Here is a 461,373-nt window from a genome sequence, read left to right as displayed (position 1 = left end):
TCTGGGCCTTGTCGGCAGCTTCGGCCACGTCCGCCTCGGCGCGCTTGATGCTCTCATCGTACTCGGCCTTTTCCTTCTCCCCTGCCGTCTTGTAGACGTCTGTCAGCCTCTCCCCGGACTGTTTCGAAAAATCCTTGAAGCCCCTGAAGTCACACCTGTACTCGACCACGTCACGACCCCGGTCATCTTTCGAGGATGTCCACTTCGTCGACTCACAGACTTTCCAGCTGTCGAGCGCCTGGCCGACACTCATCGAAGGGTCGGCATCGAACTTCTCCCCCTTGACGACACCGACATCGTGGCTCTGGCAGCCAGCGAGAGCCACTGCGGCCACACACGTCAACAGGAGCGCCACTGATTGAGTCGCCCTGTTTCCACACTGGAAATAATTCGCAATGAATTGCATCACCGTCAAGCTCCTTGTCGAAACAAATGAATGCTGCCCGTTCCGAGCCGACGGTGAGAGGCTCAGCAGACCTGGCGTCCGGGGCGCCGGCCTCCCCCGAGCAGCGCGGGCTTATGTTAATCGATTTCAGAAGTTTGTGACGTAGGTCGCAAGAGCTAAGCGCACATTGTATAACGGGCGACATTCCCCGCCCCCAGAAAAAAGGCGAGCCTCGCGGCTCGCCCGTTGGACATCTTCATGCTGGAATCCTCAAGCGAAGGCAGCAACGGCCGGGGATTCAACAGCCGGCACACGGGCCTTGCTCGTTGAGCTCTTTTTCCTCTCGTGCCCTCGTGCGTGGGCCTGGTCTTTGATGAGCTTGTGGCGGTCCTTGCAATCACGCGGCTTCACCCATGTGCCGGAGTCGTGGTCGAGGCAACACACAGCCGCCGTTGCCATGGCTGCGGTCACGTGCGCCTGCAATTCCGGCCACGTGTAGCCGTCCAAAAGCGACATCGGAAGCCGACCGAACTGGTCCATTACAAGCAGTTTTCCACCCGCTCGAATGAGCTCATCAATGACGACGCGGGTTTGTCGGGAAGCAAAGGAATGACCCCTTGCGGCTGATTCGGAAGCGTGCCGGGCACAAGCGAAGTGGAGCGGGCTCAACCGGCCGGGCATCAGCCCGTTGGGGTCAAAGCCGACGGCCAGCAGTTGCCGGACAGTGTCCAGGTCGCCATTGCCGGCAGCGACGTGGAGGGGGAAAACGGAAAAAACGTGGTCTTTGGCGGTGCAAGTGCGGGTATTCATGGGAACTCCTTGGGGATAGGGGGATGGGATGGAGCGGGGGCTAGGCCGTCGCCAGCGCGGGGACACTGACGGCAGTTTGGGACGACAAATCGGGAAGTAGCGGAAGCCGGCCCGCTGCATCGGGCTGCACGAGGGCGCCGGATTTGATGAGCTGCGTGATGATTGCCAGCGTCGCCCATTTCTTTTTGTCCGTCGCACGCTGATGAGCGGCACAAGCGAGGTGCAAGGGCGTCAGGCCTGAGGGTGTGCCGCGATTGGGGTCGCTGCCCTGCGCGAGCCAAGATTGAACCCCTTGGACGTTGCACGACTGGCACCTGGCATGGAGCGGAAAAGCCAGGGCCATGAACGAGGGGAGGTGTGTTGGAAAAGACATAGGGCTTCCTCCCTCAAAGCCGCTTTCGCGGTGTGGTTGGGGCAACGGCCTCAGGAATCGCGCAGTCGAGAGCGAGGGTCTTGAGAAACATCACGAACTCAGTCAAACGCACGGCGCCCGGGGTGAAGAGGTACACACCGAAAGCGACGGCTTCGGCTCGGATCGCGAGCGTCAGCTTGTGGCCCGCGTCGCCGTTCAAACCTTCCAGGGCTTCGCAGTGGCCCAAAGACATACAAGCGTCCCGATAATTTGACGCGTGGTCGGGCGATGGCCTGGCGATTCGGCCAATGATGTGACCTGCATCTTCTTCCGGGGTCGGTGTCCAAATTCGGTCTGGACCCGAGAAGTCACCTTGTGGATGCTCCTGCCCCGCACGCCGCAGTTGGTGGCGGCCGAGGGCTTTGAGCGCCTTGCGGATTTCAACGACGCCTGCGTCGCCGATGAGCCTGCGCCGGCTTGTAAGGCGCGACCGTGTGGATTTGGTTTTCGTGTTGATATTCATGTCGTCCTCCTCACAAGTCGAGGGCGTCGATGGCGCGCTGAAATGCCCGCGCGGTGGCGTTATTGCGGATGTCGTCCGTCAACGTCCAGCCACCACGCCAGTCCGCACCCAAAATCGCGATGTCAGCGCTAAATTCATCGAAGCCCGGCATGTCGACCTCCCAATCCCCATTGGATTCGAGCCAAACCCGGGTCCAGGGAAGTTCTTCATACGAGAGCTCCACCCCAGCGAAGGTTTCGGAAATCTGTGCGACAAACACGCGGGCGACACCACCGTGCGTGTCCGCTTCCACGCCGTCACTGCGGACGTCCCGAAGCTCGATGCTGTAATCACCTTCCGTCTCCATGAAGAGCGCAGGGGCGAATGAAGCGATGGGAGGGAGCGCTGGAGTGCGGAGCGGGAGGCTGGTGGAGAGAGATTGGGCCTGGGTATTCATGGGGAAACTCCTGGGGGGATGGGGGTTTGGGTTTTTCGAACAAGCGGCCGGTTGGGGACCCGGCCTGCCGTGTTTTCAGCGGTGGTTGTCGATCCAGTACTTTGCTGTCGTCGCTGTCTTCAACGCCCGGTCTTGCGGCTTGCGAGCAGCAAACTTGGCGCGAATGGCCTCGGCCCACTGGATTTGCTTTGGCGTGCCCGTGAGCGCAGGCCAACCCTGCGCGCCGGCCAAGGATTTGGCGGCTTCGGTTTCGGCAAGACGGGTCTGCAAGGTCGCCCGGGCTTGTGCAAAGGCCTGTACCGGGGTGGCTGCCTTGGCAAACACCGGCACATTCACAATAAAGCAGCGGGGAGCGGCGGCATGCATGATGTACTCAATGCGCTCGAACGCTTCGCGCTGCACGTGCGTCGCAACTTCTTCGGCTGTCGGAAGAGCCGGGAATTCCGGGTTTGCGGTCATATCCCCGTCGACGACCGGCCCAGCCATGGCCTGGCGCTCTTCAACGATTTCGCTCAGGATTTTTTGGGCTTCAACAAGCCGCTGAGTGTGCGCGTCGGTATGCGCTTTGGCGGCTGCAACGTCGCCCGGAAAAAGCTCGGTGAGGACTTCCCCGATGTCTGTCGGGTGGTACTCATCGACCGATGCATCGTCGAGCCACACATATGTGATGTAAGTCCGCGAGCCGGTTGAGAGGACGTCTGAAAGTTTGTAAAGGCCGTCCGGCAAGCCGTGGAATTTATCGTAGCCATTCCCGCCACCGCTGCGGGAAGTCGAGTCCGGGGAAACGCGCTGGAGGCGGGGCGAGCCTTGCGGTGACACTCCAACGACGCGGTCAACGGTGGGCCGGTTGCCGGCGAAGCGCTGCACTTCGAGAGCGATGTAGCCCTCGCCTGTGAAGCGGCCTGAGCGGCCGAGGGAGACGCTGTCAATTTCGACGGTCTGGTCATTTGAAGTCATGGTGTAGCTCCTACTAAGGGGATGGGGGGAGAGCCCTTTTGGTGCTCTCTTTCAACTACTGTAGATTTACAGTACATAAGATTCGAGTTTGCACAAGGGGGTAAAGACCCTTTTTGCAGATTTATTTTGCGTATCAGAAAAGGACCTTGTTGCAACTCCGGCGGCGACCACAAAGAGCCGAAAAACCAGGAGCTCGGCGGGGGTAAGGCGGGAGTTTTGCCTCCGGCCACGGTCGGCCGTTACCCGCTTTCCAGGCGCTTTGCGCATCAACGTCTCCTTCCTCCCTTGCTCCTCGCTCCACGGCTCTGCGGCTTTTTGTCCTGCCCCAAACGCTCTTTTATCTGTAAAAAAGGGCAAAAGAGGTCTTTTGTCAGCAAAACAGCATGGTTTTCTGACACGCCCAAACCGCGCCCACAAAAAAGGCGCCCTGTCGGCGCCTGTGGCTCGGCTTTTCACGGGGTGTCCTTGGGGTCAGTCGGTCCAGTCCAGCGCCACGAACCGGGGACGGGCGGCTTTGCCGCCGACGATTGTCAGGGCACCCGCCCAAGCGGCCGGCTTCTGCTGCGTGTCGTTCCCGTCCCAGAATTTTCCGGCGCGCATCTGCGGCCAGAACTGGGAGCGCTGGAGGGGTTCACGATGAGTGTCGAGGCAAAAGCGCTCGTACGCGTCGTAAGCTTCGTCCTTCATGCGCCCGGCCGTGGTTGTCATCTTGACCTTGGCGTCTTCGACCCAGGCCGCCACGCTGTCCGTATTTGTCTTGATTGTCGATTTCAACGCACGGAGCGACGCCGGCCACTCGTCCTCTTCCATCAGCTTCCTGCCTCGCTGCATGATGCAGATGAGCCCGCACAGCAGCCAGTCTAGGAAGACGTTTCCTTCTTCCTTGAGCAGGACTTCGTGGAAATTGAGGATGCGTGGACCGGAAAGTGTGTTCTCCCAGGGAATGACTTGAAGCCTGCGGGTCACGCCGGCAGTTTTATCCTTGATGAAGGGCTCGGGGTTGCTGCAAATGAAAAACATCGCCCGGTTTTTGTGGTCCGTGATGGATGTTTTGTTTTTTCTGTCGACGCAAACGCCGTTTCCGCTAATCAGACTTTTGAGCATTCCCTCGTCGGAGATTTTTCCCCCTTCCACTTCGTGAATTCCCACGATGCTGGAACAGCGGCTAATCGAGTCCAGGCCGAAAGGTTTTGCCAACTGGTCGAGGGACCACGTGACCGGCTTCGAGACAACAGCACACAAGCATTCAAGCAGCGTCGATTTGCCACTGCCAGCCTTGCCCGTCCACCAGGCCGCGACTGACAGGCTCTCCGGTACAAGCGCACCCGCACACTGCTGTTGAACGACTGTGAGAATGTCGGCCGGCAGCGCATTCCTCATCATCCGGGCGAAGCGCGAGTCTTCGGGCAGCGTCCCGGGAAGGTAGACCTCACCGATACGTGCCCCCGGGAGGTCCACCGTCAACCCGAAAGTGAGACCATCGGCAGGGTCCGGTGCCGTGCAGCGCATTTCCCCGGACGGCGCCACACGCAGGTATTTGCCCGGCAGTGACAGCACCACGTCTTCGCCACGTCCAACTTTTGTTACCGGCAGCGGCCGGTGTGCACGCAAAAGGGTCTGCGCAAATTTCATGCAGCCAATGGCTTTTTGGTCTGTGGCTTTTTCAGGGTGCTGGATTTGCAGCCACTGCGCAGCGATTGTGACCAACTCGGAATCGGTGATGGCGTCCCAAAAATCGCCGTTCCACCGGCGAACCAGGACGCCCCCTTCCTGGTCGGCGTTCTCGACACAAAACTGACCGAAGGGTCCGGCGGGGTCGCACACGAGCTGCGCGAAGGTGAGGTCCAAGGTGGGACCGCTTTCGGACTTCTCCGAGCCTTCTTTTTTCTTCTGCCGCTTGTTGAGCTCGGACGCTTTGCCGAGCAGCTGGGCAACCAGCTTCACTTGCGCCGATGAAAGACCGACATCGTCGTCGCCGACCAAGTCGACGGGAACGGCAACAGGCTGGGGGGCATTGACAGGCGGACGCTCTGAGCTAACGTGGTTGGAGGTAAACATTTTTGAAGCTCCCAGTTGTCTCCAGACGCCCTATTTGCAGTAGGGCGTTTTTTTATGTGTCTGGAGGGACCCCGGGGCCTACCGGTTACGAAACGGCCTCTTGAAAGTGTGTGTCGATGGATGCAGCCCACGAAGGGCCGCCGGAGCGTTTTAGAGGTTTGCGGAGAGGATGGAGCGGGCGCAAGCGGAAATGGACATGCCCGATTCCATGGCGCGATGGGCGAGCCGGCGTTTTTCGGCGGCAGTGAGCCGGACCCAGGTCACTTCCGTTTTCCTACGTGCGGCGCGCGCCGGCTCCGTCTGATACTCGGAAAGAGCGTTGGGGGGCAGGGATTGGGGAGTCATGGAAGGGCCTCTTTTTGGTGGGGACAAACACCAGCTTGACGACGATTTGCTTTTTGTCAAGGCCCCTCCGATACTTTCCTTCTATCGTCGATGACTGCCGTCGCCAAAGCCCTTCTGCACGGGGCTGCACGGACATTGCACGGGCAAATGGAACAGCCCGTGCAGGCTGCAAGCCGCATTCTTATGCCGTTTTCTGGACCCTGCACAACCTGCACAACCTCTTTTCAACTTATTCAGGAAATAGAACTGGAATCTATAAGCACCACGATATAAAGGAATAACTTGGCTTTTACCCGTGCAGGTCGTGCAGCTTTTTTAGCTCTTTTTATTCAACAGGTTATGTTCGTTTTTTATTGGGGGTAGGTCGTGCAGGGCCGGTGCAACAGCCCGTGCAGGAGCCGAAAAGCCTCAAAGCTAGAAGCCTAAAAGCATCGTTCGGTAGGAGGCGGACCGCCTCCGGCCATAACCCGTTGTCAGAAAACTGGGCATTTTTTCCCGTTTTCGGCCCGATGACTTAACAATCCCCCCATCCCAGGCGCGTTGCGCCTCCCCTCTTCCTCCCCTCTATGCTCCAGGCTTCTAAGGCCTTGGCTTTCAGTCTTCTGGCTCCTGGGCCCTTCCGCTCTGCGGCTTTCTGCCCCGCGCTCCCGCTTTTCCCACAGCCACAAAAAAGCCCCGGTCTCCCAGGGCTCGTTCGTGGTGCCGGCAACGTGGGGCAGGCAGTTAAAGGACTTTCGTGCCCTTCGCGGTGCGGCCCGGCTGTTTGGCTGGAGCCTTCTTCGCCGCCGCCGGCAACGCCTTGCCGAGGGCCTTGCGGGTCTTCCCGGCTTCCTTCGCCCTCGCCTCTTCAAGCCACCGCGATACACCGAGGGAGTGCTGCTGCCCGGGAATCAGCATCGCTTCGACAGCGGCAACGCCGCCCCGGTCACGCTCAGACCCGTACCAGGCTGGTGAATGCCCCTGCCCTGACCACTGTGCGCCTGTCTGCGGGTGCTGGTAAATCGGCGCTTTGATTTTCTTTTCTTTCCCGACACGGCCACCAGTGACGGCAGCAGCCGGACGCGCACCGCCACCCATCCTTTCCGGGAAGAGCTCTTCAAGGCTCAACCCGCTCTTCCGCTCGATGTCCCGGATTTGCTCCCGCGCGCTGCTGCGGATGGCTTTGATGGCTTGCTCCCGAGCTTCGTCGAGCTCCCTGAGCGCTTTGATGGATTCTTCGAAAGCCATGCCCTTCCCGTTCGCGGTGTCGAATTGATGTCTGGATGGTAGGGCCGAAAAAAAGGGTTGGCAATCCTTTTTCTGGGAAGCCTCTTTACAGACTTCCGTTTTCGGATAAACCAGATGAGAGAGCGCGCTTGGCTTCTCAGTCCGTGCGACTGTCCTGGCGCAGCGTATCCGTCACAACGCCCATTCCGGGCGTCAAAAGGGGAAGAAAATGCTTAATTTGCTGGGTGTCATTCTCATCATCGCCGCCATTTTTGTCGGCGTGCGGGGCCAGGCTGCGGCTGCGGGACCGGTCGGCTGGCTGGGCGCAACTGTTGGCGGTCTCGCGCTCGCCATTCCAGGGGTCGGCCTCGCCCTGTTTGGCTGAGTCAGTGCCGCGACTGCTCCAAGCGCTCTTCGAGCTCCCGGGCAAGGTCCAGAAATGACGCATTCATGGCTTTGCAAAATTCCCGCACCTGGAGCATGTCCAGGCCGCGACGCCCTTTCTCAACGGCAGAAACGTAGGTCTGCGGCCTACCCATGGCCTCAGCAAGCTGCTCTTGGGTCAACTCCCGTACGACGCGCATTTCCCGCAGGAGTTTCACCAGGGTTTTGTGCTCTGCGCTGTGGATGGACGTGTGTTTCATATGCCGTTTCTGAGGACCCGGCAAGCAAGCTATACCCGTAAAATGGTTAGCTGAAATTCAGCTGTTTTACCTGTAAAACGACTATCCTGGCTTTGGGGATTCCAACGGTCTGTTTTTGTAGTGCTTGCTGTGGCCGCCGGTGCCTGTGCCCCGCCCTTTCCGCTCATGCAACGAGGACGACCGTCATGTTTCTTTCCTATTTTCTGTGGGGCCTCATCCTGCCCCTGGCCCTAGCCGGCCGCCTCCTGCCGCGCCGCATCCAGTCGCCTTTCCTGTCAGATGCCTTTGTGTATGTCGCGGGCGTGGCCTCGGTGGCCTGCTTCTTCGGCGGCTTCTTTGCGATGCTGTACGCCGGCCCGTCTACCTCGGCTTATGCCGGCTACGCCGGACAGGAAGGCCCCTTCATCGTGAAAGGCCTCGCCGTCCTCGTCGTGCTGGCGGTGGTCGTGAGCTACGGCGCCAATGCCTTGGGCAAAGCACTTGCCCGAAAGAGCAGCCCGGCCCCGACGTCGCTGAAGCTTTCCGGCCTGGAAGTTTCGATTGAGCCCGACAAGCGGACGGTTTTGATTGCCGCGCCCTCCTCCCGTCTGCCCGAACACGCCCTTGCCGGCCGCCTGGTGCTGACGATGGAGCGACCGGAGGTCTACAACGGCCGCATTCGGATGGTGATGACAGAGCTCCTGCTCCCGCATTTCTTTCAAGAGACCTGGACCAACACCCCGCACGCCAAGGGCTCTTCGCGGGTTGTGCTCGATGTCGACATGCCGGAAGACGACGCGTGGGCGTTCAAGCGATGGTTTGCTGCCCATGCTGCCGCTCTCGCGCCGGATGAAGCTGCGGCAAAGAAGTCCTGGGATGCCCGCTGTGCGGGATTGCTACACCAGTGCCGTGAGCAGCGCCAGGCGACCCGCGCGCCGGTCAGCGAGGAGGTCAGCTTCGGGTTCGGGCCTTCAATTGACTATGCTGTGACTGAAGCCGACGGACGCCGGTTTGTGGCCTCGGGTGACGCCCCGACACTCCATGCATCACCGCAGGACGGCCATCTGTCTCGCGCCTTCGGCTGACAACCAAGGACACCAAGGATGACGACGATGGGATGGATTCTGATGCTCGCCGGCAGCGGGTTTTTGGCCGCTGCCAGGTGGGCGCCGGTGCCGGTTGCCATGGCACCCCTGCGGACCACAGTGTGCCTCGGCCTTGGCGGGCTTTGTGCCTGCATCGGGGTGCTCTTCTTGCTGCGGCCGTGACGCGAGCCCCTTCCTGAATTACAGTCCTGCGCCCAACCACAGGATGACGGTATGACGACGGACCCGCTTACGCCGCCCAATGCGATGAGCAATGCAGATGTCCATCGCGAGGCCATGATGACTTTTCGGCATTACGACACCTTGTCCGCAACGGCCATCGGCGCCATCCCGCTGGCCTTCGCTGGGGTGTGCACAGTGCTGCACAACGTCGGGGTCGCTCCATGGAGGTGGCTAGTGCCTGTTTCCGGCGCTGCCCTCATCATGGTGCTGTTCGCGATTTACTGCCGCCTCGACCGCCACGCGCACACGGCGCTGAAGGTAGCCGGATGCCTGGAGACAGGGGGCACGGCCGATGGAGACCCTGTCCTGGGTCTGGCCTCGGTGCGTCATGCAATGGACAAGGACAACACCAAGTTCACCAGCCTCAAATCAGGCAACGGCGGGGTCCTTTTCTGGTGCGTATTGTCGATGGCATTAGCCGCCGCTGTCCTTCTGGTGCTGCTCGCAGTGGCATGCTTTCGTAGCGCTGAGCAAGTCATCTGAACCGTTGGGACCGGGAGGCTGCTGGTCGCTCATCGGCTCAGCATCTGCACCTGGTTATGAAACCGTCGCACCACTTCGATGGCGACGGAGTCGACTGTCATGCTCCTCCAATGCTCGTCTTGCGCGAGGGGTCCACTGAGCAATCCGACGGCCGCAATATCGGCAAGTTTCACGGACGCAACAATGCTCCCGTGCGGGCTTTGGGGCTCCGGCCAGAACGAAACCGCCCCTTCCTCGGGGAGCCGCATGCAGCCGCGCGTCAGGGTGTAGGAACGGCCGCTGTTGAGGACGACATCAATGGCCGACGCGACACGCCCGGCAAGATTGGGAATGGACATCACATCGAGCGGACCCGGCCGGGGGTTGCTGGATGGAGACACCACAGCTTGACGGGCGACCTCGTGCATTGCCTGGCGCGTCGATGGATGGAGCTCAATCCGTCCCTCCTGGGCTTCCAGGAACTGGCGCACGCCGTTTGCTGCGATGACCTGCTCGCCGGCCGGCTGCTCGCTTATCCATTCGAGGAGAGCCAGCAACCAAGCATCGTTTGCGGGCATGCCCTGCTGCGAAACAGCAACCGCCGCGCGCCGTCCAATCGCCCCGCCATCGTCGGGAACCAGGCCCGTGGCGCTCATCCAGAGGGATGAAATGCGGCCGAATTTGAGACCGGTAATGAGGTTGCGCAGCATGGGGGCCTTCCTTGTATGGGTGACGGCAGGCGTGTGCCGCCTGGTCTTTTCCGAGGGTAATGGCAGCCTGCAATTGTTGTCACCCCGCTCGCTCTTGATATCCCGCAAGGCTTGAGGGACGCTCCCCTTGGGCGGACGACCCCGCCGACGAATCAGGGAGAGCGATGATGGGCGAGTGGTCTGATTATTTCGAAGACTTCCCGGAAGAGAACCAGGGGAACTACCTCAACGGCAGGTTCGACCCTGCCGGTGCTGCCCGGCAGCGCGAGCTCCAGGCCCGTCAGGGTGCCAAGTTGGCACAGGAGCAGGCGGAGCTCGACCGCACCATCAAGAAGCTGATTGACGACGGCAAGCGCCGGGAGCGGGAGAACAAAGAGGTCGCACGGAAGGCAGCCAAGGCCGCCCGCAATCCGTCGGCGAAGGGTTGAAAACATGCGAAAGCTTCTAGGTTTCCTGACTTTAGCCTGCTGTGCTGTAGGCGTGGCCCCGGCGCAGTCCATCTACAAGTGCAAGGGCAGCGGCGGCGCTGTGGCTTACTCAGACCAGCCCTGTAAAAACCAACCGACGCAGGTCATCCACCAGGCGTCGTCGGAGGAAATGGCCGATTCGGCCCTTCGTCAGAAAGCCGATGCCATGGACGACATGCTTGTTTCGGGCCGGGTAGACGACGCGCGACGGTACGCCCAGCGGAATGGGATGGATGCGTTGTTCAATGAACATGTCAATGTTCTGCAACAGGTGCGGCAGCGACGCGCAACTGAGCAGCAAGCCCAGTTGGTGGCGACGGCGGTAGCACAACAGCAAAATGCGGCAGCTGAGAACGCGCGCCTCCGTAACCAGAATGCTGAGCTCGCCGACCAGGCTGCAACGGCGCAGGATGAAGCGAAGCACGCAAAGCGTCAGACACGCGCAGCGCAGGCTAACGCCAGCGCCGCAAGGCAAGAAGCGAACGCGGCCCAAGTCCGAGCCAACAATGCGCAGATTGAGCAGGCGGTTCCGAAGTTTGACCCTCAAACGGGGCGCTATTGCCAGACAACCGGCGGGGTTCTGGTCTGCAACTGAGTCGTGGCTCGGGCCGGAAGGGCCAATGACGCCGCTGCACGGCCTGCGTTCCTCATGTCGTTAAAACTCGTCATCCGCCAACGGGCGCAGTTCCATGGTGCCTCCCCTGACGGTGTACAGCGTGAGCTCGTAGCTGCTGTATTGAATGCCGCCTTCAACGGCCTGCTGCGTCAGTTCAAACGTTCCAGACCCGGACTTGGCTCCGGTTTCAAGGTTCTGGAAGCGGACGTCGTATGACCCTGCGTGAACCTTCGTGACGACAAACTTGCCGTAAGCCGGAATGAACACCTGGCGGACAGGAAAAGCTTTCGCGCCATCGCCGACCGCCACGACTTTTACATAGACATCCGAAATGTTCTGCGCGTTGTCGATGGTGATTTGAGAATACCCATCCGTCTTCCGCTTGGGCGCACCCTGCAAGTAACCAGCGGCAACCGGCCACGCTCTTCCAAACGGGGTGAGCCCAGGCCGGACGTAGGCAAGCTTGTGAGGCGCCGCACCCGGTGGCCGCCCTGCTTCGGAATACGCCGGACGCGGGAGACTAGTCCCGTCACCCACGCTGGTGAGCGTCTGCGGCACTGCCTCCGGCGGAGGGTCCGACGTGTAGGGCTGATGTTTGTACGACGGCGTCCATGCGCTCGCTGCTGAGCTTCGGGAGGACCTGCCGTCATCGAGCCCGACCACGAGCAGGGCCACGGCAATAGCGACGACCGGGAAGGCTGCAAGCTGCACAAAAAACGGTCGACGAAACGTCCCCCAGACATTCTTGAGTTTCGGGGACGACTGGGCCGCTGGAAAGGAAGCAATGAATGCATCGAGCCTGGCCCTCAGGCGAGCACCCTCACCCTCAATGTCGGGATGAATCTTGAGCGCCATGCCCAAAGCGTCCTGCGCAACGGCGCGGGCGATGTCCGGCTTCCCGGTCGCGGCAAAGTACCAGGCCTGATGCGACAGCAAACGGGCGTTGATGTCTTCCGGCCGCTTCCCGCCTGCGAGGTTGTTGAACACCGCCGACAGGCCGTAGATAGGACCCCAGGGGAATCCCCACCAAGCCAGTGCCCAGGTGAACGCCGTGGCCTTGAAGCACACCTTTTCCGCGCACGGGCTGCAATAGACGCCTTGGACGGGGTCGCGCCGGGTCACCAGGATGATGCTGAAAACCCGGTAAAAAATGACGTATCTGGGCTGTGCGGTGACTTTGCCGCACACACTGCACCGGATGGGTTCCGGTACGGCCGCACGCTGACTCCCCTTGTTTGAGGGCCCGGCCTCGACATTGGCCGTGTCGTAACGTGCCCGGGCTTCCGGGTCACTGAGGATGCGGTACGCCTCATTGACCAGCTGGAAGAGCGCGTGCGCATCCGCACGCTTGCATTTGTCCGGATGGTATTCCTGCGCCTTCCGGCGGAAGGCTGCCTTTATCTCCGTCCCTGTTGCGCCGGTCGGCAAGTCAAGAATGCGGTAGTAGCCCGAAGGGTCGGCCGCGCTCATCCGACGCGACGCCTGGCCAGCAAGATATCCATGAAATTCCCCTGTCTTCCTGACGGGATTGTACGTGCGCCACGGCCAATGCGCACAGCTTGACGATGCGCCTTTACGGCCTCTCAGTTTTCTGTCGGGAAAGCCTCCGGTGGCTCAGAACCTCAACCACACCCCGATGTCTTTTCCGCCGCCTGCGTCCGCAAGGTAGCAATCACACGTCGTCGGTGTGCGGTGCTGCCGCCACCGGCGTGCATCGGCCCTGGGCAGGTATCCAATCGTGTGCCCTGCAACGTCGACGCGCACGGCCTGGTCGTCGTACGGATTCGTGTCCTCGGGGACCAGGCGGGCACGATGGAAGGGCTTTTCGCCACTGGCTTTGATGGCCCGTAAAGCCGGCTGGTAATTCGACTCCCCCACGACTTCCTGGGCGTATTCGCCGTGACCTTTTGCGCGGGCTTTAGGCTTTGCCTTTGGCGCCGGTTTCGTCGCCTTCCCAATCGCGTTTTTGACCCTGGCCGTCGGGCTCTTCGCCCGTTTTTTGCCGCCGGCCGCGCCCTTCAACAGCCCCTTGAAGAACGCTTCAAATATGCCTGCCATGCCCCTCCTCCCCGGCGGATGGGCCGCCTGTGGCAACTCTAGCCGAACGCCTCAAATCGTGTTGCCAGGACCCCTGCCGCCGCTCGGTTTCGTTGCCGGCGCAAAGCCGGAACCAAATCGCGTGGCCTGCGCCCGGGCAGCTTCGTCCACGAGCGCCTGGAGCATGTCCCGGGCCGCTTTGTCGAGCAGCTGGGCTTCCTGCTCCCAACCCAAGGCCTCGGCGACGCGGGACCAAAACCCTGCCGAACGGATAGCGGCAATGAGGGGACCAAGCTGCGCCTGCTGCTTCTTCCCGCCCGCAACGCCAGTAATGACATGGTGCGGGATGACCGGAGGCCTCGCCGACGGCGAGGGCTCAAGGATTTCGGCGAGCTCTTCGAGGGGCAATTTCCAGCGCCCAATATGCTTCTGGGCTCCGGGATAGGTGCCGTCTTTCATGCGCGCCCGGATGACATTTTTACAGCCCTTCGTGGCCTTCCCCAACTCCTTCGCAACCTCGTCGACGCCGAGCCACCACTGGTCTGGATATTTCTGCTGCAACCTCGTTTTAGTGCGCGGCGACATCGGCAGTCCTTCGCGCCCGGGGCGGTTTGGCTGGGACAAAGTTGGGACAAAAGGGACGTGTATCGGGGTGTTTCCGGGTGTTTTCGAGAGTGCCGAGCGAGTAAGAAAAACCCCTGTTTTTCCCGCGTTTGTCGCCGTAAACCCCGTTTTTCCAACCCATCCAAAAAATACATTGAGGCTTTAGGAGGGGGACGCTCTATCCAGCTGAGCTACGGGGCCAACGCCCGGCAGAATAACCGAGGGTGGCCCCGGAACGAAAGCTGCAAACGCCGACGCGCCGACGCGCACAGCAGACACGCAACCCAGGGCTGCAAGAACGACGAGGCGCGCTCGATCGAAATGGCCGCGCCGGCTAACCTTCCCCCAAACACAAGTACGACGGCCTTTCGCGAATGCTTCGGGAAACATCGGGCAGCCTGGTGCACACATGGGGCGATGGGCGACCATGATGTCGGCCCTCAGTACATGGCTCTCGAAGACACTGCGTACGCTTGAGTAGCAGGCATCGGCCTTTTGACGTCACTGCCGAAGGGCCGCCATACACCGTCCGCGCCCTCCACATCGATTCGCGTCTCTCCGCCGTCGTGGGAAGCCATGCTCACCGCTGAACGGAGTGCCTCGTAGCGCGATTCACAGCGCTCGACCACCCGACCCCCGACGCGAATCTCCCATGCCGATCCGGCGTCGGGATGGAACGGAACCTCATAGATACGCGCCATGGCGCCCTCCGCCCCAGTGGGATCGTGACATGTAGCTTGCCTTCTACCGTGTCTGTGCGAGGTGCTTGTCGGCCGTGCCTATCGTAACGGGGCCGCGACGTCCGTCCCGCGCCGCACAACGAGGTGTGAAGGGTACGTTTGCTAGAATCGCGGTTTTTAGGTCCAGGGAGTCACCATGTCCTCGAAGATCCTCGCCGCGCTCGGCCTCGACGCCACCGAATCGGGCACCTACCTCGGCCGCGGGGAATGGGCGTCCGCCACCGACGCCGGCACGCTGACGCCGGTCAACCCGGCCACCGGCGAGGCAATCGCCATCGTGCACGCCACCGGCGCGGCCGATTACGAGACTATCGTGCAGCGGGCCCAGGAAGCCTTCACGGTATGGCGCACCACCCCGGCGCCCCGCCGTGGCGAGGCGGTCCGCCTGTGCGGCGAGGCGCTGCGTCGGCACAAGGACGCCCTCGGCTCGCTGGTCGCCCTGGAAATGGGCAAGATCAAGCCCGAGGGCGATGGCGAAGTGCAGGAGATGATCGACATCGCCGATTTCGCCGTCGGCCAGAGCCGCATGCTGTACGGCTACACCATGCACTCGGAGCGCCCGGGGCACCGCATGTACGAGCAATGGCATCCGATCGGTCTGGTCGGCATCGTCAGCGCATTCAACTTCCCGGTGGCCGTGTGGGCGTGGAATGCCTTCCTTGCCGCCATCTGCGGCGACATCTGCATCTGGAAGCCCTCGCCGAAAACGCCACTCTCCGCCATCGCCACGATGAAGATCTGCAACGAGGCGCTGCGCGAGGCGGGCTTCCCGGACATCTTCTTCCTGTTCAACGATGCCGGCACCGACCTGGCCCAGGCCTTCGTCGACGACAAGCGCATCCCGCTGATCAGCTTCACCGGCTCGACCAAGGTAGGTCGCTCCGTCGGTGAGCGCGTTGCCAGGCGCATGGGCCGCAGCCTGCTGGAGCTGGGCGGCAACAACGCCATCATCCTCGACAAGACCGCCGACCTGAAGCTGGCCATCCCGGCAATCGTGTTCGGTGCCGTGGGCACGGCGGGCCAGCGCTGCACCAGCACGCGCCGCGTCCTCGTGCACCGTGCCATCCACGACCAGGTGGTGGACACGCTGGTCAAGGCCTACGGCCAGGTGGAGCAGAAGATCGGCGATCCCACACTGGCCACCACGCTGATGGGCCCGCTGAACAGCCCGGAAGCCGTGCAGGCGTTCGTCGATGCGGTGGCCCGTGCCCAGGCGGCCGGCGGCACCGTGCGCACCGGCGGCAAGGCCCTCACCGACCGCAAGGGCAACTTCGTCCTGCCGACCATCATCACCGGCCTGAGCAACACCGACGAGGTGGTCCAGACCGAGACCTTCGCACCGATCCTCTACGTGATGCCGTTCGACACGCTGGACGATGCCATCGCGCAGCAGAACGCCGTACCGCAGGGCCTGTCGTCAGCCCTCTTCACGCAAGACCTGAAGGCCGCCGAGCATTATCTGTCGGCCGCCGGCTCGGACTGCGGCATCGCCAACGTGAATATCGGCACCTCGGGCGCGGAAATCGGCGGCGCCTTCGGTGGCGAGAAGGAAACGGGCGGTGGCCGCGAGTCCGGTTCGGATGCCTGGAAGGTCTACATGCGCCGCCAGACCAACACCATCAACTACTCCGACTCGCTGCCGCTGGCGCAGGGCATCAAGTTCGAGTTCTGACCCGCGGATGACGCCATGACCGACCTTCGCTCCACGGAACGTTTTTCCGATCGCGTGGCGGACTATGTCCGCTACCGGCCGGATTACCCGCAAGCGCTGGTCGGCTGGCTCCATGGGCTGGGCGTGAATGCCGACTGGACGGTGGCCGATATCGGCGCCGGCACCGGTATCTCGTCAAGGCTGTTCCTCGATGCCGGCCACCGCGTGACCGGCGTCGAGCCGAACGCGCCGATGCGCGACGCGGCACGGCAGTGGCTGGCGGGCGCGGAGGGCTTCTGGGCCCACGACGGCACCGCGGAGGCCACCGGCTTGCAGGACGCCTCGGTGGACCTGGTGATCGCCGGCCAGGCGTTCCACTGGTTCGATCCCGCGGCGGTGCGCCGTGAGTTCGCGCGACTGCTCACGCCGCGTGGCCTCGTCGCCATTTTCTGGAACACGCGCCGGCTGGTCGGCACGCCCTTCCTCGAAGGCTACGAGCGCCTGTTGCACCAGTACGGCATCGACTATGTCAGCGTGGCCGAGCGTTACGCCGACGACGACACCATGGCCCGCTGGTTCGGGCACGGTTATCGCGGCATGGCATCGTTCCCGCATACGCAGCGACTCGACTACGCGCAACTGCTGGGCCGTACGCTGTCGTCCTCCTACATGCCGATGGCCGGCCATCCAAACCACGAGCCGTTGCTGGTCGCGCTGCGCACACTGTTCGATGCCACGCAGTCCGGCGGTACCATCGCTTTCGATTACGACACCCGCATCTTTGCGGGTCATCCGGACACCTGATGTACGACCTGATCCGCCCCCTGCTGTTCTCCCTGGACGCGGAAACCGCGCACGACCTCACCCTGTACGCCTGCGATGTGGCGCAACGCAGCGGCCTGTCGCGCTGGATCGCCACGCCGCCGACCGATCTGCCGGTGAGGGCGTTCGGCATCGACTTCCCCAACCCCGTGGGCCTGGCCGCCGGGCTGGACAAGAACGGCGCCCACCTCGACGGGATGGCCGCGCTGGGTTTCGGTTTCCTCGAGATCGGCACGGTCACGCCGCGCCCGCAGCCGGGCAACGACAAGCCGCGCATGTTCCGCCTGCCGGGCCACGAGGCCGTGATCAACCGGCTGGGTTTCAACAACGGGGGCATCGACGCCTTGGTACGCAACGTGGAGAAAGCCGCGTTCCGCGGGGTGCTAGGCATCAACATCGGCAAGAACAAGGACACGCCCAACGAACGGGCTGTCGACGATTACCTGCTCTGCCTGGAGCGGGCGTATCCCCTGGCCAGCTACGTCACGGTGAACATCTCCTCGCCGAACACCCAGGGCCTGCGTGACCTGCAGGAAGAAGACACCCTGCGCCGTTTCATCGGCACGCTGCGCGAGGCACAGGAACGCCTGGCGTCCCGGCATGGTGCGCGCAAGCCGATGCTGCTGAAGATCGCACCTGACCTGTCGGAGACCGAACTGGACGCCATCGCCGATGTGCTGCTGGCCTCGGGCATCGACGGCGTGATCTGTACCAACACTACGGTGGATCGCGACACCGTGGCGGGTGCGCCGCATGCGCAGGAAGCCGGTGGCCTTTCCGGCCGGCCGTTGTTCGACAAAGCCACCGGGGTATTGCGCGCCATGAAGGCACGGGTCGGCGACCGCCTGCCGATCATCGGCGTCGGCGGTATCGTGGACGGCGACAGTGCGGCGGAAAAACTCGCCGCGGGCGCCGCGCTGGTCCAGGTGTATTCCGGGCTGGTGTTCCGTGGGCCGAAGCTGGTCGCCGAGGCCGTGACCGAAATCCGTCGCCGGGGCCTGCCCGCATGAACAACGAACCGGTCGACATGGGCGGCTTCCTGCTCACCAGCGATGCCGCCATGGGCCGCCGCAACACGCTGCGCGTGGATGCGCGCGCGCGGTTGCTGGCCGAGGTGCACGACGTTACGCGGCTGCCTGAGGTGCTGGCCTTTCCCGCCATCGCGGGTGGAAAGGTGCTGGTGCTGGGTGAAGGCAGCAACCTGCTGATCCGCGGCGACATCGACGCCACGGTGCTGGCGATCGCCAACCGCGGCGTCGAGACCTTCCAGCGCGACGACCATGTGCTGGTCCGCGTGGCCGCCGGCGAGCGCTGGGACGATTTCGTCCGCTGGTCGCTCGGCCAGGGTTTGGCGGGGCTGGAAAACCTGATCCTCATCCCCGGCACCGTGGGCGCCTCTCCCATCCAGAACATCGGCGCCTATGGCGTGGAAGTGGCGGAGTTCATCGATACTGTAGAAGCCTGGGACACGCAACAGGGCGAGTTCGTGGTGCTGGACAAGGCCGCCTGCGCGTTCTCCTATCGCCACTCGACCTTCAAGCAGCAGGCCGGGCGCTGGATCGTCGTGGCGGTGACCTTCCGCCTGCCGCGCGAGCGGCCGCTATCGCTGGACTACGCTGGTATCGCCGAGGAAATGGACACGATGGGCGTGCAGCGCCCCACGCCGTACCACGTGGCCGAGGCCGTGGTCCGCCTGCGCTCGCGCAAGCTGCCGGACCCCGCGGTGATCGGCAACGCCGGCAGTTTCTTCAAGAACCCCATCGTCGGTGCCGTGCAGGCTGACGCCATGGCCCTCGCCCATCCCGGGCTGCCCGCCTGGCCGCACGCCGGCGGCACGGCCAAGCTGTCCGCCGGGTGGCTGATCGAAGCCGCCGGGTTCAAGGGGGCGCGTGAGGGCGACGCCGGCATGTCGAACCGACACGCCCTGGTGCTGGTCAACCATGGCAAGGCCACCGGTCCGCAGCTGTGGGCATTCGCGCAGAAAGTGATCGCCGGCGTGGAGGCGATGTTCGGCGTCACCCTCGAGCCCGAGCCGCAGGTGGTCTGATACCGCCGCCAGCCTGTACGAAGGCCCGATGGCGGTGTCACCGGGATGTAAGGGCGCAGTCATAAGCTTCGCCGGGCGGCGTACCATGGGGTCGTCGTAATTCGCGACGAGGACGACGCCCTGGACACGATGACGCCACCCACCGAGACGCCGGCCGCGCCGAAGCCTACCGCCGCCAGGCCCACGCCCGTTCCCGAGATCCCGGAGATCGACCTCGGCGACAGCAGTCTCTACATCCATCGCGAGCTGTCCCAGCTGCAGTTCAACATCCGCGTGCTCGACCAGGCGCTGGACGAATCCAAGCCGCTGATCGAGCGGCTCAAGTTCCTGCTGATCTTTTCGTCCAACATGGACGAGTTCTTCGAGATCCGCGTGGCCGGACTCAAGCAGCAGATTGCCTTCGACCACGAAGTGATCGGGGCGGACGGTATCCCGCCCCGGCGCGTGCTGGCCGAGATCGCCGAGGTGGCGCACCGGCAGATCGATCGCCAGTACCGGATACTCAACGACCACATCCTCCCGGCGCTTGCGCTGGAGGGCATCCGCATCGTCCGACGCAACCAGTGGTCGCACAAGCAGAAGCTGTGGGTGCGCCGGTATTTCCGTCATGAAGTGGCGCCGCTGGTCACACCCATCGGGCTCGATCCGACGCATCCGTTCCCGCGGCTGGTCAACAAGAGCCTCAACTTCATCGTCCAGCTGGAGGGCACCGACGCCTTCGGCCGCGACTCGGGCCTGGCCATCGTGCCTGCGCCGCGCATCCTGCCCCGACTCATCCGCATGCCGGCGGATATCTGCGAGGACGGCGACAACTACGTGCTGCTGTCGTCGATCATCCACGCGCATGCGGACGACCTGTTCCCGGGCATGCGCGTGCTGGGGTCCTACCAGTTCCGGCTCACCCGCAACGCCGACCTCACCATCGATCCCGAAGACGTCGAAGACCTGGCGCGCACCCTGCGCGGCGAGCTCTTCTCGCGCCGCTACGGTGACGCGGTTCGCCTGGAGGTGGCGGACAACTGTCCCAAGCCGCTGGTGGACTACCTACTGAAGCAGTTCGCGCTGGAAGCGGATTCGCTCTATGAGGTGAACGGTCCGGTCAACCTGGCCCGCCTGTTCGAGATGACCCTGCAACCGCAGTATGCACCGCTGCAATTTCCCACCTTCGTGCCCGCCCTGCCCAAGGTGCTGGCCGATGCCGAGGACATGTTCTCGGTGATCGGCAAGCAGGACGTGCTGCTCTACCACCCGTTCGAGTCGTTTTCGCCGGTGGTGGATTTCCTGCGCCAGGCCGCCAAGGACCCGCAGGTCCTCACCATCAAGCAGACGCTGTACCGCAGCGGCGCCAACTCCGAGATCGTCGATGCACTGGTGGAAGCCGCGCGCTCGGGCAAGGAAGTCACCGCCGTGGTCGAGCTGCGCGCGCGCTTCGACGAGGAATCCAACCTCAGCCTGGCCTCTCGCCTGCAACAGGCCGGCGCCGTGGTCACCTATGGCGTGGTCGGCGTGAAAACCCACGCCAAGCTGATGCTGGTGCAGCGTCGTGAGAACGGCAAGCTGGTCAGCTATGCCCACCTGGGCACCGGCAACTACCACTCCGGCAACGCGCGCCTGTATACCGACTACAGCCTGCTCACCTCGGACGTGGCGCTGTGCGACGACGTCCACCGCCTGTTCCGCCTGCTCACGGGCATGGGCAAGGCGTTGAAGATGAAGCGCATGCTCTATGCGCCGTTCACGCTGAAGAAGGGCCTGCTCGACCTCATCGCGCGCGAGGCCGTGCACGCCGCCACGGGCAAGAAGGCGGAGCTGGTTTTCAAGCTCAACGCCGTCACCGACCCCAAGCTGATCCGCGCCCTGTACCGGGCCAGCCAGGCCGGCGTGAAGGTAGAGTTGATCGTGCGCGGCATGTGCTGCCTGCGGCCGGGCATTCCGGGTGTCTCGCAGAACATCCGCGTGCGCTCGGTGGTGGGCCGGTTCCTCGAGCATAGCCGGGTCTACTGGTTCCACAACGACGGCGAGCCCGACCTGTTCCTGGCCAGCGCCGACCTGATGGAGCGCAACCTCGACCGCCGCGTGGAAACCTGCTTCCCCATCGAGGGCAAGAAACTGCGCCAGCGCGTGCGGCGGGAACTCGAGCTCTATCTCACCGACAACCACTCCGCCTGGATACAGCAGGCCGACGGCGGCTACGCCCTGCTTCAGCCCGCCACTGGGCAGCCGGTAAGGGACGCGCAGACGCAGTTGCTGGAGCGCTTCGGCGGGCTGGCCGCACCGACCAGGAAACCGGCGTTCACCTGACCCGAACGGCGCGCAGGACAAGCTGCGGGATTGACGGCACAATACCGCCGCCGGTGGCAATCGCTGGACGCAGGACGGGCATGGAATCGAGGGACGCACAGCAACGGTGGCTCCATCGCCTGCTCAGGGCCGCCATCGCCTGCCTGCTGTTCGTCGCCGTCACCGCGCCCGCTGCCTCGCTCACCGGCAACTGGCGCGACGCCCATCCCGGCGACGTGCCCGCCAACGTGCTGGAGGAAGCGTACAGCCGGCCACTGGCGTCGTTCGATCCCGCACGCATGCAGGTGTTTCCCAGCGCCGCCGACGGCACCTGGGTGATCCTGCGCCAGTTGCCGCCATGGTCCGGCGGCGATCGGGTGGTCAGCGTCAACACACCCGGCCTGGGGGCCGTGTCGCTGTACGACGAGCACGGACGCGTCGCCACCACCTCGCTGGAGGATTTCAGCCCCACCGTGCATGGCCACGGGCGCCTGATGTTCACCCTGCCGGCCTCGATACCGGCATCGCGACCCATCCTGCTCAAGTTCGAACCGACCGCCATGCCGCCGGGGGCGGTGACGCTGTCGACGAGTTCGTGGCCCGATTATCTCCGCGAGGATAGCGGCTGGGTCGCGTTCGCCACGGCGTGCTTCGCGGTCATCCTGACCATGGCACTGATGGCCAGCTGTTTCGCGGTCATCCTGCGCGACATGACATTCGGCTGGTACGCCGCTTACCTGGTCTGCTACGTACTGATCCAGAGCGTGAAGACGGGTTATATCTTCCACCCGCTGGAGTTCGAGTCGCTGGCGGGCATGGGCGACACGCTGGCCGCCGCGGCCACGGCGTTGTCGGTGTCGTTCTCGGCGTTGTTCCTGCTGCGCTTCGCCAAGATCGACGACTACGCCCCGCTGCTGCGGATGCCGGTGCTGGCGCTGGCCGTCGGCATGCCGCTGCTGGTGGTGCTGCGCGCCACCGGCGTGGGCGTGCTGGTGCAGACGGCCGCGCTGCTGCTGCAGCCATTGCTGCTGATCGGCGCCTCGCTGTTGCTGGTGGCCGGTGCCATGGCAGCCGCCCGCGGCTCGCGGCACGCGTGGTTCTTCCTCGTCGGCTGGACGCCGCTGCTCGTGCTGACCGCGCTGTGTGGCGCGCAGGAACAAGGCATGCTGGCCGGTGCGCCCTGGCTGCCGGATGCGGCGATCGCCTTCGGCGCGTTCGAGGCCATCGTCCTGTCGATCGGCCTGTCCGATCGCGCACTCACCATTCGCCACGACCGCGACCGCGCGCGCCAGCTGGCGGACAGCGACCCCCTGACCGGTGTGCACAACCGGCGTGCCTGGACGGCCGCGGCGCTGGAACGACTCGAACAGGGCATGGCGCGCCCCATCGCCCTGCTTTTCCTCGACCTGGATCATTTCAAGGAGCTCAACGACCGCTACGGCCACTCCGCCGGCGATCGCGCGCTGGTGGCCGTCGCGGCCGCGCTGCGCGAAGAATTGCGCCCGTCGGACCTGCTGGGGCGCTTCGGCGGCGAAGAGTTCGTCGCCCTGCTGCAAGGCGTGGACCGCGACAACGCCATGCAGGTGTCGACCCGCCTGTGCCGCCGGATCACCCGTCTGGACGCCCAACTGGGTGAGGACTGCGAGCCGCTCACCGTGTCCATCGGCGTGGCGCTGCGCACGCCGGCCGATACGTTGCAGTCACTGATCGAGCGTGCGGATGCCGCGATGTACGCGGCGAAGCTGGCGGGCCGCAACCGCGTGGTGTGTTCCGGGCCTGCCGGGCCGACGCTGGTACGGCGAGAGGCCAAGCTGGCGCGTTGAGGGATGGGTGCGCGTTGTGCTTCGGAGCAAGAGCCGGCGGGTGCCACCCTCGTGGCCACGCCTGCGGCTACCGGCCACGAGGGTGGCACCCGCCGGCTCTTTCGCAGACTGAGGTTGCGTGTGGGAAAAGCTAAGAGCCAGGTTTCGCTTCGTAGCTGGGAACGCTCGCTTGCCTGTCGCGCACGGCATCGGTCGCCTTAGGGGTGTTTACGGTTCGCGCACATCGTGCGCTCCTACCCAGCCCGCGGATCACGCGTTCCACAACCTGCCTACCCTGGCGTAGGAGCGCACGATGTGCGCGAACAGCCAACAAAGCGTTGACGCCGTACCCCGACCCCTGCTTGCCACCACCACTCGCTGCTCGCCCACCATGCCACCTCAGTCTGAGGAAGAGCCGGCGGGTAGCCCCCTCGGTGCCGGTAGCCGCAGGCGAGGGCTTCGAACGGACAAGGCCGCGTAGCGGGGCCGGCCAGGACGGCCGGCCATTTTTGCTGAGCCATGGATGGCGAATCAAAAATCCCCGTTCGAAGCCCGACCCGGGCCCGTAGGGCAATAAGTAAACGGCCGCGAAGCGGCCCTTCCCTAGCGGGTCGCCGCAGGCGTGGCACCGAGGGGGCTACCCGTCGGCTCTTGCCCCGCAGCCTCGAAGCCTCGCGCTTGATCTCTAACCGCCCGCCAACGCATCCGCCGCAGCGACAATGTCGTCGTCGCCGGGAAGAACCAGGAAAGCCGCGCCCGCCAGCGGCGTAAAGGTATCGGCGCCGACCACGCGACGCAGCGGCAGGTGTCCCAGCCCGGCCTCTACGATCGCCGTGATCACACCCTCGCCCACGCCTGCGCTCTTGCGCCCCTCGTCCACGACCAGGATGCGTTTCGCCCTGGCCGCCTGGGCCGCGATGAAACCGTCGTTGAGCGGCACCAGCCAACGCAGGTCCACCACGCTCACCTTCCAGCCATGCATGGCCTCGATGCGCCGCGCGGCGCGCAGGCTCATGGGCACGCCGTTGCCGAAGGTGAACACGACCAGGTCGGTCGCGACCTCGCCGTATACACGCCCCTCGCCCAGCGGCATCGCCTGGCCCGGTGCCGGATAGCCGAACTGCCACTGGCCGTCGCCGGCTTCGTAGAGGTCCTTGGTCATGTACAGGGCGATCGGCTCGAGGAACGCCGTGACCCGGCCATCCACCTTCGCCAGAGCGGCCAGCGTGCGCAACATGGTGGCCGCATCGTCGCCGCGGCTCGGGCAACCGACGACGAGGCCGGGAATGTCACGCAGCGCGGTGATCGAGTTGTCGTTGTGGAAGTGCCCGCCGAAGCCGCGCTGGTAACCCAGCGACGCCACGCGCATCAGCATCGGGTTGCGGTATTGGTCGTTGGAGAAGAACTGCAGCGATGCCGCCTCGCCACGGATCTGGTCGCAGGCGTTGTGGAAATACGCCAGGTACTGGATCTCCGGCAGTGGCAACATGCCCATGTTGGCGTAACCCTGGGCCAGGCCGAGGATCATCGTCTCGTCCAGCAGCGTGTTGAATACACGCGTATTGCGGAACGCTTTATGCAGGCCCTTGGTAACCGTGTACACGCCGCCCTTCTGCGCCACGTCCTCGCCGAACAGCAGGCTTTCCGGATACTTGGCCATCAGGTCGTGCAGTGCCTGGCCGATCTGGACGGCCATATGCTTCGGTGGCTGCGTTTCGGGCAGGCGATCCGCGCCGAAGACGCGTTCGCGTTCGGCGGCATGGGCGCTACGCTCGGCCTCGGCGCGCACCGCGTCGGGCGTGTACGGCGCCAGCGGTGCCATCACCTCGGCGAGCGAGGTGATGCGTGGCCGCCGGTCGGCTTCCTCGGCAGCCTCGAAACACCGGTGGCGGGTGGCGTTGTAGAGGTTGAGCAGATCGTCCTTGGTGTACAGGCCCGACGCCAGCGCAATGGCCGCGCTGCGCAGCAGCGGATCGGTGGCTTCCAGCGCCACCAGTTCCTCGATCGCCCGCCATTCGATCTCGAAGTCGGTACCCGCGTGGCCCATCACCCGCGTAGTGGTGAGGTGCAGGAAGGTGGGCCGGCGCGTGCGCCGGCAATGCTCTACCGCGCGCTGCACATCGGCATAGCCGCCGGCCAGGTCCAGGCCATCCGCGTGGAAGTAGTCCAGATCCGCACGGTGGCGGAAGTTGTTGGCTACCCAACCGCCGGGGGTCTTCACCGAGATGCCGATGCCGTTGTCTTCGCACACGAACAGTACGGGCGCGGGCAGCTTCTGGTAAGCCGTCCACGCCGCGGCGTTGAACGCGGTCTGCGCGGTGGCGTGGTTGGATGAGGCATCGCCGAACGAACAGATGGCGATGGAATCCTGCGGGATCGGCAGCGCATGGCCGATCCGCCGTGCCTGCTCGATCGCAATGGCGGTGCCCAGCGCCTTCGGAAGGTGGGAAGCGATGGTCGAGGTCTGCGGCAGCACCCACAGCGGCTTGCTGCCCCACACCTTGTGCCGGCCACCGGAAGCGGGATCGTCCTGGCTGGCGGCGAAGGACAACGCCGAATCCATCACCGGGTCCATGCCGGGCAACTTGCGGAAGCGCTCGGCCATGAAGCCGCCGCTGCGATAGTGCAGGAACGCCGGGTCGGTGTGCCGCGTGAGCCGCGCCACCATGGCATTGCCTTCGTGGCCGGAAGACCCGATGGTGTAGAACACCTTGTTCTGCACGCGCAGCACGCGTGCCATCAGGTCCAGGTGCCGGCTGATCAGCTGCGATTCCAGCAGCTCGCGAAAACCGCGCGCGTCCAGCGCACTGCCCGGCAGGACCGGCTCATCGTCGTGCGGCGCGCGGGATACGTCGCCCTGCCAGAACTGCACGAACTCGACGAAATTCTGGTCGACGATTTCGGCGCGGTTGAAGCCCTTGTGGCGGGCGGCGATCGGGTGCGGAACGGACATGGAGGCAGAAGACTCGCTGGAAAGGAAGCTCAGAACGCGTTGATGCCCGTGAGTTCACGGCCGACCACCAGCTGGTGCACGGTCTCGGTGCCCTCGTAGGTGATGACCGATTCCAGGTTCAGCGCATGGCGGATCGCCGAATGCTCGGTGGTGATACCCGCGCCACCGAGGATGTCGCGACAATCACGCGCGATGTCCAGCGCCATGCGCACGTTGTTCCACTTCGCCAGCGATACCTGGGTCGGCTGCAGGCGACCGGCATCCTTCAGGCGACCCAGTTGCAGCGACAGCAGCTGCGCGGTGGTGATACGACGGGCCATGTCGGCCAGGCGGATCTGAACGGCCTGATTGGCGGCCAGCGGCCGACCGAACAGGATGCGCTGGGAGGAATAGTCGAGCACTTCCTTCAGGCAGGCCTGCGCGGCACCGATGGGGCCCCAGGTGATACCAAAACGCGCCTGGTTGAGGCAGCCGAGCGGGCCCTTTAGACCCTTCACGTTCGGCAGGCGGGCGCTGTCCGGCACGCAGACATCGTCGAAGAACAGGCCCGACGTGACGGACGCACGCAGGCTCATCTTCTTGTGGACTTCCTGGGCGGTGAAGCCCTTGGTGTCGGTCGGCACCACGAAACCCTGGATACCGTCGTCGGTCTGCGCCCAGACGATGGCGATATGGGCCAGGTTGCCGTTGGTGATCCACATCTTGGCGCCGTTGATCACCCAGTCGCCGCCGTCCTGGCGGGCCACGGTTTTCATGTTGGCCGGATCGGAACCGCCGTGCGGCTCGGTGAGCCCGAAACAGCCGATGACCTCACCCGCCGCCATGCGCGGCAGGTACTCGCGCTTCTGCTCCTCGGAGCCGTACGCGAAAATCGGATACATGCACAGCGAACTCTGCACGGAGGCGAAGCTGCGCAGGCCCGAATCGCCGCGCTCCAGCTCCTGGCAGATCAGGCCGTAGCTGACGGCGTTCATGCCGGCGCAGCCGTACTCCTCGGGCAGCGTGGCGCCGAGCAAGCCGAGGGAGGCGATCTCGGACACGAGCTCGGCCGGGAAACGGCCCTGTTCGAAGGCATCGCCGATGATCGGCAGCACCTTCTCGTCGACGAAGCGGCCGACGGCGTCCTGCACGGCACGCTCCTCGTCGGTGAGCAGCGAGCGGACATCGTAAAGATCGAGCGGGTCGAGACGGTGAGCCATGCGGATACTCGTACGTGGGCGGCCGGAAACCGCCGATTGTAGACCTCCGGGCAGGGGGAGGTCATGGCGTCCCGCAACATGTTCGATCGGCGAATGCCTACGCGATGTGCGACCAAAGCTGACAGCGGCCCAGGGGCGCGACTTGCGAGCATAGCTCCTCCCTCCTCGCATGAAAGGAATGCACCATGCGCTGTTTCCTCGCTCCCTTCGCCCTCCTGGCCGGCCTGACGGCATCCGGAGCCGGTCTTGCCGCCTCGTCGAACGACATTCCCAGGGAAAAGGGCCTGCTCCGGTTCATCGATCGCGATGGCAACCTCGTCGGCATCCCCGAGAAAGGCAACGGCCCCCTGCACCTCACCACCCAGCTGAAGGACACCGCCAACGCCCGTATGCCTGGGCCGTCGGCCAAGGGTCCGGTCATCAACCAGCAAGGGCGCTGCCTGACCCTGCTTTCACCGTTCAAGATCCAATGGGCCACGTGCGAGCTGGGTGCCAACAAGCAGCTGTGGACACGCCACGCCGGCGGCCTGCAGGGATCCGCGCCATACGCCGGACAGATCGACGCCGACAGCCGGGTCGCCAACGGCAAGCTGCACATCGTGCGCGGCGAACACGGGTTGACCTTCGCCAATCCGGATAGCTTCGGCCCGGCGAACGACTGACGCCCGCTCCAACCAGGGGGGACGGCTGCATAATGGGCCGTCCCCGCTCCCAGGATCACCCCCATGTTCAAAGGCGTCCTTCTCGGCTTTGCCTGCTACGCAGCCTATGCATGGAGCGATGCCTTCGTGAAGTCACTCGAAGGCTCACTGCCACCCTACGAGGCGGTGTTCTTCGGTGCCGTCCTGGCCATGGCGGCGTTTCCCTTCCTGAAGAAGCCCGGCGACCGCTGGAGCGAGATCGTGGTGTCGAAGATGCCCGGCCTGTGGCTGCTGCGCGCCATGGCGGGGGCCATCGGCAACATCACCGCGGTGATGGCGTTCACCGCCCTGCCTATGGCCGAAGCGTTCTCGCTGATCTTCCTGCTGCCCATCTTCGTCACCATCCTTTCGGTGGTGTTCCTGCGCGAGCATGTGGGCTGGCGGCGCTGGTCGGCAGTGGTGGTGGGTTTCCTGGGCGTGCTGGTGGTGCTTCGCCCCGGGTTCCGTCACCTGGGCCAGGGCCATGTGGCCGCGATCATCTGCGGCATCACCGGGGCCCTGTCGATCATCGCCCTGCGCATGGCCGGCGCGACCGAGAAACGCATCACCCTCTACGGCGCCGGCGTGGTCGGGCCGATGATCGCCGGCTTCATCATGATGCTGCCGCACTTCGTCTGGCCGGACGCACACCAGTGGTTGCTGGTGCTGGGCTACGGCCTGCTTGCCGCGGGCGGTGCCGTGCTGCTGATGCTGGCCACGCAGAACGCACCGGCGGCGCGCGTGGCGCCCACGCAGTACAGCCAGATGCTGTGGGCCATCCTGTTCGGCTACCTGATCTTCCACGACCACCTCGACTGGCCGATGCTGGTGGGCATCGTGCTGATTCTGGGCGCCGGCCTGTTCACCTTCGTGCGCGAGGAAAAGAAGACCGACTGGTGGCGGTGGACGAACATCGTGTGAGGGGCGGGGCCGTCTGGGCCTGAGGCCGACCTCATGCGATGATCGGCCCAGGACAGGTTTACCAAGGAATGGCATGACGCCATGGTTATGGCGCCTCGGAGCAGGCGTTTCGGCTCTGGGCGCATGCACGATCGCCCCTCTTCTCGCCAGCGGCTTGATCCTCTTCTCATTGGGCCTGCCCATCTCGGGCGCCACGCCGGGCCTCTGGTACGACTACTGGCAGGTACTCGAGCGCCCCGCCTACCGTCCGTACGCCACGCGGATACTGTGCTGGGGCGGCACGGGACTGCTGCTGCCGCCATTGCTGTGGTGCGGCGCGATGCTGTGGTTCCGACGCCACCACCCCTCGATACCGTCGGCATCGCCGCACGTTCCCTTCGATGACCTCGCGACATCTGAGTTGGAGCTTCCCGCACTCGGTCCGGGACGCGGAGCCATCCCGTTGACGAGACGACGCGGGCGCACGCGGGCCGCCCCTCACGGTGCCTCGGTCCTGGTATCCGCTCCGTTTTATCCCGAGGCCCATGCGGTCGTCATCCACGCACTCAGACGGTCGAGCGGAGCCACCCTGGTCATCGATTGCGGCGGGCGCAGTCATGTGTACGCGCGCAAGGCCCGTGGTCGCACCGTGCTCCGCATCGATCCCTTCGACGGCGACCAGGCGTGGAATCCGCTGGCCGGCGCCTGGCGTCCCAAGGGCCTGGACGCGAACGAGCTTCGCCAGCTCGCCGCGCTGTGGCTTCCCGAACGGGGCCCACACGACAGGTTCATGGCCAGCCATGCCCGGAACGCTTTCGTCAGCCTGGTATACGCCGTGGACGACGTGCTGCGACGAACGGGGAGTGCAGCGGTTCCGGTCGCCCCCGGGGATCTCCATCGTCTTTGCGCGCGTTGGCGGAGCTATGCCTCGCCGCAGGCCTTCCTGCAAGCACTCGCAAGGCGACCTGAGATCGGGGCCAGGGCACGTATCGGGATGAGCGAATGGCTGGGCCTGGGCGAGGAAGGCGCCGACACGATATGGGCACGCGTGAGTGAGGTGCTCGCGCCGTTCGCTGATCCCGTCGTGGACGCCGCCACCCGGGGCGGTGGGCTACCGGACTCGTCGCTGCGAAAGGCGGACGTGTATATGGATGTTCCCGACCGGTGGCGCGCCGTGGCCGGCCCCTTGATCGATTCAGCGATTCGCCAGTGGCAGAACGCGCCAGGCATCGGGGCATCGTCGTTGCTGGTCGTCCACGCGCTCGACGCGCTCCCGCGCATTGCCGCCCTCACCGATCCGGCGACCGCCGGACGATGCATCGCCACGACCCGCGGAATTGCCGCCCTGCACGCCAGGTATGGCGACAGGGCCAGCGCACTCGATCGCCGATTCGCGCTATGCGTGGTCCAGGCACCTCGCGACGATGCGTTCGCCGCGAAGGAAGCAAGGGCCTTGAAGACCTTCATGGCCGACCATCGCAGCTGCCGACACGTGTCGGAGCCGGCATCCGTCCGCGAACTGATGTCGCTACGCCGGGGACAACAGATCGTGGCGATGGCATCCCTGCCGACGCCTGTCATTTGCCGTACCTTGAACCTGCCGCGCAAGCCGAGTGTTGCGCCGCCCCAGACCGACCACGGAGAGGCCATGCCGATATCCCGATCGTTTATCGCGTTTCTTGCGACGCTTGTTGCGACATCCGTCAGCGCGGGCGGCACCAGTGCTCCCGCGCCTGCCGCCAACCCGCAGGCTGACCCAGAACGGCATGCACGCCTGGTCGGAGCAACCATCGGCCACTACAAGTTTGCTTTCCCGAAGAATCTCTACTACCAGCAGTCCGGCCCTGACCCGGATGGGGGCGTCATGCTCTTGGTGCAGTGGCCGACACTGAAGCCTTTACCGCAGGGTGTGGACTACCACGCCCATACAGTCGACTTCATAAGCCATATAAGCATCAGTATTGCCGCACCAAGCAGGTTATCCGATGCCGCATACCGTACGCTGCTTCGGCGCTATGTCGAACCGCTCAACCCCGATGACAAGAAGGCACGCGCCAACCCGAGCCAGAACCTCGACCTACGGATCAAAGGCGAGCCGACGTTCGGGCTCACGCCTTATCTCGCCGATAGCGACAAGCTGAAACACTACTACGAAAACCTCTACGGGCCGGGCACGTCGGCGGGCAAGCCTGAACGACATGACGAATGGTTCGTACGGATGGGCGCCGATGGCGTTCCCACGACCGTCATTACCTGTTCTTCCCGCTTCATCCCCGACGGCGCAAGCATTCAGGATGGACGCATCGTGGACGGTAAAGGTGGACGACGATCGACATGCAACCACTCGTTTCTCATCCCTGAGCTACGTTTGATCGTCGATCTGAGCTATCTGCGCATCGTCATGCCCGACTGGCAACGGATCGAGAACAGGGTGCGCACCATGATCGAATCAGGGATGGTGCGATGAAGCAAGCCACCACTGGCGAGTTGCGCGCGAACGATCTCGAAGTGCTCAGCTACTATGCCGACACGGAAAATCGCGAACTCTACTGGAACTATCTGGCCGAACTTCCAGGCAACGATGGTTACGGAAGACTGACCCTGGGCGTCGTGCGAAACGACAATATGCCAGGTGCAACGGCAAATGCGTACGCACAGACCTACGCCCGTGAACACAGTGGAAAAGCGTTTACCGAACGCGAGTGGGACACCTTCGGTATCGACTTGATAAAGCAAGACCTGGCGATCCGACGGAAGGCGTTCGACAGGGGCGATGTCACCGGCGCATTGAATCTGCCTGCGCGGATGGTTCAAGGAGCGCACGATCAGGCTTTCGGCAACCTTCACATCGATCCCAACGCCTGGACACCTCGCAAGTTGCTTGAAACGGCACGCAACCACGCTCCCGACGGCGCGGAAAAGTCCGAAACGATCTGGAAGCACATGCTCGACAACGACCTCGTCGGCGCCCGGCGCGGATGGTCCACGCTGGGCGACATGGCGCGGGCGGCAGGCATGCCGGCTGCCGAGAGCATGTCCTACGGCGCCGATATGGCCGCTGCGTGGACATCGGCGATCGGCGACAGATCGCATCTGGACCCAAACGTCATCGGCCGCAACGATCACTTCTACGGCCGTGACCGCAACGGCGAATGGACCGAGTTCACCTTGGCACAACCGCATGTGGGCCTGCCCGTCAACGAGACGAACGACGTCAAGGACCCCAGGTTGTTGCAGGAACTGGAAGATACGCATCGCCTGCGCATGGAAAGACGGGAGGCGCGCAAGGCGTTTCACCCCGACGATCCGGGCCGCCTGATCGACTCGCCGCATCCCCTGGCCGATGCCCCGCCGCGCACCAGCCTTCCGAGAGCCGGGGCCGACCCGCTCTACGCGGCTATCCGGATGCAGCTTCCGATGGATGTGTCGGACGACAAGACGGCGCAGATGGCGCTGCACGCGCGTCGTTACGACATACGCAACGCCGACGAGCTGCGTGACGTGGATATTCAGGAGCGGCACATCGTCTGCACGGGGAGGCGACCCGATGCCGTGGCCCGCCTGGACCTGACCTCACCTGCCCCACCGATGGAGCAAAGCCTGGCCGAAGGGCGCCAATGGGACGCGCGGGTGCAACAGGAAACGATCGACGCACTATCCCGGCAGGCAAGCCGGCAGCAGGCCATGAACAACGACGGCCCGGTGTTGCAGCTTTAACGCGGCGCCTGCCAGGCCGGAAACCGGCCTAGGGGTTGGACACGCCGTGCGGCACGTGCCCGGTAGCCACGTGCCGCCGGGCCGACTCCACGTTGGCCGGGGAGTCGTCGAAGAAGATATCGGCGCCGAAGGCGTCCAGGAACGGCCCCTTGTCGCGTCCGCCGAGGAACAGCGCCTCGTCGATGCGCACGCCCCACCGACGCAGGGTGAGGATCACGCGCTTGTGCGCGGGCGCGGAGCGGGCGGTGACCAGGGCCGTACGGATCGGCGAGGTCTCGGCGGGAAACGCCGCCTGTAGACGATGCAATGCGGCCAGGAAGCCACGGAACGGGCCGCCCGACAGGGGCTCGGCCCACAGCTCGGATTCGCTGCGATGGAACGCATCCAGGCCCTGCTCCTTGGATACCCGCTCGCCTTCGTCGCCGAAGATCACCGCGTCGCCGTCGAAAGCGATGCGCAGCTGCTCGCGGGAGCGCTGCGGGGCCGTGGACGGCAGGATGGTCGCCGCGGCAACACCGGCCCGCAGCGCACGGCCCACGTCCTCCGCGTTGGCCGACAGGAAAAGATCGGCGCGGAACGGCGCGATGTAGTCGGATGTGGGCGCGCCGCTGGTGAAGGCGGCCCGTGAGATGCCCAGCTTGTAATGCTGGATCGCATTGAAGATGCGCAGGCCGGTGTCGCCGGAATTACGCGACAGCAGGATGACCTCCACCGGTGGAACATCGCCCGAGAGCGCGTTCAGGCCGAGCAGCTTCTGCACCAGCGGGAAGGCCACGCCTGGTTGCAGCAGGTCGTCCTCGTGCTCGATCTGGAAGGCACGGTAGGCATCCAGACCGTCGCGCTCGAACAGGTCGTGGCTGTCTTCCATGTCGAACAGCGCACGCGACGAGATGGCGACGACGAGGCGGTTGTCGTTTATGGCGCTGTCGGCGTGGGCGTTGCTGGTGTCTTGGGGGGGATGGGTCATAGTGGGTTTGGGGGTGCGTGAGTTACGTGGGTCGGGCGCTGTGGCGCCTTGTTTTCGCGCACATCGTGCGCTCCTACCCTCGCGGTGCGGGTGGGAGTCAGGGGGCGAATTGTTCGTCGAGGATGCGCTGCTGGAGATTGTGTTCGGGGTCGAACAGCAGGCGCACCGCGTTGCGGCGGGACTGCTTGATCTCTACCGACTTCACGTCGCGCACCTCGTGGAAATCTGCCGTGGCGCTGATCGGGCGCTTGTTCGGGTCCTTGGTGTGCAACGTGACGCGTGTGGCGTGCGGCAGGATGGCGCCGCGCCAGCGCCTTGGACGGAACGGACTGATCGGGGTCATGGCCAGCACGTTGGCGTCCAGCGGCAGGATGGGGCCGTGCGCGGACAGGTTGTACGCCGTGGAACCCGCCGGGGTGCAGACGAGCACGCCGTCGCAGACGAGCTCGTCGAGCTTGAGGTCGCCGTTGAGGCTGACCGTCAGATGGGCCGCCTGGTTGCTCTGGCGCAACAGCGCCACTTCGTTGAAGGCCAGGGCACGATGCTCCGTGCCGTCGCAGCAGGTGGTGTGCATCTCCAGGGGATGGAGCACGGCGGGGTGGGCCCGCTCGATACGCTCAGGCAGCTGGTCGAGATCGTGCTGGTTCATCAGGAAGCCGAGGCGACCGAGTTTCATGCCGTAGAACGGCAGGCCAAGGGTGCGATGGGCGTGCAGCGTGCGCAGCATGAAGCCGTCGCCGCCGAGCGAGACCACGATCTCGGCATCTTCGGGCGCCACGCCCTTGTAGCGCTTGACCAGCGCCGCACGGGCGCGCTGGGCCACATCGGTCTCGCTGGCGACAAAAGCTAGGCGCATGGGAAAAGGTTTCCGTATCCAGTGCGGAGCTTAGTCCCTAACTGCGGCGGACGGATAGGCCGGTGTGGGTAAGGGATGCGCGGTGGGGTGTGGGATGTGCGGTGGGGTGTGGGATGTGCGGCGGGGTGTGGGGCGGGGAGGATGGTTGGGTGCGGCAGATTGCCCGCGGGCGCGGGATCGCCGACATCGTCGGCTCCTACAAGGCAAAGCGATGCCTTGTAGGAGCCGACGATGTCGGCGATAAGGCGTCGCATTGCCCGGTAGGAGCCGACGATGTCGGCGATGCGGCCGCCAGGCCGCCGGCGACGCCACCGCCGACGGCCGTGCGGTTTACACCGGGATCTGCGCCAGCTGGGCCAGGCGGCGGACGGCGACCGAGGCGATCGGGTAGTCGGCGTTCTGGGTCAGGATCTCGGCGAGCATGGCGCGGGTGTATTTCAGCGTGGCGTCGTCACGCTGCAGCCAGGCCTGAACCGGGCTGACATCCGTGCGATCGCCGGCGACCGAGAGCACCTGCAGGGCCAGGGCGCGATGCTGGGCGTTGAGCTCATCCAACAACGAGCCACGGGCCTGCGCGTGCCATGCGCCTTCGACCGGCAGTGCCTCGATCTGTCCACGCAGCCACTCCAGATCCAGCGCCTCGGCCAGCTCGTAGAACACATGCGCCACGGCGGCCATGTCCTTGCCGCTCTGCTTGGATACCTCGACCATGTCCAGTGCCGCACGCAGCACCGGCACCCGGGCCAGGCGCACCGCCAGGGTGTCGGGAACGCCAAGGCCTTCCCACTTCTCGCGGCTGGCGTCGAAATCGCCACGGCCGGTGTCGGTGAGCGCATCGGGCAGTGCCTTGCGCAGCACCGTCACCTCGTTGGCGAAGCGATCCACATTGGCGGCGATATCCAGCGTGCCGCCCGGACGGTTGAGCAGCCAGCGGGTCAGGTGACGCAGCAGCGACCAGATATGCAGGATCGCGTCGATCTGCGTGTCCTCGGCCACTGCGCCGTCCAGCTTCTCGATCTCGGCCCACAGCTCGCGCGCATCCAGGATCTCGCGGGCGGCGGTGTAGGCCTTGGCGATGGACGCCGGGCCATGGCCCGTGTCTTCCTGCATCCGCATCATGAAAGTGGCACCCATGCGGTTGATCGTCGAGTTGGTCACCGCGGTGGCGATGATCTCGCGCTTCAGGCGATGGCGCTGCATGTGCTCGGCGTACTTCTCGTGCAAGGGCAGCGGGAAGTAACGCACCAGCTCACGCGACAGGTAGGGGTCTTCGGGCACGTCCGACTCCAGCAACTGCTGGAACAGGCGGATCTTGTCGTACGACAGCAGCACCGACAGTTCCGGGCGGGTGAGACCCTGGCCGCGCAACTTGCGCTCGGCCAGCTCGGCCGCGGTGGGCAGCGACTCGACCGCGCGGTCGAGCATACCTTCCGCTTCGAGCGTGCTGATGAAATGCGCCATCGAACCCAGGCGGCGCACCGACTGGTGCTCCATCACGGTAATCGCCTGGTTCTGCCGGTAGTTGTCCCACAGCACGAGACGGCCCACTTCGTCGGTCATTTCCGCCAGCTGGCGGTTGCGGCCTTCGAAGGTCAGCTCGCCGCGCTGCACGGCATCGTTGAGCAGGATCTTGATGTTGACCTCGTGGTCCGAGGTGTCCACGCCGGCGGAGTTGTCGATGAAGTCGGTGTTGAGCAGCACGCCGGCCTGGCCGGCTTCGATGCGGCCCTTCTGGGTCATGCCCAGGTTGCCGCCCTCGCCCACCACCTTGCAGCGCAGATCGTTGCCGTTGACACGCAGTGCGTTGTTGGCGCGGTCGCCGACATCCGCGTGCGTCTCGCTGGCCGCCTTGACGTAGGTGCCGATGCCGCCGTTCCAGAGCAGGTCCACAGGGGCCTTCAGGATCGCGGAAAGCAGGTCGGTGGGCGCCATGTGCGTGGCTTCGCTGCGAATGCCGAGCACCGCCTTGATCTCCGCCGACACGGGAATGGACTTGGCCGTGCGCGGCCAGACGCCGCCGCCGGCCGAGATCAGCGAGGTGTCGTAGTCGGCCCACGAGGAACGCGGCAGGGCGAACATGCGCTGGCGCTCGACGAAAGAGTTGGCCGCATCCGGGTTCGGATCGAGGAAGATGTGGCGATGGTCGAAGGCGGCCAGCAGGCGGATCTTCTGCGACAGCAGCATGCCGTTGCCGAACACGTCGCCGGACATGTCGCCCACGCCGACCACGGTGAAGTCCTCGGTCTGGCAATCGCGGCCCATGGCGCGGAAGTGGCGCTTGACCGACTCCCATGCACCCTTGGCCGTGATGCCCATGCCCTTGTGGTCGTAGCCGTTGGAACCGCCGGACGCGAACGCATCGTCCAGCCAGAAGCCGTGCTCGGTGGAAATGGCGTTGGCGATGTCCGAGAAGGTGGCCGTGCCCTTGTCCGCGGCGACCACGAGGTAGGGGTCGTCGTGATCGTGGCGAACCACGTCGTGCGGCGGCACCACGGCACCCTCGACAAGGTTGTCGGTGATATCCAGCAGCCCGTTGATGAACATGCGGTAGCAGGCGATACCCTCGGCCAGCTGTGCATCGCGATCGGCGCTCACCGGCGGCCGCTTGACGAAGAAACCGCCCTTGGAACCGACCGGCACGATGACGGTGTTCTTCACCATCTGCGCCTTCACGAGGCCCAGCACTTCCGTGCGGAAATCCTCGCGCCGATCCGACCAGCGCAAGCCGCCACGCGCCACCGCACCGAAGCGCAGGTGGATGCCTTCCACGCGTGGCGCGTAGACGAAGATTTCGCGGAACGGCACCGGCTTGGGCAGATCGGGCACCTGGTGCGAATCGAACTTGAAACTGATGTACGGACGGAACACGCCGTCCCACGACTGGAAGAAGCTGGTGCGCAGCGTGGCGTGGACCAGCGCGAGATAACTGCGCAGGATGCGGTCTTCGTCGAGGCTGGACACATTGTCCAGCAGCGCGTTGATGGCCTCTTCGATACCGGCGACCTGCTCGTCGCGCGAACGCGACAGCGATGCCACCAGCGTGTCGATCAGCCCGGGATGGGCGGACAGCGTGTCCTGGCCGATCAGCGTGTGCATCTCGTGAGAGAGCATCGCCTCGGCGGTAGCGCGCTCGGCGTCGTCGAGGTGTTCGCGGCGTGGATCGAAGCGCGCATTGAACAGTTCGACGATCAGGCCGGCGATGGCCGGGTAACGGTTGAGCGCGTCTTCCATGTACGCCTGCGAGAACGCCACGCCCGTCTGCAGCAGGTACTTGGTGTAGCTGCGCAGCACCGCGACCTGGCGCCAGCCGAGTTTCGCGCCCAGCACGAGGCGGTTGAAGCCATCGTTCTCGGCATTGCCGCGCCAGATCTGCTCGAAGGCATCTTCGAACAAGGTGCCCACCTGGGCCACGTCGAACGCCAGGCGGCCCACGGGCTGCACTTCGAAATCCTGGATATAGAGCAGGCTGTCGCCGACCCGAACCTCGTACATGTGCTCGGTGAGCACGCGCAGACCCAGGTTTTCCAGCTGCGGCAGCACCTCGGACAAGGCGATGTCGGAGCCGGAGCGGTACACCTTGAAGCGCAGTTCTTCCGGCCGGTGCGGCGGATGGTAGAAGGACATGCTGATGGCGTCGGGGCCATCCAGCCCCGCCAGCGCGCGCACGTCGGCGGCGGCCACCTGCGGGGACACCTCGTCGACGTAACCGGCCGGCAGCAGCTTGCCGTAGCGGTTGGCCAGAATGATGCCGTCCTGTTCGCTGGTCGTCTCGATCAGGCGATCGCGCAGGTCGTCGTGCCAGTTGCGCGCGATGGCCGTGATCTGCGCCTCGATACGCGCGGCATCGTAGACCGGGTGATCGCCGATACGCGGGCGCACCACCACGTGCAGGCGCACCAGGGCGGCTTCGCCCATCAGCACGGCGGAGTCCACGTGCTCGCCGTGGAACGCTTCGCGAAGCACGTTTTCCACGCGCTCGCGCACGCTGGTGTTGAAACGGTCGCGCGGCACGAACACCAGGCAGGAGAAGAAACGGCCGTAGCTGTCGCGGCGGATGAACAGGCGCGTGCGCGTGCGCTGGGCCAGTTCGAGCAAGCCGGTGGACAGGGCGTAGAGTTCATCGGTGCTGCACTGGAACAGTTCCTCGCGCGGCAGCGTATCGAGGATGTGGCGCAGGGCCTTGCCTGAGTGCGAATCGCGCTTGAGGCCCGAGCGGGTCATCACCGCCTCGCACTTGTCGCGCACCAGCGGCACATGCTGCGGATGGGCCATATAGGCGTTGGACGAGAACAGGCCGAGGAAGCGCTGCTCCGCTACGGGGCGCCCCGCGTCGTCGAACTTGAGGACGCCGACATAGTCCATGTAACCCGCGCGGTGGATGGGCGAGCGCGCGTTGGTCTTGGTCAGGATGATGGCATCGGTGGCACCCGAGCGCGGCAGCTCGCTGGCTACCAGGGTGCGCAGCGAGCGCGGCGCCAGCGAGCGCTCGGCCGTGCGCAGGATGCCCAGGCCGGAGCCCTCGACCGTCTTGAGCACGTCGTCGCCCTGCCCCGGCGCCACTTCGTACTCGCGGTATCCCATGAAGGTGAAATGGTCGTCGGCGACCCAACGCAGGAAATCGCTGGCCTCGCGCACTTCCTCGGCCGTGTACGGCAGGGAGCGACGGCCCAGGTCATCGGCGATCTCGGTCATCTTGCCGCGCATGGCGCGCCAGTCGTCCACCGATTCGCGCACATCGGACAGGGCCGACTCGACATGGGCCTTGAGCGTGTCCAGTTCGGTGTCGTCGATGCGGTCGATCTCGAAGCGCATGATCGACTCGGTGGTGGTGCCGCGGCCGATCGCCTCCAGCGCGCCGGCGGCCGAGCGGACCACCGGCACCACGGGATGGATGACGGCGTGCACGTCGGCGTGCGTGGCCGCGACCATCGACACGGTATCGACCAGGAACGGCATGTCGTCGGTGACGACCTCGACCACGGCGCGCGTGCCCGACAGACCCGGGTTGTAGACACGGACCTTGGCCTTGCCCGGCGTGCGCTCACGGGCGAATGAAAGCAGGTCGGCGATCAGCGCGGCCCAGCGATCCGGCGCGTGCAGCGCATGGTCGGCCGGCGCGATGCGCTCGAAAAAGGCCTGGATAAAAAAGTGCGCCTCATCGAGGCGCTCCGCGGGGTAGTCGATCTTCTTCAGTTCAGCGAAGACGAGGGCTTCGAACTGGCCGCTTTCGGCGGTGCGAATCGCATTCATGGGCGGATATCGATGTGGGGACGGGAAGGAAATCCGTGAAAGCATAGCGCCCACGCAGGGCATGTAGCCACACCGCAGGTTTGCCTCGGCAAGGCGCTTTTTCACTGCATCGCGACATCCGGCGCGCGCAGCTTTCGTTCCAGCGGGCAACGGTGCCTCGTCCGGGCCAAGCTGCGACGCAGCAATTCGCCCGCGAATGGCACGGTTGCCCGTTGACGCTGGTCCGAAGCAGATACTAAACTGGACGGTATAGTCCAGCAGGTAAAGGGTCGATGTCACACCTGGAGTTACGCCCCGCGTCGGATCATCAGCAGCGGGTGCTCCAGGCGGCGTGTGCCCTGTTCCTGCGTGACGGCTACCGGGTCAGCATGGGCGCCGTGGCCCGCGAGGCCGGTGTGTCCAAGCAGACCGTGTACGCCCATTTCGAAAACAAGGACACCCTGTTCCACGCCGCCGTCCAACAGCTCGCCCACCCCTTGCATGCGAGTCTTGCACCTGAGAGTCGCGGCCTGGCCGATACCCTGTATGCCTTGGCCCAGGCGCACCACACGTACGTGATGGACCACGAGCACGTGGCGCTGGGCCGGATGTTGATCGCCGAGGCGCCCCGTTTCCCGGCTGCCGCGAAGACCTTCTTCCGCACGGCGATCGGCACGGTCGCCGTGCGGCTGTCGCGTTGCATGGCCGAGGCGATGGACGCAGGCGGCATGCGCCGGGACGACCCGGAGGTGGCCGCCGAGCTGTTCCTGGCCATGCTGCACGGCCTGGAGGGCGACCGGCGGCTCTTCGGGATGCAGGCGCGGGGGCAGGAGGCGCAGGACGACTGGGCGCGACACGCGGTAACCGTATTTATGCACGCGTACGACATCCCCACGGATGACCGGCCGCGAAAGATCAAGAAACCTGGAATAGGAACGGAGTTTTCATGAATCCCCTGCCCCTGCGCACGTCCCTCATGGCCTTCGGCCTGACCGCGGCGCTCGCCGCCTGCCACAAGCAGGAGGCGCCCCAGCAGCCGCCTCCGCCCGAGGTGGGCGTCATCACCGCCCAGCCCCAGGATGTTCCGCTGGTCCAGGACCAGGTCGGCCGCGTCTCGGCCTTCCGCACCGCCGACGTGCGCGCCCGCGTGCCCGGCATCCTGCTGCACCGCCTTTACGACGAAGGCACCGACGTGAAGGCCGGCCAGAAGCTGTTCAAGATCGACCCGCAGCCGCTGACCGCCGAACTCGACGCCCAGCTGGCCGCGCTTTCGTCGGCCAAGGCCGCCGCGGCCAACTACAAGGCCACGGCAGACCGCTCGCGCGGGCTGATCGGCAAGAACTACATCTCGCGCCAGGACCTGGACACCGCCGAGGCCAACGAGCGCACCGGCAACGCCTCGGTGAAGCAGGCCGAGGCCAACGTGCAGTCGGCCCGGATCAACCTCGGCTTCACCGACGTGGTCTCGCCCATCGACGGCCGCGCCGGTCGCCAGCAGGTCACCGAGGGCGCCCTGGTGGGCCAGGGCGACACGACGCTGCTGACCCAGGTCGACCAGATCGACAAGGTCTACGTCAACTTCAACATGTCCGTGGGCGACCTGGACACCATGCGCGGCGCCGCCGCCAAGGGCAATGTCACCCTGAGCGACACCGACAAGTCCACGGTCAGCATCCAGCTGCCCGACGGCAGCGACTTCGGCGAGCAGGGCACCATGGATTTCTCCTCCGCCACGGTGAACCCGCAGACCGGTACGGTCGACCTCCGCGCGTTGCTCACCAACACGGGCACGCGCCTGCTGCCGGGACAGTTCGTGACGGTGAAGGCCAACCTGGGCAGCCTGCACAACGTCTACCTGGTGCCCCAGGCCGCCGTGCTGCGTGACGCCAACTCGGCCTACGTGCTGGTGGTGGACAAGGCCACCAGCAAGGACCAGGCCGGCAAGGAGCAGACCATCGACTCCGCCGCCGTTCGCCGTCCCATCCAGACCGACCGCATCGCGGGCGGCAACTGGGTGGTCACCGGCGGTCTCAAGCCGGGTGACAAGATCATCGTGCAGGGCGTGCCCAAGGCCAAGGAGAACGCGCCCGTCAAGGCGTCTCCTGCCCAGCCGGCCGCCGATCCGGCGAAGGCCGGCTCGTCCGCCGCGCCGGCCGGTCAGCAGTAAGGGAGTTTCGTCATGCCGAGTTTCTTCATCGACCGCCCCATCTTCGCGTGGGTGCTGGCGATCCTGATCAGCCTTTGCGGCACGATCTCCCTGCTCAACATGGGCATCGAGTCGTATCCCAACATCGCTCCGCCGCAGGTCACCGTTACGGCGACCTACCCGGGTGCGAGCGCGGATACGACCGAAAAAACCGTGACGCAGGTGATCGAGCAGCAGCTGACGGGTATCGACCACCTGATCTACTTCAGCTCGCAGTCCAGCTCGTCGGGCCAGGCCACGATCACGCTGACCTTCGACACCGGTACCGACCCCGACATCGCTCAGGTGCAGGTGCAGAACAAGGTGTCGCTGGCCACGCCGCGCCTGCCTTCGGAGGTGACCCAGCAGGGCGTCGTGGTGGCGAAGGCCAACCCCGACTTCCTGATGTTCATCGCGCTCACCTCGTCCAACAAGGCGATCGACAGCAACGCGCTCACCGACCTGGTGTCCTCGCGCGTGCTCGACCAGGTGGCGCGTCTGCCCGGCGTGGGTAGCACCCGCCAGCTGGGCGCCGAGTACGGCATGCGCGTCTGGCTCAATCCGGACAAGCTGCGCGGCTACGGCCTCTCCGCCACCGACCTGCGCACCGCCCTGTCGGCCCAGAACGTGCAGTTCGCCGCGGGCTCGCTGGGTACCGACCCGGCTACCAACGGCCAGGGCTTCAGTGCCACGGTGTCCGCCGAAGGCCGCTTCACCTCGGCCGAGGAGTTCTCCAACGTCATCCTGCGCGCCAACAACGACGGCACCGTGGTTCGCCTGAAGGACGTGGCGCGCGTCGAGCTGGGGCCGCAGAACTACGGCTTCGCCACCGAGTACAACGGCGTGCCCACCGGTGCCTTCGGTGTGCAGCTGCTGCCCGGCGCCAACGCGCTGGACGTGGCCAATTCCGTCCGCTCCAAGATGGATGAGCTGGCCAAGAGCTTCCCGGATGGCGTGACCTGGTTCGCCCCGTACGAGTCCACCAAGTTCGTGGTGATCTCGATCGAGGAAGTGGCGCACACGCTGGTGGAGGCGATCATCCTCGTCTTCCTGGTGATGCTGATCTTCCTGCAGAACTTCCGCGCCACCATCATCCCCACGCTGGTCATCCCGGTGGCCCTGCTGGGTACGTTCATCGGCCTGGCGCCGCTGGGCTTCACCATCAACCAGCTCACCCTGTTCGGCATGGTGCTGGCCATCGGCATCGTGGTCGACGACGCCATCGTGGTCATCGAGAACGTCGAGCGCATCATGTCGGAGGAACACCTGCCTCCGAAGGAAGCCACGCGCAAGGCGATGGGCCAGATCACCGGCGCCATCGTGGCGATCACCGTGGTACTGGCGGCGGTGTTCATCCCGTCCGCGCTGCAGCCGGGTGCCTCGGGCATCATCTACAAGCAGTTCGCACTGACCATCGCCGTGTCCATGGGCTTCTCGGCGTTCCTCGCCGTGACCTTCACGCCGGCCCTGTGCGCCACCCTGCTCAAGCACGAACCGGAAAAGCGGAAGAACGTCGTCTACCGCAAGTTCAACCAGATGTTCGACTGGACCACGCACAAGTACGGCGGTCATATCGACTCGGCCGTGCGCCATGGTCCACGCTGGATGATCGTGTTCGTGGCCGTCGCCGTACTCACGGGCTTCCTGTATACACGGCTGCCGTCCAGTTTCGTGCCGGACGAGGACCAGGGCTATGCGCTGGCCATCGTGCAGTTGCCGCCGGGCGCCAGCCTGGCCCGCACGCAGAAGGTGCAGGAGCAGATCCGCGGCATCCTGCTGAAGAATCCGGAAGTGGAAGGCGTCTTCCAGATTTCGGGCTTCAGCTTCGTCGGCCAGGGCGAAAACGTGGGCATGGACTTCATTCGCATGAAGGACTGGTCCGATCGCGATATCACCGTGCCCGAGTTCCTGGGCAAGGCCAACGGCCAGATGCAGGGCGTGCGCGATGCCACGGTGTTCGTGGTCAACCTGCCGACCATCCGCGGCCTGTCGCAGTTCGGCGGCGTGGACATGTACCTGCAGGCCCGCTCCGGCCAGGAACGCGCCGAGCTGACCCAGGCGCGCAACCAGTTGCTCGGCGCCGCGGCGCAGGACAAGTCGCTGGTGGGTGTGCGTCCCAACACGCTCGAGGATGCTCCGCTGCTGCAGCTGAAGGTCGACCGGACCCAGGCGCAGACCATGGGCCTGTCGGTCAGTGACATCTATACCGCCATCCAGCTCACCCTGGCGCCGGTGTACATCAACGACTTCCAGTACGGCGGACGCGTGAAGCGCGTGATGATGCAGGCCGATGCCCCGTACCGCATGGGCACGGATGCGTTCGCGCACATCTTCACGCCGAGCACGCTCGCCGCCTCCAGCGCCAGCGGTTCCACGAGCACCACGTCCAGCGTGGCCAGCGCGTCCACCGCCACGGACAGCAGCATGATCCCGCTGTCCACCGTGGTGCATTCGGACTGGACCATGGCGGCCCCGACCCTCACCCGTTACAACGGCTACTCGGCGGTGGAAATCGTGGGCAACAATGCGCCGGGCACGTCCACGGGCCAGGCCATGAGCACGATGGAGAGCATCGTCAACGACAAGCTGGGCAAGGGCTTCGGCTTCGACTGGACCGGCACCTCCTACCAGGAAGTGCTGGCGGGTAACTCGGCCACGGCGCTGATGGTGCTGTCCATCGTCATCGTGTTCCTGTGCCTTGCCGCGCTGTACGAGAGCTGGTCGATCCCGGTGGCGGTGCTGCTGGTGGTGCCGCTGGGCCTGCTGGGCGTGGTGGTGTTCTCCATGCTGCGCGGCCTGCCGAACGACATCTTCTTCAAGATCGGCATGATCACCGTCATCGGCCTGGCCGCGAAGAACGCGATCCTGATCGTGGAATTCGCGGTGGAACAGCAGCAGGCAGGCAAGACACTGCGCGACAGCGTGGTCGAAGCCGCCCGCCTGCGACTGCGCCCCATCCTGATGACCTCCATGGCCTTCATCCTCGGCGTGCTGCCGCTGGCGATCTCCACGGGTGCGGGCGCGAATTCCCGCCACGCCATCGGTACCGGCGTGATCGGCGGCATGCTGTTCGCCACGATCCTCGGCCTGCTGCTCATCCCGGTGTTCTACACCTCGGTGCGCCGCATGCTGGGCGACAAGCTGGACGAGGTGTCGCACAACATGCCGCATGTCGGCCATGACGGCGATCACGATCCGGACGGTGGCGACCACGGCGGCAACGGTGGTGGCAACGGCCCGAACGGCCCGACCAACCTCCACCCGCATGCCCCCAACGTCGGTGATGTCCGGGCGTTCGACTCGGACCCCCGACGCGGCACCGACCGACCGTAACCCCCGGTCGATTGCAAACGAAAAAGCCCGGCATGCCGGGCTTTTTCTTTATCTGCGGATGATCCCGTCGGCTACCTTTCCGTATCGTCCATGCATCCGTGTCGGTCACGCTTCACGTAGGAGCGCACGATGTGCGCGATGTGCGCGATCCGGAAAACCGAACGCTTACCGCAACCCCGTCTCCGCCCGCGCAATCACCAGCCGCTGGATCTCGCTCGTGCCCTCGTAGATCTCGGTGATCTTCGCATCGCGGAAGTACCGCTCCAGCGGCATCTCTTTCGAATAGCCCATGCCACCGTGGATCTGCACGGCCTGGTGGGTGATCCACATCGCCGATTCCGACGCCACCAGCTTGGCCATCGAGGCCTCGGTGCCGAAGCGGCCACCGTTCTTGTCGGTCTGGGCCTTGGTCCAGGCTGCCCGCAGCGTGAGCAGCAGCGAGGTGTCCAGCTTGCACTTCATGTCGGCGATCTTGGACTGGGTCATCTGGAACGTGCCGATGGGCTGGCCGAACGCCTTGCGGTCGCGCGACCACTGCAACGTGGCCTCATAGGCGGCGCGGGAAATACCCACCGCCTGCGACGCGATGCCGATGCGGCCGGCGTCCAGCACGCCCATGGCGATACCGAAGCCCTTGCCTTCCGCACCCAGCATGTCTTCCTGCGGGCAGATGTAGTCGTGGAACTCGATCTCGCAGGTGGCCGAGGCACGGATGCCCAGCTTCGGCTCGGTCTTGCCGGCGAGGAAGCCCGGGCGCTGGGTGTCGATGACGAAGGCGGACACGCCGCGGGCGCCCATGCCCGGCGTGGTGACCGCGAACAGCACGATGTAGCGCGCCACGGGGCCGGAGGTGATCCAGCTCTTCTTGCCGTTGATGATCCAGTCGCCCTCGGCGTTCTTCACGGCGCGCGTGTGCATGTTGGAGGCGTCGGAGCCCGATTGCGGCTCCGTCAGCGCATAGGCGCCGATGGCCTCGCCCGAAGCGATGGCGCGAACGTACTTCTGCTTCTGTTCTTCCGTGCCGTTCTTCAGGATGCCGTTGCAGAACAGCGAATTGTTCACCGACATGATGGTGGACGTCGCGGCGTCAGCCGCGGCGATCTCCACCATGGCCAGCACGTAGGACACCGGGTCCATGCCCGCGCCGCCGTATTCCTCCGGCACCTCGATACCCATCAGGCCCAGCTGGCCCATCTCCCGGATGTTCTCCAGCGGAAACTCACCCTTGGCGTCCAGCTCGGCGGCGACGGGGACGATGCGCTTCTGGGCGAAGTCGCGGGCAATGGACTGGATCGACAGCTGGTCGTCGGTAAAGCGAAAATCCATGGGGCTTCCTCGCGCCGGCCTTCACGGGCGGCAGATCGTGGGGGTGGAGGTGGTAATCCGGTCATTCTAACGGTCGTTCGAGCGGTTGCCGCCCTGCACTGCAACATGTGGCCTTGACGCTGGCCGGGTCGGGCCCCATCCTTACGCATCTTTCTATCGCGATATAAGGATGCAGGATGGACCTGTCGACGGCCTCCACGGTGCTGCGACTGCTGGCCGACCCGACGCGCGTCCGCCTGCTCGCCCTGCTGGACCGCGAGGAACTGACGGTGGCCGAACTGGCTGCGGTGCTGCACCTGGCCCAGCCACGCGTGTCCACGCACCTGGCCAAGCTGAAAGAAGCAGAGCTGGTGCGCGATCGCCGCGCCGGCGTCTCGGCCTACTACCGGGCCAACGCCGAAGCCGATCCCACCCTGGCGGCGCTGGTTGCCTCGTTGCGCGACACCCTGAGCGACGCCCTGCTGCGTGAAGACGCGGAACGATTGCCCGCCGTGCTGGCGCAACGCGCGCGTGCCGAAGGCTGGGCCGATACCGTGGCCGGCGACATGGAGCGCCATTACTCACCCGGGCGCACCTGGGAAACCCTGGCCCGCTCGCTGCTGCAGCTGCTGGCCACCGGGGATGTGCTGGACATCGCCTCCGGTGACGGCGTCACCGCGGAGTTGCTGGCCCCACACGCCCATTCCATCGTCTGCGTCGACAGCTCCGACCGCGTGGTGGAGGCGGCGCGCCAGCGCCTGAGCACGTTCGGCAACGTGGACGTACGCACCGGCGACATGCACGCGCTGGACCTGGCCGACGAGCATTTCGACCTGGCCCTGCTGCTGCACGCCCTCACCTATTCCGAACGCCCCGACGCGGTATTCGCGGAAGTGACCCGTGTGCTCAAGCCCGGCGGGCGCGTGCTGGCCTCCACGCTGGGCGAGCACGATCACCGCGCCGTGGTGGAGCCGTTCGATCACCGCAACCTGGGCTTCACCTGCGAATCGCTCACCGCGCTGGCCCTCGGTGCCGGCCTGGAAGTGGTCAGCTGCGAGCGCCTGAGCCGCGAGCGCCGCGCGCCGCATTTCGAAGTCATCAGCCTGCTCGCCCGCAAGCCCGATACCCGGAGAACCGCATGAGCGCACTGCCCTGGCTGCACCCCGACCGCGTTGCCCTGATCCACAAGGGGCTGGCCGAACGCATCATGATCCTCGACGGTGGCATGGGCACCATGCTGCAGGGCCATCGGCTGGACGAAGCGGGCTATCGCGGCGACCGCTTCGCCGACGGCCTGGACAGCGCGCATACGCACCACCATGACCACCCCGGCGAGTGCGACCTGAAGGGCAACAACGACCTGCTCTTGCTGACCCAGCCGGAGATCATCCGCGGCGTGCACATGGCTTACCTGGAGGCCGGTGCGGACTTCGTCGAGACCAACACGTTCAACGCCACGCGGGTCAGCCAGGCCGATTACCACTTGGAGCACCTCGTGCCGGAGCTGAACCGCGAAGGCGCCCGCATCGCCCGCGAGGCCTGCGACGCCATGACAGCGCGCACCCCGGACCGGCCGCGCTTCGTCATCGGCGTGCTCGGCCCCACCAGTCGCACGGCGTCCATCTCGCCGGACGTGAACGACCCGGGTTTCCGCAACATCGACTTCGATTCGCTGAAGGCGAACTATGTCGAGGCCGCGCGCGCACTGATCGAAGGCGGCGCCGACACCATCATGGTCGAGACCATCTTCGACACACTCAATGCGAAGGCAGCGCTGTTCGCCCTGAGCGAACTGTTCGACGAACTCGGCGCCCGATTGCCCGTGATGATCTCCGGCACCATCACCGACCGCTCCGGCCGCACGCTGTCGGGCCAGACCGCCGAGGCTTTCTTCTACTCGGTGGAACATATCCAGCCGTTGTCGGTCGGCCTAAATTGCGCACTGGGCGCGGAGGACCTGCGCCCGCACGTGCAGATGCTGTCGCGTATCGCCGGTAGCGCCATCAGCACGCATCCTAATGCAGGCCTGCCCAACGCTTTCGGTGAGTACGACGAAAGCCCCGAAACCATGGCCGAGACCATCCGCGGCTTTGCCGAGGAAGGCCTGATCAACATCGTGGGCGGCTGTTGCGGCACCACGCCGGCACATATCGCTGCCATCGCCGCCGCGGTCGCGCCATATCCGCCGCGCCAGACCAGGGACATCGCGCAAGCCGCATGAGCATCCGATACACCCGCCTCTCCGGCCTCGAGCCGCTGGTCCTCACCCCGGACCTGAACTTCATCAATGTCGGTGAACGGACCAATGTCACCGGCTCGGCGCAGTTCCGCAAGCTGATCAAGGAAGGCCGCTACGAAGAAGCGGTGGACGTCGCGCGCCAGCAGGTGGAAAACGGCGCGCAGATCATCGACATCAACATGGACGAGGGCCTGATCGATTCCGAAGCGGCGATGACGCGCTTCGTCAACCTGATCTCGTCCGAGCCCGACATCGCGCGCGTGCCGATCATGGTCGACTCCTCCAAGTGGAGCGTGATCGAGGCCGGCCTGCGCTGCATGCAGGGCAAGGGCATCGTCAACTCCATCTCGATGAAGGAAGGCGAGGCGCCGTTCCTGCAGCAGGCACGCAAGGTGCGCCAGTACGGCGCGGCGGTAGTCGTGATGGCCTTCGATGAAGTGGGCCAGGCCGACACGAAAGAGCGCAAGGTAGAGATCTGCTCGCGCGCGTTCGAGCTGCTGGTGAACGAATTGAACTTCCCCCCGGAAGACATCATCTTCGATCCCAACATCTTCGCCATCGCCACGGGCATCGAGGAACACAACAACTACGCCGTGGATTTCATCGAGGCCACGCGGGAGCTGAAACGGCGATTCCCGTCGTCGCACATCTCCGGCGGCGTCTCCAATGTGTCGTTCTCGTTCCGCGGCAACAACCCGGTGCGTGAGGCAATCCACTCCGTGTTCCTGTACCACGCCATCGCGGCGGGCATGGACATGGGCATCGTCAATGCCGGCGGTTTGTCCATCTACGACGACCTGCCCGAAGAGCTGCGCGAGTGTGTCGAGGACGTGGTGCTCAACCGCCGAGACGACGCCACCGAGCGCCTGCTGGAAGTGGCCGACCGCTACAAGGGCGGCAAGGCCGAGGCCGTGGTGGAAACCGCGGCATGGCGCGAAAAACCCGTGATCGAGCGCCTCACCCATGCCCTGGTGCACGGCATCGACCAGTACGTGGTGGAAGACACCGAAGAGGCGCGCCAGCTGTCCACGCGTCCGCTCGATGTCATCGAGGGCCCCCTGATGACCGGCATGAACGTGGTCGGCGACCTGTTCGGCGCGGGCAAGATGTTCCTGCCGCAGGTGGTCAAGTCCGCGCGCGTGATGAAACGCGCCGTGGCCCACCTGATTCCCTTCATCGAGGAAGAGAAGAAGCTCTCCGGCAACGTCACCAGGAACAACGGCAAGATCATCATGGCGACGGTCAAGGGCGATGTGCACGACATCGGCAAGAACATCGTCGGCGTGGTGCTCCAGTGCAACAACTTCGAGGTGATCGACCTCGGCGTGATGGTGCCGACGCAGAAGATCCTCGACGTGGCCCGCGCCGAGAACGCCGACATCATCGGCCTTTCCGGCCTCATCACGCCCTCGCTGGAAGAGATGAGCCAGGTCGCCCGCGAAATGCAGCGACAGGATTTCCACGTGCCGCTGATGATCGGCGGTGCGACCACCTCGCGCGCGCATACGGCGCTGCGCATCGAGCCGCACTACAAGTCGCCCACGGTATGGGTGAAGGACGCCTCGCGCGCCGTTGGCGTGGCGCAGTCGCTGGTCAGCAAGGACCTGGTCGACGACTTCATGCTGAAGGTGCGCGCGGAGTATGCCGAGGTGCGCGAGCGCCACAAGGGCCGTGGCACCGGCAAGCACCTGGTGCCGCTGACCAAGGCGCGGGCGCAGCGTTACCAGGGCGATTGGGCCGCATACACGCCGCCCGAGCCGCGCCAGCCGGGCATCACTGTGTTCGACGATTACGACCTGGCGGAACTGCGTCGCTACGTCGACTGGTCGCCCTTCTTCAACGCCTGGGAGCTGGCCGGTAAATTCCCGGCGATACTCACCGACGAGGTGGTCGGCACGCAGGCCTCGGAGCTGTATGCCGACGCGCAGGCCATGCTGGACCGGCTGATCGCGGAGAAGTGGCTGACCGCCAAGGGCGTGATCGGCTTCTGGCCCGCGGCCCAGGTGGGCGACAGCATCGAGGTGTACGCCGAGCCCGGCACGGGCAAGCGCAAGCCGATGGCCATGTTGCACCACCTGCGCCAGCAGGTGGACAAGCCCGTGGAGCGGCCGGACTTCTGCCTGGCCGACTTCATCGCGCCGAAGGACAGCGGCGTGCAGGACTGGGTGGGTGGCTTCGCGGTCACCGCCGGCATCGGCATCGATGAGCACGTGGCGCGCTTCGAGGCAGACCACGACGATTATTCGTCGATCCTGCTCAAGGCCCTGGCCGACCGCCTGGCCGAGGCGTTCGCCGAGCGCCTGCACGAGCGCGTCCGCAAGGAGTTCTGGGGCTACCAGCCGCAGGAGTCGCTGGACAACGATTCGCTGATCGCCGAGGCCTATCGCGGCATCCGTCCGGCGCCGGGCTATCCTGCCTGCCCCGAGCACAGCGAGAAGCGCACCCTGTTCGACCTGCTCGATGCCACCACGCACACCACGGTGCAGCTCACCGACAACTTCGCCATGTACCCCACGGCGGCGGTATCCGGCTGGTATTTCTCACACCCGGACAGCCAGTATTTCGTGGTGGGCCGCATGACCCGCGAACAGGTGGACGACTATGCCCGCCGCAAGGGCTGGGAGCGGACCGAAGCCGAGCGCTGGCTGGCCCCCTACCTGGACTACGACCCGGACTGAACCGGGTCAGCTCTCTTCCGGGCCGCCCGGCTGCACCTGTTCCTTCGCGTTGCGATGCTTCAGGTGAGCGAACACGTTGTAGAACGACACCAGCATCGGGAAGGCGGTCTGGATGATGCCCACCGAGTCGTTCTTGCCCCAGATGAAATACGCCAGGGTAAGGACGCTGCCGCAGACCGAGAGGTACCAGAACGACATCGGCACGGTCACCTGCTTGTTCTTCTTCGTGGCATAGAACTGCACGAACCAGCGCGCGGTGAACAGGATGGTGCCAAGGAGGCCGATCAGCTTCCAGGGCGTGAGGGTCAGCATGTAAAGGTCGGCGAGCGCTTGGTGCATGGCGGTATCCGGGGGGCGGCGACCGGCGCATTGTACCGGCGGGGAGCGGAGGGGAAACCAAAAGAAAACCCGGCGCTAGGCCGGGTTTTCAGGGTATCGAGTGGTGGGCGGTACAAGGATCGAACTTGTGACACCTGCCGTGTGAAGGCAGTGCTCTACCGCTGAGCTAACCGCCCATCGAGCGGGGCATTCTACGAGACGCCCTGCCCACCGTCAATCCTCCGACCGACTCAATTCAGGATCTCTCGCCAGTTGGCACGGGTCACACCATTAGTCGCACTGCCACTTTGCATGTTCGCTGTAGCCGGCAGGCCCGAGGTCTGGCCGTAGAGAAGTACGAACTCACCCGTTGGGAGCTGTACGGCCTGAAGGTTCGTGATGGCGCTGTCCGTCGGGATAAACGTCCTCGGCTTGCCGTCCGAACCCAAGAGATTGCTCAAGCCGGAGGCGAAGGTCGATGAATAGACCGCACCCTTGAGCGAACACGGATCGGTCGTAGGGATAAGGGTGCCCCAGTTGATGGCAAAGATTCCCGCCACGGCATCCGGGTCGACGACAATGCGTTCGGTCGCACCGCCCGTGCCCGCCGCCTTGCCCGAGAGGTCGTAGAACCAACCACTACTGCTGTCCTGAAGATTCAGGTTGGTGTTCAGATCGTTCTTCGCCAACATTGCACGAGTGATCGGCGTCACCGCCGTGCTTGGTGCAGCGCCCGAACCGTCGCGCAATGCGTACATCGATTGCACCTGTGTATCGGTAAGATCGCTCGTATCGAGGAATTTACCGGTACCCACGAACACCCAGCGACGCGTATCCACGCCGGATGCCGAGAAGTCGGTTTCAATACGCGGCGCCGTAGTGATGGGCTGCGCGACACCGGAGCTATCCTTGAGCGTGGCAAGAACAACCGGCGCAGGATAGCTACCGTCTCCGCTCATGGAAAGATCGAAACGCCATACATTGCCCTGCAGATCGCCTGCATAGACCTGCTCGATCGTGTTGTCCGAGATGTCCTGCGTGAACGCAGAGGGCCTGGCCAACCCAATCGGCGAGGTCGTACTACCGATCGTCGTGTTCATCGTCTCAAGCAACAGACCGGTCTTCGCATTGAGAATGAAAAGATAACCCTTGCCATCCGCATTGTTGTAACCCGACGTCACCAGCACCACCCAACCGTACTTGCGTGTCTTCACCACCAACGGGCGCGCATAGGTGTAGCCAAGATTGGGATCAGTGAATTCCCAAAGCACCTTGCTCTTTATATCGCCCATGGAGGGCCCAGCATTACCGATGACTGACGGCACCTGCGTCACATCGAGAGCATACAAACCCTTACCCCCCTTACCCACGCCGCCGACGAGCAGCGTGCGCCAGTCCGGCGTGGTACCTCGGGTGCCTTGCTTGGCCGACGTGGTGGACGTCCAAGCAAAGTCGACATCTGCTACCTGCGGCGTCTGATCGACATAGAAGTGGTGGGAGTAAGCATTGGCCGTCACGCCTTTCAGATTGCTGAGCGCAGCCAGACCGTCGACATCGGCATTGCTCGGACCATTGAACAGGAAAGAGGGCACATATGCCCAAAGCTCCTGTCCACCGCCACCGAACGTGACGCCTGTAGGCGTCGACGAAAAATCCGCAGCGAATGCGTGCATCATGCCGTCGTTGGCACCCACGTAGGTAACCGGCGCACGATTGGCGACCGATGCGACAAAAGCTCGATAACCGGGATTGGACGAATCGACGTATTGATTACTCAGCGCCGCCTGCACCAACGTCGCCTGTGAGTTGACGATGTCACCGAGCAGACCGCTGCGAACTCGAAACTTGGTCCCTTCATTGCTGCGGTCACCGCGAAGATAGTCGAGAAGGCTGGAATCATTGCGCAAGGCCGTCTTTTGACCATTCGACAAATCGCTCCAGGTGAAGGAGACGCCAGCACCAGCCTTCATCGTCGCGATACGACGAAGATCGCGCCACCCCTTCACCGTTCCGTCCGAACTCACGTAGCTCGACATCAACAAGAGCTGGCCTGCGGCACTCCACTGGTTGCCATTGGCGACCGGTGAAACATTGGCTCCAACAGCAGCGGAAGCAACGTAGCCATTGACGTCGCCTGTCCAGACGCCGGGCAAATAGCTGGTGTTGTAGGTAGGAAAGCCCGCCTGCGGTGAATTATAGGGCGCCGTATTGGCGGCAACATTGGAAAGCACGCGCGTAGGCGAGACGCTCGGACCTGCGGCGCTCAGCGACTTTGTTGAAGAAACATTGCTGAAGATCGACGCCAAGCCGGCCACGATCAGGTCTGGCCGATTACCGATAAAGTAATTGTCAGGGCGCAGATCCTTGGCGTCCTGAGTGGACGTATTGGTGTGCCAGGTTAAAAAATTTGCGGGGCGCCCGTCGCCGTTGATGTCGTTGAAGCCGCCATATTTGGCTGCGAGCCAGTACATGTTTGGGCCGTGGTTCCCAGCAGCACTGGCCAGGCTAAAAATCTCGTTCTTCGTCGCGCCAGAGTAGGTCGTAGGTTCCATAACGTCGACCACGTATGTATCTACCGTCTGCTTACCGGTAAATGTGCCGTCGGTGCGAATATCCTGCGTATGTGCGAAGTACGCCAGGCCCGCCATGTTATAGGTGGAATCAGTGCCGGCACCCGGCTCGGCAATTGAGGCCAGAGCAGTGGTTCCCTGCAATTGAGCCATCGTCTTGCTGGCAGCCGTACTGGTTGAAGGATCTGCTTCGATAAGCGGCAGATTGCCTAGTGCATTGACGTACTTCCCGGCGTCGGCACCATTGACCACGGGAAGCGTGGTGCGATTGACGGTACCGCAAGTGCCGCTATTACCGATGGCGCCTGTAGAAGTAGGAACACCCGAATCGCAATGCGTGTGGGAGTCACCGATCATCAGGATCGCATTACTCTGGCACGTATATGCCATGGGATCGTTCGTATCCCATACCCCGCTTGAATCCGGCCGACCCTTGAAAACAGGAAATGTCGTATCAAGCGAGTTGGCCGATGTAACAGAAGAAGTATAGGCGTCGGCCAGGGGCACATGCATATAGTAAGCAAGCGTCGCCCAATACAGATCGGCGATGGTGTCATATCGCTCGTAGTTGTTCGTGTTACCGAACTTGTTGAGATAATTGATGACGCCGGAATCCGTAGGCGCTGAGCCCGCCGCTGTCAAACCTTCGGTGGACGTCGGGTTGCTATAGAACGTTCCATCGACCGAGCTCCATTCCGCCTTGGTATTAGCCTGCCGCGCACCATTTCCGTTGTAGGTCGTCGGTCCGTTATCGTGCAATAACGCGCGAATCGCACCGTTTGGATAGTCCGCATTGGTCGAAGTGAATTGGTAAGCATACGCTGATGCACCGACGCGTATACGCTCAAAATTCTGCTGAATAAGACCCTCTGGCTTGTAATTACTGCCATAGGCCTTGCAGTTGGCCTCTAGCAGCGTCGGCACGCAAACCTTCACTTGCGCGTTGAAAACCTTCTGCTTCGTGGCATCTTTCTGAGAAAAGTCAGAAGCGGTCGACACTATGAACTGTGTTCCCTGATTGTAAGAGCGAATATACAGCGTCGATTGCCCACTGAGGTCCGAATCACCGACCACTGTCGACGGAGAAACGTTGGATTTCGCGTTGAGCTGACGATCAGGGAAGTTACCCGCACTGCTTTGACTACCCAGCTTCGAGCGCACAAGTACCGTCGTACCGACGGTATCTACGGAACGCGCGCCGCCCGTCAGCGCCTGACGAAACTCGTCCAGGGACGTCATCAGTGACCAGTTGAGCATGTTGCCGCTCCAGTACCCCGTACAGTCCGAGGCGACCTTTACAGGCGTGAAATAGCCATTCAAACCATCGTATGAATAGCACTTTGCATTATCGAAGTAGCCCAGATATCGCATCGCGGGGTAATAGCAAATGCCGCCACCATTGCAGCCGGTGAGGGACTGCACTACGCCATTACTGTCGGTGTAGACGTAAGGAATGCCTTGCGCATCCTTGTAGGCCGCAACGACGGCCGTTGGATACTCAACCGAGAGCGCGAGCATCAGGTTTGCAGGCACATTGGACGCACTGTACAAGGGCAGGTCGGACAGCGACGTGCCACTGGATGTAGCGGCTGAAGCGATGCCACCCACAACAGCGGCGACGACCATGACTGACGCCAGAATACGGCGAAGATCGGAAATGAATCGCTTCGAGGTCTGCATAGCTGTTCCGTAGGGCACACGGCCCGAAGTTTTTCGCAAAGACCGGCAAGCGCCGGATGCCGTCACTACCTGTCTGGCCGACTTCGCACGTTTCGTCCAGGCTCGCGAGTTACCGAAGAATCGTCTGGACGAAGGCCACCGAATTCTTCGCGCTTTCCACCCTTATACTCAACCTGTACGCCGCGGCCGAACCCGTCGTATTGAAGGGGATACCAGGGTCGCTGGTCGTATTGGAACTGGTGCCTCCCGTCAACGCCTTACCGGGAACAATGCATGTCGTAAGGGTTGCCGGACCCGTAGTGGGGCACAGGCGCTCGATCATGTAGTAAACCTTGTTACTCGAAGTCACCGTTGAATCAGAAAGTAAGTGGATCTTCGAATAGTCCGGATCGTAAATTGCCTTGGGCAAGTCGGGCCGGACCTCGGAAGCCGTCTGTACCGATGAGTAATAACCAATGGTCGTATCGTCGTTATCACTTGTCGGGGGCGCATAGACCGCAAGCGACCTGACCGCACCATAGGCGCGCTCAGCCTCTTGCAGCGCGGCCTGTCGAAATGCAAGGGTGCCTGCCACCGAGTTAGACGTATCGACCGAATGCATGAGTGCAACCACAGCAAGCAAGGTCACGATGAGCACAATGAGAGCGATAAGCGTGGCGACCATACCGCGCTGTCGCGAAGGGCCACTGCGGAATACCTTCGACCTACGCATACCCACCTCAAAAGTATTTCGTGATGTAATTGTTGCGAATAGGTATGACCATATCGTAAACCTTGTAGCGATAGCTCGACGACGTGGTAATCGTGTACTGGTTGGCTGTTGCCTGATCCGGAAACAGCGTAAGCGTCGTCGCGCCGGTGTAGCCGATGTAAGCGGCACCCTGAACCGACGCGGCGGTAGCCGGGGCCGCACGTTCCATCTGCCGGCTCTGGACGACGACAGCAACACGCACGGCGAGAATTTGCGCCCGCGCCAGAACAGCTGCCGGCGTGTCCGGTGCAGGACTGAGTGCAGCAATACCCCACGTGGCGCCTGACGGCTGCACCCACTCGTCGATGATCCCATCGCCCGCCACATGTCCCGTGCCTGCCCCGTCGTCGACACCGTATAGCGTTTTCATGTTGACGACGCTGTCAGCAATCGGAACTGCGAGCACGGCAGCCGAACTGGTCGCGGACCGCTGCAGAAGATCGTAGGAGACCAGCGAGTTGGTCGTGGCATCGACACCGAAAAGAGTGACCGCCGGGTCAACACCCCAATCCATGAGGTAGGCAGAACCGGTATACGTACCGACGAAGCCCCCCGAAGGCGCGTCGCCGGATGTCAGTGCGATCGTGCCCGTACCTGACCCGATCGTGACACTCTGCGCCTTGCCCAGCGTGCACGAACCGCTTTTGTCGGAAATAAGTACGTAATCGCCCGCCGAAAAACCAAAGGCGTTATCCACCACTACGTTCGACCCGGAGGTGGACGTCACGTTGGTTTTAAAAACTCTTAGGGAAGGGTTACCCCGGACAATCCCGATAACGTCAGGATTTGTGGCACCTCCGCTCGCAATAAGAATGGGGGTGGCCAGCGTCGTCAACGGCCAGTTGGCAAAAGGTGCTGCCAAAGCACTGGTGCGAGGGAGGCGCTTGGTCGATTGCGAATAGGCCGTAATCGCACAACCCCATACACCGTAGTTTTTACCTTGCACTAGCGCGCTGCCAGCGGTGCGGATTTCGCGTTCCAGCGCAACGGCGGCGAAGCTGCCATTCTGCTGCGCGTCGCTGCCGGCCGTCGTTGTGCGCTTCTGCGACTCGAACGCCGCGAACGCCGACATGATGCCGAGCGTGCAGATAATGCTGATCACGATGCCGACCATGAGCTCGACCAGCGAAAATCCAGCAACAGACACGTTGCGACCCCGTACCGCACCGCGATGTGACCTGTGCATACTCCCTGACCTTCTTCTCATGTGCGATCGATCTGGGTGACGGTGACGTATTGGTGAACCGGATCCGTATCCACAGCGTTAGGGCTCTTCCACCGCACGGTGATCGTGACCATGCCTGCCGACGTAATGGCCACCGTTGGAGGGTTGCCGGTGACGCCTGGCAGACAGTTGGTCGACGCCTGTGTCTGACTGCAGTCGATCTGCTTGACCCAGGCGGCATACGCGGGAGCATTTGGCGCGCTGGCGTTGCCCTGGAAGTTTGCAATAAGTGTGGATGTGTCGGACGTCCACATCTGAGCCACGAGGCGATCCGCCTGCAAGGCTGCATCGGTACGGTATTTCGCGTCGGCCGCCAGCAGCGTTGCATTCGCCTGTACAGCCAGCAAACCCATCACGCCTACGGAAAAAATAAGAATGGCGATCAGCGCATCGATCATCACGAAGCCGGAATAGTCGCCATCGCGCGGTCTGAGACGTTTCATGAGCACACCTTCAAGAACAACCGTTTGCGGCAGTGCTGCGCAAAAGACCGGCGTCGCACATCTGAATCGATCCACCCGCGCTTATGGTGGTGGCAAGCCTTCGTGTACCCGCCGCACTCGAAGATGTATCGATACGAATAAGCGCGTTGCTGCCAAAGTCTGAACTGAGCGGACGCGCGAGCGGCGTAAAGGTTATCCCGCCAGGGGGGCTGCCCGTCACAGGAGAAAAATTGGTCAATGCAGCGACCGTCTTGCTCGTGGATACGATTACTCCGGCGGTTTCGCCCGCGGCATGAACCTCGATGATGCTGGTCGGGACACTGGTATCGCACGCCGTCGCCGTTGTCGCGAGTTGACAGACCTGCCAGGTGGTATCGGTCGATGTCAGCTCGAAGCGGACATTGACGCCTCGCTGAGTCGCTTCGTTGCGTGCAAGTCGGATGCCATTTTGAATGGACTCGGCTGCACTACGCACGCGCGTGTTAGCTATCCAAATACGGTAGTTCGGTACGGCAAGTGCTACGAGAATCGCCACGATGGTGATCGTGATCAGCAACTCGACCAGACTGAAGCCGCTCGCCCGCTTCATGTGCAGTCGCCTGACTTTCGTACCACCCAGCAATTCGTGGTCGGCGAGACCCACTTCGGTGGCACCTTGGTGGTGATCCGCGTATTCGTCTGGTCGATGGTGAAAGCGAAGTTATCCGCCCCCTTACCGGCAATGCCCGTCGCCGTGGCGGTGTAGGTCGTTGAGCTTCCGAGGCATGTGTATGTAAAGAAATTGCTCGCAGCACTCGGAAGCGGCGCGCCGCAGGTAGTGCCTGAGGAAACGTATGAACGGTTGTCCTGGAAGTACTGCTCCATCTTGGTCCGATAGTCGGATAGCAAATTCTGCGCCTCCGTCAACTTGGACCGAGTCAGATAGTCGCGATACATCGGAATCGCGATCGCCGCGAGGATGGCAATAATCGCCACCACGATCATGAGTTCGATCAGGGTAAAACCCGACGACGCGCGGGTATCCCGCGACAGGATGCGTTGCTTCACGATGCCCCCAAAAACAGATAAATCCGTGAGCCCAACGTACCTTCGGCCTACAAGCAAGCCAAGCACGGCTAGACGAACGGGAGTATTTTGCCGATGAGCGGTTGGGGCGTCGCTGTTATGGACAGGCGACGCGCCGGGTACGGCGAGTTCACGTCATGTGGCCTTACATGGCGCGGAACCACTTTGAGGAAATTCGCCATGACCCACGACCGCCAGGACATCACCCACCCCGATCACGGCCAGCCCACGCACCCCGAGACCGACGCAGAGAAGCAGTCCCGCAAGGACAAGGCCAGCGAGAATCTCGACCATGCCCTCGAAGAAAGCATGGACGGCAGCGACCCGGTGTCGCCCTTTGTCCCCGCCAAGGCTCCCTAGTCAGCTGAGCCCCGGGCTTCGCCGCGCCCCCTGCCGACATCGCGCCGTAGCGTTGGGATAACGAAGCGGTCACGGATTGGCGGAGACAATGGCGGGGTTCTGAAGGAGTGTCCCAGTGCTAGCGCAATACGTTTTCACGGCCGCCAACGCCATCTTTCGCATCGTCCGCCACGGTCATCGCTGGCGCGCGCTGCGCGACACCATCGAGCTGGGCCGGTTCGAGACAGCCGAGGCGGCCATGGTCGGCTTGCGCGAGATCTGCCGCGACGTTCGCCTGCCGCGCCGCCTGACCGACTGGCGTTTCCTGCCGCCCGCCGCGCTGGGTCATCTGGCACCGCCCAGCCCGGCCGTGCTCGCGCGCCTGTCGGCCGCCTGATGCGCTGGACCGCCGCAGGTGGTTGAAGGATCTGCCGTTCCGGCTGCCGATTCGGCGCAAGGGTCCGAAGCCTCCACCGATAGAAAGGTACCCGAGCGACCCGACTGCCTGTCCGAGGCTTCCGAGGGTTCGCCGGGAGGCGGTGTGCGAGGCGTAGTGATGTGGTACCACCCCGAGTTGAAAATGGCCCTGGTGGAAATCGAGGATGGGTTCGCCGTAGGGGCCGTCGAGGAAGGCTCCTGTGCCATCGGCGATGTTCTCAGCGGCCAGTTTCGGCGCGACGAGGTCGAGCACCTCTGCAACCTCAGCACCGGCGGCTCCGTGATGTTCCACGTCGAGGCGGATCACGTCTCCGAAGGCGAAGCCAACGACCTGCTCGGCCTGCTGCGGGATTGAGCAGAGGTCGTCAGTCGTCCGTCTGCCGCGCCTTGAAGGCAGCACGTGACGCGACGATGGCATCGTGGTGCTCTTCCGCCCACAGCCACACCCCGCAGAATGCCGCGCCCAGGCTCAGGCCTATCGGCGTCAGCTCGTATTCCACGCGGGGCGGCACCACGGGATACACGGTGCGAGTGACCAGTCCATCGGCCTCCATCTGGCGCAGTGTCTTGGTCAGCATTTTCTGGCTGACGTCACCGATGAGCTGGGCCAGGCGACCGAAGCGCAGGCGGCCGTGGTCCGCCAGCACCTCCAGGCAGAGCATGGTCCACTGATCGGCAATGCGACCGATGATGTCGCGCACCAGCGCATCCAGTGCGGCATCGGTGCGCTGCTCGCCCAGGGCGCGGCAGGGCTCGTCGTAGTGGGGCTTGCGCGGCGTTGGCGACGACATGGAGCGAACCCTTGGTTACCGTTCGGTAAGTATGGAACATTCCGGAGCCTACTTTCCATGGGAGAGTGATGGTTCTAGCCTTGGCCTTACCTATTCACTGCTAGGCGACCCATGGATATTCAGGGCAACACCATTCTCATCACGGGCGGCGGCTCCGGCATCGGTCGCGCCCTGGCCGAGGCTTTCCATGCGCGCGGCAACCGGGTCGTGATCGCGGGGCGTCGTCAGGCCGCGCTGGACGAGACCACCGCCGCCAACCCCGGCATGGCCTCCACCTTGCTCGATATCGAGGACCCCTCTTCCATCGGGGGGTTCGCGGAACGGCTCACCCGTGAGCATCCCGCGCTCAATGTGGTGATCCACAACGCCGGCATCATGCGGCCCGAGGACATAACGGAAGGCGCCACGGATACCGCCGAGGCCACCATCGCCACCAACCTGCTGGGCCCCATCCGCCTCAACGCCGCGCTGATCGGCCATTTGCTGGCGCAGCCGAAGGCGACGGTGATGACGGTGTCCTCCGGCCTGGCATTCACCCCGCTCTCGCTCACGCCGACCTATTGCGCCACCAAGGCGGCGATCCACTCGTACTCGAACTCGTTGCGCTACCAGCTGCGGAACAGCAACGTGCAGGTAATGGAACTGGTGCCGCCCTACGTGCAGACCGAACTGATGGGCGAGCAGCAGAAGAACGACCCGAATGCCATGCCGCTGGACGCGTTCATCGCGGAAGTGATGGGGCTGATCGAGTCACAGCCGGACGCCCACGAGATCCTGGTCGAGCGGGTCAAGCCACTGCGCTTCGCCGAAGCCAGCGGCAACTTCGAGGCCTTCTTCCGGCAGTTCAACGACCAGATGGCGAAGCACGCGCCCTGACGGCATCTTTACGACAGCGTTACCCGGAAAGCGCCCGGGTAGCGCAGCGTTTTTACGCATCGTCGCCGGATACTGGCCTCCCTTTCATGGAGTCACCGGCAATGTCGATCGTCGTGATCACGGGTCCGCGCCACGGCGCAGCGCACACCACCCTGGCCGACGAGGCCATGTGTCGCCTGTGGGACCGCGCGCAGGCCGCCGGCACGGACCTACTCTGGCGTCCATGCAGCGACTTCCACGACGTGGTGCTGCAACTGGATCACTCCCCCGCCGACCATGCGCAGCTGGTGCTACTGGATGTCGATGCCGACGAGGTACCCGCCTGTGATGTAGGGCCGCTACGCGATGCGCTGGCGGCGTTGCATGTGCCCTACATCGAGATGCACGATGACAGCGACGCCTCCGACGCGTCGGCACTGGTCCCGTCGCATCCGTCGCTGGTGAGCGTGGTGGTGCCGGGCGACACGATGGCCGGGTATGACATGGCGTTGTCGATCGGGTTGCGGTATCTGGCGTGCGATGTGCGAATGGCGGCTTGAGTGGGCGTTGCCGGCGGCGATAGCTCAAGCGTGGTTATCATGGACCTGCGCGCAGGCCCACCTGATGGACCGCACTCCGAGAGTATTCATCGTGAAAATTATCCGCAGCAAAGACTTTGTAGCGTCGAAAGCCTGGGGAGCCCTGGATATCGCCAATATGCGAGGCATCACTACCAGGCTTCACTGGACGGATCAGCCGTATAAATGGCATGTCAACGACGGTGAAGAGGTCTTTGCCGTGCTCGATGGTTGCGTCCGGATGCTCTACCGGGAGCACGGGGTAGAAAAATCAGTCACCCTCGAAACAGGCGACGTGTTCTATGCGTCGGTTGGTACAGAGCATGTAGCTCACCCGATCGGCGAGGCGCGCATCCTAGTCATAGAGACCGCCGGTAGCGTGTAGTTATATCGGGGGCCATGATTCGGAATGTCCGTAAGCTGCCTTTATGGGTGACGCCATCTTTACCGGCGAATACTAAGGGGGCGCGGCTCCGTGCCCAGCCAGTCGTAAACAAGACTGATAATGCTGGTCATCAGGGCGGTCGAAAACCCGAGTTTCTATGAGGTTTTCGACGTAGATACGTAGCTGATCAAGCCGTCCCGCACCATGATCCGGACCGCATATGAGCATGCGCGCTGAACGGACGCAGCGTTGCACCGTTCGCTCCGCAGCAATGCAGCTTGCAGCCCCTCTATCGCTTCGCGCGTTTCACCAAACCCTCGATCTGCTGCCATCTCGCGCAATGCGAACGAATGGGCACTGGCTTGGATAACGTCTTCGGACTTAAGCGCAAGGAAGAGTTCAAAGGCCCTGCGCGATAGCGCGTGATGACGCCCCACCGGCGATAGACGGCCAAACAGAGCCGCCCATACGTCGTCGGCAGCGCCATCGGATATCTGGAGCGCATCGTCGAACGCCCTGCCTGCGTTTATCCGTTGCTGAAATTGTTGACGGAGCATGTGCCTTCCCCCTTAGGAACCCACTGAATATCGGGAAGCATCACGCGCGCCAAATCCAAGCCTTTGATTTTAAAGGTAACTTATTCAAGCCTTGCCGAAAAAGGGCCACTTTCCGCCGAGCCAGGACACAAGGTGGCAAAGGCGACGCGCTCGTCAGGTGCGCCCCGGATCGGGCGAGTCGAGCCCTTCCGCCGCATGCATCCAGAAAATGGCGACCGCCGTATCTATCGATATGCCCATACAAACTGCCCGCCGCGCCAACCTCAAAGCCCTGATAGATCAGCTGGAGGCTGATGACGTATCCACTCGGCAGGCACAAGCGGTGTACCTCGGGCGGTCAGTAACAGCCAGAAAGCTGCAAGCGATGCTCGACGGCTCACACATCGATTCGCTTTTCGCTGGGCATATCGAGCACGTGCTTTTAAAGCCGAGGGGCTGGATGAGCGATCCACGCACCTGCCAAGAGATTCAGATGGCGGGGCGAATGGCCTCGACCAGTTCCGGACGGTTGTTCTTCTGCGATGCCATGGCCTTCGACATGGGGTGGTAGACCATGCCATGGGCGACCGAGGGCCAGGCACAAAAAAACCCGCTGTGAGGCGGGTTCAGATGCATTCCATGGAGTCTTATAGACGGCCCTGGATAAGTACTTGGTGCCGGAAATAGGAATCGAACCTACGACCTCATCATTACGAATGACGCGCTCTACCAACTGAGCTATCCCGGCGGAAAGCGGAATTCTAGGGAAGGTTGGGCCTGGGTGCAAGTCCTCAACCGGCCAGGCGGAGTTCCTTCGGCAATGCGAAGGTGATGTTCTCGGCCTCGCCGTCCAGTTCGCGGACGGTGCCCGCGCCCCACGACTGCAGCCGGGCGATCACTTCCTGGACCAGTTTCTCCGGTGCGGAAGCGCCCGCCGTGACACCGATGCGGGTGCGACCCTCCAGCCATTCGCGCTGGATGTGCTCGGCGCCGTCGATCAGGTAGGAGGTGACGCCCTGCTTCTCGGCCAGCTCCTTCAGGCGGTTGGAGTTGGAGCTGTTGATCGAGCCCACCACCAGCACCAGGTCCACGGCGTCCGCCAGGCGGCGCACGGCGTCCTGCCGGTTCTGGGTGGCGTAGCAGATGTCGTCCTTGCGCGGGCCCTCGATGGCGGTAAAGCGCGCCCGCAGCGCGGCGATGATGGCGATGGTGTCGTCCACGGACAACGTGGTCTGGGTGACGAAGGCCAGCTTGTCGGGCTGCGACGGCGTCAGCTCGGCGACATCTTCCACGGACTCGACCAGGTAGATGCGGCCCTCGTTGGCGCGGTTCCACTGGCCCATCGTGCCCTGCACCTCGGGATGCCCGGCATGGCCGATGAGGATGACGTCGTGGCCGGCGCGGCCCAGGCGCGCCACTTCCATATGCACCTTGGTGACCAGCGGGCAGGTGGCGTCGAACACGTTGAGGCCGCGGCGGTCGGCTTCCTCACGGACGGCCTTGGGCACGCCGTGGGCGCTGAAGATCACGGTGGAGCCGTCGGGTACGTCGTCCAGTTCCTCGACGAACACGGCGCCATCGGCGCGCAGGCGCTCGACGACGAAGCGGTTGTGGACCACTTCATGGCGGACGTAGATCGGGGCGCCGTACGACTCCAGGGCGCGCTCCACGATCGCGATGGCGCGGTCGACGCCGGCGCAGAAACCACGGGGATTGGCGAGCAGGATGTCCAAGGGGGACCTCGGTAGGAGCGATGGCCGCCGGGCGGCCGGACACGACGATTATCGCACGGTCGGCTTGTCGGGGCCGCTGAACAGGCTGAACACGATCAGGGCCACCGCGCCGACACTGATAGCGGAATCGGCCACGTTGAACACCGGGAACGGGTAGCTGCCCAGGAACACCTGGATGAAATCGGTGACCTTGGCCGCATGGACGCGGTCGACCACGTTGCCCAGCGCGCCGCCGACGATCAGGGCCAGCGGTAGCGCCGTCCGCCAGTCGCGACGTGGCGTGCGCGCCAGCCAGACCGTCAGCGTGATGCTGATGACGGCGGCCAGCAGCACGAAGAACCAGCGCTGCCACCCCGCGCTATCGGCCAGGAAGCTGAAGGCCGCGCCGGTGTTGAAGGTCAGCGTCCAGTTGAGGATGCCGGGTATCACCGGGTGCGGTGTCTCGGCCGGCTGCAGCGCGGCCAGCGCCCACCACTTGGTGAGCTGGTCGAGCACGATCATCGCCGCGGCGAGCCACAGCCAGGAAAGGGCATTGGGTTGGGGGCGTGCGGTCATGCGTAAGGCCAGTCAGCGAAGGCGAAGCAGTCCGCGCCGCCGGCACGGCGACGCGGGTGGTGCGTGCGGGGCAAAAGGACGCCCTCAGAACCAGCGGCGATCCTCGCCCTGCCCCGTCACGTTGTCCACGCAGCGACCGCAGATCTCCGGGTGCGCCGGATCGACCCCGACATCGGGGCGGTGGTGCCAGCAGCGGATGCACTTGGCTGCATCGCTGACAGCGGCGGACACGTAGACCTCCGCGCCGTCCAGCTCCACCCGCTCCGCCGAGGCCGGGCGGCTGTCCAGGTCCGCCAGCGCCACGTCGGAGGTGATGAAGAAGAAGCGCAGCTCGCTCGCCGACGCCGCCAGCGCCACCTGGGTGGCCTTGTCGGCGTGGATCGTGAGCGTGGCATCCAGCGAGGCACCGATCTGGCCGACCTTGCGCATACCCTCGAGCACGCGGGACGCCGTCTCGCGGATAGCCAGCAACTGGCTCCACCAGCCGCGCGTCTCGGCGTCCTGGCGCGCGTCCAGGCCCTCGTACCAGGTCTCGAACAGCGGCGACTCTTCGCGCGTGCCCGGCAGCTGCGCCCAGGCCTCTTCCGCCGTGAAGGTCACGATCGGCGTCAGCCAGCGCAGCATGGCCTCGGCGATGCGGTACATCGCGCTCTGCGCGCTGCGGCGGCCGCGGCTGTCGGTCGGCATCGTGTAGAGCCGGTCCTTGGTGATATCCAGGTACAGCGCGCCCAGTTCGTTGGTGCAGAAGTTCTGCACGCGCTGCACGATCTCCGGGAAATCGTAGCGCTCGTAGGCCGCGACGATCGCGGCCTGCGTATCGGCGGCCTGCTGCACGGCCCAGCGATCCAGGTCGAGGCAGGCGTCCGTGGCGAGCAGGTGCTTGTCCGGGTCGAAGCCGTCGAGGTTGCCGAGCAGGAAGCGCACCGTGTTGCGGATGCGCCGATAGGTGTCGGCCACGCGCTTGAGGATCTCGTCCGACAGCGACATCTCGTTGCGGTAATCGGTGGAGCATATCCACAGGCGCAGGATGTCCGCGCCGAGGGTCTTCATGATGTCCTGCGGCTCGATGCCGTTGCCCAGCGACTTCGACATCTTGCGGCCCTGCGCGTCCACCGTGAACCCGTGCGTCAGCACGTGGTCGTAGGGGGCGCGGCCGTGGATGGCGGCGGAGGTGAGCAGCGAGGACTGGAACCAGCCACGATGCTGGTCCGAGCCCTCGAGGTACATCACCTTGTATTCGCTGGCGTTGCCGGCCTGCAGCTCGGGACGCGCGCCGATCACGGCGAAATGGCTGGTTCCCGAATCGAACCACACGTCCAGGACGTCGGTGACCTTCTCATAAGTGTCGGCGTCGTCGCCGATCAGCTCGCGCGGGTCCAGCGTGAACCAGCAGTCGATACCCTCCTGGGCCACCTTCTGCGCCACTTTCTCCATCAGGGCGACAGAGTCCGGATGCGGCTCGTGGGTGTTCTTGTCGATGAACAGCGTGATCGGCACGCCCCACGTGCGCTGGCGCGAGATGCACCAGTCGGGACGACCTTCCACCATGCCGCCGATGCGTTCTTCGCCCCAGCCCGGCACCCAGCGCACGGAGCCGATCGCATCCAGCGCGGTGCGGCGCAGGCCGGCGGTCTCCATGCCGATGAACCACTGCGGCGTGGCGCGGTAGATCACCGGGGTCTTGTGGCGCCAGCAATGCGGGTAGCTGTGGGTGAGCTTGGCGAAGGCCAGCAGCACGCCACGACCACGCAGCAGGTCGACCAGCTGGTCGTTGGCCTTCCAGATGTGCGTGCCCGCCAGCGAGACATCGCCCGCGAGCGGCAGGTCCGAACGATAGACGCCACGGCCGTCGACATAGTTGAGCGTGCCGATGCCGTAGTGCTGACCCACCGCGAAATCCTCCGCGCCGTGGTCCGGCGAGGTGTGCACCGCACCGGTGCCGTCTTCGTCCGACACGTGGTCGCCGAGGATCAGCGGCACCTGCCGGTCGTAGAACGGATGGCGCAGCGGCTTGTTTTCCAGCACGGCGCCCTGCACGCGACCGAGCACGCCGCCGGTGGTTTCCACGCCGTAGCGGGCCAGGGCCTTCTCCACGAGGGCCGAGGCGATCACCAGCAGCACCCGCTTGCCGTCGCGCGACGGGCCCTCGACGAGGGCGTAGTCGATCTCGCCACCCAGCGACACCGCCTGGCTGGACGGCAGCGTCCACGGCGTGGTGGTCCAGATGGGCACGGCGACGATGGCGTCACCCACATCCACGCCGAACTCGGCACCGAGATCCTTCGGGTACACGGCGTCGTAGGCCACGTCCACCGCCGGCGACGTGCGCTCGGCGTACTCGATCTCGGCCTCGGCCAGCGCCGAGCCGCAGTCGAAACACCAGTAGACCGGCTTGGCGCCGCGGACCACGTGGCCGTTATCGACGATGCGCGCCAGCGCGCGGATCATGTCGGCCTCATAGGTGAAATCGAGCGTGCGGTACGGCTTTTCCCAGTCGCCCAGCACGCCCAGGCGCTTGAAGTCGGCGCGCTGCAGGTCGATCTGCGCCATCGCGTACTCGCGGCACTTCTGCCGGAATTCAGCGGCATTGAGCTTGTCGCCCGCCTTGCCGAACTTCTTCTCGATCGCGATCTCGATCGGCAGGCCGTGGCAGTCCCAGCCGGGCACGTAAGGCGCGCGGTAGCCGGCCATCAGCCTGGACTTGACCACGACGTCCTTCAGCACCTTGTTGACCGCGTGGCCCAGGTGGATGGCGCCGTTGGCATACGGCGGGCCGTCGTGCAGCACGAACACCTTGTCGCGATCGGCGGCCTTGGCCTGGATCTGCGCATACCGGCCCACGCGCTCCCACGTGGCTAGCCAGCCCGGCTCGCGCTTGGGCAGGTCGCCGCGCATCGGGAAAGCCGTCTGCGGCAGGTTGATGGTGTTCTTGTAATCCTGGGTCATCGCTGGCAACCGTGGGTTTCGGGGCGGACGCGCGGCGTGCGCGTTCCGTCATGCATCGACAAGTATGGGGTTCATGCCAAGGGCCTGCCGGGCGGCGATCTCGTCCTGGCGCATCTGCGCGGTCAGGGCGTCGAGGCCGTCGAATTTTTCTTCGTCACGCAGCTTCCGGACGAACTCCACGGCGATGCGCATGCCGTAGAGATCGCCGGAGAAGTCGAACAGGTGGGCTTCCAGCAAGGGCTCGGCCACTTCGTTCACGGTGGGCCGTACACCCAGGCTGGCCACGCCGGGCCAGCTGCACGGGCCCTCGCCCACCCCGATGCGCACCGCGAAGATGCCGCGCACGGGGCTGACCCGCTCGGGAAGGTGCACGTTGGCGGTGGGATAGCCCAGGGTGCGGCCTAGCTGCTTGCCGTACTCCACGTGCCCGTCGATGACGAACGGACGACCCAGCAGGGTGGCGGCATCGGTGAAACGGCTTTCGCCCAGCAGTTGGCGCACCCGCGTGGACGACACGCGCTCGCCATCCACGAGGACCGGCGCCACGGCATGGGCGGTGAAACCCAGCTCGGCGCCCATCGACTGCAGCAGGGCGAAATCGCCGCCGCGACGATGGCCGAAACGGAAGTCCTCGCCCACCCACACCTCACGGGCGGCCAGGCGGCCCACGATGACGCGGCGGACGAAGTCCTCGGCGGACATCCGGGTCAGGGCTTCGTCGAAGCGCAGGGACAGCAGTTCGTCGATACCGGCCGCCGTCATGCCTTCCGCTTTCTCGCGCAGGCCCGACAGGCGCGGCACCGGCTCCTTCGAGAAGAAGGCGCGGGGCAGCGGCTCGAAGGTGATGACCGCGGGGACCAGACCCTGGGCCTCGGCGCGCTGGCGCACTTCGGCAAGGATGGCCTGATGGCCGAGGTGTAGCCCGTCGAAGGCGCCGATCGCCACGACGCTGCCCTGGGAGGCGAGGCACGGGCCGTCGACGTCGCGGTGCAGTTGCAACGTCATGCGTGGTCGCCCTGGAATCGATGCGGAATAAAAGCCATCGGGCCAGTATAGCGGCCCCATTGCGCCGCACAATGCGACGCGGTAACGCCGCGCGGGCCCGTCAGCGCGCGCGCAGGTCGCGCAGGCGGAATCCGAGGGCGAAGAGCGCCGTGACGTAGGCGCCACCGCCGGCGGCGACCAGGATGGCGAGGTGCCCCACCCTCTCCCACTTCTCCACGTCGCTCCACTCCGGCCACACGTGCAGGCCCACCAGCAGCACCACGATCATCGCGGCGCAGGCCACCGCCAGGCGGACCAGGTGCCGGCCCCATCCCGGCTGCCGCGTATAGACGCCGGCCTTGCCCAGCCAGCGCCACAGCAACAGCAGGTTGATGTAGCTGGCCAGGGCGCTGGCCATGCCCAGTGCCATGTGCAGCCCCGGGATGGTCGCCAGCGCCGCCATCCAGGAGCCCGCTTTCTGCGCCGGGGTGGCCCAGAGGAAAAACAGCAGGCCCAGGAAAGCGACGTTGAACACCATGTTGGCCACCAGCGAGGCCACGCCCGCGCGGACCGGCGTGCGGGTGTCCTTGCGGGCGTAGAAGGCCGGCAACACCACCTTGACCAGGGCGAACGCCGGCAGGCCGAAGCTCAACGCGGAAATCGACATCGACGCCATCTTCGTGTCGAACGCCGTGAAACGGCCGTGCTGGAAGATGGTCGCCACCAGGGGGAACGACAGGATCATCAGGGCGAACATGGCCGGCACCGCGATCAGCAGCGTGGTACGCAGGCCCCAGTCGAGGGCGCGGGAGAAGCCGTCCTTGTCGGTGGCCACATGGTGGCGCGACAGCGAAGGCAGGATGACGGTGCCCAGCGCAACCCCGAACACGCCCAGCGGCAGCTCGAGGAAGCGGTCGGCCTGGGACAGCCAGCTCTGCGAGCCGGCGATCAGCAGCGAAGCGATCACCGTATCCAGCAGCAGGTTGATCTGCGCCACGGACGAGCCGAACAGGGTCGGCACCATCAGCGTCATGATCCGGCGCACCTCCGGCGAGCGCCAGCCCCAGCGTGGCAGCGCCAGCAGGTCCAGCCGTTTCAGCGTGGGCAGCTGGAACACCAGTTGCAGGAAACCGGCAACCAGGATCGCCCAGCCCATCGCCATGATCGGCGTCTGCAGGCGCGGCGCGAGCCACAGGGCGCCCGCGATCATGCACAGATTGAGGATCACCGGGGTGAGCGCCGGCAGGCCGAAGCGGTGGAAACTGTTCAACGCGCCGCCGCTCAACGCGGTGAGCGAGACGAACAGCAGGAAGGGAAAGGTCAGGCGCAGCAGGTCCACCGTGAGATCGAACTTGCCCGCGGAGTCCACCGCGCCCGGCGAAAACAGCGCGGTGACCTGCGGCGCGAAGATCACCCCCAGCGCCACGACCACCAGCAGCACGCCGCCCAGCGTGCCGGATGTCCGTGCCATCAGGTCCTTCAGGTCCGCGTGCGGCCGGGTTTCCTTGACCTCGGTGAACACGGGCACGAAGGCCGTGGAGAACGAGCCCTCGGCGAACAGGCGACGCATGAAGTTGGGGATGCGAAAGGCCACCCAGAAGGCATCCGTGGCGGCGTTGGCACCGAACGACGCGTTGATCGCCATGTCGCGTACCAGGCCGAGCACGCGAGAGATCATGGTCATGCCGCTGAAGGACAGCATGCCGCGAAGAAGACTGGGGGTTTTCATCCGTGCCGAGGGTTGCCTAAACGGGTAGTTTGACAGCGGCGACCGGGCGGAGGACAGTCCACCTTCTGGAAATTTCCGGGCGGTCACCGCCGGATCGCCCGACGGGCCTGCCCGTGCGGGGCCTAAGCTATTGACGCGCCCCGGCTTTGGCCTCAAAATGGGCGTCTTTCTTAAAACCAACCGAACTCTGGAGCTTCACCTTGGCCAACATCAAGTCCGCGAAGAAGCGTGCGCGTCAGTCGGAGCAGCGCCGTCTGCGCAACGTCAGCGCGCGTTCCATGGTGCGTTCCGCACTGAAGAAGGTCGTCAAGGCGATCGACGCCAAGGACAAGGCAAGCGCAGTCAGCGCGTACGCCATCGCCGTGCCGGTGATGGATCGTTACGCTGCCCGCGGCCTGATCCACAAGAACAAGGCAGCTCGCCATAAGAGCCGTCTGAACGCGAAGATCCGCGACCTGGCGTAAGCCTGCGCGACATCGCTGTTTACGAAAAAGCCGGCGCAAGCCGGCTTTTTCGTGTGCGTTTCAGGGATATCGCGCGCATTGTGGATCGTGGATCGTGGATCGTGGATCGCGCACATCGTGCGCTCCTACATGCGTCGCGCGCTGTAGGAGCGCACGATGTGCGCGATGGGCGGCACGACGCAAAAACGACGCACCGCCCATACCCCACCCCGCCTTATTCGCCCCGCATGCGCACGTCGGTGGACACTTCCTTCTGGTCGCGATGCTTCTCGCGCTCGGCGTCGAAGAACTGCTGCACCATCAGGCAGACATCCCACGTGCCGATTTCCGACGCGGCCGAGACCAGGAACCAGGGCTCCTTCCATTCCAGCCGGGCAACGATGTCTTCGGCCACCTGCTTCAACTCATCCTGGTCGGAATAGACGTCGGACTTGTTGATGACCAGCCAGCGCGGACGCTCGACCAGTTCGGCATCGAAGTTCTTCAACTCGTGCTCGATCGTACGCACCTGCTCCACCGGGTCCGAGCCGTCGATGGGCCGGATGTCGACCACGTGCAGCAGCAGGCTGGTACGCGACACATGACGCAGGAACTGGATGCCCAGGCCCGCACCCTCGGCAGCACCCTCGATGATGCCGGGGATGTCCGCGATGACGAAACTCTGGTCGGTGCCGATGCGCACGACACCCAGGTTCGGATGCAGGGTGGTGAAGGGATAATCCGCCACACGCGGCGTAGCCGCCGACACGGCACGAATGAACGTGCTCTTGCCCGCGTTGGGGAAGCCCAGCAGGCCGACATCCGCCAGCAGGCGCAACTCCATCTTGATGTCGCGCACCTCGCCCGGCGTACCCGGCGTGAACTTGCGGGGAGCGCGATTCACCGAGCTCTTGAAATGGATGTTGCCGAGGCCGCCACGACCGCCCTGCGCCACTTTCAGGCGCTGGCCGTGCGCCGTGAGGTCGCCGATGACTTCGTCGGTATCGACGTTGGTGATCACCGTGCCGACGGGCACGCGAATATCGACGTCGTCGGCACCCTTGCCGTACATCTGGCTGCCCATGCCGGCCTGACCGCGCTTGGCCTTGAACGAGCGCATATGGCGGAAGTCGACCAGCGTGTTCAGGCCCTCGTCCGCCACCAGCCAGACCGAGCCGCCACTGCCGCCGTCGCCGCCGTCGGGGCCACCGAAGGGGATGAATTTCTCTCGACGGAAGCTGACGCAGCCGTTGCCGCCGTCACCGGCCGAGACTCTGATTTGCGCTTCGTCGACGAATTTCATGGATGGGAACCTGGATAAAAAGTGATGCCGCGTTACAAACGAAAAGCCCCGCCGTGGGCGGGGCCTTCGTTATCGCGTCGGAAAGGCTTACGCCTGGACGACGTCGACGAACTTGCGACCCTTGTCGCCGCGGGTCTTGAAGGCAACCGTGCCATCGACCAGCGCGAACAGGGTGTGGTCGCGGCCGAGGCCGACGCCCACGCCAGCGTGGAACTTGGTGCCACGCTGACGAACGATGATGTTGCCGGCTTCGACAGCCTGGCCGCCATAGATCTTCACACCGAGATACTTCGGGTTCGAATCGCGACCGTTACGGCTGGAACCTACGCCTTTCTTATGTGCCATGACTCATATCCTCCGGCAGATCAGGCGTTGATGCCCGTGATCTCGATTTCGGTGTAATGCTGACGATGTCCCTGCGTGCGCTTGTAGTGCTTGCGACGACGGAACTTGACGATGCGGATCTTATCCGCGCGACCGTGGGCGCGAATCTTCGCGCTGACGGTGGCACCGGCGACCAACGGGGCGCCGACGGTGATCGACTCGCCTTCGCCCACCAGGAGGACCTGGTCGAACTCGACGGTGGAATCGACTTCAGCGGTGAGCAGCTCGACGCGCAGGACTTCGCCTGCCATCACACGATACTGCTTGCCACCGGTCTTGATGACTGCGTAGCTCATGGTTATTTCCTGTTGCTGATTATGTAGTTCTTTTTAGGTGTTACGGGTCGTGCGAACTGCCAATTATAGCCAGTGGGAAAAGGCCAGGTCAATCAGAGGGGTAGGAGCGCACGATGTGCGCGAAAAGCCGACAAGGCGGTGACGAGGCACCCTTCAAGGCCTGGGGCCCGGAGCCCGGGGCATCAGCCACAGGCCCGGGGCCATTCCGGGCCACCGCGCGCCCATTTCGCGCACATCGTGCGCTCCTACACCCCCTTTGGGGCGCTATTTCTTCTTGGAGGGGACGGGCGCAGGTGCCGGCTTGGCGGCGGCGCCGGCGGCCGGGCACTGGCCCTGGGCGTTGAGGGTTCCCTGGGTCTGGAGCTGGGCGATCATCTGCTGCCCTCGCTCCTGGCCCCACTGCTTGCCGATCTGCATGCCCTCGGCCATGGTCGCGGGCATCTGGGTGATGACCTTCTGGCCCAGGGGCGAGCGATAGAACTTCAGCAGGCCGTCGATATCCTCGGCGGTGAAGTGCTTCTGGTAGACGGGGACCATCCGGCCGATCAGCTGGTTGGTGGCGTTGGCGTCCACGAAGCCCTGCCAGTAGCTGGCCGGCACGCAGGGCAGTGCGTTCTGCATCACGCCCGCCATCTGGCTGTTCATCTGGCTGAGCATCCGCCCCATGCCCACGGCATCCATCAGCTGGCGCACCTGCTGCTCGCTCGGCGCGGCAGCCATCGCCTGGCCCGTACAAACCGCCAGCACCAGGCCGGCCGCGATCCCTGTCCACTTACGCATGGGTGTATTCCTCTTCGGATGGATGGTCACCCCTCCCCGGGGTAGCGGCCATGGTAGCCGAGTCAGGCAGCCCGGCTGCGCCCGCCTTCGGCAGGGCTCACGACACGCACCGGAGCGGCCCCGACCACCCCCGCACAACTGCTGTGATGAACCGTCAAAAGTCGACGCTGAATGAAGGCGGAAAACCCTTGGTATAGTCCGGGGCTTCCCCCATTTATGTAGGCACATGGACAGCATTCGCATCCGCGGCGCCCGCACGCACAATCTCAAGAATATCGACCTCGACCTGCCCCGGGACAAGCTCATTGTCATCACGGGGCTGTCCGGCTCGGGCAAATCCTCGCTGGCTTTCGACACGATCTATGCCGAAGGCCAGCGTCGTTACGTCGAGTCGCTGTCCGCCTACGCGCGGCAATTCCTCTCGATGATGGAAAAGCCCGACGTGGACACGATCGAAGGCCTCTCGCCGGCCATCTCGATCGAGCAGAAGTCGACGTCCCATAACCCCCGCTCCACTGTCGGTACGATTACCGAGGTGTACGACTACCTGCGTCTGCTCTACGCGCGCGTCGGCACCCCGCGTTGCCCGACCCACGCCATTCCGCTGGAGGCTCAGACGGTCAGCCAGATGGTGGATACGGCGATGGCGCTGAACCCCGAAAAGCGCTGGATGCTGCTGGCCCCGGTTATCCGTGAGCGCAAGGGCGAACATGTCCAGGTCTTCGACCAGCTGCGGGCCCAGGGCTTCGTCCGCGCGCGCGTGGACGGCGAGGTCTACGATCTGGATGCCGTCCCGCCCCTGACGCTGCGCCAAAAGCACACCATCGAGGCGGTGATCGACCGCTTCCGCCCGCGCGACGACATCAAGCAGCGCCTGGCCGAGTCGTTCGAGACCGCGCTGCGCCTGGGCGACGGCATCGTGGTGCTGGTGGACATGGATGATCGCAAGGCCGACGAGCAGCTGTTCTCGTCGCGCTACTCGTGTCCCCTGTGCGACTACTCGCTGCCGGAACTCGAGCCGCGCCTGTTCTCGTTCAACTCGCCGGTGGGCGCCTGCCCGACCTGCGACGGCCTGGGCGTGACCCAGGTGTTCGACGGCGCGCGCGTGGTCGGCCACCCCGAGCTCAGCCTGGCCGGCGGTGCCGTGCGCGGCTGGGATCGCCGTAATGCGCACTATTTCCAGCTGATCGTGTCGCTGGCCAAGTACTACGGCTTCGACCCGGAAACGCCCTGGCGCGAGCTGCCCAAGTCGGTGCAGAACGCCGTGCTCAACGGCTCGGGCAAGGATGTCATTCCGTTCCGCTATATCACCGAGCGTGGCGGCAAGGTCACCCGCGAGCACAAGTTCGAGGGCATCCTGCCCAATCTCGAGCGCCGCTACCGTGAAACCGAATCCAACGCCGTCCGCGAGGAACTGGCGCGCTACATTGCCGATCATCCCTGCCCCGACTGCGGCGGCCAGCGGCTGAACCCGTCCGCGCGCAACGTCTTCGTCGCCGACCAGGCCATCCCGTCACTGACCTCGCTGGCCATCGACCGCGCCCTGGCCTTCTTCGACGGGCTGAAGCTGCCCGGCTGGCGCGGCGAGATCGCGGTCAAGATCGTCAAGGAAATCCGCGAGCGGCTGACCTTCCTCAACGACGTGGGGCTCAACTACCTCACGCTGGATCGCCAGGCCGACTCGCTCTCGGGCGGCGAGGCCCAGCGCATCCGCCTGGCCAGCCAGATCGGCGCCGGCCTGGTGGGCGTGATGTACGTGCTGGACGAGCCGTCCATCGGCCTGCACCAGCGCGACAACGAACGCCTGCTGGGCACGCTCACCCGACTGCGCGACCTGGGCAACACGGTGATCGTGGTCGAGCACGACGAGGACGCGATCCGTGCCGCCGACCACATCCTCGACATCGGCCCCGGCGCGGGGGTGCATGGCGGCCATATCGTGGCCGAGGGCACGCTGGCGCAGGTGCTGGCCACGCCGGCTTCGGTCACCGCCAAGTACCTCACCGGCGAGCGCGGCATCGCCGTGCCCAAGGTGCGGCGTCCGGCGCGCAACGACCAGTGGCTGGAGTTGAAGGGCGCCACCGGCAACAACCTGAAGGACGTGGACGTGCGCATCCCCGTCGGCACGTTCACCTGCGTGACCGGCGTATCGGGCTCGGGCAAGTCCACGCTGATCAACGACACGCTCTACCGCCTTGCCGCGATGGAACTCAACGGCGCCGGCGAGCAGCCGGCCGCCTACGAGTCGATCGAAGGCCTGTCGCTGTTCGACAAGGTGGTGGACATCGATCAGTCGCCGATCGGACGCACCCCGCGCTCCAACCCGGCAACCTACACGGGCCTGTTCACCCCGCTGCGCGAGCTCTACGCACAGGTGCCGGAGTCGCGTCAGCGCGGCTACCTGGCGGGACGTTTCAGCTTCAACGTGCGCGGCGGTCGCTGCGAAGCGTGCGAAGGCGACGGCATGATCAAGGTGGAGATGCACTTCCTTCCGGACGTGTATGTGCCCTGCGACGTCTGCCACGGCAAGCGCTACAACCGCGAAACGCTGGAAGTGCTGTACAAGGGCCACACCATCGCCGACGTGCTCGACATGACGGTGGAAGATGCGTTCAAGCTGTTCGAGAACGTGCCTGTGATCGCCCGCAAGCTGGAAACGCTGCGCGCAGTGGGCCTGGATTACATCAAGCTCGGCCAGAGCGCCACCACGCTCTCCGGTGGTGAGGCGCAGCGCGTGAAGCTGTCGAAGGAGCTGTCCAAGCGCGACACGGGCAGCACGCTCTACATCCTTGACGAACCCACCACCGGCCTGCACTTCCACGACATCGAGCAACTGCTCGAGGTGCTGCACAAACTCGTCGAGCACGGCAACACCGTGGTGGTGATCGAGCACAACCTCGACGTGATCAAGACGGCCGACTGGCTGGTGGACCTGGGCCCCGAAGGCGGCGCCGGTGGCGGACGCATCCTGGTCAGCGGCACGCCGGAGACGGTGGCCGCCACGGCGGAGTCGCACACGGGCAGGTTCCTGAAGACCCACCTGAAACCGGTGCGTGCGCCGGTGCCGAAGGCCGCCCCCAAGGCGAGCGGCAAGACGCCTGCGAAATCCGCGGCTCCCGCCAAACCGGCCGCGTCGGTAAAGACGGCCGCGGCGAAGAAAACGGCCGCCGTGACGAAAACCAGCGCTGCGACGAAGAAAACCGCCACGAAGAAGAAAGCCAAGGCATGACGACCGAGACCCCGACCACGCCCAACCCCGTCTTCATCACCCCGATGGAGGTCCGCTGGCAGGACCTGGACGCCTACAACCACGTCAACAACGCCAACTACCTCGTGTACCTGCAGGAAGCCCGGATCAAGTGGCTGCAACAGTTGCCGGACAAGTGGTACGGCGAGGACGGTGCACCGGTCATGGCGCACAGCGAACTCAACTACCGGCTGCCCATCGAATGGCCGGCGGACATCCAGATCGAGCTGTATATCAACCGCATCGGCAACAGCTCCATGACGGTCGGTCACCGCATCGTGACCAGCGACGACGCGACGAAGATCCATTGCGATGGCAGCGTCACGATGGTCTGGATCAGCCCGAAGACCGGCCGCCCGGTGCCGATCCCGCAGGCGATCCGCGATGCGGCGGGCATCATGCCCGCCTGAGCCCGGGGCGCGGCGATTCGCAAGATCACGCGCATTCACGAAGGCTATGTATGATTCGGCAGGGTCATCATGGAGAGAGTGAATCATGTCGCGTCGTATCCTTGCCCTTGCGATAGCCAGCGCCGTCGCCCTGCCCGCCCTCGCGGCCGGTGAGCGCACCTCGCTCACCCTTTACCGCGCCGACGGCGATCAACTGTTCGCCACCAACGGCGATGCCGTCTCCGCCGAGGGCTACGCCGTGGTCCACGAGCGTCGATCCTTCGACCTCAAGGGCGGCACCCAGGACCTGTCGATCGACGGCCTGCCGTCCGCCCTGGACAGCGAGGCGATGTCGCTGCGCTTCCCCGGAAAGGACACCCGCGTGCTGTCGCAGCGCCTGCTGCTCGGCCAGGGTTTCGACGGTGCGGTGGCCGGCCTGGTGGGCCGGAACGTCACCGTCATCGGCGACGGCGGCCAGCCGATCGCCAGCGGCACGCTGGTGCGGGGTGGCGACGCGCTGGTGGTCCGCGACACCGGTGGCAAGGCCACCTTGATCCGCAACTACTCGGCCCTGCGCTCCACCGACGCGGCGGACTTCGCCCGAGGATCGACCTTGCAGGTACGCGTGGCAGGCTCGGGCGCAGGCAGTGCGTCGGCCCAGCTCGACTACCCCACCTCCGGCATCGGCTGGCGCGGCGCCTATGTCGCCACGCTGGCACCCGGCGACACGTGCTCGATGAATTTCACCGCCGCGGCAAGCATCGCCAACCGCAGCGGACGCGACTGGAAGGATGTCTCGCTCAAGCTGGTGGCCGGCGACGCCAACCGCGCGAAGGCCGCACCGCAGCCCAAGATGTTCATGGCACGCGCAGCCGCCGCACCTGCGCCCATGGCCATGGAGGACGCCGCACCCGAGCAGGCCACGCTGGGCGACCTGCGCACCTATACCCTGCCGGCCGCCATCGACCTGCCCGACGGCAGCGTGACGCAGACGCCGCTGTACGAAAGCCGCACCCTGTCCTGCGAGCGCAAGGCGGTTTACGACACCGGCAGGGCTTATTACGGGCAGCAGCCGCAGCTGGAACGCGACCTCGGGCAACCGCAGGAAGGCACGCCCATCGTCTCCACGGTGGGCTTCAAGGCGTTCGACGCCCTGCCCGCCGGCTATGTGCGCGTGCTGACGGTGGATCGCGACGGCAATGCCGAGCTGCTGGGCGAAGGGCGCCTCGGCGACACACCGAAGAACAAGGACGCGACGATCACCCTCGGCAACGCCTTCGACCTGACCGCCAAGCGCGAGCAGACCTCGTTCACCGCCAACGAAGCCCAGCATCGCATCGACGAAGGCACGCGCATCGTGCTGAGCAACGCCGGCGACGTGAAGCGCACGGTTACCCTGCGCGAGCATCCGGCCCGCTGGCGTGCCTGGACGGTGGTGTCGTCCTCGGTGAAGCCGACCAAGAGCACGCCCGACGTGCTGGAGTTCAACGTCGAGGTGCCGGCCAACGGCTCCGCCACGCTGGATTACGCGCTGCGCTACACGTGGTCGCCCAGCGACATCAAATAAGGAACCGCGCCATGCTCGACATCCTTCCGCACGAGGGCGGCATCCACGAAATCCGCCTGGCCCGCGCGCCGGTCAACGCGCTCGACATGGGCCTGGTCACCGCGTTGCGTGAGGCCATCGTCGATGCACCCCGCAACGGCGCCCGGGCCATCGTGCTGTCGGGTGCGCAGGGCATGTTCTCGGCGGGTGTCGATGTTCCCGCCCTGATGCAACGCGGTCGCGACGGCGTGGGCGAGTTCTGGACAGGGTTCTTCGCCCTGTGCGGCGCCATCGCCGCGTCGCCGGTGCCCACCGTCGCCGCCATCACCGGGCACAGCCCGGCCGGCGGCGCGGTGCTTACCTTGTTCTGCGATTACCGGGTCATGGCCCATGGCGTCTACAAGATCGGCCTGAACGAGGTCCAGGTGGGTCTGTCGGTGCCCGAGCCGATCCAGTTCGCCCTGCGCCGCATCGTCGGCGCCTGGCGCGCGGAGCGGCTGCTGGTGGCGGGTGCGCTGATCGACGCCGACCAGGCCCACGCCATCGGCCTGGTCGACGAGCTGGCCACGGTCGAACAGGTAGTCACACGCGCCGTACTGTGGGCCGGCGAATTGCTCAAGGCACCGCCGGGCGCCATGCTCCGTACGCGCGCCATCGCCCGGGCCGACCTGCTTGCCGTGTGGGGAAACACCGAGGGGCTGCTGGGTGCGGACTTCATCGACGGCTTTTTCAGCGACGAGACCCAAACCACCCTGCACGCGCTGGTCGCCCGGCTGAAAAGCAAGTAAGCCGAAACGTTTCAGAAAAAACCGGTGATACCCGCCACGCCCTGCGCGGCGTGCAGCCGCGCTTCCGCCACATCGTCGGGGCCGAGTCCACCCAGCGCGTAGACCGGCAGGGCTGCCGCTTCGGCAATCCGGGCAAAGCGCGGCCAGCCCATCGGCTCGGCGTCCGGATGGCTGGGCGTCGGCTGCACCGGCGAGAGCGTGGCGAAATCGCAGCCCAGCCGCGATGCCAGCGCCAGCTCGTCGGCGTCGTGACACGAGGCGCCGACCGTTTGCGCGAACGGTAGCGGGCGCGCGGTCAACGCGCGCAACTGCGCGGCACCCAGGTGCACGCCGAAGCCCTCGCCCAGCGCCAGCGCACCTTCGATATCCCGGTTGAGCAGCAACGTCGCCCCGAAGCGCCCCAGCTCCTCCTTCATCGATGCCGCGATCTGGCGAGTCACCGCGCAGGGCTGCCCCGGAAGACGCAGTTGCAGGAGCCGCTCTCCCCGCGCCAGCGCCACGCGCAAGACGCTGGCCACGCGATCCGGTGATTCGTCGGCGGGCGTGATCGGGTAATGCGCCGGCAGGCGCATCACGGCGAGGATGGGACGATCGGCCGGCGCCAGCTGCGCCGCATCGATGTGCCGCGGGTCCTTCCATGCCAGCGCCGTGGCTTCGAGCGCCCGGGGTTCGCCGCTCCAGGCGCGGATGCAGATCGCCTCGAGCAGCATCGTGCGCTCGCCGTAGGTCCACGGAATGCGGATCAGCGCCTCGAACGAGAGTGGATCGGCGACGATGCCCAGTTCCTCGTCCAGCTCGCGCAGCAGCGCCTCCACCGGGGTTTCACCGGCTTCCCGCTTGCCGCCCGGGAATTCCCACAGCCCGGCCAGGTGTTTGCCGGGCGGCCGCTGGGCGATGAGCAGCCTGCCGGCGCCGTCGATGAGGACGCCGGCCAGCACGTGCATCAGACGTTCCGGACGTATTCGACCATGTCGAACGAGAAGGCGTGCTCCTTGTCCGCCGCGTGGTGCACGCGCGACACCTCGGACCACTCCTTGAAATCGATGCCCGGGAAGAACACGTCGGCCCCGTCGACCGCGGCATACACCCAGGTCAGGTACAGGGTGCGCGCATAGGGCAACGCCTCGCGGAACACCTCACCGCCGCCGATCACCATCAGCCCCGAATAACTGCAGCTGGCCTGCGCCTCCTGCACCGAGCGGACCGTGACCTGCCCCGGGAAAGGGGCCTCGCCCTTGCGCGACAGTACGTAGTTGGTGCGGTCCGGCAGCGCCCTGCCGATGGATTCGGCGGTCTTGCGGCCCATCAGCACCGACTTGCCGGTGGTCAGCTTCTTGAAGTAACGCAGGTCGTCGGGGAGGTTCCAGGGAAGGCCTCCCTGCTTGCCGATGGCAAAGTTTTCGTCGAGCGCGGCAACCAGGTGTACGGCCATGAAACATCCTTCAACAAGGGAAAAGGGATCGGACGACGTACGCCCGTGCGGTGCGAATGGTAGTCCTCCGCGGCCGGCGGGGAAACTAACGGCCGTTTGATTCTGCTGTGCTAGCGGCGCCGCGAGGTGGCCCGGGGGCGCAGATCGTCGAGCGCGCGGGCGTTGTCGCGGGCCCATCCGTAGATCATCTCGATCGGCTCGACCAGCCGCTGCCCGAGCGGGGTCAGGGCATACAGGACACTGGGAGGCACCGCCCCCTCCTCCACCCGGCGCTGCACCAGCCCGCTGTCCGCCAGCTCGCGCAGGGTCTGGGTGAGCATCTTCTTCGAGATACCGGGCAGGCTGCGCAACAGCACGCCGGAGCGGGCCTCGCCGCCGTGCCGCGCGTGCAGGGTATGCAGGATCATGCTGGTCCACTTCGTGGCGAACAGTTCCAGCACGCGGCGCGGGGCGCAGTCTTCCAGCCAGTCGTCGTCGGGGGAACCGGGTTTCATGCGTGGGTTACCTTTTGGTGCCTTCTTGGAACAGGCTGCCAGCGTCTTTATGGTGAGGGGATGTCCCCACAAGAGTAACCCCATGAACCATGCACTCGTCGTCGGCGCCAGCGGCATCATCGGCAGCGCCCTCACCGACCGCCTCGTGGCGAGCGACTGGCAGGTCTCCGCACTGGCCCGGCGCCCCGGTGAACGCATCGGTGTGACAGGCATCGCCGCCGATCTCACCGACGCCCAGGCCACCCGCGATGCGCTGGCCGGCATCGCGCCCACCCACGTCTACATCGCCACATGGTCGCGACAGGCGAACGAAAAGGAGAACATCCGGGTCAACAGCGCGATGGTTCGCCATCTGCTGGACGGCCTGCGTGACGCCGGCAGCGTGCGGCATGTGGCGCTGGTGACCGGCCTGAAGCATTACCTCGGCCCCTTCGAGGCCTATGGCCAGGGCGCGTTGCCCGACACCCCGTTGCGCGAGGAACAGGCGCGGCTGGCCGTCGACAATTTCTATTACGCCCAGGAAGACGAGGTGTTCGCGGCGGCAAAGCGCGACGGCTTCCATTGGAGTGTGCACCGCCCGCATACGGTGATCGGCGTGGCCGTGGGCAACGCCATGAACATGGCGACCACGTTGGCGGTCTACGCCTCCATCTGCAAGGCCACCGGCCGGCCGTTACGTTTTCCAGGCTCCGACGCACAATGGCGCAGCCTTACCGACATGACCGATGCACGCCAGCTGGCGCGACATCTGGTCTGGGCATCGACTACGCCTGTCGCCGCGGACGAGGCGTTCAACGTCGTCAATGGCGATGTATTCCGCTGGAGCTGGATGTGGTCGCGCATCGCGCAGTGGTTCGGCCTGGAGGGCGCGCCGTTCGACGGCAGCGTGCTGCCCCTCGAACGCCAGATGGAAGCGGACGCGCCGCTGTGGGAACGCATCGTCGCCGAACATGGCCTGGCCGAACCCGACATGCACCGCCTGGTCTCGGCATGGCACAGCGACGCCGACCTCGGCCGACCCATCGAAGTCGTCACCGATATGTCGAAGAGCCGCCGCATGGGCTTCCTCGATTACCAGCCCACGGATGACGCCTTCTTCGATGCCTTCGCCCGCCTTCGCGCGGAACGCATCATCCCGTAACCGGACTGATGCCAGCGGGTCAGGCGTCCCGATCCTTCTTCAGGGCGCCTGCCTTGTGCGCGGCCTTCGCACCCGTCTTGTCGCTGACGACCAGGTATTCGGGGTTGTCCGGCGACGCGGCCACCTCGTGGCCCTTGATCTTCGTGGGTGCGGTGAGCTTGCGCTCCACCGTGCCCTTCGTCGTGCCCTGCGACGTCTTCCACGTCACCTTGTCGCCACGCTTGGGGTTATCCATCGGCTACCTCCGCGTCAAAACGCGACCGTAGACCGCCCCATGTCGACACCACGTCTCGTCCATCCGACATCGACGTGAACGCCCGGAACGTCATTACCACCCGCCCGTGCACTCGCCACGACCCGCCCCTCGTAGGAGCCCACGATGTGGGCGAAACCTCATCGTTTTTTTCTAAGGCGAATGAAGCAGAAGGCCAGGAAAAGCGATGGCTTTTTTGGGCGGTCGGAAACGCCTACATGCAGGGGGAGCACGGCATCCTTCGCCCTGGAAGCGATTTGGGTTCGCGCACGTGCGTGCGCTCCTACACGGCAACGGGCGCCCGAATGGCCGCATGCGGCTCATAGCCCTCGATGGCGACATCCTCGAAGCGGAAGTCGAATACCGACGTAACCGCCGGATTCAGCACGAGGCGCGGCAGCGCACGCGGCGTGCGGGCAAGCTGGGTCGTCGCCTGCTCGATGTGGTTCGCGTAGAGGTGCGCATCGCCCAGGGTGTGTACGAAGTCACCAACGCCCAGCCCGGTCGCCTGCGCAATCATGTGGGTCAGCAAGGCATAGCTGGCGATGTTGAACGGCACGCCGAGAAAGATGTCACCGGAACGCTGGTACAACTGGCACGACAGTTTCCCGTCTGCCACGTAGAACTGGAACATCGTGTGGCACGGCATCAGCGCCATCTGCGGCAGTTCGCCCACGTTCCAGGCGGAAACGATGAGCCGGCGTGAATCCGGGTTGCGCTTGATCTCGTCCACCACCCAGGCGATCTGGTCGACGGTCTTGCCGTCCGCCGTGGGCCAGGCGCGCCACTGGCGACCGTAGACCGGGCCGAGATCGCCGTTGGCGTCGGCCCACTCGTCCCAGATGCGGACGCCGTGTTCCTTCAGATAAGCGATGTTGGTGTCGCCCTGGAGGAACCAGATCAACTCGTGGACGATCGACTTCAGATGAAGTTTTTTCGTCGTGACCAGTGGGAAACCTTTGGAAAGGTCGTAACGCATCTGCCAGCCGAACACGCTGCGCGTGCCGGTGCCGGTTCGGTCGGCCTTGGTCGCGCCATGGTCGAGCACATGGCGCAGGAGTTCGAGATAGGGTTGCATAATGGCTGTCGTCGTCAGGGCGCCGGGGCGGTAGCCGCCGACGTCGCGGGAGCCGCCAGCGGCGCGTAGGGCGCGCGCCGGGACAGGGCCAGCAGCAGGATGCCCAGCGCGATCAGCGGCAGCGACAGCACCTGGCCCATGGTGACCCAGCCAAAGGCGAGGTAACCCAGCTGCGCATCGGGCACCCGCACGAACTCGATCAGGAAACGGAAGCAGCCGTAGAGCAGCCCGAACAAACCGGACACCGCGTAACGGCGGCGCGGCTTCATCGAGAAGATCCACAGCACGACGAACATCACCACACCCTCGAGCGCGAACTCGTACAGCGGATTGGGATGACGTGGCAGCGCGTCCGGCGCGTGCGGGAAGATCATGCCGATGGGCAGGTCGGTGGGCTTGCCCCACAACTCGCCGTTGATGAAGTTGCCCAGGCGGCCCAGGCCGAGGCCCAATGGCACCAGCGGCGCGACGAAGTCGATCGTGTCGAACAGCTTGATACCGTTGCGCCGCGACCAGAACAGACCCGCCAGCACCACGCCCATCAGGCCGCCATGGAACGACATACCGCCATCCCATACGCGGAACAGCGCCAGCGGGTCGGTCCAGATCCAGTTGATCGGCGTGTAGAACAGCATGTAGCCCACGCGGCCGCCCAGCACCACGCCCATCATCAGGTAGAACATGAGGTCGCCGAGGCGCTCGGAGCTGACCGGCAGGCGGCCCTGCCGGCGACGGTATTCGCCCAGGGCCCAGCCACCGAGGAAACCGCCCAGGTACATCAGGCCGTACCAGTGGACCTTGAGGGGCCCCATCGACAGGGCGACGGGATCGAAATGAACGACGAACGGAGTGCTCATGGATTGCCTGGGTCAAACACAGGCGCCCAGTGTACCGCCCCACCCCCGGTGTCGGGGACTGTCGGCGGCGAGGCCGCCCTTGCCGACCTGGTTCGATACCTCGCCCTACCAACGCCTTGCCGCCATGCCTTGCCGTATCCGCCCGGATCGGCTATATCCCGGCGCTGGGTGTCGTCCGGGGGGACGGCACCGTCATGGACGCCGAATCACACCAGGGGAGTTGAGGATGAACCATCGTCTTGTCCGGCCGTTACTGGCCGCGCTGTGCCTTGCCACGACCGCCGCCGCTGCCGCGGACCTGATTCCGGTCGCCGATTTCGCCCGCCGCATGCCGCTGAGCGATCCCAAGCTCTCGCCGGACGGGCAGTACGTCTCCATGGCGTTCCACGACCCCGACGGCAAGACGCACGGGTTGTCGATCTACCGCGTGAGCGACCTGAACAAGCCGGTGACCCTTATCCGCATGCCCACCTATGAGATGCCGGCGGATATGGTCTGGGCCAGCAATACGCGACTGGTGGTGGCGCGCGGCAAGGTGGACGGCTCCATTGGCGCCGCCTCCTATACCGGCGAACTGATGGCCATCGATGTCGACGGCAAGAACGCCGACTACCTCTACGGTTTCGAGAGTGTCGGCAAGCGTGCGTCCACGCGCGCCCTCGACCGCGGCTGGGGCACGATCGAGGGTGCGCCGGTGACCGCCAACGGCCACTTCTACATGCGCGCCACGCCCTGGGACAACCAGGACCAGAGCACGCTGTACGACGTGGACGCGCAATCCAGTGCCCGGCGACAGATGGCCGACATCGCCCAGGGTGGCCTCAGTTTCATGATCGCCCCCGATGGCACGCCCCGCTTCGCCTTCGGCACGGACGACAACTTCAAGTGGGTGGTGCTGCGCCACGACGGCAGCGGCTGGACCAAGCTGCCCGGCAATGCGGCGCACCAGAACTTCACGCCGATCGCCAAGGTGGCCGGCAGCGAACGCATCTACGCGCAATACAGTCCCGACGGCCGCGGCGGCGAGTACGTCGAGCAGGACGAGGACGGCGGCAACATGAAGGTCATCCGCAAGGACGACTTCAGCATGGTGAGCGCCGCCGGCCTGTGGACGCCGGCACCCCTGCGTCCGTTCGGCACGGTCAGCGCGACGGGCGTGCCGAAAGCCGAGTACATCGACCCGCAGGCACCGATCGCCAAGCTGCACATGGCCTTGTCGCAGAAATTCCCGGGCGCCTTCGTCAGCTTCATCGGCTTCAGCCAGGACGGCGGTCAACTGATGTTCAAGGTGGCCAGCGACCGCGAGCCGGGGCGCTACATGCTGATCGACACCAAGACGTACAAGGTGTCCAAGCTGTTCGACGCGCAGCCCTGGATCGATCCGGCGAAGATGGCCGAGCGCCGGCCGATACACTTCAAGGCCAGCGACGGTCTGGAACTGGAAGCCATCCTCACCTTCCCCAAGGGCGCCGCGCAGGCCAACCTGCCGATGGTGCTGCTGCCGCACGGCGGACCGCACGGCATCATGGACGACTGGTACTACGACACGGACGCGCAGTTCCTCGCCAGCCGTGGCTACCTCGTGCTTCAGGTCAACTACCGCGGCTCCGCGGGTCGCGGCAGCGCGTTCGAGCAGGCGGGCTACCTCAAGTGGGGCACACGCATCCAGGACGACCTGATCGACGGCGTGAAGTGGGCCATCGCCCAGAACTTTGCGGATCCCAAGCGGGTCTGCGTGTTCGGCGCCAGCTTCGGCGGCTACTCGGCGCTGATGGTCCCGGTGCGGGCGCCCGGCATGTTCAAGTGCGCGGTGGCGTACGACGGCGTCTACGACCTGGGCATGATGTATGCCAAGGGCGACATCAAGCAGTCCAAGAGCGGCCGCAGCTACCTCACCACGGTAATCGGCCGCGACGAGGCCGACCTGGCCGCCAACTCGCCGACGCACCTGGCCGACAAGATCGACGTGCCGGTGTTCCTCGTGCACGGCGAAGACGACCAGCGCGCACCCTTCGCCCAGTTCAAGGCGATGCGCGCCGCGCTGGACGCCGCCCACAGGCCCTACGAGACGCTGACCAAGCCGGACGAGCGCCACGGCTTCGTCAAACCGGCCAACGTCGAGGAGTTCTACACCCGGCTGCAGGCCTTCCTGGAGAAGAACATCGGTTCCGGCCAGGCGACGACCGCGTCCGTGCCCTGACCGCCCCATGACCTTCGTCGGTTGCCCCGGCCACGCCGCACGCGTTATCTTCGCGTGATCGTCGTGGCCGGGTGAATCGCGGCGGGTTTGGGAGGTTTCAGGGTATGCACGTCAGTTCCGGGCAGAAGCGCCACGTCGCAGGCCGACGTGCGGCGCTCGCCGTCGCGCTCGGGGTCTGCCTGCAGGGCTCCGTAGCACGCGCCCAGCAGACCGCGCCGTCGTCGGCGGAAACACTCTCGCCCGTCAATGTCACGGTGACCGGTTCACGCATCCGCGGCACCGACGTGGAAACCGCCCAGCCGGTGGTCGTCATGGACCGCCAGGCCATCAAGGCCACGGGCCTTACCCGCCTGGACGACATCATCGCGAGGATGCCCTCCGCGGGCACGCCCGAAGTCACCCCGCAGGACACCCTGTCGTCCAGCCGCGATGCCGGCGGACGCTATGCCAACCTGCGCAACCTGGGCGCGGTACGCACGCTGGTACTCGTCAATGGCCGACGCTGGACCACCAGCCTGGGCGGCCTCACCGATCTGTCCACGTTGCCTGTCGCCATCGTCGAGCGCATCGAGGTGCTCAAGGACGGTGCCTCGTCGATCTACGGCTCCGACGCCATCGGCGGCGTGGTCAACATCATCACCACCGATCGCTTCGAAGGTGCCTCGGCGGACGTGCTCTACGGCGTCAACGGCCGCGGCGACGGCGCACAGAAGAACGGCAGCTTCACCTGGGGAAAAAGCACGCAGGACGTCTCGCTCATCCTTGGCGCCAACTACGAAGACGGCGACGACCTGAGCGATGCCAAGCGGGCACTGACAAGGTTGCCCAACGGCCCGCGCCATCCGGACAGTGGTTTCGGGATGGGACCCTACGGCGGCGTGTACGATCCGCGCCAGCCGGGGCGTGCCTACGTGCTGAACCACGGGCCCGGCGTCACCGCGAACAGTGCCGACCTCGCCGACTACCATACCTACGACCCCAACAGCACCGCGGACAAGTACGCGACCACGCGCGACATGACCTTCCGCGCGGGCAGCAAACTGCGCAACCTGTTCGCGACGGGCCGCTACAACCTCACCGACGACATCGCGCTGCGCGGCATGGCCAACTACGGCGTGCGCGACACCTCGTGGCAGGCCGCGGGTTATCCGCTGCAAAGCGGCGCGGGCCGCGGCACACCGCTGCTGATCGATGCGAACAACGCCTACAACCCCTTTCCCGGCAATGACACCACGTTCTTCCGGCGAACCACGGAGTTTCCGCGCGTCACCTGGGCGAAGAGCAAGACCTTCCATATCGACGGCGGTGCCGAAGGCAACTTCAACTGGAACGACCACGTCTGGAACTGGGATGTGACCTACGCGTACTCCGAGGCGCGCGGCACCACTACCACCAGCGGCAACATCGACCTGGACCATGCGCGGAAAGCGCTCGGCCCCACCACCCCGGTCGACGGGCAACCGGCCTGCGCCGATGCCGCCGACCGGGCCGCCGGCTGCCAGCCCTGGAATATCCTCGCCGGTCCGGGCGCCACTCCCGCCTCGGTGTGGCGCTATGTCTCCTCGACCGGCACCTCAAGGCAGACCACGCGCAGCAACGACATCATCGCCAACCTGACCGGCGGCGTAGTCGATTTGCCCGCGGGCGTATTGCGCGTGGCGGGCGGCATCGAGCACCGCGACGAGCACGGCCGCTATGCACCGTACGCCGCGGATGCCGCCGGGCTGACCACACAGCTAGCCAGCGCGCCCACCGATGGCGGCTACGTGGCGAACGAAGCCTATATGGAACTGGACATACCGCTGCTGGCCGACCTGCCGCTGGCACGCGAGCTGGCCGTCAACGTATCGACGCGCTATTCGCACTACTCCGCCTTCGGCGGCCGCAGCGCGCGCAAGTACAGCTTCCGCTGGAAGCCTTTCGACGACCTGCTCCTGCGCGGCACGTACGCGGAGGGCTTCCGCGCGCCGACGGTGGCCGACCTCTATGCCGGCACCAGCGAAAGCTTCGAGAGCTTCCTCGACCCCTGCGACACCACCTACGGCGCCGCGGCCGGCCATGCCGACGTGGCCGCACGCTGCGCCGCCGCCGGTGTGCCGGCAGGCTACCGCCAGGTGGCGCAGTCCGGTACGCCGATCGCTTCGGCGACGGGCGGTCAGAACCCCGTCGCCTTCAGCACAGGCGCCAATCCGGCGCTCAAGCCGGAGTCGTCCATCACGCGCACCGCTGGCATGGTCTACAGCCCCAGCCGGCTCGATGGCCTGGATGTCACCCTCGACTACTACAAGGTGGCCATCCGGGACGTCATCACGCCGATCCTCGCGGGCGACATCCTCGACTTCTGCTACGTCGCCAACGACCCGACCTACTGCGGACGCTTCACGCGCAATGCCGCCGGGGCCATTACCTCGCTGGACGAGAGCCTGGCCAACCTCGGCTCGCTGCGCACTGAAGGTTACGACCTGGGCGTGCATTACCGCTTCCCGGTGACGCGATGGGGCGAGTTCGCCCTGCTCTCGGACAGCACCTATCTGAAGGATTACACGCAGACCAGCGCCACGGGCGCCACGCCACGCCAACTGGCCGGCTATATGAACGGCGTGCAGGGGCTGTACCGCGTACGCTCCAACCTCTCGCTGGACTGGTCACGCGAGCGCTTCGGCGCCACATGGACAGTGCGTTACTTCTCCGGCCTGGACGACGCCTGCTGGTCGCCCGGCGTCGAGTGTAATCGCCCTACGCAGACCAACGCGCTGACCGGCGTCACCGGCGTCAGCCGCAAGGGCGGCGTCGCCTTCCACGACGCGCAGCTCCGCTGGCAGGCTCCCTGGAACGGCAGCTTCCGTGTCGGCATCAACAACGTGTTCGCGCGCAAGGGCCCGCTGTTCTATAACGTGTCTTCCGCCGGCAGCGGCAGCCCACCCTACAATCCCGCCTACGACATCGACCGCTACTTCTACGTCGGCTACCAACAAAAGTTCTGACCGCCCAACGTACGCCGCACGCGCGTACCTCATGCTGCATACCCCGTGTAGGAGCCCACGATGTGGGCGATCCACCCCGCCGCACCCCTCACTGAACCATCGACGCACCCTGTTGCTGCGCCTGTCCCATCTGCTGTGTCATCTGCTCCCTCTGCCGATCGATATCACCGATCTGCTGTATCGACTGACCTGCCTCGGGCGGCGGCCGACTCAGATCGATCTTTGCCGGTGTCGCCATCGGATCGTTGGAATCCACCACCAGCCGCATGCGCTCGCCATCGAGGTGGACATAATCCAGGCCGCCGGCGGCGATGCGGTTCTGGTGGCAGGCGGCGGTGAACTGAAGCAGGCGATCTTCCGACGCCTCCGGCAGCCGCTGCTGCAACTCGCTGTAGAGCGCGTGCTGCGCACTGTCAGGATGACGGGGGTCGTTGCGCGAGGGAGAAGCTTGCGGTGAAGCGATCACGGCTCGATCCATCGGGTGCGCCGCAGGGCCGTCACGCTCCGCGCTATTTCGCGAATGCTGCATGGGCTCGACGACGCGGTTCTCCGTGCCGATGCCCACGGGACCCGACGATCTCAATTCCGCGATAAAGGCCTGCCCCTGCACCATCGAGTGCGTCGCGTCATCCGCCCGGCCCGTGACCGGCAAGGCATGGGCGGACTGGAAACGCGCGACCGCCGTCTGCGTTGCCATGTCGAGCTCACCGTGGGTGGACAGCGGCTTGCCGGCCATGTCGCGAATGCCCAGGGTGTTGAGGTTCAGCTGGAGGCTGCGGATCGCCTCCGAGCCTTGGCGCTCAGGCTGTGCCTCGTGGGATTGTGCGCCGTGGGGCTGTGCAACATCGGGAAGGACAAAGGCGGCGTTCCCGCGCTCGGCGTTGACGGCACGAGCCACCAGTTGCGGCTCTTCATGGTCCATCGACTGTGAACGCATTGGCTCCGGTGTCGCCTCCGGCAGCGGAGCCATCGACGGCACGTCACTGTCCGGCTGCCGAACCGCTGCTTCTCGCGCCGTATCCAGCACCTGCAAGGCATCGATACTGGCCGACCGGGAAACCGGTACGCCCAACGTGTCCGGTGTCGTCTGTAAGGCTTGCAAGCTGGGACGACCCGGACCGATCTGCTCACCGAACCGCACATCCGTGATCTCGGTCATGCCCTGACGCTTCGCCTCGTCGACAAGTCCGGCCGCCAGACGGTCCACCTGACCCGCGTCGAGATCGAAGCCGGAGCGCACATGCAACTCCAGGATCTGCACACTGGCCGACTGATACATGGCATGGTCGGGATGAGAAGGCTCGCTCAGCTTGGCAGGCGGGTCGATGGCCGCAGAGCCGAGGCCACCGTTGTGGACGCCAACGGGATAACGTGGACCGACCTGGGACGCCAGGCTCGGATCGAAGGGATCGGGCGGCGCACACGCAATGATCTCGCGAACATCCACGCAGTGGGGCGGCGACGCCTGCGAGCCCATGATGTCCCGATGTCCGTGCTGCCTGAACTCCGACGTGCCGTAGAACCACATATGGTCCTCGGAGTGGTGAATCACGTACATGCTGGGGTCGGTCGGCTCCGGTAGCCGGCTCACCAGCGGTACGTCGCTGTGCGCGTTGAGAAAGTCGGCCGCCATGTTGAAGTTGAGCGTCGACAAGCCGTTCTGGTGATAGCTGCCGCCAATGTCGGAGTGGGCACCGGGGACGGTCACGCCCACGAATCGCCCGTCTGCCGAACGGCCAGGCGGCAGGATCTGCGTGGAAGGAAATGCGTTGCGCCGCTCGTCGCGTGCTGTGATCTGCAAGCCAGATACCGTCGACGACGTAGGCTGTCGATCATGGTTGTTTGGCGTGCCGGTACCCACGGGATCGAACAGGATTTCGCTCATGAGTGTTTTGCCGGGCTCGCGCAGGGGCGCGCGCAGCCTCTCCGTGTCGTCGTGCCCGAATGCACGCCTTCCTGCCTTGATATCTTTCGTATCCCTGATACCACGCTCATCAACCAGGCGAACAAAACCCGCAGCTTGTTCGGCACCGCGACTGAAGCCTGTAGCTATCACACGAATATCTGCATCAGGATCTTTTTCCAACCAATCTCGCGCTTGCCTGGCAAGTTGCAAGTACATATTTTCGATGCGGTCGTCGTAAGATCGTCCCGTAGCTCCGTCAACCACCCTGGATAGAGCGCCTTTCTGAGTTCCGGCGCCTTTGACATATCCCGCTTTTATTCGTTGGTCGTTGCTACTTACTACCTCAAGCTTCTCCTGCAGCATCGCGATATTTGTAGCGTGTTCCGGGTCGTTTTCCCTGTCATTACCTGTGCCGTCGAAATTAGCAACGAATAGCCGGGAATGGATGTTCGATGAATCGAACATCCTTGGCACAGCCATAGCACCGAGTTCGTCGAAGGCCCTAGCGTAGACACCCATATCGGACGACCTTATCGGATCGACTTTGACGCTATCGATCAAGCGACCGTTCTTATTGAGCTTATGCCGCTCTACCACTTCCATATACTCCCTTATTAGAAGTTCTTCGTATGCACAAGAACAAGATCATCTCTGAAATCGCTAAATCTATTGTTCGGATCACGTGGCTCATATAGATAGATCATGGCTTTCATATAGACCTGAATTGACCGATCTTCTACGACAAGAATAATATCCGGACTAGAAGTATAGGCTTCCAGATCAACATCATTGATGTTCAATTTCGAGGAATAACGAACAAGCCTGTCTTGGAATATCTCGTCCAGGTCAATCACTGCATCGTGGTTATCGCCATTTTTGGACACCCAACTGACATGAGCCACAGATGGCTTATCCAACGTTATCCAACCTGCACTTAGATTCTCTCGTATCGCATCAGTGAGGGGGCCGCTTGGCCCACCTTCATTCCTGGCATACCTGTTCTTGTAGAGAACACGGCACTTGATTGTGTCAAAGCAAAAAGACGAAAAGTTATGAACGACGAAAGGCATGATCAATTTATCATTCTTAATCTTCGGAGCTATATGTCGTCGTTCGACTTTCCTACTGTAATGTGCCCAACTCGTAGCCGAATACCCTGATCCTTGTTCGTCAACCAATGCACAGCCCGCCGTCATGCTCACGATTCCAGCCATGCCTAGTTCTTTCAGCCTCAACATCTCAGCCTCCTTCGCCGCGACATCCAACACTTCATCCGCCAACAACACTTCCGGCAGGCAGGGCTTCCGCCGTGGCTCGTCAGTCACGCAACCTCCCGCAGCACCCAGCTCGATTCGCGTACACGCATTGGCGATCTCTAACTCACGCTGCAGACGCAAGTCGTACAGAGGATCGGGCCTCGCCAACTTATGCACCGCGCGAAGCGACGAGGGCCGCGCTTTCCCCGGCAAGGATTCATCATTTGTCATTTCTGCCTCGCTTCTTCCGCACTACACCCCGCGCGATGTCTGCCGCAACGCATCCAGTACCGACCCAACTGCTCGTTCATCGGCCGGGCGAACAGCGCCAGGCATCGGATCGATCTTTTTCCTCAGCACCCGCACAGGCGCCACTCCCGCCCGCTCCCGAAACATCCTGTCCTTGAAGAACCAGTTCTTCCGCGCACGAATCGGCTTGCAGCCTTCGTAGAAGATCAGCTCCTCATCGCCAGGAAGCTCCTTGATCTCCTGCGGCAACAACAATGCCCGGCGTTCCTCGCTATGACTGGTCGACACCTGATGCGACCCACTGCCACGACTCGTGTTGCGATGCTCCTTGCGAACGGTCTTGTAACCGAGCATCTCGCTGTACTGATTGGCATCGGCCTGCTCGCGTGGCGCGAACACCACCTGGGCGCCGTGGTTGGTGATGAAGTTCTCCGCGTCGTGGTCGCCATAGGCCGCGCGTAGCTGCGCCCGGCTCTGCACGATGCACAGGTCGCGGACGCCGTAGCTGGCGGAAATGGAAATGCGCTTGGCCCAGACGTCGACCCGGCCCATGGCGGTGAATTCGTCCATGAGCATCAGCATCTGGTAACGCAGCTCCGGATCTTCCCCGAGTTGCTGCCCCAGGTTGTTGCCGATCACGGTGCTGAAGAAGATGTTCAGCAGCTTCGCGCTCTCGTCCAGCTTGTTGGTCGGGATGATGACGTAGAGCGTGGTCAGCCGCTTCCGCAAGCTGGTCACGTCAAAGTCGCTGGCGTTGGTGGCCGCCGCCAGGATGGGGCTCAGGAACTGCTGCAACGGTGCCTGCATGGAGGCGATAACCGACGAGAAGGTCTGCTCGGCGAGCCCCACGAGGTTGCCGAACACCGTGCGTGTCTGTGGGCTGATGTAATCGTAGGAGGGGTCTTTCAGCAGGTTTTCCAGCGTCTCCTTGGTACCCCCATGTCGTGATCCACTGGAGAAGCGCAGCACCCGCTCGAAGCTGGGGAAAACCGGCGCTTCATCCTTGTCGCCCGCCGCGCCGCCGGGCACGAGCCGATCCGCCTTTTTCCGCTCCCACGCTTCGAACAGGTACGACGTGAATGCCGTAAAGGCGGCGCGACTCTGCGATGTCCAGAACGGATCGCCGCCCGGCTGGTCGGGATACAGGATGGCGGCGATCGTCTGGATTTCCCCGATGCGCTTGTCCGGGCTCATGCCCTCCAGCGTGGTCATGGGATTGAAGCGGTGCGTGTCGCCGTTCTCGTCGTACGGCGCCCATACGCGAATGAGCTGGCCCTGTCGCTCGCGCCAGCCGCTGGTGGCCTTGTGCAGCTCACCCTTGAGATCGAGCACCACCATCGACTGCTGGTACGAGAGCAGCACGGGAATGGCGATGCTCGTGGTCTTGCCCGATCGGGTCGGGCTAATCGTGACGACGTGCTGCGCGCCACCCAACCAGAGATAGCGCCCGCGGAACTTGCCCAGGAGAATGCTCTGCGGCGTCTGCTTCAGCAGCCCCGCCTTCTTCAGGTCCGAAAGCTTCGCGAAGCGCGCCTCGCCGTGCATGGACTCGGCACGCCCACGCAGCATCGGCACGAGGACGAGCAGCCATGCGAGCAGCGGCACGCCAAAGCCTGCCGCACCGCATAGCTTGATCTTCGTGGCATACGGGGCAACCTGCGGCAGATCCAGCGCACGGACATACTGCCAGTAGGTGACCGCCTCCAGTGGCACCTGGTCCAGTCGCAAGGCCCACAGGGTAAGAAAGCCCGCCAGGTATTCGCCGCCCGTTACGCCCAGCAGGGCGAGGACGGCGAGCATCGTCGCCTTGGTCTTGCCACTCATCGTCCGGTGATCCGTCACTGAAAAATCGGATCGCAAGGATGCGCCAGCGACACGCCGAATCAGAGCGTCCCAGGCAAGAAAGTCCTATTTTTCCGATTTATTCTATGCCGACGAACTTTCTCATCCGCCGGGCGCCCAGAGGATCAGAGCACCAGCGGACGATCGGGCAACTGGTTCTCGCGCGGTCGGCCGTCCCCCGGAAAGTGCCGTGCCAGCAACGCGCCCGCTTCGGCCACGCCCGTCTGCACCGCCTCGCGGAAACGGCCGCGGGCGAATTCATCGCGCATGTGTGCCGTGATGGCATCCCACTCCGGTGAGGAGACCAGACGCGAGATGCCCCGATCGGCAACGATCTCGATGCGGTGTTCGGCAAGCAGCACATACAGCAGCACACCCGAGTTGTCCTCGGTGTCCCACACGCGCAGGTGCGAAAACAGCATGGCGGCGCGATCCCGTGCGGTGACACCGGCGAGTACCGACGATAACGGCAACCGCGACTCGATGACCACACGCAATTCGCCCCGGTGCGTGACCTCGCCCGCGGCGACGGCTTTCGCGATGGCATCCAGCGTGGCGGCCGGGAATTGCCGGTTCATCTGGAACCAGGCGCCGAACAGGTTGCTGACGATCCGTTGCATCACCATCACCAGCTCCCCGACGAACCGCCACCACCGAAACTGCCGCCGCCTCCACTGAAGCCGCCACCGCCACCGCCACCACCGCCGAAACCTCCACCACCGCCGCCGAAGCCACCACCACCAAACCCGCCGAAGCCGCCCCAGCCACCGCCGCCGATATCGCGACCGCTGCCGAGCGGGATGGCCATGAACAGCGCACCCGCCACCAGGCCCACCACGCCGCCGAGCAGCGAATGCAGGAACAGCCAGCCCAGGCCACCCGTCACCAGGCCGCCCAGCGGTGCACGAACCGCCAGCGGGGCGCGACCGAGCACGCCGCGCAGCATCAGTACGCCAAAGATCAGGGGAAGCAGCAGGCTGCCGCCGCCACGCCGTCGCTCATGGCTTTCATCCGGAGCGACGGGCGCCGGTAACGCCTCGCCCTGCACGATCTGGGTGATCGCGTTGAGCGCCTCGGTGATGCCGCCGTAGTAGTCGTTGCTGCGCAGCTTGGGCGCCATGTACTCACGGATGATCCGCGAGGCGATGGCGTCGGGAATCGCACCCTCGAGCCCGTAGCCGACCTCGATGCGCACGCGCCGGTCGTCCTTGGCCAGCAGGAGCAGCACGCCGTCGTCCGAGCCCTTGCGGCCCACCTTATTGGCCTCGGCCACCTTCAGCGAGTAGCTCTCCAGGTCGTCCGGCTGGGTGGTCGGCACCATCAGCACGACCACCTGGGCCCCCTTGGTCTTTTCCAGGTCGACCAGGCGGGCGTCGAGCTGAGTCACCTGGTCGGCGGACAGCGTGCCCGTCAGGTCGGTGACATGCCGCGACAGCGTCGGCACAACCGCGTCGTCCGCCGACGCAGCCAGGGGCGGCGCCAGCAGGACAACGGCAAGCAACAGCCGTGCGGCCAGCCGCCGCATCAGTGAGCGGCCGAAGCCGCCGGGGCCGGAGCCTGGCCGGGTGCCGGCGCCGGGGTCGAGCCGAAGTCGACGGTGGGCGCGGTGGAGATGGCCTTCTCGTTCTCGACGCTGAAGTTCGGCTTCACCTGGTAGCCCATGACCTTGGCCGTGAGGTTGTTGGGGAACGAACGGATCAGCACGTTATAGGACTGCACGGCCTGCACGTAGCGATTGCGCGCCACGGTGATGCGGTTCTCGGTGCCTTCCAGCTGTGCCTGCAGGTCACGGAACGAGCCGTCGGCCTTCAGCTGCGGGTAGTTCTCGCTGACCACCATCAGCCGTGACAGGGCGCCGGTGAGCTGGCCCTGGGCCGCCTGGAACTTGGCCAGGGCCGCTGGATCGTTGGCCAGTTCCGGGGTGATCTGCGTGGAGCCGACGCGGGCGCGGGCGTTGGTCACCTCGGTGAGCACGCGCTCCTCGTGCTGGGCGTAGCCCTTCACGGTATTGACCAGGTTGGGGACCAGGTCGGCGCGGCGCTGGTACTGGTTCAGCACCTCGGACCAGGCGGCCTTGACCCCTTCGTCCTCGCGCTGGATGGCGTTATAGCCACACCCGGACAGGAAACCCGCCAGGGCGACGAGGGCAAAAGCACGAAGAACGTTTTTCATGGCGCGGATTCCTTTGGGTGTGCGGGGCACAACTTAACCCAAAGGCGGTGAAAGCGGACGATACGTCGGCGACGCGGTTCAACCCAACCAGCGGGGGACGAGGATCAGGCCCCAACTCACCATCACCATCACCAGCAGCAGGAACACCGCGGCGGAACCCATGTCCTTGGCCCGGCCGGCCAGTTCGTGGAACTCGGGGCTGACCTTGTCGACCACGGCCTCGATGGCGGAGTTGAGCAGTTCGGCCGACAGCACCAGGATCGGGAAGGTGATCAGGACGATCTTCTCGACGCCCCCGTGCCCGAGCCACAGCCCCAGCGGGACGACGACCACGGCGAGAAATACCTCAAGCCGGAAGGAGGCCTCATGGAGATACGCCGCTTTCAGGCCCTTCATGGACCACTGGAAGGCCGCGAGGATCTGCCGCGGGCCGCGGGGGACGGTGGTGGCCATGAGGGATCAGGCGCCGGAAACGGACGGGGAAAACGGGATCGGGAACATGGCGCCGGCCTGGGAGGTCACGAAACAGCCTCGCATCATGCCATAGGCCGCCCGCCCGGCGGCCGGGCGCGTCGCCCGCGGCCTGCCGTGGTGAATCGCCGCGCCCCTCTGGCGCTGCAGCACAACCCGGCGGAGCATTTGTATTACGCTTGAAAAGCTGTGGCCCCGTTCTTCGGTCGCCACGATGGGAGCGGGCCTGCGGGCCCGTTCGCTGTTTCCAATGCGTCCGGAAAATACATGGCAACCCAGAACCCGCCCATTTCACAGACCAAGTCCTTCAGCACGGTCTTCCTCATCGAGATGTGGGAGCGCTTCGGCTTCTACGGCATGCAGGTGCTGATGGTCACCTATATGGTGAAGAAGCTCGGCTTTCCCGATGTCGACGCCAACCTCGTCTGGGGCGCGGCCGCCGCCCTGATCTATGCTACCCCGGCCATCGGCGGCTGGATCGGCGACCGGTTCCTGGGTACTCGCCGCACCATGCTCACCGGTGCCGTGGTGCTCATGGTCGGTTACGCGCTGCTGTGGATTCCGACCGAGAACACCTCGTTCCTGTATATCGCGCTGGGCGTGATCATCCTCGGCAACGGCCTGTTCAAGCCCAACGCCGGCAACCTGGTACGCAAGATCTATGAAGGCGACGAGGTCAAGATCGACAGCGCGTTCACCATCTACTACATGGCGGTGAACGTCGGCTCGACCATCTCCATGCTGCTCACGCCCTGGATTCGCGACTACGTGGGCGAGCACTACGGCGACGCGCTGGGCTGGCATACCGCGTTCGGCGTCTGCTCCATCGGCCTGATCCTCGGCCTGGTCAACTACTTCTTCATGCGCCGCACGCTGGCCCACGTCGGCTCGACGCCCGACGAGGTGCCGCCGGTGATGAAGAACGTGCTGGCCATCGTCGGTGCCGGCATCCTGATCATCGCCGCCTCGGCGTACATCCTGCAGAACCAGGGCGTGGCGCAGGCCTGCGTATACATCGCCGGCGTGGTCATCCTGGGCATCTTCGCGCACCTGATCCGCTCCAGCCAGCAGGGCGAGCGGGCCGGCCTGATCGCCGCGTTGGTGCTCACGGTGCAGACGATCTTCTTCTTCATCTTCTACCAGCAGATGTCGACCTCGCTGAACCTGTTCGCGCAGCGCAACGTCGACCTGGACTTCAACCTGTTCGGCTGGCACATCCTCACGTGGATTCCCGAGCAGTTCCAGTCGCTCAACGCGATCTGGATCGTGATCCTCTCGCCGATCCTGGTCTGGATCTACAACGCGCTTGGCCGTCGCGGCAAGGATTTCCCGGTCGCCGCCAAGTTCGCCCTCGGCTTCGTCGCCGTGGCCGTGGGCTTCTTCATGTATGGCCTGGGCGCGACCACCGCGGTCGCCGGCAAGATCTCGTCCTGGTACATGGTCTGGGGCTACGGCTTCTACTCGCTGGGCGAGGTGCTGGTCAGCGGCCTGGGCCTGGCGATGATCGCCCGCTACGTGCCGGCGCGCATGGGCGGCTTCATGATGGGTGCCTACTACGTCGCCTCGGGTGTCGCCCAGTACATGGGCAGCGTGGTCGCCAACTATGCGGCCATCCCGGACAACATCACCGACCCGCTGGAATCCCTGCGCATCTACACCAGCCTGTTCAACAAGCTGGGCTTCGTCGGTGTGGGCTGCGTCGTCATCGCCGTGGCGATGCTGCCACTGATGAAGAAGCTGTCGCTCAACCATGCCCTGGCCAACGTGCCGCCGGTGCCCCCGGTGCACAACGAAGACCTGTAACACGACGAGGGCCGCCCACGTGGGCGGCCCTCGTGCCTCCAACGAGACCCTGCCACCGTGAGCGACACCCTGCATTCGCCATCGTCACGCTCCGGTCCCTTCGCACTCGCGCGCACGCTCGCCTGGCTTCGCCTCTGCGCGATCGCCGGCCAGAGCGTGGCCATCCTCTCCTGCGTCGCCCTGCTCCGGCTCGACATCCCGCTGCTGCCGCTGATGATCGGCGTGTGCGTACTGGCCGTGTTCGCAGCAGCGGCGGCGTTCCGGCTGGGCATGCCGTGGAAGGTGAGCGAAGGCGAGGCCATCGTGCATATCGCCGCCGACACGCTGGTGCTGGGCTATCTGCTGTATTTCACCGGCGGCGCGGCCAATCCCTTCGTCGCCCTGCTCCTGGTACCGATCGCGCTGTCCGCCGCCGCGCTGTCCATCGCCGGGGTATCGCTGGTCGCCATCCTCACCGGCGTGGCCTACGTGCTGCTGGTGCCCTACCACCTGCCGCTGCCCACCCTGGGCGACAAGAGCCAGGATTTCGACCTGTACGTGGCGGGCATGGGCGTCAACTTCGTCATCATGGCCGTGCTGCTGGGCGTGTTCATCAGCAACCTGGCCAAGGCGATCCGCCTGCAACAGGGCGAGGTGCAGCGGGTGCGCGAGCGCGCCCTCCGCGACGAGGGCATCCTGGCCATCGCCACGCAAGCGGCGGGCGCAGCGCATGAGCTCAACACGCCGCTGTCCACCATGCGCACGCTGCTCCCGGAGATCCGCCGCGAGCACGCCGGTGACAACGCGCTGGGAGACGATCTCGACCTGCTCGACGGCCAGGTGGAGCGCTGCCGCACCATCCTGCGCGAGATGGTGGCCTTCGGCCAGGCACAGCTGTCGCAGGTGCCGGAGCGCGTCACGCTGGACCAGTTCATCCATGGCTGCATGGAGCGTTTCCAGCTGTTGCGCCCCGAGGCCGAAGTAACCCTTTCGGTGGAGCCCGGCGCAGGCCGCGTCGCCCTGCGCTCGCCGCCGGGGCTGCGCCACGCGCTGATCAACCTGCTCAACAACGCCGCCGACGCCTCTGCCATGAACGACAGCACGGCGGTCTCGCTGTCCATCGGCATCGTCGGCGCCTGGCTGGAACTGGTCGTGACGGACGAAGGCCCGGGGTTCGACGAGTTCGACGAACTGGGCACGCTGGGCCTTTCGCAGAAGGACACCGGCCTGGGCATCGGCCTGGCGCTGGCCGAGGCCACCGCCGAACGACTCGACGGCGAGCTTGCCGCCAGCAATACAGGGCACGGCGCCAGAATGCGCCTGCGACTTCCCCTTTCGGTCATTGGAGACCACACATGAACGAGCTGGTTCCGCCGGGCGGACGCCCGTTGCTGATCGTCGATGACGATGCCACCTTTGCCCGCGTACTCGGCCGCGCCCTCACCTCCCGCGGCTTCGAGGTGATCACGACGCACACCGCCGACGACGCGCGCGCCCTCACCCGCCGTCACCAGCCGCGTTACTGCGTGCTCGACCTGAAGCTGGGCGACGAGAACGGCCTGCGCCTGATCCCGGAGCTGCAGTCGCTGGTGCCGGACATGCGCGTGCTGCTACTGACGGGTTACGCCTCGATCGCCACTGCGGTCGAAGCGATCAAGCGCGGCGCGCACGATTACCTGGCCAAGCCCGTGGACGCGGATGCCGTGGTGCGTGCGCTGCTGGACGGCGATTCCGGCCCGCTGGATTCCGACGACTTCGCCGATGCACCGGACGCCCCGCTGCCGCTGCGACGCCTGGAATGGGAACACATCCAGCGTGTGCTGACCGAGTGCGAAGGCAACATCTCCGAGACGGCGCGCCGCCTCGGCATGCACCGACGCACGTTGCAGCGCAAGCTCAGCAAGCACCCCGTGCGCGAGCGGCCGGACGAAACCTGACGGCGCCTTGCTCGACAGCGTTCGGCGCGCTGCTGGCGGGGATCAGGCTTCGACGGGCTGCGGGTGCGGGAAACGAACGCTGGATACGCGGTTCGCGCCCGGAAGCGAACGGGTCTCCAACGGCCACTGGAAGCGGTCCGACAGTCGCCGCGCGATCGCCAGGTCGAAGCCATGCGGATTGACCGAGGCATGCCGACGTGTACCGGGTTCCGGTGCATCCACGGCGGGATTGATGACGCTGACACTGCCGGGCATGACGGTAACGACCACGGTGCCCTGGTCGGTCTGCTGCAAGGCATGCCGGATGAGCTGGCCGCACAGCACCGCGAACACTCGCGGCGAGGCATGCAACGCGAACGTGGCCGGCTCGTCCAGCACCAGTTCGACCGGACGACCCGCGATCAGCTCGCGTGCGTAATCCACTTCCTGGCGCAACACCTTGTTGACCACGAAGTCTTCCTCGGCCAGCCCCTGGTCGGACTCGCGGGAAAGAATGAGGAAGGCCTCGACCAGCGCCTCGAGCTCGCGTGTGGAACGCCGGATGCGCTCCAGCGAACGATGCCCGAACTCGGACAGATCCGCTTCGTCGGCCAGCATGTCCGACGACATCTTGATGACCGTGAGCGGGCTGCGCAGTTCGTGGCTGGCGTCACGCGTGAAATTGCGCTCGCGCTCGCTGTAGCCTTCGATGCGCGAAGCCAGGCCGTGCAGTCCACGCACCAGCCGCGACACGTCGCCGTCGGACTTGCGTCCGCTCTGCTCGTGCAGCCCCGCCATGTCCGGACGATCCGGGTCCCAGCCGTCCAGCAGGCGCGCCAGCGCCTCGACCGGCATCCACTCCCGGGACACGGCGAGCCACGCCAGACCGCCCGACGAAAGCATGATGGCGATCGCGGCACCGATCGGCGCCACGTTGTTCGCCGCCATCAGCGATGCGATGACGACGACGAGGGTCTGCAGGACGAAAACCACCGCGATACGGGCCTTGAACGAGCCCCGACGGATGGTTCCCCGCGTTTTGCTGCCTTCCATCGACTATGCCCGGTCCTGCACGTTCCTCATGCCGTCTGCGACGCGGCGACTTCGGAATCCAGGTCCGCCAGGCGATAGCCCGCCGAATGGATCGTGTGCAGCAGCGGACGCTCGAACGGCTTGTCGATCACGCGACGCAGGTTGTACAGGTGCGAGCGAAGCGTGTCGGAATCGGGCAGCGTGTCGCCCCAGATCTCGCGCTCGATGTCACGGCGGCTGACCACGCGCGGCGATTCGCGCATGAGGATGGCCAGCAGCTTCAGGCCGATCGGCGAGACGGTGAGTTCCTGGCCACCGCGCGTAAGGCGCAGTGTGGCGGTATCGAGCGTCATGTCGCCGACGTTGAGCACTTCGGACGAGACCTGGCGACGGTCGCGGCGGATCAGGGCGCGCAGGCGCGCTTCCAGCTCACGCACTTCGAACGGCTTGACCAGGTAATCGTCGGCACCGGCCTCGAGGCCGACCAGCTTGTCTTCCAGCGTGTCGCGCGCGGTGAGCATCAGCACCGGCGTGGACTTCTTGCCGTCCTTGCGAAGCTTGCGGCATACGTCCAGGCCATCCATGCCAGGGAGCATCAGGTCGAGCACGATCACGTCGTAGCTGTTGGACACGGCCAGATGGAGACCACTGACGCCGTCGGCGGCGTAGTCGACCGAATAGCCCCTGCGCTCGAGGAACTCGCCGACCATCTCGGCAATCTGGCGGTTGTCTTCGACCAGAAGGATCAGGCCTGCCTGTTCATCGCGGTTGCTCATCGCTCCACTCCTTCGCTGATTCACAAATGTGAAGAGTTAACGGCCGAACCGGTGAGCACAGCGTGAAGACCGGAAACCAGCATTTATTCTGGGTACGACGACGTGCACGCGGCGTCGTCTACCTAAGTAAAGGGCTTAGCGTTTTCCACACATTCTCCGCAACACGCGGCTCGCCGTTGGCCGTCGGATGCAGTCCGTCGTCCTGCATGAGGGCAGGATCGAGTGCCACGCCTTCGAGCAGGAACGGAAGCAGCGGCACGGCGTGGCGTGCAGCGGCATCCGCGTAGACCTTGCGTAGCCCGTCGCGATACTGCGGGCCGTAATTGACCGGCAGTTCGATGCCCAGCAGCAGCACCTTGGCGCCGGATGCCTTCGCGGCGGCGATCATCGCATCCAGATTGGTCGCCAGCTGGGTCAACGGCAGGCCTTGCAGGCCATCGTTCGCGCCCAGTTCGATCACCACGACGGCGGGATGCTGTGCCTTGAGCAAGGCAGGCAGGCGATTCTTCCCGCTGAGCGAGGTCTCGCCGCTGATGCTGGCATTGACCATCGTCCACGGCGTCGCCATGTTCGACATGCGAGCCTCGAGCAGGCGAACCCATCCCGCGTCCACGGGGATGTTGTGCGCCGCCGACAGCGAGTCCCCGAGCACCAGCACCTTGCGTGGCGCATTTGCCGCGGAGGCGATGGCGCAGCAAACCCATAGCAACAGGACCAGGCAACGACGCATGAGCGATTCTTCCCGTGTTCTTCTCGAAGTGACCGATGTTACCAAGTCGGTCTTCGGCCCGGAGGGACGCCTCGACATCCTCTCGGGCGTGAACCTGCAGGTGGCCGCGGGCGAGAGTTTCGCCATCGTCGGCGCTTCCGGCTCCGGCAAGACCACGTTGCTTGGACTGTTGGCCGGCCTGGACGTTGCCACCTCGGGCAGCGTGCGGATCGACGGCCAGGCGCTGGAAGCGGTGGACGAGGAAGCCCGCGCGGCGATCCGGCGGCGGCTGGTCGGCTTCGTCTTTCAGTCGTTCCACCTGCTGCCCGCACTCACCGCGGAGGAAAACGTAATGCTGCCGCTGGAACTGGAAGGCGACGACGGTGCGCGCGAACGCGCCCACGCCGCGCTCGACGCGGTGGGGCTGACGGCGCGGCGCCGCCATTATCCCGCTCAGCTGTCCGGCGGCGAGCAACAGCGCGTGGCCCTGGCGCGCGCCTTCGTCCACCGGCCGCGCGTGCTCTTCGCCGACGAACCCACGGGCAACCTCGACCAGCACACCGGCGAACAGGTGGGCGACCTGCTGTTCGCGATGAACCGCCAGCATGCGACCACCCTGATCCTGGTGACCCACGATCCGCGACTGGCCGCCCGCTGCGCGCGCTCGGCCACGCTGCACGAGGGCCGTCTCGAGGTTGCCGCGTGAACGTCACACGCCTGGCCCTGCGCACCCTGCGCCGCGAATGGCACCTGGTCGAACTGCGTACGCTGGCGGCGTCGCTGGTGCTGGCCGTCATCGCACTCGGCGTGGTAGCCACGCTGTCCACACGGATCGAGCGCGGCATCCTTGCCAGCGCGGCCGAGCTGATCGGCGGCGACCTGGGCGTGACCGCCCCGGCACCCTTGCCCGAACCGTTGTTCCGTGCGGCGCAGGACGACGGGCTTACCGTGTCGCGCGGCGCCTCGTTCCGCAGCGTGGCGTTCGTCGGCGAGCGCAGCCAGTTGGTCGAGGTGCAGGCGACCGATGCCACCTATCCGTTGCGCGGCACGCTGGAAGTGCGCGGTGCGGACGGGCGCAGCCGAGTGGCGCACGGGCCCGGCCGTGGCGAGTTGTTCCTCGATCACCGCGCGATGGTCGGTCTGGGCGTCCGGCCGGGCCAGACCGTGCAGGTGGGCGGGAAGGACCTGCACGTCACGGGCGAGCTGCTCCGCCAGCCAGACGGCGGCGAGCTGTTCGCCCTGGCGCCGCGTGCGCTGATGAACCTCGACGACGCCACCGACGCCGGCCTGCTTTCGATCGGCAGCCGCGCCCGTCATCGCCTGCTGGTGTCCGGCCCCGCCGGCGCCGTGGCGACCTGGCGGGGAACGCTGGAAGCCTCTCCGCTGCCCCAGGGCGCCGAGCTGGTCACGCCGGAGAAGATGCAGGAGCGCATGCGCTCGGCCTTCGACCGGGCCAGCGCCTTCCTGCGCCTGACCGCCCTGCTTTCCGCCCTGCTCGCTGGCGTGGCGATCGCGCTCGCGGCGTCGCGCTATGCACGGCGCAAGGCGTCCGAAGTGGCCTTGCTGCGCGCGCTCGGCGTACCCCGTCGACGGGTGGCCGCCCTGCTGGTCGGCACCCTCGCGGCGCTGGCGCTACCTGCCGCCGCGCTGGGCATGGTGATCGCCCTCGCGCTGGCCCAGGGCGCGTGGTACTTCGCGCGACAGTTGTTCGACAACATACCGACCACGCTGCCGCTCGGTCCCGCGTTCGCGGCCGCCGCCATGGGCCTGGCCGTGCTCGCGGGCTTTGCGTTGCCGCCCCTGGTCCGTCTCGCAGAGGTGCCGCCCGTGGCGGTGTTCCGCGAGTCCATGCAGCGCCGCGTGCGCCGTTTCGACGTGCTGTACCTGATCCCGTTGCTGACCGCCATCGCGCTGGTCTGGGTGCAGAGCGACTCGGCCAAGCTGGCAGGCATCCTTGCCGCCAGCCTTGCCGGCGTGGCCGTGGTCGCGGCCCTGCTGTCCGCCCTGCTGCTGGTAATCGCCCGGCGCGTGGCGCCCGGCGCGCATCCGGCGCTTCGGCTGGGCCTGGCCGCGCTGGCCCGCCGCCGCGGCCTGTCGCTGGTGCAGGCCACGGCGCTGTCGCTGGGCCTGTGTGCGTTGCTGCTGCTGGCGGTGATCGCACCGTCGCTGCTGGACGGCTGGCGACGCGAACTTCCCGCGGACACGCCGAACTGGTTCGCGCTCAACCTGCAGGACGACCAGCGCCAGGGTTTCACCGATGCCCTGGCCAGGATGGGCGCCACGCGCAGCAACATGATGCCGCTGGCCGTGGGCAAGCTCACGGCGATCAACGGCCGCGCGGTGGATACGCTGACGTTCGCCGACCCGCAGGCACGCGATGCCGCCGACCAGCAACTGCGGCTGTCGTGGAGCTCGGACCTGCCGCCGTCCAACCAGGTGATCGCCGGGGCGTGGCCGGGACCGTCGCCCGCCCACGCGGAAGTGTCGCTGGATACGTCCTGGCGCGACCGGTTCCAGCTCAAGCTGGGCGACACCCTGCGTTTCGAGGTGGGTGAAGGCAGCATCGACGCTCGCGTGACCAGCATCCGCAAGGTCGACTGGAGTTCGTTCCGGGTCAACTTCTTCCTGATGCTCGATCCGGCCCACGCGTCGGACCTTCCACACACGTGGCTGACCAGCTTCTACCTGCCGCGTGGTCATGCGGACGAGCTGGCACGCCTGTCGCGCGATTACGGCAACCTCAGCCTGATCGATGTCGATGCCCTGCTCGATCGCGTGCGCGACATCGTCGACCGGGTGGGCGGCGCGGTGCGCTGGGTGCTCGGATTCAGCCTGCTCGCGGGCGCCCTGGTGCTCACCGCGGCGCTGGCCGCCAGCGCGCAGGAACGCCGCAAGGAAGCCGCACTGCTGCGCACGCTGGGCGCCACGCGCATGCAGTTGCGCGCGGCGGCGGCCTGCGAGTTCGCGCTGCTGGGGCTGGTCGCGGGGCTGACGGCGGCACTGGGCGCGGCGGGGGCGGGGCTATGGATGGGCCAGGCGGTGTTCCGCATCGAGCACTTCGTCCCGCCGTTGTGGCCGCTGATCGGCACGGCGGCCGGGGCGGCGGTCGTGGTGATGCTGATCGGTTTGTTCGGCACGCGACGGGTGCTGAACACCTCGCCGATGGCCCTGCTGCGCGAGGGCTGAGCCTTCGACTAGGCCGGGCGCTGCATGTCGAAGGCCATCACGATGGCTTCCTCGCGCCCGCCTTCCGAGGGGTAGTAGCCCGGCCGCCGTCCGATCTCGTGGAAACCCAGGGAATCGTACAAGGCCTTGGCGGCGGGATTGGACGGGCGGACCTCGAGGAAAACCCGCTCCACGCCATACCAACGGGCCAGGTCGATCAACCGGCGCATCATGCGCCGTCCGTAGCCCAGGCCACGCCAGGCGTCGCCGATACAGATGTTGAGCACATGGGCCTCGCCCGCGGCGACCGACAGGATGCCGTAGCCGGCCACCTGGTCGTCGTGCACCAGCACCCAGCAGTTGTGCCCCGCCTGCAGGCAGTCACGGAAGATGCCGGCCGTCCACGGGAAGGGATAGGACGCATGTTCGATGGCGACCACGGCGTCGAGATCGTCGCGGCGCATCACGCGGACTTCGGTGTACGGACGGGTGACGGCAGCCATGGCGGATCAGCTCCGTGCGAACGCGCGGCCCAGGGCGCGCAGGCCGTTCCAGAGGCGGCGCTTGGCGGCGGCATCGGTCAGGATGAGCGACGGCGTGTCCACGAGCACGATCTGCGCCGCGCCCTGCTGTGCGGCGGAAAGCTGGTGGCCCAGGGCGCGCGCCTGCGCATCGCCGAACACCAGGTACGTGGCGGCCAAAGGTACGTGCATCAGGCCGGCGGCGCCGACCTCCAGGCGTGCCGCGCGGGCCGTGACCGCGCCGAAGGCACGCAGCGCATGCCCGACGATGTCCCGCTCGCGCTCGGTACAGCCCGAAGGCAGGATGACGACGCAGGTGGCCCGCTCGCCCGTGGTCGCCGGACCCTCACCCTCGACGGCATCGATGGAACGCGCTGCCACCTCACCCGCCCGAAGACGCCACGGCGTGACGCCCATGACCTTCAGCAAGCGCGCGTGGCGGACTGGCACGGCCGACATCAGGGAGCCCCCGTGGTCCTGGCGTGGCGGCGCACACGGCGACGGTGCGCGGCGCGGCCCCACAGCGTCATGACCGGGCCGGACACTGTGTAGAACACGGCCACCGCGAACAGCACGCGGGCGGTGTCGATCACCAGCAGCACCACCACCAGCACGGCGGCGATCAGCCAGATGAAGGGCACGCGATCGCCCTTCGGCCATGCCTTGAAGCTGTAGTAACGCACGTTGCTGACCATCAGCAGCCCGGCGATGACGGCCAGCGGCAGCGCGAAGAACGCCACCGACGGCCCCGACACGTCGAATTTGGCCATCGTCCAGACGAACGACATGCACAGGCCGGCCGCGGCGGGACTGGCCAGCCCCTGGAAATAGCGCTTGTCGGCCACGCCCACCTGGGTGTTGAAGCGGGCCAGCCGAAGGGCGGCGCACACCGCATAGATGAACGCCCCTGCCCAGCCGATCTTGCCCCAGACGGGGCCGTAATCCGCCAGCGACGACAGCGCCCAGGTGTAGAGCACCAGCGCGGGGGCCAGGCCGAAACTGACCAGGTCGGACAGGGAGTCGTACTGCACGCCGAATTCGCTCTGGGTGTTGGTCATGCGCGCGACGCGGCCGTCCATGCCATCGAGGATGGCGGCCACGAACACCGCCAGGGCGGCGGTCTGGTAGTGGCCGGCGATAGCCGAGACGATCGCGTAGAACCCCGAGAACATCGCGCCCGTGGTGAACAGGTTCGGCAGCAGATAGATGCCGCGGTGTCGTGGCCCCCGGGGTTGGATCGAATCGCTCATAGACAAAGCCGTAACGTGGGCCATCAGTGTAGCCCAGGCGTCGTCGCTTGCACGCGCGCGGGCCCGGTGATACTTGTTGCGCCACCCTTCCCCTGCCGGAACCACGCATGCGCCGCTGCCTCGCCCTCGCGATCCTCGTCACGGCCTGCCCCCTGGCGATGGCCCAGGCCTACAAGTGGAAGGACGCCCAGGGCGTCACGCACTACGCGGACACACCGCCGCCGGGAAAGATGAAGTACGAAACGGTCAAGACCAGTGGCAGCGCGGCGGCACCCGCACCCGCCCCGGCCGCGGCCGCCCCGGCGAAAGCCGCCAGCACACCGCCGCCGGGTAGCCCGGTGGCCGACAACCCGGCCAACCGGGCCAGATTGTGCGACCAGTTGCGCAAGAACATGGACGTGCTGGGCAAGGACCAGGTCGTCTCCGTGGACGACGGCAAGGGCGGCACCCAGCCGCTCGACGATGCCGGCAAAAAGCGCCAGGTGGAAACCACCCAGGCCCAGATGACGCTTTACTGCAAATAGATGCCCGGCGCGGGGCCGGGCTTGCACCTATAATCGTCCGTTCACTCCCGACGAATCGCCCGCATGCGCCTCAGCCAGTTCCATCTCGCCACCGTCAAGGAAGTTCCCGCCGACGCGGAAATCGCCAGCCACCAGCTGATGCTGCGCGCCGGCATGATCCGCAAGCTGGCGTCCGGCCTGTACACCTGGTCGCCGCTGGGTCTGCGCATCATGCGCAAGGTGGAAGTCATCGTGCGCGAGGAAATGGTCCGCGCCGGCGCCATCGAGGTCCTGATGCCCTCGGTGCAACCGCGCGAGCTGTGGGAAGAAACCGGCCGCTGGGAAAAATTCGGCGGCCAGCTGCTGAAGATCAAGGATCGCAAGGAGCAGGAGTTCTGCTACGGCCCCACGCACGAGGAAGTCATCACCGATTTCGCGCGCAACGAGCTGAAAAGCTACAAGCAGCTGCCGCTCAACTTCTTCCAGATCCAGACCAAGTTCCGTGACGAGATCCGCCCCCGCTTCGGCGTGATGCGGGCGCGCGAGTTCCTGATGAAGGATGCCTATTCCTTCCACCTCACGCCGGAATCGCTGGGCGACACCTACAAGGTGATGTACGACGCGTATTCGCGCATCTTCACCCGCCTGGGCCTCACCTTCCGCGCGGTGGATGCCGACACGGGCGCCATCGGCGGCAGCGCCAGCCACGAGTTCCAGGTCATCGCCGACTCGGGCGAGGATGCCATCGCGTTCTCCGACGGTTCGTCCTACGCGGCCAACATCGAGAAAGCCGAAGCCATGGCGCCCGGCATCGAGCGTCCGGCGCCGTCCGCCGACCTGGCGCGCGTCGCCACGCCGACCCAGCGCACCATCGAGGAGATCACGGCGTTCCTCGGCGTGCCCGCGGCGCAGACGGTCAAGACCATCCTGGTACGCGGGGTGGAAGGCCTGGTTGCGCTGGTTGTGCGTGGCGATCACGACATCAACGAAGTGAAAGCGGCCCACCTGCCCGAGCTGCCCGACACCTCCGAACTGGCCAGCGAGGCGGATATCCTCGACGCGATCGGCACGCGCCCCGGCTTCATCGGCCCGGTCGGCCTGCCCGACACCATCCCGGTCATCGTCGACCGCAACGCCGCGGTGCTGGCGGATTTCGTCTGCGGCGGCAACCAGGACGGCACCCATTACACCGGCGCCAACTGGCAGCGCGACGCACGGGTCAACCGTATCGCCGACATCCGCAAGGTGGTCGACGGCGACGCCTCGCCCGATGGCCACGGCACGCTGCGCCTGGCGCGCGGCATCGAGGTTGGCCATATCTTCCAGCTCGGCCAGAAATACGCCGAAGCCATGGGTGCCCGCGTACTCGACAACAACGGCAAGATGGCCACCATGTACATGGGCTGCTACGGCATCGGCGTCAGCCGTATCGTCGCCGCGGCGATCGAGCAGCGCCACGACGACGCCGGCATGATCTGGACCGACGCCATGGCGCCCTGGCGCGTGGCCGTCTGCATCATCAACCCGAAGAACGATCCCCTCGTCACCGAAGCGGCCGAGTCGCTCTACCAGACGCTGTCACAGGCTGGAGTGGATGCCGTGCTGGACGACCGCGGCCTGCGTCCCGGCCCGATGTTCGCGGACATGGAACTGATCGGCATCCCGCACCGCGTGGTGGTCAGCGGACGCGGGCTGGAAGCCGGCACCTTCGAATACCGTGCGCGCACGGATGCCGAAGCCCGCAACATCACCCGCGACGAGCTGCTGGCCTTGCTCAACCCCTGAGCAGTTGAGCAAGCCGCCGTACGCCCTATGCGGGCAAGGCGTGTACCCCGTGTAGGAGCGCGCGTTCGCGCGCGACATGTGTTGAGGCCGAACCCCGGAGCTGGCGCGCCAGCCCAGGGATTATCGCGAAAAGATGTCGCGCGCGAACGCGCGCTCCTACATGTCGGGGCCCCGGCGCATCGCACTGGCGTCGTCACCCTCAGCAACATCGCATCATTGCAACGCGGTATTGATCGCCTTCGCATAATCCGCCGTGGTCCGGCCCGACGCCGAACACTTCTGGATATCGTCGTACAGCCACATGAAGCCGCCCGGGATACCCGCGCTCTGCTTCCACGCCGCCATCTTCGACTGCACGCTTGCCGGCGAGTCACCGGCCGAGCAGCCACTGCCGTTCTTCGACCACAGCCCCGGAATCACCGGCATACCCAGCGCACTCGTCCACTGCGCCGGATTGTTGCCCGTCCCGCCGGCGTACGCCTGCAGGTAGACCTTGTCCACGGCGCTGCCCAGGTTGGTCTTCAACGACGCCCAGAAGCTGCGATTGGTATAGGGCGCAAACGTGATCTTGTAGCCCAAGCCAGCCAGCATCTTCCCGAACGCCGTCGCGGAGGCCAGATCGTAGGCGCTCTCGTCGTCGAAATTAGCCGCATCCGCACCGGTGATCTGCTTGAGCAACTGGAAGTTACGGTAGAGGATGCTGTCTGGGCCGGTGCCGGAACCCGCGCCGGTGCCATTCACCAGCGCCTCGATACTCTCGAAATCCGTGGTGCCGCCGGCACCGATCGATACCTCGATGCGATTCACCGAGGTGGGCGCCTGTTTCAGGGTCGCCAGTTCGGCCGACCAGCCCGTATTCGGACCGATATAGCTGCCATTGCTGATAAGCGGCTCGTCGTTGAGATGCAGGTCGCCGTTGGTGTCGACATGCACGCTCCACAACATAACGGTGGTGAATCCCGAAGCCCGAAGGTCGTTCATGACAGCGGTGCCTCCGCTGTAGAACGGACCACCACCGTAGATGGCGGATTCGGCGAGGACGTTGCCGGACATACCAAGGCTACCGGCGAGAATGAGCATGAGGGCGGTTTTGCGAGAAAAGGAGATCGGCATGACGTTTTCCTGGCAGGACGTGGATGCATTACGCTCACGATAAGTCCGGGCAGTAATTCGGCGCTGAACTGTAGGATTAATCCGATAATCGAGCCCGGTTCTATCGAGCATCCCACGCCGAGTTTCCATGGGTCCGCCAATTAGGTCACAATTACTCCAGTTAACCCTTGCCGGTTAATCGCCTGATTAACCGGGCAGCCACCCTTAGTAAAAATCACCACCGGGAGATGCCTTATGGCCGTCGATATCAAGAATCTCAATCACAATCAGCTCAAGGAGTTGATTGCCAAGGCCCAATCCCGCCAGAACGAGCTGCGCAAGGATAAAGTCTCCAGCCTGCGCGAAGAAATCAACGCGATGATCAAGGCCGAAGGATTTACCTTCGACGACGTGTTCGGCGCCCGCGCGCCCAAGGCCCGCCGCGCCGGCACCACCGTTGCCGCAAAGTACCGCAATCCGGATGATGCCGAGCAGACCTGGTCGGGCCGCGGCAAGCGTCCGCGCTGGTTCAACGAGGCGCTGAAGGCCGGCAAGAAGGAAGCCGATCTGCTGGCCTGACCGCACCGCCGCTCCGAATCCCTGGCGTCGCCCGGTCTTACAACGACCGGCGCGGCGCCACTATCAGGTCGCCGAACAACAGCCCCGCCACCAGCGACACCAGCAGCGTGACGCCCAGCAGCCCGGTATCCATGCCCAGCGAGGCGTCGTGGTCGAGCAGGTACGACACGCTGCGGAAGCTCACCGATCCCGGCACCAGCAGGATGATGCCCGGCTCGCGAACCACCGCGCCGGGCTGCTTCGCATAACGCGCGTAGACGTTGCTCAGCGAGCCCAGCAGCAACCCGCCGACGAACACGCCGAACGGCGCCCCCGGCAGCGAACCGGAGATGCTGCCGCCCCAGCGTGTGGCCAGATAACCCACGATCACCGCCCCCATGACCACCAGCCAGTCACGACGCGCGGCGCGGAACAGGATGGCGAACGAGAACGCGCCGATCGCCAGCATCGGCCAGTCCGCCCAGCCGGGTAGAGGCGCCAGGGCATAGTCGCGCGACACGATGCCGAAGGCCTCGCACAACTGGCTGGCGGCCACCGTGCCGAACGTCAGCTTCAGCAGGGTGGCGATGGCTCCGCCCATACGGGCCACGCCCGCCACCAGATGCTGGCTGGAAATCTCGCGCACCGCCGTGGTCAGCGCCATGCCCGGCATCAGCACGATCAGGCTGCCGAGGATCACCGACTTCACCGCCAGCGGCACGAGATAGGCGCTGACCACGATGGCGATCGCCGTGGCCACCATGGCACTGATGGCGTCGCTGGCCGTAGCCAGCCGCGGCCGGCTGCCCGAGGCCACCGTGATCCAGCCGATGATGACGCCGATGAATCCCGCCGTGATCAGGTCGGGCCAGGCGCTGTGCAACAGCAAGCCGACGACCGTAGCGGCACACAGTCCGTAGCTGGCGATGACGCCCAACGCCGCGCGGGAGGTCTCCGGCGCGCCGAGCTTGCGCAGCAGATGGAAGCCTTCGCGCAGTTCCATCTGGCCATCGATGACCGCGTCGGCGATGCGGTCGGCCTCGCACAGGCGGGCCAGGTTGACGTCGCCGGGGGGCAGCCGCATCACCTGGGTGACCTGGGCCACGCCATCGTCGCCCTGCCCCAGGTCGGCGAAGGACACGATGATGGCGGTGGGACTGGACCAGACCTCCGCCGACAGGCCCAGGCGCTGTGCGGACCGGGCGATCGCGGTTTCCAGCCGCGGCGCCGTGGTGCCGTACTGGTGCAAGCGACGGGCGAGCTCGGTCAGGAACGCGATGCGGGTGTTGATCGCCGTGGTGGCGAAGCTCACCGGGACGGTCAGCGGTACGACCTCAGGCAACGTCCGCCGCCTTTACGCGAAGGGTGGTGCCGTCGATGCCGACGACTTCGACGGTGGCGCCCAGCGGCAGGTCGGGGCCGGCGACCAGCCACATGCCGTCGCCCACCTTCGCCTTGCCCCGCCCCTGCACGATCGGCTCGCACAACGTGTAGCGCTGCCCGATCAGTTGCTCGCCGCGCCGGTTCAGGCGCTCGTTGCCGGCCGGAGCGCGGGTCAGGCGGGGTCGCAGCCACTTCCAATAGAGGAAGCACGAGGCGAAGGCCAGTACGGCGAAGATCACCGCCTGCGCGAGCACGGTGAGATCAGGTATCGCCAGCATCACCAGACCCGTGACCGCGGCGGCGATACCGATCCAGAGCAGGAAATAGCCCGGCAGCAGCACCTCGCCTCCCAGCAGCAGCAAGGCGGCGATCCACCACAGGTAATGCAGTGCGATCTGGCTCATGGCGTCAGCGCGGCAACGGCGGGGTGCGGTTGACGGTGCCGGTATCCGCCTGCGCACGCTGCTGTTGCTGCGTGGCCAGCGAGGCCTTGGCCAGCTCGGCGATACCGGCCAGCGAACCGAGGATGCCCGTGGCCTCCATCGGCAGCAGCAGGGTTTTCTGGTTGGGCGACTTGGCCATTTCCTTCAGGGCCTCGACGTAGTTGTTGGCCACGAAGTAGTTCAGGGCGTTGACGTCGCCGTGCGAGATGGCATCGGACACCATCGAGGTGGCCTTGGCTTCGGCTTCGGCCAGGCGTTCGCGGGCCTCGGCCTCACGGAAGGCGGCTTCCTTCTTGCCCTCGGCGCTGAGGATGGCGGACTGTTTTTCGCCCTCGGCCTTGAGGATGGCCGCCTGGCGGAAGCCCTCGGCATCGAGGATGTTGGCGCGTTTTTCGCGCTCGGCCTTCATCTGGCGCGCCATGGCGTCTACCAGGTCGCGCGGCGGTGAGATGTCCTTGATCTCGATACGGGTGACCTTGACGCCCCAGGGATGCGTGGCTTCGTCGATCACGCCGAGCAGTTTGGCGTTGATCGCATCGCGCTGGCTGAGGCTTTCGTCCAGGTCCATCGAGCCGAGCACCGTACGGATGTTGGTCATGATGAGGGCCAGCGCCGCGCCTTCGAGGTTGGCCACCTCGTAGGCGGCCTTGGCCGCGTCCAGCACCTGGTAGAACACCACGCCATCCACGCGGACCACCGCGTTGTCCTTGGTGATGACGTCCTGCGAGGGGACTTCGAGCACCTGTTCCATCATGTTCATCTTGCGCCCGATGGCGTAGACGAACGGAATGAGGAAATGCAGCCCGGGGCTGAGCGTGCCGGTGTATTTGCCGAACATCTCCACCGTCCACTCGTAGCCCTGCGGCACGATGCGGATCAGCTTCGCCAGGATCGTGACGGCAACCACGACCACGACCAGCGCGACGATACTTCCCATGACCTGTTATCCCTGTCCGAGGTGTGTTGCCCGGAGTATAGGCGAAGCGGGTCAGCCCGGACCGGCGGGCAGCGCCAGGGTGACGCGCAGGCCGCCGCCCTCGCGGTTGGACAGGGCGATGCGCCCCCCGTGGGCCTCGGCGATCTCGCGCGCCAGCGCCAGGCCCAGGCCGGTACCCGCGCGCTTGGTCGAATAGAACGGCAGCAGCGCCTGGGCGAGTACGGTATCGCTCATGCCGGGCCCCCGATCGGCCACCTCGACCAGCACCTCGCGTCCCACCGCGTGAACCGACAGGCTGACGCCGGATGCATCGCCGCCGGCCTCGTGAGCATTCTTGATGAGGTTGATCAGCACCTGTTCGATCTGGCTCGCGTCGAACCAGCCATTGCGCTCCGGCACCGGCGCCGCGAGTTGGAACTGCGCATGCAGTGCCAGTCCGTCGAGGAACGGCTTCCACGACACGGCCGCCACTTGTGGCGTCGGCAGCTTGGCGAAACTGGCATAGCCCGAAATGAAACCGTGCAGGTGCTTCGCGCGGTCGCCGATGGAGGCAAAGACGCCCGGCAGGCGGTCCAGGTCGCCGCGCCGTGCCAGTTCGGCACCGGAATAGGACAGCGACGAGATGGGTGCCAGCGAGTTGTTGAGCTCATGGCTGATGACTCGGATCACCCGCTTCCAGGTTTGCACTTCCTGGCGCGACAGTTCACGGGTCATCCGGCGGTAGAGCTGCAGGCGATGCGGGCGCCCCTGCAGGCGGAAGCCGCGCTGGGAGAGGTGGAAGGTTTCCTCGCTGCCCTCCATCTCGACGTTGAACAGCGCATCCTCGCCCGCGGCTGCGGCGGCGCGCAGGCTTTCGGGCATGGTGTCCAGCAGCGTCTGGAAATCCAGGCCGGCCAGCGCGCGACCCTGGTTGAACAGTTGCCGCGCGGCGATGTTGGCGTAGGTGACCTTGCCCGCGGTATCGGTGAGCACCAGGGCCACCGGTGTGTTCTGCACCACGGTGTCCAGCAACAGCTCACGCTGCGCCAGGTGCTGGCGCTGCTCGCGCAGGGTCTGGCCCAGTTCGTTGTGCATCCGGATCAGGTCGCCCAGTTCGTCGTTGCGCTCCGACCGGATGGAGATACTGAAGTCGCCGTCGCGATAGCTGGCCACCGCGCTTTCCAGCGCACGCATCAGGCGGCGCACAGGTTCCACCAGCACATGGGCCATCCAGGCCGACAGCGGCAGCAGCACGATGAGGCAGATCAGCAGGGCGGTGGTGGCATCGAAGGTCTCGACCGGCACCGCCGCCAGCACCTTGCCCGACTTGTCCGGCACCGTGCGCATCCACGTGACCAGCTGGGGGAACGGCCAGAAGCATATCCCGGCGAACACCAGCGCACCGACGATAGCGGACGTGGCCACCACCAGGGTCATGCGCCCTTCCAGCGTCAGTATGCGCATGCGGTGGCTCGTCAGCCCGCCAACCCGTAGCGTTCCATGCGCCGGTAGAGCGCCTGGCGCGACAGGCCCAGGCTGCTCGCCGCGCGGCTGACCACGCCACCGGCGGACGCCAGCGCCGTTTCGACCGACTCGCGGCTGGGCTCGTCCAGGCTGCGGCCGGGGCTGGCTAACGGCGGCGGCAGGTTGAGGTGCACGGGCTCGATGCGCCCGTCGGGCGCAAGCAGTGCGGCGCGGGCAATGGCGTTTTTCAGCTCGCGCACGTTGCCCGGCCAGGCATGCCCCAGCAGCGCTTCACGCGCGTCCTCGCTGAGCACGGCACGACCGTCGAGGAAGTGCTCGGCCAGGGGCAGGATGTCGTCGCTGCGCTCGGCCAGCGGCGGCAGGTTCACGTCGATGACGTTCAGGCGGTAATAAAGATCCTCACGGAAGGTGCCCGCGGCGATCATCGCCTTGAGGTCTGCATTGGTGGCACTGATGACGCGCACCTTGACCTGGCGCGTGCGTCCCGAGCCCAGGCGCTCGAACTGGCCGGTTTCCAGCACGCGAAGCAGCTTCATCTGGCCCGGCAGGGGCAGGTTGCCGATCTCGTCGAGGAACAGCGTGCCGCCGTCGGCCATCTCGAAGCGACCCTCACGGGCCTTGTTGGCGCCGGTGTAGGCACCGGCATCGGCACCGAACAGTTCCGCCTCGATCAGTTCGCCCGGCAAGGCACCGCAGTTCACCGCCACGAAAGGCCCGCGGCGAACGGCCGAGTTGGCATGCACGATGGCGGCGACGCGCTCCTTGCCGGCGCCGTTGGGACCCGTGACCAGCACGGAGACATCCGAACGGGCGACCTGGCAGGCCAGTTCGATGGTGCGGCTCATCGCTTCGGAGGCGAACACCAGGCCGCCGAGGTCGTAGCGGCTTTCCAGCGCCTCGCGGCGACGGCGACGCTCCACCCGTACGCGGGTGACCTCGCGGGTGGACTCGGACAGCTCCAGCAGGTTCTCCACGGTGGCCAGCAGCTTGGTGTCGTCCCAGGGCTTGGCCAGGTAATCGGAGGCGCCGGCCTTGATCAGTTCCACGGCGGCTTCCAGATGCGTCCAGGCCGTCAGCAGGATGACCGGGAGATCCGCATGCCGCGCGCGGATGGCCTGGAACAGCGCCACGCCCTCCTCCCCCGACGTGGTGTCGGCGGTGAAGTTCATGTCCTGGATGACGATATCGACACGCCCGGCGGCCAGCAGGGCCAGGCCCTCTTCGGGGGTGGTCGCCACGAGCGGGTGGATGTCTCGCAGGCTGAGGACGAGCGAAAGCGCTTCACCCACGGCCGGGTTGTCATCGATGATCAGTACGCAGCGCATCTTTTCCCTTTGCATGCAGCCATGGATGCTTCCCCGGGCAAAAGGGTTGCATGCGTTTCGACACTTTCCACCATTCTAGCCACGAGTGGCCACGACCGGGGGAACCGCTGCGGCACGCATGGCCGGCGCAAGCACGGCCACTTGTCCCAGCAACCAGAGCACCACGGCGCCCGCGGGCAGATAGGCAGCCGGCAGGCGTGGCACCTCGTACTGCCACATCAGCAGCAGGTTGATGCCGTAGGCCATGACCATGCCGATACCGATGCCGATGCTGGTCAGCAGGAAGTTTTCGGTCTGGAAGTAGCGCAGCACGTCCACGCGTCGCGCCCCGAGCGCACGGCGCACGCCGATCTGGCGACGCCGCTGTCCCACCCAGAAGCTGGCCAGGCCGACGATACCGAGTGCGGTGACGATCAGCAGCGCCACGCAGACGCCGACCAGGAGAACGGCCATGGCGCGATCACTGGCGAAGAACTCATCGCGGATCTGCCTGTAGGTCTGTTTTTCGGTGATCACCCGCCGCGGGTCGAGCTTGCGCAGGGTAGCGACCGCTGCGGCAAGCACGCGTTCTGCCTCGCCCGGCTTGACACGCAAGACGAAACCGGCGCCCCAGACGGGGGACTCGCGCAGTGGTGCGATCGTCGTCAGGCCTATCGTCGCACGGTCGTCATGACCCGCACGCGACAGGCGTGCGACGACGCCTACGATACGCATCTCGTTCTCGCCGACGAATACACGCCGCCCGAGGGCGTGCCCCTCCGGGAACAGCTTCTGGGCCGTGGCCATCGAAACGATGAGGGCGGGGGCAACCTTGACCCTGGCGCTGACCACGTCATCCATCCAGGCGTACTCATCGGGACGGAACCAGCGACCCGCGACCAGCTGCAGGCCCAGGGTTTCACCGACGCGCTCGCCGTAGAAATTGCCGGTATTGACGCTCGACTCGCGCTGGTTGCGCTCCAGGGTGATCCCGCCGTTCCAGCTGCGGTCGCCGAAGGGCAACGAATTCATCACGGTCGCGGCCTGCACCCCGGGCAAGGCCCGCAGCGCCGTCAGGTCAGCTTCGGTGCGCGCATGCATGTCGCTGCGCGCACCAATGTCACCCACTTCCATCCGGACGAGCTGGTCTTCGGCCACACCGCTGGGTGTGTCCATCCAGCCCAGTCGATCGCGTACGAGGAACACGGCGTTGCAAACGATGGCGCAGGTCAGTGCGATCTGCAGGATGAGCAACGTGCATGTGATGCGGTGGCGCTTCAGCGTGGAAAGGATGGGGCGGATCTGCAGGTTCATGTCATTGGCTCTTCAGTTGAAGGCCCGGCGTTACGCTGCATGCGCGCCATGCGGGCAACAGGCCGGCGACAAGCGCGGCCAGCACGGACAGCACCAGCGTGGCGGCGAGCATCGTGGCATCCATGTGCGCGAGCCGCGCGGAGTCGTGCGGTTGCATCCGGACCATCGCCAGCCCGGCGGCCGCGAGCAGCAGGCCGCCCAGCCCTCCCGCCACACCGATCAATCCGGCTTCGGTCAGCAGTTGGGCGAACACGCTGCCGCGCGACGCGCCAAGCGCGCGACGCACGCCGACTTCACCCGAGCGACGCATGAACCTGGCGAGCATCAGGCCCACCGTGTTGACCAGGCAGACCATGAAGAAGCCCAGCGCCAGCCACACCTGGAGCCGAACGTCGCTCGGCACCACCTTCTGCTCGTCGAGGAAATCCATCAGGCCGGTCAACTGGGCAGGCACAGGCCTAGCGAAGCGCCCCGATCGCTGCTGCTCGCGCGCATAGCCATCGAGATACCGACGATAAGCGGCCACCCCGTCCGCGCTGTCGATCTGCACCCAGTACTGAAGCCAGGTGCACGAGGCACGTTCCATGTCCGCCTCCGCCGTCGATCCCTCGCCCCAGCAACTGATGCCGCCGGCGCGGGTCATCGCCAGTGCACGGTACGTCGAGAGCGGGACGAAAACGGCTTCGCTGCCGGAATAGCTGCCGGTGTAGATGTCATAGAAGTGAGGCACGGGATGCCACGGTTCGAGCACGCCGATGATACGCAGGTCCGCGCCGTTGGCACGCAACGTACGGCCCACGCTGTTGGCGCCAGCGAACAACCGGTCGTTCAGTTCCGAACCGATCACGACGACGCGGGCACGCGACTCGTCATCCGCGGCCGACCATGCCTGCCCGTAGCGAAAGCGTGGCTGGAACATCGGAAAGAAATCGGCGGTCGTATAACGCGCCTTTTCGAAGAAAGGGTCCATGCCCGGATCATCGGGCTGCACCGGCACGGTGCCGCCGACCATCAGCGCCTGACGGTCGGCGCGGTGCTCGCGCAGCATCTGCATGCCGTCGGTCCAGCTGACCTGGATAGGCATATCCCTGTTCTCGGCATGGTCCAGGCCGCGCGGATCGAACCTCGGCATGTAGATCGACCCGCTGCGGCCCGGCAGCGGGTCCCCCGACATCACGTGCAACACCGTCAGCGTGGTCATGCTGGCGCCGATGCCCAATGCGATGGCCACCACCATCAGCACCGTGAGCGCCTTGCTCCGCCTGAGGCCGCGGAAAGCCAGTTCCAGGTAGTAGGCGAACATCGGTCGTCCTTCGATTCAGACGCTGCGCGTCGCTTCCACGGGCGACACCCGGGACGCGCGCAGGGCCGGAGCGAACACGGCGGCCTGGCCGAGGCCGAGCAGGGCAACCACGCCGACCATGACATAGGTGAAGGACAGTCGCTCCATCTCGAAGTGGGTGACCATCCACTGGCTGAGGCCGACCGCCAGCACCGTGCCGACGACCACACCGGCCAGCGCGATCAGGAAGTTCTCGGTCATGAAGTAACCGAGGATGTCGCTGCGGCGCGCACCGAGTGCACGCCGCACGCCGATCTGCTTCCGTCGCTGGCCCACCCAGAAACTCGAAAGACCGACGATGCCCGCCGCCGTGATGGCCAACAGCACGGCGCACACCACGCCCATCAGGATCGCCATGCCACGATCCGCCTCGTACGCATTCGCACGCATCATCTCGAACGTACGCACGCCGTATTTCTCCGGCAGCACGCGCATGCGGTTGGTGTCGTAGAGCACCTTGGCCACGCTCTTGAACACCGCGTCCTGCTGCCCGGGCTTGGTCCGTATGGCGAAGGTCTGCGCGCCGTCGTTCATGGTCACCGGCATGATCGTCACGTTGTCGTGGAACTCCGAATCGATCCAGGGCACGGTGAGCTTGGCCACGATGCCGATGACGGTAGAAGGCTTACCCTCCCGGTAGTAGACCACCTTGCCCAGCGCGTTGCCGCCGGGAAAGAGCTTGTCGGCGAGTACCTTGGTGATGATGACCTGCGCGGGCGTGGGCATGTCCTGGCGCGCGACACTGCTGGTTTCTCCTGCCGTAAAGTTTCGACCGGCCAGGAGTTGCACGCCTAGCGTCTTGAGCGTGTGTTCATCGCCGAAGTAGAGTGCCGACTGCATGCCGTTCTTGGTCTTTTCCGGATTACTGGACACGAACGTCGACCAGCCACCCCGGCGCAACGGCACGGAATTGGTGACGTAGGCATCTTCCACGCCCGGCATGTTGCGGATCGCCTGGATGTCCGTTGCGATCAGGGGCAGGAAGCTGGAAGGTGCGCCTACGTAGAGGTTCTGCACTACCACTACATCGGACTCGACCATGCCCGTGGCGCGATGCGCGCGCTCGATGCGTTGGTTCACGATGAACAGGGCATTGCAGACGATGGCTAGCGTGAGCGCGATCTGCAAGGCGATGAGGATGGTGCCGGACTTGTGCCGGCGCAACGCCGAGAGAATGGGACGAATCTGCATGGCGTGATCCTCAGTTGGACTTCAGCTGCCAGGCCGGCTGCACTTGCGCAGCACGCCAGGTGGGATAAAGGGCGGCACACACCGATGCCATGATGGACACCAGCAGCGTGAGCATCACCAGCACCGGGTCCAGCGTGGCCAGGTGGGCGATGCGCTCAGGGAACACCAGCCCGATGCCGAGCACACCGACACCGGTCAGGATCAGGCCGAGCAGGCCACCGACGATGCCGATGGTGCCGGCCTCCATGAGGAACTGGGCGTAGATGTGCAGACGCGAGGCACCCAGCGCCCGACGCACGCCGATCTCCGGTGCGCGACGCATGAACTTGGCCAGTAGCAGGCCCACCGTGTTGACCAGGCAGATCACCAGGAAACCGAGCGAGACCACCAGCGATACCTGCGATTCCTGCGGCACCACCTGCTGGAACGACAACCAGTCAACAACGTTGCGCAACCGGCCGTTGGGCGCCCAGCGGAAGCGGCCGGCGCGCTGTTGCTCGGCGGCATAGCCGGCAAGGTACTGGCGGTAGGACTGCGCCGCGGCGGTCGTGGGCAGCTCGACCCACAGCGACAGCCAGATGCATTCCGAGCGGAGGTAGTTATCCCAGCCTTCGCCCGGATCGGAGGTGCAGTTGTTGTTGCCGTTGTTCGGCAGCTTCAGGTCCAGCGCGCGGGTGAACGGCACGTACACCGCGGCACCCTCGTTGAAGCCGCCCGTATTGGGCACGTCGAAGAACACGGGCTGCGGCGCCCAGTCCTGGATGACCCCGGTAACACGGAACAGGTGTCCGTCGAGGTTGACCTGCTTGCCCACGCTGTTGCCGCCGTTGAACAGTGCGTCGTTCAGCGATTTCGAAATCACCGCCACGTCCGCGTGACGCTCGTCGTCATCCCGCGTCCATCCCCTGCCCTGCAGGAACGGCACATCGAACATGGGGAAGAAGTCCGCACCGGTCGCGTAGGCGCCCTTGCGCACCGGCAGCCGCGCCGGATCGTCGGGAATGACGGAGACACCGACAGGATATGTCACCGTCTGTCGTTCCGCCTTGCGCGCGCGCAGCAATGCCGTGGCATCGGTGTACGAGAGCGCCTCGGGCGGCTCGCCGTGCTTCGTGTTCTCCGGCCCCCAGTTGTCCACCTGCACGTTGTAGAGCACGTCGGATTTCTGGGGTATGGGGTTACGCGATGTGGCGCGGAACACCGAATACGTCGTCATGGACGCGGCCACGCCGAACCCGATAGCCATCACCATCAGTGCCGTGAGCACGGGGTTCCGGCGCAGGCTGCGCAGACCAAGTTGGAAGTAGTAGCTGAACATGACGCGTTCCCCCCGGGGAGTCTCGATCAATCAGGATTGGGCGACGTGGTTATGCGCCTGGAAACGCGGCTCTTCCGCCAGGTCGACCACCTGTCCGTCGATCACGTGGACGTTGCGCTGGGCCCGTGCGGCCAGTTCTGGATCGTGGGTGACCATGACGATGGTCGCGCCTTCACGATGGAGTTCCTCCAGCAGTTCCATCACGCCACGCGCCATCTGCGTGTCGAGGTTGCCGGTGGGCTCATCCGCCAGCAACAGCCGCGGCGAGCCGGCGAGCGCGCGTGCGATAGCCACGCGCTGCTGCTGGCCACCGGAGAGTTCCGCCGGGTAATGCTTGGCACGCGAGGCCAGGCCGACCCGTTCCAGGGCATCCGTGATCCGCTGCTTGCGCTCGGCGGCCTTCATGCCGCGGTAGCGCAGCGGCACTTCCACGTTGTCGAACACGTTGAGATCGGGGATCAGGTTGAAGGCCTGGAAGATGAAGCCGATCTTCTCGTTGCGGATACGCGAGCGCGCGTTGTCGTCCAGCTTGCTCACCTCCACGCCATCGAGGTGGTACTCGCCACCGGTGAAGGTTTCGAGCAGGCCGGCGATGGTGAGGAACGTCGTCTTGCCCGAACCCGACGGGCCGGTCACGGCGACGAACTCGCCCTGCTTCACGTCGATGTTGAAGTCGCGCAGCGCGTAGGTCTCGACGACTTCCGTACGGTAGACCTTGGCTAGATGGTTCATCTTGAGCATGACGTATCCCTCGTTCGGTAAGTGGGTGCCGGATCAGCGGCTGATGGCGATGTGCTTGGCGGCGCCGAAGGCATCCGCACCGGAAATGACGATCTTGTCACCTTCTTTCAGGCCGTCCAGGATCTCGACCTTGTCGATGCTGCTCGCGCCGACCCGGATATCGCGCCGGTCGGCCATGCCGTCGTTGACGACGTAGGCGTAGTGGCCGGCACTCTCGTCGACAAAGGAGCCGCGCTCGACGGTAAGCACGTTGTCGCGCTTGTCCAGCAGGATGCGGACCGACATGCGCTGGCTCTGGCGCAGCTGCTTGGGCGTATCGCCATCGAAGCGCAAGCGCGCGGCCACTTCCCCATTGACGACCTCGGGCGAGATGGCACTGACCTTGCCGTTCCAGACCTTGCCGTTGCCGGTGATTTCGCCCGGCATGCCGATGGCGAGGTCACGTGCGAAGCTTTCCGGCACCTTCATTTCCACTTCGAGGGCAGACAGGTCGATGACGCTCACCAGCTGCGCGTCCTTGGCCACCGTGGCACGCTCGGCGATGAACAGCTGGCCCACCTGCCCGTCGACCGGCGATTTCACGTTGAGGTCGTCGACCTGGCGCTCCAGGTCCTTGACCATCAGCAGCTGCCGATCGTGCGCCAGCCGCTTGGACTCCACGTCGAAGGTCAGGCTGTCGTTGTCCATCGACAGGTCCGACTGTGCGTGCTTGGTAGTCACCGCCGCCTTGTCCAGGGTCGATTTCGCCTTGTCGACGTCCGCCACCGGCACCGCGCCCTTGTCGAAGGCGGTCTGGTAGCGTTTCAGGTCACGGCTGGCGGCCGTCTGGTCGATGGTCGCATTGTCGAAGGCCTTCTGCAGTTCGGAGCGCTTTTTCTTGGCATCGATCTGCGCCCGCAGGAAATCCACCTGCATCGCATCGGCGGCCGACTTTTCCTGCGCCAGTTTGCTGGTCAGCTCCGGGCTGGTAATGACGGCCAGGACCTGGCCCTTGGTCACCACGTCGCCCGCGTGCACCTTCAGCACCACGGCGCCCGCCGAGGCGGCATAGAGGGTGGGGCTGACCGCCGCGACCACCTTGCCCTCGGCTGCGATATCGCGCACGAACGGCCCGCGTGTCACGGTGCCGAAGGACAGGCGCGAGGCGCTGACCGACGAATCGGCCGAAAACATCGTGGCGATTTTCGGCGCGGCCAGCGCGAGCACGGCCACGACGGCGATGCATGCACCGACGATCAGCAGTTTGCGGCGGCGATTCGGGCGCACTTCGACAAGGCGGTCCGTAACGGAGGTATCGCGGATCATGCTGGCTTCCCTGGAGGACTTCAGCGGAAGCTTCAGCAAGTGCCGTGCCAGCCCAGGCACATCCTATTTTTCATGGAGTTAGGATCAGGCCGATGTCAGGCCAGAGTGTCCGCGGACAGCGCCGGACACTGTCGCACTGTCCGCGCCTACAACCAAAAGCCTATGGCACGCCGCAGCCAACGGCGTAGCGTCCATCGCATCGGAAGGATTCCGTACCCACGAAAGGACTCGACCATGCCCAGCGATTCCCCCACGCCCGCCCTCGGCGTGACCCCTGCTCCCGCGACGACCTTCACGGCCGATTTTGCCCATCTGTTCGGCGACCGCTCGGCCTATCGACGCACCCGTCCATAGCCGTTTTTCAAACGATGATGCCACTCCCATGAAGCATCACGGGGTTCTTACTCTCACCACACCTCATTTTCGGAAGACAAGGCAGTTGACCAGATCGCTTATACGGACAAGGGGCTGGATACCGTCGAGGTCGAGGTCGAGGTGGAGGGCGACGAATTCGAGATCGCCAACCCGGACAAGGTGAGGAAGGTACGAGACATGCTCACGCTGGTCCGCAATGGGAATGCCTTCCTCGTCGACAAACACGCGCGCAGCGCGCATTGATCGCTACGATCAGCCGGCGATACCGATCGACTCGGAAAGCGCGATGTCGCGCGCCACTCCGTGACCGAGGGTGGAGATGCGGGCATCGCGTGCGCCGAGGACGGTGAAGCCGGCCAGCCTGCGGCGCGTGAAGATGAGCACGCGGGCACGCGAGGCGCGCAGCCATTCGCGGCCCGGCGTCCGCCGATGCGGCGGATCGACCGGAATGGCGCCTGCGAACAAGCCATCCCAGGCGAGGTAGTCGGTGTCGGGCAAGAGGTAAACCCTTGCCAGCGTGTCGCCTGCCGCGCCGACGCAGTCGATCCATTCGCGCGGACCTTCGGCGGTGACGGCGCAGGTCAGTCCGACCCAGCGCGTGACCAGCAATGGCGCGAGGTCGGCCGATTCCACGAGACAGCCGTCGGCCGCCGGGGCGACGGCGCAGTCGGCACACAGGGGCGGTGCTAGGTAGAGGACACCGCCCAGTTGCCCCAGGCCTTCGAACAAGGTGACCGGTGCCAGTGCGAGCCAGCGCGTGGTGGGGCTATTGCGGGCGCGCGTGGGCACGCCGAAGGACGAGAGCCAGCCGAACATGTCGCCTCCGGTAGGTCGGACGAGTAACGGAGGCCTGGCTGGCGCGGTCCGGGGAGGTGCCGCGTGGCTTGGCGTCGGGGAGAAGGGTGTGCGTCTAAGCGATAGTGCGAGGACATGCAGGCTTGGCCTCGACACATGTCGCGCACATCGTGCGCCGATACACAGGCTCGGCCTCAACACATGTCGCGCACATCGTGCGCTCCTACTTTGTCAGGATGAGTTTGTCGTTGCGGGTCAGGCGCAGGTGGTATTCGCTGCCCTGGTGCTCGATGACGAGTTCGCGCGATCCGTCGAGCAGGTTCTTGCTTTCGATACGGCGCGTGGCGACCGGTGTCGTCATGCGCAGGGGAACGACCTTGTCTCGGCCGCCGTTGTCGGTCAGGGGAAGCGTTCTCAGCAACATGGTCCACTCCGCGGTTGAGGGTGCGGAGTTGATGATAATGATTCTCAGTTACGTGTCAACCTCCCTGACCGATCGTCAGTCCTCGACAGCGCGTTCCGGTACGTCGTCCGGCATTGCCGCGAGCGTCCGCTCCAGGGCTTCCAGATCGGGAATGATGGCGGTGTCGTCGCGCACCAGCACGCGCGCACGGACGCCGAAAGGCAGGTCGTGACCGTCGTGGGTGGGCAGCAGCAGTTCGGCGTTGAGCGTGGTCAGGCGCGGGAAGCCGTGGGTCAGCACGGCGATGTAAGGCAGCTCGGGCGTGTTGCCCAATGCCTTGAGCACCGCCACACGGGGGGCCTGCGGCGGCGCGTCGTCGGGTAGCGTCGCCACGTGGTCGAAGCGCACGAGCGGAATGCGCCAGCCACGCCAGGCGATACGACCGATCAACCACGCCGGCGAATCCACCACTGGCTCGACGCCGGTCAGCGTGATCACTTCAGCCACCGCGGCGTTGGGCAGCAGCAGGCGAACGCCCGCACTGGGAATCAGGACGCAGCGGATTTCGCGCGGTAACGGTTCGCTCATGGGAATTCCTCGATCAGTTTCTGCGCCAGCGCGGCCGCATCGCCCGCGTAGGCGGCCACACGCTCCTCGCGGATACCGGCCACCGTGTGTCCACGTTCGTCGCCCGCGGGCACGCTCTCGATCCACACGCGACCGCCGGCGTCATACACCGCCTGGGCACCGGCCACGGCATCGCTACCGCGGCCGTCGAAGACGATGGCGAGGGCATCGGCGCCGAAACCTTCCGCGACCGTGGCGAGGCTGTCGTCCAGGGATGGACCCGGGCCGTCATGGTTGTCGGCATCGTCACTCACGACGACACGACCGTCGCGACGGATCTGGACCCGCGTTCCTCGTGGCACCACCAGCCGCTCGCCATTCGCGGCATGCGTCTGCTGGCCCGCCATGCGGAGACCGCCCAGGCGGCCTGCCAGGTCCTGGGTATCGTCGTGGTGCACGGCCACCAGCAGCACGGCGGGCAGACGCGCCGGCACGGCGGCAAGGAACGCCGCGATCGACGCCTCGCTGTCGAAGCCACCCGCCAGCACCACTACGCGACGCACCGCACGCGCGCTGCCTTCGAGGAACATTTCGTGCGAGAACTCACCGTCCGTGCGCGGGGCGATCGCTTCTTCCAGCGACACCAGTTCCAGCGACATACCCAAGGTGACGCCATGACTGCCGTCGTCGACGACGTCCTGGGCCAGGTACTCGGCGGCCGTCAGCGTCTCGATCCCGAACTCGGACGCACGCGGGCGCGCCGGCGTATCGGCCGTGATCGTATCGTGGTCGACCAGGTCCCACGAGGGCGCAGGCGGGGGTGCGTATTCGGTGGCGCGATGTTCGATATCCAGCGCGGGAATGGCGACCTCCACCGCGACCGGCGGGGCCGTGTCGTCGGAGGCCAGGCTGAACTGACTGAGGTCGAACGCCCGTTCCGGCACCGACGCAGACGCAGACGTCGGAGTCTCGTCGACGACCTCGAAGCCGGACAGGTCGAGCGATGCCAGTTCGGTCAGTTCCAGGGGTGCCGAAGGCACGTCTTCGAGGCCGTCGGTGTTGATCGCCGACGCATCCGTGTCGGCCAGCAGGGCTTCCAGCTCGGCCGCGAGATCGGCAGGATCGACACCCTCGTCATCGTCGGTCGTCGACAGCGCCGTGGAAAACACCAGCGGGTCCGCGACATCGCTGGCGATATCGGGCACCGCATCCATCGACACCGCCGTCTCGTTGGTCGTCGACACGAACGGCGAGGCGGCGTAGCCGTGCGCCCCGGTGATCGCCAGGTCGTCTGTCAGCGGAAGGTCGATGATTTCCTCGGCCGGCGCGGCGACACTGGCGATGGCCGCCAGTCGTGGCTCGAGTGCACGCGCGTCGCCTGGACGCACCGGGTCCGGCGGCGCGACGCCGACCAGTTTAGCCGCCAGGTGGCGTGCCCAGCGCGCACGCGCCCAACCTTCGAGGTGGCGGCTCACGTCCGAATCGTTGAATACCAGGCGCGGGTGTCCGCTTTCCACGGTGTCGTAGAGGCGATCCAGGTCCTCGTCGCCCGGGTCGTCCAGGTCGATCACCACCACGTCCGCCGACGAGCCCACCAGTTCGGCGGGCGCGAAAGCGCGCAGGTCGGATTCGTAGACGATGGTCGCGCCGTGCTCGATCAACGCCTCGCGCAGGTGTCCCGACAAGGCGGCGTCGTCGAACAGCAGCGCCACCCTCGGCGCGTGATCAGCCATGGTGGCCCCCGAGCACGTCATTGATCTGCACGATGAGATCGTTTTCCTGATAGGGCTTGCCGATGTAGCGCTCCACACCGATGTCGAACGCGCGCTGGCGATGCTTGTCGCCGGTGCGCGAGGTGATCATGATGATCGGCACCGCCGCCAGCCGTTCGTCGGCCTTCATCTGCATCGCCAGCTCGTAGCCGTCCATGCGCGGCATCTCGATATCCAGCAGCATCAGGTCGGGCACGCGCTCGTTGAGTTTCTCCAGCGCGTCGATCCCGTCCTTGGCGGTCATCACCTCGAACTCGTGACGTTCCAGTACGCGCCCGGTCACCTTGCGCATGGTGATGGAATCGTCGACCACCATCACCAGCGGTTTGACGCGCACCTCGTCCTGCGCACGAGGCGCATGCGGGATGGCGGCTTCGGCCTCGAAGGCACGCCGCGCCACGCCATGGCGTACCAGCGGCGCGAGGTCCAGGATCATCAGCACCGAGCCGTCGCCCATGATGGTCGCACCCAGGATGCCCGGCACCGAACTGACCTGCGGACCGACCGGCTTGACCACGATTTCGCGTGAGCCCAGCACGGCATCCACGCGGATGGCGGCGCGCAGGTCGCCCGATCGCGCCAGCAACAGCGGAATGTCGCCTTCGTCCGGCGTGGCCACGATGTGCATGCCCAGCAGCTGCGGCAGGTCGTGGATCGTGAACTCCTCGCCGAGGTAGTCGAACGACGGCTGCTCGTCCGCCATGCGGTGGGCGAGCTCGTTAGGCTCGACATGCGCCACGCCGTTGACCGAGGTCATCGGGATGGCGAAGCTGGTTTCGCCGATGCGCACGATGAGCGCCTGGGTGACGGCCAGCGTGAACGGCAGGCGCATCACGAAGGTGGTGCCGCTGCCCATGTCCGACTCGATCGCCAGCGTGCCGCCGAGCTGCTTGATCTCGTTGGCCACCACATCCATGCCGACGCCGCGGCCGGCCACCTGGGTGACCGTCTCCGCGGTGGAGAACCCGGGCACCTGCGTCAGCTGCAGGATCTGGTCATCGGACACGCGCGCATCCGGGCGCAACAGCCCGCGCTCGATCGCCTTGGCGCGGATGGCCTCGCGATCCATGCCGGCGCCGTCGTCGGACAGCCGCACCACCACCTCGGTGGCTTCGCGGGCCACCTGGATACGCACGGTGCCTTCGGGGTTCTTGCCGATGGACTCGCGCTGCTCGGGCGCCTCGATGCCGTGGGCCACCGCATTGCGCAGCATGTGCTCGAACGGCGCCTTGATCCGGTCCAGCATGTTGCGATCCATTTCGCCGTTGGCACCTTCCACGACCAGCTGGGCGCGCTTGCCGACATCGTTGGCGGCCTGGCGGAGCGTGCGGCGCAGGTTGGGCACCATGGCGTCGAACGGCAGCATGCGGGTCTGCATGAGGCCTTCCTGCAGTTCCGCATTCACGCGCTGCTGCTGGAGCAGCAGGGTTTCGGACTGCCGGGTCAGTTCGTCCAGGATCGTCTGCAACGACACCAGATCCGATACCGACTCCGCCAGCGCACGCGAGTACTGCTGCAACTGCGAGAAACGATCGAGTTCCAGCGGATCGAAGGTGGCCGAACCGGTGTCCGGATGCTCCTGGTGGTAGCGCGCGATGATCTGCGCCTCGGTTTCGATTTCCAGCATGCGCAACTGGCTGCGCAGGCGGCTGACCGTCTGCTCGTGCTCGGTCAGCGTCGAACGGAAGCTGGCCGTCTGCTGTTCCAGGCGCGAACGGTAGATCGACACCTCACCCGCATGGTTCACCAGCGTGTCGAGCATGTCGGCGCGAACGCGGATCTGCTCCTGCGAAGCGCGTTGCAGCTCTTCTTCCTCGAACTCGGGCAGCAACTCCGGAAGGTCGCGTTCGAGCACCGGGATGATGTCGGGCTCGGGCACGGATTCCGGTGCCGGGATGTACTCGGCGGCTTCGCGCTCTTCGCGATAGGCCTCTGCGGTGAGCGTATCGGGAGCGATGGGCGCGCCGGCCAGGCGTGCGAACGGCTCGATATCGGCATCGCCCAGCCAGATCGGGCGATGCTGCGCGATGCCCTGGATCATGCCGTGCAGGCGATCGAAACCGGTTTCCATCGCTTCGATGGAGGCCCGGTCGCTGTCGCGCTGCCCGGAAGCCACCGCATCGAGCAGCGCTTCCATGGCGTGGGCCATGTCGCCCACGGGCGGCAGGCCCGCCATGCGCGCACTGCCCTTGAGGGTATGCAGATCGCGCTGCAACGCCGTCACGTGCTCGGCGACATGCGGCTCGTTGCGCCACGCGGCCAGGGCGCCATCGGCATGGTCGAGGATCTCCCTGCCCTCCTCGATGAACACCTCGAGCAGGTCGGGATCGATATCCGCATAGGGCGACAGTTCGGGCACCAGCGCCGGGGCCGGATCGTCCACCGGTATATGCACCGGCTCCGCGAGCGGCTCGTGCGACTGATCCTCGATGACGACCGGCATCTCGGGCTCGGTGACGGGAGCGACGGCTTCGACGACCGGAGCGTCGATGTCACCTTCCTCACTCGCCGAAAGAGCGGCATCGTAAGCATCCTCGTCCGAGGGTGTCTCGTCGATGGCCTCGTCGTCCGCTACGGCGTCGGGCTCGTCGGAGCGCGCCTCGACAAGACCGTCGTCGACGTGCAGGACATCGCCGTCGTGCGACATCGGCTGTGGCAGATCGTGGACTTCCGCAGGTTCGCCACGACCCGGTGCATTGGCCGTGGCATCGAAACCTTCGGTCAGCGAGCGCCAGGCGGCGGCCTCCTGCTCGTCGTACTTCGCGATCGGTTCGACCACACCCTCCGGCGTGTCGATCTCGAAACGCTCGATCGACGCAAGCAGTTCGGCCGTGAGGGAGTCGGTGGTGTCTACCGGCTGCAGGGGCTCCAGATCGACAGGCGGCAGCTCGTCGGACGGGGCGTCGGCCGGCTCTGCTTCGCCATCGCGGTGCGAAGCCGCCGCAGCCTCGAGGTCCGCCAGTTCACCCGCAAGCATCGCTTCCAGTTCGGCTTCCAGATCCGCCGGTTCGCTCGCGTGTTCGGCGACCTCGTCCATCTCGTCCATCTCGTCGAGCGGCTGCCCATAGTCCGGCTCGTACAGGATATGGGCGACGGTGGCTTCGGGCTGTTCGTCGCGCAGGGCGATGATGTGCGCCGCGAGTGCGGTGACGTCCGGCACGCGCGGATCGGGCGCATCGAACTGGTGCATGACGTGATCGACCAGGTCGGCCGTGTCGGTCAGGGCATCCACGCCTTCCACGCTCAGCGGGTGGCCGCTGGCACGCACACGCTTGATGAGGCCCTCCAGCGGTGCCAGCACCTGGATCAGCACCGGGATGTCGACCATGCCGATGGCGCCGTGCAGCGTGTGGACCGCGCGCAACAGCGCATCGTCCACGGGTAGCTCGCCGTCGCCGGCACGTGCAAGGTTGCCGCGGATCACGTTGAGGTACTGCGCCACTTCCGTCCGCAGGATATCCAGCAGCACCGCATCCACCGGCGGCAGCGGCGGCGACACGTAGGCGGGCTCGACGGCGGCCGGCTCGATCGCATCGGTCGGCGCCTGGCCGTAGCTGGCGAACGCGGCGGTGGGCACGTCGGCGATGGTGTCGCGCGGCACCCGGCGTTTCACCTTGGTGCGCACCGTCTGCACGGCGTTCCTGGCCACATCCTCGACGAAGGCCATGTCGCCCATGGCGAGGCGATCGGCCGTCTCCATGATCGCGGCGATCGGCGCGCCCGGCGTGCTTTCGCCTTCCAGCGCGGCCTTCAGCTGCGGCAGCGCATCCACCGCGTGGCGGATCAGCGCCTGCACGCCTTCATGCGGCTCGATCGTCTTGTCGAGCACGCGGTTGAGCAGGTTCTCGACCTTCCAGGCGAACTCGCCAAGCAGGCGCGCGCCCACCAGTCGGCCGGAGCCCTTCAGGGTATGGAACGACCGGCGGATCGGCACCAGGGATTCGCTGCGTGTGGTGTCCAGCAGCCAGGCGACCTGCGCCGCGCGCAGGTTGTCGATCTCTTCCTGGGTTTCCTCCAGGAAGATTTCGCGGATCTCGTCGTCGATGCCATCGACGGTGATCTGGAAGCCGGCGAACTCCGCATGACCCGTGCCGCCCACTTCCTGCTCGATCTCTTCCTCGATCTCCACCCAGTCGTCTTCGGCGACCACAGGCACGGGGACGTGTTCGGGTTCGGGCTCCGCAGCGGCAGACGTTTCAGCCGCGGCGGCATGCGCGGCGATCTCCGCCTCGGTGGGCGGCTCGTCGACCAGGTCGAACGATTCCGCGAAGGTCGATACCGTTTCGCCCTCGTCCGCGCTCGTAGCCGGCACGGCGATGTGCTCGATCGCGGCGGTGTCGATGGCCTGCAGGGCGTCCTCGCCCATGGCTTCCGGCTCGTGCGGGGCGTGCGCGGGCAACGGCCAGTAACCGAGCTCGGCAAGGCTCTGCTGGGTCACGTCCAGGATGTGCTCCAGTCCGCCGCGATGTTCGCGCGCCGCTTCCAGGTAGTACTCCAGTGCTGCCAGCGCGTCGGCAAGCCGGTCCATCTGCGCACCGTCGGGCACGCGGCGATCGACCAGCAGTTCGCGGTGGATGAACAGGCCGACACCGTCGGCCAGTTCCGCGGGGCGCGACGCGCCCAGCATGCGCATGGCCCCGCCGATCTCCGCCATGAGTTCCGGCGCGCCGGCCAGTTGCTCGTGGTCCCACGACGATTCGACGAAGGCGACGATCGCGTCCTTCACCTTCGAGGTATTGGTGGTGGCCTCGCGCATCAGCGTGGCAAGGATGTGGCGCGCCTCGCTGCGCGGCAGCGGCGACGGCCCGACCTCGGCCACCGCCGACTCATCGCCCTCGGCGCCGAGGCGTTCGATATGGTCGTCCAGCGACGCCTCGACATAGAGCAGCGCGCCAGCCACATCGAGCAGGGATTCCTCATCGGGTTCGCGCGCGCCCGTGGCGATCTCGCCCAGGATGCGCCGTTGCTCCCCGACCACGCGACGCGGCACACCCAGCGCCAGCATGCCCAGCGTGTCGCCCACGCGGTCGAGCACGTCGGCCTGCTGCCCGAGCTGGGCGGGATCGCCATCCGGACGACGCAGGAACAGGTCGAGCGATTCCTTCACCCGCAGCAGGTCGTCCTTGATGGCGGCGGATACCGTGTCCAGCAGCGCACGGTTGTGTCCCGACATGGAACCGCGCGCGTGCTCGACCTCGGCCTCGCGTGGCAGCAGGCCATCCAGCCGGTAGGTCTGGCGCAGTTCGTCCAGGCGTTCGCTGCCCGGTCGTGCCTGGGCCACGTAATACAGCAGCTTGCGTGCAAGGTCGTCGGCATCGCCCCTGAGCAGGGCCTCTTCGCCGCCATCGACCAGCTCGCGGATGGAACGATCGACACGGCCGATCAGCTGGCGCACGTCCTTCTCGTGGGCGCGCAGCACGCCGCGCTCCAGGCCCTCAAGCACACCGGCGGCGATCCACCACAGCCGCCGGCCGGCGAGGGTGTAGCAACGCGCGGCGATGCCGTCCAGCGTCGCGCGCATGCCCAGCAGCTGGCGCTCGTTGCCCTGCCCGCGGAACCAGGCCAGCAGTTGCTGCTGGAAACGCGCGCGCAGGTCCGCCAGCTCGCCACGCGCGGCTTCGGCGGACGCGGGATCGGCCGCCCCGGGTGCAGCGGCGGGCAGCACGGTGTCGAGGTTGGGCGTGAACAGGGCGGACTCGTGCAGCGACTGCTCGCCACGGCTGGCACGCAGGTCGTTCAGCAGCGGCAGCAAGACGATGGGCACATCGCGATGGCCGCTCTGCAGGCGCTCGAGGTAATCGGGCATCTGCATCATGCCGCGCATCAGCACGGCATAGGCTTCGTTGCGATCGGCCACGCGGTCGTCGATCAGCGCGGCGACCAGTTGCTCCATCTCGCCGACGACCATCGCCGCGCCGTAAAGCTCCACCATACGCAGCGTACCGTGCACCTGGTGCAGGTCCGCGGCGCAGGTGTGCATGACATAGGCGTCGCGCGAGTCGTCGACATAGGACTCGAGGGCATGGCGTGCCTTGGACAGGGCCTCGTCCAGCTCCGCCTTGACCCAGTGCAGCGTCGTGAAATCGGTATGGTCTTGGAGTCTCACTGCATCAGCCCGGCAGCTTGAAGTTTGCGACGGACAGTCGCAGGTCGTTCGCGAGCTGGGCCAGGTTGCCGATGGATTCGGCCGTCTGGCTGGCACCCAGCGACGTTTGCGAGGTGATCTCCTGGATGACGTTCATGGTGGCCGAGGTATCCGTCGCCGCCGCCGACTGCTGGCGTGCCGCGGCGGAGATGTTCTGAATCAGCGCCGACAGGTCGTTCGACACGCGCTCGATATCGCCCAGCGCCGTACCCGCGTCCTCGGCCAGTCGGGCACCGGCCACCACCTCGGCGGTGGTCTGTTCCATCGAGCTGACCGCCTCGTTGGTATCGGACTGAATGGTCTGGACCAGCGTCTCGATACGCTTGGTGGCGCTGGCGGAACGTTCGGCCAGGCGCTGTACTTCGTCGGCCACCACGGCGAAGCCGCGGCCGGCCTCACCGGCCGAAGCCGCCTGGATGGCCGCGTTCAAGGCCAGGATGTTGGTCTGCTCGGCAATGTCGTTGATCAGTTCGACGATGGAGCCGATCTCCTGCGAGGACTCACCCAGGCGCTTGATGCGCTTGGAAGTTTCCTGGATCTGGTCACGGATCGAGTCCATGCCCTGGATGGTTTCGCGCACCACTTCCGCACCGCGCGAGGCGATCTGCACCGAGCGCTGCGCCACGTCGGCCGACTCCGCGGAATCCTTCGACACGGTATCCATGGACGTGGCGATCTGGTTGATCGCCGAGGTGGCCGAGGTGATCTGCTGCGCCTGCTGCTCCGCCGCATCGGCCAGATGCATGGCGGTGGCCTGGGTTTCCTGCGCCGCCGCCGACACCCGCACCGCGGTCTCGTTGATGGTGGTGACCAGGTTGCGCATCTCGTCGACCGCGGAGTTCATGGCGTCCGCGATGGCGCCCGTGATGTCCTCGGTGACCGTGGCCTTGATGGTCAGGTCGCCTTCGGCGAGCGTGCCCATCTCGTCCAGCAGCCGCATGATGGCGGTCTGGTTACGCTGGTTGAGTTCGGACGTGCTCTCCAGGCGGCGGCGCTGGTCGCGCACCAGGTTGTACACGAGCAGCAGGGCGAACAGCACCGCGCCGATCGCGCCGAGCAGGCCCCACCACACGTTCGGGAATAGGCGGTTCAACGGCAGCCTGGCGATGTGGTCGGCGGACTCGTTGGCGCGCAGCAGCACCGTCTGTGAATCCAGCGAGGCCTGGTTGCCGGCGCGCTTGACGTCCTGCAGGTTGGGCGACGCGGCCACCAGCTGGTTCACCGGGTCGACCAGGTCGCCCCAGGAGGTCTGCATGCCGGCGAGGATCTTCCGCGCGTTGGCGTCGGTCATCGCACGGACGCCACCTTCGGCGTTGCCGTCGATCAGCCCCTTCAGCACCGCGCCGTAGAGCTGCGCGTCGCGCGACAGGCCGTCGGCGGCGGACTGGGCGCCGTCGCCACCCTGCAGGATCTCCTGCACGCGGCGGATCATGCGGTCGGCCATCAGCATCCAGCGCGCGATGGTGAAGGTCTGCTCGACCGAGGCATTCTTCTGCTGGACGATGTTAAGCACCTCGTCGGTGCGCGCGTTGAGCAGTGGCATCTGCTTCGAGAAGAGGTCGGCCCGCTCGCCCGAGGACAGCACGAGGTCCTTGTTGGAGAGGATCTTGCCGATGTCCGCGTCCAACTGGTGCCAGGCGTTGGCCAGGGCAGCCACCGACCGGCCCGCCTGCGAGCCGCCGTTGTCCGCATAGGCCGGCATGCCGCTCTTGTCGTCGCCCTTCACCAGGCGCTGCACCGCCGAGTCGATGGTGTTGCGGGTGGCCGACAACTCGCGGAACGAGTCGCGGTTGCCGTCGGATGCCTCCAGGGCGTACTTCGCGGTCTGCTGCGAAAGCACCTGCACCTGGGTGGTCAGGGCAATGGCTTCCCTGTCCTCACCGTTCTTGGTGTTCAACCACCAGAAGTCGACCGACGCCAATCCGATCGCCAGGAGAAGAAACACGATGACGATCGTGTAGCCACGTTCCCGGCCTGCGCCGCCTGCTGTCGTGCTCATATCTACCTCACCCAAACCTGGCAAAGCTAGCCGCCGGCGCCTCGAGGCTGCCGGCAAGACGAAGCGGTCGATACGACCGCCCCTCCGTTCCCCACGCGCGCGCGGCCGAACCGCGTCGCGCCTATCCTGTCAGCGGGCCGGCGATGCCGCCGTCCCATCCCCCGAAAGACGCCTTACAGCGCCGCCTGCCGAAAATCAGGCGCCCGCACCAGCCGGCTCATGCTGAACAGCCCGAACGACTGCTCGCCCAGCGTGACGTTCTCCGCCACGAAGCGTGCCAAGCGCGGATCGCGCTCGTCCTCGCCCGTACCCCGCTGGGCCTCGTCCATCGTGCGCTGGCCGAACACCTCGTCCACCAGCAGCCCCACCGTGCCACCGTGCTGGCGGACCAGCAGCATTCGCGTACGCGCCGACGACGGCGTGCGCTCGTCGAACAGGAACCGGCCCAGGTCGATCGCCGGCACCAGGTTGCCGCGCACGTTGGCCACGCCCATCAGCCACGGCTGCGTACCCGGCACATTGGTCAGCCCCGGCACGGCCAGCAGCTCGTTGATTTCCTCGATGCCGCTGACGAACGCGCGGCGTCCTACCCGAAAACCGATGCCGCGCCACTGGCCCAGCGATTCGACCCGCTCGGGCGCGTCGGCCGTGTGCGCCAGGCAGGCACGTTCGTAGAGAGCGAGCAGCTCGAAGGGTGACGTTGCGGCGTTCTCGCTCATGGCGACCTCAGTGCGTCGTGCCGGGGAGCAGGCTGGCGATGGTCGAGAGCAGCTCCTTCTCGTTCACCGGCTTGGTGATGAAAGCCTTCGCACCCTGGCGCAGACCCCATACCCGGTCGGTTTCCATCGACTTGGTGGTGATCATCACAACGGGAACGTCCGCCGTGGCCGGGTCGCGGCTCAGCGTTCGCGTCGCCTGGAAGCCGTTCATGCCGGGCATGATGACGTCCATGATGACCAGGTCGGGCTTGTTCGCGCGGATGCGCTCTATGCCGGCCTCCGCGTTTTCAACGCTGGAAACGGAAAATCCCGCCTTCTCGAGCAGCGTGGTGAACACGCGGACGTCGGTGGGCGAGTCGTCGATGATCAGGATATTTGCCACGCGTCCCCCTGGACGTCGTCGAGCGAGCCGGTTGGGTCAGCTCGCCGTCGCATAACGGTGAATCGCGCCGAGCAGCTCGTCGCGGGTGAAAGGCTTGGTGAGGTACTGGTCGGCGCCCACGATGCGGCCACGCGCCTTGTCGAACAGACCGTCCTTGGAGGAAAGCATCACCACCGGCGTACCCCGGAACTGGGCGTTGTTCTTGATCAGGGCGCAGGTCTGGTAGCCGTCCAGGCGCGGCATCATGATGTCGACGAAGATGATGTTGGGCTTCTGGTCGGAGATCTTCGCCAGCGCCTCGAAACCGTCGACAGCGGTGAGTACGTCGCAGCCTTCCTTCTTCAGCAGCGTTTCCGCCGTGCGCCGGATGGTTTTGGAATCGTCGATGACCATGACCCGCAAACCGGTCAGGTCGGTACCACGTCCGTTTTCGTTCACTGCGCCCCCGTGCCACGCAAAAAAACCGCAAATACCGGTGCAGGATAGCCCCTCTTCCGGGCGTATTCCGTGCACTGGGTCGTCGTACGGGGCCTGGAGCCCCGGCGGCACGCTCTTCTGGCGTTCCTCCCGATCGCTGTTTAATGGTTGGCACGGATTCCGTCAAGATGAATTGTTCTTAAAAGCCGGCAGCCCGGTGAAATCCGGGCCGGCGCTCCACTAGACTTGGCATCTTTCCTGCTCGCCGGACACCCCATGTCGCTCACCGTCGCCGTTCTCATGGACCCGATCCGTGCCATCAAGATCGCCAAGGATTCCACGTTCGCCATGGTGCTGGAGGCCTCGCGCCGTGGCCACGCCCTGTTCTACATGGAGCAGGGCGACCTGGCGCTGCGCGACGGTGACGCCTGGGCCCGCCTGCGCCCATTGACCGTGAGGGACGACCCGGCCGACTGGTTCACCCTGGGCGATGCCGCGTGGCGCCCCCTCGGCGAGATCGACATCGTGCTGGCCCGCAAGGATCCCCCGGTCGATGCCCAGTTCGTCTACGACACCATGGTGCTGGAGCGCGCGCAGCGTGCCGGCACCCGGGTGGTCAACGACCCGCGCAGCCTGCGCGACTGCAACGAGAAACTGTTCGCCCTGGATTTCCCCCAGTGCATCGCGCCCACGCTGGTTTCGCGCGACCGCGGCGACCTGAAGGCCTTCGTGGCCGCGCATGGCGAGGCGGTGCTCAAGCCGCTGGACGGCATGGGCGGCCGCGGCATCTTCCGGGTGCGCGCGGGCGACAGCAACCTCAATTCGATGCTGGAGACCCTGCTCGGCGAGGGCGGGAACGACTTCGTGATCGCCCAGAAATACATCCCCGAGATCACCGCCGGCGACAAGCGCATCCTGCTGATCGACGGCGAACCCGTGCCCTATGCGCTGGCCCGCATCCCCCAGGGCGACGAGTTCCGTGGCAACCTGGCCGCCGGCGGCCGGGGCGAGGGTGTGCCGCTCTCCGAGCGCGACCGCTGGATCGCCGCCCAGGTAGCCCCGGAACTGCGTCGTCGTGGCCTGCGCTTCGTCGGCCTGGACGTCATCGGCGCGTACCTGACCGAGATCAACGTCACCTCGCCCACCTGCATCCGCGAGCTGGATGCCCAGTTCGGGCTCAACATCGCCGGGCTGATGTTCGACGCGATCGAGGCCCGATGACCACCCGCGACACCGGTGCCGACCTGATCGGGGCCACCCTGCTGTTTTCCCTGCTGCTGCATGGCGTGGTCATCCTCGGCGTCACCTTCGACGCGGAGAAGCCGAAACCCAGCGTGGCTACGCTGGATGTCACCCTCGTGGACGTGGCCAACCAGGAGCCACCGGACAAGGCCGACTTCCTGGCCCAGGCCAACAACGCGGGCGGCGGCGACAAGGACAAGGCGGCCCGGCCGTCCGAGCCCGTTTCCGGTCCGTTGCCGACGCCGAACCGCGGCGTCACCCCCGAGCCGAAGGATGCCCAGGCACCGGCGCCGCAGGACCGTACGCCCGCACCGTTGTTGACCACCTCCGGCGAAACGGCCTTCGCCGTCGACACCAGCCGGCAGCAGAGCGAACACGCACCCAGCCCCCTGCCGGTTTCCGACGAGGACGTGCAGCGCAAGCTGGAAATGGCCCGGCTGTCCGCCGAGGTCCGCGAGCAATCGCAGGCGTACGCCAAGCGCCCGAAGAAGAAATTCATTTCCTCCAACACGCGCGAGTATGTCTACGCCGCCTACATGAAAGGCTGGGTCGGCCGCGTGGAGCGCGTGGGCAACCTCAATTATCCCGACGAAGCCCGCCGCCAGGGGTTGTACGGCGAGCTGGTGCTCACCGTGGGCCTCAACCGCGATGGCTCGATCAAGAGCATGGACGTGATCAAGAGCTCAGGGCATACGCTGCTGGACGATGCCGCCATGCGCATCGTCCGCCTCGCGGCACCCTTCCCCGCCCTGCCCACCGACAAGACGAAGGTGGACGAGCTCTACATCACCCGCACCTGGCAATTCCTGCCGGGCAATGTGCTGAGGAATTACTAGGCCCCGCCAATGCACCGCGACGGGCTGGGTAGGAGCGCGCGATGCGCGCGACATCTTTTCGCGACAATGTTCGGCGTTACGCGCCAGCTCCAAGGCACGGCCTCAAAACATGTCGCGCACATCGTGCGCTCCTACGGCAGCAGCTGGTCGGCTTCGCTGACATAGGCCTTGCCGGCTTTTCGGTCCCACACGCACAGCTCGCGGCCGGGACGGTTGTTCATGTGTTTCTGCGGGTAGCGACCGGCCAGCACCAGCGCCGTCACGGGCACGCGGTCGTCATAGGCGATCGGCCCACCGACCGGCCTCGCATCCTTCAGCCCGCTGGCCGCGATGCACGCCTGCGTCAGCTGCCGGTCATGGTCCTTCCACGCCGCTGGCGTCGATGCCTGCGCTGCGACGGCCAGGAGTACACCGGACACGAACGTAAACCCTTTGACAAACATGACGTTCCTCTGGAAATAGCCTACATGGCGTATGGCCTGCACCGTAGCTTTTTTGCGCTTAACGCAGGCGCACTCGCCCGCTCGTAGCGGCTACAATGCGGCCATGACGATCGCCAATACATTCGCGGGTCAATTCCTCATCGCGATGCCCTCTCTCGCCGAGCCGCCGTTCGCACGCGGCGTCGCCTTCCTGTGCCAGCACGGGGAAGACGGCGCGGTCGGCCTGCTCATCAATCAGATGTCGGAGTACCGCCTGGGCGATGTCCTCGCCCAGATGAAGCTGGGTTGCGACGATCCGGACATCGCCGACTACCCGGTGCTCATCGGCGGCCCCGTCCAGCAGGAGCGCGGCTTCGTGCTCCACCGCGAGCACGGCCGCTGGGACTCCAGCTACCGCGTGAACGACGACTGGTCGGTCACCACCTCGCGCGACATCCTCGCCGCCATGGCCAAGGGCGAGGGTCCGAGCCGCGCCGTCGTCACGCTGGGCTATGCCGGCTGGGAAGCCGGCCAGCTCGAGCAGGAAGTCATGGACAACGCATGGCTGACCACGCGGGCCGAAGAGCGCATCGTGTTCGACACACCCCTGGACGAACGCTGGGTGGCTGCCGCCCGCCAGTTGGGCATGCAGGACCCATCCCAATTGACCGGCTACGCCGGCCACGCGTGAGCCCCCTCCTTTCATGAGCTGCCTGTTCGGTTTCGATGTCGGCACGAAGATCGTCGGCGTCGCCGTCGGCAACCGCCTCACCGGTACGGCCCGCGGCATCGCGGCGCTGCCGGTGCGCGACGGCGATCCGGACTGGCAGGCGCTGGATACACTCCGCCGGGAGTGGTTGCCGGAGGCCCTCATCGTCGGCCTGCCGCTGGACAACGACGGCAAGGAGCAACCGATGACGCGCAAGGCGCGCCGCTTCGCCGAGCGCGTCGGCCAGCGCTACGACCTGCCGGTCATCTTCGCCGACGAACGCATGAGTTCGCAGGAGGCCGCCCGTCGCTTCGCCGCCGGGCGAGCCGCGGGCACGCGCAAGCGCTCCGATGTCCGCTCGATCGACGCCGAAGCCGCCGCGGTCATCCTCGAGACCTACCTGCTCCAGCCATGAGCCACATCGCCCATCCCCGAATTCTCCCTTCGCCTTGAGGCCGTCATGTCACAACGCCTGCGCCACCTGACCACCCTCGAGAACCTGCCGCGCGAAACGATCGAGCGCCTGCTCGACCGCGCCAACAGCATGCGCGACGCCACGGCGCACGGCACACGCCGCCTGGAACTGCTCGGCGGCCGCACGGTGCTGAACCTGTTCTTCGAACCGTCCACGCGCACGCGCACCTCGTTCGAGTTGGCGGCCCGCCGGCTGGGTGCCGACGTCGTCAACTTCGACATCGGCCTTTCCTCGACCACCAAGGGCGAAGAGCTGTTCGACACGCTGCATACGCTGGAAGCGATGCACCTGGACACCATCATCGTGCGGCACAAGGTGTCCGGCACCCCGGATGAACTGGTACGCCACGCGATGAGCGGCGTGGCCGTGGTCAACGCCGGCGACGGCAACCGCGCGCATCCCACCCAGGGGCTGCTGGATGCCCTGACCATCCGCAACCACCACCCGGATTTCCGGAAGCTGCGTCTGGTCATCTGCGGCGACGTGCGCCACTCTCGCGTCGCGCGCTCCGACATACACGCCTTCGCCGCCCTGGGCGCCAAGGACATCCGGATCGTCGGGCCGTCCTCGCTGATGCCACCGGAGGGCGAGCTGTCCGGCGTCACCTATTTCGAGGATTTCGACGAGGCGATCGAAGGCGCCCACGCCGTCATCATGCTGCGCCTGCAGAAGGAACGGATGGCCGCCACCGACCTTCCTGACGAAGCCGCCTATTTCGAACGGTTCGGCCTCGACTCCCGCCGCCTCGCACGCGCCGCCAAGGGCTGCCTGGTCATGCACCCCGGCCCGATCAACCGGGGCATCGAGATCGCCCCGGAGGTCGCCGACGGCGCCCAGTCGCGCATCCTCGAACAGGTCGGCAACGGGGTGTTCGTGCGCATGGCCGTGCTGGCCGAGGTCATGGGGCGCTGAATACGCCCCTTCGCGCGGACGCATTCCGGCATAATGGCCCCACCTAGGGATCAAACAACGGGATACAAGATGCGACCGACGAAGCGACTTCTCGCGCTCGGCGTCGCCAGCGTGCTGCTGGCGGCCTGCGGCCACAAGGATAAGGATGCCCCGCTGGCCTTCGTGCCGGCCGATACGCCGTACGTGGTGGCCAGCCTCGACAAGCTCGACGACGACGCCTACGAGGCCATGCTGGCCCAGGCCAACAGCGAACTGCCCGGCCAGGTCGCCCAGATGAAGGCCTTCGCGCAGGATCTCGACACCAAGGGCAACGCCGATGGCGCCCGCCTGGTCCGCGCCCTCGCTGCGGAATTCGACGGCAAGACCGCCGAGGCCGCCCTGAAGAACATGGGCCTGGACGCCAAGAACGGCACCGCGTTCTACGGCCTGGGCCTGGCTCCGGTCGTGCGCGTGACGCTGGCCGACAACGCCGCGTGGGACGCCTTCGTGGGCCGCCTCGAAACGGCTTACGGCAAGAAGCTGGATACCGCCGACGCCGGCGGCCAGTCGTATCGTCATGTCGCCCTTTCCGATTCCGGCGTACAGCTGGTCATCGCCACCGTGGGCAAGCAGGCCGTGGTCTCGCTGCTGCCGGTCGACGCCGCCCAGCCGCTGGTCCGCCAGGCGCTCGGTGCCGACCGCCCGGAAAAGAGCATCCAGGAAGACGGTCGCCTGGCCGATCTGGCCAAGGCCAAGGGTTACAAGGATTACGCCGTCGGCCAGGTCGACCTGACCCGCCTGCTGCCACTGATCGCCACGGGCAAGGATCCGCTCTTTGCGACGTTCCTCAAGCACCAGTCGGCCAAGTCCGGCGAGCCGGTGCCGGCCCTGCCGCCCAGCTGCCAGACCGAAGCCACGCGCATCGCCGCGCGGGTGCCGTCCGTCAGCTTCGGCTACACCAAGCTCGACCTGCACCACCAGGACCAGCGCGTCGATATTGCCCTGGCCGACGACATCACCAAGGCATTCTCGGGCCTCAAGGTCGAAGTACCGGGCCTGGGCAGCGACGCGAAGGGTCCGTTCGACATCAGCCTCGCGCTGCCGGTCGAACAGCTGCGCACGTTCTTCACCGCCCAGGCGGAAGCCGTGGCGGCCAAGCCGTTCGAGTGCCCGGCCTTCGCCAGCATGAACGACAGCTTCGCCAAGATGGGCTCGACCATGCAGCAGGCGGCCATCCCGCCCATCGGCGACCTCCGCGGCCTGCGCCTCGTCATCGATTCGTTCAAGCCCGCGGCCAGCGCGCAGCAGATGCCGCAGATCACCGGTCGCGTGGTCATCGCCACGCGCAACCCGGCGGGCCTGCTCGCCATGGGTCAGGCGATGCTGGGCGGCGACTTCAAGCTGGCCGGCGACGGCAAGCCGGTCGCCCTGCCGCCGAACATCAGCGGCATGCTGGGCATGCCCGGCTGGGCGGCCATGAACGGTCAGGCGATCGCGGTCGGCGTCGGCGCCGGCGAAGACGCCCAGCTGGACGACGTGCTCATGGGCAGCACCGGCGATGCCGGTCGCGTGTCACGCCTGCATCTCAATGGCGACATGTATCGCTCGTGGGTGGACGTGATGGCGGACAAGGCCAAGTCCTACGCCAGCGCGATGACCGAAGCCGCGGGTGCCGACGGCGCGCCGGACGACCAGGCCACCACGGCCGCCACCGCGCAGCGTTCCAATGCTCAGTTCGACGCGATGAAGGCCCAGGCCGCCCGCGTCGTGCAGGTGTCCGGCGAGTCGCACGTCGACGAGAAGGGCCTCGTGATCTCGGGATCGGTGGAATACAAGTAAGCCGATCCATACGCGTCACGTGGTTGAAACAGGAAAGGCGGCCCTCGGGCCGCCTTTCTTTTTGCGCGCTGCACGAACCCGACAGCTACCCGTGCGAGAAACTGAACGGCTGGGATTTGCACGCACGAATCGTTCACGGATGCGCTGTTTCCATAGGCCCCGCGACACGGCAGCCACAGTGCGCGGCGCCGTCGCCAGACCCACAACAGATTTCAGATAAGGAGTTCACCATGAACCATTCCAACCTCCGCAAGGCCCTGTTCGCCGCCGCCCTCGTTGCCGGTCTCGGCACGGTCCCGTTCGCCCAGGTGAATGCACAGGACTCCGCGGCCGCCATGAGCAAGGGCGACAACCAGACGGTTGCCGGCAAGGCTGACGACACCTGGATCACCACCAAGGTGAAGTCCGAGTTCGCTGCCAACAAAATGGTCAAGGCGACCGATATCTCGGTGAGCACCACCGAAGGCGTCGTTACCCTGACCGGTTCGGTCGCTACCGCCAAGGAAAAGAGCAAGGCTGTCGCGATCGCCAAGAAGATCAAGGGCGTGAAGAGCGTTGAAGCCAGCGGCGTGACGGTATCGGCTGCGGCTGCCGCTTCCAACTAAGCGTTGGTGATGGTGGCATGAAAAAGGGAGCCCTTTGGGCTCCCTTTTTTTTCGCCCACATCGTGGGCTCCTACATGCGTGTGTAGGCATGCGTGTTGCTGGGCGGTGGGGTTAGCGGCTGAGCATGCCGCCGAAGGTCTGTTTGTCGTGGGAGGTGTCGATCTCGACGCCTTCCAGGCCCTGCGACAGGGTATGCGCGTCGCCGCCCTGGGCAAGCTTGATCCGTAGGCGCACTTCGTTCGAGCTGTCGGCGTGGCGCAGTGCGTCCTCGTAAGAGATTTCGCCGGCGTGGTAGAGCTCCACCAGGCTCTGGTCGAACGTGCGCATGCCCAGCTGGTTGGAGTCCCGCATCAGTTCCTTCAGCTTGTGCACTTCGCCCTGGCGGATGTAGTCCTGCGCAAGCGGCGTGCCCAGCAGCACTTCCACCGCGACGCGACGCGCCTTGCCGTCGGGCGTGGGAATGAGCTGCTGCGCCACGATGCCCTTGAGGTTCAGCGACAGGTCCATGAACAACGCGCTGCGACGATCTTCCGGGAAGAAATGGAGGATGCGGTCCAGTGCCTGGTTGGCGTTGTTGGCGTGCAGGGTGCACAGGCACAGGTGGCCGGTTTCCGAGAAGTTGATGGCATGCTCCATCGTCTCGCGGGTACGCACCTCGCCGATCATGATCACGTCGGGCGCCTGGCGCAGCGTGTTCTTCAGCGCGTTCTCCCAGCTGTCGGTATCGATGCCGAGTTCGCGCTGGGTGATGATGCAGCCTTCGTGCTTGTGCACGTATTCGATCGGGTCCTCGATCGTGATGATGTGGCCCGTGGAATTCTGGTTGCGGTAGCCGATCATCGAGGCCATCGAGGTCGACTTACCCGTACCGGTACCGCCCACGAAGATGATGATGCCGCGCTTGGTCATCGCCAGCTGCTTGATGATCGGCGGCAGGTTCAGTTCTTCCGGCGTGGGAATCTTCGACTCGATCCGGCGCAGCACCATGCCGACGCAGTTGCGCTGGTAGAAACACGATACGCGGAACCGGCCCACGCCCGATGCGCTGATGGCGAACTGGCACTCGTGGGTCTTTTCGAATTCCTCGCGCTGCGCGGGCGTCATCACGTTGAGCACCATGTCGCGCGCCTGCTGCGCGGAAAGCGGGCTCTGCGTGATGGGAACGATGCGGCCCTGCACTTTCATGGAGGGCGCGACGCCGGCGGTGATGAACAGGTCGGAGGCCTGCTTGTGCACCATCAGCTTGAGGAAGGAGGTGAAATCGAAGTCGCTCATGACGGTCTGGTCCCCGTGTGCCGGACCGGGCCGGCGCCCCTGGGGCGATCATATACCCGGGGCGCGGCGCGCGGTTAGCGGAAGCTTTCCTTGTTCTTGGCGTACATCATGCCTTCCTGGCGGGTGATCAGGCCGCGCTTTACCAGGTCCAGCAGGTTCTGGTCCAGGGTCTGCATGCCGTACTGCTGGCCGGTCTGGATCGCCGAGTACATCTGGGCGACCTTGTCCTCGCGGATCAGGTTACGGATGGCCGGGATGCCTACCATGATCTCGTGGACCGCCACGCGCCCTCCGCCCACTTTCTTCAACAGCGACTGCGAGATCACCGCGCGCAACGACTCGGAGAGCATCGAGCGGACCATCGGTTTCTCACCCGCCGGGAAGACGTCGATGATGCGGTCGATGGTCTTGGCCGCCGACGAGGTGTGCAGGGTACCGAACACCAGGTGGCCCGTTTCCGCGGCGGTGAGCGCCAGGCGGATGGTTTCCAGGTCGCGAAGCTCGCCGACCAGGATGTAGTCCGGATCTTCGCGCAACGCCGAGCGCAGCGCCTCATTGAACCCGTGGGTGTCGCGGTGCACCTCGCGCTGGTTGACCAGGCACTTCTGCGAGGTGTGCACGAATTCGATCGGGTCCTCCACGGTGAGGAGGTGGCCGTACTCGTTCTTGTTGATGTGATCGACCATCGCCGCCAGCGTGGTGGACTTGCCCGAGCCGGTCGGGCCGGTGACCAGGATCAGGCCCTGCGGCTGCTCGATCAGCTCGCGGAAGATCTTCGGCGCACCGAGGTCTTCCAGCGTGAGCACCTCGGACGGAATGGTACGGAACACCGCGCCGGCGCCACGGTTGTGGTTGAAGGCGTTGACGCGGAAACGCGCCAGGCCGGGGATCTCGAAGGAGAAGTCGGTCTCCAGGAACTCCTCGTAGTCGCGCCGCTGCTTGTCCGACATGATGTCGTAGATCAGCGAGTGCACCTGCTTGTGTTCCAGCGCGGGGATGTTGATACGCCGCACGTCACCGTCGACGCGGATCATGGGCGGCAGGCCCGCGGAGAGGTGCAGGTCGGAGGCCTTGTTCTTCACGGAGAAGGCAAGGAGTTCGGCGATATCCATCAGGGTCCCCTTTCTTTGTGGGGCATAGGTAAACACGCCGAAGGGTCGGCGGCAAGGCGCGGCACCGTATATGCTTCCCGGACTGTGAAAACGACCGCGAGCGGAGCGAACACCCCATGAATCGGATCGCCTTCATCGGTGGCGGCAACATGGCCACCGCCCTGATCGCCGGCATGCTGCGCCACGGGGCCCAGCCGGGCGGCATCGCGGTGGCCGAGCCCCGCGCCGAGGCCCTGCAGGAGCTCTCCCGCCAGTACGGCGTGGCCACGTATACCGATAACCTCGACGCCGCGGAGGGTGCCTCCATCCTCGTGCTGGCGGTCAAGCCGCAGATGATGGCCGAGGTGTGCCGCGGCCTGCGCCCGGCGGTGCAGAAGTACCGGCCGGTGGTCATTTCCATCGCCGCCGGCATCCGCATCGCCCAACTGGAACGCTGGCTGGACGCCGCCCTGCCCGTGGTCCGCTGCATGCCCAATACGCCGGCCATGTTCGGGGCCGGGGCCACCGGGTTGTTCGCCAACGGTCGCGTCAGCGCACCCCAGCGGGCCGAGGCCCAGCACGTGCTGGACGCGGGCGGCCTTACGGTGTGGGTGCCGGACGAGGACCAGCTGGACATCGTCACGGCGCTGTCCGGCTCCGGTCCGGCCTATTTCTTCCTGATGGTCGAGGCGCTGGAAAACGCGGCATTTTCTCAGGGGCTGTCCCGTGAGGCGGCCCGCGCCCTGGCGGCGCAGACCGCCTTCGGCGCCGGCCGCATGCTGGTGGAGTCCGGCGAAAGCGCCGCCACGCTGCGCCAACGCGTCACCTCGCCCAACGGCACCACCCAGGCCGCGCTGGAAAGCTTCCGCGACGATCATTTCCCTGCCATCGTGGCGCGGGCGGTCGACGCGGCGCGTCGGCGCGGCTTCCAACTTTCCGAAGACATGGACTCGAATACGTGAACTACCTGACCAATGCCGGCGGCCTGCTGCTCGAAGTCGCCTTCGGCGCACTTGTCACGCTTTTCATCCTGCGCATCCTGGCCGAGGCCTTCCGCGCGGATTTCAACAACCCGATCTGCCAGTTCCTCTACCGGTTCACCAACCCGGTGCTGCGGCCGGTACGCAAGGTGCTGCCGCCGGTGCGTCGGGTCAACACCGGCGCCGTGCTGATCGTGTACCTGCTGGAATGCCTGAAGTGGCTGCTGATCGCCGCCCTGGCCGGCATCGCGCCGAACGTGCTCGGCCTGGCGATCGCGGGCCTGGGCGAAACGCTGGATATCTTCCTGCTCACCTGGGTGGTGCTGGTGTTCGCCTGGTCGATCATGAGCATGCTCTCGACCGATCGCTACCACCCGGTGGCGAGGCTGGTGACGAGCCTGGCGGAGCCGCTGGTGCGTCCGCTTCGCGGGCGGATGACCATCGGTGGGCTGGATTTCTCGCCGACCGTGGTGATCCTCGGGCTGATCCTGGCGCGGATGCTTGTGGCGGCGCCGATCAAGGATTGGGGGGTGGCGTTGATGATGGGGGCGGGGGTGGGGTGAATGATTCGGGGCGTTTCGCCAGGAGATGTCGCGCACGTGCGTGCGGTCCTACGGCGGGGTAGTGCGGGGCGGTCAGCGGGCGCCCAGGCGGCGGGCGTCCGTCACGTTGGGTAGCGCGCTCAGGCGGCCCAGCAGGGTGGACAGCTGCTCGTAGTCCTTCACCTTTAGCGTGAAGCGCATTTCGACTTCGCCGGTGCGCACGTGCACGCGACTGGACGACGCCACGATATGCGGACCGGTATTGCTGATGGTGGTGGCGACGTCTTTTTGCAGGCCCTTGCGGTCGTAGCCGCGCAGCTCGATGTCGATCTCGTAGCTCTGCACTTCCACCCTGCCCCAGCTCACGTCGATCACGCGCTCCGGACTCCTGCGCGCCAGCCTTGCGAGGCTGGCGCAATCGGCGCGATGCACCGAAACGCCGCGCCCGCGCGTGATGAACCCGCGCACCGGGTCGCCCGGCAGCGGCTGGCAGCAACGCGCCAGCGTGGTCAGCAGGTTGCCCAGACCTTCGATGGATAGCGCCCCGCGATCGTGCTGCGCGGCGCGCGACGCCACCGGGTTGGACGATTGCGTGATGCCGGGCTCGGCGGGCTCCTGCTGCGAGCGGGCCACCTGGCCCAGCGTCACCTCGCCCAGGGCGATGGTGACGTAGAGCTCGTCCACCGATTTCAGGCGGAAATGCGTGGCCAGCTTCGCCAGGTCCACGTCGTCCAGCGCCAGGCGGCGCAGCTCCTTCTCGAGGCTGAGCTTGCCGGCCACGAGGTTGGCTTCGTGCGCTTCACGACGAAACCATGCGCGCACCTTTTCCTTGGCCCGCGACGTGTGCAGGTAACCGTGGTGCGCCGAGAGCCAGTCGCGGCTGGGCTCGGAAACCTTCGTGGTCAGGATCTCGATGCGGTCGCCGCTGCGCGGCTGTGTGGTCAGCGGCACAATGCGGCGGTTGAGCTTGGCGCCACGGCAGCGATGACCCACCTCGGTATGGATGTGATACGCGAAATCCAGCACCGTCGCGCCGCGCGGCATGTCGATCACCTCGCCCTTGGGCGACAGCACGTAGACGCGGTCTTCCATCAGCTCCGTCTCGAAGCCGGCGGCCAGTTCGGCCTCGTCTTCCCCACGGGGCTCCAGCAGCTTGCGCATCCAGGCGATCTTGGCCTCGAACTCCGCATCCGCCCCGCCGCCTTCCTTGTAGCGCCAGTGCGCGGCGACGCCCAGTTCGTTGGCGCGGTGCATCTCGTGGGTGCGTATCTGTACTTCCAGCGTCTTGCCCTGCGGACCCAGCACGGCCGTGTGCAGCGAGCGATAGCCGTTGCCCTTGGGCCGCGCCACGTAGTCGTCGAACTCGCCCGGCACATGCGGCCACAGGCTGTGGACCAGCCCCAGCGCCGCGTAGCAGTCGGCCACGCTGTCGACCAGGATGCGCACGGCGCGGATGTCGTAGAGGTCGGAGAATTCCAGCCCTTTCTTCTTCATCTTCTTCCAGATGGAGAAGATGTGCTTCGGCCGGCCCGCCAGATCGGCGCGCACGCCGGCGGTATCCAGCGTGTCGCGCAGGGTGGCCAGGCTGGAGGCGATGAAGGTTTCGCGGTCGGTCCGGCGTTCGTCCAGCAGGCGCGCGATGCGGCGGTAGGTGTCGGGCTCGAGGTAACGGAAGGCGAGGTCTTCCAGTTCCCATTTCAGCTGCCAGATACCCAGCCGGTTGGCCAGCGGCGCATGGATATCGGCAGTGAGCTGGGCCAGCTCGCGCCGCTCGTGGTCTGGCAGCGCCATGGCGGTACGCATGGCGGCGAGTTGCCGCGCGAGCAGCACGAACACCACGCGCAGGTCGCGGATGATCGCCAGCAGCAGCCGGCGCAGGCCCTCCGCCCCACTGGCAGGCCCGCGCTGCGCGTGCAGCGCCCAGACCTTCTCCGCCTCGCCCTGCCCTTCGACCAGCCGGCGCAGGGTAGGTGCCCAGGTCGCCGCCGCCTCGTCCGCCGCACCGGGCATGCCGTTGACCAGCGAAAACCAGAGCGCCGACGCGCAGGTTTCGTCGTCGCAGCCCAACAGGCGCAGCAGCTCGATGACGGTTTCGCCCTCGGCCCGCGCGCTCACGGGCAGCACGGCGCAGGCCTGCCGCGCACGCTCCGTCAGGGGCATGCCCGGGTCTTTCGCCTCCGTGGGCCGTACGTCGCTCATCGTGATGCCGCCTGCGCGTTGTCCAAAGCCTTGGCCAGCCGTTTGGCGGACACGGGCTCCGCGGTTTTCAGTTCCTGGGCGAACAGCGACACGCGCCATTCCTCCAGCAACCAGCGCAGTTCCCCCCAGGCATCCGCATCCAGCGCCGTACCACCGCCGTGCAACAGGGCACGCCAGTACGGCAGCACCTGCAGCATACGCGACTGATCGCGGGCGGGGTCCTGGCGCAAACGCTCGCCGCGCAGGCGCATGGCCTTGAGGTAACGCGGGATGTGCGCCAGCCGCGCAGTGGGCAGTTCGCGCAGGAACCCCGGCTGCAGCAGAGCGGCCAGCTGTTCGCGCAAGTCGTCGTAGCTGGCCTTGGCAAAGCCCATCAGCGGCGGCTCCATCCAGGGCCTGAGCTCGGCCTGCGCCTCGATGATCGGCTCGGCAAGCTTCTGCCGTGCCATCGCCGCGCCGAACAGCTTCTGCGCGAACTCCGCGCGCAATGCCTCGAACGCGGCATGCGTGCGTACCTCCAGGCGGCGCCCCTCGAGCAGATCGGCAAAGCCGCCTTCGACCAGGTCCTCGCGCAGGCCGTCGATACTGCCCATGGGGGCGTATTTCAGCGACAGCGGATTGGCGATGGGCAACTGCCGGCGCGCCCGCTTGAACTCGGGCCCAAGCGCCTCGCGCAGCAGTCGCTCCACGCCGCCCGCATGCGCCTCCGCGGCTTCGTCGGCACGTTCGAACACGCGTAGCGCCACCGCCTCACCCAGGTCCACCAGCGCCGGGTAGGCCACCAGGCCGGCGTCGGAGCGCACTTCCGCCGGAATCGATTCGAAGTCCCACGTCACGATGTCCTCGCGCGTGAGCTCGATATCCGTCTTGCGTGAGAAGGCCTCGCGCGCCTGGCTTTCCCATTGCGCGCGGATGGCCGTGAGGTCGCGGCCCTCGGCCAGCGTGCGGCCGTTTTCGTCGTGCACGCGATACCGCATCAGCAAGTGCGGTGGCAGGTCGGCGTCGGCGAAGGCGGCCGCGTCCACATCCACGCCGGTGGCCTTCTTCAGGAAGCGGGCCAGCGCCGCCGACAGCGACGTGTCGCGTGGGGCCTCCGCTTCCACGAACGCCCGGGCGAAATCCGGCGCCGGCACGAAGTTGCGGCGCAGCGCCTTGGGCAGGGCGCGGATCAGTTCGGCCACCTTGTCGGCCAGCAGGCCACCCACCAGCCATTCCCCGCGGGCCAGCGGCAGCGCGTTGAGGAAGGCCAGCGGCACGTTGATCGTGACGCCGTCGGCGGGGTCGCCGGGGACGAATCGGTATTCGAGCCGGTAGCGGTGCTGGCCCACGTCGATGGACGCGGGGAAGGCCTTGGGGTCGAGGCCGCTACCGGTGTCCATGACATCCGCCAGGGTCCAGCGCAGGGCCGCCTGCTCCCCGGGGGACGCCTTGCGGTACCACGCGTCGAGTGCCCGCACATCGGCGATCTCAGCGGGAAGCTTGCCCTCGAAGAAGGCGACAAGGGCATCGTCGGATCGCAGCAGGCCCGCGCGCCGCTGCTTGGCCTCGATGTCGTGGGCCTGCTCCAGTACACGCGCGTTGGCGCGCACGAAGTCCGCACGACTGTCGATATCCGCGCGTACCAGTGCTTCGCGCACGAAGATATCGTGAGCCAGCGCCGGGTCCTGGCGGTGGAAGGTCACCGGACGCCGCTCCACCAGCACCAGGCCGAACAGCGTGACCTGCTCGTAGGCCACCACGGTGCCGCGCTTGCGCGACCAGTGCGCGTCGCGCGCCGTGGCGCGCACCAGATGGCCGGCCTGGGATTCGATCCAGGCCGGATCGACGCGCGCGTTCATCATCGCCCAGATGCGGCCGCCGATATCCAGAATCTGCGCGGCGAAGATCCAGGCCGGCGGCGCCTTGGCCAGCGCGGAGCCCGGAAACACCTGGAAACGGCGCTCGCGCGTGCCGCGGAACACGCCCTTCTCGTCCTTGTGCCCGACCTGCGTGGGCAGGCCAGCCAGCAGGCTGCGGTGCACCGCCTCGAACAGCCCGTCGCCAAGCGCATCGGCCGCGGGGGCACCCTTTGGGGCGTCCTTGGCGTCCTTGGCCTTGGTGTCATCCTTGGCGTCCTTGGTTCGCTTCGGGTCGCCGGCCACGGGCCCGGCGGGCTCCTTGCCCTGCGTACCCCAGTCGATGTCCCGCACCACCAGCACCAGCTGGCGGTGCAGTTCGCGCCATTCGCGCATGCGCATGAAGCTGAGGAAATGCCGCGAGCACCAGTCGCGCAGTTTCGACGAGGTCAGTTCCTCGGCGGCGGCGAGGTAGCCGCGCCAGAGGTTGAGCACGCCGACGAAGTCCGACTTGGGGTCGGCGAACTGCGCATGGGCGGCATCGGCCTGCCCGCGCGCCTCGGGCGGACGCTCGCGTGGGTCCTGGATGCTGAGGAAGGCGACGATGGTGGTCAGTTCGGCCAGCGCGCCCAGGCGCCGCGCTTCCACCATCATGCGCGCCAGCTGCACGTCGATCGGCAGCCGCGCCACGGTGCGTCCCGTCGCGGTCAGCCGGCGATCGTCGTCGATGGCGCCGATCTCGGCAAGACGGCGGTAGCCGTCGGCCACGACGCGCGGGTCCGGGGCCTCCAGGAAGGGAAAATCCTCCACCTCGCCCAGGTCCAGCGCCAGCATGCGCAGGATCACGTTGGCCAGCGACGAGCGCAGCAGTTCCGGGTCGGTGAACTCCGGACGCAGGTTGAACTCGGCTTCCTCGTACAGGCGGTAGCAGATGCCGGGGCCCACGCGTCCGCAGCGACCCTTGCGCTGGTTGGCGGCGGCCTGCGAGATGGGCTCGATGTGCAGGCGTTCCAGCTGGCCGCGCTGGCTGTAGCGCTTGACCCTGGCCGTGCCCGGGTCCACCACGTAACGGATGCGCGGCACCGTGAGCGACGTTTCGGCGACGTTGGTGGCCAGCACGATGCGCCGCTTGGGCCCGGGCCGGAACACCCGGTCCTGCTCCTGGGCGGACAGCCGCGCGTACAGCGCCAATACTTCCGTCTCGCGGTACTGCTTGCGTGACAGCAGCAGGTGGGTATCGCGGATCTCGCGCTCACCGGGCAGGAACACCAGCACGTCGCCGCGGGGATCTTCTCGCGTGATGTCGTCCATCGCGTCGGCCACCTGCTGGGCGACGTTGCCCTCGCCGCGCTCGCCCAGGGGCCGGTAGCGCACTTCCACGGGGAAGGTGCGGCCTTCCACCTCGACCACCGGCGCGTTGCCGAAGTGCGCGGCGAACCGCTCCGTGTCGATGGTGGCGGAGGTGACGATGATCTTGAGATCGGGGCGGCGCTGGGCCAGTCGGCGCAGGTAGCCCAGCAGGAAATCGATGTTGAGGCTGCGCTCGTGGGCCTCGTCGATGATGATCGTGTCGTAGGCCGACAGCCAGGGATCGGACTGTGTCTCGGCCAGCAGGATGCCGTCGGTCATGAACTTGACCAGGGCCTGGTCGGACACACGCTCGGTGAAGCGCACCTGGAAGCCCACCTTGTCGCCCAGGGGCGTAGCCAGTTCCTCGGCGACTCGGGTGGCCACCGACCGGGCGGCCAGGCGCCGCGGCTGGGTGCAGCCGATCATCCCCGCTTCGCCGCGACCGGCGGCCAGGCACAGCTTGGGCAGCTGGGTGGTCTTGCCCGAGCCGGTTTCGCCCGCCAGCACCACCACCTGGTTCTCACGGATGAGCTTGATGATGTCCTCCGCCCGCGCGGCGATCGGCAGCGAGGCATCCACCGCGATCGGCGGCTTGGACGCCGCCCGTGCGGCCCGGCGCTCCCGCGATACGGCGATATCCGTGGCCAGGGCCTCGATGCGGGCGGCGTCGGGCTTGCGGGACAGGGCGCGCCAGCGCCCCAGCAGCCGTCCCACATCGCGGCTGCTCACCGCATCGAGCGCATGGCGAAGCTCGCGCAGGCGCGGATGATCGGGCGACGGAGAGCGTGCGGGACGTGTGGGTGTACTCATCGACACCCATGATAGCGTGCGCCTATGGTCCGGATCGGAACGTTTCATTTCACAGCGGTTCCCGACGGGCGGTAAAATGCCTCATCGAAAACGAAAAAACCAAGGAGAGTCGCAACATGGCCATCGATATCGGCATTGCCAAGAACGATCGTGAAACGGTTGCCGAGCACCTCTCGAAGCTGCTCGCCGATACGTATTCGCTCTACCTGAAGACCCACAATTTCCATTGGAACGTGACCGGGCCGCAGTTCAACAGCCTGCACGCCATGTTCGAGGTGCAGTACAACGCCCTGTGGCTGGCCGCCGACGAAGTGGCCGAGCGGATCCGCGTCCTCGACGTGTTCGCCCCCGGCTCGTACAGCCAGTTCGGCAAGCTCACCTCGATCAAGGAAGAAGCGGGCGTGCCGGACTGGAAAACCATGGTGGCCCAGCTGGTCGAAGGCCATGAAATCGCCGCCGCCACCTCGCGTGACACCTTCCGTGCCGCCGAGGCCGTGGGCGACGAAGGCACCGCCGACATGGTCACGGGCCGCCTGAAGGAGCACGAAAAAACGGCCTGGATGCTGCGTTCCCTGCTCGCCTGACACCATCGTGGCCCGTCATCCCACCGATGGCGGGCCACGGTTTCTCTGAGGCCAGCCTGACCGGCTATGCTGCAATGCGTTGAGCCGGTCACCTTCGTTGGTTAAGCTCCCCCGGTTACCTTCTGACTCCACTCGGGGGCCGATCGGTCCGGGGATTGTTTTGAGCGCTGCCACCAAGACCGACCGAAGCCACCCCATCCTTGCCGCATTGATCCTCGCGGTCCTCGTCGCTGGCCTGAACGTCGGCCTCTGGCTGGTCGCCAATCTGCCCAACGGGCCGAGCGACTGGCATGGGCCCATCCCCGGATTCGCGTTCACGGCGTACCAGCGCTACCAGAACCCCATGAAGGGCGACTTCTCCACGGACCCGGAGATCGACAGCGACCTGAAGCTGGTGCGGCGCTATTCCCCGCGCATTCGCACCTACTCGATGCTGGAAAACCCCCAGACCATCCGCCTGGCCGCTAAGGAAGGCCTGGATGTCATGGCCGGCGCCAACATCGACACGCGCCTGGAAAACAACGAGCGCGAGATCGAAGCGCTGATCGCCCAGGCCAACCGCTACCCGAAAACGATCTCCCGCGTGATCGTAGGTAACGAATCGTTGTTCCGCGGCGACATGAAGCCCGCGCAGATCATGGCCTACCTCGACCGGGTGCGCGCCGCGGTGCGCCAGCCGGTGTCGGTGGCCGAGCCGTTCCACGTGTGGATCCAGAATCCCGAGCTGGCCGACCACGTCGACTTCATCACCGTCCACCTGTTCCCCTACTGGAACGGCATCGAGGCCCGTGCCGGCGTGGCCGATTCCATCGGCACGCGCAATGCCGACGGCAGCAACGACACCGAGGGCAGCTACCAGGCCCTGCAGAAGGTCTTCCCGGGCAAGCACATCGCCATCGGCGAGATCGGCTGGCCGTCCAACGGCGACCGCTACAAGTACGCCTATCCCAGCGTGTCCAACGAGGCCATCTTCCTTCGCGAGTTCTTCAACGTCGCCAAGCGCAAGGGCATCGACGACTACTACGTGCTGGAAGCCATCGACCAGCCGTGGAAGGAAAACCTGGGCGAGGGCCGCACCGGCGCGTACTGGGGCATGTTCAACGCCGATCGCCAGCTGAAATTCCCGTTCACCGGCCCGGTCACCGAGGACGTGGGCTGGCCGTGGAAGGCCTTTGCTGCCTCGCTGCTGGCGTTCTTCCCGATGCTGTGGTTCGGCTACCGCTTCAGCCGCTTCAAGCTGATGGGCCGGCTGTTCTTCATGGCGCTGGTACAGCTGGCCTGCGGCCTGATCGTGTGGTCGGCCACGCTGCCGTTCAACTTCTACCTCAGCCCGTTCGACTGGGCGATGCTGATCCTGCTGTTCCCCGCGCAGATCGCCATTCTCAGCATCCTGCTGATCAACGGCTTCGAGTTCACCGAGGTGCTGTGGCGGCGCGAGTGGATCCGCCACGCCGGGATGCTGCCGAAGGACCCGGTGGAGCGGCAGCCCTTCGTCTCCATCCACCTGGCCTGCCACAACGAGCCACCGGAGATGGTCCAGGTCACCCTGGATTCCCTGGCCGCGTTGGACTACGAGAACTACGAAGTGTTGGTGCTGGACAACAACACCAAGGACCCGGCGGTCTGGGAACCGGTCAAGGCCTACTGCGAGCAGCTGGGCGCGCGGTTCCGCTTTTTCCACCTGGAACCCTGGCCCGGCTACAAGGCCGGCGCGCTGAACTTCGGTCTCACCGCCACCGACGAGCGCGCCGACGTGGTCGCGGTGATCGATGCGGACTACGTGGTCCGCGAAGACTGGCTCGCCTCGCTCACGGGCTATTTCCACGACGCCAAGGTGGCCGTGGTGCAGTGCCCGCAGGCCCACCGCGATTTCGAGAACAACCGTTTCCGCCGCATGACGGCCTGGGAATACGACGGCTTCTTCCGCATCGGCATGCACCATCGCAACGAGCGCAATGCCATCATCCAGCACGGCACCATGACCATGGTGCGCCGCTCCGCGCTCGAGGGCACCGGCGGCTGGTCCGAGTGGACCATCTGCGAGGACGCCGAGCTGGGCCTGCGCCTGATGCACGCCGGCTACGAGCTGGTCTATGTCGACGAGTTGATGGGCAAGGGCCTCACCCCTGCCGACTTCAAGGCCTACAAGAGCCAGCGCTACCGCTGGGCCTTCGGTGCCATGCAGATCCTCAAGGGTCGCTGGACCTGGATGACCCGCAAGGGGCCGTTGTCGGCCGGCCAGCGCTTCCACTTCCTCACCGGCTGGTTCAGCTGGTTCGCGGACGCGCTGCATTTCATCTTTACGATGATGGGCCTGTTGTGGACCGCCGGCATGATCTACGCGCCGCAGTACTTCAACCTGCCGATGCAGCTGTTCCTCATTCCGGTCATCGGGTTCTTCTTCGCCAAGGCCATCTTCGGCTTCGTGCTCTATCGCGCGCGTGTTCCGTGCAGCTGGTACGACACGATCATGGCCTCCGTGGCCAGCATGGGCTTGTCGCATGCCATTGCGCGCGGCATCCTGCATGGCCTGACCCGCGAGAAAACCGCGTTCGTGGTCACGGCCAAGAGCCGACGCATGGGCGGCAGCAGCTTCGCCGCCTTCGCACCGGTGCGCGAGGAAGGCCTGATGGCCATCGCGCTGCTGTGCGCCGTGATCGGCATGGCCCTGCACTACGGCACGGCGTACACGGAAAGCGTGCTCTGGATGTTCATCCTCACCGCGCAATCCATTCCGTACGTATCGGCCCTGGTCGGTGCGTGGATCGCACACCGCGCGGGTGACGAGGCGGGTTGATTCAGCCTCGTTCACCTTTGTGTATCGACCTTACACATCCGGCGCGGTAAGTTAGGTCGGAGACAAGCCACGAACGGAACAGGACGCTCATGCGCCTTAAAAGACGCCATGGACTGCTGCTCCTGCCGTGGTTCCTCCTCCCCGGCCTGGTCCACGCGCGCATCGTGCTCACGGTGGACGGTGTTGACGACACCCTCAAGAGCGCGGTCGTGGCGGGTGTCGACCTGTCGCAGTACACGCAGCGCGATGTCACCGCCGCGCAGGTGCGCCGCCTCTACGAAAAAGCGCCCGAACAGGTGCAGGCCACACTGCGGCCCTACGGTTACTACGAAGCCTCGGCCACGGGCGACCTGAAACAGGTCGGCAAGGACTGGCAGGTCACCCTGCATGTGGTGCCGGGCCTGCCGGTCAAGATCACCGCGGTGAACGTTACAGTGGACGACGATGCCGGCAAGGTGCCCGCCGTGCGCCGCGCGGTACGCGGCGTCACCGCGTTGAAGGACCAGCCGATGAACGACGGTGCCTACGAGGGCGCGCGCGATGCCGTCAGCGGCGCACTCACCGCCACGGGATACCTCGACGCGCGCCTGGTCACGCACACCGTGGAGGTGAACCGGGCCGAGCACAGCGCCACGGTGAACCTGGCCTGGGACACCGGCAAGCGTTACCGCTACGGCCATGTGGTGTTCAAGAACTCGCAGTTCCGCGACGGTTTCCTCGATCGCTACGTGCCGTTCAAGAGCGGCGACTATTTCTCGCAAGGGCAGCTGCTGGACTTGCAGCAGGCGTTGAACGGCGCCGATTACTTCGCCGTGGTCAACGTCATCCCCGATACGGACAACGCAAAGGATGGCACCATCGATATCGCCGTGGAACTCGCGCCGGCCAAGCGAACCATCTATACGGGCGGCCCCTTCTACGGCACCGATACGGGCCCGGGCCTGCGCGGCGGCATCGAGAAACGCTGGATCAACGACCGCGGCCACAAGTGGAAGAACGAGCTGGTCGTGGCGCAGCGGCTGAAAACGATCTCCACGCTGTACCAGATTCCCCTGCCCGGCCCCAACCAGCGCAGTTTCAATTTCGGCGCCAATTTCCGCGATGCGGACACGGTGACCTCGCAGTCGCGCACGCTGCAGCTGGTGGCCAACGAAACCCGGCTCTGGCACGGCTGGACGCGTACCGTCGGCATCAGCGCGCTGTCCGGCACCTTCACGGTCGGCAAGCGCGGCGACGAGAGCGACACCGCCGAAGGCCTGGAGCACGGCCGCAGCACCCTGCTGTATCCGGAAGTCACGCTGAGCCGGAAGAAGGGTGACAACCCCACCTTCGTGCGCAGCGGCTGGTCGCTCACGCTTACCGCGCGCAGCACCGCCGGCGGCCTGCTCTCGGATGCGCGGTTCTCCCAGGTGATCGGCGACGCGAAGTGGATCCAGTCGTTCTGGGGGCGCAACCGCCTGATCCTGCGCGGCACCGCCGGCAAGATCTGGACGGACGATTTCAGCGCCCTGCCCCCGCAGCTGCGTTTCTTCGCCGGTGGCGATCGCTCCGTGCGCGGCTACGATTTCGAGAGCATCGGCCCGCGAAATGCCTTCGGCCGCGTCATTGGCGGCGAAGGCCTGCTGGTGGGCAGTACCGAGGTGGAGCACTACTTCACCCGTAACTGGGGCATGGCCGCGTTCGTCGATGCCGGTAACGCCTTCACCGGCACCGATTACAGCCCGCGCGTGGGCGCCGGCCTGGGTGTGCGCTGGCTGTCGCCGGTGGGCATGATCCGTGCCGATGTCGGCGTGCCCGTCGGCGACAAGAACGAGCATGGCATCCACCTGCATGTCGTCATCGGGCCCGACCTGTGAGGAGCGTCCGCATGACATGGTTCGTCCGTATCGCCGTGGCGCTGGGTACGTTGCTGCTCGTGGTCGTCCTGGGCGTGTGGTGGCTGGTCGGCAGCGCATCCGGCCTGCGCTTCGCGCTGGCCCGCGCGCAAGGCTTCACCGATGGCGCCCTCACGGTGCAACAGGCCGAGGGCCGCCTCGCCGGGCCGCTGGATATCACCGGCCTGCGCTACCGCGACGGCAAGGGCATGGATGTGCGCGTCGCCACGGCCCACCTGGACTTCGCGTTCGGTGCGCTGCTGCGCAAGCGCGCGCACATCTACACCCTGACCGCGGACGGCATCGATGTCGCCCTCGGACCCAGCCAGCCGGACACCCAGCCCTCCGAGCCCCTCTCGCTCAAGCCACCGCTCGACATCGTGCTGGACCGGGTCAAGGTCGGCCATGTGCGGGTCACCCAGGAAGGCAAGCCGCTGTTCGAGTCGAACTCGCTGGACCTGGCCGGCTCGTGGACGGCGGACGGCATCGCCCTCAAGACACTGGCGCTGCGCGCGCCCGACGGCCAGGCGGACCTGGGCGGCACGCTGGCGGTGGGCAAGCAGTATCGCGGCGACGGCACGGCGAGTTTCCGCTGGAAAGTCGGCGACATCGACTACGCGGGCACCGTCGAGGCGCACAGCGATGGCGCCCGGGCGCATACCGTGGTCAAGCTGACCCTGCCGTTGCTGGCGCAGGTGGACGCCAACCTGCAACAGAGCGGCGATTTCCCCTGGACGGCATCCATCGATGCGCCGTCCTTCGACCCGAAGCCCCTGCTCGGCGACAGCAGCCTCACCTCGCTGGCGCTGGCCGTGAAGGGCAGCGGCGACCGCTACGGCGCCAACCTCACGGGCGATTTGTCGCTCAACGATTACGTCGTGCGCCTGGCGCCCTTGAAGGCCACCTTCGATCACGACTACAAGCGCCTGACGCTGGACGAACTGACCGTCGGCTCGCCTCAGGTCAAGGGCTCGCTCACGGCGAACGGCACGGTGGACATCGCGGCCGCGCCCGTCTCGGCCGACCTGGCACTGAACTGGAAGGACGTGCTGGTGCCGGCCAATGTGGCCGGGCAGGACCTGGCCAGCACGGGGCAGCTCGGCTTCAAGGGCAGCGCCGACGCCTACCATGCTGCCGGCGATATCGATATCGGGCCGCCGGGACGGCTCGGCAAGTTCACCCTGGACGTGGACGGCACGCCGGATCTCGTCACGCTGCACACGGTGGAGCTGAAACAGGCCAACGGCAACCTGGGCGCCAGCGGCACGCTCACCCTGAAACCCGCGCTGGCGTGGAAACTCGACGTCGAGGGCAACCGTTTCGATCCCGGCCAGCTGCTGGCCGAGTGGCCCGGCGCCCTCAACCTCGACCTCTCCACGGAAGGGCGCCTCGTCGACGACCAGCCCCTCGGCACGCTGGCCCTGCGCAAGCTGGACGGCACGCTGCGCCAACGTCCGCTGCGCGGCAACGGCGAGCTGACACTGAAACCGCACGAGGTGGTCAACGGCACGCTGGACCTCGCCTCCGGCGGCAGCACCATCCGCCTGGATGCCAAGGGCGACACCGCCAACGATGCCACGCTCAAACTCGCCATCGCCTCGCTGGGCGACTGGCTGCCCGATGCAGGCGGTCGCGTGCAGGGCGACATCACCGCGCGGGGCAACCTGCCGAAGCTGGCGGTAACGGCGAAGCTTCGCGGCGGGGCCATCGTCTACGCCGGCCAGAAGATCGATGCGCTTACCGTCGATGCCGACATCCCCGATATCAGCGCACCCGGCGGCAAGCTCGACCTCGTCGGCACCGGCGTCAACGCCGGTGGGCTGGCCTTCGACCGCCTTGCCGTGGACGCCGACGGCACGCAGGAAAAACACCAGCTCAGCATCGATGCCCGCGGCCGCCCGCTCACGGCCGGCCTGCGTCTCTCGGGCGCCCTGCGCAACGGCGCCTGGAGCGGCACCCTGTCGGCACTGGACCTCGATTATCAGGGCCTGCCGCGCTGGCGCCTGCAGAATCCCAGCCAGCTGACCTACAAGGACGGCGCGGCCAGCCTGGGCGACCTCTGCCTTACCGCCGGCGATCCCCTGCTCTGCATCAACGCCCGCCAGGACAAGGCCGGCAACCTCGACGCCAGCTATCGCCTGCGCCAGGTGCCGCTGGCCCTGCTGATGACGGCCGCACAGGCTTCCGACAGCCCCATGCGCGCGGACGGCATCATCGAAGGCGACGGCACCATCCGCCGCACGGCCGCCGGAGCCCTGTCCGGGCAGGCCGATGTGCGCTCGGCGCACGGCACGGTGGCCTACGCGGATCGTGCGGACCAGCCGCTGGTGGTCTACGACAACCTGTCGGCCAACGCGCAGCTGTCGCCCGGCAGCCAGCGGGTCACCCTCAAAGCCAACCTCGACCACGGCGGCACGCTTGCGGGCAATGTCACGCTCAGCGGAGCGCAACAGGCTCTCGGTGGCACGATCGCGCTGCACCTGAAAGACCTCGGCATCATCGAGCTGTTCACCACCGAAATCGCCGAAGTGAAGGGCGGCCTCGACGCCGACTTCAACCTGGGCGGCACGGTGGCCGACCCGTCGATCACCGGCCAGGCCGTGGTCTCGGGCTTCGCCGCCGAGGTGCCCAGCGCCGGCCTGAAACTGAAGAACGGCCGCATCAGCGTCACAACAGCGGACGCGAAGAACTACGTCGTCGACGGCACCGTCGGCTCGGGCGAGGGCACGCTGGGGATCAAGGGCACGGCGCTGCTGGGCACGGGCGCCACGATGCGCCTCGGCGTGACGGGTTCGAAGTTCACCGCGGTGGACATCCCGGCGGCCAAGGCGATCCTCTCGCCGGACCTGACCATCGTGCAGGACGCCAAGGGCATGAACGTCACCGGCAAGCTCAATGTCGACCTGGCCGACGTCAACGTCGAACGCCTGCCCGGCGCCGGGGCCACCAAGGCGTCCTCCGATGTCGTCGTGGTCGACGACAAGAAGCGCGAAGCCGCTGCGGAAGCATCACCCATCCGCGCCGACATCCGCGTGGATCTGGGCCAGAAGGTGCACCTGGTCGGCTTCGGCATCGACGGCCGCATCACCGGCCAGCTGGACGTGCGCGAACGCCCCGGCCGCGCGACCACCGGCCAGGGCCAGATCGGCGTGGACGGCACCTACAAGGCCTACGGTCAGGACCTGAGAATCGAGCAGGGCCAGCTGTTGTTCGCCAGCACACCCATCGACAACCCCGGCCTGAACATCCGTGCCGCGCGCACCCTCAACCCGAACGCCACCATCGACGAAGGCCAGAAGGTCGGCCTCTACGTCTCGGGCACGGCGCAGCGCCCTATCCTCACCGTGTTCTCCAACCCGGTGATGGAACAGTCCGACGCGCTCTCCTACCTCGTCACCGGCAAGCCGCTGTCGCAGGTGAAGGGTGGCGAAGGCAACATGGTGGGCGCCGCCGCGCAGGCGCTGGGCTCCGCCGCAGGCGACCTGCTGGCCAAGCGCGTGGGCTCCCGCATCGGCGTGGACGATATCGGCGTCACCAACAGCGACGCCCTCGGCGGCGCTTCGGCCTTCACGGTGGGCAAGTACCTGTCGCCGCGCCTCTACCTCAGCTACGGCGTCGGCCTGTTCGACCCCGGCCAGGTCATCACGCTTCGCTACCTGTTCAGCCACAAGTGGAATTTCGAGGCTCAGAACGCGACCGATTTCAGTCGTGCGAGTTTGAATTATCGACTCGAAAGGTGAGGATTTGGGCAAGAGCCGTCGGCCTTCGGAGCAAGAGCCTTGGCGTCTTGGAGCAAGAGCCGGCGGGTGCCACCCTCGTGGCCACGCCTGCGGCGACCCGTCAATGAAGGGCCGCGTCCGCGGCCGTTTATTGATTGCCCTTCGGGCCGGGTCGGGCTTCGAACGGGGGTTTTCGACTCGACATCCTGTCTCGCGAAAACGGCCGGCCGTCCTGGCCGGCCCCCTTCGGGCCTTGTCCGTTCGAAGCCCTCGCCTGCGGCTACCGGCCACGAGGGTGGCACCCGCCGGCTCTTCCTGACACTGAGGTTGCGTGTGGGAAGAGCGAAGAGCTGGGTTTCGCTTCGTGGCTGGGAACGCTCGCTTGCCTGTGGCGCACGGCATCAGTCGCCTTAGGTAGGTTGAGGGTTCGCGCACATGCGTGCGCTCCTACCCCCCAGACGGCAGATAACGCGTTGGGTATTCCAACGGCTTGCCCTACCCCTGGGGTAGGAGCCCACGATGTGGGCGAAAAGCCAACAAAGCGCTGACGCCATACCCCACACCTCTGCGACCGCTCGCGTCACAACCCACCTCAGTGTCGGGAAGAGCCGGCGGGTAGCCCCCTCGGTGCCGGTAGCCGCAGGCGAGGGATTCGCACAGATCAGGCCCGCAGGGGGCCGGCCAGGACGGCCGGCCGTTTCCGCTGAGACAGGAGGTCGAATCGGAAACCTCCGTTCGAAGCCCGACCCGGGCCCGAAGGGCGATAGACAAACGGCCGCGGGTAGGAGCGCACGATGTGCGCGAATCAAAGACACGGCCGCGCTAGCGGCTTTCCACGACGGGTCGCCGCAGGCGTGGCACCGAGGGGGCTACCCGCCGGCTCTTGCCCCAAAACGCCAAGGCTCCAAAGCCAAACGCGATGCCGAAGGCGAGCCCTGCACCAAGCCCATCCTTGCCATTAGCTTGCCACCCCCCTCACAGCCCACGTGATTCCCTCGACCAGGTAACCGCATGGGAGACCCGCAATGGCATCCGGTAAAGAACAGGGCATCCAGCACGAAGGCGCTGCCGGCGGCTGGGGATCGGTATCGGGCATGAGCCAGGTGCTGTTGCGGGAAAAACCCACGCCAGCCTCGATGGACACCCTGCTCCACCAGAACAAGCCACACGGCTTCATGTGCACCTCGTGCGCGTGGGGTAAGCCGAAGAAGCCCCATCGGTTCGAGTTCTGCGAGAACGGCGCCAAGTCCACACTGTGGGAGCTGACGTCCGATCGCTGCACACCGGCCTTCTTCGCCGAACACACCGTCACCGAACTGCTCGGCTGGGCGGACTTCGACCTGGAAATGCAGGGACGCCTGACCGAGCCGATGCGTTACGACGCTGACACCGATCGTTATGTCGCATGCTCGTGGAACGAAGCGTTCGAAGGCATCGGCGCCACGTTGAAAACGCTCGACCCGAAGTCAGTCGTTTTCTACGCCTCAGGCAAGTCGGCGCTGGAGCAGTCGTACCTGTACGGCCTGACCGCGCGCTTCTACGGCAACAACAACCTTCCCGACAGTTCCAACATGTGCCACGAGACCACCTCGGTCTCGCTGAAGCAGGTTGTCGGTTCGCCGGTCGGTACGTGCGTGCTGGAAGACTTCGACACCTGCGACGCCATCTTCTACTTCGGGCAGAACCCGGGAACCAACAGCCCGCGCTTCCTGCATCCGTTACAGGAAGCGGTGAAGCGCGGTTGTCGGATCGTGACGTTCAACCCCGTCCGCGAGCAGGGGCTGGTGCGTTTCGTCAATCCACAGAACCCGTTGCAGATGCTGACCGGTCACGCGACCGAGTTGTCGCATATGTACCTGCAGGTCAGGCCGGGTGGCGACATCGCCGCGCTCATGGGCCTGTGCAAGCATGTCTTCGCGCTCGACGAGGCGCGGCGTGCCGCTGGCGACGAGGGCATCGTCGATCGCGCTTTCATCGCTCAGCACACCAGCGAGTTCGACGACTTCGCCGCCAAGGTGCATGCCACCGCGTGGGATGACATCGAGCGGGAATCGGGCCTGGCACGCCACGACCTCGAGACGGCCGCCGAGGTCTATGCGACGGCGAAGCGCGTGATCGCCGTCTACGGCATGGGGCTGACCCAGCATGTCCACGGTTCGCAGTCGATCGGCGTGCTGGTCAATCTCCTGTTGCTGGGCGGACACATCGGCCGCGATGGCGCGGGCATCTGCCCCGTGCGTGGCCACTCCAACGTGCAGGGACAACGCACTGTCGGCATATCGGAGAAACCGGAACTGGTGCCACTCGACGTGCTGGCGAAGCAGTTCGACTTTGAACCGCCACGCGACAAGGGCATGGGCACCGTCGAGGCGTGCGAGGGCATCATCGCGGGCACGGTGAGCGGTTTCATCAGCCTGGGTGGGAATTTCGTTCGCGCCGTGCCGGATCGCGAGGTAGTCGAGGCGGCGTGGACCACGCAGGCGCTGACGGTCTACATCGCGACCAAGCTCAACCGCAGCCACCTGGTCCACGGCAAGGCGTCTTACCTGCTGCCGTGCCTGGCGCGTTCCGAGGACGACGTGCAGGCCGGCGGAAGCCAGTCGGTCTCGATGGAGGACAGCTTCAGTCACATCCACGGCTCCATCGGCAAGCGCACGCCGGCCAGCGAGCACCTGCTGTCCGAGGTGGCCATCGTAGCCGGCATCGCCAAGGCCACGCTGCCGTCGAATCCCGCCTGGCGGTGGGATGCATGGACGGCCGATTACGGACTCATCCGCGACCTGATCGAACAGACCTACCCGGATCAGTTCAAGGATTACAACGCACGCATGTTCGACGCCGGCGGTTTCTACCGCGGCAATCCCGCGCGCGAGCGCGAGTGGAAAACGGAAACGGGCAAGGCGCGCTTCACCACGCCATCCGTGCTGTCGGCCGTGGGCGTCGGCGATGCGCCGGGACGCTATCACCTGATCACGATGCGCTCCAACGACCAGTTCAACACGACCATCTACGGGCACAGCGATCGCTTGCGTGGGCTGGAAGGATCGCGTGCGGTGTTGCTGATGAATCCCGCGGATATCGACCGCGATGGATTGCACGCGGGACAGGTCGTATCGCTCGTGGGGGATGCCGGCGATGCGGCATCGCGCGCGGTGGGCGGGCTGACCGTGACGCCGTTCAACCTGCCGTCCGGTTGCGTCGGCGGTTACTACCCCGAGATGAATCCGCTGATGCCGCTGTGGTACCACGACGTGGCGTCGAAGACGCCCGCGGCGAAAGGCGTACCGGTGCGCATCCTCGCCACCACGCCAGCCGGGCACGTCACCGCCTGACAGCAGGCCCGGTCGTCGTGACGCACGACGGCCGTCCCGCGTTGCCGGGGGTCAGCGTGCCGCGTGCAGGCGATGCAGCAGTTCGGCCTCGGTGAGGGAGATGCCGCAGGTTTCCGCGATGTCCTTCGGCGTGGCGCCCTGCCGCGCCAGGCGCTGGGCCAGGGCCAGCGAACGATCGCTGGTGCTGCCAGGTTCGGACGCCAGCGTGACCGTGGGTGCATGACGCACCTGCTCTTCGATATCGCCCAGGCGATTTTCCAAACGCCTCAGCATCGTATTGAGCGTGTCGGGGGCGATCACGGGCTCCGCGGGGGCCGTGGGCGGCAGCGGCTCGGCCACGGGTGCCGCCACCGGGGTCATGCCCGCACGGCCCAGTCGACGAAACACCAGCAACAGGCCCAGCAGGTTGACGAGGGCCAGTCCGACGAGGACATATCCGACGATGGGGTTCATGCGGTAAGGCTCCCGTTATGAGCGCGGACACGGTAGCGCAACGCGGCCGCGCTGCCTACCGACGGCAACGCGGCGTGGGCGTCAGCTCCGGCACAGGCGCGCCACGTCGATCAACGCGATGAACCCGTCGTCGCGGGTGATGACACCGGTGACCGGATCGTCGCGGCGGTCGGCACGGCCCGGCGGAGGCACGTCCACGTCACCTGCATCGAACTGCAGCATGTCGCCGATGACGTCGATGAGCATGCCGACGATGCTGCCGCTATCGTCGAAGACGATGACGCGGTGCGTATCCTCCGCGCCGGGCTCCACGTGGCCGTCCAGGCCGAAACGGCGCCGGCCGTCGAGCACGGGGACGATCTGTCCACGCAGGTTCACGATGCCCAGCACGTCCGCCGGCCCACCGGGCACCGGCGTGATGTCGCCCGGACGGATCACTTCGCGCACGCTGGCCAGGGGCACCGCATAACGTTGGCCCTTGAGCGAGAAACCCAGCCAGGTGCCCTGGCCGTTGCCTTGCGAGTCGGTCACGGATCCAGCTCCTTTTCCAGCCATTCGATCAGCGCGATGGTATCCACCACGCCGCATTTCGGATCTTGCGACATGCCGGCCAGCCACGGCCGGGTGGTCGCACCATGGCGCCAGTGGATGGCGTCCGTATGTAGTTCGACCGGCTCGTCGACGACGATGCACGCCAGCGCCCAGCCGCGCTCGCCGAGCAGCACCAGCGTGGAGGCCAGCGCGCCGGCCATGTCCGGGGAGAGGATGGCCGCAAGATCGGCCACCCGTGCTTCGCCGCCGGGATGACGCCAGCGGCCCAGGCAGATCGGGTTGGGCACGTTCGGCGGCGACAGCGGCGGAATGGGCAGCACGTGGCTGACCTCCGCCATCGGCACGGCCAGCTTCACGCCGGCCGCGATGCACAGCAGGTAGCGGTCGTCCACGCGCGGCCCGGTGGGCTGCGACGGCGCATTGCGCCAGGTTTCGATGGCCACCACCGCGCCACGCGTTTCGGGAACGACCGGCGGCGCCACGGCCGGTGTCAGCAGTTCGGCCAGGTAATCGGCCACCACCTGTTCGGCGTCCTGCTTGGCACGCATCACGCCGCCGCATCCGTGGCGCTGCTGGCGACGGACGCCTCGCGCGCGGGTAGCCGCAACTCGTCGAGCAACTGCCGATACGCCAGTCCGCCGCGCTTCGCGGCCGGCCACGAGGCCAGCGGAATACCCGCCGCGCTGGCTTCGCGGATCTGCGTGTCGGTGGGAATCACGGCTTCGCTCACGCTGTCGCCATACTGCTCGCGCAACTGCGCGAGACAGGCACGCGAGGCGTGCGTGCGCGCGTCGTACAGGGTGGGCACGATGGTGCGCGGCAGCGGGCGGCCGCGCGAGCGTTCGATCATCGACAGGCTGCGCAGCATGCGCTCGAGACCGGCAAGCGCCAGGGCCTCGGTCTGCGTGGGCACCACCAGGCGGTCGCTGGCCGCCAGCGCGTTGACCATCAGCACGCCCAGGGTCGGCGGGCAGTCGAGCAATACGTGGTCGAAATCGGGCGCCAGTTCCGCGAGCGCCTGCGACAGCACCAGGCCTTGCCCGGCACGCGTACCCAGCTGGCGGTCCAGCGTGATCATGGCGGCCGAGGCCGGCAAGACGCTCAGTCGATCCCACCGGGTGGCATGCACGAGCGTGCGCACCGGCAGGGGGATGGCGTTGCCGCTGGTGCCGAACAGGTCGTAGACGCTGCCATGCGTGCTGCCTTCCACCCCGACGTAACCGGAGAGCGACGCGTGCGGATCCATGTCGATCAGCAGCGTGCGCTCGCCGGCCGCGGCCAGCAGGCTGCCCAGCGCCACGGTGGTGGTGGTCTTGCCCACCCCGCCCTTCTGGTTGGCGATCGCCCAGGTCTGCATCAGCGATTGGCCTCGCCCGGATCGAGGTGCGCGGCATCGCTATAGAACCGGGCAGGCGCGGCCTTGTCGCTCATCACCACGATCAGCACGCGCCGGTTGCGGTTGCGGCCATCGTCGGTGTCATTGGCCACGATGGGACGGAACTCGCCCCAGCCGATGATGCCCACGCGGTGGGGATCGACACCCATGGTGGTCAGCAGCCGCGCCACCGTGGCGGCACGCGCCGCCGACAGTTCCCAATTGGACGGGAACGTGGGCGTGGCGATGGGGGTGTTATCGGTGTAGCCCTCGATGCGCATGGCATTCGGGAACGGCGCAAGGATGCCGGCCAGCTTGCGCAGCACGTCGTCGGCGGGCGGTTGCAGCTTCGCCACGCCCACGGGAAAGAGCATGTCCGTCTTGACCTCGATCTCGAGCCAGTCCGGCGTCTGCCGCACATTGACCAGGCTCTTGTCGATCAGCGGCTTCATCGCCCGCTTCACCTCGTCGGATATCTGGCTGAGGCTGGCGTCGTTCGTCTTGCCGACGCTGGCGGTGGCCGCCGTGGCCGGCACGGCGACGGCGGCGGCGGAGGCGACGGAGGCTGCCGGGGCGATGTTGGCCTTCGCCCCGTCCTGGCGCTGAGCGGCGGCACCTTCGTGGCCGGGCAGCGGCAGGTTGCGCGGCGGCAAGGGCACGTCGATGCGTGCGATGGGCGCGGCGGCCGGTGCGCGCGACTGGTTGGGCAACGGCACCTGCGCGGGCGTGGCCTCGCGGATCGGCTCGATCACCTTGCCGGTGCCGTTGAAGGCCTCGTTGATGGACTGGGCCATCACCTTGAACTTGGTCTCGTTCACCGCCGACACGGCGTACATCACCACGAACAGGGCGAGCAGCAACGTGATCAGATCGCCGTAGGGAATGGCCCAGCGCTCGTGATTGATGTGCTCTTCGTGGTGGCGACGCTTCACGTCAGGAACCCCTGTAACTTGCTCTCGATGTGCCGCGGGTTGTCACCCTGGGCGATCGAGACCAGGCCTTCGACGAGGATCTCGCGCATCTGCGAACGGCGGCGCGCCAGGCCCTTCAGTCGCGAGGCCATCGGCAGGGCCAGCAGGTTGGCCAGCCCGATGCCGTAGATGGTGGCGACGAAGGCCGCGGCGATGCCGTGCCCGAGCTTGCTCGGGTCGGCCAGGTTCTGCATGACCGACATCAGGCCCATGACGGCACCGATGATGCCCATCGTGGGAGAGTAGGCACCGGCGTTCTCGTAGACCTTGGCCGCCTCGATGTCGTTGTGCTCGCGCGCGAGCACTTCCACTTCCAGCACCGAGCGCATGGCGTCGGGCTCGGTGCCGTCCACCAAAAGCTGAAGCCCCTTACGGATGAAGGGGTCGGACTCGCGCTCGATCGAGGGTTCCAGCCCGAGCAGGCCGGTGCGCCGGGATATCTCGCTCCAGCCGACGATGCGGCCGACGAGGTCTTCCGACTCGATATCGGGCGGACGATAGACCCAGGGCAGCATGCTCCAGGCGCGCTTGAGCACGGGCCCCGGTGTCTGCACCAGCAGCGCGGCCAGCGTGCCGAGGAACACGATGACGAAGGCCGCCGGGTTCCACAGGGCGTCGAGGCTGGAGCCCTTGAGGATGGTTCCCACGATGATGACCACGAAGGCCAGGATCGTGCCGACGACGCTGACGATATCCATCAGACCGCCATGCGCAGCGACGGCAACACCTGCCCGCTGTCATCGGCCAGGCCGGACAGGTCGAGCACCAGCGAAATCCGCCCGTCGCCCGTGATGGTGGCACCCGCCACGCCGGGTACGTCCTTGAGGAACGGACCGAGCGGCTTGGCCATGACGTCCTCGCGGCCGAGCACTTCGTCGACCAGGCAACCCAGGGTCTGGTGGCCGATCTGCACGACGACCACATGGCCGCCCTTGCCACCGGTGCCGGCCCAGTGGCCGAGATCGGCCAGCGGCAGCGCGCGCTGGCGATGCGCCGCGACGATGCGGCCGTCCAGTTCCTGGATCTGCCCGGGCACCAGTTCGAACACCTCGCTGACGTTGGACAGCGGCAGCGACAGCAGCCGATGCCCCACGCGCACCATCAGCACGCGCATGATCGCCAGCGTGAGCGGCACGGAGAGGCGCACGGTGCTGCCGTGGCCCACCCGCGAGTCGATGGACAGCGTGCCGCCCAGTTCGACGATCTTAGTCTTGACCACGTCCATGCCGACGCCGCGGCCGGAGATGTCGGACACCTGGCTGGCCGTGGAGAAACCGGGCCGGAAAACGATCTCGTAGCACTCGCGCTCATCAAGGCGCGCGGCCTGCTCGGCATCCATCAGGCCCTTCTCGACAGCCTTGCGCCGGAGCACTTCAGGGTCCATGCCCTTGCCGTCGTCGGTGACGGTGATGACGATGCGGTCGCCATACTGGCCGGCCGCCAGGCGCACGGTGCCCAGGCGCGGCTTGCCTTCCGCCGCGCGTGCGTCGGGCATCTCCACGCCGTGGTCCACCGCGTTGCGCAGCAGATGGACCAGCGGATCGGCCAGGGCCTCGACCACGGTGCGGTCGATGTCGGTGTCCTCGCCTTCCGTGACCAGCTCGATTTCCTTGCCGAGCTGGCGGGCAAGGTCGCGAACGATGCGCGGGAAACGGGAAAACAGCTTGCCGACCGGCTGCATGCGCATGCGCAGCACGGCGTTCTGCAGGTCTTCGGCGACGCGCTCAAGCTCGCCGATGGCGCGTTCCATCGGATCGTTGCCACCACGCGGCGCCAGGCTGGTGAGGCGGTTGCGCACCAGCACCAGTTCGCCGGCCGCGTCGACCAGGCTGTCCAGCCGGTGGGTGTCCACACGCACAGTGGTGTCGGCGGTGGAAGAAGCGCGTTTCTCCGCGCTGGCGGCCGGGGCAGGAGCCGAGGCCGACGCGGCGGGTGACGGTGCGGCGGGTGACGGTGCGGCGGGCGCCGCGGCGACCGGCGCTGCAACGGCGACGGGAGCCGCCGGCGGCACGATCGCCCCCGGTGCGGCCGCACCGTGCAGGGAATCCAGCAGCGCTTCGAATTCATCGTCGCTGATGGCGTCGTTGTTCGTCACGGGCGCCGGTGCCACGGCGACGACCGGGGCGGGCGGCGGCGGAGCGGACGCACCCTCGGCGCCAGGCGCACCGGTGCCGTAGAGCGAGTCGAGCAGGGCTTCGAATTCGTCGTCGTTGATCGTGCCCGACGGTGCCGCCGGTGCGCGATCGGTACGGGCGGCATCGAGCATCGCCTCGAATTCGTCCTCGATCGGGTCGTAGGGCCTTTGTGTGGCGGGGGGCGTCGCCGTCGCCGCGGCCGCCGAGATCGGCACGGCAAGCGCCACCGGCGGCGCGGACACGGCGCGGCCGGGAATCAGCAGGCGATCGAGCAGCGAACGCGGTGCGGGCTCGATCGGCACGCCGCCGTCGGCGGCACGCATCATGTCGTTGAGCAGGTCGAGCGATTCGAGCAGCGCGTCCATATAGGCGGCGTGCAGCACGATCACCCCGTTGCGGGCCTCGTTGAGCAGATCCTCGCCGCGATGGCACAGCTCGACCATCGCATTGAGGCCAAGGAAGCCCGCCCCGCCTTTCACCGTATGGAAGGCACGGAACACCGCGTTAAGCAGCTCCACGTCGTGCGGGGAGGCTTCGAGATCCACGAGCTGTTCGCCCAGGCTCTCGAGCAGTTCGCGCGCTTCGATCAGGAAGACATTGAGCAGCTCGTTGTCCAGCTCCACGCTCATAGGGTACTCAGAAACCGAATTCGCTGAGGAGCCGGTCCACTTCGTCCTGGCTGACCTTCTCGGCGGCCGGCGCATTACCGCCCGCGAGCGAACCGGTGAGACGGACCAGCTCGACGAGCGAGGATTCGACCTTGGCCATGAAGGCCTCGACCTGGGCCACGCGCTGACCGGAAAGATCCTGCCAGGACTGCGCCTCGACCATCTCGCCCAGCCCGATGTCGCAGCTTTGCGCGAAGTCGCCGACACGCACGGCCAGTGCCGTGGCGTTGGCACCGAACGCCGGATCGGCGTGATCCAGCACCAGGATCTCATCGGCCTGCTTGGCCAGCGCCTGAGCCTGCGGACGCAGCTTCTCGCTGAAGTCCAGCGTGCGATGGGCGGCCGTGGAACTCATTTCGAGAACATCGCGCAGATGCTTGCGCGCGTCGCTCATGTTGCCCGGCACGCCATCGGTGGAGATGTCGGAAGCCAGGCGACGCGCGGATTCGTGCAGGTCGCGCGCCAGGTGGCCCAGCGCCAGGAACAGGTGCTGCTCGCGGCTGCGGATCAGGTCGTCCAGGGCTTTCTCGAAAGCTGCCGAGTCGTCGGCGCCGAGCAGTTCACGCAACTGGGGGGCCACGTCCTGGCCGGGGGAAAGCATCGTGTTCATCGTCATTCCCTCAGCCCGCTGCCGCGGCAAGTCGTTCGAATATCTTGTCGAGCTTTTCCTTCAGCGTCACCGCCGTGAAGGGCTTGACCACGTAACCGTTCACGCCGCTCTGCGCGGCGGCAATGATCTGGTCGCGGTTGTTTTCCGCGGTGACCATCAGCACCGGCATGGACTTCAACGCCGCATCCGCGCGGATGGCGCGAAGCAGGTCGATGCCCGTCATGTTGGGCATGTTCCAGTCGGTGACGACCAGGTCGATAGGCTGCGCGCGCAGCAGCGCGAGCGCCGCGTTGCCGTCTTCGGCCTCCTGGATGAGCGTGTTGGTGAAACCCAACTCGACCAGGAGGTTCCTGACGATGCGCCGCATGGTGGAAAAATCGTCCACCACGAGGATCTTCATGTTCTTGTCCAAAACTGCTCTCCGCCTCGTACGCTTTTCTTTACCGGCGACGGCACCGCGATGCCGTCACTGCTTGTCTTTCCAACCCGACATGCGTGCGCGGAGTCGAATCAGGGCCTGGCCATGGATCTGGCACACCCGCGACTCGCTCACACCCAGCACCGCACCGATTTCCTTCAGGTTGAGCTCTTCATCGTAGTACAGGGACATGACCAGCTTTTCGCGTTCCGGCAATCCGTCGATCGAATGGGCCAGCGCGTCGCGCAGTCCGTTCTTCTCGAAGTTGCCTTCCGGACCCGCGGCGTCCGGGTCCGCCACGTCGATCGCCGCGCCTTCGTCGCCTTCCGGCGCCGTGAGGCTGAGCAACCGCGCGCTCGCCGCGTCGGCCAGAATCTGGTTGTACTCCATGGCGTCGATGCCCAGCCGCTTCATCACTTCCGCGTCTTCGGCGTCGCCACCCGTCTCGTTCTCGATCTGCCTCGTCACCTCCGCCACCTCGCGCAGCTTCCGATGGACGGAGCGCGGGGTCCAGTCCGTCTTGCGCAGTTCGTCCAGCATGGCGCCACGAATGCGGATTCCCGCATAGGTCTCGAAGCTGGCCGCGCGAGTCGGCGAGTAATTCCTTGCGGCCTCCAGCAGTCCGATCATCCCGGCCTGCATCAGGTCGTTCGCATCCACGCTCGGCGGCAGGCGACCCATCAGGTGATAGGCGATCCGGCGCACCAGCGGTGCATGCGTCCTGACCAGCTGGTCGGCCGAAACCTTTGTTACTTCAAGGTATTCGCTTGCAACACTCACAGTGGCAGCCCTCCCCCCATGTGGTTCCGTTCGGCGAAAAAGCCGATGCGGCCCTGCACCCGGGGTTCGGGTTCACCCCATGTATCGACCGACCGGGCAAGATTCTTGAATCCCACGGCCGAACGGCTGCTCGGCCAGGCGTCGACCACGGCCGACTGGCGGCGGATGGCCTGTCGCAGGTACTCGTCGTGCGGCACCATGCCCATGAAATCCAGGGACACGTCCAGGAAGCGATTGGTCACGCGGGCCAGCTTCTCGAACAGCTGGCGGCCTTCCTGGGCGTGGCGGACCATGTTGGCCACGATGCGGAAGCGGTTGACGTCGAATTCGCGGCTCATAACCTTGATCAGCGCGTAGGCGTCGGTCAGCGAGGCCGGCTCGTCGCAAACCACCACCACCACCTCGTCCGACGCGGCGGCGAACATCGACACGCTGTCGGAGATGCCGGCCGCGGTGTCGACGATCAGGTATTCCGGGGCCACGGGGTATTCGTCGAACGCGCGGATCACCGCGGCGTGCTCGATGTTCGGCAGCTGCGCCATGCGGCGCGCGCCCGAGGTGGCGGGAATCACCTTCAACCCGTGGTTGGCATGGAGGATCAGGTCCTCGATGCGGCACTCGCCCTCGAGCATGTGGCCCAGGTGGCGCGTGGGCTGCAGGCCGAGGAGCACGTCGATGTTGGCCATGGCCAGGTCTGCGTCCAGCAGGACCACGTCGCGCCCGCCCATGGACAGCGCCATGCCCAGGTTGACCGCCACCGTTGTCTTGCCCACGCCGCCCTTGCCGCCCGCGATCGCGATGCTGCGGGTGGGGCGACGGTCGGCAAGCCAGTTGAGTCCGGCGGCCTGGGTGGAATCGACGTGTGTGCTCATGAAGGAATTCACTGCCGTGAAAGGGTGTGCGGATGCGGATGCCGTAGTCACGTTACTTCAGTTCCGGGGTCAGGCGAGGGCGGGCGTGGCGGCGAAGCCGAAACGGTCGGCGAGAATCGCGTCGTCCGGTTCGTCGTTGCGCTGCCTGACCAGTTGGGCCGCGAGGCAGACGAGCTTGCGCGCGTCCGCCGAGGCGATGTCTTCCGGCACGCGCTGGCCGTCGGTGGTGTAGTCCAGCGGCATGCCGTGCCGGATGACGGCCGACAGGGCGCCACCGATCAGCGGTGCCTCGTCGAGCTTGGTCAGGATCGCGGCCTGGGGGGACAGCGGCGCGTAGGCGCGCACGGCGTTGTCGATCGCCTGCGCCTGCGCATTCGCCGCGAGCACCAGGCACACGCGCACCTCGGTCATTGCCCGCAGCGTTTCGAACTGCTGCTGCAGCTTGGGGTCGTTGCCGGCCAGGCCGGCGGTGTCGATCAGCACCGTGTGCTTGCCGCGCAGCTGCAACAGCACGTTGCGCAGGCTCTGCGCATCGTGCGCGTTGTAGACGCGCACGCCCAGCAGGCGGCCGTAATGTTCCAACTGCGCGCCGGCACCGATGCGGTACTGGTCGGCGCTGATCAGGGCGACGTTGGATGCGCCGTGACGCAGTACCGCACGGGCGGCCAGCTTGGCGATGGTGGTGGTCTTGCCCACGCCGGTGGTGCCGACCAGCGCGGTGACCGCGCTGCCGGCCGTGTCGGCGTTGCGCCCGCTGGTGCGGATATTGCGCGAGAGGATGCCCAGCGGCAGGTAACGGGCCTGTTCCGGCGTCATGCCCGGCGGCAGTTCGGCGCACAGCGCCCGGGCCACGTCGCCGTCGATGCCCAGGCGGGTCATCTCGCGCAGCACGCGGGCACGCAGCGGCTGCTCGCGGTCCATCTGGTTCCAGGCCAGCGTCGACAGCTGCACTTCCAGCATCTCGCGCAGGTTGTTGATCTCGGCGCGCACGCCGTTGACGGCGGCGTCGTTGTTCGCGGCTTGCGGACCGGCGGTGGCGGCGCGCACCACGTCGGCGACGCTGGCGGCCAGCGCGGCGCTGGACTGGCGCTGCGGCGCATTCGGATGCAGGCCCTGCGGCGCCATCGCGGAGGCCGGTGCCGGACCGCCGCGCACGACACGCTCGACGGCAGCGGCGGTCGCGGCCTTGGCCTGGTCGATGCGGGCGGCGAAGTCGTGTTCGCGACGCGCCCGCACCGGGGTTTCCTCGCGTGCCGTCTCGCGCGCCGCCGGCGTTTCGCCACCGAAGCCCGCTTCACGCACCAGCGCTTCGTCGTAGTCCAGCGCGGCGATGATCTCGATGCCGTCGTCGAGACGACGCGTCGACAGGATCACGGCATCCGGACCCTGCTCGTCGCGCACCTGGCGCATGGCCTGGCGCATGTCGGGAGCTACGAAGCGTTTGATTTTCATGCGTTCGATCCTGTGTCCGTCCAAGTCTTACCTGCCGAGGGCCGTCACCAGCTTGACGCGCCGGTTGTCCGGGACCTCGTTGTAGGCAAGTACATGCAGGTTTTGGGCCACATGACGGGTAAAGCGCGAAAGCCATGGACGCAGGGCCGGGGAAACGAGCAATACCGCCGGTTCGCCCGCCGCTTCCTGCCGACGCGCGGCATCGGCCACGCTCTGCTGCAGGCGATCGGCCAGGCCCGGCTCCACGGCGGCGCCGGTAGGGCCGCCACCCTGCAGGGACTGCAGCAGGATCTGCTCCAGTTCCGGCGCCAAAGTAATGACGGGAACCTCGGAACCCAGGCCGGCGATTTCCTGCACGATCTGACGGCCCAGGGTGACGCGCACGGCCGCGGCAAGCACGCCGGGATCCTGGCTCTGGCCGGCATGCTCGGCCAGCGATTCCACGATGCCGCGGAAGTTGCGGATGGGCACGCGCTCGGCCAGCAGGTTCTGCAGCACCTTGACCACCGCGCCCAGCGACAGGCGCTTGGGCACCAGGTCCTCCACCAGCTTGGGCGTCTGCTGGGCCAGGCGGTCGAGCAACTGCTGCACGTCCTGGTGGCCGATCAGCTCGTGGGCGTGGTTCTGCAGGATGTGCGACAGGTGCGTGGCGATCACCGTGGCCGGATCGACCACGGTGTAGCCCAGCGTCTGCGCGTGTTCGCGCATGCCCGGCTCGATCCATACCGCATCCAGGCCGAACGCCGGGTCGCGGGTGGCGATGCCGTTGATGGTGCCGTGCACGCGGCCCGGATCGATCGCCAGCATGCGCTCGGTGTGGATCTCGGCCTCGCCCATCGGCACCCCCATCAGCGAGATGCGGTAGCCGTGCGGGGCCAGGTCGAGGTTGTCGCGGATGTGCACGGAGGGAACCAGGAAGCCGAGTTCCTGCGACAGCTTGCGGCGCACCGACTTGATCCGCGCCATCAGTTCGCCACCCTGGGCCTTGTCCACCAGCGGAATGAGCCGGTAGCCCACTTCCAGGCCGATGGTGTCCACCTGGGCCACGTCTTCCCAGGACAGCTCCAGGCGCTCGGCCGGCGGTGTCGACTCCAGCGCAAGGTCGGTGCCCGGAACACCCGCGGCGCCGGCCGTGCCGGCGGCACCGGCCAGGTCCTTGCGCTGCTGCAGCTTCCAGGCGCCGAACCCCGCGCCGGCGGCCAGCAGCAGGAAGGGAATGTTCGGCATGCCGGGGATCAGGCCCATGGTGCCCAGCACCGCGGCCGCCACCCCCAGCGCCTTGGGCTGGCCGAACAACTGGCCCATCACGTGTTTGCCCATCTCCTGGGACTTGGACACGCGGGTCACGATCACCGCCGTGGCGATCGACAGCATCAGGCCCGGCACCTGGGCGACCAGGCCGTCACCGATGGTCAGCAGCGTGTAGGTGCGCGCCGCCTCGGCGGCCGAGAGGCCATGCTGGAACATGCCGATGAAGAAACCGCCCAGCATGTTGATGGCCAGGATCAGCATGCCCGCCGTGGCGTCGCCGCGGACGAACTTGGACGCACCGTCCATGGAGCCGTAGAAATCCGCTTCCTCGCGCACTTCCTGGCGGCGCTCGCGGGCCTGTTCCTGGGTCAGCAGGCCGGCGTTGAGGTCGGCGTCGATCGCCATCTGCTTGCCGGGCATGGCGTCGAGGGTGAAGCGCGCGGTGACTTCGGACACGCGCGTGGCGCCCTTGGTCACCACCACGAAGTTGATGATGGTGAGGATGGCGAAGACGACGAAACCGACGGCGAAGTTGCCGCCGATGACGAACTCGGCGAAGGCCTCGATCACCTTGCCCGCCGCGCCGGGGCCATTATGGCCGTGCAGCAGCACCACGCGGGTGGAGGCGATGTTCAGCGCCAGGCGCAACAGGGTGGCGAACAGCACCACCGTGGGGAACGAGGCCAGCTCCAGCGGGCGCATGACATACATCGTGGCCAGCAGGATCACCAGCGACAACGCGATGTTGAAGGTGAACAGCAGGTCCAGCATGAAGGGCGGCAGCGGCAGCATCATCATGCCGAGCATGATCAGCATGGCGACCGGCGCGGCGACGCCGCGGCGGCCGATCTGCCGGAACGTGCCCATCAGGTTGGAAGAAGCGGCCATTCGTCAGTTATCCATGCGGTAGGGGCCGAGCAGGTCCGGATCGATGTCCTGCGTGGGCAGCTCGGGCGGGAGGTCGCCCATGGCGATCGCCTGCTTGAGCCGGAACACGTAGGCCAGGATCTGGGCCACGGCGACATACAGCGCCGAGGGGATTTCGCGCCCGATGTCCGTGGTGGCATACAAGGCTCGTGCCAACGGCGGCGACTCGACCACCGGAACCTTCGCCCCGCCCGCCACGTCGCGGATCTGCTGGGCGATCAGGTCGACGCCCTTGGCGACCACGCGGGGCGCTCCCATGCGGTTCTCGTCGTATTTGAGGGCCACCGCGAAGTGGGTCGGGTTGGTTACGATGACGTCGGCCGTGGGCACGTCTTCCATCATCCGGCGGCGGGACATCTGCTGCTGCATCTGCCGGACTTTTGACTTCAGCTCGGGACTGCCCTCGCTTTCCTTGTGCTCGTCCTTCACCTCCTGCTTGGTCATCTTCATCTTCTTGGTGAAGCTGTATTTCTGCCAGGGCGCGTCGACCAGGGCCACCGCGCCCAGCGCCACGGCGAACACCAGCGACGCGTGGCCGAACAGGCCGAAGGCATGCGCGATGCCCTCGGCGACGGGCCCGGTGCCGCCCGCGTACATCTCGCGGGTGCTGCGATTGAGGAACCAGACCAGCGTGCCGCCGATCAGGGCCAGCTTCAGCAGCGACTTGCCCAGTTCCACCAGGCCGTTCATGGACACGAGCCGGCCGAAACCCTTGATGGGGTCCATGCGGTCGAACTTGGGTACCAGCGCCTCGAAAGAGAAATTGAGCCCGCCCATCACCGTGGGCGCGGCGATCGCGGCGATCATCGTGGCGATGAACACGGGCACCAGCATCCAGAAGCCTTCCATCACCGCGGTCATCAGGGCGTGGTACAGGCCGTTGGCGGCGAACAGGTCGTCGCGCCCGTAGCGCAGGCCGACATGCATGATGTTGGCCGCGTGCACGGCCATCTGCTCGCGCGAGGCGATCAGCGTGGAAACACCCGCCAGCACCACGATGGCGGTGGACAGGTCGCGCGAGCGCGGCAGGTCGCCCTTTTCGCGCGCTTCGCGAAGTCGTTTGTCACTGGGTGATTCGGTTTTGTCCTCGTTGTCGGCGCCCTCGCTCATGGCCGGCTACCTCCCGATCAACTGGCGCATGGCGGTCCATGCGGTGACCTGCAGGGACTCGAACGCGCCGGGCAGCGCCCGCAGCGACAGCCAAACGGCCAGCACACCCAGGCAGATGGTGATGGGGAAGCCGACGGCGAACAGGTTCATCGACGGGGCCGAGCGGCTGATCGCGCCGAAGCCGAGGTTGACCACCAGCACCGCGGTAAGCGCCGGCAGGGCCACCCGCACCGCGCCCGCGAACAGGTGCGTGGCGAAGGTCAGCACCCCCCACAGGCCTTCCGCACCGATCCCCTGCGTGCCCACGGGCAGCGTGCGGAAGCTGTCGGCCAGCAGCGAGATCAGCTGCAGGTGGCCGTTCATCACCAGGAACAACAGGGTCACCAGCATGGTGTAGAACTGGCTGATCACCGGCGTGGTGCCGCCCACGCCCGGATTCACGGTTTCGGCGAAGCCCAGGCTCATGGCCTGCGAGACGAACTGCCCGCCGAAGGCTACCGCCTCGAACACCAGCTTGAGGATGAAGCCCAGCGCGGCGCCGATCAGCAGCTGCTGGGCCAGCACGGCCACGCCGGCGGCCGACAGCGGGCGGATATCCAGCGGCGCCAGGGGCGCCAGCGTCACGGTCAGCAGGATGGTCAGGCCGATCCGGATGCGCATCGGAATCATGTTGGAGCCCAGCACGGGCGCCATGAGCATGAGGCCGGAGATACGCGCCAGCGCCCAGAGGGCGCCGCCCACCCACCCTTCCAGCTGGCTGAGGTCGATCGGCATCAACGCACCGCCTGGGGCAGGCTTTCGATCAGGGTACGGGTGAACTGCACCAGCGTGCGCAGCATCCACGGGCCGGTGACGATCATCACCAGCGCCATGCAGATCAGCTTCGGGATGAAGCTGAGCGTCTGTTCGTTGATCTGCGTCGCGGCCTGGATCATGCCCACCAGCAGGCCCACCGCCAGCGCGGTGAGCAACAGCGGCGCGCCGATCAGCATGGCGATGTGCAGCGCCTGCTGGCCGAAGGCGATGACGGATTCCGGCGTCACTGGTAGAAGCTCCCCGCCAGGGTGCCCAGCAGCAAGGTCCACCCGTCCACGAGCACGAACAGCATGATCTTGAACGGCAGCGAGATGATCATCGGCGACACCATCATCATGCCCATGGACATCAGCACCGAGGCCACCACCAGGTCGATGATGAGGAACGGGATGAACAGCAGGAAGCCCATCTGGAAAGCGGTCTTCAGCTCGCTGGTGACGAACGCGGGCAGCGCGACGCGGTAGGGCACGGCGTCCTTGTCGGCGTAGGGCTGCTCGCCGGCCAGGCGGGTGAACAGCTGCAGGTCCGGCTCGCGGGTCTGCTCCAGCATGAAGTGGCGGAACGGGGCACCGGCCAGCGGCAGCGCATCCTGCACGCTCATCTGGCCGTCCATGTAGGGCTTGATGCCGCTGTCATAGGCCTTGTTGATCACCGGCGACATCACGAACAGCGTCAGGAACAGCGACAGCCCCAGGATCACCTGGTTCGGCGGCGTACTGTTGGTGCCCAGCGCCTGGCGCAGGAAGCCCAGCACGATGATGATCCGGGTGAACGAGGTCATCATCAGCAGCAGCGCCGGCAGCGCGGTCAGCGCCGTCATCAGGGCCAGCATCTGGATCGACAGCGACCAGGTCTGGCCACCGTTGGCACCCGGCTGCACGTTCAGCAGCTGGATGCCCGGCGGCGGGTCCGCGGCGAACGCGGCCAGGGGCAGCAGCAGGAGCAAGATGAAGGCGCTCCATCGCAGCAGCGGGTGGCGGCGGCGGGCGGTCATGGCCGTTTCCACTGGGCAAGCACGTCGCGGAAGCCACGCAGTGCCGGCGGCGCGGCGGCGCCGGGATCGTCCCGCACCGGGGTGGCCAGCACGTGCAGCGTGCGCAGGCCGCCGGTGGGCGAGGCCCCGACCAGCAGCTGTGTCCCGCCCACTTCGATCAGCATGACCTTTTCCTTGATGCCCACGGGCATCGATTCGATGACGCGGATCTTCCGGCCACCCGGGCTCACGCGAGCCTGGGCACGACGGGCCATCCAGCCGACGAAGAAAATGAGCGCCACGACGCCGAGCAGGCTGACGAGGACGCGGATCACATCGGCCCCCGTATCCACCGGCGCGGGAGCGACCGGGGCCGCCATCAGGGCGCAGGGAAGGAAGCCGCCCGCAAGGGCGGCGAAGGTGCGGCGCATGCCGGTCACCGCAGTTTGCGGACGCGCTCGGCCGGGCTGATCACGTCGGTCAGCCGGATGCCGAATTTTTCGTTGATGACGACCACTTCGCCGTGGGCGACCAGGGTGCCGTTGACGAACACGTCCAGCGGCTCGCCGGCGGCGCGGTCCAGTTCCACTACCGAGCCCTGGTTGAGCTGGAGCAGGTTGCGGATGCTGATCTTGGTACGCCCCACTTCCATGGCCATCGTCACCGGCACATCGAGGATGACGTCGAGGTTCACCTCGTTGCCCAGTCCCATGGTGCGGGCGAGGGAGGCGTCGGATGCGCCTTCGATGGAGTCGAGCGGGGAGGGTTCGTTCATGTCCGTTCCAGAAGTGATTTACCGGGATACGGAACGTAGAAAGCAAACGGCGTGCCATGCCTGAAAAGCGAAAGGAACCGTGAATTTTCCGTGTGCACTCAGTGCCTTGCCCATCCCTCTCCGGTCGCGGGCTACGACCGGAAAGTGACACTCGCCGGAAACCTGACGCTCGACGGCACTAAGACACCATGCCGGTCCATTGACGGCGTATCACGCCAGTACGGGCATCGGCTCGGTGGTGGTCACGGGCATGGCCCTGCCCTCGCCGCGCTTGCGCATCAGCGACTCGAACTGCACCGCCTTGTTGCCCCCGGAGTTGGCCATGCGGCCGCGGAAGATCGGCACGTCCTCGGCAAACACGGTGGCCGTTTCGGCCAACGAGATCGGAATGATGTCGCCCTTGCGCAGGTGCAGGAAGTCGCCGATGGTGAGGCGTGCCTCGGCCAGCATGGAGGTGATCTCCACCTCGGCGTCGAGGATTTCCTCGTGCAGGTTCTGGATCCAGCGCTCGTCGCGCTCCGCCCGGTCGCTCTGCACGCCCGCGTCCAGCAGCTCGCGGATCGGCTCGACCATCGAATAGGGCAAGGTCAGGTGCACTTCGCCGCCACCGCCATCCAGTTCGATGTGGAAGCGCGACACCACCACCGTCTCGGTGGGGCTGACGATATTGGCGAACTGCGGGTTGATCTCGGAGTTGAGGAACTCGAACTGCATCTTCAGCACGGGCGCCCAGGCTTCAGCCATGGCCGTGAACGCCTCGGCCAGCACGATCTGGATCACGCGGTTCTCGGTGGGCGTGAAGTCGCGGCCCTCGATACGCGCGTGGTAGCGGCCGTCCCCGCCGAAGAAGTTGTCGATCACGGTGAACACCATGCGCGGCTCGAACACCATCAGGGCGGTGCCGCGCAGGGGTTTGATACGGATGAGGTTGAGGTTGCTGGGCACCGCGAGCGAATGCACGTACTCGTTGAACTTGGTCATCTTCACGCCCAGCACCGAGACTTCGCACGACTTGCGCAGCACGTTGAAAAGGTTGGCGCGGAAATAACGGGCGAAACGGTCGTTGACCATTTCCAGCGTGGGCAGGCGACCGCGGACGATGCGGTCCTGCTGGGTGAAATCGTAATCGTGGATACCACCGGGCGGCGGAAGCTCGACCTCGGTATCGACGGCCCCGCCTTCCACACCGGCCAGCAGCGCGTCGATTTCTTCCTGGGTGAGAATGTCGCTCATCGCCGTTGGCTTCCCGTCACTGCATGATGAAGCTGGTGAAGTAGACGGCATCCACACCCGGACGGCCGATCTTTTCCTTCAGCACGCGCTGGATTTCGGCCAGTGCGGCCGCCTGCAGCTTCTGCTTGCCCTTCACGTCGGAAAGGCTCTTGACGTCCTGCGCCGAGAACAGCATCAGCAGCGCGTTGCGGATCTCCGGATCGGCTTCCTTCGCGGCGGCAATCGCTTCCGGGTCGTGGGACATGACGTTGACGCCGATCTGCAGGAAGCGCAGCGCGTTCTCGTCCTGGAAATTGACCACGAAGGCCGGGTCCATCTGCAGGTAGACGGCCGGCTTGGCCTTGGCCGCTTCCGCGGCCGCCGCGGCGCCCGGCTTGCCGTGGCCGCCCTTCATCATGAACCAGCCACCGGCGCCACCGGCCGCCAGCACGACGATCGCGGCGATGACCAGCAACTTGCCCTTGCCCTTCTTTTTCTTCGGGGTGCCCTCGGGGGCGTCCTGTTCTACGTCGGCCATGCCTGAAAAACCTCTGTGGTGCGAATGCGGTGGAATCGTTGCCCGATGGGCCCGAGGGGCTTATTGCAAGCGACGTGCCAGCCGGGGTCAGGCGATGCGGCTAGCGGAAACCGCCCTGCGACGCGGCACGGGCGTTCGGGCGGTTCGCCGTGGCGCGTCGAAAGCTTGACGCGCGCCAATGCAATGCCGCCGAAGCGCCCTCAGGCGCGCTCGTCGACCAGGCCCCGCGACACGCGGGAGGTGGCCAGCACCGTAGCGACGGCAGGCTCGTCCGTTCCGCCCTGCCCGTTACCGCCGTCGCTCGTGCCCTGACGGCCCTGCCCGGCCTGCTGCTGGCCGACATCGGCCTGGCCCAGGGAGAGGCCATGGTGGGCGAGCATGCTGTCCAGTTGCGACAGCGTCTGCTGCACGGCGTGCACGGCGGCCGGATGCTGGGCGAGGATGGCCACATTGACCTTGCCGCCCTCCATGCTCACGCGCACGTCCATGCTGCCGAGTTCTTCCGGGTGCAACTTGATCCGGGCTTCCTTGATCTGGCCGCTGCCCATCCACGCGATCTGTTCGCCCAGCTCTTGCGCGAACTGCGGCGCGGTGGCGGCCTGCGTGGCCTGCACCTGGACCATGGCGCCATCCACGGGGGCCAGTCCCGGCGTATGCACCAGGGGCATGGGACTCGTGGTCGGATCGGATGCCGCGTCGTCCTTGGCACCCGTGGTCACCGCCGCGCGGGCCGCGAGCAGCGTGGCCAGCGGCGATACCGCGACAGGCGATGCCGTGGCCGCAAGCACGCCGGACGAGGCCGAGGTATCGGTCGAGGTGAGCAGCGCCTTGGTGGCATCGCCGCCGGCCGGAGCCGGCACGCCATGGGCCAGCGGCAGGCCCATGGCCAGCGCACCGGCGGTCAGGTCGCCGGTCTTGCCGCTGGCGTCCTTGAGCGCGCCGAGTGTTTTCGTCGCCAGTTCCGTGACCTTGGGCGGCACACCGATCAGCGCAAGCATCGTCGTGGCGATGGAATGGTCGTCGTCGGAGGCGTCGTCTTTGTCCGGTTCGTCCTTCGCGGCCGTGGTGTCCTGCTTCGCGGCGGCCGACTTGTCGTCCGCCGCGGCGGTATGGGACGTGGCGTCGGCGTCCTTGTCGTCACCGGCGTCCTGCTTCGCCGTGCGCGCATCGTTCTTGTTGTCCGTACGCGCTGCCGCTCGGCCGGCATCCGCGTGCGGCGTGGCGTGCGTACTCGCATGGGCCTGCGCATGTACCTGCGCATGGGCATTGCCGAGCACCGCATCGAAGCGCTTCGACGGCGTCGTATCGTCCGTCGCCTTCGCCGAAGCGGACGAGGGTGCCTGGCTGACCGGGCGGGCGATATTGAGGGCAACGTTGGCGTTGTTCATGCGGTTCTTCCGGTAGGGTTCTTGCGGTATTGCGAGCGCTCGTCGGCTTGTTCCTGCTCGCGCCGGTCCTGCGACTTGCGCTCCTGCTCGCGGTATTTGACGGTGACCGAATCCAGCGCCTTGGCGCGTCCGCGCGCATCGGACCAGCCCTGCCGCGCATGCTCCAGCGCTTGCTCGCGTCGCTGCACCTCGCCCAGCTGCTGCACGATGGCCATGTCGATCTTCTGCAGGAACTGCTGGCGGTTGAGCAACGCGCTGACGCCGATGCCGTCGGGCATGGAGGCGTATTCGTTGCGATAACGACGCAACTCGACCAGTTGATGCTCGCTCTCGGCCAGCGCGCGCTGGTGCGAGGCGAGTACCCGCGTCGCTTCCTCCGCCTTCTCGGCGGCCAGGTCGACGACGGGCTGCAAGCGGTCGGCGCGCGATACCATCAGCCGGCACTCGCGGCGTCGACCAGTTCCGCCTCGGCTTCGGCGAGGTTCACCGGCATGTCGGTTTCCTGCTGGAGGAACGCGGAAAGACGCGGATACAGGGCGATGGCCTCGTCCGTGCGGGGGTCGCTGCCCTTCTGGTACGCCCCCACGGCGATCAGGTCGCGCTGCTGGCGATACGCGGAGTACACCTGGCGGAACCGCTGCGCCGAGCGCATGTGCTCCTTGCTGACCACCGCCGGCATGACGCGGCTGATGGAGGCCTCGATATCGATGGCCGGATAGTGGCCGGCTTCGGCCATGTCGCGCGACAGCACGATATGACCATCGAGGATGGCGCGGGCGGAGTCGGCGATGGGGTCGTGACGATAGTCGTCGCCTTCGGTGAGCACGGTGTAGAACGCGGTGATCGAGCCGATGCCCTCGGCATCGTTGCCCGCGCGCTCCACCAACGCGGGAAGCATGGCGAACACCGACGGCGGGTAGCCCTTGGTTGCCGGCGGTTCGCCGATAGCCAGGGCGATCTCGCGCTGCGCCTGGGCGTAACGCGTCAGCGAATCCATCAGCAGCAGCACGCGCTTGCCCTGGTCGCGGAAATGCTCGGCCACGGCGGTGGCCACCTGGGCGCCGCGCAGCCGGCTCAGCGGCGGCGCATCCGCCGGGGCGGCGACAACCACGGCGCGACGACGGCCTTCCTCGCCCAGCGTGTGGTCGACGAATTCCTTGACCTCGCGACCGCGCTCGCCGATCAGCCCGACCACGACGACGTCGGCATCGGTGAAGCGCGTCATCATGCCCATGAGGGTGGACTTGCCCACGCCGGAGCCGGCGAACAGGCCGATGCGCTGCCCGCGGCCCACGGTGAGCAGGGCATTGATGGCGCGCACGCCGACGTCGAGCGGTGTGTCGATCGGCCGGCGCAGCATCGGGTTGATGGGCGCACGACGCAGCGGCGCACGTTCACGGGCCAGCAACGGCCCCTGCCCGTCCAGCGGCACGCCATCCGGGCCGATGACGCGACCCAGCAGCGAGTCGCCCACCGGAATGCCGGAGATGGCGGCCACCGGGGTCACGCGCGCATTCGGCAGCACACCGTGCATTTCGCCCGTGGGCATCAGCAGCAGGCGGCCGTCGGAGAAACCGACGACTTCGGTTTCCAGTTGCTTGCCGTCGGCCGACGAGACCATGCAGCGCGCGCCGACGGGCGCCTCGCAACCCACTGCCTCGAGTGTCAGCCCGACCACCCGGCGCAGCTTGCCTTCGGCCTGCATCGGGCGAACGCCCTCGGCGCTGGCACGCTGGGCGGCCAGCGATTCACGCCAGTGGGCGATACGGGATGCGGTATGCGACTCGGCGCTCATACCGGCTCGTCCTGCGGTTCGTCCTGCGACTCGTCGGACAGAGCCCGCCCGTCGAGCACGCTGTCGATCACGGCCGCCAGGCGCGTACGCACACGCGCATCCAGGCGCGAATGCTCGCTTTCCAGGCGTACGTCGCCGCGCTGGAGCGAGGCGTCGTCCACCACCGTGCCCTCATGGTCGGCCGACGCGCGGTGCTCGCGCACGATGGCGGCGTCCGCGGGATTCAGGTGGATCTTCAGCTGGCGGCTGCCGGCCGGCAATACGTCCACCGCCTGGCGGACCACCTCCAGGATGGTTTCCGGACGCGTGGCGATGTCGTGGCCGAGCACGCGCTCCGCGATGATCGTGGCCAACACGGCGAGGTCGCCGGCCACATCGGCGTCCAGGTCGGCAAAGGGGCGCTCCACCGCGGCGAACAAGGCATCGAGGCGGGCGACCTGGGCTTCCAGCTCGCGCCGGGCCATCGCGCGGCCCTCGTTGAGGCCGGCGTTGAAGCCTTCCTCGCGCGCCTGGCGCTCGATCGATTCGATTTCGGCGACGGTGGGCCGGTGAGGGCTTTCGTCTTCGGGCTCCACCACCTCGTGCGGCACGGCGCCACCCACCAGGGGCAGCTCCCAGCGCTCGAACTGGTCGACGCGTTCGCGGGCGAGGATCGAGGTGAGGCTCATCAGACGAACTCTTCCCCGCCACCGGCGAGATTGATCTGACCCGCGTCAGCGAGACGACGCGCGGTGGCCAGCACTTCCTTCTGCGCCGCATCCACCTCGGAAAGACGGACTGGACCCTTGACCTCCAGGTCGTCGCGCAGCATGTCGGCGGCGCGCTTGGACATGTTGGCGAAAATCTTCTCGCGGATGGCAACCTCGGCACCCTTGAGCGCCGTGATGAGACGGGCCGAGGGCACTTCGCGCAACAGCGTCTGCATGCTGCGGTCGTCCAGGTCGGCCAGGTCGTCGAAGACGAACATCAGCTCCTCGATACGCTCGCCCAGGCCGGAATCAATGCCGCGGATGGAGGCCATGAGTTCGGCCTCGCGCGCGGTCTCCATCGCATTGAGGATGTCGGCCGCGGCCTTGAGGCCACCGACCGTGGACGACTTCAGCTTGTTGGAGTTGCCGGAGAACTGGCGCTCCATGATTTCGTCGAGCTCGTTCAGCGCGTGCGGCTGCACGCCGTCCAGCGTGGCGATACGCATCACCACGTCGCTGCGCGTGCGCGCGGGCAGGTAGCCGATCACCTCGGCGGCCTGGTCGGATTCCAGGTGGGCCATGACCAGCGCGATGATCTGCGGATGCTCCTGGCCGATCATTTCGGCGATGGCCCGGCTTTCCATCCACTTGAGGGATTCCAGCCCCTTGCTGCTGCGACCCAGCAGGATGCGGTCGATCAGGCCACCGGCCTTGTTCTCGCCCAGCGCATTGACCAGGATGCGGCGGATGTATTCCTCGGTGCCCACACCGATGGAGGTGTGCTGGCCGACATCGTCCTGCAGCTTGGTCAGCACCAGCTCGACCTGCTCCTTGCTGACGTTTTTCAGGGCAGCCATGGCCGAGCCCACGGCCTGCACTTCACGGGCACCCAGGTGCTTGAGGATGGCGGCGGCGTCTTCCTCACCGAGGGTGAGCAGGAGGATCGCGGCCTTCTGCGCGCCGGTCAGGGGTTCTTTCGGATCAGCTGCCATCGTCGGATACCCAGCTCTTCACAACCTGCGCCACTTGTTTGGGATTCTCGGCGGCCATGCGCTTGGCCAGGCCGACCTTCTGTTCGTAGGCCAGCAGCGCGGGCGAGCCCAGCTGTGGCGACGTGCTGACGCGGTCGGGCGTCATGTCGTCGTCGTCCACCATGACCGACACCGTGGGCATCGGACCGGCGAGCGCGACGTTGTTCATCATAATCGGCGCGGGCTTCAGCAGGCCCTTGAGGATGGGCCGGAGGACGAAGAAGCCGACGATCAGCGCGATCATCACGCCCAGGCCCTGCTTGATCAGGTCGAGCATGCCGGGGCGCTCGTAGAACGGCGTGCCCTGCGGCTCTTCTTCCGCCACGGCGCCGCGGAAGGCTTCGTTGATGACGCTGACGCTGTCGCCGCGCGTCGCATTGAAGCCGACGGCGTTCTTGGTGAGTTCGGTCAGCCGGGTCAGTTCTTCCGGGGTGAACGGCACGCTGGTGGACTTGCCATCCTTACCCACCACCTGCTTGTTGTCGACGACAACAGCCACGGAGAGACGCGCGACCTTGCCGGCGGGATCGGTGACATGGCTGACCGTGCGGTCGAGTTCGTAGTTGCGCGTGGCGTTCTGCGTCTGCTGCGTCGGCGTGGCGGCCGTCTGCGTGCTGGCGTTTTGCCCAGCCGGCTTGCCGCCGCCCGCCGCCGGATTGGCCGCCGTGGGATTGCCGCCGGTGTTGGGTGGCTGGTTGCTGAGAGCGCCCGGCACGCCGACGTTGGCATTCGGCTCGGTGCGCGTGTCGCTGCTGGTCTGCTCGCTGCGCAGGGCCGGGTTGTCGTGGTTGAACGTTTCGCTGGCCTTCTCCGTCTGGGAGAAATCCAGGTCGGCGAACACCTGGGCGCGCACCTTGCCCGCGCCCACCAGCGGCGTGAGCAGGTCTTCGACGCGCTGCGTGTACGTGGATTCGATGCGATTGGACAAGCGCAGGCGGCTGTCGCCGATGGCGGAGGCGCTGTCCGGATCGCTGACGGTGAGCAGGTTGCCGGTCTGGTCGATGACCGAGACCTGGCGGGTGTCCAGTTCCGGCACGCTGGCGGCGATCAGGTGGACGATCGCGGCCACCTGGCCCTGGTCGAGCTGGCGCCCCGGATACAGCGACACCACCACCGACGCCGACGCCGGCTTGTTGTCGCGCACGAAGGCGGAAGGCTTGGGCAGCGCGAGATGGACTCGGGCACCACGCACCGACTGCAACCCGGCGATGGTGTTGGAGAGGTCGCTCTCCAGCATGGACTGGTAACGCGACCGCTCGGCCATGTCACTCATGCCGAACGGCGAATCGGCCTGCGGCATGGCCGCGGCGGCGCTGCCCTGCGGCAGGCCCTGGCCGGCCAGCTTGAGGCGCACGCCGGCGACGTCGGCGGCGGGCACGAAGATCGAGCTGCCGTCGGTGCTCAGCGTGTAGGGCGTGTTGCCCGCCTGCAGCGCCTGCGTGACCGCGGCGGCATCCTTCTGTTCCAGGCCGCCATAAAGCAGCCCGTAGTTCGGTGCACGCGACCACATGACGGCGGCGATGCCGATGGCCACCGCGCCGGCGATGCCGGCGAGCATGAAGAGCTGCCGGGCCGCGGGCGTCTGCGACAGGGACTTCAATGAGTCCATGCGCCGTGACGCGTTGCTATCCGTGTTGGCTACGCCGTTATCTGCCATGGGGGAACCGGAATCCTGTGAGATGACGCTTGCCGTGCCGGATCAGGACGATCAGACCGACATGTTCATGATTTCTTTGTACGCATCGACCATCTTGTTGCGCACTTCGGTCATGGCGCGGAACGAGAGGTCGGCCTTCTGGCCCTGGATCATCACCTGCGCCAGGTCGATACCCGGATCGCCACGCTCGAACGCCGAGGACATCTGCGCCGCCTTGGACTGCGACTGCGATACGCCCTCGATGGACTGCTTGAGGACGTCGCCGAAGGAACCCTTTGCCGCCTGCCCCGTCTCGCCGACGCCGCGGATCGCGGGCATCTCGGTCTGCGCGCTGATGCGGCGCATCTGGAGCAGCAGGCTGTTCACATCGATCGTGGTCATGACGGTTTTCCAACGCGTTATCGGCTTACCGACACCCGATGCACGAGGTGTGCCAAGACGGTGGAACTCAACCCACCTGCACGGTCTCGGACAAGCCGTACTTGCGCAGTTTCTCGACCAGCGTGGTGCGCTGGACGCGAAGCAGCTTGGCCGCATGCGCGACGACACCGTTGGCCGAGTTGAGCGCCTGGCGGATCAGGCCGATCTCGATACCGGCGAGGTGGTCCTTGAGGTCCAGACCGCCCTGCGGCAGCACCGCCGGATCGATCTCGCCGGCGAAACCGAAGGCTTCGACCACCACCTCGGGCTCGGCTTCCATCATGGCGATCAGCGCCGCACCGGACACTTCCTCGATGGGCAGCGCGCCGCGGTATTTTTCCGGCAGGTCGGCACCGCGCACCTCGCCCTGGGGCATGAGGATGGCCATGCGCTCGACCAGGTTGGACAGCTCGCGGACGTTACCGGGCCACGGGTGACGACAGAGTGCCGCCATGGCACTGGGAGCGAAGCGCACGGCGGTGAGGCCGCGCTGCACCAGGCGCTGGTTGAACTCGGTGATGAGGGCCGGCAGGTCTTCCAGGCGCTGGCGCAGCGGCGGCATTTCCAGCGGGAACACACTGAGGCGGTAGAAGAGGTCTTCGCGGAAGCCGCCACGCTCGATCGCGCCTTCGAGGTCGCGATGGGTCGCGGCGATGATGCGCACGTCGCAACGCTGCGGGCGATTGCCGCCGACACGCTCGAACACACGCTCCTGCAGCACGCGCAGCAGCTTCACCTGCATCGGCAGGCTCATGTCGCCGATCTCGTCGAGGAACAGCGTGCCGCCCTCGGCCATCTCGAAGCGGCCCTTACGGGTGCTGATCGCGCCGGTAAAGGCGCCCTTCTCGTGGCCGAACAGCTCGCTTTCCAGCAGCTCGGCCGGGATCGCACCGCAATTGATGGCGACGAACGGCTTGTCGCGGCGCGGCGAGCATTCGTGGATGGTGCGGGCGACCAGTTCCTTGCCGCTGCCCGATTCGCCGAGCACCAGCACGCTCGAATCGAACGGCGCCACCTGGCGGATCAGCGCGTTGACGCGCTGCATCGGGCCGGACTGACCGACGAAACGAAGGTTGTTATGCACCGGCTGCATCCGCGCCTGCAGGGTACGCAGCGCTTCGGAGAGCCGCTCGTAACGCAGCGGCAGCTCGACCAGCTCGATGTGCTGGGTCTGCGCTTCATCGCCGGCGATCAGCGCGCTGGCCACCGGGGAGTCGGCCGACACCAGCAGCGGCAGGTTGCGGCCATGACGGCCCAACGCGGCCAGGTAGCCTTCCAACTGGGCTTCGTCGTCCACCGTGCCGACATAGGCGCCACGCCAGCCGTCGGTGGCATCGGCCGCCTGCATGCGACTGGCGAGCACCGGACGATAGCCCAGGAAAGCCAGCGCGGAGGCGACGGCTTCGGCGCGGGAAGCATCGGATTCGACGACGAGAAAGTTGGAAGACTTCACCTGGGATACCTCACGTTGCATGTGATTGAAGGCCCCTGACCGGGTTCGCGATGGAATCCCGTCGCCTTCGTTGCAAGGTATCAATCAAGGAGCGTGCCAACGTCGGAATTCCGGCGCTTCGAGGCATCAATCCATGTCAGGGAGCGGCGTGAGACGACGTGATGAAACCCTTCATGTCGCGTGACAGCACCGTGAGGCGACGCGCCGACGTCAGCCCTGACAACACGCGTCACGAATGTGACGCAGGACGCCACGCGACGTTCCACCGTCACGTGACGTAAAAGGTCACTTCACTCCCCGGAGCCGTCCTGGGGCCGGGCGTGGGCCCTGGCCTCGGCCACCTGGCGGCGGTGCTGGCGAAAGACCAGGCGCTCGATGCCGTCCCGCACGGCCTCGGTAAGGCCGTCGAAGGCGACGAAACCCTTGCCGTCCGTGGGCCCGGCCACCCGCAGGCCGGGCAACTCCAGGGGCAACGCCCGGCAGGCATCGAAGTGAAGCTTGAGCATGACCGAGGTGCCGACCGGCGGCAGCCCGTCCCAGGGCAGCGTGGCACCGGCAGCGTTCACGCGGACGGGAATACGCGGCGGAAGACCGGCCTGCGGCAGCAGGAGGCGGTTGACGATTTCCATGAGGACATTGAGCTTGGCGTCCAGGCGAGCCACTTCCTGGGTCAGCAGGCTATCGTCTTCGCCCGTATCGCTACGCCGGTCCATCAGGGCCGACACCGCCACCAGCACACTGGCGTTACGGTCGTTGATGAGGGCCAGTTCGGTGATGTCCGGCCGTTCGGCGGCCAGGCAGACCGCATGGAAGCGCGAGTCCCAGGCTACCCGGTCGGCAAAGGCCTTCCACGATTCGTCAGTCATCCGACCGCCCGCCATGCCATTGAGTAGGTCAGAAGGAACTATACGCGGCAACGGCGCGGCGCACGCGGCGCGACTCGTCCCACTGCGCGGCGGTCTCGTCGCGCGCGGCGGCCACCAAGTCCTTGATGAGGCCGTCGAGGAGCATGATCGATTTCAGCGACTCGAGGGTTTCCGGCGCCGGACGCATGCTGCCCTGCATCAGCACGGGCTCACGCTCGGCTTCCAGGGCGGTCAGCACATCCCAGCGGCCCTCGCTGGCGGCCGCATGCATGGACTCGGTGAGATCGAGCACGCGAGGCAGGTCGCACCACGTGGCGTCGGTCATGCGCCGGCCCCAGCCACCTGCCGCGCCTCGGCCGGGATGGCGACCCAGCTCGCACGGATCTGGCCGAGCAGCCGGGCCACCTCATCGAGGGCGTCCGGATCGCTATGCAGATTGGCGTGCAGGAGACGACGGCTCATATAGTCGTAAAGGGCGTCGAGCTGGCCCACCAGCGGCGAGTCGACATCGTGGTTCAGCCCCGACTGCAGGCCGCCGACGATCTCGATCGTTTTCGATATGGCCTCGCCTTTGCCCGCGACGTTGCCTGTGGCCATGCAGGCCTGCGCGAGCCGGATGCGCTCGAGGCCGCCATCCATGAGCAAGGTGATGAGGCCATGGGAATCGGCCTGTTCGAGCCCACCACCGGTGCGGATCTGCTGGTAAGCGCCAGCGCCGCGGGAGTATCCAAGTGCCATGTCGGTTTCCTGTCCTTCGATCAGGACGATTTGGACAGCGAATCGAACTGCTGCGTAAGGAAGCTGCTGGTGTTGCTGAGCTTGGTCATCATCGCGTCCAGCGCGCCGTACTGCGTGGTCAGCCGAGTCGTGTAGTCGCTGATGGTCCGGTCATAGGCGGTCTGCTGAGCGGTCAGATCCTTGATCTTCTGGTTCAGGTTGGTCGTACGCTGGGTCAGGATGCCGCTGGAGGACGTCCAGCCGGTGATCAGCGCGTCGAGCTTAGGCGCGATGCCGCTGCTGCCACTGAGCAGTGCCTGGACGCCGCCCGGATTGGTCGCCAGGGCGCCGGTCAGCTTGGTGGCGTCGTACTTCAGCGTGCCGTCCACTTGGAACTGGACGCCCAGGTCGCTCAGCGACCGCGGGCTGGCGGTGGCACCGGTGAGCTGTGAGCCGAGAAGCGTGGAGACCTGGTTCTTGATCGAGTTGATCGTAGCGTCGCCGATCAGGGCGCCGACCTGCTGGTTGGTCGCATCGTATTTGGTCAGCGTGCTGTAGGTGGACACGAACGAGTTATAGGACGTGACCAGCGACTGCATCGCCGTGCTGACGGCACTGGTGTCCGTCGCGATCGTGACACTGCTGGTGCCGACCTTGGCCAGCGAAAGCGTGACCCCGTCAATCGCCACGCCCGTGGTGTTGGTCGCGCTGCTGGCCGCGGTCCCGTCGATGGTGAACAGGGCATCCTGCGCCTTGATCGTCGGCGTGGACGTGCTGGGGTCGAAATTGAGTTTGGCCAGCCCGCCGTCGCCACCGCTGGACGTGACGGTAAAGGCGTTCGCCGCGCCGGTAGTCAGCGAGGTGAGCACGAGGTGGGCGCCATCGGTGCCGGTGACGATGGAGGCGCTGACGCCGGGGTTGCTCTTGGAGTTGTTGATCGCGTCGCGGACGTCCTGCAGCGTGTTCGCCGGCGCAGCGATGTCGACGCTCATGGACTTCGAACCCACCGCGAGGGTGAGGGTGCCCGTACCCACTGCCGTCTTCGCATCGGTAAAGGCCACCGAGGTGGTCTTCTGCGATGCGGCGAGCTGGGTAACGTTGACGTTATAGACGCTGGGCTTGGCCGAGGCGTCGGCTGTAGCCGTAAGGATGGTGGAGTCGCCGACCGTGGTCTTCTGCGCCTTGAACGCAGTGCCGTCGCTCAGCGCCTTGATGGCGGACTGCAAGCTCGTCAGGGACGAGTTGAAATTGCCGATCGCCGAAATCTGGGTGGTGGTGCTGCTCTGCGCCGCGGCGATCTGTTTGTCTTTGGCCGCGCGCTTGTTGGCAACGAGGTTGTTGACGATCGAGGTGACGTCGATAGAGCTGGAGCCGATCGAGACGCTGGTTGAACCGGTGGCCATGAGACTCTCCGTGAAGACGCCTCACTGCCTGGGCGCCAATTTGCCGACGGCTGGCCCCTTTTTGGAGCCAGCCATGGACAACTAAGCAATTACCCTGCCAACCCCGGGATGACCCGGGGTGGCGGTGTCACCGCTGTTACTGGAGCAGCTTGGTGACGATCTGCTGGCTCTGGTTGGCCTGGGCGAGGACGGAGACACCGGCCTGCTGCAGGATCTGAGCCGAGGACATGTTCGCGGTTTCCTGGGCGAAGTCGGTGTCGGTGATGGCCGACTTCGACGAGCTCAGGTTCTGCGAGATGTTCTGCAGGTTGGAGATGGTCGACTCGAAGCGGTTCTGCACCGCGCCGAGGGTGGAGCGCAGGTCGGAGACCGACTGCAGCGCGGCATCGATGCGGTTGATCGTGTCGTTGGCGCCATCGACCGTCTTCACGCTGGAATCGGCCAGGGTGGAGGTGGTCGAGACGGCGACAGTACCGGCGGTGAAGCCCGAGGCCGCTGCCTTGGTGCCGCCGACGGTGATGGCCGAGGAGGACGCGAACTTCAGCGAGCCATCGGTGGCGACATAGGCATTGATACCTTCGCCGGACTTCGAGTTGATCGCGTCGGCCATGTCCTGCGTGGACTTGAAGGTACCGGTGACACTGAATGCAGCGTTGCTGCCGACCTTCAGGGTCAGGTCGCCCGCAGCCAGCGTGATCGGCGTGGCATCGCCGACGGCGACGTCGGCCGTACCGGCCGTCGAGGTCGTGGTACCGAACAGCGCGGCGGCGCCTGCACCAGCGACGGTCGGCGACGTCGCACCGTTGGCCGTGTTGGTGAAGGTGAACGTACCACCCGTCTGGGTAGCCGACGCGCCGGAACCGTTGGCCGAAAGCTGGGTGTTGATCGCGGTGGCGAGGCCAGCGGCGTTGGTGTAGTTCTGGTTCAGCGTGACCGTCTGCCCATTGACCGAGAACGACGACGCGGTGGTCGAGAAGTCGAAGTTGGTCGTGGCCGCGCCAGCGACGGTCGTGCCCTTGGTACCGGCGACGGCGGCCGTGGCGACGAGCGGCGGGGTGGCGGAACCGGCGGCCAGCTGGCCGACCTGGTTGGACTTCATGCCCTGGTTGAGGCTGACGTTGATGACTTCACCGACGTTCGCGCCGACCTGGAAGCTGAGGTTCTGGGCGGAACCGTCCAGGACCTTCATGCCGTTGAAGTTGGTCTGCGTGGCGATACGCGTGACTTCCGAGAGGCGCTGCTGCACTTCGGCGTCGAGCGCGGCGCGATCCGACGAGGAGTTGGACGCGTTGGTGGACTGCACGGCCAGCTCGCGGATGCGCTGCAGGTTGTTCGTGACTTCGTCCAGAGCCGACTCGGTCGTCTGCGACAGCGAGATACCGTCGTTGGCATTCTGCACCGCGCGGTTCAGACCGTTGATCTGAGTGGTCATGCGGGTGGAGATGGCGAGGCCGGCGGCGTCGTCCTTCGCGCTGTTGATCTTGCTACCCGACGAGAGACGCTCGATGGCCGAAGACAGCTTGGTCTGCGTCATGCTCAGGTTACGCTGAGCGTTCATCGACATGATATTGGTGTTGATGGTCAGTGCCATGGGATTGATCCTTTTTAAGCGGAACCGAAATGCCGGAGGTTGTGCGGCGTAGTCCGGCGGGGTTCCGTGAAGGAAGCCTTCCGCCTCAGAGAGGTTTACGGCACGCCGGGAGGAAACTTGAGAGCTTTTTCTAACTGTCAACTACTTTCTTGCTTCGAGGGGCCCGGATGGTGACGCCCAGGCCCCTTCAGTCAATTTATCGGCAGCACCCCGAAAGGGTTTAGGACCGATCGACTGAAACCTTGTAAGTGGTATCGGCAGGCCACCCTGCCTCGACGCATACGCACGGTTTTACGGATGGAACGATCGACTACTTCAGGTAATTGAACAGCGAGAGGTTCTGCATTTTCACGTAGGACTGCTGGGCGGCATCCAATGCCGTCTGCTGCTGGGTGTACTTGCTGGCGGCGCTGGCATAGTCCAGGTCGTTCAGGTCCGAAAGCGTGCTGTCGTAGGACAACTTCACGTCCGAGCCGATGTCCGACTGCTGATCCAGCGTGTTCATGCGTGCGCCGATGCGGGTACGCGTGTTCATGAAATTCGTGGAGGCCTGGTCGAGGTTCTGCAGCTGCCCGTTGACCTGGTTGTTCATCGCCGCGCTGCCGCCTGGCGCTTCGAACGCCTGGATGATGCCCGCGATGGTTGAAAAGACGTCCTGCGAGGAGGACGGACCCACACTGAAGGAGTCGCCCGTCGCGGGCGTACCCGTGACATTGAGCTGCGCGCCCTTGAAGTTGATCGTGCCGACATCGCCCGTATACGTGCCCGTGGACAGCGCCGGCCCGGTCGGATTGGTGGCGTCATGCACTTCATACGTGGTGGCCGACGTGAAGTTGACCGAGTACTGGCCGCCATCCCACTGCGTGGCGTCGGTGACCGAGGTGGAGCCGACCACCGCCGTGCCCGTGTTGGCGGCCGCGGCCGAGGTCACGAAGGTGCCGTTACCGCCGCGGATCGCCATGAAGACGTCGTCGCCGCTGTCGCCGGTGGCGACCTGCAGGCCGGCGGCCGCGGCCACCATGCGCTGGGTCTGGTCGCCGCCGTAGCTGACCGACAAGCCGTCGATCGTAAAAGGCTGTGTGGTGGTGCGGCTGCCGGCGAAGACGTATTCGCCCTGCCCGTCCTTGGTATTGCCCAGTGCCACGAGCTGGTTGAGCGTCTGCCGCAGTTCGGTAGCGATCGACTGCCGGGACTGGTCGGTCTGTGTGCCGTTGACGCCCTGCAAGGTGAGGGTGCGCACGCGATCGAGGATGTTGCCGGCGGACGACAGCGCGGTTTCTTCCGTCGACAGTCGCGTCGTGGCCGAGTTGATGTTGCGCGTGTACTGGTCGTTCTGCGCGCTGGCCGAACTGATATCCACGGAGCGCGCGGCGGCGGCCGGGTTGTCGGCCGGCGACTGGATGGCCTTGCCGTTGCCCAGCGCGAGCTGCGTCTGCGACAGCTGGTACTGCCGGTCCAGCATGCTGTTGACGGACTGCTGGGCACCCCATGACGTCGAAATACGCATCAGTTTCTCACCGCGCTCAGGAGGGACTGGAAAATGGTGTTCGCCGTGGTGATCACCTGGGCGGACGCGGAGTAGGCCTGCTGGAAACGCAGGAGATTGGCGGCTTCCTCGTCCATGTTGACGCCGGACAGGCTCTGTTGCGACGCCGTGGCCTGGTCGAGGATGCTCTGCTGCGCGGACAGCGCCGTGTTGGCCTGCGAACCGGCCGTACCCACCTGCGCGATCAACTGGCTATACGACTTGCCCACCGTGGTCACGCCGTTGTCGAGGATGCCCTTGTTGGCGACGTTCGCCATCGCCAGCGCGTTGCCGTTGTCGCCGCTGGCCGTGCCGGCGGGCTTCACGGTAAACGTATCGTTAGCGGCCGGCACGCCGGAAAGCTTTAGCGTCCAGCCATTGCCGGTGATGGTGTCACCGGAGGCGTAGGTCTGCGCGGCGCCGCCGTTGACGGTATAGGTGGTGGGCGACGTGAACACGATGTTGGCCGGCGTGTTGAACGCCGGATTGGTGACATCGGTAACGGTGAGATTGCCCAGCGTCGCCTTGCCCGTGTTGGACGCGCCCTTGAGGGCGGCGAGCGGGCCGGAGGCGGCGATCTTGCTGGTATCGCTGATCGCCACGCTCATGGACGACGCGGCATTGCGGGTCGGCTGGATCTGAAAGGAATCGCCGGCCACCGCGCCCGCGCCGACCACCATCGACAGGCCACCGATCTTGAACGGATCGGTGGCCGATCCCGTGCCGGTCATCGGCACCGTGGCGCCGGCCGTCGTCGATGCCGTCCACTGGGCGCCATCGAAGCGCAGCACGTAGTCGGAAGCATCGAGTTTGGACGGATCGGCGACGGTTGCGGTGATCGAACCGGTGCCCTTGTTCGCCGTGCTGTTGTAGACAGCCGGATTGGCGATCGTGAAGAAGTTGCCGCCGGCGGCGCCGTTGAGGTCGATGCCTTGCGCGTGCTGCTGGTTGAAGGCGGCGGTCATGGCGATGGCGGAGCGACCGAGCTGGTTGCGCGCCGGGTCGAGAACATTGGTGCGGAAGTCGAACGTGGCACCCAGGGAGCCCGAGCCGAGCTGGCTGCTGATCACCGAGCCGCCGGGGCCGGTCACTTCCAGCCGGGAAGAATCGTAGACGTTGGCCGCCGTGGACAGCTGGGCGGAATCGGTGCCGTTGACCAGCGACAGCCCGTTACCCACCGTTACGGTGACCATGTGGTTGTCGTTCTGGGTGACGCTGACGCCGACCAGCTGCGACAGTTGGGAAACCGCCTGGTCACGCGCGTCGAGCAGGTCGTTCGGCACCGCGCCGCCCGCATAGCCCTGCTGGATCTGCCCGTTGAGGCCGGCGATGCTCTTGGTCAGCGCGTTGATCGAATCCACCGCATTGCTTATCTGCGTGTTGCTTTGCTGATCGAGCTGCTGGAACTGCGAGGACAGCGAACGGAAGGTCGACACCAGCGTGCTGGCCTTGCCCAGCAGCGCCTGCCGGCTGGCGGTATCCACCGGCGCGTTGGCCACATCGCTGACCGCGCCGAAGAAGCCGTCCAGCGCCGTCTGCAGGTTGGCCGAGCCGCTGACCACGTTATTGACCGACGCCGTGAGCGTGGCGTACTGCGATGCACGCGACTGGCCCGAGTTGGCCGACCACATGGACTGGGTGAGGAACTGGCTGTAGGCGCGCTGCACGCTGACCGCATCGGCGCCCTGGCCGACGTAGAAGCCGCCGTTGTATTCCGGCGTGCGCGCATTGAACGACGTCGTCTGCCGCGTGTAACCCGCGGTGTTGACGTTGCTGATGTTGTGTCCGACGGTGGACAGGCCCACTTGCGAGGCAAGCAGTCCTGAAACACCTGTGGAGAGCAGATCGGCCATCGTTGCGTTCCTTCCTTACAGTTCGGCGGCGATATGTTCGAGGGCGGCCAGTGCCTGCTTCATCACCGGCCCGTTGGCGATGGCGGCAAGCTTCTGGGCGTAGCTGGGATCGGTGGCGTAACCGCCATCGACCAGCGCCTTGGCGAACCCCTTGACGTCGTCACCCCGGCCCACCGCGTCCGCATAGCGTGGGCTGTTCGCGACCATATCGGCGTAGTCCTTGAACGAATCGGACGGTGAGTCGTAGGCGCGGAAGCTGTCCTTCTTGCGCACGGCCACACCGTTTTCGTATTCGAGGGTGGGCACGTTGACGCGCTTGCCGTCCCAGCTGCTGCCGGCCTTGATACCGAACATGTTGAAGCTGGTGGTGCTGCCCTGCGCGGGCATGTGCTTGCCCCAGCCGGTTTCCAGCGCCGCCTGGGCCAGCAGCGCGCGTACCGACACCCCTAGCTTCTTCGCCGCCTCGATGGCATGCGGCGCCAGCTTCTGCACGAATTCCTCCGGCGAGCCGATGGTCAGCTTGCCGACCGCGCTGGCCACGGCGCTGGCGCCGTCACCCACGGCCTTGCCAGCACTGCCCAGGATGCGCTCCAGGGAGTTCATCAACCCGCTGTCCTGATCGGACTTGGACGACACGGCGTCAGCCGTGCTGGCCACGCCCGTGACACCCGCGAACAGCGTGTTGTCGCTGGAGCCACCCTGGGCCGACTGCGCGCCGCCGAGCTGACGGATCAGCATGTCGGCGATGCCGATGCCCTTGCCCTGGGACAGGGTGACCGACAGCTGCTTGTCGAACATGTCGCGGTAGGCGCTGCCCGCCTGCGAGCCCATGATGTCGTCGCCCATCGCCGAACTGGCGTCACGCATGGACTTCAGCATCATCTGGGTGAAGATCGATTCGAACTGCTTGGCGACGACCGGCAACGCCGACGCCTGGTCCTTCTGCGCGGCCGAACGCAGGCCCGCGAACCCGGACATATCCGTGTAGGTGCCAAGCTTCAGGTTGTCGGCCGCGGTTACCATGTCAGATCACCACCAATTCAGCGTGCAGGGCGCCGGATTCTTTCAGCGCCTGCAGGATGGAAATGAGGTCGCTCGGCGATGCGCCGACCTGGTTGACGGCCCGCACGATGGCGTCGAGGCTGGTGCCCGGGCCGAACTTGAACATGTGCCCGCCGTCTTCGCTGACGGCCACCTGGCTGCTCGGCACCACGGCCGTCTGGCCGCGGCTGAACGCGCCCGGCTGGCTGACCTGGGGCTGCTCGCTGATGGTCACCTGGATGGAGCCGTGGGCCACGGCCGCGGCACCCACCTTCACGTCGGAACCGATCACCACCGTGCCGGTGCGCGAGTTGATGATGATCCGTGCCGGCGCGTCGCCCGGGGTCACTTCCAGGGACTGGATGGTGGACAACCAGGCCACGCGCTGCGAGGGATCGATCGGCGCGCGCACCGCGACGGAACCGGAATCCATGGCGTTGGCCGTGCCGGCGCCGAAGTTCTGGTTGACCGCCTGGGCGATACGCGCCGCCGTGGTGAAGTCGGCCGTGTTGAGGTTGAGCATGAGGTCGCCGCCCTTGTCGAAGGACGAGGCCACGCTGCGCTCGATGCTGGCGCCGCCCGGAATGCGGCCGCTGGAGGAGATGTTGACCTGGACGCTGGAGCCGCTCTTGCCCTGGGCACTGACACCACCGACGATGACACTGCCCTGCGCGATGGCATAGACCTGACCGTCGGCGCCCTTGAGCGGCGACATCAGCAGCTGGCCGCCACGGATGCTCTTGGCGTTGGCGATGGAGGCCACGGTGACGTCGATACGCTGGCCCGGCTTGGCGAAAGGCGGCAGGTCGGCCGTGATGGTGACCGCTGCGGCGTTCTTCAGCTGCGGGCGTACGTTGGCCGGCACGTTGACGCCGAACTGCTGGAGCATGTTTTCCAGGCTTTGCGTGGTAAAGGGCGCCTGGCTGGTCTGATCGCCGCTGCCGTCCAGGCCCACCACCAGGCCGTAGCCGATCAGCTGGTTGCTGCGCACGCCGCCCACCTGCACCAGGTCGCGGATGCGATCGGCGTGGGCGGGCAGCACGGCGCCGAGCGCCAGCACGATGGCGGCGCTGCGCACGAAGGTGAAGAAGCGCGGCAGGGCTTTCATCAGAACGGCATCCACTTGGAATCGAAGAACCGCGACAGCCAGCCGCGCGTGTTCGAGTCGGCCAGCGTGCCCTTGCCCACGTATTCGATGCGGGCGTCGGCCACGCGACTGGAAGCGACGATGTTGTCGTTGCCGATGTCCTGCGGGCGCACGATGCCGGAGATGCGCACCAGTTCCTCGCCCTGGTTGATGGTCAGCCATTTCTCGCCACGCACCACCAGCGCACCGTTGGACAGGCGCTGCGCCACGGTGACGGTGATCTCGCCGGTGAGCTGGTTGCTCTGTTCGCTGGAGCCGTCGCCGGTGAAGGCGTTGTTGCTGGCCAGCGAGCTGTCGGCGCTGTTGCCGCCGATGCGCAGGCCCTGGCCCAGCAGGGTGGGCGAGGTGATGGTGTTGCCGTTCTTCTTGCTGGTATTGGTCTTGGCCTTCTTGCTGGCCTGGGTGGATTCCACCAGCGTGATGGTCAGGATGTCGCCGATGCGATGCGCACGCGGATCGGCGAACAGTTCCATCGACTGCTGGTCGGCATAGATCGAGCCCGTGGCTCGCGGCTGCGCGGTCGGGTCTTCCGGCAGCGTGGCGGCGTACATCGGCCGCGGCGTGGGCGGCACGATGGCGCAGCCACCCAGGAGGGCCAGCGGCATCGCGGCGGAGAAAACACGGGCGAAGGTGCGATTCATGACGTGTCTCAGGTCTTGTTCGTGATGGTCTGGAGCATCTGATCGGATGCGGTGATCGCCTTCGAATTCATCTCGTAGGCGCGCTGCGTCTCGATCATGTTCACCATCTCCTCGACGACGTTGACGTTCGAGGTTTCGAGACTGTTCTGGTTGAGCGTGCCCAGGCCATTGAGGCCGGCGGTGCCGGTCTGCGGCGCACCGCTGGACGCGGTTTCCACATAGAGGTTGTCGCCCTTGGGCTGGAGGCCGGCCGGGTTGACGAAGTCGGCCAGCTGGATCGTGCCGATGTTCTGCGCGGCGGCGGAGCCCTGCACGGTGACGCTCACGGTGCCGTCGGTGCCGATGGTCACGGTGGAGGCGTTGGCCGGAATGGTGATGGACGGCTCCAGCGGGTAACCGTCGTTGGTGACCATCTGGCCGTCCTGGTCGCGCTTGAGCGAACCGTCGCGGGTATAGCCCACCGTACCGTCGGGCAAGGTCACCTGGAGGAAGCCGCGGCCGTCGATGCGCACGTCCAGGGGGTTGTCGGTCTGCTGCACGCCGCCCTGCTCGAACATCTTCTGGGTGCCCACCACGCGCACACCGGTGCCGATCATGAAGCCCGTGGGCGACTGCGTCTGCTCGGTGGTCTGGGCGCCGGCCTGTCCGCGGTTCTGGTAGGACAGGTCCTCGAACTCGGCGCGGGCGCGCTTGAAGCCCGTGGTGTTGGTGTTGGCCAGGTTGTTGGAGACGACGTCCATCTTCGTCTGCTGAGCGTCGAGGCCGGTCTTGGCGATCCAGAGGGACGTGAACATCGTTGACTCCTGCGCGTTGGCGCTCTACATACCGGCGACGGTTTTGCGTCGCCTGGCGGGGGTTAACCCACCTGTAGCAATTTCGATGCCGACTGGGCGTTTTCGTCCGCCGTCTTGATCGATCGGACCTGCATTTCGAATTCGCGGGAGAGGGAAATCATCTTGACCAGCACGTCGGAGGGGTTGACGTTGCTGGATTCCAGGGTGCCGTTGACCACCTTGACGTTGGCGTCGGCCGGCGCCTGGGAGCCGTCTTTCATGTGCATCAGGCCGTCGCTGGCATAGGTCAGCTGGTCGTTGCCGGGGTTGACCAGCTTGATCCGGTCCGTGGTGGCCACGGTGGCCGGGCTTTCGCCCAGCGGCACGACGGAAATCGTGCCATCCGAGCCGATCTTCACGCTGGTGGACTGCGGGATGGTGATCGGGCCGCCGCCGCCGAGGACGGCATTGCCGCGCATGTCCGTCAACAATCCGTCGGCGTCCACGCGGAGGTTGCCCGCCCGCGTGTAGCCTTCGGTGCCGTCCGGGGTCTGCACGGCGATCCAGCCGTCGCCCTGCACCGAGATGTCGAGGTCGTTGCCGGTGTGCATCTGCTGGCCGGCCGTGGTGTCCCAACCCGTGCCCTGGGCGACGCCGTTGATCCGCGTCTGCAGGCCGTCGCCCTTCACGGGCATGCTCTGGAACGCCGACAGCTCGGCCTTGAAGCCGGCCGTGTTGGCATTGGCCAGGTTGTGCGCCACTTCGGCCTGGGCCCGCATGATCTGCGAGGCCCCGGTCATGGCGACATAGACGGAACGATCCATGGCTTAGGCCCCCGCTTAGTTGCGGATGTTGATGATGGTCTGGGTCAACGTGTTGTCGGTCGAGATGACCTGGGCGTTGGCCTGGTAGTTGCGCTGCGCCTTGATCATGTTGACCAGCTGGGCGGTGAGGTCGGCCGTGTTGGACGCCTCGAGCGAGCCGGCCTGCACCGAGCCCACATCACCGGAACCCGCCACGCCGCGGATCGGCTGGCCGGAATCGACCGAGGCCACCCAGTTGGTGTCGTTCTGCTGGCGCAGGCCCTGGTTGTTGGCGAACGTGGCGATGGCCAGCTGGCCCATCGGCGTGGATACGCCGTTGGTGTAGACCGCCGAGACCGTACCGTCCTTGGAGACGTCGATCTTGGAGAACTTGCCGGCGGCGAAGCCGTCATTCGTGATCGCCGAGGTGGAATACGAACTGCCGAACTGGGTGACCTTGGTCATGTCGACCGACAGGTTGATCGGCGCCGCGCCGGCGTTGGGCGAGGCCGCACCGAAGTTCAGCTTGCCGTTGGCCGGGGTGGTCAGCGAACCGCCCGAGCTGAAGGTCAGCGGCTGCGCTGTACCGACCTGGGCGCCGTCCAGGGTCATGTAGGCGTTCCACGAGTTGGGCGTGGCCGCATCCTTGACGTAATAGACGTTGGTGGTGTGCGTCGCGCCCAGCGAGTCGTACGACTGGAAGGTCGACACGTAGTTGTAGCTCTGGTCGTTCGTGGGATCGAAGGCAGCGGTCTTGACCGTGTCCGACGAGGACAGGTTGGCGGTCAGGCCCACGGTGCCGGATGCCTTGGCCGCGCTGGTACCCGTGGTGATCTTCAGGTCCTTCAGGGCACTGATGTCGAAGCCACCGGTGGCGGTGGGCGGGTAGACCTGCAGGTTCTGACCGGTGGCGTTGACGATGTTGCCGTTGTCGTCCGGATGGAAGTTGCCCGCGCGCGAGTACGAGTAGCCGGAGGCGTCGCGCAGCGTGAAGAAGCCCGCGCCGCTCAGGGCGAAATCGTACGAGTTGCCGGTCTGGGTGACGTTGCCGTCGCCGAACTGCTGGGCGATGTTGGTCAGGCGCACGCCGCTGCCGGCGGCGGTGGCGGAGAGGTTTTCACCGGCCACCGAGTAGACCTGCGAGAACTCGGCGCGCGAGCCCTTGTAGCCGACGGTGTTGACGTTGGCGATGTTGTTGGCGGTGACTTCCAGGTCGGAAGACGCCGCGTTGATGCCGCTGAGGGCGATATCGAAAGGCATGGTGGGTATTCCTTGCTGGAGTTACAGGATTTGTGCGATCTGGCTGAGCAGGGCACCGCCGTAGCCGGCCACCTGCACGTAGGTACCGTCGGTGCCCGAAGCGCCGACGCCTTCCACCTTTCCGCGAACGAAGGTATTGATCGCGGTGCCGCCGGAAGTGGCGGACATCTGGTACACGCCGTCGGCCAGCTGCGTGCCGTCGTCGGATTTGCCGTCCCAGGCGAAGGTCTGCAAACCGGCATCCGGCTGGCCCATCGGGATGTTGCGCACCACGTTGCCGGAGGCGTCCTTGATCTGGACATTGACGTAGGTGCCGGAGCTGCCCACGTTGACCGCGCCGCTCATGGCGCTTCCCTCGAGCTTGGCCGCCGTGGAGGGAACCAGCGCATCCTTGCCGACCAGCGACGCCGCACGCACGAACTGGTCGCCGGTGAGGTTGGTGGACAGCGAATCGAACGAGCCCTGCAGCTGCTGCGTGGCCGCCACCTGCGAGAACTGCGCCATCTGCGCGACCATCTGCGTGGAGTCCATCGGCTTGGTCGGGTCCTGGTTGGTCATCTGGGTGACCATCAGCTTCAGGAAATCCGACTGGTTGAGGGTCTGCTCCTTCAGCTGGCTGGACGAGGACGTGGCGGAGGTGGACGCGGTCGTGGACGACGACGTGGAGGCGGTACCGGTAACGGAATCGACCATGGGAAGGGGCCTTATTTGCCGAGGTCCAGCGTCTTCTGCATGAGCTGCTTGGCGCTGTTCATGACTTCGACGTTGTTCTGGTAGGAGCGCGACGCGGAGATCATGTTGACCAGCTCGTCGACCGGGTTGACGTTGCTTGAATAGACATAGCCGTTGGCGTCCGCGAGCGGATTGGCCGGCTCGTAGCGCGACTGCACCGGGGCCTGGCTTTCGGTGACGCCGAGCGTGCGCACGCCGCCGTTTTCCATCTGCCCGTCCACCTGCTGCTGCACGGCGGCGAACGTGGGCTGCTTCGCGCGGTATGCGGTGGCCTCGCTGCCCGACAGGCTGTCGGCGTTGGCCATGTTGCTGGCGGTGGTATTGAGCCGGGCAGACTGGGCCGCCATGCCCGAACCGGCCACATCGAAGATCTTCAGCAGGCTCATGAGGCGGTCCCGGTGATGGCGAGGCGCATGGTATGGATCTGCGCGTTGATGAAGCTGAGCGACGCCTGGTAATGGATGGCGTTGGCGGCGAACTGCGCCTGCTCGACCTGGGTGTCGACGGTGTTGCCGTCCATGGACGGCTGCGTCTCGGCGCGATAGGCCATCTTGTTGGCTTCGCCCAGCGCCACGGCGAGGTTGCCGCCGATGTGGCCGGACTCGGTCGCGGTCATCGGCAGCGTGGTGCCGTCGGTGGCGCCCGTGGCGGCGCTCATGGCCTTCTTGAAGTCGAGGTCGCGAGCGAGGAAGCCCGGCGTGTCGGCATTGGCGAGGTTGGAGGAAATGACCTCCGCACGGCGCTGCCACAGGCCAAGGGCCTGGGCGTGTACGCCGAACAGCTTGTCGGATGAATCGATCATGGGCTTTCCCCTCGGTGATCCTGGCCCGAGGGGTTGAGCAAGACGCGTGCCACGCGGCAGGCTTCACGAAAAACGGCGCCGTAGCGCCGTTTTCGGGGTTATGCAGGGGAGCGACCCGGCGCTGCGCCGGAATTCCGACGCGGCGCGGCAGCCTCCGTGTCAGGCCAACGTCAGGCCGGGAGCAGTTCCAGCACCGCCGTGGCCAGCACGTCAGGCTGGAACTTGGCGATGAAGCGGTCGGCACCCACGCGCTCGACCATCGCCTCGTTGAATACGCCGCTGAGCGAGCTGTGCAGCAGGACCTTGTAATGGCGCAGGCCCGGCTCCTCGCGGATGGCGCGGGTGAGCGCGTAGCCGTCCATGAGCGGCATCTCGATGTCCGACACGACCAGCGCGACACGCTCGGCGGCCGGGCCCGCCGCCAGCTCGCGCAGTTTCTCCAGGCCCTCCTTGCCGTCCTTCGCCACCACGCATTCCAGGTCCATCTTGCGGAACAGGTCGACGATCTGGGTGCGGGCGACCAGGGAATCGTCCACCACCAGCACGCGGCGGCTGCCGACCTTCTGTACGTGGGCGGCCTGCTGGACACGCTCCGAGAGCTCCACGGCGCGGGGGTCCACGCTGGCCAGCACCTGCTCCACATCGACCACGGCAAGCAGATCGCCGTCAAGGCGGGTCACGGCGTTCACCCGCGCTCCGTAGCCCAGGGCCGGCGGCGGGGCGGCCATGTTCGAACCGTCGATATGGACGATACGATCCACGTCGGAAACGAGGAAACCCTGCACGGACCGGTTGAACTCCGTGACGATGAGGTGCGCGCTGGCGACGTCGGCCAGCGGCGGGTAGCCCATGGCCGCGGCCAGGTCGACCACCGGAATGGTCTGGCCGCGGTAGTCGAAGCTGCCCGAGACCAGCTCGTGCATGCTGGGCATGCGCTCCAGCCGCGGGCGGCGCAGTACCTCGCGCACCTTGAACACGTTGATGCCGAACGCCTGACGGTCGCCGAGGCGGAACAACAGCATGGCCACACGATTGTGTCCGGCCAGGCGGGTGAAGGTTTCGACGGTGTCGAGCAGCGGGCGGGCCATGTCGTGCCTGGGCTTGCGAAAGGGGGTGTCGCGGAGCGTATCGGCGGCGGGGCGGTTTGCTTGAGCCGTGGTGGGGCTTGGAACGAGAGCCTTGGCGTCTTGCATGCTGGCTGCGGAGCAAGAGCCGGCGGGTAGCCCCCTCGGGTCCACGCCTACGGCGACCCGCTAAGGAAGGGCCGCTGGCGCGGCCGTATTCTTATGGCCCTTCGGGCCCGGGTCGGGCTTCGAACGGGGATTTTCGATTCGCCATCCATGGCTCAGCGAAAATGGCCGGCCGTCCTGGCCGGCCCCGCTACGCGGCCTTGTCCGTTCGAATCCCTCGCCTGCGGCTACCGGCCCCGAGGGGGCTACCCGCCGGCTCTTCCCGACACTGAGGTGGGTTGTGACGCGAGCGGTCGCAGAGGTGCAGGGTATGGCGTCACCGCTTTGTTGGCTTTTCGCCCACATCGTGGGCTCCTACCCCAGGGGTAGGACAGGTTGTGGCATATCCAACGCCTGATCCGCCACCTGGGGGGGGGGTAGGAGCGCACGCACGTGCGCGAACCCTCTACCCACCTAAGGCGGCTGATGCCATGCAAAGCAGGCAAGCGAGCGTTCCCAGCAACGAAGCGAAACCCAGCTCTTCGCTCTTCCCACACGCAACCTCAGTGTCAGGAAGAGCCGGCGGGTGCCACCCTCGTGGCCGGTAGCCGCAGGCGAGGGATTCGAACGGAAAAGGCCCGAAGGGGGCCGGCCAGGACGGCCGGCCGTTTTCGCGAGACAGGGATGTCGAGTCGAAAACCCCCGTTCGAAGCCCGACCCGGCCCGTAGGGCAATCAATACATGGCCGCGGAGCGGCTTTCATTGACGGGTCGCCGCAGGCGTGGCCGCGAGGGTGGCACCCGCCGGCTCTTGCCCCAAGCCGCTAAAGGACAAAGGTGGCACGCGGATTGCTTGGCTCAAGAACGACGGCTCCTGGACGATTACTAGGGGCGACCATCCGACCAAGCGAAAGCGAAATCATGACCCTCCTCTGGAGCCAGCACGTACGCCTCCTCGCCAACGCCGCCGCCACGGGCGACGCCGCACGAGTCAGCGCCCTCTCCGCCCAGTACCCGGCGGCCGCCAGCGCGCTCGGCGCCTTGCTCAGGCCTGCCGAGGTGCCGCGAACGCCGCCGGCCACCACCATCCAGGCGATCGAGCAGCAGGGCATGGTGCTGACCAACGCGCAGGCGCTGGGCGTCAGTTTGCAGGACCTGGTGGGCAACCTCGAGGGCGCACGCGACACCGCCGGTCGATTGACGGAGGCCAGCGCCAGGATTTCGACGGCGATCGACCACGCGCACGGCAGCGTCGCGGGCATGGCCGAGTCCGGCAACCAGGGCCAGGCCACCGCGGGCGACCTCGACGGCCAGCTGCGCCTGCTGCGCAGCGCACTGTCGGGCATGAGCCGCAACCACGCCCAGTTCTCCGAATACTTCACGGCGATCCGCAAGCTGACCGCCGCAGTGCAGGACATCGCCCACCAGACCAACCTCGTGGCCCTCAACGCCGCCATCGAAGCGGCGCGTGCCGGTGAAGCCGGTCGCGGTTTCGCCGTGGTGGCCGACGAGGTGAAGCAGCTGGCCGAGAAGACCACGCAGGCCACCGCCGAGATCGATCAGGTCACGCAGACCGTCGGCGAGTTCTCCGGCCAGCTGGACGACGCCGTGCAGAACAGCCTGCGCCGCCTGGACCAGACCCAATCCGGTATCGCGGGCATGCAGGCCTCGCTGGGGCGCGTGGACGCCGCCGTGCGCGGTGCGCAGGGCAGCCTCGATGCCGCTCGCGAGGGCATGGGCGCACTGAACACTCGCGTCGCCGCCATCCAGACGTCGCAGACGTCGCTGGGCCGCATCGGCAACGAGGCACGGCGCCAGGCCGATGCCGGTGCGCGTGCCGCCGTGCTGGCGCATCGCCTCAGCCTCGCCCGCCTCGAGACCGACGGCGCCCTCGACGCCGCCGGTCTCAGCCAGATGATCCGCGAAGCCTGCCAGGGCCTCCGCTATGCGGTGGAACTGGCCTCGCGCGATCCGGCCGGCCTCGATCGTCGCTGGCTGGACACCACACCGCTGATGCGCTGCATCGACCAGCTCCGTGTGCGCCGCCCGGATGTATCGATCGACGGGATCCGCGGCGCCGGCGAGCGCTTCACCTCGATGGCCTCGCAATTCGCCATTACGCTGGGCGAAGGACGCCATGCCGACGCCAGCCACATGGTCGCCGGCCTCAACAAGGAACTGGACACCGTGATCCAGGGCCTGTCCGCCGCCCTCGCGGAGCGCGCTGCGTGATCCGTCGCGCCCTGCCCTGCGGGATCGCCCTGGCGAGCCTGTGCGGCTGGCCGCTTGCCGCGGCGGCGGCGCAGCCGGTCGACGCGGTGAGCCAGGCCGCGGTGACCTGGCTGCAAACCCATCGCGCGCTGCCCGGCACCCGTATGGTGCTGGAGGCGGCGCCGCTGGACAGCCGGCTGCGCCTGGCCGACTGTCCGTCACCCCTGGATGCCTCCCTGCCCGGCAATCGCCCGTTGAACGCGCGCGTCAGCGTCACCGTACGCTGCCCGGTGCCGGGTGGCTGGACGGTGCGCGTGCCCGTGATGGTCAAGCTCTTCGCCCCTGTACTCGTCAGCAGCCACCCGCTGGCCCGCGGCGACGGCCTCGGCGCCACCGATGTCCATACGGAAGAACGCGACGTCGCCACGCTGGCCTACGGCTACATCGCCGACCTGGAGCAGGCCGGCGGACGGTCGCTGGCCCGCCCGATCAATGCCGGCACCGTGCTGACGCCGGGCATGCTGGCCGGCCGCCAGGCCGTACGCATCGGCGACGCCGTCAGCATGGAGGCCAGCGTCGAAGGTGTGGTCATCCGTGCGGAAGGCGTGGCCATGGGAGCCGGGGACACCGGCTCGCGGCTGAAGGTGCGCAACGCCTCGTCGGGCAAGGTGCTGGACGCCGTGGTGCGGGGCCCGGGCCTGGTCGCGGTGCTACCCTGAGCAAAAGCCCGACCGCGTCACATTTCCGACCCGCGCCAGTTAAAGTTCTCCGAGGGACCGCCGATAAGGATCTTGAGGGACATCAGATCCGAGGAAAAACCATGACAAACACCATCAAGCCAGGTATTCCGAACCAGCAACCGCCGGTGCAGCTCCGCACCCAGAACGCCGCCACGGGTTCGGCTGCCTCGACGCAGAGCGCCAGCCCGGCCCGTCCGAGCGGTGACAGCGTCAGGATCACGGACTCGGCCAAGGCGCTGGATGCCGCCAGTCGCGGCGACGGCATCGACGCCAAGCGCGTCGACGAGATCCGCTCGCGCCTCGCCGAGGGCAGCTACAAGCCCGACGCACAGGCCATCGCCAGCAAGTTTCTTGCGATGGAAGGCCAGATCGGAGGCGCCGGCAGCGCATGAGCCCGACGTCCGCCTCCGACTTCGACGTGGCGCTAGGCGCCGTCATGGGCGACCTCGCCCGTGACGTCGATGCGCTGCACGCCAGCCTGATCGACGAGCGCATGGCGCTCGATCAGGCGAACATGCCCGCGCTGGAAGTCGCCGGACGGACCAAGAGCCGCCTGCTGGACCACATCGAAAAACTCGACGTCGAGCGCCGTCAGATCAGCGACGCCGCCGGCGTCGACAGCCTGCACGACGCCCGCTGGTCGCCGACCATCGAGCGCCTGCTCGAGTGCCGTCGGCTCAACGACGTCAACGGCCGCATCGTGGCGCAGCGCATGGCCCACGTGCGGCAAGCCCTGGCCTTGCTGGCGGGCGATGCGCCCGGCGGCTCCACCTACGGCCCCACCGGCGCGACGAAAGTAAGGCTCCGTTCCGGAATGCTGGCGCAGGCCTGACACCACGGCACACGCGATACCGCAGGTTCACCACACGGCGTAAGAGACAGTCATGGCAGCATCCCCCCAGCCGATAGCGGTGAACGACGATGGCATCCTGCCTATCGTCCGCGTCCCCATTCTGGACAAGAAGCAGTCGCTGTTCGCGTACGAACTGATCTTCCCGCGGCCGGCCGGCACCGACATCGAGACGGCCGCCATCGCGCATACGCAGGCCACGCTCAGTGCCATCGCCGACGGCAGCCTCAAGCGCCTGGTGCGCGACAACCGCGCCTTCCTGCACATGTCGCGCTCGCTGCTGCTCGAGCACGCCGACATCCTGCGTCACAACGCGCGCCTGGGTGCCAGTATCGGCGCCGACGTGGGCAGCGACGAAGCCCTTCTGACCAAGCTGCGTGAGCTGAAAAGCCACGGCTGCCTGTTCATGCTCGAAGATTTCAACCTCCCCGCCGATCCGGAACACCGTGCCGGCGTGGATGCCCTGCTGCGTATCGTCCAGTTCGCCAAGATCGCGGTGGACCACCGGCATCCCGTGGCGGCACGGGCGCACATGGATTACGTCCACGCGTTCGGCGTCAAGGTCATCCTCACCGGCATCGACACCCACGAGAACTTCGTCGACTACGCCGAACAGGACGTCGATGGTTTCCAGGGCAAGTACCTGCTTCGCCCCGAGCGGGTGGACATGCCGCGGCTGACGCCCAGCAAGCTGGGCGTGCTGCGCCTGATGGGCGCCCTGCAAGACCCGGACAACGGCCCCGTCGAACTGGGCAAGATCGTCCGCGACGATGCCATCCTCAGCTACAAGCTGCTGGGCTGCGTCAACTCCGCCTACTTCGCCCTGCCCCGCCAGCTGAAATCGGTGGAACAGGCCGCCGTGTTCTTTGGCGTCAACCGCATGCGCAACTGGATCTTCACCATGGCCGTCTCGGGCATGGACGAGCGTCCGCCCGAGCTGCTGCGGCTGGCCCTGGTGCGCGCGCACATGTGCGAGAAACTGGCCCGCAGCATCAAGCCCGAGCTGCAGGAGATGGCCTTCACCGCCGGTCTGTTCTCGTTGCTGGATACGCTGATGAACGCGTCGATGGCCTATGTGCTGGAGCACCTGCCCCTGGCCATCGAGATCCGCGAGGCGCTGCTTGACGGCACCGGGCCTTTCGCCACCATCCTCGACCAGGTCCGCCACTGGGAACAGGGTGAGGTGGAGAGCGAAGACGCGCTACGCGAGCAGCACGTGGCCGCCATGGCCACCATGTATGTCGAGGCGACCAGTTGGGCGGATCACGTCTACGCGTTCGCGGACGGCTCCGCCACCGCCGAGGCCTGATCGCCGGCTCAGAGTGTCGCCGGCGCGATCAGGTGGATCACCACGTACTGCCAGATCAGCATCGCCGCCATGGCGAGGATCACCAGCAGGGTCAGCCCCGCGCCGATGGCACGCCCCGCCGAGACGCCCGGGGTCTGCGAGAGCCCGATCGCATGCAGCACGCGGGCAACCACCAGCACGATGCCGAACACGTGCAACAGCATCGGCAGGGTCTGGTTGAGCTCCAGCACCAGCAGCAGGATCAGCGCCAGCGGCACGTACTCGGCGGCGTTGCCATGGGCACGCGCCGCACACGCCACGGCGCGGTTGCCACCATCGCCCAGCCCGATGCTGGTGCGCCGGCGCAGCCGTATCACCCGAATGGCGAGTCCCATCATCAGCAGCGCAACCAGCGCCGCATACAATCCCGTGATACGCATGCCTTGTCTTCCCAGGTCAGTTCGATGCCGGTGAGGTTCGTTGCTGCACACGCCAGATGGCCAGCCCCGCCCCCAGTACGGCGACGAGCAACCATACGCTGGCAGCCATCGCGTCGCCAGCCATCCACATCACAGCGGCCACGGACGCGACGATAACGGCCCCGGTACCGGCGGCGAAAAGCACGTCGCGGCGCAGGCGACTGGTGCAGGCAAGCAGCAGCGCGCCCAGCGAGGCGGCGAGGAAAGCGGCCAGGCGCACCCAGGTCACGCCGCCCGGCGCCTGCGGGAGCACGGGCATGACGTCGAGCAGGCTGCGGACGCCCACCTGCACGTCGAACCCGGCATCCCCTTCCCTCACCGGCGTACCGGGCACCAGGGTGTCGCCATCGATGCGGGCCAGCACGGTCATCGACTGCACGGGCACGGCTTCCCAAGAGATGCGCAGGTCGCCCAGGCGCGGGTTGTCCGGCCTGGCGCTGGTGACCAGCGCATCGCCGGCGCGCTGGAAGGTGGCGGCGAAATTGGCCGGCAGCTTCTTCTCGTCCGGCGCGACATCGACGCGACCGGGGAACGCCCGCAGGATGGGCGTGGACAGCCGGAAATGACCGAGCCTGACCTCGCCCGCCTCGAACTGACGCCCCTGGATCGGGAAGGCGCCCGGGTTGACGTGCCCCGCCGGCTTGGCGAACGCCGAGGCATCGATCGGGCGATCGACCCAGTCCACCTCGTAGTGCGTGACCCCACCGACGGTGATCTCACGCCACTGGTACATCTCCACATGGCGCACGAGCACGGTGGACTCGACACGTACGTTGAAGTCCGCATCGCGCGGCGCATCGATGATCTTAGGGACACCGGTGACCCGGGTCAGCGATCCGTATTGCCCCGCGGAGGGTCGCCCGTTCGCGCCCAGGTCGAGTACTGCCGCGCCGCCGTGGCGGGCGACGGCGGTGCCGTAATCCATGACACGCCGTTCGTTCCAGGCGATCAGGCCCAGCCCTACCAGGAGCAACGCCGCACCGGCCAGCCGTGACGCCCAGGCCAGGCCGGTGTGTTTCATCGTGTGTCTGGACCGCATCCCGATTCCCGTATCGCACCCGGCTGGCTATCGACGCCGGCAAGTCTCTCCAGCATATCGGCCGCGAGGTAGCGACCTTTATCGTCTTTTACAGGCGTGGCTGCGGCGCAGTGTTCGTCGTGAGTGAAAAACAGTTTCACCCCGCGCGCGATCTTGTCGTCGAGGAAGGCCTTCTTCTCATCGATCAGCTTCTCGGGCCAGCGGTCGTAGCCCATGGTCACCGGCACATGCACCCACGCCGTGCCCGGGATCAGGTCGGCGCAGAAGGCCACGCCGCCCACTTCAGCCAGCATCAGTCCCGGTGTGTGTCCTTCGGAAAACTCGAAGCGCACGGCCTCGCCCAACGAAGTCGCGACACCCGGCTCGACCAGCTCGAGCCGGCCGCTCTCGTCGAGCAACCGCACGATGTCCGGAATGAACGAGGCACGATCGCGCGGATGCGGATCGGTCGCGCGGGCCCAGTGCGCGGCACCGACAAGGAAGCGCGCGTTGGGAAACAGCAGCCGTGCCGGCTCGCCATCCGCCCAGGGCGCCAGCAGCCCGCCGGCATGATCGAAGTGCAGATGCGACAGCACCACCACGTCGATGTCCTCGTGGCGGAAGCCGGCCTCGGCTAACGACTCCAGCAGCACGTGCCGGTCTTCCATCACGCCGTAACGCTCGCGCATGGCGGGCTCGAAGAACGCACCGATGCCCGTCTCGAACAACACGTTGCGGCCATCCAGCCCGGCCGCGAGCAGGCAGCGGCAGGCCAGGCGAATGCGGTTGTGCTCGTCGGGCTCGGCCCAGCGCGACCACAGCGCGCGAGGGGCGTTGCCGAACATGGCACCGCCGTCCAGCTTCTGCGAATTACCCATCAGCGACCACAGCTTCATGTGTGCTCCTATTGCACCTTGCCCAGGCCGGACGGACGCCGCGGATCGCTGGCGGCCTCGAGCTTGCCGGTGCGGTGATCCCAGGTCACCACGTTCATGAATCCCCACGGCGAGCGGTTCTTCAGCACGTGGCCCATGTCGGTCAGTGTCTTCGTGGTGGCATCGTCGAACACGCCGGCTTCCACGTCCACGCGATCGGGCAGGTACTGGTGGTGATAGCGCTTCTGCGCGGCGATCTCGGACGCGCTCTTGCCGTCGACGAAGGCGAGGATGCCTTCCAGCACCTGGGTGATGATGGTGGAGCCGCCGGGCGAGCCGATGACCGCCGTGCGATCCGCGCCGAACACGAAGCTGGGCGACATCGACGAGAGCATGCGCTTGCCGGGGGCCGGTGCATTGGCCAGTGCGCCGCGCAGGCCGAACGCGTTCGGCTGCCCGGGCACCAGCGCGAAATCGTCCATCTCGTCGTTGAGCACCACACCGGTGCCGCCGACGACGAAGGCCGAGCCGAACTCGAGATTGACCGTGAGCGTGGAGGCCACCATGTTCCCGTCGGCATCGATCACCGAGAAATGCGTGGTGTGCATGCCCGGCTCCGGCGCCATGGAGGTGGGCAGCAAATCGGAGGGGGTGGCCTTGTCCGGGGAGATCGTGGCACGCAGACCATCGGCGTAGTACGGCGACAGCAGCATGTCGAGCGGCATCTTCACGAAGTCCGGATCGCCCAGGTACTCGTTGTGATCGCGGAACGCCCGGCGCATGGCTTCGATGGTGAGGTGCGTGGCATGCGCCAGGTCGAGCTTGGTCAAATCGAAGCCGGAAAGGATGTTCAGCACCTCGGCGATGGCCACGCCGCCGGAGGACGGCGGCGGCGCCGTGACGATGCGAAACCCCTTGTAGTTCACCGTGAGCGGCTGGCGCTCCTTGACCTTGTAGGCGTCCAGGTCGGCCGCTGTCCAGTTGCCGCCCGCGGCACGCGATGACGAGACCAGCAGCTTCGCGGTCTCGCCCTTGTAGAAGCCGTCATGCCCCTTGGCGGCAAGGCGCTCGAGCGTGTTGGCGAGGTCGGGCTGGCGCAATGTCCAACCCGGCGACGGCACCGCGCCACCCGGCAGGTAGATGGCGGCGGACGACGGGTAACGCGACAGCACCGCCTGGCGATCCTCGATGGCACCGAGGAAGCGCGCATCCGGCTGGAAGCCTTCCCGCGCGATGCGGATGGCCGGCGCCAGCGACGTGGACAACGGCAGCTTGCCGTAGTGTTCGGCCATCCAGACCAGGCCGGCCGGCTCACCGGGAATGCCTGACGACAGCGGGCCGTTGGTCGAAGTATCGCGGTTGGGCTTGCCGTCGGTGCCGACGTAGGCCTTCAGGTCCACGGCCTTGGGCGCGGCCTCGCGCGCATCGATGAACACGTCGCGGTTGTCCGACGCGCGATGCAGCAGCGCCATGAAGCCGCCGCCGATGCCGGAGCTCTGCTGCTCCACCACGGCCAGCGTGGCCGAGACCGCCACGGCGGCGTCGAAGGCGTTGCCGCCCTTGCCCAGCACTTCGAAGCCGGCGTTGGTGGCGAGGAAATTGGCGCTGGCGATAGCCGCGTGGCCGGGGCCGCGCGAGGCCTTGGCGGTGTCCTTGGCGGCGGACGTACCGGCACCGAGGACAAGGACGAGGCTCGCGACGAGCACGCGCCATGACGGAGCATGGACCATGGATGTTGTCTCCGGACAGGAAAATTCTCTGCCCACGAGGGTACCGCATGGCGCCCTGGCGGGTCTCAGGAAGCGGCCCTGGCCATCAGGTGTTCGTATTTAAGCCGCAGCTGGTCTTCGGTTTCCACACGATCCGGGTCGTGGGGAATGCACTCCACCGGGCACACTTCCACGCACTGCGGGTTATCGAAGTGGCCGATGCACTCGGTGCAGAGGTCCGGGTCGATCACGTAGTACTGCTCGCCCAGGGAGATGGCCTTGTTGGGGCACACGGGCTCGCAGACGTCGCAGTTGACGCAGGTGTCGAGGATGATCAGGGACATGACGGCATTTTACCCCCATATGCGTGGCCGCAGGTCAGCTTAGGCCAGACGAGGCGCGCCGTAGCGGGGGCGAGGCGCCGTGCGACCAGCATCGCGGAAGCGCCTTGCGACACGCCAGGGGGGAGGGAAACATGGCGTCAGCCGGCATATGATCGACGGCGTTAGCCTGCGCAAGGCGCAAAATCATGTCGACCAACGCAAGCGAGGGCGCGCCGTGCCGGTAGCCGGAAGAAAAATTGTCATCGTTTCCGGCGCCCCCGGTGCCGGCAAGACGACCCTGGCGGTTCCCCTTGCCGCAAGGCTTGGTTTTCCTCTGTTCTCCAAGGACTTCATCAAGGAGACGCTGACGGATGTGTTCGGCGATGCCGGGGGCGATCTGGAAGCATCAAGGAAGATGGGTGGCGCCGCCATGGAATTGATCTGGTCGTTGGCGCGACACGCCCCCCAAGCTGTGTTGGAGGCAAACTTTCGACCACGCAGCGAATATGAGCGATCCAAGCTTGCCGGCTTGGGTGGGCGCGTGATTGAGGTGCATTGCGACTGTGGTGCGGACGAGGCGGCGCGCCGCTTCCGCGACCGCGCCGAGGCAAACAGCCATCATGCCGCTCACCCCTTAAGGGAGATGCCACCGGAGATGCTGGTCGAATACGACAGGCCGCTCGGTTTGGGGCCCGTGATAACGGTAGATACGCGTTTTACCGTGGACGTCGAGCGGGTCACTCAGGACATTCTTCGCGCTTTCGCGTGATCGCCGTTTCCCGAGACCGGATCCCATAACGGAAGAAGGCGCCGCGAGTGCGGCGCCTTCTTCATCACGTACCGATAGACCGGGCCGTTTACATCTGCACGAAGCGGACGGTGGCGCCGGTCGGGGTCAGGGCGTCGGTCACGCGCTGCTGGTCGGCCTGGTCGCCGATGAACAGCACGATGACGTTCTTGAACGAGCCCGCATTGGCGCCCTTGAACGCCTCGACGATCAGGTCGGCGGTCTTGGTCGACTCCGGGCCGCCGAACACCAGCATGTTGCCCGGCGTGACGCCGCGGGCCACGGTGCCCTGCACGTTCTCGAGCTGGCGGGCGCGGCCGTCCTGGCCGTTCTGGTCGTCACCGGCCGGCACGAAGTACGGGAACGGACGGTCGGCGGTCATGCCTTCCATGTTCTTGCGCACGATCTGGCCGAAGTACTGGCTCCAGGCCTTGGTATCGGTCGGGTTGGACGGCTTGGCGACGGCGGCTTCCTGCTGCGTGGCTGCCTGGTCAGTGTCTTCCGACTTGTTGCAGGCGGAAAGGGCCAGGGCGGCGGTCAGGGCCACGGACGCGGCGAGGACGAACTTACGCATGATGATCACCTTTGGTTTCAAGAGTTGCGCCAGCGCTGGCGCATGGCCTGCTGCACCGCCGGATGCACGAAGCCGGAAATATCGCCACCCAGGCGACCGATTTCACGCACGAGCGAGGAGGAAATGAAGCTGTACTGCTCGGCCGGGGTCAGGAACAGCGTCTCGGCCTGGGGAATCAGGTGACGGTTCATGCTGGCCAGCTGGAATTCGTATTCGAAGTCGGACACGGCACGCAGGCCGCGCAGGATCACGCCCGCGCCGATCTCCGTGACGAAGTGGGCCAGCAGGCAGTCGAACCCGCGCACCTCCACGTTCGGCAGATCGGCCAGGGCCAGCCGCGCCAGGGCGATACGCTCGCCCAGGCTGAAGCCCGGTCCCTTGTTGCGGCTTTCCGCCACCGCGACCACGATGCGGTCGAACAGCGGGGCAGCACGCGACACCAGGTCGGCGTGACCGTTCGTGATGGGGTCGAACGTGCCGGGATAGACGGCAAGTCGCGGATTGGCCGGCGCAGGAGTCATGGACACTAAGGTCAGGGAAATCGCGGGCTAGCTTAACGGATCGGCCGGGGCGCGGCGATAGAGGGCATAGGCGACTTCACCGGCATGGCCCTGGCGGTGCGGACGCCATGTGTCGGGCAACGTGAAGGAGGCCCCACGCGGGGCCTCGACGTAGATCCACGCCGTGGGGGTCAGCCAGCCGCCGGCCTCGAGCAGGGCCGCCGTATCCGCCCAGGCGGCCAGCGCGAACGGGGGGTCCAGGAACACCACGTCGAACGGCGTGGCCGGGCCCGTCAGCCAGCGGGCGATGTCGTCGCCGACCACCGCCCCCGCCGTCTTCAGACGCGACAGGTTGTCCCGCAGCGCCGCGGCCAGGCGCGTATCGCGCTCGACGAAGGTCACCGCCGCCGCGCCGCGCGACAGGGCCTCGATGCCCAGCGCGCCCGTACCGGCGAAGGCATCCAGGCAGCGCGACCCGGCAAGCACCGGCTGCAGCCAGTTGAACAGGGTTTCGCGCACACGCTCGGCGGTAGGCCGCAGCCCGGGCAGTTCGGGGACGGCCAGGCGGGAGTTGCGCAGGGTTCCGCCGATGATGCGGATGCGGCCGGTGGCGGTCATCGCTCAGCGGCCAGTGTGGGCGGGAGTGCTAGCATTCGCCCATTGTCTTTGAATCCCTCGCGCAATGCTCAAGTTCTGGAAAAAGAAGCCCGCCGACACCGCCCCGACGGACGCCCCGGCCACGGACGACCGTGTCGATCGCACAGCCGATCCGGCCGCCACCGACCTGGGCAGCCTGGTCGCCGAGGCGCTGGCCGAAACGGTCGCGCCCGAGCCGGACGCCCCCGAGGTAGAAGCCGCGGCCGAGCCGGCCGTGGTGGTCGAAGCCGCGCGCGAGGCCGATCCCGTGCCGGAAGCCGCCGCCAGGCGTAGCTGGCGCGATCGCCTGTCCGGCAGCGGCTTCGCCAAGAGCCTGGGCGCGCTGTTCGTGCGCCACCCCAAGCTCGACGACGACCTGCTCGACGAGCTGGAAACCGCCCTGATCACCGCCGATGTGGGCGTCGACGCCAGCACCCAGCTCGTCGAAGGGCTGCGCAAGCGTATGCACAAGCGCGAGTTCGCCGACGCGGGCGTCATGCTCAAGGCCCTGCGCGACGAACTGGTCGCCCTGCTCAAGCCGGTGGAGCGACCGCTGGACGTCTCCACCCACACGCCTTTCGTGATCCTCACCGTCGGCATCAACGGCGTGGGCAAGACCACCACCATCGGGAAGCTGGCGCGTCGCTACGTGGACGAGGGCCGCGGCGTGATGCTGGCTGCCGGCGACACCTTCCGCGCCGCCGCCGTCGAGCAGCTGAAAACATGGGGCGACCGCAACAAGGTGCCCGTGGTTTCGCAGGGCCAGGATGCGGACTCCGCCAGCGTCATCTTCGATGCCCTGCAGGCGGCGCGCTCGCGTGGCACCCAGGTGCTGATCGCCGACACCGCCGGCCGCCTGCACACGCAGGGCGGCCTGATGGACGAGCTGGGCAAGATCGTCCGCGTGATGAAGAAGCTGGACGGCGCCGCGCCGCACGAGGTGCTGATGGTAATCGACGGCACCACCGGCCAGAACGCGATCAGCCAGCTGCGCCAGTTCCGCGACACGGCGGGCGTCACCGGCCTGGTGGTGACCAAGCTGGACGGCACCGCCAAGGGCGGCGTCATGTTCGCGCTGGCCCGCGAGTTCGGCCTGCCGATCCGCTACGTCGGCCTGGGCGAAACCGCCACGGACCTGCGCGTGTTCGATGCGGCCGCCTTCGTCGACGGGTTGCTCCCGACCAACCTCGGCGGCTGATGTCAGGCATGGCGCACAGGTCGACTTCGTGACCCGTCGACTGCGGATCGGACTGCTCGCCGTCGCCGGCCTGCTTGTCGTCCTCCTGCTCGCCGCGCTGATCGCCATGTACGTGGTGCTGCAGCCCGAACGCTTCACCGCCATGCTGCAGTCGCGGGCGGAGGCCGCCGGGCTCGACCTCGGGCTGGCCAATCCGGCCAGCCCCACGCTGTGGCCGAAACCTGCGCTGGAACTGGAAGGCCTTACCCTGCGCGCACGCGGCTCCGGCACGCCATTGATCGTGGCATCGCGCGGCAAGCTGGTGCTGCCCTGGCGCACGCTGCTAGGCGGCGAAACCACAGTGTCGCGGCTGGAGCTGGAAGGCGCGCGCATCGACATGGATGCGGTGTCCGCCTACCTCGACACACTGCCGCCGCAGCCCTCGACGTCCGGTGCCTTCCTGCCGGGCATCGACGCAGGATTCAGTATTTCGCGCGGCACGCTGACCCGCGGCAATCGCCTGCTGATGTCCGATGTGAACATAGACGCGGGGCGCCTCGCCAACAGCCGCGCGTTCGATCTCACGCTGTCCGCCCTGATCGACGACCAGCACTATGCGATGACACTGAGTATGCGACCGCTCCTGGCCCAGGGCGTGCTTACCCTGGGCGAGTTGCAGCTGGACCTGTCCAGCGACGATCGTTTCGCCGCTTCCTTGCAGGGCTCCGCCACCTGGCGCGGCGGCGCCGACGTCGGCGCGTCGCTCGCCGGCCGCGCGACACGGCACGATGCACCGCCGCTGGACATCGTGCTGGGCATGACGCCGGCGAACGAAAAGGACCCGCTCTCCGTGGCGCTGAAGGTCGACAGCCCCACGGAGCACGTCGATGTGCGCGTGCCGCCGCTGGCCGTGGCTCAATGGTGGACCGGTATCAACGCAGGCGGCACGCCAACGCTGCCGCCCCTGCTCGGCACGGTGGACGCGCAAACGGTGGATGCGGGCTCGGTGCACGTGAAGGGCCTGCGCATTCGTGCCACGGCGGACGACGCGGCGACCCTCCCGGCATCGGCTTCGACATCGGCGCCCGCCGGGACCGCCTCCGCGCCGACACCTGCGCCCGCGCGTACCGCCACCGCAGCGAAGGCCGGCACCCCGCGATGAATCCCTTCGCCCGCGAACTGCTGCGCTGGTACGACCATCACGGCCGCAAGGACCTGCCCTGGCAGCACCCGCGCGATGCCTACCGCGTGTGGCTGTCGGAGATCATGCTGCAGCAGACGCAGGTGGTCACCGTGATCGGTTACTTCCAGCGCTTCGTGCAGCGCTTGCCCACCCTCGCATCGCTGGCGGCGGCCGACGAAGACACCGTGCTCGCGCTGTGGTCCGGCCTGGGCTACTACCGTCGCGCGCGCTTCCTGCATCGTGCCGCGCAGCTGTGCGTGGAGCGGCACGGCGGCGAGCTGCCGCGCGACCTCGACGCACTGATGGCCCTGCCCGGCATCGGTCGATCGACGGCCGGCGCGATCCTGGCGCAGGCCTACGGACTGCGGCACCCGATCCTGGACGGCAACGTCAAGCGCGTGCTCACCCGCTACCACGGCATTGCCGGGCATCCCAGCGAAAGCGCCGTGGAAAAGCGCCTGTGGATACACGCGGACGAGCACACGCCCGCCGAGCGCACCGCCGACTACACGCAGGCGATCATGGACCTGGGCGCCACGCTGTGCATACGCAGCAAGCCGGCCTGCCTGCTGTGTCCACACGCCGCCACGTGCGTCGCCCATCGCGACGGCCTGACCGCCGTGCTGCCGACGGCCAAGCCCGGCAAGAAGATTCCCACCCGCGCCCTGGCGATGCTGCTGTTGCGCGATGCGCAAGGCCGCATCCTGCTGGAGAAGCGCGGCCCGCAAGGCGTGTGGTCGGGCCTGTGGAGCCTGCCCGAGGCGACCGACGCCGAGGCCGCACCCGGCGCCGCGCTCCGTCTCGCACGCGTGGGCCAGCCCGACGCCCTGCCCGCCTTCACCCACGTGTTCAGCCACTACCGGCTGGACGTATCGCCCATCCTGTTCGACCATGCGGCCCCGCTGGCTGCCGTGGCCGATCGCGACGACCGCCGCTGGTGCTCGCCCGGCGAGCTGGCCGCGCTGGGCCTGCCCGCCCCCGTTCGCACGCTGCTCGACAATCTTCCGGAGATATCCCCATGACCCGCATGGTCCACTGCGTCAAGCTCGGCCGCGATGCCGAAGGCCTCGACTTCGCCCCCTGGCCGGGCGACCTCGGCAGGCGCATCTACGAGAGCGTGTCCAAGGAAGCCTGGGCCCAGTGGCTGTCGCACCAGACCATGCTGATCAACGAGATGCGCCTGTCCCCGCTGGACCCGAAGACCCGCGGCTTCCTCAGCGGGGAGATGGAGAAGTATTTCTTCGGCGGCGACGTGATCCAGCCCGCCGGTTACGTGCCGCCCGAACAAGAGGCTTGACGCGGGGGCGCTCACCCGATTTAATACGCGGCTCCACACGCCGCGACGATCGTCGCAGGCACTCGTGGCTCGGTAGCTCAGTTGGTAGAGCAGGGGATTGAAAATCCCCGTGTCGGCGGTTCGATTCCGTCCCGAGCCACCATATTTTCAGTGACTTACGTTGAGCCTCTGCAAGCGCGCTCTGCTTCACTGTCACTCGGTGACCGCTCGGTGCCCGATGATTCTGCGCTGAACCTATCTGTCTTGACGCATACCTAAGAGTGTCCAGCCAGAATTGGTCATTTGGCGCATTCTTCTACCAGTGTCCAACCGACGGCCGCGATCCGGCGACCGCTTGCCCCATAGCGGCATGAATGCTCGCGCAGCCCTAAATAGACGACTTCACGCGGCTAGACTACGATAGCAGTCACTTAGGCAGAGAGCAGCGAGGCTCACCTCTCGACTGCAAGCGCTTACCGGTTACGTAAGCCTTTTGGAGCGTCAAATGGTCGCCATATCGCTGACTGAAAAATCATGCAGGATTTGCGCAGCTGCGTACGGCTCGACTGCGTCCGCAGAGTACGACCGGCCTTGGCTTCAGAGCCCAGATTACCTTGCGTTCGCATCGATCGGAGCCTTAGTTCCGGGATGGTCGCTGGTCTTTCCGAAGAACCATTACCTCAATCTCGCCCGCGATTTCACGACGGACGCGTTTTGGTCTTTCGCGAGGAGAGCGCATGAGGTTGTCGAGGCACAGTTCGGGCGTGCTGTCGTATTTGAGCACGGAGCCCAGCACGAAAATTCTGCGACGGGTTGCGGAACTGATCATGCACACATGCATATCGTACCGCTCACTTTCTCGTTGGTAGATGCAGCCAAAGACTTCGACCACTCGATTATTTGGCGCCGTTGCAAGGCGTCAGAAGTGAACGATACTGCTGAGGGAAACGAATACCTCTTTGTATCAGACACTTTCAATGGAGCCGAAACGGAAGGCCAAATTGCAGTCCTCCAAACCGGTCGATCGCAGTTTTTCCGAAGAGTGATCGCAAGCAAGCTCGGATGCCCAGTCGAGTTCGATTATAAATTTCATCGCTTTGAAAGCACCGCAGTCGCCACTGCCCGAACCTTACGAGCTACCGCACAGGGAACCCGGGCGGCGGCGGCGTGAGCGCCATCTCAGGCTCCACGACACAGTCAGAAACCGAAGAAGCGGAACGCCTAGCAGATGAGGCGGAGCAGGCAGAAAATGCCCGCTACTCCGCCGAAGCCGCGCAGGCTCGTACCAATTCGGTTGCTCCCGGACCTGAGGATGAAAAGCTAAACGACGATGAGCGAAAGCGCTTTGACTGGATATCCCGATATCCGGAAAAGGCACGAAAAAAAATTCGGCACGAGGCCTATTACGTACTAGGAATGCTCGTACTTTCGTTCGCGTGCTTGCTCGAAACTTGGAGAGGTGATGTTTTCTGGCTCCTTTCTTATGGTTGCAACGAGTGTCACTCAGCCATTTTCAACCGATACGCCTACGTATTCTTCGCAGGGATGATGGGCGGAACGCTCTTCGGCCTTAAGTATCTTTACAAAGTCGTGGCACGCGGTTGGTGGAACTCAGACCGTGGCCTTTGGCGCTATTCCTCGCCCTGGCTTGCAGCTGGACTGGCTTTTGCCACTGGAGCGCTGGCTCATGCTGGACTCTTCGGGTTCGATGTGAATCACAGTCGCGGAGGCGCATCCTTCGTGTCACTGGGATTCATTGCAGGGTACTTCGCGGACAGCGCATCTCGCAAAATGCAGGAGATTGCCGACATCCTTTTCGGTCGCCCCCAGGTTCCTAAGGCTGACGATACAAAGGGCGACAAGTACAAGGGCGAGCAGAAAGGGCAAGCCGCTGCCTCTCCGCCAGCACCTGCAACCGATCACGGCCACTGAGTGGCGTTAGGACATGGCTACAGTGGACAAGGACGACCAGCGCGCGGGAAACGATGCGATCCACCCGGTAAATCGCTCTGTCGTTGTCGTAGTCGGCACAAGCATGAACACATACTCGGCCGATGAGATAGATGCGCAAATCGTCGGCGTGAAGGCCTGCGGGCTATTGCGAGTCCCCGAGGCATGGGTACCCCCGTTCTTCGTCGTTCATGGCAGTGACTCTTTAAATCAGGAAGTTATAAGTCGTGCCGCCCAACAGGTAGGGATTGAAACGGGCGAAGTTTACGTCCGATCCAACGGAACCCTAGAGGGGCTGGATGAGCGAGGCTCGCTAGACAGCGGCATATGCGCGCTGGCCGACGTTGCGACGGTGATAGCCACCATGCAGGCCTCGGAAGTGTTCAAAGCCGAGGCCGCGCGCCAGAACATCCACTTCATCGTTCAAAGCCGCTTGCATGCACGAGATCAAGGGCACCTCTCCAACGAGCGCCGGATATCCAGACACCCCCGTGACTGGAGAGCAGAGGCTGATGACGGCACAGTCGAGCCCGTCGGTGTCAGGCTTTGGCGTGACAAATCCTCCCTAGAATCAGTACGGCTCGAATGCACTAATCGCGCCTCCGTGACCCGGGCTCTGCGCGCGGTTGCAGCGTGGGCGAAGCCGAACCGTGCGCATTTCGAGTGGATTTGGGACGGGGCTGCGATTTGGATCGTGCAGTTAGACTTCCTGCCACCGCCGTTACTAGGCGTAAAACCTGCGGACCTCGTAACACAGACCACCCGGCCGAAGTTTCTGGCAGAAGACCTCTCATGTTTCGTTCCCGCTGAGACAGAACATTTTGCAAGTCTTAGCAAGCTAAACAACGCAAAAATATATTCCGAACTCGGCTACAACATGCCGCAGTTCTATGTCCTAGATGATCCCGCGACAATCAGCGACATCCTCGCAGGTAAGGAACTTCCCAGCGCGCTTCTAGACGATCTGGCACGCCTGTGTTCGTACCCATTCGTCCTTCGTACGCAAGCGTCTGGCGTCGCCAAAGAGCACCGGCAAATGCTACCTAGAAGCGATGAACTGCGCTCGCCCGAGGCAGCAGCGGACTGGCTCTCAGGACCCTTCCGCATCGCCATGGGAAAAATCCAGGATGCACAGAACGTCGCGCTCATAGGCCACCATTTTATCCCCGCGACCGCGTCTGCCTGGGCTCAAGCTCGCCCGGATGAACGGCGAGTGAGAATTGAATCGCTTTGGGGCATCCCCGAAGGGGCGTATTATTTCGCCCACGACGTCTACGATGTAGACACCGGTGTCGCAGACATCGCTGACGGACGAGTGCAGGACTGCAAAGAAATCTCCGCGCGAGAGCGGTACAAAGGTAAGTTCATCGCCCCCAACGATGCGGGTGAATGGGTAGTCCAGCAGACTGACGAATCGTCTGACTGGTCTCGAAGCGTTAAGAAAAAGGCATGGCTGCAGGAGATCGCCTGGACGACACGACGAATCGCTGCGAAGGTCGGCCACCCTGTCGTAGTCATGTGGTTTGTTGATGTTCCAGCCGGACAGTCCCTGCACCAGGTTCTTCCTTGGTATCACGAAGAGTGGAAGGCCGTAGCTGGCGGCTACAAGAAAGCCAGGCCTACAAAGAAGAATCGCAACTCTGAATACCGAGAAATATCGCGCCGCCAAGACTGGGAGCGTCTCCTATCGGACGTTTCTGGGGGCGCGCAGATTGAGCGCGTGTTTGTAAATCCCGCTGACAGTGAAATTGTGCGCGACCGAGCATTCGTTGAGCAGTTAGCCGCTCACGCAAACGAGCATGGGTATATCGTCGAACTGAGTGGTGGGCTCCTCTCACATGCCTTTTATATGCTTAATCGAGCCGGATGCAACGTCGAATGCATCGACCTCTTCGGTGTCCAAGAAGAGCAGCTCGAATTTAACAAGCTTGTTCGCGACCTGATTCCGGCAGGTATCGCTGAACGCGGCGAACAGGTCGAGATCGTCAAGCTCTCGGGTGATGCACTGGTAGAAGCCCTGAGGCGAAAAATTGTCGAAGAGGTATATGAGGTCGCAGACGCCAGAGGCGTGAACGCAATCCTCGAAGAGATCGCGGACGTTGAAGAAACGATCGACGCGATGTTGGCTGCCCTTGGCGTGAAGCGCGCCGAAGTTCAGGAGATACAAAAGAAGAAGCGCGAACGACGTGGCGGATTTGCGGATGGCACGATGTTGCTTCGTACATCCCTTGCCGCGCCGATTGCGGAGGCTTCGATCGACGAAGAGCAGCAACCGATTCGCGTCATCACAAAAGCCGATGAACTTCCGTCCTGGGAACGGGACTTTCACGTTGATCAACGGCGCGATGTGAGCGGCCTCCCTGAAAGACAACTGACGCTCACACTTCCAAGTCAAGCGACGACGTACGACTCAGGCTTTCATAACTTCGACCTAGCCACGACGAGCGGAGAACCCCATCGAATGATTTTCTCAGCCACCGTCGAGCGCAAAGGCGTTACCTTGAAGGTCAAAGTCAGGCTTTCGAACGCGGCCGTACAGCTGACTCTTCCGTTCGACGATATAGATCCCTAGCGACGTCCATGGCAGGCGATGCCGGCGTGCCACGTCGCATAAAGGGCGGCGAGGGAAGCTGGAGATTTCCGTAGACCATGATCTCTGTTGCAGTCTCCCGAGATGCGTGCGTCGAATAATACGGTGAATACGTTAGCGAACTCGATCCGGCATATATTTGCCTGATGGGCTCGCAGTCATCGTAGGTGAGTATCCACGGGGTACGGATTACCTTAACGGCATTCCCAATGTCCTCATGGTCCTTCGGCACGTAGAAATTTCTATATAGCTGAGCCCCTTTGACGTAGTACGGGGGGTCCAAGTAGATCAAGCTATGCTTAGAAAGCCGCCTTTCCAGATTTTTTAGTAACTGCATCGCGTCAACGCCATGCAGTTCGATTTGGTCCCTACGTTCCGCGATTCTTCGCAGCCTCTCGACTAGATCAACGCGATTGTAACGAGCGTCGATTTTATAGCGCCCGTTTTGGGCTTTCCCGCCGATGACCCCTCCGGACAGAATTCCAGATCGACTAGTCCTGTTGACGTAAAAAGCCGCAAACCCCAACTCTTGGGGCGAGTGCGCCCGAGGGCTGGACAGGATCGCGCGCTGTCTCTCTCGCTCAGCCACTGTGACTTCCGTGGCCATGATTCGATCGTGTAGCCAGCTCGAAGCCTCTAGTGCACACCACCAAAACGCATAGATTGCTGGATCAGCATCATTGATGATGATTCGCGAGACGGCACCATTCATCAGTAAGTGCATCGCTACGCCGCATCCGCCGGCGTAAGGCTCCACGTATGTCCCGCCGTCGAGGGAATTCCGCTCCAGAACCTGAGTGACCCACGTTGCCAGTTGAGCTTTGCCGCCGGGATATCGGAGAGGGGTGTAGAAGGACATTCGCGCCTACCTGCCTATGTACGCCCATTATGCGGCAAACACCCGCTGTGCCTCGGGGCAAGGTGCCCGGCCATCAAAACGTATACCTTCAGACAATTCCCCAACCGCCGATCCAATATTAGATCAAAACGGTAATACCATAATATCTAACGATATCTGATGGTTGGTGAGTTGCAGGTAACGCACGGGTGAGCCGTGCTAGGCAGTCGCTGGACGTAATGCATGACAAGCTAAAGCCATTCGCTGCTCCACGATGTTCTCCGAGAGGCAATCCGGGGGGAGGCAGGCCGACTGGCGCCGCCATCCTGGCCCTGGCCGCAGAATCTTGGTAACTCCGGCGCTTAGCCTGCTGGTTAAGCACAAACATGGCGGTGCCTCATTCCAGAGAAGTGAATAGTCTCCTCAGCACAATCGACGCCATCTCATCCTCGGAACGAACTACTTAGACCCATGAATTAACTTATTTATTCAAGGCGAAATATCCAACCAGCGCACTACCATCGGGTAAATCGCGCGACTGCGCAATGGCGATCACCTGCCCGTCCGGCAACGCCCACACCGACATGGCGGCTGGACCGGTTTGCCGGGTCAATCGAGAGATTTCTTTGGCATGGAGCCGGTCGACAATCTGGTTACCCAACTCGGCACGAATCACCACCCACTGTGGACCAATCTCGGGACTCACACCCGTAAACACGAACATGCGCTGATCCACAATGTGGTAACCGCCCAGCTCCTCCACCTGCGCGGCGACCCGGCGCACCAAATCCGCCTGTTGCTCAGGAAAGCGATCCGCCCCGATCGGTTGGCGCGGGTTGAACAGTTCGCTGATGGGCAGTTGATCCAGGGACATCTGGGCATCCTTTGCGGAAAGCGGAGCGCCCACACAAAGCAGGGCGAGAACAGCGAATCGGAAGATAGGGGCCATCAGCGCACCATGACCGGGCCGGTCTGAACCGGCGCCTGTTGCTGGGCGGCTTGCGCCAGTTGAGCCGCTTGAGCCTGCTGCGACTCCATGGCCTGAAACTGGGCCTGCCCCTGTGCGTGAAAGGCCTGGCCTTCGGGCGCCTGCGCCAATCCGGTCAGCGACTGGCCCATGGCAGCCGGGTCGTTCAAGCTGGCCAGCAGACGATCCATGGCCGGGTCGCCGGTACTGGCCTGCGGCGGACTCTGCTTCGGGTCGCCATTCGCAGGCTGTTCTTGGGCATGATCGTGTGTGCGTTGCCGGGCCTTGGGACCGATGTCGAGTTCGTCCAAGTGGCCGTTGTCCAGCACGGTTTTCAGATCCACTTGAACGGTGGGTGAGAGCGAATCAATGCCCTGTCCGGGCGCGTGATTGTGGCCCCACGGGTTGCGCAGCGACATGGTTACGTTGCCCTGAGCATCCTTGCTGACCCCTTCGACAATGTAGGCGTGCCCCACTCCATTATCGCCTTGGATCAACCCGTCGGTGGGCACTGTTCTGACGTAGTTGGTGGTCAATAGGACCGGACGCCCTTCTTTCAGTGCGCCGTCCAACTGGTCGAAGACTTTCTCGGGCGTTGCCTGCTTGGCGTCGTGGGCGGAGACGCGCATCGGCGACTCACCGGTCAACGCGTAAATGGCATTCTTCGGCCAGCCGCCATCACCGATCTTGTTCAAGCGGTCATCCATCGTCTCGTTCGGCTGCTGACCCATCTTTGCATAGGCAGCTTCCATGACGGCCGGCCAGATCGCGGGCGCGGGCCCGCGGGCAAGGTTATTGCTGCGGACCATATCTGTCTGAAGGTCTGCCTGAGTCACCTCGATCTGGACTGGCTTGGGTTCGTCCTTCAGCCCGAGAAAGCCACCGTGGCCGTGCTCGTAGAGGGTGACCGTAAAACTGGAGGTCGTCGGGTCGTAATGAATGGCGTCCTGGATGTGCCCCGGTTGCTGGGTTGCCAACGCACCCAACGGGGCGACGAAATAACAGTCGCCCAACAGGTTCTGTCGGATGTCGGACGCTTGCGGTTGACCGGACGGACCGTAGAGCCGCTCGTCCGTCAGATTGGGGTCACCCATGGCGCACTCCCTCGCTTAGACTCAGGCCCGGACGTTACCCCACCCCGAAATGGAGAGGCAACCATGGACGCCCATGCCCAACTGGCACCACTGGTCGAGACCGCCAAGCGGCTGGCCCTGCTGGCCGAAACCCTGGAGCGCCGGAGCGGCGCGGCCGCCGCGCAACAGGAGCAAGCAGGGCAAGCCCTGACCCGCACCGTGAGTGCCCTGCGCGGAGACGTCGATCGACTGATTCAAAACGCGGGCCAGCAAGTGGCACATGCCGCCCGGCAAGGCGTAGACGCGTCGCTGAGCGAAAGCGCGGCCCGACTGGACCAGGCCACAACCGCTGCGGCGGCCAGGGTGAACTCGGCCATAGGCACCTTGGATGAGGGCGTAGCCAGAGCCAAAGCCACGCTTTCCCGGCAAATCACGCTCGGCTACCTCGCCATCATGGGGGCGATGCTATTGGCCATCGTTGGGGGTGGTGTCGCGCTGTGGATGGAGAAGCAGGCCTATGACGATGCCCGCGCACGCACCACTGCCGCGAATGTCAGCGCGGAAACTGCTGCCGCTTTTGCGCAGGTCAACATGACATCCTGCGGCGGGCACCCGTGCGTCAAGCTGGATACAAAGTCGCCGCGCTGGGGCGACAGAGGCCAGTATGTGCTGATCGACGTCAAAGGTCGCTCTCAATGAACAACGGAGTTAGCGAGCGAACCTCGTTCCGCGAGCACATCCCAGAGATAGCCCATGCCGCTGGTCTACTTGATCGGGCAGCGAGTGCGCATCTTGTCGGCGACGAGGACGTGGCGCGGGACCTCATTCATGAGGCGAACCTTCCCGTCCTGCGCACATGGCTCGAAAGCATTTGGGGCAAGGGAAGTCCGCATATCCATGCGCGCCCTGACACCACGGCTCCAACAGTTGTCGCAAGCCCAATTAAACAGCGGATGCCGAGCACCGCACAAATGCGTGCGCTGGTCGAACGCGATGGCCATCACTGTCGGTTGTGCGGCATGCCCGTTATTCGTGCGGAAGTACGCAACCACCTCCGACGCATCTACGGAGAGGCATTGCCTTGGGGTAACACCAACGCGACACAGCACGCCGCTTTTCAGTTGTTCTGGCTTCAATACGACCATTTACTTCCGCACGCCAGGGGAGGCACGAACGAGGCGGAAAACGTGTTTATCGCATGCGCCGCGTGCAACTACGGCCGTATGAACTGGACACTGGCCGAAGTTGGCTTTGCTCCTATGGAGAGTATCGCCCCCACCCGATCTGCCTGGGATGGATTGGAACGGGTACTGCCTGTTGCTCAACGATTTATTCGCAAAGACTGACTAGCGTCGCCTCCCGGCTAGTGTGGGCTGGGCACATCCGGTGAACGGGTGGCTCGCCCCCGGGTCACATCGCCGCTCCAGACCTGGACACGGAGTCATCACTCCGTTTCACCTGCGTTACGTTGCCAAAGCATATGATCAGGTCTCAATAGTGCAACGAGCTTCACACTTCAGTGACTGCCTGTGGCGTTGAATGAAAAATCGCCCTCTGGCCGAAAGGTTTCGGAACGGCTGATTGTTATAGACAGGGGGATTCAAAGATTGCATCACACCGCCTCCTATCCTCGGCCGCGTTAAGCCCGTTCAGATAATCGCAGTGCAAGATATCGGCGCCGTTTCCGGGTAGCCGTGATTCCCGACGTTCTTGCACCCCGACCCACTATGTGGCGTCGGGCGAACCACCCAGCACGAAGGCCAGCATGTCGAGGCCGCTTCTTCGACAGCGAACGTAACGCATTCCCCAACTGGACATCGTTCCAGCCTCTCGCCTTCGAGCCGCAATCCGTTGCCTGTCCTGCCCTCTGACCTGTCCCAGGTCGGAGCAGTCGTCGGTGTCTGCGCCCTGGTGTGCGGATGGCACCGTCCTGCCTGGACCGGCACAGCACGCCCTCCTTCCCCCCCCCGACAGACCTCGATCCGTTGCAACGGCCGATCATCCCGCGGTGATCACGTCTCAATGACCTCGAACGATGCTTTCGCTACTTGAGAATCCGCGATGAAGACAAGCCTAAAACTGTTACCGCTCATGCTGTTCGCTGCGTGCCACGGCGCATGGGCCCAGCAAGCCCAGCCGATTCCTGGAGCGGGTAGCCAGCTTCGCCAGATCGCGGCCCCGCCCGTTCCACCGCGCGCCAGCCCCGATATGCGCATCGAGCCTACCTCCCGGCAGCCATCCGCTCCCGGCCTCGGCTCCATCACTGTGCTCGTACGCGAACTCCGGGTGGAAGGGGCATCGCTGTATCCCGCCGCCGATCTGGTCCGGATCTCCGGCTTCAAGCCCGGGACGAGGCTGAGCCTGGGCGATCTGGAAGCCATGGCGGCGCGCATCGCCGAGTACTATCACCAGCACGGGTATTTCGTCGCCCGAGCCTTCGTCCCGGCACAGAAAATTGTCGACGATGTCGTGACGATCAAGGTCAGCGAGGGCCGCTACGGCGACATCCAGTTGCACAACCAAACCAACGTGAACCATGGTTTGGTCAAAGGCTTGCTCAGCGGCCTGGACAGCGGCGATCCGATTACCGTCGATCCGCTGGAAACCCGTCTGCTCCTGCTTTCCGATCTGCCCGGCGTAAACGTCAGCTCCACGCTTGTTCCGAGCACGACGCCGGGCAACTCGGATCTGCTCGTCAACGTGACGCCCGGCCGGCGCGTCACCGGCGAGATCGACGCCGATAACGGGGGCAACCGCTACACAGGTGACATTCGGCTGGGTGGCACGGTCAACCTCAACGAGCCATTCGGCCTGGGGGACGTCGCCAGCCTGCGCCTGCTGACGTCGGGACACGGCCTTCGCTATGGCCGCGCGTCGTATCAACTGCAGGTCGACAGGGCCACTATCGGCGTCGCCTACAGCGATCTGCACTACGAGCTTGGGAAGCAATTCTCCAGCCTGCATGCGAACGGCACGGCCCAGGTCGCGACCTTGTATGGCTCGCTGCCGCTGATTCGTTCGCGTCGCAGCAATCTCTACGTGGGGGTCAATTACGACCACCGGACGTACGAGGACCGTATCGACCTGTTCTCGTCCGTCGCGAAACGACATGCCGACGTGCTCACGACAAGCCTCTACGGAGATCATCAGGACGATCTCTGGGGAGGCGGCTACAACGCCTTCACCCTCGCGCTCTCGTACGGGTCGCTGGACATCGAGACACCCCAGGCGCGGGCGGCGGACGCCATCGGCGCCCGCACAAACGGCGCCTATGGCAAAGCCTGGTTGAACGTGTCACGGCTTCAGCACGTGACCGACATCTTCTCGCTTTACGGCTCGGCCACCGCCCAGTGGGCATCGAAGAATCTCGACCCCTATGAACAGCTCATCCTGGGCGGCATGGACGGCATCCGCGCTTACCCCCAAGGCGAAGCGTATGGCGATGAAGGCTACGTGCTCTACCTGGAAGGACGCCTGTTGCTGACCGGCCTGTCCGCGCGGCTCCCCGGCCAGGTCCACCTGCTGGGATTCGTGGATAACGGCGGGATCACCGTCGCCCGGGATCCCTGGACGGAAGGGTCCAACCACAGGCACCTCAGCAGCATCGGCCTCGGCCTCGACTGGACCGAACAAGGCAATTTCGCGGTGAAGACCTACTACGCATGGAAGCTTGGTCATGGAGATGCGGTATCCGCGCCGGACGAATCAGGGCGCTTCTGGATTCAGGCAGTCAAGTATTTCTGACTCCGTTCCCTCCATGCACCACTACCACTTCGAGGAATCACCCATGCAAAGTTACAAGCGCCGCATACAGAACCCCATGAACGCGGTCATCCCTTGTCCATCGGCACAGCCGGTTGGCGCAACGCCGCTGCCTGACGACACGCGCGGCGAACTGCGAGGCCTGGCGATGCTGGCCCTGTCCGCCGCTCTGATGCTGGGAATGGTTTCCAACGCCAACGCCAACGGTCCACCGACCAACGGTGTGGTGGTTGCCGGCAAAGCAAACATCGGCCAGAACGGAGGCACCACGACCATCACGCAGTCGAGCGGGAACGTGTCGATCAACTGGCAGAGCTTTTCCATCCCGTCAGGCCAGACCGTCCGGTTTATCCAACCCGGCCGCCAATCGGTGGCGTTGAATCGGGTGGTGGGGACCGACCCGTCCGTCATCATGGGCAATCTCGTCGCGAATGGACGCGTGTTTCTCGTCAATCCCAATGGCATCCTGTTCGGCAGCAGTGCCTCGGTCAATGTGGGCGCGCTCGTCGCCTCCACCATGAGCATCTCGGACGCGGACTTCCTGGCGGGCAGGTACGCGTTCTCTGGCGCCGGTCCCGGCTCGGTGGTCAATCTCGGCACCATCCACGTCGCCGAGGGTGGCTACGTCGCCTTGATGGGACGGACCGTCAGCAATCAAGGCGTCATCTCGGCGCGCCTCGGCACGGTGGCCCTGGCCGCTGGCGAGGCCGCGACCCTCGATGTCGCGGGCGACGGGCTTCTGAACGTCTCGGTCTCGCAGGGCGCCGTAAACGCCCTGGTAGAGAACGGCGGATTGATTCGCGCCGATGGCGGCCACGTGCTGCTCACCGCGCAGGCCGCGAGCGGACTGCTCGACACCGTTGTGAACAACACGGGTGTCATCGAGGCACGGACGATCCAGGACCGTGGTGGCTCCATCCAGTTGATGGGCGACATGCAGTCGGGCAAGGTCACTGTCGATGGCACGCTCGACGCGAGCGCGCCGACCGGCGGCAACGGCGGGTTTATCGAGACCTCGGCCGCAGGTGTCAGTGTCCGTCCGTCAGCCCGCGTCACCACAGCCTCGGCCATGGGCGCTTCCGGCTCTTGGCTCATCGATCCGCACGATTTCACTATCGGCAGTGCACCGGGCAACGACATTTCCGGCTCCACGCTCGGCAGCCAGCTGGTGACGACCTCGGTCAACATCACCACCGCGGGTGCAGGCGCCGATGCGGGCGACATTTTCATCAACGACCCGGTGTCCTGGACCGCAAGTGGCGCCCCCACCACGCTCAGCCTTACCGCTGACCGCGATGTGCACATCAACGCACCCATTACGGCCGTCGACGGCAATTTTTCCGTCTGCTGCGGCCGGGATATCGACGTTCAAGGCGCCCTCAGTGCGACCCGGGGCAGCGTGCGGCTCGCCGCCGCTCGCGATCTCAACCAGAGCTCGGCCATCACGGTGACCGATGGCAACCTCATGATGTGCGCCGGGAACAATGTCAACGTGAGTGGCGCTATCTCCCTGACGCGAGGCACCGCCGACGCCGCACGCAGCCTGGGACTGCCCGAGGGACTGACGCTCAGCGCCGACACGGACGGCACCGGGCCGGGCATCGCCGGAGGCACCGTGGTGTTTGCAAGCGGCACGCCGGCGTCGGCCGTGACGAACGCACCCGTGAACATCTACTACAACCCGATCTCCTACACGGCACCGACGGACTATTCCAATAACTTCACCCTGGTCGGCAGTTCAGTGATCAACCAGCGGATGCTGGTCTTCGCGAGCGGTGGAGACAAGGTGGCCGACGGATCCGCAAGCACCACCCTGACAGGATTGAAGGGTGCACCGCAGGGCGTGACGTTGGTCGCCGGCGCGGGCAGCAGCGCCACGTATGATTCCGCCGATCCGGGCACGGACAAACCTATCAGCTACAGCGGCTATACCCTGGCTGGCGCCAACTCGGCCAACTACGCGCTTCCGCTGAATTGCTGCGGACCGGTGCTGGCACACACCACGGGAACCATCACTGCCGCGCCGCCCGTGACGACCACGCCGCCCGTCACAACGCCGCCCGTGACGACTACCCCGCCGGTCACGACCACTCCAGGGAATCCGACTTCGACAGAGCCCTCCACGCCCGGGACGCCGGGGACATCGACCCCACCCGTGACGACCACGCCGGGGAGTTCCACGCCACCTGCATCGGGCACGACCCCGCCGGGCGAAGGCTCAGGCACGGGAGGAAACACCGGCCCCGGATCGACGCCGCCTGATACGGTCGTGGTAAACCTCCCGCCGCCCGTAGCGCCCGGCTTTGGGATCGTGACACCGCCGTTCGGCGAGGGATTCCTGCCGCCGCCGGGGGGGCCGTGGGTAGACCTCACGCCGCCGTCCGAACCCTCCATGACGCTGGTTGAAGCTCCCCCACCGGTGGTGCCGCCGCCGGCGACGCATGCTCCGTATGCGCCGCCGTTGCTTCCGCCCAAGCCGTACCGTAACTGAGTGGCGCCCAGCCCCCAGTTACTACCCAGGCGGGCCGCGGTTTACTCCGCGGCCAGGCCGTTTGCGCACATCCTGGGCCGTGCCGGCGTGGTCATCTTGCTGGCACTTTCGTGGGGCGTGGACGCGGCGGAAGTAAACCCGCCGGCCGCGCGCGACGGAGCCGCAGAGACCGGCATGGCGTCGGCATCGTCCGAAGTCAGGTACGTAGCAAAGTGGGCGATCGAGACCCAGGACAACGGCGACATGCCGTACATCGTCGTCGACAAGGTGAACGCAAAGGTCTTCGTATTCGACGCACACGGCAACCTGCAGGGCAGTACGCTTGCGCTGCTGGGCATGGCGAAAGGCGATCGCATGCCCCCGGGCATCGGTAACCAGACAGTGTTGGCGATCGCCCCGGCAGACCGCATTACGCCTGCGGGACGCTTTGTCGCCTCCCCGGGACGCACCTTGCATGGCGGGGACATCCTGTGGATCGACTACGCCACCGCTCTTGCCCTGCATCCGGTCGTCGCGGGCACGAAACTCGAACATCGCGCCCAGCGCCTGGCAAGCGCAACCAGCGACGACCATCGCATTTCCTACGGCTGCATCAATGTGCCAGCGGCGTTTTATGGCAGTGTCGTCAAACCCGCCTTTGCCAACAGGAACAGCATCGTCTATATCCTTCCGGAGCAAAGCAGCGCACGCGACATGTTCGTGACGCGTGTGGGGGATGCGGCGGGAATGAAGCCGGATAAATAAGGCAGACGTTTTTCGTTATCGTCTTCGTAGAGCTGCCCCCGTGGCTGGCAGCCGGCACTACCCTTACTTCCGCTCAGCCCGAAACTGGCTGCTTTCGAACACGCTTCCGCACAGGGGGTTCGAGGCTGTCGAAACCGTCTTCAACGATGCGCTTGGCAACGTTGCGACGCTTCTCGTGGGTGGCCCCGGCTTTGCTGTCCTTCTTGAAACTTCCCTGCTTCGCCTGCGTCGATGTCAGGGTGTTGTCCTTCGCCGGGTCGTATAAGCCGATCGGCGCGAACGATGGCAGCGGCGTCGTGAATTTACCTGACAGCGGCACCATGACAAACCCGTTCGTCGCGCTGCTCGTCGGCGACGGCGTGGCGAGGTGACCAAAGGCTTTTGGCTTGCCCTTGTTCTTTGGCGGCGCACCTTGCATGCCCTACCCCCCCTCAGGACCGAGGCGTCCGAGCATAGCCAATGCGGTGACGCAGTAAAGTGCCTTTTGATCGCGCTACGAAAGGCCTCGCCAGACCGCTTTCGAAGTATCGACACATGGGAGTCCTACGCAGCCTGGCGTGCAACCAGGGTCGTGCCGCTTTCCGATTTCGCTTACGTCTCCCTCGGCCGAGGCGGCCCATGGCAAACTGCGGCGACGCACACGGTGTCCGAGTACATGATTCCCGCTTTCCCCCGATGGATCTGGTTATGGGCCATCAGCCTTCCCTTCGTGGCGGGCGCGGTCAACGCTTCAGCGCTTCTCGCGCTCCAGCACGGCGGTGTCACGCACCTCACCGGTGTCAGCACCGAGGCAGCCCTGGGCATGGCCAGTGCGGACGCCGCCCTGCTGGGCCACGCCGGGCTGGTCATCGGCCTCTTCACCGCCGGGTGCGCGATCAGCGCATGGTGTATTCGGGCGGAGCGATGGCGGGCCAGCCAGGCGGCAGCACTCATGCTCCTCTTCGAGGCCGTGCTCCTGGGCGCCGCGGCCTGGTCCATCGAGGTGTATCCCGCGCGTGCGGCGTGGCTGTGCGCGCTAGCCATCGGCCTGCAAAACGGCACCACATCGTTCGTCACCGGCGCGGTGCTGCGCACGTCGCACCTCACGGGCATGTTCACCGACCTGGGCATCACGCTCGGCCAATGGCTGCGCGGCGCAGCACCGGATGTCCGACGCGCCCAGGTCAGTGTGCTGGTCATCACCTGCTTCATCGCAGGCGCGACGGCCGGGGCCGTCCTCCATGCAGGCCATCCACGGGCAGGCCTGCTTTTGCCGGCGGCCCTGGCCATCGTCAATGCGGCGATGACGATGTACTGGTGCCGCCGGTCGAGCCGGCCCTACGCGTAGCCAGCCCGCAAACCTCAGACCAGCTCGGCCAACGACGCCGGATCGAACGACTTCATCTTCTCGGTCTCTCCCGCACGCACCTTCGACACCCAGTCCGGATCGGCAATCAACGCACGACCCACGGCGATCAGGTCGAACTCTTCCCGATCCAGCCGCTCGGCAAGACGCTCCACGCCCACCGGCGACGACGTCTCGCCGCCGAACGAAGCCAGGAACTCACCGGAAAGCCCAACCGACCCGACCGAGATCGTCGCGGCGCCGGTGACCTTCTTCGCCCAGCCGGCGAAGTTGAGGCCGTTCTCTCCGTCGATCTCCGGAAACTCCGGGTCCCAGAACCGCCGCTGCGAGCAATGCAGTACATCCACGCCCGCATCGACCAGCGGCGAAAGCCAGGCCTCCAGCTCGGCCAGTGTCGGCGCCAGGCGGGCCTTGTAGTCCTGCTGCTTCCACTGGCTGACACGCAGGATCAGCGGCATGTCCGGACCGATAGCGGCGCGGACGGCGGCCACCACTTCCCCGGCGAAGCGCGAACGCTCGGCCAGGGTCGCGCCGCCGTAGCGATCGATGCGCTCGTTGGAGCCTTGCCAGAAGAACTGGTCGATGAGGTAGCCGTGTGCACCGTGCAGTTCGACCACATCGAATCCCAGGGCCTTCGCGCTCGCCGCCGCGCTGGCGAACGCCGCCACGGTGTCGGCGATGTCTTCCTCGGTCATGGCAACGCCGTTCGCGTCGCCCGGGCTGTTCAGGCCGGACGGGCTTTCCTTCGGCGTGGGCGGATTCCAGCCGGAGCGGCCGTGGGTGGCACCGGTGTGCCAGATCTGCGGACCCATGCGACCGCCGGCCGCGTGCACCTCATCGATCACACCGCGCCAGCCGGCCAGTGCCGCCTCACCGAAAAACGAAGGGATGTCGCGCTCGTTACGCGACGCGGGGCGGTCGATCACCGTGCCTTCCGAGAGGATCAGGCCGACATCACCGGCGGCGCGACGGCGGTAATAGGCGGCGTTCGCCTCGCCGGGCACGCCCTCCGGAGCGAACGTGCGCGTCATGGGCGCCATGACGATGCGGTTTTTAAGGGTCAAGCCCTTGATGGTGAAGGGACGAAACAGCGGATCGACGGCGGCCTGGGACATGAGATTTTTCGCATTGGAGGGTGCGCCGCATGGTATACGCGATATACTTGGCGTCAATAAGGCACTTGCAGGCGCTCAGGTATATCCATGGAAACCACCCTATCGCCGACCTGCAGTCCGGAGCGGTTTTCCGCCGGCTGTCCAAGCCGCCTGCTGTTCGAGCAGGTGACCGACAAGTGGTCGATGATGGTGCTCACCGTGCTGCACAGCGGCCCGCTACGCTTCAATGCGATCAAGCGCCAGCTGGAAGGCGTGACGCAGAAGGCCCTCACCCAGTGCCTGCGCCGCCTCGAGCGCAACGGCCTGCTGACGCGAACGATCCTGCCGGCCGCGCCGATCGGCGTGGAGTACGCCCTGACCGAGCTGGGCCGCTCGTTGCATCGGCCGTTCAAGGCGCTTTACGCGTGGATGCACCAGAACCTCGACGAGGTGGACGCTGCGCGTCAGCGCTACGACGCCAGATCGGGCGACACCTGAGCGAGCGGTGGATCAGGTCGTGACGTCCCGCCCTTGTTCCGCGATGCAACGCTGCAGGCTCTGCTCCAGCGCGCGACTCTCGTCGATGTGCGCCTCGGGCACGGTGTCTTTCGCCAGCACGCGCCGGACATAACCCACGCGTGTTTCCATCGACGCGCGCAAGGCCTCGCGTGCATCGTTGCCGCAGGGCGTACGCGGCTTCCAGGCGGCAAGCGCTTCGATACGCGGCGGTAGTGCCGCCAACCGCTCCGGCTGGACCGCGGCAGGCGCATCGCGCAGTTGCCCCACACGCGATGCCCAGTCGCTGGCGAAGGCGCGTAGATCGCGTACATCCGCGTCCTGGGCGACGGTATCCGCCTTGCGCACGCGATGCGACTCGGTGATGGCGAGGAAGGTGGTGGTGGCCGAGGCGATGAACGCCACCAGGATGACGATGATCGCCGTCCGCCGACCGTTCGAGCCGGAGGGTGTTGCGTTGCGGTCGGCTTCGGTCATGGTGGGATCCCGGATTCCGTCGAATGGCGGACGGTCATTCTGCACCATCGGCCGTCGTGCGGTGGGCGGCGCGATGTCGCGGCGCTGCAGAAAGGCGGCTTCATGCCGTTACGGCGTTACGTCGCTATAGTCGGGCGATCCCTCCCCAGAAGGACGCCGACCCGCATGCTTCGCTTTCGCCACCTCGCCCTGATCGCCGGCCTGGCCGCCGCCTTCGTCACGCCCGCCATGGCGGACGACCTGAAAGTCATGACGTTCAACGTACGCACGATGACCGGCAACGACGGACTGAACGACTGGCCGCACCGACGCGACCTGTTCGCCGACACCATCCGCCGACTGCATCCGGACATCGTCGGCACGCAGGAGCTGTACAAGGCGCAGGGCGACGACACCGTGGCGCGGCTGCCGGGATACACCTGGTTCGGTCGCGACCGTTTCGGTGAGCACCGCGACGAGCACATGGGCATCTTCTACCGGAAGGATCGCCTGAAGGTGATCGAATCGGGCGACTTCTGGCTATCCGACACGCCGGACAAGGTGGCCAGCATCACCTGGGGCAACGTCTTTCCGCGCATGGTCAACTGGGCGCTGTTCGAGCGGCTGTCGGACCACAAGCGGTTCTACGTGCTGGACACGCATTTTCCGTACCGCGACCAGGACGAGGATGCCCGCTCACGCAGTGCGCACCAGATCGCCGCATGGATCGCGAAGCTTCCCGCCCATGTACCGGTGATCGTCACGGGCGACTTCAACACGGGACCGGAGAGCGAGACGCACAAGGCGCTCACGGCCACGTTCAAGGACGCGTGGATCGCCGCGCCGACGCACACCGGCCCGGCGGAGACCTTCCACGACTTCACCGGCAAGGCGACCAAACGGATCGACTGGATTCTCTACCGGGGCGTCGAAGCGACATCCGCGCAGACGGTCACCACGTCGAAGAACGGGCGATACCCCTCCGATCACTTCCCCGTGCAGGCAGACTTCGCGCTCTGATCCGGCACCCGCCGCGTCCGTGCGCTCAGGCCTGCGGCCGGGGCGCCATGGGTGCGGCAGGCGGCGTCGGTGCCGAGGGCTGCTGGGGCGCCGACGGGCTGCGCGGCGGAACACCGGTGTACTGCGCCGACGCCAGGCGCCAGCCATCCGCCCCCTTTACCACCGACGCGCCCAGCGTGAGGCGATGCTCCGCATCCTTCACCGTGAACACGACGGACGCCGTGACGAAAGCGGTATCGCCGTTCACGCGGGACACCACGTCGCGCAAGGCGACGGGCGGCGCCGTGGTCTTTTTCTCGGGCGCATAGAACCCCAGCACGGCATCGTGCTCGTCCACCTCGCCGCGTGGCGATACCTCGACGAAGTGCGGTAGCAGCACCGCCCGCAAGGCGGCCACGTCGAACGCGTGCTCAGCGGCGACGTAACGGGAAACGGCGGATTCGGGCGTGGCCGACGAATCACTCGCCACCGCGGCCGTGGCGGCGCCGGCGCAAGCGAGCAAGGAAGCGGACAGCAGGACGAGACGACGACGCGACATGGTGGGCCCCTGGTTTCCTGGATGGAGACCCGATCATCGCGGTAGCACCGGGGCGCCGCATGGCCCGTTCGTCACGCGTCTCGCGTCAGCCCGCCTTCTCCAGCGGGCGACGACGGTGGTAGCGCACGCGGCGACGGAAGCCGTCCGCGCTACGCAATGCCACGGTGCGCACCGGTGAGCGCGGAGCGGGAAACACCCACGCCGCCAGCCGGATGCCCCAACGGTCGAAGGTTCGGTCGAACACCATCGCCGCGGCGATGACCACCGCGAAGGTCACCGGCACCGTGATCAGTGCGGCCAGCACCGGATCGAGCGCGAAGCGCCCCGCCATCTGGATGAAGCACCAGGCGGAGACGCTGAGCAGGATCGGCAGGTGGACGAGGTAGAACGCGTACGAGATACGCCCCATGAACTGGGCGGGACGACTCTGCAGGAGGCGATCCAGGCAGCCGCACCGCACGATGTAAAGCAGCAGCACGCCGCCCAGCACATTGAAGAAGGCCTTGCGCTCGTTGTCGGCCAGCGGAAGCACGCGGGTCCAGTCGTACCAGGGCGACGCGTCGAAGCCGCCACAGATCACCACGCCGATCGCCGCCAGCGCCAGCCACGTACGTGACCGCGTCAGCCTGGCCTCACCGATATGGCTTCCGGCCAGGAACGCCGTGTAATACGGCCAGTCGTGCGGGAAGAACCACGCCAGCAGCGCCACCGCGAAGACGAAGTTAAGCGGCGCGGCACGCCCCGGCAGCGTGAGCGACCGGTAGGCGAAGACGAACATCGAGCCCAGCAATTCGATCTTCATCGTCCAAAGCGTGGGATTGAAGCGCGACCAGCCGCCGAGGATCGTGCCGTAGGTACCGTCGCGCAGGGCCTCCATCAGGTCGGCCGGCTTCTTCCAGAAGTCCGCCAGCCAGTGCGAGCCCGAAAGCGCCCCCGCTTCCACAGCGTGACTCCAGCCCATGGCCATGACGAGCCAGGCAAACATCACCGAGCCGAAGATGGGTACGCCCAGGCGCAGGTAGCGGCGTGACGCGCGCAGGCGGAACACCGCGGCGTCGCCGTTCTCGATGAACGACTTGGTCAGTACGTACCCACTCAGCACGAAGAAGATGCAGACGGCGAACTGGCCGTTCCACAGCACCGACAGCGGCGGGAAGGCGATCACGTGGTCGACCACGCCGTGCATGGCGGCGGGCGTGGTGGTGTCCGGATAGATCCAGGCGAAGCCGCCCGGCAGGAAGGCCAGGAAAAGATGGCACAGCAGCACGTTGACCGCGGCGAGGCCACGCAGGCCGTCGGCTGAGAGGTCTTTGGTCATCGTCCTTCCGGAGAAAAACGGTCATGGAACCAAGACCGACTTGGCCCTCCGGTGAACGCAGGTTCTTTCGTTCCGCTCCGCTTTGGCTACGTGATGTGGATGTGAAAGCGGTGCAGCCGGTGTGGCTGCCGACACACGGCGGGTGCTTTTCCACACGCCCGATCAGGGTCGATCCATCCTCCCCCCCGCGCGTAAACACGGCGCGACGCACCTGCGCGAGCCATAGGGCTGTTGGCACGAAACGTGATTCGGCCTTGCCCCGATCAGGCAGCCGCCATCTTCCTCGGCGGCTCTTACAAAGGAGCAAGGCATGAGTTCGATCGGAGGATCGGGGCCGCCGAAGGCGCCGAAGACCATAGACAGCCGTGCGGTATTCGCCGGGAATAAGACGCTGGACGGTCGGCAGGTGTTCCTCCCTATTGGGACAGTGGATGGGACGATGACGCCGCGCCCTTACCCTCATGTCACCCTCGAAAGCTCCGGCCACGGGCATATGAGCGATATGACGGTCCACGCCAAGCAGGAGCACGGCAGTCAGGTGGTACGTATGACGCAGACCTATACCGCGATCGGCTCGGGGAATGTCCCAAAGCCGAACAAAGCTCGATATTTCAGCGACATAGGCGTCCCCCTTCGATATAGTGGAGGCGCCTTCAAAACGATGGATAAGGAGGAGCCTGTTTCGCCGCGGACCCTAACCAACAAGACAAACCGCTTCGACACCACCTTCTAGACCTGAACGCATCCGGTCTTCGCTCCTGAGACGGCTTTCTGGCACCATCCTCCGGCTACGACGCGCGGACGCGCGCCTGCCGGACAGCCAAACCCATGAACCTGCAAGCCAATTACGAACAGATCCCGCTCAAGGACTACGCAGAGCGGGCCTATCTCGACTATTCCATGTACGTGGTGCTGGACCGCGCCCTGCCCTTCGTGGGCGACGGGCTGAAGCCGGTCCAGCGCCGCATCGTGTACGCCATGAGCGAGCTGGCGCTGGGCGCCACGGCCAAGCCGAAGAAGTCCGCCCGCACCATCGGTGACGTCATCGGCAAGTTCCACCCCCACGGCGACTCGGCCTGCTACGAGGCCATGGTGCTGATGGCCCAGCCCTTCTCCTACCGCTATCCGCTGGTGGACGGCCACGGCAACTTCGGTTCGCCCGACGACCCGAAGAGCTTCGCGGCCATGCGCTACACGGAGTCGCGCCTCACCCCCATCGCCGAGGTCATGCTGTCCGAGCTGGGCCACGGCACCGTGGACTGGGTGCCGAACTTCGACGGCACGATGAACGAGCCCTCGTGGCTGCCTGCCCGCGTGCCGCACGTGCTGCTCAACGGCTCCATGGGCATCGCCGTGGGCATGGCGACCGATATCCCGCCGCACAACCTGCGCGAGGTGGCCAGCGCCTGCATCCGCCTGCTGGACGACCCGGACGCCACCATCGCGGACCTGTGCGAACACGTGCAGGGTCCGGACTACCCCACGGATGCCGAGATCATCACGCCGCGCCGCGAGCTGGCGGCGATGTACCAGAACGGCATCGGCTCGGTCCGCGCGCGCGCCGTCTACGTCCGCGACGACGGCAACATCGTCATCACCGCCCTGCCCCACCAGGTCTCGCCGTCCAAGATCCTCGAACAGATCGCCGCGCAGATGCGCGCGAAGAAGCTGCCGATGATCGAGGACCTGCGCGACGAGTCCGACCACGAGAACCCGATCCGCCTGGTGCTGGTGCCGCGCTCCAGCCGCGTGGACGCGGACGAGATGATGCAGCACCTGTTCGCCACGACGGACCTGGAAAAGAGCTTCCGCGTCAACATGAACATGATCGGCCTGGACGGGCGGCCGCAGGTGAAGGATCTGAAAATGATCCTGAGCGAGTGGCTGCGCTTTCGTACCGACACGGTCACGCGACGGCTCAACCACCGACTGGGCCGGGTCGAGCGCCGCCTGCACATGCTCGAGGCTTTGCGCATCGCCTACCTCAACATCGACGAGGTGATCCGCATCGTCCGCACGGAGGAAGAACCCAAGCCCGTGCTGATGGCGCGCTTCCGCCTGGACGACGAGCAGGCCGACTACATCCTCGAAACCAAGCTGCGCCAGCTGGCCCGCCTGGAAGAGTTCAAGATCAACGAGGAACGCGACAAGCTGGAAGAAGAGCGCGCCCGCATCAATGTGCTGCTGAAGTCGCCGGCCAAGCTGAAAAGCCTGATCAAGGAAGAACTGCGCAGCGACGCCGAGAAATTCGGCGACGAGCGCCGCTCCCCGCTGATCGAGCGCAGCGTGGCGCAGGCCCTGGACGAAAGCGCGCTGGTCGCCTCCGAGCCGGTCACCGTGGTGCTCTCGCAGAAGGGCTGGGTACGCGCCGGCAAGGGTCACGAGATCGACGGCGAGGCCCTGTCCTACCGCGACGGCGACAGCCTGCTGGCGATCTCCCGCGCGCGCACCACGCAACAGGTGGCCTTCATCGACTCGACCGGCCGGGCCTATGCCACGGCGGCGCACACGCTGCCCTCGGCCCGCGGCAACGGCGAGCCGCTCACCGGGCGGTTCAGCCCCCCGGCCGGCGCCCGCTTCGACGCCGTGGTGGCGGCGGACAACGACACCCGCATCGTGCTGGCCACGGATTTCGGCTATGGGTTCGTCACCCGCTTCGAGGCGCTGACCGGCCGGCAGAAGGCCGGCAAGCAGATCATCAGCCTGAGCGACGGCGCGCGCGTGCTCACGCCGACGATCACCGCCGATCCGTCGCGCGACCGCATCGTCGTGGTCACCGGCGAAGGCCACCTGCTGATGTTCTCGGTGGCCGAGCTGCCGGAACTGGACAAGGGCAAGGGCAACAAGCTGATCGAGATCCCCAAGGCCAAGCTGGCCTCGGGTGAGGAACGCGTGGTGGGCATCGCCGTGGTCGCCGAGGGCAAGGGCGAGGTCACCCTCTACGCGGGGCAGCGCAAACTCACGCTGAAATGGGCCGACCTGGTCGAGTACGGCGGCAGCCGTGCCACGCGCGGTGGCGTGCTGCCGCGTGGCCTGCGTCGCGTGGAGCGGATCGAGACCACCGGCTGACCGGCCGGACTAGATCCGCGTCACGCTCCACGACACCAGCCGCCCCTGCTCGTAAGGCATCACGCCATGGAACGGGCGGGGGTCGGCGTCGAACACCATCGGCAGGAAGTGCCGGTCGCCTTCCCACATGGGCACGGTGTCCAGCGCGTCCAGCGCCACCCACTCCAGTGCGCCCTCGGGATTGGACTCCAGGCACGTGCCGGTGTACCGGTCGATGACGAAGATGAAGCCCAGCCAGTCTTCGCCGTTCTTGCCGAAGCCCGGCCAGTTGAGGGTGCCGCGCAGGCGCATGTCCACGCACTCGATGCCCGCTTCCTCGCGGATCTCGCGGCGCATGCAGGCGGCGATGTCCTCGCCCGGCTCCATCTTGCCGCCCAGGCCGTTGTACTTGCCCAGGTGCTGGTCGTCCTGGCGGGCATTGCGGTGGATCAGGAGCACGCGGCGACCGTCCGGCGACAACACGTAACCGAGCGTGGCGACGATGGGCGTATAGGGCATGACGATGACGACACCGTGGAAAAGCCCGGGAGTTTACCCTTCCCCGCGCGAAGACGGCGATTCACCCCTTGCGTCGCCCCGGCGACCCGGCGACCATCCACCCATGCGCCGCCCGCCCCTTCCCCGTTTCGATCGCACGTTCCTGCTCCGCGCCCTCGCCGCCACCCTGGTCGCCGCTTCGGCCCTGGGCTGTGCGCCCGCCGCGGATGCCGTGGACGGACAGGACATCGTCTTCGACAGCCAGTCGTATTTCGCCGTCACGGTGGATACCCGGCAGGAGGACATCGAGCTGCGCTGGCGCAATCCGGAGACGGGTCAGCCCTTCGGCGGCATCGAGGCCCTGAAGACCTGGACGGCGGCCAAGGGTCGGTCGCTGGCTTTCGCCACCAACGCAGGTATCTACGATCGCGAGTTCAAGCCGCTGGGCCTGTTCGTCGAGGACGGCAAGACGGTCGTGCCGCTGAACCTCGTCCACGGCAACCCGCGCTCGGGTAATTTCTCGCTGCTGCCCAACGGCGTGTTCGCCGTGTACGACGACGGCAGCGTGGCCGTCACCTCCACGGAGGCATTCCGCGACGCGGGGCGCAAGCCGCGCTTCGCCACCCAGTCCGGGCCGATGCTGGTGATCGACGGCGAGGTGAATCCGCAGTTCGACAACGGCTCGGACAGCATGAAGTGGCGCAGTGGCGTATGCGCGAAATCCGCGCACGAGGCCGTGTTCGTGGTCAGCCGCGCGCCGGTCAACTTCCACAGCTTCGCCCGCCTGTTCCGCGACCAGCTGGGCTGCCGCGATGCGCTGTTCCTGGACGGCACCATCTCGCAGGCGTACACGCCGGACGACGGCTACGCCGGCGCGCCGGCGTTCATGACCAAGCCCTATGCGGGCATCGTGGCGGTGTTTCCGAAAAAACGCTGAGCGCTACGCGAGCATCCGTGCGCAGATGGCCTCGTAGAGGTCGGGCAGGCGCTCCAGGTCGGCGATGGACACGCACTCGTCCACCTTGTGGATGGTCGCGTTCACCGGCCCCAGCTCGATCACCTCGGCGCCCATCGGCGCGATGAAGCGGCCGTCGCTGGTGCCGCCGCCGGTGCTCTGCTCCGGATCGATACCGCACAGGTCGCGGCATACCCCGACCACCACCTCGCGCAGGCGGCCTCCCGGCGTGGCCAGGAACGGGTGGCCGGACAGGTGCCAGTCGATGGCGAAATCCACGTCGTGCGCGCGCAGGATCGCTTCCGCGCGCTCACGCAGGCCGTCTGCCGTGCTGGCGGTGGCGAACCGGAAATTGAACAGCGCCACCAGTTCGCCGGGGATCACGTTGTTGGCACCCGTGCCCGCGTTGAGGTTGGATACCTGGAACGACGTGGGCGGGAAATCCGCATTGCCTTCGTCCCAGCGCTCCGCCGCCAGCGCAGCCAGCGCGGGCGCGAACGCATGGATCGGATTTTTCGCTTTTTCCGGATAGGCCACATGGCCCTGCACGCCGCGCACGGTCAGCGTGCCGGAGAGCGAGCCACGCCGACCGACGCGGATCAGGTCGCCCAGCCGTTCCTTCGCCGACGGCTCACCGACGACGCAGGCGTCGATGCGCTGGCTCACCGCCGCGAAGTAATCCACCACCTCGCGGACGCCGTGCAGCGCCACGCCTTCCTCGTCGCTGGTCAGCAGCAGGCCCAGCGTGCCGGCATGCTCCGGATGCGCGGCGACATAGCGCTCCAGCGCCACGACCATGGCCGCGACCGAGCCCTTCATGTCCGCCGCCCCGCGGCCGTAGAGCACACCGTCGCGCTCGGTGGGCTCGAACGGCGGCGATACCCAGGCCGCTTCCGGCCCACTGGGCACCACGTCGGTGTGCCCGAGAAATGCCAGTACCGGGCCGTCCTGGCCGTGGGTGGCCCAAAGGTTGTCGACGTCGCCGAAGCGCAGGTGCTGGATGCGGAAGCCGACGGCGGCAAGGCGGCCGGCAATCAGTGGAAGGCAGCCGGCGTCGTCGGGCGTGACCGAACGGCGGCGGATCAGGTCGCGGGTGAGGTCGAGGACGACAGAGGTCATGGCGTGCCGAAACGCTTCTTGAAGGCGTTGTCGCTGAAGCCCACCGTGACCGTGTCACCGTCGACCACCACCGGACGCTTGATGAGTGCCGGATACTCTTTCAGCAGCAGCGTCCATTCCGGATCGCTGCGCGGATCCTTGCGCTGCGGCAGCAGCGTGCGCCAGGTGGTCGACGCCTTGTTGACCAGTTTCTCCCAGCCGCCCAGGTGCTCCGACCAGGCCTTCAGCGTGGCGGGGGCCACCGGCTGCGCACGGTAATCGACGAACGTGTGCGGCACGTCGAACCGGGTCAGCCAGTTGCGGGCCTTCTTGCAGGTGTCGCACTGCGGCAGGCCGTAAACGGTGATCGCCATGGCTCAGTCTCCGCTGCGCAGCAGTTCGTTGATGCCGGTCTTGGAGCGCGTCTTCTCGTCCACCTGCTTGACGATGATGGCCGCATACAGGCTGTGGCTGCCGTCCTTCGCCGGCAGGCTGCCGGACACCACGACGCTGCCCGCCGGCACGCGACCGTAGGAAATCTCGCCCGTGGCGCGGTTGTAGATGCGGGTGGACTGGCCGAGGAACACGCCCATGCCGATCACCGAACCCTTCTCGACCACCACGCCCTCGACCACCTCGGAACGCGCGCCGATGAAGCAGTTGTCCTCGATGATGGTCGGATTGGCCTGCAGCGGTTCCAGCACGCCACCGATGCCCACGCCGCCGGAGAGGTGCACACCCGCGCCGATCTGGGCGCACGAGCCCACCGTGGCCCAGGTGTCGACCATGCTGCCCGCGCCCACGAAGGCACCGATGTTGGTGTAGCTGGGCATCAGCACCACGTCTTTTGCGATGTGCGCGCCACGCCGCACCAGCGCACCCGGCACCACGCGCGCGCCCAACTGCGCGTACTCCGTGGCGTCGCCGTCGGTGAAGCGCAACGGCACCTTGTCGAACGCGCTGGACGGACCACCGTCCACCACCGTGTTGCCGTTGATGCGGAAGTACAGCAGCACGGCCTTCTTCAGCCACTGGTTGACCTTCCAGCCACCGTTGCCGTCCGGCTCCGCCACGCGGCGCTCGCCGGATTCCAGCAGACCCAGCACCTGCTCGACGGCTTCGCGCACGTGGCTTTCGATCTCGCTCTGGGTCAGGTCGGCGCGACGCTCGAAGGCATCGTCGATCAGGGATTCAAGCGTTTGCATCTGCATGTACGACAGTCCTGGGGGTTTCGAAACCGATATGGCGAAGCAGGCAAGCGCGCAGGATCTCCCGGCGCTCGGCGGAGAGGGAGGCGTTGCCGCGATCGGTCAGCTGGAAGAAATCCTCGACGCGCTCACCGAACGTCGCGATACGCGCATCATGCACGCGCACTTCGGCTTCGGCCAGCGCCTGGGCCACGGCGGCCAGCAGGCCGGGGCGATCGGTGCACACCAGCGCCAGCTGCGTGCGATCGCCCGCGTCGACGAACTCGATGCGCGGCGTCATCTGGAAATGCCGCAGGTGGCGCGAGAGGCTGCGCTTGGGCGGCCCCTGGCCGGCGGGTTGTTCCAGCGCGCGGCGCAGGCGCAGGCGCAGTTCTTCCGCGCGCTGCAGCGAGGCCGGCGCCTGCGAATCCGACTCCAGCAGCAGGAAGGTATCCAGCGCCATGCCGGTGCTGGACACGAGCACGCGTGCCTCGACCACGGAGAAGCGCAGGCGGTCGAGTACGGCGGTGACCGTGGCGAACAGGCCGTCGCGATCGCTGGCGTAGATGAACAGCTCGGTGCTGCCGCGTACGGAAAACGGATGGACTTCCACCAGCGGCGTGGCGCCGCGGGAGCGCAGGATGGCGGCCGTCTGCCAGGCGATCTGTTCGGGGCGATGGCGAAGGAAGCTGCCGTCGGGGAATTCCGCCCAGACCTGGGCCACTTCGTCCGCGGCCACATGCTCGCCGACGAGGATGCCCAGCGCGCGCTCGCGGCACTCGCGCACGCGCATGCCCGCGTGCGACGGCGGGGTGAGATCGCTGCGCAGCGCGAAGCGCGTGGCCGTATAGAGGTCCGCCAGCAGGCGATCCTTCCAGGCGTTCCATAGCTTCGGGCTGGTGCCGATGATGTCGGCGATGGTCAGCAGGTACAAGTGATCCAGGTGTTCCCAGTCGCCCACCGTGGCGGCGAAGCGGTGCACCACGTCGGGATCGGTGATGTCCTGGCGCTGGGCGGTGGTGCTCATCAGCAGATGATGGCGGACCAGCCAGGCGACCAGGTCGACATCGTCGGCGCCCAGGCCCAGCCGCCCGCAGAACGCGCGCGCGTCTTCCTCGCCCAGCACCGAATGGTCGCCGCCCCGGCCCTTGGCGATGTCGTGGAACAACGCGGCCAGCAGCATCAGCTCGGGCTTGTCGATGTGCGGCCAGATTTCGCAGCCGATGGGGAAGTCGCGCCGGGCGGCGGGGTCGGCGAAACGTGCCACGTTGCGCAGCACCCGCAGCGTGTGCTCGTCCACCGTATAGACGTGGAAGAGGTCGTATTGCATGCGCCCGACCACCTTGCCGAAGGCCGGCAGCACGGCGGCCAGCAGGCCGTGGCGGTTCATCCGCCACAAGGCCTCCACCGCCGGGGCACCACGGCGCAGCAGGGTGAGGAAGGCCCGCAGCACCTCGGGGTCGTCGGCCAGCGACTCGCCGTGCGACGACGCCGCATGCTGGATGCGCCGCATGGTGTCCGCGGTGAAGCCTGCGATGCCTGGCTCGTCCAGCCGCGCGATGAAGATCTCCACGAGCGCCGCCGGGCGGTGCACGAACAGGTCCGGATCGCGCACGGCGATGCGCGCGCCGTAGCGCACGTAGTCGCGCCCTACGTCCTCGGGCCGGGTCTGCGGATCCAGCATCTCCTCGAAGCGCTCCACCAGCTGTGTGCCGGAGCGCTCGATCTGGGTGGCCGCGCGGTAGTAGCCCTGCATGAACTGCTCGACGCCGAGGTTTTTGGCGTGTTCGTCCTCGAAGCCGAGCCGGGTGGCCAGCGCGCGCTGGTAGTCGAACAGCAGGCGCTCTTCGGCCCGCCCCGCCTCCAGGTGCAGCGCATAGCGGTAGCGACGCAGGGTTTCTTCCGCGTCGGTCAGCCGTGTGGCCTCCACCGGCTCGAGCAGGCCTTCGGCCACCATGGCGTCGAAATCGGGAGCGTCCGCGAGGCGACGCCCCAGCCAGCGCAGCGCGTCCAGGGTACGCAGGCCGCCGGGGCCGTCCTTGAGGTTGGGTTCGAGGTTCTGCGCCGTATCGTCGTAGCGGGCATGACGCGCGTCGCGCTCGGCCAGGCGTGCCGCCAGGTAGGCCCGCGGGGGCCAGAGGGCGGGGTCGTCGAGTATCCCGCGCAACTCCTGGGCGAGGATGGGCCAGCCGGCCAGGCGCTTGGCGTCGAGCAGGCTGGTGAAGACGCTCGCCTCCGTGGCGGCCAGCTCGCGGCATTGCGCCACGGTGCGTACCGCGTGACCCGGCTTGAGGCCGATATCCCACAGGCAGCCGAAGAAGTTCTCCAGCGCGCGATACAGTGCCGGCGAGCTTTCGCCTACCAGGGCCAGCAGATCGACATCCGACGCGGGAAACAGCATGCCGCGCCCGAACCCGCCCACGGCGAACAGGGCGGAGGCGGCGATGTCGCCCAGGCAGGCACCCCAGGCGTGCACCACCACGCGCTCGACGATCTCGGCGCGGCGACGGGCCAGTGCCGAAGCGTCCTCGCCCTCGTTGAAGGCGACGGTGAGGGCGCGATCCACATCGCCCATCAACTGGCGGAGCGCACGACGCGCTTCGGGCGACACGCCCGAGCGGGGCACCACGGCGGGCAGGCGCGGAAGCGGCGGAAGCGTCACGGCGAAGCCCTCGATGGCTGTGGCAGGAAACGGACGGCGGCCGGGCGGCCGCGTCGATGGAACGTCAGGCGGCGTCCGGCCAGGGCGTGAGGATCTCGAAACCGTCGTCGGTCACGGCCACCGTGTGCTCCCACTGGGCGGACAGCGAGTGATCCTTGGTGACCACCGTCCAGCCATCGGGCAGCGACTTGGTCTGCGGCTTGCCGGCGTTGATCATGGGCTCGATGGTGAAGGTCATGCCGGACTTGAGTTCCAGGCCCGTGCCGTTGCGGCCGTAGTGCAGCACCTGCGGCTCGTCGTGGTAGACCTTGCCGATGCCGTGGCCGCAGTACTCGCGCACCACCGAGAAACCGGCGGCCTCCGCGTGCTTCTGGATGGCCGCGCCGACATCGCCCAGCGTGGCGCCCGGCCTGACCGCCTCGATACCCTTCATCATGGCCTCGAAGGTGGTATCGACCAGGCGGCGCGCGAGGACGCTGGGCGTGCCCACGAAATACATGCGGCTGGTGTCGCCGTGCCAGCCGTCCTTGATGACCGTGACATCGATATTCACGATGTCGCCGTCCTTGAGGACCTTGGTCTCCGTGGGAATGCCGTGGCAGATCACGTGGTTGACCGAGGTGCACACGGTCTTGGGAAAGCCCCGGTAACCCACGTTGGCGGGCACGGCCTTCTGCACGTTCACGATATGGTCGTGGGCCAGGCGGTCCAGGTGCTCGGTGGTGACGCCGGGCTTGACGTGCGGCACCAGCATGGCAAGCACCTCGGCGGCCAGGCGGCCGGCCTCGCGCATCAGCTGGATCTCTTCGGGGGTCTTGGGTATGACGGGCATGGCGGCTCTCTCTTGGTTCTTTGCCCTGCAGGGGAACGGGCCTGCCTGCGGAAATGGCGGCGCCCCCACCGGAATTCCACCCGATCTTGCGGCAGGGCGGCCCCGGAGGCTACAATTAGCGAGTTTTGCTGTCCGGCGAAGCCACGCGAACGTGGCCACGGCGGCGATACGAACCGCGATTGTAACCGGTCGCACCCAACGCCACACACGCATCGGCACCGCCTTCGGGGTGCCTGGTTCGAAAGAACCGGGTCGAAGCCGGGGATGCGTGGAGGTCCCAACCCCCTCAGAACCGCTCGATGCGGTTCGCCCAGGAGTCATTCCATGGCACAAGTCACCATGCGCGAAATGCTGGAAGCCGGCGTTCACTTCGGCCACCAGACCCGTTACTGGAACCCCAAGATGGCGCCGTACATCTTCGGTGCCCGCGGCAAGATCCACATCATCAACCTCGAGAAGACGCTCCCGCTCTTCACCGACGCGATGAACTTCCTCTCGGGCCTGGCCCAGAAGGGCGGCACCATCCTCTTCGTCGGCACCAAGCGCTCCGCCCGTGAGTCGCTCGCCGAAGAAGCCGCGCGCGCCGGCCAGCCGTTCGTCACCGCCCGCTGGCTCGGTGGCATGCTGACCAACTTCCGCACGGTCAAGCAGTCGGTCGCCCGCCTGAAGGAACTGGAAGCCGCCGAAACCGACGGTTCGTTCGAGAAGCTGGTCAAGCACGAAGTGCTGGCCCGTCGCCGTGAGCGCGACAAGCTGCAGAACTCGCTGGGCGGCATCAAGGACATGAACCGCCTGCCGGACGCCCTGTTCATCGTCGACATCGGTCACGAAGACATCGCCGTCCAGGAAGCCCGCAAGCTCGGCATCCCGGTGGTCGCCGTCGTCGATACCAACTACGACCCGGCCCTCGTCGACTACGCCATCCCGGGTAACGACGACGCCATCCGCGCCATCCAGCTCTACGCCCGCGCCGCCGCCGATTCCATCCTGGAAGGCAAGGCCGCCTCGCCGAACGCCGCTCGTGGCGATGCCAACGAGTTCGTGGAAATGGACGAGGAAGGCAACCCGGTCGCGAAGGACAGCGCCCCGCGTGGCGACCGTCGTGGCGCACCGGACAAGAAGGGTGCCCCGCGTCGCGAAGGTGGCCGTGACGGCGGCCGTGACGGTGGTCGTGGTCGCGCGTAAGCGCCCCACCCCGTTACCGCTCCATCGTCCCATCCGGCGCCGCTGCACACCCGCCGCGGCGCCCATCAAAACTTTGAGGAACTACCATGGCTGAGATTTCCGCCAAGCTCGTCAATGAACTGCGTCAGCGTTCCGGCGTCGGCATGATGGAGTGCAAGAAGGCGCTCGTCGAAAACAATGGCGACATCGAAGTGGCGATGGAATGGCTGCGCAAGAACGGCATGGCCAAGGCTGACAAGAAGGCCGACCGCGTTGCCGCCGAGGGCCTGATCGCCGTCGCGCAGAAGCCCGGCGTCGCCACCCTGGTCGAAGTCAACAGCGAAACCGACTTCTCCTCGCGCAACGAGCAGTTCATCCAGTTCACCAAGGACGTCGCCAACGTCGCCCTCGAGTCCGGCATCGACGACATCGCCGCTCTCAAGGCCGCCAAGCTCGGCGACACCACGGTCGAGGAAGGCGCCAAGACGCTCACCCTCACCATCGGCGAGAAGTTCGACGTGCGCCGCATGGCCAAGGTCGAGACCCAGGACATCATCGGCGCCTATTCGCACAGCGGCCGCATCGGTGTGCTGGTGGCGCTCAAGGGCGGCTCGGAAGAGCTGGCCAAGGGCATCGCCATGCACGTGGCCGCGATGAACCCCAAGTTCGTCAAGGTCGAAGACGTCCCGGCCGATTTCCTTGCGAAGGAAAAGGAAATCGAGCTCTCCAAGATGACCGACAAGGACAAGGCCAAGCCGGCCGACATCCTCGACAAGATCGTCTCGGGCAAGGTCAACAAGATCCTCGCCGAAGTGACCCTCGTCGGCCAGCCGTACGTGCTGGACGGTGACGTCACGGTCGCCGAAGCCCTCAAGAAGGCCGGTGCCGAGATCATCTCGGTGCAGCGCCTGGCCGTCGGCGAAGGCATCGAGAAGGTCGTCGACGACTTCGCCGCCGAAGTCATGAAGCAGGCGGGTCTGGCGTAAGCCAACTGCCCTGGCGACATCCGAAAGAGCCGCGAGCAATCGCGGCTTTTTTTTGTTTGGGCAACTGGCTGGGCGGGCTCGCCTTCGGCATCGCGTTGGGCCTTGGGCCTGGAGCAAGATCCGGCGGGTGCCACCCTCGTGGCCACGCCTGCGGCGACCCGTTGAGGAAAGGCCGCTGGCGCGGCCGTGTATCTGGTTCGCGCACATCGTGCGCTCCTACGCGCGGCCGTCTATTTATTGCCCTACGGGCCGGGTCGGGCTTCGAACGGGGGTTTTCGACTCGACATCCCTGTCTCGCGAAAACGGCCGGCCGTCCTGGCCGGCCCCCTTCGGGCCTTGTCCGTTCGAAGCCCTCGCCTGCGGCTACCGGCCACGAGGGTGGCACCCGCCGGCCCTTTCCAGCGCCGAGGTTGCGTGTGGGGAGAGCGAAGAGCCTGGTTTCGCTTCGTTGCTGGGAACGCTCGCTTGCCTGTTGCTCATGGCCTCGGTCGCCTTAGATACGTTGAGGGTTCGCGCACGTGCGTGCGCTCCTACCCCCCCCCCCCAGACGGCAGATCACGCGTTGGGTATTCCAACGGCTTGCCCTACCCGTGGGGTAGGAGCCCACGATGTGGGCGAAAAGCCAACAAAGCGCTGACGCCATACCCCGCACCTCTGCGACCGCTCGCGTCACAACCTACCTCAGTCTCGGGAAGAGCAGGCGGGTAGCCCCCTCGTGGCCGGTAGCCGCAGGCGAGGGATTCGAACGGATCAGGCCCGCAGGGGGCCGGCCAGGACGGCCGGCCGTTTTCGCGAGACAGGATGTCGAGTCGAAAACCCCCGTTCGAAGCCCGACCCGGCCCGAAGGGCAATCAATAGACGGCCGCGAACGCGGCCCTTCCTTCACGGGTCGCCGAAGGCGTGGCCACGAGGGGGCTACCCGCCGGCTCTTGCCCCAGGCGCCAAGGGCCACGCTCCAACGCGATGCCGAAGGCGAGCCTTCAACAGAGCCAAATCAAATGCTAGCAACAAAGCACAAAAAACGTGACATCCCACCGCGGATTCACATAGCTGTAACAACTGTGCACGCGCTAAACTAAGCCTGTTTTGCCCCTTACAAACTGGAGATCCCCGATGAGCACCCCGCTGAAACACCGCCGCATCCTGCTCAAGCTCTCCGGTGAAGCCCTCATGGGAGCCGAGGATTACGGCATCGATCCGAAGGTGATCGAGCGCCTGGCCAAGGAAATCCTCGAGGTACGCGATGCCGGTGTCGAGGTGGGCGTCGTGATCGGCGGCGGCAACATCTTCCGTGGCGCCGGCCTGGCTGCCTCGGGCATGGATCGTGTCACAGGCGACCACATGGGCATGCTCGCCACCGTGATGAACGCGCTGGCCATGCAGGATGCCATCGAGAAGCTGGGCGGCGAAGCCCGCACCATGAGCGCCATCAAGATCAACGAGGTCTGCGAGGACTTCATCCGCCGTCGCGCCATCCGTCACCTGGAAAAAGGCCGCGTGGCCCTGTTCGCCGCCGGCATCGGCAACCCGTTCTTCACCACCGACTCCGCCGCCGCGCTGCGCGCCGTGGAAGTCGGCGCCGACCTGCTCCTCAAGGCCACCAAGGTCGACGGCATCTACTCGGCCGACCCCAAGCGCGATCCTACCGCCCAGCGCTACGACCACCTGACCTACAACCAGGTGATCGAGCGGCGCCTCGAGGTCATGGACACCGCCGCTATCGCCCTGTGCCGCGAGAACAAGCTGCCCCTGCGCATCTACGACATGACCAAGCCAGGCAACCTCATGCGCATCATGAAGGGCGAGCCGGTCGGCACCCTCGTCAACGCCGGCTGACGCCGACCGAGCCCGGCGCCGGAAGCGGCGCCGACCTCCCCCTGGCGCAGTGCGGCACGGCCTCCGGCACGCTCGCTGCTATACTCGCCTGCTGACTCGTTCCACCGGAAAACGGCCCATGATCAACGACATCAAGAAAGATGCTGAGACCCGCATGGGCAAGAGCATCGACTCCCTCAAGCACGACCTGAAGACGATCCGCACCGGCCGCGCCAATGCGTCGATCCTCGACAACATCGTAGTGCCGTATTACGGCTCGCCCACGCCGCTGTCGCAGGTCGCCAACATCAGCACGCCCGATGCCCGCTCGCTGTCGGTCAAGCCGTTCGACAAGGCGATGGTCGGCCCGATCGAGAAGGCCATCATGGCTTCCGATCTCGGCATCACGCCCACCACCATGGGCATGGACATCCGCCTCAACTTCCCGCCGCCGACGGAGGAGCGCCGCAAGGAGCTCGCCAAGAGCGTGGCCAAGGAAGGCGAAGCCGCCAAGATCGCCATCCGCAACGTCCGCCGCGACGCCGTGCAGCACATCGGCAAGCTACTCAAGGACAAGGAAATCACCGAGGACGACCAGAAGCGCGCCGACGACGACGTCCAGAAGCTCACGGACAAGTTCGTCAAGGAAGTGGACGACGTGGTCAAGGAAAAGGAAAAGGAGCTGATGGCGCTCTGACGCGCCATCGGCCCGACACCATGGCAGCCAGGCCCGAAGGCCGGGTTCCCCGCCACCTCGCCATCGTCATGGACGGCAACGGGCGTTGGGCCCGGCAGCGCCTGCGACCGCGCACGTTCGGTCACCATGCCGGGCAGAAAGCCGTTCGCCAGGCGGTGGAGTTCTGCCTGCGGCGCGGCATCGCGTCGCTCACGCTGTTCGCCTTCTCCAGCGAGAACTGGCAGCGCCCGGCCACCGAGGTCTCGGCGCTGATGGAGCTGTTCCTGAAGGCGATCGACCGCGAAGTGGACGAACTGCACGGCAACGGCGTGCGCGTGCGCTTCGTCGGCGACCTGGACGGCTTCGAGGCGGAGCTGCGTCAGCGCATGCTCGGCGCCATGCAACGCACCGATGCCAACACCGCGCTGACGCTCAACGTGGCGGTCAATTACGGCGGACGCTGGGACATCGCCAACGCGGCGCGCCTGGCCGCGGAAGCGGCTGCGCGCGGCGAATTCGCCATCGGCGACATCGACGAAACCCGTCTGGCCGCGTACACCTGCCTGGCCGACCAGCCGCCGCTGGACCTGTTCATCCGCACCGGCGGCGAGCGGCGCGTCAGCAACTTCCTGCTCTGGCAGATCGCCTATGCCGAGCTCTATTTCACCGACACCCTGTGGCCTGACGTCGACGAAGCCTGCCTGGATCAGGCCCTCGACGACTATGCCCGCCGCGAGCGCCGCTACGGCCGCACCGGCGAACAGGTAGCCACGGGCTGACGCCGGAACACCATGCTGAAACAACGCGTTACCACCGCATTGATCCTGCTCCCGCTGGTCCTTGCGATGATCCTCCTGCCGCCGACGGTGTATTTCGCCGCGGCCATCGGTGTGGTCTTCGTCGGCGCCGCATGGGAGTGGAGCCTGCTGGCCGGTTGCCGCACGCCCATGGGGCGCGGCATCGTGGTGGCCGGTGCGGCCGCCATCCTGCTGACGGTGCTTTTGGTCGCCACGCCGGGCCTGCTGATGGCGATCACCCTGGCCGGCGTGATCTGGTGGATCGGCTGCTGCTTCTGGCTGCGGCATTTCACCTTCGCGGCCGCACCCAACTCGGAAAACCGCCTGCTCAAGATCGGCACCGGTGTGCTGGTCATCGTACCGACCTTCGCCGCCGCCATGGCGCTGCACGCGTCGGACCACGGCAACTGGTGGACACTGCTCGCCCTCGTGGTGGTCTGGGCCGCCGATACGGGCGCCTATTTCACCGGCCGCCAGTTCGGTCGGCGCAAGCTCGCCCCGCGGATCAGCCCGGGGAAGACCTGGGCCGGCGTCTACGGCGCCCTGGTCGGCGGCAGCGCGTTCGCCGTCTTTGGCGGCTGGCTGCTGGGCGTGAACGATGCGCCGCACCTGGTGGGCCTGGGCGTGCTGGGCCTGCTCACGGTGGCCGTGGCCATCGTCGGCGACCTCTTCGAAAGCCTTATGAAGCGACACGCCGAGGTCAAGGATTCGGGCCAGCTGTTCCCCGGGCACGGTGGCCTGCTGGATCGCCTGGACAGCGTGTTCGCCGCCTTGCCGATCTTCGTGGCCGGCAAGCTGATGCTGGGCCTTTGAGCCATGACCGTCCGTAACGTCGCCGTACTCGGCGCCACGGGCTCCATCGGGGGCAGCACCCTCGACGTGATCGCCCGCCATCCCGATCGCTTTCGCGCCACCGTACTGGTGGCCAACCGTGGCACCGAAGCCCTGGCCGCGCTCTGCGCACGTTTCCGTCCGGCACTGGCGATCGTGGCCGACCCTTCGATGGAAGCGGACCTGGCCCGCCGCCTGGCCGCGGCCGGGGTGCGCTGCGATATCGCCTCCGGCGCGCAGGCAGTCAGCGCCGCCGCCGCCGGGCCGCTGTGCGACACCGTGGTCGCGGCCATCGTCGGCGCCGCGGGGCTGGATTCCGCGCTGGCCGCCGCACATGCGGGCAAGCGGCTGTTGCTGGCCAACAAGGAAGCGATCGTGATGGGTGGCGCGCTGCTGCTGGAGGCCCTGCGCGCGGGCGGCGGCGAGCTGATCCCCGTCGACTCCGAGCACAACGCGATCTTCCAGTGCCTGCCCGGCGGTCGCCCCGACCTCGCCCGGGTCGGCGTGCGCCGGCTGGTCCTCACCGCCTCCGGTGGGCCGTTCCGCGGCCGTACGCGGGCCGACCTGGGCACGATCACGCCCGACCAGGCCTGCGCGCACCCCAAATGGTCGATGGGTCGCAAGATCTCGGTCGATTCGGCCACGTTGATGAACAAGGGCCTGGAGGTGATCGAGGCGCATCACCTCTTCGCCGCCCCGGTGGATGCCATCGACGTGGTGGTGCACCCGCAGAGCCTGATCCACTCGATGGTGGACTACCTCGACGGTTCGATGCTGGCCCAGCTGGGCAACCCGGACATGCGCACCGCCATCGCCTGCGCGCTGGCCTACCCCGAGCGCATCGAGGCGGGCGTGGCGCCGCTCGACCTCGCCGCGCACGCCCGCCTCGACTTCGAGAAACCCGATATCGACACCTTCCGCTGCCTGGCCCTGGCCTTCGACGCCCTGCGCGCCGGGGGCGACGCCACCGCCATCCTCAACGCCGCCAACGAGGTCGCCGTGGAGGCTTTCCTCGCCGGCACGCTGCCCTTCCTGGGTATCGCGGACGTCGTCGAGCGGGTTCTTGAGGAACTGCCGGCCAAACCCGTGGTCGATGTCCAGACGCTCGTTGAGCGTGATGGGGAAGCGCGACGGGCCGCCCGGGGCGTGCTCCACCGCGCTTACTGCTAAACTCGCTCCACTCCAACGTTTTTTCTTCGAGACCCACCCCTCCTGATGAGTCCCTTCCTCGGTTCCGTGTTCTGGCTGCTGGTCACGCTTGGCGTGCTGGTGACCTTCCACGAATTTGGCCACTACTGGGTCGCGCGCCGCTGTGGCGTCCGCGTGCTCCGCTTCTCGGTGGGCTTCGGCCGGCCGCTGTGGCGTCGCGTGGCGAAGGACGGCACCGAATACCAGATCGCGGCCATTCCGCTGGGCGGCTACGTCAAGATGCTGGACGCCCGCGAGGGCGAGGTGGATCCCGCCGACCGCGGGCAGGAGTTCACCGGCAAGTCGGTGTGGAAGCGGATCGCCATCGTCGCCGCCGGTCCCGCCTTCAACCTCATTTTTACCGTCGTCGCCTTCTGGGCGATGTACATGATCGGCAAGCCCGATGTCGCGCCCATCGTGGCCGCCGACAAGGGCAGCATCGCCGAGCAGGCGGGCATCCGCCCGGGTGACCGCCTCCTGGCCATGAACGGCGAGGCCGTCGGCACCTGGAGCGACGCCACCGACCGCCTGGTCGACAGCCTGCTGGGCAACGAACCCCTGCCCGTGCATGTGCAGGGCACCGACGGCACCCAGCGCAACGTGGTGCTGCCGATCCAGAACCTCACCGACAACGGCGACCTGGTCAAGCGGATCACGCAGCTGGGTCTGGGGCTGCAGTCGCCGCCCGTGGTCGGCGAAGTGGTGCCGGGCGATCCGGCGTTCGCCGCCGGCATCCGCACGGGCGACCGCATCGTCAGCGTCAACGGCAAGCCCGTGGTCGACTTCCCGGCGTTCACCAGGCTGGTGCCGGAACAGGCCGCCGTGTCGCCGAAGCTGGCCGTGGGCATCCAGCGCGATGGCCAGACCCGCATCGTCGATGTCACCGCCCGCATGAAATCCGAGCAGGGCCAGCCCACCCGCTGGCTGATCGGTGTCGGCCGCCAGCCGCTGGAAGAAGCCACCCTGCGCTACGGCCCGGTCCGCGCGTTCAGTGAATCGCTGCGCGCCACCTGGGCGGGCACCACCTCCACCTTCAACCTGATCGGCAAGATGCTGTCGGGGCAGGCCTCCACCAAGAACCTGTCCGGCGTGATCGGCATCGCCCAGGTGGCCAACGATTCGGCCAGCCGCGGGCTGGGCTGGTTCCTGAATTTCCTCGCCCTGGTGTCGCTCAGCCTGGCGATCTTGAACCTCCTGCCCATCCCGGTCTTGGACGGTGGACACCTGCTGTATTACCTTATCGAGTTGGTCAAGGGCAGCCCGGTCAGCGAGCGCACCATGATCGCCGGCCAATATGTAGGCATCGCCCTGCTGTTCACCATGATGGGGCTGGCGTTCTTCAACGACATCCAGCGACTGCTTGTTTCGTAAACGTATCACCCAGGTCACGGGCGCTCCCTGCTCCCGCAACCGAACGACGCCTGGCATGAGTCCGGCGCGTGCTCCTCTTCGGTCGCCGGCCTCGTCCGCCGTCGGCTGGAATTAACCCAACGGAATCGACGATGAAGCGTATCGCCGCCCTGATCCTGCTCGCCTCCCTGTCCGCCAATGCGCTTGCCGCTTTCGAGCCGTTCGTCGTTTCCGACATCCGCATCGATGGCCTTACGCGTATCGCGCAAGGCACGGTGCTGAGCTACCTGCCGATCGAAAAGGGCGAGACCCTGAGCGACGACAAGGCACAGGCCGCTATCCGCGCCCTGTACCAGACCAAATTCTTCAGCGACGTCGAACTCGACCGCCAGGGCGACATCCTGGTGATCAAGGTCGTCGAGCGCCCGGCCATCGCCAAGCTCACGCTGCGCGGCAACAAGGACATCAAGGAAGACGACCTGCGCAAGGGCCTGAAGGAGATCGGCCTGGCCGAAGGCGAGACCTTCGACCGCCTGTCGCTCGACCGCGTCCAGCAGGAACTCATCCGCCAGTACTACAACCGCGGCAAGTACAACGTCTCGGTCGATCCCCACGTGACGCAGCTCGACCGCAACCGCGTGGCCATCGACATCGAGATCCGCGAAGGCAAGGCGGCGAAGATCAAGGAGATCAACGTCGTCGGCAACAAGGCCTTCAGCGACAAGGCCATCCGCGAAGGCTTCGAATCCAACACCAGCAACTGGCTGTCGTGGTACTCCAAGGACGACCAGTACTCGCGTGAAAAGCTCTCGGGCGATCTCGAGAAGCTCAGCAATTACTACATGAACCGCGGCTACGCCGACTTCGGCATCGATTCCACGCAGGTGGCGATCAGCCCGGACAAGCGCGCAATGTACGTCGATACCTCGGTGAAGGAAGGCGAGGTCTATACCGTCTCCGACGTCAAGCTGCTCGGCGAGCTGATCCTGCCGGAAGAAACCCTGCGCAAGCTGGTCTTCATCCATAAGGGCGACACCTTCAACCGCGGTGCGATCGAAGCCAGCGACGATGCGATCAAGGGCATCCTCGCCAACATCGGCTACGCCTTCGCCAAGGTCACCCCGATTCCCAAGCTCGACAAGGACAAGCGCACCGCCGACCTCACGCTCTTCATCGAGCCGGGCAAGCGCGTGTACGTCCGTCGCGTGGTCTTCCAGGGCAACACCCGTACGGAAGACGAGGTGCTGCGTCGTGAAATGCGCCAGCTGGAAGGCTCATGGTATTCGCAGGGCGCCATCGACCGCTCCAAGACGCGCCTGCAGCGCCTTGGCTACTTCAAGACCGTCGATATCGACAAGGCCCTCGTGCCGGGCACCGTCGACCAGGTGGACCTGACCGCCAAGGTCGAGGAGCAATCGGCCGGCTCGCTGATGTTCGGCGTCGGCTACTCGCAGTACTCGGGCATCATCCTGTCGGCGTCCGTGTCGCAGAACAACTTCCTGGGTACCGGCGACCGCTTCTCGGTCGGTGCGGAAACCAGCACGTACTACAAGCGCGTCAACGCCAGCTACACCAATCCGTACCTCACGGATTCCGGCATCCAGCTGGGCTACAACCTCGGTTACAGCAAGCTGGATTACGGCGATACCGACCTGGCGAACTACACGTACAGCACCAAGTCGTTCGAGACCACGCTGTCCTTCCCGATCACCGACTTCGACTCGGTGTCGACCAGCCTGGGCGTCAGCTCCAACCTGATCAACACGTCGTTCTATACGCCACGTGAGCTGGTCGGGTACCAGAACGCCCTGGGCAACAAGACGATCCACTCGTGGACGTCCAGCCTCGGCTACACCCACGACACCCGTAACAGCTACTGGGCGCCCACCCGCGGCGGCCAGTTCACGGCGTCGGTCTCCGGCGCGCTGCCCGGCTCCACGGTGCAGTACTACAAGCTGTTCGGCGAAGCCAACCACTACTGGCCCATCGGCAAGGGCTTCGTGCTCTACCTCGACGGCCAGGTGGGCTACGGCAAGACCTACGGCACCACGTACAGCAACACCGTCTACCAGACCAATGCCGACGGCACGCTCGCGAAGGATGCCAGCGGCAACCCGATCGTCACCTACCAGAAGGGCGACAAGGTCGACTTCCCGTTCTGGGAGAACTACTACGCCGGCGGTGTCCGCGACGTTCGCGGCTTCCAGGACAACACGCTGGGTCCCCGCCTGTGCGACGGCGGCAGCGTGTCGGGCACGCCGGATGCCAAGGGCAAGTGCTCGGGCGGCTACTACAGCTACGGCCAGCCGGTCGGTGGCGCGTTCAAGGTACTGGGCACGGCGCAGATGTTCCTGCCGCTGCCCTTCCTCAAGGACGTGAACACCGCCCGCGTGTCGTGGTTCGTCGACGTCGGCAACGTGTACAAGAACTACGGCGCGTTCGACGCCAGCGAACTGCGTGCCTCCACCGGCCTGTCGCTGCAGTGGCAGGCGCCGATCGGCCCGCTGATCATCAACTTCGCCGTGCCGTTCCGGAAGAAGGACGCCGACAGCCGCTTCGTCGAGCGCATCCAGTTCACCTTCGGCAACACGTTCTAAGACAGAAACGCACCTACGCACCACATACAATCAGGGGGTGGCCGCCAAAAGCGCCACCCCTTTTTTTTGGGAGCCTCCCTTGAGCGGCAATCCGCACTACACCCTGGCCGAGCTGGCCGAGCGTTTCGAACTGGAGCCGCACGGCAACCCCACCACCACGGTGGACGGCGTCGGCACGCTGGCCGCCGCCACGCCCAGCCAGTTCACCTTCCTCTCCAACCCGAAATACACCTCGCAGCTGGCCGAATCGCAGGCGGGCATCGTGGTGCTCGGCGCGGAGCAGCTGCCCTTGCGCAACGGCGCCGCGTTGGTGGCGAAAGACCCCTACGTGGCCTACGCCCGCATTGCCGCGCTGTTCGAACGGCATCCGGCCGCCCCGCGCGGCATCCACCCCAGCGCCGTCGTGGCGCCGTCCGCCCGCGTGCATCCCACGGCATCGGTGGGGCCCTGCTGCGTCATCGAGGACAACGCGGTCATCGAGGAAAACGTCATCCTCGGCCCGCACTGCACCATCGGACCGGGTTGCGTGGTCGGTACCGGCTCCCGCCTGGTCGCGCGGGTCACCCTGGTGATCCGCGTGACGCTGGGCAAGCGCGTCCTCGTGCACCCGGGCGCGGTGATCGGCTCCGACGGGTTCGGCCTGGCCTTCGACCGCGACCACTGGATCAAGCTTCCCCAACTGGGCGGCGTGCGCATCGGCGACGACTGCGAGATCGGCAGCAACACCACGATCGACCGCGGCGCGCTGGAAGACACCGTGCTGGAAGAAGACGTGCGCCTGGACAACCAGATCCAGATCGCCCACAACGTGCATATCGGCGCCCATACCGCCATGGCCGGTTGCTCGGCCGTGGCCGGCAGCGCGAAAATCGGCCGCTACTGCCTCATTGGCGGCAACGCCGGCGTGCTCGGCCACCTCGAACTGGCCGACCGGGTTACCATCACGGCGAAGAGCCTGGTCACCTCGTCGATCAGGGAAGCCGGTGAATACTCCTCCGGTAGCCCGCTGCAGGAAAACCGCCAGTGGCGGCGCAACGCGGCGCGCATGAAACACCTCGATGAATACGCGCGCCGCCTGTCGGCGCTGGAAAAGGACAAAGGGCAATGACCGAACCGAAAGCCGCCGTGACGCTTCCCGTGGACGTGGAGCAGATCCAGCGACTGCTGCCGCACCGCTACCCGTTCCTGCTGGTCGACCGCGTCATCGAGATCGAGCCGGGCAAGTCCATCGCGGCGATCAAGAACGTCACGATCAACGAGCCGTTCTTCCAGGGGCATTTCCCCGGACATCCGGTGATGCCGGGCGTGCTCATCGTCGAGGCCATGGCCCAGACCGCCGGCCTGCTGACGCAGATCACCAGCAAGATGGACGGCCATAGCGGCAGCCCGCTGTTCTACCTGGTCAAGGTGGACAACGCGCGCTTCTCGGCGGTGGTCGCACCGGGCGACCAGCTGCGCCTGGAGGTGTCGCTCAAGCGGCTGATCCGCGGCATGGGCCTGTTCGAGGCACGCGCGCTGGTGGACGGCAAGGTAGTGGCCTGCTGCGAGCTGATGTGCGCGGCAAGGAGCGACAAATGATCCATCCCTCCGCGCAGATCGATCCATCGGCGCGCATCGCGGACAACGTCAGCATCGGCGCCTTCAGCGTCATCGGTGCGGACGTGGTCATCGGCGAGGGAACCACCGTCGGTCCGCATGTGGTGATCGAGGGCCCCACGGTCATCGGCCGCGACAACCGCATCTCGCAGTTCGCCTCCATCGGTGGCGCCCCGCAGGACAAGAAATGGCAGGGCGAGCGCACCGAGGTGATCATCGGCGATCGCAACCTCATCCGCGAGTTCGTCACGATCAACCGCGGCACGGGCGACGGCGGCGGCATCACGCGCATCGGCAACGACAACTGGCTGCTGGCCTACGTGCACATCGCGCACGACTGCCAGGTCGGCAACCACGTGGTGTTCTCCAACTACTCGGCGCTGGCCGGCCATGCGGAGATCGGCGACTGGACCATTATGTCCGGCTACTCCGGCGTGCACCAGTTCTGCAAGGTGGGCGCGCATGCGTTCATCGGTATGGGCTGCCTGGTGGGCTCCGACGTGCCGCCCTTCGTCATGATGGCCAACGAGACCCGCGGCCGCCCGCGCGGCATCAACAGCGAGGGCCTGAAGCGCCGGGGCTTCGACACCGCGCGCATCGCCGCCATCAAGCGTGCCTACCGCACGCTGTACATGGCCGGCCTGCCGCTGGCCGAGGCGCGCGAGCAACTGCTCTCGCAGGCCGAGGTCAGCGACGACGTGCGCCAGATGCTCGAATTCCTCGATCGCAGCGAGCGCTCGCTCGCCCGGTAACACCCGCCGGCGCCAGGGGGCGTCGGCACTTCGCCAGGTCGGCTACCGACCGAGGGAGATCTTTACATCATGCAGCAGCCCCCCTCCTCCGCCGATGCGCCCGTCATCGCCCTCATCGCGGGGGAAGATTCCGGCGACCAGCTCGGCGCCGACCTGATCGACGCGCTCCGCACCCGCCACCCTACGGCCCGCTTCGTCGGCATCGGCGGCCGGCGCATGCTCGGGCGCGGCTTCGACTCCTGGTACGACATCCGCGCGCTGTCGGTCATGGGGTTCAGCGAAGTGGTCAGGCACCTGCCCCGGCTGCTTCGCCTCCGTAAGGCACTGCTGCACAAACTGCTCGACCTGCGCCCGGACGTGGTGGTCGGCATCGATGCGCCCGACTTCAACCTCGGCGTCGAGCGCAAGCTCAAGGCCGCCGGCCTGCGCACCGTGCATTACGTCAGCCCGTCGGTCTGGGCCTGGCGCGAGAAACGTGCCGAGAAGATCGGCCGTTCCGCGGATCGCGTGCTCTGCCTGTTCCCCATGGAGCCACCGATCTACGCGAAGCACGGCATCGACGCACGCTTCGTCGGTCACCCGCTGGCCGACCGTTTTCCCATGGTCTCGGACCGCGCCGGCCCGCGCGACGCCCTCGGCCTGCCCCACGACGTGCCCGTGCTGGCCGTGCTGCCGGGTAGCCGGCCAAGCGAGATCGAGCGCGTGGGCGCCATCTTCATCGCCGCCGCGCGCCGCGTGGCCGAGGCGATGCCCACCCTGCGCATCGTGGTGCCTTCCGCCAACGAGCGGGTGCATGCGCAGTTGCGCGCGCTGCTCGCCGATTTCCCCGGCGTAGCCCCGATCCTCACCGACGGCCAGGCGCACGAGGCCATGCTCGCGGCCGATGCCGTGCTGCTGGCCTCGGGTACGGCCACACTGGAGGCCATGCTGGCGAAGCGACCGATGGTGGTGGGCTATCGCGTCTCGCCTACCAGCTACCGCATCGCCATGGCCCTGCGCATGCTCAAGACCGACGTCTACGCCCTGCCCAACATCCTCGCCCGCGCCTGCGGACTGGGCAAGAAGCGCCTGGTGCCGGAATTCATGCAGGACGACTGCACACCCGACAACCTGGCCCGCGCCACATTGGAACTGCTCGGCGACAGCGAACGCCGCGGTGCCATCGTCGCGGCGTTCGAGTTCCTGCACCAGGAACTGCGCGGCGGCCTGGACGGCCGCGCCGCCGATCACGCGGCCGACGCGATCGCCGGGCTCATGCGCCCGGCGGACTTGCCCGCCGGCGCCGTGGCGCATTAGGCTCTTCGGCATGCCCCGCAAGCGCAACGTCAGCTCCCAGCTCGCCCCCGACCTCGTCGTGGCCGGTGTCGACGAGGCAGGCCGCGGGCCGCTCGCGGGTCCGGTGGTGGTGGCCGCGGTCATCCTCGACCGCACCCGCCCGATCCGCGGCCTCAACGACTCCAAGCAGCTGACCGAAAGCGTCCGCGAGAAACTCTACGGCCGCATCGTGGAACGGGCGATCGCCTGGAGCGTGATCTTCGTCGAACGCGAGGAAATCGACCGGATCAATATCTTCCAGGCGACGATGACCGGCATGACCCGCGCGTTGCTGGGCCTGGCGCAGCACGCGCCGCACATCGCCCTGATCGACGGCAACCGCCTGCCGCGCACCCTGCCCTGCGAAGGCCGCGCGGTGATCGGCGGCGACGCGACCGAGCCGGCCATCAGCGCCGCCTCGATCCTGGCCAAGGTCAGCCGCGACCGGCACATGCACGCCCTGGATGCCCTGCACCCCGGCTACGGTTTCGCCCGCCACAAGGGCTACGGCGTCCCCGAGCACCTGGACGCCCTCGCCCGCCTCGGGCCCTGCGATGCGCACCGTCGTAGTTTTGCGCCCGTGCGTAGATGGTTCGAGCCGGATGTGGAGCCGATGGCGGATTTGTTTGCTGTGGCTGGGACGATGGAGCAAGAGCCGGCGGGTAGCCCCTCGGGGGCGGGTGTGGCGACAAGAGCCGGCGGGTAGCCCCCTCGGTGCCACGCCTGCGGCGACCCGCTAGGGAAGGGCCGCTCCGCGGCCGTATATCTATTCCCCTTCGGGGCGGGTCGGGCTTCGCCCGGGGATTTTTGATTCGCCATCCATGGCTCAGCAAAAATGGCCGGCCGTCCTGGCCGGCCCCGCTACGCGGCCTTGTCCGTTCGAATCCCTCGCCTGCGGCTACCGGCACCGAGGGGGCTACCCGCCGGCTCTTCCCGAAACTGAGGTTGAGTGTTGGGCGAGCAGCGCGTGGAGTGAACGAGCAGGGGTCGGGTTACGGCGTCAGCGCTTTGTTGGCTGTTCGCGCACATCGTGCGCTCCTACGCCGGAGGTAGGACCGGTCTATTCAAAGCCTGATCCGCCGACCCTGTAGGAGCGCACGCACGTGCGCGAACCCTCAACACATCTAAGGCGACCGATGCCATGCGCCACAGGCAGGCGAGCGTTCCCAGCAACGAAGCGAAACCCGGCTTTTCGCTCTCCACACACGCAACCTCAGTCTGCGAAAGAGCCGGCGGGTGCCACCCTCGTGGCCGGTAGCCGCAGGCGAGGGATTCGCACAGATCAGGCCCGAAGGGGGCCGGCCAGGACGGCCGGCCGTTCTCGCGAGACAGGATGTCGAGTCGAGAACCCCTGTGCGAAGCCCGACCCGGCCCGAAGGGCAATAGATAGACGGCCGCGCCAGCGGCCCTTCCCTAGCGGGTCGCCGCAGGCGTGGCCACGAGGGTGGCACCCGCCGGCTCTTGCTCCACGACCCAAGGCCCCAAAGCCTAAAGTCTCCGAACCACCTGCCGATACGACAGCTAACGCCCTCTCCCACGAGCGGGTGTCAGCCTTTCCCTATCGACAGGTAACACCACCCATGAAGAAGATCGCTATCGCCGTCGCGCTGTTCGTCGCCGCCCCGCTGTCCGCCCATGCCGCATGCGCCGCCAAGGACTTCGCCGTCGAAGGTTTCGGCGTGAAGCTCCAGCAGGGTTCGGGCCAGCCGCGTTTCAGCATGAAGGGCAACCTGGTCAACAAGTGCACCGAAGCCGCCGCTGCGCAGATTCGCATCGATGCCAAGGACGCGTCGGGCAAGGTCGTCGCCAGCAAGCAGGGTTGGCCTGCAGGTACGTCCAACATCGAACCGGGCAAGAGCGTCGATTTCGACCTCGGCCGCCTGTTCCGTTATTCCCCGGACATGACCGATTACACGGTCGTCGTTTCGGACGTCAAGGCCTGGTAATGACGGCGGGCCCGGCGCTGCCGGGCCCTCGTTCAGAGCGGTAGCCAGGCGACGCGTTCGCCGGCCGCGAAGGGCTCGGCCCGCGCAGGCAGCCATACCAGCGCCTGCGCGGTGGCCATGTTGCTGAGCATGTGCGACTCCTGCCTCGGCAGGAGCGCCAGTGAAACCATGCCACCGCTCATGTCCAGTCGCATGCGCACCAGGCGGTCGCGCTCGTCGTCGGCATCCACGGCCGTGGCCAGCAGGCCCTGGCACCACGCCGGCTGATCGGCCGTTTCACCTTCCAGCCGCGCCAGCACCGCGCGCGCATGCACGGTAAGGCACACCAGCACGGCCGCGGGATTGCCCGGCATGCCCAGCAGGGCCTTGCCCTCGCGCATGCCGAACCAGAGCGGCTTGCCCGGCTTCTGCGCCACCTTCCAGAACACCTTGCGCACGCCCAGGCGTTCGGCCACGGCCGGAACGAAATCGCGATCGCCCACCGACACACCGCCGCTGGTCACGACCAGGTCGGCACTGTCCAGCGCGGCGCTCATCGCTTCTTCCAGCGCCGCTTCATCGTCGCGGACATAGGCCACCACCGGCTCGCCGTAGCCCTGCTCGACGAACCATGCGCGCAACAGCGGCCCGTTGGCGTCGTAGACCAAGCCGGGCGCCAGCGGCTCGCCCGCACGTACCACTTCATCACCGGTCACCAGCACCACCACGCGCGGACGCCGGTATACCTCCACCTCGGTGATCCCGGCCATCGCCAGCGCGGCGACCAGGCCGGCCGTCACGCGCTGGCCGGCGGCAGCGATGATCGTGCCGGCGATCAGTTCCTCGCCTTCGACACGGATCGCCTCGCCGGCGACCACGGCGGCGGTCAGCACGATGCCAGCCCCGGTACGTTCGACGATCTCCTGGCGGGCGACGGCATCGGCGCCTGCGGGCAACACGCCGCCGGTGAGGATACGCACCGCCTGGCCGGGCCCGACCACGACGTCGGCCGGATCGCCGGCGGCGGAGGTGCCGATGAGCACACGCTCGTTCCGGCCGTCGCCGACACGCAGCGCATAGCCGTCGACGGAACTCTGGGTGAAACGCGGCAGCGAGACCAGGGCGGCCACGGGCTCGGACAGCACCGATCCCAACGCCAGTTCCAGGGCCATCCGCTGCGTCGGCAAGGGGCCGACGTGCTGCCGGTAATGCGCGAAGGTTTCCGCCAGCGGCAGGAGTGCCATCAGCTGGCCTCCCCGTAGCCGCCGGGGTGCTTGCCTCCCGTGCGCCCCGTTTCCAGCAGGTGCACGATGCCGGGCAGCGTGGCCGCCAGCGACTCGCTGGCACCGCCCCGGCTACCCGGAAAGGTGAGCACCAGCGTGTCGCCGATGTAGCCGGCCACGCCCCGCGAAAGCATCGCGTAGGGCATGCGCTGCTGGCCGAAGGCGCGCGCGGTTTCCATGATGCCGGGGATGTCCACGTCCAGCATGGGCCTGACGGTATCCACGGTGATGTCGCGGGGACCCAGACCGGTACCACCCACCGTTATGACCAGCGAGGTGCCCTCGTCGACCAGTGCGCGCACGCGATCGCGCAGGGTCGCCGCGTCGTCACCGATCACCGTATAGGCCACGGGAGCGAAGTGGGCATCGACAAGCGCGTCGCGGACGAAGACGCCGGCCGTATCGGGCTTGGCACCGCTGGCCACGGTGTCTGAAAGCACCACCACCGCGGCGGTGCGTGGCGACGCCAGTGCGCGACGGTAGTGCGATTTTCCGCCGACCTTGCGCTCGAGGCGACAATCCTGGATGTGCAGTTCGTCGGGCTCCGCGTACGGCTTGAGCATGTCGTAGATCGTGAGCGCGGCCAGGCTGGCGGCGGTCAGCGCCTCCATCTCCACACCGGTCGGGCCGATGGTCTGCACCTCCGCGACGATGCGCACGCTGGTCGCGGCCAGTTCGTAGGTGACGTCGGCCCGGTGGATGGGCAGCGGGTGGCACAGCGGAATCAGCTCGTCGGTCCGCTTGGCGGCAAGGATGCCGGCAACGCGCGCCGTCTTCAGCGGGTCGCCTTTTTCGGTCTCGCCGCTGCGCAGCAGATCGATGCAGGCCGCCGGCGCATGCAGCGTGGCGGTGGCACGCGCGATCCGCAGGGAATCGGGTTTCTGGCTGACGTCTTTCATCCGTGGCTCGCATTCGGAGAGTGGTGGTGTGCGTGGGGCGCCGGCTGGTCGTCCAGGTCGTCGCGGATGCAGCAGCCCTCCACGAACGCGCTGGTGCCGTCGGTGTAGAACTCTTCCTTCCAGATGGGCGCACCATGCTTCACCGCGTCCACCGCATAGCGGCACGCGTCGAAAGCCTCGGCACGATGCGGCGCGCGCACGACGCAGACAATGGCGATATCCCCGATCGACAGATCGCCCAGGCGATGGACGATTCGCACGTAAGGCACCCCGTAGCGGTCGCGCGTGGCCTGCTCCACGTCGCGGATCACTTTCTCGGCGAGCGGCTCGTGGGCGGTATAGGCAAGGTGGCGCACCGAGCGTCCTTCGTGATGGTCTCGCACGGTACCGATGAACAGGGCCAGGCCACCGCACTCGGGATGCGCGTGAAGTTCGAGCAACGGGTCCACCGCAACGGCGGCGTGGGTCAGGACGGCATGGGTCATGGGTCAGCCTCCGGCCACGGGCGGCAGCAAGGCGATGCGGCCGTCGGCCGGTAACGCGTCCGCGCGGCGCACGATGGTGTCACCGGATACGCAGGCGCAGCGCTCCAGCGACGCGGCCAGGGCCGGATGAGCGACAGCGAGCCGCGCCACGGCGTCACCCACGGTGGCTACCGTGTCGTCGATCTCCACCGTGCATTCGTGTCGGCCGGCCAACCGCTCCAGGTTGGCGAAGAGTTCGAAAATGATCGATGTCATGGCAAATCCGTAGGAAAGCGCTCATCCACCCATGGCGTGCATGGTCAGCGGCCGGTCGACGGGACCAGGACGCGACGCGTAACCGGCATCCTTGAGCCAGACCGCGCGCCGGACCTGCTCGGCCAGCACGTCGTCGGCAAGGCCCTCGCGCATGCGCGCGCCCAGCGGCGTGCCCAGGGGCGAGAACAGGCAGGTGAACAATTCGCCCGTGGCCGTCAGCCGCAGGCGGTCGCAGGTGGAACAGAAGGGATTGGAAACAGTGGAGATGACGCCGAGCGAATAACGCCCGTCCACGAGGTAGGGCGTGGACGGATCGTTGCCACGTGGCAGGTCGTCGACGCGGTGCGTCGCACGGATGGCCGCCAGCATCTCGGCCTCCGATACCACGGCATCGCGCTTCCATTGTCCGGGCGCGTCGAGCGGCATGTATTCGATGTAGCGCAGCGGGATGTCGCGGGCCATGGCCCATTCCAGCAGCGGCACCACGTCTTTGTCGTTGTCGCCGCGGATCACCACCGCGTTGAGCTTGATGCGGGCACCGGCATCGACCAGCGCGGCGATGCCATCGAGCACCGGGGCGATCTCACGCCGGGTCAGCCGGCGAAACGTATCCGGATCGACCGCGTCGAGACTGACGTTGAAGTCGTCGATACCCGCCGCCACCAACTCGGCCGCACGCGGGGCGATGCGCGAGGCGTTGGTAGTCATCGACAGGCGGCGCAGGCCCCGCTCACGCAGGGCGTTTATATCGCGCACGCATTCGAGCAGGTCGCGACGCAGCAAGGGCTCGCCACCGGTCAGGCGGATCTGGTCGATGCCGTTGTCCACGAACAGGCCGGCCAGGCGAACCACTTCCTCGCGCGCAAGCAGGGTGCTCCGGGGAAGCCAGTCCGGATGCTCGGGCATGCAATACGTACAGCGGAAATTGCAGCGGTCGGTGAGCGATATCCGCAGCTTGCGCTTGGTACGGCCGTGACGGTCGATGAGTGGGGACATGTCGCCTCAGGAAACCACGTTGCGCGTGGGCGGGATGTGTCCAAACCCCGCCCGGCCTTCACATGCCATCGTGCCAGACTTCATCCATGAACGCCTCGAATCCCCCGTCCCCGCCTGCCTGGCCCGCCTGGCCGGAATACGCCCTCGTCGACGACCTGCTGCCCACCCTCGACCAGTACGCGCAGGCAGGCCGCGTGGCCCTGGCTACGCTGGTGGACGTGGCCGGCCCTTCGCCACGGCCGCTGTATAGCGAGATGGCGATCGCCGCCGACGGCCGCGTGGCGGGTTACGTCTCCGGCGGCTGCGTGGAAGCCGCCGTCGCCCAGGAGGCCCTGGCCGCCCTGGCCGAGGGCCGGCCGCGCCTGCTCGATTACGGCGTGGGCAGCCCGGTGCTGGATATCCAGCTCACGTGCGGCGGGCGCATCGGCATCTTCGTCCGCGAATTGCGCGAGCCCTCCCGGTACGTCGACGCACTGTCCGCCGCCCGGCGCGAGCGCCACACGGTAACCGTGCTGACCGACCGTACCACCGGCGACTGGACGATCGTCGACGGCATGGCGGATCCCGATGACGACCGCTACGCGGACGTGCGCCTGCCGCCGCTGCGACTGGTCACCGTTGGGGGCGACCCGGTCACCCTGGCAGTGGCGCGACTGGCCCCGGCGATGGGCGTGGAGGTGGTGCTGCTGCGACCCCATGGCCCGACCGAACCGCCCCCGGGCGTGACCCTGGCGGACTACGACCCGCGCGCGCTGGGCGTGGCGCTGGACGCGCTGCGGGTGGACGACCGCACCGCCATCTACGCTCTGAGCCACGACGCGGAAGTGGATCACGCGGTGGCCTCGCATGCGTTGCGCTCGGCCGCCTTCGCCGTCGGCGTGCTCGGCAGCCGCAACAAGATCGGTGCACGCGTGGACCGCTTACGCGACGACGGTGTGGACGATGCGGCGCTGGATCGTCTGCACCTTCCGGCGGGCCTGCCCATCGGCGCGCAGACACCGCATGGCATCGCCTTGTCCATCCTGGCGCAGGTCTGCCAGCGCGACCGCGCGCGGCACCTGTGACCGGCCGCCACGATGCCGTGATCCTGGCCGCTGGCGGCAGCCTCCGACTGGGGCGGCCCAAGCAGTTGCTGACACGGGACGGCGAAACCCTGGTCGGTCGCATTTCGCGGCTGGTAGCCTCCACGCGGCCCGGCAAGACCATCGCCGTCGTCGGTGCGCACGCCGAGCACCTGTGCGGCCGACTGAACGGCGCGCTGCCCGTGTTCAATCCACACTGGGCGACGGGCATGGCGTCGTCGTTGCACCTCGCCGCCGACGCGCTCGCCGGCCGCGACGGCCCCGTGCTGGTCGTCGTCGTGGACCAGCTGGCGCTGGACGAGGTACACCTGGAGCGGCTGCTGCGTGAGCACGATGGCACGCAGGACACCGTCACCGCCTATGGCGATGCCGCGGGCGTGCCGGCCGTCTTGCGGGCAACGACACTCGCACGCGCCGCCACCCTGCACGGCGACCGTGGTTTTCGTGCGCTCTGGGCCGGGCACGATGTCCATCGCGTGCGCAACGAGGCGCTCGCCCAGGACCTGGACACGGAAGACGACGTGGCCCGTGCGGTAGCTGCCGGCCTGCTGGACCGGCAATGATCCGGTCGATGTAAAAACGGCGGGAAGCAGGCGGCACGCTTCCACCCCGCCTCTTTCACGCAGCTCCCTCTAAAACCGTGGTTCACCCAGGCAGCGGCGCATCTCGTCGCCCACCCACGGAGAACGGCATGCCGCCGAACACATCCCCAAGCGTATCCACCCGCCTGCGCATCAACGGCGCGGAACACGTACTCGACATCGATCCGCGCGTCACGCTGCTGGACGCACTGCGCGAGCACCTCGGCCTGACCGGCTCGAAGAAGGGCTGCGACCATGGGCAGTGCGGCGCATGCACCGTGCTGGTCGAAGGCCGCCGGATCAACGCCTGCCTCACCCTCGCCGTGATGCACGACGGCGAGTCGATCACCACGGTCGAAGGCCTGGCCAACGGCGCGACGCTGAGCCCCCTGCAGGCGGCTTTCGTCGAGCACGACGGCTTCCAGTGCGGCTACTGCACCCCGGGCCAGCTTTGCTCCGCCACCGGCATGCTGGAGGAAGTGCGCGCCGGCTGGGCCAGTGCCGTCACCGCCGATGTGGCAAGCCGACCCACCCTGACCGACGACGAGATCCGCGAACGCATGAGCGGCAACCTGTGTCGCTGCAGCGCCTATCCCAACATCGTCGCCGCCATCGCGGATGCCGCGGAGGCCGACGCATGAAACAGTTCACCTACGAGCGCGCCACCAGCCCAGCCGCGGCGACGGATGCGGCCCGTGCGCAGCGGCACACCCGCTTCATCGCGGGCGGCACCAACCTGCTCGACCTCATGAAGCTGGGCATCGAAACCCCGGACCACCTGGTCGATATCAACCGGCTGGACCTGGCCGGCATCGAGGACACCGCGGACGGCGGGTTGCGTATCGGCGCCCTCGTGCGCAACAGCGACCTGGCCGCGGACGTGCGCGTGCGCGAACGCTATCCGGTGCTTGCCAGCGCCCTGCTGGCCGGTGCGTCGGGCCAGTTGCGCAACAAGGCGACCACCGGCGGCAATCTGCTCCAGCGCACCCGCTGCTACTACTTCTACGACACCGCCATGCCGTGCAACAAGCGCGAGCCCGGCAGCGGTTGCGCGGCCATCGGCGGCTACAACCGCATCCACGCCATCGTCGGCACCAGCGAGGCCTGCATCGCCACGCACCCTTCGGACATGGCGGTGGCCATGCGGGTGCTCGATGCCGTGGTCCATACCGTATCGGCACAGGGCGAATCGCGGGACATTCCCATCGGCGACTTCTACACGCTACCGGGTGACACCCCGCATATCGAGAACGTGCTGCAGGACGGCGAGCTGATCACGCACGTGACGCTGCCGCCCGCACCTGCGGGAAGGCAGATCTATCGCAAGGTGCGTGACCGTGCTTCTTACGCATTCGCGCTGGTGTCGATCGCCGCGATCGTCGATGTCGGCGACAGCGGCCTGGTCTCGGCACGCGTGGCCTTCGGCGGGGTGGCGCACAAGCCTTGGCGTGACGATGCCTGGGAGGCCACCGCGCACGGCACCGCCACCGACGAGGCTTCGCTGCGCGCCCTCGCCGGGAAAGCGCTGCCTGAAGCCCAAGGCCATGGCAGCAACGATTTCAAGGTACCGCTTGTCCGGCGCACGCTGGGCGCCGTTCTGATCGAAGCCAGTGGGAGGACCGCCGCATGACGATTCGCATGGATCAAACCGTCGGCACCACACCGCTGGACGATCGTCCAGACGGCTTCACCGGCAAGCCGATCGACCGGGTGGACGGCCCCCTGAAGGTACGCGGCGAAGCGCGTTATGCCGCCGAGCACGGCGGCATCGGCGAGGTCGCCTATGCCTTCCCCGTGCTGGCCACCATCGCCGTGGGTCGTGTGGCGCATCTGGACACGACAGCCGCCAGGCAGGCGCCGGGCGTGGTCGAGGTGCTGACCCCGGACAACGTGCCGGAGCAGGACACCTCATCCGACGACGCGTTGCCGCAACTCGACGGCGATGCCGTCAAGCATTACGGGCAGCCCATTGCCCTGGTGATCGCGGAGTCGTACGAGCAGGCGCGCCACGCCGCATCGCTGGTCGAGGCCGGCTACGAGGCGAAGCCGGGCCGCTTCGAACTGGCCGCCGAGAAAGACAAGGCGCGCAAGCCCGAAGACCTGTCGTTCGCCAAGGCCGATACCGGCAAGGGCGATTTCGAGGCCGCCTATGCCTCGGCCACGCACACGCTGGACGTCACCTACACCACGCCCTTCCAGTTCCACGCGGCGATGGAGCCGCACGCCACGGTGGCGCAGTGGGACGATGGCAAGCTGACCGTGGAGACCTCCAACCAGATGCCCACGCCGGGGCGCAAGGTGCTGGCCGCGACCTTCGGCGTACCCCCGGAGAAAGTGCGCCTGCTGTCGGCCTATATCGGTGGCGGCTTCGGCAGCAAGCTGGACGTTCAGCCCGATGCGGTGCTGGCAGCCCTGGCGGCGAAGGCCACGGGACGCACCGTAAAGCTCGTGCTGACCCGACAGCAACTGTTCCACGTGGTCGGCCACCGCACCAACACCATCCAGCGCGTGCGCCTGGGCACCGATGGCGAGGGGCGCATCCTCGCCGAGGCCCACGAGGCATGGTCGGGCAACGAGCCGGGCAATGACGAGTTCGAGCCGACCGTGCTCGGCACCCGCTCGCGCTATGCCGGCGAGAACCGGCTGAACACGCATCGGCACACCGACCTGGACCTGCCCCCGGCGATCTCCATGCGCGCGCCCGGCGAGGCGGTCGGCCTGCTGGCACTGGAAGGCGCCATGGACGAACTGGCGATCCAGCTGGACATCGATCCGATCGAGCTGCGCGTACGCAACGAGCCGACTGTCGATCCCGAACTGGGGGTGCCGTTTTCCTCGCGGCAGGTCGTGGAATGCATGCGCGACGGAGCACGTCGCTTCGGCTGGGACAAGCGCGTCGCCACACCGGCACAGGTCCGCGATGGGCGCTGGCTGGTCGGTATGGGCATGTCGTCCGGCATACGCGGCAACATGCTGCAGGCCTCCAAGGCGCATGTGCACCTGGATGCGGATGGGCACCTCACGGCACGCATGGCCATGACCGACATCGGCACCGGCTCGTACACGGTGTTCACGCAGATCGCCGCCGACCTGCTCGGCCTGCCGCTGGACCGGGTGACGATCCTGCTGGGCGACTCCGATTTTCCCGACACACCGGGCTCGGGCGGCTCGTTCGGTGCGGCCAGTGCCGGTTCCGGGCTTTACGATGCATGCATGCAGCTACGCGACAAGCTGGCCCACTCCGCGGGCATCGATCCCACCCAGGCCCGCTTCGAGGACGGTCACGTATCCGGCGGCGACAAGCGCGTCGGTTATGCCGCCCTGGCCGGGCAGCATGGGGTGGAGGCCGAGGGCGGCATCGAGCCGGGCAGCAACAACACGGACTACAACCAGAACTCCTATGGCGCGTTCTTCGCGGAGGTCGGCGTCGACGTGGACACCGGCGAGGTAAGGCTGAGGCGCATGCTGGGTGTCTTCGCCGCCGGCCGCATCCTCAATGCGAAAACGGCCAGGTCCCAGGCGCTGGGCGGCATGATCTTCGGGGTCGGCTCCGCCCTCTCGGAAGAGATCGTGATGGACCCGCGCTACGGCGCATTCGTCAACCACGACTTCGCCGAGTACCACGTGCCGGTCAATGCGGACATCGGACCGATGGAAGCGATCTTCCTCAGCGAACTCGACGACAAGGCCAACCCGCTGAAGATCAAGGGACTGGGCGAGGTGGGCATTTCCGGGGCCGGCGCCTGCATCGCCAACGCCGTCTACAACGCATGCGGCGTACGGATTCGCGACTATCCGATCACGCTGGACAAGGTGCTTGCGGGGATGTCGTGAGGCCATGCCTGCGCCGTGCTCATGCGCGGTGCAGGCGGCGTGGCGGCGGTTATTCCGCATTGCATCACACGGGACCGTAAAAAAAGGGCTCGAAATGCAAAAAAACTGCCCGGACCCTATTTTCAGCGGGCGAAAGCAACGCTAGAGTGAGTCGCCCGCTGGGCACCGGCCGGAAAGGCCGCCTCATTCGATTCAAGTGACAAGGATAACCATGGCCACGACCAAAAAAACGGCGGCGAAGAAGGCTGCCAAGGCTCCCGCCAAGGGCGCCGTGAAGGCTGCAAAGGCCCCGGCCGCGCTCAAGCCGATCAAGGATGCGTTCTCGAAGTCCACGCTCGTCTCGCACATCGTCGAGCAGAGCGGCGTCGACAGCAAGAGCGTCAAGGCCGTCATGGCCTCGCTCGAGAGCGCCATCAGCGCCTCGATCCACAAGAAGGGCGCCGGCACGTTCACGCTGCCCGGCCTGCTGAAGATCACCTCGGTGGCCGTCGCCGCCAAGCCGAAGCGCAAGGGCAAGGATCCGTTCACCGGTGAAGAGCGCTGGTTCGCCGCCAAGCCCGCCTCGGTCAAGGTCAAGGTCCGTCCGCTGAAGAAGCTCAAGGACGCGGCTGCCTGATCCATCGCGGAAGCCTGGCGCTTCCGCGATCGTAGGGTACCCATGAAGCCTCCGCCCCCCGGGCGGAGGCTTTTTTGTGGATGTGTTCACCACCCTCCCCAAACCCCGGAGGTAGGAGCCCACGATGTGGGCGATCCCGAGAGCTTTACTACCGCGAAAGAAGCCATGCCCATAAAAAGCATAGGCGTTTCCGAGCGCCCAACGAAGCCACCGCCACCCCCACCGAGGCATCGCCTCATTCGTTCTACCGGAGCATGAGGGTTCGCGCATAGCGCGCGCTCCTACCCCGCGCGTCGTTTCGCATTTCGCGTTTCGGTGCGGATATAGGCCGATGGTCACGGTTGACTACACCTGTCGTCAGGGCGCAGGCTGATTACATCTGTAGTCAGGAGTGGCGGCATGAGCAGCAAGAGCGTGGGCGACCAGGAGCTGGCCCTCCTGCACTACATCGAGGAGGCCCCGCGGTCGTCGGTGGCCGAGGTGTGCGCCGGCTATGGCGAAAGCCGCGGGCTGGCACGCTCGACAGTGCTGACGATGATGGAGCGACTGCGTGCGAAGGGATACCTGTCCCGCCGGCGCATCGACGGCATGTACCGCTACAGCGTGACCAACGGCAGCGGCGAGGTCATGACGGGGGCGGTGGCGCGCTTTGTCGAAAAGACCCTGCAGGGCTCCGTTTCGCCTTTCGTGGCGTGGATGTCCGAGCGTGGGCAGGTGAGCGATACCGAACTGGCCGAACTGGAAGCCCTCGTCGACACACTGCAATCCCGACGGAAGGAGCGCTGACATGGGCATGCTTCTCGATGAAATGCTGTCGCGACTGATCCACGCGTCGCTGCAGGCGATCCTCCTCTGCGGCGCGATCTACGCCGTGTGTCGACTCGTTCCAACGATGTCGGCCTCCGCCAGGACCGTGCTGTGGTGGTTGCTGGGTGCCCAGCTGGTGGTCGGCGTGATCTCGCCGACCCTGATCGCCCTGCCCGTCCTGCCTGCGATCGCCACGGTCACTGCGGCGGACGACGCCACCGCCGTCATGCCGCTGACCTTGCCGGGCGCATTCCCTGCGGCGGCCCTCGTCACTCCCGCAGGTAACGATATCGGCGACGCAGGCTTCTCATGGGCGGCCATGCTGTTGTTCGCCTGGGCACTGGGCGTGATCGTACAGGCCGTGGTGGCCGTACTGCGCTGGCGCACGCTGGCCGGCGTGGCCGCGCGCGCCATGCCTCACGACGACGTACGGGTGGAAACGCTGTGCGCCCGCCGCGCTCGCGAACTCGGGCTGCGCCGATCGCCCCGCCTGGCGGTGTCGACGGAAGTGCATTCCCCGCAGGTGATCGGCTTCTGGCGGCCCACCATCCTGCTGCCCCTGCACGACCACCTCTCCGACGATGAACTCGACCTCGCCCTGATGCACGAACTGGCCCATGTCCGCCGCGGCGACCTGATGCTCGGCTGGATACCGGCCACGGCACGCACGCTGTTCTTCTTCCACCCCCTGGTGCACGTGGCCGTGCGCGAGTACGCCCTGTGCCGCGAGGCCGCCTGCGACGCGCTGGTGGTGTCGCGCGGCGACACCCTGGCAAAAACATACGGCCGTCTGCTCGTCCGCATGGGCGTCGCCCCGCGTCCCCACCATGCGCTTCCCGGCGCGTCACCCACTTTCCGCACGCTGAAACGGAGATTGCTCATGCTCGCCCAGGCCAACGACACCCATCCGCGCATGCTCACCCTGTGCCTCGTCACCGTGCTCGCCCTCGGCGGCGTCTTCCCGTGGCGCGTGGGAGCCGCCCCGCAGGCGACTCAGCCCGCGCCAGCCCGTGCAGCATTCGCCGCGGCACCCGCCGCTGCGACGACGAACGATCCGCTACCCGCGCGGCCAGCCGCTCCGGCCGCGCCGATGCCTACCGCCGTGGCACCCGTGCCACCCGTCCCACCCGCCACGCCGGCAGCCTCGACATCGCGCACGACCGACATCACGGAAATCCACGGGCAGCCCACGGACGGCTTCGTCTTCTCATCCGACGACATCCACGTCGCCACCGGCACCGCGAGCGACCTCGCACGGGCCGAGGCCGCGTATCGCGCCGACGCCAGGTCGTTCGTCTGGTACCGGCGCGGTACGCAGGCCTGGATACTGCGTGATCCGGCGTATATCAAGCGCATCCATGAGGCGTACCAGGAAGTCTCGCACCCGGCCGACATGGGCGAGGCAGGCGCGGGAAAGCAGGCCGACATCGACCGGCAGGAGTCCATGCTCGAACGGCAGCAGGCCATGCTCAACGAGCAGATGGCCAAGCTCTCGGCACAACAGGCCAGCCTGGTCTCTCGAGAAGTCGGTCCTTCCGGTCCTCGCGATGGCGCAGCCTATGCGGCAGGCCATGCCACCATCGCCAGCGAGCAGGCGGCCGTCGCGCAGAAGATGGCGGCGATCGGACAGCAGCGTGCAGCACAGGGCAAGGCCATGGCCGAGTGGGGACGCAGGCAGTCGGAAGCAGCGCGCAAGGCCTCCGAGGAAGTGAACACGATCCTCGCCGAGGCAATCCGCAACCACGTGGCGCAACCGGCGCGCTGACGCATCCCGAAACCACCGTTTCATCGGCGGGGCTATGGCCTCGTTCGCGCGGTGGCCTCATTCCACGGCCGCCCCGTGTGCGGGTAGGAGCCCACGATGTGGGCGATCCCTCACGCGTGATCGTGACGAATGAGGCGATGTGTTTTGATTAGGTGGGTATGGCTTCATTCGCCATAGAGGGGATTTGGGTTCGCGCACATCGTGCGCTCCTACCTGCAAGGGAATTGTGGGGTATGGTGGCAAGCCCATCCCCCTACGGAGACATCATGCGACTTGAACCGGGCACGCTCATCCAGACCCGCGCCCTGCTTTTCGACATGGACGGCACGCTGATCGATTCGCGCGTGCTGGTCGAGAGGATATGGAAACGCTGGTGCGACGAGCACGGCCTCGACTGGCATGTCGTCCTGCCCAGGTTGCACGGCGTACGCATGCTCGACTCCGTGCGCATGTTCGCCACGCCGGGCATGGACGTGGATGCCGTCTACAAGCGGCTGTACAACGAGGAAGTGCACGACGTCGACGGCATCGTGCCGATTCCCGGCGCACTCGATCTCCTGGCGGCCCTGCCCCCGGAAACCTGGACGATCGTGACCTCGGCCGACACCACCCTCGCCACGGTACGCCTCGGCGCTGCCGGCATCGTGCCGCCCCCGCGCATGGTCACCGGTGAGATCGTCACCGAGGGCAAGCCGCATCCGGAGGGCTACCTGCTGGGCGCGACACGCATGGGTGCCGCACCGAAGGAGTGCCTGGTGTTCGAGGATGCCCGCGCAGGCATCGACGCGGGGCGTGCCGCCGGCGCGAGAGTCATCGCCATCGCCGGCGACCATCCCGAGGAAATCGACGCGGACGTGGACTGGATCACCGACCTCACAGCCCTGCGCGTCGAGGGCTACGCCAACGGCGTCGTCTCGTTGCGCGTAGTCTGACGACGCCTCGATACGCTTCAGCGCAATCCGGGACCGAGGCCTCCAACCCCTGAGCCTGCGTACGGATCGTGCCGGATGGTTCAGGCCGGGAAAGCCTGTCGCGACAACGTGCGCACGTCCGTTACCCAGCGTATCCTTGCCCACCATGCGCATACTCCTTGCCGAAGACGACGCCGCCATCGCCGCCGCCGTGCGGGCCTCCCTCGAACAGGGTGGCCACGCCGTCGACCATGTGCCCGACGGGGCCAGTGCGGACCACGCCCTGCGCGACCACGACTACGACCTGCTGGTGCTCGACCTGGGCCTGCCCCTGCTCGACGGCAGCGACGTGCTTGCCCGGGCCCGCAAACGGGGCGCCATCCTGCCGGTACTGGTGATCACGGCACGCGAGGGCCTGAAGGAACGCGTGCGGGTGCTCGACCTGGGTGCCGACGATTACCTGGTCAAGCCGTTCGCGCTGGCCGAGTTCGACGCCCGTGTGCGTGCGTTGCTGCGTCGCCGCACCAGCAAGGGCACGCCGGAGTTCCGTATCGGCCGCCTGCGGCTCGACATCCCCGGCCACCGTGCCTGGATCGACGAGGCACCGCTGGACCTGACGGCCCGCGAGTTCGGCCTGATCGAGGCACTGGCCACGCGTGCGGACAAGGTCACCAGCCGCGCCCAGCTGGTCGAGGCGCTGTGCAACTGGGACGAGGACCTGACCGACAACGGGCTGGACATCGCGTTGCACCGCCTGCGACGCAAGCTGCACGGGTCGGGCACCAACGTGCGCACCATCCGCGGCCTGGGCTACCTGCTCGAAGAATCCGCGGATGCCTGAACGGCGTCATGCGACGCAGCGTTCCGCCAGGCCGAGTCTGCGTCGGCGCCTGCTGACCTTCCTCCTCGTGCCGGTGCTGGGCGTCCTGCTGCTGGACGCCGTGGTCGCCTACTTCGCGGCACTGGCCTACTCCAACCGTGTCCACGATGCCGACCTGTCCGACTCGGCACTCACGCTGTCCGAAATGATCGGCAACGACGCGCTGCGCGGCGAACTGACCGCGCAGGCCCGCTTCCTGCTCGAATACGACCCCGACGGACGCAACTACTACACGGTGGTCAGCGACCGGCACGGCCGGATGATCGGCAACGCCGACCTCGCCGGCCCCGGCGAACCGGTAGCCACCGACGCCCCGCCCCTGCTCTACGACACCTTCCTGGGCCACCGGCCGCTGCGCGGCGCGATCATGCGCGTGCCCAACCGCCACGACGACAGCGACGTGCTGACCATCACGGTGGCCGAGAACCTGCGCGACCGGCATGCCCGCGCACGCGAGATCCTGCTGTTGACCCTGCCCATCGAGGCCCTGCTGATCGTGGCCGTGCTGTCGCTGGTATGGCTGGGTGTCAGCCACGGTTTGCGCGTGCTGGAACCCCTGACGGCGCGGCTGGGTCGACGTGGCCACGACCTCGGGCCGATCGGCGAGGAAGACGTGCCGATCGAGATACTGCCGCTGACCCGCACCATCGACGACCTGTTCGCGCGCATGCGCAACATGATCGGCCTGCAGGAACGCTTCATCGCCGACGCGGCCCACCAGCTGCGCACGCCGCTGGCCGGCATCCAGCTGCACGTGGAACGCTACGAGGCGATCACCGACCCCACCCAGCGCGACGAGGCCCTGCGCCACGTGCACCGGCTGGCGGCGCGCGCGGCCCGCACCTCGGCGCAGTTGCTGGCGCTGACCCGCACGCAGTCGCCCGACCTGCCCGATCACGACGGCATGGCGATCATCGACCTGGCCGTGATCGTGCCCGAGTCGGTGGCCGTGCGGGTTCACCAGGCGCTGGGCCTGGGCGTCGACCTGGGCTACGAGGGACCCGACGCGCCCATCCACGTGCGGGGCGACGCGCTGCAGGTGCAGGAAGTGATCGACAACCTGGTGGATAACGCCTTCCACTACGCCGGCCGCGGACACAGCGTCACCGTGTCCGCCACGCGCGACGGCGACGATGCGGTGCTGGCGGTGGAAGACGACGGCCCCGGCGTGGCGGACGTGTTCCTCGAGCAACTGGGCGAACGGTTCTTCCGGGTACCCGGGGCGGACGAGGACGGCACGGGGCTGGGCCTGGCCATCGTCGAAAGCATCGCCGAGCGCCACGCAGCACGGGTCCGCTTCATGCACGCCGCGTCGGGCGGCTTGCGCGTCGAGCTGCGCTTCCCCGCCCTGCCGGCCGCCTGACCGGAAAGCCGGCTGAAACCACGCCACGGCACCATGCACCCAACAGCAACGATCCCATGAGGTCAGGTGTGAGCCACCCGACGGAATTCCACTTCGAAGGCGGGCGCGATGGCGTCCTCCTGATCCATGGCCTCACCGGCACGCCCAACGAGATGCGGATGGTCGGCAAGGGCCTCAACCGCGCAGGCTTCACCGTCGTGGGCGTGCGACTGGCGGGTCACTGCGGCAGCGAGGAAGACCTGCTGGATACCACCTGGCAGGACTGGTATGCCAGCGTCGAGGCCGCCGCGGACGAACTGCGCGGCCGGGTCGACCGCCTGTTCGTGGCCGGGTTGTCCATGGGCGCCGTACTGGCCCTGCGCCTTGCCGCCGTGCAGCCGACCTGGGTGGATGGCGTAGGCGTGTTCGGCGCCACCTTCCGCTACGACGGCTGGTCGATCGGCTGGCGCGGCCGGCTGTCCTTCCTGCTGCCGTGGATCAAGCGCATGGGCATCGGGCGCCATCGCAGTTTCATCGAGCAGCCGCCCTACGGCATCCGCGACGAGCGCCTGCGCGCGCAGGTCAGCAACGCCATGTTCTCCGGCGACAGCGCGGCCGCCGGCCTGCCCGGCAACCCGTGGCACGCCCTGGCCGAGATGGTGGAACTCTCGCGCGACGTGCGTCGCCGGCTTCCCGAGGTCACGGCGCCGTGCTTCGTGGCGCATGCCGCGGAGGACGACGTGGCCAGCTTGGCCAACGCCGACCTCGTGACCCGGCGGGTGCGTGGGCCGATCGAGATGCTGCTGCTGGGCGACAGCTACCACATGATCACGATCGACCGCGAACGCCGCATGCTGATCGAACGCACCGCCGATTTCTTCGGCCGCATCGCGCGTGACGCGCGGCCCACGCGCATGGCGGCCTGAGCGATGCACGGGCTGGTGCTGGCGCTGTGGATCGCCAACGTCGTGCTGGACACCGGCGGCCAGCTGGCGTTCAAGGCGGCCGCGGGCGACGAGCGCGCGGGTGACGGCCTGGCACGTTGGCGCTACATGCTGGCACGGCCGTGGATCTGGACCGGCATCGGCTGCTACGTGGCCGAGTTCCTCGTCTGGATCGCCTTCCTGTCGCTGGTGCCGTTGTCCGAGGGCGTGCTGCTGGGCTCGATCAACATCGTGGCGATCATGATCGCCGGGCGCGTGCTGTTCCGCGAACGCCTCAGCCCCCTGCGCGTCACCGGCATCCTGCTGGTCGCCGCCGGCGTCGCCATCGTGGGAGCCGGCTCGTGAAACGCTTCTACCTGATCGGCTTCGGCCTGCTGCTGGCCTTCGACACGCTCAACCTGGTCTGCTTCAAGATCGCCGGTACGCAGGCGCTGCCGGTGGAAATGAGCACGGCGTGGATCGCCCGTGTGTTCTCCCATCCCTGGATCTACGGCGCCGTGGTCGGCTACATCGGTGCGTTCCTCACCTGGATGAGCCTGCTCAAGCATGCCCCGATCGGCCCCGCGTTCGCCGCCTCCCACCTGGAAGTGGTGAGCGTGATGCTACTGTCGTGGTGGGTGTTCGCCGAACCGGTCACGCCCACGCAGATCGCGGGCGCCGTGGCGATCGTGGCCGGCATCGTCTGCCTGGCCTTCGCCGAGCGTGGCGACGGAACGGTGCGTGATGTGGTTCCGGCCTGACCCCGAAACACCGCCCACAGCGGGGCTTCCGCTGGGCATGGCCGACTTCGGCGGCGATGTCCGCGCACCGCTGACGGCCCTCGCCGCGTCCTGGCTGGGCGTGGAAGAGACGCAACTGGAGTGCTCCGGCACCGCGGCGCTCACCGTCGCCCTCACCGCGCTGTCAGAATACGCCCGCTCGCGACGCGAAGTGGCCATTCCCGCCTTCACCTGCCCGCTGGTGCCGCTGGCCATCCGCCGCGCCGGCCTGGTGCCGCGGTTGGTCGACCTGCTGCCCGGTAGCTTCGACATGGATCCCCAGCGACTGGAAGCGGCCTGCGGCCCGCAGACCCTGGCCGTGGTGCCGACCCACCTGGGTGGACGCACCGCCGATGTGGCCAGCGCCAACACGATCGCCCATGCCGTGGGCGCGCTCACCGTCGAGGACACGGCCCAGGCGTTGGGCGCGCGTATCGACGGACGCTTTGCCGGCACGCTGGGCGACATCGGCTTCTACAGCCTGGCGGCGGGCAAGGGGTTGTCGATCTTCGAAGGCGGCCTACTGGTCGCCCAGGACGATGTCTGGCGCGAACGCTTCCGGCGCGCCTCGCATCGCGTGGTGCGCTGGCACCCGGGCTGGGAGATCCGCCGCTCGCTGGAGCTGGCCGGATACGCGGCACTCTACCGTCCCTCGGGCATGGGCCTGGCCTACGGTCGGTCGATGCGGCGCGCCCTTCGCCGCGGCGACCTGGTGGCCGCGGCCGGGGAGGATTTCCATGCGGACTTTCCGCTGCACCGCGTGGGACGCTGGCGTCGCTCGGTGGGTGCGCGCGCGTTCGCACGCCTGCCCGGTTTCATCGAAGCCACGCGGGCCCAGGCCGCCGCGCGCCTGCCAGCGCTCGCGTCGATTCCCGGCGTACACGTGTTCACCGACGAAGGCGGCACCTGGCCTTACCTGATGCTGCGCCTGCCCGACGAAGCCGCTCGCGACGCGGTGCTGAAGCGGCTATGGGCATCGCGCCACGGCGTGGCGCGCATGTTCGTGCACGCCCTGCCCGACTACGACTATCTCGAGGCCATGCCCGGCGCCGACGACATCCCGCACGCGCGCGACTTCGCCGCACGCACCCTGACCATCACCAACAGCCTGTGGCTGGACGACGCGTGCTTCGAGCACGTATGCGCGGTGATCGAGGCGGTACTGGTCACGCGCTGAACGGGCCTCGCCTCAGGCCTTGCCCTGCTCCACCAGCGTCAGCGCCACCTTGTCCCGCAGGTACACCGGCAGGGCCAGCTCGGGCGCCACGGCCTTGCCGTCGCGGAACAACGGTGCCGCCACCTCGGCGACGCGCCGCGCCTGCGGAAAGCGCGCACCGTCCGCCGAACGGATCGGTGCATGGATGCGCTCCCGCAGCACGGCTTCATACGTGGCCCAGCCGCTGCCGACCACGTGCCAGGCCGACGCCTCGGGCAACACCAGCGCCTCGGCCGTGTCCACCCGCTCGCGGTCGATCAGCGTCACGCTGCCGTCGTCTTCGCGGCGCCACGCAGCCACATAGATACCGCCCATCCGCGCATCGATCACGGAGAGGATCGCAGCGTCGTCTTCCGGGGCCTCCAGCGCCAGCGCCTGCAACGACGACACGGTGACCACCGGCACATCCAGCGCCATCGCCATGCCCTGGGCCAGCGACACGCCCAGCCGCACGCCGGTGAAGGCGCCCGGGCCGCGACCCACGGCGATACCGTCGAGCGCCTCGCGTTTCAGGCCGGCCTCGGCGAGCAGTTCGTCCGCCATGGGCAGCACCAGCTCCGCGTGCCGCCGTGGCGCGATCTCGCTGCGCGCGATCACTACGTCACCGTGGACGAGGGCGACGGAGCAGGCTTCCGTGGAGGTTTCGATGGCGAGGAAGTTCATGGCGTATCCGGGGTGGGGTTGAAGGGCACGCCCTGGGCGTACCAGTCGATCCGGCGGGTCAGGTACATCAGCACGGCGACCACCGCGACCAGTACCACCGCGCCGATGAGCAGCGCGTACTGTTCCGCGCCGATCAGGCCGTACAGTATGGCGTAAACCAGCGCGAGCACGCCCCCGAGGGTCAGCCCGGCACGCCGGGCCTGCAACGCGGCGACGGCGTAGCCACCAACGATCAGCACCACCGCGGCGGAGGCCACCGCATAGGCCGGTCCGAAACCGATCTGCTCGGACAGCGCCAGCAGCAGGACGTAGAAACTGGTCATCGCGGCGCCGACCAGCAGGTATTGCACCGGATGCAGGCGCAGGCCGCGGAGCACTTCGAAAAGGAAGAAGGCGACGAAGGTGAGCGCGATGAACAACAGGCCGTATTTGCCGGCGCGGTCGTTCTGTTGATACACGCTGCCCGGCTGGTACAGCTTGACGCCGAGGGCGGAGGGGTCGAGACGCTTGCCCACGTCGTCGTCGCTCGCGCTCCAGTGTTGTCCGTAGGCGCGATTCAGATCCAGCACCTGCCACGAGGCATCGAAACCTCGGCTACTCACCTGGCGCGTACCCGGCAGCAGGGCACCGATGAAGCTCGGGTCCGGCCAGGGCGAACGTATCCTCACGCTGTTGTTGCGCGCCAGCGGCAACGCCGAGAACGATTCCGTCCCCGCGATGCGCAGCGTCACCGCGTAATCCAGCGGGGTGCGGCGGCCCGGGTCGATCGCCACCGGCACGGACAACACGGTGTAGGGCCCGAGGCGGGCCGTGGACGAGGCCAGTCGCACCGGCTTGCCGTCCACGGTGGCCATGGCGATGTGCTGCAGCCCGCGAACGTCCGCGATCAGCAGGCGCAATTCCGCGCGATCCATCGACCACGTCGCGCCGCTTTCGTCGGCGAAACGGTGCAGGTCGTCGGGAAGGATGCGCCCGCTGAGCGTCACGTCGCCGGTGTAGACGGGCACCTCGTACATGCCGACCCGACGCTTCTCGACCGCAAGATCGGCCACGGTGCGTTGTTCATCGGCCAGCACGATCTCGGTATCGTTGCGGCTGGCGACCAGCTTGCCCTCGGCGTCACGGGTTTCGCTGTGCGTCGGCACGGCCAGTACGAAACCACCGATCGTCTGCGGGCCACCCCAGCCATCGGCCACGCGTACCGCGGCCGTATCGCGCATCGACTGGCGCTCGCGCACCAGCCCGTCGGCCTGGGTCAACGGAATGAGCATGAGCAGGGCCAGTAGCCCGATGCCAAGCACCTTGGCGGTGATCGTCTGCGTCCAGCGCAACATCGGCGTTCTCCTTCATCGACAGTGACGTCCATGGTGGGGGCCGCAGGGGCGGTGGACACGTCGGGGACATGGCCTTACGAAGGCAAGAACAGGCCGAACGCGGGCGTCAGGGCGTCGCGAAAAACGCGGTGACGTCGGCCAGTTCGCGCGTGCGCGGCATCGGCGGCAGGCTGGCGAGGAACAGGCGGCCATAGCCCTTGGTGCTCAGGCGCGGATCGCACAGCACCAGCACCCCGCGATCGTTGACGTCGCGGATCAGGCGGCCCGCGCCCTGCTTCAACGCGATGACCGCGGTGGGCACCTGCCAGCCCATGAAGGGATTGATGCCCGCTTCGTCGAGGGCTTCCAGGCGCGCCTGCAACACCGGATCGTCCGGCATGGCGAACGGCAGCTTGTCGATCACCACCACGCTCAATGCCTCGCCGGCCACGTCCACGCCCTCCCAGAAACTGGCCGCGCCCAGCAGCACGCCGCGGCCGCTGGCGCGGAATTCCTCCAGCAGGCGATGGCGAGGCGCGCTGCCCTGCACGAACAGCGGCCACGGCACGCGGCCTTCCAGCAACTCCGCCGCCCGGCGCAGGGCACGGTGCGAGGTGAACAGCAGGAACGCGCGACCGTCCGAGGCGTCCAGCACCGGCCGGATCGCCGCGACCACCTTGTCGGTGAAATCGCGGGCTGCGGGATCGGGGAGGTCTCTGGGCAGGTAGGCGAGCGCTTGCCGTGCATAGTCGAACGGGCTGTCGACATGCAGGGTGCGTGGATCCTCGATGCCCAGCTGGCGGGCGAAGTGGCCGAAATCGCCCGCGATCGACAGCGTGGCCGAGGTATGTATCCAGGCCGCATCCGTGGAGGCCCGCATGGCACGCAGCGGGGATGCCAGGTCCAGCGGCGTCGCGTGCAACGCGAAGCCGCGGGGGAAGGTCTCGTACCAGCGCACGTCGCTGGCGGAGTGTTCCTCCGCGATGCGGTCCAGGCGGAGGCTGAGCATCTGCGCCCGCTCGAACACGTTGGCCAGCCAGCGCGAGCGCTCGCCCAGCGCGCCGAGCAGATCGGACAACGCGGCCATGAGGTCGCGCAGTTCCGTCAGAAGCCCATGCACCGCGCCGTCGCGATCCAGCGCGCCGAAAGGGCCCTTCGCCGGCAAGGGGTCCATGGCCAGGCGCAGCCGCCGGATCAGGTCCCGCACCGCTTCCACGGGCTCCAGCAGCTGGCTGGTGGCGCCCGTGACGCCCTGCGCCTCGGCCAGCGCGTCGTGGGCCAGGTCGGTCATTTGCCGGGCACTGACGCTTTGCGAGAAGAACTGGCCGGCCAGTTCCGGGATCTGGTGGGCCTCGTCCAGGATGAACGCGTCCGCGCCCGGCAGGAGTTCGCCGAAGCCATCCTGCTTGAGGGCCAGGTCCGCCATCAGCAGATGGTGGTTGACCACCACGATATCGGCCTCCATCGCATCGCGCCGGGCCTTGACCACGTGGCAGTCGTCGAAGAACGCGCACTCCGTGCCCAGGCAGTTTTCCGGCGTGGAGGTGACGCGCGGCCATACCGGGGAGTCCTCGGGGATATCGACCATTTCCATGCGGTCGCCGCGGCGCGTGCGGGCCGACCACGCGCGGATGGCCGAGAGCTGGGAGGCCAGCTGGCGGTCGGGGTTGCCTTCGCGGACGGACTGGTCCAGCCGGTAGAGGCACAGGTAATTGGCCCGCCCCTTGAGCAGGCTGGTGCGGGCGCGACTGCCCAGCACGGCATGCACGCGCGGCAGGTCGCGGAAGAACAGCTGGTCCTGCAGGGCCTTGGTGCCGGTGGAAACGATGATCTTGCGCCCCGACATCAGGGCGGGCACGAGGTAGGCGAACGTCTTGCCGGTGCCGGTACCGGCCTCGGCGATCAGCACGTCGCGCTCCGCGATCGCCGTGGACACGGCCTCGGCCATGCGCTGCTGGGCCTCGCGCGGGGCGAATCCCGGTACTTCACGGGCAAAGGGGCCCTCCGCGCCGAGGATCGCGGCCACTTCCGGTTCAGTCATCCGCCAAGTATCGCCTACAATGGCCGTCTTTTCGTCTTCCAAAGCGCGCCCCTTCGCGGCGCGATCCGAGAGCCCACACATGGACAAGAGTTTCGAGCCCAGCCAGATCGAGTCGAAGTGGTACGCCCGCTGGGAAGCCGACGGCTGCTTCAAGCCGTCCGGCAAGGGCACCCCGTACACGATCATGCTGCCGCCACCCAACGTGACCGGCACCCTGCACATGGGCCACGCGTTCCAGCACACGCTGATGGACACGCTGGTGCGCTACCACCGCATGCGCGGCTACGACACCCTGTGGCAGCTGGGCACCGACCACGCCGGCATCGCCACCGAAATGGTGGTCACCCGCCAGCTCAACGCCGAAGGCAAGCAGCGCGCCGACCTCGACCGCGAGTCGTTCATCGCCCGCGTGTGGGAATGGAAAGCGGAATCCGGTGACACCATCGGCCGGCAGATGCGCCGCCTGGGCGTCTCCGGCGACTGGTCGCGCGAGCGCTTCACCATGGACGAGGGCATGTCCGAGGCGGTGGTCGAGACCTTCGTCCGCCTCTCCGAGGAAGGCCTGATCTACCGCGGCCAGAAGCTGGTCAACTGGGACCCGGTGCTGAAAACGGCCATCTCCGACCTGGAAGTGGTCAGCGAGGAAGAAGACGGCTCCATGTGGTCGATCCGCTATCCGCTGGCGGATGGCTCGGGCGAGCTGGTGGTCGCCACCACGCGTCCGGAAACCATGCTGGGCGACTCTGCCGTGGCCGTGCATCCGGACGACGAACGCTACGCGCACCTGGTCGGCAAGATGCTCGCCCTGCCCCTGTCCGATCGGCAGATCCCGATCATCGCCGACGACTACGTCGAGAAGGATTTCGGCACCGGCTGCGTGAAGATCACCCCCGCGCACGATTTCAACGACTACGCGGTCGGCCTGCGTCACGACCTGCCGATGATCAACATCCTCACCGACGAGGCGAGGATCAACGACGCCGCGCCGGAGAAATACCGCGGCATGGATCGCTACGTCGCACGCAAGGCCGTGCTCGCCGACCTCGAAGCGGCGGACCTGCTGGTCGAGACGAAGAAGCACAAGCTGCAGGTGCCGCGCGGCGACCGCAGCGGCCAGGTCATCGAGCCGTATCTCACCTGGCAGTGGTTCGTGAAGATGGACACCCTGGCCGCCCGTGGCCTGGAACTGGTCGAGCAGGGCCACGTGAAGTTCGTGCCCGAGAACTGGATCAGCACCTACCGCCACTGGCTGGGCAACATCCAGGACTGGTGCATCAGCCGCCAGCTGACCTGGGGCCATCGCATTCCCGCCTGGTATACCGACACGGGAACCGTCATCGTGGCCCGCGACGATGCCGAAGCATCGGCAAAGGCCGCCGCGCAGGGCTATACCGGCGCGCTGCGCCGCGACGACGACGTGCTGGAAACCTGGTTCTCGTCCGGGCTGTGGAGCCATTCCACGCTGGGCTGGCCCAACCCCGAGCGGCAGGCCGAGCTGGGCTTCGACCGCTACCTGCCGTCCAGCGTGCTGGTCACCGGTTTCGACATCATCTTCTTCTGGGTCGCCCGGATGATCATGCTGACCGACCACTTCACCGGCGAGGTGCCCTTCAAGGATGTCTATGTCACGGGCCTGATCCGCGACAAGGACGGCCAGAAGATGTCCAAGTCCAAGGGCAACGTGTTGGACCCGCTCGACATCATCGACGGCATCAGCCTGGACGACCTGCTGGCCAAGCGGACCCGCGGCCTGATGCAGCCGAAGATGGCCGAGAAGATCGAGAAGTCCACGCGCAAGGAATTCGGCGAAGGCATCCCCGCCTTCGGCGCCGACGCGCTGCGCTTCACCTTCGCCTCGCTGGCCACGCATGGCCGCGACATCAAGTTCGACCTGGAGCGCGCCGGCGGCTACAAGGCCTTCGTCAACAAGCTGTGGAACGCCTCGCGCTTCGTGCTGATGAACCTCGGCGAGGACACCCGCATCGCGCCCGTGCCCCCGGCGACCGAGGCCGAGCGCTGGATCCTCACGCGCCTGCGCGACACGCTGGCCACGGTGAAGGAACAACTCGCCGCGTATCGCTTCGACCTGGCCGCACAGGCGCTGTACGAGTTCACCTGGAACGAGTTCTGCGACTGGTTCCTCGAACTGTCCAAGCCGGCACTGGCCGGCACCGACACCGCCGCCATCGCCTCCACCCGCTATACGCTGGTGCATGTACTGGAAACGCTGCTGCGCGCGCTGCATCCGATGATCCCCTTCGTCACCGAGGAAATCTGGCAGCACGTGCGTCCGCTGCTCGGCATCGAGGGCACCACGATCATGCTGCAGCCTTACCCGGAAGCCGCCGATATCGAAGGCGACGATGCCGCCACGGCCGAGATCGAATGGGTCAAGGGCGTGCTGACCGGCGTGCGCCGCATCCGGGCCGAAATGAACATCGCCCCGGGCAAGGTCATCCCGCTGCTGCTCGCCGACGGCGACGCCGCCGATCGCGCACGCGCCAGCAAGTTCGCCGCGCAGATCGCATTCCTCGGTCGCGTGGAGACGCCTGTCTGGGTCGAAGGTGAAGAGCCGGCCGCAGCCGCCGCCGTGGTTGGCGGTATGCGTGCGTTGATCCCGCTGGAAGGCCTGATCGACGTGGGTGCGGAGAAAGCGCGCCTGGCCAAGGAGATCGCGCGTATCGAAGGTGAAGTGCGCAAGTGCGAAGGCAAGCTGGGCAACGCCAGCTTCGTCGCCAACGCACCGGCCGAGGTGGTGGCGCAGGAGCGCCAGCGCATCGCCGACTGGACACGGCAGGCGGACGCGATGCGGGAGCAGGCCAGGAAGCTGGGGGGTTGAGCGGCTGGCTCTAGGAGGGTCGGCCTTGGAGCGAGAGCCGGCGGCTTGGAGCAAGAGCCGGCGGGTGCCACCCTCGTGGCCACGCCTGCGGCGACCCGTCAATAAAAGCCGCTCCGCGGCCATGTATTGATTGCCCTACGGGCCGGGTCGGGCTTCGAACGGGGGTTTTCGACTCGACATCCCTGTCTCGCGAAAACGGCCGGCCGTCCTGGCCGGCCCCCTTCGGGCCTTGTCCGTTCGAATCCCTCGCCTGCGGCTACCGGCCACGAGGGTGGCACCCGCCGGCTCTTTCCAGCACTGAGGTTGCGTGTGGGGAGAGCGAAGAGCCAGGTTTCGCTTCGTGGCTGGGAACGCTCGCTTGCTTGTTGCGCACGGCATCGGTCGCCTTAGGTGTGTTGAGGGTTCGCGCACATGCGTGCGCTCCTACCCAGCCGGCAGATCACGCGTTGGATATGCCACAACCTGTCCTACCCCTGGGGTAGGAGCCCACGATGTGGGCGAAAAGCCAACGAAGCGGCGACGCCATACCCTGCACGATTGCGACCGCTCGCGTCACAACCCACCTCAGTCTTCGGAAGAGCCGGCGGGTAGCCCCCTCGGTGCCGGTAGCCGCAGGCGAGGGATTCGAACGGACAAGGCCGCGTAGCGGGGCCGGCCAGGACGGCCGGCCATTTCCGCGAGACAGGATGTCGAGTCGGAAATCCCCGTTCGAAGCCCGACCCGGGCCCGAAGGGCCATAGATAAACGGCCGCGGGTAGGAGCGCACGATGTGCGCGAATCAAAGACACGGCCGCGCTAGCGGCTTTCCACGACGGGTCGCCGCAGGCGTGGCACCGAGGAGGCTACCCGCCGGCTCTTGCTCCACGCGTGCGGGGTACGGCTTTACCGCTTTGTTGGTTTTTCGCGCACATCGTGCGCTCCTACATGGGTCGTTCGCGCACAGCGTGCGGGCCTACATGTCGTGCTTGTTCACTTCGAAGCCGGCTTTTTTGTATTCGGTCCAGCGCGAGCGTGAGCCCTCGCGCTCGGCGGGGTCGGCGGCGACCACCTCGAGGACGCGGTCGAACTGACCCGGTGCGCAGACCTCGCGCAGGTTGATCACCATCGGCCGGTCGGCGGTTTCCACGCCGGGCGGCACGATCAGCACCGCAGTGTTGGCGTCATCGTCATCCCCCGCCAGTTGGTGGGGGATGAAGGCGTTCTCGTCGAACGCCCACAGGTATTCGTCGATGGCCTCGGCCTGCTCGAAGTCGCGGGTGAGGATCAACGTCGGCTGCTGGGCTCCGAAGGCGCGCCGGGTCAGCTCGCAGACCAGCAGCAGGGGATCCTCGCGGAAACGCGGCTTGTCGATCAGGTAGAAGTCGGCGCGCGGCATGGGTGCGGGATCAGCCGGCCGCGGCGACGCGGTCGAGCAGCCACTGGGTCAGCAGCGGCACGGGACGGCCGGTGGCCATGCCCTTGCGGCCTTCGTCCCACGCGGTGCCGGCGATGTCGAGGTGGGCCCAGCGACGGCCCTCGGTGAAACGGGCCAGGAAGCAACCCGCCGTGATCGCACCGGCGTACTTGCCGCCGATGTTGGCCACGTCGGCGAAGCCGGAATCGAGCTGGCTCTGGTAGTCGTCCCACAGCGGCAGGCGCCAGGCGCGATCGAGGGTGGCCTCACCGGCCGCCAGCAGTTCGGCGGAGAGCGATTCGTCCTTGGTCATCAGGCCGCTGGCATGCTTGCCCAGCGCGACGACGCAGGCGCCGGTGAGGGTGGCGGCGTCGATCATGGTGTGCGGGTCGAAGCGCTTGCCGGTGTAGGTCAGGGCGTCGCAGAGAATCAGGCGCCCTTCCGCGTCCGTGTTCAGCACCTCGATGGTGATGCCGGCCAGGCTGGTCAGCACATCGCCGGGGCGGTAGCTGTCGCCGTCGGGCATGTTTTCCACGGCCGGGACCACGCACACGAGGTTGACCGCCAGCTTCAGCTTCACGGCGGCGACGAACGCGCCGAGCACGCCGGCGGCGCCACACATGTCGAACTTCATTTCTTCCATGCCCGGGCCCGGCTTGAGGCTGACGCCGCCCGTATCGAAGGTGATGCCCTTGCCGACGAACGCGTAGGGGCGCTCTCCGTCCTTGCCGCCGTTCCACTGCAGGATGACCAGGCGCGGGGCATTGGCCGAGCCGCGGGCCACGGCCAGCAGCGAGCCGAAGCCTTCACGCTCCATGTCGGCGCGATCGAGGGCTTCGAAGGTCACGCCTTCGTGGGCATCGGCGAAGGCCCTGGCCTGGTCGGCGATGTAATCGGGGTTGCAGATGTTGGGCGGCAGGTTGCCCAGTTCCTTGGCGTAGCGCACGCCCTCGGCGATGGCGCGTGCCTCGGCCAGGCCGGCTTCGCCATCGGCGGGGCCGACCAGGGTCACCGAGGCCAGTTCGGGCACGGCCTTGTCGCGCGGCTTCACCGTGGCGGTGTAGCGGTAGGCGGCGTGGTCGGTGGCCAGCGCGGCGACACGGACGCGCCAGGCGGCGTCGCGGCCGGGGACCTCGACCTCGGGCAGCCAGCTGGTGGCCTCGGTGACCGGCAGGCGGCCCACGGCACGGGCGGCTTCCAGGGTGACGCGCTGGTAGCGGGCCGCGTCGAAGGTTTTCTGCGGGCCCAGGCCGACCACCAGCACGCGGGCCGCGGCGACGCCGGCCGGGTGCAGCAGCGTGACCAGGTTACCGACCTTGCCGGTGATGTCACCGGCCTCGACCAGGCGCTTGATCGCGCCCTGGGCCGCGGTATCGATGCGCGCCGCGGCGCTGGTCAGGACACCGTTCTCGTACACGCCGACCACCGCGACCGGGGTGGCGGCCGAGTCGGGAGCGCTGGAACCGAGGCTGAACTGAACTGACATAGCTAATCGTCCTGTAAAAGCCCGCCGGGGCCCGGACAGGCTAGACTTGAGGTTTGCCGGCCAGGACTGACGCGGCACGAACCGCCAATTCTACCAAATGCTCAGCATCCTCGACCGCTATTTCCTGCGTGAACTTGCCTACGGTGTCATAGCGACGGCCGTGGTCCTGCTCGTCATCTTCTCCGGCGGCGCTTTCGCCAACGTCCTGCAGAAGGTCGCCAACGGCAGTATCCAGCCCAGCGTGATGTTCGAGGTGCTGGGCCTGCAGATGGTCGACCTGCTCTCGACCCTGCTGCCGATGTCCGCCTTCCTGGGCACGCTGATCGCCCTGGGCCGCATGTATCGCGAAAGCGAGATGCACGTGCTGGCCTCGTCCGGCATGGGCCCCCGCGGCATGCTTCGCCCGGCCACCCTGCTGGCGGTGATGGCCACGCTGGTGGTGGGCACGGTGTCGCTGTGGCTCGGTCCCCTTTCCGCGCGCACGGCCGACCAGGTGATCGCCGCGGCCAACAAGTCCGTGATCGCCGCGGGCCTGGACGCCGGCCGCTTCACCGAGTTGCCGGGCAAGGGCGGCATCATCTTCGTCGATACGCTCAGCCGCGACGGCACGGTGCTGGGCAAGACCTTCCTGGCCACCGACCGCACCGACGGCAACGGCAACCCGCAGGTGCGTGTGGTCAGTGCCAAGAGCGGCCGCATGTACCAGGAAAGCGACGGCCAGAACCGCTTCCTCGCCCTCTACGACGGCTGGCAGTTCGAGGTGCCTCTGGCGGCGGACAACTGGCGGCGGATGAAATACGAGCGCAACGACGCCTCGCTGTCCTCCATCGTGGACGACGACGAAGACACCGATCCCGCCCACGAGTCCACCATGGCCCAGTTGTTCAAGGCCGGCACCCCGGAGGCCCTGGGTGAGCTGGTCTCGCGCTTCGCCGCCCCGGTCAGCACGCTGGTGCTGATGATGATGGTGCTGCCGATGTCCAAGCAGGCACCGCGCGATGCCCGCTACGGTCGCCTGCTGATCGCGGTGCTCACCTACTTCCTCTACGTCATCTGGCAGCTGATCGCCCGCGCGCAGATCATCAAGGGCCACCTGCACACCTCGGTGCCGGTGTGGATACTGCACTTCGTCGTGTTCGGCGTGGCCGCCTGGTATTTCTGGAAGCAGAACTCGCCGCGCCGCATCAAGGGAGCCGTCTGATGGCCACCCTGACCGTCAAGCGCGCCGACCGCCTGATCGCCATGAGCGTACTGGGCACGCTGCTGCTGGTATGGCTGGTGCTGGCCGGCTTCGATTCCCTTCTGCAGTTCGTCCGCCAGCTCGGCAACATCGGCAAGAACGGCTTCTCGCTGTACGACGCCATTGCCTACATCATGCTGACGCTGCCGCGTCGTCTCTACCAGATGTTCAGCAACGCCGCCCTCATCGGAGGCCTGCTCGGGCTGGGTGGCCTGGCCGCCACGGGCGAGCTCACCGCCCTGCGCGCCGCCGGCATGTCCAAGCTGCGTATCGCCGTCTCCGCGGCGGGCGTCATCGCCGTGCTGACCCTGGCCGTGGTGGTGATGGGCGAGACCGCCGCGCCCTATGGCGACCAGCATGCCCAGGCGATCCAGGTACGCATGCGCTCGAGCAACCTCGGTTCCACCAGCAGCGGCCTGTGGGCCCGCGACGCCGGCAAGATAATCAACGCGAAGTCGGCCATCGCCGTGCAGGATGGCGACCGCACCACGGTGAAACTGGTGGACGTGCGCGTCTACAGCTTCACGCCGGACGGCCAGCTCTCGATCTTCTCGCACGGCGACAGCGCCACTCACGACGGCAACAAGTGGATCATGAGCAACGTCCGCACCACCACGCTGGACGACCAGGGCACCCACTCATCGCATGTGGACACGCAGACCTGGGCCTCGCGCCTGAATCCGCACGTGCTCGAGCAGTCGGTGATCCATCCCGAATACCTGTCCATGGCTGACCTGCGGCGCAACATCCGCTACCTCGACAACAACGGCCAGAACTCCGGTGTGTATGCCGTGGCGTTCTGGGGCCGCGCGCTTTTCGCGCTCAACACGCTGGTGCTGGTGCTGTGCGCCATGCCCTTCGCGTTCGGCTCGCTGCGTTCCGGCGGCCTGGGCAAGCGACTGTTCATCGGCATCATCCTGGCCATAGGCTGGTATTTCCTGCAGGGCGCGATGGTGAACTTCGGCACGGTGTACGGCATGCCGCCGTTGCTGGCCAACCTACTGCCCACCACGTTGCTGGTGGTCGGTGCCCTGGCCTATTTCAGGCGCTTCGGTTAGCGTCTGGCCGATCAGGACGCCGCGACCAGCGGCGTCCTGCCTACACGCTCGAGCATCGCGGCCAGGTCGTCGCCGCTCATGGGCTTGCGCAACAGGGCGTCCATGCCGGCCGCGCGCACCGCGGCGGCTTCATCGCCGGCGGAGCGTGCCGTCACGGCGACGATCGGCAACGTGGCCAGCGCGTCGATGCGGCGGATCATCCGTGCCACCTGAAAGCCGTCGACGAGAGGCAGGTCCAGGTCCAGCAGCAGCACATCGTAGCGACCGGCCGACACTTCGCTCATGGCGGCCAGCCCGTCGCCCACCGTGGTCACGACATGCCCCCGGGTACGCAGCAGATTGGCGATGACCTCGCAGACCACGGCATCGTCCTCCACCAGCAGCACGCGCCAGCCGGTGGTGTCGTTGCGCGCGGGCGATGCCGGCGCACACGCACGGCCCGCGCAGGCACAGGCCACCAGTGGCAGGCTTACCGTGAACCGACTACCGCGGCCGGGTTCGCTGGCGACGTCGATGGTGCCGCCCATCAGCGTGGTCAGTTCGTGGCAGATCGCCAGGCCCAGACCGGAACCGTCGGCACGCCGGGGCGTGTCGCCCTGCTCGAAGCGCGAGAACAGGCGCGCGCGCAACTCGGCTGACATGCCTGGCCCGGTGTCGGCGACGCTCAGGCACAAGCCGCCCCGATCCACCGCCACCTGCAACGACACGCCGCCTTCCGTGGTGAACTTCACCGCGTTGTTCACCAGGTTCTGCAGGATCTGGCGCAGACGAATGGTGTCGCCACGCACGGCCGGCGGCACCGACGCCGCCACGCTGGCCGACAGGGCCAGGCCTTTCTCGTGCGCCGCGGCGGCGGCAAGGGCCACCACTTCGTCCGCCACCGCGCGCAGCGACACGCATTCGGATTCGAGCACCAGGCGGCGCGCCTCGATCCGCGTGATGTCCAGCGCATCGTTGACCAGCCGCAGCAGGGTGTCGCCCGAGCGGCGCACCGCATCGACGTAACTGCGCTGCGCCTCGTCGAGCGGGGTGCGCGACAATAGTTCGGCCATGCCCAGCACACCCGTCATCGGCGTACGGATCTCGTGGCCCAGGGTGGCCATGAAGTCGGTTTTGGCCGCGTTCGCCTCTTCGGCCATGCGCCGCTGGTGCTCGGCGAGCCGCATGCGCATGCCCTGGCGTAGCCGCCGGCGCGTACCGCGCACGAGCGTCAACGCGATCGCAAAGACGAGCAGCACGTAGGTCGTCCATGCCCACCAGCGTAGCCAGGGCGGGGCTTCGACGAAGACGACCATGGAGGCGGGCAGTGACGTGCTGAGGTCGTCGCGCCCGGCGCCGTGGATGGCCACGGTGTAATGGCCGGGCGACAGGCCTTCCAGCGCGTGCTCACCCTCCTTGCCGGCGTGCATGACCTTCGCCGCGTTGCCCTGGCGCCATTCGAAACGAAGGTGGTTGCGATCGGGGTCGACGAAGGACAAGACGCGCGCCATGACGCGCGCATCGCGGTCGTCCCAACGCAATCGCAGCACACCGCGGTGGATGGGCACGGTCTCGCGACGGCCGTGCCGCGACACCGTGGCGCCGAGCACCGCGATGGGCGGCCGCCGGATGTGGTCGCGCTGACCGTCCGGACGAAAGCCCACCAGACCGCCCAGCGTGGCGCCATACATGCTGCCGTCGTCGAGCAGCACGGTGGTGGCGTGGGTGAACTCACCGCTGGCCAGCCCGTCGGCCAGACCGAAGGAACGGAACCGGCCCAGGCGGGGGTCGAATCGCCAGACCCCGGTCTGGCCGTAAAGCCACAGCCGCCCGGCGCGATCCCGGCGCAGGTTGAGGATGTCCGCCGAGGGAAACCCTTCCACGCCGCCGACGTGCCGATCGCGCTCGGCGCGCGTGCCCTGCCAGCGGTAGTGCTCCAGCGCATCGGGCCGTACGATCCAGAAGCCGTCGTCGTCGGGCTCGAACGCACTGATCCGGCCCGTCGGCACCCCTTCGACGAAACGCATCTGCCCGCTGATACGGTCCCGTCGGGCGAGGCCCGCCACGCTGGCTTGCCAGAGCTCGCCATCGACGATGTCGATTTGCCGGGTATCCAGCCAGCCGCGCGGCGAGCCCGCGAAGACCAGCGGCACCGCACGTCGCAGACCGGCATCCACCTCGAGCAGGCCCTGCCCCAGCGCAGCGACGATGACGCCGCCGCCGGGCGCCGCGACGATCGACGTCACGGGGCGATGCACGACCGACCGCAACACCGGCCTGACTTTTCCGTGGGCCGCCAAGGACAACCCGTCGACCGTGCCGATGAGCAGGCGCCCTCCCGGCAGCGCCCACAACGACTGGATGCGCGGCGCACCCAGCTCGAAGCCCTCGCCGGTATGTCCGGTGGCGGGGTCGAAACCACGGACCCAGCCGCGCAGGCCGCCGACCCACAGCCCGCCGCCTTCGCGGGCCGCCACGGCGGTGACCGTGCGGCCGGGAAAGGTGTGCGCATCGGTGGCGACGTGGGCGAAGCGGGTGAAGTCGTCCCAGGACGGACCGAGGTAAGCCAGGCCACCATCGCTCAGCGCGAACCACAGACCGTGCTCGCGATCTTCCAGCATGCCGCGCACCGTGCGTCCCGGCAGGCCGCCCAGGGCCGTCCATGCACCGGCTACCTCGTGCAGGCGATCGAACCGGTCGAGCATGGACAGGCCCTGCGCCGCCGCGATCCAGAGGATGCCGTGGCTGTCCGCCAGCGTCGCATGGACGGCCGTGGCGGGTACGCGGCGATCGCGATGCATGCGTCCGTCGGTGTCGGGACGGAAGAGCCCGCGGTCGGTGGCGACGCGCATCTGCGCACCGCTGCCGTGGATACCGCGCACCACGGGCGCGGCACCCTCGGCGAACGACACCTGACTGAACGTGCCGTTCGCCTCGCGCACGAACAGTCCCGCCTCGCCGCCCGCCCAGAGTCGCCCGTCGGCCGACACGTGGAGCACATGCACCGCCGCCGCCCTGGCCGCGAACGCCACGTGCCGCGGCCCGCCACCGTCCGCGCGCATGCGATCCAGCCCGCGGGAGGACCCTATCCATACCAGGCCGTCCGATGTCTGCGCCAGGGCGTGCACTTCTTCGCCGGCCAGCCCCTCGCGCCACTGCACGAAACTGCCGGTGGCCGGGTCGTAGCGGCCCAGGCCCAGTTCCGGACCGCCGATCCAGAGCCGGTCGTCGCGGTCGACGAACAGGGCGGACAGGCCACCGACGTTTAACGACCCGCCCTGCCCGGCGCCCACGCGCGGCGCGGTGAATGCCACGCCGTCGAAACGCGACAGCCCGGCGGCCGTGGCCACCCAGATGAAGCCGCGGGCGTCCTGCACCACCGCCTGCACCTTGCTGCTGGGCAGGCCTTCATGCAGGCCGTAGCTGCGGAATTGGGGCGTGGGGATCGGCGCCATCGTGGTGGCTGCCGCAAGGGGGGTGGCCCCACCGATGACGATGAAGGCGACGAGAATCCATCTCGTGAAAAGCGTGCGGTGCATACGCCGGGTTCCTGGTGCGATCCCGATCATGCCATGCACCTGCGGAAAGCTGTACGGCTTGACGCCGCACGGCGATGTAGGCATTCGCGTGGGCGCTTGCCTCTAGAATGGACGCATGTCACGCCGATTGCGTCTACTCATCGCGGCTGTCGGGATCGCCGCATTCGCCTGGCTGCTGCTGGCCGCCTTCGACCGCGCACTCGCGCTGGCCCAGCGTTTCATGGGCTTGCCCACGGGCATGCGCTGGCTGGTCGGCATGGGCATGATCGCCCTGGTGCTGGCCGGCATCGCGGCAGGCATCTGGTGGCTGCGACCACGCAAGCCACGTGGGCCGGTCGTCGCACCGGATCGCGCGTCCCTCGAAACGCGCCTGGCCGCCCTGCGCGACGCCGGTTCCGAGGTTGAGGAAATCCGCAACGAACTCGGCGAGCTGGACCGTCGCCGCGCCAGCGAGCAGCTCTACATCGCCGTGTTCGGCGAAATCTCCACCGGCAAGTCCTCGCTGATCGCGGCACTGGTGCCCGGCGCGCAGCCCCAGCGCGACGCGCGCGGCGGCACCACGCGTGAGGTCGCCCATTACGAAGGCACGGCACCGCGTGGCGACACCTGGCTGCTGGCCGACGTGCCCGGTTCCGCGGAAGCGGGAGGCGACGCGCGCGAGCGCATGGCACGCGACGAGGCGCTCCGCGCCCATGCCGTGGTCTATGTCTGCGCCGGCGACCTCACCCGCACACAGGGCGACGAACTGCGCTGGCTGGGCGACTTCGGCAAGCCGCTGGTGCTGGCGGTGAACAAGGCCGACCAGTGGTCGGGCGACGATCGCGAACGCGTGCTTCGGCACGTGCGCGACCAGGCCGGCGGCGTGCCCGATGCGGTGGTCGCGATCAGCGCGGGCGGTGAGGAACGTTTCACCCGTCGGCTGGCCGACGGCCGCAGCGAAGCGGTGACGCGCCAGCGCATACCCGACGTCGCGGCATTGCGGGATGCCATCGCGCGGCTGGTCGCCCCGGGCGCGCAGGGGCTGGAGCCGCTGCGGGAAAACGCCGTGCTGGCACGCATCCACGAGCGAACGGGCGAGCACGAGGCGATGCACCGTGCCGCGGAGGCGGAACGCATCATCACCCGCTACGCCCGGCGGGCGATCGTCGGCGCCATGGCCGCCGTGGCACCGGGCACCGATCTGGTGATCCAGGGCGCGCTGGCCGCCGGCATGGTGCGCGCGTTGGCCGACCTGCACGGCATCCGCGTGACCGATGTCGACATCGAGAACCTGCTGAAGCAAGCCCGGCTCACGCTGCGCACGGGCACCTCGGTGGTGCTGGCCGTGGCCGGCAATGCGCTCAAGGCGTTTCCGGGCCTGGGCACGCTGGGCGGCGGCGTTCTGCATGCGTTCGCCTATGCGCTGATCTTCGACAGCCTGGGGCGGGCGCTGGCGGCGACGCTGGCCGAGCGGCAGGCGCTCGACCAGGCGGATGCCGGCGAACGCATGCGCGAACTGCTCGGCGACGCCAGCGGGTCCCGGTTGCGCCGCCTGGCGGAGCTGACCGGCGAGGCCTTGCGAGGCACAGAGTGAACGATCTGTTCCCGGCAGCCGTACTGACAACCGGCCCGCGCTCGGCCACACTGCCCCCCTCGGCCGCCACGCGGCCCCGACCCGCTCCCGGCTCACTCATGCGCCCTATCCGTGCCCTTCCCCTGCTGCTTCTCGGTGTCGCTCCCCTTGCCGCCCATGCGGAAGCCACCGCGTACCGCATCGATCCGGTACATAGCCAGGTGGTCTTCAACGTCGAGCACAACGGTTTCTCCCGCTCGTTCGGCCGCCTGAAAGTCACCGACGGCACCATCCGCTTCGATCGCGACGACTGGTCGAAATCCTCCGTGGACGCGACGATCGACCTGTCCTCGGTGGACATGGGCGATGCGGCCTGGGACAAGGCCGTACGCGGCAGCGCGCTGCTCGACAGCGACCGTGCGAAAACGGCCCGCTACGTCAGCGATTCGGTGGAGAAGAAGAACGACGCGGAAGGCGTCGTCCACGGCAAGCTCACCCTGCGCGGCGTCACGCTGCCGCTCGACCTGCCCTTCCGCGTCAACCGGGTCGGCACCACCATCTACGGCATGCACACCGTGGCCGGCTTCTCGTCCTCGGTGATCCTCGACCGCACGCGCTACGGCATGACCTCCAACGCCAACTCGATCGGCAACGACGTCACCGTGTGGCTGGAGATCGAAGCCATCCGCGGCGACGCGGCCGCCACCACCACCGAAAAGGACAACACCCATGCCCCTGCGCAGTGACGCTACCCGCTGGAGCACCCTCGCCAAGACCTTCCACTGGGTCACGGCGCTGCTGATCCTGGGCAACGGCGCGTTCGCGTTCTGGATGGACGGCCTGAAGCCGTCGATGCGCAAGATCGACATGTTCGCGCTGCACAAGTCCATCGGCCTCACGGTGCTCGCGTTGTTCCTGCTGCGCCTGCTCTGGCGCGCGATCGACCGCCGTCCGCCCGACATGCCGGCACCGCGCTGGCAGCAGTTGGCCGCGCACGCGGTGCACGGTGTCCTTTACCTGCTCATCGCCGCCATCCCGCTTACCGGGTGGGCGTTCAACTCCGCCCACGGCTTTCCGCTGCAATATTTCAAGCAGTTCAACCTGCCCGCGCTGGTAGAAAAAAACCCGGCCCTGTCCGACACGCTGGGCACCGTGCACGTGTGGCTGTTCTGGCTGCTGCTGGCCGTGCTGGTCGCCCATGTCGGCGGCGCGTTGAAGCACCACCTCCTCGACCGCGACGATACGCTCCGCCGCATGCTGCCCTTCGGCCGCGCAAGGCGCGGCATCCCCACCCCTCCCGGAGATACACCATGACCCCGATGATCCGCCGCCTTGCCGTCCTCAGCCTGGCGCTCGCGCTGCCGTTCGCCGCCTCCGCCGCGGACTACAAGGTCGGTCCCGGCAGCACGCTGGGCTTCAGCGGCAAGTTCCAGGGCCAGCAGTTCGACGGCACGTTCGGCAAGTTCGACGCCGCGATCAGCTACGACGCCGCCAGCCTGGCCGCATCACGGTTCAACGTGACGGTGGACATGGCCACGGCGAAAACCGGCGACGGCGATCGTGACGGCGCACTGCCGGGCCCCGATTTCTTCGACGTGAAGAAGTTCGCCACGGCGCATTACGTCACCACCGGCTTCAGCAAGGATGCCAAGGGCGATGTCATCGCCAACGGCAACCTCACCCTGCATGGCGTCACCCGCCCGCTCGCCCTCAAGGTCGCCTTCTCGCCCAATGCCGGCGGTGCGCGCCTGTCGGTCACCGGTACGCTCAAGCGCCTCGACTTCGGCGTAGGCAGCGGCGATTACAAGGAAACCTCGACCATCGCCGACGAGGTGCTGGTCAACGGCTCGCTGAACCTGCAGCCGAAGTAAGCCGGCGTGACAGGCCTGCGCGATCGTCTCCGCGGCCTGGCCGGCCGCTTTCGCCGGCGTGCCGACACGGCGCCGGCGCCGGACGAACGCGGAGGCAGCGTGGCGTCCAGCCTGCGTGGCCTGCTGGACGACCCGACCATTCCGCCCGCCGTGCGCGAAGCCATGGCGGCGGACTTCCGCCGCATCGAGACCATGCTCGATCGCCTGGAGCGCGAGGAACTGCACGTGGCCGTATTCGGTCGCGTGTCGGCCGGCAAGTCGGCACTGGGCAACGCGCTGCTGGGCCGCGACGCGTTCACCGTCGGCGTGCTGCACGGCACCACCACCGAGGCGGACGTCGCACGCCTGGACGAAGCCGCGAACGCGGGCCTGGTGCTCATCGACACGCCGGGCATCAACGAACTGGGTGGCGAGGCGCGCGAAAAACTGGCCTACGAAGTGGCCGAGGTCAGCGACCTCATCGTCTTCGTGGCCGACGGCGACCTCACCCGCGAGGAACGTGACGCGCTACGCACGCTTGCCGCCACGCGCCGGCCGCTGCTGGTGGCCCTGAACAAGATCGACCGCTACAGCGACGACGAGCTCGACGGCTTGCTGCAACGCCTGCGCGAGCATACCGGCGGCCTGGTCAGGCGCGAGGACGTGATCGGTGTGGCCGCGCACCCGCCGCCCCGCCGCCTGGTGGAGGTGGATGCGTCCGGCAGGGAGCACACCACCCACGAGGCCGTGCCCGCCGATGTCACCGTCTTGAAGTCGCGCCTGCTGGCCATCGCCGAACGCGAAGGCAAGACCCTGTCGGCGATCAACGCGGGCCTGTTCGCCGGTCGGCTCACCGACCAGATCAGCGAGCGCATCGCCGTCACGCGTCGCGACGTCGCCTCCGGCGTCATCCGCCAGTACTGCATCGCCAAGGCCGTGGCCGTGGCGCTCAATCCGGTACCCGTCGCCGACCTGCTGCTGGCCGGCGGCCTGGATGCGGCGATGGTGGTGCAGCTGGGCCGTGTCTACGGGCTGCCGCTCACCCGCAGCGAGTCCGGCCGACTGGTGGCGACCATCTCGCTGCAACTGGCGGCGCTGATGAGCGCGGTCTGGGGCATGCAACTGGTGGCCTCCGCACTGAAGGGCGTCAGCGGCGGCGTGTCGGTCGTGGTCACGGCCGCCGCGCAGGGCGCGCTGGGCTGGTACGCCACCGTGCTGATCGGCCGCGCCGCCGAGCATTACCTGGTGGCCGGCAAGTCCTGGGGCGAGCACGGTGCCAAGCGCGCCGTCGCCGACATCGTCGCGGGGCTGGATCGCGATTCCATCCTGCGCGAGGCCCGCGAGGAGATCATGAAGCGGCTTCGCGGGTAGTCGTCACCCCGCGAAAGCCTTCACCGCCGCCACATCGAACGGCCAGCCCAGCTCGGCCCCATCGTCGCGCCGCAGCACCGGCACGCGCGCCCCGTAGCGGGCTTCCAGCGTCGCATCGTCGTCGATCCACACGGAAGCGAAGTCCGGGAAGCGGGCCTGCGCCAGCACCTCGAGAGCCTGGTCGCACAGGTGGCAATCGTCGCGCTGGAACAATGTGAAGGCAGACATGCGCAGGTGTATGGGGCCAGTGGCGTCGGGGCGTAGAATAGCCGGCTATCCCCATAGCCAACCTATCCAGCCATGGCAGTCAGCGTTTTCGACCTTTTCAAGATCGGCATCGGTCCCTCGTCCTCGCACACGGTGGGGCCCATGCGCGCGGCTGCGCGCTTCGCCGAGCACTGGCTGGACGAAAAAGGCGTGCTCGATCGCGTGACACGCGTACGCTGCGAACTGTTCGGCTCGCTGGCGATGACCGGCCGCGGCCACGGCACGGACAAGGCCGTGCTGCTGGGTTTAGAGGGCGAGTGGCCCGATCGCGTCGACCCGGACACCATTCCCGCCACGCTGGAACGTATTCGCACCTCGCGGCGCATCCGCCTGCTCGGCCGCCACGAGATCGCCTTCGACGAGAAGGTCGACCTGGTCTTCAACAAGCGACAGAAACTCCCGTTCCACACCAACGGCATGCGTTTCTCGGCCTACGACGCCGAGGGCAACGAACTGGCCACGCGCGATTACTACTCGGTCGGCGGCGGTTTCGTGGTCAATCCCGATGAAGCGGCGGAAGACCGCATCGTGGCCGACACCAGCGAGCAGCCCTATGCGTACTCCACGGGCGACCAGCTTCTGTCGTTGTGCAAGGAGCACAACCTCACCATCGCCCAGCTGGTCGTGCGCAACGAGGGCATCTGGCGCCCCGAGGCGGAGACCCGCTCGGGCCTGCTGCGCATCTGGAAGGCCATGCAGGATTGCGTGGCGCGCGGCCTGCGCTCCCCCGGCGTGCTGCCGGGCGGGCTGAAGGTGAACCGCCGCGCCCCGGCCATGGCCGCCGAACTCCGGGCCCAGCCCGAAGCAGCGCTGCGCGACCCTCTCACCATCCTGGACTGGGTCAACCTCTACGCGCTGGCCGTGAACGAAGAGAACGCCGCCGGCGGCAGCGTGGTCACCGCGCCGACCAACGGCGCCGCCGGCATCGTCCCGGCCGTGCTGCACTACTACCGCCACTTCTGCCCCAGCGCCTCGGAAGACGGCATCGTCGAGTTCCTGCTCACCGCCGGGGCCATCGGCATCCTCTACAAGGAAAACGCCTCGATCTCCGGCGCCGAGGTGGGCTGCCAGGGCGAGGTGGGCGTGGCCTGCTCCATGGCGGCCGGCGGCCTGACCGCGGCCCTGGGCGGCAGCGTCACCCAGGTGGAGAACGCGGCCGAAATCGGCATGGAACACAACCTGGGCCTCACCTGCGACCCCATCGGCGGCCTGGTCCAGATCCCCTGCATCGAGCGCAACGCCATGGGCGCGGTCAAGGCGATCAACGCCAGCCGCATGGCCCTGAAAAGCGACGGCAAGCACCACGTCTCGCTCGACAAGGTCATCGCCACCATGCGCGACACCGGCCGCGACATGAAGGACAAATACAAGGAAACCTCCCGCGGCGGCCTGGCCGTCAACGTCATCGAATGCTGACGCCGCATCCGGGACACGCGACGCCGTCGTAGGAGCGCACGATGTGCGCGATCCCGATGTACGTGGTCGCGATATGCGCGATTTCGATGTAAGTGATCGCGATATGCGCGATTTCGATCTGCGTGGTCGCGATGTGTTGGGTTGGGGTAGGCCCTAGGTGCGTTGCCGCGTCGCCGCTTTGTTGGCTTTTCGCGCACATCGTGCGCTCCTACGACCCGGCACGTTAGACGATTACGCCCCGGCACGTTGGACGATTATGCCCCCGGCAGGTTGGACGATGTCGCGGTGGGGGCGCATCAGCGCGTGGGACACACCCTCGGCAGCCGCTCCACGGTCTCCACGCGCACGGGCTCGTCCTCGCCCCACCAGTTGGCCACGGCGGTGTAGCAGATCCTCAGCTTGCCGCGGCGGGTGTCGAAGCGCTGCTTGCTGGTGTACGCGAAGCACGACACCGAGGCCAGATGGCCGAGTTCTCGCATGGTCATGGCGCAGCGCCGCACGGATTCCACCGGGTCTTCGCCAGGGTATAGCGTGAAGTAGAAACCCTTGGCGGTGCGGTCGTAGGACTCCGAATCGATCAGCCGGCCCTTGTCGCTCCAGACCTCATCGGCTGCGGCAACGCCGCATGCCGTGAAGGCAAGCAACAACATGCCGCTGGCGACTACCTTCGATCGCATCCGAACCCCTTTAGCCCTACCGCGTCGGCGAGTGTATATCGATGCGGCGCCCCGTGTACCGGGGTGAACGATGGCTGACAGGCGCGGCGTGGGCTGTCATGATCCGGCCCTTGTGCCGCCCCGGGGTGGATTTTCCCCGCCCCGTCCGACCGGAGTCTGTATGTCCAACCACCATATCCGCCGCGACGTCGGCGCCTTCGCCCTGATGCTGACCGGCCTGGGCTCGATCATCGGCTCGGGCTGGCTGTTCGGCGCCTGGCACGCCGCGCAGCTGGCCGGCCCGGGCGCCGTGTACGCCTGGATCATCGGCGCCGTCATCATCCTGTTCATCGCGCTGACCTACGCGGAACTGGGTGCGATGTTCCCCGAATCCGGCGGCATGGTGCGCTATGGCCATTACTCCCATGGCTCGCTGGTCGGCTTCATCGCCGGCTGGGCCAACTGGATCGCCATCGTCTCGGTGATCCCCGTGGAGGCCGAGGCCTCCGTCCAGTACATGGCCTCCTGGCCGTGGGAATGGGCGCAGTGGACCAAGGGCCTGTACGTGGTCACCGCCGGCCATGGTGAACTCACCCCCCCGGGCCTGGCCATCGCGGCCGTGCTGGTCGTGGTGTATTTCCTGCTGAACTTCTGGAGCGTGAAGCTGTTCGCCAAGAGCAACACGGCGATCACGGTGTTCAAGCTGGTCGTGCCCGCCGCCACGGGCATCGCGCTGATCTACACCAGCTACAACCCGGGCAACTTCCACATCGGCGCCCACGGCGGCAACCACGCGATCGACATCTCCTCGATCCTCACCGCCGTGGCCATCTCGGGCATCGTCTTCAGCTTCAACGGCTTCCAGAGCCCGGTGAACCTCGCCGGCGAAGCCCGCAACCCCGGCCGCAGCGTGCCCTTTGCCGTCATCGGCTCGATCCTGCTGGCCACCGTGGTCTACGTGCTGCTGCAGATCGCCTTCATCGGCGCCGTGCCGCCCGAGCAGTTGGGCAACGGCTGGGCCGGTCTCGAGTACGCCTCGCCGTTCGCACAGCTGGCCACCGCGCTGATGATCAACTGGATGGCCATCCTGCTGTACGCGGATGCCTTCATCAGCCCCAGCGGCACCGGCGCCACGTATACCGCCACCACGGCGCGCATGATCTACGCCATGGAGCGCAACGGCCAGCTGCCGAAGATCTTCGGCCACATCAACCCGCGCTTCGGCATCCCGCGTCCGGCGATGTGGCTGAACCTGGTGGTGAGCTTCATCTTCCTGTTCTTCTTCCGCGGCTGGGGCACGCTGGCGGCGGTGATCTCGGTTTCCACGATCATCTCCTACCTGACCGGCCCGGTCAGCGTCATGACCCTGCGCCGCACCGCCCCGGAACTGAAGCGGCCGCTGCGCATCGCCGGCCTGCCCATCCTGGCCGCGATGGCCTTCATCTTCGCCACCGAACTGCTGTACTGGGCGAAGTGGCCGCTCACCGGCGAGATCATCCTGCTGATGGTCGTCGCGCTGCCGATCTATTTCTACTACACCGCCAAGTCGGGCTGGGAAGACTTCCACCGCCACCTCAAGGGCGCCTGGTGGCTGATCGTGTACCTGCCGGTGCTCGCCCTTGTCTCCTGGGCCGGCAGCAAGACGTTCGGCGGACACGACTACCTGCCCTACGGCTACGACCTGGCCGTGGTCGCGGTCATCGGCGTGATCTTCTACTTCTGGGGCGTCGCCTCCGGCTGGCGCACACCGATGGTGGAGGCCGCGCGCTTCCACCATGACGAAGACAGCGGCGGTGAGCCCGTGCTCCCGCCCAGTGCCGACGAGGCCGGGCAAGTCACCGGCCGCCGGTAAACGAAAAACCGCCCTTCGGGGCGGTTTTTTTGTGTTCCTGGCGATACCGGTTCGCGCACATCGTGCGCTCCTACATGGCGTCCGTGCGCGCGGGCCCGTGCATGGCATCCGTGCGCGCGCCCCATACATGGCGTCCGCGCGCGCGTTGTAGGAGCGCACGATGTGCGCGAAACACCCACACACGCGCCGTTAGCAGCGAACACACCTCAGCCTCGCCTCAAAGCCCCAGCACATCGCCCAGCAGCGCCTGCGCCGTAATCTCCGGCCCCGCGCCAGGCCCCTGGATCACCAGCGGCGTGGCGTGATAACGCGTCGTGGTCAGGGCGAACTGGTTGTCCGTGCCGGAGAGCCGCGAGGCCGGATGGTCGAGGCCGACTTCGACCAGGCCGACGCGCGCCCGGCCACGCTGGTTGAGGCGTGCCAGGTAGCGCAACACCTTGCCATTGGCCCTGGCCTGCTCATGCCGCAGCCGAAGCGGCTCGTCCAGTTCGTCCAGGCGTTCGAGGAAGGTTTTCGTATCGACGCCACGCAGGGTCTCGGGCACCAGGCTTTCCACTTCCACCTCGTCGCTGCCCAGCGCGAAGCCCGCATTGCGGGCGATGATCAGCAGCTTGCGCGCCACGTCCTCGCCCGAAAGGTCCGAGCGCGGGTCCGGCTCGGTGAAGCCCAGGCGACGCGCGTCGGCCAGCAGCGACGAGAACGGGCGACTGCCGTCGTACTGGTTGAACAGCCACGACAGCGATCCGGAAAACACACCCTCCAGGGTGAGCAGGCTGTCGCCGCAGTTGCGCAGGCGGCGCAGCGTGGACAGCACCGGCAGGCCGGCCCCCACGGTAGCGGCATCGCCATAGACGCTGCCGTTCGCCGTGGCGCCCTGCAAGGCGCGCCAACCGGACAGCTGCCCGCCGGCGAGCGCCTTGTTCGCGGTGACGACGTGGTAGCCGGCGGACAGCCAGCCGGCATGGCGACCCGCCTCGATCGCGCACGCGGTGGCGTCGATCACCACCTTGCGCGAGGCGCCCGTTGCGTCCAGGGCGGCCAGCAAGGGCGCGTTCTCACGTCCGTCCCGGCCCTTGGCCAGTAAACCGGCGACATCGCCCGGCAACAGGCCGTCCGGCGCCGCGTGCTGGCGCTTCGAGTTGGCCGCGCCCACCAGGCGCAGCGACTGTGCCGCCGGCGTAGCCAGCAGGGTCAACAAGGCCTGGCCGACCACGCCGGTGCCGAGCAGCACGACCGCCGTACGCGGCGCGGCGGGCGCCAGGGGCGCGACGACGGCCGAGCTCATGCCCCGGCCTTGCGTTTGGAAACCACCGACGCCACGGCCGCGGCGCGCGCCAGCGCTTCCTCGAGATCGGCGAGCAAGTCGTCGCCATCTTCGATACCGACCGACAGACGCAGCAGGCTGTCCGAAATGCCGGCGACCTTGCGTGCCTCGGGAGCCATCGATGCATGGGTCATGGATGCCGGATGCGCCACCAGGCTCTCCACGCCCCCCAGCGATTCGGCCAGGGAGAAGTAACGGAGCCCGTCGACGAAGGCTTCGATCGCGTCGGTGCCACCCGCGATCTCGAAGCTGAGCATCGCGCCGAAACCCTTCTGCTGGCGCTGCGCCAGCGCGTGGCCCGGATGCGACGCGAGCCCCGGGTAGAACACGCGCGACACGGCGTCGTGCGCGTCCAGGCGTGCGGCAATGCGATGCGCATTCTCCTCGTGGGCACGCAGGCGCACGGCGAGCGTGCGCACGCCACGCAGGGTGAGGAAGCTGTCGAACGGCGAACCGGTCAGGCCGTTGCAGTTGCCCCACCACTTCAGCTGGTCGGCCACGGCCTGGTCGGCGGCGATCACCGCGCCACCGACCACGTCGCTGTGGCCGTTGATGTACTTCGTGGTCGAGTGGACGACGATGTCCGCACCCAGCTTCAGCGGCTGCTGCAGCGCCGGCGAAAGGAAGGTGTTGTCGACCACCACCAGCGCGCCGACGGCGTGCGCGGCCTGGGCGACATGGCGCACGTCGGTGATGCGCAGCAAGGGATTCGAAGGCGTCTCGACCCACACCAGCGCCGGCTTCTCCGCGAGGCCGTCGGCCAGCGCGGTCGGGTCGGTGAAATCGACGAAACGGACGCGGAAGCGCCCCTTCTTCGCCCAGGCGTCCAGCAGGCGCCAGGTGCCGCCGTAGCAGTCGTGCGCGGCCAGCACCAGCGCGCCGGACGGCACCAGCTCCAGGGCCAGCGCGACCGCCGACATACCGCTGCCGGTGACCACGGCGCCCGCGCCTTCTTCCAGTTCGGTCAGCGCTTCGCCGAGCAGGTCGCGGGTGGGATTGCCGCTACGGGAGTAGTCGTAGGCGCGCTTGCGGCCAAAGCCCTCGAACGCGTAGTTGGTCGACAGGTGCAGGGGGGGCACGACGGCGCCGTGCTGCGTGTCGGATTCGATGCCGGCGCGAACGGCGCGGGTACACAGGCGGGATTCTTGGGTCATGGCTTAGCGGTCTCCGCGACAGTCGTTGAGTGCGTGACGCAGCACGGGAGCGAGCTGCACGGTTTCTTTGAGGAAGGCATCGTGGCCATAGGGGGAATCCACGACTTCGAGCGAGGCGGTACCGGCCAGCCGGCGCTGGAGCTCACACAGATCGGCCAGCGGCACCAGGCGATCGGACGGGAAACCGACCAGGGTGGCCGGGGTGGACACCCGCTCGGGGGCGATGTCGTGCAGGTCGATGGATTCGGAGAGCGCGAGGAACCGCTCGGGGTCGAAGCGCTCGACGAAGCGACGCCCTGCGTGTTCCAGGTAATCCTCCACCGGGAAATGGAAGCGGCCGTCGCGCAGTTCCGGGCCGGCGGCAAAACGGCGGGAGAACTCCTCGCTGCCACGATACGTGGTCATGGCCAGCTGGCGGGCCAGGCCCAGAGCTTCGTCGACCTGGCCCGAGGCGATACCCAGGCGGACGATCCCGCGCTGCACGGAGCGCTGCGCCGTCGCCAGGGGGTGCGGGCGGTGTGCGCCGGCCAGCAGCACCAGCGAACGCAGCTTCTCGGGGTAGGCCGCCGCGAAGGCCAGGCCGGTCATCGCACCGTAGGACGAGCCGACGAAGGCATGCACGCGACCGATGCCCAGTTCATCGACCAGGGCGGCCAGGGCGGCGGCCTGGTCCTCGCTGGACACCGAGGCCACGTCGGCGCCCAGGTCGTCCGGGGCCAGCCAGTCGATGGAGAGCACGCGGCACGTGGCGAGGTCGATGGCGGCGCCGTGGCCGACCAGTTCCTGCCACCAGCCCGTGGCGCGCTCACGTCCGGTGCAGACGTCGCGATCGGCCGAGATGCCGCCCTGGACGATCACGGTGGGCGCGTGGGGTGCACCGCACCAGAGGTAGCGGACATCCACCGCCACCGCCGCGCTGCCGTACTTCGGCTGGAAGGAGACCCGGCGCACGCCGCGCTGCTCGGTGAGGTCCGCGGCGCCACGCGGCGCGGCGACGGTGGCGGCCGTTTCGGGGAGGGAGATCACGGTGAGGGGCTCAGCGGGCATGTCGGATTCCTGCGTTCGGGATCGAGCCCTGCGGGAAAGACGATATGCGGACTGGCAGCCACGGGTACGCGTAAGCGTGCCCGCAACGGACATCCCATCTATCGGCTGACGTGACTGGCACGTCCCGCAGGAGTTGGCACCGTCGCGGAAATCCGCAGGTTGCCCCGGCTTCAAAGGGCCTGTCCCTCAGCCGGTCTCGATGAGTGAAACCGACGATACGCCTGCACACGATGACTGTCAACAGCCGTTTAGACGTCCAGATGTCCAGACATCCATTCCGGTGAAAACTTGCGGGTCGCGCCGCGCAGCCGTTGCCGCCCATGCCCTCCGACCGGCCACGCCGAAAGGAAAAACCGAACGGAACCACCCCCACGGACAGCCCGGACATACCGGACGACTGGCCGCGCAGGGCCGCGTGGCGCCGGGAGGGACGCCGGGAGGGACGCCGGGCCGACGATCGCCAGCGGCCAGGCCGCGGCCCGTGCGGGCGCCCCCCCCCGCGGACGGCCCCACCGCTGCCCGGCCCGGCGCCTCCGCCCGGCACCCCTGCTAGAATCGGCGGTTAGCCTCCACAGCGACCCCGACCATGTCCGCACACCTCACCGAAACCCGCCGCCGGCGCAGCTTCGCCATCGTCAGCCACCCCGACGCCGGCAAGACGACGCTGACCGAGAAGATCCTGCTGTTCGGCGGCGCGATCCAGATGGCCGGCTCGGTGAAGAGCCGCAAGGCGGCCCGGCATGCCACGTCCGACTGGATGGCGCTGGAAAAGGAGCGCGGCATCTCGGTGACCTCGTCGGTCATGCAGTTCCCGTACGAGGATGCCATCGTCAACCTGCTCGACACGCCGGGACACGCGGACTTCTCCGAGGACACCTACCGCGTGCTGACCGCGGTCGATTCCGCGCTGATGGTCATCGACTGCGCGAAGGGCGTCGAGGAACGCACGATCAAGCTCATGGAAGTGTGCCGCCTGCGCGACACGCCCATCATGACCTTCATCAACAAGCTCGACCGCGAAGGTCGCTCGCCGATCGATCTGCTCGATGAAGTGGAGTCGGTGCTGGGCATCGCCTGCGCGCCCGTGACCTGGCCGATCGGCATGGGCTCGCGCCTGAAGGGCGTGTACCACGTGGTGCTGGACGAAGTGCACGTGTTCGAGCCGGGCAAGAACTTCACGCGCCAGGATTCCACCATCTTCAAGGGACTGGACGATCCCGACCTCGCATCCACCATCGGCCAGGCCGCGCTCGACGAACTGCGCGAGGAACTGGAACTGGTCATGGGTGCGTCCAACCCGTTCGACATCGACGCCTACCTCGCCGGCAAGCAGACGCCCGTGTTCTTCGGCTCCGCGGTCAACAACTTCGGCGTGCAGCTGCTGCTCGATTTCTTCGTCGAACACGCACCGTCGCCGCGCAGCCGCAACACGCTCACCCGCGAGGTCAGGCCCGAGGAAGAAAAACTCACCGGCTTCGTCTTCAAGATCCAGGCGAACATGGACCCGGCGCACCGCGACCGCGTGGCCTTCATGCGCGTGTGCTCGGGCACCTACACCGCTGGCATGAAAATGCAGCAGACACGCACCGGCAAGGAGGTGCGAATCGCCAATGCGCTCACCTTCATGGCATCGGACCGCGAGATCGTCGAGCGCGCCTACCCGGGCGACGTGATCGGCCTGCACAACCACGGCACCATCACCATCGGCGACACCTTCACCGAAGGCGAGCCGCTGTCGTTCACCGGCATTCCCAACTTCGCGCCGGAGCTGTTCCGCCGCGCGCGCCTGCGCGATCCGATGAAGATGAAGGCCTTGCAGAAGGGCCTGGCCCAGCTGTCGGAAGAAGGCGCCACGCAGTTCTTCCGCCCGTTGATGTCGAACGACCTGATCCTCGGCGCGGTGGGCGTGCTGCAGTTCGACGTCGTGGCCTACCGGCTCAAGGACGAATACAACGTCGACTCGTCCTTCGAGCAGGTCGGCGTGGCCACGGCGCGCTGGATCCACTGCGACGACCCGAAGAAGCTCGAGGAATTCCGCGAGAAGAACGCCGGCAACCTGGCCATCGACGCCGCGGGCGAACTGGTCTACCTCGCGCCCACGCGGGTCAACCTGCAGCTGGCCCAGGAACGCTGGCCGGGCGTGCGCTTCTCGGCCACGCGCGAGCACGCCGCCTCGATCGAGATGTGATCCTCAAACCGGCGAGGGATGGAGGAAGCGGTGCACCGCCTGCACCACCACCGAGCCCTCGCCCACGCCGGAGGCGACTCGCTTGACCGACCCGGAGCGAACGTCGCCCACGGCGAACACGCCGCGCAGGGTGGTCGCGAAGGGGGACGGCGTGGCGTATCCGTCGGCGTCCCGGCCGGTCAGCACGAAGCCCTTGCGGTCCAGGTCGAGGCAGCCGTCCAGCCATGCCGTGTTGGGCTCGGCACCGATCATCACGAACAGCGCACCGACCTTCCGCCGGGTCTGCGTGCCGTCGTTGCAGGCCCAGCCCACCTCGCGAAGATAGGTATCGCCGTCGAGGTGATCGACCTTGCAATGCGTGTGCAGCGTGATGCGCGGCGATTGCGCGATACGCTGGACCAGGTAGTCCGACATGGTCGCCGCCAGCCCGCTGCCGCGCACCAGTACGTGCACGTGCGCCACCGTGCGTGCGAGGAACACCGCCGCCTGCCCCGCGCTGTTGCCGCCACCGACCACCACGACCTCGGCACCCGCGCACAGCGTGGCTTCCATCGCCGTGGCGGCATAGTGGATGCCCTGCCCTTCGAAACGCTCGTAGTCCACCGTATCCAGCTTGCGGTAACGCGCCCCCGTGGCGATGACCACCGACCGCGCCGACACCACCATGCCGTCGTCCAGGGTGAGCCGGAACGGGTGCGTCGAGCAGTCCATGGCCTCGACCGAGCGCGCAACGGCCATGTGGGCGCCGAACTTCATGGCCTGCACCTGGGCGCGGCCGGCCAACGCCTGGCCGGAGATGCCGGTCGGAAAACCCAGGTAGTTTTCGATTTTCGAACTGGTACCCGCCTGGCCGCCGGGAGCCAGCGCCTCCAGCACCAGCGTATCCAGGCCCTCGGACGCCGCGTAGACGGCCGCCGCAAGGCCGGCGGGACCCGCGCCGATCACCGCCACGTCGTGCACGTGGTCGCTGTCCAGCGGGATGGTGATGCCCAGGTGGTCGGCCAGTTGCACCGTGGTCGGACACTTCAGTACCTGCCGGTCGGGCATGATGACCACGGGGCATTCGCGCGGGTCCAGGCCGAAGCCGTCGATCAGGTGGCGCACGTCGTCGTCCACATCGGTGTCCAGCAACCGGTAGGGATAGCCGTTGCGGATGAGGAAGCTGCGCAGTCGCACTGTATCCGCGGCATGCGCCGATCCGGCCAGCGTCACCCCACCCTGCCCGGACTGGATGAGCCCCACGCGGCGCAGGATGAAGGCACGCATGATGATCTCGCCGATGTCCGGCTCACCGGACACCAGCTTGCGGAACTGGGCGGGATCGAGCCTGACCAGGCGGGTTTCCGCGCCGGTGCGACCGCCGACCATCGTCTGGCGCTCGCTGAAGAGGTCCACCTCGCCGGTGAACTGCCTCGGGCCGTGCACCACGATGATGTCGGGCGTGCCGTCCTCGTGCACGTCATAGACCTCGATGCATCCCTCCAGCACGAAGAAGTAATCGACCCGCCGTTGCCCCCGCTCGAACAACACGGTGCCCGCGGGGAGGGTCTGTTCCGCCCCGTAGCCGACCAGCCGTGCCGCCATCTCTTCGTCGAGGTGGGGAAAGGTCTGCTCGCGCCGCTGCGAGGGGCTGGACGGATCGTGTTCGGAGGGTATGGCCATGCGGCGGGTTCCAGGAGGAACGATCGGGTATCGGAGCGCCATCATGCCTGCGTAGACTGCCGTCGAATACCTGTCACGAGCCCCGCCATGTCCCTGCCGCCCGACCGCGCCGCCCACCCCTCCCTGCCACTGCGCCTGCTGCGCTCGCCGCTGGGTCGGATCGTGGCGTTCGTCGTCACGCTGACCGTGCTCGGCTTCATCGCCGGCCACATCTATGCCGGCCTCGGCCTGCCGCGCGGCAGGCTGCCCTTCGACCAGGTCACGCCCCTGATCGAGGCCTTCCGGCTGCTGCCGGTCGTGCTCGCGTACTGGCTGCTGGTGCGGACGATCGAGGGACGGCGGATCGACGAACTGGCGCCGGGCAAGGCGATGCCGCACGTGGCGCTGGGCCTGCTCGGCGGTGCCCTGCTCTTTTCGCTGGTGGTCGGGGCGCTCTACGCACTGGGCGCGTTCGTGGTGGACGGGGTGAACCACGACGTGGCCTGGCTGGGGCCCATCCTGGTCACCGGCGTGGGCGCCGGGGTGGGCGAGGAGATCATCAGCCGCGGCGTGCTGTTCCGTATCGTCGAGGAGGGACTGGGCACCTGGGTTTCCCTGCTGGTCTCGGCTGCGTTCTTCGGCGGCGCGCACGCCTGGAACCCCGGCGCCACCGCATGGAGCGCCATCGCCATCGCGCTGGAAGCCGGGCTGCTGTTCGGGCTGCTCTACAACCTGACCCGCTCGCTGTGGCTGTGCATGGGCGTGCACGCGGCCTGGAACATCGCCCAGGGGCCGTTCTACGGCATCCCCGTGTCCGGCTTCCAGCAGCGCGGCCTGCTCGCCTCGCACATGCAGGGACCCGACTGGCTCACGGGCGGCAGCTTCGGCGCGGAAGCCTCCGTGGTGGCGCTGTGCATCTGTTCGATCGCCACAGCCGTATGTCTTGCCGTGGCGATCCGCCGCGGCACGCTGGTACCCCCGCCGTGGCGCCGCCGGGCCCCGCCTTCAGTCGTGTGACCTGTAGCCGATAATCTGCACGACGCCATGGAAGCCCGGCACGGTTGGGTGTACTACCTTAACGGGCCAGCACGTCATCCCTCCGCCCTCCTACCGGTCCTTGCATGTCATCCCAAGAAAAGCAGCGCACCTGGCTGGCCGACCAGCCCCTCCAGCGGAAGATCGTCTTCGCCATCGGCGCGCTGCTGGCCCTGTTCGTGGCGTCCAGCATCGCCAACCTGGTGTCCCTGCACCGGGAGAACGACACCCGCGCCTGGTCGACGCACACCTATGTGGTGCTGCTCACCCTGGCCGAGGTGGACGACGATGCCCAGGCCCGCCAGGTCGCCGCGCGCGGCTTCATGCTCAGCCAGAGCGATAACGAGTGGGCCGACTTCGAGCAGGCCGACCGGGATCTGGGCAGGCATCTGGCCCAGGTACGCCAGCTCACGGCGGACAACCCCCTCCAGCAGGCGCGGCTGGACCGTGTGCAGGAGATGCTCGACCGCTGGAAGGCGGAAGCCGTGCGGCTCGGGCTGGAGCCGATGCGGGCCATCGGTGCGGCGGTCACACCCGAGGCCGCGTTCGCAAGGGACGGCATTCGTCGTGAGTATTTCGCGCGGCGCACCGTATTGATGAGCGACATCCGCAAGATGGTCGACGAAATGTCCTCGACCGAGCGCACTCTGCTCGAAAGGCGCAACGGTGCGCTGGACGACGTACTTACGGCGACGCTCTACATCGATATCGTTTCCCTCGTGGTCTGCCTGCTGTTCGGCATGGCGGTCATCGCCATGACCTTCCGCCTGATCACCCGCCCCATCGTCCGCATGACCGAGCTGATGACGCGCCTGGCCGCGCACGATCACGGCATCGAGGTACGCCAGCTCACCCGCCGCGACGAGATCGGCGAGATCGCCCGGGCCCTGCAGGTGTTCAAGGAGATGTCCATCGAGACGGCCGGCCAGAACTGGCTGAAGTCGGCGGTCACCGCGATTTCCAACCGGCTGCAGGTGGCCACCACATACAGGCAGTTCGCCGACACCCTGCTCGCCGAACTGGTGCCCACGCTGAAGGCGGGGGTCGGTGTGTTCTACGTGTTCCGCGAAGACACCTCCACGCTGGAGATGCTGGGCAGCTACGGCTTCCGCCAGCGTCGCCATGTCACCACCGAGTACGCGCTGGGCGAAGGCCTGGTCGGCCAGGCGGCGCTCGGGCGGCAGCCCATCGTGCTGCAGGATGTGCCGGACGACTACACGCGCATCCATTCGGGCACGGGCGAAGCCTCGCCGCGCAGCGTGGTGATGATGCCCGTGCTGTCCCGCAACAACCTGCTGGGCGTGCTGGAAATCGCCAGCTTCGATCACCTTTCGCCGATCCAGCAGCGCCTGCTGGACGAGCTGATGCCGATCGTCGCGCTGTCGCTGGAAAACCTCTCCCGCGCCCTGCGCACCAGCACCTTGCTGGAGCACACCCAGACCCAGGCCGACGAACTGCGCGCATCGGAGGAAGCCCTGCGCTCGCAGCAGGAAGACCTGCGCACGACCAACGACGAGCTGAAAGCCAAGACCAACGAATTGCAGGAGCAGTCGCAGCGGCTGGTCGCCTCCGAAGAGGAACTGCGCGTGCAGACGGAGGAACTGCACGCGTCCAACGAGGAACTGCGCGAAAAGGGCGTGACCCTCAACGAGCAGAAGGACGCCTTGCAGGCCCTGCAGCACGAGACCCAGGAAAAAGCCGAGGAGCTGGCCCGCGCCAGCCAGTACAAGTCGGAATTCCTCGCCAACATGTCGCACGAGCTGCGCACGCCGCTGAACAGCCTGCTGATCCTCTCGCGCAGCCTGGCCGACAACGACGAGGACAACCTCACCGGCGAACAGGTGGAATCGGCGCGGATCATCCACGATGCCGGCTCCAACCTGCTGCGGCTGATCAACGACATCCTCGACCTGTCCAAGGTGGAGGCCGGCAAGATGGAGCTAATGGTCGACACGTTCCCGATCGCGGACCTCGCGCGGACGCTCGGACGCACCTTCAACCACGTCGCCCAGGAAAAGAAGCTGGCGTTCGTCGTGGAGTTGGCACCCGACCTGCCGGAATCCATCCGTACCGACGGCGCCAAGCTGGAACAGGTGGCCAACAACCTGCTCAGCAACGCGTTCAAGTTCACCGCCAGCGGCACGGTGGCGCTGCGCATCTCGCGGCCTGCGCCCGACGCGTCGCTGCCGGCAGGCCTCGACCCCGCCCAGGCCATCGCCATCGCCGTGACGGACTCCGGCATCGGCATCCCGGCGGACAAGTTCCAGCGGGTGTTCCATGCCTTCGAGCAGGTGGATGCCAGCACCAGCCGCCAGTACGGCGGCACCGGGCTGGGCCTGGCCATCTCGCGCCGCATCGCCGTGTTGCTCGGTGGCGACATCACCCTGGTCAGCGAGCCGGGCGAAGGCAGCACCTTCACCATCCTGCTGCCCGAGAACGCGCCCGACACCGGCGTCGCGCCGGAGCCCGTTCCGCGCCAGCAGGCCGCGGCAGCAGCCACGCTGCCGCTGTCGCCGGCCTTGCTGGCCGAGCACATCGACGACGACCGCCGTGCGATCGCCCCGGGCGACACCATCATCCTGGTCGTGGAAGACGACCCGGCGTTCGCGCGGATCCTCGCCGACATGATCCACCGCAAGGGGCACCGCGTGCTCGCCGCCGCCGATGGGGAAACCGGCCTCGCGCTGGCGAAGCAGTACCGCCCCACCGGCATCCTGCTCGACGTGATGCTGCCGGGCATGGACGGCTGGACGGTGATCGAGCGACTCAAGGGCGATGTGGCCACACGGCACATCCCCGTGCATTTCATCTCCGCTACGGACGATGCCTCGCGCGGCCTCGAACTGGGTGCCGTGGGCTTCCTGACCAAGCCGGTCAGCCGTGAGTCGATCGGGGACGCCTTCGATCGCCTGCTCCACTTCGCCGAAGGCCGCACGCGCCACCTGCTGGTCGTGGACGACGACGCCAGCGCGCGCGCCGCCGTGCGCACGCTGCTCAAGGACGACATGGTGATCATCGAGGAGGCCGCCTCCGGTGAGGAAGCGCTCTCGAAGACCGGCGACACGCCCTACGACTGCATCGTGCTCGACCTGGGTCTGCCCGGCATGTCCGGCATCGAATTCCTCGAGCGACTGTCACGCAGCGGGAACACCCCACCGGTGGTGGTGTATTCCGGCCGCGACCTCAGCCGCGAGGAGAGCATGAAGATCCGCCAGTACACCGACAGCATCGTGGTCAAGGGCGCCCGGTCGCCGGACCGCCTGCTCGACGAGGTCAGCCTCTTCCTGCATTCCATCCGGCATGGCGGCAGCGCGCGCAGCGAGGCGACCTCGGCCGCGGGCGGCGTGGACGAGGCCGACCTGCGCGGCCGCCGGCTGCTGCTGGTGGATGACGACATGCGCAACCTGTTCGCCCTGTCCAAGGTGCTGCGGGCCAAGGGCATCGAAGTGGTGATGGCGCAGGACGGCCAGAAGGCCCTCGACACGCTGGACAAGGACACCGGCCTCGAGCTCGTGCTGATGGACATCATGATGCCGGTGATGGACGGCTACGAAACCATGCGCTCCATCCGTGCCCGGCCCGCGGTGGCCAAGGTGCCGATCATCGCGCTGACCGCCAAGGCCATGCGCGGCGATCGCGAGAAGTGCCTCGAAGCAGGCGCCAACGACTACCTGTCCAAGCCGATCGACGTGGACCGCCTGCTGTCGATGATCCGCGTGTGGCTGCCACCCCGTGCCTGACATGGATATCGAGGACATCGAGATCCAGCTGTTCGTGCGCGCCATGCAGCTGCGCCACGGGCACGACTTCAGCGAGTACGCCCCCGCGTCGCTGAAGCGTCGCGTGCAGCAGCTGGTGCGCACGCACGACACCGGCAGCATCAGCGAACTCAACCGCCGCCTCCTGCACGAGCCGGGTTTCCTGGCCAAGGCCATCGAGGGACTGTCGGTACCCGTGTCGGAGATGTTCCGCGACCCGGCCGTGTTCCGCGTGCTGCGCGACAAGGTCTTCCCGGTGCTGGCCTCCTACCCGGAAATCAACATCTGGCAGGCCGGCTGCGCGTACGGGCAGGAGGTCTACTCGCTGGCCATCCTGCTCGAGGAAGCCGGCCTGTACGAGCGCTCGCGCATCTACGCCACCGACTTCAACGATGCGGCACTGGTCACCGCCGGCGAAGGCATCTACGCCACGCGCGAGGCGCGCGACTGGTCGCGCAACTACATGGAGGCCGGCGGCCAGCGCTCGTTGAGCGACTACTACAGCGCCCGCTACGACTTCATCAAGCTCGACGGCCGCTTGCGTCGCAACGTCACCTTCTTCAACCACAACCTGGTCACCGACGAGGTGTTCTGCGAGGCCCACCTCATCCTCTGCCGGAACGTGCTGATCTACTTCACCAACCACCTGCAGGACCGCACGCTGGGCCTGTTCCGCGACAGCCTGGTGCGTGGTGGTTTCCTTTGCCTGGGCACGCGGGAGAACATCGATTTCTCGCCCTCGGCCGCCGGTTTCTCCGACGTCGACCATGGCCTGCGCGTGTACCAGGTGGGCGGTAACGGTGCCAGGCCACTGGCCCGATGAGCACCTACCAGGCCATCGTCATGGGCTGTAGCGCCGGAGGCCTGTCGGCCCTGCAGCGCGTGTTGCCCGGGCTGGACAAGCGGCTGGCCGTGCCGGTGGTGCTGTGCTGCCATACCGGCTCGGCCGACGTCTCGTTGCTGGTCGAACTGCTGGGGCGGATCAGCCCGCTGCCGGTGGTCGAGGCGCAGGAGCGCGCGCCGGTGGACAAGGGCGTGATACATGTCGCCCCGGCGGGCTACCACCTGCTGGTCGAGCCCAGCCTGCACTTTTCCCTGAGCATCGACGCCAAGGTCGCCTATGCGCGCCCTTCGATCGACGTGCTGTTCGAGACGGCGGCGGATGCCTGGTATGACACCCTGGTGGCGGTCCTGATGACCGGAGCCAATTCCGACGGCGCGAACGGGCTTGCCGCCGTGCGCCACGCCGGCGGTTACGCCATCGTGCAGGACCCCGCCACGGCGGAGGCCCGGGTCATGCCCCTCGCGGGCCTGGAACGTGCCGGTGCCGATGCCTGCCTCGCCCTCGACGCCATCGCCGAGCGACTCAACCAACTGTGCCTGCCATGAACCCGACCCGCCCAAAGATCCTCGTCGTCGACGACACTCCCGCCAACCTGGTCGCCATGCGGCGTCTGCTGGCCCGTGCCGAGGCCGACGTGTTTGAGGCGGCCAGCGGCAACGAGGCGCTGGCGCTGTGCCTTGATCACCGGTTCGCGCTGGTGCTGCTGGACGTGAACATGCCGGAGATGGACGGTTTCGAGGTGGCGGAGCTGATCTCGGAAAACGACCACTCCAGCGAAACGCCGATCATCTTCGTCACCGCCGCCTACGCGGACGACATCAACCGGATCAAGGGGTATTCGGCGGGTGCGGTGGATTACATCGCCAAGCCGATCAACGACGTGATCCTGCAGTCGAAGGTGAAGATCTTCCTCGAGCTGTATCGCGCACGCGCACTGCTCCAGGATGCGCTGGACGAGTTGTCCACCCGCAACCGGCAGCTGACCGACGAAGTGGCCGAACGCGCCCGCATGGAGCAACTGGTGCGCCACCAGGCCACGCACGATGCACTCACCGGGCTGCCCAACCGGCTGCTGTTCCGCGAACGGCTGGAAAGCACCATTGCCGAAGGCAACAGCGGCGGCACGACATTCGCGCTGGCCTATATCGACATCGACGGCTTCAAGGGTATCAACGACGGGCATGGTCATGCCGCGGGCGACGAACTGCTCAAGGCCATCGCCCTGCGTATCGATGCACGCACGCGCGGCACCGATACCGTCGCACGGCTGGGCGGCGACGAGTTCGCCGTGCTGCTGCACGACACGGGCGACACCACCGGCGCACTGGCGCGCTGCCAGGCGCTGTGCGATGCGATTGCCGAGCCTTATACGCTCACCGTCGGTGACGTGCGCATCCCGGCGCGCATCGGCGCCAGCATCGGCGTCACCATGTTCCGCCCCGGCGAGGCCTACGACGAGATCGTCGCCATCGCCGACGGCGCGATGTACGAGGCCAAGCGCAGCGGCAAGAACCGCTGCGTGCTGGCCTGATTCCGCCGCCTCACGCCATCGCCGCGTCGCGCCTGCCGCGCGGTGCAAGCGTAGCAAGGAAGGCCTCGAGCACGGCGCCGCGATAGCGCTGCCGGTGCAGCAACAGCGTCAGCGTACGCCGCAGGTCGAGGAACGGCGTGGGCAACACCACCAGCCGCCCGGCCGCCCGTGCATCGGCGATCGCCACCTCGGGCAGGCAGGCGATACCGAGCCCGGCGATGACGGCCTGCTTGATCGCCTCGGCCTGGTCCAGTTCGAGCACGGTACGCCCCTCGGGCAGTTCGGCCAGCGCGCGCTCGCTCAGGGCGCGCGTGGCCGAGCCGCGCTCGCGCAGCACCCAGCGCTCGCCGGCGAAATCGTCGCGACGCAGCCGTTTCTTTCCCGCCAGCGGATGCCCGGGACGGGCACAGACCACCAGCCGGTCGTCGCGCCAGGGCCGCGCCTCGATGGCGGCATGTGTCACCGGGCCTTCCACGCAGCCGATATCGAAATCGTGATCGAGCACGCCCTGCGCGATGCGCGCCGTATTGGCGACGCCCAGGCGCAGGGCGATGCCGGGATGGATCGCCGTGAACGACCCGAGCAGCTCCCCCACCAGGTAGTTGCCCACCGTGTTGCTCGCCCCGATGCCCAGCTCGCCGGTAAGCTCGGCCACGTTGCCGGCGGCGCGCCGGCCGAACTCCGCGTGGCGCTCCACCAGTTCCTGGGCCAGGGGCAGCAGTTCGCGGCCACGATCGTTGATCCGCAGGCGGCCGCGCTCGCGCGCGAACAGCGCGGCGCCGAGCTGCCGCTCCAGCTCAGCCAGCGCCATGCTGGCCGCTGGCTGGCTGAGGAACAGGCGCCCGGCGGCCGCGCGAACGCTGCCGGAAAGAGCGATGGCGACGAATACCTGCAACTGGCGTGGACTGATCGCTTGCATAAGATTTATTTATACGCTCGATAAGTCATTTTCAATATCCTTATCGAACCGTCGACGGGACAATGTGTGCCAGTCCAGGAGTCGTCGCCATGCCAGTCCTTCCCGCCACTACCCCGTCGCGCCTGCCCGGCGTGCTCCTCGCCGTGGCGGTGGCCGCGGTCGCCTTCGGCCTGGGTCGCCTGGTGCCGCTCATCGGCGGCGCCGTGTTCGGCATCGTGCTGGGCATCCTCGTGCGCCATGTCGCGCCGCCGCCCGCGTCGTTCCAGCACGGCATCCGCTTCGCCTCCAAGCAGGTGCTGCAATGGTCGATCATCGCCCTCGGCTTCGGGCTCAGCCTGACCCAGGTGGCGCATACCGGCCTCGAGTCGCTGTCGGTCACCCTGGTAACGGTCACCGTGGCGGGCCTGGCGGCCTGGCTGCTGGGTCGCGCGCTGCGGGTGCACGACACGCTTCAGGTGCTGATCGGCGTCGGCACCGCGATCTGCGGCGGATCCGCCATCGCCGCGGTGGTGCCGATCATCAAGCCGGACGAACACGACACCGCGTTCGCGATCTCCACGATCTTCCTCTTCAACCTGGTAGCCGTCCTGCTGTTTCCACTGCTGGGCCACCTGCTGGGCCTGTCCGACCTCGGCTTCGGCCTGTGGGCAGGCACCGCGATCAACGACACCTCGTCGGTGGTCGCGGCCGGTTACAGCTTCAGCCACGCCGCGGGCGACTACGCCACCATCGTCAAGCTGACCCGCGCCACCCTGATCATTCCGATCAGCCTGGGCATCGCCCTGATCGTGGCGTGGCGGCAGAAGCGCAGCGGCGCCAGCGACTTCAGCCTGGCCCGGATCTTTCCCTGGTTCATCCTCTGGTTCCTGGTGGCGTCGGGCATCCGCACGGCCGGCCTGGTGCCCGAGGCGCTGTTACCGGTGATCCACTTCGTGGCCGAATGCCTGATCGTGCTCGCGCTGACCGCCATCGGCCTGTCGGCCGACCTGCGCCGCATGGCGGCGACAGGCCCCCGCCCGATCCTGCTGGGCCTGGGCGTATGGGCCGCGGTGGCGATCAGCAGCCTGCTGGTGCAACACCTGATCGGACGCTGGTAACCGGTGCGTCGGCACCGATAGCCGCGAGCAGGCGCAGGTTCAACGCGTGCTGCTGGGCCTGCCAGGTAGCCAGGCGTGCCTCGTCGATGGTTTCCTGGCCGTCCATCGCGCTGAGCTTGCGCTTCCACCAGCTGGCGTAGGTGTAACGGGATATCTCACCGGTGACATCGCTGCCGATGACGCGCCCCCGCAACGTGGCCAGGATGGCCTCACCACCGGCCTCGCTGAGCGTGCCCTGGTCCCAGTTGGTCATGGCCACCTCGGGCGCATAGGCATCCTTGTCGATCGACAGGTACACCGGCTCGGTGCCGTGCGCCTGCAGGGAGACGAAGGCATCCACCATGGCCTGGCTGGTGGGGAACGCGCGGAAGCGCGCACCAAGCCCGATCGTGTCCGCCCAGCGCGTATCCACGCCGGTGGACCAGTAGGTGAGCTTGCCGGCGCGCAAGGGGCCGAGGTAGTTCTCCCAGGCATGCTTGCGGCCGATGTCGCTCGACGTGATGCCGACGACGTGCACATGGCTGACGCGCGGGAGCATGGCGACCCGACGCACCCACGAGCCGCAATGCACGCCGAAGGGAAACCGCATGTTGTCCGGGTGATTGTCCAGCACCACCACCTGGAAGCCCGAAGCCCCGGGCACGCGCTGCACGAGCGGCCAGGTCAGGTGGTGGAAATCGCCGCTGCCGAGGAACACGGTGCCGTGTTCGCGCGGCAACGTGTCGCGGAGGTCGGCGGCGAAGCGGCGCATGGTGGACAGCGAACAGCCGAAGCGGATGGCTTCCTCGCATTCGCGCAGCGGCAGCACCAGCCTTCCCGGCAGCGCACCGACAGACCCATCCAGGTCAAGTATGACGGGCTTGCGCATCCGCGGCCTCCCACTGGCTGTCGGTCTCGAAGCGATGGGCGAAACGGCGAAGCACGGCGCGCAGGAGTGGCTGGCGCACGAACACGGCGTGGCGGGTGAGGTGGAAACGCGCGCCCAGCGACGCCTTGACCGCCGGGTCCGTCCAGCCGGCGACGTAGAACCGCAAGCCGCGCTGGAGCGCGAATTCCAGGTTGACGAACCAGCTGACGAAATAGAGATCCATCTCGCGCGCCACCGGATAGGCGAAGCCCACGTACTTGTCGAGCAGCTTGCCGTCGTGCTCGTAACAGAGGTTCCAGCCGATCAGCTCGCCGTCCACCCGGTAGGTGAAGACGTGACCACCCGGGTCGCGCAACACGGCGGCAAAGAATTCGCGCGACAGCTTGTCGAAGTGCACCTCGCTCTGCGCGTAGACATTCTCGAACAGCGCGTAGAAGGCATCGACGGTATCGTCCGCGGCGAAGGCCTCGCCGGTGGCGAGCGTGGCCACCTGGAGCTTGTCGCGAGAGCGAAGCTTGCGCCGGAGGTTCTTCCGTCGCGACGCCGAGAGTCGGCCAAGGTAGTCGTCGATGGAAGTGAAATCGATGGGCACATAGGCCAGTGCCTGGCCCTCGACGATGATGTAGCCGTGTTCACGCGCGGCCTCGATGAAGCGGCGTGTCCACGCGCGATCGCGCACCGAGGTCAGCGGCGAATCCACCGCCAGGTCCTTGACGATCAGCAGCGGATGGTCGGCGCCGAACGAGCCCGCCCACCCGGCCGCCACGGCGACGGGATCGCTGTCCGCGTCGAACAGCGAATACTCGGACACGGTGCTGCCCGCGAAGCAGGTGCGCGGCGTGAGCAGGCGCTTGAGCAGGGACTGGAAAGGCAAGCCCGCCACGCGCCGACGCAGTGCATCGTCGGCGGTGGTCAGGAGATCGAACGGTGCCACGAACAATGGCGAACCGTCCGCCGCGCGGAGCGGGACGAACCCGTGCGGCGGATGGCGTTCGAAGTGCCCGAGCAAGGCATCCGGCTCGAGCTGGTTCACGAAAGCCATCGCCGGGCGACCGGTGATCAGCCGCGCTTGGCCAGCGTCAGCAGCTGGTCGAGCAGTGCGATGGCCAGGTCGATCTCGTCATGGCTGATGTCCAGCGACGGCGCGAACGTGATCACGTTCTTGTACCAGCCGCCGACGTCGAGCACGAGGCCGATCTTCTTGCCCTGGTGGGTCAGGCCACCGGCCAGGCCGATGTCGACCATGCGGTCGAGCAGCGCCTTGTTCGGCGTGAACCCGTCGTCCGTGCAGATCTCGGCACGCAGCGCCAGGCCGAGGCCGTCCACGTCGCCGATTTCCTTGTGGCGCTTCTGCAGGTCGCGCAGGCCGTCGAGGAAGTGCTTGCCCTTCTCGGCCACGCGGGTGCCGTAGTCCAGCTCGTAGCCCATCTTGATCACTTCCAGGCCCAGCGCGGTACCGAGCGGGTTGGAATTGAACGTGGAGTGGGTGGAGCCCGGCGGGAAGATCTCAGGATTGATCAGTTCTTCGCGCGCCCAGATGCCGGACAGCGGGTTGAGGCCGTTGGTCAGGGCCTTGCCGAACACCAGCACGTCGGGGCTGACGCCGAAATGCTCGATGGACCAGAGCTTGCCGGTGCGCCAGAAACCCATCTGGATTTCGTCGACCACCATCAGGATGCCGTACTTGTCCAGCACCTTCTTCAGGTCGATGAAGAAGTTCTTCGGCGGGATGACGTAGCCGCCGGTGCCCTGGATCGGCTCGACGTAGAACGCGGCGTATTCGGCCTCGCCGACCTTGGGATCCCACACGCCGTTGTATTCGGTTTCGAACAGGCGCGCGAACTGGCGCACGCACTCATCGGAGTATTCTTCCGGCGTCATGCCCTTCGGGCGGCGGAACGGATACGGGAACGGAATGAACTGCGCGCGCTCGCCGAAGTGGCCGAAGCGGCGACGGTAGCGGTAGCTGGAGGTGATCGACGAGGCGCCCAGCGTACGACCGTGGTAGCCGCCCTCGAAGGCGAACATCAGGCTCTTGCCGCCGCGTGCGTTACGCACCAGCTTCAGCGAGTCTTCCACCGCCTGCGCGCCGCCCACGTTGAAGTGGCAGCGACCGTCCAGGCCGAACTTCTGCTTCGCATCCACCGCGATGGTCTTGGCGAGCTCGATCTTGCCCTGGTGCAGGTACTGGCTGGCCACCTGCGGCAGCAGGTCGATCTGCGCCTTCAGGGTATCGTTGAGGCGCTTGTTGCCGTAACCGAAGTTGACGGCCGAGTACCACATCTGCAGGTCGAGGAACGGGATGTTCTCGCTGTCGTAGATGTAGCTGCCTTCCGCGTGGCGGAAGATCTTCGGCGGATCCACGTAGTGCACGGTGTCGCCGAAGGAGCAGTACTTGGCTTCGTCGGCGAGCAGCGTCGCGTCGTCGATCACGACCTGCGGGTTGCGGGAGAGGATGTTCATGCGGGGAGTTCCTGGGAGATCGTCGCGTGAAGGGGAATGACGGCGTGTGGCGGGAGGCGACCGGCGAGCAGCTCGGGGAGCAGTTCGCGCGCTTCGCTGAAACAGGAGATCGGTGCGTACGGGATGCCCGCCGCGCGGCAGTGCTCGATCAGGCGGTTCTTGGCGAACACGAAGTCCACCCGGTCGGCCGCGCAGAAATCGGAGGCGCCGTCGCCGATCAGCAGGGTCTTGCCGCCGCGCGAGCGTGCCGCATCGACACGGGCGCACTTGCAGGTGCCGGCACGACAACCGCCGACGCTGAACGGCGAGGTGAGGTTCCATCCGCGCGGACCGGACTGCAGCAGATGGTTGGCGACGGTGGGCAGCGGGGCGATGCCGTGGTTGGCGAGGATCGCCTTGATCGCGTGGTCGAGACCGTCGCTGACGATTTCCATCGGCACGCCCAGGGCCACGGTGTCGTGTACGAAAGACGCGAAACCGTGATCGATGTGCAGACCGTCCAGGTGTCGCGACAGTTCGTCGTGGCTCATGTCGAGCAACGCGACCTGACCCGCCATGCAGACGGCTGAACCGATGGTACCGGCACGCCAGTCGCGTTCGAGGACTTCCCAGCCCGGACGCCCGAAACGGTCCAGCAGCGAGTCTATGACGTCCTCGACGGCGATCGTGCCGTCGAAGTCACACAGGATGTTCCAGGCGATCGAATTATCCACTTGCGCAGACCGGTTCATAGGGTATGTGAAGGCTAGGCGTAAATCCTTTCGCACCCCTTTCCCATGGAATTCCCGCCTGTTTTACGCATTCACGCACGTGAAGGAAGCCGGCGTGGCTCGATGACTGCGGCTATGACGACGCCCTCCGGTCTTTTACGATAGCCACCATGGCCCTCCTCCACCGTCTCGCCCTGGTCGTCGCCGCGTTGGCCGGCATCACCTCGCCCGCCTTCGCCGGCGAGGTGCCTACCTATGCTTTCGGCGCCGCGGTGCAACGCATGCCGTCGTGGCTGGGCTCACGCAGCGATCGCGTCGAGCCGTTGCCGTATATCGACATCGATCTGCCCGACGTCGGCGAATTCTCGACGAACGATGGCGTCACCCTCGATGCGATCCGCGGCGAACACTGGCATGGCGGGTTCTACGGCGATTATCGCTGGGGCCGCACCACGCACGACCTCGGGGCTCTCGGTGGCAAGGTTCGCCCGCTATCGCCGCGGCTGCAGGCCGGCGGATACATCGAGTACGCGCCCGACACCCGCTGGACTCTGGGCACGCACCTGAGCCACGACACCGATGGTGCCGGCGCCTATCTCGACCTCTACGTGGACTGGCAACTGCCCGACCTGTGGCTGATCGAGCACTCGCTGGAAGTGCAATGGACGGGCACGAACGGAAGCGCCATGCGCCGGTTTTACGGCCTGTCACCCGACGAGGGTGCGGCCCTTGGCGTAGCGGCCTATCGACCGGGCGCCGGTAGCGAGCAACGTTCGCTGGAATACGACGCCTTCATTCCGACCAGCCAGCACACGGGTATCGCACTCGCACTGGTCTATGGCCGATTGCAGGCGGGGGCCGCATCGAGTCCGCTCGTCGCACGATACGGTTCGCGCACCCAGCTGTCGCGCACCGTGGCGTTCGTCTATCACTTCTGAGTCGTAGCCCGGTCGAACCGGACCAGCACACGCTGACCCACCCGCGACGTGGACGGTGCGTCGAAGGCGAGCACGCATTCCACCGTGCGCGACGTGGCGCGCAGTTGGGCGTCGTCTTCGAGCGTGCCGGGACCGACTACCGAACCGACACGTATCACGGTCGCCTTCATCGACGACGTGGCGCCGGCTTCCGGCGTGACATCGGCCTTCATGCCCACGTGGACGTCGTCGGCATAGGCTTCGTTCACTTCGGCGCGCACGATGCGCGGCGCGTCGGGCAGCAGCACCAGCAGCGGCGCGGCCACGGTAACGCCGGCTCCCGGACCGGTGTGTACGCGGGTTACCGTGCCGGCGACCGGGGCGTGCAGCACGAAGCGGGTTTTCTCGTAACGGGCGGCGGCCACACGTTGCCTGGCCTGCTCCCACTCCGCGCGTGCGGTGCCCTGCGCCGCGGTGAGCTGCGCCAGCGTTTCGGCGGCATCGTCGGCACTCTGTCCGTCGCCGGCGCCGGCTGCCGCCGCCGCGGCGAGACGCCGGCTGCGACGCCTGGCGGCGTCGATGCGCTGCGTATAGCCGGCCAGTTGAGCCTTTGCCTGCGCTTCATGCGCCACGGCCGCATCGATATCCAGGCGTGCCGCCGTGTCGTCCAGCGACGCCAGTGCCTGCCCCGCCGCCACATGATCGCCCTCGCGTACGTCGACACGGGCAAGCACGCCGTCGCGTGGCATCGGCAAGGCCAGCACGCCGCCTTCGATGTCGACCCGGCCACGGGCCACGGCCGCATAGGTGGTCGCGGTCGCCGCGGCATCCGCCTGCGGTGCATCGGCGTGACCCGAGCACCCGGCGACGCCGATCGAAAACGCAAGGACGGACAAAGCGCGGCACACGGTCGTCACGTTCATGACGGGGGTAACTCCGGATGGGTCGGTACCGCCGGCGCGTCGGGCACGATCCGGCGGTCGGCGAGGATACGGCCGTCCTCCATCGACAACACGCGGTCTGCGTGGCCGAGAAGGCGAGGGTCGTGGCTGACGCAGAGCACGGCGGTGCCGTGCGACCGCGCGATGCGGTGGAGCATGTCGATCACCATCTGCCCGTTGGCCGCATCCAGCGCGCTGGTGGGCTCGTCCGCGAACAGCAGTTCGGGGGCCTTGGCGATGGCGCGTGCCACCGCGACGCGCTGCTTCTCGCCACCGGAGAGTGCGGCCGGCAACAGGGCGATGCGATGGGTCAGGCCCACCTCGTCCAGTGCGCGCAAGGCGCGTTCGCGCACCTGCGCCGCGCCAAGGCCGAGGTAATACAAGGGCAGTTCGACCTGCTCCAGCGCGGTCAGCGCGGGAAACAGGTTGAAACCCTGGAAAACGAAGCCCGTATGCCGCAGGCGGAAATGCTCCAGCTGACGGCGATCCAGGCCGCCCAGGCTGCCGCCCAGGGCCGTCACCGTGCCACCGTCGGGCTTTTGCAGGCCACTGAGGATGGCCAGCAACGTGCTCTTGCCGCAGCCGGAAGGGCCGGAAATCAGCGTCAGTTCCCGCGCGTGGATGTCGACGGACAGATCGTGCAACACGGCCGTCTGCACACGTCCGTTGCCGAACGACTTGCAAAGGCCCTGGGCATGGAGCACGGGAGCCGACGAGGGCATGGGCGGAGTCGTGTCGTTCATCGCGTCACCGCAGCAGAGTGGCTGGATCGGCACGGCGCATGCTGCGCATCGCCGCGAGACCGGATACCCCTGCCAGCGCCATGACCAGCACGGCGCAGCCGAGCGTGACGGGTACCGTGAGGCGCACCGGCACGTCCTGCGCCTGGGCGACGGCCATGATCACCACGCCGACCAGGGCCGCCCCGGCCAGGCCCAGCGCACCGACCCAGAAGGCCTGTTCGAGGACGATGCGACGCAAGGCCGGAAGACCTACGCCCAGAGCATTGAGCGTGGCGTATTCACGCACCGAGCCCGTCACCGCGGCGACCAGCGTCTGGCTGGTGATGACGGCACCGACGAGGAAGACGATGCCAGCGAGAAAGAGCACGCCCGTGCCGGCGCCCGTGTCGAACATCCAGTAGCTCACGGAGCGGCGGGCGAAATCCGTCGCCGTCCACGCGTCGTACGGGCCGAAGCCGTGCGCACCGCGGAGGCGCGCGGCGACGGGAGACGGGTCGATACCCGGGGCAACGCGCGCCAGCAGGTAGGTGGGCCGGGCGGTGGCCCGGGCATCGCCGTCGAGGCGTCGCGCGGTTTCCAGCGAGGCCACCACATTGACGCCGCCCAGCGCGCGCAGCCCCGACGTCACGCCCACCACGTGCACGGGGTAGCCGTTGATGGCGGCGGTGCGGCCCACGGCCGTACCCAGCTTGTCGAGGTCGGCGCGGTCGATCACCACGCTGTCCGGTTCGGCGAGACGGGCACGTAGCGGCGCGTCGAGCACGTGCGCGAACATCATGCCGTCGGCACGCACGTCGATCCCGGACACGTAGACCGACACCCCGCCGGTGTGGTTGCCACCATGCCAGTCGGCGTCCAGCCAGACGTACGATTCCACCTGCCGGATGGCGGGGTCCATGCGCATCCGCATTTCGACGTCCGGATCGATGGCGCGCCCCTGGTCCACGCTCTGCGTTCCCGGGTAGCCCACCCAGAGATCGGCGGACGACCCGGTGACGTACACGCTGGCGCTGCTGAAGATGCCCAGCACCAGGGCGGCCTGCAGCACCTGCAACAAGCCGGCGAAGCCGACGGCGAGCACCGCGGGCAGGAACCGTCGCCATTCGTGGACGAGCGTCTTGCGGGCCAGGGGCACCATCAGCGGGCAGCCTGTGCGTCGGGCGTGCCGTCGGGGCCCAGCGGCGCGCCGCCGACGGCCTTGAACAGCGCGACATAGGCCAGCGCGCGCGACGTGCGCGCATCGATCACCGCCACCTTCGCGTTATCCACGGCGGCACGGCTGCGGGCGACGTCGATCTGGCTGGCCAGTGCAAGTTCCGCGCGACGCGACACGGCGGCATCGTCGGTGGCAGCCGACTGCAAGAGGGCATCGCCGAGGCGCTCGCGCTCCGCCTCGCGGCCGAGCGTGTCGAGCGCGGATTGCACCTCGGCGACACCCTGCAGGACCGACTGGCGGTAGTTCAGCAGCGTGGCCCTGAATTCGTGTTTCTTCGCATGCGCGATGGACTGGCGCATGCCCCAGTCGAACAGGGGGATGTCGAGGATCGGCCCCAGCGAGGCGATGCCCGTCGTGTTCCGCGTCCGGTGATAACTGATGACTTCGGTCGACCAGATCATGGAGGCGCCCAGCCCGATGTTCGGATACATGTCGGCACGCGCCAGGCCCAGTTCGCCCGCCATGCGGGTAACGTCACCCTCGAGGGCGGCGATCTCCGGCCGCGTGCGCAACAGTTCGGCGGGCGCTTCTTCCAGCTTCCACGCCCCCAGGCGCGGCACCTCGCCCGGCGCGTTCCACGACGGATCGGGCGCCAGCCTGCCCAGCAACGCGGCAAGCCGGCGGGCAGCGGTGTCCGCCGCATTGGCCGGGTCCAGCATCGCCTGGGCTGCCCGGTCCACTTCTGCCCGCGCCTGCGCCACGTCGGCGGGGGAAGCCAGGTGCAGGTCCGCGCGCTTGCCGACCAGTGCCATGCGCCGCGACGCCGCATCGCGCATGTCGCCCAGCAGCGCGATGCGGTTCTGCGCGGCGCGCAGTTCTACCCAGTCGCGCACCACCTCGGCGATCACGGTCACGCGCGCGGCACACACGTCGGCCTGGCGCGTCATCAGGGTGCCCTGGGCAGCTCGCCGGGTACCCGTGGCCCGACCGAACAGGCCCAGCTCCCAGGTCGCGTCGAAGCCGGCGGCGAAGAACGACGCACTGGCGTCCGGTTCGGTAAGGTCCTCGGTCTTGGCCCGCAGGGCCGGCAGGTAGGGATCGCGTGCGTGGTGATCGAGCGAACGGGCAGCCTCCAGACGCTCGGTCATGGCCTGGATATCCAGGTTCTCGGACAGTGCCCGTGCGACCAGGGCGTCCAGCGCGGGATCGCCGAAGGCCTTCCACCAGCCGGTCATGTCGGGCGCGGCCGGAGCGGAGGCAGGCAAGCCATCCCAGGCCGCCGGCGTGGCGGGCGGGACGACGGGAAGTTTCACGCCCACGGGTCCGCATGCCGTCATGCTCAGCGCGCATACGACACACAGCGCCCGATGGCTCCAACCCAGCATGTTCACATTCCAGTCCAAGACATCGGGGCGATAGTGCACGGCGTTCCTTAGCGCCAACTTTCAGATGCCCAAGATACCGACGCACCAAAAGACCGCCGTGGAGCACAGCGGCCGTCCGGACGACGGCGGGACGATCGAAAAAGATGGATGTCACCGGGCCTCGATGGCCCGCGCCCTGCCCCTTCGCCATGCGAGGCGCCGGTTACGGACCGTAGGCAGACAGGCTACCCGCGCAAGAGTTCCCTGCCGCGCCCATTCGCCGGCCGGGTACGCGGGATCAGCGGTCGTCGCGCGTCCAGATGACGCCGTCGGTTTCCTGCACCGGAAACACCGTGACCGGTTCGTAGGCGGGCGGACAGGTGACCGCGCCGGTACGCAGGTCGAAACGCGCCCCGTGACGCACGCATTCCACCTCGAAGCCCAGCACGGGACCGCCGGCCAGCTCGCCGCCGTCGTGCGTGCACACATCCTCGATGGCATGAAGCTGGCCATCGATGTTGTACACGGCAATGGCGGTGTCGCCATCCCAGACGACCCGGTGCTCACCCGGCAGCAATTCACCGCGCGTGCCGACGCGCACCCAGGCCGTCATGCGCGCAGATCCTTCACGAGGTACTCGAAACGCAGGTCGTCACGCTGCGGCAGGCCGAAACGTTCGTCGCCATAGGGAAAGGGCTTGGTCTTGCCGGTGCGCCGATAACCGCGGCGTTCGTACCAGGCGATCAGCTCGGCGCGGATGTCGATCACGGTCATCTCGATGCGCGCGCTCGCCCACTCGTCGCGGGCGATGCGCTCCACTTCGTCGATGACCAGCCGCCCGATCCCTGCGCCCTGGGCCGGTGGATGCACGGAGAACATGCCGAAATAGCAAACGGGCCCCTGACGCTCGATGTAGCAGGAGGCGAGAACTTCGTCGCCCCGCTCGAGCAGGACGAACCGGCCATCGGCACCGGCAAGGAGGTCCTCGATCTCGCTGACATCCGTACGCCGGCCATGGAGGAAATCGGCCTCGGTGGTCCAGCCGGCCCGGCTGGCATCGCCGCGGTAGGCGGACTCGACCAGCGAGGCGATCGCCGGGGCGTCGGCGGCGGAGGCGGTACGAAAGGCGTGCATGTCAGTCACACCAGAAGCTTGCGAACTTTGGCGATCGCTTCGATGAACGCGTCCACCTCGGCCTTCGTGTTGTAGAACGCGAACGACGCCCGCAGCGTGGCCGGGACGCCGAAGAACTGCATCAGCGGGTGGGCGCAATGGTGGCCCGAGCGTACCGCTACGCCCTGCAGGTCGAGCAACGTCGCCATGTCGTTGGCATGCGCGCCTTCGATCAGGAACGAGATGACCGGCTCCTTGTCCTTCGCACGGCCGAAGATCCGCATGCCGGGCACGCTTTCCAGCGCTTGCGTGGCATAGGCCAGCAGGTCCTGTTCGTACGCCCTCACGCGGTCGAAGCCGAGGCCCTGGATGTAATCGATGGCGGCGCTGACGCCGGCAAAACCGGCGATGTTCGGGGTGCCTGCTTCGAAACGATGCGGTGGATCGGCGAACACGGTGCCGTCGAAACGTACCTCGCGGATCATCTCGCCACCGCCGAACAACGGCGGCATGGCCATGAGGTGTTCCCGCTTCGCCCACAGCGCGCCGGTGCCCGTCGGGGCGAGCATCTTGTGGCCGGTGACCGCGTAGAAGTCGCAGCCCAGTGCCTGGACGTCGATCGGCCGATGCGGCGCCGCCTGCGAACCGTCGACCAGCAGCGGGATACCGCGTTTGCGACATTCGCGGGCGATCTCCCGGATCGGATTGACCGTACCCAGCACATTGGAGACATGGGTGACGCAGGCCAGCTTCACCTCGGGGGTGAGCATGCGCACGAACGCGTCGAGGATCAGTTCGCCATCGGCATCGATCGGCGCCGCCTTGACGGTGGCACCGGTTCGCTCGGCCACCAGCTGCCAGGGCACGATGTTGGCATGGTGCTCCATCACCGTGGTGAGGATCGCATCGCCGGGCCGCAGACGCGGCATGGCATAGCTGTAGGCAACCAGGTTGATCGCCTGCGTGGTGCCGGAGGTGAGGATCACCTCGTCGCGCGAGGGCGCGTTGATGAAGCGGGCCAGCGCGTCGCGCGCACCCTCGTACGCGGCCGTGGCTTCCTCGCCCAGCGCATGCACGGCGCGCGACACGTTGGCGTTGCGCTCGCGGTAGTGGCGATCTACCGCTTCGATCACCGACAGCGGCTTCTGCCCGGTGTTGGCGTTGTCGAAATAGATCAGCGGCTTGCCGTGCACGGTGCGCGACAGCAGCGGAAAGTCGGCGCGGATGCGCTCGACGTCCAGCGGGAGGACGACGGATTCGGGCTTGGCGTTCATGGCTGGCTCCGTACTTCGTTAGTCGGCGGACGGCCCGGTCGGCAGGTGCGCGACCAGCAAATCGCCCAGGTGCTCGCGCAAGGCCTCGTTCGGCAGCGATTCCAGCGCCGCGCGGCAGAACGCCAGGGTCAGCAGGCTGCGCGCCTGGGCGAGCGGAATGCCGCGTGAGCGCAGGTAGAAAAGCGAGCGTTCGTCCAGTTGGCCGATGGTGGCGCCGTGCGCGGCCTTGACTTCGTCGGCGTAGATCTCGAGCTCGGGCTTGGTGTCGATTTCCGCAGAGGCGGAGAGCAGGAGGTTCTTGTTGCTGAGCGACGCATCGCTGCCGTCGGCACCCTCGGCGACCACGATCGCCCCACGGAACACGCCGCGCGAGCGACCGTTGGCGATGCCCCGCCAGAGCGCGTCGGACGTGGTGTCCCGCGCCTCGTGACGCACTTCCAGCTGGGTATCCGTATGCTGCCGGCCGTCCAGCGCGAACACGCCACGCGATTCGAACCGCGCGCGATCGCCGACCAGTTCGGCCGTCAGTTCGTGGCGCACCAGCGCGCCGCCGACTTCCAGCGCATGCACGATGGCCGAGGCGTTCGCCTCCAGCCTCACATGGCCACGGCGGAACAACGTGGAGGAGGCCGACGCGTGCTGCAGCAGCACCAGGCCGAGGTGACCACCGGCGTGCACGATGTGGTCGGCGACCACGGTGCCCAGCTGCACACCCTCACCGGCCGACACGTAATGCTCGACCAGATCGACATGGGCGCCCTCGCCCACCTCGACCAGCATGCGGACATGCCAGGCCGTATCGGGCTGCGCGCCGCTGGACACGTGCACGACGTGCACGGGCGACGCCAACCGGGCACCCGCCACGACGCGGAGCACCACCCCGTCGGTCGCCAGCGCCGCATTCAGCTGCGCGAGCGCGTCGTCGGCATCGTGGCGCAGGCGACCCGCCAGCGCGAAGCGCAGCGGCTCGGCCTCGGTTGCCAGCGCCGTACCCAAGGTCATCAGCGAGACACCCTCGAGCGCACTCGTGACGGACAGGTCGTCGCGAAACACACCGTCGACGAAGACGAGACGAGGCCCGTCCACGCCCGGCAACGCGAACGAGGCCGGGCCGATCGCGAAGTTCGCCGCGGCGTCGGCATCGGCCAGACCGAACGCGCGCTGCGACAGCGCGCGCAGCGGTGTGTATTTCCACGATTCGCTGCGCGCACCGGGAAGCCCATGCGCGGCGAACCGCTGCAGGTTGTCATGACGCGCGGCATCCACCCAGGCGATACCCGTGGCGGGCACGCCGGCGGCGGCATCCAGTGCCGCCCGCACGAACGGGGACGGCGCGCTGGTCATGCCGGCGCCCCGGCAAGATCGACCTTGCGCAGTTCCGGATGCGCCTCGGCGAGCCAGGCATAACCCTGTTCTTCCAGCTTCAGCGCCAGGCCCTTGTCGCCACTCTCCACGATGCGGCCACCGGCCAGCACGTGAACGAAATCCGGTTCGATATAGTCGAGCAGGCGCTGGTAGTGCGTCACGACCAGGAACGAGCGATCCGGCGAACGCAGCGCGTTGACGCCACCGGCCACCTGCTTGAGTGCGTCGATGTCCAGGCCCGAGTCGGTCTCGTCCAGGATGGCCAGCTTCGGTTCGAGCACGGCCATCTGGAAGATCTCGTTGCGCTTCTTCTCGCCACCGGAAAAGCCTTCGTTGACCGCGCGATGCAGCAGTTCGTCGGAGATCTGCATCACCTTCAGCTTCTCGCGGACCAGCTTGAGGAAACGCATGGAATCCAGCTCGTCCTCGCCGCGAAAACGACGTTGCGCGTTGAGCGCCGCGCGCAGGAAATAGGTGTTGTTCACGCCGGGGATCTCGACCGGGTACTGGAATGCCAGGAACACGCCGGTGGCGGCGCGCTCCTCCGGGTCCAGCGCCAGCAGGTCCACGCCGTTGAACAGCACGGAACCCTCGGTGACTTCATAGCCCTCGCGCCCCGCCAGCACGTTGCCGAGCGTGGATTTACCGGCGCCGTTGGGGCCCATGATGGCGTGCACTTCGCCGGGCTTCACCTGGAGCGAAAGGCCTTTGAGGATCTCCTTGCCTTCGACGCGGGCATGGAGGTTGTCGATCGTGAGCATGTGCATGACGTGGCTGTCCATCAGGGCGTGAGGTGCGAGAGCGCATCGAGCGCGTCGTCGCGGCGTTCCCAGGGCACGAACAGGTGATCGTGCAGGAACGCGGATACGGGGTTGCAGGGAATGCCACGCTTCGCGAGCGCGGCGGAAACGGCGGCCATCATGCCTACCGCGGTAAGACTGGATTGCACGCGCAGGGTGATGCGCGCCCAGAGCATGCGCTCGCCGGCGACGTCCGCTTCGGGATCCACATCGACGATCAGCGTGGTGCCTTCGGCTTCACGGAACATCATCAGCGCATCGGCCATGCGCTGGCGCGCCTTCTCGTGGGAGGCGTGCAGGAAACGCTTCGGCACGGGGTCAAGGGCCGGCTCCAGCGCCGCGAGCAGCGCGCGCAGGTCGGTCAGGCCCGGGGCGGAACCGGCGATACCCATCGTCAGCCCACCGCGCCTTCGAGGGACACCTCGAGCAGCTTCTTGGCCTCGACCGCGAACTCCATGGGCAGCTCGCGGAACACCTGCTTGCAGAAGCCGTCGACGATCATCGACACGGCATCTTCCTCGCCGATGCCGCGCGATAGGCAGTAGAACAGCTGGTCGTCCGAAATCTTGGACGTGGTGGCCTCGTGCTCGACGATGGCCGAGGGGTTTTTCACTTCCATGTACGGGAACGTGTGCGCACCGCACTTCTTGCCGATCAGCAGCGAGTCGCACTGCGTGTAGTTGCGCGCGCCGTCGGCACCCTTCTCGATCTTCACCAGGCCGCGGTAGCTGTTGGAACTGCGGCCGGCACTGATGCCCTTGGCGACGATTTTCGACTTGGTGCCCTTGCCGATGTGGATCATCTTGGTGCCGGTATCGGCCTGTTGGCGGTGGTGCGTCAGCGCCACCGAGTAGAACTCGCCCACCGACCGATCGCCGCGCAGCACGCAGCTGGGGTACTTCCAGGTGATCGCCGAACCGGTCTCGACCTGCGTCCAGGAGATCTTGGAATCCGCACCGCGGCAGTCGCCGCGCTTGGTCACGAAATTGTAGATACCGCCGACGCCGTTCTCGTCGCCGGGGTACCAGTTCTGCACCGTGGAATACTTGATCTGAGCGCGCTCCAGCGCGACCAGTTCCACCACGGCCGCGTGCAGCTGGTTCTCGTCGCGCATGGGCGCGGTACAGCCTTCGAGGTAGGACACATAGGCGTCGTCCTCGACGACGATCAGCGTGCGCTCGAACTGCCCGGTGTTGATCGCGTTGATGCGGAAGTAGGTGGACAGTTCCATCGGGCAACGCACGCCCCGCGGAATGAACACGAAGCTGCCGTCGGAGAACACGGCGGAGTTGAGCGCCGCGAAGTAGTTGTCGCCCGTGGGCACCACGCTGCCCAGGTACTGGCGAACCAGGTCGCCGTGCTCGCGGATGGCTTCGGACATGGAGCAGAAGATGACGCCCGCCTCGGCCAGCTCCTTGCGGAACGTGGTGCCCACCGACACCGAGTCGAACACCGCGTCCACGGCCACACCGGCCAGCCGGGCACGCTCGTGCAGCGGCACGCCCAGCTTCTCGTAGGTTTCCAGCAGCTTCGGGTCCACCTCGTCGAGCGACTTCAGGCCGGCCTTCGGCGCCGAGTAGTAGCTGACGGACTGGTAATCGATGGGCGCGATGTCGAGCTTGGCCCAGTCCGGCGTGGGCATGGTCAGCCAGTGGCGATAGGCTTCGAGACGCCACTGGGTCATCCACTCCGGCTCGCCCTTGATGGCGGACAGCTGGCGGACGATGTCCTCGCTGAGGCCGGGCGGAAGGCTGTCCGATTCGATGTCGGTGACGAAACCCGCCTCGTAGCGGCGGTTGAGCGCTTCCACCACTTCAGCGTTGTCGTGCACCGGGGCTACCACGTCGCGTGTCATGTTCTCACTCTCATTCATGCGTTTGCCTGCGCGACCGGGGTCGCGTCCTTCGCCGACGCCGCGGGGCGATCGGCCAGCATCTGTGCGAGGGTCATGGCGCGAAGCACGCTGCCGATGGCCCCGGATACCGAGCGCCAGCTTTCGCTGACGCCGCATTGCGACTGGCGCTCGCACTGGCCCTGCGCCACGCTGCATTCGGTCATGCCGATGGCGCCCTCGATGGCCTCGACGATGTCGGCCAGGCTGATGGCTTCGGCCGGACGCGCCAGCCGGTAGCCACCATTGACGCCGCGGAACGACTCCACCAGGCCGGCGTGGCCCAGCAGCTTCAGCACCTTCGACACCGTGGGCAATTCCAGGCGCGCTTCTTCGGCGATCTGGGCAGTGCTCAGAACGTCGGCGGGGTGGACGGCGATGCAGGTCATCACCACCGTCGCGTAATCGGTCAATCGGCTGACACGAAGCATGGGGGAAGGGGCACAGTCAATACCGGACCAAAATGGTACTGTATCGAGCCCTTCGGCGCAATAACGGCACCAAATGCACCCTATTGGTGCACCAATATGCGCATATTGGTGCGAGCGACATGAAGCATAGGCACCCCGCGTCCGGCATGCCATACCCATCAAGGGGTTAGCCCATCCCAACGCATGGCATGCATCGTGCTCAGTCCTTTCCCATTCAACCAGAACGGGAAGCCGCGGCACATGAAGTGGATCAACGCGATCATCAAGCCGTTCACGCTGGACGACGTACGCGAGGCGCTCGCGGAAGTCGGCGTCCAGGGAATGACCGTCACGGAGGTAAAAGGCTTCGGTCGCCAGCACGGCCACACGGAGCTCTATCGGGGGGCCGAGTACGTCGTGGACTTCCTGCCCAAGCTGAAGATCGAGATCGCCGTAACCGACGACCAGCTCGAACGGGCCGTCGAGGCGATCACCACCGCGGCCCGCACGGGCAAGATCGGCGACGGCAAGATCTTCGTCATCGACCTCGAGCAGGCCATTCGTATCCGCACGCAGGAGGTCGACGGCGATGCCCTCTAAGCTCACCCGCACGCTGCTCGCCACCCTGGCCGCCACCGTCGCGCCAGGCCTCGCTTTCGCCCAGGCCACCGCCGCACCGGCCCATCTGGACTCCGGCGACACGGCATGGATGCTCACCGCCACGATGCTGGTGCTGCTGATGACCATCCCGGGCCTGGCGCTGTTCTATGGCGGCATGGTCCGCGCCAAGAACCTGCTGTCCGTCCTCATGCAGTGTTTCGCCATCACGGCGCTGGTCACGGTGCTGTGGGTGGTCTACGGCTACTCCGTCGCCTTCGACACTACCGGCATGGTCGCCGGCAGCACCAACCTGCATTCGTTCGTCGGCGGACTGGGCCACGCCATGCTGGCCGGACTCAAGCCGGACAGCCTCTACCTCACCATCCCGGAAGGCGTGTTCGTGATGTTCCAGATGACCTTCGCGATCATCACGCCCGCGCTCATCGTCGGCGCCATCGCCGAGCGCATGAAGTTCTCCGCGTTGCTCGTCTTCACCGCGCTCTGGTTCACCCTGGTCTACCTGCCCATCGCACACATGGTCTGGGGTGGTCCGGGTTCGTTCCTCGGCGACCTGGGCGTACTCGACTTCGCCGGCGGCACGGTGGTCCACATCAACGCCGGTATCGCCGGCCTGGTCGGCTGCCTGGTCATCGGCAAGCGCCGCGGCTTCCCGCACACACCGATGCCGCCGCACAACCTCGGCTACACGCTGGTGGGCGCAAGCATGCTGTGGCTGGGCTGGTTCGGCTTCAACGCCGGCTCCGCCGTCGCGGCCAACGGCAGCGCCGGCATGGCCATGCTGGTCACCCAGATCGCCACGGCCGCGGCGGCCATCGGCTGGACCGCCATCGAATGGCTGACCCATCGCCGGCCGAGCGTCCTCGGCATCGCTTCCGGCGCCGTGGCCGGCCTGGTCGCGATCACCCCGGCAGCCGGCACCTGCGGCCCGGGTGGCGCGCTGGTGCTCGGCCTTGTTGCGGGCGTGGTCTGCTTCTTCTGCGCAACGAAGCTGAAGCGTCGCTTCGGTTACGACGACTCACTGGATGTCTTCGGCGTGCACGCGGTAGCCGGCATCATCGGCGCCCTGCTCACCGGCCCGCTGGCGGCTCCGCTGCTCGGCGGCTTCGGCACGGTCACCGACCTGGGCGGCCAGTTCTGGATTCAGTGCAAGGGCGTCGGCTTCACCGTCGCGTACAGCGCCGTGCTCAGCTACGTCATCTTCAAGGGCATCGCCGTGACGATGGGGCTGCGGGTGGACGAGGAACAGGAACAGGTGGGTCTGGATATCGCGCTGCATGAGGAGCGGGGGTACAACTTGTCTTGAGGGCTTGGGGCTTGGAGCCTTGGAGCAAGAGCCGGCGGGTGCCACCCTCGTGGCCACGCCTGCGGCGACCCGCTAAGGAAGGGCCGCTCCGCGGCCGTTTATCTATTCCCCTTCGGGGCGGGTCGGGCTTCGCACGGGGGTTTTCGACTCGACATCCTGTCTCGCGAAAACGGCCGGCCGTCCTGGCCGGCCCCGCTGCGCGGCCTTGTCCGTTCGAACCCCTCGCCTGCGGCTACCGGCCACGAGGGTGGCACCCGCCGGCTCTTTCGCAGACTGAGGTTGCGTGTGGGGAGAGCGAAGAGCCTGGTTTCGCTTCGTTGCTGGGAACGCTCGCTTGCCTGCTTTACATGGCATCGGTCGCCTTAGATACGTTGAGGGTTCGCGCACGTGCGTGCGCTCCTACCCCCCAGCCGGCAGATCATGCGTTGGATATGCCAAGACCGGCCCTCCCCCTGGGGTAGGAGCCCACGATGTGGGCGAAAAGCCAACAAAGCGACGACGCCGTACCCCGCACCTCTGCGACCGCTCGCGTCACAACCCACCTCAGTGTCGGAAAGAGCCGGCGGGTAGCCCCCTCGGTGCCGGTAGCCGCAGGCGAGGGATTCGCACAGATCAGGCCCGAAGGGGGCCGGCCAGGACGGCCGGCCGTTCTCGCGAGACAGGATGTCGAGTCGAAAACCCCTGTGCGAAGCCCGACCCGGGCCCGAAGGGCAATAGACAAACGGCCGCGGGTAGGAGCGCACGATGTGCGCGAATCAAAGACACGGCCGCGCTAGCGGCTTTCCACGACGGGTCGCCGCAGGCGTGGCACCGAGGGGGCTACCCGCCGGCTCTTGCTCCAGGCGCCAAGGGCCACGCTCCAACCCGATGCCGAAGGCGAGCCAAAGCCCGCCGACGACCAAAGTCAAAAGCAACCGAAAACTTACCTATTCACCCAATGGCACCGGCGCACACTGTGGTAATGCCCGTGGTGATCGGAAACACGTACCGGCTTGCAGACCTGGTGACGATGGTGCACCGGATGATGCGGGGGCGGACGGTGACCGTCGGCATGCGCGGCCAGCGGCGCGATGAAAGCGGCACCCATGACCATGAGGGCCAGGAAACGCGAACGATGGGTGGTGCCGTTGCCTGCGATGCGCGTCTTCATGCGGATTTCCGGTGGGTGGTTTGACACACCGTCGTGGTTTGGCGAGGGTGAGTCAATACATATGCGGGGGTGTCTTGGTTGTTGCGAGTGGTGGCGTTCATATCGGGTCGCGAATCGTAGGTTTTTTCGCCCACATCGTGGGCTCCTACGGGGTGCGGAGCAACGCGGGGGGGGGACGGGAGGCGGGGTCAGAGTCGCCCGTCGACGCTATCCTGGGGGAGCACCGATTTGACGTCGTAGACTACCGCGCCGGGCTTGCCGAAGGCGCGGATCTTCGGTGCGCCGAAGGCACGGAATTCGTCGTGGGCAACGGCAACGATGATCGCGTCGTAGACACCCTCCTCGATCGTATCCACGGTACGCACGCCGTATTCGCGCGAGCACTCCTCGTTGTCCACCCAGGGGTCGTAGACATCGACATGGGCCATCGACTGTTTCAGTTCGCGCACGATGTCGATCACGCGCGTATTGCGCAGGTCGGGGCAGTTTTCCTTGAAGGCGAAGCCCAGCACCAGCACGCGCGCGTCGACGATATGCAGGCGGCGCTCGCTCATCAGGCGGATGACCCGATCGGCCACATAGGTGCCCATGCGGCTGTTGATGCGTCGCGCGGCGAGGATCAGCTCCGGGTGATAGCCGGTGACCTCGGCCTTGTGGGTAAGGTAGTAGGGGTCCACGCCGATGCAATGGCCGCCGACCAGGCCGGGACGGAACGGCAGGAAGTTCCACTTCGTGCCGGCGGCGTCCAGCACCTCGCCCGTGTCGATGCCCAGCCGGTTGAAGATCAGCGCCAGCTCGTTGACCAGGGCGATGTTGACGTCGCGCTGCACGTTCTCGATCACCTTGGCCGCTTCGGCGATGCGCACCGAGGATGTCTTGTGCGTACCGGCGCGGATGATGGTGCGGTAGAGCGCATCGACGCGATCGGCCGCTTCCGGCGTGGAGCCCGAGGTGAGCTTGCGGATGTCCACGACGCGGCGCGCGTGATCGCCGGGATTGATGCGCTCGGGGCTGTAGCCGCAATGGAAATCCACATTGAAGACCAGGCCGGAGCCGGCTTCGAGGATCGGTACGCAGATCTCTTCCGTGGTGCCCGGATACACCGTGGACTCGAAGATCACCAGGTCGCCCCGCGACAGCAGGCCACCCAGCATGCGGCAGGCTTTTTCCAGCGGCTCCAGGTCCGGGCGCTGGGCTTCGTCGATCGGCGTGGGCACCGTCACGATATAGACGTTACGGTCGGACAGGTCGGCGACATCGCCGGTGTAGCGCAACTTCGCGGCGGCGGTCAGCGCATCGCCGGTCACCTCCCGCGTGTGGTCGTGGCCCGCGCGCAATTCGGCGAGGCGAGCGGGGGCGATGTCGAAGCCGAGGGTATCGAAGTGGCGGCCGAACTCCACCGCCAGCGGCAGTCCGACGTAGCCGAGACCGATGATGCCGATCCGCGGATCAGGGATGAGAGCCATGGTGCGCCCGGGTTTCCAAAGAAACGAAGCGTACACGGCGCAGCGACGGCTTAATACCACTTGTCGGCCAAACCGTGGCGCCATGACACGCCTGCGCAAAGCCTCTAAGCTCATTGCACGACCGCCTGCACAGATCTTCCATGACCGCTACCGACGACCGTTCCGTCGCCCGCCTCGCGTGGGCGCGCCACGCCACCGGGCAAGCCTCGCTCACGCTCGAGCCGGCCTCCGCCGATGCCAGCTTCCGCAGCTACTGGCGCGGCCATGTCGACGGGCAACCCGTGATCGTCATGGATTCGCCGCCCGCCCAGGAAGACCCGGCGCCGTGGGTGGCCATCGGCCAGCGCCTCGCCGCCGCCGGCCTGCACGTGCCGACGGTGATGGTGGCCGACCTGGCCCAGGGCTTCCTGCTGATCGAGGACCTGGGCACACGCACCTACCTGCCGGAGCTGTCCGACACCACGGTGGATGCACTCTATGGCGACGCGCTGGACGCCCTGCTGCGCATGCAATCGCGCGTGGATACGTCCGGCCTGCCCGCGTTCGATCACGCGTGGCAGACCATGGAAATGGAGATCATGCCGACCTGGCTGCTGGAGCGGCACCTGGGCGTGACCCTGGACTGCGCCGACTGGGAAATCGTGGAGCAGGCTTTCACCGTGATCCTGCGTACGCTGACCGAGCAGCCGCGCGCCTTCATGCACCGCGATTACCATAGCCGCAACCTTCTGGTCACGGCGGAACGCTCGCCGGGCGTCATCGATTTCCAGGGTGCGATGTCCGGGCCGATCACCTACGACCTGGCCTCGTTGCTGCGCGATGCGTACATCGTCTGGGACAACGAGCGGGTGGAGGGCTGGGTGGAGGCCTACCGCCTTCGATTACTGGATGCGCGCCTGCTCGATGACACTGTCGATGCCGATCGCTTCCGCCGCTGGTTCGACCTGGCCGGCCTGCAGCGACACATCAAGATCCTGGGGCTGTTCTGCCGCCTCTGCTATCGCGACGGCAAGCCGGGCTACCTGCACGACCTGCCTCGCGTATGGCGCTACGTGCTCGACACGGCGCGGCGCCATGCGGACATGGCGCCCCTGGCCGACCTGATCGAGGCACGCATCGGCGAGCGCGACCTGACCCGGGCACGCCAGCCGTGAGGCACGCGCTGATCCTTGCCGCCGGCCGCGGCGAACGCATGCGTCCGCTGACCGACCATACGCCCAAGCCACTGCTGGATGTCCACGGCAAGCCGCTGATCGTGCATCACCTGGAGAAGCTGGCTGCCGCCGATGTGCGCTACGTCGTCATCAACACGTCGCACCTGGCGGACCGATTTCCCGAGACGCTGGGCGACGGCTCGCGCTGGGGCATACGCATCCGCTATTCCTACGAAGGGCCGAAACCGCTCGAAACCGGCGGTGGCATGCTCAACGCGCTGCCGCTGCTGGGGCCGGAGCCCTTTATCGTGGTCAGCGCGGATATCTGGAGCGACATCGACTACGCCGCACTGCCCCGCGAACCGCAGGGACTCGCACACCTGGTGATGGTGCCCAACCCCGACTTCCATCCGGCGGGCGACTTCGCCCTGGCGGACGGCACGCTCCACGACGACGGTGATGCACCGGCGGTTGCCGAACGCCTCACCTTCGGCAACGTGGGTGTGTACCGGCGCGAGCTGGTGGCCGACGAAGCGCCGGGCGCGTTCAAGCTGTTGCCGATGTACCGGCGGGCCATGACACAAGGGCGCCTGCACGGCGAGAAGTTTGAAGGCTTCTGGCGCAACGTGGGCACGCCTGCGCAACTGGATGAACTTCGCGCGGTGCGATAGACGCAGGCGCTGCTTTACTGCACGGTCACCGTGCTCAGTTCACGCAGACGTTCGTGTCCCATGGCGAAGGCCTGGTTGAACGCACTGGTGATGTCGTTGAAATCGTGCGTGCCCGTATTGGCTTCGATCTCTTCGCCGACGTGATCCAGTATGCGGTAACTTGCGCGATACACCTGCTCGCCATCGACACCGCTGTGCTTTACCGCCTTGGCGACCACTCTGAACTTGTTCTGGTTTTCCATTGCCACTCCTCCCCCTGGTGCATGACCGATACTGACCGGGGAAGATGACCGTTGCAAGTGACTTTGGCGTCGCCACGATGGCGCCGCGTCAACTGCGCGGAGAAGCTTCCACGGCAACGTTGTTGGTGTTGCCGGCGACGGCGGCAGGCGCCTCCGCGGCGGGTGCGACGGCACCTGCGTCATGCACCGCATGCTGTGCCTCGGCCGGATGCAGCGTCGGCACCGGCGGCAGCGTCGGCGGCTCGGTGCTGGCGACATCCGACGAGAGCGCGGCCTGGGCCGCTTCATGGGTCATCACCACGATGCTGATGCGGCGGTTGATCGGCGCGGACGGATCGTTCTTGTCGAACGGCACCGACGCCGCCAGGCCCACCACGCGCGCCACCTTGTCCGGCTGCATACCGCCGTCGGTCAGAGTACGGCGCGCGGCGTTGGCCCGATCCGCCGAGAGCTCCCAGTTGCCGTACGCGCTGTCGGCACGGATATAGGGTGCGTTGTCGGTATGGCCGGAAATGCTGATCTGGTTCGGCACCTGGTTCACGAAGCCGGCCAGTTCGTGCAGGATCTGCACGGTGTAAGGCTTGAGCGCGCCGCTGCCGGTGTCGAACATCGGACGGTTCTGCTTGTCGACGATCTGGATGCGCAGGCCTTCGGAGGTGATGTCCAGCAGCAGCTGGTCCTTGTAGGGCGCCATGGCCTGGCTCTTGGCGATGGCCTCCTGCAGGTCCTTCATCAGCTGCTCCAGGCGGCGTTTTTCCTGCGCCTTGGCCTGTTTGTCCTGTTCCGCCGCCGCCGACGACGGCTTGGCGAAGGCCTGCTGGTCGCCCGGGCCCTTGGGCAGGTCCATCGCGCCGCCGAGCTTGATCATGCTGGTGCTGGCGCCACCCGGGCCCATCTTGCCCGACGGCGCCATGGTCGACTGGCCCGGCGTCAGGCTGGGGTTCTTGAAGTACTCGGAAACGGCGGCGCGCTGCTGCTTCGTGCCCGCGCCGACCAGCCACATCACGAGGAAGAAGGCCATCATCGCGGTCACGAAGTCCGCATAGGCGACTTTCCACGCGCCACCGTGGTGACCATGGCCGGCCGCCTTTTTCTTGCGGACGATGATGACCTGCTTCAGCTCGCTCATCGACGGTTACCGCGCGGCCTTCAGGTGGGCTTCGAGATCCTGGAAGGTGGGACGCGTGCCGGACTGCAGGGACTTGCGCGCGAACTCCACCGAGACCATGGGGTTGTAGCCGCGCAGGTTGGCCAGCAGCGCCACCTTGACGCACTCGAAGGCCTTGCCGTCGGTATTGACGCGCGCTTCCATCGCGGCGGCCAGCGGGCCGATGAAACCGTAGCAGAGCAGGATGCCGAGGAAGGTGCCCACCAGCGCGCCGGCGATGTGCTCGCCGATGACCGCGGCTTCGCCGTCGATGGATTTCATCGTGATGACGATGCCCAGCACGGCGGCCACGATGCCGAAACCCGGCAGAGCATCGGCCATCTTCTGCACGGCGTGCGCCGGCGCGGCGGCCTCGTGGTGATGGGTTTCCAGCTCGACGTCGAGCAGTTGCTCGAGTTCGTGCGGATCCATGCTGCCGCCCACGATGAGGCGCAGGCAGTCGGTGATGAAGTCGATCAGGTGGTGCTCGGCGACAAGGCGCGGATAGGCCGAGAACAGCGAACTGTTGGCCGGATCCTCGATGTGCGACTCCATGCCGAGCTGACCTTCCTTGCGCATCTTGATGAAGATGTCGTACAGCAGCGACAGCAGGTCGACGTAATCCTGCTTGCGGTACTTCGGGCCCTTGAGCAACGCCACGGCGTCGCTCGCCGACGCCTTGACGATGTCGAGTGAGTTGGCACTGATGAACGCACCGATGGCGCCACCGAAGATGATGAGCAACTCGTAAGGTTGCCAGAGGGCACCGATGGACCCGTGTGAAAGAACGTAGCCGCCCAGTACGGAGACGAGGACGACAATGGACCCGATGATGACCAGCATGACTTGCTTCCTCCTAACCCTTTGCGTATCGGCAGACCGGGCCGTGAGTTGAGTCGTTTCGTCAGCGCCGGGTCAGGGTTCAGTCACCGGATTCCAACGAACCGGGGTAATGAGGGAAGACCAGGCGGATGCGCGTACCGATGCCGGCATCGCTTTCGATCTCCACGCCGCCTCCCGCCTGCGCCACGGTGCCGTAGACCTGGGCCAGGCCCAGGCCCGAGCCACCCGCCTTGGTGGTGAAATAAGGCTCGAACAGGCGCTGGCGCACCTCTTCCGACATGCCGCCGCCGGTATCGGCCACGCTCACGAACACCTGGCGCAGGGTGGAGTGCTCGCCGACCGCGGCGGCGAAGCGCGTATCGCCCATGCGCTCACCCACCTCGATCACGATGGTGCCATGGCCGTTCATGGCGTCGCGGGCGTTCAGGCACACATTCATCAGTGCCTGCTCGAGGCCCTGGCGATCGAGCCATACCGGCAGCGGGCCGGAGGCGCACACCACGTCCACCCCGACGCCGCCGCCCATGCCATGCCGGGCGAAATCCGCGAAACCCTTGACCAGGCTACCCACGTCCACCGGTTCGGGCCGCGAGGGCTGGTTCCGCGCAAACGCCAGCAGCCGCCGGGTCAGCGCCGTGGCATGCCGGGCACCCTCCGTCGCGTAGGCCAACATGCGGCGATGGCGGGGATTCAATTCGGCGGCGTCTTCCTCCAGCCCGGACAGGCTGACGATCACCGTCTGCAGCATGTTGTTGAAGTCATGCGCGATACCGCTGACCAGCTGACCGATGGCCTGCTGCTTCTGCGCCTGCAGGGCACTGGCCTCAGCCAGGTCGCGGCCGTGATGGGCCATGGCCAGCTGCTCGCTGACCCCGGCGAGGCGGTTCTCCGCATCACGGCGCGCACCGTGCTCGGACTCGAAACGCTCCATCAGGGTGCCATACCGCGTGGACGCGCTGGCCGAGCGCGCCACCGTCTCGTTGAGGCGCTCCTGCAACAGCTCGTTGATCGCCTCGATGGCCGCCTGCACCTCGACCCGCTCGGTGACATCCCGGCTGATGACGATGAAATGGTCGAGCCGGTCGTGGGCGATCACGGGGGCGATCATCACTTCCCACCAACGGGCGCTGCCGGCGTTGGACGGGCGCGCCGCCACGAAGTCCACCCGCTCGCCGCCGGCGGCGCGGTCGAGCACCCCCGCCACCATGCCGCGTGCTTCCTCGGGCCACAGATCGACCCAGCGGGTGCCCAGGAGGCGCTCCGGGTCATCCACCACGAGGCTTTGGGCGCCCTGCCCCGCGACGAAACGGATGACGCCCTCGCTGTCGAGCTCCTTCATGCAGTCGGCGGATGCATCGACGAATTGCCTGTACAGCCCATCCACGCTAGTCATGACCCGTCCGTAACCCCTCGCGATCCAGGCGGCCAGTATGACCTGCGCGACCGGCCTGCGGTGTGCCACGTAACGACTTTCGACACGCCGGTGTACCCGACCTGCGCAACGGCTCAGTCTTCCGATTCGGCTGCCGGTTCGTCATCGAAACCCGTCTCGCCTTCCGCAAAGGCCGGGGCACCATCGTCGTCCACGCCCAGCACCAGGCCCAGCGCCTTGTCGGCCGCCTCGGCGGCACGCGTTTCATCGCGGAAGCTGCGATTTTCGTAGACGGCGAAGAACGAGGGAAAGCTGCCGTTGGCCGGATAGGACGCGATGAGCGCCGTATACCGCGAGCCTTCCCGCGTGGCGCTGCTCTTCAGGGTAAAGCCGGGAAATTCACGTTGTGCCATGGATCGAAAACCTCGGGAAAGAGCGGAAAATCCAGCGGGGCCGAAGGGTTGCCCGATATCCTTCACATATGTCGACGGAAATCAAGGAACCCGTTCAGAAAAAGCCGCTTGCTTCGCAGGATTTTGTAGAGTATTTCGTACATCAAGCGCCCTCACAAAGACTTCACGACGGGCGTGATTCAGCGAAACAGGGGCAAGACAGCTATGAACGTTATCACCACCACGTTGCCGTCGCGGCGGCTGGCGTGGGCCGTTGCCGCCGTACTGGCCGTGGCCGGCATCGCCGGCCTGGCCCTCGCGCCCAGGGTCGCCATGGCGATCCCGCGCACGGCGATCCAGATGGTCTACGCCTGGCTCTGCGCATCGCTTGTGGGCTCCGCCTATGTCGTCGTCACGCTCGCGAACGATGCCGAAGGCGCCACCGAGGACAGGGAAGATTTCTGATCTCAGGGATGGGGTGATGCGTCAAAAATAAACCCGGCCTCGGCCGGGTTTATTCTTTTACGGCAACCGGCCTGCCTTACGGACGGCGAGCCAGCTCCGGGTCTTCCTTGGTCACCGGCATCAGGTCCTGCTTGGACACGCCCAGCCACAGGAGGATCGGGCTGGCGACGAAGATGGACGACAGCGTACCCACCACGATACCGATCAGCATGGTGATCGCGAAGCCGTGCACCACCGGACCACCGATGAAGAACAGGGCCGCCATGGTGATGCCGGTGAACAGCGAGGTGATGATCGTTCGCGACAGCGTGCTGTTGATCGACCGGTTGAGCACCTCTTCCGGCGTGGCGTTGCGGCTGGAGCGGAACAGCTCGCGGACGCGGTCGAACACCACCACCTTGTCGTTGATCGAGTAGCCGACCACGGCCAGGACGGAGGCGAGCACCGTCAGGTCGAATTCGCGCTGGGTGAGAGCGAAGATGCCCAGGGTGACCAGCACGTCGTGCACTTCCGTGGCCAGCGCCGCGATGGCGAAACGCTTCTCGAAGCGGATCCACAGGTAACCCATGATGCCGATGATGACGAAGGCCACGGCGACGATGCCGTCGCTGCGCAGTTCCTCACCGACCTGCGGGCCGACGAAGGACTTGCTCTTCATCGTGACGTCGGGACGGGTGGTTTTCAGCACGGCGATGATATCGCTGGACACCCTCGTCGCGGCCTCTTCGCCCGCGAGCGTGGCCGATCCCTTGTCGTCCTTGGGCAGCAGACGCACGTTGAACTCACGTGTGCCGCCGACCGATTGCACCAGCGGGTTCTCGATGCCAGCCTTTTCAAGCGTGTTGCGCACCTCGTTGACTTCGATCGGCTGCGCGTAGTCCACCACGACGGAGACGCCGCCCAGGAAGTCCTGGCCGTAGTTGAAGCCCTTGGTCAGGATCAGGCCGATCGAGCCCAGCATCAGCAGGATGGCCAGGCCGATGCTGTACTTGCGCAGGCCGAGGAAGTTGAAGTTCGAGTTGTGGTTGAAGATTTCCATGGCGTCCTCCCGTCAGACCGACAGGGTCTTGAGCTTGCGGCCGCCGTGGATCAGCGCCGTGATGGCATGGGTTACCGTTACCGACGTGAACATCGAGGTCAGGATACCGATGAAGAGGGTGACACCGAAGCCCTTGATCGGACCCGAGCCCATGGTCATCAGACCGAGCGCGGCGAGCAGGTGGGTCACGTTGGCGTCCAGAATGGTCGCCCAGGCCTTGTCGTAGCCGGTGCGGATGGCCGCCAGCGGCGACGAGCCGTTGCGCAGTTCCTCACGGATGCGTTCGCAGATCAGCACGTTGGCGTCGATCGCCATGCCCAGGGTGAGCACGATACCGGCGATGCCGGGCATGGTCAGCGTCACGTGGATCAGCGACATGACCGCGATGAGCAGCACGAGGTTGAAGAACAGCGCGATGTCGGCGACCAGGCCGAACAGCTTGTAGTAGATGGCCGCGGCGATCAGCACCAGGCCGAGGCCGAGCATCACCGCCTTGAAGCCCTTGTCGATGTTGTCCTTGCCCAGGCTGGGGCCGATCACGCTCTCACCCACGATATCCACCGGTGCCGCCAGCGAACCACCGCGCAGCAGCAGCGCGAGGTCGGAGGCCTCGGCGTCGCTGGGCAGGCCGTTGGTCGAGAATTTAGCACCGAATGGACCGCTGATATTTGCGTAGTTGATGACTTCCTCGGTGGTCTTGGGCGTCTTGACCTCCTTGCCGTCGACCATCTTGATGTCGTTGGTGCGCGTGATGTAGAGCACCGCCATCGGCTTGCCGACATTGCCGCTGGTGAAATCCTGCATCTTGCGCGCGGCCGCGCTGTTCAGCGTGACGCTGACATTGGGCGTACCGTTCTGCTGGTCGCGGCCGGACACGGCCGAGGTCAGCTGGTCGCCCGTGGCGATCACCGTCTTGCTGAGCAGGTAGGGGCGGCGATCGCGCCCGTAATACAGCTTGGCATCCGGCGGCACGCTGCCGCTGCGCGCGGCATCCATGGCCTGCTGCGGCGTATACAGGCCTGCACGGTATTCCAGGGTGGCCGTGGCACCGATCAGGCGCTTGGCTTCCGCGGTGTCCTGCACGCCGGCCAGCTCCACGATGATCTTGTTCTGGCCCTGCTGCTGAATCAACGGCTCGGACACGCCCAGCTCGTTGACGCGCTGGCGCAGCGTCGTCACGTTCTGGGTGATGGCGCTCTGTGCCAGTTCGCGCAGGCGGGCCGGCTTGACCACCGCGTTGAGCGTGAAGCGATTGCCGGTAGAGGGGCCGTCGCTGACCGTGAGGTCGGTGAATTCGGCACTGATGGCGCTGGCCGCCGCCTGGCGGTCGGCATCGCTACGCAACACCACGCCGACGCCCTGGCCACGCGGATTGCGCGACACCGCGTCGTAGGAGATCTTCTTGTCCCGCAGCATCGAGCGGATATCGTCCGCGTACCGGGTTTCCTGGTTGTCGATCACGGCGTTTTCGTCGACTTCCATGAGGAAGTGGACGCCGCCCTGCAGATCAAGGCCCAGCGGCATCGAGAACGCGTTGATCAAGCGTAGCCACGAGGGCACGGTCGAGGCGAGGTTCAGCGCCACCGTGTAGTCGTCACCCAAGGCACCACGCAGGGCATCGGATGCCTTCGATTGGGAGTCGGCGTCATTGAAGCGGGCCAAGAGGCGATCGCCCTTGTCGGAACCGGCGACATCGACACTCACCGCTGGCGCCTTGGCGGCCGCCAGGATGCCCTCGACCCGCGTCTTCAGCCCGGCGTCGACGGCGTTGCCGCGGTTGCCCGAGATCTGCACGGCCGGCTGCGGCGGGAAGACGTTGGGCAGCGCATAGACGATGCCGAACAGCAACACGATCACGACCAACGCGTACTTCCAGCGTGGAAAATCACTCATGCCTTACATTCCATGGAGGCGGCCGGGTGCCGGCCGCAGCTGACGCTATGCGATAAAGCTCAGGACTTCTTGAGGCTGCCCTTGGGCAACACCTGGGTGACGGCGCTCTTCTGGACCTGGACCACCGTGCCCGGGGCGATTTCCACGCGCACGAACGCCTCGCCCACGTCCTCGATCCGGCCGGCCATGCCACCGCTCATCACCACTTCGTCGCCCTTGGACAACGCCTCGAGCAGCGCGCGATGCTCTTTCTGCCGCCTCATCTGCGGGCGGATCATCATGAAATAGAAGATGCCGAACAGCACCGCCATCATGATCAACGGCGAAAAGCCCAGCGCGCCCTGTGCCGCGCCAGCAGCTGGGGCAGTGGCCTGAGCACTGACGAAAGGAAAGGTAGTCATAAGTTGCTGCAACCCATTAAAAGTTTGGGAAAATTTTTTCTCCGCCTATTATTGCATGACCTATCCACGCCAACCAGCACCCCGCAGCCAGCTTGCGCAGGTCTGGTCACCATGTAAGCATTTGGGTACCACCATGCAAAAGGAAGTTGCGTGACCGCAACCCTCGATCAATTTGTAGTCATACGCGCTTCGCGTATACCGCTTGACGTGTTCTTTACAGCAGCGCACGACCATCTATCTATTGACGACTTTCTAATTGCATGGGTTGATCAATCGTATGTGCGTCAAGCCCTGCGGGTCGCGAGCCCATCTTTTCTTGATCGCTTAGATAAAGCACGGAGTGATGGAGCCCATAGATTCGGTGAGTTTAGACACTCCGTTTTGAAATATTTGATTCGGATGACTACTCGAGCCACGCCGTTTGGTTTGTTCGCCGGAGTTGGATTAGCAACTATTAGTGATTCAACGTCACTGCGAATAATGCATCGAGAGGCAGATAAGAGAATTACACGCCTCGACATTGCCTTTCTTAATCGATTGCGCAAACAGGTGGCTACATCGCGATGCGATTTGCCACTGATGGCAAATCCTACCGTGCGGCAAATCGGCTCCGACATACATTACACCGAGGGCTTTGAGCTCGACGGCATGCAGAAATATCGACTTAGCAGCATCGTAGTCGATGAATTTGTCAACGCAGCGCTTGAAGCAGCTGGAAGCGGAGCCACCTCGGATGAAATCGCAAGCTTATTAGCTTCAATTTCATCTGATGTGAGTATCCAAGATGCAAAACAATTTGCGGAATCAATGTCGGAGGAAGGATTAATCTATCCTAGAATTCCTCTTGCCATTACTGGAAACTCACCAGAAGGCTCCCTGCTCCGTTCCCTAGAAGCCATTGGAGCAACGAGCGAAGCCAGTTACCTCAAGATGACCATCGATGCCATGTCTCGAATGGATGGCAATCCATTAGATGTAACAGCCGCATACGAGGATGCTTTATATTCGACTAAACAATTGATTCCCGATCGCCGTGAAGGAAATCTTTTTCAGACTGATCTCAGCTTAGTTATGGAGTCGTCAACTATAGATCGAAAAATCTTTCAAGATTTATCCGATGCAATAAGCTTGATGGTTCGAGACGAAAAAGAAATCTCTCCGGTAATGGGTCGATTTATAGAAGAGTTTAAGGTTAGGCATGACGGTCAATTTATACCACTTCTGCAAGCTGTCGATGAGCAAGTGGGATTTAGCTTCGGTCAAAACACTGAGTACGAAAATGTAGCTCTTGCAGGAGTTCCATTTCCGGAAGATATATATAACGAAGAAAGCGCAATTTCAGCGATGAATCCACTTCAACAGCGCCTTATCGAATTTCTCCGAACGCCGTCAAATTTAATGCAGGAATCTATTGATCTTAAGTTGACTGGCGACAAGCGCAATGCAGAACGAATGAAAGTTGCAGCTTATTCTTTTAGCATATTGGCTGCTATTCACGGGGAGGGCGAGCAGTATATTCACTACAAGAATTCATCCGGACCATCCGGCATGAATTTAATTGGTCGATTCTGTCATCTGACCAACGATTTACTAGAAGCCGCCAGAAGCCATTTGAAGCGTGAAGACCAGCATTCACCTGATGTTATATTTGCCGAAATAATCCACCTACCTCAGGGACGCGCGGGCAATATCCTTGCACGTCCCAGGCTGTCCGATTTTGAAATAGAATTTCTAGGTGAGTCTAGCCTTCCACTTGAAAAACGCATTGGCGTGGATGATATATGGTTAGGGGTCGTCGGAAGGGAGGTGGTACTTTGGTCCAAACGACTAAAGAAACGCATTGTACCCCGACTGTCTACTGCTCATAACTTTACTACTAATGCGATGTCGCCTTACAAGCTACTCGCCTTGATCGCTGGGCAGGTTCATGCTGTGCCTAGTTTTGATCTTCCTAGAATAATTCGCAACTCACGCGTAATCCCTAGGGTAATGTATGGAAATGTCATCCTCAGCGCGCGACGGTGGTGTATACCGCGCAACGAACTTATTAACCTAACAGCGCCAGAGAAGCGCCGTAAAGCATGGCTCAGTCTCGTCGAGAAATATTCTTTGACACCAAACGTGTCCTTCGCAGATCGGGACAACGTACTCACTGTGAATCTCCATAGCGTACCGATGGTCGAGCTTCTACTCAAAGAATCTCGCCGGCATGAAGATGTCACGCTGCACGAAGTTATTCACTGCATACACTCACCATCTTCTGAGCAAATAAGCGAACAAGGATCACAGAAGGTTGTAAACGAGATCGTTGTACCGTTCACTAACGAATTCTCACGCCCTCATCGCGGACTTCAACCTTCCGCCGTAAGATTGAACAACAATTATGGGCACATATACGCGCCAGGCTCAGAGTGGATATGTGTCAAGCTTTACGGAGCGTTTTCCGTACTTGATTCAATCCTCGTTAGTGTCATTGCGTCTTTAGTACATGATCTCAAGAAGCATGAGCTTATAAGCGAATTCTTCTATCTGCGTTATGCTGATCCGGACTTTCACTTAAGGATAAGGTTCAAGGGCCAGCCAAGTGTCTTAAGCGAGACCGTATTGCCGTACTTAAATAATGCGCTGTCGGCGCATTTAGCGTCAAGAAAAGTTGAGCGAATCGAATTGTTTACTTACTTTCCTGAGTATCATCGTTACGGTGGTGAAATAGCCATTAAACTCGCAGAGCAAGTATTCACTTTAGATAGCGTTGCTACGCTGGCATTACTCCGAGCTGTGGACAAAAACAATCGTTGGCGTATTGCGATCCTATCGTCACTAAGTATTCTAGACTGCTTGGGCTTTTCAAGAAAGCAATCACTCGCACTAGTTAGCAAAATTAGAGAATCGTTTGCAAAAGAATTTTGCGAGACTAGCGAAATGCGAAAACAGATTGGGCGACGGTACAGAGACTTATGTTGTGAAGATGTTTTTATAGAGACGTCCACGAAACAAATTAGAGATCATCTAAAACGTTCGCACGAACCGCTGATCAGCCTTGGTAAAACTTATCGCGATCTTGACGCGAAAGGTCTGTTAACGAAACCACTAGCTGATGTAGCGGCAAGTTTCTTACACATGACGAATAATCGCATTTTCATAACTGATATACGCAAAAACGAGTACGCAGTCTATGATTTTCTTCGCCGCTATCTTTTATCAGAAAGTCGAAGAATTTAAACAATAAAAAAAAGCCCCCTATTTAGCAGGGGGCTTTCCTAATTTTAGCTACAGAGGCATTCACTCGAGCACGAGTGCCACAACCAAGTAACGCAATGTGCGCCATCACTCCACATACGGATTTGATTATCGTCAGCTTGACCGACAATCTCACCCACGGAAAGGTTAACAATTTCTTGCTTATCGAGCTTGAGCTTCATATATCTCTCTCCCTAAATATGAAAACACCTTTAAGCCGTCAGATCCGCCGCCCTGGGATGCTTTCAACTTAGAAAAGCTCCGTCCCTGAGCGACATATGAATGATGCATCAGCGAAACGGGATCTGTCCATACCACAAATCCGAATTCTGCATCCACCCTGCAGTTAGCCGAGCAGTAGGAGATCCCGCCATGGCGTTTCCCTGGCTTGCATCGACATGATGGCTAGACCGACACCTGCATAGCCAACCAAAAACCCAGCGTTCGGTACAAACTGCCGCGCCTCGCCAACTGGAAGCAAAGCATCAAACGCCGTCAGTCCTGACTTTAAATAGTTGCCTCGAAGGACTGTCCACCATCGATCAGCGGCTGCTGTAAGCTCGACATCTCCCCCTAAGCTGGACGAAAGAATATCAAACATTAGCGCGATCCCGGACACCCCATGGCAAAGGCCGGCATCTTGAGCTTGCGCTGCTTCGGCCGTAGTACGACCTGCAGCATGGGCTCCGATTTTTTGAGCTGCAAGTTTTAGTTCCTCATCACCAAGAGCGATGGCCGCCCTAGCGAGGGTAACAGCTATTCCAAGATCGCCATAGCACCAACCAAGGCGGGAGCATTTGGACGCTCCGGCCACGGTTGAGAAAATACTTCCGTGCGACGCATCCCAGTCTGCTTGATTCAAAAGCCACAAACAGCCAGATCGTACAAGTCGGCTAACTTTTAGTTTAGCTACAGTCATTTCAATCGCAGGAATAAGCGATGCTATCACTGCCGGAGTGCCGTGCGCCAAACTTAAATTGAATTCAACCTTCCCATCGTCTTGCAATAAATAACGGGAGCTGCTAGGTGTGGCCCAAGCAAGTTGGTCGCCGCCAAAACGAGTTGCAGAAATGTCGAATAGATCAATGATCTTTGCATAGAGTGCGTGACATCTACCAACCCGCGCCCGACGAGCCGCATACATAGCAATACCTGCAAGCCCTTGGACAAACTCCAACTCTCCGTCCCAAGCTTCTACAGAAACACGCGCAAGGAGGGCAGTATCCACGCCACAATTGTAGTCAATATTGTTCGAATCCCCCTGCTCTTGGAGTATCAATTCTAAAACTGAAGCTACTCCGGGAAGACCGCGATCAACAGTGCAAGGAAGCTCCGCTCGGTACGCTTTTTGAAGATAACTCGTAAGTTCATCGAATCTTTCTTCTACGTCCAGCCCTGGAATTGACTTAGCTATATACCAATAAAATAGTACGATTCCAGCAAGTCCATTAAGCATCCCCGCTTCAGAACTAATCGGGATCGTATCCAGGTACCCCTTAATATCTAGAACCGCCGACTTCGTCCATACGTCAGTTCTAATGCTCATGATCGCCATCTCCAGGTCTTCATTGTTTGCACTTTAATTCCGAAACCAGTGTCAGTAACAACAAAACTTATAAATAATTTACTGAATACGTTTCCTGTAGAACGCCGCCACGAAGTCGTCCAGCGTGCCCGCCTCGATCGCGCCGCGCAGTCCGGCCATCAGCCGCTGGTAGTGGCGCAGGTTGTGCATCGTGGCCAGCTGGCTGCCCAGGATCTCGTTGCAGCGATCCAGGTGGCGCAGGTAGGCGCGGGAGAAGCCGTTGGCGCAGGCGTAGCAGTCGCAGCCTTCCTCGATCACGCGGGTGTCGGCGGCGAACTTGGCGTTGCGGATGCGCAGGGTGCCCTCGTGGGTGAAGAGAAACCCGTTGCGGGCGTTGCGGGTGGGCATGACGCAATCGAACATGTCGATGCCCCGGCGGACGGCCTCGACGATGTCCTCCGGCCGCCCGACGCCCATCAGGTAGCGGGGGCGATCCCTGGGCAGCATCGGCAGGGTAAGGTCGAGGGTGTGGTTGCGCTCCGCCTCGGGCTCGCCGACGGCCAGGCCACCGATGGCGTAGCCGTCGAAGCCGATCTCGACCAGACGGGACGCCGAGCGATGCCGCAGGTTTTCGTACGTGCTGCCCTGGACGATGCCGAACAGCGCGTTGGGGTTGCGCAGGTCGTCGAAGGCCTGCCGCGAGCGCTCGGCCCAGCGCAGGCTGAGCTCCATGGAATCCGAGGCGACCTTTTCCGTGGCCGGGTACGGCGTGCACTCGTCGAAGATCATCGCGACGTCGGAATCCAGCACCTTCTGGATACGCATCGATTCCTCGGGCGAGAGGAACACCTTGGAGCCGTCCACCGGCGAGGCGAAGGTCACCCCCTCCTCCGTGATTTTCCGCTTGTGCGCCAGGGAGAACACCTGGAAACCGCCGGAATCGGTCAGGATCGGCTTGTCCCAGCCGATGAACCGGTGCAGCCCACCGAATTCGCCGACGATCTCCAGACCGGGGCGCAGGAACAGGTGGAAGGTGTTGCCGAGGATGATTTCGGCACCGGTGTCCAGGACATCGCGCGGGGTCATGGCCTTGACGGAGCCGTAGGTGCCCACCGGCATGAAGGCCGGGGTTTCCACGGTGCCGCGGCCGAAGCGGAGACGGCCGCGCCGCGCCGCGCCGTCGGTGGCGAGAAGGTCGAAGGGGAGCTGGGTCATCCGCCTAGTGTAACGGGAGAGGCCATTGCCGTTTAAGCGTCACGCCATGTCGGCATGCTCCTAAAGTTCCGCGAGTTTCCGCCGATCCCCTCACCACAGGAGCGAGCCCAGACCGGGGTTCGCACAGGCCCCGGGAGTAACTGCCCTTGATCATCCAGCCGACCAGTGTCGCCGCCCAGCTCTGGGCCGGCGCGGCTGCGGGCACCACCGCCGCCGCCGACGCATGGCGGGTGGGCACGTTGCTCACGGCGCGGGTGATCGGCCAGAACGACATCGGCAAGCTGCTGCTGGACATCGGTGGCATGACGGTCGAAGCCGACACGACGGGTACGCAACTGCCCTCGCAGTTCCAGGTGCGGGTACTCACCCAGGGCGCGCAGCCGCAACTGGAAGTGCTGCTCGCGCCGACCGACGAACGCGTGGCCTTGCAGGGCCTGCGCGAGCGCCTTCCGCAACAGAACGGCTATGCTCCGTTGCTCGGCGCGCTGGCCGCGCTGGCCCGCAGCCCGGTTGCCCGGTCGCTTCCCGCACCGCTACGCGCGGCCCTCGCCACACTGGAAGCCTCGATCAGCCGCCCCGACGATGTCGGCACGCCGACGGGCATGAAGGAAGCCATCGCCCGTAGCGGCGTCTTCCTGGAATCCCAGCTGGCCGAGCCGCATGCCGAACTGCCGGCCTCCGACGACTTCAAGGCCGCGCTGATGGTGCTGCGCCGGGTGCTGGCCGACCTGCCCCCCACCCGTGCGCCCGGCCTTGCCGCCGGCATGGGCGGGACGCTGGCCATGGGTACCGGTAAAGGCCCTCTCGGTGCCCTGCCCCGTCCGCTCAGCGACACGCCTCCGCCGCTCGCACAGCGCGCGCTGGTGGCACAGGCGCGTGCCGACGACCTGACCATCACCGAAGACGACGTCGACACCCTGGTCAGCCAGCTGCGCACGGATACCCGCGCCGCGCTGTCGCGTGTGGAAATCGCCCAGCTCGAGTCGCATCCCCAGGCCGGCGTGTGGATGGTCGAGGTACCCCTGGCCGGCGTGCGCGGCTATGACGTGCTCCAGCTGCGCATCGAGGAAGGCAAGGCCGGTCCGGGCGAGCCGGAAGGTCTGTGGACCATCGGCTTCGCCATCGACCCGCCGACCCTCGGCGCGGTGCAGGGCGAAATCCAGCTTCGCGCCCCGCGGGTGTCCGTACGCCTATGGGCAGACCACGGGCCGACGGCCGCACGCCTCGAAAACGAATTCGTTCCCCTGCGTCGCACGATGGAAAAGAGCGGCCTCCAGCTCGACCATTTCTCCTGCATGCATGGCCTGCCCGTGCCCACCAGCGCCTATAGCGCTGTCCTTCTCGAAGCGCGCGCATGAACCAGGCCCTGCCTTCACCGCGACGCAGCGTCACGCTGCGGCTTGCGACGCCCACCAGCAGCGGCAAGAACGAACGCGTGGACGCCGACGGCGTGAAGGCGATGCTGGAGCGTGCGCAGGCCATGGGCCTCGCCCCGCACCTGGACCCGCAGGTCGCCACGTTGCTGGCGGCGGTGCGCCTGCGCGACGACGTGCCGCCGGAACTCTATGCCGCCCTTGCCGCGGTGGTCGGCACCTTGCTGGCGGCGACCACGGACTGACCGGTCAAAGCACGCCCAACCCCTTGAGGGTGGCGTCTTCCGTGTCGAAGCCAGCCCATGCGGCAAACCGCTTGCCCCGTTCCGCGTAGTCGCGGAACTGGTCGAAGCTGGGTGCACCGGGCGAAAGCAACACCACCCCATCGCCGTAGAGCACCCTGCGCGCAGCCGCGACAGCGGCGGAAAGATCGGCCACACGATGCACCTGCGCCACGCCCGCCGCCTCCAGCGCCTCGGCGATGCGGGGCCCGTTGCTGCCCTGGCAGACGATCGCCGCCGGGGCATGCTGCCGCATCGCTTCGACGAAGGGCGTCCAGTCAAGCCCACGGTCGTGCCCCCCCACGATCAGTGCGACACGCGCGTCGCCCACGCTTTCCAGTGCCGCGAGGCTGGCCAGCGGCGTGGTGCTGATGGAATCGTTGATCCAGCGCAGGCCGTCACGCACACCCAACGGTTGCAGGCGATGCGGCAAGGGAACGAAAGAAGACAGCGCGGGCGCCGCCGCTCGCGTATCGAAACCCATGATCTCGAGGGCGGCCAGCGCGGCACAGGCATTGAGCGCATTGTGCAGGCCGGGCGCGGACACCTGCGAGGCAGCGATTACGTTCTCGTCGCCACGCCGTATCCAGCCATCGGCCACGTGCCAGTGCGCCACGTCGCCGAAGGTGTGCAGGCCCGGATGCGGCGCGGCACGCGCCAACAAGGCAGGCTGCAAGGCATTGACCAGCACCCGTCCCGACGACGCCAGCAGTTTCAGCTTGTCGTCGACGTAGCGCTCGCGCGAGCCGTGCCAGTCGAGGTGTTCCTCGTAGAGGCTGGTAACCACCCCAAGGCCCACGCCGAAGGCCTCGCCGGTCTGGAAGCTGGACAGCTCGATCACCCACAGGTCGGCCGTCTGGCCGTCCAGTTCGAGCATCGGCAGGCCGATGTTTCCGGCCAGCGCCGTGCGCACGCCCAGCGCACGGGCGAGATGCGCGATCATCGCCGACGTGGTGCTCTTGCCCTTGGTGCCCGTGACGGCGATGGTGTTCGCCGAGACGTTGGCGGCGAACCACAGGGCGGTGCCGGAAGTGAAGCGCGTGCCACGCGACTGCGCGGCGAGCATCTCCGGCTTGTAGGCCGAAATGCCCGGCGACTTGATGACGACCTCGTACGCGGCGAGAGCATCGGCATCCGGCGCGGCCTCGTGCACACGCAACGCCGGATACGCGGCTCGCGCCGTTTCCGCTTCGTCGGCTGCACAGTAGAGGTCGACCGGCTGGCCCGGCAGGTGCCGCGCCAGCGCATTCAGTGCCGCGCGGCCCTCACGACCGAAGCCCCACACGGCGACACGCCGTCCCGCAAGATCAGCCCAACGCATCCAGCGCTCCGTGAAGGCGTTCCGGCACCAGGTGCGAGGCACCGGGCTGCAACCACGGCTCCAGGGCCAGTTCGCCGGGGTCCAGTTGCGGCACGATCTCGCGACGGAAGCGCGAAACCAGCGCATCCTCGCGCCACTCGGGACGCTCGGCCAGCGCGGCAAGCGCGGCGCGGGCCTCGGCGCCTTCACCGACGCATTCGAACGGCTTGTGGTCCTTGTATTCCAGCAGGGCATCGAACGCGCCGGCCAGCGCGTCGTCGTCGAGCAGGTTGCGGCCGAAGATCGACACCAGCCGCGGTTTGGCCAGGAACGGTGCCAGCGCCAGGAACACGAAGTGACACTTGGGGCATTGCCCGCACCAGCGATCCGCCGGCTTGGGGCCAAGGATGCGGAAATTGCGGTTGCAACTGGAGAACACGTCGAAGTAACCGGTGCCCAGTCGCGCGAAGGCGCTGGTCACCGCCAGTTCCGACCACGGCCGCAGCAGCGAGCAGTAGTCCAGGTCCGCGGCCACGTGCGAATGCAGGTAGTCGTGGAAGGTCTTCTCGAAACCGAAGCCCTTGCTCCACTGGTGGTTCACTTCCTGCCCGTCGTATTCCAGCGTGGCCACCGAGGCGGAACGCTCGTTGGCGAACACGATGGAGTCGTAGCCGTACAGCAGCGCGGCCAGCGTGAGGATGGCCGAATTGATCGCGGTGACCGGGATATGCCCGTTCCATGCACCCAGGCGATTGAGCTCGAACAAACCGGGCGCCAGTTCGCGCGACACATTGAGCGTGGACAGCCCCGTGCGTGCCGCGCATTCGGCGATGAGCGGGGAGTTGCCCACCCACACCGCCGTGGCGTCGCCGCCGATCGACTTCACCGCCTCGACGGCCACCACCGAATCCTTGCCGCCGCCGATAGGCAGCAGCGATCGCGCCGGCAAACCGACCGCCGGCGCGGTACGGTGCACCGAACGCTCGAACGGGAAGGCGATGCGGCCGCGCAGGTCGAGCCGGTTGCGGTACGCAAACTCGGCCAGGCCGTGCAGGTACAGCGCATCGGCCAGGCTGGCCGTGGCTTCGTCCAGCGGCGGCCCTTCGACCACGATGGACGGCGGGATGCCCGCTTTGTAATAGCTGACACCGGCCACGATGTGCAGCAGGCGAAGGGCCGCGGCGAACGCGGCCTCGCGTTCCACCGGTACGGTGGGCGCACCGGGGAAGGTCACCCGCTCGGTGAGCTCCACGCCGTCGTCGAAGGCGTAGACCAGCTCCACCACGCCATCGGCGAAGGTATGACGGACGAAACGGAAGCAGGCGCTGCCGCGGGGATCGGTGAGCGTGGCGGTCATGGCAGCAGTACCTCGTCGGCTTCGTCGCGCAGGTTGTAACGCGACGACATGACGGCGCCATAGGCACCGCCCTGCGCCACCAGGATCACGTCGTTTTCGCTCGACGCCGGCAAGCGCCGATCCGAGCCGAGGATGTCACCGGATTCGCAGATGGGGCCGACCACCTGGTACATGGTGGTGGCCGGCTCGCCGTGGCGCGTGAGGTTGACGATCTCGTGCCAGGCGTCGTACAGCGCGGGACGGATAAGGCTGTTCATGCCCGTGTCCAGGCCCAGGTAGCGCACGTTCGCACCCTTCTCCTTCTCCTGGGTCACACGCGCCAACAGCACGCCGGCGTCGGCGACGAGGTAGCGACCGGGCTCCATCCACAACTGGAACTGCGGATAGGCCTGGCGCACGGAGGTCAGCACCCGATCCAGCGCAGCCATGTCCAGCGCCGTTTCGCCCGGGTGCGAGGGCACGCCCAGGCCGCCGCCGATGTTCAGCACCGTGATCGTGCCGATGCGTTCGGCCAACGCGGCCAGTTGCGAGTACACCTCGCCCCAGTGCGCGGCGTCGAGGATGCCCGAGCCCAGGTGCGCATGCAGGCCGATCACCCGCGCGCCGGCCGCGTCGGCCAGGCGCAGGAAACGGTCCACCTGCTCGATGGGCACCCCGAACTTGCTGCCGGTGCCGCCCGTCTTCACCTTGTCGTGGTGTCCCAGCCCGCGGCCCAGGTCCACGCGCAGGATGATCTCCCGCCCGCTGAAGAGGTCGCTCCAGTGCTCGATCGGATACAGCGCGTCGATGGTGATCGTGGCGCGCGTGCGCAGGGCACTCTCGAAATCGCGACGGGAAGCGAAATTGGGGGTGAACAGCAGCGGCGTGCTTTCCGGCACCGCCGCCGACACGGCGGCCAGTTCACCCGGCGATACGCACTCGAACGCGAAGCCTTCCCCGGCCAGCACCGCGAGGATGCCGGGGTGGGTGTTGGCCTTGACCGCGTAATGCGCGCGATCCACGGCCTGCAGCGACTTCACCCGACGCGCCTGGGCGCGCACCGTGGGCAGGTGGTAGACGTAGCGCGGCGTGCGCTGTGTGGCCAGTTCCACCAGTTTCAGCCGTTCGGCCTGCCACCACGCGGCGGCCGGCAGGGCCTGGTCGCCAGCACCGTAGAGGGCCTGCCACGAGGGACCGAACACCATGCTGTCGTCCGTGCGCAGGGCACCGGCACCGATCAGCAGTTCGTGCAGCCGCGGCAGCATGGCGTCGACCACGTCCTCGTCGACCACGAAGGTCAGGTTGAGGTTGTTGGACGACTGCGAGATGAGGTGCACGCGCAACTGGCCGAATTCCGCCAGCACGCCGGACAGCTTGTGCAGCATGGAGCGCATGCCGCGGCCGACCAGGGTGATCGCCGCGCAGGGCGCGATCACCTTGACCCGGCACACACGTGCCAGGTCCGCGGCCAGGGCGGCGATGGCATCGGAATCGAGCAGGTTCTCGGTCGGGTCCAGCGACACCGTGACGTTGGTCTCGGCCGAACCGATCAGGTCCACCGACAGGCCGTGCCGGCGGAACGCGTCGAACACATCGGCCAGGAAGCCGACCTGCTGCCACATGCCCACCGATTCCATCGACACCAGCGTGATGCCCTTGCGCGCGCTGATCGCCTTGATGCTGGGCGCGTGCTCGCGGATCTCGGGACCGATGAAGGTGCCTTCCAGCTCCGGCCGGTTGGTGTCCTTGATGAGCAACGGCACGCGCGGCTCGCGCAGCGGCGAGAGGCAACGCGGATGCAGCACCTTGGCCCCGGTGGAAGCGATTTCCTGGGCCTCTTCGTAGTCCAGGCGCTGCAACAGGCGCGCACCGGCGACCTGGCGGGGATTGGCCGTGAACATGCCGGCCACGTCCGTCCAGATTTCCACGCGGGCCGCCGCCAGCAGCGCACCGAAGTACGCCGCCGAGGTATCCGAGCCGCCGCGGCCGAGCAGCACGGTGCGGCCGTGCTCGTCGCAGGCGATGAAGCCCTGGGTGATGAACACCTCGCCACGCACCGCCAGCCGTTCGGACAGCGCCGCGTCGTGGTGCGGCTCGACCATGGCCGACAGCACGCGGGTGCGCTCGTTCTGGTTGGGCAAGGCCACCGAATGCAGGCATTCGCGCGCATCCACCCAGGTGGTGGGCAGGCCGTTCGCGCTGAGGAAGGCCGCGCCCAGCGCGCTGGACATCAGTTCGCCATGCGCCTGTGTGCGCGCCTGCCAGGCCAGCTCGCCAAGCTCGCCGGCACCGCCGTCGGCCAGCGCGGCCAGGTCGGCCAGGCGCGCGCCCAGCGTTTCCGGCATCGCCAGCGACATCTCGGCGAGCAGGGCGTGGTGGCGATCGGCCAGTGCGGAGGCCGCGTCCGAGCGGCGTTTCGGGTCCGGATGCGTGCAAAGCTGTTTCAGGCCGTCGGTGATACCGGACAGGGCCGAGACCACGATCAGCACACGCGCGCCTTCGGCGCGACGGCTGGCGGCCAGCTCGAGGATATTGCGCCAGCGTGCGGCCGTGGCAACCGACGTGCCGCCGAACTTCATGACGATCCAGGGCGCGTTGACAGGCAACGGCGCGTTTGCGTTTTCGCTCACGGGACTCTTTGGGCTGGTGGGAAAAGCGGGCTGCCGAGGGTGCGGCATATCCTTTGAAGTGTTGCGCTGCAACGGAAAAAACGCAATCTGCTGGGGGGGGTGTTGGAGCAAGAGCTGGGCCTCGAAGCAAGAGCCGGCGGGTGCCACCCTCGTGGCCACGCCTGCGGCGACCCGTCAATGAAGGGCCGCTCCGCGGCCGTTTATCTATTCCCCTTCGGGGCGGGTCGGGCTTCGCACAGGGGTTCTCGACTCGACATCCTGTCTCGCGAGAACGGCCGGCCGTCCTGGCCGGCCCCCTTCGGGCCTGATCTGTGCGAGTCCCTCGCCTGCGGCTACCGGCCACGAGGGTGGCACCCGCCGGCTCTTTCGGCGACTGAGGTTGCTTGGAGTCGAGCAGAAGAGCCAGGTTTCGCTTCGTTGCTGGGAACGCTCGCTTGCCTGTTGTGCACGGCGTCCGTCGCCTTAGGTGTGTTGAGGGTTCGCGCACGTGCGTGCGCTCCTACACGGCCGGCGGATCAGGCGTGAATAGACCGGCCCTACCTTCGGGGTAGGAGCGCACGATGTGCGCGAACAGCCAACAAAGCGCTGACGCCGTATCCCGACCCCTGCTCGTTCACCCCGTGCGCTGCTCGCCCAACACGCCACCTCAGTTTGAGGAAGAGCCGGCGGGTAGCCCCCTCGGGGCCGGTAGCCGCAGGCGAGGGATTCGCACAGATCAGGCCCGAAGGGGGCCGGCCAGGACGGCCGGCCGTTCTCGCGAGACAGGGATGTCGAGTCGAGAACCCCTGTGCGAAGCCCGACCCGAGCCCGAAGGGCCATAGATAGACGGCCGCGTCAGCGGCCCTTCCCTAGCGGGTCGCCGCAGGCGTGGCACCGAGGGGGCTACCCGCCGGCTCTTGCTCCAACGCCCGAGGCTAAAGGCGATGCCGAAGGCGAGCCCGCCACATCAACCTCCCAGAACCTTTTACAAACCCGCCATCCCAAGCCATCCTCCCGTCTTTGCCCAAACCCGACCACGACCCATGGAAAATCCCGGCTACGCCCGCCGCCTCACGCTCATGGATGCCGCCCTCATCGTCGTCGGCGGCATCATCGGCGGTGGCATCTTCCTCAATCCAGGCATCGTCGCGCAGCGCACGTCGTCCGGCTGGGTGCTGCTGGGGCTGTGGGTCGGTGGTGGCCTGCTCACCCTGATCGGCTGCCTCTGCTATGCGGAACTGGGCGCGCGGCGCCCCCAGGCCGGCGGCAGCTACGTCTATCTGCGCGAAGCCTTCGGCCGGCTGGCCGGGTTCCTGTTCGGCTGGACCATGCTGCTGGTGATCTACAGTGGCAGCAGCGCCGCGGTGGCCACCATCTTCGGCACCTATGCCACCTCGGTGTTCGGCCTGTCGCCGGACCTGGTCAAGCCGCTGGCCGTGGGCGCGCTGATCTTCGTGACCGGACTGAACCTGTTCGGCATCCGCTTCGGCGCCCAGGTGCAGAACGTCTTCTCCATCCTCAAGCTGCTGGCGATCGCCGCCCTGGTCGTCACCGGGCTGGCCTTCGCCGGCGTGGGCAACACCCAAGCGCTGGCGCCGGGGGTCGTGCCCACCAGCGGCAGCCTGGCCAGCGCGCTGCTTCCGGTGCTGTTCGCCTTCTCGGGTTTCAGTTACCTCAACAACCTCGCCGGCGAGGTGCGCGACCCGCAGCGCACGCTGCCACGCGCGCTGGTGCTCGGCATGCTGGTGGTGATCGCCGCCTATGTCCTGACCAACTACGCCTATATGGCGGTGCTCGGCCACGACGGGCTCGCCGCCAGCCAGGCCCCGGCGGCCGATGTCATGAGCCGCGTGTTCGGCACGGCCGGTGCGCGGGTCATCGCCATCGGTATCGCCGTGTCCACGCTGGGTTTCTGCAACATCACCCTGGTGGCGGGCGCCCGCGTGCTGCAGGTCATGGGCGAGGACGGCCTGTTCTTCGCCAGCGTGGCCCGGCTGCACCCGCGCTACCGCACGCCCAATATCGCGCTGATGGCGCTGGCGGCGTGGGCCATCGTGCTGGTATTGGGCGCCAACTACGGCCAGTTGCTGGACTTTGCCGCGTTCGGCGACTGGGCGGCCTACGCCGTCACCATTGCCACGCTGTTCTGGTATCGCCGCCACGGTGGCGAACGCCCGGCCTTCGCCACACCGGCCTATCCGCTGCTGCCGCTGGTCTTCATGGCCACGGTGGTCGCGGTGGTGGTGGCCTATGCCCTGGACAAACCGCTGAGCGCGGGCGTCGTCTGCCTGGTGGTGCTCGCGGGCCTGCCGGTCTACGCGGTCTGGCGACGCCTGTTCAGTAAACTCGCTCGCTGATCACGGGCACCGATGCCACAATGACCCGGTTAAGCTGAGGAAAGCAGATGGCACAGCAAGGTCCGACGTCGCCCGTACCCGTTCCCACCCCGCAGGATGCCGCGCAACCGGCGCCCACGCCCGTACGTGAAGGCATCGACCTCATCGTCAACGACAAGCGCTACAGGCACACCGGCGACAAGACCATGCCGCTGCTGTGGTACCTGCGCGACGTGCTGCACCTCACCGGCGCCAAGTACGGCTGCGACCAGGGCGACTGCGGCTTCTGCACGGTGATCGTCGACGGTCGCGCCGTCGCGGCCTGCCACACCCCGATGGCCAAGCTGTCCGGCAAGCGCGTCACCACGGTCGAAGGCCTGTCCGGCAAGGACGGCAAGCTGCATCCGGTGCAGCAAGCCTGGATCGACGAGGACGCGATCATGTGCGGCTTCTGCCAGCCCGGCCAGATCATGGCGGCGGTGGACCTGCTCTCCCGGCAGAAGAATCCCTCCGACGACGACATCGACAAGATCGGCAACCTCTGCCGTTGCGGCAGCTACGGCCGCATACGCAAGGCGATCAAGCGCGCGGCCGGCACCATGAAGGACGGCAAGGCATGAGCGGCGAAGTCAGGCTGTCCCGTCGCCGCTTCCTCAAGTACGCCGCCGGTACCGCCGGTGCGCTGGTGATCGGCATCGGCACGGCGGAAGCGCTCGATCGTCCGCCGCCGCTGGGCCTGCTCGGCGATGCATGGGCGCAGGTCGGCCCCTACCTGCGCGTGGCCGCCGACGGCCGTGTGTACATCGGCGTGCGCGACCCGGACAACGGCGAAGGCACCGCCACGTCGCTGGCCCGGATCATCGCCGAGGAACTGGACGCCGACTGGTCGCAGGTGATCGTCGAACCGCTGGGCCTGGGCGTGCGATCGGGCAACGGCGAGCCGGATTTCATCTACGGACGCCAGCGCAGCGGCGATGCCACCAGCATTCCCGCCGCCTGGGCGGATCTGCGCCAGGCCGGCGCGCTCGGTCGCTGGCTGCTGCTACAGGCCGCCGCGCGGCGGCTCGGCCTGCCCGCCGACCAGCTGCGCAGCGAGAACGGCGCGGTGATCGCCAGCGACGGTCGCCGCCTCTCGTATGCCGACCTGGCGTCCGCGGCCGCGTCGGTGGATGCGCCCTCCACCCCGCCGCCGCTGAAGGCGGCCGACCAGTACCGCCTCATCGGCCAGCCGGCTGGCGATGTCGATGCACGCGCGGCCGTCACCGGACAGCTGCGCTACGCCGCCGACGACACCGTCGGCAATGCCGTGGTCGCCGTGCTGGCGCGCTGCCCTTACCCGGGTGGCACGCTGGACAGCGCGGATCGCGATGCCGCGAAGAAGGTCGAGGGCGTCTACGACATCATCGACATCACGCCGGAGCAGGGCCAGGCGCCCGGTGACACGCCCCAGGCCCCGGCCATCGCCGTCCTGGCGAGCGACACCTGGTCCGCCCTGTCCGGGCGCGCCGCACTGAAGGCGAAGTGGAAGCCGGGCGCCACGCCGGAGCCCAACAGCTACACGCTCGAACAGAAAGCCCTCGAACTGTTCGCCGATGATGCCGCCACGCCCAGCACCGTGCGCAGCGACGGCGACATCGCTGCCATCCGCAAGAAAGCCGCGCGCACGCTCGAAGCCACCTACTTCCAGCCGTGGGTGGCCCACGCCACCGCGGAAACGCCCAACTGCGTCGTCCGCCTCGATCCGGACACCAGCATCACCGTCATCGCCGCCACGCAGTCGCCGCGCGCCGCCTATGCGGTGGTCCAGCGGATGACCGGCTTCCGGCCTGACCAGATCGACATCCAGGTGCCGCGTGGCGGCGGTGCGTTCGGCCGACGCCTCGAGCAGGACTACATCGCCGAGGCCGTCGCCGTGGCGCTGGCGAAGAAAGACGACGCCATTCGCAACCGCCCGGTGCGGCTGCTGTGGACACGCGACGACGACCTGGCCCACGACTACTACCGTCCGCTGGCCGTGCATCGTCTGAATGCCTTCATCGATCGCAAGAAGGCCCTCGTGGGCTGGCAACAGCGCATGGCCAGCCCTTCGGTGCTGGCGGGCGGCAATACGCCCGACAACCGACTGTGGCAGTCCGAGCTGGTGGCCGACGCGCTGCCGGCCGGCCTGGTGCCGAACTTCCGCAGCGACTGGTACCCGCTGCCTTCGCAGCTGTCGCGCGGCGAGTGGCGCGGTTCGCCCAACGTCACCCCCACCTTCGCGTCGGAAAGCTTCATCGACGAGATCGCCAACCTGCTGAAAGTGAACCCGCTCGACTTCCGTCTCGGCATGCTGGGCGACGGGCGCCAGTTGCCCTACAGCGGTCGCGGCGGCCCGATCGATACGGCTCGCCTGGCCAATGTGCTGAAACTGGCTGCCGAGAAAATCGACTGGAGCCGCTGGCTGCGCAGCGAAAACGGCCTCGGCATCGCCTGCTCGTATGTGTTCGGTGCCTACGTGGCCCATGCCATCGAAGTGGCCCCGTCGGGCGAAGGCATCGACATCCACCGTGCCGTCTGCGTGGCCGACGTCGGTCGCGTGATCAATCCGCTGGGCCTCGAGGCCCAGCTACAGGGTGCCACCATGGACGCGCTGTCCACCGCGCTCAACCTGGCCATCACGGTGAAGGATGGCCGGGTGCAGCAGACCGGCTTCCGCGATTACCCCGTGGCGGCCACCCAGCCGCTGCCCTACGAGGTGGAAACGGTGATCGTGCCGTCCACGGCCGAGCCCACCGGGGCCAGCGTGATCGGTGTACCCTCGGCGGCACCCGCGCTGGCCAACGCCGTGTTCCGCGCCACCGCGGTGCGTATCAGGCGCCTGCCCCTGCTGCGCGAGTTGTCCCGCCTGCGCTGATACTCCCCGTCCCGCCCGAGGTAACGCATGACCATCGCATCATTCACCTCGGGCTCGACGGCCACGCGGACCGACGCCGACCTGATCGGCAGCAACAAGCGCTTCTACGACGCCCTGTGGTCCGAGGCAAAGCTGTTTTCGCCCGACCGTTTCAACACGTGGCCGCTGGTGGCCGAGCTGACGGCGCAGACCACCCGCCGCCTGGAAGTGGCCCCGGGCCTGCGCCCGCGGCTGCCCCTGGACGGCACCCAGTTCGTGGACCTCAGCCGCCCGGCCCTGGCCGAGCTGGGCCGTCACGGCGCCCGCGTGGCCAACGCCATGATCGGGGCCCTGCCCTTTCGGGACGCCAGTTTCGACTTCGTCTGCGCCTTCGACATCCTGGAACACGTGGTGGACGACGAGGGGGCGCTGGGCGAACTGGCGCGCGTCGCCGAGCCCGGCGCCCGCCTGCTGATCTCCGTGCCGCTGCACCCCGAGGCGTGGACGGCGTTCGACGACTTCGTCGGGCATTACCGCCGCTATGAGCCCGACGCCATCCGCGACCTGCTGGCCCGTCACGGCTTCACGATCGAGCGCAGCGCCGTCTACGGCATGCAGCCGAAATCGTCGAAGCTGCTCGATCTGGGCCAGTGGTACCTGACCCACCAGCGGGCACGCGCCATGTGGTGGTACAACCGCGTTTTCATGCCGCTGGGCATCCGGTTCCAGAAGGCGCTGGCCTTCACGCCCGGCTTCGAGCCAGGCCCCGGGGTCGACGAAGTGCTGCTGGTCTGCCGCAAGGCCGCCACTTAAATCGAGTAAAAACAGGGGCTTTACACATGGCGCGGCGCAACTGGTTATGATGCGCCACCCTCCCCGCCCCTTCCGGAATCGGCATGCTCTATCTCATGCACGAATGGCAACGCTCGATGCTCAGCCCGCTGACCTACTGGGCCGAGGCGAGCGCGAAGATGTTCGGCGATGCCGCCAGCCCGTTTGCCCGCATGCCTGGCGCCGACCGCGCCGCCGCGGGTTACGAGTTGATGTTCCGGCTGGGCAAGGCCTACGAAAAACCGCAGTTCGACATCCACAGCGTGCATGCCCACGGGCATGACGTGGCCATCGTGGAACAGGTGGCGCTGGCCAAGCCCTTCTGCACGCTGAAGCGCTTCAAGCGCTTCTCCGACGACCAGGCCACGGTCGACACGATGAAGAACGACCCCGCCGTGCTCGTGGTCGCCCCGCTGTCCGGCCACCACTCCACGCTGCTGCGCGATACGGTGCGCACGCTGCTGCGCGACCACAAGGTGTACATCACCGACTGGGTGGACGCCCGCATGATTCCCCTCGACGCCGGCTCGTTCTCACTGGCGGACTACGTGGCCTACATCGAGGAATTCATCCGTCACGTCGGCGTGCACCGTGCGCACGTGGTGTCGGTCTGCCAGCCCACCGTGCCGGTGCTGGCCGCGGTCTCGCTGATGGCCGCACGCGGCGAGGCCACCCCGGCCACGCTCACGCTGATGGGCGGACCGATCGACACCCGCAAGAGCCCGACCAGCGTCGACAACCTGGCCACCACGCGGCCGCTGTCTTGGTTTCGCAACCAGCTGATCCACAAGGTGCCCTACCAGTACCCTGGCGCGGGCCGCGAGGTGTATCCAGGCTTCCTGCAGCACGCCGGCTTCCTCGCCATGAACCCGAGCCGGCACGTCATGTCGCACTGGGATTTCTACGAAAACCTGCGCAAGGGCGACCTCGACGACGCCGAGCAGCACCGCAAGTTCTACGACGAATACAACGCGGTGCTCGACATGCCGGCGGAGTATTACCTCGACACCATCGAGACCGTGTTCCAGGAGCACCGTCTGCCCAAGGGCACGTGGGAAATCCACGGCGAGCTGGTGCAGCCGGCGAAGATCAAGAACACCGCCCTGCTCACCATCGAAGGCGAGCTGGACGACATCTCGGGAGCCGGCCAGACGGAAGCCGCGCACGGCCTGTGCAAGGGCATCGCCAAGAAGCGCAAGAAACACATCGTCATCGAAGGTGCCGGCCACTACGGCATTTTCAGCGGCCGCCGCTGGCGTGAAGTGGTGTATCCCGACGTACGCGACTTCATCAAGGCGCACGATAAGGGCAACAGCAACACCGGCGCGCAGGGTAACCGGCCGGTCTGATCACGTCCGGCATATGTGTGCGTGTAGGAGCGGACGATGTCCGCGAACCCTCACCATTCCTATGGCGAACGATGCCGAACGCGACGCACCAGCCGGCGTTACGCCCGATAAAGCCGGCTTTGTCGGGCGTCTAAAAACGTCCGCTCGATTTGGCGTTCGGCTTCATTCGCCATAGCCCTCCTGAGGGTTCGCGCGCATCGCGCGCTCCTACAACAGCGCCCAGCCGATCAGGCCGACGACGATGAAGAAGGGCACGGACCAGAAGTGGAACGTGGCCCAGGCCTTGCGCTCGCCCAGCAGGCGCAGGGCGATCAGGTTGGCCAGCGAGCCCAGCACGAAGCCGAAGCCGCCCACGTTCACGCCGAACGCGATGGTGCGCCAGTCGTGCGAGTACTCCGCCAGCAGGATGGCCGCGGGTACGTTGCTCACCACCTGCGAGGCCAGCGCACCCGTCGCGTAGAGGTGCCAGGGCGTATCGAGTCCGAGGCCGCCGATGAACGAGCGGATCGTCTCCAGGCCGGCCAGCATGCGCAGGTCGATGAACATCAGTACGAAGGTCAGCAGCAGCCCCCAGTCGATCGCGGCCACCACGCGGCGGCGGAAAACCAGGAAAACGACCAGCACGCCCAGCAGCGCCCACAGTTCGTGGTGCAGATCGGCCAGCACCAAGAAAGGCAGGTATAGGGCCGCCGCGGTGACCAGCATGCCCCGGTCCACCGCCTGCTCGCTGCTTTCATGCACTTCCAGCGGCTTGGCGGGAAACGCGACGGCGGTCACCACCAGCAGAAGCACCATCACGATCGCCACCAGCGGCAGCATGGCCAGCACGAAGCCGCCGAAGCCGTTGTCCCATTGCTGCCACAGGAACAGGTTTTGCGGATTGCCGATCGGGGTGAGCATCGAACCGGCGTTCACGGCCAGTGCCTCGAAAATCACCAGGCGCGTCGCTGGCATGCGGGCGATGCGACACATGCTGAGGGTGAGTGGCACCATGACGAACAACGACACGTCGTTGGTCAGCAGCATCGACAGCAGCGCGGTCAGCGCGACCAGGCCCAGCGCCGCGATCCGCCGGGTGGCGGTACGGTCGATCAGCCAGCGGCCGGCGACGTTCAGCGCGCCGCTGTGTTCCACCGCCTTGGTCAGGATCAGCAGGCCCGTGAGGGTGGCGATGGTCGGCCAGTCCACCAGGCCGGGCCAGCTCGAGATCCGCGACGGCTGGGCCACCGCGAACGCCACGGCAGCCGCCAGGAGGACAAGGAAAAGCACGTCGCGGCGCAGGTTGCGCAACGAGTCGGGTAGCCACGTCATGGAATGGATTCCGCCAAAGAGGGCGGGATCATAGCGTTACGCGGTGTCGCCTGGATGTACAAGGCGACACCGCGCAGCGCATACCGGGGTCAGTCGTCCTTGCTGACGGGTATGCTCACCTTGCCGGCGACGCCGTGCTGCTCGATGTCGCCGCTGCCTTTCGTGCGCACGGTCAGGTTGCCCTTTACGCCATCGACGCCCAGATCGCCCGAGCCGATCGACCCCACGTCGACGCTGCCATCCACGTCGGTCAGCTTGGCATCGCCCGAACCGACCGTGCCGATCCTTACGTCGCCATGGACTTGGCGGGCCGTGAGATCACCCGAACCGACCGAATCCACGCTCATCGACCCGGCGCCGTCGACCTTCACGTCGCCCGATCCGATGCGTGCATGCACGGCACCCTTGACGTCGGATGCCTCGATATCGCCGGACCCGGCGCCGACGTCCAGCGAGGCGATGCTGCGCAGCTTGACGTCACCGGAGCCGGCTTCGACCGTCACCGGCAGGCTGGCGGGAATCGTGGCTTCCACCTTGAGGTAGCTGTAGTGGTTGCCCCAGCCACCCGACCACGATTTGTCCTTCTCGGTCAGTTCCACCACCAGCGTGTCGCCACGCTTTTCCTGGGTGACGATCAGGTTGTCGACGATCTTCTGATCGGAGCCGCAGGCCTTGCCGCGGAGGGTGCCCTTGCCTGCGGCCGATCCACCCTGGACGGACAGATCGTAGGAGTTGACCACGAAGCGCACGGAGCGCACCCCCGAGAGGTCGAGATCGAGATTGCGGTCCGCATGGAAGGCGCAGGAGGGCACGTTGTCCGCCAGGGCGACAGCGGGCAGCAGCAGGAGCGAGGCGAGAACCAGGTGGCGCATGGGGAATCCCCTTCAGTGATGGGTTGCAACCAGGGATGGATGCCGCCCGCGCGAAAAAGGTTGCAAGGCCCTTCACGCGAACCTGAGCGGCCGGCAACGACTTGGTCAACGGCTTGCCGGGCGGCACGTTTTTCATCGTGCAAGTCCAACCGGGAGATACCCTATGCAACGCAAGACCCTTCTCGCCAGTGCCGCTTCCCTCCTCCTTGCCGGCTCGGCCGCCTTCGCGTATGCGCAGGATGCCGCTCCCCAGGCCCCAGCCACCCCGACCGCGCGCATGGCGCCGCCCGCGAATGCCGCGCAGGGCCCCCAAGGTGGCCCGAAGTGGAACAAGGGCGACGACCACGGCCGCGGCGATCGCGGCGGCTGGGGCCGTCACGGCCACGGCGGCATGCAGAACGCCGGCGTCATCGGCGACCTCCGCTCGCTCGAGCGCCTTTACGTGAGCACCGGCCGCCAGAAGGAACTGCCGGCGCTATACAACGAGGTGCTGGCCAAGTCGCAGAACCCGATGGTCCGCGACTACGCCTACCGTCACCTGGCCCGCGCGCAGATGCAACCGCAGAACGTGGATGCGGCCATCGCCACGTTGCGCAAGAGCCTGGACGAAAACCTCGCCCAGGACCAGAAACGCCACCAGGACATGGAAGCCTTCAGGCAACACATGCAGCAGCGCATGGCGGCCAAGACGCCTGACGCGAAATAAACCGAAGGCATCGCGCACATCAAAGCATCGCGCACATCGTGCGCTCCTACACCCGCCGCGCCGTAGGAGCGCACGCTGTGCGCGAAAAGCCAACAAAGCGACGAAGCCGCACCCCCCATCCATGCGCAGCGTAGGAGCGCACGCTGTGCGCGAAAAGCCAACAAAGCGGTGATGCCGCACCATCCATCCAGGCGAGGCGTTTCCGATCGCCAAACGAGGCAACACCTACCTTAACAACCGGATTCACGGAAGCGCCCGCCTGTGCCGATATCTCGCCTCATTCGCATGATAACGGCCGAGGGATCGCGCACATCGTGCGCTCCTACATGGCTTTTACGCGGGACCAGAGGGCTTCCTGTTCTTCCAGCGTGTATGACGCCAGCGTGCGACCTTCAGAGGCGGCCATAGCTTCCATGCCGCGGAAGCGGCGTTCGAACTTCGCGTTCGCACCGCGTAGCGCGCGCGACACATCGACCTTCGCATGCCGGGCCAGATTGGCCGCGACGAACAGCACGTCGCCGATCTCGTCGGCGAGGCGTTCCTCGTCCGCGCCGTTGTCGAACTCGTAGCGCACCTCGTCGATTTCCTCGACGATCTTGTCCAGCACCGGTCGATGATCGGGCCAGTCGAAGCCGACGTTGGCGGCACGCTTCTGCAGTTTCACCGCACGCTGCCATTCGGGCAGGCCGTGCGAGATACCGGCGAGCGCACTGGTGTCGTCGCCGCCCTTGATGCGGCGTTCTTCCGCCTTCAACCGGTCCCAGTCGCGCGAGCGCGCGGCGTCGCTTTCATGCGTCACCTCGTCGAACACGTGCGGATGGCGGCGGACCATCTTCTCGCAGATGGACTGCACCACGTCGCCGAAGGCGAAGTGCCCGGCTTCCTCCGCCATGCGCGCGTGGAACACCACTTGCAACAACAGGTCGCCCAGTTCGTCGCGCAGGTCGTGCATGTCGTGGCGGTCGATCGCGTCGGCTACCTCGTACGCTTCCTCGATGGTGTACGGCGCGATGGAGGCGAAGTCCTGCTTCACGTCCCACGGGCAGCCCGTGGCCGGATCGCGCAGGCGCGCCATGATCGCGATGAGGTCGTCCACGGGCCGGCTCATGCCGCGTCGTCCGGATCGATCAGGCGCGCCGCCCAGTCCACTGTGGTGTCGCCGCAGGCAATGAATTCGGGATTGATCAGCGAATCGCGCGTGTTGTAGCGGAACGGGCGCCCGGCCAGGTCGAGCACCGCGCCGCCGGCCTCCTCGAGCACGCACTGCGCCGCGGCCGTATCCCACTCCGAGGTGGCGCCCAGACGCAGGTAGATATCCGCCTCGCCGCGGGCGATCACGCAGAACTTCAGCGACGAGCCCAGGGCGAAGGTCTCGTGGGTGCCCAGGCGATCCAGCAGCGTCATGGTGCGGCCGGTGCCGTAGGAACGGCTGCCGGTGACCATCAGCAGCCCGTTGGCCGGCCGTGTGGCCAGCGCCTCGCGAGGCGCACCCACCGTGCGCTGGCGCCAGGCACCGCCACCGGACACCGCGGCATACAGATCGCCCGAGACCGGGACCAGCACCACGCCCAGCACCGGTCTGTGATCCTCGATGAGCGCGATGTTGACGGTGAACTCGCCGTTGCGCTTGACGAATTCGCGGGTGCCATCCAGTGGATCGACCAGCCAGTAGCGGCGCCAGGTGCGACGCTCGGACCACGGCGCGGCCAGGGCTTCTTCCGAAATCACGGGAACGCCCGGTGCGAGACTGTGCAGGCCTTCGGCGATGACACGTTGCGCGGCGAGATCCGCCGCGGTCACCGGGGAGTCGTCGTCCTTGCGCACCACTTCGAAGTCGTGCGCGTAGATGGCCAGGATCGCATCGGCGGCCTGGCGCGCGATCGCACAGACCGGGTCGAGCCAATCCGCGTACGCCACCGTCATACCGGTTTGTAGCGACCGGCGAGGTACTCGCGGGCCATGAACAGCGCGGCGATGGAACGACCGTCGGTGACATCCTCGCGGGCGATCAGTTCGTGCAGGTTGTCCATGCGCCAGGACACGACTTCCAGTTCTTCCGGCTCGTCACCGGGCAGGCGCTCGGGGTAGAGGTCTTCGGCCAGCACCACGTGGATGCGGTGGGTCATGTAGGCCGGCGAGAGCGACAGCGTGCCGAGGAAGGTGAGCTTGCGCGCACCGAAACCCACTTCTTCCTTCAGTTCGCGGTTGGCGCCTTCCTCCGCGGTCTCACCGGCATCCATGCGGCCCTTGGGCGCGCCCAGTTCGTAGTGGTCCACGCCCACGCTGTATTCGCGCACCAGCAGCACGGTGTCCGCGTCCTGCATGGGCACGATCAGCACGGCCCCGTGGCCGCTGCTTTTCAGGCGCTGGAAGGTGCGGCGCTCGCCGTTGGAGAACTCCAGGTCCACTTCCTCCGCGTGACGGAAGTGCGTGGTGGACGCATCGCGCGTCGCAAGGATCGTCGGGCGTTTGTTCATCGGTCGATTGTACCGTCGGTGAGCCGGACCAGCGCCTCGGCATGGATCGCAGGGGTGCCGGCCAGCACGCTGCGCGTGTCGAGACCCGGCGCGGCACCGGACAGGTCGGTGAAGACGCCTCCGGCCTCGGTGACGATCACCGCCAGCGCGGCAATGTCGAGGATATTCACGTCGGACTCGATGACCAGGTCGAGCGAGCCGCGCGCCAGGAGGTGGTAGTGGCAGAAATCGCCGTAGCCGCGAATGCGGTTGCTGTCGCGGATCAGGCCGCCCAGGGCATCCCAGCGGCGGTCGGCCGTGAGCGTCTTCACGTTGCCCGTGGAAATTGACGCCTCCGCCAGTCGGGCGGTAGGCGCCACGCGGACCGGCTCGCCATCGAGGAAGGCGCCACGGCCACGCACCGCCCACATGCGTTCGCCGTACACGGGGGCCGAGGACACGCCCAGCACCAGTTCGCCGCGATGCATCAGCGCGATCTGCGTGGAAAAGAACGGCGTGCGGCGGACGAAACTCTTGGTGCCGTCCAGCGGGTCCACCAGCCAGAGGTACTCGCGCGAGGTGTCGTCCGCACCGTATTCCTCGCCGTAGATGCCCGCCTCCGGCAGGGCCGCGGCCAGGATGCCTCGGATCGCCATCTCGGCTTCGCGATCGGCGGCGGTCACCGGGGTGTCGTCGCCCTTGACGATCACCTCCACGCCCGAGCGCCAGTAATGCAGGATGATCTCCGCCGCGGCCTGCGCGGCTTCCCGGGCAGCGGCAAGCGCGGTGTCGAGGGTATCGGTCATGGCGTGTTCGCGGGGGCGAGCCCGGCCTTGCGTTGGAGGTTGACGGCACCGTCGCGACCCAGCGGGCCGAACCGGGCGATGAAATGCGAAAGCGCGGTGTCGGGGGCGCGCGGGGCCAGGCGGCCGTCGAGGCGCCAGCCGAGGGGCGAGGCGGCAAGGGCCGCGTTCGCGGCCAGCGGCCCCTGGCCGTCGTCGGCCAGCGTGGCACGCAGCACGCCACCAACACTGGCTGCCTTCAGGGCCAGGTTGCCCAGCGCCACGACGCCTTCCGGCGTGCGCACGGCCGCGGCGTGCCAGCGGATGACCGCGTCCAGCGCCAGCGGCCAGTTGCCCTGGAGGTCGGCCTGCGGGATATGGCCTTCGACGACGCCCAGCGGCGCCAGGTCCTGCGGGGAAGCCGGACCGGCCAGCGCCGCTGCATCCAGCCGGAAATCGACGCCGGTCCAGTGCACGGTGTCGGGATCGGTACGCTCCAGGTGGCCGTCGAAGCGCCCGGCACGACCGTCCATGTGCAGCTGCAGGTGGATGCGACCGAAGATGGCGTCCCGCCCCAGGCGCCAGCTGGCCTGGCCCAGTTCGCGGCCGTCACGCGCCGTGATGCGACCCGCGCGTCCATCCCAGAGCGTGCCCGACAGGTCGTCCAGCACCACGCCCTTCGCGCGCGCGGCGAACAGCGGCACGGCCACGCCGGCAGGCAGGAACCAGTAGAACAGGCCGCCGGCAAGCAGCAGCACGACGACGCCCAGGGCGACCCGACGAAGCCATTTCAAACCATCACCTCGACACTCCTTACTTGAGGCACGGCGGCCCGGGGGCGATGATGGGCCGATGACCGAGACCCTTTTCGCTTCCCAGGCGGCCGACACGCTCGTCGCGCGCGACCTTTCCGTCCTCTGGCACCCGTGCACCCAGATGCACGACCACGAAACCCTGCCCATGGTACCCGTCGCACGCGGCGAAGGGGCATGGCTGGTCGGCACCGACGGCCGGCGTTACCTCGATGCCGTCAGTTCCTGGTGGACCAACCTGTTCGGCCATGCGGAACCCCGCATCGCCAGTGCGGTGAAGGACCAGCTCGACAAGCTGGAACACGTGATCTTCGCCGGCTTCACCCACGCCCCCGCCGTGGAACTGGCCGAGGAACTGGTGCGCATCACGCCGCCGGGCCTGGATCGCGTGTTCCTGGCCGACAACGGCTCCGCCGCGATCGAGGTGGCGCTGAAGATGAGCTTCCACTACTGGCTCAACCGGGGCCACGGCGAGAAGACCCGGTTCATCGCGCTCACCGGCAGTTACCACGGCGAGACACTGGGCGCCCTTTCGGTCAGCGACGTGGCGCTGTACCGGAAAACCTATGCGCCGCTGCTGCTGACGCCGGAGCTCGCCCCTTCCGCCGACACCTACGAAGGCGAACCGGGCGAAACGCCACGCGAGATCGCCACCCGCCGCCTCGCGCAGATGCGCGACATCCTCGAACGCCACGCGCACGAAACCTGCGCGGTGATCGTCGAGCCGCTGGTGCAGTGCGCCGGCGGCATGCGCATGTACGACGCGTCCTATCTCACTGGGCTGCGCGCGTTGTGCGACGAGTTCGACGTGCACTTCATCGCCGACGAGATCGCCGTGGGCTTCGGCCGCACGGGCACGCTGTTCGCCTGCGAGCAGGCCGGCGTCTCGCCCGACTTCATGTGCCTGTCCAAGGGCCTCACCGGCGGTTTCCTGCCGTTATCGGCCGTGCTCACCACGCAGGACGTGTACCACGCGTTCTACGCGGAATACGCGACGGGCAAAGCCTTCCTGCACTCGCATAGCTACACCGGCAACCCGCTGGCCTGCCGGGCCGCCACCGCCACGCTGGGCATCTTCCGCGACGATCCCGTGCTGGAGCGCAACCGCGTGCTGGCCGCGCGCATGGCGCAGCGGATCGCTCCGCTCGCGGACCATCCGCACGTGGCGCAGGTACGCCAGACCGGGATGATCGCCGCCGTGGAGATGGTCGCGGACAAGTCGAAGCGCACACCGTTCCCGGCCGGCGATCGCCGTGGCCTGCGCGTGTACCGCCACGGCCTGGCCCACGGCGCGCTGCTGCGTCCGCTGGGCGATATCGTCTACTTCATGCCGCCCTACGCCATTACGGAAGACGAGATCGACTTCATGGTGGATACCGCCATCGCCGGCATCGACACCGCCACCCGTTAGCGGCGGCACGCCGTCGCTACAATGACGGTTTGCCACCGAGGGACGCCACCATGCGCAGCATTCGCATCCATGTCGACATGCCGCTGGCCAGCGGGCAGGACCTGATCCTGCCCGCCCAGGCAGGCGAGCATGTGGCCCGCGTGCTACGCCTGGAAGCGGGTGCGCCGGTGGTGCTGTTCTCCGGCGACGACGGCATGGAATTCGACGCCACGCTGGCCAGCGTCGGCAAGCGCGAGGTGGTGGCACACGTGGGCGAGGGCCGCCCCGTGCATAACGAATCGCCCCTGGCGCTGACCCTGGTGCAGGGCGTGGCGCGCGGCGAGAAGATGGACCTGATCGTGCAGAAGGCGACCGAACTCGGCGTCGCCCGCATCGTGCCGATCCTCACCGAGCGGTCCGAGGTGAAACTGGATGCCGCGCGTGGCGAGAAGCGCCTGTTGCACTGGCGCGCCGTGGCCGCCAGCGCCTGCGAGCAATCCGGTCGCGCACGCGTGCCGCAGGTGGACGCGGCGGTGCCCATGGCGACCTGGCTGGCCGCCCTGGGCGACGACAGCGCCATGCGGCTTGCCCTGTTGCCCGAGGGCACGCGGCGTCCGGGGGAACTCGCCCTCGCCGGCCCCGCACTGCTCGCCATCGGACCGGAGGGTGGTTTCGGCGAGCGCGATCGCACGGCACTGGCGGCGCACGGGTTCACCGGCCTGAGGCTGGGCCCGCGCATCCTGCGCACGGAGACGGCGGGCCTGGCCGCCATCGCCGCGCTACAGGCGCTCTACGGCGACCTCTGACCCAACACGCCGTCGATGCGGCGCATCACGTCGTCATCCAGCAGGGGCACCGCATCCAGCGCCCCCAGGTTGGCTTCCAGCTGCGACGTGCGGCTGGCGCCGAGGATCACGGTGGAGACGTGCGGGTTTTTCAGGCACCAGGCCAGCGACATCGTGGCCATCGGCAGACCGAGGTCGGCGGCGATCGGCGCGAGGGCACGCACGGTGTGCAGCCAAGCCCCGTCGTTGGCGAGCTTTTCGTCACGCAGCCAGGCATTGCCCGGCTGGCCCAGGCGCGAATCGTCCGGCACGCCGTCGTTGTACTTGCCCGTCAGCAGGCCCGACGCGAGCGGCGACCAGATGGTGGTGCCCATGCCGTAGCGCTCGTACAGCGGCGCGTATTCCCGCTCGAACCGCTCGCGATGCAGCAGGTTGTACTGCGGCTGCTCCATCGACGGCGCGATGAGGTGGTGCTCGCGGGCCAGCCCATGTGCCTCTTCGATCTGCGCGGCCGTCCATTCGCTGGTGCCCCAATACATGACCTTGCCCTGCCGGACCAGGGCATCCATGGCGAGCACGGTTTCCAGGATCGGCGTATCGGGATCCGCACGGTGGCAGAAGTACAGGTCGAGGTAATCCACGCGCAGGCGCTGCAACGCCTGATGGCATGCATCGAACACGTGCTTGCGCGACAGGCCGCGCTGGGTGGGTTTCGGATCGGTCACCGCACCGAAGTAGACCTTGCTGGATACCACGTATGCATCGCGCGGCAGGCGCAGGTCGGCGATCACGTCGCCCATGAGGCGCTCGGCGTCACCGGCGTTGTAGGTCTCGGCATTGTCGAAGAAGTTGACGCCGCGGCCGTAGGCCAGCGCGATGAGCTCTCGGGCCTGCGTGCGCCCGACCTGACGGCCGAACGTCACCCATGCGCCGAAAGACAGCGCGGACACCTTGAGGCCGGTCGAACCGAGGCGGCGGTATTCCATCGGGACATTCCTAGCGAACGAAGAAGAGAACCAGCGACAGCACGGCCGCGGCGAAGAGGCCGGCGATGACATCGTCCAGCATGACGCCCAGGCCACCCTTCACGCGGCGATCGAACCACGCGATCGGCCAGGGCTTCCACACATCGAACAGGCGGAACAAGGCGAACCCGGCCAGCACCACCCACCAAGGGGCAAGCAGCGCGGGAAGCAAGGCGATCCACTGGCCGACGAACTCGTCCCAGACCAGGCTGCGATGGTCGGCCACGCCGAGGATGCGCCCGGCGACCTCGCACGCCCACACGCCGATGGCGAAGCTCACCACCAGGACGGCCAGCCAGGCGAGCGGCGACAGGTCGCGCAGCAGAAGCCACGGCAGGATCGCCGCCGCTGAACCGAACGTGCCCTGCGCCTTCGGCGCCAGGCCCGAGCCGAACCCGCAGGCCAGCCAGCCCGCCGGCGAGGCCAGCAGGCGGCGGCGGTCGGTCGGATCGAGGACGTACTTGGTGCTCATGCCGCGAAGTGGTTCCAGCCGCTGCGCGCGGGCGCGAGTGTTTCGCCCACGGCATCGACCACGCGCACGCCCGCGCCTTCGACGATGCGCCCGATGCGCGTGGCACCGCAGCCGAGCCGCGAAAGCACGGCGCCTACCTCGGCCGCCTGGTCGGCGGGTACCGTGAAGCACAGCTCGTAGTCGTCGCCGCCACCCAGCGCGAAGTCCTGCGCGTCGGCCTCGGCGAAATGCGTCAGCAGCGCGGACGATCGCGGCAGCAACGCGGCATCGATGGACGCGCCCACGCCGCTGGCCGTGCAGATGTGGCCAAGGTCGGCCACCAGGCCGTCGGAGATATCGATGCAGGCGGTGGCCACCCCGCGCAACGCCTGCCCGGCCGACACGCGCGGCACCGGCCGGTTCAGCCGCTCGATCATGCCGGCATAGGGCGTGATGTCGTTTTCCTCGAGGCAACGCAGGCCGGCCGCCGCGTCACCGAGCGTGCCGGTGACCATCACCGCGTCGCCCACGCGCGCGCCGGAACGCAGCAACGCCTCGCCCGGTGCGATGAAGCCGTGGACCGCCACGGTGACCGTCAGCGGCCCACGCGTGGTGTCCCCACCGATCAACGCGAGGCGATACGGCGTGGCCAGTTCGGCAAAACCGCGGGCCAGGCCGTCGAAGAAGGCTTCGTCGCCGTCGGGCGTGGTCAACGCCAGCAAGGCCCACGCGGGCGTGGCCCCCATGGCGGCCAGATCGGAAAGATTCACCGCCAACGCTTTCCAGCCGATGTCCGCCGGATCGGTACCCGGCGGAAAATGGATGCCCTCCACCAGCGTGTCCACCGCGATCGCCAGTTCACGCCCGGCGGGCACGGCCACCACGGCCGCATCGTCGCCGATCCCCGTCAGCACATCGTCGCGATGGACGCTGGTGTGACGGCGGATGCGGTCGATCAGGTCGAATTCCATGCAGGTTCCTTGTCCCGCGGGGATTCGCGGTGGGCTCAGGATCGCTTCTCGGCCGTACGCCAGTGCGTCGCGAGTTTGTCGAGGACACCGTTCACATAGCTGTGGCCATGGTCGGCACCGAACCGCTTGGTGGCTTCCACCGCCTCGTTGATGACGACGCGGTAGGGAACGTCCGGACGGTATTTCAGCTCGTAGGCACCCATGCGCAGGGCGGACAGTTCGATCGGATCGATCTGCGCCACTTCGCGATCGACGAACGGCTTGATGCCGGCGTCGAGTTCCTTCACGTGCTGCTCGACGCCGCGCAGGATGTCCTCGAAGTATTCGAGGTCGGCCACCACCATGTCCTGCTCGTGGCGGAACTGCTCGATGACGTTGCCCATCTTGGCGCCGCCCACCTGCCACGCGTACAGCGCCTGCAGCGCACGACGGCGCGCGCGTGAGCGGGCAGCCAGGTCGATCCCGTGCGGAGGCCTGTTCATCGGGCCAGCTTCGTATAGAGGTTGGCCATCTCGATGGCCACCATGGCGGCATCGCTGCCCTTGTTGCCGGCCTTGGTGCCGGCACGCTCGATCGCCTGCTCGATGCTGTCGGTGGTCAGCACGCCGAAGGCCACCGGCACGCCCGAGGCATACGCGGCCTGGCCCAGGCCCTTGGCGGCCTCACCGGCCACGTAGTCGAAATGCGGCGTGGAGCCACGGATGACCGCACCCAGGCCGATCACGGCGGCGTACCCGCCGGCACCGGCGACCTTGTAGGCGGCCTGCGCGATCTCCCAGGCGCCGGGCACGCGGATCAGGTCGATCGCGTCGTCGCTCACGCCGTGGCGGACCAGCGTGTCGCGCGCGCCTTCGATCAGCGGCTCGACGACGAAGCTGTTGAAACGACCCGCGACGATGGCGAAACGGCCCTTCGGGGTGGCGAAATCGCCTTCGATGATCTTCATGTACGCATGTCCTGTGGCGAAACGGCCGCCGGGCGGCCGGGTATTTTACGGGGTTTTCGGCCGGGGGTGGCCGGTAAACGTGAGGCGGGACTGTCCGGCGGCCACATCCAGCCGACCCGGCGCGCCGAACGGCAGGGTGAACTTGCGCGGGCCATGGCCGAAAGGCAGCCCGCGCACGACCGGCACGCCGCTGGCGGCGGCAATGCGGTCGAGCGCCACGTCCACGTCGTAGCCGTTGTCGTATTCGGTCACCCGGTAGTTGATGAAGTCGCCCACCACCAGCGCCGCCTGGCGACGCAGCACGCCGGCGTGCAGCAGCTGGTAGAGCATGCGTTCCACACGGTAGGGCGGCTCGGCCAGGTCCTCCACGTAGAGGATGCCGCCGTCGATCGACGGGAAATACGGTGTGCCGACCAAACCCGCCAGCATGGCCAGGTTGCCGCCCCAGAGGGTGCCTTCCACGTGGATGTCCGAGGTTTCCGGCGCATCCCACGTCGCCTGGCCTTCCTCCGCGGCCAGCGTCTCCCAGAAATGCGCCCAGGTGTGGGCATCGAGGCTGGCCGCGCCGAAGTCGCCGCCCAGCATGGGCCCGCCCAGGGTGACCACGCCGCTCTTCGCATACAACGCGCACTGCACCGCGGTGAAGTCGCTCAGGCCCACCAGCGCCACCGGTGCGCCACGCAGGCGACGGCCCAGCCCCTCGTAATCGAGCAGGGGCAACAGCGGGTGCGCACCGTAACCGCCGCGGATCGCCAGGGCGATGTCGGGAAGCTCGCGCGCGGGATCGGCCAGCGCGTTGAGGTCGGCGGCGCGCTCGGCGTCGCTGCCGGCAAAGCGCAACATGCGTCGCGCAAGCACCTCCTGGCCGGTCACGCGATGGCCGGCCGCTTCCAGCCGGGCGATGCCGCGGCGCATGGCTTCGGCGGATTGCGGGTAACCGGAAGGGGCGATGAGGCGGATGTCGTAGGTCGGAAGCATGGTCTCGCGAGGTCGTGGCACAGGGCGGTAGCAATAGAGGGTCGCGGTGTGGATGGCAACCCGTGGGCGGATCAGCCGGCCTGCTCCACCACTTCCAGGCCGAAGCCGGCAATGCCGACGAAGCGGCGTGGCGTACCCATGACGCGCAGGCGCCTGGCACCCACGTCGGCCAGGATCTGGGCACCCAGCCCGAGCTGCCGCCACTCCTGGTCGTCCCGCGGCGCGGGTGTCGGCACCACATCACGCTTGAGACGGCCCAGCAGCGCGTCGGCGCTGTCCTCGCCCGAGAGCACCACCAGCACGCCACGATCCGCGTCATGGATGCGCCGCAGCGCATCGGTCACGGTCTGGCCGAGGTCGTCGCGGCGAAGGTGGAGCACGTCCGACAGCGTGTTGCGCACATGCACCCGCGTCAGCACCGGTTCGCCGTCGCCCACGTCACCCCGCGTCAGCGCGAAGTGCAGGCCGCTACGGATGGCGTCGCGGAAGGCTATCAGCCGGAAGGGACCGAACTCGGTATCGACGTCCTCCTCGTGCACGCGTTCCACCGTCTTCTCGGTTTCGAGGCGGTAACGGATCAGGTCGGCGATGCTGCCGATCTTCAGGCCGTGCTTCGCCGCGAACACTTCCAGTTCCGGGCGCCGGGCCATGGAGCCGTCGTCGTGCAGGATCTCGATCAGCACCGACGAGGGCTCCAGCCCGGCCAGCGCGGCCAGGTCGCAGCCGGCCTCGGTGTGCCCGGCGCGCATCAGCACGCCGCCCGCCTGTGCGGTCAGCGGAAAGATGTGCCCGGGCATGATGATGTCGGCGGGCTTCGCGTCCTTCGCCGCGGCCACGCGGATCGTGTGCGCGCGGTCCTGCGCGGAGATGCCCGTCGTGACGCCTTCAGCCGCCTCGATCGAAACGGTGAAGTTGGTGTGGTACGGAGACGTGTTGTCGCTGACCATGGGTTTCAGCCCCAGCTGGCGCGTATGTCGCTCGGTCAGCGTGAGGCACAGCAGCCCCCGCGCCTCGCGGACCATGAAGTTGACGTCTTCCGGCCGCACCTTCTCGGCGGCCATGACGATGTCGCCTTCGTTTTCACGGTCTTCGTCATCGAGGATGACGACCATGCGGCCCTGCCGGAGGTCCTCGAGGATCTCGGGGATGGTGTTGAAGGACATGCGGGGCGGTTCCTCAGGCGAAGCCGTGCTGTTTCAGGAAGGCCTCGTCGAGGCGCGGGGCATCGCCGCCGGTGAGCAGCCGCTCGACATAGCGCGCGACGACGTCGACCTCGATGTTCACGGCATCGCCGGGACGCCGGGCGACGAAAGCCGTATGTGCCACCGTATGGGGGATAAGGTTCACCCCGAAGCGGTTGCCGCCCACCTCGTTCACCGTGAGGCTGGTGCCGTCGATGCACACGGAACCCTTGTGGGCGATGTAGCGGGCTATCTCGCCGGGCACCTCGAAGGTCCAGCGCGAGGAGCGGCCGTCCGGTGCCACGGACACCACCTTGCCCACGCCGTCCACATGCCCCGAGACCATGTGCCCGCCCAGGCGGTCGGCCAGGCGCAGGGCTTTCTCCAGGTTCACCGGATCGCCGGCCTTGTGCTTGCCGAGGGTGGTGTGCGCCAGGGTTTCGTTGGAGACATCGGCCGCGAAGCTGGCGGCGTCGAAGGCCACCACGGTGAGGCAGACACCGGACACGGCGATGCTGTCGCCCAGGGCGACGTCGGTCATGTCGAGGGGAGCGGTATCGACGACGAGGCGTACGTCGCCGCCGCGCGGTTCCAGCCGCGCGATGCGGCCAACGGCCTGGATGATGCCGGTGAACATGTCAGCGACCTTCCGGGAGGAAGGCGGCGACGAGGTACTGGATTTTCATGAAACGTTTCCCGCGGTGGTGAGCGAAAAACGCCCCAAGGCGCATGGCGCCGCCCGCCCCGCCAGGGACGCGCGAACGCCGTCTTCTTTCATCCGGACTGTAACCGTCGGCTCCGGCATCCGACCGGATCTGCTGACCTCCCGGCAGGACCGGGAGCGCTCGCGGGCTTGTTTCCTCACGGAAACCTACCGCCGGTGGGGAATTGCACCCCGCCCTGAAGACGCTGTGGAGGCCGCTTCCCGAGGAAAGCAGCCGGCTGAGAATAGCATGCGGCCTGAAGGGCCGATTGCAACGGTCAGGGCGGCAGTGGGTGGCCCTCGAGCACCTGGTCCATCACTCGACTGGTGCGCGCCGCCGAGTCGCCCGTCGAGGGGCAGGCGCCCTTGCCGGTCAGCGTCGCCACGATGGTGGCGATCAACGGTTGCTGGATGTGTGGCGGATTGGCCACCTGGATGCTTTCGCGTCGCTCGCCGGCCTCGAGTTCGATCGGCCCGTCACCGAAGGTGGCGAAGACCAGCCGGCCACGATCGCCGACGATCTCCACGCGATCCTCGCGGCGGTCGGCGGCGAAGTTCCACAAGCCGGTACCCAGCACGCCGCTGCCGAGACGAAAGGCCATGGCGACGGCGTCTTCGGCCGGATAAGCGTTCATCTGGTGCGCGGTCATGCCACGCGCTTCGACGATGGGGCCGAGCAGGAAATCGAGGATGTCCAGCGTATGGCAGCCGATATCCACGAAGATGCCGCCGCCGGACAGCTCGGGACGCACCGTCCAGGGCAGGTTGGCCGGGTCGCGGTAGCGTGCCTCGAGCGGATGGTGCAACAGCACGTTGACCAGGCGCGGCGTGCCGATCGCGCCCTCGGCCAACAGCGCGGCGATACGCAGGAAGCGCGGCAGCGCGCGCCGGTAGTAGGCCACGAAGACGGGCACGCCGGCCGCCCGCGCGGCCTGCAGGATCGCCGTGCATTCCGAGTGGTCCATCGCCATCGGTTTCTCGATGTACACCGGCTTGCCCGCGGCGATGGCCATGAGGGCGTACTCGCGATGGCTGGACGGCGGTGTGGCGACGTATACGGCGTCCACGCCGGGATCGGCGACCAGCGCCGCCGCGTCGTCGTACCAGCGCGGCACGCCGTGGCGAGCCGCATAATCGCGCGCCTTGTCGCCGTCACGCCGCATCACGGCGACCAGCGACGAGTCGCTCACCTTCGCAAACGCAGGGCCGCTCTTGGTCTCGGTGACGGCACCGCAGCCGACGATGCCCCAGCGGACGTGCGGATAGGTTTTCACGCCGGCCGCAGCTGCAACCGCATGTCGTCGCCCACCTGCCGGCGGTCCACCGTGTGCAGGCGCCAGCGCGAGGCCATGTCGTCGAGCGGCGGCAGGGTGAGCATCGGGCGCCCGCTGCTGCCGAGCAGGACCGGCGCGACATAGACCAGCAGCTCGTCGGCCAGCCCCGCTGCCAGCAAGGCGCCGCACAGGACCGGGCCTGCCTCGACATGCACCTCGTTCACGTCGCGCCGGGCCAGCTCGTGCAGCACGGCACGCAGCTCCAGGCCGCCGTGGTCGTCACGACGTACCGCCACGCGCGCCACATCGGCCAGGTGGGCCGGCACGTGCGCATCCGGGGCATGAAACACCAGCGTGGGCGCCGTGCCGTCCAGCACGCGGGCACCGGCCGGCGTGCGCAGCATGGTATCGACGATGGCACGCAGCGGCGGTACGTATCCAGGGGTGTCGGGCAGGCGAACGGTCAGTTGCGGGTCGTCGGCCAGCACGGTGCCGCTGGCGGAAAGAACGGCCGAGGACCGGGCACGCCAGCGCTGCACATCGGCGCGGGCGGCCTCGCCGGTAATCCACTTGGAGGTGCCGTCGGCCAGGGCCGTGCGGCCGTCGAGGCTCATGGCCAGCTTCACGCGCACCCAGGGACGGCCGCGTTGGATACGGCTGAAGAAACCGATGTTCAGCTCGTGCGCGGCGTCGCGCATCAGGCCCACCTGCACGCCGATGCCGGCGGCGCGAAGTTTTTCGATACCGGCACCGTCGACCTGGTCGAATGGATCCTCGTGCGCGACGACCACACGGCCCACGCCCGCCGCGATCAACGCATCGGCGCAGGGCGGCGTGCGACCGTGGTGCGCGCAGGGCTCCAGGGTGACGTAGGCCGTGGCACCGCGTGCCGCCGTGCCGGCTTCACGCAGCGCGAAGACTTCCGCATGCGGCTCCCCCGCGCGCGCATGCCATCCGGTGCCGAGCACAGTCTCGCCGCGGGCGATGACGCAGCCCACGCGCGGGTTGGGCTGGGTGGTGGCGAGGCCGCGCTCCGCCAGGCGCAAGGCGTGCGCCATGTGGAGGTGATCCATGGCGGGAAAGAACGGGCGCGACATGCTCAGCCCTTGCGCCCGCGCCTGGCTGCGTCCAGCAGCGGCAGTTGCAGGCCTTCGATCGAGGGGAGGTCGCGCTCGAGTTTCTCGATCTCCTCGCGGAAAGCGTGCACGTCCTCGAAGCGGCGATACACCGAGGCGAAGCGCACGTAGGCCACCTGGTCGAGTTCCTTCAGTTCGCGCATCACCAGTTCGCCCACCTGGCGCGACGGCACCTCGCGCTCGCCGAGGCGGCGGAGGTCGTTGATGACGGCGCGCATCGCGGTATCCACCGCGTCGCTGGCCACGGGGCGCTTCTGCAGGGGGCGCTCGAAACTCACGCGCAGCTTGTGCTCGTCGAACGGCTCGCGACGATCGCCGGACTTGACGATCACCGGCAGCTTCAGCTCGGCGGTCTCGAAGGTATTGAAACGCTCGCCGCACTGGGGGCACTCGCGTCGACGACGCACCGTGCTCCCGTCTTCGGTGAGCCGTGAGTCGATGACGCGGGTGTCTTCATGCTGGCAGAACGGACAGTGCATCGATCAGCCATATACCGGGAAACGGTCGCACTGAGCCGTGACCTTCTCGCGCACCGCCGCGATGACGGTGTCGTCGCCCGGCGCATCCAGCACGTCGCAGATCCACTGGGTGAGCTCGATCGTGTCCGCTTCCTTGTAGCCGCGGGTGGTGATCGCCGGCGTGCCCACGCGCAGGCCGGAGGTGACGAACGGCGAACGGGGATCGTTCGGCACGGCGTTCTTGTTGACGGTGATGTGCGCCTTGCCGAGGGCCGCTTCCGCGTCCTTGCCGGTCACCTCGCGACCGATCAGGTCGACCAGCATCAGGTGGTTCTCGGTACCGCCGGAAACGACCTTGTAGCCGCGCTCGATCAGCGTCTTCGCCATGGCCTTGGCGTTCTTCACCACCTGGCCCTGGTAGTCCTTGAATTCGGGCTCCAGGGCTTCCTTGAAGGCCACGGCCTTGGCCGCGATGACGTGCATCAGCGGGCCGCCCTGGATGCCGGGGAACACGATGGACTGCAGCTTCTTCTCGATGTCCTCGCCCAGGCCCTTGGCGACGATGATGCCGCCGCGCGGGCCGCGCAGGGTCTTGTGCGTGGTGGACGTGACCACATGGGCGTGGTCGATCGGGCTGGGGTAGTGGCCCGTGGCGACGAGGCCGGCGATGTGCGCCATGTCGACGAACAGGTAGGCGCCGACCTTGTCGGCGATGGCGCGGAAGCGCGCCCAGTCCATTACCTGCGAATAGGCGGAGAATCCGGCCACCACCATCTTCGGCTTGTGCTCGATCGCCAGGCGCTCGATCTCGTCGTAGTCGACCAGACCGGTCTCGGCATCGATGCCGTACTGCACGGCGTTGTAGATCTTGCCGGAGAAGTTGACCTTGGCCCCGTGGGTCAGGTGACCGCCGTGGGCGAGGCTCATGCCCAGGATGGTGTCGCCCGGCTGCAACAGCGCGAAGTACACGGCCTGGTTGGCCTGCGAGCCGGAATGCGGCTGCACGTTGGCATAATCGGCGCCGAACAGCTTCTTCAGGCGCTCGATGGCGAGCTTCTCGGCCACGTCCACGTATTCGCAGCCGCCGTAGTAGCGCTTGCCGGGGTAACCCTCGGCGTACTTGTTGGTCAGCGACGAGCCCTGGGCCTCCATGACACGGGGGCTGGCGTAGTTCTCCGAGGCGATCAGTTCGACGTGATCTTCCTGGCGACGGGTCTCGTCGGCGATGGCCCTGGCGAGTTCGTCGTCATAGCCGGCGATCGTTGCATCCTTGGGGAACATCTCTACCTCGGGTCGCGGGTGGGGAATGAAGACCGAAAGTGTAGCGCCCGCCGGGGTTTGCGGCCACTGCCAGCCCATCGGGGTCAGCGGCGTTCCAGCCAGAGCTCCGGCCGCTCGGACGTGGGACCGTGGCGCAGGTAGGACCGGATGGCCCTTTCGTTGTCGGCGGAATAGGCCAGGCAACTGAACGTCGAGGGGGCCGACGGGTGCATGTTGCTATCGCACTGGTACCAGTTCAGCAGGCTCCACGGGTAGGTTGGGTAGCGCCCCGTGACCGCGGCCGCGTGGGTGGCGCCCAGCGTGTGCCCGAACTCGTGCGCCATCACGGAAAGACGCCCCTGGATGCTTGCCGTCGCTTCGCTCTGCCCTTGCAAGGCCAACCCGGAGGCCCTGCCGATCGCCGGCCGGGCCGTCAGCAGCAGGAACTTGTGCTTGTAGGACCGCCCGTAAGGCAGCCCGAGCGCGGGCGCGACGAGCTTGAGCGCACGGGCGAAACGATCCAGGACATCGACGTGCTCGTAGTCCATGTCCGTGATCCAGGCGATCCGCGAGTGATAGCGGAGACTGATCTGCGACTCGCCGGGAAGCACCGTCATCAGGTCCTCGAGCCACCATGCGCCGAGCCGGGCGTGCAGGTCTGCGGGATCGCCACCGCTGCCCAGGTCGTCGTGGAGGAAGACGTGAAAGGTCGGGTGGTAGGCCAGTGGGTCCTCGATATGGTCGGGCGGGATCGAAAGCTCGCCCTGGAAACGGATCTCGGGCTCGTCGACGTAGCCGACGCCGGCGGGATAGTTATGCCATTCCACCTTGTCCCACCCGGACCGGAAGACCACGACATCCACGCCGGCCCTGCTCGGCACCGAGATGTCGAGCCTGTCCCCGCCGCGGGTGAACACCGCCTTTTCCCCGTTCAGCCGTCCGGCGTACATGACCGCGACAACCGCTGCGGGCAGGCGCAGATCGACCGGAAGCCGTCGCTCGACGACGATGCCTTCCTGGACGGCACGACGGGTTCGCCCGGGCGCGGGCTTCGAAGCCGTCGTAGCCGGCAACGTGATGCTGAAGGGCAGCCCTGACGCGACGGCGCGATCGAAGCGTGCGACGAGACTGGCCGTGTCGTCCTGAGGGTCGGGATCGGCGTGCGCCACGGCGGGCAGCAGAAAAACGCAGGCCAGGGCAAGACGCCCGGCGAGACGGAGCACGGCAGACATGCGGACATCCTTGTAGGCAGGAAAGATCACGATACGCAGATCGACAGGCGAAGATGGTCGGACCGACACGGCTGGCGGTAGCCGCCTACGCGTTCCTTCGCCTCACCACCCGGCGATGCCTGTACGTGGCCGCCGGCCATGTTGCCCGAGGCGCTTCATCAGCGTTTACGGACTAACTATCAAGCCCGGCGCCTACAACCGTCCCAGCAGATTCCTAGGGTGACTGCCCTGGCTTGTGCGTAGGCTAATTCTGCGGTCGCATCCCGCCGCCCAGGGAAAGGAAACCCACCCATGAAAACACTCGTACTCACGATCGCCATGGCATCCGGACTGGCCGCATGGACGCCCTTGGCTTCCGCCTCCGCCCGGTCCACCGAGGTTGCCGCGGCGTTCGACCGGCAGGTTGCCGACGGCCTGCCCTGCGATGTGCTGCTGTCCCCGCCGGGTACGGCGCCGCAGCGGATCACCGTGCTGGAGCGGCTGACCACCCACCTCGACTTTCCCGACGGCTCACAGGGAACCATGTACCTGGCCAGGGTCGACGGCCGGTCGGCCAGCGTCGTCCGGGTGGGCGAGCGCGTGGATGTGGCCGTGGACGATGACGACACGCCCGCCCCCGCGCCCCGTATGTCCCGGTATGCCGCCGGCCCGGGCGCATGGCCGTGGCTGGATGGGAGCGATCTGCTTCACATGGCCGACGGCGAGGCACCGGACGAGTTGACCGAGTTGTACGGGGGCGGCGACGCCTCCGCGGAGAAGACACTGCACGTGTGGGTGTTTCTGCACGACCGTTCCGGCGAGGACAACTACGCAAAATTCCTCAACTGGTACGCCGCCTGGTGGATCAAGGACATGGAGACCACGGTACGCCCCGGCATGCCGATCAGGGTGTCGCTGCGCGACCGCATTCCCGGGCTTACCGATCTGGACTACCACGCCGGCAAAGCCGAAAAACGCATCTCGGATGTCGCCGTGGCCGGCGCCCGTTACGTCAGGGAAAGCGGCGGCCACGTGGACAACCTTTCGCGCTTCGTCCTTTTCGTAGCCGATCCGCCGCGCAACTTTCCCTCACGCGTACTCGGCGGCGCCATCGAGCCCTTTCGCGCCGCCATCATCAGCAACCGCGGCCACCGGCACATCTTCGCGCACGAGGTGGGCCACCTGATCGGAGCCACGCACGAGGCCGCCGAGAACCGTTTCTTCTGCGTGACCAACATGGCCGACAACATCATCGGCAAGGCGGCGTGCCAGGTCTACACCAAGGCCAACGACCAGAACATCCGCGATTACCTGCGCGCCCGCCTCTAGGGCACAGGAACCCCGCTCCCGGGAGGCGTGCTCTCCCGGGACAACGGCTATAATGGGGGTTTGTACCCACGCGTCGACGCCCCCTTCCCCGTCGGAAGGCAGGCGGCCGCGCCTTCCGGAGGCCGCATGCAATACATCTACACCATGAACGGGGTCAGCAAGATCGTTCCCCCGAAGCGCCATATCATCAAGGACATCTCCCTGTCCTTCTTCCCTGGCGCGAAGATCGGCCTGCTCGGCATCAACGGCTCGGGCAAGTCCACGGTGCTGCGGATCATGGCGGGCGTGGACAAGGACTTCCAGGGCGAGGCCCGGGCCAACCCCGGCACCAAGATCGGCTACCTGGCGCAGGAACCCGACCTGGACCCGAACAAGACCGTGCGTGAAGCCGTGGAAGAAGGCGTATCCGAAGTCCTGGACGCGCAGAAGCGCCTTGAAGAGGTCTACGCCGCCTATGCCGAGGAAGGCGCGGACTTCGACAAGCTGGCCAAGGAGCAGGAAGCCCTGGAGGGCATCCTGGCCGCCAACGACGCGCACGCCCTGGAGCGTCAGCTCGAAGTGGCCGCCGATGCGCTGCGCCTGCCACCGTGGGACGCCCTGATCGGCCCCCTCTCCGGCGGTGAGAAGCGCCGCGTCGCGCTGTGCCGCCTGCTGCTGTCCAAGCCCGACATGCTGCTGCTGGACGAGCCGACCAACCATCTGGACGCCGAGTCGGTCGACTGGCTGGAAACCTTCCTGCACGACTACCCGGGCACGGTCGTCGCGGTCACCCATGACCGCTACTTCCTCGACAACGCCGCCGAGTGGATCCTCGAGCTCGATCGCGGCCGCGGCATCCCCTGGAAGGGCAATTACACGGAATGGCTGGAGCAGAAGGGCGAGCGCCTGAAGCAGGAAGCCAACCAGGAGAAGTCACGCCAGAAGGCCCTGCAGAAGGAGCTCGACTGGATCCGCACCGCTGCGAAGGGCCGCCAGTCCAAGGGCAAGGCGCGCATCAACCGCTTCGAGGAGCTGAACTCGGTCGAGTACCAGCGCCGCAACGAAACCAACGAGATCTTCATCCCGCCGGGCGAGCGCCTGGGCCAGGAGGTCATCGAGTTCAAGAACGTCACCAAGTCCTTCGGCGACCGCATGCTCATCGAAGACCTGTCGTTCAAGATCCCGCCGGGCGCGATCGTCGGCATCATCGGCCCCAACGGTGCCGGTAAGTCCACGCTCATGAAGATGATCATGAACCTGGAGAAGCCGGACACCGGTGAGGTCAAACACGGCCACACGGTGAAGCTGGCCTACGTCGACCAGTCCCGTGATGCGCTCGATCCGACCAACAACGTGTGGCAGGAAGTCTCCGGCGGTTCGGACATCCTCACCATCGGCAGCTTCGAGATCCAGTCCCGCTCGTACATCGGCCGCTTCAACTTCAAGGGCACCGACCAGCAGAAGATCGTCGGCCAGCTGTCCGGCGGTGAGCGCGGTCGCCTGCACATGGCCAAGACCCTGCTGCAGGGCGGCAACGTGCTGCTGCTGGACGAACCCTCCAACGACCTGGACGTCGAAACGCTGCGCGCGCTGGAAGACGCCCTGCTCGAGTTCCCCGGCTGCGCCGTGGTCATCTCGCATGATCGCTGGTTCCTCGATCGCATCGCCACGCACATCATCGCGTTCGAAGGCGATTCCCACGTGGAGTTCTTCCCCGGCAACTACAACGAATACGAAGCCGACAAGAAGCGCCGCTTCGGCGACGACGCCGGCCCGAAGCGCGTGAAGTACAAGAAGCTGGTCTGACACAGATACCCATACCACCCACACCAACACCAACACCAACACCAACACCGCCGTAGGAGCGCACGCCGTGCGCGAAAAGCCAACAGCGCGATGATGCGGCACCCGCCATCGCGCCGGTCATGCACTTCGATGTGCAGATGGCCGCATGGCGAATCGCGTATGTGGCGAATCGCCACAAAGCCATCGCGCACATCGTGCGCTCCTACGGTGCCTTTATGTAAAGACGTCCACACATCCCTATCGAGCGAAGCCATCCATGAACTTCATGACCTCCCTGAGGGACGCCTGGCGTCGCAACGACTCCCTGCTGTGCGTCGGCCTCGATCCCGAGCCCGGCCGCCTGCCTGCCGGCCTGTCCGGCAACGAGGGCATTTTCGAATTCTGCCGGGCCATCGTCGATGCCACGGCCGGCCTGGTCTGCGCCTATAAACCGCAGATCGCCCATTTCGCCGCGCAGCGTGCCGAAAACGCGCTGGAGCGGGTCATCGCGCATATCCACGCGACGCAGCCCGGCATCCCCGTGATCCTCGATGCCAAGCGCGGCGACATCGGATCGACCGCCGCGCATTACGTCTGCGAGGCCTTCGATCGCTACGACGCCGACGCCGTCACCCTCAATCCCTACCTGGGCCAGGACTCGATCGCACCGTTCCTGGAACGGGCCGACAAGGGCGTGATCCTGCTCTGCCGCACCTCCAATCCGGGGGGCAAGGATTTCCAGGCGCTGGATTGCGGCGGGCAGCCGCTCTACCTCCGCGTCGCCGAAACCGTCGCCCGCGAATGGAACACAAACGGCAATTGCGCCCTGGTGACCGGCGCTACCTGGCCGGAAGAACTCGGCAAGGTGCGCGCCGTGGTCGGCGACATGCCGCTGTTGGTGCCAGGCATCGGTGCCCAGGGTGGCGATGTGGAAGCCGTGATGAGACATGGCGGCACGTCCACCGGCGATGGACTGATGATTTCATCTTCGCGCGCCATCATCTACGCTGGCGCCGATGGGGACTTCGCCGACGTAGCACATCGCGCGGCCGACGAATTGAGAAAATTGATCAACTCGTTCCGTCATAGCTAGACGGAACAAAAAGCAGTCGCAAATTGCACTACTTGGCAACTGCAAAAGCCTTACGCTGGCGCTGTACGCTAACCAACAATACCCGGCTCACGGCGCCACCGCGTTCCACCGGAGTAGTCATGCCACCTATGAACCGAGGTTTTTCCCAACGCCTGCATGTCGCGCTGGACATGGCGGGTGTGAAGAAAGGCCGCGGCCGCATCACCCAGCTGGCCGATCTTTTCGACGTCAGTCGGGAGACGGCACGCAAGTGGCTGAGCGATCTGGGCCTGCCGGAACTGGAACGCCAGATCGATATGGCGACCCGTTTCGGGGTCAACTTCGAATGGCTGGCCACCGGCCGGGGCGCACCGAACGGCGCCACCGGCGTCCGTGAAAGCCCCGCCCTCTACCGTGCCGATTCGCGCGAGCAGTTGCGCCTCGTCGGACTGGTCAGCCGCCTGCCCAAGGAGCGGCGCAAGGCCTTGCTGGTGATCGTCGAGGCGCTGGCGGAAGCCGAATAGGCCTCCGCGGCCGCGAACTTTCTCAGTCGTCGCCGATGTCCATGCCGGGAAACAGGACATCCGTATAGCCGAACTTCGCGAAGTCCGTGATGCGAGAGGGATACAGCCGCCCGATCAGGTGATCGCACTCGTGCTGCACCACACGCGCGTGGAACCCCTCGGCCGTGCGATCCACGGGCGCACCGTTGCGATCCACACCCTGGTAGCGGATCAGCGAGTAACGATTCACGGCACCGCGCAGGCCGGGCACCGAAAGGCAGCCCTCCCAGCCTTCCTCCATGTCCTGCGACAACGGGGTGATCAGCGGATTGAGCAGGATCGTCTGCGGCACCGGCGGGGCGTCCGGATAGCGCTCACTGGCCTCGAAACCGAAGATGACCAGTTGCAGGTCGACGCCGATCTGCGGCGCCGCCAGGCCCACGCCGCCGGCGTGATACATGGTGTCGAACATGTCCTGGATCAGGGCGTCCAGCTCGGCCGTGCCCATCATGGCGTCGGGCACAGGGGCCGCAATGCGCAGCAGGCGCTCGTCGCCCATCTTCAGAATGTCGCGAATCATCGTCGTGCCCGGGGAGTGGGGATGACACCAGCATGGCGGCGGAAGGCCGCCGGCTCAAGCGTCTTTCGCGTGCCCGCGGCATGCGGAATGCCCGCGAGGCCATTCGACCAATGGCTAATGCCCGAAAGGCGCCACGGCGATTGACCCCCATCGCGCGCCGGACGACCCTTGTGGCATCCGCAAGGGGAGCACCGAACCATGCACAGCGCCATCCCGAAACCCGGTCCCGCGGGCAAGATCCTGTGGGCGGCCATCGCCATCGTGGGAGCCTGGTGCCTCGGCGTCGTCGCCCTGCGCCGGGGCGAGCCGATCAATGCCATCTGGCTGGTCGCCGCCTCCCTCGCGGTGTTCCTGATCGGCTACCGCTTCTATAGCCGCCTGATCGCAGACAAGGTGCTGCGCATGGACCCGGGCCGGGCCACGCCGGCCGTGCTGCGCAACGACGGGCTGGATTACGTACCCACCGACAAGTGGGTGGTGTTCGGGCATCACTTCGCCGCCATCGCCGGCGCCGGCCCCCTGGTCGGCCCGGTGCTGGCGGCGCAGATGGGTTACCTGCCCGGCACCCTATGGATTCTGATCGGCGTGGTGTTCGCCGGCGCGGTGCAGGATTTCATGATCCTGGGGCTTTCCCTGCGCAGGGACGGTCGCTCGCTGGGTCACATGCTGCGCGCCGAGCTGGGCGCGGTGCCCGGCGTCATCGCCATGGTGGGCATCCTCGTCCTGATGATGATCGTTCTGGCGGTACTGGCACTGGTGGTGGTGAAGGCGCTGACGCACAGCCCGTGGGGCACGTTCACCGTGGCCGCGACCATCCCCATCGCGCTGCTGATGGGGTTGTACCTGCGCTACGTGCGGCCGGGCCGCATCCTCGAAGTGTCGATCATCGGCCTGGTGCTGTTGCTGGCATCTATCTGGTACGGCAAGGCAGTGGCCGATTCGGCGACGCTGGCTCCCCTGTTCGATTATGACGCCCGGTCGCTGGCCTGGTGGCTGATCGGCTATGGCTTTTTCGCTTCCGTGCTGCCGGTGTGGCTGCTGCTCGCCCCTCGGGATTACCTGTCCACCTTCCTCAAGATCGGCACGATCGCCCTGCTCGCCCTGGCCATCTTCCTCGCCGCACCCACGCTGCAGATGCCGGCGGTCACCCGCTTCATCGACGGCAGCGGGCCGGTCTTCCAGGGCAACCTGTTCCCGTTCCTGTTCATCACCATCGCGTGCGGCGCCGTCTCCGGATGGCATTCGATCATCGCCTCCGGCACCACGCCCAAGCTGCTCGCCAACGAGGGCGAGGCCCGCATGGTGGGCTACGGCGGCATGCTGATGGAGGCGTTCGTCGCGATCATGGCGCTGATCGCGGCCTCGTCGCTGCACCCGGGCGTGTACTTCGCCATGAACTCGCCGGCCGCCCTGGTCGGCGCCACCGCCGAGTCCGCCGCGCAGGCGATCAGCGCGTGGGGCTTCGTAGTCACGCCGGCGGAGCTGACGGACACCGCTCGCAACATCGGCGAGAGCACCATCCTGGGCCGCGCCGGCGGCGCCCCCACGCTAGCCGTGGGCATGGCGCAGCTGCTGCACGGGATCATGCCGGGCGAAGGCATGATGGCCCTGTGGTACCACTACGCCATCCTGTTCGAAGCGCTGTTCATCCTCACCACCGTCGACGCCGGCACCCGCGTGGGTCGTTTCATGATCCAGGAACTGGCCGGCATGGCCTGGGCGCCGCTGAAACAGACCGACTCCTGGCTGGGCAACGTGGTGGCCACGCTGATCTGCGTGGGGCTGTGGGGTTATTTCCTCTACCAGGGCGCGGTCGATCCGCTGGGCGGCATCAACACCCTGTGGCCCCTGTTCGGCATCGCCAACCAGATGCTCGCGGCGATCGCCCTGATGCTGGCCACCGTGGTAACGGTAAAGTTGAAACGCCAGCGCTACGTGCTGGTGCCGGCGGTGCCGGCCGCCTGGCTGGTGATCTGCACGCTCACCGCCGGCTGGCAGAAGCTGTTCGACGCGAAGATCAGCTTCACCGCCGCCGCGCAGAAGTATGCGGATGCCGCCGCCGCGGGCACCCTGCTGCCGCCGGCGAAAACCGCGGACGCCATGCAGCGCATCGTCACCAACAACCGCGTGGACATGGCCCTCACCGCCATGTTCATGCTGCTGGTACTGACCATGCTGTTCTTCTCCATACGCGCCGTGCTGCGCGCCTGGCAGGTCGACAGGCCGACCGCCCAGGAAGAACCCCGGGTCGCCTTGTCCAGCGTCGCCCAATAAGGACATGCCATGAACCAGACCGCCGCCGGCACACCGCGCTCATGGTGGAAACGGGTGGTGCAGACCGCCCGCCTCTGCTGTGGCGTGCCCGATTACGATGTCTACGTGAAGCACCTGCGCGAGCACCATCCCGAGCGCGAGGTGCCCACGTACAAGCAGTTTTTCCGCGAACGGCAGGAAGCCCGTTATCGCGGCACGGGCGGTCGCTGCTGCTGAGGGACGACCGTGGAGCCGGGCCCGGATGTCCACCAGGTGCCCGGCCGGCTCAGTGCCGGCGGCTCTTGCGCATGTTGGTGCGCGATTCCGCGATCAGCGTGCGCATTGCCTTGGCCGCCTCGTTGGGGCGACGACGGCGGATCGCCTCGTACACCGCCCGGTGCTGGGCGACTGCATAGGCAATGTCGGGTGCGGTGCGGGCCGACATCACGAAAAAGGTTGCCAGGGCCGTTTCGATCACCGCGAACAAGGCACTGAGCAGTTCGTTGTTGGTCGCTTCCAGCACGGCCTCGTGGAAACGCAGGTCGGCCGCGGCCCAGTCGTCCAGGTCGTCGGTTTCCTGCATGCCCTGCAGCGCGGCGGCGATCGCTTCCAGTTGTTCGGGCCGACGGCGACGCGCCGCCGCCATCACCGCGGCCGGCTCGATGATCTCGCGCATCTCGACCAGCTTCTCGACGAAATCGTCGGTGGGCAGCGACGCGCAGCGCCAGCCCAGCACGTCGGCGTCCAGGTGGTTCCAATAGCGCGGGTCGCGCACCCGCATGCCGGTCTTCTGCCGGGTCTCGATCAGGCCCTTGGAACCCAGCACCTTCAAGGCCTCGCGCAGGACGGTTCGACTGACCGCCATCTGCTCGGCCAGCACCGCCTCGCCCGGCAGCGGATCGCCCGGACGCAGCACACCACCGACGATGGACTCGCCGATTTCCTCGATCACCCGCGCATGCAGGCTCTTCGCACCCGCTGCTCTTGCTGCCATGACCCCACCCCCTCAGGACGAGGGCCCATCCTAACGACGTAACGGTGTTACCGGATGACGCAGCGCAGCTTGTCATTTGTCCGACAAATATGGTCATGTCGGACACCACCAACTCAAGGGAGTCAAGCTGTGATGAAACCGCTATCCGCGCTGATCTCGGCGATCCTGCTTACGACGACATCGGCGGCCGCGCTGGCCGGCGAGGCGTCCAAGGCATCCTTCGGCAGCACGCCGGATGGCAAGGACGTCACCCTGGTCACCCTCACCAACGGCCACGGCATCACCGCCAAGGTGCTTTCGCTGGGTGCCGCGCTCTACGCCCTGGACCTGCCCGACCGCAACGGCAAGCCCGGCGATGTGGTGCTCGGCTATCCCGACCTGAAAGGCACCTTCGCCAAGCCGCAGTATTTCGGCGACACCGTGGGCCGCTACGCCAACCGCATTGCCAAGGGCAAGTTCACCCTCGACGGCAAGCAGTACACGGTGCCGGTCAACGACGGCCCCAACTCGCTGCACGGCGGCAAGGTGGGCTTCGACAAGGTGATCTGGACGGTGGACAAGGTGGAATCCGGGGCCACGCCCAGCGTCACGCTCAGTTACGTCAGCCCGGACGGCGACCAGGGCTATCCCGGCAAGCTCACCACCACCGCCAAGTACACCCTGGACGACAAGAACCAGCTGACCATCGAATACACCGCCACCACCGACAAGCCGACCATCGTCAACATCACCAACCACACCTACTGGAACCTGGCCGGTGAAGGCCGCGGCAGCGTGATGGACCAGGAACTGATGATCGCCGGCGACGCCTACCTGCCGACCGACGCCACGGCCATTCCCACGGGCGAGGTGCGCAACGTGGCCGGCACGGACTTCGACTTCCGCAAGGCCAAGCCGATCGGCCGCGACATCCGCGATGCGAAGGAACAGCAACTGGTGCTGGGCAAGGGTTACGACCACAACTGGGTGATCTCACGCAAGGAAGCGGCCCAGCCGCGTGAGGTGGCGCGCGTCACCGACCCGAAGAGCGGCCGCGTGCTTTCGCTGTGGTCGGCCCAGCCTGGATTGCAGTTCTATTCCGGCAATTTCCTCGACGCGACCACGTCGGGCAAGTCGGGCGGCATCTACCGCCAGGGCGATGCCTTTGCGCTGGAACCGCAGATCTATCCTGATACGCCGAACCAGCCTGACTTTGGGTCGGCTCGGCTCGATCCGGGCAAGACTTACAAGAACACCATGACGTATAAATTCTCTACGGTGAAGTAGGCGAGGCTTTGGGCCTCGGGCGCTTCGAGCAAGAGCCGGCGGGTGCCACCCTCGTGGCCACGCCTGCGGCGACCCGCTAGCGAAGGGCCGCTGGCGCGGCCGTTTGCTTATTGCCCTACGGGCCGGGTCGGGCTTCGAACGGGGGTTTTCGACTCGACATCCTGTCTCGCGAAAACGGCCGGCCGTCCTGGCCGGCCCCGCTGCGCGGCCTTGTCCGTTCGAAGCCCTCGCCTGCGGCTACCGGCCACGAGGGTGGCACCCGCCGGCTCTTCTTCAAACTGAGGTGGCGTGTGGGAAGAGCGAAGAGCTGGGTTTCGCTTCGTTGCTGGGAACGCTCGCTTGCCTGCTTTGCATGGCCTCGGTCGCCTTAGGTGTGTCGAGGGTTCGCGCACGTGCGTGCGCTCCTACCCCCAGACGGCAGATCAATCGTTGGATATGCCACAACCGGCCCTACCCGTGGGGTAGGAGCCCACGATGTGGGCGAAAAGCCAACAAAGCGGTGACGCCATACCCTGCAACTCTGCGACCGCTCGCGTCACAACCTGCCTCAGTCTTCGGAAGAGCCGGCGGGTAGCCCCCTCGAGGCCGGTAGCCGCAGGCGAGGGCTTCGCACAGATCAGGCCCGAAGGGGGCCGGCCAGGACGGCCGGCCGTTCTCGCGAGACAGGATGTCGAGTCGAGAACCCCTGTGCGAAGCCCGACCCGGCCCGAAGGGCCATAGACAAACGGCCGCGGGTAGGAGCGCACGATGTGCGCGAATCAAAGACACGGCCGCGCTAGCGGCTTTCCACGACGGGTCGCCGCAGGCGTGGCACCGAGGGGGCTACCCGCCGGCTCTTGCTCCAACGCCCCCCCTACCCCACCTCATGATGCAACGCCCCCCCCTACCCCACCTCATGATGCAACGCCTCCGCCGACCGCCGCCGACGAAAACGCGGCGCCAGCTCCACCAGATACATCGCCACCAAGACCAGACCGCCACCGACCACCATCCGCACCGTCAGCGCATCCACCCCCAGCACCACGGCAAACCCCGCCGCGAATACCGGCTCGGTGGTCATCACGATGGCCGCGCGCGTGGCGGGCATGTGCGCCTGCGCCCAGGTCTGCACCAGCAGGGCGAACGCGCCCGCGATCAGCGCCATGTACAGCACCGCCACCCATGCCTTGCCGTCGGGCGGCCACGCCGGACCGTGGTGGGGAGCGGTGGCGGCAAGGCAGACCGCGGCGATGCCGACCATCTGCACCGCGGACATGCCGAACGCGCTGCCGGGCTTCGACCAGTGGCCCAGCCCCACGATATGCAGCGCATACAGCGCCGCCGACGCCAGCGTCAGTAGCACGCCCAGGTCGACGGTGAAGCCGTTCAACGCCAGCACGCCGAGCCCCACCGTCGCCAGCACGGCGGCGAACCAGGTGCTTACCGGCATGCGCTGGCGGAACAGCAGCAGGGCGAGGATGGGCGTGATGACGACATACATGCCGGTGACGAAACCGCTGACGCTGGGCGAGGTGAGCGCCAGGCCTTCGGTCTGCAACCATTGCGCGAAGCCGTAGAGCACGCCCAACCCGAGGCCACGCCAGCGCTCGACGCGGCCCAGCCTCCACACCGGCACGGCGAACACCGCCAGCATGACGACGGCGGCGATGGCAAAACGGACAGCGAGGAAATCGACCACCGCCATGCGGCCGACGACATCCTTGATGAGCACGAAGGTGGAGCCCCAGATCGCCGTGACGGCGAGCAGGCCCAAAGTGGCGACGCCGGTGCCCTTTGCGGCGCTCACCGGCGCCGGCGTGACAGCTGACCGGGAATCTTGACGACGAAGTGCGCCCAGATGCCCAGCCACACGACCATCCGCACGAACGGGTTGCGCGCGGCCGGGTCGTGGCGCCGGAACCACAGGTACATGCTGCGATGCTTGTGCCGACTGACGAATACCGGCCGGTGGCGACTGGACCCGCCCTTGCCGTGCAGCACCTGTACGTCGCCGGCCAGCAGCACGCGATAACCGCCGTCACGCACGCGACGGCACAGGTCCATGTCCTCGCAGTGGAGGAAGAAGGTTTCGTCGAAGCCGCCCACCCGCTCGAACACATTGCGCGGGATCAGCAGGATGGCGCCGGAAACGATCTCGACCTCTTCGGCGCCCTGGGGCATCGGCCCGCGGATGTCGATGCCGCCATCGCCGCCGCGCCCCAGCTTCGTACGCAGTGCGCGTGCCAGCAGGGGATCGCGTCGCCGCGATGCGGGATCGGGATGCCCTTCGCTGTCGCACACCACCGCGCCCACGATGCCCGTATGGACGTCCATATAGGCGATCATGCGCGCCAGGGTATCGGGCTGCACCAGGCAGTCGGGATTCAATACCAGCAGGCGCTCGCCGCGCGCATGCAGCGCGCCGCGGTTCACCGCCGCGCCGAAGCCCAGGTTGGCCCGGTTGTAGACCACACGGACGCGCTCGTCGCGTGCGTACGCGCGATCCAGGGATTCGGGCACGCCGTCGGCCGAGCCGTTGTCGACGACGACGACCTCGACCGGCACATCGCTGGCGAGTGCGTGCTCGACGCACTCGCGGGTGAACGGGCCACTGTCCGCGAGGACGACGATGACACTGGTGAGGTCGGACGTGGTCACCGTGGCGTGCGGCGGATCAGCCGACCCAGACGCGGGCGTTGCGGAACATCCGCATCCAGGGGGAATCCTCGCCCCACTGCTCCGGGTGCCAGCTCAGCTGCGCGCTGCGGAACACGCGTTCCGGATGCGGCATCATGATGGTGACGCGACCGTCCGCCGCGGTGAACGCCGCCAGGCCGCCCGGCGAACCGTTCGGGTTGAGCGGGTAGCCTTCCGTCGGTCGGCCACGGTTGTCGACGAAACGCGCCACGCCGTGGCTCTTCGACGGGCTGCACACATTCGGGAAATAGACCCGGCCTTCGCCATGCGCCACGGCCACGGGAATGCGCGAGCCGGCCATGCCGCGGAAGAAGACGCTGGGCGAATCGAGGATTTCCAGCGTGGCCACGCGCGCTTCGTACTGCTCGGACTGGTTGCGCAGGAACTGCGGCCAGTGGCGGGCGTCCGGAATGATGTCCTTCAGCTGCGACATCATCTGGCAGCCGTTGCACACACCCAGTGCGAAGCGGGTGCCGTCCTCGAAGAAACGGGCGAACTGCTCGCGCAGCGCGTCGTTGTAGAGGATGGACGTGGCCCAGCCGCGACCCGCGCCCAGCACATCGCCGTAGGAGAACCCGCCGCAGGCCGCAAGGCCGACGAAATCCTTCAGGTGATGACGGCCGCTGGCGAGGTCGGTCATGTGCACGTCGACGGCGTCGAAGCCCGCGCGATCGAACGCCGCCGCCATCTCCACCTGGCCGTTGACGCCCTGCTCGCGCAGGATGGCCACGCGGGGCCGCTTGCCGGAAAGGATGAGCGGCGCGGCGATGTCCACCGAGGGGTCGAAGGTCAGCTTCGGCGAGATACCCGGATCGGCATCGTCGAGGCGCCAGTCGCTTTCCTGGTCGGCGCTGTGCGGGTTGTCACGCAGGCGCTGCATGGCGTAACTGGTTTCGTTCCAGGCGCGGAACAGCTCGGTCCAGTTCCACTTGAACGGGGTTTCGCCGTTCAGATGCAGCTTGATGCCCAGTTTTTCCTTCGGACGGCCGACCATGTGGGTCATGCCGGTGAGACCGTGCTTCACCACCAGGGCTTCGAAGGCCTCGCGATTGGCCGAGGCCACCTGCACCACCGCGCCCAGTTCCTCGTTGAACAGCGCGCGCAGCATGGCGTCGGCCCAGCCGTCCAGGCGCAGTTCCAGGCCGCAGCGACCGGCGAAAGCCATCTCCAGCAAGGTGACGATGGCGCCGCCGTCCGAGCGATCGTGATAGGCCAGCAGCAGACCGGAGCGATTGGCCTCCTGGATAAGCTCGAACATGGCGCGCAGGCGCTTCGGGTCGTCGAGGTCGGGCGGCACGCCGCCGCCGCGGTTGAACACCTGGGTGAGCGCGGAGCCGCCGAGGCGATCGCGGCCGGCACCCAGGTCGATCAGCCAGAGTTCGGTATCGCCACGGTCGGTCTTCAGCTGCGGGGTGAGCGTGCGACGCACGTCGTCGACGCGGGCGAAGCCGGTGATGACCAGCGACACCGGCGACACGGTCTTCTGCGCCTTGCCGGTCTCGTCGGTCCATACCGTCTGCATGGACAGGGAGTCCTTGCCGACCGGCACCGAGATATCCAGCGACGGACACAGCTCCATGCCGACGGCCTTGACCGCGTCGAACAGGGCGGCGTCTTCGCCGGGGTGGTTCACCGCGGCCATCCAGTTGGCGGACAGGCGCACTTCGTCCAGCTTGAGCGAGGCCGCCGCCAGATTGGTGATCGCCTCGCCCACGGCCATGCGCGCGGCGTCGGCGCTGGACAGCAGCGCCACCGGCGCACGCTCGGCCATCGCCATGGCTTCACCGGCATAGCCGTCGAAGTCGGTCATGGTGACGGCAACATCGGCTACCGGCACCTGCCACGGGCCGACCATGGGATCGCGGGCATTGAGGCCGCCGACCGTGCGGTCGCCGATGGTGATGAGGAAGCTCTTGCTGCCGACGGCGGGCAGGCGAAGCACGCGCAGCAGCGCCTCGTTCATGCCGATGCCGGTGAGATCGGCGACCAGGTCGACGCGCGGCTTCACGCGCACGGCATCGCGATGCATGCGCGGCGGCTTGCCGAACAGGACATCCATGCCCAGGTCGATCACGGTGATGTCGCGCCGCGTATCGCGGACGATCAGGCGCGCTTCTTCCGTCGCGTCGCCGACCACCGCGTACGGGCAGCGCTCGCGCGAGCAGAACGACTCGAACAGCGGCAGGTCTTCCGCGCCGATGGCCAGCACGTAGCGTTCCTGCGACTCGTTGCTCCACACCTGCATGGGCGAGAGCGTGGGGTCGTCGCAGGGCAGCTTCGACAGGTCGATGATGCCGCCGACGCCGGCGTCGTTGAGGATCTCGGGAATGGCGTTGGACACACCACCCGCGCCCACGTCGTGGATGCTGACGATGGGATTGTGGTCGCCACGCGCCCAGCAGGCATCGATCACCTGTTGGCAGCGGCGTTCCATTTCGGGGTTGTCGCGCTGCACGGAGGCGAAGTCCAGCTCCGCGCTGGACGTGCCCGAGGACACCGAGGACGCGGCACCGCCACCCAGGCCGATCAGCATCGCCGGACCGCCCAGCACGATGACCTTGTCACCGGGCCGCACCTTGCGCTTCTGCACGTGGTCCGGCCGGATGGCCGCCAGGCCACCGGCGATCATGATCGGCTTGTCGTAGCCGCGGCGCACGCCCTTCTCGCCGGTTTCCTGCTCGAAGGTGCGGAAATAGCCGCCCAGCGCGGGACGGCCGAACTCGTTGTTGAACGCGGCGGCGCCCAGCGGGCCGTCGCGCATGATCTCGAAAGCCGAGGCCATGCGCGGTGGCAGCGGGCGTTCCTTTTCCCACGGCCGAGGCAGCCCGGGGATGCGCAGGTGCGACACGGAGAACCCGGTGAGGCCGGCCTTGGGCTTGCCGCCGCGACCGGTGGCGCCCTCGTCGCGGATCTCGCCACCGGCACCGGTGGCCGCACCCGGCCAGGGCGCGATGGCCGTGGGATGGTTGTGCGTCTCGACCTTGATCGCGTACGGCGCCGATTCGGCCACCTTGCGGAACACGCCGTCCGCCGGATCGACGAACAGGCGCTGGCCGTCGTAGCCGGCAATCACGGCGGCGTTGTCGTGGTAGGCCGACAACGTGTGCTCGGGCGAGTGCTGGTGGGTGTTCTTGATCATGCCGAACAGCGAGATGTCCTGCGCCTGGCCGTCGAGCGTCCAGGTGGCGTTGAACACCTTGTGCCGGCAGTGCTCGGAGTTGGCCTGCGCGAACATCATCAGTTCGGCGTCGGTCGGGGCGCGACCCATCTCGGCGTAGCGCTCGGCCAGGTAGGCGATTTCGTCATCCGCCAGGGCGAGGCCGAGCTCGCGGTTGGCGGCCGACAGGGCCGCGCTGGCATCGTCGCCCAGGTCGACATGGCCCAGCGGACCCGGCTCGCCGACCAGGAACAGGCCGTTGGCGGCGTCGAGGTGGGCGAGCGGCGACTGCACCATGGGATCGCAGAACGAGGCCATGACCGCGGCGTGGGCCGGGTGGTCGGCCTCGGGCATGCCGGTGACCCGCCAGGCGGTGCCGCGCTCCACGCGGCGCACGTCGAAACCGGCGCCATGCAGGATGTCGGTAGCCTTGCTGGACCACGGCGAGATCGTGCCAAGGCGCGGCACGATCCAGAACGTGGCATCGTCGGGCGCGGCGGCTTTCGCCTCCAGCACCGCCAGCAGGCGCGCACGGGCCTCGCCTTCCGGCGGGGCGGCGACATCGACGAAATAAGTGAACCAGGCGGCCTGCACCCGCGTCCCGTGATGCAGGGCATCCAGGTGGGCGTTCAGTCGTTCGAGGCGAAACGGTGAGAGGGCGCTCTGCCCGTCGAGTGCGATCATGCGGGGGAGAATAGGCGCTGAAGGAAAACGCCCATTCTACATGATGTTGCGCGGCAACATCGGCCGCGCAGGATCACCCGCCGCGGACGGTGCCGGCCGGGGCCTGCAGTGCCTGGAGCAACTGCGCGGGGGTGACGTAACCGCCGACCACGTCACCGTTCTCGGTCACGATGGTGGGGGTGCCGTTCACGCCGAGCCGCTCGCCCAGCTCGAATTCGTCCTTCACCGGGTTGGCGCAGGTGGCGGCCTTGGGCGTGGCGCCGCTCATGGCCTGGTTGAAGGCGTTCTTGCGATCGGCGCTGCACCAGACCGATACGGCCTTGGTATACGACGGAGTGTCGTTGCCCGAGGTGGTCTTCAGGCCCTCGCGCGGCCAGAACACGTATTCGACCGCGATACCCTGCTTGTTGAATTCGTCAATGTGGGCATGCAGTTGGCGGCAGAAACCGCAGTCGACATCGGTGAACACCGTGACCGTGTGCTTCGGGTTGGCCGGGGCATAGACCAGACGCTGCGAAGCCGGCACCTTGGCCAGCTCCACCTTGCGCGTGGCGGCCCAGCTGGCGGCGCTCAGGTCGGTCTTGGCCTTCAGGTCGATCAGGTTGCCGTTGAGCATGTACCGGCCGTCCGCACTGACGTAGACCATGCGCCCGGAGGCCACTACCTGGTAGAAACCGGGCATGGGCGCGGCGGCGATGCTGTCCACCTTGATACCGGGGGCCAGCGATTCGACGGCGGCACGCACGGCCTGGGTGTCATCGGCCGCGTGCGCCGTCATGGCGACCGCGCCAGCCAGCAGCGCCGGGAGGATCTTCTTCAACATCGGTACGACTCCATCTGTCACCGTGGGGATGCGGGACCGACTTTGAACACGGTCGCCGCTTTCGGTTCCCCGGATTGTGGCACGGCTCTCAGCCACGCGGGTGGTGCTGGGCGTGAAGGCGCTTGAGGCCCTCCTTGGCGACCAGCGTGTAGATCTGCGTGGTGCTGAGCGAGCTGTGGCCCAGCAGCATCTGCAGGGCGCGCAGGTCGGCGCCATGGTTGAGCAGGTGCGTGGCGAAGGAATGACGCAGCACATGGGGGGACACACGCTTCGACGGGATGCCGACCTGCACCGCATAGCGCTTCACCAGGGTCCAGAACATCTGCCGGGTGAGCGCGCCGCCGCGCCGGGAAAGGAACAGCGCCGCCGGTTGGCCGTGGCCCTTCGCCAGTCCCGGGCGGGCCTCGCGCAGGTACGTCTCCACGTGGCGCAACGCCTCTTCACCCACCGGCACCAGGCGATCCTTGTCGCCCTTGCCGGTGACCCGCAACACGCCTTGCCGGGTGTTCAGTCCCGCCAGCGGCAGGTCGACCAGTTCGGACACACGCAGGCCGGAGGAGTACATCAATTCAAGCATGGCGCGGTCGCGCTGGCCCAGCGGGGTCGACACATCCGGCGCGACGATCAGCGACTCGATCTCGCGCTCGGCCAGCGCCTTGGGCAACCCGCGCGGCATCCGCGGTCGCTGCATGAGCAAGGTGGGATCGTCGGTGGCACCGTCGTCGCGCGCCAGCTGCGTGTAGAACCGGCGGAATGCGGACTGCCGCCGCGCCATGCTGCGCACGGCCACCGGCTGGCTGCCGTGGTAAGCCGAGATATCCTCGCGCCCGGCCGTGGCGAGCGACTTGCCCCGCGCGGCGAGCCAGCGCCCCAGGCCTTCGAGGTCGCGTCGGTACGCCTCCAGCGTGCGCTCGGCCAGGCCATCCTCCGACCAGATGCGCTCGATGAAGCGGGCAATCAGGCGGGCGTCATCGGCATCCACGACAGCATCGGTACGGGTGGCGGGTGTCGGAGTTTCCGTGGGCATGGCGGAATCATCGCATGCGTCCGACGGTGGCGGATGTCACCGCGGCCGCCTCTACAATGGCCCTTCGTTTCCGCGAGGCCCGCGCATGCCACCCCCCTCATCACCCGCCGCTGCCCCCGCCCCCGTCTGGCGCCGTTTTGCGGCGATCGTCTACGACGCGCTCGCGGTCGTGGCGATCGTCATGGTGGTGGGCCTGCTCGCGCAGATGGCCACGGGCGGGCAGCTGTTCGGCACGCACGGCCGCCCGCTGACTTGGTGGTATCAGCCGTTGCAGGGCGTGGTCGTGGGTATGTATTTCCTGCTGTCGTGGGTGCGCGGCGGACAGACCCTGGGCATGCGGCCATGGCGCATCCGCGTCACCGATGCGCGGGGCGAACCGGTCGGCTGGGGGCGGGGCCTCGTGCGGCTAGCCGTCGCGGCACTGCCCCTGGCGTTGGTACTGATCTTTCCGCTGACCTCGCTGCGCGCGGCGCTGTGGGCGCCGCTCGTCGGCTGGGCCATCCTGTTGCTTCCGGCGCTGGTGGACCGTCGCCGCCGCGCGCTGCACGACATGGCCGCGGGCACCGAGATACGCCCGCTGGCTCCATGACGGCCGCTTACTTGAACTGATCGCTCGCCGGCACCCACGAGCCCGACGCCGGTGAGGCCACGGGCACGTTGATCTTGATCGACGCCTCGCAGCCCGGCGGCAGCGGGCCACCGGTGACGCGTGCGGTAGTGCAAAGCGCTGTGTTGTCGAACGCCGCGGGCGCAGCGGCCACCGTGGCACTGTTCGCCGGCGGCAGGTTCTCGGCCAGCGGTTTTGCCGGCGCCATGGTCTGCGTGCGGGCCACGGCGTCCTGGCTGGCCGGCTTCGGCGGGCCGTCGCCGCCACTGCAGCCCAGCGTGAAAAGCGATATCGCGCTCATGCCCGGACTGCCCGCACCCTTCGCACCGGCATTGCCCGGACCGGCGGTGCAGTTGAGGCGGATACCGCGAGGCAAGGAGACGGTGGCCTTTACCGTGGTGGCCTCCACGCCGTGGCGAAGCGCGGTGTCGACCGAGCTTTCGCCCTTGGGCGTCCAGTCGTTGTCGAAGCGGGTGGCCTTGTAGTCGACGTGCACACGCGCGCCGTTCTGCAGAATGAGGTTGCCGCGCGGTTTCAGTTCGGTATACGCGCCGACCGGGCCGGTCTTGTCGCCCTGCCCGCCTGCCACGCCGTCGCTGCGCTGCGAGGTGCCGTCGGCGCCGGTCAGTCGAGTGCCCTCGTCCGCACCCTTCGCCGCACCCGGCTTGCCGGACACCTGCGATGCCCCCGGCGTGTTCGAACCGGACACGTCGACGTCGCCAGGCGAGGCTTTGCCGGCCGACTGGCCCTGTACGGCTTCGGCGGGGGAATGACTGCCCTGCTTGCCCTGCGTGGCGGCCGCCTGGGCGGTGGACTGGCCGGCCGAGGTATCGCCCGGTGCCTGTCCGGGCGCCGCGGGAGCGGTATCCGCGCCAGCCACCGGGCGTTGGATATCCCCCGGTGTGACGGCAGGCGCCTGCACCGCAGGGCGTTCCACGGCGCTTACCGGCGCCGAGACCGACGGCCTGGTCACGGCATCCGGCAACGGCACGGCCGCCAGCTCCGACTCGGCCTCGACGGGCAGGGCCTGCACGACGCTCTGTACCGATACACGCGGCGGCACCGGGCGTGTGTCCACGGTCAGGTCGGGATGGGGCACGGCCGCCTCCGTGGACACTTTGGGCAAGGGCGCGTCCTGGGGCGTCGGCGGTGCGGCGCTGGTCTCCACCTCCGGTCGCGGCACTGTGGCGAGCGTCATCGCCGTGGTCGGCACGGGTGTGGTCCGTTCGGCGGTGATCGTCGGTGGCGCGGGGGTCACCGCCATCTGCGCGGCCGGGGTCGGCGGGATCGACAGCGAGGCCGGCGGCGGCATCGGGGCCTGTCCCTCGGCCTGGGGGCGACGCACGGGCTCGGGCTGGAACCGCGGCGGCACGACGGTCGGCTGGGGCGTGTCCATCGCGAGGTCCGGGGGTGCCTGGGTCGGCACGGGCACCTTTTCCAGCTCCGGCTGCGGGGGCGGCGCCTTCGGCTGCACCACGGGACGATCGGCCACGGCGACGACGCTGGGTGGCGGCGCGGCCGGCTTCGGCGCGGCCTTCACCTTCGGTGCCGGCGCGGCCGGTGAGGCCACGGCGGGACGCGACGGCGTGCGCGCCGCGGCGACGGCCGAGGCATGCGCGCCCTGCGCCGCGCGACTGGCCGCGGTGGACCACTTGGTGGTGTATTTCACCTTCGCCACGGGTGCCGTGGACGGCGTGCCGCGTACAGGCGGCACGGGCGGTGGTGGCTTGTCGATCAGCCGCACTTGCAGCGCATCGGGATGCGCCGGCTCCGGGGGCGGCGGCAGCACATCGTACGCCGGCCCCAGGATCATCCCGAACAGGAACGCCAGGTGGATGAGCAGGGTGCCGACCCAGCCGGCGATACGCCGCCCGCTGGCACCGGGCTTCCGGCGCAGGTGCTGGCGGTAGACGATCGCGTGCAGCGCCGCGTCGCGCGGCGCGAGGGGCGGTGCAGGATCGGCGTCCGGCGCGTTGTCCGGTGGCAGGAGGGTCGGCATCGGGCGCTAGTGTCCCCGCTCCCGCGGCGCCGCACAATCGCGCCCTGCGTGGGCGACCTCAGTTCCCCGTGCGTCGCGCCCGCTCGGCGTTCTCCTGGTCCATCGCCTTTAGCGGCGTATCGGTCGGACACCCTTCGGGCACGCGCTCGTCCCGGCGGTAGGCGGCGATGCACTCCGCCTCGCCACGCGCGGGAACGGCGCCGGGCAGGTCCTTCACCAGCGGGTTGGCCGGCGCCATGTTCAGGCGCGTGTCGCCGTCCTTGTGCGCCGCCTTCGACGGGTCTTCGCCACCGCAGCCCACGGGCAGCACGAAGAACACCGTGGAGCAGTTCACCCGCACCCCGTGCCCAAGGTCCACCGTCTTCTTCACCGTGGTCTTTTCGATGGCCCGGCGCATGCCCTGGCTGAGCACGTTCTCGTCGCGTGGCGCCCAGTCCTTCTCGAACCGGGTCTGCGTATAGGTCACCGTGGTCTTGTGCGACATCACGCCCGCCGCATCCGTCGGCCGGGGCGGCGTGTAATCGGAGCCGCCCGATCCCGGCGTCCCCTTGGGCAGCGCGATCGAGCCGTCGGCACTGAAGACGCCACTGGCTGCGGGCGCCGTCGTCGGGGCCGCGTCGGGCGGCGTCACGGTGGGGGTGGCCTCGTCCGGTTTCTTCTTGCGCGGCGGCGGTTCGGGACGCGTGGCTTCGGCCGAGCGCACCTTCGGCGGCGGCTCGGTAACCGGCGGCGGCGGGGCGGCTGCGGGGGCCGCGGGAGGCGGCGCCCGGTCGATGAAGCGCACCTCGAGCACGTCGGGCGGCCCGTGCGGCACATAGAAGCCGATCTGCACCCGGGGCTGCATCTCGTAGCTGACCACGACGATCAGCAGGAGATGGAGAACGATGGCGGCGGCGACGGCCAGCGAAACGCTCAACCTGTCACGCGGCGCGGGTCGCCGTTGCCGCATGGCGCGCAGCGCGGCCAGCGTGTCGGGATCGAGCGGCTTCAACCCGTTCGGCCACGCCTCGTCACCGGCGGGGAGCCGGTGGGTCTCGACGAACGACGGAGGGGCCTTGCCGGGGTAGTGCACGCGCGGTGGGGTCCCTTCGGGCCATGGAAAGTCGCGGAGCTTAGCCCGTCAGGGGTAAGCAGGGCGTGTGCCCGGGCTTTCTGACCACGTGGAACGGCGAAGATTCCCCTTGCGCCCCGACGCAAAGCGGGCCCCGTCATGGCGGGGCCCGCGGTTCCCGCGTCACAACACGGGCTCAGCCGGCCAGCGACGCGATCACGGCCTTGGCAAACGCGGGAATGTCGTCCGGCTTGCGGCTGGTGATGAGGTTACCGTCCGTGACCACCTCGCTGTCTTCCCAACGGGCGCCGGCGTTGCTCAGGTCCTGCTTCAGCGAGGGCCACGAGGTGATCTTCTTGCCATCGACAAGGCCGGCGTTGATGAGCGTCCACGGGCCGTGGCAGATCGCCGCCACCGGCTTGCCCGACGACGCCACCGCCTTGACGAAGGCGAGCACGGTATCGTCCGTGCGCAGGTTGTCCGGATTGATCACGCCACCGGGCAGTACCAGCGCATCGTAGGAACCGGCATCGGCCTTATCGAGCGCGACGTCCACGTTCACGCTGATGCCCCAGTCCTTCTTGTCCCAGGCCTTGATCTGCGATGCGCCGCCCGGCGCGATGACATCGACCTTGGCACCCGCTTCTTCCAGCAGGCGCTTCGGCTCGGTCAGCTCCGACTGTTCGAAACCGTCGGTGGCAAGCACCGCGATGCGACGGCCGTCGAGTGATGTGTTCGCCATGGATGTCTCCTCGGATAAGTGTGGTCCGAGGATGGATGCGACGACATGAGCACGGCGTCGCGCATGTGTCGCCGCATCGTGAGCAGTCGCGGCGGACGCGTCAGGCCGCGGCCTTGCTCTTGGGTTTCAGCATCGTGCCGATGCATTTTGGCGAACCGCACAAGCAGGCCCAGATCTTCTTCAGGCGCGCGGTGTGCGGCATGTCCAGCGTGATGCCGTAGTCGTAGGTGAGTTCTTCGCCGGGCGCGATGTCGCGAAGCGCCTCGATCAGCACGCGATCCTTCTTCGACGGCTTGCCTTCGACGGCTTCCTCGATCACGGCCTGGCAGTTGGGATCGCAGCCGTGGTTGATCCAGCGGGCCGTATTGCCGTTGCTGTTGCCGTCGACGATGTATTTTTCGTTGAGCGTGAACAGGAAGGTGTGTCCGGTCTCACCGCCATCGCCGTATTTCTTGTCGGCCTGGGCGTGGGTGATGATGTCACCCTTGTATTCGACGATCTCTTCGCCGGCCTTGATGGGCGCGGTGGCGAAGACGCCGTTTCCGTGAATGGGCGAACGTCGTGCGGCGATGCGTCGGGTCATGGGCGGCAATCGGTGTCTTGGAAGATAAGCGCTGATGATGCCTGCTACCTCCCCGCTTGGGAACCGCGTTTGAAACGCATGTCTCGCGCGCCCGGGGGCCCGGCGCTACCATCGGCCCCTGTTCGTCGCTGCCCGTGGAAACCCAGGGAATGATCCCGACCGTTCGCACCTGCCTTGCCCGCCTCATGCCCATCGCCTGCGTGCTGCTGCTGGCTGCCTGCGGCCCCGCGAGGAAAAGCGTGTTCCCCCCCGCGGTGACGCTGCAGGAGGTCACCGCCAAGCCGGGCGGCGTCTGGCACCTGACGCTGCGCATCCGCAACAACAGCTACGGCGGCATGGCCTTCCAGAGCTTTCAGGGCACCCTGCGCGTCGGTGACCTGAGCGGCGTGCTGATGGATGTGAAGGTCGACCAGGACATCCCCTCGTTCGCCGCCGACGTGGCCCGCATGGACCTCGTGCCCACGCCGGAGATGAGCCGCGCGCTGACCGAACTGGCTGCCAAGGGCAGCGCCGGCTCGCTTCCCTACACCATCGACGGCCATATCGGCGCGTTGCCGGAGCAGGAAAAGGCGCCCCGCTCCTTCGAGGTGCACGGGCGCAACTGGCTGTCGCCGGTGCCCGGCATACCCGATACCTATCGCTCTCCCTGATCCCACCCAGCCGCGCCCGCCGCGACGCCAGGACCCCGACATGACGCTCTACAAAGCCCCCCTCGACGATATGCGTTTCGCCCTTTACGACGTGCTGGGCGCAGAGGCCGTGCTGGCCCGCCTGGATGGCGGCGAAGCGCACGCGCGCGACCTGCTGGACGCCGTGCTCGACGAAGCGGCGCGCTTCAACGAACAGGTGCTGGCACCGTTGAACGCCAGTGGCGACCAGGAAGGTTGCCACTACGACAAGGCCACCGCGTCGGTCACCACGCCCAAGGGGTTCAAGGAAGCCTATCGTCAGTACGCGGATGGCGGCTGGGCCGGGCTGACCGCCAACGAGACGTTCGGCGGCCAGGGGCTGCCCATCGTGCTCGGCGCGCTGACCAAGGAAATGATCGACTCGGCCAACCTGGCCTGGGGCATCTACCCGCTGCTCTCGCACGGCGCCACCGACGCGCTCGAGCACCATGGCGATGCCTGGCAGCAGGAGGTCTTCCTGAAGCCGCTGGTGGAAGGCCGCTGGACCGGCACGATGTGCCTCACCGAACCCCAGGCGGGCTCCGATCTGGGCCTGCTCAAGACCCGCGCCGAGCCCAACGACGACGGCAGCTACCGCGTCACCGGCACCAAGATCTTCATCAGCGCGGGCGAGCACGATTTCGTCGAGAACATCGTGCACCTCGTGCTGGCACGCTTGCCCGACGCACCCGCCGGCAGCCGCGGCATCTCGATGCTCGTGGTGCCGAAGTTCAAGGTCGGCAAGGACGGCGCGCTCGGCGAACGCAACGCCGTGACGGCCGGCGCCATCGAGCACAAGATGGGCATCAGGGGCTCGGCCACCTGCGTCATGAACTTCGACGACGCCGAGGGCTGGCTGGTCGGGCCGGCGCACAAGGGCCTGGTGGCGATGTTCACGATGATGAATGCCGCGCGCCTCGCGGTGGGCATCCAGGGCCTGGCGGTTTCCGAGCGCGCCTTGCAGAACAGCCTGCACTACGCCCGCGAGCGCCTGCAGATGCGTGCACTGTCCGGGGCGAAACTGCCGGAAAAAGCGGCCGATCCGCTCACCGTCCACCCGGACGTGCGCCGCATGCTGCTCACCCAGCGCGCCTTCGTCGAGGGCGGTCGTGTGCTCACCGCCTATGCCGCGTTGCAGGGCGACATCGAAGCGCGCGATCCCGATCCGCAGGCACGCAAGGAAGCGGGCGAACTGCTTTCCTTCCTGATTCCCATCGCCAAGGGCCTGCTTACCGAAGCCGCGCAGGAGTGCACCAAGGAAGCCCTGCAGATCTTCGGTGGCCACGGTTACATCGCCGAACACGGCATGGAGCAGTTCGTCCGCGATGCCCGCATCATCACGCTGTACGAAGGCACCACGCAGATCCAGGCGCTGGACCTGCTCGGCCGCAAGGTCATGCAGTTGCAGGGTGCGGGCCTGAAGCATTTCCTCGGCGAGATATCGGCGTTCTGCCAGGCGCACCAGGACAACGACACGCTCAGGCCCTTCATCGGCCCGCTGGCGATCGCCGCCAAGACCTGGGGCGATCTCACCCAGGCCATCGCCAGGAACGCACAGGCCAACCCGGAAGAACTCGGCGCCGCCGCGGTGGATTACCTGTACCTGTCCGGCTACGTCACCCTGGCCTACTGCTGGGCCCGCAGCGTGCTGGCCGCCGAGGGCTCACGCCTGTCCGCGCACGGAAAGCAGGCCAAGCGCGATACCGCCGGCTTCTATTTCAGCCGCATCCTCCCGCGCATCCACATGCACAAGGCCGCGATCGAAGCCGGCGTAGCCACCCTGCCGGAATTGCTCTGACGCATGGCGTCATCGGTGCGGCATCCTTTTTGCCCGTCTTGATCGCCGCGCCCCTTTGTAGGAGGCGGCGATGCCGGCGATCCCGCGGCAGCGCCCCCTCGCCGCACCGCCAAAGGGGGCTTTTCCCACACCCCCCGAAGGTGTAGAAAAGGCTACCGGCCAGTCTCCCCACCGCAGCGGCGCCCGACACGATGAGCGATTCCCCGTTCCTGATCCGTCTCGCCGAAAGCGACGATGACGAGTTCATCCTTGGCCTGATCCATCGTTTCGTCGACTTTCCGCTGCCCAACGGCCGCACGAAGACGGACTGCCTCAAGGGCATCGAAGCCGACCTGGTCAGGCACCTCGACGAGCAGCCGTCCAACAGCTACATCTTCGTCGCCGAGAACCAGGACGGCGAGCCGGTCGGCTTCGTCCACCTGCAGAAAACCAAGGATTTCTTCACCCACCGCGACAACTGCCACATCTCCGATATCGCCGTGGCCAAGGAGCACGAAGGCGACGGCGTCGGCACGTTCCTGCTCGACCACGCCTATACCTGGGCCAAGGAGCACCGCTGCCAGTTCGTAACCCTGGCCGTGTTCCCCGGCAACGAGCGAGCGCGCGAGATGTACGTCAAACATGGCTTCGACACCGACCTGATGCGCCTGGCCAAACCGGTACGGTGAAAAAGCTTGACTATGCGCATCCATGCGCATAGCTTGGAGCCGTTATCTCACCAAGGTGGTCGTCATGCTTGCACTCATCGGCGTTGATCCTGCGGCACCGAAGAAACCGGTCAACCTGACTCTCAACTCGGACCTTGTTTCCCAGGTACGGCAAGAGACGGACAATCTCTCGGCCCAGGTCGAATGCCTGCTGATTGATTTCCTGCAATCGCGTCGGGGGGCAGCGGCGGACCGTGCCGCTTCACTGGACCGTGCAGCGCGCGGCTGGAACGAGTTTCTGGACAAGAACGGTTCCTTTGGGGACGAGTTCCTCGATCTATGAGTGACCAGTTCCACGTGTTCGCCAACCCAGGTCGAAGAACGCGTGAATACCCCTTCGTGGTAGCCGTCCAGTGCAATGCTTTCAAGGCATCCCACCGGCGTCTGGTCGTGCCTCTGGTACGGGCGACGGAATTCGGTCGTGTAGAAAACGCTCGTTTCAACCCCACTTTCAATATCCAGGGCATCGCGGTCGTGCTTCAGCCGCTGGGCTTGGTGAACGTGCCACGTGCCGACCTTGGCGAGCCCCTGACGTCACTTACCGATGAAGCGGATCGCATCATCGCTGCCTTGGATGAAGTCTTTTCCGTCGGCTATCGATAGTCGACCGGGATATCCGCTTTAAAAAAAAAGCTGCCTCGGGGGCAGCTTTTTCTTCGGCAGTCGACAAAGGCAATCAGACCTTCGCGACGGAGCCTTCCTTCTGCTCGCGCACGTCGAGGCGTGCGGCCATGCGATCGATGTTGGCCAGCGACACCAGGTGCGCGTAGATCCAGCCGAACGCGCCTTCGCGAAGGAACTCGCCCGCCACCTTCTCGTCGAGGGCGCGCAGCTTCTCTTCGTTGATGACGAACAGGCCGTTGAGGTTGATGCCCTTGCCTTCCTTCTGCAGGGTGATGGTGCGCGGCTCGAGCAGGTCGTGCTCGCGCAGCTTGCCCATGAACCACTGCGTGCGGGCGACGTGGTCCTGGAATTCACCCAGGAAGTTCACGGCGTTGGTCAGGGCCGGCGCGTCGGTGCCGTCCTCGTTGAACAGGCGCTCGCCTTCGGTTTCGTTGAAGCCTTCGTAGGCTTCGTCGAGGAACACGGTGAAGTCGTCGCCTTCCGTGCCGGCGGGCTTCTCGGCCAGCACGAACGGGTAACGGCGGACGAAGGCCGGGATGTACAGGCCCTGCTCCCAGAAGCCGTTCTCGCCGACCAGCAGGTTTTCACCCTGGCGCAGGCCCAGGAGGGCCATCGGGCCCGCTTCTTCCATGCTGTTGCCGGCGAACAGGATGGGGACGTCGCGCGAAGCGGGCGCGAACTCGACGCCCGTGAGGGGCACGGAATGCGCGGTGGCCGCGAAACGGATGTTGTTCACCGCCTTGAGGCGGAGATCGCGATGCGCAGTGCGGTTCAGGGGAACCGGACGCTCGTAGAAAAGCACTTCAGCCACTGTGAAACCCTCATGGACCCGCCGGACCTGGGAAGCCACCCCGGCCCCCCTTCCAAACCCGCGCAGGCATATACGAACCCCCACTATATCAGTGCCGCATGACCGCCACAGCCCCGCAAGAAGCATACCGGGCGTGTGCAATTCGGTCGCAATTATCGGCTATGCTCGGGCAAACCCGCTTCACAGGGGTGGGATCGCTTAGCCGATCCGCACGGAGTTCGGCTGACTGGAACGCTCTTTCGCACGTGTGAAGGACGAAACCCGATGACGATGGAAGTGCTACACGAAGACCTGCCGAGGGTAACCGCGCTACACACCACGCGCGTGCTCTCGCTCGACGCCGCCGGCCGCATCCTCGACTGGATCAGCTGGCAGGATGCGGTCTGCCTCTATGTCCGTGGCGTGGTGGCCTGGACCCTGGGCGACCCGTGCCTCACCGTGCATGGCGGCACCAGCCGGGCCAACGGCCTGCAGAGCACGCTGGACCTCCACCCCATCGTGGCCAGCACGGGCCATTGCCGCGAGCACGCGATCGACCCGGCGCCGGCCCTGACCAACACCGCCCTGTTCGCACGCGACCGGCACATCTGCCTTTACTGCGGCCACCACTACACGCGTCACGAGCTCACCCGCGACCACGTGGTTCCCCTGTCCAAGCGCGGCGCCGACGAATGGGAAAACGTGGTCAGCGCGTGCCTGGCCTGCAACCTGCGCAAGAGCAACCGTACCCCGCAGCAGGCCAACATGCCCCTGCTGGCCGTGCCCTACCGACCCAGCTGGGTCGAGCACCTGATCCTGTCCAATCGCAATATCCTTGCCGACCAGATGCAGTTCCTGGTCAGTCATTTACCGCGGGATCGGCGCCCCGCCTGAGCCCTGCCCCGGCTTCGCCCGCAAACTTTCACACCCCATCCCTTGCCCCGGCTCCTCCGGAGGCCAACAATACGGGGATGAACGACCTTTCCCGCTATCCCTATCTGGCGCAGATCGAATCGCCGGAGGACCTCCGGCGTTTTCCGGTGGACGAACTTCCGGCGATCGCCGACGAACTGCGCCGATACCTGATCGAGGCCGTGGCCTCGTCCGGTGGCCATTTCGGCGCGGGGCTGGGCGTGGTCGAGTTGACGGTGGCCCTGCACCATGTGCTGGACACCCCGCGCGACCGCCTGGTCTGGGATGTGGGCCACCAGTGCTACCCGCACAAGATTCTCACGGGTCGGCGCGACCGCATTACCACCATCAAGAAGAAGGACGGCCTGGCGCCGTTCCCACGCCGCGAGGAAAGCGAATACGACACCTTTGGCGTCGGTCATTCGTCCACCTCGATCTCGGCCGCCCTGGGAATGGCCATTGCGCTGCAGCGCCGGGGCGATCCGCGCAAGGTCGTGGCCGTGATCGGTGACGGCGCGATTACCGCGGGCATGGCCTTCGAGGCGCTTAACCACGGCGGCGACGTCGAACCGAACATGCTGGTGATCCTCAACGACAACGGCATGTCGATCAGCGAAAACGTCGGCGCCATGACCAAGATGATGGCCCGCGCCATGTCCAGCCGGCGGCTCAACGCCCTGCGCGAGCGCGCCAAGAAGGCCATGCCGCGCGAGTCCTTCTTCGGCCGCTTCTTCAAGCGCTGGGAAGAACACGCCAAGGGCATGTTCGTGCCGTCCACCCTGTTCGAGGAACTGGGCTTCCACTACACCGGCCCCATCGACGGGCACAACATGCCCCAGCTGGTGCAGGCGCTGGAAACGGTCAAGGACCTGCCCGGCCCCCAGCTCATCCACGTGATGACCACCAAGGGCAAGGGCTACGAGCCCGCCGAGAAAGGCCCCATCGAGTACCACGCCGTCGGCCCGTTCGATCCCGTCGCCGGACTGGTGAAGAAGGGCGCGCCGGCCAAGCCTACCTACACCGACATCTTCAGCGACTGGCTGTGCGACATGGCCGCCAGCGACGAGCGCCTGCTCGGCATCACGCCCGCCATGCGCGAAGGCTCGGGCCTGGTCCGTTTCTCGCGGGAATACCCGCAGCGCTACTTCGACGTGGCCATCGCCGAGCAGCATGCCGTGACGCTGGCGGCTGGCATGGCCGTGGAGGGCGCCAAGCCGGTGGTGGCGATCTACTCCACCTTCCTGCAACGTGCCTACGACCAGGCCATCCACGACGTGGCCCTGCAGAACCTCGACGTCACCTTCGCCATCGACCGCGCGGGCGTGGTGGGGCCGGACGGCGCCACGCATGCCGGCAGTTTCGACCTGTCGTTCATGCGCTGCCTGCCGAACATGGTGATCATGGCGCCGGCCGACGAGAACGACTGCCGCACCATGCTCAGCACGGGCTTCCATTACAAGGGGCCGGCCGCCATCCGTTACCCGCGCGGCACCGGCCCGGGCGCGAAGATGGCCGAGACGCTGGAAACCTACCCGATCGGCAAGGCCGAGGTGCGCCGACGCGGTCGCCACGGCCTGGCGATCCTTTCCTTCGGCACCATGCTGGCGCCCGCCGCCGTGATCGCCGGCGAAATCGATGCCACGCTGGTCAACATGCGCTTCGTCAAACCGCTGGACGCCGAGCTGATCCTTGAGCTGGCCCGTACGCACGAGGCCTTCGTCACCCTGGAGGACAACGCCATAGCGGGTGGCGCCGGCGCGGGCGTGGCCGAGTTGCTGGCCGCCAACGGCATCACCCAGCCGATCCTGCACCTGGGCCTTCCGGACGTCTATCTGGAACACGGCAGCCGCGAGGAGGTCCTGACCATGGCCGGCCTCGACCTGCCGCAGATCCGCCGCGCCATCCTGGCGCGGTTCCCGCAGTTCGTCGCCAAGGATGTGGCGAGCGCTGGCTAGCGCTTAAGCGACTTCCATCGCTTCCATGGCCGCACGTGCAAGAAATCCGGAGCGGGTTTCTCCGTGGCGCTCGGCATAGGCGTCTATCGCGCTCAGGAGACGATCGGGCACGGTGATGTTGACACGTACGGCCTTCGTACTCAGCTTGGACAGGTCAACGCTGGCCAGTGCCCATGTCCATCCCTGAAAGTCGACGAGGGAGCGCAGGGCTTCCAGTGAGGACGCTTTAGGAGGCATTTTCCCGCCTTCTATGGCGTCTTCGAGAAACAGGAGAATGGCCTCTTCAGCGTTCGCTACCGCCTCGTCGAGCGTATCACCGGCACTGAAGCAGCCGGGAAGATCAGGCACGATCACACCATAAGCCGTGGTGCCACTGCCCGGTTCGATGGCGATGGGATAGCGCATGGTGTTCTCCAGATGCAGGGCTCAGACTATCCCGGCTTGTTTCTTGATGGCCGCGACAAGACCCTTGCCCAGTTCTTTTTTTGGGTGAGGCACGATCACCGTCACGTCCGCTGCATTGCGAAGCTTGTGATGGCTCCCCCGGATGCTCACTGCGTGGAAACCATGAGCCTTGAGGAGCCTTATCAGGTCAGCGGAGGTCATGGTGTGTATAATACACACTAAATCTCGGGATGTATATTTTTCGTGAAGGCGCGGGGTGTCGCTTCTCGAAGCCGTAATTGGTGGCGATATGCGGAGAATTCCTTTCAGGGCGCCCCTGGTGCCCAGCGTCCCCCGGATACCCGGTCGCGGTCTTCGAGATCCTGCGCTGTAAACACGTCGAGGAGGCCGCACGATGTGAGCACGGCGCGTGCCCCCTCTCCCTGGTTCCAGCCATGCTCCACGAGCAACCATCCACCCGGACGCAGATGATCTATCGCACCGGCTGCGATACGCCGGATGTCGTCCAGGCCGTCGCTGCCCGAGGCCAGCGCGCTGGCAGGCTCGAAACGAAGGTCCCCCTGATCCAGGTGCGGGTCGTCCGATTCGATATAGGGCGGGTTGCTGACGATCAGGTCGGAACGCTCGCCCGCCAGCGGCGCGAACCAGTCGCCGGCGAGGAACCGTACCCGCGTCAGGCCGAGACGCTCGGCGTTGCGCCTGGCAACCTCGAGCGCCGCCAGGCTGGCGTCCACCGCCGTCACCGAGAGGTCGGGCCGTTCCTTCGCCAGCGCCAGGGCGATGGCCCCGCTGCCGGTGCCCAGGTCGACCACGCTCGCGCCCCGCGGCAGGCGTTCCAGCGCCAGTTCGACCAGCCGCTCGGTATCCGGGCGCGGGATCAGCGTCGCGGGCGTGACCTCGAGCGTCATCGACCAGAAGTCGCGGGTGCCGGTGATATAAGCCACCGGCTCGCCGGCGGCGCGCCGTTGCACCAGGCCGGCGAACCGTTCCGCCATGGCGGAATCCAGAGCGTCGTCCGCATGGGCGAAAAACCAGGCCCGATTTACCCCCACCACGTGCGCCAGCAGCAGCTCGGCCTCGAGGCGATCGCCGAGGTCGATGGTGGACTGGCGCAGGAGGGTGCGGACATCGGTCATCGACGCATTCTAGCCCGCGCACCCTGGGAAGACGCCGGTAAGGTGGCCGCGGCTACAATCGCGCCATGTTGCTTCGCGCCGCCCTCCTCCTGCTGGTCCTGCTCCTCGGCGGGTGCAAGGGCGCGTTCTTCGACGCGGTGAACCTGCGCCAGCCGACCGATGGCGTGGTATCGCATCGGGACATCATCTACGACACCGCGACAGGCACGGCACTGGACGTCTACGCGCCCGCCCACGCCCGGCATGCACCCGTCGTCGTGTACTTCTACGGCGGCAGCTGGATGGGCGGCCGGCGGCAGTGGTTTCGCTGGATGGGCGAGGCCCTGGCCGCGCGTGGCGTGGTGACGGTAGTCGCCGACGTCCGCCTGTGGCCGACCGTGCGGATGAAAGGGTTTCTCCACGATGCCGCCGAAGCCGTGCGCTGGACGCGCGACCACGCCGCCACGTTCGGCGGCGATCCGCACGACGAATTCGTGATGGGGCATTCGTCCGGTGGGCAGATCGCCGCCATGCTCGCCGTGGACAAGCAGTGGCTGGCCGCCGTGGGCATGCGGCCCCGCGAGCTTGCCGGCGTCATCGGCGTGGCCGGCACCTACGACTTCATTCCGTTCGACGAGCCGGCGTTCGCCGATATCTTCGGGCACAGCCCCGCCGAACAGGCCCTGTCGCAGCCGATCAACTTCGTGGACGGCGACGAACCGCCCGCGCTCATCCTCCAGGGCGAGGACGACACCATCGTATCGCCGGCCGAAGCCGTCGCGTTCGAAGGCCGTTACCGCCAACAGGGCGAGCCCGTGGAACTGCGTCTCTATCCCGGCCTCGGCCACGAAGGCCTGCTGCTCGCCTTCGGGCCGCGACGGGCCACAGCCCCCGTACTCGACGACACACTGAACTTCATCGGGCGCCATCAGGTGGCCCTCGACCGCTGATCCCGCGTCGTGCATCCGTTTTCACGGCGGGTCCGTAAGCTCTGTTCATGACCCGACTCTTCTTCGTCACGCTCGGCACCCTTCTGCTTACGGGCTGCCAGTCCGTCCTGTTCGGCGCGATCAACGCGCGGCAGTCCTCCACCGGCGTCGTGGCCCACCACGACATCGTCTACGACCCGACAGAGGGCCTGGCGCTCGACGTCTACGGTCCCGTGCAGGCAAAGAACGCACCTGTGGTGGTGTTCTTCTACGGCGGCAGCTGGAAGAGCGGCAAACGCCAGTGGTATCGATGGGTGGGTGAGGCCCTGGCGGCCCGCGGCATCGTCACCGTCGTGCCGGACTACCGCCTCTGGCCGAAGGTGAGGCTGGACGGCTTCGTAGGCGATGCGGCCAAGTCCGTACGCTGGGCGCACGACCGGGTGGGCGAGTACGGTGGCGACCCGTCGCGCATCGTCGTCATGGGCCATTCCGCCGGCGGGCACATCGCCGCCATGCTGGCGACCGACGAGCGCCGCCTGGCGATGGTCGGCATGCGCCCCCGCGACCTGGCCGGCTTCATCGGCCTGGCCGGTCCGTACGATTTCCTGCCACTGAAGCAGGACGACTTCATCGACATGTTCGGGCACACCGCGGCGGAGCAGGCACGTTCGCAACCGGTCAATTTCGTCGATGGCGACGAGCCGCCCGCCTTGTTGCTACAAGGGCAGGACGATTCCACCGTCAGGCCGTCCAACGCACTGTCGTTGCAACGGCGCTACCAGGCGCAAGGTGAGCCGGTAGAGGTGAAGCTGTACCCCGACATGGGCCACATGGGCATCCTGTTCGCGCTTCGCGGCGGCAAGGACGCCCCGCCGGTACTGGACGATGTGGTCCGCTTCGTCCAGCAGCGGGTTCACCAGCCGGCGGCTCGCCCTGCCGCTGCCGCTGCCGTTCCCGTTCCCGCGGGGCACTGACGCCACCCGGCCTCAGCGCGCCTTCATGACGTCGCGGCCCTCGGCGTTGCCGCCGCGTGCCGCATCCAGCACCTCCGGGTACGGGTAGTTCAACCCCAGCAACTGGCGGATATCCGGACTGGCATCCCTGACGAACGCCGCGGGCAGCGAGGCCGGCAGGTCTTCCATCGGCTTGACGAACTTCGGCAGGTACTGGGTGATGATCGCCGAGCGATCGACGGTGCTTCGATTGGGCATCGCGCAATGCCACACGGCGCCGAAGAAGATAACGGTGTCGCCAGGCTGGCCGAGCATGCGCTCGCAACGTTCGAAGAAGCGATCGTCGTCCTGCGGGTAATGCAGGTCACGCTGCGACCCCGGCACGTAGGCCGTCGCACCCGTTTCCTCGGTGAAGGGGTCGAGCATGATGGTCGCCTGCGCGTTGAGCGGAAAGCGCGAATGGATGCGCGCCGGATGCGTCTGCGGCGAGTGGTAATCCCAGTAGGGGTAATCGATGTGTGGCTCCTGCCCCGGACCGCCCGCAAGGATACGATTGGCGGCGATCGATCCCATGATGAACTCGCTGCCGATGAAGGCGCGCATCACCTGCATGATCGCCGGATGCGCGGCCATCCGCGAGAACACCTCGCCTTTGGCCAGCAGGTTCCAGACGCGGCGCTGCAGGTTGAGCCGACCGGCCCGCTCCGCATCGCCCTGGAAGTGCGTGACCTTGTCGCCGCGCTGATCGGCATCGGATTCGCGCATGACGATGGCCCGCGCCTCGGCGACCTCCGCCGGCGTGAACAGGCCGCGCAAGGTGATCGCACCGGCGCCATCCAGCAGCTCGTTGACGATGAACCCGATGTCGAGCGTGTCTTCGGTGAAGACGCGGAGCTCGACCGCGGGGCGGTGGGCAGGCTGGGCAGAGGCATTCATGGCAACTCCTGCGCGGGGCGCGTTGACGTGTCGACCGTTCCTGACGGGTCGGACACTACGCTAGGCCGAATTGCAAGCGCTTGCAAACTGCACCGCAGCATACGTAGAGTCGATGCTCACCTCTCCGGAAAACCACGCGATGAGCGACCTGAGGATCGGCCTGATCGGCGCGGGCTACATGGGCAAGGCCCGTACGTTGGCGCTGCACGGCGTGGCGGCAACGTTCGACACACCGTTGCGGCCCGTGTGCGAGATGCTCGCCACCTCCACCGCCGAAGGCGCCGCATCGCATGCGCAACGCTGGGGATGGCGTCGCTCGACCGGCCACTGGCGAGAACTCGTCGACGACCCTTTGGTAGACGCCGTGATCGTCGCCACCCCACCACGCACCCATCTCGATATGGTGATGGCCTGCGTGGCCGCACGAAAACCGGTGTTCTGCGAAAAACCGCTGGGCGCGAACGTGCGCGAATCACTGGCCATGACGGAGGCGGTCGAAGCCTCGGGTATCGCCAACATGGTCGGCTTCAACTACATCCGCACGCCCGCCAGCCAGCTCGCCCGGCAGATCATCGCCTCCGGGGAGATCGGCGAGGTGATCCAGGTGACCGCGGAGCATGTCGAGGATTACCTGCACGACCCCGCCCTACCCGCCTCGTGGCGCACACGCATCGCCACGGGCACCGAGGCCGGCGCGCTCGGCGACGTCGCCTCGCACATCGTCAACGCCTGCCTTCGACTCGTCGGACCCATCGCCAGCCTGGTCGCTGATACCCGCATCGTCCAGGCAACACGCGCGGGCGACATGGGGCCGGAGCCCGTGGAGAACGACGACCTCGGCCAGATGCTGCTGCGCTTCGCGGACGGCGCAACCGGCAGCCTCAGCTTCAGCCGCATGGCCGCCGGCCGAAAGATGGGCTACACCTACCGCATCACCGGCACCCGGGGAGCCCTTGCCTTCGACCAGGAAGACCAGAACGCCCTCTGGCTTTACGACGCCAGCCGCGAGCCTGCGCGACGCGGCTTCCAGAAGCTGCTGATGGGCCCCGCGCATCCCGACTACCTGGCTTTCAACCAGGGCACCGGCCACGGCACCGGCTACAACGAACAGATCGTGATCGAGGCGCGCGACTTCCTGCAGGCCGTAGCCACCGGTATGCCGGTCTGGCCGACCTTCCGCGACGGTTACGCCGTGGACCGGGTGATCGACGCGGCGCTGGTATCGAACCGCGAGCGCCGCTGGGTCGATGTGGGCTAGCGCTCGCGCAGGCTTCGGCGCAACACCAGCTCGCAGGGAAACAGTTTGCTGCGCGGCACCGCGTCGACATCGTCCATCCAGGCAACGATGCGCTCGATGGCGTGCAGCACCATCGGGCGGATGGGCTGGCGCACGGTGGTCAGTGCATAGGATGCCCACGCCGCCAGCGGCATGTCGTCGAAGCCCACGACGCTGATGTCGTCCGGCACGTCCAGGCCGCGCTCGCGGCAGGCGTCGATCGCCCCGAGGGCCAGGACGTCGTCGGCGCAGAACACGCCGTCGATGGCGGCATCGCTGTCGAGCAGCGCATGCATCGCCCGCTGGCCGTGCTCGTGCGTGTAGTTGCCCGCGTGGACGGTGTGTCGCAGGGAACGCCCAGCCGCGGCAGCGAAGCCGGTGCAGCGATCCACGGTCGACGCGTCTTGGGCGGAGCCGCCGAGGAAGGCCAGCCGACGCAGACCACGCTGGCGCATCGCCTCGGCCACCAGGCGTCCACCGGCGACGTTGTCCACCGTCACCACCGGCACGGGCGACGAACGCCCCGGGCGGCCGAACACGTGCACGACCGGCAGGCCCGCCTGGCGACACGATGCCGCGAAGCCCGCCGGCGGTGCCGACGTGGCGATCAGCACGGCATCGACGTTGTACTGCCGCACCATGTCGATGGCCGCCTGGCCGTCGTCGTCCTCGCCCAGGTTCGCCAGCAGGGGCCGAAGACCTCGCGCCTGCAACTCACGCGTGAACAGGTCGAAGACCTCCATGAAGGTCGGGTTGCCGAAGTGATTGGACACCAGCCCGATCAGCTTCGTCCGCCCCGTCATCAGGCTGCGGGCCAGATGGTTCGGCCGGTAGCCCAGGCGATCCGCCGCCTCGGTCACACGCTGCCGTGTTTTCGCCGAGACGCTGGCGCCGACGGTAAACGTACGCGACACCGCGGACATGGACACGCCCGCCGCTTCTGCGACATCGCGGGCGGTGGCGGCGGCAAGGCGCGGCGGCGTGGATGGTCTGGGTGGCATGGGGCAAGGTTAGCGTAAGGGGCGGACGGCCGGGCCAAGTTGATGCACGTACCTGGATTGCAGGATCCGATATGTCCGGATGGAGGGGTGACGGGAGCAAAAAAGGTTCTTCGCCGTGTGACGGGGGTATGTCCCGAAGCCAATGCCAAAGCCGGCGTCGCTGGCATGTCGCGGCGACGAGGCGCCGGGTGGTCACACTCTGCGCTCGAGCAGCGGCCGCAAGCGGCCGAACTCGCTCAGAGCGTGACCACCCGTCACCTCTGCGACGACAGAGGCAGGCGGGGATGGAGAGCAAAGCACTTCTGTACCTTAGCGCTACGCTTTTGCTGAAATGCGAACCGACTGCTCTTCCTCAGACGACCGCGCGGATGGAGGTTTCTGAAGAGAATTCGCATGTAAGCCAGCGCTAAAGGGCGGGACGGTGGATAAGGACGTGATGAACATGGCGTCTGCGAGCGACATACACAAAGGAAATCACCCGAAAAGGTGGGAATACCAGACTCAGACACAAGGCCGCGGCGCGGGCCTTCACGACGCGATGCGCGCCTTCCATCAGGCCATTACCGAGACATGCACCGAACGAGCTTCCATGATCCGCATGCGCTCGGCGAGTCCTTCATACCAGGCAGCCAGTGCCGGATAGCCGTTGTTTCGATCGAATTCGGCGATGCCCTTGATGTTTGAAGAAAAATCGATAGGTACATCCGGTTGATCCGTATACCACTCACCTGGAATGGAATTGAACATAGACGTGGCGTCATCAGGATCGATCTTGTCTTGCGCGATCATGTCATCAAGATAGGCCTGCAGTTGCCGCGGCGTTATACGTGAAAAATCGACCTGTTGTGTCGAACGCGCACAAAGCTCTGATTGATCGACATCAACGGCACGACTCACCGGGGTCTTCATAGTCGTTGCACCTGTAATGAGTTGATTGGTCTTCATTGAAGATATTTCCACGATTCGCTTCTCCAGAAAGATAGACAACGAAAGCAGATCAGCACGTCAGGCAACAGATGCGGGACACGTGTCGCGGAAGAAACCTACACGATAAAAGGAAACAAGGTTAGGCACGGGGGCGAAGTGCATTGGCTTACACCAGCAATCACTCTCGGCCGACATCGCCGAAAACGGTGTATCCGCACCATCAGCCTCGACCGGCTTGGTCGTCCTTAAAGAACTTCAATGAAAACATTGCTAATCGCAGCAAGCCTGCTCGTCGTGTCACCGGTGCAAGCAGGGCTTCAGAGCAACAACCTAAACAATGCTTACGTCTATTCGGTGACATCCGCCAAAGGCGGAACCGAGTTTGTCAAAGATCGATTAGCAACAGTACGTGACCACGGCGGCGCGTGGATGCAGATCACCACGGACGACATAGGCTACGGCCACAGCGCGCAAGCCTGGTTGCTAGGCAGTCCTCTGCGCGAGATCCGCAGTGAGGCGCTTTGCAACGTCAACGGACAACCGCGACCATGTCATGGCCGCGGCACCGTCACCGGCTATCGACGCACCTGGGATGCCAGCGGCCGCGAGGGCGGCAACTTCCAGTACATGGTGATTCCGAACGGCGTGGGTGGTCCGGTGCGGATCGACTTCCAGGTCCGCTGACCCCTGAAAAGGTTTCTCCACCTAGTACAGCGAGAGATACGTCGGTCGTGAAAGCAACGCGCGCTGCGTTGCCCAAGACCGAGTCTCCCGTGTAGAGCCGCCCAAGGTCGCCAACGCTTTGCTCTGCGCACCCGCCGACCTCTGTCGTCGCAGAGGTGGCGGGTGGTTACGCTCTGAGCGAGTTCGGCCGCTTGCGGCCGCTGCTCGAGCGCAGAGTGTGACCACCCGGCGCCTCGTCGCCGCACCATGCGAGCGACCGCGGCTCCGGCTCCGGCTCCGGCTCCGGACAGCCCACAGTTATACGCAAAAAAAAAGCCGGGCGATTTCTCGCCCAGCCTTCGACTACTACCTGAGTGATTCGACGATCAGCGCGTGATCGCCTTCGGGTACTGCTTGGCCTTCAGCACCGCGCACAGCAGCGCCTTTTCGCTACAGGCGCTGCTGCCGAGGATGCCTCGGAAGGCAGCGTCATGCTCATGCCCGTATCGAGATATGCACCGAGCGGGCTTCCATGGTTTTCATACGTTCCAGAAGTCCGTCGTACCACTGAGCGAGTTCCGGGTAACCGTTATTTCGATCGAAGTCGGCAATGTCCTTGATATTGGACATGACGTCGATCGGCGTATCGGGACGCTCCTCATACCACTCAAGGGGAATCGAGCCAAATAGCGACCCCGCGTCGTCAGGGCTGATCTGATCGGCAAAGATCATCTCATCTATGTAGGCGTGAAGCTGTCGCGGCGTCATATGGGAGAAGTCGATACGTTGTTGAACGCTTCCAGCGAAAGTGCCTTTCTCGGAAATGGCCGACTTGGGCAATGGCTCCCGCGTAGGAACAGGAACGGATGCGACGGGAGTAGTGCTTGCCGACGAAAAAACGTACATCAACGTTTCCTGTTTCTTTGCGAGCCTTAAAGAGACCCGATATCAAGCATGGGAAACAGACCTTGGACACGCGTCACGAGATCTACCTACATCGTTCGACACCCATCGACGACACGTAAGCACGAGACCACCAAAAACGAGCGTCCGATGACACGTGTAGTGTGCGTGTACCGCTCAACGCATTTCGACGCGTGCCCCATTATTCATGACGGGCATCACGTCCCGAATGGAGACCTCTCGTGAAATTTCTTCTAACCGTTGCATGCCTTGTTGTCGCCACTCCCACCGCCACATGGGCACAAGGCAACAACTTGTCTCGCGCCTACGTGTCGTTGGTCAGCTCAGCCGCCGGTGGAGCCGAAGCCGTCGTCGGCCGACCCTCCACTATTCGGGATCACGGCGGCACATGGATGCAGATCACCACGGACGACATAGGCTACGGTCACGGCGCCCAAGCCTGGTTGCTAGGCAGTCCTCTGCGCGAGATCCGCAGTGAGGCGCTTTGCAACGTCAACGGACAACCGCGACCATGTCATGGCCGCGGCACCGTCATCGGCTATCGACGCACCTGGGATGCCAGCGGCCGCGAGGGCGGCAACTTCCAGTACATGGTGATTCCGAACGGCGTGGGTGGTCCGGTGCGGATCGACTTCCAGGTCCGCTGACCCCTGAAAAGGTTTCTCCACCTAGTACAGCGAGAGATACGTCGGTCGTGAAAGCAACGCGCGCTGCGTTGCCCAAGACCGAGTCTCCCGTGTAGAGCCGCCCAAGGTCGCCAACGCTTTGCTCTGCGCACCCGCCGACCTCTGTCGTCGCAGAGGTGGCGGGTGGTTACGCTCTGAGCGAGTTCGGCCGCTTGCGGCCGCTGCTCGAGCGCAGAGTGTGACCACCCGGCGCCTCGTCGCCGCACCATGCGAGCGACCGCGGCTCCGGCTCCGGCTCCGGACAGCCCACAGTTATACGCAAAAAAAAAGCCGGGCGATTTCTCGCCCAGCCTTCGACTACTACCTGAGTGATTCGACGATCAGCGCGTGATCGCCTTCGGGTCCTGCTTGGCCTTCAGCGCCGCGCACAGCAATGTCTGTTCGCTGGTCTGCGCAAGGCCACGATCGGCACCGCTGACCTGGCCCAGGCGCGGCTTGAAGAACGCATCCATGCGATCGGCCTCCGCCTTGGAGCAGCTGCCACCGGCCGCCATCGCCGGCAGCTGGCCACCGGCGAAGCTGCCCGTACGCGCGACGATCTTGTCGTAGTTCGCGGTGAACCACGTCCACAGGTCGTTACGCGTGGCTTCCGTGGCACGACCGCCACGCAGCACCGCCGCCATCTCGCCGACCTTTACATCCTTGCCCAGGGCGAAGTCGCGTGCCTTGTTGGCCAGCGCCGCGTCCTTGGTGGAGGCAAGCGCGGAAAGCATCGCGTTGCGCTTGGCCGGATCGGAAGTCTTGGGGATCTCCGCGATCAGCGCATCGACGGCCGGCGCGCCACGTTCCTGCACCGCCACACCCAGCGCATCGGCCAGCAGGTCAGGGTCGGCCGCGTCGAGGTCGAGGTGGCCATCCTTCGTCTTCAGTGCGGCATCGCCCTGCTTGAGCATCTCCGCGCGTACCGAGGGCTCGGCGATGTCGTCGTCGCCCAGGAAGCCCACCAGCGCCGTGCGGGTCAGCGTGTCGTTGTCCGCTTCACCGGCCTTCTTGCGGAAGCCGAGGCCCTTCAGCTTCGGCAGGTAGGCATCGACCGCCCACTGGCGCAGGTGGCTCTTCTGCGCATCGGTGACGGCTTCGTGGTTGAGGATCCAGTCGAAGGTCATCAGCGGGGCGGTGAACACCTCGCGGGTCTTCGAGGCTGTCAGTGGCTTCATCGCGGCAAGCACGTCGCCGGCATCGATGTCGCCGTGCTGGAACGCCGCGCGCACGGCATCGGCGTACGCCAGCTGCTCGGCGTCGCTGAGCGTACCCACCACCTTGGCCAACGCCGCGAGGTCACCCTTGCCCTGCGCGAAACGGTAGTAGCCGCGACCGTCGGCATTGGGCATGACCCAGGTGTTCTTCGCCGCGCCGTCGAGCACCATCGTGCCGGTGGCCTGGTCGAGCAACTGGCACGCGACCTTGCTGGCGCCCGCGCCGGTACCGTAGCGCACGCACATGGGCACACCCCACACGCGGCTGGCGTCGCCCGTGCTGCCCAGCGGCAGGTAACGGTTCTGCGCCAGGTGCAGTACGGTCTTGCCACCTTCGGTCTTCACCTCGGTGGTGACATACGGCACGCCCGACTGGTCGAGGAAGCTGCGGAACGCCTTCTTGAAGGCATCGCCCTGGCCCGCGGCCTCGGCGATCGCGTCGATCAGATCGTCGGCCGTGGCATTGGCGAACTTGTGCTTCTGGATATAGGCGCGCATGCCTTTCTGGAACACCGGCTCGCTGACGTAGCCTTCGAACATGCCGAGGACGGCGGCGCCCTTCTGGTAGGTGATGCCGTCGAACGCGGTCTCGATGTCGCCGTTGCCGGTGATCGGCTGGCGGATCTTGCGGGCGCTGACGAGGCTGTCGTTGTTCATGGCACCCTGGGCACCGCGGACGCGATCCAGGTCGGCACGGTATTCCGGATGCACCTTGCTGGTGACCTTCTGCTGCATCCAGGTGGCGAACGCCTCGTTGAGCCACAGGTCGTCCCACCAGGCCATCGTCACGGTATCGCCGGTCCACTGGTGGGCCAGTTCGTGCGCGTTGACGTTGAACGAGCCGCGCACGTACTGGGCGGCGGAATCCGGATCGATGAGCAGCAGCCAGTCGCGGAAGGTGACCAGGCCGGCGTTCTCCATCGCGCCCGCGCTGAAGTCCGGTGCGGCGAGCAGGTCGAGCTTGTCGTACGGATAGCCGAATCCGTAGTAGTCCTCGAGCGTGTGGATGATGGCGTTGGTCTCACCCAGCACGTGCTGCATGCGATGGCCCTCGCCCTTGGCGGCGATGCCGCGCAGCGGCGTGGCGGTGGCGCGGTAGGCAGTCGGGCTGATATCCGGGCCCTTCACCACGTCCCACGGGCCCACGGCGAACGCGACCAGATAGGTGGGCAGCGGCTTGGTGGTGGAGAAGGTGAGGGTTTTCCAGCCGGCGGCGGCTTTCTCTTCCTTGACCTGCGCGGTGTTGGCCACGCCCTGGTCGTCGGACGGAATGGTCAGGCTGAGGTCGAACGGCACCTTGAACGACGGCTCGTCGAAACCGGGGAAGGCATAGCGTGCCGACACCGGCTCCATCTGGGTCATGGCGTAGGGCACGCCCTCGTGGGATACCTTGTACAGGCCCTGCAGCTGCTTGTTCAGCGGCGCGGTGAACGCGATGGCGACGGTGATCTCACCCTGCAGCTTCGCACCGAGTTCGACTTTCGCCACGCCTTCCTTCTCGGCGGCGACGATGTACTTGCCGGTGTGCGTCTTGCCGGCGGCGTCGGTCACGGTGACCTTGGAGACCTTCAGGTCCTTGCCGTGCAGCCAGATGAAATCGGAGGGCTGTGCCAGCTTGATGCGGATGGTCGAGGAGCCGGAATAGTCTTCCTGCCTGGGATCGACCTTGAACGCGAGCTTGTAGCTTTCCGGCTGGGCCCAGGTCGGCAGGTGACCGAGCGGCGCCGCGGCGTCCGTGCCGGCAGCGAGCGCTGCGCCACAGCAGGTGGCGAGCGCGGTGAGAACGAGAGGACGGACGAAACGACGCATGATGGGTGGGACTCCCCGTTGGGTAATCCCCCATCCTGCGAACAGGGTGACTTTTGACACAGTGCCAGAAGGCACCCTTTTGTCGTTGCGGTGCGGCATGAAACAGGAGCATCGCCTACATCGTGGCGAGGCGACCTTGAGGCAACCTTGGTAAAGCATCGCCCACATCGTGGGCTCCTACATGGCTTTATTAACCAGCCGCTTCGGCTTGCTCGAGGACGACGCCGACGGCGTGGATCACGGAGGCGATGCGTACGGCGCTCTGGATGGCCTGCACGGAGACGCCGCCGTCGCGCAGCACCTTGTCGTGCGAATCGATGCACATGCCGCAGCCGTTGACGGCGGACACGGCGAGGGAGACCAGTTCGAAATCGTTCTTGGCATCGCCCTTGTAGGCGCCGATGACGTTCATGCGCAGCTTGGCGGGAATGCTGGCGTATTCCGGGTGGCTCACCAGGTGCTGGAAGCGGTAGTAGATGTTGTTCATGCCCATGATCGCGGCCGAGCCCTTGGCGGCGGTCACCTGCTCGGCCGAGGCGTGCTCCGCGGCGAACGCGGCGATGGCCTGGGTGAGCGGCTTGTGCCGGGTGGAATAGGCGGCACCGAGGGCCACCATGGCGATCTGGGCAAGGTTCAGGCCCGGGGCACCCGCTTCGCTCAGGACGGTATCGAGGTTGAGCTTGAGGTCCTTTGCATAGTCGGGAATCTGGCTACGAAGATCGGCGACGCTCATGGGATGCACCTTGTGTCTAAGGAAAAAGGGGAAAGAGGGCGCGGACGGTCGCGGCACGCACGGTGCGGCTTCGCGCGGATGGCACGGATCGTTTCCAGGCCACTTCAGAAAAACGGGCGGCGAAGCGAACTTCACCGCCCGTGGGGCTGCCCGCGCCACGCGGGGGGGAGGGAGCGTAGCGGCGCGGGACTTACGACCGTTGGCGTATCAGGCGACCTTGAGGGTCTCTTCGCCCGACTTCCAGTTGCAGGCGCACAGCTCGTCGGTCTGCAGGGCGTCCAGGACGCGGAGCACTTCGTCCGGGTTACGGCCGACCGAACCGGCCGTGACGTAGGCGAACTGGATCTCGTTGTTCGGATCGACCAGGAACGTGGCGCGCTGGGCGACGCCGTCGGCCGTGAGGATACCCAGGGCCGAGGTCAGGTCCTTCTTGATGTCCGCCAGCATCGGGAACGAAAGGTCCTTCAGGTCGGCGTGGTCCATGCGCCAGGCGCGGTGGACGAACTCGGAGTCGGTCGAGGCGGCCAGGATCTGGCAGTCACGGTCGGCAAACTTCTCATTGAGGTCGCTGAAACCCTTGATCTCGGTCGGGCAGACGAAGGTGAAGTCCTTCGGATAGAAGAACACCAGCTTCCACTTGCCTTCGTACGACTTGTCGGTGATGGTCGTGAACGCGTCTTCGATCTTGTTGGCCAGGGGGCCGCCGTTCACGGCAAGCAGGTTGAATTCCGGGAACTTATCGCCGATGGTCAGCATGTTACGACTCTCCGTTACAGGTTGTTGGATTCATTGCGCGCTTGGTGACGCGACTGAACACCAAGGTTAGCCCGCGGGGACGATTATCTCAAATCGATTGTAGGCATCACTGTGATAGGCTGCATCTATTGATCTGCCTCGAGCCGTCGCCATGAACCTGCGTGACCTGCAGTACCTCGTCGCCCTTGCGGAACACCGTCACTTCGGTCGAGCCGCCGAGGCCAGTTTCGTCAGCCAGCCCACGCTGTCCACCCAGATCCGCAAGCTGGAAGACGAACTGGGTGTCGCGCTGGTGGAACGTACCCCGCGAAAAGTGCTGCTGACGGAAACGGGCGGGGAAATCGCCCGGCGCGCCCGCGGCGTGCTGTCGCAGATCGACGAGATCAAGTCGATCGCCCAGCGCACGCGCGATCCCGAATCGGGCACGATCCGCCTGGGCATTTTTCCCACGCTGGGGCCTTACCTGCTGCCGCATGTGGTACCGCCGCTGCGGGCGCGTTTTCCTCGCCTGGAACTGCTGCTGCGCGAAGAGAAGACCGAACAGGTGCTGCACATGCTGCGCGAGGGCACGCTGGATGCCGGCATCCTCGCCCTCCCCGTCCACGACGACTCGCTGCACGTGGAGTTCCTGTTCGAGGAACCGTTCGTCCTCGCCGTGCCCAGCGGACACCCCCTCGCCGGCCACGCGCCGCTGCGCATGGACGACCTTTCGGACCAGAACCTGCTGCTGCTCGAGGACGGCCACTGCCTGCGTGACCAGGCCCTGGAGGTCTGCCACATGGCCGGTGCCGGTGAAAAGACGGGATTCCGGGCGACCAGCCTGGAAACGCTGCGCCAGATGGTGTCGGCCAACGTGGGTATCACGCTGCTGCCCGCACTGGCCGTGCAGGCCCCCGTGGCCCAGTCGCCCAATGTGGACCTGATCGCCTTCGCCGCGCCGGCACCGAGCCGCCGGATCGCCATGCTATGGCGCAAGAGCTCGGCGATGACGCCGTTTTTCGAGGCGCTTGCGGCTATCGTCCGCGACCTTCCCGCCACCTTGTTCGATCCGCGAGGCACGCCGCCACGTCAACCGGAACGCGTCTCGGGCGTTGGCCCATCATCATCCTACTGACGGTTTTCGCGGCATGCGCTTCTGGCTCGTCCTCCTGCTCGTTCTGTGTGGCTGGGGCGGTTACGCCTGGTGGCAGCACCACCCGGTGCACGACGCCCCGGGCATCCTCGCCGGCGACATCCCGAACCAGAAAGACATGGGCCCGGGCACGGCGGTCACCCGAGGGCACTTCACGCTGGCGCCGCGCGCGAAGTTCGCCATGACCGGGCGGGTGTTGTCACGCGAGGATTACCAGCTGGACGACCTCGCGCCGATCGCCCCCACGGATCTCGCGCTGGGCTGGGGCCGCATGTCGGACACCGCGGTGCTGGACAAGATCCGCATCTCGCAGTCCAACCGCTTCTACTTCTGGTACACCGACCACTTCCCGATCCCCCGCAAGGAGATCGAGGACTCCAGCGCCAACATGCACATGATTCCCGCCAACGACAACGCCGCGCGACAGCTGCGCCACGTGCGCCCGGGCGACGTGGTCCATTTCGACGGTTTCCTGGTGGACGTGCGACGCGACGACGGCTGGCAGTGGAACACCTCGCTGACGCGGGAAGACACCGGCGCCGGCGGATGCGAGATCGTGCTCGTGGAAGACCTGCGCGAAGAAGGGCCAGCCCGTCGCTGAGCGCCTCAGGACCCGATCAGGGCGTACAGCGGTGCGTCGCCGGCCCAGCGCGAACGCCCGTTCAGCCCGGCCAGCTCCAGCACCACGCTGGCGCCGCAGACCTCGGCTCCCAGCCGCTCCACCAGCCGACGCGCGGCTTCGAGGGTGCCACCGGTGGCCAGCACGTCGTCCACCACGATGACCTTCTCGCCGGGTGCGATGGCCTGCGCCCCGATTTCAAGGCGATCCAGACCGTACTCCAGGCCGTAGTCGAGCCCGACCACGGGCGGCGGCAGCTTGCCGGCCTTGCGGACGGGCACGAAGCCGGCGTCCAGCGCCCGGGCCATGGCGGCGCCGAAGATGAAACCGCGCGACTCGATGCCGCACACGGCACCGATGTCCTTGCCGAACCAGGGCGCGCACAAGGCGTCGATGCAGGCGGCAAAGGCCACCGCATCCGCCAGGAGCGGGGTGATGTCCTTGAACATGATGCCCGGACGAGGAAAGTCGGGAACATCCCGGACGAGATCGGAAAGGGGCGACATGGCGCCAAGCTACCCCGCGCCCACCCCCGGCGGCAAGCGTGCCGCGCCCAAGGAAGGTAAACTTCCGCGTTTGCCGTGCCCTACCTGCCGAGTCCAAGCGATGTCGACCGAAACGCCCGTCCTGCCGCAGAACTTCATCCGCCAGATCGTCCGCGACGATCTCGCCGCCGGCAAGCACGCGACCATCCGCACGCGCTTCCCGCCCGAGCCCAACGGTTACCTGCACCTGGGCCATGCCAAGTCGATCTGCCTGAACTTCGGTCTGGCCACCGACTACGCTGGCGTGTGCAACCTGCGCTTCGACGACACCAACCCCTCGAAGGAGGACGTGGAATACGTCGAGGCCATCCAGCGCGACGTCACCTGGCTGGGCTTCGACTGGGCGGAGCTGCGCCACGCCTCGGATTACTTCGAGGTGTTCTACCGTTCGGCGCTGAAGCTGATCCGCAAGGGCGTGGCCTATGTGGACGACCTTTCGGCCGAGGAAGTGCGCGAGTATCGCGGCACGCTGACCGAACCCGGCCGCAATTCGCCCTTCCGCGATCGCGCCATCGAGGAAAACCTCGACCTGTTCCAGCGCATGCGCGCCGGTGAGTTCGCCGACGGCAGCAAGACGTTGCGCGCGAAGATCGACATGGCCTCGGGCAACATCAACCTGCGCGACCCGGCGCTCTACCGCGTGCGCAAGGTGCACCACCAGAACACCGGCGACGCCTGGCCGATCTACCCGATGTACGACTTCGCGCACTCGCTGTCCGATGCGCTGGAAGGCATCACGCATTCGTTGTGCACCCTGGAATTCGAAGACCACCGGCCGCTGTACGACTGGTGCGTGGACCATGTGGACCTCGCGAACGACCCGGCCCTGTGGGAATCGCTGGTGGCCGCCGGCGTGCCGACCGCACCCAGCAAGCCGCGCCAGATCGAGTTCTCCCGTGGCAACCTCAACTACACGGTGATGAGCAAGCGCAAGCTGATCACGCTGGTCACCGAGCGCCTGGTGGACGGCTGGGACGACCCCCGCCTGCCGACCATCGCCGGCGTCCGCCGCCGCGGCTTCACCCCCGCGGGCATCCGCCTGTTCTGGGAGCGCATCGGCGTCAGCAAGCAGAACAGCACCATCGACATGAGTGTTCTGGAAGGCGCCGTGCGCGACGATCTCGACGGCGCCGCCCCGCGACGCCTGGCCGTGATCGACCCGGTGAAGCTGGTCGTCACCAACATCGAGGCCGCGCACGCCGAGACGCTCACCTTTTCCAATCATCCGAAGGACGACAGCTTCGGTACCCGCAGTGTGCCGTTCTCGCCCGAGCTGTGGATCGAGCGCGACGACTTCGCCGAAGTGCCGCCGAAGGGCTTCCATCGCCTCAAGCCGGAGGGCGAAGTCCGCCTGCGCGGCGTCGGCATCGTCCGCTGCGACGAGGTGGTCAAGGATGCGGACGGCCAGATCACCGAGTTGCGTTGCACGCTCGACCTCGCCTCGCGCACCGGCATGCCCGGCGCCGACCGCAAGGTCAAGGGCACCATCCACTGGGTGAGCGCGCGGGATGCCGTGCCGGCGGAGATCCGCCTGTACGACCGCCTGTTCGACGTCACCGACCCCGACGACGACAGCGACGGCAAGACCTACAAGGATCACCTCAACCCGGCATCGCGGCGCATCGTCCGCGGCTACGTCGAACCGGCGGCCGCCGTGGCATCCGCGGAGGAGCGCGTGCAGTTCGAGCGGCTGGGATATTTCGTGGCCGACATGCACGACCACCGCGCCGATGCGCCGGTGTTCAACCGCATCGTCACGCTGCGCGATTCCTGGGCGAAGCAGGCCTGATGCTGTACGCACAGGTCCATCTCACCCTGCCCGCCTGGGTGCACGAAGCGGTCGATACCACCGTGCCCTACGTCGGCGACGAGGCCAAGGTCGGCCTGGCCATCGACCTGTCGTCGCGCAACGTCGACCTGGCAACCGGCGGGCCTTTCGGTGCCGTGGTGTTCGATGGCGCCGATCGCATCGTCTCGATCGGCGTCAATCGCGTGGTGCCGCACAGCTGCTCCGTGGCGCATGCCGAAATGATGGCGTACATGACGGCACAGCAGCGCCTTCAGCGTTTCCGCCTCAACGAAGACGGCTCGCGCTTCGTGCTGGCCACCAGTTCGCAGCCGTGCTGCCAGTGTTTCGGCGCCACGGTGTGGGCCGGCATCGACGAGCTGCTGATCGGCGCCCGTTCCGGGGATGTCGAGGAACTGACCGCGTTCGACGAGGGTCCGCTTCCGGCCGACTGGGTGGGTGAGCTGGAGCGTCGCGGCATCGCCGTGCGTCGCGATATCCGCCGCGACGATGCCCGGGAGGTCCTGCGCCGCTACGGTGCTTCCGGAGCCACGTATTGAGCGGCCCACGCCTCCGATGACCCGCTGGCGTGCCGCCCTGCCGCTGGTGCTGATGATCCTGACCGGCGTCGTCATGCTGGCCAGCGGCGCCCTGGATCGCTTCCATCCCGAGCACCTGCTGGCCGAACAGGGCATGCTTCGGGCAAGCATCGCGGCACACCCGGTGCTGTCGCGTGTCGGCTACGCGGGCGTACTGGCCCTGGCGATCGCCACCGGGGTGCCCGGCACCATCGTCATCGTGCTGGCCGGAGGACTGCTGTTCGGCATCGTGCAGGGCAGCGCGTTGTCGTCGGTCGCCCTCGTCGCGGGTTCGCTCCTGCTTTTCGTGGCCAGCCGCCATGCCTTTCGCTCCGGCGGGAGGGCCCCGCCGGCCTTCGCGGCGCGCCTGCGCAGCGGCTTCGCACGGCATCCGGTGCGCTACACCTTCGCCCTGCGCTTCGTCCCCGTGGTGCCTCTGGGTGCGATGACCGTCGCCCTGGCCTGGCTGCGTTGCCCGGTGTGGCTGTTCATCGGGGCCACCTGGCTAGGCGGTACGGTATCGCTGGTGATCGAGAGCGCGATCGGCGCGGGACTCGCCTCCACCCTCGGCGGAGCGGCCCCTTTCAGCCTGCTGGATGTCCGCATCCTGCTTCCGCTGTGCGCCTTCGTGGTCGTCAGCCTGTTACCCCTTCTGGTGCGGTCGGTACGGGCACGCCGCCGGCGCGCCTGAACACGGACAACTGCGCTAGGCTGTAGCCTCGCGGCGCCAGGCAAGGGGCCGTCGGGGGGAATGTCATGCGTGACGTATCGGCGTCGTCAGGGCTGGAAAGGGTTTGGCGCCGCACGTCGCTCGTGCAGCGCCTGACCTGCGTGGCGCTGGTGCCTACCGCCATCAGCGCCGTGCTGCTGGTCACGATGCTCACCAGCCACCAGATGGACAACCTGCACGAGATGGGCCGCTCCACGGCGGATGCGATCGCGCAGCAGTCGGCTTCCGTGTCCGGAGATGCCCTGCGTACCGGCGAGCGCCGTGAGATCGCGCGCATCGCCCAATCCATCGTGCAGTTGCCGCAGGTGTCCCGCGTGCGCATCAGCGACCGGGATGGCGAGATCCTTGCCGACCGGGTCAACGGCACCGCCGGGGACGACGATACGCTCACCGTCGCCCGCGAGGTGCTCGATCCGCTCACCCACCGGATGGTGGGCTCGGTCACGGTGGACGTCAGCATCGAGGATGCCATCGAGGCGCAGCGCGTCAGCATGCACAACGCCCTGCTCTGGCTGGCGCTGAGCCTGTTCATCGCGGCCATGATCGGGTGGTCGGCGGCGCGCTGGCTCAGCGCGCCCCTGCGCAACCTGGCCATTGCCGTACGCCAGCTCGGCCTGGGCGACCGCACCGTGGTGGTGCCCGTCACCGACGACACCGAGATCGGCGACCTGCAGCGCGGCTTCAACGGCGCCGCGTCCAAACTGCTGCATGCGCAGATCGGCATGGAGCGGGAGATCGCCGCCGCCACCGAGGAACTGGCCCGCAAGAACGCCGCGCTGGAAGCGGCCAGCGTCGCCAAGGCCCGCTTCCTCGCGGCCGCCTCGCACGACCTGCGTCAGCCGCTGTACGCACTGACGCTGTTTTCGTCGGGCCTGGCGGTGGACGAGTTCGACCCGCTCCGGCTCAACCGCATCGCGCACATCCAGGAATGCGTCGAGGCACTGGATCACCTGTTCAGCGAGTTGCTGGACCTGTCCCGCCTGGAGACCGGCGCCATGCCGGCCGTCCTGCGCGACGTGGCCCTCGACGACGTGTTCGAGGAAGTGAGCGTCAACTTCCGCATGGTCGCCGAGCAGCACGACCTGCGCCTGGTCGTCCGCACCACGGGACTGTGGGTACGCTGCGACCGCACCATGCTGGCCCGCATACTCAACAACCTGGTCAGCAACGCCCTTCGCTACACGCGCTGCGGCGGCGTGCTGGTGGGTGCCCGCAAACGGATGGACGGGCGGGTGCGGATCGACGTGTGGGACACCGGCATCGGCATCGGCGACGACCACCTGCGGCATATCTTCGACGAGTTTTATCGCGTGGAAAGCAGCCCGGAGGCCGGTCGCCCCGAGGGCACCCGGCGTGGTCTCGGACTGGGCCTGTCCACCGTGCAGCGACTGGCCGGATTGCTGGGCAGCACGGCATCGGTGCGGTCACGTCCCGGCAAGGGCAGCGTGTTCTCGCTGACCCTGCCGGAAGCACGCCCGGGTATCGTCGAGTTCCACCAGCCTCCGATGCAGGCACCGGCGGCGACACGCGATGTCGCCGGCATGCGCGTGCTCGTGATCGACGATGAGCCTTCCATCCTGGCCGGCATCAGTTTTCTCCTTGGCAGCTGGGGCTGCGAGGTAATGACTGCCGAAGATGCACAGCAGGCCATGGAGGCCGTTCACCAGTGGATGCAGCCACCCGACATCGTGATTTCCGACCTGCGCCTGCGCGAAGGCACCGGCCTGGACGTGATCGCGCTGCTGGATCGCTATTACCGGCGACGCCCCGGCGACCCACCGCCCTTCGCACGCGTGCTCATTACCGGCGAGACGCGCGTGAACTTCCTGCAAAGCGTGGATACGGCAACAACGCGCGTGCTGTTCAAGCCCGTATCCCCGGATCGCCTGCATGAAGTAATGGTTTCCGCCTGGGCTGTCCATCATGCGCCCGCCTGAGCCGGATGGCCGGCTTGCCGACGGCCATCGACAGGGCTATGTTCGCGGGAACGGGGAAGCCTGCGATCGTGCAGGCGGAGGAGCTGTATGCACGTACTGATCGCGGACGATCATCGACTCATCATCGAGGGAGTGAAGCTCAAGCTTCGCGAGTTGGGTGATCACGTCACCTTCGTCGAAGCCCAGACGGTGGCCCAGCTTCAGAAGCATCTCAGCGACGGTCCCCTTCCGGACATCGCCCTGATCGACATGGCCATGCCCGGCGCCGATGGTGTTGAACACATCAAGCACGCCGTGACCGCGATGCGTGAGGCCGAAGACGAAACCGGCATCGCACGCATGCGTCCGGTCATCGTACTGTCCGGCACGGAGGATTCGTCCTCGATCCGGCATGTCCTGGAACTGGGCGTGCAGGGCTACATCCCGAAATCGTCGCCGCCGGACGTCATCCTCAATGCCGTGCGGCTGGTGGTCGGTGGTGGTGTCTATGTACCACCGGAGGCGATGAAGGCCGCCGCCGACGTTGCGCCACCCTTCATCATGCAGCGCGACGCCGGCGAAGGCATGGCACTGAAAGACCGCCTCACCAGCATCCTGACCGATCGGCAACAGGACGTGCTGAAGCTGCTGGCCAAGGGCAGGCCGAACAAACTGATCGCGCGCGAGCTGGAGATCAGCGAGGGCACGGTCAAGATCCACCTGGCGGCTATCTTCCGCGCGCTCCATGTCCGCAACCGGCTGGAGGCGCTGGTGGCCGCGCAGCACCTGGGTGACATGAGCACCCTGGACGACGACCTGTCGACCCACCCGTGATACGCCGCTGCCAAAAGGCCTAGGCCGAAAGGCCTGGCCGTCTGTCCGGCGAAACATCACCGGCGTATCGTGTCGGAACTGACGGACATGGGCCGAGGTACGCAGCGTGGCGAGCATCAACTGGGCGGACGCGGCACCGACGGTAGCCTTCCTTGGCGTGTTCGCCGGAGCGATCGGCCTGCCGGTGCCCGCCATGCCCACCCTCATCGTGGTCGGCAGCACCCTCGTCGCCTCGCATAACCCCGTCCTGGTTGTCGCCACCTTCATGGCTGCGCTGGCCGGCGCCTTCCTGGGCGACCTGGCCTGGTTCCTGACCGGGCGGCACTTCGGCTACCGCGTGCTGGACGGCCTGTGCCGGGTGTCGCTCTCGCCGGATACCTGCGTACGGCGCGCCAGCGGCTTCTTCGAAAAACGTGGGGTCAAGCTGCTGCTGATCTCGCGCTTCATTCCCGGCCTGTCGCTGGTCACCATCCCCATCGCTGGCGCGGGGGACACGCGCTTCGCCCGCTTCACGCTTTACGACCTGCTCGGCGCCTCGCTGTGGATCGCGGTGGGCTTGTCGGTCGGCATGCTCTGCTACCGGCAGATCGACGCGGTGCTGATCGCCCTGCGAGAGTTCGGCATCGGCCTGGCCGCGGTTGCCGCCGTGGTCATGGTGCTCTGGATAGGCTTCCGCTATGCGCGACGTGTGCTGCTCCTGCAACGGATGCGGCGGTCGCGCATCTCCGTCGACGAGCTGACGCTCCTGCTCGCCAACGAACCCGGTGCGCTGATCGTGGATGTGCGCACGGCGATCAGCCGGCGCGACGACCCCTTCGTGATCCCGGGCGCGCGGCTGTTCGATTTCGCCACGGCGGAGGCGGATATCGCCACGTTGCCGAGGCACAGTGCCGTGGTGATCTACTGCTCGTGCCCGAACGAGGTATCGGCCGCGAAAGTGGCCGAACGGCTCGGCAAGCTGGGCTTCCGCAACGTGCGACCGCTGACCGGGGGCATCGGTGCATGGCGCGCCGCGGGCCGTGACGTTCAGGCCCTGGTCGCCACCATCTGAACCGGCGTGCCTGGCGGGTTGTGCGGTCCCGGCCGGATCACTAAACTAGCCGGCTTGCCGCGTATGGGTCGTTAGCTCAGTTGGTAGAGCAGCGGACTTTTAATCCGTAGGTCGCCGGTTCGAATCCGGCACGACCCACCATACGCGTCAGTGACTTACCGAAAGCGGCGCGCTCCGCATTTCGTATCCCTATTGCTGAATCCAACGTTGGCGCGCCGGGTCACCCAGACCGCAATAAATCTGCAGGACAGCGCTTCCGTTGGTGTCGAGACAGTACCCAGTGGAAACATTACGCATGGACCAGCCCAGGCGATCCTGCGTCAAAACCCACCGTTGTGCGTTTCCGCCGTTGCAGGCCTGTGTCGTGACCGACGGGCTGCTGGGGCTGCCACCCTGCAAACAAAGGTCTGACTGCACGTTGCGGATCTCGTCGCCGAGCTGATTCTGCGAGTGACTCCACATCTGA

418 protein-coding genes, 4 tRNA genes and 2 riboswitches (2 of these 424 running past the window's edge) are annotated in these 461,373 nt (G+C 66.4%); of the genes, 176 read left to right on the top strand and 246 right to left on the bottom strand.

The features are described 5' to 3' along the window. From AB8808_RS05880 to AB8808_RS05850, 7 genes are all read right to left on the bottom strand, one after another. Positions 1-409 carry the start of a hypothetical protein gene (locus AB8808_RS05880; protein ID WP_369927540.1) on the bottom strand. It extends 683 nt beyond the left edge of the window, so the window shows 409 of its 1,092 coding nt (coding positions 1-409); the start codon lies at positions 407-409; the stop codon falls past the left edge of the window. A 246-nt stretch (positions 410-655) separates the two neighbouring features. Continuing rightward, complete coding sequence (locus AB8808_RS05875; protein ID WP_369927538.1) at positions 656-1,195, bottom strand: ankyrin repeat domain-containing protein; 540 nt, start codon at positions 1,193-1,195, stop codon at positions 656-658. Positions 1,196-1,581: 386 nt separating this feature from the next. Beyond that, a complete protein-coding gene (locus tag AB8808_RS05870) occupies positions 1,582-2,070 on the bottom strand; it encodes a hypothetical protein (protein ID WP_369927536.1) in 489 nt (162 codons plus the stop codon). Between the two features lie 10 nt (positions 2,071-2,080). Continuing rightward, on the bottom strand, positions 2,081-2,506 hold the full coding sequence (locus tag AB8808_RS05865) for a hypothetical protein (RefSeq protein WP_369927534.1): 426 nt from the start codon (positions 2,504-2,506) through the stop codon (positions 2,081-2,083). Between the two features lie 75 nt (positions 2,507-2,581). Beyond that, positions 2,582-3,463, bottom strand: coding sequence for a hypothetical protein (locus tag AB8808_RS05860; protein ID WP_369927532.1), 882 nt, complete (start codon positions 3,461-3,463; stop codon positions 2,582-2,584). Positions 3,464-3,934: 471 nt separating this feature from the next. Continuing rightward, positions 3,935-5,521 (bottom strand): DUF5906 domain-containing protein, encoded by a 1,587-nt coding sequence (locus tag AB8808_RS05855; protein ID WP_369927530.1) that lies wholly within the window; start codon positions 5,519-5,521, stop codon positions 3,935-3,937. 1,068 nt (positions 5,522-6,589) lie between these two features. Continuing rightward, positions 6,590-7,093, bottom strand: a complete 504-nt coding sequence (locus tag AB8808_RS05850; RefSeq protein ID WP_369927528.1) for an H-NS histone family protein — start codon at positions 7,091-7,093, stop codon at positions 6,590-6,592. A 208-nt stretch (positions 7,094-7,301) separates the two neighbouring features. Between AB8808_RS05850 and AB8808_RS05845 the strand changes: the two genes are divergently transcribed. Beyond that, positions 7,302-7,457 (top strand): hypothetical protein, encoded by a 156-nt coding sequence (locus AB8808_RS05845; RefSeq protein ID WP_369927526.1) that lies wholly within the window; start codon positions 7,302-7,304, stop codon positions 7,455-7,457. Between the two features lies 1 nt (position 7,458). Here the strand turns inward: AB8808_RS05845 and AB8808_RS05840 are convergent, their stop codons facing one another. After that, entirely contained in the window at positions 7,459-7,716 is a 258-nt protein-coding gene (locus AB8808_RS05840) for a helix-turn-helix domain-containing protein (RefSeq protein WP_369927524.1), read from the bottom strand. Between the two features lie 185 nt (positions 7,717-7,901). On the opposite strand from AB8808_RS05840, the gene AB8808_RS05835 reads away from it, so the two are divergent. Then, complete coding sequence (locus AB8808_RS05835; RefSeq protein WP_369927522.1) at positions 7,902-8,780, top strand: hypothetical protein; 879 nt, start codon at positions 7,902-7,904, stop codon at positions 8,778-8,780. Between the two features lie 234 nt (positions 8,781-9,014). Next, a complete protein-coding gene (locus AB8808_RS05830; RefSeq protein ID WP_369927520.1) occupies positions 9,015-9,506 on the top strand; it encodes a hypothetical protein in 492 nt (163 codons plus the stop codon). A 29-nt stretch (positions 9,507-9,535) separates the two neighbouring features. Here the strand turns inward: AB8808_RS05830 and AB8808_RS05825 are convergent, their stop codons facing one another. Then, positions 9,536-10,195 carry a hypothetical protein gene (locus tag AB8808_RS05825; protein ID WP_369927518.1) on the bottom strand — a complete coding sequence of 220 codons (660 nt, stop codon included), beginning with the start codon at positions 10,193-10,195 and terminating at the stop codon, positions 9,536-9,538. Between the two features lie 167 nt (positions 10,196-10,362). Here AB8808_RS05825 and AB8808_RS05820 point away from each other — a divergent pair, with 167 nt between their 5' ends. After that, the gene (locus tag AB8808_RS05820; RefSeq protein WP_506193243.1) at positions 10,363-10,623 is read left to right on the top strand and encodes a hypothetical protein; all 261 of its coding nucleotides are present in this window, start codon (positions 10,363-10,365) and stop codon (positions 10,621-10,623) included. A gap of 4 nt (positions 10,624-10,627) precedes the next feature. Beyond that, positions 10,628-11,257, top strand: a complete 630-nt coding sequence (locus tag AB8808_RS05815; RefSeq protein ID WP_369927514.1) for a DUF4124 domain-containing protein — start codon at positions 10,628-10,630, stop codon at positions 11,255-11,257. Between the two features lie 60 nt (positions 11,258-11,317). On the opposite strand, the gene AB8808_RS05810 is transcribed toward AB8808_RS05815, so the two are convergent. The 3 genes from AB8808_RS05810 to AB8808_RS05800 all read right to left on the bottom strand — a co-directional run bounded on the left by AB8808_RS05810 (position 11,318) and on the right by AB8808_RS05800 (position 13,900). Further along, positions 11,318-12,748 carry a J domain-containing protein gene (locus AB8808_RS05810; RefSeq protein WP_369927512.1) on the bottom strand — a complete coding sequence of 477 codons (1,431 nt, stop codon included), beginning with the start codon at positions 12,746-12,748 and terminating at the stop codon, positions 11,318-11,320. A 144-nt stretch (positions 12,749-12,892) separates the two neighbouring features. Further along, on the bottom strand, positions 12,893-13,336 hold the full coding sequence (locus tag AB8808_RS05805) for an HIRAN domain-containing protein (RefSeq protein WP_369927510.1): 444 nt from the start codon (positions 13,334-13,336) through the stop codon (positions 12,893-12,895). Between the two features lie 51 nt (positions 13,337-13,387). Then, positions 13,388-13,900 (bottom strand): hypothetical protein, encoded by a 513-nt coding sequence (locus tag AB8808_RS05800; RefSeq protein WP_369927508.1) that lies wholly within the window; start codon positions 13,898-13,900, stop codon positions 13,388-13,390. A gap of 894 nt (positions 13,901-14,794) precedes the next feature. Here AB8808_RS05800 and amaB point away from each other — a divergent pair. The 6 genes from amaB to AB8808_RS05770 all read left to right on the top strand — a co-directional run bounded on the left by amaB (position 14,795) and on the right by AB8808_RS05770 (position 23,281). Next, entirely contained in the window at positions 14,795-16,330 is a 1,536-nt protein-coding gene (gene amaB, locus AB8808_RS05795; RefSeq protein WP_369927506.1) for an L-piperidine-6-carboxylate dehydrogenase, read from the top strand. 15 nt (positions 16,331-16,345) lie between these two features. Then, positions 16,346-17,113 carry a class I SAM-dependent methyltransferase gene (locus AB8808_RS05790; protein WP_369927504.1) on the top strand — a complete coding sequence of 256 codons (768 nt, stop codon included), beginning with the start codon at positions 16,346-16,348 and terminating at the stop codon, positions 17,111-17,113. Then, complete coding sequence (locus AB8808_RS05785) at positions 17,113-18,141, top strand: quinone-dependent dihydroorotate dehydrogenase (RefSeq protein WP_369927502.1); 1,029 nt, start codon at positions 17,113-17,115, stop codon at positions 18,139-18,141. The genes AB8808_RS05790 and AB8808_RS05785 overlap by 1 nt, the downstream gene beginning before the upstream one ends. Beyond that, positions 18,138-19,178, top strand: coding sequence for a UDP-N-acetylmuramate dehydrogenase (murB, locus tag AB8808_RS05780; protein WP_369927500.1), 1,041 nt, complete (start codon positions 18,138-18,140; stop codon positions 19,176-19,178). The genes AB8808_RS05785 and murB overlap by 4 nt, the downstream gene beginning before the upstream one ends. 129 nt (positions 19,179-19,307) lie before the next feature. After that, positions 19,308-21,479, top strand: coding sequence for a polyphosphate kinase 1 (gene ppk1, locus AB8808_RS05775; protein WP_369927498.1), 2,172 nt, complete (start codon positions 19,308-19,310; stop codon positions 21,477-21,479). An 80-nt stretch (positions 21,480-21,559) separates the two neighbouring features. Then, positions 21,560-23,281, top strand: coding sequence for a sensor domain-containing diguanylate cyclase (locus tag AB8808_RS05770; RefSeq protein WP_369927496.1), 1,722 nt, complete (start codon positions 21,560-21,562; stop codon positions 23,279-23,281). A gap of 664 nt (positions 23,282-23,945) precedes the next feature. Here AB8808_RS05770 and AB8808_RS05765 read toward each other — a convergent pair. Both AB8808_RS05765 and AB8808_RS05760 read right to left on the bottom strand, forming a co-directional pair. Further along, complete coding sequence (locus tag AB8808_RS05765) at positions 23,946-26,213, bottom strand: thiamine pyrophosphate-dependent enzyme (RefSeq protein ID WP_369927494.1); 2,268 nt, start codon at positions 26,211-26,213, stop codon at positions 23,946-23,948. Positions 26,214-26,242: 29 nt separating this feature from the next. Further along, positions 26,243-27,412, bottom strand: coding sequence for an acyl-CoA dehydrogenase family protein (locus AB8808_RS05760; protein ID WP_369927492.1), 1,170 nt, complete (start codon positions 27,410-27,412; stop codon positions 26,243-26,245). A gap of 185 nt (positions 27,413-27,597) precedes the next feature. Here AB8808_RS05760 and AB8808_RS05755 point away from each other — a divergent pair, with 185 nt between their 5' ends. From AB8808_RS05755 to AB8808_RS05740, 4 genes are all read left to right on the top strand, one after another. Then, complete coding sequence (locus tag AB8808_RS05755; protein WP_369927490.1) at positions 27,598-28,074, top strand: hypothetical protein; 477 nt, start codon at positions 27,598-27,600, stop codon at positions 28,072-28,074. A 63-nt stretch (positions 28,075-28,137) separates the two neighbouring features. Beyond that, entirely contained in the window at positions 28,138-29,013 is an 876-nt protein-coding gene (locus tag AB8808_RS05750; protein ID WP_369927488.1) for a DMT family transporter, read from the top strand. A 73-nt stretch (positions 29,014-29,086) separates the two neighbouring features. Then, the gene (locus AB8808_RS05745) at positions 29,087-31,459 is read left to right on the top strand and encodes a hypothetical protein (RefSeq protein ID WP_369927486.1); all 2,373 of its coding nucleotides are present in this window, start codon (positions 29,087-29,089) and stop codon (positions 31,457-31,459) included. Next, positions 31,456-32,709 carry a hypothetical protein gene (locus AB8808_RS05740; protein WP_369927484.1) on the top strand — a complete coding sequence of 418 codons (1,254 nt, stop codon included), beginning with the start codon at positions 31,456-31,458 and terminating at the stop codon, positions 32,707-32,709. Before AB8808_RS05745 ends, AB8808_RS05740 begins: the two co-directional genes overlap by 4 nt. 28 nt (positions 32,710-32,737) lie before the next feature. Here the strand turns inward: AB8808_RS05740 and AB8808_RS05735 are convergent, their stop codons facing one another. The 3 genes from AB8808_RS05735 to AB8808_RS05725 all read right to left on the bottom strand — a co-directional run bounded on the left by AB8808_RS05735 (position 32,738) and on the right by AB8808_RS05725 (position 39,782). Further along, the gene (locus tag AB8808_RS05735; protein ID WP_369927482.1) at positions 32,738-33,676 is read right to left on the bottom strand and encodes a 5'-nucleotidase; all 939 of its coding nucleotides are present in this window, start codon (positions 33,674-33,676) and stop codon (positions 32,738-32,740) included. Positions 33,677-33,773: 97 nt separating this feature from the next. After that, positions 33,774-34,532, bottom strand: a complete 759-nt coding sequence (locus AB8808_RS05730; protein WP_036143126.1) for an NAD kinase — start codon at positions 34,530-34,532, stop codon at positions 33,774-33,776. Positions 34,533-34,862: 330 nt separating this feature from the next. Then, positions 34,863-39,782: an NAD-glutamate dehydrogenase gene (locus tag AB8808_RS05725; RefSeq protein ID WP_369927480.1), complete on the bottom strand. Its 4,920-nt coding sequence runs from the start codon at positions 39,780-39,782 to the stop codon at positions 34,863-34,865. 272 nt (positions 39,783-40,054) lie between these two features. Between AB8808_RS05725 and AB8808_RS05720 the strand changes: the two genes are divergently transcribed. The 3 genes from AB8808_RS05720 to AB8808_RS05710 are packed head-to-tail and all read left to right on the top strand — an operon-like array spanning position 40,055 to position 45,279. Further along, positions 40,055-40,711 carry a TetR/AcrR family transcriptional regulator gene (locus AB8808_RS05720; protein ID WP_036143130.1) on the top strand — a complete coding sequence of 219 codons (657 nt, stop codon included), beginning with the start codon at positions 40,055-40,057 and terminating at the stop codon, positions 40,709-40,711. After that, complete coding sequence (locus AB8808_RS05715) at positions 40,708-41,928, top strand: efflux RND transporter periplasmic adaptor subunit (protein WP_285403146.1); 1,221 nt, start codon at positions 40,708-40,710, stop codon at positions 41,926-41,928. The genes AB8808_RS05720 and AB8808_RS05715 overlap by 4 nt, the downstream gene beginning before the upstream one ends. 12 nt (positions 41,929-41,940) lie before the next feature. After that, on the top strand, positions 41,941-45,279 hold the full coding sequence (locus AB8808_RS05710) for a multidrug efflux RND transporter permease subunit (RefSeq protein WP_369927478.1): 3,339 nt from the start codon (positions 41,941-41,943) through the stop codon (positions 45,277-45,279). Between the two features lie 165 nt (positions 45,280-45,444). Here AB8808_RS05710 and AB8808_RS05705 read toward each other — a convergent pair whose 3' ends face one another. After that, entirely contained in the window at positions 45,445-46,605 is a 1,161-nt protein-coding gene (locus tag AB8808_RS05705; RefSeq protein ID WP_369927476.1) for an acyl-CoA dehydrogenase family protein, read from the bottom strand. A 176-nt stretch (positions 46,606-46,781) separates the two neighbouring features. On the opposite strand from AB8808_RS05705, the gene AB8808_RS05700 reads away from it, so the two are divergent. Genes AB8808_RS05700 through metH form a run of 3 tightly spaced genes read left to right on the top strand, consistent with a single transcriptional unit; the run spans position 46,782 to position 51,501 of the window. After that, positions 46,782-47,726 carry an ArsR/SmtB family transcription factor gene (locus AB8808_RS05700; RefSeq protein WP_369927474.1) on the top strand — a complete coding sequence of 315 codons (945 nt, stop codon included), beginning with the start codon at positions 46,782-46,784 and terminating at the stop codon, positions 47,724-47,726. Then, complete coding sequence (locus AB8808_RS05695; RefSeq protein ID WP_369927472.1) at positions 47,723-48,805, top strand: homocysteine S-methyltransferase family protein; 1,083 nt, start codon at positions 47,723-47,725, stop codon at positions 48,803-48,805. Before AB8808_RS05700 ends, AB8808_RS05695 begins: the two co-directional genes overlap by 4 nt. After that, entirely contained in the window at positions 48,802-51,501 is a 2,700-nt protein-coding gene (gene metH / locus AB8808_RS05690; RefSeq protein ID WP_369927470.1) for a methionine synthase, read from the top strand. The genes AB8808_RS05695 and metH overlap by 4 nt, the downstream gene beginning before the upstream one ends. A 6-nt stretch (positions 51,502-51,507) precedes the next feature. Here the strand turns inward: metH and AB8808_RS05685 are convergent, their stop codons facing one another. From AB8808_RS05685 to AB8808_RS05650, 8 genes are all read right to left on the bottom strand, one after another. Then, positions 51,508-51,840 carry a lipid-A-disaccharide synthase N-terminal domain-containing protein gene (locus AB8808_RS05685; RefSeq protein ID WP_369927468.1) on the bottom strand — a complete coding sequence of 111 codons (333 nt, stop codon included), beginning with the start codon at positions 51,838-51,840 and terminating at the stop codon, positions 51,508-51,510. A gap of 101 nt (positions 51,841-51,941) precedes the next feature. After that, a tRNA-Val gene (locus tag AB8808_RS05680) sits at positions 51,942-52,016 on the bottom strand. Positions 52,017-52,070: 54 nt separating this feature from the next. Then, positions 52,071-56,069, bottom strand: a complete 3,999-nt coding sequence (locus tag AB8808_RS05675) for a pilus assembly protein (RefSeq protein ID WP_369927466.1) — start codon at positions 56,067-56,069, stop codon at positions 52,071-52,073. Between the two features lie 109 nt (positions 56,070-56,178). Further along, positions 56,179-56,733, bottom strand: a complete 555-nt coding sequence (locus tag AB8808_RS05670; RefSeq protein ID WP_369927464.1) for a pilus assembly PilX family protein — start codon at positions 56,731-56,733, stop codon at positions 56,179-56,181. Positions 56,734-56,788: 55 nt separating this feature from the next. Then, on the bottom strand, positions 56,789-57,967 hold the full coding sequence (locus AB8808_RS05665; RefSeq protein ID WP_369927462.1) for a PilW family protein: 1,179 nt from the start codon (positions 57,965-57,967) through the stop codon (positions 56,789-56,791). Between the two features lie 56 nt (positions 57,968-58,023). Next, complete coding sequence (locus tag AB8808_RS05660) at positions 58,024-58,488, bottom strand: hypothetical protein (protein ID WP_369927460.1); 465 nt, start codon at positions 58,486-58,488, stop codon at positions 58,024-58,026. A gap of 10 nt (positions 58,489-58,498) precedes the next feature. Continuing rightward, complete coding sequence (locus AB8808_RS05655) at positions 58,499-59,077, bottom strand: GspH/FimT family pseudopilin (protein ID WP_369927458.1); 579 nt, start codon at positions 59,075-59,077, stop codon at positions 58,499-58,501. Continuing rightward, positions 59,074-59,472: a type IV pilin protein gene (locus AB8808_RS05650; RefSeq protein ID WP_369931332.1), complete on the bottom strand. Its 399-nt coding sequence runs from the start codon at positions 59,470-59,472 to the stop codon at positions 59,074-59,076. Before AB8808_RS05650 ends, AB8808_RS05655 begins: the two co-directional genes overlap by 4 nt. 261 nt (positions 59,473-59,733) lie before the next feature. On the opposite strand from AB8808_RS05650, the gene AB8808_RS05645 reads away from it, so the two are divergent. The 3 genes from AB8808_RS05645 (at position 59,734) to AB8808_RS05635 (ending at position 60,685) form a co-directional block, all read left to right on the top strand. Beyond that, positions 59,734-59,913 carry a hypothetical protein gene (locus AB8808_RS05645; protein WP_036143154.1) on the top strand — a complete coding sequence of 60 codons (180 nt, stop codon included), beginning with the start codon at positions 59,734-59,736 and terminating at the stop codon, positions 59,911-59,913. 115 nt (positions 59,914-60,028) lie between these two features. Continuing rightward, positions 60,029-60,289, top strand: coding sequence for a hypothetical protein (locus tag AB8808_RS05640; protein ID WP_369927456.1), 261 nt, complete (start codon positions 60,029-60,031; stop codon positions 60,287-60,289). Between the two features lie 183 nt (positions 60,290-60,472). Next, positions 60,473-60,685, top strand: coding sequence for a hypothetical protein (locus AB8808_RS05635; RefSeq protein WP_369927454.1), 213 nt, complete (start codon positions 60,473-60,475; stop codon positions 60,683-60,685). Positions 60,686-60,695: 10 nt separating this feature from the next. On the opposite strand, the gene AB8808_RS05630 is transcribed toward AB8808_RS05635, so the two are convergent. Continuing rightward, a complete protein-coding gene (locus tag AB8808_RS05630) occupies positions 60,696-61,121 on the bottom strand; it encodes a winged helix-turn-helix transcriptional regulator (protein ID WP_369927452.1) in 426 nt (141 codons plus the stop codon). Between the two features lie 111 nt (positions 61,122-61,232). Between AB8808_RS05630 and AB8808_RS05625 the strand changes: the two genes are divergently transcribed. From AB8808_RS05625 to AB8808_RS05615, 3 genes are all read left to right on the top strand, one after another. Continuing rightward, entirely contained in the window at positions 61,233-61,997 is a 765-nt protein-coding gene (locus tag AB8808_RS05625) for an SDR family oxidoreductase (RefSeq protein WP_369927450.1), read from the top strand. A gap of 101 nt (positions 61,998-62,098) precedes the next feature. After that, positions 62,099-62,536 (top strand): hypothetical protein, encoded by a 438-nt coding sequence (locus AB8808_RS05620; RefSeq protein WP_369927448.1) that lies wholly within the window; start codon positions 62,099-62,101, stop codon positions 62,534-62,536. Between the two features lie 64 nt (positions 62,537-62,600). Next, positions 62,601-62,939: a cupin domain-containing protein gene (locus AB8808_RS05615; protein ID WP_369927446.1), complete on the top strand. Its 339-nt coding sequence runs from the start codon at positions 62,601-62,603 to the stop codon at positions 62,937-62,939. Positions 62,940-63,094: 155 nt separating this feature from the next. Here AB8808_RS05615 and AB8808_RS05610 read toward each other — a convergent pair whose 3' ends face one another. Then, entirely contained in the window at positions 63,095-63,496 is a 402-nt protein-coding gene (locus AB8808_RS05610) for a hypothetical protein (protein WP_369927444.1), read from the bottom strand. 208 nt (positions 63,497-63,704) lie between these two features. Here AB8808_RS05610 and AB8808_RS05605 point away from each other — a divergent pair, with 208 nt between their 5' ends. Further along, a complete protein-coding gene (locus AB8808_RS05605; RefSeq protein WP_369927442.1) occupies positions 63,705-64,046 on the top strand; it encodes a hypothetical protein in 342 nt (113 codons plus the stop codon). Between the two features lie 101 nt (positions 64,047-64,147). On the opposite strand, the gene AB8808_RS05600 is transcribed toward AB8808_RS05605, so the two are convergent. From AB8808_RS05600 to murJ, 6 genes are all read right to left on the bottom strand, one after another. Next, positions 64,148-64,223: transfer RNA gene (locus AB8808_RS05600), tRNA-Thr, on the bottom strand. A 43-nt stretch (positions 64,224-64,266) separates the two neighbouring features. After that, on the bottom strand, positions 64,267-65,208 hold the full coding sequence (gene ispH / locus AB8808_RS05595) for a 4-hydroxy-3-methylbut-2-enyl diphosphate reductase (protein ID WP_369927440.1): 942 nt from the start codon (positions 65,206-65,208) through the stop codon (positions 64,267-64,269). Between the two features lie 48 nt (positions 65,209-65,256). Next, complete coding sequence (gene lspA / locus AB8808_RS05590) at positions 65,257-65,763, bottom strand: signal peptidase II (protein WP_369927438.1); 507 nt, start codon at positions 65,761-65,763, stop codon at positions 65,257-65,259. Between the two features lie 84 nt (positions 65,764-65,847). Continuing rightward, complete coding sequence (gene ileS, locus AB8808_RS05585; RefSeq protein WP_369927436.1) at positions 65,848-68,709, bottom strand: isoleucine--tRNA ligase; 2,862 nt, start codon at positions 68,707-68,709, stop codon at positions 65,848-65,850. A gap of 48 nt (positions 68,710-68,757) precedes the next feature. Then, complete coding sequence (locus AB8808_RS05580; protein WP_369927434.1) at positions 68,758-69,714, bottom strand: bifunctional riboflavin kinase/FAD synthetase; 957 nt, start codon at positions 69,712-69,714, stop codon at positions 68,758-68,760. Between the two features lie 100 nt (positions 69,715-69,814). Continuing rightward, entirely contained in the window at positions 69,815-71,422 is a 1,608-nt protein-coding gene (murJ, locus tag AB8808_RS05575; RefSeq protein ID WP_369927432.1) for a murein biosynthesis integral membrane protein MurJ, read from the bottom strand. Between the two features lie 200 nt (positions 71,423-71,622). Between murJ and rpsT the strand changes: the two genes are divergently transcribed. Then, positions 71,623-71,886: a 30S ribosomal protein S20 gene (gene rpsT / locus AB8808_RS05570; protein ID WP_036143173.1), complete on the top strand. Its 264-nt coding sequence runs from the start codon at positions 71,623-71,625 to the stop codon at positions 71,884-71,886. Positions 71,887-72,100: 214 nt separating this feature from the next. On the opposite strand, the gene cgtA is transcribed toward rpsT, so the two are convergent. The 4 genes from cgtA to AB8808_RS05550 form a co-directional block, all read right to left on the bottom strand. Next, entirely contained in the window at positions 72,101-73,168 is a 1,068-nt protein-coding gene (cgtA, locus tag AB8808_RS05565; protein ID WP_369927430.1) for an Obg family GTPase CgtA, read from the bottom strand. 87 nt (positions 73,169-73,255) lie between these two features. Next, positions 73,256-73,513 carry a 50S ribosomal protein L27 gene (gene rpmA, locus AB8808_RS05560; RefSeq protein ID WP_036111438.1) on the bottom strand — a complete coding sequence of 86 codons (258 nt, stop codon included), beginning with the start codon at positions 73,511-73,513 and terminating at the stop codon, positions 73,256-73,258. Positions 73,514-73,533: 20 nt separating this feature from the next. After that, complete coding sequence (gene rplU, locus AB8808_RS05555; RefSeq protein WP_369927428.1) at positions 73,534-73,848, bottom strand: 50S ribosomal protein L21; 315 nt, start codon at positions 73,846-73,848, stop codon at positions 73,534-73,536. 264 nt (positions 73,849-74,112) lie between these two features. Then, the gene (locus tag AB8808_RS05550; RefSeq protein ID WP_369927426.1) at positions 74,113-74,628 is read right to left on the bottom strand and encodes a DUF2059 domain-containing protein; all 516 of its coding nucleotides are present in this window, start codon (positions 74,626-74,628) and stop codon (positions 74,113-74,115) included. A gap of 226 nt (positions 74,629-74,854) precedes the next feature. Here AB8808_RS05550 and uvrA point away from each other — a divergent pair, with 226 nt between their 5' ends. From uvrA to AB8808_RS05530, 4 genes are all read left to right on the top strand, one after another. Next, positions 74,855-77,857, top strand: coding sequence for an excinuclease ABC subunit UvrA (uvrA, locus tag AB8808_RS05545; RefSeq protein ID WP_369927424.1), 3,003 nt, complete (start codon positions 74,855-74,857; stop codon positions 77,855-77,857). Beyond that, a complete protein-coding gene (locus tag AB8808_RS05540; protein ID WP_369927422.1) occupies positions 77,854-78,285 on the top strand; it encodes an acyl-CoA thioesterase in 432 nt (143 codons plus the stop codon). The genes uvrA and AB8808_RS05540 overlap by 4 nt, the downstream gene beginning before the upstream one ends. An 85-nt stretch (positions 78,286-78,370) precedes the next feature. After that, a complete protein-coding gene (locus tag AB8808_RS05535; protein WP_369927420.1) occupies positions 78,371-79,831 on the top strand; it encodes a DUF4139 domain-containing protein in 1,461 nt (486 codons plus the stop codon). 11 nt (positions 79,832-79,842) lie between these two features. Next, positions 79,843-80,598 carry an enoyl-CoA hydratase/isomerase family protein gene (locus AB8808_RS05530; RefSeq protein ID WP_369927418.1) on the top strand — a complete coding sequence of 252 codons (756 nt, stop codon included), beginning with the start codon at positions 79,843-79,845 and terminating at the stop codon, positions 80,596-80,598. A gap of 11 nt (positions 80,599-80,609) precedes the next feature. Here the strand turns inward: AB8808_RS05530 and AB8808_RS05525 are convergent, their stop codons facing one another. The 3 genes from AB8808_RS05525 to AB8808_RS05515 all read right to left on the bottom strand — a co-directional run bounded on the left by AB8808_RS05525 (position 80,610) and on the right by AB8808_RS05515 (position 82,524). After that, complete coding sequence (locus AB8808_RS05525) at positions 80,610-81,542, bottom strand: Nudix family hydrolase (RefSeq protein ID WP_369927416.1); 933 nt, start codon at positions 81,540-81,542, stop codon at positions 80,610-80,612. After that, on the bottom strand, positions 81,542-82,030 hold the full coding sequence (locus AB8808_RS05520) for a dihydrofolate reductase (RefSeq protein WP_285403987.1): 489 nt from the start codon (positions 82,028-82,030) through the stop codon (positions 81,542-81,544). Before AB8808_RS05520 ends, AB8808_RS05525 begins: the two co-directional genes overlap by 1 nt. 110 nt (positions 82,031-82,140) lie before the next feature. Next, positions 82,141-82,524 carry a winged helix-turn-helix transcriptional regulator gene (locus tag AB8808_RS05515; RefSeq protein WP_369927414.1) on the bottom strand — a complete coding sequence of 128 codons (384 nt, stop codon included), beginning with the start codon at positions 82,522-82,524 and terminating at the stop codon, positions 82,141-82,143. 82 nt (positions 82,525-82,606) lie between these two features. On the opposite strand from AB8808_RS05515, the gene AB8808_RS05510 reads away from it, so the two are divergent. After that, positions 82,607-83,665 (top strand): SDR family oxidoreductase, encoded by a 1,059-nt coding sequence (locus AB8808_RS05510; protein ID WP_369927412.1) that lies wholly within the window; start codon positions 82,607-82,609, stop codon positions 83,663-83,665. Between the two features lie 19 nt (positions 83,666-83,684). Here AB8808_RS05510 and AB8808_RS05505 read toward each other — a convergent pair whose 3' ends face one another. From AB8808_RS05505 to lgt, 3 genes are all read right to left on the bottom strand, one after another. Further along, positions 83,685-83,900, bottom strand: coding sequence for a hypervirulence associated TUDOR domain-containing protein (locus AB8808_RS05505; RefSeq protein ID WP_369927410.1), 216 nt, complete (start codon positions 83,898-83,900; stop codon positions 83,685-83,687). A gap of 301 nt (positions 83,901-84,201) precedes the next feature. Next, positions 84,202-84,996, bottom strand: a complete 795-nt coding sequence (locus AB8808_RS05500; RefSeq protein WP_369927408.1) for a thymidylate synthase — start codon at positions 84,994-84,996, stop codon at positions 84,202-84,204. Between the two features lie 14 nt (positions 84,997-85,010). Next, complete coding sequence (gene lgt, locus AB8808_RS05495; protein WP_369927406.1) at positions 85,011-85,853, bottom strand: prolipoprotein diacylglyceryl transferase; 843 nt, start codon at positions 85,851-85,853, stop codon at positions 85,011-85,013. Positions 85,854-86,079: 226 nt separating this feature from the next. Between lgt and AB8808_RS05490 the strand changes: the two genes are divergently transcribed. Next, the gene (locus tag AB8808_RS05490; protein ID WP_369927405.1) at positions 86,080-88,053 is read left to right on the top strand and encodes an alpha/beta hydrolase family protein; all 1,974 of its coding nucleotides are present in this window, start codon (positions 86,080-86,082) and stop codon (positions 88,051-88,053) included. Positions 88,054-88,157: 104 nt separating this feature from the next. Beyond that, positions 88,158-91,037 carry a TonB-dependent receptor domain-containing protein gene (locus AB8808_RS05485; RefSeq protein WP_369927403.1) on the top strand — a complete coding sequence of 960 codons (2,880 nt, stop codon included), beginning with the start codon at positions 88,158-88,160 and terminating at the stop codon, positions 91,035-91,037. 88 nt (positions 91,038-91,125) lie between these two features. Here AB8808_RS05485 and AB8808_RS05480 read toward each other — a convergent pair whose 3' ends face one another. The 7 genes from AB8808_RS05480 to AB8808_RS05450 form a co-directional block, all read right to left on the bottom strand. Next, on the bottom strand, positions 91,126-93,546 hold the full coding sequence (locus tag AB8808_RS05480; protein ID WP_369927401.1) for a phospholipase effector Tle1 domain-containing protein: 2,421 nt from the start codon (positions 93,544-93,546) through the stop codon (positions 91,126-91,128). Between the two features lie 11 nt (positions 93,547-93,557). Beyond that, a complete protein-coding gene (locus tag AB8808_RS05475) occupies positions 93,558-94,430 on the bottom strand; it encodes a hypothetical protein (RefSeq protein ID WP_369927399.1) in 873 nt (290 codons plus the stop codon). A 21-nt stretch (positions 94,431-94,451) separates the two neighbouring features. Then, positions 94,452-96,272 (bottom strand): type IV secretory system conjugative DNA transfer family protein, encoded by a 1,821-nt coding sequence (locus AB8808_RS05470; protein ID WP_369927397.1) that lies wholly within the window; start codon positions 96,270-96,272, stop codon positions 94,452-94,454. A 143-nt stretch (positions 96,273-96,415) separates the two neighbouring features. Continuing rightward, positions 96,416-96,910, bottom strand: coding sequence for a TPM domain-containing protein (locus tag AB8808_RS05465; RefSeq protein WP_369927395.1), 495 nt, complete (start codon positions 96,908-96,910; stop codon positions 96,416-96,418). A 5-nt stretch (positions 96,911-96,915) separates the two neighbouring features. Next, entirely contained in the window at positions 96,916-97,815 is a 900-nt protein-coding gene (locus AB8808_RS05460; protein WP_369927393.1) for a TPM domain-containing protein, read from the bottom strand. Further along, the gene (locus AB8808_RS05455; protein WP_285404000.1) at positions 97,815-98,462 is read right to left on the bottom strand and encodes a LemA family protein; all 648 of its coding nucleotides are present in this window, start codon (positions 98,460-98,462) and stop codon (positions 97,815-97,817) included. Before AB8808_RS05455 ends, AB8808_RS05460 begins: the two co-directional genes overlap by 1 nt. Positions 98,463-98,540: 78 nt before the next feature. Further along, positions 98,541-98,915 carry a diacylglycerol kinase gene (locus AB8808_RS05450; RefSeq protein WP_369927391.1) on the bottom strand — a complete coding sequence of 125 codons (375 nt, stop codon included), beginning with the start codon at positions 98,913-98,915 and terminating at the stop codon, positions 98,541-98,543. A 285-nt stretch (positions 98,916-99,200) separates the two neighbouring features. On the opposite strand from AB8808_RS05450, the gene AB8808_RS05445 reads away from it, so the two are divergent. Genes AB8808_RS05445 through AB8808_RS05435 form a run of 3 tightly spaced genes read left to right on the top strand, consistent with a single transcriptional unit; the run spans position 99,201 to position 102,652 of the window. Next, the gene (locus AB8808_RS05445) at positions 99,201-100,736 is read left to right on the top strand and encodes a peptide MFS transporter (RefSeq protein WP_369927389.1); all 1,536 of its coding nucleotides are present in this window, start codon (positions 99,201-99,203) and stop codon (positions 100,734-100,736) included. A gap of 57 nt (positions 100,737-100,793) precedes the next feature. Next, positions 100,794-102,074, top strand: a complete 1,281-nt coding sequence (locus tag AB8808_RS05440; RefSeq protein WP_369927387.1) for an ATP-binding protein — start codon at positions 100,794-100,796, stop codon at positions 102,072-102,074. After that, positions 102,071-102,652, top strand: coding sequence for a response regulator transcription factor (locus AB8808_RS05435; protein WP_036143233.1), 582 nt, complete (start codon positions 102,071-102,073; stop codon positions 102,650-102,652). The genes AB8808_RS05440 and AB8808_RS05435 overlap by 4 nt, the downstream gene beginning before the upstream one ends. A gap of 42 nt (positions 102,653-102,694) precedes the next feature. Here the strand turns inward: AB8808_RS05435 and AB8808_RS05430 are convergent, their stop codons facing one another. The 3 genes from AB8808_RS05430 to AB8808_RS05420 all read right to left on the bottom strand — a co-directional run bounded on the left by AB8808_RS05430 (position 102,695) and on the right by AB8808_RS05420 (position 105,169). After that, positions 102,695-103,684, bottom strand: a complete 990-nt coding sequence (locus AB8808_RS05430) for a sensor histidine kinase (RefSeq protein ID WP_036143236.1) — start codon at positions 103,682-103,684, stop codon at positions 102,695-102,697. Between the two features lie 26 nt (positions 103,685-103,710). Then, positions 103,711-104,439 (bottom strand): response regulator transcription factor, encoded by a 729-nt coding sequence (locus tag AB8808_RS05425; protein WP_285404005.1) that lies wholly within the window; start codon positions 104,437-104,439, stop codon positions 103,711-103,713. A gap of 118 nt (positions 104,440-104,557) precedes the next feature. After that, a complete protein-coding gene (locus AB8808_RS05420) occupies positions 104,558-105,169 on the bottom strand; it encodes an arylesterase (protein WP_369927384.1) in 612 nt (203 codons plus the stop codon). On the opposite strand from AB8808_RS05420, the gene AB8808_RS05415 reads away from it, so the two are divergent. Together AB8808_RS05415 and AB8808_RS05410 are read left to right on the top strand one after the other, a co-directional pair. Beyond that, positions 105,168-105,854: an ABC transporter ATP-binding protein gene (locus tag AB8808_RS05415; protein WP_285404007.1), complete on the top strand. Its 687-nt coding sequence runs from the start codon at positions 105,168-105,170 to the stop codon at positions 105,852-105,854. The genes AB8808_RS05420 and AB8808_RS05415 overlap by 2 nt on opposite strands. Beyond that, complete coding sequence (locus AB8808_RS05410; protein WP_369927382.1) at positions 105,851-108,334, top strand: ABC transporter permease; 2,484 nt, start codon at positions 105,851-105,853, stop codon at positions 108,332-108,334. The genes AB8808_RS05415 and AB8808_RS05410 overlap by 4 nt, the downstream gene beginning before the upstream one ends. 8 nt (positions 108,335-108,342) lie before the next feature. Here the strand turns inward: AB8808_RS05410 and rimI are convergent, their stop codons facing one another. Genes rimI through pssA form a run of 3 tightly spaced genes read right to left on the bottom strand, consistent with a single transcriptional unit; the run spans position 108,343 to position 110,084 of the window. Beyond that, on the bottom strand, positions 108,343-108,816 hold the full coding sequence (gene rimI, locus AB8808_RS05405; RefSeq protein WP_369927380.1) for a ribosomal protein S18-alanine N-acetyltransferase: 474 nt from the start codon (positions 108,814-108,816) through the stop codon (positions 108,343-108,345). A 6-nt stretch (positions 108,817-108,822) separates the two neighbouring features. After that, positions 108,823-109,293, bottom strand: coding sequence for a hypothetical protein (locus AB8808_RS05400; RefSeq protein WP_369927378.1), 471 nt, complete (start codon positions 109,291-109,293; stop codon positions 108,823-108,825). After that, complete coding sequence (gene pssA / locus AB8808_RS05395) at positions 109,293-110,084, bottom strand: CDP-diacylglycerol--serine O-phosphatidyltransferase (RefSeq protein ID WP_369927376.1); 792 nt, start codon at positions 110,082-110,084, stop codon at positions 109,293-109,295. The genes AB8808_RS05400 and pssA overlap by 1 nt, the downstream gene beginning before the upstream one ends. A gap of 107 nt (positions 110,085-110,191) precedes the next feature. On the opposite strand from pssA, the gene AB8808_RS05390 reads away from it, so the two are divergent. Beyond that, on the top strand, positions 110,192-110,608 hold the full coding sequence (locus AB8808_RS05390) for a DUF4124 domain-containing protein (RefSeq protein WP_369927374.1): 417 nt from the start codon (positions 110,192-110,194) through the stop codon (positions 110,606-110,608). 63 nt (positions 110,609-110,671) lie between these two features. After that, positions 110,672-112,372 carry a proline--tRNA ligase gene (locus AB8808_RS05385; RefSeq protein WP_369927372.1) on the top strand — a complete coding sequence of 567 codons (1,701 nt, stop codon included), beginning with the start codon at positions 110,672-110,674 and terminating at the stop codon, positions 112,370-112,372. A gap of 213 nt (positions 112,373-112,585) precedes the next feature. On the opposite strand, the gene AB8808_RS05380 is transcribed toward AB8808_RS05385, so the two are convergent. Next, entirely contained in the window at positions 112,586-113,485 is a 900-nt protein-coding gene (locus AB8808_RS05380; RefSeq protein WP_369927370.1) for a hypothetical protein, read from the bottom strand. Positions 113,486-113,719: 234 nt separating this feature from the next. Between AB8808_RS05380 and AB8808_RS05375 the strand changes: the two genes are divergently transcribed. Next, positions 113,720-114,043, top strand: coding sequence for an H-NS histone family protein (locus AB8808_RS05375; protein WP_369927368.1), 324 nt, complete (start codon positions 113,720-113,722; stop codon positions 114,041-114,043). 37 nt (positions 114,044-114,080) lie between these two features. Here AB8808_RS05375 and AB8808_RS05370 read toward each other — a convergent pair whose 3' ends face one another. From AB8808_RS05370 to pilG, 21 genes are all read right to left on the bottom strand, one after another. Next, positions 114,081-115,364, bottom strand: coding sequence for a threonine/serine exporter family protein (locus AB8808_RS05370; RefSeq protein WP_369927366.1), 1,284 nt, complete (start codon positions 115,362-115,364; stop codon positions 114,081-114,083). Then, on the bottom strand, positions 115,357-115,809 hold the full coding sequence (locus AB8808_RS05365; protein WP_369927364.1) for an NfeD family protein: 453 nt from the start codon (positions 115,807-115,809) through the stop codon (positions 115,357-115,359). Before AB8808_RS05365 ends, AB8808_RS05370 begins: the two co-directional genes overlap by 8 nt. 4 nt (positions 115,810-115,813) lie before the next feature. Next, positions 115,814-116,785: an SPFH domain-containing protein gene (locus AB8808_RS05360; RefSeq protein WP_369927363.1), complete on the bottom strand. Its 972-nt coding sequence runs from the start codon at positions 116,783-116,785 to the stop codon at positions 115,814-115,816. Positions 116,786-116,836: 51 nt separating this feature from the next. Next, complete coding sequence (locus AB8808_RS05355; protein WP_369927361.1) at positions 116,837-118,228, bottom strand: sensor histidine kinase; 1,392 nt, start codon at positions 118,226-118,228, stop codon at positions 116,837-116,839. 11 nt (positions 118,229-118,239) lie between these two features. After that, a complete protein-coding gene (locus tag AB8808_RS05350) occupies positions 118,240-119,574 on the bottom strand; it encodes a sigma-54-dependent transcriptional regulator (RefSeq protein WP_369927359.1) in 1,335 nt (444 codons plus the stop codon). 75 nt (positions 119,575-119,649) lie between these two features. Beyond that, complete coding sequence (locus tag AB8808_RS05345) at positions 119,650-120,867, bottom strand: ABC transporter permease (RefSeq protein ID WP_369927357.1); 1,218 nt, start codon at positions 120,865-120,867, stop codon at positions 119,650-119,652. 1 nt (position 120,868) lies between these two features. Beyond that, positions 120,869-122,170, bottom strand: a complete 1,302-nt coding sequence (locus tag AB8808_RS05340) for an ABC transporter permease (RefSeq protein ID WP_369927355.1) — start codon at positions 122,168-122,170, stop codon at positions 120,869-120,871. Positions 122,171-122,185: 15 nt separating this feature from the next. Then, entirely contained in the window at positions 122,186-123,400 is a 1,215-nt protein-coding gene (locus AB8808_RS05335) for an ABC transporter permease (RefSeq protein ID WP_369927353.1), read from the bottom strand. Positions 123,401-123,410: 10 nt separating this feature from the next. After that, on the bottom strand, positions 123,411-124,718 hold the full coding sequence (locus AB8808_RS05330) for an ABC transporter permease (protein WP_369927351.1): 1,308 nt from the start codon (positions 124,716-124,718) through the stop codon (positions 123,411-123,413). A 30-nt stretch (positions 124,719-124,748) separates the two neighbouring features. Beyond that, the gene (locus AB8808_RS05325; protein ID WP_369927350.1) at positions 124,749-125,459 is read right to left on the bottom strand and encodes an ABC transporter ATP-binding protein; all 711 of its coding nucleotides are present in this window, start codon (positions 125,457-125,459) and stop codon (positions 124,749-124,751) included. A gap of 33 nt (positions 125,460-125,492) precedes the next feature. Beyond that, a complete protein-coding gene (locus AB8808_RS05320) occupies positions 125,493-126,764 on the bottom strand; it encodes an efflux RND transporter periplasmic adaptor subunit (RefSeq protein WP_369927349.1) in 1,272 nt (423 codons plus the stop codon). 417 nt (positions 126,765-127,181) lie between these two features. Beyond that, entirely contained in the window at positions 127,182-127,379 is a 198-nt protein-coding gene (locus AB8808_RS05315) for a hypothetical protein (RefSeq protein ID WP_369927348.1), read from the bottom strand. Positions 127,380-127,391: 12 nt separating this feature from the next. Continuing rightward, a complete protein-coding gene (locus AB8808_RS05310; protein ID WP_369927346.1) occupies positions 127,392-127,955 on the bottom strand; it encodes a hypothetical protein in 564 nt (187 codons plus the stop codon). Positions 127,956-128,157: 202 nt separating this feature from the next. Beyond that, positions 128,158-128,295: a hemin uptake protein HemP gene (gene hemP / locus AB8808_RS05305; protein WP_285404043.1), complete on the bottom strand. Its 138-nt coding sequence runs from the start codon at positions 128,293-128,295 to the stop codon at positions 128,158-128,160. Between the two features lie 138 nt (positions 128,296-128,433). Further along, positions 128,434-128,925: a chemotaxis protein CheW gene (locus tag AB8808_RS05300; RefSeq protein ID WP_369927344.1), complete on the bottom strand. Its 492-nt coding sequence runs from the start codon at positions 128,923-128,925 to the stop codon at positions 128,434-128,436. Beyond that, positions 128,922-130,637 carry a chemotaxis protein CheB gene (locus tag AB8808_RS05295; protein ID WP_369927342.1) on the bottom strand — a complete coding sequence of 572 codons (1,716 nt, stop codon included), beginning with the start codon at positions 130,635-130,637 and terminating at the stop codon, positions 128,922-128,924. The genes AB8808_RS05300 and AB8808_RS05295 overlap by 4 nt, the downstream gene beginning before the upstream one ends. After that, positions 130,630-136,782 carry an Hpt domain-containing protein gene (locus AB8808_RS05290; protein WP_369927340.1) on the bottom strand — a complete coding sequence of 2,051 codons (6,153 nt, stop codon included), beginning with the start codon at positions 136,780-136,782 and terminating at the stop codon, positions 130,630-130,632. The genes AB8808_RS05295 and AB8808_RS05290 overlap by 8 nt, the downstream gene beginning before the upstream one ends. 4 nt (positions 136,783-136,786) lie before the next feature. Further along, complete coding sequence (locus tag AB8808_RS05285) at positions 136,787-138,820, bottom strand: methyl-accepting chemotaxis protein (protein ID WP_369927338.1); 2,034 nt, start codon at positions 138,818-138,820, stop codon at positions 136,787-136,789. A 173-nt stretch (positions 138,821-138,993) separates the two neighbouring features. Next, entirely contained in the window at positions 138,994-139,539 is a 546-nt protein-coding gene (locus AB8808_RS05280) for a chemotaxis protein CheW (RefSeq protein ID WP_369927336.1), read from the bottom strand. A gap of 7 nt (positions 139,540-139,546) precedes the next feature. Further along, a complete protein-coding gene (locus AB8808_RS05275) occupies positions 139,547-139,921 on the bottom strand; it encodes a response regulator (RefSeq protein ID WP_369927335.1) in 375 nt (124 codons plus the stop codon). A gap of 36 nt (positions 139,922-139,957) precedes the next feature. Then, positions 139,958-140,314: a twitching motility response regulator PilG gene (gene pilG, locus AB8808_RS05270; RefSeq protein ID WP_081916779.1), complete on the bottom strand. Its 357-nt coding sequence runs from the start codon at positions 140,312-140,314 to the stop codon at positions 139,958-139,960. Between the two features lie 300 nt (positions 140,315-140,614). On the opposite strand from pilG, the gene gshB reads away from it, so the two are divergent. Both gshB and AB8808_RS05260 read left to right on the top strand, forming a co-directional pair. Further along, positions 140,615-141,559, top strand: coding sequence for a glutathione synthase (gene gshB / locus AB8808_RS05265; RefSeq protein ID WP_369927333.1), 945 nt, complete (start codon positions 140,615-140,617; stop codon positions 141,557-141,559). Further along, on the top strand, positions 141,556-142,416 hold the full coding sequence (locus AB8808_RS05260) for a TonB family protein (RefSeq protein ID WP_369927331.1): 861 nt from the start codon (positions 141,556-141,558) through the stop codon (positions 142,414-142,416). The genes gshB and AB8808_RS05260 overlap by 4 nt, the downstream gene beginning before the upstream one ends. Before the next feature lie 131 nt (positions 142,417-142,547). Here the strand turns inward: AB8808_RS05260 and AB8808_RS05255 are convergent, their stop codons facing one another. Further along, positions 142,548-142,835: a hypothetical protein gene (locus tag AB8808_RS05255; protein WP_369927329.1), complete on the bottom strand. Its 288-nt coding sequence runs from the start codon at positions 142,833-142,835 to the stop codon at positions 142,548-142,550. A 127-nt stretch (positions 142,836-142,962) separates the two neighbouring features. Between AB8808_RS05255 and AB8808_RS05250 the strand changes: the two genes are divergently transcribed. From AB8808_RS05250 to AB8808_RS05230, 5 genes are all read left to right on the top strand, one after another. Then, entirely contained in the window at positions 142,963-143,529 is a 567-nt protein-coding gene (locus tag AB8808_RS05250) for a YqgE/AlgH family protein (RefSeq protein WP_369927327.1), read from the top strand. Positions 143,530-143,542: 13 nt separating this feature from the next. Further along, positions 143,543-143,962 carry a Holliday junction resolvase RuvX gene (gene ruvX / locus AB8808_RS05245; protein WP_369927325.1) on the top strand — a complete coding sequence of 140 codons (420 nt, stop codon included), beginning with the start codon at positions 143,543-143,545 and terminating at the stop codon, positions 143,960-143,962. A gap of 45 nt (positions 143,963-144,007) precedes the next feature. Next, complete coding sequence (locus tag AB8808_RS05240) at positions 144,008-144,934, top strand: aspartate carbamoyltransferase catalytic subunit (RefSeq protein WP_369927323.1); 927 nt, start codon at positions 144,008-144,010, stop codon at positions 144,932-144,934. Between the two features lie 69 nt (positions 144,935-145,003). Further along, a complete protein-coding gene (locus AB8808_RS05235; protein WP_369927321.1) occupies positions 145,004-146,752 on the top strand; it encodes a hypothetical protein in 1,749 nt (582 codons plus the stop codon). A gap of 230 nt (positions 146,753-146,982) precedes the next feature. Beyond that, the gene (locus AB8808_RS05230; protein WP_369927319.1) at positions 146,983-147,357 is read left to right on the top strand and encodes a BON domain-containing protein; all 375 of its coding nucleotides are present in this window, start codon (positions 146,983-146,985) and stop codon (positions 147,355-147,357) included. A 111-nt stretch (positions 147,358-147,468) separates the two neighbouring features. Here the strand turns inward: AB8808_RS05230 and AB8808_RS05225 are convergent, their stop codons facing one another. Both AB8808_RS05225 and AB8808_RS05220 read right to left on the bottom strand, forming a co-directional pair. Next, a complete protein-coding gene (locus tag AB8808_RS05225) occupies positions 147,469-148,632 on the bottom strand; it encodes a PilT/PilU family type 4a pilus ATPase (RefSeq protein ID WP_369927318.1) in 1,164 nt (387 codons plus the stop codon). Positions 148,633-148,706: 74 nt separating this feature from the next. Beyond that, positions 148,707-149,744 (bottom strand): type IV pilus twitching motility protein PilT, encoded by a 1,038-nt coding sequence (locus tag AB8808_RS05220; protein WP_036136938.1) that lies wholly within the window; start codon positions 149,742-149,744, stop codon positions 148,707-148,709. Between the two features lie 116 nt (positions 149,745-149,860). On the opposite strand from AB8808_RS05220, the gene proC reads away from it, so the two are divergent. Together proC and AB8808_RS05210 are read left to right on the top strand one after the other, a co-directional pair. Continuing rightward, on the top strand, positions 149,861-150,685 hold the full coding sequence (gene proC, locus AB8808_RS05215) for a pyrroline-5-carboxylate reductase (RefSeq protein ID WP_285404035.1): 825 nt from the start codon (positions 149,861-149,863) through the stop codon (positions 150,683-150,685). Further along, positions 150,682-151,266, top strand: a complete 585-nt coding sequence (locus tag AB8808_RS05210; protein ID WP_369927317.1) for a YggT family protein — start codon at positions 150,682-150,684, stop codon at positions 151,264-151,266. Before proC ends, AB8808_RS05210 begins: the two co-directional genes overlap by 4 nt. Before the next feature lie 72 nt (positions 151,267-151,338). Here AB8808_RS05210 and AB8808_RS05205 read toward each other — a convergent pair whose 3' ends face one another. Then, positions 151,339-153,444 carry a bifunctional (p)ppGpp synthetase/guanosine-3',5'-bis(diphosphate) 3'-pyrophosphohydrolase gene (locus AB8808_RS05205; protein ID WP_369927316.1) on the bottom strand — a complete coding sequence of 702 codons (2,106 nt, stop codon included), beginning with the start codon at positions 153,442-153,444 and terminating at the stop codon, positions 151,339-151,341. Then, positions 153,441-157,439, bottom strand: coding sequence for an ATP-dependent RNA helicase HrpA (gene hrpA, locus AB8808_RS05200; RefSeq protein ID WP_369927315.1), 3,999 nt, complete (start codon positions 157,437-157,439; stop codon positions 153,441-153,443). The genes AB8808_RS05205 and hrpA overlap by 4 nt, the downstream gene beginning before the upstream one ends. A gap of 116 nt (positions 157,440-157,555) precedes the next feature. Here hrpA and AB8808_RS05195 point away from each other — a divergent pair, with 116 nt between their 5' ends. The 5 genes from AB8808_RS05195 (at position 157,556) to AB8808_RS05175 (ending at position 169,745) form a co-directional block, all read left to right on the top strand. Then, positions 157,556-158,023: a Dps family protein gene (locus AB8808_RS05195; RefSeq protein WP_369927313.1), complete on the top strand. Its 468-nt coding sequence runs from the start codon at positions 157,556-157,558 to the stop codon at positions 158,021-158,023. 160 nt (positions 158,024-158,183) lie between these two features. Then, positions 158,184-160,820, top strand: a complete 2,637-nt coding sequence (locus tag AB8808_RS05190) for a glycosyltransferase (RefSeq protein WP_369927311.1) — start codon at positions 158,184-158,186, stop codon at positions 160,818-160,820. Between the two features lie 89 nt (positions 160,821-160,909). After that, positions 160,910-162,676, top strand: a complete 1,767-nt coding sequence (locus AB8808_RS05185) for an autotransporter assembly complex protein TamA (RefSeq protein WP_369927309.1) — start codon at positions 160,910-160,912, stop codon at positions 162,674-162,676. An 11-nt stretch (positions 162,677-162,687) separates the two neighbouring features. Beyond that, a complete protein-coding gene (locus tag AB8808_RS05180; protein WP_369927307.1) occupies positions 162,688-166,434 on the top strand; it encodes a translocation/assembly module TamB domain-containing protein in 3,747 nt (1,248 codons plus the stop codon). A gap of 1,004 nt (positions 166,435-167,438) precedes the next feature. After that, positions 167,439-169,745: an FdhF/YdeP family oxidoreductase gene (locus AB8808_RS05175; protein WP_369927305.1), complete on the top strand. Its 2,307-nt coding sequence runs from the start codon at positions 167,439-167,441 to the stop codon at positions 169,743-169,745. Between the two features lie 51 nt (positions 169,746-169,796). Here AB8808_RS05175 and AB8808_RS05170 read toward each other — a convergent pair whose 3' ends face one another. From AB8808_RS05170 to AB8808_RS04945, 46 genes are all read right to left on the bottom strand, one after another. Next, positions 169,797-170,198: a DUF2802 domain-containing protein gene (locus tag AB8808_RS05170; protein ID WP_369927303.1), complete on the bottom strand. Its 402-nt coding sequence runs from the start codon at positions 170,196-170,198 to the stop codon at positions 169,797-169,799. A gap of 81 nt (positions 170,199-170,279) precedes the next feature. Further along, entirely contained in the window at positions 170,280-170,729 is a 450-nt protein-coding gene (locus tag AB8808_RS05165) for a chemotaxis protein CheW (RefSeq protein WP_369927301.1), read from the bottom strand. Further along, complete coding sequence (locus AB8808_RS05160) at positions 170,726-171,298, bottom strand: chemotaxis protein CheW (RefSeq protein WP_369927299.1); 573 nt, start codon at positions 171,296-171,298, stop codon at positions 170,726-170,728. Before AB8808_RS05160 ends, AB8808_RS05165 begins: the two co-directional genes overlap by 4 nt. Then, complete coding sequence (locus AB8808_RS05155) at positions 171,298-172,107, bottom strand: ParA family protein (RefSeq protein ID WP_369927297.1); 810 nt, start codon at positions 172,105-172,107, stop codon at positions 171,298-171,300. Before AB8808_RS05155 ends, AB8808_RS05160 begins: the two co-directional genes overlap by 1 nt. Continuing rightward, positions 172,107-173,057 (bottom strand): flagellar motor protein MotD, encoded by a 951-nt coding sequence (gene motD / locus AB8808_RS05150; RefSeq protein ID WP_369927295.1) that lies wholly within the window; start codon positions 173,055-173,057, stop codon positions 172,107-172,109. The genes AB8808_RS05155 and motD overlap by 1 nt, the downstream gene beginning before the upstream one ends. After that, positions 173,054-173,794, bottom strand: a complete 741-nt coding sequence (locus AB8808_RS05145) for a flagellar motor protein (protein ID WP_285406136.1) — start codon at positions 173,792-173,794, stop codon at positions 173,054-173,056. Before AB8808_RS05145 ends, motD begins: the two co-directional genes overlap by 4 nt. Then, positions 173,794-175,860 (bottom strand): chemotaxis protein CheA, encoded by a 2,067-nt coding sequence (locus AB8808_RS05140; RefSeq protein WP_369927293.1) that lies wholly within the window; start codon positions 175,858-175,860, stop codon positions 173,794-173,796. Before AB8808_RS05140 ends, AB8808_RS05145 begins: the two co-directional genes overlap by 1 nt. 7 nt (positions 175,861-175,867) lie before the next feature. After that, positions 175,868-176,509 (bottom strand): protein phosphatase CheZ, encoded by a 642-nt coding sequence (locus AB8808_RS05135; protein WP_240003829.1) that lies wholly within the window; start codon positions 176,507-176,509, stop codon positions 175,868-175,870. A 10-nt stretch (positions 176,510-176,519) separates the two neighbouring features. Beyond that, positions 176,520-176,921: a chemotaxis response regulator CheY gene (gene cheY / locus AB8808_RS05130; protein ID WP_036136973.1), complete on the bottom strand. Its 402-nt coding sequence runs from the start codon at positions 176,919-176,921 to the stop codon at positions 176,520-176,522. A gap of 54 nt (positions 176,922-176,975) precedes the next feature. Continuing rightward, entirely contained in the window at positions 176,976-177,707 is a 732-nt protein-coding gene (locus tag AB8808_RS05125; RefSeq protein WP_036136975.1) for an RNA polymerase sigma factor FliA, read from the bottom strand. Next, positions 177,704-178,579: a P-loop NTPase gene (locus AB8808_RS05120; RefSeq protein WP_036136977.1), complete on the bottom strand. Its 876-nt coding sequence runs from the start codon at positions 178,577-178,579 to the stop codon at positions 177,704-177,706. The genes AB8808_RS05125 and AB8808_RS05120 overlap by 4 nt, the downstream gene beginning before the upstream one ends. 69 nt (positions 178,580-178,648) lie before the next feature. Next, positions 178,649-180,031 carry a flagellar biosynthesis GTPase FlhF gene (flhF, locus tag AB8808_RS05115; RefSeq protein WP_369927290.1) on the bottom strand — a complete coding sequence of 461 codons (1,383 nt, stop codon included), beginning with the start codon at positions 180,029-180,031 and terminating at the stop codon, positions 178,649-178,651. A 27-nt stretch (positions 180,032-180,058) separates the two neighbouring features. Then, on the bottom strand, positions 180,059-182,170 hold the full coding sequence (gene flhA, locus AB8808_RS05110) for a flagellar biosynthesis protein FlhA (protein ID WP_369927288.1): 2,112 nt from the start codon (positions 182,168-182,170) through the stop codon (positions 180,059-180,061). A 3-nt stretch (positions 182,171-182,173) separates the two neighbouring features. Further along, positions 182,174-183,319, bottom strand: a complete 1,146-nt coding sequence (flhB, locus tag AB8808_RS05105; protein ID WP_369927286.1) for a flagellar biosynthesis protein FlhB — start codon at positions 183,317-183,319, stop codon at positions 182,174-182,176. Between the two features lie 6 nt (positions 183,320-183,325). Next, positions 183,326-184,093: a flagellar biosynthetic protein FliR gene (fliR, locus tag AB8808_RS05100; RefSeq protein WP_369927284.1), complete on the bottom strand. Its 768-nt coding sequence runs from the start codon at positions 184,091-184,093 to the stop codon at positions 183,326-183,328. After that, positions 184,093-184,362, bottom strand: coding sequence for a flagellar biosynthesis protein FliQ (fliQ, locus tag AB8808_RS05095; RefSeq protein WP_036136992.1), 270 nt, complete (start codon positions 184,360-184,362; stop codon positions 184,093-184,095). The genes fliR and fliQ overlap by 1 nt, the downstream gene beginning before the upstream one ends. Further along, entirely contained in the window at positions 184,359-185,129 is a 771-nt protein-coding gene (gene fliP, locus AB8808_RS05090; RefSeq protein ID WP_369927282.1) for a flagellar type III secretion system pore protein FliP, read from the bottom strand. The genes fliQ and fliP overlap by 4 nt, the downstream gene beginning before the upstream one ends. Beyond that, positions 185,126-185,539 (bottom strand): flagellar biosynthetic protein FliO, encoded by a 414-nt coding sequence (fliO, locus tag AB8808_RS05085; RefSeq protein WP_369927280.1) that lies wholly within the window; start codon positions 185,537-185,539, stop codon positions 185,126-185,128. The genes fliP and fliO overlap by 4 nt, the downstream gene beginning before the upstream one ends. A 5-nt stretch (positions 185,540-185,544) precedes the next feature. Further along, positions 185,545-185,820, bottom strand: a complete 276-nt coding sequence (gene fliN / locus AB8808_RS05080) for a flagellar motor switch protein FliN (RefSeq protein WP_240003940.1) — start codon at positions 185,818-185,820, stop codon at positions 185,545-185,547. 273 nt (positions 185,821-186,093) lie between these two features. Next, positions 186,094-187,116 (bottom strand): flagellar motor switch protein FliM, encoded by a 1,023-nt coding sequence (gene fliM / locus AB8808_RS05075; protein WP_051938422.1) that lies wholly within the window; start codon positions 187,114-187,116, stop codon positions 186,094-186,096. Between the two features lie 16 nt (positions 187,117-187,132). Continuing rightward, positions 187,133-187,633, bottom strand: a complete 501-nt coding sequence (locus AB8808_RS05070) for a flagellar basal body-associated FliL family protein (RefSeq protein ID WP_036137000.1) — start codon at positions 187,631-187,633, stop codon at positions 187,133-187,135. Between the two features lie 200 nt (positions 187,634-187,833). Beyond that, positions 187,834-189,021 carry a flagellar hook-length control protein FliK gene (locus AB8808_RS05065; protein ID WP_369927277.1) on the bottom strand — a complete coding sequence of 396 codons (1,188 nt, stop codon included), beginning with the start codon at positions 189,019-189,021 and terminating at the stop codon, positions 187,834-187,836. Next, entirely contained in the window at positions 189,018-189,455 is a 438-nt protein-coding gene (gene fliJ / locus AB8808_RS05060) for a flagellar export protein FliJ (RefSeq protein ID WP_369927276.1), read from the bottom strand. The genes AB8808_RS05065 and fliJ overlap by 4 nt, the downstream gene beginning before the upstream one ends. Continuing rightward, positions 189,455-190,816 (bottom strand): flagellar protein export ATPase FliI, encoded by a 1,362-nt coding sequence (gene fliI / locus AB8808_RS05055; protein WP_369927275.1) that lies wholly within the window; start codon positions 190,814-190,816, stop codon positions 189,455-189,457. Before fliI ends, fliJ begins: the two co-directional genes overlap by 1 nt. Continuing rightward, positions 190,813-191,484, bottom strand: a complete 672-nt coding sequence (locus tag AB8808_RS05050; RefSeq protein WP_369927273.1) for a flagellar assembly protein FliH — start codon at positions 191,482-191,484, stop codon at positions 190,813-190,815. Before AB8808_RS05050 ends, fliI begins: the two co-directional genes overlap by 4 nt. After that, entirely contained in the window at positions 191,484-192,473 is a 990-nt protein-coding gene (gene fliG / locus AB8808_RS05045; protein ID WP_369931331.1) for a flagellar motor switch protein FliG, read from the bottom strand. The genes AB8808_RS05050 and fliG overlap by 1 nt, the downstream gene beginning before the upstream one ends. 13 nt (positions 192,474-192,486) lie before the next feature. Beyond that, the gene (gene fliF, locus AB8808_RS05040) at positions 192,487-194,193 is read right to left on the bottom strand and encodes a flagellar basal-body MS-ring/collar protein FliF (protein WP_369927271.1); all 1,707 of its coding nucleotides are present in this window, start codon (positions 194,191-194,193) and stop codon (positions 192,487-192,489) included. A gap of 51 nt (positions 194,194-194,244) precedes the next feature. Continuing rightward, positions 194,245-194,574, bottom strand: a complete 330-nt coding sequence (gene fliE / locus AB8808_RS05035) for a flagellar hook-basal body complex protein FliE (RefSeq protein ID WP_369927269.1) — start codon at positions 194,572-194,574, stop codon at positions 194,245-194,247. 67 nt (positions 194,575-194,641) lie between these two features. Then, the gene (locus AB8808_RS05030; protein ID WP_369927267.1) at positions 194,642-196,066 is read right to left on the bottom strand and encodes a sigma-54 dependent transcriptional regulator; all 1,425 of its coding nucleotides are present in this window, start codon (positions 196,064-196,066) and stop codon (positions 194,642-194,644) included. 290 nt (positions 196,067-196,356) lie between these two features. Next, positions 196,357-196,932 (bottom strand): PilZ domain-containing protein, encoded by a 576-nt coding sequence (locus tag AB8808_RS05025; RefSeq protein ID WP_369927265.1) that lies wholly within the window; start codon positions 196,930-196,932, stop codon positions 196,357-196,359. A 28-nt stretch (positions 196,933-196,960) separates the two neighbouring features. Continuing rightward, positions 196,961-197,257: a flagellar protein FliT gene (locus AB8808_RS05020; protein WP_369927264.1), complete on the bottom strand. Its 297-nt coding sequence runs from the start codon at positions 197,255-197,257 to the stop codon at positions 196,961-196,963. Continuing rightward, positions 197,254-197,670, bottom strand: a complete 417-nt coding sequence (fliS, locus tag AB8808_RS05015; RefSeq protein ID WP_036137018.1) for a flagellar export chaperone FliS — start codon at positions 197,668-197,670, stop codon at positions 197,254-197,256. Before fliS ends, AB8808_RS05020 begins: the two co-directional genes overlap by 4 nt. A gap of 20 nt (positions 197,671-197,690) precedes the next feature. Then, positions 197,691-199,052, bottom strand: a complete 1,362-nt coding sequence (fliD, locus tag AB8808_RS05010; protein ID WP_369927262.1) for a flagellar filament capping protein FliD — start codon at positions 199,050-199,052, stop codon at positions 197,691-197,693. Between the two features lie 136 nt (positions 199,053-199,188). Beyond that, a complete protein-coding gene (locus tag AB8808_RS05005) occupies positions 199,189-200,643 on the bottom strand; it encodes a flagellin N-terminal helical domain-containing protein (RefSeq protein ID WP_369927260.1) in 1,455 nt (484 codons plus the stop codon). A gap of 310 nt (positions 200,644-200,953) precedes the next feature. After that, on the bottom strand, positions 200,954-202,150 hold the full coding sequence (gene flgL, locus AB8808_RS05000) for a flagellar hook-associated protein FlgL (protein ID WP_369927258.1): 1,197 nt from the start codon (positions 202,148-202,150) through the stop codon (positions 200,954-200,956). Then, complete coding sequence (gene flgK / locus AB8808_RS04995; RefSeq protein ID WP_369927256.1) at positions 202,150-204,021, bottom strand: flagellar hook-associated protein FlgK; 1,872 nt, start codon at positions 204,019-204,021, stop codon at positions 202,150-202,152. The genes flgL and flgK overlap by 1 nt, the downstream gene beginning before the upstream one ends. A gap of 15 nt (positions 204,022-204,036) precedes the next feature. Further along, the gene (gene flgJ / locus AB8808_RS04990; RefSeq protein ID WP_369927254.1) at positions 204,037-205,044 is read right to left on the bottom strand and encodes a flagellar assembly peptidoglycan hydrolase FlgJ; all 1,008 of its coding nucleotides are present in this window, start codon (positions 205,042-205,044) and stop codon (positions 204,037-204,039) included. A 1-nt stretch (position 205,045) separates the two neighbouring features. Further along, a complete protein-coding gene (locus tag AB8808_RS04985) occupies positions 205,046-206,170 on the bottom strand; it encodes a flagellar basal body P-ring protein FlgI (protein WP_369927253.1) in 1,125 nt (374 codons plus the stop codon). Further along, complete coding sequence (gene flgH / locus AB8808_RS04980) at positions 206,170-206,850, bottom strand: flagellar basal body L-ring protein FlgH (protein ID WP_369927252.1); 681 nt, start codon at positions 206,848-206,850, stop codon at positions 206,170-206,172. The genes AB8808_RS04985 and flgH overlap by 1 nt, the downstream gene beginning before the upstream one ends. An 8-nt stretch (positions 206,851-206,858) precedes the next feature. Next, entirely contained in the window at positions 206,859-207,644 is a 786-nt protein-coding gene (gene flgG / locus AB8808_RS04975) for a flagellar basal-body rod protein FlgG (protein ID WP_036137032.1), read from the bottom strand. Between the two features lie 62 nt (positions 207,645-207,706). After that, positions 207,707-208,447, bottom strand: coding sequence for a flagellar basal-body rod protein FlgF (flgF, locus tag AB8808_RS04970; RefSeq protein WP_036137034.1), 741 nt, complete (start codon positions 208,445-208,447; stop codon positions 207,707-207,709). A 15-nt stretch (positions 208,448-208,462) separates the two neighbouring features. After that, on the bottom strand, positions 208,463-209,686 hold the full coding sequence (flgE, locus tag AB8808_RS04965) for a flagellar hook protein FlgE (protein WP_285406199.1): 1,224 nt from the start codon (positions 209,684-209,686) through the stop codon (positions 208,463-208,465). Between the two features lie 21 nt (positions 209,687-209,707). Continuing rightward, positions 209,708-210,379: a flagellar hook assembly protein FlgD gene (locus AB8808_RS04960; RefSeq protein WP_369927249.1), complete on the bottom strand. Its 672-nt coding sequence runs from the start codon at positions 210,377-210,379 to the stop codon at positions 209,708-209,710. 11 nt (positions 210,380-210,390) lie between these two features. Next, on the bottom strand, positions 210,391-210,804 hold the full coding sequence (flgC, locus tag AB8808_RS04955) for a flagellar basal body rod protein FlgC (protein ID WP_369927248.1): 414 nt from the start codon (positions 210,802-210,804) through the stop codon (positions 210,391-210,393). Next, on the bottom strand, positions 210,801-211,220 hold the full coding sequence (flgB, locus tag AB8808_RS04950) for a flagellar basal body rod protein FlgB (RefSeq protein WP_369927246.1): 420 nt from the start codon (positions 211,218-211,220) through the stop codon (positions 210,801-210,803). Before flgB ends, flgC begins: the two co-directional genes overlap by 4 nt. 170 nt (positions 211,221-211,390) lie before the next feature. After that, positions 211,391-212,308 (bottom strand): chemotaxis protein, encoded by a 918-nt coding sequence (locus tag AB8808_RS04945; RefSeq protein WP_369927244.1) that lies wholly within the window; start codon positions 212,306-212,308, stop codon positions 211,391-211,393. A gap of 1,001 nt (positions 212,309-213,309) precedes the next feature. Between AB8808_RS04945 and AB8808_RS04940 the strand changes: the two genes are divergently transcribed. The 5 genes from AB8808_RS04940 (at position 213,310) to AB8808_RS04920 (ending at position 217,498) form a co-directional block, all read left to right on the top strand. After that, a complete protein-coding gene (locus AB8808_RS04940) occupies positions 213,310-214,620 on the top strand; it encodes a methyl-accepting chemotaxis protein (RefSeq protein ID WP_036137050.1) in 1,311 nt (436 codons plus the stop codon). Beyond that, positions 214,617-215,318, top strand: a complete 702-nt coding sequence (gene flgA, locus AB8808_RS04935) for a flagellar basal body P-ring formation chaperone FlgA (RefSeq protein WP_369927242.1) — start codon at positions 214,617-214,619, stop codon at positions 215,316-215,318. The genes AB8808_RS04940 and flgA overlap by 4 nt, the downstream gene beginning before the upstream one ends. A gap of 101 nt (positions 215,319-215,419) precedes the next feature. Beyond that, a complete protein-coding gene (gene flgM, locus AB8808_RS04930) occupies positions 215,420-215,731 on the top strand; it encodes a flagellar biosynthesis anti-sigma factor FlgM (protein ID WP_369927240.1) in 312 nt (103 codons plus the stop codon). Continuing rightward, entirely contained in the window at positions 215,728-216,171 is a 444-nt protein-coding gene (locus tag AB8808_RS04925) for a flagella synthesis protein FlgN (RefSeq protein WP_036137057.1), read from the top strand. Before flgM ends, AB8808_RS04925 begins: the two co-directional genes overlap by 4 nt. 52 nt (positions 216,172-216,223) lie before the next feature. Continuing rightward, entirely contained in the window at positions 216,224-217,498 is a 1,275-nt protein-coding gene (locus AB8808_RS04920) for an EAL and HDOD domain-containing protein (protein WP_369927237.1), read from the top strand. Positions 217,499-217,506: 8 nt separating this feature from the next. On the opposite strand, the gene AB8808_RS04915 is transcribed toward AB8808_RS04920, so the two are convergent. The 5 genes from AB8808_RS04915 to AB8808_RS04895 form a co-directional block, all read right to left on the bottom strand. Beyond that, positions 217,507-217,917 (bottom strand): MAPEG family protein, encoded by a 411-nt coding sequence (locus AB8808_RS04915; RefSeq protein WP_285407008.1) that lies wholly within the window; start codon positions 217,915-217,917, stop codon positions 217,507-217,509. Positions 217,918-217,933: 16 nt separating this feature from the next. Beyond that, positions 217,934-218,977, bottom strand: coding sequence for a TMEM43 family protein (locus AB8808_RS04910; protein WP_369927235.1), 1,044 nt, complete (start codon positions 218,975-218,977; stop codon positions 217,934-217,936). After that, the gene (locus AB8808_RS04905; RefSeq protein ID WP_369927234.1) at positions 218,974-219,870 is read right to left on the bottom strand and encodes an MBL fold metallo-hydrolase; all 897 of its coding nucleotides are present in this window, start codon (positions 219,868-219,870) and stop codon (positions 218,974-218,976) included. Before AB8808_RS04905 ends, AB8808_RS04910 begins: the two co-directional genes overlap by 4 nt. A gap of 8 nt (positions 219,871-219,878) precedes the next feature. After that, positions 219,879-221,579 carry a gamma-glutamyltransferase gene (gene ggt, locus AB8808_RS04900; RefSeq protein ID WP_369927232.1) on the bottom strand — a complete coding sequence of 567 codons (1,701 nt, stop codon included), beginning with the start codon at positions 221,577-221,579 and terminating at the stop codon, positions 219,879-219,881. Between the two features lie 65 nt (positions 221,580-221,644). After that, complete coding sequence (locus AB8808_RS04895) at positions 221,645-221,902, bottom strand: YfhL family 4Fe-4S dicluster ferredoxin (protein ID WP_369927230.1); 258 nt, start codon at positions 221,900-221,902, stop codon at positions 221,645-221,647. 148 nt (positions 221,903-222,050) lie between these two features. On the opposite strand from AB8808_RS04895, the gene AB8808_RS04890 reads away from it, so the two are divergent. Next, positions 222,051-222,650, top strand: a complete 600-nt coding sequence (locus tag AB8808_RS04890; protein WP_369927229.1) for a P-loop nucleotide/nucleoside kinase family protein — start codon at positions 222,051-222,053, stop codon at positions 222,648-222,650. A gap of 88 nt (positions 222,651-222,738) precedes the next feature. Here the strand turns inward: AB8808_RS04890 and AB8808_RS04885 are convergent, their stop codons facing one another. Genes AB8808_RS04885 through rsmD form a run of 3 tightly spaced genes read right to left on the bottom strand, consistent with a single transcriptional unit; the run spans position 222,739 to position 224,360 of the window. Continuing rightward, the gene (locus AB8808_RS04885; RefSeq protein ID WP_036137079.1) at positions 222,739-223,242 is read right to left on the bottom strand and encodes a hypothetical protein; all 504 of its coding nucleotides are present in this window, start codon (positions 223,240-223,242) and stop codon (positions 222,739-222,741) included. A 17-nt stretch (positions 223,243-223,259) separates the two neighbouring features. Beyond that, positions 223,260-223,763, bottom strand: coding sequence for a pantetheine-phosphate adenylyltransferase (gene coaD, locus AB8808_RS04880; protein WP_036137081.1), 504 nt, complete (start codon positions 223,761-223,763; stop codon positions 223,260-223,262). A 27-nt stretch (positions 223,764-223,790) separates the two neighbouring features. Continuing rightward, a complete protein-coding gene (gene rsmD / locus AB8808_RS04875; protein ID WP_369927226.1) occupies positions 223,791-224,360 on the bottom strand; it encodes a 16S rRNA (guanine(966)-N(2))-methyltransferase RsmD in 570 nt (189 codons plus the stop codon). Positions 224,361-224,424: 64 nt separating this feature from the next. Between rsmD and ftsY the strand changes: the two genes are divergently transcribed. From ftsY to AB8808_RS04835, 8 genes are all read left to right on the top strand, one after another. Then, the gene (gene ftsY, locus AB8808_RS04870; protein ID WP_369927224.1) at positions 224,425-225,576 is read left to right on the top strand and encodes a signal recognition particle-docking protein FtsY; all 1,152 of its coding nucleotides are present in this window, start codon (positions 224,425-224,427) and stop codon (positions 225,574-225,576) included. A 28-nt stretch (positions 225,577-225,604) separates the two neighbouring features. After that, a complete protein-coding gene (locus tag AB8808_RS04865; protein ID WP_369927222.1) occupies positions 225,605-226,717 on the top strand; it encodes an AsmA family protein in 1,113 nt (370 codons plus the stop codon). Next, positions 226,714-227,760, top strand: a complete 1,047-nt coding sequence (mutY, locus tag AB8808_RS04860; protein WP_369927220.1) for an A/G-specific adenine glycosylase — start codon at positions 226,714-226,716, stop codon at positions 227,758-227,760. The genes AB8808_RS04865 and mutY overlap by 4 nt, the downstream gene beginning before the upstream one ends. Then, positions 227,757-228,035, top strand: a complete 279-nt coding sequence (locus tag AB8808_RS04855) for an oxidative damage protection protein (protein ID WP_369927218.1) — start codon at positions 227,757-227,759, stop codon at positions 228,033-228,035. The genes mutY and AB8808_RS04855 overlap by 4 nt, the downstream gene beginning before the upstream one ends. 66 nt (positions 228,036-228,101) lie before the next feature. Then, a tRNA-Phe gene (locus AB8808_RS04850) sits at positions 228,102-228,177 on the top strand. Positions 228,178-228,519: 342 nt separating this feature from the next. Then, on the top strand, positions 228,520-229,185 hold the full coding sequence (locus tag AB8808_RS04845; RefSeq protein WP_369927216.1) for an HIT family protein: 666 nt from the start codon (positions 228,520-228,522) through the stop codon (positions 229,183-229,185). After that, entirely contained in the window at positions 229,182-229,946 is a 765-nt protein-coding gene (locus AB8808_RS04840; protein WP_369927214.1) for a hypothetical protein, read from the top strand. Before AB8808_RS04845 ends, AB8808_RS04840 begins: the two co-directional genes overlap by 4 nt. 22 nt (positions 229,947-229,968) lie before the next feature. Then, positions 229,969-232,536, top strand: a complete 2,568-nt coding sequence (locus AB8808_RS04835; RefSeq protein ID WP_369927212.1) for a nucleoside triphosphate pyrophosphohydrolase — start codon at positions 229,969-229,971, stop codon at positions 232,534-232,536. On the opposite strand, the gene AB8808_RS04830 is transcribed toward AB8808_RS04835, so the two are convergent. The 3 genes from AB8808_RS04830 to AB8808_RS04820 form a co-directional block, all read right to left on the bottom strand. Beyond that, positions 232,478-233,413 carry a DNA adenine methylase gene (locus AB8808_RS04830; protein WP_369927210.1) on the bottom strand — a complete coding sequence of 312 codons (936 nt, stop codon included), beginning with the start codon at positions 233,411-233,413 and terminating at the stop codon, positions 232,478-232,480. The two genes, AB8808_RS04835 and AB8808_RS04830, sit on opposite strands and share 59 nt — an antisense overlap. A gap of 460 nt (positions 233,414-233,873) precedes the next feature. Further along, entirely contained in the window at positions 233,874-234,266 is a 393-nt protein-coding gene (locus AB8808_RS04825; RefSeq protein WP_369927208.1) for a hypothetical protein, read from the bottom strand. Between the two features lie 74 nt (positions 234,267-234,340). Beyond that, positions 234,341-235,453: a C2 family cysteine protease gene (locus AB8808_RS04820; RefSeq protein ID WP_369927206.1), complete on the bottom strand. Its 1,113-nt coding sequence runs from the start codon at positions 235,451-235,453 to the stop codon at positions 234,341-234,343. Positions 235,454-235,516: 63 nt separating this feature from the next. On the opposite strand from AB8808_RS04820, the gene AB8808_RS04815 reads away from it, so the two are divergent. The 5 genes from AB8808_RS04815 to AB8808_RS04795 all read left to right on the top strand — a co-directional run bounded on the left by AB8808_RS04815 (position 235,517) and on the right by AB8808_RS04795 (position 242,429). Beyond that, positions 235,517-236,131, top strand: coding sequence for a hypothetical protein (locus tag AB8808_RS04815; RefSeq protein WP_369927204.1), 615 nt, complete (start codon positions 235,517-235,519; stop codon positions 236,129-236,131). Continuing rightward, on the top strand, positions 236,128-236,778 hold the full coding sequence (locus AB8808_RS04810) for an HNH endonuclease (protein WP_369927202.1): 651 nt from the start codon (positions 236,128-236,130) through the stop codon (positions 236,776-236,778). The genes AB8808_RS04815 and AB8808_RS04810 overlap by 4 nt, the downstream gene beginning before the upstream one ends. Before the next feature lie 715 nt (positions 236,779-237,493). Then, positions 237,494-239,176 (top strand): ShlB/FhaC/HecB family hemolysin secretion/activation protein, encoded by a 1,683-nt coding sequence (locus AB8808_RS04805; RefSeq protein ID WP_369927200.1) that lies wholly within the window; start codon positions 237,494-237,496, stop codon positions 239,174-239,176. A gap of 43 nt (positions 239,177-239,219) precedes the next feature. Further along, a complete protein-coding gene (locus AB8808_RS04800) occupies positions 239,220-241,685 on the top strand; it encodes a two-partner secretion domain-containing protein (protein WP_369927198.1) in 2,466 nt (821 codons plus the stop codon). A gap of 87 nt (positions 241,686-241,772) precedes the next feature. Beyond that, complete coding sequence (locus AB8808_RS04795) at positions 241,773-242,429, top strand: L,D-transpeptidase (protein WP_369927196.1); 657 nt, start codon at positions 241,773-241,775, stop codon at positions 242,427-242,429. Between the two features lie 73 nt (positions 242,430-242,502). Here the strand turns inward: AB8808_RS04795 and AB8808_RS04790 are convergent, their stop codons facing one another. Beyond that, positions 242,503-242,847, bottom strand: coding sequence for a hypothetical protein (locus AB8808_RS04790; RefSeq protein ID WP_369927194.1), 345 nt, complete (start codon positions 242,845-242,847; stop codon positions 242,503-242,505). A 237-nt stretch (positions 242,848-243,084) separates the two neighbouring features. On the opposite strand from AB8808_RS04790, the gene AB8808_RS04785 reads away from it, so the two are divergent. Continuing rightward, entirely contained in the window at positions 243,085-243,756 is a 672-nt protein-coding gene (locus AB8808_RS04785; RefSeq protein ID WP_369927193.1) for a YoaK family protein, read from the top strand. Between the two features lie 14 nt (positions 243,757-243,770). On the opposite strand, the gene AB8808_RS04780 is transcribed toward AB8808_RS04785, so the two are convergent. Continuing rightward, on the bottom strand, positions 243,771-244,889 hold the full coding sequence (locus AB8808_RS04780; RefSeq protein WP_369927191.1) for an NADH:flavin oxidoreductase: 1,119 nt from the start codon (positions 244,887-244,889) through the stop codon (positions 243,771-243,773). Between the two features lie 87 nt (positions 244,890-244,976). Between AB8808_RS04780 and AB8808_RS04775 the strand changes: the two genes are divergently transcribed. Continuing rightward, on the top strand, positions 244,977-245,366 hold the full coding sequence (locus tag AB8808_RS04775; protein ID WP_369927189.1) for a winged helix-turn-helix transcriptional regulator: 390 nt from the start codon (positions 244,977-244,979) through the stop codon (positions 245,364-245,366). 12 nt (positions 245,367-245,378) lie between these two features. Here the strand turns inward: AB8808_RS04775 and AB8808_RS04770 are convergent, their stop codons facing one another. Further along, positions 245,379-245,861 (bottom strand): hypothetical protein, encoded by a 483-nt coding sequence (locus AB8808_RS04770; protein ID WP_369927187.1) that lies wholly within the window; start codon positions 245,859-245,861, stop codon positions 245,379-245,381. A 165-nt stretch (positions 245,862-246,026) separates the two neighbouring features. Here AB8808_RS04770 and AB8808_RS04765 point away from each other — a divergent pair, with 165 nt between their 5' ends. Beyond that, on the top strand, positions 246,027-246,860 hold the full coding sequence (locus AB8808_RS04765) for an endonuclease/exonuclease/phosphatase family protein (RefSeq protein WP_369927185.1): 834 nt from the start codon (positions 246,027-246,029) through the stop codon (positions 246,858-246,860). A 25-nt stretch (positions 246,861-246,885) separates the two neighbouring features. Here AB8808_RS04765 and AB8808_RS04760 read toward each other — a convergent pair whose 3' ends face one another. After that, positions 246,886-247,398 (bottom strand): nuclear transport factor 2 family protein, encoded by a 513-nt coding sequence (locus AB8808_RS04760; RefSeq protein WP_369927183.1) that lies wholly within the window; start codon positions 247,396-247,398, stop codon positions 246,886-246,888. 85 nt (positions 247,399-247,483) lie between these two features. Then, a complete protein-coding gene (locus AB8808_RS04755; RefSeq protein ID WP_369927181.1) occupies positions 247,484-248,716 on the bottom strand; it encodes an acyltransferase family protein in 1,233 nt (410 codons plus the stop codon). A 310-nt stretch (positions 248,717-249,026) separates the two neighbouring features. On the opposite strand from AB8808_RS04755, the gene AB8808_RS04750 reads away from it, so the two are divergent. Together AB8808_RS04750 and parC are read left to right on the top strand one after the other, a co-directional pair. After that, positions 249,027-249,449 (top strand): hypothetical protein, encoded by a 423-nt coding sequence (locus tag AB8808_RS04750; RefSeq protein WP_369927179.1) that lies wholly within the window; start codon positions 249,027-249,029, stop codon positions 249,447-249,449. Between the two features lie 95 nt (positions 249,450-249,544). Beyond that, positions 249,545-251,785 (top strand): DNA topoisomerase IV subunit A, encoded by a 2,241-nt coding sequence (gene parC, locus AB8808_RS04745; protein ID WP_369927177.1) that lies wholly within the window; start codon positions 249,545-249,547, stop codon positions 251,783-251,785. Positions 251,786-251,794: 9 nt separating this feature from the next. Here parC and AB8808_RS04740 read toward each other — a convergent pair whose 3' ends face one another. Further along, positions 251,795-252,283 (bottom strand): NUDIX hydrolase, encoded by a 489-nt coding sequence (locus AB8808_RS04740; RefSeq protein ID WP_036137104.1) that lies wholly within the window; start codon positions 252,281-252,283, stop codon positions 251,795-251,797. A gap of 103 nt (positions 252,284-252,386) precedes the next feature. Between AB8808_RS04740 and AB8808_RS04735 the strand changes: the two genes are divergently transcribed. Next, complete coding sequence (locus AB8808_RS04735) at positions 252,387-253,199, top strand: phosphodiester glycosidase family protein (RefSeq protein WP_369927175.1); 813 nt, start codon at positions 252,387-252,389, stop codon at positions 253,197-253,199. Positions 253,200-253,202: 3 nt separating this feature from the next. On the opposite strand, the gene dapE is transcribed toward AB8808_RS04735, so the two are convergent. From dapE to map, 5 genes are all read right to left on the bottom strand, one after another. Further along, a complete protein-coding gene (gene dapE / locus AB8808_RS04730; RefSeq protein ID WP_369927173.1) occupies positions 253,203-254,336 on the bottom strand; it encodes a succinyl-diaminopimelate desuccinylase in 1,134 nt (377 codons plus the stop codon). Continuing rightward, entirely contained in the window at positions 254,333-254,689 is a 357-nt protein-coding gene (locus tag AB8808_RS04725; protein WP_369927171.1) for a Spx/MgsR family RNA polymerase-binding regulatory protein, read from the bottom strand. Before AB8808_RS04725 ends, dapE begins: the two co-directional genes overlap by 4 nt. Before the next feature lie 3 nt (positions 254,690-254,692). Beyond that, positions 254,693-255,520 (bottom strand): 2,3,4,5-tetrahydropyridine-2,6-dicarboxylate N-succinyltransferase, encoded by an 828-nt coding sequence (gene dapD / locus AB8808_RS04720; RefSeq protein WP_369931330.1) that lies wholly within the window; start codon positions 255,518-255,520, stop codon positions 254,693-254,695. Next, complete coding sequence (glnD, locus tag AB8808_RS04715) at positions 255,507-258,077, bottom strand: [protein-PII] uridylyltransferase (protein WP_369931329.1); 2,571 nt, start codon at positions 258,075-258,077, stop codon at positions 255,507-255,509. Before glnD ends, dapD begins: the two co-directional genes overlap by 14 nt. Positions 258,078-258,228: 151 nt before the next feature. Continuing rightward, the gene (map, locus tag AB8808_RS04710; RefSeq protein ID WP_369927169.1) at positions 258,229-258,996 is read right to left on the bottom strand and encodes a type I methionyl aminopeptidase; all 768 of its coding nucleotides are present in this window, start codon (positions 258,994-258,996) and stop codon (positions 258,229-258,231) included. 324 nt (positions 258,997-259,320) lie between these two features. On the opposite strand from map, the gene rpsB reads away from it, so the two are divergent. From rpsB to AB8808_RS04635, 15 genes are all read left to right on the top strand, one after another. Beyond that, the gene (rpsB, locus tag AB8808_RS04705; protein WP_036137114.1) at positions 259,321-260,181 is read left to right on the top strand and encodes a 30S ribosomal protein S2; all 861 of its coding nucleotides are present in this window, start codon (positions 259,321-259,323) and stop codon (positions 260,179-260,181) included. Positions 260,182-260,267: 86 nt separating this feature from the next. Continuing rightward, positions 260,268-261,146 carry a translation elongation factor Ts gene (tsf, locus tag AB8808_RS04700; protein ID WP_369927166.1) on the top strand — a complete coding sequence of 293 codons (879 nt, stop codon included), beginning with the start codon at positions 260,268-260,270 and terminating at the stop codon, positions 261,144-261,146. Between the two features lie 1,113 nt (positions 261,147-262,259). After that, positions 262,260-262,982, top strand: a complete 723-nt coding sequence (pyrH, locus tag AB8808_RS04695) for a UMP kinase (protein WP_369927165.1) — start codon at positions 262,260-262,262, stop codon at positions 262,980-262,982. A gap of 118 nt (positions 262,983-263,100) precedes the next feature. After that, on the top strand, positions 263,101-263,658 hold the full coding sequence (gene frr / locus AB8808_RS04690) for a ribosome recycling factor (RefSeq protein WP_036137124.1): 558 nt from the start codon (positions 263,101-263,103) through the stop codon (positions 263,656-263,658). A 20-nt stretch (positions 263,659-263,678) separates the two neighbouring features. Beyond that, complete coding sequence (gene uppS / locus AB8808_RS04685; RefSeq protein WP_354517491.1) at positions 263,679-264,416, top strand: polyprenyl diphosphate synthase; 738 nt, start codon at positions 263,679-263,681, stop codon at positions 264,414-264,416. Between the two features lie 12 nt (positions 264,417-264,428). Further along, on the top strand, positions 264,429-265,247 hold the full coding sequence (locus AB8808_RS04680) for a phosphatidate cytidylyltransferase (RefSeq protein ID WP_369927162.1): 819 nt from the start codon (positions 264,429-264,431) through the stop codon (positions 265,245-265,247). Positions 265,248-265,250: 3 nt separating this feature from the next. Continuing rightward, a complete protein-coding gene (locus tag AB8808_RS04675) occupies positions 265,251-266,435 on the top strand; it encodes a 1-deoxy-D-xylulose-5-phosphate reductoisomerase (RefSeq protein ID WP_369927161.1) in 1,185 nt (394 codons plus the stop codon). A gap of 45 nt (positions 266,436-266,480) precedes the next feature. Further along, positions 266,481-267,824, top strand: a complete 1,344-nt coding sequence (gene rseP / locus AB8808_RS04670) for an RIP metalloprotease RseP (protein WP_369927159.1) — start codon at positions 266,481-266,483, stop codon at positions 267,822-267,824. Positions 267,825-267,955: 131 nt separating this feature from the next. After that, positions 267,956-270,400 (top strand): outer membrane protein assembly factor BamA, encoded by a 2,445-nt coding sequence (bamA, locus tag AB8808_RS04665; RefSeq protein ID WP_369927157.1) that lies wholly within the window; start codon positions 267,956-267,958, stop codon positions 270,398-270,400. A 79-nt stretch (positions 270,401-270,479) separates the two neighbouring features. Further along, positions 270,480-271,508: a UDP-3-O-(3-hydroxymyristoyl)glucosamine N-acyltransferase gene (gene lpxD / locus AB8808_RS04660; protein ID WP_369927155.1), complete on the top strand. Its 1,029-nt coding sequence runs from the start codon at positions 270,480-270,482 to the stop codon at positions 271,506-271,508. Then, positions 271,505-271,978 (top strand): 3-hydroxyacyl-ACP dehydratase FabZ, encoded by a 474-nt coding sequence (fabZ, locus tag AB8808_RS04655; RefSeq protein WP_285407082.1) that lies wholly within the window; start codon positions 271,505-271,507, stop codon positions 271,976-271,978. The genes lpxD and fabZ overlap by 4 nt, the downstream gene beginning before the upstream one ends. Next, complete coding sequence (lpxA, locus tag AB8808_RS04650; protein ID WP_036137144.1) at positions 271,975-272,748, top strand: acyl-ACP--UDP-N-acetylglucosamine O-acyltransferase; 774 nt, start codon at positions 271,975-271,977, stop codon at positions 272,746-272,748. Before fabZ ends, lpxA begins: the two co-directional genes overlap by 4 nt. A gap of 69 nt (positions 272,749-272,817) precedes the next feature. Beyond that, complete coding sequence (lpxB, locus tag AB8808_RS04645; protein WP_369927152.1) at positions 272,818-274,044, top strand: lipid-A-disaccharide synthase; 1,227 nt, start codon at positions 272,818-272,820, stop codon at positions 274,042-274,044. Positions 274,045-274,054: 10 nt separating this feature from the next. After that, positions 274,055-274,768, top strand: a complete 714-nt coding sequence (rnhB, locus tag AB8808_RS04640; protein WP_369927150.1) for a ribonuclease HII — start codon at positions 274,055-274,057, stop codon at positions 274,766-274,768. Positions 274,769-275,642: 874 nt separating this feature from the next. Further along, entirely contained in the window at positions 275,643-276,008 is a 366-nt protein-coding gene (locus AB8808_RS04635; RefSeq protein WP_036137150.1) for a hypothetical protein, read from the top strand. A 32-nt stretch (positions 276,009-276,040) separates the two neighbouring features. Here AB8808_RS04635 and AB8808_RS04630 read toward each other — a convergent pair whose 3' ends face one another. The 5 genes from AB8808_RS04630 to moaA are packed head-to-tail and all read right to left on the bottom strand — an operon-like array spanning position 276,041 to position 279,905. Next, positions 276,041-277,231, bottom strand: coding sequence for a molybdopterin molybdotransferase MoeA (locus tag AB8808_RS04630; protein WP_369927147.1), 1,191 nt, complete (start codon positions 277,229-277,231; stop codon positions 276,041-276,043). Continuing rightward, a complete protein-coding gene (gene moaCB / locus AB8808_RS04625; RefSeq protein WP_369927145.1) occupies positions 277,231-278,169 on the bottom strand; it encodes a bifunctional molybdenum cofactor biosynthesis protein MoaC/MoaB in 939 nt (312 codons plus the stop codon). The genes AB8808_RS04630 and moaCB overlap by 1 nt, the downstream gene beginning before the upstream one ends. Beyond that, the gene (locus AB8808_RS04620) at positions 278,166-278,654 is read right to left on the bottom strand and encodes a molybdenum cofactor biosynthesis protein MoaE (protein ID WP_369927143.1); all 489 of its coding nucleotides are present in this window, start codon (positions 278,652-278,654) and stop codon (positions 278,166-278,168) included. The genes moaCB and AB8808_RS04620 overlap by 4 nt, the downstream gene beginning before the upstream one ends. 3 nt (positions 278,655-278,657) lie before the next feature. Then, on the bottom strand, positions 278,658-278,909 hold the full coding sequence (locus tag AB8808_RS04615; protein WP_369927141.1) for a MoaD/ThiS family protein: 252 nt from the start codon (positions 278,907-278,909) through the stop codon (positions 278,658-278,660). Between the two features lie 21 nt (positions 278,910-278,930). Next, positions 278,931-279,905 (bottom strand): GTP 3',8-cyclase MoaA, encoded by a 975-nt coding sequence (moaA, locus tag AB8808_RS04610; protein WP_369927139.1) that lies wholly within the window; start codon positions 279,903-279,905, stop codon positions 278,931-278,933. Between the two features lie 86 nt (positions 279,906-279,991). Here moaA and AB8808_RS04605 point away from each other — a divergent pair, with 86 nt between their 5' ends. From AB8808_RS04605 to AB8808_RS04535, 15 genes are all read left to right on the top strand, one after another. Beyond that, complete coding sequence (locus tag AB8808_RS04605) at positions 279,992-280,969, top strand: XdhC family protein (RefSeq protein WP_369927137.1); 978 nt, start codon at positions 279,992-279,994, stop codon at positions 280,967-280,969. Continuing rightward, positions 280,966-281,550, top strand: a complete 585-nt coding sequence (locus AB8808_RS04600) for a nucleotidyltransferase family protein (RefSeq protein ID WP_369927135.1) — start codon at positions 280,966-280,968, stop codon at positions 281,548-281,550. Before AB8808_RS04605 ends, AB8808_RS04600 begins: the two co-directional genes overlap by 4 nt. A gap of 77 nt (positions 281,551-281,627) precedes the next feature. Beyond that, complete coding sequence (locus AB8808_RS04595) at positions 281,628-282,209, top strand: 2Fe-2S iron-sulfur cluster-binding protein (RefSeq protein WP_369927133.1); 582 nt, start codon at positions 281,628-281,630, stop codon at positions 282,207-282,209. Then, positions 282,206-283,198 (top strand): FAD binding domain-containing protein, encoded by a 993-nt coding sequence (locus AB8808_RS04590; protein ID WP_369927131.1) that lies wholly within the window; start codon positions 282,206-282,208, stop codon positions 283,196-283,198. The genes AB8808_RS04595 and AB8808_RS04590 overlap by 4 nt, the downstream gene beginning before the upstream one ends. Next, positions 283,195-285,402 carry a molybdopterin cofactor-binding domain-containing protein gene (locus tag AB8808_RS04585; protein WP_369927130.1) on the top strand — a complete coding sequence of 736 codons (2,208 nt, stop codon included), beginning with the start codon at positions 283,195-283,197 and terminating at the stop codon, positions 285,400-285,402. Before AB8808_RS04590 ends, AB8808_RS04585 begins: the two co-directional genes overlap by 4 nt. Before the next feature lie 211 nt (positions 285,403-285,613). Continuing rightward, a complete protein-coding gene (locus AB8808_RS04580) occupies positions 285,614-286,018 on the top strand; it encodes an HU family DNA-binding protein (RefSeq protein ID WP_036137170.1) in 405 nt (134 codons plus the stop codon). A 399-nt stretch (positions 286,019-286,417) separates the two neighbouring features. Beyond that, the gene (locus AB8808_RS04575; RefSeq protein ID WP_285406759.1) at positions 286,418-286,804 is read left to right on the top strand and encodes a BlaI/MecI/CopY family transcriptional regulator; all 387 of its coding nucleotides are present in this window, start codon (positions 286,418-286,420) and stop codon (positions 286,802-286,804) included. A 1-nt stretch (position 286,805) separates the two neighbouring features. Next, positions 286,806-288,590: a M56 family metallopeptidase gene (locus tag AB8808_RS04570; protein WP_369927128.1), complete on the top strand. Its 1,785-nt coding sequence runs from the start codon at positions 286,806-286,808 to the stop codon at positions 288,588-288,590. Positions 288,591-288,856: 266 nt separating this feature from the next. Further along, positions 288,857-289,522 (top strand): HAD-IA family hydrolase, encoded by a 666-nt coding sequence (locus AB8808_RS04565; RefSeq protein ID WP_369927127.1) that lies wholly within the window; start codon positions 288,857-288,859, stop codon positions 289,520-289,522. 145 nt (positions 289,523-289,667) lie between these two features. Then, on the top strand, positions 289,668-290,342 hold the full coding sequence (locus AB8808_RS04560; protein WP_036137178.1) for a response regulator: 675 nt from the start codon (positions 289,668-289,670) through the stop codon (positions 290,340-290,342). Next, complete coding sequence (locus AB8808_RS04555; protein ID WP_369927126.1) at positions 290,335-291,744, top strand: sensor histidine kinase; 1,410 nt, start codon at positions 290,335-290,337, stop codon at positions 291,742-291,744. Before AB8808_RS04560 ends, AB8808_RS04555 begins: the two co-directional genes overlap by 8 nt. A 56-nt stretch (positions 291,745-291,800) precedes the next feature. After that, positions 291,801-292,649, top strand: coding sequence for an alpha/beta hydrolase (locus AB8808_RS04550; RefSeq protein WP_369927125.1), 849 nt, complete (start codon positions 291,801-291,803; stop codon positions 292,647-292,649). Between the two features lie 3 nt (positions 292,650-292,652). Beyond that, the gene (locus AB8808_RS04545) at positions 292,653-293,012 is read left to right on the top strand and encodes an EamA family transporter (protein ID WP_369927124.1); all 360 of its coding nucleotides are present in this window, start codon (positions 292,653-292,655) and stop codon (positions 293,010-293,012) included. After that, complete coding sequence (locus AB8808_RS04540) at positions 293,009-293,407, top strand: DMT family transporter (RefSeq protein WP_369927123.1); 399 nt, start codon at positions 293,009-293,011, stop codon at positions 293,405-293,407. The genes AB8808_RS04545 and AB8808_RS04540 overlap by 4 nt, the downstream gene beginning before the upstream one ends. Further along, positions 293,391-294,602, top strand: a complete 1,212-nt coding sequence (locus AB8808_RS04535) for a DegT/DnrJ/EryC1/StrS family aminotransferase (RefSeq protein ID WP_369927121.1) — start codon at positions 293,391-293,393, stop codon at positions 294,600-294,602. Before AB8808_RS04540 ends, AB8808_RS04535 begins: the two co-directional genes overlap by 17 nt. 12 nt (positions 294,603-294,614) lie before the next feature. Here the strand turns inward: AB8808_RS04535 and tsaB are convergent, their stop codons facing one another. From tsaB to yoaA, 3 genes are all read right to left on the bottom strand, one after another. Then, positions 294,615-295,304, bottom strand: a complete 690-nt coding sequence (gene tsaB, locus AB8808_RS04530) for a tRNA (adenosine(37)-N6)-threonylcarbamoyltransferase complex dimerization subunit type 1 TsaB (protein WP_369927119.1) — start codon at positions 295,302-295,304, stop codon at positions 294,615-294,617. Next, positions 295,301-296,638 carry a cell envelope integrity protein CreD gene (gene creD / locus AB8808_RS04525; RefSeq protein WP_369927117.1) on the bottom strand — a complete coding sequence of 446 codons (1,338 nt, stop codon included), beginning with the start codon at positions 296,636-296,638 and terminating at the stop codon, positions 295,301-295,303. The genes tsaB and creD overlap by 4 nt, the downstream gene beginning before the upstream one ends. Positions 296,639-296,744: 106 nt before the next feature. Next, entirely contained in the window at positions 296,745-298,658 is a 1,914-nt protein-coding gene (yoaA, locus tag AB8808_RS04520) for a DNA repair helicase YoaA (RefSeq protein ID WP_369927115.1), read from the bottom strand. Positions 298,659-298,737: 79 nt separating this feature from the next. Here yoaA and AB8808_RS04515 point away from each other — a divergent pair, with 79 nt between their 5' ends. Next, complete coding sequence (locus AB8808_RS04515; RefSeq protein ID WP_369927113.1) at positions 298,738-301,497, top strand: valine--tRNA ligase; 2,760 nt, start codon at positions 298,738-298,740, stop codon at positions 301,495-301,497. Between the two features lie 952 nt (positions 301,498-302,449). Here the strand turns inward: AB8808_RS04515 and AB8808_RS04510 are convergent. Both AB8808_RS04510 and AB8808_RS04505 read right to left on the bottom strand, forming a co-directional pair. Then, positions 302,450-302,872 (bottom strand): DNA polymerase III subunit chi, encoded by a 423-nt coding sequence (locus tag AB8808_RS04510; protein ID WP_036137207.1) that lies wholly within the window; start codon positions 302,870-302,872, stop codon positions 302,450-302,452. A gap of 10 nt (positions 302,873-302,882) precedes the next feature. Then, complete coding sequence (locus AB8808_RS04505; protein WP_369927111.1) at positions 302,883-304,376, bottom strand: leucyl aminopeptidase; 1,494 nt, start codon at positions 304,374-304,376, stop codon at positions 302,883-302,885. A 97-nt stretch (positions 304,377-304,473) separates the two neighbouring features. On the opposite strand from AB8808_RS04505, the gene lptF reads away from it, so the two are divergent. Together lptF and lptG are read left to right on the top strand one after the other, a co-directional pair. Continuing rightward, entirely contained in the window at positions 304,474-305,577 is a 1,104-nt protein-coding gene (gene lptF, locus AB8808_RS04500) for an LPS export ABC transporter permease LptF (protein WP_369927109.1), read from the top strand. Then, positions 305,577-306,674 carry an LPS export ABC transporter permease LptG gene (gene lptG / locus AB8808_RS04495; protein WP_285406498.1) on the top strand — a complete coding sequence of 366 codons (1,098 nt, stop codon included), beginning with the start codon at positions 305,577-305,579 and terminating at the stop codon, positions 306,672-306,674. The genes lptF and lptG overlap by 1 nt, the downstream gene beginning before the upstream one ends. Before the next feature lie 11 nt (positions 306,675-306,685). Here lptG and AB8808_RS04490 read toward each other — a convergent pair whose 3' ends face one another. Then, on the bottom strand, positions 306,686-310,192 hold the full coding sequence (locus AB8808_RS04490) for a hybrid sensor histidine kinase/response regulator (protein ID WP_369927107.1): 3,507 nt from the start codon (positions 310,190-310,192) through the stop codon (positions 306,686-306,688). Between the two features lie 115 nt (positions 310,193-310,307). On the opposite strand from AB8808_RS04490, the gene AB8808_RS04485 reads away from it, so the two are divergent. From AB8808_RS04485 to AB8808_RS04465, 5 genes are all read left to right on the top strand, one after another. Further along, positions 310,308-311,765 carry a GTPase gene (locus AB8808_RS04485; RefSeq protein ID WP_369927105.1) on the top strand — a complete coding sequence of 486 codons (1,458 nt, stop codon included), beginning with the start codon at positions 310,308-310,310 and terminating at the stop codon, positions 311,763-311,765. A gap of 98 nt (positions 311,766-311,863) precedes the next feature. Next, the gene (locus AB8808_RS04480; RefSeq protein WP_369927103.1) at positions 311,864-312,490 is read left to right on the top strand and encodes a YceI family protein; all 627 of its coding nucleotides are present in this window, start codon (positions 311,864-311,866) and stop codon (positions 312,488-312,490) included. Continuing rightward, positions 312,474-313,058 (top strand): cytochrome b, encoded by a 585-nt coding sequence (locus AB8808_RS04475; RefSeq protein WP_369927101.1) that lies wholly within the window; start codon positions 312,474-312,476, stop codon positions 313,056-313,058. Before AB8808_RS04480 ends, AB8808_RS04475 begins: the two co-directional genes overlap by 17 nt. After that, complete coding sequence (locus tag AB8808_RS04470) at positions 313,055-313,615, top strand: YceI family protein (RefSeq protein WP_369927099.1); 561 nt, start codon at positions 313,055-313,057, stop codon at positions 313,613-313,615. Before AB8808_RS04475 ends, AB8808_RS04470 begins: the two co-directional genes overlap by 4 nt. Before the next feature lie 6 nt (positions 313,616-313,621). After that, positions 313,622-314,965, top strand: coding sequence for a DUF697 domain-containing protein (locus tag AB8808_RS04465; protein WP_369927097.1), 1,344 nt, complete (start codon positions 313,622-313,624; stop codon positions 314,963-314,965). Positions 314,966-314,968: 3 nt separating this feature from the next. On the opposite strand, the gene AB8808_RS04460 is transcribed toward AB8808_RS04465, so the two are convergent. Next, a complete protein-coding gene (locus AB8808_RS04460) occupies positions 314,969-315,193 on the bottom strand; it encodes a glutaredoxin family protein (protein ID WP_369927095.1) in 225 nt (74 codons plus the stop codon). A gap of 72 nt (positions 315,194-315,265) precedes the next feature. Here AB8808_RS04460 and AB8808_RS04455 point away from each other — a divergent pair, with 72 nt between their 5' ends. Continuing rightward, the gene (locus tag AB8808_RS04455; protein WP_369927093.1) at positions 315,266-316,648 is read left to right on the top strand and encodes an L-serine ammonia-lyase; all 1,383 of its coding nucleotides are present in this window, start codon (positions 315,266-315,268) and stop codon (positions 316,646-316,648) included. On the opposite strand, the gene AB8808_RS04450 is transcribed toward AB8808_RS04455, so the two are convergent. Then, the gene (locus tag AB8808_RS04450) at positions 316,635-316,847 is read right to left on the bottom strand and encodes a hypothetical protein (protein WP_369927091.1); all 213 of its coding nucleotides are present in this window, start codon (positions 316,845-316,847) and stop codon (positions 316,635-316,637) included. The genes AB8808_RS04455 and AB8808_RS04450 overlap by 14 nt on opposite strands. A gap of 97 nt (positions 316,848-316,944) precedes the next feature. After that, positions 316,945-317,325, bottom strand: a complete 381-nt coding sequence (locus tag AB8808_RS04445) for a hypothetical protein (protein ID WP_369927089.1) — start codon at positions 317,323-317,325, stop codon at positions 316,945-316,947. A gap of 160 nt (positions 317,326-317,485) precedes the next feature. Here AB8808_RS04445 and AB8808_RS04440 point away from each other — a divergent pair, with 160 nt between their 5' ends. Next, positions 317,486-319,156: an APC family permease gene (locus AB8808_RS04440; RefSeq protein ID WP_369927087.1), complete on the top strand. Its 1,671-nt coding sequence runs from the start codon at positions 317,486-317,488 to the stop codon at positions 319,154-319,156. Positions 319,157-319,373: 217 nt separating this feature from the next. Here the strand turns inward: AB8808_RS04440 and AB8808_RS04435 are convergent, their stop codons facing one another. From AB8808_RS04435 to metX, 3 genes are read right to left on the bottom strand one after another with little or no spacing between them, the layout of a single operon-like run. Then, positions 319,374-320,441, bottom strand: a complete 1,068-nt coding sequence (locus AB8808_RS04435; protein WP_369927086.1) for a homoserine dehydrogenase family protein — start codon at positions 320,439-320,441, stop codon at positions 319,374-319,376. Then, the gene (gene metB, locus AB8808_RS04430; protein WP_369927084.1) at positions 320,438-321,634 is read right to left on the bottom strand and encodes a cystathionine gamma-synthase; all 1,197 of its coding nucleotides are present in this window, start codon (positions 321,632-321,634) and stop codon (positions 320,438-320,440) included. Before metB ends, AB8808_RS04435 begins: the two co-directional genes overlap by 4 nt. 3 nt (positions 321,635-321,637) lie before the next feature. Next, positions 321,638-322,681, bottom strand: a complete 1,044-nt coding sequence (metX, locus tag AB8808_RS04425) for a homoserine O-succinyltransferase MetX (RefSeq protein WP_369927083.1) — start codon at positions 322,679-322,681, stop codon at positions 321,638-321,640. 91 nt (positions 322,682-322,772) lie between these two features. Then, a riboswitch (SAM riboswitch) is annotated at positions 322,773-322,887 on the bottom strand. A 380-nt stretch (positions 322,888-323,267) separates the two neighbouring features. On the opposite strand from metX, the gene AB8808_RS04420 reads away from it, so the two are divergent. Then, positions 323,268-324,869 (top strand): peptide chain release factor 3, encoded by a 1,602-nt coding sequence (locus AB8808_RS04420; protein ID WP_369927081.1) that lies wholly within the window; start codon positions 323,268-323,270, stop codon positions 324,867-324,869. 3 nt (positions 324,870-324,872) lie between these two features. Here the strand turns inward: AB8808_RS04420 and AB8808_RS04415 are convergent, their stop codons facing one another. Continuing rightward, the gene (locus AB8808_RS04415; RefSeq protein ID WP_369927079.1) at positions 324,873-326,531 is read right to left on the bottom strand and encodes an FAD-dependent oxidoreductase; all 1,659 of its coding nucleotides are present in this window, start codon (positions 326,529-326,531) and stop codon (positions 324,873-324,875) included. A gap of 87 nt (positions 326,532-326,618) precedes the next feature. On the opposite strand from AB8808_RS04415, the gene AB8808_RS04410 reads away from it, so the two are divergent. From AB8808_RS04410 to AB8808_RS04390, 5 genes are all read left to right on the top strand, one after another. Next, entirely contained in the window at positions 326,619-327,527 is a 909-nt protein-coding gene (locus AB8808_RS04410) for a CPBP family intramembrane glutamic endopeptidase (RefSeq protein WP_369927078.1), read from the top strand. Positions 327,528-327,631: 104 nt separating this feature from the next. Next, on the top strand, positions 327,632-331,285 hold the full coding sequence (locus AB8808_RS04405) for a response regulator (protein ID WP_369927076.1): 3,654 nt from the start codon (positions 327,632-327,634) through the stop codon (positions 331,283-331,285). A gap of 1 nt (position 331,286) precedes the next feature. Continuing rightward, positions 331,287-332,126 (top strand): CheR family methyltransferase, encoded by an 840-nt coding sequence (locus AB8808_RS04400; RefSeq protein WP_369927074.1) that lies wholly within the window; start codon positions 331,287-331,289, stop codon positions 332,124-332,126. Next, positions 332,123-332,692 (top strand): chemotaxis protein CheB, encoded by a 570-nt coding sequence (locus tag AB8808_RS04395; protein ID WP_369927072.1) that lies wholly within the window; start codon positions 332,123-332,125, stop codon positions 332,690-332,692. The genes AB8808_RS04400 and AB8808_RS04395 overlap by 4 nt, the downstream gene beginning before the upstream one ends. Then, on the top strand, positions 332,689-333,678 hold the full coding sequence (locus AB8808_RS04390) for a diguanylate cyclase domain-containing protein (RefSeq protein ID WP_369927070.1): 990 nt from the start codon (positions 332,689-332,691) through the stop codon (positions 333,676-333,678). Before AB8808_RS04395 ends, AB8808_RS04390 begins: the two co-directional genes overlap by 4 nt. A 10-nt stretch (positions 333,679-333,688) precedes the next feature. Here the strand turns inward: AB8808_RS04390 and AB8808_RS04385 are convergent, their stop codons facing one another. Next, the gene (locus tag AB8808_RS04385) at positions 333,689-334,597 is read right to left on the bottom strand and encodes a LysR substrate-binding domain-containing protein (RefSeq protein ID WP_369927068.1); all 909 of its coding nucleotides are present in this window, start codon (positions 334,595-334,597) and stop codon (positions 333,689-333,691) included. 89 nt (positions 334,598-334,686) lie between these two features. Here AB8808_RS04385 and AB8808_RS04380 point away from each other — a divergent pair, with 89 nt between their 5' ends. Then, positions 334,687-335,694 carry a YeiH family protein gene (locus AB8808_RS04380; RefSeq protein WP_369927066.1) on the top strand — a complete coding sequence of 336 codons (1,008 nt, stop codon included), beginning with the start codon at positions 334,687-334,689 and terminating at the stop codon, positions 335,692-335,694. Here AB8808_RS04380 and AB8808_RS04375 read toward each other — a convergent pair. From AB8808_RS04375 to AB8808_RS04360, 4 genes are read right to left on the bottom strand one after another with little or no spacing between them, the layout of a single operon-like run. Then, on the bottom strand, positions 335,654-336,562 hold the full coding sequence (locus tag AB8808_RS04375; protein WP_369927065.1) for an arginase family protein: 909 nt from the start codon (positions 336,560-336,562) through the stop codon (positions 335,654-335,656). The genes AB8808_RS04380 and AB8808_RS04375 overlap by 41 nt on opposite strands. Then, positions 336,540-337,604, bottom strand: coding sequence for a GNAT family N-acetyltransferase (locus AB8808_RS04370; protein WP_369927063.1), 1,065 nt, complete (start codon positions 337,602-337,604; stop codon positions 336,540-336,542). Before AB8808_RS04370 ends, AB8808_RS04375 begins: the two co-directional genes overlap by 23 nt. 17 nt (positions 337,605-337,621) lie before the next feature. Next, positions 337,622-339,025, bottom strand: a complete 1,404-nt coding sequence (locus AB8808_RS04365; protein WP_369927061.1) for an aspartate aminotransferase family protein — start codon at positions 339,023-339,025, stop codon at positions 337,622-337,624. Further along, entirely contained in the window at positions 339,022-339,726 is a 705-nt protein-coding gene (locus AB8808_RS04360; RefSeq protein WP_369931328.1) for an HAD-IB family phosphatase, read from the bottom strand. Before AB8808_RS04360 ends, AB8808_RS04365 begins: the two co-directional genes overlap by 4 nt. 179 nt (positions 339,727-339,905) lie before the next feature. Between AB8808_RS04360 and AB8808_RS04355 the strand changes: the two genes are divergently transcribed. Further along, entirely contained in the window at positions 339,906-340,673 is a 768-nt protein-coding gene (locus AB8808_RS04355; RefSeq protein WP_369927059.1) for a MipA/OmpV family protein, read from the top strand. Here the strand turns inward: AB8808_RS04355 and AB8808_RS04350 are convergent. The 12 genes from AB8808_RS04350 to AB8808_RS04295 all read right to left on the bottom strand — a co-directional run bounded on the left by AB8808_RS04350 (position 340,664) and on the right by AB8808_RS04295 (position 351,730). Continuing rightward, positions 340,664-341,575: an efflux RND transporter periplasmic adaptor subunit gene (locus tag AB8808_RS04350; protein ID WP_369927057.1), complete on the bottom strand. Its 912-nt coding sequence runs from the start codon at positions 341,573-341,575 to the stop codon at positions 340,664-340,666. The two genes, AB8808_RS04355 and AB8808_RS04350, sit on opposite strands and share 10 nt — an antisense overlap. Beyond that, the gene (locus AB8808_RS04345) at positions 341,572-342,336 is read right to left on the bottom strand and encodes an ABC transporter ATP-binding protein (RefSeq protein ID WP_369927056.1); all 765 of its coding nucleotides are present in this window, start codon (positions 342,334-342,336) and stop codon (positions 341,572-341,574) included. Before AB8808_RS04345 ends, AB8808_RS04350 begins: the two co-directional genes overlap by 4 nt. 4 nt (positions 342,337-342,340) lie before the next feature. Beyond that, positions 342,341-343,474, bottom strand: a complete 1,134-nt coding sequence (locus AB8808_RS04340; protein WP_369927054.1) for an ABC transporter permease — start codon at positions 343,472-343,474, stop codon at positions 342,341-342,343. Next, complete coding sequence (locus AB8808_RS04335; RefSeq protein WP_369927052.1) at positions 343,474-344,805, bottom strand: TolC family protein; 1,332 nt, start codon at positions 344,803-344,805, stop codon at positions 343,474-343,476. Before AB8808_RS04335 ends, AB8808_RS04340 begins: the two co-directional genes overlap by 1 nt. A 349-nt stretch (positions 344,806-345,154) precedes the next feature. Beyond that, positions 345,155-345,469 carry a non-heme iron oxygenase ferredoxin subunit gene (locus tag AB8808_RS04330; RefSeq protein WP_369927050.1) on the bottom strand — a complete coding sequence of 105 codons (315 nt, stop codon included), beginning with the start codon at positions 345,467-345,469 and terminating at the stop codon, positions 345,155-345,157. After that, positions 345,466-345,990 (bottom strand): GNAT family N-acetyltransferase, encoded by a 525-nt coding sequence (locus tag AB8808_RS04325; RefSeq protein ID WP_369927049.1) that lies wholly within the window; start codon positions 345,988-345,990, stop codon positions 345,466-345,468. Before AB8808_RS04325 ends, AB8808_RS04330 begins: the two co-directional genes overlap by 4 nt. A 5-nt stretch (positions 345,991-345,995) precedes the next feature. Further along, positions 345,996-347,243 (bottom strand): aminotransferase class V-fold PLP-dependent enzyme, encoded by a 1,248-nt coding sequence (locus AB8808_RS04320; RefSeq protein ID WP_369927047.1) that lies wholly within the window; start codon positions 347,241-347,243, stop codon positions 345,996-345,998. Between the two features lie 18 nt (positions 347,244-347,261). After that, positions 347,262-348,587 carry a Fe-S cluster assembly protein SufD gene (gene sufD / locus AB8808_RS04315; RefSeq protein ID WP_369927045.1) on the bottom strand — a complete coding sequence of 442 codons (1,326 nt, stop codon included), beginning with the start codon at positions 348,585-348,587 and terminating at the stop codon, positions 347,262-347,264. Further along, positions 348,584-349,369 (bottom strand): Fe-S cluster assembly ATPase SufC, encoded by a 786-nt coding sequence (sufC, locus tag AB8808_RS04310; RefSeq protein WP_369931327.1) that lies wholly within the window; start codon positions 349,367-349,369, stop codon positions 348,584-348,586. Before sufC ends, sufD begins: the two co-directional genes overlap by 4 nt. 20 nt (positions 349,370-349,389) lie before the next feature. Next, positions 349,390-349,800, bottom strand: a complete 411-nt coding sequence (locus tag AB8808_RS04305; RefSeq protein WP_369927043.1) for an ACT domain-containing protein — start codon at positions 349,798-349,800, stop codon at positions 349,390-349,392. Positions 349,801-349,802: 2 nt separating this feature from the next. Further along, a complete protein-coding gene (sufB, locus tag AB8808_RS04300) occupies positions 349,803-351,263 on the bottom strand; it encodes a Fe-S cluster assembly protein SufB (RefSeq protein WP_369931326.1) in 1,461 nt (486 codons plus the stop codon). 14 nt (positions 351,264-351,277) lie between these two features. Then, positions 351,278-351,730, bottom strand: coding sequence for an SUF system Fe-S cluster assembly regulator (locus AB8808_RS04295; RefSeq protein WP_369927041.1), 453 nt, complete (start codon positions 351,728-351,730; stop codon positions 351,278-351,280). A 240-nt stretch (positions 351,731-351,970) separates the two neighbouring features. On the opposite strand from AB8808_RS04295, the gene AB8808_RS04290 reads away from it, so the two are divergent. Both AB8808_RS04290 and AB8808_RS04285 read left to right on the top strand, forming a co-directional pair. Beyond that, positions 351,971-352,309 carry a P-II family nitrogen regulator gene (locus AB8808_RS04290; RefSeq protein WP_369927040.1) on the top strand — a complete coding sequence of 113 codons (339 nt, stop codon included), beginning with the start codon at positions 351,971-351,973 and terminating at the stop codon, positions 352,307-352,309. Next, on the top strand, positions 352,299-353,633 hold the full coding sequence (locus AB8808_RS04285; RefSeq protein ID WP_369927038.1) for an ammonium transporter: 1,335 nt from the start codon (positions 352,299-352,301) through the stop codon (positions 353,631-353,633). The genes AB8808_RS04290 and AB8808_RS04285 overlap by 11 nt, the downstream gene beginning before the upstream one ends. Before the next feature lie 922 nt (positions 353,634-354,555). Here AB8808_RS04285 and AB8808_RS04280 read toward each other — a convergent pair. Then, positions 354,556-354,783 (bottom strand): hypothetical protein, encoded by a 228-nt coding sequence (locus tag AB8808_RS04280; protein ID WP_369927036.1) that lies wholly within the window; start codon positions 354,781-354,783, stop codon positions 354,556-354,558. Between the two features lie 188 nt (positions 354,784-354,971). Then, the gene (locus AB8808_RS04275; RefSeq protein ID WP_369927034.1) at positions 354,972-356,249 is read right to left on the bottom strand and encodes a nucleotide sugar dehydrogenase; all 1,278 of its coding nucleotides are present in this window, start codon (positions 356,247-356,249) and stop codon (positions 354,972-354,974) included. 140 nt (positions 356,250-356,389) lie between these two features. Here AB8808_RS04275 and AB8808_RS04270 point away from each other — a divergent pair, with 140 nt between their 5' ends. After that, positions 356,390-357,403 (top strand): aminoglycoside phosphotransferase family protein, encoded by a 1,014-nt coding sequence (locus tag AB8808_RS04270; protein ID WP_369927032.1) that lies wholly within the window; start codon positions 356,390-356,392, stop codon positions 357,401-357,403. After that, on the top strand, positions 357,400-358,074 hold the full coding sequence (gene murU, locus AB8808_RS04265; RefSeq protein ID WP_369927030.1) for an N-acetylmuramate alpha-1-phosphate uridylyltransferase MurU: 675 nt from the start codon (positions 357,400-357,402) through the stop codon (positions 358,072-358,074). The genes AB8808_RS04270 and murU overlap by 4 nt, the downstream gene beginning before the upstream one ends. Positions 358,075-358,088: 14 nt before the next feature. Here the strand turns inward: murU and AB8808_RS04260 are convergent, their stop codons facing one another. The 5 genes from AB8808_RS04260 to AB8808_RS04240 all read right to left on the bottom strand — a co-directional run bounded on the left by AB8808_RS04260 (position 358,089) and on the right by AB8808_RS04240 (position 362,091). After that, entirely contained in the window at positions 358,089-358,316 is a 228-nt protein-coding gene (locus AB8808_RS04260; RefSeq protein ID WP_036137300.1) for a hypothetical protein, read from the bottom strand. An 88-nt stretch (positions 358,317-358,404) separates the two neighbouring features. Continuing rightward, on the bottom strand, positions 358,405-359,445 hold the full coding sequence (gene motB, locus AB8808_RS04255; RefSeq protein ID WP_369927028.1) for a flagellar motor protein MotB: 1,041 nt from the start codon (positions 359,443-359,445) through the stop codon (positions 358,405-358,407). 6 nt (positions 359,446-359,451) lie between these two features. After that, a complete protein-coding gene (gene motA, locus AB8808_RS04250; protein WP_036137303.1) occupies positions 359,452-360,306 on the bottom strand; it encodes a flagellar motor stator protein MotA in 855 nt (284 codons plus the stop codon). 79 nt (positions 360,307-360,385) lie between these two features. Next, positions 360,386-361,699 (bottom strand): two-component system sensor histidine kinase NtrB, encoded by a 1,314-nt coding sequence (locus tag AB8808_RS04245; protein WP_369927026.1) that lies wholly within the window; start codon positions 361,697-361,699, stop codon positions 360,386-360,388. A gap of 113 nt (positions 361,700-361,812) precedes the next feature. After that, positions 361,813-362,091: a hypothetical protein gene (locus AB8808_RS04240; RefSeq protein ID WP_369927024.1), complete on the bottom strand. Its 279-nt coding sequence runs from the start codon at positions 362,089-362,091 to the stop codon at positions 361,813-361,815. Positions 362,092-362,295: 204 nt separating this feature from the next. Here AB8808_RS04240 and AB8808_RS04235 point away from each other — a divergent pair, with 204 nt between their 5' ends. Continuing rightward, a complete protein-coding gene (locus AB8808_RS04235; protein WP_369927022.1) occupies positions 362,296-362,535 on the top strand; it encodes a hypothetical protein in 240 nt (79 codons plus the stop codon). 76 nt (positions 362,536-362,611) lie between these two features. On the opposite strand, the gene secF is transcribed toward AB8808_RS04235, so the two are convergent. From secF to yajC, 3 genes are read right to left on the bottom strand one after another with little or no spacing between them, the layout of a single operon-like run. Continuing rightward, positions 362,612-363,574, bottom strand: a complete 963-nt coding sequence (gene secF / locus AB8808_RS04230; protein WP_036137311.1) for a protein translocase subunit SecF — start codon at positions 363,572-363,574, stop codon at positions 362,612-362,614. Positions 363,575-363,586: 12 nt separating this feature from the next. After that, complete coding sequence (gene secD, locus AB8808_RS04225; RefSeq protein WP_369927020.1) at positions 363,587-365,467, bottom strand: protein translocase subunit SecD; 1,881 nt, start codon at positions 365,465-365,467, stop codon at positions 363,587-363,589. Positions 365,468-365,526: 59 nt separating this feature from the next. Continuing rightward, positions 365,527-365,868 (bottom strand): preprotein translocase subunit YajC, encoded by a 342-nt coding sequence (yajC, locus tag AB8808_RS04220; RefSeq protein ID WP_369927018.1) that lies wholly within the window; start codon positions 365,866-365,868, stop codon positions 365,527-365,529. Positions 365,869-366,018: 150 nt separating this feature from the next. Here yajC and AB8808_RS04215 point away from each other — a divergent pair, with 150 nt between their 5' ends. Further along, a complete protein-coding gene (locus AB8808_RS04215; protein ID WP_369927016.1) occupies positions 366,019-369,090 on the top strand; it encodes a lantibiotic dehydratase in 3,072 nt (1,023 codons plus the stop codon). 364 nt (positions 369,091-369,454) lie between these two features. On the opposite strand, the gene AB8808_RS04210 is transcribed toward AB8808_RS04215, so the two are convergent. Both AB8808_RS04210 and tgt read right to left on the bottom strand, forming a co-directional pair. Next, a complete protein-coding gene (locus AB8808_RS04210) occupies positions 369,455-370,654 on the bottom strand; it encodes a lanthionine synthetase LanC family protein (protein ID WP_369927015.1) in 1,200 nt (399 codons plus the stop codon). Positions 370,655-370,732: 78 nt separating this feature from the next. After that, positions 370,733-371,848 (bottom strand): tRNA guanosine(34) transglycosylase Tgt, encoded by a 1,116-nt coding sequence (gene tgt / locus AB8808_RS04205; RefSeq protein ID WP_369927013.1) that lies wholly within the window; start codon positions 371,846-371,848, stop codon positions 370,733-370,735. Positions 371,849-371,994: 146 nt separating this feature from the next. Between tgt and fliK the strand changes: the two genes are divergently transcribed. Further along, positions 371,995-373,206, top strand: coding sequence for a flagellar hook-length control protein FliK (gene fliK, locus AB8808_RS04200; RefSeq protein WP_369927011.1), 1,212 nt, complete (start codon positions 371,995-371,997; stop codon positions 373,204-373,206). Then, positions 373,203-373,466: a flagellar biosynthesis protein gene (locus AB8808_RS04195; RefSeq protein WP_369927009.1), complete on the top strand. Its 264-nt coding sequence runs from the start codon at positions 373,203-373,205 to the stop codon at positions 373,464-373,466. Before fliK ends, AB8808_RS04195 begins: the two co-directional genes overlap by 4 nt. A 4-nt stretch (positions 373,467-373,470) precedes the next feature. Here the strand turns inward: AB8808_RS04195 and murD are convergent, their stop codons facing one another. Genes murD through AB8808_RS04180 form a run of 3 tightly spaced genes read right to left on the bottom strand, consistent with a single transcriptional unit; the run spans position 373,471 to position 378,717 of the window. After that, positions 373,471-374,823, bottom strand: a complete 1,353-nt coding sequence (gene murD / locus AB8808_RS04190; RefSeq protein ID WP_369927007.1) for a UDP-N-acetylmuramoyl-L-alanine--D-glutamate ligase — start codon at positions 374,821-374,823, stop codon at positions 373,471-373,473. Further along, entirely contained in the window at positions 374,810-376,159 is a 1,350-nt protein-coding gene (gene murL / locus AB8808_RS04185) for a UDP-N-acetyl-alpha-D-muramoyl-L-alanyl-L-glutamate epimerase (RefSeq protein ID WP_369927005.1), read from the bottom strand. Before murL ends, murD begins: the two co-directional genes overlap by 14 nt. Continuing rightward, on the bottom strand, positions 376,156-378,717 hold the full coding sequence (locus AB8808_RS04180) for a bifunctional aspartate kinase/diaminopimelate decarboxylase (RefSeq protein ID WP_369931325.1): 2,562 nt from the start codon (positions 378,715-378,717) through the stop codon (positions 376,156-376,158). The genes murL and AB8808_RS04180 overlap by 4 nt, the downstream gene beginning before the upstream one ends. Before the next feature lie 1,073 nt (positions 378,718-379,790). Here AB8808_RS04180 and AB8808_RS04175 point away from each other — a divergent pair. The 5 genes from AB8808_RS04175 to AB8808_RS04155 all read left to right on the top strand — a co-directional run bounded on the left by AB8808_RS04175 (position 379,791) and on the right by AB8808_RS04155 (position 386,135). After that, the gene (locus AB8808_RS04175; RefSeq protein WP_369927003.1) at positions 379,791-381,104 is read left to right on the top strand and encodes an APC family permease; all 1,314 of its coding nucleotides are present in this window, start codon (positions 379,791-379,793) and stop codon (positions 381,102-381,104) included. 47 nt (positions 381,105-381,151) lie between these two features. Further along, entirely contained in the window at positions 381,152-381,703 is a 552-nt protein-coding gene (locus AB8808_RS04170; protein ID WP_369927001.1) for a (2Fe-2S)-binding protein, read from the top strand. Next, complete coding sequence (locus AB8808_RS04165) at positions 381,700-383,976, top strand: xanthine dehydrogenase family protein molybdopterin-binding subunit (protein WP_369926999.1); 2,277 nt, start codon at positions 381,700-381,702, stop codon at positions 383,974-383,976. The genes AB8808_RS04170 and AB8808_RS04165 overlap by 4 nt, the downstream gene beginning before the upstream one ends. A 27-nt stretch (positions 383,977-384,003) precedes the next feature. After that, positions 384,004-384,768, top strand: coding sequence for a class I SAM-dependent methyltransferase (locus AB8808_RS04160; RefSeq protein ID WP_369926997.1), 765 nt, complete (start codon positions 384,004-384,006; stop codon positions 384,766-384,768). 83 nt (positions 384,769-384,851) lie between these two features. Continuing rightward, entirely contained in the window at positions 384,852-386,135 is a 1,284-nt protein-coding gene (locus tag AB8808_RS04155) for a polyhydroxyalkanoate depolymerase (protein WP_369926995.1), read from the top strand. Positions 386,136-386,342: 207 nt separating this feature from the next. Here the strand turns inward: AB8808_RS04155 and AB8808_RS04150 are convergent, their stop codons facing one another. Next, positions 386,343-387,446, bottom strand: coding sequence for an SLC13 family permease (locus AB8808_RS04150; RefSeq protein WP_369926994.1), 1,104 nt, complete (start codon positions 387,444-387,446; stop codon positions 386,343-386,345). A gap of 89 nt (positions 387,447-387,535) precedes the next feature. Beyond that, on the bottom strand, positions 387,536-388,318 hold the full coding sequence (locus tag AB8808_RS04145; protein ID WP_369926992.1) for a DUF4097 family beta strand repeat-containing protein: 783 nt from the start codon (positions 388,316-388,318) through the stop codon (positions 387,536-387,538). A gap of 163 nt (positions 388,319-388,481) precedes the next feature. On the opposite strand from AB8808_RS04145, the gene AB8808_RS04140 reads away from it, so the two are divergent. Next, complete coding sequence (locus AB8808_RS04140) at positions 388,482-389,024, top strand: hypothetical protein (RefSeq protein ID WP_369926990.1); 543 nt, start codon at positions 388,482-388,484, stop codon at positions 389,022-389,024. Positions 389,025-389,346: 322 nt separating this feature from the next. Here the strand turns inward: AB8808_RS04140 and mazG are convergent, their stop codons facing one another. Genes mazG through gspN form a run of 5 tightly spaced genes read right to left on the bottom strand, consistent with a single transcriptional unit; the run spans position 389,347 to position 393,056 of the window. Beyond that, the gene (mazG, locus tag AB8808_RS04135) at positions 389,347-390,132 is read right to left on the bottom strand and encodes a nucleoside triphosphate pyrophosphohydrolase (protein WP_369926988.1); all 786 of its coding nucleotides are present in this window, start codon (positions 390,130-390,132) and stop codon (positions 389,347-389,349) included. Then, positions 390,129-390,947: a 3'(2'),5'-bisphosphate nucleotidase CysQ gene (gene cysQ / locus AB8808_RS04130; RefSeq protein WP_369926986.1), complete on the bottom strand. Its 819-nt coding sequence runs from the start codon at positions 390,945-390,947 to the stop codon at positions 390,129-390,131. The genes mazG and cysQ overlap by 4 nt, the downstream gene beginning before the upstream one ends. Next, positions 390,944-391,501, bottom strand: coding sequence for an ADP compounds hydrolase NudE (nudE, locus tag AB8808_RS04125; protein WP_369926984.1), 558 nt, complete (start codon positions 391,499-391,501; stop codon positions 390,944-390,946). The genes cysQ and nudE overlap by 4 nt, the downstream gene beginning before the upstream one ends. After that, the gene (locus AB8808_RS04120; RefSeq protein ID WP_285405788.1) at positions 391,498-392,286 is read right to left on the bottom strand and encodes an inositol monophosphatase family protein; all 789 of its coding nucleotides are present in this window, start codon (positions 392,284-392,286) and stop codon (positions 391,498-391,500) included. Before AB8808_RS04120 ends, nudE begins: the two co-directional genes overlap by 4 nt. Continuing rightward, entirely contained in the window at positions 392,283-393,056 is a 774-nt protein-coding gene (gene gspN, locus AB8808_RS04115) for a type II secretion system protein N (protein ID WP_369926982.1), read from the bottom strand. Before gspN ends, AB8808_RS04120 begins: the two co-directional genes overlap by 4 nt. A 58-nt stretch (positions 393,057-393,114) precedes the next feature. Here gspN and AB8808_RS04110 point away from each other — a divergent pair, with 58 nt between their 5' ends. Next, positions 393,115-394,485, top strand: coding sequence for an adenosylmethionine--8-amino-7-oxononanoate transaminase (locus tag AB8808_RS04110; RefSeq protein ID WP_369926980.1), 1,371 nt, complete (start codon positions 393,115-393,117; stop codon positions 394,483-394,485). 50 nt (positions 394,486-394,535) lie between these two features. Further along, positions 394,536-395,270, top strand: a complete 735-nt coding sequence (locus AB8808_RS04105; protein WP_369926978.1) for a 16S rRNA (uracil(1498)-N(3))-methyltransferase — start codon at positions 394,536-394,538, stop codon at positions 395,268-395,270. Here the strand turns inward: AB8808_RS04105 and AB8808_RS04100 are convergent. The 13 genes from AB8808_RS04100 to AB8808_RS04040 form a co-directional block, all read right to left on the bottom strand. Continuing rightward, the gene (locus tag AB8808_RS04100; protein ID WP_369926976.1) at positions 395,255-396,235 is read right to left on the bottom strand and encodes a potassium channel beta subunit family protein; all 981 of its coding nucleotides are present in this window, start codon (positions 396,233-396,235) and stop codon (positions 395,255-395,257) included. The genes AB8808_RS04105 and AB8808_RS04100 overlap by 16 nt on opposite strands. Before the next feature lie 10 nt (positions 396,236-396,245). Then, a complete protein-coding gene (locus tag AB8808_RS04095) occupies positions 396,246-396,746 on the bottom strand; it encodes a phosphatidylglycerophosphatase A family protein (RefSeq protein ID WP_369926974.1) in 501 nt (166 codons plus the stop codon). Further along, complete coding sequence (gene thiL, locus AB8808_RS04090; protein ID WP_369926972.1) at positions 396,743-397,696, bottom strand: thiamine-phosphate kinase; 954 nt, start codon at positions 397,694-397,696, stop codon at positions 396,743-396,745. The genes AB8808_RS04095 and thiL overlap by 4 nt, the downstream gene beginning before the upstream one ends. A gap of 35 nt (positions 397,697-397,731) precedes the next feature. Next, positions 397,732-398,178, bottom strand: a complete 447-nt coding sequence (nusB, locus tag AB8808_RS04085; protein WP_369926970.1) for a transcription antitermination factor NusB — start codon at positions 398,176-398,178, stop codon at positions 397,732-397,734. After that, on the bottom strand, positions 398,175-398,642 hold the full coding sequence (gene ribH, locus AB8808_RS04080; protein ID WP_369926968.1) for a 6,7-dimethyl-8-ribityllumazine synthase: 468 nt from the start codon (positions 398,640-398,642) through the stop codon (positions 398,175-398,177). The genes nusB and ribH overlap by 4 nt, the downstream gene beginning before the upstream one ends. A 45-nt stretch (positions 398,643-398,687) precedes the next feature. After that, on the bottom strand, positions 398,688-399,620 hold the full coding sequence (gene ldcA, locus AB8808_RS04075) for a muramoyltetrapeptide carboxypeptidase (RefSeq protein ID WP_369926967.1): 933 nt from the start codon (positions 399,618-399,620) through the stop codon (positions 398,688-398,690). Positions 399,621-399,691: 71 nt separating this feature from the next. Next, complete coding sequence (gene ribB, locus AB8808_RS04070; protein ID WP_369926965.1) at positions 399,692-400,783, bottom strand: 3,4-dihydroxy-2-butanone-4-phosphate synthase; 1,092 nt, start codon at positions 400,781-400,783, stop codon at positions 399,692-399,694. A 13-nt stretch (positions 400,784-400,796) separates the two neighbouring features. Further along, positions 400,797-401,438, bottom strand: a complete 642-nt coding sequence (locus AB8808_RS04065) for a riboflavin synthase (RefSeq protein WP_036137371.1) — start codon at positions 401,436-401,438, stop codon at positions 400,797-400,799. 125 nt (positions 401,439-401,563) lie between these two features. Continuing rightward, positions 401,564-401,713: riboswitch (FMN riboswitch) on the bottom strand. A gap of 69 nt (positions 401,714-401,782) precedes the next feature. Beyond that, on the bottom strand, positions 401,783-402,778 hold the full coding sequence (locus tag AB8808_RS04060) for a Gfo/Idh/MocA family protein (protein ID WP_369926963.1): 996 nt from the start codon (positions 402,776-402,778) through the stop codon (positions 401,783-401,785). After that, positions 402,775-403,836, bottom strand: coding sequence for a bifunctional diaminohydroxyphosphoribosylaminopyrimidine deaminase/5-amino-6-(5-phosphoribosylamino)uracil reductase RibD (ribD, locus tag AB8808_RS04055; RefSeq protein WP_369931324.1), 1,062 nt, complete (start codon positions 403,834-403,836; stop codon positions 402,775-402,777). Before ribD ends, AB8808_RS04060 begins: the two co-directional genes overlap by 4 nt. 41 nt (positions 403,837-403,877) lie before the next feature. Continuing rightward, positions 403,878-404,393 carry a transcriptional regulator NrdR gene (nrdR, locus tag AB8808_RS04050; RefSeq protein WP_369926962.1) on the bottom strand — a complete coding sequence of 172 codons (516 nt, stop codon included), beginning with the start codon at positions 404,391-404,393 and terminating at the stop codon, positions 403,878-403,880. Between the two features lie 3 nt (positions 404,394-404,396). After that, positions 404,397-405,653, bottom strand: a complete 1,257-nt coding sequence (gene glyA, locus AB8808_RS04045) for a serine hydroxymethyltransferase (RefSeq protein WP_369926960.1) — start codon at positions 405,651-405,653, stop codon at positions 404,397-404,399. An 83-nt stretch (positions 405,654-405,736) separates the two neighbouring features. Then, on the bottom strand, positions 405,737-406,864 hold the full coding sequence (locus AB8808_RS04040; RefSeq protein ID WP_369926958.1) for a hypothetical protein: 1,128 nt from the start codon (positions 406,862-406,864) through the stop codon (positions 405,737-405,739). Positions 406,865-407,155: 291 nt separating this feature from the next. On the opposite strand from AB8808_RS04040, the gene AB8808_RS04035 reads away from it, so the two are divergent. The 4 genes from AB8808_RS04035 (at position 407,156) to AB8808_RS04020 (ending at position 411,532) form a co-directional block, all read left to right on the top strand. After that, positions 407,156-408,172 (top strand): hypothetical protein, encoded by a 1,017-nt coding sequence (locus AB8808_RS04035; RefSeq protein WP_369926956.1) that lies wholly within the window; start codon positions 407,156-407,158, stop codon positions 408,170-408,172. Positions 408,173-408,298: 126 nt separating this feature from the next. Beyond that, positions 408,299-409,957, top strand: coding sequence for an energy-dependent translational throttle protein EttA (gene ettA, locus AB8808_RS04030; RefSeq protein WP_369926954.1), 1,659 nt, complete (start codon positions 408,299-408,301; stop codon positions 409,955-409,957). A gap of 256 nt (positions 409,958-410,213) precedes the next feature. Then, on the top strand, positions 410,214-411,029 hold the full coding sequence (gene pyrF / locus AB8808_RS04025; protein WP_369926952.1) for an orotidine-5'-phosphate decarboxylase: 816 nt from the start codon (positions 410,214-410,216) through the stop codon (positions 411,027-411,029). 119 nt (positions 411,030-411,148) lie between these two features. Continuing rightward, on the top strand, positions 411,149-411,532 hold the full coding sequence (locus AB8808_RS04020) for a hypothetical protein (RefSeq protein WP_036137387.1): 384 nt from the start codon (positions 411,149-411,151) through the stop codon (positions 411,530-411,532). Positions 411,533-411,554: 22 nt separating this feature from the next. Here AB8808_RS04020 and def read toward each other — a convergent pair whose 3' ends face one another. After that, positions 411,555-412,091, bottom strand: a complete 537-nt coding sequence (gene def, locus AB8808_RS04015; RefSeq protein WP_369926950.1) for a peptide deformylase — start codon at positions 412,089-412,091, stop codon at positions 411,555-411,557. Positions 412,092-412,289: 198 nt separating this feature from the next. Here def and AB8808_RS04010 point away from each other — a divergent pair, with 198 nt between their 5' ends. Further along, positions 412,290-414,365 (top strand): carbon starvation CstA family protein, encoded by a 2,076-nt coding sequence (locus AB8808_RS04010; RefSeq protein WP_369926948.1) that lies wholly within the window; start codon positions 412,290-412,292, stop codon positions 414,363-414,365. A gap of 9 nt (positions 414,366-414,374) precedes the next feature. Continuing rightward, positions 414,375-414,581, top strand: coding sequence for a YbdD/YjiX family protein (locus tag AB8808_RS04005; protein ID WP_036137394.1), 207 nt, complete (start codon positions 414,375-414,377; stop codon positions 414,579-414,581). 49 nt (positions 414,582-414,630) lie between these two features. Here AB8808_RS04005 and AB8808_RS04000 read toward each other — a convergent pair whose 3' ends face one another. Then, positions 414,631-415,338 carry a FadR/GntR family transcriptional regulator gene (locus tag AB8808_RS04000; RefSeq protein ID WP_369926946.1) on the bottom strand — a complete coding sequence of 236 codons (708 nt, stop codon included), beginning with the start codon at positions 415,336-415,338 and terminating at the stop codon, positions 414,631-414,633. 132 nt (positions 415,339-415,470) lie between these two features. Here AB8808_RS04000 and AB8808_RS03995 point away from each other — a divergent pair, with 132 nt between their 5' ends. Then, positions 415,471-416,604 (top strand): aldose epimerase family protein, encoded by a 1,134-nt coding sequence (locus AB8808_RS03995; RefSeq protein WP_369926944.1) that lies wholly within the window; start codon positions 415,471-415,473, stop codon positions 416,602-416,604. 883 nt (positions 416,605-417,487) lie between these two features. On the opposite strand, the gene AB8808_RS03990 is transcribed toward AB8808_RS03995, so the two are convergent. From AB8808_RS03990 to xerD, 5 genes are all read right to left on the bottom strand, one after another. Beyond that, on the bottom strand, positions 417,488-418,390 hold the full coding sequence (locus tag AB8808_RS03990; RefSeq protein WP_369926942.1) for a DMT family transporter: 903 nt from the start codon (positions 418,388-418,390) through the stop codon (positions 417,488-417,490). Further along, positions 418,387-419,241, bottom strand: coding sequence for a glycosyltransferase family 2 protein (locus AB8808_RS03985; RefSeq protein WP_369926940.1), 855 nt, complete (start codon positions 419,239-419,241; stop codon positions 418,387-418,389). The genes AB8808_RS03990 and AB8808_RS03985 overlap by 4 nt, the downstream gene beginning before the upstream one ends. A 16-nt stretch (positions 419,242-419,257) precedes the next feature. Continuing rightward, complete coding sequence (gene purL / locus AB8808_RS03980) at positions 419,258-423,121, bottom strand: phosphoribosylformylglycinamidine synthase (protein ID WP_369926938.1); 3,864 nt, start codon at positions 423,119-423,121, stop codon at positions 419,258-419,260. A gap of 73 nt (positions 423,122-423,194) precedes the next feature. Next, on the bottom strand, positions 423,195-423,944 hold the full coding sequence (locus tag AB8808_RS03975) for a DsbC family protein (protein WP_369926937.1): 750 nt from the start codon (positions 423,942-423,944) through the stop codon (positions 423,195-423,197). Between the two features lie 88 nt (positions 423,945-424,032). Beyond that, positions 424,033-424,971, bottom strand: a complete 939-nt coding sequence (gene xerD, locus AB8808_RS03970) for a site-specific tyrosine recombinase XerD (protein WP_369926935.1) — start codon at positions 424,969-424,971, stop codon at positions 424,033-424,035. Between the two features lie 85 nt (positions 424,972-425,056). Here xerD and AB8808_RS03965 point away from each other — a divergent pair, with 85 nt between their 5' ends. Next, positions 425,057-425,560 carry an RDD family protein gene (locus tag AB8808_RS03965; protein ID WP_369926933.1) on the top strand — a complete coding sequence of 168 codons (504 nt, stop codon included), beginning with the start codon at positions 425,057-425,059 and terminating at the stop codon, positions 425,558-425,560. Positions 425,561-425,567: 7 nt separating this feature from the next. Here the strand turns inward: AB8808_RS03965 and AB8808_RS03960 are convergent, their stop codons facing one another. The 4 genes from AB8808_RS03960 to AB8808_RS03945 all read right to left on the bottom strand — a co-directional run bounded on the left by AB8808_RS03960 (position 425,568) and on the right by AB8808_RS03945 (position 429,953). Beyond that, complete coding sequence (locus AB8808_RS03960) at positions 425,568-427,577, bottom strand: ribonuclease E domain-containing protein (protein WP_369926931.1); 2,010 nt, start codon at positions 427,575-427,577, stop codon at positions 425,568-425,570. A 58-nt stretch (positions 427,578-427,635) separates the two neighbouring features. Further along, complete coding sequence (locus AB8808_RS03955) at positions 427,636-428,649, bottom strand: hypothetical protein (protein WP_369926929.1); 1,014 nt, start codon at positions 428,647-428,649, stop codon at positions 427,636-427,638. A gap of 175 nt (positions 428,650-428,824) precedes the next feature. Beyond that, positions 428,825-429,370, bottom strand: a complete 546-nt coding sequence (locus AB8808_RS03950) for a type 1 glutamine amidotransferase domain-containing protein (protein WP_369926927.1) — start codon at positions 429,368-429,370, stop codon at positions 428,825-428,827. A 100-nt stretch (positions 429,371-429,470) separates the two neighbouring features. Next, entirely contained in the window at positions 429,471-429,953 is a 483-nt protein-coding gene (locus tag AB8808_RS03945) for an SET domain-containing protein (protein WP_369926925.1), read from the bottom strand. 149 nt (positions 429,954-430,102) lie between these two features. Between AB8808_RS03945 and AB8808_RS03940 the strand changes: the two genes are divergently transcribed. The 5 genes from AB8808_RS03940 (at position 430,103) to AB8808_RS03920 (ending at position 433,729) form a co-directional block, all read left to right on the top strand. Continuing rightward, the gene (locus AB8808_RS03940) at positions 430,103-430,603 is read left to right on the top strand and encodes a hypothetical protein (protein ID WP_369926923.1); all 501 of its coding nucleotides are present in this window, start codon (positions 430,103-430,105) and stop codon (positions 430,601-430,603) included. Positions 430,604-430,643: 40 nt separating this feature from the next. Next, positions 430,644-432,419, top strand: coding sequence for an acyl-CoA dehydrogenase C-terminal domain-containing protein (locus AB8808_RS03935; protein WP_369926921.1), 1,776 nt, complete (start codon positions 430,644-430,646; stop codon positions 432,417-432,419). A gap of 191 nt (positions 432,420-432,610) precedes the next feature. Then, a complete protein-coding gene (locus AB8808_RS03930) occupies positions 432,611-433,087 on the top strand; it encodes a GNAT family N-acetyltransferase (RefSeq protein ID WP_369926919.1) in 477 nt (158 codons plus the stop codon). A gap of 64 nt (positions 433,088-433,151) precedes the next feature. After that, positions 433,152-433,409 carry a type II toxin-antitoxin system CcdA family antitoxin gene (locus tag AB8808_RS03925; protein WP_369926917.1) on the top strand — a complete coding sequence of 86 codons (258 nt, stop codon included), beginning with the start codon at positions 433,152-433,154 and terminating at the stop codon, positions 433,407-433,409. Beyond that, the gene (locus AB8808_RS03920; RefSeq protein ID WP_369926915.1) at positions 433,406-433,729 is read left to right on the top strand and encodes a CcdB family protein; all 324 of its coding nucleotides are present in this window, start codon (positions 433,406-433,408) and stop codon (positions 433,727-433,729) included. Before AB8808_RS03925 ends, AB8808_RS03920 begins: the two co-directional genes overlap by 4 nt. A 73-nt stretch (positions 433,730-433,802) precedes the next feature. Here the strand turns inward: AB8808_RS03920 and AB8808_RS03915 are convergent, their stop codons facing one another. Next, the gene (locus AB8808_RS03915; RefSeq protein ID WP_369926914.1) at positions 433,803-434,561 is read right to left on the bottom strand and encodes a SapC family protein; all 759 of its coding nucleotides are present in this window, start codon (positions 434,559-434,561) and stop codon (positions 433,803-433,805) included. Positions 434,562-434,831: 270 nt separating this feature from the next. On the opposite strand from AB8808_RS03915, the gene AB8808_RS03910 reads away from it, so the two are divergent. After that, on the top strand, positions 434,832-435,434 hold the full coding sequence (locus AB8808_RS03910) for an HNH endonuclease (protein WP_369926912.1): 603 nt from the start codon (positions 434,832-434,834) through the stop codon (positions 435,432-435,434). 77 nt (positions 435,435-435,511) lie between these two features. Continuing rightward, positions 435,512-437,407: a 1-deoxy-D-xylulose-5-phosphate synthase gene (gene dxs / locus AB8808_RS03905; RefSeq protein WP_354516282.1), complete on the top strand. Its 1,896-nt coding sequence runs from the start codon at positions 435,512-435,514 to the stop codon at positions 437,405-437,407. A 3-nt stretch (positions 437,408-437,410) separates the two neighbouring features. Here dxs and AB8808_RS03900 read toward each other — a convergent pair whose 3' ends face one another. The 3 genes from AB8808_RS03900 to prmC all read right to left on the bottom strand — a co-directional run bounded on the left by AB8808_RS03900 (position 437,411) and on the right by prmC (position 438,948). Beyond that, positions 437,411-437,812: a type II toxin-antitoxin system HicB family antitoxin gene (locus AB8808_RS03900; protein ID WP_369926910.1), complete on the bottom strand. Its 402-nt coding sequence runs from the start codon at positions 437,810-437,812 to the stop codon at positions 437,411-437,413. A gap of 21 nt (positions 437,813-437,833) precedes the next feature. Then, on the bottom strand, positions 437,834-438,013 hold the full coding sequence (locus AB8808_RS03895; RefSeq protein WP_369926908.1) for a type II toxin-antitoxin system HicA family toxin: 180 nt from the start codon (positions 438,011-438,013) through the stop codon (positions 437,834-437,836). 104 nt (positions 438,014-438,117) lie between these two features. Continuing rightward, positions 438,118-438,948: a peptide chain release factor N(5)-glutamine methyltransferase gene (gene prmC, locus AB8808_RS03890; RefSeq protein WP_369926906.1), complete on the bottom strand. Its 831-nt coding sequence runs from the start codon at positions 438,946-438,948 to the stop codon at positions 438,118-438,120. A 65-nt stretch (positions 438,949-439,013) separates the two neighbouring features. Here prmC and AB8808_RS03885 point away from each other — a divergent pair, with 65 nt between their 5' ends. Together AB8808_RS03885 and AB8808_RS03880 are read left to right on the top strand one after the other, a co-directional pair. Continuing rightward, a complete protein-coding gene (locus AB8808_RS03885) occupies positions 439,014-439,877 on the top strand; it encodes an alpha/beta hydrolase (RefSeq protein ID WP_369926904.1) in 864 nt (287 codons plus the stop codon). Between the two features lie 47 nt (positions 439,878-439,924). Next, positions 439,925-440,830: an alpha/beta hydrolase gene (locus tag AB8808_RS03880; protein WP_369926902.1), complete on the top strand. Its 906-nt coding sequence runs from the start codon at positions 439,925-439,927 to the stop codon at positions 440,828-440,830. Positions 440,831-440,842: 12 nt separating this feature from the next. Here the strand turns inward: AB8808_RS03880 and AB8808_RS03875 are convergent, their stop codons facing one another. Continuing rightward, the gene (locus tag AB8808_RS03875) at positions 440,843-441,745 is read right to left on the bottom strand and encodes a phytanoyl-CoA dioxygenase family protein (protein ID WP_369926900.1); all 903 of its coding nucleotides are present in this window, start codon (positions 441,743-441,745) and stop codon (positions 440,843-440,845) included. A 139-nt stretch (positions 441,746-441,884) separates the two neighbouring features. Between AB8808_RS03875 and AB8808_RS03870 the strand changes: the two genes are divergently transcribed. After that, on the top strand, positions 441,885-443,003 hold the full coding sequence (locus AB8808_RS03870) for a Gfo/Idh/MocA family protein (protein WP_369926898.1): 1,119 nt from the start codon (positions 441,885-441,887) through the stop codon (positions 443,001-443,003). On the opposite strand, the gene AB8808_RS03865 is transcribed toward AB8808_RS03870, so the two are convergent. After that, the gene (locus AB8808_RS03865; protein ID WP_369926896.1) at positions 443,000-444,022 is read right to left on the bottom strand and encodes a LacI family DNA-binding transcriptional regulator; all 1,023 of its coding nucleotides are present in this window, start codon (positions 444,020-444,022) and stop codon (positions 443,000-443,002) included. The genes AB8808_RS03870 and AB8808_RS03865 overlap by 4 nt on opposite strands. Positions 444,023-444,574: 552 nt before the next feature. Continuing rightward, on the bottom strand, positions 444,575-444,967 hold the full coding sequence (locus AB8808_RS03860; protein WP_369926895.1) for a hypothetical protein: 393 nt from the start codon (positions 444,965-444,967) through the stop codon (positions 444,575-444,577). 240 nt (positions 444,968-445,207) lie between these two features. On the opposite strand from AB8808_RS03860, the gene AB8808_RS03855 reads away from it, so the two are divergent. After that, positions 445,208-445,633, top strand: a complete 426-nt coding sequence (locus AB8808_RS03855; protein ID WP_369926893.1) for a DUF4879 domain-containing protein — start codon at positions 445,208-445,210, stop codon at positions 445,631-445,633. A gap of 474 nt (positions 445,634-446,107) precedes the next feature. On the opposite strand, the gene AB8808_RS03850 is transcribed toward AB8808_RS03855, so the two are convergent. Continuing rightward, positions 446,108-446,518, bottom strand: a complete 411-nt coding sequence (locus AB8808_RS03850) for a hypothetical protein (RefSeq protein WP_369926891.1) — start codon at positions 446,516-446,518, stop codon at positions 446,108-446,110. A 239-nt stretch (positions 446,519-446,757) separates the two neighbouring features. On the opposite strand from AB8808_RS03850, the gene AB8808_RS03845 reads away from it, so the two are divergent. Next, complete coding sequence (locus AB8808_RS03845) at positions 446,758-447,183, top strand: DUF4879 domain-containing protein (RefSeq protein ID WP_369926890.1); 426 nt, start codon at positions 446,758-446,760, stop codon at positions 447,181-447,183. 359 nt (positions 447,184-447,542) lie between these two features. Here AB8808_RS03845 and AB8808_RS03840 read toward each other — a convergent pair whose 3' ends face one another. From AB8808_RS03840 to AB8808_RS03830, 3 genes are all read right to left on the bottom strand, one after another. Further along, positions 447,543-450,227: a M1 family metallopeptidase gene (locus AB8808_RS03840; protein WP_369926889.1), complete on the bottom strand. Its 2,685-nt coding sequence runs from the start codon at positions 450,225-450,227 to the stop codon at positions 447,543-447,545. 190 nt (positions 450,228-450,417) lie between these two features. Next, positions 450,418-450,960 carry a carboxymuconolactone decarboxylase family protein gene (locus tag AB8808_RS03835; RefSeq protein ID WP_369926888.1) on the bottom strand — a complete coding sequence of 181 codons (543 nt, stop codon included), beginning with the start codon at positions 450,958-450,960 and terminating at the stop codon, positions 450,418-450,420. Positions 450,961-451,167: 207 nt separating this feature from the next. Continuing rightward, complete coding sequence (locus tag AB8808_RS03830; RefSeq protein ID WP_036137465.1) at positions 451,168-451,716, bottom strand: peroxiredoxin; 549 nt, start codon at positions 451,714-451,716, stop codon at positions 451,168-451,170. 151 nt (positions 451,717-451,867) lie between these two features. Here AB8808_RS03830 and oxyR point away from each other — a divergent pair, with 151 nt between their 5' ends. Next, a complete protein-coding gene (gene oxyR, locus AB8808_RS03825) occupies positions 451,868-452,830 on the top strand; it encodes a DNA-binding transcriptional regulator OxyR (RefSeq protein ID WP_369926886.1) in 963 nt (320 codons plus the stop codon). A gap of 13 nt (positions 452,831-452,843) precedes the next feature. Beyond that, complete coding sequence (locus AB8808_RS03820) at positions 452,844-453,449, top strand: hypothetical protein (protein WP_369926884.1); 606 nt, start codon at positions 452,844-452,846, stop codon at positions 453,447-453,449. A gap of 5 nt (positions 453,450-453,454) precedes the next feature. On the opposite strand, the gene AB8808_RS03815 is transcribed toward AB8808_RS03820, so the two are convergent. Beyond that, complete coding sequence (locus tag AB8808_RS03815) at positions 453,455-453,973, bottom strand: adenine phosphoribosyltransferase (protein ID WP_369926882.1); 519 nt, start codon at positions 453,971-453,973, stop codon at positions 453,455-453,457. Between the two features lie 100 nt (positions 453,974-454,073). Between AB8808_RS03815 and AB8808_RS03810 the strand changes: the two genes are divergently transcribed. The 7 genes from AB8808_RS03810 (at position 454,074) to AB8808_RS03780 (ending at position 461,048) form a co-directional block, all read left to right on the top strand. Beyond that, positions 454,074-455,801, top strand: coding sequence for a glutamine--tRNA ligase/YqeY domain fusion protein (locus tag AB8808_RS03810; RefSeq protein ID WP_369926880.1), 1,728 nt, complete (start codon positions 454,074-454,076; stop codon positions 455,799-455,801). Beyond that, entirely contained in the window at positions 455,801-456,358 is a 558-nt protein-coding gene (locus tag AB8808_RS03805) for a nucleoside deaminase (protein ID WP_369926879.1), read from the top strand. The genes AB8808_RS03810 and AB8808_RS03805 overlap by 1 nt, the downstream gene beginning before the upstream one ends. Before the next feature lie 16 nt (positions 456,359-456,374). Then, a complete protein-coding gene (locus AB8808_RS03800) occupies positions 456,375-457,067 on the top strand; it encodes a TVP38/TMEM64 family protein (protein WP_369926877.1) in 693 nt (230 codons plus the stop codon). Between the two features lie 65 nt (positions 457,068-457,132). Continuing rightward, positions 457,133-459,043: an ATP-binding response regulator gene (locus AB8808_RS03795; RefSeq protein ID WP_369926875.1), complete on the top strand. Its 1,911-nt coding sequence runs from the start codon at positions 457,133-457,135 to the stop codon at positions 459,041-459,043. Between the two features lie 87 nt (positions 459,044-459,130). After that, the gene (locus tag AB8808_RS03790; RefSeq protein ID WP_369926873.1) at positions 459,131-459,856 is read left to right on the top strand and encodes a LuxR C-terminal-related transcriptional regulator; all 726 of its coding nucleotides are present in this window, start codon (positions 459,131-459,133) and stop codon (positions 459,854-459,856) included. Positions 459,857-459,962: 106 nt separating this feature from the next. Next, positions 459,963-460,907 carry a DedA family protein/thiosulfate sulfurtransferase GlpE gene (locus AB8808_RS03785; RefSeq protein ID WP_369926871.1) on the top strand — a complete coding sequence of 315 codons (945 nt, stop codon included), beginning with the start codon at positions 459,963-459,965 and terminating at the stop codon, positions 460,905-460,907. A 65-nt stretch (positions 460,908-460,972) separates the two neighbouring features. Further along, positions 460,973-461,048: transfer RNA gene (locus AB8808_RS03780), tRNA-Lys, on the top strand. 48 nt (positions 461,049-461,096) lie between these two features. On the opposite strand, the gene AB8808_RS03775 is transcribed toward AB8808_RS03780, so the two are convergent. After that, a protein-coding gene (locus AB8808_RS03775) for an RICIN domain-containing protein (protein WP_369926869.1) crosses the window boundary here: on the bottom strand, positions 461,097-461,373 show its 3' portion. Its footprint extends 218 nt past the window's final position; the window shows 277 of its 495 coding nt (coding positions 219-495); its start codon lies beyond the right edge, outside the window; its stop codon occupies positions 461,097-461,099.

The organism is Xanthomonas sp. NCPPB 2632, assembly GCF_041228075.2.
In the GTDB taxonomy this organism is placed as follows: Bacteria; Pseudomonadota; Gammaproteobacteria; order Xanthomonadales; family Rhodanobacteraceae; genus Luteibacter.
The sequence above is the reverse complement of the archived record's forward strand: the minus strand, read 5'-3'. Positions and strand labels throughout refer to the sequence as shown.

Coding starts and splice junctions, on each gene's coding strand:
- AB8808_RS05065 (WP_369927277.1), bottom strand. CDS start 189,021: ATGAACAACGCCAACGTTGCCCTCAATATCGCCCGCCCGGTCAGCCAG.
- AB8808_RS04605 (WP_369927137.1), top strand. CDS start 279,992: ATGAACGCCTCGAATCCCCCGTCCCCGCCTGCCTGGCCCGCCTGGCCG.
- AB8808_RS04905 (WP_369927234.1), bottom strand. CDS start 219,870: ATGAAGCTGTGGTCGCTGATGGGTAATTCGCAGAAGCTGGACGGCGGT.
- motB (WP_369927028.1), bottom strand. CDS start 359,445: ATGAGCGAGCTGAAGCAGGTCATCATCGTCCGCAAGAAAAAGGCGGCC.
- flgG (WP_036137032.1), bottom strand. CDS start 207,644: ATGTTCACGTCCCTCTGGATCGCCAAGACCGGCCTCGACGCTCAGCAG.
- AB8808_RS04175 (WP_369927003.1), top strand. CDS start 379,791: ATGGAAAATCCCGGCTACGCCCGCCGCCTCACGCTCATGGATGCCGCC.
- rpmA (WP_036111438.1), bottom strand. CDS start 73,513: ATGGCACATAAGAAAGGCGTAGGTTCCAGCCGTAACGGTCGCGATTCG.
- metB (WP_369927084.1), bottom strand. CDS start 321,634: ATGACCCAAGAATCCCGCCTGTGTACCCGCGCCGTTCGCGCCGGCATC.
- AB8808_RS03880 (WP_369926902.1), top strand. CDS start 439,925: ATGACCCGACTCTTCTTCGTCACGCTCGGCACCCTTCTGCTTACGGGC.
- AB8808_RS04155 (WP_369926995.1), top strand. CDS start 384,852: ATGCTCTATCTCATGCACGAATGGCAACGCTCGATGCTCAGCCCGCTG.
- AB8808_RS05535 (WP_369927420.1), top strand. CDS start 78,371: ATGTCGCGTCGTATCCTTGCCCTTGCGATAGCCAGCGCCGTCGCCCTG.
- AB8808_RS04235 (WP_369927022.1), top strand. CDS start 362,296: ATGAACGTTATCACCACCACGTTGCCGTCGCGGCGGCTGGCGTGGGCC.
- AB8808_RS04405 (WP_369927076.1), top strand. CDS start 327,632: ATGTCATCCCAAGAAAAGCAGCGCACCTGGCTGGCCGACCAGCCCCTC.
- AB8808_RS04510 (WP_036137207.1), bottom strand. CDS start 302,872: ATGCCGCGCGCCGACTTCTACCTGATCGACAAGCCGCGTTTCCGCGAG.
- AB8808_RS05155 (WP_369927297.1), bottom strand. CDS start 172,107: ATGCAGACCTGGGCGATCGCCAACCAGAAGGGCGGGGTGGGCAAGACC.
- fliN (WP_240003940.1), bottom strand. CDS start 185,820: ATGGGACTGGGCAACGAGGTGAACCTCGACGTCATCCTCGATGTGCCG.
- AB8808_RS04010 (WP_369926948.1), top strand. CDS start 412,290: ATGCACAGCGCCATCCCGAAACCCGGTCCCGCGGGCAAGATCCTGTGG.
- AB8808_RS04675 (WP_369927161.1), top strand. CDS start 265,251: ATGACCGTCCGTAACGTCGCCGTACTCGGCGCCACGGGCTCCATCGGG.
- AB8808_RS04635 (WP_036137150.1), top strand. CDS start 275,643: ATGAAGAAGATCGCTATCGCCGTCGCGCTGTTCGTCGCCGCCCCGCTG.
- AB8808_RS03930 (WP_369926919.1), top strand. CDS start 432,611: ATGAGCGATTCCCCGTTCCTGATCCGTCTCGCCGAAAGCGACGATGAC.
- AB8808_RS05260 (WP_369927331.1), top strand. CDS start 141,556: ATGACCACCCGCGACACCGGTGCCGACCTGATCGGGGCCACCCTGCTG.
- ettA (WP_369926954.1), top strand. CDS start 408,299: ATGCAATACATCTACACCATGAACGGGGTCAGCAAGATCGTTCCCCCG.
- AB8808_RS04095 (WP_369926974.1), bottom strand. CDS start 396,746: ATGAGCACCAAGTACGTCCTCGATCCGACCGACCGCCGCCGCCTGCTG.
- ribB (WP_369926965.1), bottom strand. CDS start 400,783: ATGTCCTTCAACACCATCCCCGAGATCCTCGAGGACCTCCGGCAGGGC.
- fliS (WP_036137018.1), bottom strand. CDS start 197,670: ATGGCACTTGGATACTCCCGCGGCGCTGGCGCTTACCAGCAGATCCGC.
- AB8808_RS04805 (WP_369927200.1), top strand. CDS start 237,494: ATGAAGACAAGCCTAAAACTGTTACCGCTCATGCTGTTCGCTGCGTGC.
- flgL (WP_369927258.1), bottom strand. CDS start 202,150: ATGCGTATTTCGACGTCATGGGGTGCCCAGCAGTCCGTCAACAGCATG.
- AB8808_RS04920 (WP_369927237.1), top strand. CDS start 216,224: ATGGCAGCATCCCCCCAGCCGATAGCGGTGAACGACGATGGCATCCTG.
- AB8808_RS05330 (WP_369927351.1), bottom strand. CDS start 124,718: ATGTTCAGCTACTACTTCCAACTTGGTCTGCGCAGCCTGCGCCGGAAC.
- secD (WP_369927020.1), bottom strand. CDS start 365,467: ATGAGTGATTTTCCACGCTGGAAGTACGCGTTGGTCGTGATCGTGTTG.
- AB8808_RS04165 (WP_369926999.1), top strand. CDS start 381,700: ATGAGCGGCGAAGTCAGGCTGTCCCGTCGCCGCTTCCTCAAGTACGCC.
- AB8808_RS05630 (WP_369927452.1), bottom strand. CDS start 61,121: ATGTCGTCGCCAACGCCGCGCAAGCCCCACTACGACGAGCCCTGCCGC.
- AB8808_RS03935 (WP_369926921.1), top strand. CDS start 430,644: ATGACGCTCTACAAAGCCCCCCTCGACGATATGCGTTTCGCCCTTTAC.
- AB8808_RS04490 (WP_369927107.1), bottom strand. CDS start 310,192: ATGCACCGCACGCTTTTCACGAGATGGATTCTCGTCGCCTTCATCGTC.
- AB8808_RS05160 (WP_369927299.1), bottom strand. CDS start 171,298: ATGCGTGCCAAGCAGGACGCCGAACAGGTGGTGGCCGATTACCTGGCC.
- AB8808_RS04575 (WP_285406759.1), top strand. CDS start 286,418: ATGAGCAGCAAGAGCGTGGGCGACCAGGAGCTGGCCCTCCTGCACTAC.
- AB8808_RS05425 (WP_285404005.1), bottom strand. CDS start 104,439: ATGAGCAACCGCGATGAACAGGCAGGCCTGATCCTTCTGGTCGAAGAC.
- AB8808_RS04305 (WP_369927043.1), bottom strand. CDS start 349,800: ATGGGTATCGCCGGTTCCGCCCCGGGCCTGACCGACCTGCGCGCGCTG.
- flhF (WP_369927290.1), bottom strand. CDS start 180,031: ATGAAAATCAAACGCTTCGTAGCTCCCGACATGCGCCAGGCCATGCGC.
- AB8808_RS05050 (WP_369927273.1), bottom strand. CDS start 191,484: ATGAGCCTCACCTCGATCCTCGCCCGCGAACGCGTCGACCAGTTCGAG.
- proC (WP_285404035.1), top strand. CDS start 149,861: ATGAATCGGATCGCCTTCATCGGTGGCGGCAACATGGCCACCGCCCTG.
- AB8808_RS04765 (WP_369927185.1), top strand. CDS start 246,027: ATGCTTCGCTTTCGCCACCTCGCCCTGATCGCCGGCCTGGCCGCCGCC.
- AB8808_RS04000 (WP_369926946.1), bottom strand. CDS start 415,338: ATGGCAGCAAGAGCAGCGGGTGCGAAGAGCCTGCATGCGCGGGTGATC.
- AB8808_RS05620 (WP_369927448.1), top strand. CDS start 62,099: ATGTCGATCGTCGTGATCACGGGTCCGCGCCACGGCGCAGCGCACACC.
- AB8808_RS05635 (WP_369927454.1), top strand. CDS start 60,473: ATGGCCCTGGTGGAAATCGAGGATGGGTTCGCCGTAGGGGCCGTCGAG.
- AB8808_RS04985 (WP_369927253.1), bottom strand. CDS start 206,170: ATGAAAGCCCTGCCGCGCTTCTTCACCTTCGTGCGCAGCGCCGCCATC.
- AB8808_RS04345 (WP_369927056.1), bottom strand. CDS start 342,336: ATGAACGACACGACTCCGCCCATGCCCTCGTCGGCTCCCGTGCTCCAT.
- AB8808_RS05220 (WP_036136938.1), bottom strand. CDS start 149,744: ATGGATATCGCCGAACTCCTTGCCTTCTCCGTGAAGAACAAGGCCTCC.
- tsaB (WP_369927119.1), bottom strand. CDS start 295,304: ATGAACTTCCTCGCCATCGAAACCTCCACGGAAGCCTGCTCCGTCGCC.
- lptF (WP_369927109.1), top strand. CDS start 304,474: ATGCTCAGCATCCTCGACCGCTATTTCCTGCGTGAACTTGCCTACGGT.
- AB8808_RS04825 (WP_369927208.1), bottom strand. CDS start 234,266: ATGTCCCTGGATCAACTGCCCATCAGCGAACTGTTCAACCCGCGCCAA.
- AB8808_RS04550 (WP_369927125.1), top strand. CDS start 291,801: ATGAGGTCAGGTGTGAGCCACCCGACGGAATTCCACTTCGAAGGCGGG.
- sufC (WP_369931327.1), bottom strand. CDS start 349,369: ATGCTCACGATCGACAACCTCCATGCCCGCGTCGAAGGCAAGGAGATC.
- AB8808_RS04450 (WP_369927091.1), bottom strand. CDS start 316,847: ATGTGCGCGAAAAGCCAACAAAGCGGCGACGCGGCAACGCACCTAGGG.
- AB8808_RS05610 (WP_369927444.1), bottom strand. CDS start 63,496: ATGCTCCGTCAACAATTTCAGCAACGGATAAACGCAGGCAGGGCGTTC.
- AB8808_RS04460 (WP_369927095.1), bottom strand. CDS start 315,193: ATGTCTGCCTTCACATTGTTCCAGCGCGACGATTGCCACCTGTGCGAC.
- AB8808_RS05825 (WP_369927518.1), bottom strand. CDS start 10,195: ATGCTGCGCAACCTCATTACCGGTCTCAAATTCGGCCGCATTTCATCC.
- metX (WP_369927083.1), bottom strand. CDS start 322,681: ATGCCCGCTGAGCCCCTCACCGTGATCTCCCTCCCCGAAACGGCCGCC.
- AB8808_RS05475 (WP_369927399.1), bottom strand. CDS start 94,430: ATGACAAATGATGAATCCTTGCCGGGGAAAGCGCGGCCCTCGTCGCTT.
- murD (WP_369927007.1), bottom strand. CDS start 374,823: ATGCGTTGGGCTGATCTTGCGGGACGGCGTGTCGCCGTGTGGGGCTTC.
- flgK (WP_369927256.1), bottom strand. CDS start 204,021: ATGGCCGATCTGCTCTCCACAGGTGTTTCAGGACTGCTTGCCTCGCAA.
- AB8808_RS05485 (WP_369927403.1), top strand. CDS start 88,158: ATGCACGTCAGTTCCGGGCAGAAGCGCCACGTCGCAGGCCGACGTGCG.
- AB8808_RS05020 (WP_369927264.1), bottom strand. CDS start 197,257: ATGACCGACGCCACGTGGTGCGACCTGCCTCGCGTGCTCGATCTCACC.
- AB8808_RS05505 (WP_369927410.1), bottom strand. CDS start 83,900: ATGGATAACCCCAAGCGTGGCGACAAGGTGACGTGGAAGACGTCGCAG.
- fliJ (WP_369927276.1), bottom strand. CDS start 189,455: ATGGTATCGCGCGCCGACCGCTTGCAGCCCGTCGTCGACCTGGCCGCC.
- AB8808_RS05520 (WP_285403987.1), bottom strand. CDS start 82,030: ATGGCCGTACACCTGGTTGCCGCGCTCGACGAAAACTTTGCCATCGGC.
- thiL (WP_369926972.1), bottom strand. CDS start 397,696: ATGGAATTCGACCTGATCGACCGCATCCGCCGTCACACCAGCGTCCAT.
- AB8808_RS05820 (WP_506193243.1), top strand. CDS start 10,363: ATGGGCGAGTGGTCTGATTATTTCGAAGACTTCCCGGAAGAGAACCAG.
- AB8808_RS05710 (WP_369927478.1), top strand. CDS start 41,941: ATGCCGAGTTTCTTCATCGACCGCCCCATCTTCGCGTGGGTGCTGGCG.
- AB8808_RS05465 (WP_369927395.1), bottom strand. CDS start 96,910: ATGCAACGGATCGTCAGCAACCTGTTCGGCGCCTGGTTCCAGATGAAC.
- AB8808_RS04590 (WP_369927131.1), top strand. CDS start 282,206: ATGAAACAGTTCACCTACGAGCGCGCCACCAGCCCAGCCGCGGCGACG.
- flgE (WP_285406199.1), bottom strand. CDS start 209,686: ATGCCTTTCGATATCGCCCTCAGCGGCATCAACGCGGCGTCTTCCGAC.
- moaA (WP_369927139.1), bottom strand. CDS start 279,905: ATGTCCCCACTCATCGACCGTCACGGCCGTACCAAGCGCAAGCTGCGG.
- AB8808_RS04245 (WP_369927026.1), bottom strand. CDS start 361,699: ATGACTAGCGTGGATGGGCTGTACAGGCAATTCGTCGATGCATCCGCC.
- AB8808_RS04470 (WP_369927099.1), top strand. CDS start 313,055: ATGACCCCGATGATCCGCCGCCTTGCCGTCCTCAGCCTGGCGCTCGCG.
- AB8808_RS05140 (WP_369927293.1), bottom strand. CDS start 175,860: ATGAGCGTGGAGCTGGACAACGAGCTGCTCAATGTCTTCCTGATCGAA.
- secF (WP_036137311.1), bottom strand. CDS start 363,574: ATGGAAATCTTCAACCACAACTCGAACTTCAACTTCCTCGGCCTGCGC.
- AB8808_RS04785 (WP_369927193.1), top strand. CDS start 243,085: ATGATTCCCGCTTTCCCCCGATGGATCTGGTTATGGGCCATCAGCCTT.
- AB8808_RS05860 (WP_369927532.1), bottom strand. CDS start 3,463: ATGACTTCAAATGACCAGACCGTCGAAATTGACAGCGTCTCCCTCGGC.
- AB8808_RS05025 (WP_369927265.1), bottom strand. CDS start 196,932: ATGACTGACGAATCGTGGAAGGCCTTTGCCGACCGGGTAGCCTGGGAC.
- flgH (WP_369927252.1), bottom strand. CDS start 206,850: ATGAATCGCACCTTCGCCCGTGTTTTCTCCGCCGCGATGCCGCTGGCC.
- AB8808_RS05280 (WP_369927336.1), bottom strand. CDS start 139,539: ATGAGCGAGAACGCCGCAACGTCACCCTTCGAGCTGCTCGCTCTCTAC.
- AB8808_RS05230 (WP_369927319.1), top strand. CDS start 146,983: ATGAACCATTCCAACCTCCGCAAGGCCCTGTTCGCCGCCGCCCTCGTT.
- ftsY (WP_369927224.1), top strand. CDS start 224,425: ATGCTCAAGTTCTGGAAAAAGAAGCCCGCCGACACCGCCCCGACGGAC.
- AB8808_RS05235 (WP_369927321.1), top strand. CDS start 145,004: ATGCGACCGACGAAGCGACTTCTCGCGCTCGGCGTCGCCAGCGTGCTG.
- AB8808_RS04395 (WP_369927072.1), top strand. CDS start 332,123: ATGAGCACCTACCAGGCCATCGTCATGGGCTGTAGCGCCGGAGGCCTG.
- AB8808_RS05345 (WP_369927357.1), bottom strand. CDS start 120,867: ATGAACCTGCAGATCCGCCCCATCCTTTCCACGCTGAAGCGCCACCGC.
- AB8808_RS03940 (WP_369926923.1), top strand. CDS start 430,103: ATGATCCCGACCGTTCGCACCTGCCTTGCCCGCCTCATGCCCATCGCC.
- AB8808_RS05705 (WP_369927476.1), bottom strand. CDS start 46,605: ATGGATTTTCGCTTTACCGACGACCAGCTGTCGATCCAGTCCATTGCC.
- AB8808_RS04365 (WP_369927061.1), bottom strand. CDS start 339,025: ATGAACATCCTCTCCCGCAACCCGCAGGTCGTGATCGACGACGCGACG.
- AB8808_RS04290 (WP_369927040.1), top strand. CDS start 351,971: ATGAAGTGGATCAACGCGATCATCAAGCCGTTCACGCTGGACGACGTA.
- AB8808_RS04440 (WP_369927087.1), top strand. CDS start 317,486: ATGTCCAACCACCATATCCGCCGCGACGTCGGCGCCTTCGCCCTGATG.
- AB8808_RS04735 (WP_369927175.1), top strand. CDS start 252,387: ATGCGCCGCCCGCCCCTTCCCCGTTTCGATCGCACGTTCCTGCTCCGC.
- ruvX (WP_369927325.1), top strand. CDS start 143,543: ATGAGCTGCCTGTTCGGTTTCGATGTCGGCACGAAGATCGTCGGCGTC.
- motA (WP_036137303.1), bottom strand. CDS start 360,306: ATGCTGGTCATCATCGGGTCCATTGTCGTCCTCGTCTCCGTACTGGGC.
- AB8808_RS04565 (WP_369927127.1), top strand. CDS start 288,857: ATGCGACTTGAACCGGGCACGCTCATCCAGACCCGCGCCCTGCTTTTC.
- AB8808_RS05800 (WP_369927508.1), bottom strand. CDS start 13,900: ATGTCGCCGCGCACTAAAACGAGGTTGCAGCAGAAATATCCAGACCAG.
- AB8808_RS05615 (WP_369927446.1), top strand. CDS start 62,601: ATGGACCGCACTCCGAGAGTATTCATCGTGAAAATTATCCGCAGCAAA.
- flgM (WP_369927240.1), top strand. CDS start 215,420: ATGACAAACACCATCAAGCCAGGTATTCCGAACCAGCAACCGCCGGTG.
- tgt (WP_369927013.1), bottom strand. CDS start 371,848: ATGACCCAGCTCCCCTTCGACCTTCTCGCCACCGACGGCGCGGCGCGG.
- tsf (WP_369927166.1), top strand. CDS start 260,268: ATGGCTGAGATTTCCGCCAAGCTCGTCAATGAACTGCGTCAGCGTTCC.
- rsmD (WP_369927226.1), bottom strand. CDS start 224,360: ATGACCGCCACCGGCCGCATCCGCATCATCGGCGGAACCCTGCGCAAC.
- AB8808_RS05760 (WP_369927492.1), bottom strand. CDS start 27,412: ATGGCTCACCGTCTCGACCCGCTCGATCTTTACGATGTCCGCTCGCTG.
- AB8808_RS04150 (WP_369926994.1), bottom strand. CDS start 387,446: ATGACGTGGCTACCCGACTCGTTGCGCAACCTGCGCCGCGACGTGCTT.
- ldcA (WP_369926967.1), bottom strand. CDS start 399,620: ATGCTTCCGACCTACGACATCCGCCTCATCGCCCCTTCCGGTTACCCG.
- AB8808_RS05770 (WP_369927496.1), top strand. CDS start 21,560: ATGGAATCGAGGGACGCACAGCAACGGTGGCTCCATCGCCTGCTCAGG.
- bamA (WP_369927157.1), top strand. CDS start 267,956: ATGAAGCGTATCGCCGCCCTGATCCTGCTCGCCTCCCTGTCCGCCAAT.
- AB8808_RS05530 (WP_369927418.1), top strand. CDS start 79,843: ATGCTCGACATCCTTCCGCACGAGGGCGGCATCCACGAAATCCGCCTG.
- AB8808_RS03910 (WP_369926912.1), top strand. CDS start 434,832: ATGGAAGTGCTACACGAAGACCTGCCGAGGGTAACCGCGCTACACACC.
- AB8808_RS05645 (WP_036143154.1), top strand. CDS start 59,734: ATGACCCACGACCGCCAGGACATCACCCACCCCGATCACGGCCAGCCC.
- AB8808_RS05420 (WP_369927384.1), bottom strand. CDS start 105,169: ATGCGTCGTTGCCTGGTCCTGTTGCTATGGGTTTGCTGCGCCATCGCC.
- AB8808_RS04420 (WP_369927081.1), top strand. CDS start 323,268: ATGTCCGCACACCTCACCGAAACCCGCCGCCGGCGCAGCTTCGCCATC.
- AB8808_RS04800 (WP_369927198.1), top strand. CDS start 239,220: ATGCAAAGTTACAAGCGCCGCATACAGAACCCCATGAACGCGGTCATC.
- AB8808_RS04280 (WP_369927036.1), bottom strand. CDS start 354,783: ATGAAGACGCGCATCGCAGGCAACGGCACCACCCATCGTTCGCGTTTC.
- AB8808_RS05540 (WP_369927422.1), top strand. CDS start 77,854: ATGACGACCGAGACCCCGACCACGCCCAACCCCGTCTTCATCACCCCG.
- AB8808_RS05250 (WP_369927327.1), top strand. CDS start 142,963: ATGACGATCGCCAATACATTCGCGGGTCAATTCCTCATCGCGATGCCC.
- ribH (WP_369926968.1), bottom strand. CDS start 398,642: ATGAAGATCATCGAAGGCGATTTCGCCACCCCGAAGGGCCGTTTCGCC.
- AB8808_RS04195 (WP_369927009.1), top strand. CDS start 373,203: ATGAACCAGGCCCTGCCTTCACCGCGACGCAGCGTCACGCTGCGGCTT.
- fliR (WP_369927284.1), bottom strand. CDS start 184,093: ATGCCGATCGACCTCAGCCAGCTGGAAGGGTGGGTGGGCGGCGCCCTC.
- lpxB (WP_369927152.1), top strand. CDS start 272,818: ATGCAGCAGCCCCCCTCCTCCGCCGATGCGCCCGTCATCGCCCTCATC.
- rnhB (WP_369927150.1), top strand. CDS start 274,055: ATGCCCCGCAAGCGCAACGTCAGCTCCCAGCTCGCCCCCGACCTCGTC.
- AB8808_RS05735 (WP_369927482.1), bottom strand. CDS start 33,676: ATGACCCATCCCCCCCAAGACACCAGCAACGCCCACGCCGACAGCGCC.
- AB8808_RS03945 (WP_369926925.1), bottom strand. CDS start 429,953: ATGACCCGACGCATCGCCGCACGACGTTCGCCCATTCACGGAAACGGC.
- AB8808_RS05400 (WP_369927378.1), bottom strand. CDS start 109,293: ATGTCGGCCGTGCCAGTCCGCCACGCGCGCTTGCTGAAGGTCATGGGC.
- AB8808_RS05385 (WP_369927372.1), top strand. CDS start 110,672: ATGCGCCTCAGCCAGTTCCATCTCGCCACCGTCAAGGAAGTTCCCGCC.
- AB8808_RS04845 (WP_369927216.1), top strand. CDS start 228,520: ATGGTCGCCATATCGCTGACTGAAAAATCATGCAGGATTTGCGCAGCT.
- AB8808_RS05720 (WP_036143130.1), top strand. CDS start 40,055: ATGTCACACCTGGAGTTACGCCCCGCGTCGGATCATCAGCAGCGGGTG.
- AB8808_RS04820 (WP_369927206.1), bottom strand. CDS start 235,453: ATGGGTGACCCCAATCTGACGGACGAGCGGCTCTACGGTCCGTCCGGT.
- AB8808_RS05180 (WP_369927307.1), top strand. CDS start 162,688: ATGACATGGTTCGTCCGTATCGCCGTGGCGCTGGGTACGTTGCTGCTC.
- AB8808_RS04340 (WP_369927054.1), bottom strand. CDS start 343,474: ATGGTGCCCCTGGCCCGCAAGACGCTCGTCCACGAATGGCGACGGTTC.
- AB8808_RS05380 (WP_369927370.1), bottom strand. CDS start 113,485: ATGCCGATCTCCTTTTCTCGCAAAACCGCCCTCATGCTCATTCTCGCC.
- flgF (WP_036137034.1), bottom strand. CDS start 208,447: ATGGATCGTTCCGTCTATGTCGCCATGACCGGGGCCTCGCAGATCATG.
- AB8808_RS03965 (WP_369926933.1), top strand. CDS start 425,057: ATGCCACCCCCCTCATCACCCGCCGCTGCCCCCGCCCCCGTCTGGCGC.
- AB8808_RS04320 (WP_369927047.1), bottom strand. CDS start 347,243: ATGAACGCCAAGCCCGAATCCGTCGTCCTCCCGCTGGACGTCGAGCGC.
- AB8808_RS05875 (WP_369927538.1), bottom strand. CDS start 1,195: ATGAATACCCGCACTTGCACCGCCAAAGACCACGTTTTTTCCGTTTTC.
- AB8808_RS05515 (WP_369927414.1), bottom strand. CDS start 82,524: ATGAAACCCGGTTCCCCCGACGACGACTGGCTGGAAGACTGCGCCCCG.
- AB8808_RS04770 (WP_369927187.1), bottom strand. CDS start 245,861: ATGACCGAAGCCGACCGCAACGCAACACCCTCCGGCTCGAACGGTCGG.
- AB8808_RS04560 (WP_036137178.1), top strand. CDS start 289,668: ATGCGCATACTCCTTGCCGAAGACGACGCCGCCATCGCCGCCGCCGTG.
- AB8808_RS04370 (WP_369927063.1), bottom strand. CDS start 337,604: ATGGCTTTCGTGAACCAGCTCGAGCCGGATGCCTTGCTCGGGCACTTC.
- AB8808_RS05785 (WP_369927502.1), top strand. CDS start 17,113: ATGTACGACCTGATCCGCCCCCTGCTGTTCTCCCTGGACGCGGAAACC.
- AB8808_RS05745 (WP_369927486.1), top strand. CDS start 29,087: ATGACGCCATGGTTATGGCGCCTCGGAGCAGGCGTTTCGGCTCTGGGC.
- AB8808_RS03835 (WP_369926888.1), bottom strand. CDS start 450,960: ATGAGCGTCGCCGATCTTCGTAGCCAGATTCCCGACTATGCAAAGGAC.
- AB8808_RS04740 (WP_036137104.1), bottom strand. CDS start 252,283: ATGCCCTATACGCCCATCGTCGCCACGCTCGGTTACGTGTTGTCGCCG.
- AB8808_RS04355 (WP_369927059.1), top strand. CDS start 339,906: ATGGCCCTCCTCCACCGTCTCGCCCTGGTCGTCGCCGCGTTGGCCGGC.
- AB8808_RS04775 (WP_369927189.1), top strand. CDS start 244,977: ATGGAAACCACCCTATCGCCGACCTGCAGTCCGGAGCGGTTTTCCGCC.
- AB8808_RS05605 (WP_369927442.1), top strand. CDS start 63,705: ATGGCGACCGCCGTATCTATCGATATGCCCATACAAACTGCCCGCCGC.
- nrdR (WP_369926962.1), bottom strand. CDS start 404,393: ATGCACTGTCCGTTCTGCCAGCATGAAGACACCCGCGTCATCGACTCA.
- AB8808_RS04400 (WP_369927074.1), top strand. CDS start 331,287: ATGGATATCGAGGACATCGAGATCCAGCTGTTCGTGCGCGCCATGCAG.
- AB8808_RS04895 (WP_369927230.1), bottom strand. CDS start 221,902: ATGTCCCTGATCATCCTCGACACCTGCGTCAACTGCGACGTCTGCGAG.
- AB8808_RS04270 (WP_369927032.1), top strand. CDS start 356,390: ATGACCGCTACCGACGACCGTTCCGTCGCCCGCCTCGCGTGGGCGCGC.
- pyrH (WP_369927165.1), top strand. CDS start 262,260: ATGAGCACCCCGCTGAAACACCGCCGCATCCTGCTCAAGCTCTCCGGT.
- AB8808_RS04725 (WP_369927171.1), bottom strand. CDS start 254,689: ATGGCGATCACCGTTTACGGCCTGCCGCAGTGCGACACCTGCAAGAAG.
- AB8808_RS05120 (WP_036136977.1), bottom strand. CDS start 178,579: ATGAGCACACACGTCGATTCCACCCAGGCCGCCGGACTCAACTGGCTT.
- AB8808_RS04815 (WP_369927204.1), top strand. CDS start 235,517: ATGGACGCCCATGCCCAACTGGCACCACTGGTCGAGACCGCCAAGCGG.
- AB8808_RS03925 (WP_369926917.1), top strand. CDS start 433,152: ATGCTTGCACTCATCGGCGTTGATCCTGCGGCACCGAAGAAACCGGTC.
- AB8808_RS05815 (WP_369927514.1), top strand. CDS start 10,628: ATGCGAAAGCTTCTAGGTTTCCTGACTTTAGCCTGCTGTGCTGTAGGC.
- AB8808_RS05525 (WP_369927416.1), bottom strand. CDS start 81,542: ATGCACGTGCTGGCCGGCGTCCTCATCGACGGCGCCGGCAGGCTGCTC.
- AB8808_RS05170 (WP_369927303.1), bottom strand. CDS start 170,198: ATGAACCCCATCGTCGGATATGTCCTCGTCGGACTGGCCCTCGTCAAC.
- AB8808_RS03950 (WP_369926927.1), bottom strand. CDS start 429,370: ATGGCGAACACATCACTCGACGGCCGTCGCATCGCGGTGCTTGCCACC.
- AB8808_RS04445 (WP_369927089.1), bottom strand. CDS start 317,325: ATGCGATCGAAGGTAGTCGCCAGCGGCATGTTGTTGCTTGCCTTCACG.
- AB8808_RS04240 (WP_369927024.1), bottom strand. CDS start 362,091: ATGGCACAACGTGAATTTCCCGGCTTTACCCTGAAGAGCAGCGCCACG.
- yoaA (WP_369927115.1), bottom strand. CDS start 298,658: ATGACTGAACCGGAAGTGGCCGCGATCCTCGGCGCGGAGGGCCCCTTT.
- rpsB (WP_036137114.1), top strand. CDS start 259,321: ATGGCACAAGTCACCATGCGCGAAATGCTGGAAGCCGGCGTTCACTTC.
- creD (WP_369927117.1), bottom strand. CDS start 296,638: ATGTTGCGCTGGACGCAGACGATCACCGCCAAGGTGCTTGGCATCGGG.
- lpxA (WP_036137144.1), top strand. CDS start 271,975: ATGATCCATCCCTCCGCGCAGATCGATCCATCGGCGCGCATCGCGGAC.
- AB8808_RS03855 (WP_369926893.1), top strand. CDS start 445,208: ATGAAAACATTGCTAATCGCAGCAAGCCTGCTCGTCGTGTCACCGGTG.
- AB8808_RS04885 (WP_036137079.1), bottom strand. CDS start 223,242: ATGCGTAAGTTCGTCCTCGCCGCGTCCGTGGCCCTGACCGCCGCCCTG.
- hrpA (WP_369927315.1), bottom strand. CDS start 157,439: ATGAGTACACCCACACGTCCCGCACGCTCTCCGTCGCCCGATCATCCG.
- AB8808_RS04065 (WP_036137371.1), bottom strand. CDS start 401,438: ATGTTCACCGGCATCATCCAGGCCGTTGGCCGCATCGCGCGGCTGGAA.
- AB8808_RS05005 (WP_369927260.1), bottom strand. CDS start 200,643: ATGGCACTGACCATCAACACCAATATCATGTCGATGAACGCTCAGCGT.
- ribD (WP_369931324.1), bottom strand. CDS start 403,836: ATGGCGCACGCCTTGCGCCTGGCGGAGCGCGGCCTCGCCACCACCCAG.
- AB8808_RS04380 (WP_369927066.1), top strand. CDS start 334,687: ATGCCAGTCCTTCCCGCCACTACCCCGTCGCGCCTGCCCGGCGTGCTC.
- pilG (WP_081916779.1), bottom strand. CDS start 140,314: ATGGTCATCGACGATTCCAAAACCATCCGGCGCACGGCGGAAACGCTG.
- AB8808_RS04505 (WP_369927111.1), bottom strand. CDS start 304,376: ATGTCAGTTCAGTTCAGCCTCGGTTCCAGCGCTCCCGACTCGGCCGCC.
- AB8808_RS04275 (WP_369927034.1), bottom strand. CDS start 356,249: ATGGCTCTCATCCCTGATCCGCGGATCGGCATCATCGGTCTCGGCTAC.
- AB8808_RS05490 (WP_369927405.1), top strand. CDS start 86,080: ATGAACCATCGTCTTGTCCGGCCGTTACTGGCCGCGCTGTGCCTTGCC.
- AB8808_RS05755 (WP_369927490.1), top strand. CDS start 27,598: ATGCGCTGTTTCCTCGCTCCCTTCGCCCTCCTGGCCGGCCTGACGGCA.
- AB8808_RS04680 (WP_369927162.1), top strand. CDS start 264,429: ATGCTGAAACAACGCGTTACCACCGCATTGATCCTGCTCCCGCTGGTC.
- AB8808_RS04940 (WP_036137050.1), top strand. CDS start 213,310: ATGACCCTCCTCTGGAGCCAGCACGTACGCCTCCTCGCCAACGCCGCC.
- cgtA (WP_369927430.1), bottom strand. CDS start 73,168: ATGAAATTCGTCGACGAAGCGCAAATCAGAGTCTCGGCCGGTGACGGC.
- AB8808_RS04855 (WP_369927218.1), top strand. CDS start 227,757: ATGACCCGCATGGTCCACTGCGTCAAGCTCGGCCGCGATGCCGAAGGC.
- AB8808_RS04570 (WP_369927128.1), top strand. CDS start 286,806: ATGGGCATGCTTCTCGATGAAATGCTGTCGCGACTGATCCACGCGTCG.
- flgC (WP_369927248.1), bottom strand. CDS start 210,804: ATGAGCCTGCTGAAGATCTTCGATGTGGCCGGTTCGGGCATGGCGGCC.
- rseP (WP_369927159.1), top strand. CDS start 266,481: ATGAGTCCCTTCCTCGGTTCCGTGTTCTGGCTGCTGGTCACGCTTGGC.
- AB8808_RS05685 (WP_369927468.1), bottom strand. CDS start 51,840: ATGCACCAAGCGCTCGCCGACCTTTACATGCTGACCCTCACGCCCTGG.
- lspA (WP_369927438.1), bottom strand. CDS start 65,763: ATGACCGCACGCCCCCAACCCAATGCCCTTTCCTGGCTGTGGCTCGCC.
- AB8808_RS03790 (WP_369926873.1), top strand. CDS start 459,131: ATGCACGTACTGATCGCGGACGATCATCGACTCATCATCGAGGGAGTG.
- AB8808_RS04160 (WP_369926997.1), top strand. CDS start 384,004: ATGACCATCGCATCATTCACCTCGGGCTCGACGGCCACGCGGACCGAC.
- AB8808_RS05340 (WP_369927355.1), bottom strand. CDS start 122,170: ATGTTCGCCTACTACCTGGAACTGGCTTTCCGCGGCCTCAGGCGGAGC.
- dapE (WP_369927173.1), bottom strand. CDS start 254,336: ATGACCTCTGTCGTCCTCGACCTCACCCGCGACCTGATCCGCCGCCGT.
- AB8808_RS04960 (WP_369927249.1), bottom strand. CDS start 210,379: ATGGTCGATTCCGTTACCGGTACCGCCTCCACGTCGTCGTCCACGACC.
- AB8808_RS04760 (WP_369927183.1), bottom strand. CDS start 247,398: ATGTCGCGTCGTCGTCTCGTCCTGCTGTCCGCTTCCTTGCTCGCTTGC.
- fliF (WP_369927271.1), bottom strand. CDS start 194,193: ATGGCAGATAACGGCGTAGCCAACACGGATAGCAACGCGTCACGGCGC.
- AB8808_RS04410 (WP_369927078.1), top strand. CDS start 326,619: ATGTCCCTGCCGCCCGACCGCGCCGCCCACCCCTCCCTGCCACTGCGC.
- coaD (WP_036137081.1), bottom strand. CDS start 223,763: ATGACTCCTGCGCCGGCCAATCCGCGACTTGCCGTCTATCCCGGCACG.
- pssA (WP_369927376.1), bottom strand. CDS start 110,084: ATGAGCGATTCGATCCAACCCCGGGGGCCACGACACCGCGGCATCTAT.
- AB8808_RS05240 (WP_369927323.1), top strand. CDS start 144,008: ATGTCACAACGCCTGCGCCACCTGACCACCCTCGAGAACCTGCCGCGC.
- ileS (WP_369927436.1), bottom strand. CDS start 68,709: ATGACCCAGGATTACAAGAACACCATCAACCTGCCGCAGACGGCTTTC.
- AB8808_RS04545 (WP_369927124.1), top strand. CDS start 292,653: ATGCACGGGCTGGTGCTGGCGCTGTGGATCGCCAACGTCGTGCTGGAC.
- AB8808_RS05135 (WP_240003829.1), bottom strand. CDS start 176,509: ATGAACACGATGCTTTCCCCCGGCCAGGACGTGGCCCCCCAGTTGCGT.
- AB8808_RS05375 (WP_369927368.1), top strand. CDS start 113,720: ATGGCCGTCGATATCAAGAATCTCAATCACAATCAGCTCAAGGAGTTG.
- nudE (WP_369926984.1), bottom strand. CDS start 391,501: ATGAACAAACGCCCGACGATCCTTGCGACGCGCGATGCGTCCACCACG.
- pyrF (WP_369926952.1), top strand. CDS start 410,214: ATGAACTTCATGACCTCCCTGAGGGACGCCTGGCGTCGCAACGACTCC.
- AB8808_RS04325 (WP_369927049.1), bottom strand. CDS start 345,990: ATGCACGCCTTTCGTACCGCCTCCGCCGCCGACGCCCCGGCGATCGCC.
- AB8808_RS03800 (WP_369926877.1), top strand. CDS start 456,375: ATGACCCGCTGGCGTGCCGCCCTGCCGCTGGTGCTGATGATCCTGACC.
- AB8808_RS05850 (WP_369927528.1), bottom strand. CDS start 7,093: ATGGCTTTCGAAGAATCCATCAAAGCGCTCAGGGAGCTCGACGAAGCT.
- AB8808_RS05390 (WP_369927374.1), top strand. CDS start 110,192: ATGCGCCGCTGCCTCGCCCTCGCGATCCTCGTCACGGCCTGCCCCCTG.
- fliE (WP_369927269.1), bottom strand. CDS start 194,574: ATGACCACGATCGATGTGAACAGCCTGCTGCTCCAGATGCGCCGCATC.
- AB8808_RS03795 (WP_369926875.1), top strand. CDS start 457,133: ATGCGTGACGTATCGGCGTCGTCAGGGCTGGAAAGGGTTTGGCGCCGC.
- AB8808_RS05675 (WP_369927466.1), bottom strand. CDS start 56,069: ATGCAGACCTCGAAGCGATTCATTTCCGATCTTCGCCGTATTCTGGCG.
- AB8808_RS05845 (WP_369927526.1), top strand. CDS start 7,302: ATGCTTAATTTGCTGGGTGTCATTCTCATCATCGCCGCCATTTTTGTC.
- AB8808_RS04535 (WP_369927121.1), top strand. CDS start 293,391: ATGTGGTTCCGGCCTGACCCCGAAACACCGCCCACAGCGGGGCTTCCG.
- AB8808_RS03975 (WP_369926937.1), bottom strand. CDS start 423,944: ATGTTGAAGAAGATCCTCCCGGCGCTGCTGGCTGGCGCGGTCGCCATG.
- AB8808_RS04145 (WP_369926992.1), bottom strand. CDS start 388,318: ATGCGCCACCTGGTTCTCGCCTCGCTCCTGCTGCTGCCCGCTGTCGCC.
- murL (WP_369927005.1), bottom strand. CDS start 376,159: ATGACCGCCACGCTCACCGATCCCCGCGGCAGCGCCTGCTTCCGTTTC.
- AB8808_RS05810 (WP_369927512.1), bottom strand. CDS start 12,748: ATGAGCGCGGCCGACCCTTCGGGCTACTACCGCATTCTTGACTTGCCG.
- sufB (WP_369931326.1), bottom strand. CDS start 351,263: ATGACACGCGACGTGGTAGCCCCGGTGCACGACAACGCTGAAGTGGTG.
- AB8808_RS05445 (WP_369927389.1), top strand. CDS start 99,201: ATGGCAACCCAGAACCCGCCCATTTCACAGACCAAGTCCTTCAGCACG.
- mazG (WP_369926988.1), bottom strand. CDS start 390,132: ATGAGCCGGCCCGTGGACGACCTCATCGCGATCATGGCGCGCCTGCGC.
- AB8808_RS04830 (WP_369927210.1), bottom strand. CDS start 233,413: ATGTCCTTCTACACCCCTCTCCGATATCCCGGCGGCAAAGCTCAACTG.
- AB8808_RS04890 (WP_369927229.1), top strand. CDS start 222,051: ATGATCGACGGCGTTAGCCTGCGCAAGGCGCAAAATCATGTCGACCAA.
- AB8808_RS05730 (WP_036143126.1), bottom strand. CDS start 34,532: ATGCGCCTAGCTTTTGTCGCCAGCGAGACCGATGTGGCCCAGCGCGCC.
- AB8808_RS04750 (WP_369927179.1), top strand. CDS start 249,027: ATGAGTTCGATCGGAGGATCGGGGCCGCCGAAGGCGCCGAAGACCATA.
- AB8808_RS04120 (WP_285405788.1), bottom strand. CDS start 392,286: ATGACCGATACCCTCGACACCGCGCTTGCCGCTGCCCGGGAAGCCGCG.
- rplU (WP_369927428.1), bottom strand. CDS start 73,848: ATGAGCTACGCAGTCATCAAGACCGGTGGCAAGCAGTATCGTGTGATG.
- gshB (WP_369927333.1), top strand. CDS start 140,615: ATGTCGCTCACCGTCGCCGTTCTCATGGACCCGATCCGTGCCATCAAG.
- AB8808_RS05580 (WP_369927434.1), bottom strand. CDS start 69,714: ATGACGTTGCAACTGCACCGCGACGTCGACGGCCCGTGCCTCGCCTCC.
- prmC (WP_369926906.1), bottom strand. CDS start 438,948: ATGACCGATGTCCGCACCCTCCTGCGCCAGTCCACCATCGACCTCGGC.
- AB8808_RS05470 (WP_369927397.1), bottom strand. CDS start 96,272: ATGAGTGGCAAGACCAAGGCGACGATGCTCGCCGTCCTCGCCCTGCTG.
- AB8808_RS04755 (WP_369927181.1), bottom strand. CDS start 248,716: ATGACCAAAGACCTCTCAGCCGACGGCCTGCGTGGCCTCGCCGCGGTC.
- fliI (WP_369927275.1), bottom strand. CDS start 190,816: ATGAGCGCCGAGTCGCATACCGCATCCCGTATCGCCCACTGGCGTGAA.
- AB8808_RS05805 (WP_369927510.1), bottom strand. CDS start 13,336: ATGGCAGGCATATTTGAAGCGTTCTTCAAGGGGCTGTTGAAGGGCGCG.
- glnD (WP_369931329.1), bottom strand. CDS start 258,077: ATGGGCGATGTGGATCGCGCCCTCACCGTCGCCTTCAACGAGGGCGAG.
- AB8808_RS05430 (WP_036143236.1), bottom strand. CDS start 103,684: ATGGAAGGCAGCAAAACGCGGGGAACCATCCGTCGGGGCTCGTTCAAG.
- AB8808_RS05700 (WP_369927474.1), top strand. CDS start 46,782: ATGGACCTGTCGACGGCCTCCACGGTGCTGCGACTGCTGGCCGACCCG.
- map (WP_369927169.1), bottom strand. CDS start 258,996: ATGCCCGTCATACCCAAGACCCCCGAAGAGATCCAGCTGATGCGCGAG.
- AB8808_RS05460 (WP_369927393.1), bottom strand. CDS start 97,815: ATGCGGCGGCTGGCCGCACGGCTGTTGCTTGCCGTTGTCCTGCTGGCG.
- AB8808_RS05750 (WP_369927488.1), top strand. CDS start 28,138: ATGTTCAAAGGCGTCCTTCTCGGCTTTGCCTGCTACGCAGCCTATGCA.
- AB8808_RS03815 (WP_369926882.1), bottom strand. CDS start 453,973: ATGTCGCCCCTTTCCGATCTCGTCCGGGATGTTCCCGACTTTCCTCGT.
- AB8808_RS05510 (WP_369927412.1), top strand. CDS start 82,607: ATGAACCATGCACTCGTCGTCGGCGCCAGCGGCATCATCGGCAGCGCC.
- AB8808_RS05335 (WP_369927353.1), bottom strand. CDS start 123,400: ATGCAGATTCGTCCCATTCTCTCGGCGTTGCGCCGGCACAAGTCCGGC.
- ppk1 (WP_369927498.1), top strand. CDS start 19,308: ATGACGCCACCCACCGAGACGCCGGCCGCGCCGAAGCCTACCGCCGCC.
- AB8808_RS04475 (WP_369927101.1), top strand. CDS start 312,474: ATGCCCCTGCGCAGTGACGCTACCCGCTGGAGCACCCTCGCCAAGACC.
- AB8808_RS05320 (WP_369927349.1), bottom strand. CDS start 126,764: ATGATCCGCGATACCTCCGTTACGGACCGCCTTGTCGAAGTGCGCCCG.
- murJ (WP_369927432.1), bottom strand. CDS start 71,422: ATGAAAACCCCCAGTCTTCTTCGCGGCATGCTGTCCTTCAGCGGCATG.
- AB8808_RS05315 (WP_369927348.1), bottom strand. CDS start 127,379: ATGCGCGCTGCGCGCGTGTTTGTCGACGAGGAAGGCATTCCCATTGCG.
- AB8808_RS04375 (WP_369927065.1), bottom strand. CDS start 336,562: ATGCGCAAGCCCGTCATACTTGACCTGGATGGGTCTGTCGGTGCGCTG.
- AB8808_RS05550 (WP_369927426.1), bottom strand. CDS start 74,628: ATGCGTAAGTGGACAGGGATCGCGGCCGGCCTGGTGCTGGCGGTTTGT.
- frr (WP_036137124.1), top strand. CDS start 263,101: ATGATCAACGACATCAAGAAAGATGCTGAGACCCGCATGGGCAAGAGC.
- AB8808_RS04555 (WP_369927126.1), top strand. CDS start 290,335: ATGCCTGAACGGCGTCATGCGACGCAGCGTTCCGCCAGGCCGAGTCTG.
- AB8808_RS03895 (WP_369926908.1), bottom strand. CDS start 438,013: ATGACCTCCGCTGACCTGATAAGGCTCCTCAAGGCTCATGGTTTCCAC.
- AB8808_RS03820 (WP_369926884.1), top strand. CDS start 452,844: ATGCGCTTCTGGCTCGTCCTCCTGCTCGTTCTGTGTGGCTGGGGCGGT.
- AB8808_RS03850 (WP_369926891.1), bottom strand. CDS start 446,518: ATGTACGTTTTTTCGTCGGCAAGCACTACTCCCGTCGCATCCGTTCCT.
- AB8808_RS04580 (WP_036137170.1), top strand. CDS start 285,614: ATGGCCACGACCAAAAAAACGGCGGCGAAGAAGGCTGCCAAGGCTCCC.
- parC (WP_369927177.1), top strand. CDS start 249,545: ATGAACCTGCAAGCCAATTACGAACAGATCCCGCTCAAGGACTACGCA.
- AB8808_RS05870 (WP_369927536.1), bottom strand. CDS start 2,070: ATGAATATCAACACGAAAACCAAATCCACACGGTCGCGCCTTACAAGC.
- AB8808_RS03920 (WP_369926915.1), top strand. CDS start 433,406: ATGAGTGACCAGTTCCACGTGTTCGCCAACCCAGGTCGAAGAACGCGT.
- AB8808_RS04630 (WP_369927147.1), bottom strand. CDS start 277,231: ATGGCACTCCTGCCGCTGGCGGAAACCTTCGCGCATTACCGGCAGCAC.
- AB8808_RS05650 (WP_369931332.1), bottom strand. CDS start 59,472: ATGATCGTGGTGGCGATTATTGCCATCCTCGCGGCGATCGCGATTCCG.
- mutY (WP_369927220.1), top strand. CDS start 226,714: ATGAATCCCTTCGCCCGCGAACTGCTGCGCTGGTACGACCATCACGGC.
- yajC (WP_369927018.1), bottom strand. CDS start 365,868: ATGACTACCTTTCCTTTCGTCAGTGCTCAGGCCACTGCCCCAGCTGCT.
- AB8808_RS04780 (WP_369927191.1), bottom strand. CDS start 244,889: ATGTCCCAGGCCGCCGTCGATCCGCTGTTTCGTCCCTTCACCATCAAG.
- AB8808_RS04210 (WP_369927015.1), bottom strand. CDS start 370,654: ATGAGCATTAGAACTGACGTATGGACGAAGTCGGCGGTTCTAGATATT.
- AB8808_RS04020 (WP_036137387.1), top strand. CDS start 411,149: ATGCCACCTATGAACCGAGGTTTTTCCCAACGCCTGCATGTCGCGCTG.
- AB8808_RS04140 (WP_369926990.1), top strand. CDS start 388,482: ATGCAACGCAAGACCCTTCTCGCCAGTGCCGCTTCCCTCCTCCTTGCC.
- AB8808_RS05185 (WP_369927309.1), top strand. CDS start 160,910: ATGCGCCTTAAAAGACGCCATGGACTGCTGCTCCTGCCGTGGTTCCTC.
- purL (WP_369926938.1), bottom strand. CDS start 423,121: ATGATCGCACTCGACGGGCAGAGCGCCCTCTCACCGTTTCGCCTCGAA.
- AB8808_RS04925 (WP_036137057.1), top strand. CDS start 215,728: ATGAGCCCGACGTCCGCCTCCGACTTCGACGTGGCGCTAGGCGCCGTC.
- AB8808_RS05360 (WP_369927363.1), bottom strand. CDS start 116,785: ATGGGAAGTATCGTCGCGCTGGTCGTGGTCGTGGTTGCCGTCACGATC.
- AB8808_RS04330 (WP_369927050.1), bottom strand. CDS start 345,469: ATGACGGCCTGGGTGCGCGTCGGCACGCGCGGTGAATTGCTGCCGGGT.
- oxyR (WP_369926886.1), top strand. CDS start 451,868: ATGAACCTGCGTGACCTGCAGTACCTCGTCGCCCTTGCGGAACACCGT.
- AB8808_RS03885 (WP_369926904.1), top strand. CDS start 439,014: ATGTTGCTTCGCGCCGCCCTCCTCCTGCTGGTCCTGCTCCTCGGCGGG.
- fliD (WP_369927262.1), bottom strand. CDS start 199,052: ATGGCCACCGGTTCAACCAGCGTCTCGATCGGCTCCAGCTCTATCGAC.
- rimI (WP_369927380.1), bottom strand. CDS start 108,816: ATGGCTGCCGTCACCCGTCCGTACACCGAAGTCCGCGTGATGCGCCGC.
- AB8808_RS05480 (WP_369927401.1), bottom strand. CDS start 93,546: ATGGAAGTGGTAGAGCGGCATAAGCTCAATAAGAACGGTCGCTTGATC.
- AB8808_RS05300 (WP_369927344.1), bottom strand. CDS start 128,925: ATGAGCGAACCGTTACCGCGCGAAATCCGCTGCGTCCTGATTCCCAGT.
- AB8808_RS05695 (WP_369927472.1), top strand. CDS start 47,723: ATGAGCGCACTGCCCTGGCTGCACCCCGACCGCGTTGCCCTGATCCAC.
- AB8808_RS05655 (WP_369927458.1), bottom strand. CDS start 59,077: ATGAAGCGGGCGAGCGGCTTCAGTCTGGTCGAGTTGCTGATCACGATC.
- fabZ (WP_285407082.1), top strand. CDS start 271,505: ATGACCGAACCGAAAGCCGCCGTGACGCTTCCCGTGGACGTGGAGCAG.
- AB8808_RS05195 (WP_369927313.1), top strand. CDS start 157,556: ATGGCCATCGATATCGGCATTGCCAAGAACGATCGTGAAACGGTTGCC.
- AB8808_RS04435 (WP_369927086.1), bottom strand. CDS start 320,441: ATGAGCTCGGCCGTCGTCGCGCCCCTGGCGCCCGCCGCGCCGCGTACG.
- fliP (WP_369927282.1), bottom strand. CDS start 185,129: ATGACCGCCCGCCGCCGCCACCCGCTGCTGCGATGGAGCGCCTTCATC.
- AB8808_RS04285 (WP_369927038.1), top strand. CDS start 352,299: ATGCCCTCTAAGCTCACCCGCACGCTGCTCGCCACCCTGGCCGCCACC.
- AB8808_RS05070 (WP_036137000.1), bottom strand. CDS start 187,633: ATGGCCGACGTAGAACAGGACGCCCCCGAGGGCACCCCGAAGAAAAAG.
- AB8808_RS05865 (WP_369927534.1), bottom strand. CDS start 2,506: ATGAATACCCAGGCCCAATCTCTCTCCACCAGCCTCCCGCTCCGCACT.
- AB8808_RS04910 (WP_369927235.1), bottom strand. CDS start 218,977: ATGAAACACACCGGCCTGGCCTGGGCGTCACGGCTGGCCGGTGCGGCG.
- AB8808_RS05715 (WP_285403146.1), top strand. CDS start 40,708: ATGAATCCCCTGCCCCTGCGCACGTCCCTCATGGCCTTCGGCCTGACC.
- sufD (WP_369927045.1), bottom strand. CDS start 348,587: ATGACCAGCGCGCCGTCCCCGTTCGTGCGGGCGGCACTGGATGCCGCC.
- murB (WP_369927500.1), top strand. CDS start 18,138: ATGAACAACGAACCGGTCGACATGGGCGGCTTCCTGCTCACCAGCGAT.
- AB8808_RS05830 (WP_369927520.1), top strand. CDS start 9,015: ATGACGACGGACCCGCTTACGCCGCCCAATGCGATGAGCAATGCAGAT.
- AB8808_RS05660 (WP_369927460.1), bottom strand. CDS start 58,488: ATGAAACGTCTCAGACCGCGCGATGGCGACTATTCCGGCTTCGTGATG.
- AB8808_RS05625 (WP_369927450.1), top strand. CDS start 61,233: ATGGATATTCAGGGCAACACCATTCTCATCACGGGCGGCGGCTCCGGC.
- moaCB (WP_369927145.1), bottom strand. CDS start 278,169: ATGAAAGACGTCAGCCAGAAACCCGATTCCCTGCGGATCGCGCGTGCC.
- AB8808_RS04585 (WP_369927130.1), top strand. CDS start 283,195: ATGACGATTCGCATGGATCAAACCGTCGGCACCACACCGCTGGACGAT.
- AB8808_RS05175 (WP_369927305.1), top strand. CDS start 167,439: ATGGCATCCGGTAAAGAACAGGGCATCCAGCACGAAGGCGCTGCCGGC.
- AB8808_RS05355 (WP_369927361.1), bottom strand. CDS start 118,228: ATGCGCATACTGACGCTGGAAGGGCGCATGACCCTGGTGGTGGCCACG.
- AB8808_RS03840 (WP_369926889.1), bottom strand. CDS start 450,227: ATGCGTCGTTTCGTCCGTCCTCTCGTTCTCACCGCGCTCGCCACCTGC.
- dxs (WP_354516282.1), top strand. CDS start 435,512: ATGAACGACCTTTCCCGCTATCCCTATCTGGCGCAGATCGAATCGCCG.
- flgJ (WP_369927254.1), bottom strand. CDS start 205,044: ATGGTAACCGCGGCCGACAACCTGAAGCTTGGCACCTACACGGATATG.
- AB8808_RS03830 (WP_036137465.1), bottom strand. CDS start 451,716: ATGCTGACCATCGGCGATAAGTTCCCGGAATTCAACCTGCTTGCCGTG.
- AB8808_RS04390 (WP_369927070.1), top strand. CDS start 332,689: ATGAACCCGACCCGCCCAAAGATCCTCGTCGTCGACGACACTCCCGCC.
- AB8808_RS04620 (WP_369927143.1), bottom strand. CDS start 278,654: ATGACCCATGCCGTCCTGACCCACGCCGCCGTTGCGGTGGACCCGTTG.
- AB8808_RS04110 (WP_369926980.1), top strand. CDS start 393,115: ATGACCGAGACCCTTTTCGCTTCCCAGGCGGCCGACACGCTCGTCGCG.
- flhB (WP_369927286.1), bottom strand. CDS start 183,319: ATGAGCGAGGGCGCCGACAACGAGGACAAAACCGAATCACCCAGTGAC.
- AB8808_RS03865 (WP_369926896.1), bottom strand. CDS start 444,022: ATGCCACCCAGACCATCCACGCCGCCGCGCCTTGCCGCCGCCACCGCC.
- AB8808_RS04040 (WP_369926958.1), bottom strand. CDS start 406,864: ATGTCTGCCGTGCTCCGTCTCGCCGGGCGTCTTGCCCTGGCCTGCGTT.
- dapD (WP_369931330.1), bottom strand. CDS start 255,520: ATGCAAACGCTTGAATCCCTGATCGACGATGCCTTCGAGCGTCGCGCC.
- AB8808_RS04385 (WP_369927068.1), bottom strand. CDS start 334,597: ATGCAAGCGATCAGTCCACGCCAGTTGCAGGTATTCGTCGCCATCGCT.
- AB8808_RS04005 (WP_036137394.1), top strand. CDS start 414,375: ATGAACCAGACCGCCGCCGGCACACCGCGCTCATGGTGGAAACGGGTG.
- AB8808_RS04915 (WP_285407008.1), bottom strand. CDS start 217,917: ATGCGTATCACGGGATTGTATGCGGCGCTGGTTGCGCTGCTGATGATG.
- xerD (WP_369926935.1), bottom strand. CDS start 424,971: ATGCCCACGGAAACTCCGACACCCGCCACCCGTACCGATGCTGTCGTG.
- AB8808_RS04295 (WP_369927041.1), bottom strand. CDS start 351,730: ATGCTTCGTGTCAGCCGATTGACCGATTACGCGACGGTGGTGATGACC.
- AB8808_RS04035 (WP_369926956.1), top strand. CDS start 407,156: ATGAAAACACTCGTACTCACGATCGCCATGGCATCCGGACTGGCCGCA.
- AB8808_RS05295 (WP_369927342.1), bottom strand. CDS start 130,637: ATGGCTGATCACGCGCCGAGGGTGGCGCTGCTGTTCGACGACGCCGCC.
- AB8808_RS05790 (WP_369927504.1), top strand. CDS start 16,346: ATGACCGACCTTCGCTCCACGGAACGTTTTTCCGATCGCGTGGCGGAC.
- AB8808_RS05435 (WP_036143233.1), top strand. CDS start 102,071: ATGAACGAGCTGGTTCCGCCGGGCGGACGCCCGTTGCTGATCGTCGAT.
- lptG (WP_285406498.1), top strand. CDS start 305,577: ATGGCCACCCTGACCGTCAAGCGCGCCGACCGCCTGATCGCCATGAGC.
- flhA (WP_369927288.1), bottom strand. CDS start 182,170: ATGGCCGCTTCTTCCAACCTGATGGGCACGTTCCGGCAGATCGGCCGC.
- fliO (WP_369927280.1), bottom strand. CDS start 185,539: ATGCGCCGCACCTTCGCCGCCCTTGCGGGCGGCTTCCTTCCCTGCGCC.
- AB8808_RS03960 (WP_369926931.1), bottom strand. CDS start 427,577: ATGCCGACCCTCCTGCCACCGGACAACGCGCCGGACGCCGATCCTGCA.
- amaB (WP_369927506.1), top strand. CDS start 14,795: ATGTCCTCGAAGATCCTCGCCGCGCTCGGCCTCGACGCCACCGAATCG.
- uvrA (WP_369927424.1), top strand. CDS start 74,855: ATGGACAGCATTCGCATCCGCGGCGCCCGCACGCACAATCTCAAGAAT.
- AB8808_RS03870 (WP_369926898.1), top strand. CDS start 441,885: ATGAGCGACCTGAGGATCGGCCTGATCGGCGCGGGCTACATGGGCAAG.
- AB8808_RS03805 (WP_369926879.1), top strand. CDS start 455,801: ATGCTGTACGCACAGGTCCATCTCACCCTGCCCGCCTGGGTGCACGAA.
- hemP (WP_285404043.1), bottom strand. CDS start 128,295: ATGACGACACCGGTCGCCACGCGCCGTATCGAAAGCAAGAACCTGCTC.
- AB8808_RS05350 (WP_369927359.1), bottom strand. CDS start 119,574: ATGCGCTGCGTACTGATCATCGATGACAACCCGGCCGTGGGTGAAGCG.
- metH (WP_369927470.1), top strand. CDS start 48,802: ATGAGCATCCGATACACCCGCCTCTCCGGCCTCGAGCCGCTGGTCCTC.
- AB8808_RS04170 (WP_369927001.1), top strand. CDS start 381,152: ATGGCACAGCAAGGTCCGACGTCGCCCGTACCCGTTCCCACCCCGCAG.
- AB8808_RS03995 (WP_369926944.1), top strand. CDS start 415,471: ATGAAACCGCTATCCGCGCTGATCTCGGCGATCCTGCTTACGACGACA.
- AB8808_RS04810 (WP_369927202.1), top strand. CDS start 236,128: ATGAACAACGGAGTTAGCGAGCGAACCTCGTTCCGCGAGCACATCCCA.
- AB8808_RS04260 (WP_036137300.1), bottom strand. CDS start 358,316: ATGGAAAACCAGAACAAGTTCAGAGTGGTCGCCAAGGCGGTAAAGCAC.
- AB8808_RS04945 (WP_369927244.1), bottom strand. CDS start 212,308: ATGGCCCGCCCGCTGCTCGACACCGTCGAAACCTTCACCCGCCTGGCC.
- AB8808_RS05765 (WP_369927494.1), bottom strand. CDS start 26,213: ATGTCCGTTCCGCACCCGATCGCCGCCCGCCACAAGGGCTTCAACCGC.
- AB8808_RS03875 (WP_369926900.1), bottom strand. CDS start 441,745: ATGAATGCCTCTGCCCAGCCTGCCCACCGCCCCGCGGTCGAGCTCCGC.
- AB8808_RS05670 (WP_369927464.1), bottom strand. CDS start 56,733: ATGGTCGCCACGCTTATCGCTCTCATTGTGCTCATCGTGACCTTGCTT.
- AB8808_RS04415 (WP_369927079.1), bottom strand. CDS start 326,531: ATGGCCATACCCTCCGAACACGATCCGTCCAGCCCCTCGCAGCGGCGC.
- uppS (WP_354517491.1), top strand. CDS start 263,679: ATGGCAGCCAGGCCCGAAGGCCGGGTTCCCCGCCACCTCGCCATCGTC.
- cysQ (WP_369926986.1), bottom strand. CDS start 390,947: ATGACGGTGGCGTACGCGGATTGGCTCGACCCGGTCTGTGCGATCGCG.
- AB8808_RS05415 (WP_285404007.1), top strand. CDS start 105,168: ATGAGCGATTCTTCCCGTGTTCTTCTCGAAGTGACCGATGTTACCAAG.
- AB8808_RS04105 (WP_369926978.1), top strand. CDS start 394,536: ATGCGCAGCATTCGCATCCATGTCGACATGCCGCTGGCCAGCGGGCAG.
- AB8808_RS05725 (WP_369927480.1), bottom strand. CDS start 39,782: ATGAATGCGATTCGCACCGCCGAAAGCGGCCAGTTCGAAGCCCTCGTC.
- AB8808_RS05855 (WP_369927530.1), bottom strand. CDS start 5,521: ATGTTTACCTCCAACCACGTTAGCTCAGAGCGTCCGCCTGTCAATGCC.
- AB8808_RS05455 (WP_285404000.1), bottom strand. CDS start 98,462: ATGAAAAACGTTCTTCGTGCTTTTGCCCTCGTCGCCCTGGCGGGTTTC.
- AB8808_RS05740 (WP_369927484.1), top strand. CDS start 31,456: ATGAAGCAAGCCACCACTGGCGAGTTGCGCGCGAACGATCTCGAAGTG.
- AB8808_RS03810 (WP_369926880.1), top strand. CDS start 454,074: ATGTCGACCGAAACGCCCGTCCTGCCGCAGAACTTCATCCGCCAGATC.
- AB8808_RS04100 (WP_369926976.1), bottom strand. CDS start 396,235: ATGGAATACCGCCGCCTCGGTTCGACCGGCCTCAAGGTGTCCGCGCTG.
- AB8808_RS05840 (WP_369927524.1), bottom strand. CDS start 7,716: ATGAAACACACGTCCATCCACAGCGCAGAGCACAAAACCCTGGTGAAA.
- AB8808_RS05225 (WP_369927318.1), bottom strand. CDS start 148,632: ATGAGCGACTTCGATTTCACCTCCTTCCTCAAGCTGATGGTGCACAAG.
- AB8808_RS05285 (WP_369927338.1), bottom strand. CDS start 138,820: ATGAGCACGACAGCAGGCGGCGCAGGCCGGGAACGTGGCTACACGATC.
- AB8808_RS04790 (WP_369927194.1), bottom strand. CDS start 242,847: ATGCAAGGTGCGCCGCCAAAGAACAAGGGCAAGCCAAAAGCCTTTGGT.
- AB8808_RS05310 (WP_369927346.1), bottom strand. CDS start 127,955: ATGTTCGGCTGGCTCTCGTCCTTCGGCGTGCCCACGCGCGCCCGCAAT.
- AB8808_RS04180 (WP_369931325.1), bottom strand. CDS start 378,717: ATGAAGTTCGGCGGCACGTCGGTTGCCACGGCCGCACGCTGGCGCAAT.
- AB8808_RS04485 (WP_369927105.1), top strand. CDS start 310,308: ATGTCACGCCGATTGCGTCTACTCATCGCGGCTGTCGGGATCGCCGCA.
- nusB (WP_369926970.1), bottom strand. CDS start 398,178: ATGAACAGGCCTCCGCACGGGATCGACCTGGCTGCCCGCTCACGCGCG.
- flgB (WP_369927246.1), bottom strand. CDS start 211,220: ATGATCGATTCATCCGACAAGCTGTTCGGCGTACACGCCCAGGCCCTT.
- AB8808_RS04480 (WP_369927103.1), top strand. CDS start 311,864: ATGCGCCCTATCCGTGCCCTTCCCCTGCTGCTTCTCGGTGTCGCTCCC.
- AB8808_RS05450 (WP_369927391.1), bottom strand. CDS start 98,915: ATGGCCACCACCGTCCCCCGCGGCCCGCGGCAGATCCTCGCGGCCTTC.
- AB8808_RS04350 (WP_369927057.1), bottom strand. CDS start 341,575: ATGAACGTGACGACCGTGTGCCGCGCTTTGTCCGTCCTTGCGTTTTCG.
- AB8808_RS04515 (WP_369927113.1), top strand. CDS start 298,738: ATGGACAAGAGTTTCGAGCCCAGCCAGATCGAGTCGAAGTGGTACGCC.
- def (WP_369926950.1), bottom strand. CDS start 412,091: ATGATTCGCGACATTCTGAAGATGGGCGACGAGCGCCTGCTGCGCATT.
- AB8808_RS05325 (WP_369927350.1), bottom strand. CDS start 125,459: ATGCTCAAGATGAACCATCTAGCCAAGGTCTACCGTACGGAAGTCGTC.
- fliM (WP_051938422.1), bottom strand. CDS start 187,116: ATGAGCGACATTCTCACCCAGGAAGAAATCGACGCGCTGCTGGCCGGT.
- AB8808_RS05365 (WP_369927364.1), bottom strand. CDS start 115,809: ATGAGCCAGATCGCACTGCATTACCTGTGGTGGATCGCCGCCTTGCTG.
- AB8808_RS04455 (WP_369927093.1), top strand. CDS start 315,266: ATGGCAGTCAGCGTTTTCGACCTTTTCAAGATCGGCATCGGTCCCTCG.
- lgt (WP_369927406.1), bottom strand. CDS start 85,853: ATGAGCACTCCGTTCGTCGTTCATTTCGATCCCGTCGCCCTGTCGATG.
- AB8808_RS05500 (WP_369927408.1), bottom strand. CDS start 84,996: ATGCAACCCTATCTCGAACTCCTGCGCCATGTGCTCGACCATGGCGCG.
- ggt (WP_369927232.1), bottom strand. CDS start 221,579: ATGGTCCATGCTCCGTCATGGCGCGTGCTCGTCGCGAGCCTCGTCCTT.
- glyA (WP_369926960.1), bottom strand. CDS start 405,653: ATGTTCCCCAAGGATGCAACGATCGCCGGCTATGACGACGAACTCGCC.
- AB8808_RS05835 (WP_369927522.1), top strand. CDS start 7,902: ATGTTTCTTTCCTATTTTCTGTGGGGCCTCATCCTGCCCCTGGCCCTA.
- AB8808_RS03900 (WP_369926910.1), bottom strand. CDS start 437,812: ATGCGCTATCCCATCGCCATCGAACCGGGCAGTGGCACCACGGCTTAT.
- AB8808_RS04615 (WP_369927141.1), bottom strand. CDS start 278,909: ATGACATCGATCATTTTCGAACTCTTCGCCAACCTGGAGCGGTTGGCC.
- AB8808_RS05145 (WP_285406136.1), bottom strand. CDS start 173,794: ATGGATATCGTCAGCGTCGTCGGCACGATCCTGGCCTTCGTGGTCATC.
- AB8808_RS03860 (WP_369926895.1), bottom strand. CDS start 444,967: ATGAAGACCAATCAACTCATTACAGGTGCAACGACTATGAAGACCCCG.
- AB8808_RS05205 (WP_369927316.1), bottom strand. CDS start 153,444: ATGAGCGACGTACGGCCCACGGAGGCGAAAGACCCGGGCATGCCCCTG.